This is a genomic window from Rhodothermus bifroesti, assembly GCF_017908595.1.
Taxonomy (GTDB): domain Bacteria; phylum Bacteroidota; class Rhodothermia; order Rhodothermales; family Rhodothermaceae; genus Rhodothermus; species Rhodothermus bifroesti.
In genome coordinates, this window is record NZ_JAGKTL010000002.1 from 229,151 (window position 1) to 690,523 (window position 461,373).

A 461,373-nucleotide genomic window follows, 5' to 3' on the forward strand; every position below is an offset into this window, starting at 1 on the left:
GTGATCGCCATTAGGATTTTTTAGGTCGCGCAGTGCTCGCTTACCGGTCTCTGGCCGAACGATGCCCTCACCGAGCAAAAAGTCTCCTGTAGCCAAAGCGGCAAAGACATCGGCAAAGGATTCGTTTAGCGCGCCTGGCTGGAATTGGTAGACCAGGTTGGCAGTGTGTTCGATCACGCCGTGCGCCATTTCATGCACGCCAACATCGGGATTGCCAGCTAGAGGAAGAAACTCTCTATTCCCGTCTCCGTAGGCCATGACGCGGCCGTTCCAGAAGGCGTTATCCATAGGCTGGCCGCCATAGGTGACGTGAACCACGGAGAGCAGGGTGCCGCCTTGACCGTCGATAGCATTGCGATTGAAGTGTGTGCGGAAGAAAGTAAACGCCAGGTAATGGTTCCAGTGGGCTGAGACTGCCACAGGGTCGGTCCAGGTATTGTTGGGTGAGCTTACTTGGCTAAGATTGGTATTGGAGCTGAGGTCTTGATTTTGGGCATTGAGCACGACGGCCCCGCCTTTGGGTTCTCTGGGTAGACGCGAGGCAGAGAGGTCCAGCGAAGGCAAATCCCAAATCATGTAGTAGCCAGAATCCGGATCATGATAGACCCGAAGCGTTCGGCTATTGCCAAGCACATCCTGCGCTTGGGCATCAACAAAGCTGCCCTGCAGGGCAAAAGGTGCAGCAACGGTGATTTTAGGTTCATCGGGAAGGGTATGCGCTTCGAGGGGTTTGAGCGTGCAGTGCGTAGCAAAGCTGTGCAAGATGGTACCTGTTTGGGCATCGATCAAATAGGTGTAGCGCTCTAACCAATTAGGGCGAATGTCTACTTCATAGGCCAGCCGCCACCCGAGTTCGTTGTGGCGAAACAGCACAAGCTGGGGCTCAGCTTCGTCGAGCTTTAACGCCTCGCGGAGTGCTGGGCTAGGTGTGCGCCAGCGCCCTTTTTGGCGTAGGTCATGGGTGGCTTGCGCGTAGGCTTCGGTAGCTTTGAGGTGGGGTGTAAGCTCAGATAGACCCGTAGGGGTAGGCTCGTAAGCCCCGTTAAGCGCATAAATCTGGCCGCTGGCGTCTAAATGCACGCGCAGCTCGCTAGCCCAAATGGGATAGCCTCGGTAGTGTTGTGCAAAGCGCAGATGGGTGTAGCCCAGCGCATCTTGGCTGATTTCTTGAAGTTTCAACTCCGCTTTGGGATCCTCTAGCCGCAGTAGCCAGCGATGTCGATGGAGAAAGTCAGCAACCTGGAGGGCGGCGTCTTGAGGGCGTTTACTAGCTATCTGTTCCAATTTTCCGAGCATCCAACGGACAGTCCCGTTGGGTGCGCGGTAAAGCTTGGGACCTTCAAGGGTTTGCAGCCGAGGCGACTTTTTGGCTGGCAGTGGTTTCAGTGACAGCTTGCCTACGGGACGGCCGTAGCGCAACAGAGAGCCCTGCGAGGGGCGCAACACGTGCTGGAGCTCCTGAGGAGTTCTAATCAGGGGAAAATCTAGGCGTTGAGGTAAGGGCGGGAGCGGGCGCTTCTCTTGTTTCAGAGGCTGCGCCTGAAGGGGAAGCATGATAAAAAACACTCCTGCCAGGAAAAGCCACCTGAAGATGCGCTTCATGGCTGCTGCTGCAGACTTTGGTTAAGGCTATCGTAAAGGTTCTGAAGAGTGCGGGCAGTAGCCTGCGTGTCGGAAGGCTCCCATGCCCAGTGCAGCGTGTCTTGCTGTAGATAGAGCGTAATAAAACGGGTGTAGTTGGCCCAGTTTGTGTAAGGAGGTAAGGCTTGAAGCTGTTGGTAGAGGGTTTGTAAGGTTTGCTGTTGCGCAGAGTTCAATTTCCACGTTTTTTGTGACTGGCGGCTTTGACCAGGCCATTGTGACCATTCCTCAACCGTCCCGTTGGCATAGGCCGTATAGCCATGCTGTGCTCCTGTAAACCCCCCGCCTTCTCCCCAGGAGAGTTGGGGCAATTTATCTTTGCACCCATAACTTACCAGCAGCAACGAAAGGCAAGCAGCTAGCATAGAAGAGCACCGTTGCATGGTCAAAGGCCCTTTGACAGTTGGCAAGACGGCCTAGGTGGATAAGCCTGCCTATGTACAAAAGTAGGCCGACGTTTTTCGCTGCGCAATCACCCGAATGGGTGATTTTAAAGCTCGTCTGAGGCGAAATGCAACGGTACCCTAAATACCGTAGAACGGATAGCGACCGTCACGCTGTGGAGATAAAACAAAAGCCCGGTCCTAAAAAACCGGGCTTTCAAAAGCGGTCCGGACGGGACTCGAACCCGCGACCTCCGGCGTGACAGGCCGGCGTTCTGACCAACTGAACTACCGGACCAATAGAAGCGGCTTGCAAGCTACTGCACTTGACCCCTCTAGGGCAAGTGCGCGTCGTTGAAGCTTTTGCGGATTGCCTTGGGGCTCAAAAGCAAGCTATACACGCTGCAGAATGGGTAAAGGTTTCGGCGCTCGGGGTCTAGTCGGGCCGGATGGTAATGTGCGGCGTGCTGTCCTTTGGATCCTCAAGCGGTTCTGGATTGGGCATGATCCAAGCCAAAATCAGGTACAGCACGATAAATGGAAAGCCACTCGAGAAAATAGCGCCCAGCACAAATGCTGCCCGAACCAGTGTAGGATCGACGTTAAAGTATTCCGCGATGCCGCCGCATACGCCCGAAATCATTCGGTCGCGCGACTTTCGGAGTCGTTTTTTGCCTACTTGCTCTAGTGTTGAGGCAGCACTTTCGGCAGAGGTGCTTAGCGTAGCGCTTAGGTTTTCAAAAATTTTCTTAGACGGCTCAAACAACTCGCTAAAAGGCTTCTTAGAGGCCCGCTTACGTGGCTTCCTGGGGCGCGGCCGCCAGGAGAGTAGACCAAACCCGATAAGTATAATCAAAAGGCCAGCTACCCAGGGTAAAAATCCCGCCAGTACGCTTACATCTATGCCTTCCCACAACCCAAGTTGTTGGAGTACGTAAAGCGTTCCTACAAGGAGGAGCAAGAGTCCTACCAGGGTGGGCAAATTCCATATGGACTCGTTGCGCGCAGCTGCCGCTTCTTCCGCAAACAGAAGCCGCTCCAGTTCCTCATCCGACAGTTGCTCCAGCTCAAGCGTTCCGGTTGGATTGGTTTCTGAGCGCAAAGGCTGTTGTTGCATATGGGTTGTCATAGGGCTTGGGTTGTAGCCGCTCTAGCAGTACCCATGCATTGGTACGCATGAGCTTTAGGGAAGTTACGGCAGGCGGAGGATTTCGTGTTCTGTCACCAAAATACGTATAGGCACATCGTGCGCCTCGGGCGGAACAAAGTCAACCAAGCATGCAGCGTATACTGGACAGATGGTACAAGCAGCAAGACCGCGTAAAAAGGCGTCGTAATATCCCTTGCCGTAACCAAGGCGATAGCCATTGCGGCCGGCACCTAAGGCGGGTACGAGCACGACGTCGAGTGTTTCTGGTGGAACGCGAGGGGTATTATAGGGTTCTTGCAACCCCCATGGGCCGGTGGCCAGCTGCGCTATTGTCTGAAAACGCCGGGCTTCCAGCATTGGCGTACCTGTCGCTGTCGATACCACAACCGGCAGCGCCACTTGCACGCCGCGTTCCCAGAGCCAAAAAGCAAGTGGGCGCAGGTCGATCTCCCGGCGTTCCAGCAGCGGCCAGTAGAGCATCACCGTCTGGGCCTGCAAAAGCTCAGGAAGCTGCATAAGGTGATGTACCATAGCCTGGCTGCAGGCTTGATGGGCCTCGGCGCTTAGGTTCATGCGAAACGCCCGAAAACGCTCACGAAGCGCTGCTTTACGCTGTGCTGCTATCGTTTCCACCCCAAAAAAAGCCTGTAAACATGGAAGCTTCAGCTATGCCGCCTGACCGGATTGCCGCCTTTGAGGCTTACCGGGAGCGCATGCATCGTCGCATTTTTGAAAAAAACCACTTGGGCATCAAACGGTTCTTTCACTTAGACGAAACAGCCTACCATGATGGTGCTCTGGACCGGCGCACCAAGGAGTTGCTGGGTTTGGTTGCTTCTATGGTGCTGCGCTGCAACGAGTGCATCGACTACCATTTGATCAACTGCGTGCGTCTGGGTATTAGCGACGAAGAGCTCGATGATGCCATGAACATTGCGCTCGTGGTAGGAGGATCGATCGTGATCCCGCATTTGCGACATGCTGTCGAAACGGTCGACCTGCTGCGCAGTCGTGAAAATCCTACGGAATAATATGCTTGGGGCCATGCTGCGGTGATCTTAGGGGCTGCTTGCGCGTTGCACATCGGACGTAAAAACCCTATTTTTGCCTTCCTGCAACGAGGGCAGGGGCTGCACCATGTTTGAGAGTCTTACCGAAAAGCTGGAAGCTGCGCTAAGGTCGGTTACCGGACAAGGGCGCATTACGGAGCTCAACATCGCTGAGACGATGCGCGAGATCCGTCGTGCGCTGCTTGAGGCGGATGTTAACTATGAAGTGGCGCGGGAGTTTACCGAACGCGTTAAAGAAAAGGCGCTGGGCACCAAAGTCCTAGCCTCGGTTTCTCCAGGGCAGCAGCTTGTAAAGATTGTCTACGATGAGCTGGTGCAGCTTTTGGGTGCGGAGCAGGTCGACGTCAAGCTAAGCCAGCAGCCCCCAACCATTATTTTGGTGGCGGGTTTGCAGGGTTCGGGGAAGACGACTTTCTGCGCTAAGCTGGCTCATTATTTTAAAAAGAAAGGTCACGCGCCCTTATTGGCTGCTGCTGATGTTTACCGGCCAGCGGCTGTTGAGCAGCTCAAAACCTTAGCGGCAACCATTCCCGTTCCTGTCTATGCGCTTGAGGAAGACGGCCGCGTGGTGCAGGATGCCGTTCGCGTAGCCCGCGAAGCTGTGGCACAAGCGCGACGCACGGCGCGGGATATTGTGATCATCGACACCGCCGGCCGCTTGCACATTGACGAAGCAATGATGCGGGAGGTTGAGCAGATCAAAGCTGCGGTTCGCCCGCATGAAATCCTGTTTGTGGTTGACAGCATGACCGGGCAGGATGCGGTCAACACAGCTAAAGCCTTTAATGAGCGGTTGGACTTTGATGGTGTCGTGCTGACCAAGCTCGATGGCGACACGCGTGGCGGGGCAGCGCTTTCGATCCGCTCGGTGGTTCGCAAGCCCATTAAGTTTGCCTCAACGGGCGAAAAGCTCGATGCGCTCACGCCGTTTTATCCAGACCGCATGGCGCAGCGCATTCTAGGCATGGGCGATGTCATTTCGCTTGTTGAGCGTGCGCAGGAGCAGTATGATGCCCGACAGGCCGAAAAACTTCAGCGTAAGCTGCGCTCGGCTGATTTCAACCTAGAGGATTTTTACGAACAGCTCCAGCGCATCAAAAAGATGGGCTCGATTCGCGAGCTGGTCGGTATGATTCCGGGCCTTGGCCGTCAGGTTAAGGATGTGGAGATAGACGATGAAGCCTTCAAGCATATTGAAGCCATTATTTTGTCGATGACGCCGGAGGAACGCCGGCATCCGGAAATCATTGATGCCAGCCGTCGTCGGCGTATTGCGCGGGGGTGTGGCTTGGAGGTGAGCGACGTGAATCAGCTTTTGCGCCAGTTTCAGGAGATGAAAAAGGTGATGAAGTCGATGTCTAAACTTATGGGCAAGGGGCGGGCTATCGACCTTCGGGCGTTGTTGGGTGGACGGATGTAACTGTTGAAAAAAATAAGCCTAAGCTGAGAACGATATGGCGGTCAAATTACGTTTGCGTCGATTGGGTCGGAAGAAGCTTCCGATTTTTGCCATTGTTGCAGCCGATGCACGGGCGCCGCGCGATGGTCGTTTTATTGAAGATCTGGGGCGTTATCGGCCTTTGGAGGAGCCTTCGCACGTTGAGCTGAAGCTAGATCGCGTGCTTTATTGGCTCGAAAAAGGAGCGCAGCCTACCGAGACGGTTGAAAGCATTCTTCGGCGCGAAGGGGTGTTGCTGGCGCTGCACTTGCGGCGTAGGGGTGTTCCAGAAGAGGAAATCCAAAAGGCGGTGGCGGAGCATCGGGCTCGGCGCTACGCCAAGCTGCAAGCGCAGGCCAAGGTGACTGCAGCCGATCGAAAGCGCGCAGCGCTCGAAGCTGAGCGGCAGCGCATTGCTGCTTTAGAGGCTGAGCAGGCGCGCAAGAAGGCTGAGGCTGAGGCGCGTAAAGCTGCTGAAAAGGTGCAAGAGGAGGCCGCACCGACAGAGGCTGCTGCTGAGGCATCGGCTGAGCATCCAGAGCAGGGTGCTGAATAATTTGATCGGGGCAAAGCGGATCGTAGGGAGGCCATGGCAACCGGCCCAGATGACCTGCTGCGCATGGGCTATGTTGTACGTGCGCATGGCGTTCGGGGTGCCTTTAAGGTGATTCCCGAGACCGACGATCCAACACGCTTTGAGCATTTGGAAGTCGTCTACCTGGGGCGCTCGGCAGCTGAAGCGCGTCCGCTACGGGTACAGCAGGTGCAGTACCAGCCTACGCGCCGTGGCTTGCTGGTCCTACTGCAGGTGGAGGCCATCGCAGACCGAGACGCTGCTGAGGCGCTTCGGGGACAGGGGGTGTATGCGCGTGCCAGCGACCTGCCCCCGCTAGAGGAAGGAGAATTTTACCTGCATGATCTGATTGGGCTGCAGGTAGAGACCGAGGTGGGGGAGATCGTGGGTACCGTGGCCGAGGTGCTAGAAATGCCGGCACACCTGATCTACGTGGTGACACGGCCGGGCCGCCCGCAGGCGCTTATTCCTGGGGTTGAAGCCTTTGTCCGTGAGCTAGACTTTGAGCGTCGGCGGCTTGTGGTGCGTTTAATAGAAGGGTTATTGCCGTGACGATTGTTGGGAGGAGGGGCGATGCGTATCGATATTGTGACCGCTTTCCCCGACTTGGTTCGGGGACCCTTGGAATACAGCATCTTGCGCCGAGCCCGGATGCGCGGCTTGGTGGACATTCGGGTGCACGATCTGCGCGATTACACCACCGACCGGCATCGGCAAATTGACGACTATCCGTACGGGGGCGGCAGTGGGATGGTGCTTAAGCCTGAGCCCATTTTTCGCTGCATCGAAGCCATCCAGGCCGAAGCCGCCCGCCAAGGCCAAACCATTGACGAAGTGATCTATCTAACGCCCGACGGCCAGGTCTTTACTCAGGAGCTGGCCACGCGGCTTTCGCTTTGCCAGCAGCTGATTCTGCTTGCTGGGCACTATAAGGGAGTAGATCAGCGCGTGCGCGATGCGCTGGTTACCATGGAACTGTCTATTGGCGACTATGTGCTTAGTGGTGGTGAGCTGCCAGCACTGGTTGTGGTCGACGCAATTGTGCGCCTGATTCCTGGCGTGCTAGGGGATGCAAGCTCGGCGCTTTCTGATTCCTTTCAGGACGGTTTGCTCGATGCGCCGGTTTACACGCGGCCGGCGGTCTATCGGGGGATGGCTGTGCCCGAGGTGCTGCTTTCAGGCGACCACCAGCGCATTGCTGCCTGGCGCGAGGCCCAACGTCTAGAAAAGACGCGTCAACGTCGCCCAGATTTGCTTGAAAAACTAGAGCTGACAACAAACGACGAATAAAACGGAGAAAGGTTATGTCGGATGCGATCCTTCGCCTTGTAGAGGCTACGCAGCTTCGGGATGACATCCCGGAGTTTAGCCCTGGCGATACGGTTAACGTGCACGTACGCGTGATCGAGGGGGACAAAGAGCGCATTCAGCAATTTCAGGGGGTGGTGATCTCCATTCGGGGCAGCGGTGCACGCAAGACATTCACTGTTCGCAAGATCTCGAACGGTGTAGGCGTGGAGCGTATCTTTCCCATGCATTCCCCCAAGATCGCCAAGATCGAGGTTGTGCGTCGGGGGCACGTGCGGCGTGCCAAGCTCTACTATTTGCGGCAGCGCCAAGGCAAAGCTGCACGTATCAAGGAAAAACGCTACGTGCCTGGCGAAGAGGAATCAGGTGCTTAACGGAGCTCTGGCCCCCAGCCGGCGTTTAAACCCTTGGGTTGGGCTCAGCAGGCCGCCGACCGGAAGTTGCCGGACGGCGGTTTTTGTTGGCAGCAACCTCGAAGGACACCTGCCTAAAACATCGCTATGATACATTTAGCTGTTTGGGATCTACTGCCGGCAGAATTTTTCGTCTCGGGCTTGGCTTCAGTACGGCTGCCCTTTGCAGTTACCCGTTGTCGGTCGTACCAGGCGCTCGAACAGCTGCTTGGCGGTGAAGTGGATGTGGCGCTGCTCCCAACGCTTGACGTGTTGTTGCACAACGATCAGGTCGATGCGCTACCTGCTGTAGCCCTTTCTTCTTGGAAGCATCCTTATGCCCGTTTGGTGCTTCGCCAAGGGTTTCTACAAGTCGAGACGTTGGCGCTCGATCCACGCTACGCCCAGGAAGCGTTTATCGCGCAAGTCGTGCTGAAAGAGCACTACAACCAAACGCCTCAACCTGTAGCCTACGAGGGTGCCACGCGTGAAGAATTGCTGGCTGGCGATGAAGACGCTTGCCTCATTGTGGGTAATGATGCCCCCACGCTACAAACCAGTGCTCTGGTGCTTGATTTAGGACAGGAGTGGTACGAACTGGCTAATTACCCTATGGTTTGGGGCCTTTTTGCTGTACGTAAAGGCGAGGGTTCTCCAGCACTGGTAAAGGCTCTGCGCCGACTAGCCAAAGCTGCCGACGAGCAACGCGACGTGTGGGCCCGAGCCCGTGAGACCATTCCTGAGCTCTATACCTACTTTCTAGAAAACCTGAGACTCCGTTTTGATGACCTTGCGATGGCTAGTTTGACTGAGTTGCGCGAATACCTGTTTTATTTCCAGATTACCGACGAGGTCCCTGACCTGCCTCTTTACACGATCCCAGAGGACGAGGAAGACGAAGAGGAAGACGAAGACGAGGTGCCCCTGCTCTAAGGTTCTTCAATGCTATGGCCGATCCTATCAAGCTTGTTGCTACCAACCGTAAGGCGCGCCACGAGTACCACATTGAAGAAACGATTGAAGCTGGATTAGCGCTGAAGGGCACCGAAGTTAAATCGCTACGCGAAGGCCGCGTGAACCTGCAAGACGCCTATTGCGCTCCAGAAAATGGCGAAATGTATCTTTACAACTGTCATATTTCGCCGTATCGGCACACCGGCGCACATGATAACCACGATCCCTTGCGGCCGCGCAAGCTGCTTATGCATCGGCGTGAGATTTTGCGCTGGACGCAGGCAGCGCAGCAAAAAGGCTATACCATTATTCCGCTGAGCATCTATTTCAAAAAAGGTAAGGCCAAAGTTGAGCTTGCCCTTGCCCGAGGGAAAAAGCTCTATGACCGCCGGGCAGACATTGCCGAGCGCGAAGCCCAGCGACGCTTGGAACGGGTGCTTAAAGGTCGTCGTGGATAATCCAAAATCCCTAGAAGTTTTATGCCGTCCTTCCCTCCTGTAGAAGAACAACTGCGCCAAATTCGACGCGGCGTTGTCGAAATCATCCCGGAAGAGGCGCTGGTTGAAAAACTGCAGCGCTCTTATCAGACCGGCAAGCCTCTCGTGGTCAAGTTAGGCTGCGATCCCAGCCGTCCAGACCTGCACTTGGGGCATGCTGTCGTGCTGCGTAAGCTGCGACAGTTTCAGGATCTTGGGCATCAAGCGGTGCTGATCATCGGCGACTTTACCGCCATGATTGGCGACCCCACGGGACGTTCCAAAACGCGTCCGGCCCTGACACTTGAAGAGACTCGGGCTAACGGCCGTACCTATTTTGAGCAGGCAGCCAAGATCCTGGATCCCCAACGTACCCAGATCCGCTATAATTCAGAATGGCTGGATCGGATGACTTTCCGGGCGGTGATCGAACTGGCTGCTAAGTACACGGTGGCGCGTATGCTGGAGCGCGACGACTTTGAAAAACGCTACCGCATGGGTGAGCCGATCAGCATTCACGAGTTTCTCTATCCGTTGGCGCAGGCTATGGACTCTGTCGAGATCCAAGCCGATATCGAGCTGGGGGGCACCGATCAGCGCTTTAACTTGCTCGTGGGGCGCGATATTCAGCAGGCCTATGGCCAAGAACCCCAGGTGTGCTTATTGATGCCCATTTTGGAAGGGACCGATGGCGTCGAAAAGATGTCCAAGTCGCTGGGCAACTATATTGGGATTACAGAGCCGCCCGAGGAAATGTACGGCAAGGTGCTTTCGATCCCGGACCATCTCATCTATCGTTACTTTGAGCTGGCGACCGATGTCCCCACTGAAGCCCTTCCCGAAAAGCGAGCTTTTGCCGAACGTGACCCGCGAAATGCTAAGCACGAGCTAGCCTGGACGATCGTTCGCATGTACCATGGCGCGGAAGCTGCGGATCGGGCCCGCGCGCATTTTGAGCGGACGATCATCCGGGGTGAGGTGCCTGAAGATTTGGAGCCATTCCGACCTGTACCCGACGAAGGCACGCGCATTGGGCTGCTCAACCTCATAACACAGGCGGGTTTGGCTAGTTCTAACAGCGAAGCCCGGCGTCTGGTGCGGCAAAATGCAGTCTCAATTGATGGGGAGCGGGTAACCGATGAGCGGCTAGTCATTGATCTGGCCCAGCGCGCACCCTTCGTGCTGAAGGTGGGCAAGCGGCGCTTTGCACGGATTATCTGGGACGAAGCCGAGCAGCCTGCCTAAATCATTCTTGGGGCCTAAAGCGCGCCTGGACACGGGCGTCCATCTGCTCGACTTTTTCGATCAACGCTCGCTTGTACGCCAGTAGGCGCTCGAGTAAGGCCGGATCGCCCGTGGCCAGGATCTGAACCGCCAGCAAGGCGGCATTCTGGGCTTGCCCTATGGCAACGGTAGCGACAGGTACGCCTCCAGGCATCTGGACGATCGAAAGCAAGGAGTCCTGGCCTTGCAGATGCCGCGTAGGAATCGGTACCCCAATGACCGGCAATGGGGTAGCCGAGGCGAGCATACCCGGTAGGTGAGCAGCTCCACCGGCGCCGGCAATGAGCACCTTCAGGCCACGTAGATGGGCCGTCTGGGCATATTCGAGCATGTGATGGGGAGTGCGATGGGCCGAAAGCACCCGGATCTCATAAGGCACTTCGAAGGCTTCCAGCACCGTAGTGGCCTCTTCCATGATGGGCAGGTCCGATTCGCTGCCCATGGCAATTCCTACCAGTGGGTTAGGTGAAGAAGGCATAATGCGAGGGTGGTTATAGCCGTGTCGCAATCAGGGAGGCTGCTGTTTCGGCCCGATGTCGCACTTCGTTGGCGTCGCGGCCGGTAGCGGTCACATGTCCCATTTTACGTCCTGGCCGCACAGCCGTTTTGCCATACAAATGGATAAAGACACCCGGGATGCGTAGCGCCTCGGGGAGGCCGCTGAGATCCAGTTGGTCACTACGTCGCTGACCGAGGATATTGACCATAACGGCTACAGGCTCTCGCAGCTCGGGCGATCCTAGCGGCCAATCTAAGATGGCGCGCACGTGGTTTTCAAACTGCGACGTGTAGCACCCCTCGATCGTGTAATGGCCGGTGTTATGTGGCCGCGGGGCTAGTTCGTTAATGAGGAGACGCCCATCGCTCAGCTCAAACAACTCTACAGCCATAATGCCAACACCGCCTATGGCTTCGACAGCAGCACGTGCTAGGCGTTGTGCTTCCGTAGCCACGGCGTCAGGTACATCGGCAGGTGCTTGCACCAGGTAGCAGCGATGCTCGCGTTGTTCGGTGTAGACCACAGGGTAGAGCACTTCCTGACCACTAGGGCTTCGGGCCACTAAAACGGCCAGTTCGCGCACGAACGGTACCCAGGCCTCTACCAGCAGGCCGTCTGCTTGAGCCAGGCGCGCCCAGCCGTTGGCCAATGCTTCGGGGGTGTGGGCAGTAAAGTTGCCATAGCCATCGTAAGAACCGCGATAGCGTTTGAGTACGACCGGGTACCCCAGTCGCTCTGCGGCAGCAAGGGCTTCCTCTAGCGTAGTGCAGCAAGCAAAATCCGGAAGGGGTAAACCCGCTTTTGCCAGCACACGCTTTTGCGTTCCTTTATCCCGAATCCACTTGATCGTTTCAGCCTTAGGCCAGAGTGCTGTGTCTTTGGGGAGGACAGGTTCTAGCAGATCAGCTGGTGCCCATTCGCTTTCAACGGTTACCACGGTGCAGCCCGAGGCAAAGTGGCGCAACACGGCCGGATCCTGCCAGTCACCTACCATCGTCTCGCCAAGCGATTCGGCCGAACCTGTAGGCTCTGGCACAAGAAAGCGCACCTGCAAACCCATGCGCAAGGCAGCCATCGCGGTCATGCGACCCAGTTGGCCCCCACCAAGAATGCCGATAACTGGGATGCACTGGGTAGGCATGGCCTGGGTTGGTCGTTGAAGACAACAATGGGTAAAGACCTGCGCAAAAATACGGGCAGTCTATGCGCTAGGCAATTGGCTTTTTGCAAAGGGTCTGGGAAAGTAGGTTGAATGCGACTTTAGGACGCTGAACGAAGTGAGCGAAGCATCGCCTCTAGTTCAGCTTCACTTTGCACCAGCACGCGGCGGGCCTTAGAGCCTTCAAACGGACCTACAATGCCGGCAGCTTCCAGCTGGTCGATGATGCGGGCTGCACGGGTATAGCCAATCGAAAGGCGGCGTTGTAGGAGCGAGACCGATCCCTGCTGGCTGCGCACGATAATCCGTGCCGCTTCTTCAAAAAGTTCATCGTGCGTTTCGTTTTCGTCGGGGGCAGGCTCGTCTGAACGCGTTTCTTCGACAAGCGGCAGCCAGTAGGGACCAGGGCCTGGCTGCTCACCGATAAAGCGCGTAAGGCGTTCAACTTCGTCGATCGAAACAAAAGGTCCCTGCAAGCGCACCAGTTGACTTCCCATCATGAAGAGCATATCACCATTGCCAAGCAAGCCTTCAGCCCCATTTTGGTCGATGATGGTGCGTGAATCAACTTTGGTAGCTACTTGATAGGCGATGCGTGCAGGAAAGTTGGCCTTGATCAAACCCGTAATGACATCCACCGAGGGGCGCTGCGTAGCCAGCACGAGGTGGATGCCTACGGCTCGGGCCATTTGGGCCAGGCGGGCAATGGGTCCTTCGATGTCTTTGCCTGCGGTCATCATCAGGTCGGCCAGCTCATCAATCACCACTACGATGTAGGGCAGGTGGCGATGGCCTTCCTCAGGGGAAAGGGTGTTTTCTTTCAGGCGTCGGTTGTAGTCTTTGATGCTGCGCACGCCGGCTTTAGAGAGCAGGTCATAGCGCAACTCCATTTCGCGCTCGCAGCTTTTGAGCACGCCCAGCGCTTGCGATACGTCGGTAATGATCGGGTCTTCAGCGCCTTCGGGCAGCGCCAGAAAGTGATCGACCACAGCTGCGTATTGCTGGAGCTCGATCTTTTTGGGGTCGATCATCACGAACTTGAGGTTAGCCGGATGGCAAGCGTAGAGCAATCCCGTAATGAGCGCGTTGAGCCCGACGGATTTGCCCGAGCCGGTTGATCCTGCAATCAGCAAATGGGGCAGGCGCGTCAGGTCTTGAATAAAGACTTCGCCCTCAATGGTTTTTCCTAAAGCGATGGGCAGCTCCATTTGGGCATCCCGAAAACGGGCTGTGCCAATAACGTCGCGGACGCGGACCAGCTCGCGCCGCCGGTTGGGAATTTCTACGCCGATGGCCGATTTGCCGGGAATGGGCGCAATCATCCGAATACCTGGGGCAGCCAAGGCCATGGCCAGGTCGTCGGACAGCGAGGTGATTTTGCTGATCTTGACGCTTGGTGCCGGCGTGAGTTCGTAGAGGGTGACGGTAGGGCCGACAATGGCGTTGATTGAGGCGATCTGGATGTTGTAGGTGCTGAGCTTTTCTAGCAGCGTGCGTTTGTTTTCTTCCAGCTCTTCGTAATCGATTGTCCGTTCTGGCTGATCCGCTCCGTCGAGTAGATCGAGTGGGGGTGGCGTATAGGGGAAGTCGGCGTCGAGGCTTTCTTGGGGACGTTCGATGGGGTCGGCGCGTTCTTCTTCGATACGCTGGCGAATGGTGAGCGTAGGCTCAGCACTTGGGGGTGTTGCTGGCACCGTCGGCTCCGAAGTAGCGGGAGGTTCTGCACCGTGAAGGAGTGTACGTAGCAATTCGTGTCGGGGGATGGCGGCTATAGTAGGAGGTGGAGGCGTTGGGGGTGGGGTTGGTCGCGTTTCAGGTTCTGGGGTGGTTGGTTGGGGAGGACGAGCAGTGTGCTGGGCACGTTGGTGCTGCCATTGCCTCCAGTGCTGGCGTATTTGCACCCAGGCCCTGCCCGTGAGGTCCTCGAGGCGGTCGAACCATCGCTGCAGGTCGTGGTCGATCAGCAGCAGCGTGATGCAAGTGAATCCTAGAAGCAGCAGTAAAAGCGAACCAATGGTGCCAAACAGCTGGTGCATCCAGCCAGCCAGGGCAAGTCCCAGACGGCCACTCCAAGCATACAGGTCAAATTCGAAAACCACCGTCAGCCATCCAAAGGCAGCAGACAGGAGGGGCATGAGCAAAAGGAACAACCCAGAAAGAAACGCCAGTTTTCGCGCGTGGCGGCGTCGAAAGATTGCGTAGCCCCAAGCAAGCAATAGGCTGGTAAAAAGTAGGGAGGGGTAGCCGAAAAGCTGTGCAACGAATACGTAGGCCAACGTAGCCCCTACCAGGCCCAGGGCGTTTTCGGCTCGGTTGTTTCCAGGGTCGAGCGCGGCTTGCAGTGAGAAGTGGCGGGCCAAGGCATTGTCGCTGGGATGGTAACTGATCAGTGCCAGCGTAAGCAGCAGCGCCAGCACCATGAGCACCAACCCCAGTAGTTCGCGCCGGCGCTCTGGCGTGATCCGCGGCTTGCGATTTTGTGACGCAGCCTGCTTTTTGCGGCGGCGTTTGGAGGTTAAGGTTGCCATGCCCACAAGATAAGGCCAAAAGCGGCGCAGAGCCAGGGCATGTACGCCAGCGGTCAGGAACTAGATTCAGCCAGACGCCCAGACCACCGAACGAGCCGGTTTTCTTGGTAATAGGGTAACACGGGCAAGATGTCGAGTTGTAGGCAGTACTCCACATCGGCACCGTAGCCTTTGGCGGTGAGCCATCGCGCATGGTTACTTTGGCGCAGCGCCTCGGCCAGCGCGTCACGGTCATGCAGGTACTGTGTCAGGGCAATGTGTGCAGCATCGCTGACCTGCTCTGGCTCTTGGCCGTTCCAGAGCCGATGTAGGATAAGGCCGGCGCAGAGCGTGTCGTCCAGCGTAACCCGGTCGTGGTTCCCAGCGCAGATGATCGTTAGGTCTAGCCCGGCCTCGCGGATAAACTGGACGACACGGTCAGCATTCAAAAAGCCACCTACAATTAAATGTCGTGCTTCTCGGGCGTTCCATAGCGCTCGGGTACCGTTAGAGGTGTTGAGGATGATGGTCTTGTCGTGCACCACGTCCGGCGTATATTCCAAAGGAGAGTTGCCCAGGTGGTAGCCGTCGATACGATCGCCATCGCGTTCCCCGCCCAGTAAGTAGGTGCTAGGGTCTAGGTTCATTGCAATCTTTCCGGCCTGATCCATATCGGCTACCGGGATCACGGCTCGGGCTCCATTAGCCAAGGCCGTGATAATGGTGGAAGAAGCCCGTAGGACGTCGATCACCACGACCGTGCGCCCCTCTACATCTTCTTCGGTTACGTGACTGCCAGTGAGAAAGACGTCGACGTTCATGCCAGTCTTTGCTGCCTACTACACCCCAAGGGAAGGTAGTCCTGCGCTATAGTTTAGAGCGCTACGTATTCTGTGGACCCAAAATTACGAACAGTAGTGGGCATTGCCTGTGGCTGACTTGGCTATTTTTTGTGAAGTGCCACAAAAGGGGGGCGATGCACGCGTGCTGGAACGACATGCTGGCGAATTTGGACGCCCAATGGCTGTCCTGGCTCTGTATAGGCGGGGTGATTGGGCACGTAGCCTAGGGCAATGCCCTGTTGGCGTACGGGAGAGAGGGTGCCACTGGTGATTTGCCCTATAGGTGCGCCTTCAGCATTGACAATGCTATAGCCGGCGCGAGGAATGCCCCGGTCTTCCAAGATTAAACCAACTAGCCGCCGGCGCGGCCCTTCGGTTCGGATGCGCTGCAGGGCTTCGCGGCCGATGAATTCGCCTTTATCCAATTTAACCACCCAGTCTAGGCCAGCTTCCAGCGGGTTAGTCGTGGTGTCCAGCTCGTGTCCGTAGAGGCAGTATCCCGCTTCTAGGCGCAGCGTATCGCGTGCGCCTAGGCCAGCGGGTTTAAGGCCTAAGTCGTAGCCGGCCTCAAGTAGGGCATCCCAAACCGTGCCGGCTTGCTCCGCTTCGCAGTAGATTTCTAGGCCTGGTTCTCCTGTGTATCCAGTGTGCGAAAGCACAGCCCAGCGGCAGCCTACGAAGGTCCCAGGTGGCATCACCTGAAAGTGGTAGTAGCGGAGCGTTTCGGGTGTGAGCTCAGGCACCAAGCGGCGGGCGATCTCAAAGGCCCTTGGGCCTTGCAGTGCTAGCAGTGCGATGGCCTCCGAGCGGTTTTCCAAGTGTGCACCCATGGGATTGTTCGCCTGCATCCAGGCAAAGTCCTTTTCGATGTTGGCTGCGTTGACGACCAGCATGTAGGTTTCGGCATCGAAGCGGTAGACCAGAAGGTCATCCACAACGCCGCCTTCGGGAGTGCACATGACGGTGTAGAGCGCGCGGCCGTCGTAAAGCCGGGCTGCATCGTTGGTCACCAGGTGCTGCACAAAGGCAAGCGCATGCGGACCGCGCACAAAGATCTCGCCCATGTGCGATACATCAAACAAGCCTGCCGCCTGGCGTACGGCCATGTGTTCTTCTAAGATACTGGTATACTGAAGCGGCATTTCAAAACCGCCAAAGCCCATCATGCGGGCGCCTAAAGCCACGTGGCGGTCGTAGAGGGGGGTGCGTTGAAGCGGTGCGTCTGTCATAGCGTTATTCTTCAGGTCTGCGGGCTTCAATGCCGGCCTGGCGAAGCACCCAGCAGGCGCGTTCGGCGTCGGTTTCTGTTGCAAAGCCTAGTCGGAAGGTACCTCCTGTGCCTTCTCGGACTTTCAGCAGTTCGATGTCTTGAATGTTGAGGTCGGCTTCGTAGAGGGCTTTGGTGATGCGAAACAGAGCCCCAGGGCGATCTTCGATGCGTACGTACACATCGGCTAGCGGATGGAGAAAGCCTTTGCTGTCGCGGGGAATACGTGCGCGGAGCTGGCGTGCCTGCGCAAAGGCTTCGGCTAAAGCATCGGCGTTTTCTTCGATAAGGCGGTTGCGTAGTCGCTGAAGGTTAGCTGCAAAATATCCCAACGCGTCCAGCAGCGGCCCTGCGTTGGCAAAAAGCACATCGCGCCACAGGTCGAATGGTGAGGAGGCAATGCGGGTCATATCCCGAAACCCCCCAGCCGCCAGCCGCAAAAATGCATCGTCTCCCTTGCTTAATTCAGCCGCGGTGTTGACCAGGAGCACAGCCAATAGTTGCGGCAAATGGCTGACCGCAGCGGCAACAGTGTCGTGGTGTGCTGCGTCGAGCACCAAAACACGCGCGCCCAGTGCCCGGATGAGCTCGAGAAAGTCTGCGTGCTGCGTTTGCAGCGTTTGGGTTGAAAGCGTGCGTGGTGGACAGAGCACGTAGGTGGCGTTTTCAAACAGGAATGGGTCGGCGTTGGCTAATCCACGTCGTTCAGAGCCAGCCATGGGGTGGCCGCCGATAAAGGTCACCGTATCGGGCAGCAGCGCTTCGGCATGGGCTAAGATGGGCTGTTTTACACCCCCAACGTCGGTCACCCGTGCACCTGGTTGCAGGTGTGGGCCGATCTCTTCAAGCAAGTAAAGAATCCCCTGCAGGGGTGCGGCAAGCACCACCAAATCGGCTTGGGCAACGGCCTCAGCTACGTCCTCGCTGACGGCGTCCACAACGCCAAGTTCTCTGGCCTTGGCTAGCACCTCACGCCGGTCGAAGCCGGTCAGGTGCAGCTCTGGCCGTGTACGTTTCCAGGCCATGGCCAGCGAGCCTCCAATAAGGCCCAGGCCACAGATGGTGATCCGCTGGATCATGGCGTTTAGAAAAACATCAGCTTTAGGCAGAAAACCGAGCCGCCAGATTTGAGAAATTCACTGGTATCCAGCTCGATCGGTTCAAACCCGGCAGCGCGCAGCTGTCGGACCGTTTCGTGACATCCTTTTTGGATCAACACATGGCGACCATCTGGGCAGTGTGCATTGCACGCCAGCAGTTCCCGCGCCTCGCGTTCGGGCACTTCAATGAGGTTAGGGATGTGCTGGTGCAAAAGTGCCCGGCTTTCCTTGTCAAAAGCCGCCGGTACGTACAGGGCCGAAACAGCGTCTAGTAGGCTGAGGCACGTGTCCAGGTGATAAAAATCGGGATCTACGAGTCGTAGGGCCAGGATCGGCACGTCGAGTTGGCGGCTGAGCCATTCATAGATAGAACGATCAGTGCGAAAGCCATACCCTCCCCAGAGCAAGGCATGACCTGGGTGCCAAAGGGCGTCTCCCATGCCTTCGAAACTACCGGGCACGGTTTCTGGGATTGAAGTCAACGTGTAGCCTTGCTGCGCAAAGAAGCGGGCCAAGTGGGGCACTTCGTCGCGGCGCTGAGGGGCGTGCATGCGGCTCAGCACCACGCCGCGCTTGCCGTCGGTGGTTTGGTAGGGCAGCGTTTGGTTGGCGCAGAAGACCATATCGGGCAGTTGGGGCACGCCCTCAAGCGTGTGAACCTTAAAGCCCAGCTGCTGGTAAGTTTGTCGTAGGGCTTCCCACTGGGCACGTGCCCGCTTGGGGTCTACTTGTCCAAGGTGGCCTTCCATATGCGGATTGATCACGTAAACCACGTCGAAGTGGTCGGGCGTGACCATCAGTACTTGACGGGGAGGGGGCAAGGGCGGGAGTGTTTCAATTGAAACCACCATCGTTAGTCACTTTCCAAGGGTTCTTTAGAGGGCGTGGAAGAAGGCGCGGTCGTGTCGATAATCTGTCTTGGGGGCAACGTTTTTTCTTCGCGTACGTAAATGGTGCGCCGTGGAAAGGGAATTTCAATGCCCAGCTCATCGAATGCCCTTTTGAGCCGTAGCCGCAGGTCTCGCTCAGCTTGGAACTGTTCGCCTGGGCGTACCTGTACGGCGACGCGAACCGTAACTGCCGAGTCCGCAAAGTTGAGGATGGCTTGCACTTCTGGCTTTTCTTCAAGCAAAATCTCTCGGTGCGCTTGGGCCCACTCGCTGGCTACACGCTCGATAACCGGCAACACGGTGTCGAGATCCTGCTCATAGGCTAAGCCAACTTCAACAATAGCCCGCACAAAGCCGATGCTGCGGTTGCCGAAAATGCGCAATTCACCCGCTGGGATCATGAGCAGTTCGCCGTCAAACTTACGTATCCGGATCAGTCGGACGCCGATGTGCTCCACGGTGCCTATGTCATTGCCGATGCGTACTAGGTCGCCCACATGAATCGTGTCGTCAAAGAGCAGAAAGACGCCACTGATGACGTCGCGCACTAGCGTTTGAGCGCCAAAGCCGATAGCCAAGCCAGCTACGCCAGCTGTGGCTAGTAAGGCACTAACGTTAATGCCCAGCTCGCTTAAGATCATGATGAGTCCAACGGTCCATAGCGCGTAGCGTGCTGAAGAGCTCAGCAAGTTGGCCAGGGTAGAAGCACGCTGGCGTCGTGGATGGGTTGCTGGCAAATCGGCCACGCGCTGCATCCATCGCTGGGCGACGCGATCGATGAGGCGCAAGCCAATAAGCACCAGTGCGGCAATAAACAGGATGTGCAGCAGCAGGCTAAGCAACTTCATCCAGAGGGCTGGATTTTTGAGTTCAGCCCAGAAGGTGCTAAGCGTTGCTACAACCTGCAGCGAATCCTGCCGTAGCATTTCTTGTACCGTGGAGGTATCAGACTGCCGTAGCCATATCATGGGACTGGAAGGGCTTCCAAAACAACTCCCCAACGATACAGTTGGGGAGCGAAGTACAGTTAGGATTTATCGGTGAGTGCAATTAAGCCAGGTAGTGCTTTACCTTCCAAGAACTCAAGCATGGCGCCTCCACCGGTCGATACGTGGCTTACCCGATCGGCATAGCCGGCTTGGGTAATGGCTGCAACGGAGTCGCCACCGCCAACAACGGTTAGGGCGCCTTGCTCGGTGGCTTCGGCCAAGGCTTCAGCTATGGCAAAGGTTCCTTTAGCAAAGTTAGGCATTTCAAAAACGCCCATAGGGCCGTTCCAGACCACTGTGCGGGCATTTCGTATTTCCTCACGATAACGGGCAACCGTTTGGGGTCCAATATCTAGGCCCATAAGGCCTTCGGGAATGTCCCCCGCCACAACTTGTGCTGGAGCCTCGTTGGAGAATTCTGGAGCAACGACGTGGTCGATCGGCAGCAGAATTTTACCTGCAGCCTGCTCGTAGAGGGCGCGGGCTTCCTCGAGACGGTCATCCTCCACGCGAGAGGCCCCTACTTGGTGGCCCAGGGCCTTAAGGAACGTATAGCTCATGGCGCCGCCGATAAGGAGTCGATCGACGCGGGGCAGCAGGTTTTGGATGACCCCGATTTTGTCAGAGACCTTGGCACCACCCAAAATAGCCACGAACGGATGCTCCGGGTTATCCAGCAGTCGGCTCAGGTATGCGACCTCGCGTTGCATAAGGTAGCCCATTGCGGCTGACTTAACATAGTGGGCTACCCCTTCCGTAGAAGCATGGGCGCGGTGGGCTGAACCAAAGGCATCGTTGATGTACACGTCGGCCAACTCGGCCAATTGGCGGGCCAGTTCTGGATCGTTTTTGGTCTCGCCCGGATGAAAGCGGGTGTTTTCCAGTAGGAGCACACCCCCTTCAGGCATACTGTGAATGGCTTGGCGTACGGCTTCGCCCACGATATTGCTCACAAAGCGTACGCGTGTGCCTAGGAGTTCTTCCAAACGCCGAGCGACAGGTGCCAGGCTGTACTTGGGGTCTGGCTGTCCCTTGGGTCGGCCTAAATGGCTCATGAGAATCACTTTGCCGCCTTTCTGAATAATAGCCCGCAGCGTGGGGAGCGCCTCCCGGATGCGGGTATCGTCGGCAACGACGAGATTGCCGCTGGCGTCTTCTTTGAGCGGAACGTTAAAGTCGACCCGGACCAGCACACGCTTGCCTTTGAGGTTCAGGTCATCCAGGGTGAGCTTTTGGAGCGTCGACATGGTCAGGGAGCGGTTGAATTAAACGGTACATGAAAAAGGGAGAACGAAAGGAGCTCCTTTCGCTCTCCCCAAAGGCAGTTCGGCAACTGCGCCCATTAGGCGGGTTCGGCTACGGCCATGAGTTTGCCTACCAGATCGACTGTCCGGCAGGCATAGCCCCACTCGTTATCGTACCAGCCTACGACCTTAACCAGGTTACCACCGATGACCATGGTCGATAGGCTGTCGAAGATGCATGAGTGGGGGTTATGAAGAATGTCGGACGACACAATGGGGTCTTCTGTGTACTGCAAGATCCCTTTGAGCTCGTTTTCGGCTGCCTTGCGAAAGGCTGCGTTGACTTCCTCAATGGTGACTTCGCGCTCAAGTTCGGCTGTAAAGTCGGTAACAGAACCGTCGGGTACGGGTACGCGAAGCGCAAAGCCGTCGAGCTTCCCTTTTAGATGGGGCAGTACAAGACCAACGGCTTTGGCAGCGCCGGTGGTGGTGGGGATGATCGAAACAGCTGCGGCCCGAGCACGCCTGAGGTCGCTGTGGGGCGCGTCTTGCAAGCGCTGATCGGCTGTATAGGCATGCACGGTAAGCATGAAACCACGCCGCACGCCAAAGGCTTCGTCGAGCACCTTGACCATGGGTGCCAAGCAGTTGGTGGTGCAGCTGGCGTTGGAGACCACTTGCTCTTTGCCGGTCAGCGCGTGGTCGTTAACGCCGATCACGATGGTGGCATCTACCTCTCCTTTGGCCGGTGCAGAGATGATCACCTTTTTGGCGCCAGCTTCCAAGTGCTGCGCCGCCTTTTCGCGCGAGCGGAACACGCCGGTTGACTCGATCACAACATCGCACTCCAATTCGCCCCAAGGCAAGTTTTTGGGGTCTTTTTCGCTAAAAACCCGAAAGCGATCTCCATTCACAATGAGCTCGTCGCCTTCAGCACGCACCTCGCCGGGGAAAACGCCATGCACTGAGTCATACTTAAATAGATGGGCCAGCGTCGCAGCGTCGGTGAGGTCGTTTACCCCAACGACATCGAACTGGTCGGTCAAGTTGCGCTCCAAAATGGACCGCAAAACCAGGCGCCCGATGCGGCCAAAGCCATTAATGCCTAGTCTGATGGCCATAGTACCGTTCTCCGTTACTGGTTGCAGGAAAGCCTTTGTAGTATAGCTTACGCTTGAAGCGTCCCCTCGGGCGAGAGGGGTAGCAGGAATTTAAAGAAAATCTGAGCAAAAAGCCCGTGAGCAATTAGGGAAACGTTCTGAAAGACTGGCGTTGAAGCACCGGTCTTGGCACAGTTATCTTTACTAACCTGTGATTTTTGCAACATCAACCTGTTTACTGCATGGCCGTTATTTCGCGTACAGCTTCTGCTGAAAAAAAGGCCGCGCGTGGAGACGCTGTCGTTACGCTCTATGCGCGCTGGCTGGACTTTTACCATCGACAGCGTAGGTATTTCTATCTGGCACTAGCGGGGCTAGTGGTGCTTTTGGCTGGACTGATCGGCTATACGTACTATCAGCGGCACCAAGAGCAGCAAGCGCAGCAGCTTTTGAGCCAGGTGCTTCCGCTCTATGAGCAAGGAAAGTATCGCGAAGCGCTTGACGGCACGCAAGACACGCAGGGGTTGCTGGCGATTGCGCGTGCTTACGGCGGTACCGATGCTGGGAATCTCGCCCGTTTTTATGCAGCTGACGCGCTCTACCAGTTGGGAGACTATGAGCAGGCGCGCGCACTCTGGGCCGCCTTCAAGACCGATGACCCCATGCTGGCGGCATCGGCACTGGCAGGGCAGGCAGCGGTTGCGGAAAATCAGGGGGATCGTGCACGTGCAGCCGAGCTCTACCGCCGAGCCGCTGAACGTTACGCAAACCCTGTAGTTGCACCCCAATACCTGTTGCAGGCTGGCCGCAACTATGAGGCTGCCGGCAACTATACCGAAGCGCAGAAGATGTATGAAACGTTGCGCACGCGTTATCCAGAGTCGGCCCAGGCTGCCGAAGCGGAGATCGCTCTAGCCCGGGTCGCTGCGCGTGCCACGCAAGCCCGCTAAAGCCTGCAATGGCCACAATTCTGGTGGTCGACGACGAGCGCAGCATCCGGCGTACGCTGCGCGAAATTTTGGAATACGAAGGCTACGCGGTCGAGGAGGCCGTCGATGGCGAAGAGGCATTGCAAAAGGTGCGTGAGGGGCGTTACGACCTGGTGCTGCTCGACATTAAGATGCCGCGCCGCGATGGCATGGAGGTGCTGCGCACGTTGTCTGAGCAGTTGCCGGAGCTTCCCGTTGTGATGATCTCTGGCCACGGCACCATTGAAACTGCCGTCGAAGCGACGCGGCTGGGCGCGTTTGACTTTATCGAAAAGCCGCCTGATCTGAACCGGCTGTTGTTGACGGTGCGCAATGCGCTGGAGCGCGGCCAGCTTCAGACCGAAAACCAGCGCATCCGGCAGGTATTAACCGAGCGTTGGGAAGGTGAGCTGACACCTATCCTGGGGGAAAGCCCGGCAATTAAACAGGTGATCGAGACGATTCATCGGGTAGCCCCTACCGAAGCCCGCGTATTGATCACAGGTGAACCAGGCACTGGCAAAGAACTGGTGGCGCGTTGGATTCACCATCTTTCGGCCCGCCGCGATGGCCCTATGGTAGAAGTCAACTGCGCTGCGATTCCTAGCGAACTCATCGAAAGTGAGCTGTTTGGACATGAGAAAGGATCCTTTACCGGGGCTACGCGCTTGCGCATTGGCAAGTTTGAGCAAGCTCATGGGGGCACGCTATTTCTGGACGAAATTGGGGATATGAGCCTGGCTGCCCAGGCCAAAGTGCTGCGGGCATTGCAAGAAAATCGCATCCAGCGCGTAGGTGGCGAGCGCACCATACCGGTCGATGTACGCGTTGTTGCTGCTACTAATAAGGACCTCTGGAAACTCGTCGAAGAGCAAAAATTCCGCGAAGATCTTTACCATCGGCTAAGTGTTATTCTGATTCATGTGCCCCCGCTGCGCGAGCGCCGTGGCGATATTCCTATTATTGCGCGTTTTGCACTGGAGCGGCTGGCCCGGAGAAATGGCATGCCACCGAAGGCCTTCGAGCCTGCTGCGCTGGAGCAACTGCAACGTTACGAGTGGCGTGGCAATGTGCGGGAACTCTACAACGTCGTCGAACGCCTGCTTATTTTGAGCGAAGGACCTACAATTACCGCACGCGACGTCATGCGCTACGTGCATCCGGGTAGCGGTACCAGCACAGGATCCCTTCATGAACTGCTTGAGCGCTACCCAACCTTTACGGCCTTTCGAGACGCGGCTGAAAAGCTTTTTCTCGAGCACAAGCTGCGTGAGTTTGGATGGAATGTGAGCAAAACCGCTGAGGCAATTGGGATCCAGCGCTCTCACCTGTACAATAAGCTTACCAAATACGGCATTCAGCGCGAAGCCTAACTTCATGCCGCTCCTTGAAGTCATTGACCTATGGAAAAGCTATCCGACCGGCAGAGGTGGGCGCTTAGAAGTGCTGCAAGGCGTTGAGCTCAACGTTTCGGCCGGCGAAGTGGTGGCTATTGTCGGTGAAAGTGGTACAGGCAAAAGTACGCTGTTGCATCTGCTAGGAGCTCTCGACCGTCCCGACCGGGGCGAGGTGCGTTACAACGGCGAAAATATCTTCGACAAAGATGACGAAGCCTTAGCCACCTTTCGCAACCGGACGATCGGGTTTGTCTTTCAGTTTCACCATTTGCTGCCCGAGTTTACAGCGTTGGAGAACGTAGCCATGCCAGCGCTGATTCAAGGCTACCGACTACGTGAAGTGCGGCAGCGGGCACTGGAACTGCTGGCGCTGTTGGGCCTGGCCGATCGCGCCGATGATCGACCTTCGATGCTCTCCGGTGGAGAGCAGCAGCGCGTGGCTGTAGCCCGCGCCCTCATGAACCAACCAGCGGTAGTGCTGGCCGACGAGCCTACCGGAAATCTGGACGTCCGCACAGCCGATACCTTGCACCGGGAAATCCTCCGCTTAAGCCGCGAAGTAGGCCAAACGTTTATCATCGCTACGCACAATTTGTCGCTAGCGGCCTTAGCCGACCGCGTGCTGCGCTTAGAACAAGGCCGCCTGGTCCCCGAACCCGTCTCTCCTGCTGAACGATAACCGTTCCCACGCGTAAAACAAACGCAGCTTATCTTGCAAAAGCGACAGTGCCATGGTTGAACCGGCAGTACTTCATCCAGAAATAGGTTACGTCGATGTTCCCATTGACCCTGCCTTAGATTTGGTTGCTGAAATTAACCGACTGCGCCAGGAAAAAAACGCTATCATCTTGGCGCATTATTACCAGGATCCCGTTATTCAAGACCTGGCCGACTATATTGGGGATTCGCTAGGCCTGTCGCGTAAAGCTGCCGAAACGAATGCCGACCTGATTGTTTTTGCTGGGGTGCATTTCATGGCCGAAACGGCTAAGATCCTTAACCCGGACAAAAAAGTAGTTATTCCGGACCTGAATGCCGGCTGCTCCTTGGCCGATAGCTGCCCCGCCGATGCCTTTGCCGCTTTTAAGGCGCAATATCCCGATCATCTGGTGATTTCCTACATTAACTGCTCAGCAGCCGTAAAAGCGTTAAGCGACATTATTTGCACCTCTTCGAATGCCGAACACATTATCCGGCAAATTCCTCCTGAGCAGCCTATCCTGTTTGCCCCAGATCGCAATTTAGGGCGTTACCTGATGCGCAAAACCGGGCGAAACATGGTGCTTTGGGACGGGGTGTGCATCGTGCATGAGACCTTCAGTGAAAAGAAAATTCTGCAGCTCAAAGCACGCTATCCAGAAGCATTGGTTTTAGCACATCCAGAGTGCGAAGAAGCGGTGCTGCAGCATGCCGATTTTATTGGCTCAACCGCAGCGATTCGAAAGTTTGCACGCGAAAGCCCGCACGCTGTCTTTATTGTGGCCACTGAGGAGGGCATCTTGCACCAAATGCGCAAGGATTGCCCAGAAAAGACGTTTATTCCAGCACCACCCGATGGCGGCTGCAATTGCAGCCAGTGCCCGCATATGCGGCTGCATACGCTCGAAAAGCTCTACTTGGCGTTGCGCTACGAGCAACCGGAAATCACACTGGACGAAACGCTCCGCCTACAAGCCCTGCGGCCCATTCAGCGTATGTTGGAAATGAGCCAAGGGGTTGCCTAAAGCAAACTCATAGCGCCCATCGCAGACCAAGCATGGACGCAAAGCGACGTTGGGGAAGATAACAAGCAATGCCCCCAGGAGCATCAAGCAAACGTTCAAAGGTATAACGGGCTTGCACAAGTAACCAGAGGGGGCGCGCTAGGAGATAATGGGTTTCGAAAAATAGCCAGCTTTGCGCACCCATGGGCTGAAAAAGCGCTAGCCAATCGCTCAGTCCGCTACGACTGATGCCGGTTTGTACCTGGAGCTCTCGCGTGCGCAAAAACAGCCGAAAGTGAAACGTACTGAGCCGCTGTGAACCGTAGTGCTTTCGGAAAAAGTACCAGAGCTCAAAGCGCTGCGGAAAAAGCAAATGCACTTCTGTAAAGAAACCGTTGCCGCCTCTGGCTTCAGGCAGACTAATGCCGGCATAGCGAAGGGTATGGGGATAAGCTGCGGGGTCGAGAATGCGTGCGCGCAGGTTTTGCACAGGGTAAAAAACGCCCATATAGCCCGGCAAAAATGCTTTGCCGTCATAATCGAGCCCCATCCGAAGCTGAAAGGCCATGAGGTCGATCAAGTTAGGGCTCTGGAGCGAAGCTCCCAGGCGTAGGCCGGTGCCGTAGTGTCGATAGTGTGCTAGGCTAACAAAGGGAACCAGTGCAGGCGTTTCGGTAGGCAGAAGGTTAAGCGAAAGGTCTGCGTTTACGGCTTCCAGCAGGGCAGATTGACGAAAGGCGGGGTCGCGCACGTAGCTTAGCCCCAGCGTCAGAAAACGGAAGCGACTGGTTTGAGCCCAAAAGAAAGGACGAAGGGCTAGTCGAGCCCCAGCGACAGCCTGGCGGCGCACATCGGTAGAAAAAGCTTCCATGTCCAACGCAGCTGTTGACCAGGCCAGTTCTAGCCCTAGGGTACGTTCGTCCCAGGCTGCAGCCGTATGTAAAAAATCCACCACATGGCCGGTGCCCAGCCGGGTACGATTGAGTGGGCCAAGGCGCAAATAAAAACGCTGATTGCGCGACGGCTGATAGCGTAAAAAATCAATTAGGCGTAGCACGTCGTAGAGTTCGTCGAAGTCGGCTGTATAGGTGCCGTAGAGGCCTGTCTGGAAGACAGCGTTCAGGCGCGTGGTCCACGACTGGGTAACAAGCAACAAACGGCTGCGTACAGCGAATCGCCATTGAGGTCCGATGAGTGAAAGACCTCCCCAGCTGTCTAAGGAGTGACTGTGCCGCCACCAGACGTACGCTGTCTGTTCGGCAGGGTCATTCGCTGCGCTCCAAGGGTGCACCAACGGCAGTCCCTGTGCACGCAAGAGGCCAAAAGGAATAAAAAGTAAACTGCAAAGCACTAGACGCATGGTGCAGTCTCTAGAAAGATCGGCCCATGTGACCCCAAGAAAATACGGCTTTCGCGTCTCCGGTAAAGGCCTTTGGAAACCCACACCGGCTTGTGTTCATTAGGCTTTCTCTGGTTAGGCAAAGCTGGTCAGGTTGCATAGGGATGGAACGATTACCCTTGTTTCCACTTGGCGTAGTGCTTTATCCAGGCGAGCGCCTGCCGCTCCATATTTTTGAGCCCCGTTATCGGGATTTGATCCGCGATTGTTTAGCGCAGGATGTCCCGTTTGGGATTGTGCTGGCCGAGGAAGGACGCCTGGCGCGCGTTGGCTCGACTGCGCGCATTACGCGGATCCTAGCCCGCTATGCGGACGGGCGCATGGACATTCTGGTGACGGGTGAGGAGCGGTTTCGCATCGTGCAGCTCTATTCGGACCGGCCTTATTTGACTGCCGACGTGGAACGCATCGTGGAGCCTTTTGAGGCACCGCAGCACGCGCTGCGCGAGCGGCTCATTACGCAGCATATGCGCCTGTTGGAGCTTGTGGGGCAGACAGTGCGGCCTGCACTTTACCAGGATGTGCGCTATCTGTCGTATGTCGTGGCTTCCAATGCCGGACTAACCCTGGAGCAGCAACAGGAAGTGCTAGAACTGCTGACCGAAAATGAGCGCCTGGCCTATCTTGTAGCACATCTGGAACGCTTGCTTCCACAGGTAGAACAGATGGAATCGGTGCGCCGGCGCATTCAATCGAATGGACATTTTCCACCTTCTTCAGATACGTAAATGACTATGCCTAAAATTGGTCCGTATACCCTACATGCAATAGAAACAGGACGATTTCGACTCGATGGGGGCGCGATGTTTGGGATTGTGCCCAAACCCCTTTGGGAGCGTTATGCCCCGGCCGATGCACGCAATCGCATTGTACTCAACATGCGCTGCTTGCTCTTAGAGAGCAGCAATCGGCTGGTGCTTATCGATAACGGTCTAGGAGATGCGTTTGATGCCAAATTTCAAGACCTTTATGCTGTCGATTACGAATATGCCGAACTGCACCGGTCACTACAGGCTTTAGGCTTTTCGGCAGCAGACGTAACCGATGTGGTGCTGACGCATTTACACTTCGATCACTGCGGGGGGAGTACGCGGCAAGGCCGGGATCGGCAGGAGATTGCATTTCCGAATGCCACATTTTATGTTCAGGAGCGGCATTGGTCTTGGGCTAGGCGTCCCCATTTGCGTGAACGGGCATCGTTTTTGCAGGAAAAACTATCTGTACTAGAGGCCTCGGGTCAGCTTCAGCTCTTAAAGGGTCCGGGTGAAGTGCTTCCAGGAGTTTTTGTGGAAGTGGTAAACGGACATACCGAAGCCCAGCAGCTCGTTCGGATTACAGGTCCGGAGGGCACACTGGTGTTTGTGGCTGACCTTATTCCGACGGCAGTGCATGTGCGGCCGCTCTGGAACATGGGATATGACATTCGTCCTCTAGTAACGATTGAAGAAAAGCTGGCTTTTCTGGAGCAGGCTGCAGCGCAGGGATGGCAATTGTTTTTTGAGCACGATCCTGAAATTGCCGTGGTGAGCCTGCAGCATTCGGAGCAAGGCATTGTGGCTGTGCATCCACGTTCGCTGGAGGAGGTCTTTTGACGATGGAAGCATCGCAAGTGCGCGTGCTCTTGGTAGCCGACGATACAGGGGGTGAAATGCGTCGAGGACTTGAAGCTTATGGTCTTCAGGTCGAAGTTTGTTCTGTTGCCTTATTGGAAACGCGCTTGCGGGAAACGACTTGGCATGGTGTGGTTTTGGGAGACCTATCGGAAGGCCTACTGAGCTTTTGTCTTCGACAGCTTCAGGGCCATCAGCCTCCGCTACCCGTGTTGTTGTGGCAGCAGGCGGAGCTTCCCAGGCTGGTGGCCTCGCTGGCGGCTGAGGGTCGGTTGCGCGTAGCCTTGCCTGGCCAAACAGAAACGCTTCGCGCTTGGGCCCAGGCATTAACCATGCGTGCGCACCTAACGCCTGAGGAACGGTTGCAGTGGTTGCGACAGGAGCTTTCCCGGCTCAATCACGACCTAAAGAATCCACTGGCGATTATTGCCGGTAATGCCCAGTTTATGCAGGAGCTGCTGCGCTTGTCCAGCGATCCGGCGGATTGGACAGGACCGGTAGCCGACATTTTAGAGGCTTGCGAACGGATTAACGCGTTGTTGCAACGCTTAGGAGCGCTGCGCGATGCGTTGCCAGAGTCCTAAGGCATTTTTTCACGGACGGCAATGTAAGGTGCAGGGGAACCGGGGTAGCAAGATCCCGTAGAAGGCGCCAACGGATTGTTCTTACCAGCTCATCCAGAAGGGTGGAGGGAACAGGCCCTGTGAAACCCTGGCAACCGCCCTACTGATCGTCGAGAGACGACAGCGGGAAAGGTGCCAATTCCTGCCTCGCGCGACCGCGAGGGGAGATGAGCTGTTCCAGCCGGCTAAGCCGCGCAGTGAACAGTGTAGCCTCTTCCGCGGGTCGGTTGCGGGAGAGGTTTTTTTATAACCTCTCATACGGGCGAGGGCAAGCAAGATGGGCTGGTCAGGCTGTGTAACGTTCACCAACCCACTGCATGCGGTATGCCGACTTCGCCGTTTGACCGTCCGTTGCGCTTCGAAACGTTGCAGGTACATGCTGGACAGGAGCCCGACCCCGCTACGCAGGCACGCGCTGTCCCGATCTATGCAACCACTTCGTATGTGTTCAAAGATGCCGACCACGCTGCTCGGTTGTTTGCGTTGCAGGAATTCGGCAATATCTACACCCGCATCATGAACCCCACGACCGACGTATTTGAACGTCGCGTAGCAGCCCTAGAAGGTGGGGTAGCAGCCCTGGCCACTTCAAGCGGTCAGGCGGCACAGTTTCTGGCGCTTACGACCCTGGCCGAGGCTGGAGACAACATTGTTTCGACCAGCTACCTTTACGGCGGCACGTATAACCAGTTTAAAGTCTCTTTTCCACGGATCGGCATTGAAGTGCGTTTTGCTGAGGGAGATGATCCGGAAACGATAGCACGGCTGATCGATGAGCGCACCAAGGCCGTGTACGTCGAAACGATTGGCAATCCAAGGTTTAATATTCCTGACTTTGAGCGCATTGCCGAGGTGGCGCATCAGCATGGCGTACCCTTGGTGGTCGACAACACTTTTGGTGCGTGCGGCTACTTGTGCCGTCCGATTGCTTTTGGTGCCGATATTGTGTTGCATTCTGCCACGAAGTGGATCGGCGGCCATGGTACAACGATTGGCGGCGTTATTGTGGATGCCGGGACGTTCCCTTGGGATAATGGTCGCTTTCCTGCTTTTACGGAGCCTGCCCCAGGGTATCATGGCCTGAACTTCTGGGAAACGTTTGGTCCGCAAGGTGTACTGGGGGTAAATGTGGCCTTTATCCTCCGAGCTCGGGTAGAAGGGATGCGCGATTTTGGCCCGTGCCCAAATCCGTTTGGTTCGTTTTTGCTGCTTCAAGGGCTAGAGACACTTTCGCTGCGCGTGCAGCGGAGCTGCGACAATGCCTTAGCGCTAGCCCGCTGGTTGCGTGAGCAACCCGAGGTGGCTTGGGTCAGCTATCCTGGGTTGGAAGATCATCCTTATCATGAGCGGGCCAAAAAGTACCTGCGTAACGGCTTTGGAGCCGTCTTGGCGTTTGGGCTGAAAGGCGGCTATGAAGCGGGTCGCGCTTTTGTGAGCCAGGTGCGCCTGGCCAGTTTGCTGGCGAACGTAGGTGATGCTAAAACGCTGGTGATTCATCCGGCGTCAACGACGCATCAGCAGCTAACGGCCGAAGAACAATTGGCTGCTGGTGTAACGCCCGACATGGTGCGTGTATCGGTTGGTATTGAACACATCGACGACATTAAGGAAGACTTCGCACAGGCGCTGGCACAGTGTTCCCTGGCCAAAGCGGCTTAAGCTTACCCATGACACAAACCTTCATGCTCCCAGAATTTACCCTGGAAAGTGGGGTTGTGCTTCGCCAGGTACCGGTGGCCTACCGGACGTGGGGCCATCTGAACCGGGAAGGAACAAACGCCTTGGTCGTCTGTCATGCCCTGACCGGTAGCGCAGATGTGGATCAGTGGTGGGGAGATTTGCTAGGACCCGGCAAGGCTTTCGACACCAATCGGTTTTTTGTGGTCTGTGCAAATGTGCTGGGCTCACCCTACGGGACGGCCTCGCCGCTTACGATCAATCCGGCTACAGGCCGTCCTTATGGGCCTGAATTCCCCCAAGTAACTATCCGCGACACGGTTCGCCTGCATCGATGTCTGCTAGAGCACTTAGGCGTGCAGCAGGTGGCCGTTGTGGTGGGGGGATCGATGGGAGGGATGCAAGTGTTGGAATGGGCCTTTTTTGGAGACTACGTGCGGTCTATTGTACCTATTGCTGTAGGCGGTCGCCATTCGGCCTGGTGTATTGCCTGGAGTGAGGCGCAACGCCAGGCCATCTATGCCGACCCGCGCTGGCAAGGGGGATACTACGATCCTAATGCTCCACCAGTGCAGGGGCTGGCAACGGCCCGTATGATGGCAATGATCTCCTACCGCTCTTACCAGTCCTTCGAGGCACGTTTTGGGCGGCGCCGCATGGTACGCGACACCGAAGAACTCTTTGCCATCGAAAGTTACCTGCGTTACCAAGGCGAAAAGCTGGTGCGGCGCTTTGACGCAAACTGTTACGTGCGGCTAACCCAGAAGATGGATTCGCACGACGTGTCGCGAGGCAGAGGCCCATATCCCGAAGTGTTGGCCGAAATTCGCCAGCCAGCCCTGGTCGTGGGTATTGACTCGGACGTGCTCTACCCCCTGGTCGAACAGGAAGAGCTGGTCAACCATTTGCCCAATGCTTCCCTCTACGTGTTGCACTCGCCCCATGGGCATGATGCCTTTTTGATCGAAACAAAAATCCTCAACGAAGTCTTGCACGAATGGATCTCCACGATCATTCCCGAGCAGGCCTGGAGCATGCCGCAGGCGCGGAGCGAAACAGCGGTCTGAAAGTGCTCAAGTTCGGGGGAACTTCGGTGGGCAGCCCGGAAATGATCGCCCGCGTAGCGGAGCTCATTGCTCAGGCAGCTGCGACCCATCGCGTTGTTGTGGTCGTTTCGGCGCGAGCCGGCGTAACCAACACGCTGGTAGCCGCCTATGAGGCCCTTGAGGCAGGCACGCTGGACATCGAGGCACTTTTGGCTTTGCTACGGCAAGAGCATCGCGCGTTGGCTGCTGTGTTGAAGGACGATCCAGCGCTGCGACAAGGGTACATGTCGGTGCTTGAGGCGGAGCTCAAGCGTTTGCATGAAGCCCTTCAGGCGGCCCAGGCCCAATCGGATGCGGCCTGGCGGGATGAGGTGCTAGCTGCCGGCGAACGCTTGATGGCACCCCTGCTGGCTGCCACCCTGAAGGCGCGTGGGCTGTCGGCATTTGCGCAAGATGCCACCGCACTGCTGGTGACCGATCGCATGCATGGCGCGGCTAGTGTCGACCTAGAAGCTTCACGCGTGCGCGTCATGTCCTGGTTTGCTCGGCTTAGTCCGCACAGCGTGCCAGTGGTGACTGGTTTTATCGGCGCAACGCCTGAAGGCCGTACCACGACCCTAGGGCGTGGTGGCAGCGACTACTCGGCGGCCGTGCTGGCAGCTTTGCTGAAGGCGAGCGTGCTGGAACGCTGGACCGATGTAGACGGCTTGTATACGGAAGATCCACGCAAAAATCCGCAAGCCGAACACTACGATACCCTGGTGTTGGAAGAAGCCTGGGCTTGGAATCAAGCTGGGCGCTTGGGCATGCACCGCAAAGCCCTCGATCCACTGGTGGCTGCAGGCATTCCGGTACATATTCGTTCAACGCTTGCCCCAGAGCGACCAGGTACCTGGCTGATTCCAGCACAACCCCCACAGGCACTTGCCGTATAACGCGTTGTCCTAAATAACATAGCAAGCTTACCCCAATTGCCATGACTGCACCGAAGTTTCGTGTAGGCATTCTAGGCGCCACAGGTGCCGTAGGCCAAAAATTTGTTGAACTCTTGGCCGATCATCCTTGGTTTGAGATCACCGTGCTAGCTGCATCGGACCGTTCGTCCGGCAAACCTTACCGCGAAGCAGCTCACTGGATCGGCAGTCGACCGATTCCCCCACAGGTAGCCGAGCAGGAAGTCGTACCTATTTCGACCGAGCTGGATTGTGACTTTGTGTTTTCTGGTCTTAGTGCCGATGTGGCAGGAGAGATTGAGCTTATGCTCGCCGAGGCCGGCTATCCCGTGATTTCTAATGCCCGCAACTATCGCATGCGGGAGGATGTGCCGCTGCTTATCCCAGAGATTAACCCTACGCACACGGCGCTTATCGAGCGCCAGCCCTGGAAAGCCAACGGCGGGTTTATTGTCACGAACCCTAACTGTTCTACCGTAGGGTTGGTGTGTGCGCTTTATCCACTCATTCAAGCCTTTGGTGTTGAACAGGTGCACGTAACTACGCTTCAGGCCCTCTCGGGCGCAGGGTATCCAGGCGTGCCTTCGCTCGATGCTACGGCCAACGTGATTCCGTTTATCAGCGGTGAAGAAGAAAAAATGGCTACCGAGCCGCGTAAGATTCTGGGACGGTTGGTAGACGGCCGCGTAGAGCCAGCGGCTTTGCGCATCAGTGCACAGTGCAATCGTGTACCGGTGCTTGAAGGGCATCTGGAGTGCATTTCAGTCAAACTTAGCCAGCCAGCTTCAGCCGAAACCGTGCGTGACGTGCTTGCTGCGTTCCGGAGCCCTATTGCTGATCTAGGATTACCTACAGCTCCGGAGCGATTGCTGCAGGTTTTTGATGAGCCGCATTTCCCGCAGCCGCGGCGGCATGCTGAGCTTGGGCGAGGAATGACGGTTTCTGTTGGACGTATTCGCCCGTGCGAAGTATTCGACGTGAAGTTCGTGGCCCTGGTGCACAACACGATCCGTGGCGCTGCTGGTGGTGCTGTGCTCAATGCCGAACTCTTGGTGCGTCAAGGCTACCTGAAACCTCGCCGGGCGCCCGTCGTAGCCGAGGCCTGAGCAAGGCCATCGGAGAGGCTTTATGCAAGAGATCATCGTGCGGCCAGCAAGCTGGCGCGATGCAGCGGCCGTGGAAGGACTTTGGTGCCGGTTGCTGGAAGAGCAGGCAGCCCTGGAGCCACGCTTTGCGCCGGCCGACGACGCTCGGCGGCGTTGGCGCAACGATTTTATGCTGTGGGTACGAGATCGCATCTACTGCATCTATGTGGCCGACCGAGAGGGGGAGCTCGTAGGCTTCATCTCCGCACACCAGTGGAGTCCGCCGCCTATTTATCGGCAAGAACTAGAAGTGTACATCGACGAGCTTTATGTGCTGCCGAACTATCGCCGGCTCGGTATTGGAAGCCGCTTGGTTGCCGCAGTGCGGGCATGGGCAGCGCAGCTTGGGGCACAACGCCTGCGGCTGGGCGTCCTGGCAGCTAACCAAGAAGGACTCCGTTTCTGGACACAACAGCATGCCCAGCCTTTTGCCGTGACGCTTACGATCCCTTTGCGGGATTTTCAAGCGCAAAAGGCGGAAACCTAAAGCCTCACTTTTGCGATAAAAGCCATTGCTTGCAGGTTGACAAGTTGGCAATTGCTGTAGTATTCTAGCTGCTACAGCAATAAGCGGAAGTAGCTCAGCTGGTAGAGCGTCTGCTTGCCATGCAGAAGGTCGCGGGTTCGAGTCCCGTCTTCCGCTCTTTTCCGGCTGCTCAAGGCAGCCGGTTTTTTTATGGATTGCGGGCAGCTACTGGTGTTGTGGGGTAGCGCCTCCAGCGTAGGCGGTCGCCTTCTACAAGGCCGTAGGTATCTGCAAAACCGGCCGGCACTTCTACTACAAACTGAGCAGGATAGCGCGAAGAAATGTTTTCGGTTGAGTAAGGACGGGTGTACTTCGCTATTGAGACGATCTGCGAGTCGGCATTAACAAAAATAATGTCCAGTGACAGCGGTGTATTGGCCATCCAGAAGCCCAGCATTTCCTCGCGCTCAAAAATAAACAGCATACCACTCCGTTCTGGAAGGGCATAGCGCTCCATGAGGCCACGCTGACGCGTCGAGTCGGTATCGGCGATTTCGATCTTAATGGTGACCAGCGTATCCTGATTGCGCACAAAAGCTAACGTCCCATCTTCCCGAAAGGGAATCATGCGACCTGTAAGCGAAGGTGGCGCAGGTTGGGTTTTGCGTCCACAGCCTGCCAGCAAGAGGGCAAAAGCGCCCATAAGCACGACGCGAAGCATACCCCAAGGGGTTTTTTGAGCCTAAGATACTACGACTCGGTATTTACCGAGCTTGCAAGGGGACGTAGGGCCGCTGTGGGTGACCTTGGTAAATCTGCCGCGGCCGGTAAATGCGCGTGTCGGGGTCTTCACGCATTTCTTTCCATTGGGCTATCCAGCCTGGGAGGCGGCCCATGGCAAACAGCACCGTGTACATGTTGGTGGGAATCCCCATCGCCCGGTAGAGGATGCCACTGTAGAAGTCTACGTTCGGATACAGCTTGCGCTCAATGAAGTACTCGTCCTCAAGGGCAGCAAGCTCGAGTTTTTGAGCAATTTCCAAAAGCGGATCGTTTATGCCCATTTCAGTAAAAACTTGATCCACGAGCTTTTTAATTAGGCGAGCCCGTGGGTCAAAGTTTTTATAGACGCGATGCCCAAAGCCCATCAGGCGGAAGGGATCGTTAGGGTCTTTGGCGCGCGCAAGATACTTTTGATAGTTGCCCCCATCTTGGTGGATCATTTCGAGCATCTGGATAACTGCCTGGTTGGCTCCTCCATGCAGGGGGCCAGACAAAGCGCTGATGCCGGCCGCAATCGAAGCAAACAAATCAGCACCACTACTGCCTACCATGCGCACCGTTGAGGTGCTGCAGTTTTGTTCGTGGTCGGCATGCAGGATAAGCAAAACGTCGAGAACCTTTTCGAAAAGAGGCGGCACTTCGTAGGACTCCGAGGGCACGGCAAACATCATGTGTAGAAAGTCGGCCGTGTAGCTCAGGTCGTTGCGGGGGTACACGTAGGGCTGGCCGATGGACTTTTTGTAGGAAAAGGCAGCGATGGTTTTTAACTTGGCCAGCAGCCGGATCATGTTTAGCTCTGTAATTTCCGGATCGGTTGAGTCCGGATAATATGTTGACAGCGAGGCCACCATGGCCGACAAAACGCTCATCGGATGTGCGCTGGGAGGATAGCCCTCAAAAAACTTTTTCATGTCTTCGTGGAGCAGGCTGTGACGGGTAAGTCGGTACTGAAACTGCTCCAATTGCTCCCGGGTGGGCAGTTCACCGTAGATCAAGAGGTAACTGACTTCCACAAAGGAGGAGTGTTCGACCAAGTCTTCAATGCTGTAGCCACGGTAGCGGAGCACGCCTGCCTCACCATCAATGAACGTGATGGTGCTCTGGCACGAACCCGTATTTGCCAGGCCTGGATCGTAGGTGATGTAACCAGTTTGGCGCCGTAAGGTACGGATGTCGATAGCGCGCTCCCCTTCGGTGCCTACGATAACCGGCAACTCAACGGTAGTATCTTCAAGAAGCAGTTTGGCGGTCGGCATAGGTGGTTTAAGGCTTCCAATAAACCGTTTAAGGATTTAAGGACAAAAAAGGGTTTCGACCTTAAGGAAGTTACGCCGTAAGTGGCCAAGCTACCAGTCTCGTTCGTTAGAAGCGTACGAAAAATGCGTAAGGACTTGCGTTGCGCCATAAAAAAAGGCGCTAGCCTAGACCAGCGCCTTTGTGGAGCCAGCCGGATTCGAACCGGCGACCTCTACAATGCCATTGTAGCGCTCTACCAACTGAGCTATGGCCCCGAACCGTTTCGTGGAACGCAATCTTACAAAAAAAGCTCCACGTGCGTCAACGGCTCTAGCAAAAACCATCGTGGTTTTCACTAGGCCTTGAATTGAAGCGCTTTCAGCGATTTAATACGCCTTTTAAACGGCAAAGCGCTGCTTTTGTTGTAAATTCCAGGCTTACGATTTTGCACCATAACCTATAGGCAGCGCACCTAAGATGGCTTTGGCACGTCCGGTTCGGGTGCACAAGTTTGGGGGCACCTCGGTTGCGAATGCAGAACGTATTCGCAGGGTTGTTTCCCTCCTGCAGGCTGAGCCTAGTACAGTACGCCTTGTGGTCGTGGTTTCGGCATTGGGTGGGGTAACCGACCAGCTTCTCTCATGTATTGAGGCGGCTGTGGCACGCACGGGCGCTCATCGCACCATGGTAGAAGGGTTACGCCAACGTCACCAAGAAGTGCTAGAAGCCTTGGTGTCTGCGGCCGAACGGCCTGCCTTAGAAGCGCAACTTCAAGCCCATTGGCAAGCACTTACCGAACTGCTCGATGGGTTGTATCTTTTGCGTGAATGCACTCCCCGAACGCGGGATGCGATTATCAGCTTTGGTGAGCGGCTTTCTACACCGCTTGTGGCTGCTGCTTTTCGGTCAGCGGGCATGCCGGCGGTTGCGCTTGAAGCAACAGAACTCATCCGCACCGATGATACGTTTGGAGAAGCGAACGTTGATTTTGAAGCGACCAATCGGCTTATTCGGGAGCGGTTGGCTGCTCTTCCCGAAGACCATATCGCTGTAGTAACCGGCTTCATTGGCGCTACCTCAGAAGGGGTCACCACTACACTGGGTCGATCGGGCAGTGATTATACGGCCACTATTCTGGGGGGCGCTTTAGGAGCAGAGCTTGTGGTGATTTGGACCGACGTAGATGGAGTGCTTTCGGCTGATCCACGTCTGGTACCCGAAGCTTTCGTGCTGCCCCATCTTAGCTATCGCGAGGCTGCCGAGATGGCTTATTTTGGTGCCAAGGTGCTCCATCCCCGTACGATGCGACCGCTGCAGGCATTGCAGATCCCTTTACGCATCAAAAACACGTTCAATCCTGAATCCCCGGGTACATTGATTACGGCTGAGGCCCCACCACCCCCAGGGCACGTGCGTGCAATTACAGCCATAAAGGACGTAGCGGTGTTGATGCTGGAAGGCACAGGCATGATTGGGGCACCTGGGATTGCGGCACGGACATTTGCAGCCCTTACCGAACACAAGATCAACGTGTTTTTGATCTCGCAAGCCTCTAGTGAGCAAAGCCTCTGCTTGGGCGTGCGGGCTGCCGATGCAGGAATTGCTTTAGAAACGCTGCGACGCACGTTTACTTATGAGCTTGAAACAGGTCGCATTAGCCGGATCTACGAGGTGCCAGCTTGCTCGATTGTTTCGGCAGTAGGGGACCGCATGCGCCATCAGCCTGGACTGGCCGGACGTATGTTTTCGGCACTTGGCCAAGCCAATGTGAATGTGTTGGCTATCGCTCAGGGAGCAGCTGAAACAAACATTTCGGCTGTTGTGGCGCAGCACGACGCGCAGCGAGCGGTGCAAGCCCTACACGAAACGTTTATCCTGCGCACGATGCGGGCCCACCTGTTTTTAATTGGGGCTGGCGTGATTGGCAGTGCCCTGCTAGACATGCTGGCCCGGCAGGTGGACTACCTACGCACGCAGGAAGGGCTTGAGCTAAAGCTAGCTGGACTGGCCACGCTTGAACGCATGCTTTGGCAGCCTGCAGGCGTGCCCTGGAGTCAGGCCCGAGAGCGACTGCGCACTGAGGGCGAACCCATGAACCTTGACCGACTGATTCATCTTCTGACCAGCGAACGTCCACGCCGACTTGTGGTGATCGACGCTACGGCCTCGGAAGAAATTGCCCGGCGTTATCCTGAACTCCTCTCGGCCGGGGTGGCTATTGTAACGCCCAACAAGCGCGCCAATACGCTTGGGTACGACTTCTATCAGCAGTTACGCGAAATCGTCCGTGAGCGGCGCATCCCCTACCGCTATGAAACCACGGTTGGTGCTGGCCTACCTGTGATTTCTACACTGCAGGATCTGCTTCTGGCCGGCGACCAGGTGCATCGGATTGAAGGAGTCTTTTCGGGCACGTTGGCCTATCTTTTCAATCAAATGGCCCAAGGAGTATCGTTTTCTCAAGCCCTTCAGGAAGCTCGGCAGGCAGGATATACAGAGCCTGATCCGCGGGACGACCTCTCGGGTGAAGATGTGGCCCGCAAGCTGCTTATTTTGGCGCGCGAGCTGGGCATGAAAGTAGAGCGAAGCGATGTGGAGGTGGCCCCACTGGTGCCCGATGCTTTGCGCGAGGTGTCGCTGGAAGCCTTCTGGCAGCATCTGGGTGCCTACGACACCTATTGGAAAGATCAGGTCGAAGCCGCGCGTCGCGAAGGGCGCCGACTGCACTATATCGGACGCATCGAAAACGGCCGGCTTTGCGTAGGGGTGCAGGCCGTTGGGCCTGAATCTCCATTTTACAACTTGCAGGGTACCGATAACCTGATTGCTTACACAACCGCGTACTATTGTCGCACACCACTCGTGGTCCGCGGCCCTGGCGCTGGACCGCAGGTCACCGCAGCCGGTATTGTGTCGGACCTGCGGCGCGCTTTAGAACAGATGCGTTAAGGGGTGCGCCAGAGGATCACTAGCATGCTAAGGAAGGCCGTGTAGACAGCACTGCCCAGCCAAAGGGCTGTGATCATAAACGACGTGCGCGTTTCAGCTGCCAGGGCCAGAAGGGCAACCAATAGGCCGTTGTGTACTAAGGCCAGTACGAACCCTCCAAGAAACGCTTGACTGAGGGTAGGACGCAGGTTTTCGCGTTCTTCGATTGCAAAAACGCCAACCAAAAAGCCTATAAAGCTTTTGACGAATGTGTGCAGACCCCAGCTGTCGAGCAGCGCATCGAGCAGTAAACCACTGAAAAAACCTCCGGCTAATCCCGCACGCCTTCCATAGTACAAGCCTAGATAGGCTACAAAAAGCAATACCCCATCCGGATAGGCTCCCCAGAGCCGCATGCGGTTAAGCAGCAGCCATTGCAGAAGGACAACCCCTATGCCGATAAAGCTCAGCCGCAGTAGGCGTGTCAGCAGCGTCGTGGGAGGCGAAAGCGTGACCATAGTATCTTAAGGACTGGCATGCAACGCACGCACCATCTGATCAATAGCATGCACCACACGAGGCGCAGGCAGCGTGTAGTTATTGGCCATTAGGGCAAAGGCCACCATACGCCCATCGGCGGTTGTTGTGTAGCCACACAGCGTGCGCACATGCATCAGCGAACCTGTTTTGGCGCGCACAGGCACGTTATGCAGCCGACCTTCTAGGGTGGATCGTCGCTCACCGCCCTGGGGCAGGGAGGTCAAAAACGCTTCCCGGGCCGGGTGATGGTGCATTGCACGAAGCAACTCTCCTAAGACCACAGGAGGGACGAGGTTCTTTCGAGAAAGGCCGGACCCATCTCGAATGCTGAGGCCCTGCGTATCGATGCCCTGACGCCGCAAAAATGCCTGGATGCGGCGCGCAGCACCTTCGGCAGTACCATCAGGACTTAAGGTGCGGAAGAGCTGTTCGGCATAAAAGTTATGACTGCGGCGGTTGATCAATTGTACGATTTCCTCTAGGGGTGCTGAAGTATGCACTAGGAGCGGTTGAGCGCGATCGTACCGAGGGGGTGACGGCAGATCATCGACGTCTACCAGATCGGCTTCTACCCTAATGCCTTCAGCCACCAGATACCGCCGAAAGGCTTCCAAGGTATAGCGGGTCGGGTTGGCCACCGGTAACTCTAACGTTCCTTGATATCCTACCGGAACCGTTCCATAGAGCCGAAGCGATTCAGAGCCAAAGGCACGTTCCATGCGTAGTGCTTCGCCATAGCGCCGGGCGGCCGTTACAGCTCGGTTTTCGAGGTGAAGGTAAGCCATAGGCTCCTGCCGCACGCGTGGCGGAGCCCCGGGTTGCGTGGCTGCGACACGCACGACGACATAGTTGTCGTGATACGAAAGCCCACTTACAGCAAAGCCTAGCCCATGCGTAAACTGCGAGGTAAGATAATCGACATCCCAGCCATCGGCATACGGCCGATTGTCAAACACATTGTCGTCGCCGATAATGCGGCCCTGAATACGGGTGATGCCCTGTTTGGCCAATGCCTGGGCCCATTGGCGTAAGGGATCGGGCCCGTCCCAAGACGGGCTACCAAAGGTGGGATCGCCTGAGCCGCGCAAGATAAGGTCGCCGCGCAGCACTCCGCTTTCAATGCTTCCGTTAAGGTAGAGCACCGTCTGATAGCGAAACTCCGGTCCCAGTAGGTCGAGCGCTGCAGCGGTTGTCAGCAGTTTTTGCACTGAGGCGGGCAGCAAGCCTTGATGGGCATGCTGTGCGGCCAGTACGCGACCACTGGCTACCTCTTGTACGTAAATGCCCCAAAACGTTTGATCGGCCGTAAACTGCGCGCGTACAGCGTCTAAGCGTTCCTCTACAGAAAGCGGCGCGCGCAGTCCCAGCATCACGATGACAAGGCACAACGCTACGCCCAAAGCAAAAACAGACCGCATGGCGAAACAACAGCTCCTGCCAGATCCAAAGACAACGCCTGATGGAACCTGAAAGTAGTCTCTTAGGTTCGCCCTTTGTTTTAAAGCTTGGTGGCCTATGGCACGTTCTCGGCGTCACATGCAAGTTGCGAGCCGACCGACGCCAGCCCCATCGGGGCGCCCGATGGTTTTTGCGCGGCGTAACTATGTCCTACTGCTTGTAGGCATTGCGCTGGTTGTCATCGGGTTTGCCATTATGGCGATCGAACACGAGCTGGACGGCTTTTGGTCGCGTACAGTAGCGCCTATAGTCATCGTAGGAGGCTATTTGGAAGTGGTTTATGCTATTCTCTGGCGGCCACGGGCAGCTGCAGATCAATAAAGCAAGTAGGGCCGGCGTTGCTCCTGAAAAGCGGTAACGGCTTGGTGCCAGTCAGCAATGATCGTTTCTGGCGAAGCGCCTTGTTGAAGTAGGGTGTAGAGGCGTTCTGTACCTGCTAGGCGCGCCAGCCACTGAGGACGCTCGATAAAGCGCGCCTGCTGAGCAGGTGGGGTTTGGTGGTAAAAGGCATGCAGCAGATGGATGCCGGTTTCTACGGGCTGGAATGACCGGCGATCGGTGATCACCAGGCGTACGCCGTAGAGCCTTTGTCCTTGGTAGCGCGGCTGGGGAGCTCCGGGACGCGGCTGCGGCGTAAAAGTTGCCGGCAAAAAGCGCACGCCAGGCAGGCTGCGGGCATTCAGCGTATCGGCCAGTGCCTGCGGGTCGACCCACGGCGTTCCAATCTGCAAAAAAGGGAGCGCTGTACCGCGGCCCTCGCTTCCCGCAACCGCCTCAAAAAAGCACGTGCCAGCATAGGCCAGCGCAGCGTCAAAGGTGGGCAAGTTAGGACTTGGAGGAATCCAGGGCCTTCCTGTATCTGGCCACTGCATAGATCGCCGCCAACCTTCCAGCGGCACCACGGTCAGTTTGAGGTTTTCAAGTCCGGGCAGCAAGCGTTCGCCTTGAATGAGCCGGGCCAGCTCGCCGATCGTTAAGCCGTAAATAATCGGGATGGGATACAGGCCCACAAATGAGGCCTGCTCAGGCTCAAGCACAAAACCAGAGACGTTTTCGCCCCCTAGGGGATTAGGGCGATCCAGCACGACAAACGAAATGCCTGCTTCAGCAGCAGCCTGCATGGCTAAGCCTAGCGTAGAGATATAGGTATAAAACCGCACCCCCACGTCCTGTACGTCGAATACTAGCACCTCGATGTTGGCCAGCATTTCAGGCGTGGGCTTGTGCACAGCCCCATAAAGACTATAGACCGGTAGGCCCGTGCGCACGTCTCTTCCATCTTGAATCTCTTCGCCAGCAGCAGCTGTACCGCGCAAGCCATGTTCTGGCGCAAAAAGAGCGACCAGTTCAACGCCTGGCGCAGTCACCAAGAGGTCGATGAGATGGGTGGTGTCGATGCGCGCGGTATGGTTGGCAATAAGGCCAACGCGTTTGCCTTGCAACACGTCAAACTGCCGTGCTGCCAGCACCTCGGCACCGGTGCGCACGCGCACTTGCGAGGCGGAAGGCCCGCATCCCGTAAGGCAGCTTATTAAAAACAGAACCTTAGCTGCGATCCACCAGCACGATCGACGGGAAAAAGTAGTTGATTTCCATACGGGCATTTTCGACGGAATCAGAGCCGTGCACGATGTTTTGGCCTTTGGAGGTTGCAAACTCCCGGCGAATTGTACCTGCTGCTGCTTCGGCTGGATCGGTAGCTCCAATAAGCGCGCGGAAGTCGGCTACAGCATTGTCTTTTTCCAACACCATTGGAACGCACGGACCACTAGACATGAATGTGGTGAGCTCTTCAAAAAACGGCCTCCCTCGATGTACAGCATAAAAACCTTCGGCTTCTTTTTTGGTCAGATGCACCATTTTCATGGCCCGGATGCGAAATCCGGCTGCTTCGATTCGACGAATGACTTCACCAATGAGCCCACGACGGACGCAGTCGGGCTTGAGAATAGCTAACGTCTGTTCCATACGAACCAACGATTGTTTCTTTCAATCTGAATCGCGCCCAAAGATACATGCTTGTGATGCTTTTGCGGATGAAAAATTGGCCCATATCGTTTATCGTAAGGTGCCGCAGACACCGCATTTTGTAAAAGCGTATCTTTAGATTGTAAATTGCCCCAAATGGGATCTGCAAAAAGGTCATTTATGTTGCGACCGGGTCGGCCTCGGCATGAGCAGCTCAGCGATTGGCTGCGCGAGCAGATCGAAAAGGGGCGCTATAAGCCTGACGATCGCCTGCCCTCGGAGCATGAGCTAAGCGAACGCTTCGGCGTAAGCCGCATCACAGTACGCCGCGCGCTTCAGACCTTGGAGCACGAAGGCCTCATCTATCGTCGCCAAGGGTTAGGCTCGTTCGTGCAGAATCCCAAAATTCACCAAGGGTTGGTGCGTCTGACTGACTTTGCCGAAGACATGGCGCGGGCAGGACTGCAAGCACGCTCAGAAATTCTGCATTTTGCTCCTGAACCGGCTTCGGCCGAAATTGCCGCCCAGCTGGAAATCCCTGTAGGACAGCTTGTTGTGCGCCTGGACCGGAGGCGGCTGGGCAACGAAGAGCCCATCGCCTTTGACCGCACGTGGATGTCACCTTTTTATGCCCAGTTTCTTGAAGGGCGTAAGCTGGAGCAGGAGACGATTTACGGAATTTTGGAGTCGCTGGATATTCCTGTGGTGCGTGGTCGCTATCGGATCGAGGCAGTAAATGCGGATGCGGAAGTGGCCCGCTATCTTGAGGTCATGCCTGCCACGGCTCTGCTGCGTATCGACCGGGTTTCGTACACTGTAGGGGGGAAGGTGGTCTATTATCAGCAGCGGTTTTACCGCAGCGACCGGGTAGCCTACGAACTGGTGCTTGAGCGCGACAGCCGGCGTCGCATTCCAACAACCGAAGGAATGCCGCTACGGGAGTTTGAGCCGGTGTTTCGCAAAGGACAAACTGCACGCGCCGACCCATCGGCTGCCTCCAATAGCCGGCATTGAACTTAATAATAAGGCGTGCGGTATGCACGCCACATGGGTTGACAAAGACGGTCATGTTGGTGCCACTGCCTGTACTTTCTGGCGCACCTGAGCGCACCGTTGATCCGGCCCAAGTGCCGGAGGACTTTGGCTTGACGTATGATCCAGCGCGGGCAGCAACCGAGGTGCTTACCGATGGTTTCGGACGGCGCCACACCTATCTGCGCATCTCGCTCATTGAGCATTGCAACCTGCGCTGCCGCTATTGCATGCCAGAGGAAGGACTGACGTGGACGCCACCCGAGCACCTGCTTACAGACGAAGAAATCATTCGCCTAGCCCGGTTGTTTGTGGCACAGGGAGTGACCAAAATTCGGCTGACAGGTGGGGAGCCTCTGCTGCGTAAGGGTATTGAGCACATTGTGGCCAAACTAGCCCGCTTGCCTGGCCTAAAAACCATTGCCATGACCACTAACGGGCTGCTTCTTGCAAAAAAGCTCGATCGCCTCAAAGCGGCTGGTCTCACGCAACTGAATATCAGCCTGGATACCCTACGGCCTGATCGCTTTGAGATCCTAACGCGCCGCAAGGGATTGGCCCAGGTGCTTGAGGCGATTGATTTGGCGCTTGCCCATGGCTACCGTCCTCTCAAGGTGAATTGTGTGGTCCTGCGCGGGTTTAACGACGACGAGTTGCTCGATTTTGCAGCCTGGACGAAAGACCGGCCTGTTGAGGTGCGGTTTATTGAGTTTATGCCTTTTGATGGCAACGGTTGGAGCGCTGGACAACTGGTTTCGGCGGCTGAAATGCGCGCCCGAATCGAAGCCCACTATTCGCTTAAGCCTTTGCGGGTTGATCCGAATGGCACAGCGCGGCTGTTTCAGATCCCCGGCCATCAAGGATGGCTAGGGTTCATCGCGTCGATGACTGAGCCGTTTTGCGAAGGCTGTAATCGGCTCCGCATCACGGCCGATGGCAGTTTAAAGGTCTGTCTCTTTGGGCAGGCTGAGGTGAGCTTGCGGGATGCCTTGCGCCAAGGTGCAACCGATGCGGAACTCTTAGCCTTAATTAGTGCAGCTATCGGGCGTAAGCATGCCCGTCATGCCGGAATGCACCACCTCGCACAGAGGAAAAATCGACCAATGATCACCATTGGCGGTTGATTTTTTTGTTTTTCTCTGAACACTTAAATTTTCTGATGTTTGGTCGATCCCCCTAAAAGCTAGGAACAGTTTCTGCAACCAAGCATCAGGGGGATGGCACGTTCAGATACGTCTGCGCCGAAGCATGCCCATTTGGAGCGGCATGGGTCAACGCAGGAGGTAAAGCGTTACTGGTATCACATCCAGTTTAGCGAAGAGGATGTGCGAAGAGGTCGCGTAGAGGTGTTTGTACATCGCTTCGAGCGCTTTTACCAGACGCTTGGACGGCCGGAGGGCATGGTGCTTTGTCGCGTACCTGGATCGCACGATTACTACTTCTCTTGTGGGCCTTTTGAGTACGCCGGGCGCATTTACCGCGAATTTCCAGCCGAACGTCTGGAGCATGCCCCAGAGGGACAGCTGGAAACCGTGTTTATGGCAGGCCATAAGTAACCCTTCTTGGTTTGGCGCAAATGCTTTGCGCCAAACCGTCGTGTAATTGCGTACGTTGGGTGCTGTTTTTTTAGGTTCGAGTCCATAACAGCACCTGACCATGCACCGAAGGCTATTTTGGCTGAGCTTTTGGCTTTGGGCAGCGTCGGCAACAGCGCAGTCGTTTTATGTAGAGCGCTCTGACCCAGCATCTGGCACGGCTGCGGTAGCACGGGAAGCTGTAGTGCGGTTCGTTTTTAACGATGCTGTTTCGCAGCAGACCGACTTTAATACAGCGTTTCTGTTTATTCCGCAGCGGGCTGTGCGCGTGCGCCGCGTGGACCTTATTCCAGAGACGCCAAGTCGTACCAATTGCCCCTCGGTAGGTACAGGACAGGTTTGCCCCAATCAAGTCCTGTACACGATTACGCACGAGCCTGAGGTGGACTATACATGGCTTGTTTTTGCGGTGCGCAATGCCCGCGGCCGTGCTATGACGAGGCCCTATGTGCTGCGCTATACCACGGCCACCGCGATGGGCACGTTACACCTTTCTGGTATGGTGGAAGTGGTGGGCGCTAAGCGTATGGGGTTGTCTGAGGCGGAGGCGCGCACGCTTCGCTTGCTTTTGGATCAAGCAATCGCGACGGGTCTGGGCCGTCCGGTGTTTGAACGCGAAGCCCTTGTCCCACAGGCGGAAAGTGACTTCACGGTTGTGTTTTTATTACGCCACTTCTCGCAGACCATTGCGGCTTGGGATGTAGCGGCAGCTACCGTACTTGTTGGACACACAGGAGCTTATAAGGTTGATTACCTGCGGCCGGGTACCTACTGGCCTGTAGCAGTGCGCTATCGCAGTTTGGCCCAGCTTGAAATCGAGGCCTTAGGTTACTACGACGCCGATGGCGATGGCATGCCCGACCCCATAACCCTGCAAGATGCAGTTTCTGACGTTAGGCTGCATGTGTATCCCTTTAGGCTGGCTACAGCCCGTGAGCAACTTCCGCTGGCGCGCGAGGCAGCCGCAGCTGTAGCCAGCGATGCGTATCTCATCGGCTTAATGGCTACCAACAGCCCTCAGCGATCTGGGAAGGCGTATAGCTGGATTTACACGTTCTTTTCACCTGCTCAGGCAAAGCGCCTGCAAGTTCGGGTTGATCCCTTAGGGATCGTTGTGTCTGAGTATCGTGAAGAAGCGCTTGCGTACCTGCCACCGGTGCCTGAACCGTTTATTGATAGTGATAGGGCACTGGACCACCTTCTTGCGAGGGGGATGCAGGTGCTGGCTGACTCCATTCAAAAGGACCCTACCTTCGGATTGATCTTTGATCCCAACACGCCGACACGCAACCTGGTTGTGCATCTTGTGGGCGGTGGTTATTACACTAATCGCGTGCCTTCGTCGGATTCCAGTTACTGGCAGGTTCGGCTGACCGTTTTTACCGCGACCCAGACGCGCACCTACGAAGGACTAATTAACATGACGACAGGAAAGGTACGGGTGCTTACCAATGCGGAAGGTACTGCATTGGTTGGTGAAGCGCCGCAGCTATGGGTTTATCCCAATCCTTTGGGGTCGCATGCTACCTTTCGGGTGTATTTGCCTCAGGCGGGCTTTGTGCGGCTTAAGGTGTACGATGTGCTGGGGCGTGAGGTAGCATGCCTCTACGAAGAGGCCTGGCTTTTGCCGGGTGTTTATGAAAGCGTGTGGCATGCACCTGGCTTAGCCAACGGTCTGTACTTGGCCGTACTTCAATATGGCCCTATCCGGAAGACATACCGGATGATTAAAAGATAAACCTGTGCTTTACAACGCATGCAGCGCAGGCGAGCCAATAAGCAAGCCGCCGTCGAGCGTCAGTGCTGCTCCCGTCATATAGTCGGAGGCACTGGAGGCCAAAAAAAGCGCTGCGCCAACCAGTTCTTCAGGCTCGGCCATGCGGTGCTGAGGGATTTGACGGATGATGGCCTCATGGATCGCTGGCGTCTCCCAAAGCACGCGGCTAAACTGGGTACGTATAAAGCCGGGCACAATAGCATTGACTTGGATGTTGTCCGCGGCCAGTTCGGCAGCCAGCACTTCAGTAAGCATCAGCACAGCTGCTTTGGTAACGCAGTAAACGCCCATGCCAGGCAGAGGACGCTGGCCGGCAATCGAAGCCATGTTAATGATTTTGCCTTTGCCGCGTTGTTTCATGTAGGGATAGCAGGCCCGGGTTGTGTAAACGTAACCCTTGACGTTCACCTCAAACGTTTTGTCCCAGTGCGCGGGTTCGGCCTCTAGGAGCGGCCCAAAGTGAGGATTGGTGGCGGCATTGTTCACCAAGATATCGATACCGCCAAACTGCTCGACGGCCTTTTGGACGAGCATCGTCACTGCTTCTGGATGGCCGACATGGGCCGCTATGGGTAAAGCTTGGCCGCCTTGGGCGCGAATCGCCTGGGCTACTGCTTCCAAGCCTTCTGGCTTGCGAGCGGCCAGCACTACGTGAGCGCCTGCAGCTGCGTAAGCTTCGGCAATAGCACGTCCAATGCCACGCGAGGCGCCAGTGACAAGAGCGACTTTACCTGTTAAATCGGCCGAAAACGGGCGTTGCGGTGTGTGCATGCAGGGTTGTGATGGTCGTTGTGGCAGCGGTAGGTGGTAGGCTAAGCAATACCAGGTAGAAAAAAAAGGCCGACCGGGCACGGTTCCGGTCGGCGTAGGACCTATGGGCGACTACGGTTAAGCTTCGACAGGGTCGATGTGGACGAAGCAACGGTCGTTGCGGCCGCGTGAGAAGCGCACGATGCCGCTTGTTTTGGCAAACAGCGTGTCGTCACCCCCTCGACCCACGTTCAAACCCGGATGAAACTTGGTTCCGCGTTGACGAACCAAAATGCTGCCTGCCGTGACAAACTGCCCCCCAAAGGCTTTTACACCAAGCATCTTTGGGTTGGAGTCACGGCCGTTCCGGGTCGACCCCATGCCTTTTTTATGCGCCATGGCAATGTCTCCGGTTTAAAGGGTTTTCGTTAGGCTGCTGCAGTCATAGCGGCGCTAAGAGGTTGTGCCGCTTTGGGAAGCTCGAGCGCCTCGACCAGGACTTTGGTGTAAAGCTGGCGGTGACCGCGCTTAACACGATAGCGTTTGCGCCGCTTTTTCTTAAAGACCAAAACTTTGTCAGCTTTTACGTGTTGCAGCACGCGCGTTTGTAAACGGGCGCCCTCAACGACCGGGCGGCCCAGATACACCTGCTCGCCATCTACCAGGAGCAAGACGCGATCAAACGTTAACGTTTGCTCCGGCTGCGCCTGCTCGTGATAAGGGATGTAGAGGTACTGGCCTTTTTCGACGCGGTATTGCTTGCCTGCAATGTCAACAATAGCGTACATGGATTCCTCTGCTTTGGGGCGTCGGGCTGGCTACCGACGCGAGAGTTCATGGATAGTTCGGAAAAAAGAACGTAGCTTTTAAAGTTACGACGCTTTAACGTTCTTTGCCAGCTAAAGTTGTAAAACTCGTATGGAGATTGTTTTGCCGGAGAGCGGCTTGCGTCTTGTGCCGCGCAAAATTATCTGCGTAGGCAAAAACTACGCGCGTCATGCTGCTGAGCTGCAGAGCACGGTTCCGGAAGAGCCGCTGCTTTTTTTAAAGCCTTCGACAGCGCTGGTAGGTCCTGAAGGTACGGTTTGGTTACCGCCGCAGTCACGTGAAGTGCATCATGAAGTGGAGCTTGTGGTGGTGATTGGGCGTGAAGGGAAATCTATTCCAGAAGCTAAAGCACTGGATTATGTAGCGGGCTATGCGTTGGGGTTAGACATGACTGCGCGTGATTTGCAGCAACAGGCGCGGCAGCGGGGCTATCCGTGGGCGGTGTCGAAGGGTTTTGATACCTTTGCGCCGTTAGGGCCTATTGTGCCAGCTTCGGAGGTACCCGATCCACAGCGGGTCCAATTGCGGCTATGCGTCAATGGTCGTTTGCGGCAGGAGGGGTCCACAGCCGACATGGTGTTTTCGGTGCAGCAGTTGATAGCTTATTGCTCGGAAATCTTTACCTTGCAGCCAGGCGATTTGCTTTTTACAGGTACACCCGAAGGTGTTGCTCCAGTAGAAGATGGTGATGTACTGGAAGCGAGCAGTGACCTGTTGCCGGCGTTTCGGGTGTATGTTCGCCGGAGGTAGCCTACCAGCCCATGATGGCCATGCGCTCTAAGATGATCTGCGTGTACCATCCCATGCGTTGGGGGCGTCGGCGTCGTGGATCGGGTAAGCAAGCAGCCAGTGCAGCTGCCTCGTAGCGGCTAAGTCGTGCAGCTGGCTTGCCGTAGTGGTACTGTGCGGCTGCCTCGGCCCCGTAGATGCCAGGTCCCCACTCGACCACATTGAGGTAGAGTGTCAGAATGCGCTCTTTGGGCAAGATGATCTCGGCCAGTAGCGTGAGTGGGGCTTCCATGGCTTTGCGTACATAGGACCGATGCGTGGTCATGAACAGGTTCTTGACGAGCTGCTGCGTGATTGTCGAGCCGCCGCGACGAATGCGTTGCTGCTGGCGATTGGTTTCCCAAGCCTCACGGAGCGCCTCCCAGTCGAAGCCAGCATGCTGATAAAAGCGCGTGTCTTCTGCTGCCACAACGGCGCGGGCCAAATGAAGGGCAATGCGCTGTCGCGGCAGCGGCCGGTAGTCGCGACGACAGGAGGTGCCCTTCAGCCAAGCTTCAATGCAGCGCTGCACCTGCACGCCTGTGATTGGGGGAAACACAAATCGGTAGGCTACCAGGGCCAACGTGCAGCCTGCGTAGTAAAAGCCAATGGCCAGGAGCACCCCCTGCAGTAAGCGTTTGAGCAGGCGGCGCATTGCGCCCGGCTTTAGCGGGTGATTTCTAGAATCTGAAGCTGAATTTTCCCAGCGGGAACTTTAACCTCAACAATATCCCCTACGGATCGGCCCAATAGGCCCTTGCCGATGGGACTGTTGACCGAAATTTTTCCGGCAGCCAGATCTACCTCTTGCGGTGAAACCAGTGTAAAGAGCTGCTCATCACCGGTTTTTAGATTTTTGACGCGTACAGTCGAAAAGATGTACGCCTTAGTGGTGTCGATTTTGTTTTCGTCGACGATCCGTGCGTTGGCAATGGTTTGTTCGATTTGGGCAATACGGGCTTCCAGGTGGCTCTGTGCTTCTTTGGCAGCGTCGTATTCGGCGTTTTCCGATAGGTCACCGTGGCCGCGGGCCTCGGCAATGGCCTTGGCAATGCGTGCGCGTTCGGTGGTGCGTAGGTAGTGCAGCTCCTCTTTTAGCTTTTGCAGTGCTTCTTTGGTTAAGTAAACCGGCTTGGGATCCTGCATGGGTGCTCCAGTCGGGTTGAAGCGATCTTAGGAATTCACAGAAAAAAAGAGAACGCCACGGCCTTAAGTGGCTGCGGCGATCTGTTATCGAAGGGTACTATCCTACTTCAGTTTGAAACATAAACGTATACCTGCTTGAAGAGATCCCAACTACCAGCCAATTGATGGGGTGTGCATGGGGGTTGCCGTTTCAGGCTGTTGGGATCGTAGGCGCCGTGCCATCCAGTAATGGCGTTGCCAGTAGGGTTCCGCCAGGCGCGAGCGCGTAACGCCTGTGGAAGAAGCCGCATGGATAAAGAGTCCTTCGCCCAAGTAAATGCCAACGTGGCGGTTTTTAGGGTCGATGCGGAAAAACACCAGGTCTCCTGCTTGGAGTTCATGGAGGGAAACAGGCTGTCCTAGGCGGGCTTGGGCATCGGTGGTGCGTGGCAAGGTGAGGCCGAAGACCTCTTGATAAATGCGTACTACTAAGCCTGAGCAGTCGATGCCTTGGTGGTCTATACCCCCCCAGCGATGTGGGGTGCCTTCCCAACGCGCTGCAGCTTCCCAAAGCCGCTGCTGCAGCGCAGTCTCCTGTGAGGAAGGCTCCAGGAGTGCTCCGCTGGTGCGACACCCTATCGTTGTAAGTAAAGCAAGACATAAGCCTAGGAAGCGGAACCCAGCCTGCATTTTAGGTATACTTGGAACAAAGCCTGTGAAGCTTAACAAAGTAAAAGCTATGCGCATGGTTTGGCGTTTGACAACAGCAGCTGTGGTGGCGTTTGCAGGTGGGCTAGCGCTTGGTTTACTTATGGCACCCCGACCTGGCCGCGAGCTGCGACAAGAACTGGCAAGCAAAGCGCGTGCCCGCCTTCAGGGTCTGGAGCAGCAGCTTCGCCAGTTGGAAAGCCATTTGCGTCAGGTTGAGGCGCGCCTTCGGGCGCTGCTGCCCGAAGATACGGAAACCGCGTTGCAGCTTAAAGACCAAGACGTGGCCCAGGAACTACCCCGCATGCCGCATCGCTAAGTGGATCTATCGCGCAGGCTGTTCGTTCGATCCCTTGCTTCGCAGTGAACGTAACCAAGAGGTTGGTGCTATGCCCTATCCTGAAGAGTTTGTGCGCCCCATGCGCGAGGAGCTAACGCGTCTGGGGGTGGAAGAGTTACGCGATGCCGCGGCTGTAGATGCTGCATTTGAAGCCTCCCGTGCAGGTACGCTGCTTCTGGTAATTAACTCGGTGTGCGGTTGCGCTGCGGCCAACGCGCGTCCAGCTGTGGCCCTGGCCCTGCAAGCTCCGGTTCGTCAGCCTGATCGCTACGTTACGGTATTTGCAGGGCAAGACTTAGAGGCTACGGCCCAAGCCCGTTCGTATTTACCAGGTATTCCTCCTTCTTCTCCGTTTATTGCGCTCTTCAAGTACGGCGAGCCGGTTTACGTACTCGAGCGCCGACATATTGAAGGGCGTAGTGCTAGCGCTATTGCTGCCGATCTGGTCCAGGCGTTTGAAAAATACTGCGGTACCGAAACGATGCCTGAAGAAGGGCCAGAGATGCCTGAAGTTCCGACTTATGGGGTTTCTTCGTTGCCACCTACCTTCCGATCTATTCTGTAACGGATGACCCTGATCCTTCAGGTGTAGGGGCAGCCTAAGGCTGCCCTTTTTTTTTGGTCTAGACGATAGGGGCGATGTACCCCGGCTTTGCCCTTGGACGCAGATAGACAGGCATGGGTGTGCGAATTTATTTCGGTTAAGTTACAGCAGCTGGGGCAATGGTGTCTTTCTCTAAAAAAGATCAGGGTGAGGGATGGACTTCCTATTGCACGAACCGGTGTGGCATCGCTTATTTGGCAGAAAGGCGCAAACGATGGTGGCGACTTTGGCAGAAGACGCTATGCGTGCACGGTCGCAAGAAGCTCAGCGACGCTTTCGCGTTGAGCATGCTATTGTAGAAGCGGCGCAGCTGCTGATTTCTTCTGGAAAGGTTGACCTGCACGTCGTGCTGGGGTTATTGGGGGAAGCTACGGGCGCAGAAACGATTTACTTTACTGAACTTGAGTCCGAAGCAAGCGCTGTAGTATGGCAGCGACAGGGTAAGCCCTCGTCGCATTGGTTGCGAGAGCTTGAGGCGCGGCTTCGGCAGTTTTTTACTAGGAAAACGCCAGCGAGGCCATTCGAAGAGCCGTGGCCTTTAGATGAAAAATTGATCGTTGTGCCGGTTTTATCTGCTCAGGGTCGGTTGCATGGCTATTTGGTTTTGGCCTTTGCAGAAACGCCGCCGCAGCATGAAGAAGAGATGCGGCTGTTGCGCGTACTTGGGGGGTTGTTGGCCACGTACTTGGACCGGCAGGCGGCTGAAGCCGCCTTGCGTGATAGTGAAGAGCGCTGGCGGCGTTTGGTGGAGGAGCATCCTGAGCCCATCGTGCTTACCGTACGCGGAAAAATTGTATACCTCAACGTTGCTGCGCGTCGGCTTTTGGGACTGGGGGAGGGGGAAGATATTTCTGGTCGAGAGCTCCTCGATTTTATTTCGGCTGATCAATACGAATTACTCCAGCGGCATTTGCAGCAACTCGAAAGTGGCACGTTGAGGTCACCCCTGGAGTGCGAAATTATTCGCATGGATGGTGAAGCGCGGCTTGTTGAGCTTATGGGCATGCCGGTGCCATGGGCTGGACAGCAAGCTGTGCAGATGATCTTGCGCGACCTGACCGAACGGCGCCAGGCAGAAGAGCGGTATCGTGCGTTTTTCTCAACGATTACGGAAGGAATTTGGCGTATTGAGCTGCGCCAACCTGTTGCAGTGACTACCTTGCCTGAGTTGCAGCTGGCCCATATATATGAGCAAGGATACCTGGCAGAATGTAACGAAGTGATGGCCCGGTGGCTGGGTGCAGAGCGGCCGGAAGCACTTATCGGAAAGCCTTTAAAAGACTTACGGAACTACTTTCGTCCGCACTACCTGCGCAAATTCATTCAAATGCAGTATCGGCTTCATGGGGAGGAGTATGCCGTGAAGGGACGCCAAGGCAAACGGTACTTTGTGGTGAATGCTGTGGGGACGGTTGTGCGTGACCGACTGGTACGCATCTGGGGCAGTTGTGTTGAAGTGACCGAGGCCACGACTTTGGAACGCCGCATGGTCCAAGCGCTGGAAGAGCAGCAACAGGCCATTGGGCGCGAGCTCCATGATGGGGTGGGACAGCTGCTGACCAGCGTGCGCATGCTTAGCGAGAATCTGGCACAGCGCCTACGCACCGAATCGCATGAGCTGGCCGAGCTGGCGAGCAGGGTGGTCCATTTTGCACAGGAGGCTGCGCAAGATATTCGCAGGATTTATCGTGGACTGACGCCAGCGCAGCTGTACGATGAAGCCCTTACGGTAGCCCTTGAAGAACTGGCGTACACGACCAATACTTTGGGACAGATTCGGTGCCGATTTGAGAGCGATGAAGCCGTGCATGTCAGCGATCCGGAAATCAAACTGCACTTGTACCGGATTGCCCAGGAAGCTGTGCATAACGCCCTTAAACATAGCCAGGCCTCTGAGATTGTGATCTCGCTGCGCCAGTGGGAAGATGCTATTGAACTCTGCGTTTCTGACAACGGCTGCGGCATTACCTTAGAGAGAACCCGACCTGATTCTTTGGGCATGAAGACCATGTACTATCGCGCCCATGCTATTGGAGGTACCCTGCATGTTCAATCCCAGCCCGGACAAGGCACCACCATCTGCTGCCGAATACCCCTGGACAACCCGTTATAAAAAGACTGGCACAAAGATTGCATAATCAAAAAGTTCAGGGAAGCGGCTCAGATTTTGTTGTATATTGCAGTCTAGAGGCGCACCGCAGCTAAATAAGGAGATCAGGGATATGATTCGCAGCGATACCCTTCTACGAGCGAAGCTTATCGTAGCAGGTGTGGTCACGATATATACTTACTCTTTGCCGCCCGTTTACGAGTCAAGCGCCATCGTGTTTATCGATACGCGCAGTAGCAGCAATACCCCAACCACGTTAACAGCCTTTACCTTAGGCGAACAGCGGGCGCTTTCGAACGAGCTGGGCATTTTGCGCAACTCAGCTGAGCTGGCTACGCGCGTGGCAACCGCCCTCCTAGAGACGGCTAACGCCGCAGGCACGCGTGACCGCTTTCCGATTTTAGCTCCCGACCGTGACGGCCACGAACCGTCAATTCGGGAGATCGCACTGCGGCTGCAGATGCAGGTGCGCTTTCAGCCGCTTTCGGATCAAGATATGATTGTCATTACGGCCGAAAGTACAACGCCCGAAGAGGCTGCAGTAATTGCCAACCGGTATGCCGAAGAATACGAAAAGTACAGCCGTGAGCGCAGCCGTGAAAGCTTAGCTGCTGCACGTGCGTTTGTGGAAAACCAGGTCGAGCAGCGGCGACAGGAACTAGAAGGGCTAGAGCGACAGTGGGAAACGTTTGCTCGCTCCCGTCAGGTTGTGCGTCTAGGGCCTCAAGGCGAGCGCCTGGTGGCGGAAGTGGCACAACTCGAGGCGCAGCGCGATGCCGCCCGCTTTCAGCTCGAACAAGAGCGTTCGGCCTTGCAATTCATCGAGCGTGAGCTGCAAAAGCTCGAACCTGGTCTCGTAAACGAGCTGGTGAAAAGCCGCCAGGTTTCGACGCTAGAGGCGCAGATCGATGCGCTCTCACGCAAAATTGCCGAGCTTCGGGTGCAGGCCGAGCAGTACTATGTGTTTAATCCTAAGCTGCGTGGCAACGAAGAAAAATTGGGCGATCAGCAGCTTGTCGAAATTGTGCGCCAGATCGATCACTTCGAAAAGCAGCGCCAAGAGCTGCAAGCCCAGCTTGTTAAAGAAATGATGGGGCGTGACAATCAAGGGGCACCCGGTGAACCCTTGAGTTACGTAGAGCAGCTGCGCACGCGCCGCATCGAAAAACAACTGGCTATTCAAGAGTTGGAGCGCCAGATTGAAGCCTTCAACCAAGAATTGGCTAAATACGACGACCGCCTAGCCGGCATCCCAAGGCAGCAAATCGAACTGGAACAGCTCGAGCGGCGGCGCGCCATGGCAGAGCAGTGGTACACCACATTTGTGCAAGAGCTCCAGCGCATCATGATTGCCGAGCAGTCAGAGCTAGGGTACGTGAAGATCGTCAGCAGTGCATTTATGCCGACCTTCCCAGTCAAGCCCAACCGGGTACAAAACATCGTGCTGGGGCTGCTGCTGGGATTGGGCTTAGGACTGGGACTGGCTTTCTTACGCCAAGCGTTGCACACGCAGCTTGATGACCCGGAACAGGTGCGCGAGCACGGCTACACGCTGCTGGGCGTCATTCCGGCTATGGAGCCTTACATCCGCAAGCACTTTCGTGGGCGCAAGCTAGTAGAGGTCGATGGCAAAACGCGCAGCACCACACTGGTGTCGCTCTTAGATCCTTGGTCACCGATTGCTGAAAACTTTCGGCTGATTCGGACCAACTTGCAGTTTAGCCGTACCGCAGGCCGTGCCTCGACCTGGCTGGTCACCAGCCCTGAAATGGGTGATGGTAAGACTGTAGTTGCGGTCAACCTGGCCGTTGTTACTGCCCACAGCGGCCAGCGTACACTCCTGATAGATGCCGACCTGCGACGCCCCAGGGCACACCACTTATTAGGAGCCCCCGACCGACCCGGGCTTGCCGAACTGTTGCTGGGTAAGCTACGTCTGGAACCCGAAGCCTGGGCGACCGACATCCCTAATCTGTACTTCCTGCCGGCAGGCGTGCTTGACCAACCCCCAGCCGAGCTCCTAGGCTCTGAACGCATGCACCGTTTGCTGGAACAACTCGGCAAATCCTACGACGTGATTGTGGTCGACTCGCCACCTGTACTAGCCGTGACTGACCCTGTGCTGCTGGCTCAGCAATGCGATGCTACGCTGATGGTGGTCGCTGCTGGACGCACCGACCTGAAAGCCTTGGACATTGCTCGGCAGACCCTAGAAGCCGTTAACGTTACCCTCGCTGGCGTGATCTTTAACCGGTATCGGGCTGACAAACGCAAGAGCTACGGCTATGGTTACGGCTATGGCAGCCGATATCATAAGGGCTACGGCTACTATAGCCGAGAAGCAGCGGCTAGCTGACCGGTGGTTAGTTCGATGTACTAAACTTCGTATGCTCAAAACATATGTTGCGTAAACTCGGATGGTGGTGTTTGTGGGGATGGGGACTCGTATGGGTTGCACAGGGGCAACCCATTGGTGGTAGCCAGACGTTAGAAATCGAGTTTTTCCGACCAGGGCGACCCACAATGGTCGTGTACATCTGGGGTGCTGTTGGGCAACCCGGTATCTGGCGGGTAGAGCGAGAAGTCGATTTAATCTCGCTGCTTTCCGCAGCACGGGTCCCGGGCGTAGGTTCTAGTCCCCAAGGGGTCAGTCAACGCTACCTGGTGCGTATTTTCCGGGATATTGGCGGCAATCGCCAAGAAATCTATCAGGAGCGGCTGGAGCATCTGGTAGGGGGCGGATCGCGACCCTACCCTCCACTACAGGAAGGAGACATCCTGGTCGTTGAAGTCCGCCAGCGCGCCCGATTTGGATGGGGTACGGCTTTCGAAATTACACGTACAGTGCTCCAGGTGCTCACGCTGTATCTGCTCATTCGGCGAGAGTTTTGAGGGGATGAAAACGCTGCTGAAAACCGCACTGCGTCGCCAAATTAGGCGCACAGACGAAGAAATGCGCCTCATTCTGCGCCAGCTCTGGATGCATAAACGCTTGTTTGCGCTTACGGTAGGACTGACGGGCTTGAGCGCAGCGTTTGAAGGCGTGGGGCTTGGATTGCTGGTCCCCTTTCTGGATAGCCTAACCAATCCGGACGCGAAAGCCTTTGCCACGGGTTGGACATGGGTCGATCAGCACCTGCTGCGGGTCGATGCGCCGGTTGTAACCCGGCTTTACTGGTTCTCTACGTTAATCCTAAGCGCTATTCTCCTACGCGGCTTTCTGGGTTATTTAGCCAATCAGTGTAGCATTCGACTTCAAGAATCGATTCTGCATCGCCTGCGCTGTGAAGTGGTAGCCCAGCTCCAGGCAGTATCCCTAAGCTTTTATGCCAATCGCCGCGCAGGGGACTTGCTGAACGTGCTGACTTCAGAAATCCAGCGACTTCGCTTTCTTTTTGGCACTTCGAGCACGATACTGATCCAGACGTTTTTGCTGGTAGTGTATGCCAGCGCAATTTTTGCCTTGTCCTGGCCACTGGCGCTGGTTGCAATTGCCTTAGTGTTGGTCCTGTTTGGCATTGTACGGCTACTACTTACACATCTAAGACGGCGAAGCAGCGCGATCACGGAGGCTAACCGGCGCATCACTTCAAGGGTCCAAGAGCTCATTACGGGGATCCGTACCGTACTGGCACACGGCGCGGAGCCATTTGAATATGACCGCTTCAGGCAAGTCAGCCAGCAGTCAGCCGAGATCATGATCCGCGCCAGCCGTAGAGAATCCCTCATTGGTCCACTTCTGCAAGCCGTAGCTTCGGCAGCATTAATTGGGCTAATCATTGTGGCGGTGCAGTTTTTTGTGCTCCCAGGACGCATGGGCATAGCGGTACTCATCACCTTTTTGTTTGCCTTCTTTCGCATGCTGCCACTAGTGCAGCAGATAAACAGCTTGAGGGCCACCTGGGCTAAGCAAAGTGGCGCGTTGCGGTCTATTGCCCAAGTGCTGCGGCGAGAGGATAAACCCTATCTCGCAGACGGCACCATCCCCTTTGAAGGGCTAAAAGAAGCTATTTCTCTCCGAAATGTTAGCTTTGGCTACGAACCTGGGCAGCGTGTGCTGCACAACATTAGCCTAGAGATTCGCAAAGGCCAAACCGTTGCCCTGGTTGGAGCTTCAGGAGCCGGCAAAAGTACCCTGGCCGACCTGATTGTTCGGCTTTATGATCCAGACGAGGGGCAAGTCCTCTACGATGGCCTTGACGTGCGCCACTACCGGCTCGACACGCTGCGGCGTCGGGTTGCTATCGTGGACCAAGACCCCTTCCTGTTTCACGATACGATCCGGGCCAATATTGCCTACGGTTTAGAAAATGTGCCCGAGGAACGTATCCGATGGGCAGCGGCACAGGCCAATGCCTTGGAGTTTATCGAGCAGCTTCCGCAAGGCTTTGACACCGTTGTGGGCGATCGCGGAGCACGCCTTTCAGGTGGCCAGCGTCAGCGCATCACGATTGCCCGAGCCCTTTTGCGTGATCCCGACATCCTCGTGCTCGACGAAGCTACAAGCGCGCTTGATAGCGTCTCCGAACGCCAGGTGCAGGAGGCCCTCGAGCGCCTAATGGCTGGGCGCACGGTGATCCTCATTGCTCATCGCCTTTCCACCATTGAGAACGCGGACTGGATCGTTGTACTCGATTCCGGCCGTATTGTGGAGCAAGGAACGCTCGAAACGCTGCTTGTACAGCGGGGCTACTTTTGGAAATATTACCATTTGCAATATCAAATTGCTTAAAAAGCAAGGTCAAGCTTAAAAAGATCTTATGCCTAAGGGATCGATATCCTATCGCGCTTTGCGACGCTTGTTGGGTACGATAGGCCTATCCAAAGCCTGGAGATATCTGTCCAGTTATTATCTGTGGAATGCCTTCCCATTAAGTGGAAAAAGTCAGCGGTTATTTCAGGTTGTAGGCGTTCCTCGATCCGGGACCACTTTATTGAGCTCCCTCTTGGATGCCCATTCTGAAATAATTTGCCTAAGTGAGCCCTTTCATCAATGGAAATACGATGGATTTGTTTATACAGAAGAAATTTATGATATCACTGGTTATACTGTATGGAAGAAACATCCCGCATTACTGCTCCGGAACCTTGTTCAGAAAAGTGAAAAAAGATGGGTTGGATTTAAAGAAATTTACTATAGTAAGTCTCACGGACATTGGAGTAATCATCACTTTTTTAAAAGGAATCATCTGCAAGGTGTATTAACAATAGCCATAATAAGAGATCCGCGAGAGGTTTGGAAATCATTGATTCTCAGGCATCCTGAAAAGCAGGGAAAGGTTACCGCAAGGTTTATAGAGTCTTGGAACGACTTGGTGCAATGGATTTTTCAAAGTAATGTTTTTTATGTAAAATATGAAGATTTGATTGATGATCCAGCTAATACATTAACCAAGATTTGTAATTATCTAGATCTTAAATTTGAAGATACCATGCTTTGTGCTAAAAGTAGAAAGGGCCGTGGAGATCTCAATGCATTGAAGGGAGGAGGTATTCATACAAATAAATCCAAAACTGAATATCAAAACTTTCTTTCTAAAAACGAAATTTTAAGTATAGAAAGTGGGTGTGGCCACTTTATGCAATTTTTAAGTTATGTGTAAGCAATGATGCGGTCTATTTTTTTCGTTCGTCATAAGTGTGCTTCGATGTGGCTTTGTTCTATTGTAGAGCGAGCCTGCGTGCTCATGGGGTTGCCTTATGTTTATTTTTTTAAGAGTACCCGATGGGGAAATGATTTTGCTGCTTTTTATCACAAGACACGCTATCCGGTTCTGTGCTGTGCTGATCCGGAATATACCGAGGTGCTTAGCATAACCGATTTTCGAGGGGTTCATGTGGTGCGGGATCCGCGTGATATCTTGGTATCTGCCTATTTCTCGCACCGCAACAGTCACTGGTTTAAACCGGGTTCTGAAGCTTATTTGCACCAGCAGCGTCTGCGACAGCTTTCAAAAGAAGAAGGGTTGATGGCGGAGCTGGAATGGAGTGAGCGATACTTGCGACCGCTCGCAAACTGGAAATACCATAGTCTGCCCCAAGTATTAGAGCTGAAGTTTGAAACGTTAACGGCGCGGCCTTATGAGTCGATGCTGCAGATATTTTCTTTTTTGGGATTGTTAGATTCAAAAGACTGGCCTTGGTGGCAGCAGCTTATCGATACGCCGCGTTTTGTGTGGAATCGGCTTACGAGGCGTTGGGGAGGGTGGGGTCGCTGGCCGCGTCGCACCCTCCCAGCCGAAAAGCTGCTGGGCCTGATTTACGCCCAGGAGCTCGTGCGTTTAGCCCGCCGGCCGCAAGGCACCGAAGATCCGAAGAGCCATTACCGAAAAGGCCAGCCTGGGGACTGGCGCAATCATTTTACGCCAGCACTGGTTGAGGCCTTCAAGGCACGCTATCCGGGCTTAGTATCGCATCTGGAGTATGAAGCCGACGAAGACTGGAAGCTCTAAGAGTGCTATGGAGCGGGTCCCTGACTTTTTTATCGTAGGAGCGGCTAAGGCAGGTACCACTTCCTTATATGCTTATCTAAAGGCGCATCCACAAATTTTTCTGCCTGAAACAAAAGAGCCGCGCTATTATGCGTATGAGGGTGAGCGGCCTGAAGACTTTGAAGGACCAGGAGCGGCCCGACTGATTCAAAGCATCATTAAAGACAAAGCAACCTATCGTAAGCTTTTTGAAAATGCTGCTTCCGATCAGATTATAGGGGAAGCCTCTCCAGCTTATCTCTATAGCCCTATAGCGGCCGAGCGTATAGCTCAAGACAATCCAAATGCCAAGATCATTGCCATCCTTAGAAATCCTATTGAGCGCGCCTATTCGCATTTTTTAGATAACGTAGGCAATGGGTGGGAGCCGTGTACCGATTTTGAACAGGTGATTCAGGCCCAACGCCGTGGGGAGCGTGCCCGTTGGTGGCGAAAGTGGGACTATCTTGGGCATGGCTTTTATGCCCAGCAGCTTATGCGTTATATGACGCACTTTCCTCCCGAGAACATGAAAATCATCCGCTACGAGCATTTTCGGGATGATCCGGAGCGCGTAGTTCGGGATTTGCTGGGCTTTCTTAAGGTAGATTCTGAGGTCGAGCTTCCTGTAGATCAGCGTTATAATGTTTCGTGGGTACCCCGCTGGCGCTGGCTGCAGCAGGTGTTTGGTCAACCTCGGGGGCTTAAAAAGGTAGTTCGGTCTGTGGTGCCTTCTGAAGTCCGGCGGTGGTTGCGCCATCGCTTGGAAGTCATAAACCGACATCGTCCTCCGATGTCGCCTGCAGCACGCAGGCTGCTTTTGGAGATTTATCTCCCCGAGATTGAGGCCTTAGAGCGGCTACTAGGGTGGGATTTAAGCGATTGGAAGCGACCGGAATAAAAGATGCTCTACGTTTATTTTGGCCATCATAAGTGTGCTTCGACGTGGATTCATGAAATCCTCGCACAGGTGTGTCGTGAGGCTGGGTTGCGCACCCGGCTGCTGGTAGATCCCCTAACGCCCTATGCGCATGGCCCGTTGACGGACTACCGTCGGCAGGATATTTCCCGAGAAGCGTTGGGGGAGTACCTGAGCAAGGCTAAAGTAGATTTTGCCTTTTGTATTACGGCCGATCGGAGGCATGTCGACGGTTTGGGAGAAGTCCCGTTTCGCGGATTCCATGTGATTCGAGATCCTAGGGATATTATCGTCTCGGCCTATTTTTCACACCGCAACAGTCACCCAACGGAAGGGCTGCCCCATTTAGCCGAACACCGGCAGCGGCTGCAAGCGGTCTCCAAGGAAGAAGGGTTGCTGCTAGAGATGGACTTTTCGGCCCAGGAAATTCGAGACTTAGCAGAGTGGCCCTATGGGCAGGAGAACATTCTGGAACTGAGAATGGAAGATCTGATTGCCCGCCCCTACGACGGATTCTTGCAGATCTTCGAGTTTCTAGGACTCATGGACTGGGAGGGCGACTATCTGGCCCGCCGGCGGATTAGCCGGTTTGTGCAGCGCATGTTGAACCGGCTGAGTTTCCGGCATCCTATGCTTGGTTGGCTTCGGCGGCCGATGCAGGTCACTGGGGAGGTATTGCTGGGACGGGTTTACGACCATCGATTCGAGAAAAAGGCCGGTCGTCGGCCTAAAGGGCAAGAGGATCCGAAGAGCCATTACCGAAAAGGCCAGCCTGGGGACTGGCGCAATCACTTTACTGAAGTGCATGTGGCTGCCTTTAAGGAAAAGTTTGGCGACCTGGTGGTGCGCCTAGGATATGAGTCCGATCATAACTGGGGGCTAGAGCCAAAAGACCCAATACTTGGGTTTGAAGGGGAGGCAGGCAGGTCGCGTGCCTAGGACAAGTGGTTAGCGTAGTCAAACAGCTAAGGGGGATGCTCAGGCCTCTGTCTTAGATAGCACTTGTGGGGTTTTGAAAGACCATGCGTATTCTTTTTGTTGCGCAGCGGTATCACCCTTGTGTCGGCGGGGTAGAAACGCAAACGCGACTGGTGGTGCGCGAGCTGGCCCGGCGAGGTCATGACTTGAAAGTGGTGGCCACTACGTTGCGAGAAGCTCGGCTGCCGGTGCGGTTGCGGGTGCTCGGCGACAGCTTGCTCCTGCCCGATGGAGCCTCTTACAATGATGAAGGCACACCTGTCCATGTGCTTGCGCCGAGCCTTTGGGACCGGTTGCGCATGCTACCGATAGCTGTGCGGGCGATGCCGTTTTTGGCGCGCCAATACCACATTTTACGTCGCTTAGGCTATCCATTTTTTCGGAGCGTTTTTGCTCCGAAGCTGCGTCCCTTTATTGCCTGGGCCGATGTGGTGCACTCGGTGGCAGGCAACTACTTGGGTTGGACGGCGCAGGAGGTGGCTCGGGCGCTAGGGCGTCCGTTTATCGTGACGCCTTACGTCCATCCGGGGCAATACGGCGATGGTCCCGATGATGCCCGACATTGGCAATTGGCCGATGCCGTGTTGGCCCTGCTGGAAACCGATCGTAAGGTGCTCATCGAGCGCTTACGCGTGCCGGCTGAAAAGGTGCATCTCTACGGAGTAGTACCTCTGTTGCCCGAACAAGCCGATGGTGCCGGTTTCCGGGCGCGGCATGGACTAGGCAAAGCGCCGCTTGTGTTGTTTGTGGGCCGCATGAACGACTACAAGGGGGCGCCTGCGCTGGTGCAGGCAGCATCGCTGGTATGGGAGACCAGGCCAGACGTGCACTTTGTCTTTATTGGGCCTGCCTCAGAAGACGAACGGCGTATTTTTACAGGCGCTGATGCCCGGCTGCACTATCTAGGCCGCGTGAGCGATCAAGAAAAGGCCGATGCCTACGCTGCCTGTGATGTGTTTTGCATGCCTTCACGGCATGAAATCTTACCCGCGGTGTACCTCGAAGCCTGGAGCTACGGCAAGCCAGTGGTTGGAGGGCCAGCCCCGGGTTTGTGGGAGTTGATTGAAGGCAACCAAGCGGGGATCGTGGTAGCACAGCAGCCAGAGGCCATCGCAAAAGGATTATTGCAATTGTTGCAAGCCCCGGATTGGGCTCGGCACTTGGGGGAAAACGGTCGCCGATTGGTACAGCAGCGGTATACCCGTGAGGCACTGGTGGACACGCTAGAGCAGATTTATAGCGAATTGCTTGTCCGGTTTGCAAGCCCGCAGATCACGCGCTAAACCAACAGACGAGGAACGCCACCGCCTATTCCAGCAAGCGTGGGTCGTTTTTGCGGGGGCTATTGGAGATAGCTCGGCGGGCTGACCTAGCCTGGGTTGGCAGGTATCCCAAAACACAAGGCAGCATTGCGCAAAAAGATACCTGATAAATGCGCCAAAACACCCCATGCGTTGCTGAAAAAGAGCGTGCGCCACAACCATGGGAGATGGCTAAACTTTTTCTTGAGCACTGTTAGTTTAGACTGACTGCGGGGTTTTATGAAGAAGATACTGATCACGGGTGGGGCAGGCTTTATTGGGCGCTGGGTGGTGGCGTACGGTTTGCGCAAAGGGTATCGTGTGGCCGTCTACGACAACCTGCAAGCAGGTTCACTGGACCACCTGATCGAATTTGCGAACCGGGTCGATTTCTACAAGGCCGATATTCTGGACGCACCTACGCTGGGTGCTGTAATGGCTGAGGTGCGTCCAGAGATCGTTTTTCATCTGGCTGCGCTCCACTTTATTCCCTACTGTAACGCGCATCCGCAAGAGACGCTGCGCGTCAATGTTGAAGGTACGTACAATGTGCTCGAAGCGGCTGCGCAAAATGGGGTGCGCACAGCTGTTGTGGCTTCTAGCGGAGCGATTTATCCCAGCGTGGCCGGCCTGATCCCTGAGACCCTCTCGCCGGCACCGGTTGATGTTTACGGACTCAGCAAGTTGCTTGCCGAGCAGGTAGCTGAGCAATTTGCGCGTACAACCCGCATGGCCTGTATAGCTGCGCGCTTGTTCAACACCTACGGGCCTTTTGAAACCAATCCCCATCTGATTCCACACATCATCGCAGCGCTCCAACGAGGACCAGTGGTTGAACTGGGTAATATCCACACCAAGCGCGACTACATTTATGTCGAAGACGTAGCACGGCTGCTGATTGCGTTAGGGGAGCGGGTAACCGAAGGCTACGAGGTGGTCAATGTGGGTACTGGACAGGAATACTCGGCGGAAGAGATCGTTCAGACGCTTGCAGAGCTGATGGGGCAAGAGATCGAAGTCCGGATTGATCCTGCCCGAGTGCGTCCGGTAGATAAGCTCCATCAGCAAGCCGATACAACGCGCTTACACAAGTTGACCGGGATGCTTCCCACCATAACGTTGCGGGAAGGATTGACGCGGCTGTTGCAGCACGAAGGCTTGCTAGCGCGGGTAGGGTAGCCCTTACTAGGAGAGGGTAGCTTTGGGCGTGGAAAGTGCTGGATTTGATGAAGCGGAAAATAAAAAAAGCGGCGACGCTGATTTGCCTGACGCCGGTGCGTAATGAAGCCTGGATCTTGGAGCGCTTTCTCCAGTGCGCTTCAACCTGGGCGGATTACATTGTGATCGCTGATCAGCAATCCACCGACAACTCCCGCGAGATCGCCCGGCGATTCGAGAAGGTGGTTTGGGTCGACAACCCATATCCTGCTTATGACGAAGGCGCGCGGCAGCAGCTATTGATTGAAACTGCGCGCCGCTTGCCAGCGAGCGGTCGGCGCATTCTTATTGCTTTGGATGCAGACGAGATGTTTTCGGCCAATTGGATGGAAAGCGAAGAGTGGCAACGTCTGCTCACTGCGCCGCCGGCTACCGTGCTTTACTTTCAATGGGTGAACATTGGTCCAGAGGTATCTTGTGCTTGGGTTGACCCGTCCTACAAACCCTTTGGCTTTGTCGATGACGGTTCGCCACATGAAGGACGGCCAATTCATGGCCCACGGGTTCCAGTACCTGCGCATGCCTCAGCGTTGCATTTTAAGGAAATCAAGGTATTGCATTACCAGTATGCCGATTGGGAGCGTATGCGCAGCAAGCAGCGCTGGTATCAAGTTTGGGAACGGCTAAACGATCCCAAAAAGCGTCCGGTGACCCTTTTCCGCCAGTATCATCACATGGAGGCAGCCATCCGGCAAGCTGGGCCAGTGCGGCCAGAGTGGCTGGCAGGCTACGAAGCCCTAGGCATCGACATGCGGTCAGTTCAGCGGCAAAACGCTTATTACTGGGATGATGAGGTCTTGCAGTGGCTGGTGCAATACGGTCCAGAGCGTTTTCGGAAACTAAACATCTGGGATCAGGACTGGGCGGCTCTGGCTGCGCAGAGAGGGTTTTCCCTTAATGGCCAGCTTCGCGATCCCCGTACCCCTTTGGAGAAAGCAGTGCACGCTTGGCTAAAGGCAACGCAGGGGAAGAGTCATAGGCTGCACATTCGAGCAGTGCAAAAACTTCTTCAACTGCTGGGATGGTAGCCTTTGGGTCGACATATGGCCAGATGTCGCTGTCGGCGTTAGGCCGCAAAGATGTGTTATACTTTTTTGTCCATGTGCAAAAAACGGCCGGTACGTCCTTTCTGCAGCGTGCGGTTTATTCCAATTTTGCACCCGAGGAAATTTGCTCGGGAGTGCGCATACGCACTTTTCGAAAAGCGCTTAAGCCTTCACACCGTTTTGCCCATGGCCATGTGGCTTATGGGCTGCATTGGCTAACGCGACGCCCAGTAGTCTACCTGACATTTTTGCGGCATCCGGTTGATCGGGCTATTTCGCATTACTATTTCATTCGGCAGTGTGACCCGCGTCTTTGCCGGCATGATCGCTATGAGGCAGCTACGTTAATGGATTTAGTGACCTTTTATCGGCAGCCGCAATTTCGTAACGAGATGACCATGATGCTTGCCGGCATTTTCTGGCATAAGCTGCAAGCTTACCTAGCGCATCCTGCTTTTGGGCAGCGGGCACTTCGCCAGGCTTGCTTTAATCTGCGTCATCGTTTTGCCTGCTTTGGGCTGCAAGAGCGCTTTGAAGATTCCTTGCAGCTTTTTGCGCACACGCTAGGATGGCGCATGCTGCCCCAGGATGTGCGACTTAAGCAAACGCGGGCGCGGCCGAAGCTTGAAGAAGTGCCTTTTGCGCTTTATCAGGAGTTGGCCAGGCTAAACGACCTGGATATGGTGCTGTATCGTTATGCCTGTCGGTTTTTTGCCGAGCGTATGCGGCAACGGATTCCCCTAACCTTTACGTCATGAAAGCTATGCGTAAGCTGCTTGTTACAGGTTCATCTGGCCTCATTGGTTCAGAGGTGGCCACGTATTTTGCACATCGAGGTTGGGAGGTGCATGGGGTAGACAACAACCTGAGGGCTTTCTTTTTTGGGCCGGAGGGAGACACGCGCTGGAACCAGCGACGGCTTGAGGCGACACTCCCGCGCTTTACCCATCACGAACTGGACATTCGAGATCGCCAGGGTGTGCTTGAGCTCCTCGAGACGCTGCGGCCCGACGCCATCGTGCACACGGCTGCCCAACCTTCGCACGACAAAGCTGCGCAGATTCCCTTTGAGGATTTTGATGTAAACGCTGTAGGTACACTTAACCTGCTGGAGGCCACGCGGCGCTACGCGCCTGAGGCGGTCTTTGTGCACCTATCGACCAACAAGGTCTACGGCGACGCGCCAAACGAACTGCCCCTTGTGGAGCTGGAAAAACGCTGGGACTATGCCGATCCAGCCTACTATAATGGCATTCCTGAGACTTTCCGGATTGACCAGTCGAAACATTCGATTTTTGGGGCATCAAAGGTGGCGGCCGACATTATGGTCCAGGAGTATGGGCGCTACTTTGGCCTAAAGACCTGCTGCTTGCGGGGCGGCTGCCTGACCGGTCCGAACCACTCGGGGGTAGAGCTCCATGGCTTTTTAAGCTTCCTGATCAAGTGTAACGTGACCGGTCGTAAGTACACGATCTATGGCTACAAGGGCAAGCAGGTGCGGGACAACATCCATTCCTACGACGTCGCTCGTTTTATCGAGTGTTTTATTGAAGCACCCCGGGTGGCAGAAGTATACAACTTGGGTGGAGGGCGAGGAAATAGCTGTTCGATTCTGGAGGCTTTTGAAATGATCGAGGCTATCTCAGGGCGAAAAATGATCTACGACTACGTCGACAAACCACGTGAGGGAGACCATATTTGCTATATTTCAGACCTAACGAAGATGAAGACGCACTATCCCGAGTGGGATATTACCAAGACCCTCCCAGAAATTTTTGAGGAAATCTATCGCGGATGGATCGCGCGCGAAAAAATGCACCGCAAGGTAGCCTGATTGTCTTTGTACAACCGTTTGGGTTACGGGATAGCAGTGGTGGGGGGCGCATTCTGCGGGCTTTACTTGAAAAGGCGCCGGTACCGTTTTTGAGCATTTGCACCAGTGTGCGGCCACCGGCGCCGCCACCTTTTGGGCAAGAGGTGCATGTGCCCCCGCGCCCTTTCTTTAGACGTCTTGAAGCCACCCGATTTGCGCGCTATTTGCATTGGGTGGCCGAGTGGCGTCGCGCGGTCTTCGAGCAAGCCTTAGAGCGCGTCATTTTAGAGGCCGGAGCAACGGCAATTCATGCCATTCCCCATGGTGCAGATTTCTGGTATGCGTATCAGATCGCTGAGCGGCATGGCTTACCTTATGTGCTGAACGTGCATGATGACCTGCGTTATAACCTAGCGGGGCACCCCAAGCTCCATTTTTTGATGGAACGGCTCTCCTACGTTTGGCAGCGTGCTACAGCCCGTATTGTGATCTCAGAGGCCATGGGCGAAGCCTATAGTCAATGGTTTGGGCGTCTGCCTTATGAGGTCATTACCGACGGGCTGCCCGACGCGCTACCTGAAGGTCCACGGCCGCACCCAGAAAATCGGGCTGTGGTTTACTTTATGGGTGCTTTGCATCTCTCTTATCATGCTAATTTTCGGGTGTTAGCTAAAGCCCTCGACCAGTTGCAGGCACGCCGGCCCGGTTGGCAGATTGCATTGGTTACGCGGGGTAGTCGTTTGCCTGCCTATCCGCGGCGCGTCCAAACCCAGGAGTTGCCTTATGCGCCGGAGGCTGAAGTGGCTCGCGATTTGGATCGTGTGGATTTGCTCTATCTACCGTTGCCCTTTGGCGAGCAGTATGCGCCGTTTACACGCTATAGCCTATCGACCAAACTGGTGACGTATTTGGGAAGCGGCTTGCCTATCCTGTATCATGGGCCGGCCGATGCGGCAGTGGCGCGGTTGCTTTCGCGTTACGAAGCGGCGGTTCAGGTGCACAGCTTGGAGGCAGCACGCCTTGAGCAGGCTATTGAGCAAGCACTACAAGAACGTGCGCGCCTTGTCGAAGGCGCACTTCGCTTAGCCCGTGAGCGGTTCCTCCTTTCGGACCAACGGGAACGGTTTTGGCAGCTGTTACTCAGTGTTGAGCGCGTCTGGGCATAGTCCTATGCGTGTCGATTTGCTTTTTCCGGTACTTCCTCCTCGTTTAGATGGTATCGGCGATCATACAGCACGTTTGGCTGCTGCGCTGGCAGCTGAAGGTGTAACAGTTCGCGTGTTGACCGCACAGCCGGAGTGGATACCTATCCCTGGGGTAGAGGTGGTTCGGGCTTTTGCCTATCCGCCTCGACGGGGCATCAGGGAGCTCGTAAAGACCGTGGTGAGCGAACCTCCCGATTGGCTTGTGGTGCAGTTTAACCAGTTTAGCTATGGGCGCTGGGGGCTTAATCCTTTTCTGCCGAGGGTGCTTCGGATATTGCAGCGGCAGTGCCCTGCGCTACGCTTAGCCGTGATGTTTCACGAAGACTTTGTGCCGCCTACAAACTGGAAGAATCGCATTTTTCGTGTTTGGCAGCTCCCTCAATTTTGGGCACTAGGAAGACTGGCCGACGTCGTTGCTTTTTCGATTCAACCCTGGGTAGAGGCTTATCGCTTTTGGTTTCCCAAGGCCTATGTGGTACACTGGCCGGTAGGGTCGAATATCTCTCATGTCGGCTTTAGCCGTGAGGAAGCCCGCAAAAGGTTAGGCATTGCTCCGGAAGTGTTTGTGGTTGGCCTGTTTGGCACGCTGCACGTTGCCCGACTGATTGACTACGTTGCAGCCGCGTTGCAGCAGCTCAAAACGCTACCCGTGCCTGTGGAGCTGCTCTACGTAGGTCCGCACGGGGCAATGCTTCAGGAGCGGATGCAAGGGGTATTGCTACGTGATGCCGGTGCTTTGCCAGAGGAGGACGTTTCCTGCCATTTGTCTGCAATGGACCTGTTACTGGCGCCGTTTATCGATGGGGCTTCAACGCGGCGCAGTTCGCTGATTGCTGGATTGCAGCATGGGCTGACCGTAGTGAGCACCGATGGGCCCTTGACCGACCCTATGCTGCGCGCTGTGCATGGCAAGGCCCTTTGGCTGACACCGGTGGGTGATCGTGCCACCTTTGCTCGGGCAGTGCTCGAGCTAGCGCAGCAGCCGGCCTTACGCGAGGCATTGGGCAAAGAAGCCCGCGCGTTTTACGCTACGCATCTGGACTGGCCTCGTTTAGCCCGTCGCGTGCTCAAAACTCTGAGCGTAGCTGCACGGCTTGCTCATCAGGTGGCTTCATGAAGGTCGCGATTCTCATGCCGTTGGCTGAGCAGCGCGGGGGTGCTGAGCAGCTATTGCGGCTATTTCTTCGGCATGCCCCAGGAACTCCGGATAGGTGGCCCCTTGTGTTTTTTGAAGAGGGGTCCCTTGTAGAAGAAGCTCGGGCGCAGGGATATCCGGTACAGGTACTCTGGGCCGGACGGTTGCGGCAGCCCGTTCGGTATTGGCAAACGGTCAGAGCGCTTGCCCGGATGTTTCGGCAGGAAGGAATTACCTTGGTGTTGAGTTGGATGAGCAAGGCCCATCTCTACGGAGGTATAGCCGCCCGACTGGCTGGGATTCCAGCGCTATGGTTTCAGCATGGCATACCGACGCTGGATTCTTGGATGGACCGGTGGATTACACGGGTGCCGGCTGTTGGCGTGCTGGCCTGCTCGCAAGCAGCTGCTGAGGCGCAACAGCAGCTGCGTCCGGTGCGGCAAACAGCCGTCGTGTATCCTGCGGCTGATCTGACAGCGTTTGATCCTGATCGGCTGCCTGCACCAACCGAAGCGCGAAGGCAGCTCGGGCTACCTGAAAAGGGGCCCCTAATCGGTATGGTTGGGCGCCTGCAGCGTTGGAAAGGTATGCATACGCTTGTTCAGGCCATGCCACGTATCCTGGAAAAGCACCCCGAAGCCCGGGCCTTGATTGTCGGTGGGCGCCATGATTTGGAGCCGGATTACGAATCCTGGCTGCGCACCTTGATTGTCCAGCTTGGCTTGTCAGATCGGGTTTGGCTAGCAGGATTCCAGGCGAACGTTCCCCTTTGGATGCAGGCAATGGATGTGGTAGTACACGCCTCAGACCGGGAGCCCTTTGGCTTGGTTGTGGTCGAAGCCATGGCGCTGGGCAAGCCTGTTGTGGCCGGGGCAGAAGGGGGACCCCGTGAGATCCTTACTGAAGGTATAGATGGTTTGCTGGCCCCTTATGGGGATGCTGAAGCATTGGCCCGTCAGGTGTTGCGCTACTTGGACGATCCAGTGTTTGCCCAAAAAGTGGGGGAAGCCGCCCGTCGTCGTGCGCGTGATTTTGGTCCAGAGGCTTTTGCACAGCGGCTCGCGCAAGTCCTCTATGCATTTATCCCGCGGATTGCGCCGAAAGCGCATACGGTATAGCAGATAAAGCGAGAACCCTCAAGGTGCTCTGGATGATGCATTGCAGCGCTAAGTGCTGCATCTTGTAAGCTGCCATAAGGCTGCTTAGCAGGGTATAACTACAGGTCCAAAACAGATGGAATGGACACAGGCCATAGGGGGATCGGTAGCGCGGACTCTTCCCTGGCGTAGGGCACTAGGCGTGGGTTTGATAGGCGTGTTGGGGGTAGGCGCTGTGCTGTACCTTTTGCTGACCGGACGGGGTCGACTGGCTATGACCCTGGTGTTTTTAGAATTGTTTGTGGCCATGGCCACTGTTAATGTCCGGGCAGCCATTTTGGCGGTATTTACTTATCTGATAATCTTAGGTGATTTGCGCCGGCTTTTAATTCCGGTGTTTGGCTGGTCGGGCACCGATCCGCTTTTGATGGTGGGGAGTGTATTTGCTTTGGTGGTGACGGCAGGTGCGTTGGTCAATCGGGAAATCCGCTTCGATACCAAGCTAGCGAAGTGGACCCTGGTGCTCATGGCCATCATGGTGCTGCAGATTTTCAATCCTAAGCAAGGCGGGTTGATGGTAGGCCTGGCGGGAGCCATGTTTCTCATCGTCCCAATCTGCTGGTTCTGGGTAGGGCGCACCTATGCCACGCTAGCCATGGTACGTACGCTGCTTTACGGACTGGTGGTGCCCCTAGCCCTGGTGGCGGCAGCGTACGGGACGTACCAGGTATTTTTTGGTTATCTGCCGCATCAGCAGCATTGGCTGGAGATGAACTGGTATGCTGGGTTAGGCGACCCAAACAATCCCGCTCCGATTTCTCTGTTTGCTTCGAATACAGAATACGGCAAGTTTATCAGTATTGGTGCTGTGCTAGCATGGGCAGCCTTTTTGCGGGGAAATCGGGGCGCAGGTCTGCTGGTACCGCCGCTGCTGATCGCGATAGCCTTAACCGGCAGTCGAGGTCCCTTGTTTTTTTCCTTAGCAATGATGGTGGGGCTTTGGGCAGTGCTCGCCCGTACGACAGCGACTTGGGTACTACGGGGTGCACTGGCTGCTGTACTGGCCGCTTCGGGATTGGTGTGGAGCTTGACACAGGCCTCGCAGCTTGACCTGGATCCGCATGTGCAAGCCCGTTTGAATCGGCAGGCTCAAGAGTTTATCCATGCCCGTCGGGGCGATGAGGAATACAGCTCAGCCGAAAAGCACTTTACCATGATGCTTGGTGGGTACCTTTATCCTTTGCGGGAGCCATTGGGCTTAGGCATTGGCGCGGTGACCAAAGCCGCGGTTAAGTTTGGCGGTCGTAGCTATAATACGGAGACGCATCTGGGTAATAGTTTTGTAGCCTTGGGATTACCAGGAGGCATTGTCTATCATGTGGTTATAGTCTTATTGGTGCTTACCGCGTTCCGATACTGGATGCGTACCCGTAGCTTAATCGCACTGGCCTTGCTAGGCGTGCTTGGCGTAACTATGGCGAACCTACTGGCGGGGGAGGCTTATGCCGTAGGACCGCTTGTAGCTTTTTGTGCCGGTGCGGTAGATCGATTGGCTTTGTCAAATCGGACTGAGAGGGATGCCTGATGGGCTGTCGGCCGAATCGCTATTTTCGCTGTTTGGGTTACCGTGAGGTGCCTGAGCCGCTGGATCTTGATAAGCCGCCGAAGCGGCCTTCCTATCTGCATCGCGTGTTGCAGGTTGTTGAACAAGAGCTTAAAGATGAGGGACTGACGTTTTACGTGACCTGGAAGCTAGATGCGCTACCTGAATACGGAAACCATGTGGTTCCCATTGTGATGGGGGATGAGTGGAGCCAGATCCCGGCCTATGTGGATCGTGTGTTGGTGACGTTTAAGTGTTATGGCATTTATCCCCAACTGGCCGCAAGGCCACTCCGAAAGCCTTCTTACTTAAATACGCTTCTGCTATTGCGACATCTGCGTGTGCTGGCCCACTGGTTGCCGGGTGCGTTACGATATGCTACTCGTTACCTGCAACTTCGCCTTCAGGGCAGATCCATGCCCCCGGTTTATGATTTACCCTTAGGGTATGGAAACCAGCTAGCGTTGCCCGTGCAGCCTATCGAAACGCGACCGATTGATATATTTTTTGCAGGTAGTGTGGAGCAGGGTTTCCCTAGGCGCTTTTGGACACCCCACCGCTGGCTGCCAAGCCCCAAACGGGTTTCTCGCCTGCGCATGCTTCGGGTCTTGGAAAGTTTGCAGCGTCGCTTTCCGGAGCTGCGTATATGGGTGCACACCAACACCCGCTTTGTGCTCAATGCCCTGGAATACGGACTAACTACCCATGGGGAGGTACTGGATACCGAAGCCTACTCGCAAATGCTGATGAATAGCAAAATTTGCTTGGCTCCCCGAGGTACATCGGCTGATACCTTTCGGTTATTTGAGGGACTGCGGTATGGGTGCATCGTAATTACTGAGCGCCTGCCTAAGCGGTGGTTTTATCAAGATCTGCCGGTTGTTCAGGTAGACGACTGGTGGGAGCTTCGGGAACGCATACCTGACTTGCTGCGCGATGCGGGTTGTATGCAGCAGCTCTCTAAGGCTGCGCAGCACTGGTGGCAAACTGTGGCTTCAGAGGAAACGGTTGGGCGGTGGATGGTACAAAAAATTCGTGCGCAGCAGGCAATGCAAAAGGCCTTGGCTGTAAAGCTTGTAGAAGTATAACCAGCGATGCATGTAGCTATTATTACGCACAACGTCTTCCCTGGCGATGGGCAGGGGCGCGTAAACTATGAGCTAGCGCGCTATTGCTTGATGCGAGGCGCTACGGTCACGCTTTTTTGCGACAAGCTGGACCTGACGCTGCGCGAGATGGGTGCTTCGTGGGTGCCCCTTCATACAGGTTTATTGGGCGAGGCCGTCGACCTCTACAAGGTTTGGCGTTTCCGACAAAAGGTCGATCGGGTGATTGCCACCATGGATCACATGTTTGATGTGATTTTGGGTTGTGGCGTAGTCATGCGTTTCCCGCACACGATCAATGCTGTGCATTTTGTGCACGGCACTTGGATGCGTTCCCCCTACCATCCAGCCCAGCAGCATCGGGACTGGCGGGCACGCTACCAGGGACTGTTCACCCGGCTGAATGCGGCCTGGGAGCTTGAGACCTTTGCGCAGGCCCAGTGCATTGTAGCCGTCTCAGATATGGTGCGCGACGAGTTGATGGCCATCGGTGTGCCTCCAGAGCGTATTGAGGTGATCGTGAACGGAGTGGACCTAGAGGAATTTCATCCCGGACGGGCTGACCGTACTCGGCTAGGATTGCCCGAAGGCGTGCCCTTGGCCCTGTTTGTGGGCGACATTCGCTCGCCCATCAAAAACCTGGATGGCGTGCTGCATGCGCTCCAGCAAGTGCCTGGGTTACATGTAGCCGTGGCTGGAAAGCTGCCCGGGAGTCCTTATCCTGCGCTGGCAGAGCAACTGGGCGTAGCCGATAGGGTTCACTTCCTTGGCTTTCGCCGGGATATCGCCTCGCTGATGCGGGCTGTGGATTTTTTTGTGCTGCCCTCTCGGCGTGATTCATGCCCCCTGGTGTTGCTTGAGGCAATGGCCAGCGGATTGCCGGTTGTGGTTTCTCGGCAGGTGGGAACGGCTAACCTTGTAGGCCAGGCAGGCTTTGTTATCGACAGCCCCGAAGATCACGAAGCGCTGGCTCAGGCGATGGGGGCGCTTGCGCGCGACCCAGACCTACGGCAACAAATGGGGTTAGCTGCGCGAGCCGTAGCTGAGCAACATAGCTGGGACCAAATGGCCAACCAGTATGCGGCATTGTTTGAGCGCTTGACCGGGAAGACATTTCCTCTGCCTGCCCTCTATGCGGTGTGACCATGGCGCGTCCAAAGATGCTCTGCATCAGCACGGCTGGACCAGTAGGCCAGGACTTTCAGCGCATCCAACGCCTAACGGAGGGGTTGCCTGTGGATTGCACTCTGTGGGGACTAGAGCGCAACCGGTCGCGCCAGAAAAACCTTTGGGCGGTTTGGGAACGGCTGCGCCAAGAGCGCCCAGATCTCGTCTACCTAGAAGGAACCGGCATTGCGGCAGGACTGCCCCTCATCTGGGCTGCACGGGCTTGGGGCCAGCGCTATGTGGTCTCGTCTGGCGATCCCATAGGTGGCTTTTTTTATGTTACAGAGGGACCGCTCTATGGGGCAGCCTTTAGCATATATGAGCGCCTGCTGTATCGCTACTGTTCCGGATTTATTGGATGGACACCCTATCTGACTGGTGTGGCCCTCAAACTGGGAGCGCCGCGCGCTATTACAATCGAGGGCGGCGTTGACTTAGAGACGTTTAGGCCCTACCCGGAATCCCATCGTCAGTTCCTACGTCAACGCTATGGTATTCCTGCGGACCATCTCGTGTGTGGCGTAGTCGGTAGCTTAAAATGGGTGGCGCGTCAGCGCTATTGTTACGGATTAGAGCTGGTAGAAATGCTCCGCTACCTTCGTCGGGTAGATGTTACGGTACTGATTGTTGGTGATGGTGATGGATTGCCCTATCTGAAAGCACGCCTACCAGAAGCACTGCAGCGCCGCGTGGTGTTCACCGGACGCGTTGCAGCAGCAGAGGTGGTGGATTTGCTCAACGTCATGGATATCGGCTTTATTACACAGACGCTCGATGCCTTAGGACGCTACCGGCTTACCACCAAGTTGCCCGAGTATTTGGCGACGGGATTACCCGTGGCGATGAGTCCTATTCCAGGCTTTTATGACTACGTCTATCCGGCTGGATGGGCATTGCCTGAAGGACACCCGGCCGATCGGGCATTTCACCAGAAAGTAGCCGCTTGGCTTGATACTTTAAGCTGGGAAGAAGTGCAGGCGCGGGCTGCGTTGGCACGTGCACAGGCACAACGTTTCAGCTACGATGTGTTGCGCCCACGCTTTGCAGCCTTTATCCAAGCTTTGCTAGGGCTTGAAAAGACGGTGTTTGCAGAATCTAAAGTGAATGGCTGATGCGGATTGCCTGTTATGGTCTGGTCGAAGAGCACGCCGGCAGCGTAGCTTCTGCAGATTTTTTGATTCTAGAGGAATTGCTGCGGCGTGGGCATCAGGTAGACCTGTTTGCTAAAGCAGACTTTGTGCGGCAACCCGAAGGGTTAACCCGCTGGCCTCAGTTTCGTTACGAAGGGATTTTGCTGGATAACCTCCAAGAGTTTCGCCAGAGGTGGGCTTGGGCTCTTAAATGGCTTCCTAGGCAAGTGGTGGAAGATTGGATATACCGGAAACATCTAACAGCCATTGCCCATCGGCTAAGGACGCAGCATCAACGTCATCCTTACGACGTGCTGCTGTTTTTAGGAGTTGGTGCGCAGTTTGCCATCGATGGTTTGCCTGTAGTTGCTTGGCTTCAGGGTCCGCCCCAAACCGAATGGCAGGCCCTGCATCGCTTGCGTCGCCAGCTTGTGGCGCTGTGCGGCTGGTCGCTTTACCTAAAACTCTGGGCTTTTTATCAGTATAAACAGCGTGCAGCTCGGCGTGAGCTGTCGCGCTGCCAAGCGGTCATCTGCGGCAGTGAGTGGAGCCGAAACCACTTGGTTGCTTTCGGTGTGCCGGCTGAACGCGCGTTTGCGCTACCGTATCCGTTTGACCTTCAGCTTTTCCGTCCCAATCCCGAAGTACCGCCCCGTCGTCCTGGTCGGAGGACTTTGCTCTGGTTAGGGCGCATCGATCCGCGCAAGCGGTTGGACCTTATGCTGGAAGCTTTTGCGCTTTTGCTGCGCGAGCGGCGTGACGTGCACCTGGAGATCATTGGAAGGTTTACGTATGCCCCCCAGTACCAGCGCCTTATCGAGCAATTTCCTTATCCCGAGCACTTGACGTATTGTGGCCACATCGCTCGGACTGCGGTTCCAGCGCTTTTGCAAGCAGTGGACGTTGTGGTTCAGCCCAGCGAAGATGAAAACTTCGGCTCAGCGGTCGCTGAAGCGCTTTGCTGTGGTAAGCCTGTTGTCGTGGGACCAACGAATGGCACAGGCGAATACTGCGGTTCAGCTGCTTTTCGGTTTGCGGAGTATACCCCCGAGGCCTTACGGGATGCCCTGCGGGCAGCGTTGCAAGCTGTGGAGGCTGACCCAGTAGGTTGGGCAACACGTGCGCGTCAGACTGCAGAAGCACGGTTCGACGTGCGACGCGTCGTAGATGACCTGGAGGAGATCTTGGCGCGGCAGGTCCGAGAACGCAGCCAGCGCCCCCGAGCAGTTGCTACAGGCTCACGCTTATGAACCGATTACCTGATTTTTTGATTATCGGTGCGCAAAAAAGCGCCACAACTTGGCTGGCTCATGTGCTGCGGCAGCACCCGCGTATTTTTATGCCTGAGCATGAGCCGCATTTTTTTAATTATCCTCAGCCTATTAAACGTTACCTTCAAGCCTTTAGCCAAGCCCACCCTGATCAGCTTATCGGCGAGAAGACGCCCGATTATTTGCATTTGAGCCGTCGCCAAATTGCCGAAGTGCGCAAACTGCTTCCGCATGCACGACTGATTGTTATACTGCGTAACCCTATAGCCCGGGCCTGGAGTCAGGCCCGGATGGAACTTTCTGTGGTGAATAAGCGCCAGCTTAGCCAACGGGATCTATTAGGACTAGCGCTGCACGTCTACTTTGCGCGTAATCGGTTGCGAACCAAGTATGCTCAAGCGCTGCGCCGTTGGCTTAAGTTTTTTCCTAAAGAGCAGCTGCTCGTACTCTTTTACGAAGACCTTCGTAAAGATCCTGTTGACATCTTGCAGCGCGTCTTTGCTTTTCTCAACATATCCCCCTTGCCGCGACCACAACTTGAGTCGTTGGTAGCGCAACGGGTCTGGGCTTCTCCTGAACATACACTTCCCAAAACCCTGCGCTATGCGCTGACCAAGCAATATATTTCTCAAACACTGCTCCTAGAACGTATGGGGTGGAGGGTGCCATCGGAGTGGCCTCGGCCAGAGGAGCTGCAAACGTTGCGGACAGGAAAACCTTGGCTTCCCCTAGCTGCAAGTATGCTCACTGGATGCATGACCTTACTTACTTTACCTGAGCGGTCGCTGGTTTATATAGGGCGCTGTTTTCCTAGCCTGCGGCTTTACCGGTTCTATGACCACTTGCAACACTGGAGGTTTTTGCGTCTCGGCTTTTCACGTAAATAGCGCATGCACACCTTGCAGTTAGGATCAGGCTGGTTTCAGGAAACCCCAGGTGGGCTGGAGCGCGTCTACGAGGCGCTGTTCCGGTATTTGCCGCATTGTGGTGTGTCTTGCTACGGCATTGTCTTAGCGCGTACAGTACCCTCTAGCCATCATCGCCTAGTAGTAGCCGGAGCGCCCATAGATCCACTTTGGCAGCGTTGGAGAGGAATGCGTCGGGTCGTTCGGGAGCTTCGGCAACAAACCTCGTTTGACCTGGTTGCGGCACATTTTGCGCTTTACGCATTTCCAGTGCTGGATCTGATACGCGACCTGCCACTGGTCGTTCATTTTCACGGACCCTGGGCTTGGGAGGGGCGTGAGGAAGCACGCCCAGGCATGCAAATGAGGATTAAAGCTTGGCTGGAGCGGCAAGTATACCGGCGTGCCGCGCGCTATGTTGTGCTTTCGGAAGCGTTCGGACACGAACTGGTGGAACGCTATCGGGTAGATCCGGCGTGCGTTCGGGTTGTGCCAGGTGGGGTGGAGGCTGAGCGCTTTGCTTTGGACGTTACACGCCAAGAGGCGCGAGAGCGGTTGGGTTGGCCGCTTAACCGGCCTATTGTGCTTAGCGTGCGGCGACTGGTGCGCCGGATGGGGCTGAAACAACTGATCGAAGCTATGGTGCTGGTGCGGCAACAGGTACCCGAGGCACTCTTACTGATTGCTGGGCGTGGACCCTTGGCTGAAGGGTTACAAGCCCAAATTGAAGCACAGCAGCTACGTCAGCATGTACGCCTACTAGGATTCCTTTCTGAAGAGCTGCTGCCTTGGGCCTATCGTGCAGCTGATTTGACGATAGTGCCTACCGTAGCGTTGGAAGGTTTTGGGCTCATCACTTTGGAATCACTTGCAGCAGGTACCCCAGTACTTGTGACACCGGTAGGCGGTTTGCCCGAAGCGGTTCGGGGGCTATCGGCATCGTTGGTGTTGGAGGCAGCCACAAAAGAAGCCTTGGCAGCTGGGCTGATCGAGGCGCTAACTGGTCAACGGTCGCTTCCCGCCCCCGAGGCCTGCCAAGCCTACGTCCGCGCGCACTTCGACTGGCCGGTCATCGCTCGTAAAGTAAAAGCTGTCTATGCCGAAGTGCTCTAGCCATGCCTAAGTGCATTCTACGGCCGTGCATTGTTAGCGCGTCTTCCCAAAGAATGCAACGTGAAAAAGCTTCAGCCTAAGGCGCTAGCTAAAGGCCATCCCAGGTGCTTATGGGTGCACAAAAAAATAGTGTGGTTGGTATTAATTTTGATTAGTTTTTGGACGAAACTAGAGGCATCCTCCTGGTCAATGGCTCAAGCAAAGCTTATGCGTATACTGTTACTGGTTGCGGCATGCTTAGTGGGTGGGGTGCGAGCAATTTATGCGCAATTCACTGAAACGATTTCACGCCTTTATCGACCTGAAATCGCTGCGTTGGCAATGGGCGAGGCGGTAGCCGCTGTGCCGCTGCCGCAAACTGCTTTTTTTTATAATCCTGCGCATTTGATTCATGTCACTGGATTGAAGCCTTCCATTGTGCTGATCGGTGTGCAAGGAGCGTTGAGCACCAACGTGTTTGATCAGGTAGCGTTTGTGCAGGACGAATTGCGTCCGGCCATTGATGAAGGTTTAGAAAACCTCACGCCTGAAGAGCGTCGTCGACTTTACGAAGAAACTTTGGAGAAAGGGCGGACGCGCACGACAGCAGCACTTTCCTTGCAGCTGCCTACGGTGAGCGGGCGTATTGGTCCAGTTGCAGCAGGAGGGGGTGTTTTCCTCTCTTCGGCCGGTCGCTATCGTACGGTGGAGAGCAGCTCGGGTGTGGGCATTCCACGAGTTGAGGCAGATGGTCGCCTAGATGTACTGGCCGTCGGCACGGCTTCGGTGCAAGTCCAGCCTGGGTGGAGCCTAGGGCTTAGCCTGAAATACCTGCGTCGTTACCTCACCCATAAACACAAGTCGGTTGAGGCTTTTGCCCCTAGCGAAGCGCTGCTCTTGTTACGTGGGCAGGCGATAGGCGCTGATGTGGGTGTGCTTTACGAGCCGCCTTTGCCTGGGCCAGGACAGTTGCGTTTAGGATTGGTCTTGTACAATCTCGTCTACACGCCGCTGCGGTATCGCTATAGTCGCACCTTGTCAGGGAACGATGGCGCATCACAGTCGGCCTTGCTGGCTGAAGAAATCGTGCAGGCCAATCAGTACTTTGGCATGCGACCGGGCTATCGTATTGGGGTGGCGTATACCTGGCGTTGGCAAACGCCAGGCGGATGGTTGCAAGCCCCAACCGTCTCGTTGGACTACATCCACCAGCGAGATATGCGTGGGGGCGTGCTAACGCGGCTTTCGTTGGGGACACGGATTGCCGTAGGACCGGTGCTCAGCGTAGCTGCTGGCTTACACCAAGGGTACACCACTGCAGGCTTGGGCTTGCGTTTAGGCGGTTTCCGCTTAGCGTATGCTTTGTTTGGTTTTGAAGAAGGACGGTTGCCTGGCCAGCTTCCTAGCTGGCAACACACGGCTTCGTTGACGATTAGCCTTTGAGGAATTATGCGTACGCGAACAGCTTATCTATGGGCAGTGGTTGTGATCACTAGCGCACTGCTCACCCGATGCAATGTATTTGAGGGCATGAGTGAGGCTGGCCAAAGCAATGATCCGGAAACGCTGCTTGAGGATGCGTTGCTTGCTTTGCAGAAAGGGCGAACCGAGGATGCGATTCAGTACTTAGAAAAGGCGCTTCAGCATGCCCCTGCGGGACAGCCTGTACGCCTTCGGGTACAGGTGGCACTCAGTAATGCGCTGCTTCAAAAGGCACAGATCAATATTTTGACCTTAGAGCGCCTGGCTACCGACTTTAATGGCCGGGTTGAAGGTGTAGGTAAACGCGGCGCTCGCGTGCAAGAGGTTTGCAGTTTCCCACCAGAGCATATCGTGCAGCAGGAACTGACGCTTAACGATTTAGACGGTTATGTGGAATTAGAAACGTGGCAAGCGGTGCTTTCCCGGGTGAGGGAAATCACCAATGAGGTGCTGGCTACGACAACCCTGCCGTTCGACGTGCAAGCACGCATTGCTGCGTTGCAAGCGCAAGGACTGTCGAACGAAGAAATTGCAGCGGCGCTTTTGAATGCTTCTGTTGCTAGCGTGGGTCTGAGCTTTATTGAGCTGGTGACGATAGGCACAAGCCAACAAGTGCGTTGGTACAGCGTGCGCCGTCCAAGTGGTAGAGCCTATCTGGGGTACTGTGCGTCCAATGAAGCAGTGGTTGAAGCCGTACGGCAACTGCTGGCATGCTCCGTGGATGCCGTAGGCTTTTCGGCTACATTGCTGCAAGCCCGTGTGGCCTTATTAAATAACAGTACTCTTGCGCGTCAGCTGGCCGAACGGGTACAAGAGGCCCACGAAGCGCTTGAGGAAAACTTGGGGGGTAGCTGCGCGTCGGTCGACTGAGCCCCAATGCGCATTCTTTTTTTAGACCATACGGCAGCGCTTGGAGGGGCTGAGCTATACCTGCTTGATTTGGCGCCTGCTTTTGCACCACCGGGCGAGGTGGTCTTGTTCGAAGAAGGTCTCTTTACCGCAAAGCTGCGCGCAGCGAGCATTCCCGTAGCGGTTATTGCCGCCCCCAGGGCTTTGCATCGCGTAGCGCGAGAATCGGGGCTTGCGGCCTCGTTGGGTGCTGCTCCAAGCTTAGTGGGTTTGGCCTGGCGCGTAGCGCAAAAGGCTAGGGCATTTGATGTGATCTATGCTAACTCCCAGAAAGCCTTAGTGGTAGGCAGTTTGGCTGCTTTGCTGGCCCGTCGACCGCTGGTGTGGAACTTGCACGACCTGCTGACGACCGAGCATTTTAGCCAGCTGAATATTCGCATAGCAGTAACGTTGGCAAACCGGTTTGTGCGGCTAGTGATTGCCAATTCGGAGGCTACCAAAGAGGCTTTTCTTCGGGCTGGGGGACGTAGGCCGGTTGTGGTGGTGCATAATGGGATCGATGTAAGTCGCTTTACAACTGTAGATCCGGAACGTCTGCGGGCACTGCGCCGGGAGCTGCGTTTAGGAGAAGGGCCCGTGGTAGGGCTTTTTAGTCGGCTAGCCCCTTGGAAAGGGCAGCATGTGTTGCTGGAAGCGATGGCCCTGTTGCCAGGTGTAGAGGCGGTGCTGGTAGGGGAAGCCTTGTTTCAAGAGGAGCAGCGCTATGCACAGCAACTTCGCGAGCGTGCAGCGCAGCCGGATTTAAGGGGACGGGTGCACTTTTTAGGTTTTCGGGAGGATGTGCCCGTGTTGATGCAGGTGGTAGATGTGGTGGTGCACACCTCAGTTGCCCCAGAGCCGTTTGGTCGGGTGATTGTGGAAGGGATGTTGGCTCGTAGACCCGTTATTGCAACGAAAGCAGGAGGTGCTCTAGAGATTGTGCGTCCAGGAAAAACGGGATTGCTGGTTCCACCTGGCGATGCGCAAGCGTTGGCTCGAGCTATTCAGTATCTGCTGATGCATCCCAATGAAGCCTATCAGCTAGCCCAGGCCGCCTATGAAGATGCGTGCATGCGATTTTCACTTGAGGCTATGCAAGCGGCTGTTGGGCAAGCGGTGTCATCTTGTCTTTAAACAAGAAGGGTCAAGTAGAACTTTTCCCTCTGAAAGGTTTGGGTTAGGATTGAGCTACTTTCCCCGAGCGGGCTGTATGCTGAAGACACATCGATTTTATTTTTTAAGGAACTACCCGGGCTGCATTTCCCTTGATTGGGCTAAGGAGGGTTAGCGCGGAGCGTAGCTCATCCGGTTTCTCTGCCTAAAAAGCGATTGTCCAAAGAGGTGACCTGCGCAGGTCTACGTATAGCCCGTTTCAGAACGAAACCCTTAGGTAATTTGGTGCCCAGGTTCCCCTCGTAAATCGCGCCAAAATCGCCTTTCTCCTAGGCGGCATTGGATTGGTCCCCGCTCTTTTCGGTCGGTGCCAAGCCTGCAGGACCGGCTATTCCATCCAATTAGCCTTCCAGGAAGATATGATGCCGAGGAAGTTGCGTTACGTCTGGGGACTATTGCTGGGAGGAATGGGGGTGGTGTTCGCCTTGGGCATAAGCCATTTTTCCCAGGCAGACGAAGAGGCTGTAGTGACGCTCCCAATTGAGGTCGTTGGTCCCGATGGGTTTACTGTCGACGTTGAGCTTTACGTTTCCGATACCACTGGCGTTGATTCCATGTATCTCAAGGCCCATATGTTGGGCTATCTGTACACGCCGGCTTTAGAAGACACGGGAGGCTACGACAAGAAGGCCAGCTTTCGGATTAATGGCGGACCTTGGATTCCCATTGACAATGCGCATTTCAAAGCATTCTGGCCTGAGTCGCAGATGTTTACCCCGCCGCTGACGGGTCCGATTGGCGGTCCTTACCGAACCCTTCGGGGCATGATTTCCATCCGGGGCACAGGTCGGCTGCGGCTTGGACGCAATACGATCACCTTTCGGTTTAACCGTACGGAAGGGCGCTCCTCTGGATATCGCATTTTAGCGTTAGACCTGCGTCGGGGTGGGCGCCGGGGGGTGAGTGTGTTGCAGGGGACGCGCTTTGTATGGGATGACCCGGCTTCATGGCGGCCTCCTGCAGGCTACGACAACCCCTCAGCTATTGAAGAGGGACGCCGGCTTTGGCAGGCGCGGGGCATTCTCAAGGGACTGGCTGGGGAGCGCATCGTTGCTGCTTGTGCCGACTGCCACACCTTTGATGGACGTGACTTAAAATACTTCAACTTCTCCAATCCGGTCATTATTCAAAAGGCAAAGCTGCGGGGGCTTTCCGAAGACGAGGGTAAAAAGATTGCGGCTTACATTCGCTCGGTGGACTTGGAGCTGCCCCCAGGCGAAACGGTAGCTAGCTGCGGTGGTCGTCCCTGGGACCCGCCTTACCAGCCTGGACCCGGGCTTTCGAAGCGTCCTGTTGAATGCTGGGCTGCGGGTGCTGGCATCGCGTGGGTACTCGAGAAGGAGCGCGACCAGCTTGCCTTTCTTGCACCGGATGCTGCTAGCCGAGCGAAGCTCGAGGCGTTGAGGGGTGTTCCGCCTTCGCCAGAAGCGCTTGGGCCAGTTCATGCCGACTTGTCGGTCGAAAACCTGGTGCGGCGGTTTGACCTGAAAACATCGCTGCCGCTTACGGACATTCCTGTCTCCTACCCAATGCCTGACATCTTTGAGTGGTGGCCCTCAGTATATCCTGGCGACTACTTTGGCGATGCGGTATTTCACAGCTCTGGCGTCTACAAAGCCTATGAAGCAGCACGCGCCGAGCTTCCGGCAAGACGGGATGCGCTCATCGAAGAAGCCCGGCGTTATGACACCGCTGGCCCATTTTTGCGAGGCTTGCCTGTATTCTTCCAGTTTTTTGCACCTACGAAGGCCATGCCTGCCGATTTACCTACGCCGCCGTCTTGGTCAGACGATTCTGGTGAAGGCGAGCTAGCACGGCTGGCTTTCCGGCAGTGGACCCTAATAAAGCTCTGGGAGCTGGTGCACCGCTATAAGCTTGAGGACGTCACGCTGGCCATATATGGCGAAGCAGCGGCCTCTCGGGGCATTGACCTTTCCGGATGGAAATGGAACTGGCCGGTGCGGGGCATGTGGGTTTATGATTTAGCCACGCACAAGCAAGGCAGCCCGTATCCAGACATCGGGCCCTATCCCACCAAAGCTGACGACCAGTACTTCTCGATGGCCTGGTATCAGCTTGCCCAGATCCTGAACAATGGCACGCGGGCGGTTGGCGGTACAACGAACGTTGACTGGAATTACGTCTTTGCGCATATCGACAACGTTACCGGCTACTACGGCCGGGGGCATGCGGCCGAGTACCTAAAGAGCCTGGTGGCGATGATGCAAACGCGTACGTCGTGGTACCTCGAGCGGGGTGCGCCAGCGTGGATGACCGCGGGCTTTGGCGCCCAGAACCGCCCAGGGTTCCAGAACCTCAAAGAGCACATGCCCCTCAACTGGTTTTATCTGGGGCATGGCTGGCGGGCTAAGGAGCTTACCGCCGAAGAAATGCGCAACATTACCGAGGCCCTGTTGCTGGTATGGATTGAAGAGGCTGAACGGTATGATCCGGTGTTGCATGGGGCCTGGATTCGGCAAGCGAAAGAGAACACGCAGCATAAGCTGCTTTTGCCGGTAGATACGACCTATGACGTGCGCCATGTGCGCTGCGATCGGCAGGTGCCCCTGGATCCGAACTGGTGGAAGGATGAGGCAATGCTGCAGTTTTTGTATCAAGCACAGTGCTACGGCGTGCGTCCGCAAGTGCTCGATCGCGTGGCGCGCTACATGGAGCAGCTAAGTCCAGGTGGTAATTGGGAACGGTTTTTTGTCGAGCAATCTGGTAGCAATACCACGCAGCAGACCCTTGTCCTGCGTGCCGGATGGAACCTGGTGTCGCTTCGGGTACGTGCAGCCGAGGCCGAGCTAGAGGTGCTTTTAGCACCGATCCGGGATCGGCTAATTCTGGTTAAGGATAAATACGGTCGCGTCTACAGCCCAGAGCTTGGAATCAATCAAATCGGCCATTGGGATTGGCAGCAAGCGTACATGGTGCTGATGTCGGGGGCTGCTTCACTGACCGTTTCCGGGGCCGCAGTGGACGCCAGCACGCCCATTGCGCTTGAAGCAGGCTGGAATCTGATTCCCTACTGGCCAGAACAGGCGCTACCGGTGCAAGAAGCTCTGGGCTCGCTAGGGAGCGCTCTAGTTCTGGTGAAAGATGTCGAAGGGCGCTTGTATTTCCCAGCATATGGTGTGCAGGACCTATCGGTGCTAGAGCCAGGCCAAGGGTACAAGGTATATGTGCAGCAAGCCGCTACGCTCGAGTATCCGCACACCAGCAGTGCCAAGCGTGAGCAGCCGGCGCGGTACGCAGCCAGCGGGAAGGGTGGGCTACTCAGCAGCGTGCTTGTGGTTGAGCACCTTCCGGAGGGAAGCCGCATTGCAGTTCGCACGGCCGATGGCAAGACAGTAGGGGAAACGACTGCCCAAAAAGGGCGGGCTGTAGTGGTGATTTGGGGTGATGAGCCGCTAACCGCTGTGAAAGAAGGGGCGCAAAGCGGCGAAGCCCTTGAACTTTGGTGGCATGATGCCGAAGGTATGCATCGATTGGAAGTGCAGTCCGTAGTTGATCTCCTTCAGGGAAAAACAGCGCCTGCAGCGCTTACGTTTGTGCCCGATCAGGTGTGGCGGGTGTCGGTTGCTGGTTTGCCTGGTTCCTTTAAGCTTGAAGGCCCTTACCCCAATCCCGCCGTGAACGCAGCACATTTTGCCTATCAGCTCCCAGAGGCAGCTGAGGTGCGCCTAGAGGTGTACGACATGCTTGGGCGTCGGGTCGCAACGTTGATCGAAACGTTCCAGCAAGCTGGCAGCCACCGGGTGAGCTTCAATGTGCAGACGCTAGCTTCTGGGACTTATTTCTATCACTTTGAGGCCTCTGCGAGCACGGAGTCTTCTTTTAGGGCAATGGGTCAACTCCTCGTTGTGCACTAACGATGATAAAAAGACTTGGGGGGACGAAAAAAGCGCTAGCGCTGGCGGGCTTACTCGGTCTGGGGATTGCGCTAACGGGCGCGCCCAAGTATTTGAAGGCCGATGAAGAGGCTGTGGTAATGCTGCCAATCGAGGTGATTGGTCCAGACGGCTTTACCGTCAGCGTCACTGTCTACGTGGCCGATACCACAGGGGTGGATTCGCTCTACCTAAAGGCCCACAACCTTGCTTACAAATACACGCCCGAGCTTGACGGCAGCGCAGACTACGACAAGAAAGCGAGCTTTCGCATTAATGGAGGCGCATGGGTTCCTATCGATAATCAGCATTTCAAAGCATTCTGGCCAGAGGCGCAAATGTATGCGCCGCCGCTTACCGGCCCCATAGGTGGACCGTATCAGACGCTACGGGGCATGCTTTCTATTCGAGAGACTGGCCGGCTGCGTCCGGGTTTCAATACCATAGAATTCCGCTTTAATGGCACTGAGGGCATCAGTTCAGGCTATCGGGTGCTTGGGCTAGACCTAAAACGCGGGGGGCGAAACGGCCCCAGCGCGCTTGAGGGTACACGGTTTGTCTGGGATGACCCAGCCACATGGGAAGCGCCCGAAGGCTACGATACCGAAACGGCGCGACTCGAAGGCCAGCAGCTTTGGACCTCGCGCCGCATCTTGCTAGCCAATCCCCGCAATCCCGTACCTATTGTGGCTGCTTGCGCCGACTGCCATGCGACCAGTGGCTTTGACCTCAAATACTTTAATTTTTCCAATCGGGCCATTGTTGTGCGGGCGCAGTTCCATGGACTTTCAGAGGAAGAGGGCAAAAAGATTGCTGCTTATATCCGGTCGGTTGATCTAAAGCTGCCTCCCGGGGAAACGGTGTCCAGCTGTGGCGGTAGGCCGTGGGATCCGCCCTATCAGCCTGGGCCTGGGCTTTCGAAGCGTCCTGTCGAATGTTGGGCTGCAGGTGCAGGGCAAAAGTGGGTGCTCGAGACCGATCGCCAGATGCTGCCTTTTCTAGCGCCAAGTCCGGCCTTTCAGGCCGTGCTCGAGGCGCTTAGAGGCGTCCCAGAACCCCATATGCTTCATCCTGAAGCTGATCTTGCTTGGGAGCATGTTTCCAAGTACTGGCGTCTTACCGAGACCCTGCCTGTAAGTGACATTCCGATCAGTTTTGAACTCCCAGACATTTTTGCCTGGTGGCCCCAGATCTATCCCGGCGACTTTTTCCCGGAAGCGGTCTGGCACAGCTCGCGCTATTACCAAAACTACCTTACTGTTAGACGCATGCTCGAAACGCGGGGTGCGGATGCCCTGATCGAAGAGCAACGCCGTGCAGCCGCCTCAACAGAGCTCGACCGGGGCGTAGCTAAACTTTTCCGTGAGTACAACTTCCGTCTCAATCCCAAACATAACGCACATGAAGACTTGAACCCCCCGCTGGAGTGGGGCGGGCAATATCCTACGCACCCCAAAGGGCGGATGATGCATATCGCTGTAGCCCGCTGGTTTCTTATGAAAATGTGGGAGCTCCAAATGGAGCATAAGTTGGAGGATCGTTATGCCGACGTCTATGGCGAAAACACGCGCGGAATTGATATGGCAAAAGCTGACCGGGCGTTGCTCTTGGATGGGCCTTGGCTGATGGACCAGACCATGCACCGCCTGTCGAAAAACGACGACGCTTTTGCTTCACCATTTCCAACACTGGCCCGGCATGGCTACGAAGACCTTGCCTGGTGGCACTTGGCTACCGTGCTCACGCCACGTTGGCGGGCCGATAATCCAAGTGGGGGGGGCGATCGATTGGTCTTACATCTACGAGCAAAGCCGGGATGCCCTTGTGCCTTACGGCCGGGATCACACCATTGGCCATCTTTACTATGTGATCATAGCCATGCAGGCCCATGCCTCTTTCTATGCTGGTGAAGGACAGCTACCAGGTTGGGGAACGCTTCGGCGCATCGGTATGCGTAACCTTAAGACCGCTACACCGCTGGCATGGTTTGGTGTACACTACATGCCCGTGAGCTTCCGGCGACTGGATCGGGATACCCTGCGCCTTATTACAGAAAACCTGCTTCGGGCTTGGCTCGAGGAAGCGGAGCGCTATGACCTCGCACACTGGCAAACGCTCTATGGACAGTCGACAGGCGGCTCAAAAGCCATCGAACCTCCTGAGGTCACCTTTGATGTTCCTCAGCCAAGGTGTACAGCAGATGGCCACCCCGCAGCAAACGTCGAAATCAACGATTGGAAGAATCGGGCTTTTATACAGTACCTCTATAATGCCCAGTGCCTTGAGGTTGACCCCAAGCTGCTTGACCGGGCAGCCCGTTTTTGGGAACAAATTTCGCCAGGGGGTAACTGGGAGCAGTTCTTTCTAGCGCTTTCGGATTCTACGCTAACGACCACAACGAACAACACGCCCTTAGATTTTCAAGCATACGATCCCTATCCCAACCCGAGCGCAGTGACGGTAACGTTTGTCTATACGCTACCGGAGCCTGCTGTGGTGCAGTTGGAGCTTTTTGACCTGACGGGGCGTCGGTTAAGCAGCGTAACGCTAGAGCAGTCTGCCGGAAAGCACCAGCACGTGATAGCTGTCGATCAGTGGGCTTCAGGGATGTATCTGTACCGGTTGCGGGCTGGACGCTTTGAACAGGTGGGACGGCTCCTGGTTGTACGCTGACGTCCTGGTATAGCGCCAAAGCCAGATACGCTGTCTGCGCTATTGGCGCATAAAGTGGGGGCCAGAACCAGTGTGCATTTGGGGAAGGCAAGGTGCTAATCTTGAGTTCATTCGGGGGGTGTGCTGATCTAATGCCTATGGCTACATTGGGTATCAATCCAGGACTACCGCTGATAAGCATTCTGATTCCTACCTACAATCGGGCAGTATACCTTCGGGCAGCGTTGGAAAGCGCGCTGTCCCAGACGTATCCTAACCTAGAAGTGGTCGTGCTCGATGATGCGAGCACCGATGCTACACCAGAGGTGGTTCAGGAATTTCAGCAGCGGGACAAGCGGCTGCTCTACGTGCGCAACCATGCCAATCGTGGTTTGGTGGCAAACTGGCGGCAGGGGATAGAAATTGCACGGGGCGATTTTTTCTGCTTTTTAGGAGATGATGATACCCTGGAGCCGGAGTTTGTTGAAGTATTGATGCGCCCCCTTCAGGAAGATGCTTCCTTGGTACTTGCTTTTTGTGACCATTGGGTCATGGATGCTCAAGGACAGCGCTTGCCTGATACGACCGACGTAAACACGCGTCGATGGCGACGGGCTGGGCTTGTAGAAGGACGGGTATCGGATTTCCTGCGTGTAGCGCTTATCGACCGCGCAATTTTTATCGGAGCGGTGCTGTTTCGGCGGTCAACCGTTGAACCCTCCTTTTTGGCTGATGAAGCCCGAGCCCTGGTCGATTTGTGGTTGCTTTATCGGTGCGCGCAGCGAGGGGGAGCTTACTACGTTCCACAGCGCTTGGCAAGCTGTCGCTGGCAACTTGGGGGAGTTAGCCGTAGCTGGAACTGGCGCGTTTACGGCTTTGAAGGGGAGATGTTTTGCTACGAGCACTTCTTACGGGATCCACAGCTGGCACCCTATCACCCTATCTTTGAATCCCGCATGGCGTACGCGCTGGTTACCTATGGTAACACGCTGCTTACGCTGGGAAAACACCAGGAAGCGCGGGCTCAGCTCCGGCGAGCGCTACGCTTACGGCCATTGCTGCGAGGTTGGATTGGCTTAGGACTGACGTTTCTGGGGCCAGTGGGTATAGCGCTTTCGCGTTGGGGGCGCACCGTGCGGGGATGCCTGCTGCGTAACCGATATATTCCCAACTATCCCGAAGAGCTCTGGAGGCATCCTAAACCCGCTACATCGATACCCTCCTCGGAAGCGCTGACGACACCAACCCTGTCCTGACCATGTCTTTTGTTCCGGAAAATCCTGAGGCCCAGATTTTGGCTCTTGCAGCCCGTACTACGCTCAGCAAGGCAGCTGCAGCTAAATTAGGTGCGCTGCTGGATGGCCCGGTAGACTGGGAGCGCCTTTACCGAATGGCTGTGCGTCATGGTTTGGTGGCGTTGCTTTACCGGCACATCCTGCAGGTTCGCCCACAGGTCTGCCCACCCGTTTGGCGTGAGCGTTTGGCTGCAGAAGCACGGGCTTTGGCAGTAAACAATCTGCAACAAACACAGGAGCTGCTGCGGGTTGTAGAGCGTCTAGAGGCCGAAGGAGTACCAGTCATTCCGTTTAAGGGACCTTCGCTAGCTGGATTGATTTATGGTGATCCCTCGGCGCGCGTCTACATCGATATTGATCTGTTGGTATGCCGGGAAGACTTCGCAAAAGCTCGTACTGTAATCGAATCGCTGGGCTACGCAGCTTACCGACCGATCCGTCCAGGCGAAGAAGATGCGTTTTTAAAGACGCAGCTTGGTTTTGAATTTGTGCACCAAAGCGGTGCTTTTGTAATTGAATTACACTGGGCATTTTTTTACACGATCTATGATCTTCCCTTCGATCCACAGGCTGTTTGGGATCGGCACCAGCAAACCCTCTTTGCTGGTCGGCCGATGCGCACTATGGCGCCTGAAGACCTTTTGCTCTACCTGGTCATTCACGGCAACAAGCACCGCTGGCTGAAGCTCAATTGGGTGGCCGATGTGGCCGAGCTGATACGCAGCTACCCTGAGTTGGATTGGAAGTTTGTCTTAGCGCAGGCACGCCAGCTGGGCGTAATGCGTGTTTTGGAGATCGGCTTGGTTTTGGCGGGGGAGGTTTTGGATGCTCCTCTACCAGAGACCTTGCGGCAGCAACTTGCCCAAGCCCGCGCTGCCCGACGCATGGCGCGTCGCGCAGCACACCAATGGATTTTCCGAGATGATGCCGATCCCAAGGCCTTCTGGCCGATGTTTTGGTATCACTTCTGGGAACGTGAGCGTTGGCAGCATCGCTGGGGTTACCTCAAACATAACCTCAAGCTGGCCCTAACACCCACTGAAAAGGACCGGGCATTTTGTCGCTTGCCCTCGTCGCTTTCGCTGCTTTATGTCTTTGTGCGACCGGTGCGTATCTTGCTTGAACGCCTTCAGCTCGACGTGAAACCATGAAAATCGATCTCCGGGATTTCGGGGGCAACACGCTAGGGCCATATGACCTGTGCATTATTGGCGGAGGGATAGCAGGACTTACGCTGGCCTGGGCATTGCGCCGTAGTGGTTTAGGCCTATGTGTGTTGGAGACAGGGGGAGAACGACCGGAACCGGAGACCCATCGCCTCAGCCGTGGCGACATTACGGGCTATCCGTACTTCCCACTGGATATGGCTCGTGCCCGTGCCTTAGGCGGCTCGAGTCACCTTTGGGATTATGAAGTTGCACCAGGTACACCGCGTGTTCGCTTGCGTCCACTAGACCCTATCGACTTTGAGCGGCGGGAAGCCGTGCCTTGGAGCGGGTGGCCCTTTGGTTATGAAACCTTAGCACCCTACTACCAGCAGGCACAGACCTTTTTTGGACTGCCTGAACGGCCTTATACCCCCGAGGCCTGGAGCAGCACCACCACGCAGCCCTTGCTTTCTGCGGATAGCGCAGTGTTGCGCACCGCGCTGTTTCAGTTTGGGGAGACAGCGCGCTTTTACACCTTCTATGGGCCAGAGCTGCTCGCCGACCCACACGTTACCGTCTGTCTGCATGCACATGTGCTAGAGTTGCTCACCGATGCCACCGGGCAGGTAGTAGAAAGCGTACGGGTAGGATGCCCAGGCGGCCGGGAAATCACCGTGCAGGCCCGCTGCTTTGTACTGGCCGCTGGCGGATTGGAGAATGCACGCTTGCTTTTGCTTTCTAACCGCACCTGGCCTAACGGATTGGGTAATGCCCATGACCGGGTGGGGCGGTTTTTTATGGAACACCTGCATTTTTTATCCGGAGTTTTTGTACCTCGGGAGCGCAAGTTGATCCCTCAACTTGGCTTTTATCGGCTACATGCTTGCAATGGTGTTTGGATTATGGGCAAGCTGGCACTTCAGGAAACCGTTGTGCGACAAGAAGGCTTGCTGAACTATTGCGTAGCCCTTTGGCCAACGGATCGTTCAGCCCTGCCGCGCCGCAATAACCCCCTCCTCTGGGGTGGATATGAAGCGCTGCGCGTGCTGCGTGAGGCCATACGTCATCGCACCTGGCCTGAGCACCTGCCACACCAGCTCATGCGCCTGGTGCGGGATGCCCCGCGCCTTGTTCCATGGGCAACCTCGCGACTGCTGGCGCTGAAAGCCAAATCCCAAACGGAAACGAAATCTCCTGTGGCTTTTGTCCTGCACCACATGACCGAACAGGCCCCTAACCCGGAAAGCCGCGTGCGGCTTTCTCGAAGAAAGGATGCTTTTGGCCAACCACGACTGGAGCTGCACTGGCAGATTAGCCGCCAAGACGTAGAAAGTCTGCTGCAAGCACAACAACTTTTAGCCCAAGAACTGGCTCGGCAAGGTTGGGGAACCGTGCAGGTAGAAACCCTAGATCGCATCCCGCCCTCCGGCATTACCGGAGGGTTTCACCACATGGGAACAACGCGCATGCACGCCAGTCCCCGTGAAGGTGTGGTAGATCCCGACGGCCGGGTGCATGGCGTAAAAAATCTGTACATTACTGGGTCCTCTGTTTTCCCTACCGTAGGGTTTGCCAACCCTACCCTAACCATTGTAGCCCTCGCCTTGCGGCTAGCCAATCACTTGAAAACGCGTCTAACCTAGAAAAACCATGTCGGCTTCCTATCGCATTGGCGTTGTGGGTAGCGGCTTTATCGCCCGCGGTTTTGTCATGGCTATGCAGCATGTGAAAGACTTGCGCGTTACGCGCGTGCTTACGCGTACCGATCCACGGACGCGCAAGGATTTCCCGCGTCCAGAACTGCTCACGAACAGCATCGACGACCTGATTGAGCACTCGGATATTGTCGTGGAGTGTAGCGGGGACGTTGTGCATGCAAGTGAAGTGGTCGATCGCGTGCTGCAAGCGGGTTTGCCTGTGGTAACGATGGATGCCGAGTTCCACGTGACCACAGGGTCTTATTTTGTGGACCGCGGCCTGCTGACCGAAGCTGAAGGCGACCAGCCGGGCTGTTTGGCAGCGCTTCGAGAAAACATCCTGCAAATGGGCTTTCGGCCACTAGTTTACGGCAACATCAAGCGCTTTCTAAATCATAATCCTACGCCCGAAGAAATGCATTTCTGGGCGCGCAAGCAAGGCATCACGCTACCACAGGTAACGGCTTTTACCGACGGCACCAAAGTGCAAATCGAGCAGGCCCTGGTGGCCAACGGCTTAGGTGCCGATATTGCGGTGCGCGGCATGCTGGGCATCCCTTCGCCCGATGTAGAAGCAGGCGCGCGCATGCTGGCCGACGGCGCTCGTCGTTTAGGGCATCCAATCAGCGACTATGTGCTTTCGCCGGGGGCCCCAGCTGGCGTGTTTATTGCCGCCGAGCACGACGAGTATCAGCGGGATTATCTGCAGTACCTCAAATTGGGGGATGGACCCTACTACGTGCTCCTACAGCCCTTCCACCTGTGCCACCTAGAAATCCAAAAAACCATCCGACGTGTGCTTTTCGAACAGCGCATCTTGCTGAACAACACAGCTTATCCGCGGATTAGCGTAGCCGCCGTTGCCAAACGGCGGCTAGCCAAAGGGACCCGCATTGAGCGTGGCATAGGGAGCTTCGAGGTACGCGGAGAAGCTATTCGCATTTTAGATGAGCCAGATCATGTACCCATAGGCCTTTTGGCCAACGCGGTGCTCACGCGGGACGTCGATGCTGGCGAATTGATCCATTTCGACGATGTGGAGTTGCCCGATACGTTGGCCCTTCATGCCTGGCAGACTGTTCTAGAGCGCGTTCGGTTGAAAAAGCCAGCGCCTGAGGCGCAAGCTTTAGCCTCGGCAACAGGCGAATGACGCCAGTATGCCATAAATAAACCAAAGCACCATAGCAATGAACAGGCGAACGCAGCGTCTCAATAGGCTATGGCGTTGGGGGAGTGTAGGCGTGCTCGCATGGTTTGGCTTGAGCTATGCTGCCTACTGGATTCCGCCAGAATTCGCCTGGTGGCTGCAATTGTTAGCTGTAGGCTTGCCCATATGGGTTGCCCTACTCGTCGTTTGGGCGATAGGTTTAGCCTGGGTACGTGCTTGGACGCACCTGGCAAGTGTGCTCATCGCTATTGGACTGTACCTACTGCGCCACGAGCATCTTTCAGGATGGTCTAGGGCAGATGCTGCACGCGACACGCTCGTGGTCATGACCTACAACATTCCCGATAGCCGAAGACCTGCGCTTGCCGACTCTCTAGCCGTGCTTGTGGCACGCTACCGGCCGCAGCTTATGGGCTTTCAGGAAGTGGGTATCTGGTGGTATTTACGCCCAGGACAGCGTACCTCGCTGCGGCTTGTGGCCCACCTGAACCCTCTGGTCGAGCGTCAGGGCTATTTGCCTTCGAAGCCCGATCTTGAGATAGGGCCCCTTTTTGCTGAAGTGGTTACCTTGACACGCTTGCCTGTATTGGCACAGCAAATCCACCCTCTGGCTGAAGATACCGATGCCCTGATCTATCAGGCGGTACGCAGCACGCTCTGCTGGGAAGGTCGGCCTTTTGTGCACTACAACGTGCGACTGCAGTCATACGGGCCTGTTAAACCCTGGGAAGTGATGCGCCATGGCGGCTGGAAGCATCCTGCCACCTGGCGTCGGTGGCTTAGGGCCTATCGCCAGGCCATGCTGGAACGCGCGCGGCAGGTACGGCAGCTTCGCGCGTGGATCGACCAAGAGCAGCTGCCGGTCATTGTAAGCGGAGACTTCAACAGTACACCTGACCAGTGGTTCTATGGGCATCTTGCCCGAGGGCTACGAGCAGCTGGACGCCTAGGTGGTGTTGCAGCGCCTTCGTGGCCTTCGACGCGTCCCCTAGTGCGCATCGATCATGTACTGGTAAGTCCAGAATGGGAAGTGTTAGAAGGAGACGTGCCTGCAACAAGACTTTCAGATCACCGCCCAGTCATTGCCCGCTTGCGCTGGCGCCCAGCATTGGCATATGCCAAAACTTGTTCTACAGATGCGCCGATAGCGTATCCGTAAGGCGCAGCGGTCCTATTAGCTTGAAATCTCCAGAAGATAGGCAGCCTGATATGTCGGTATCGACCGTTCACAGTAGACCTTGGCCATTTCACTACACGGTCTACGGTCTGCACCTATGCTCCGAAGTGCCACTGCCTGAGCTCAAGCCGGTTGCCCCGGCCGAAGGGGACGTCTACATCTACCGCGACGAGCTTGCGCCGCTGGCCGATGGGCTCCAGCGCCGCGGTAATCGCCTGCGTGTGACGCCTACCGAAGCGTTGCTCATCTATGACCAGGTTGGACTGTTGCGCATTGAGGCAGGCCAAAAAATTACGTTCGACGTGCCCCAAGACCTCCCAGATGAAACGCTGCGCGTGTTGATTTTAGGCATTGGGCTGGGCATCCTCATGCATCAGCGGGGGCATTTAGTCCTACACGCCAGCGCTGTGGCCATCGGTGAGCGCGTAGTAGCCTTTATTGCCGAAAAAGGGCATGGTAAGTCGACTATGGCCGCTGCACTACATGCCCAAGGCTATCCCCTGGTGACCGACGACGTGCTTGTGCTGCAGGAGCAGCCCGATGGTCCTCCCCTCGTGTTGCCTGCCTATCCGCAGCTTAAGCTATGGCCTGATGCGCTCGAACAAGCCCTCAAAATGCAAACCGACGGCTTGCCCCGGGTGCACCCCATCATTGAAAAACGGGTAGCCCGTTTGTCAGAAGGCGTGGCCCATCCCTTACCTCTAAGTGCACTTTTTACCCTGCGCATTGGTGAGCACGTGAGGATTCGACCTTTAAGCGGACAAGAAGCTTTTGTGGAACTTTTGCTCCATACCTACACCCGCTCCCTTCTAGAAGAAACCCAAGCCTCGGCCCGCCACTTGCAACAAGTGGGCTCCCTGGCACGCTACGTCCCTTTATTCGTCTTAGAACGCCCTCCCAGACTAGAATTGCTGCCCGAAGTAGTTGCAGCAGTAGAAGCCTTTATGCAACGTCAGCAAGAGACCGCATGAGCGCTATCTTTGGGTTGATTCATTTCGATGAGCAGCCGGTCGACACCGAAACGCTTCAGCCCGCCTGGGACCTGCTGCGTCACCGAGGACCAGACGGCCACAACCGCTGGCAGGATGGCTCGGTACTACTAGCACATTGGCGGTTCTGCACAACCCCAGAGTCGCTGCACGAGCAGCAGCCTCTTGTAGCTCCAGAGGGGAACTTGGTCCTGGTAGCAGATGCGCGCATCGATAATCGCGAGGAACTTTTAAAAACGCTGGGACTGCATGCCCGCGCGGAAAGGGTTCCTATCACCGACGCCGAGTTGATCTTGGCCGCTTACCAGCGCTGGGGTACCGAGTGCCCTGATCGACTTATTGGCGACTTTGCGTTTGCGATTTGGGATCGGCTGGCGCGCCGACTGTTTGCTGCCCGGGATGGCATGGGCGTCCGGCCTTTCTACTATCTTTATGATGGCCGTCGCTTTGCCTTTTGCACCTTGCTTCCTGCACTGCGCCAGCTGCCTGGCGTGCCCCAAGAGATCGACGAAGAAATGATTTTGCGCTTTTTGGCGCAGCAAATCGATAGTGAAAAAGAACGAACCTTTTATGCCGCACTGCGGCGGCTTCCAGGAGGACATGCCCTGCAAGTAGACAAACAAGGATTGCAGATCTGGCAGCACTGGCAACCCAACTTTGAAGAACTACGCTTAGGCACCGAAGAAGCATATGCCGAGGCCTTTCGCGCTACTTTTGAAGAGGCAGTCCGCTGTCGGCTGCGAAGCCGCTCTCCCGTGGGATCGCAGCTCAGTGGTGGACTGGATTCATCGTCGGTATCTTGCATGGCTGCTTTCTTACTCAGGGACCAACCACTTCACACCTACTCGGCCATTTTCCCAGACCTTCCCGAAGCGCAACGGCCCGCCATGGATGAACGGGCCTACGTGGAGGCCGTGCATCGGCGCTACCCAAACATCGCCCCGCATTTCTTTCGACCTGAATTTGAAAGCCCATTGGTGGCCCTGGAAACGATCCTGGACTACTATGGCCAGCCTTTTTTTGCATCGAATTATCATTTCCTGTGGGGGTTTACTCAGCTTGCCCAGCGAGATGGCGTGCGGGTGATGCTTGACGGCGTCGACGGCGACAGTGTAGTGCTGCATGCCTGGGAACGACTAACGTGGCTGTTCCAAGACGGGCAATGGGCGACCTTCAAGCAAGAAGCCGATGCCTTTGCCGCACATCTGGGTAAGCCATCGGCAGCCATTGCACGGCAGTTTGCAGGTCCAGCCCTGACCACTTGGGGCCGACAGCACCAGTGGCTTCGTTTGTATAAAGCCGTGCGCTGGCTCAAGCAGGCCTATGGCTTGCCTGCTTCAGAACTGCTACGTATTCACGGTCTGTGGCCACATGTACCCAAGCCTGTGTTTCGCCGCTGGCAACAGTGGCGCGGCCGTCAACAACCCGTCGATGCACCCGTACTCTCGCCGCGGCTGGCTGCCTGGATGCGACGTAATGGCGCAGCTGCTGCTTCTGGCCAAAGTTCACCTGCTGCGGCTCACTGGCAAGGACTAACGAGGGGCCTATGGCAGTGGGTCTTGGAATTTTCGGATGCACTTAATGGTCTTCAAGGTATTGAGGAACGCATGCCCTTTTTTGATCGACGCCTGATCGAACTGAGCCTGCGCATTCCGATTGAAATGAAGTTTCGCCAGGGTTGGCCGCGCTATGTGTTGCGGCGGGCTCTGGAAGGCATCCTGCCACCTGAAGTGCAATGGCGCGCCAGTAAGTCTAACATAGGATTTGGTTTTCATCAAGGATTGCTGCGCTATGAGCACGCGCGCATTAAGGCACTGCTCGAGGAACCTGTGCAGCTAGCGCCTTTTGTGACAGCGGAAGCGTTACAGGCGTTGTGGACACAGGCACAGCGGCCCCCAGAGCAGAACGGGAACGCTGATTTTATGCTATATCTTCTTTTGATCCTCGATGCGTGGCTCAAAGGGCACGCGGCGAATGTGATTGCATCTGCCTAGCTACATGCGCCAAAGACGCATCGCAAGCATGGCAGAATACGTACGCACAATGCCAAAAATTTTAAGATCCTATAAACAGTTGTTTTCTCAAACCCAATCTTAAAGGTGCCGCTATGAAGGCCAAACGCACGTGGAGTGCCCCCACCTTAGTCATTCACGGCAAGGTGGAAGAAGTGACGCACCAGCGAGGCCCATGTTACCTGGGTAAGCAGGGTGGCAAAGGAGATGTGCATGCCTTGACTTTGAGTGATTGCCATCACTAAGAAAAAAAGTTAAGGTGCGGCACTCCTTAAGCTGTTCCTGTTTTCCTCCGCATCCCCATCCCCAAAGATGGGGATGCTTTTTTAAAGAATGCGCCATTGGCTTGCGCCAAAAGCGCATGAGTGAGGAGGTAGAGAACGTACGCTCTGCAGAAAGGGGAGGGGTATGTTGTAAAAGTAGTTTATTCCTGTTGTACCTTTCGCGGAGGTTGTTATGCAGTACGCGAAAAAGCCATGGTCACGTCCCGCCCTGGTGTCGTTTGGTTCTGTGGAGGTGATTACGGGCTCAGGCTTTGGCAATCCCCCATGGCTTCCTTTTAATTGGAAGCCGCCTCACTGGCGTCCCCCGAACTGGCCGCCGGGACCTAATTCAGGCAATGGGGGGACGAATCAGCCGATACCGCTTGGAGGGCCGAATTTGAGTGGGCTCTAAGCAGGGCACTAGGAAAAAAGGAGGCCGCAAGTTATTTTCCATCAAGCTTGCAGGGGAGCGTTGATCCATCCATATGCTGCGGCGACTTTTTAGGTTGGGCTTGGTGGTGCAGACGGCCCGCAAGAAGGCCTCCTATGTGGCGCAAGCCCTTCAGCTGATCCTTCAAGCCACAGGTCGCTGGACCTTAGGGTGGGTTCTTTTGCTGTTACTAAGTGGGGTGCTGCCGGCCGCCACAGTATACCTAACCAAGCACGTGGTCGATGCTGTGGCGGCGGCAGTAGGCATGGGGTTATCGTGGGCTACGATCCAGCCGGTGCTTTGGCCTGCGGGGCTAATGGGCGTAGTGCTGCTGCTTTCGCAAGGGCTCCATGGGCTAATTGCATGGATTCGCACGGCTCAGGCAGAGCAGGTGCTGGATTACGTCAAGAACCTTATCCATGCCAAAGCCGCTGCGGTTGATGTAGCCTTCTATGACAATCCTGACTACTACGATCACCTAGAGCGGGCCAATAGCGAAGCCTCTAGCCGCTCGCTTTCGCTTTTAGACAACCTGGGCAGCTTGCTGCAAAACAGCGTTACGCTCCTTAGCATTGCTGCTATTTTGGTCCATTACAGCGCTTGGTTACCTTTGGCGCTTTTGGTGAGCACGCTGCCGGCATTGGTGGTTGTGGTGCGGCATCACCAACGCGAGCATGCTTGGTGGAAGGCGCATACGTCGGAGCAGCGCAAGGCGGGCTACTTCGACCGGATGCTTACCATGGCTTTTTTTGCGCCAGAGGTGCGGGTGTTTGACCTGGCTGATTATTTTCGGCAAAACTACCAGCAGGTGCGGCAGCGATTGCGTGAGGGTCGACTACGCTTGATGCGTCAGCAAGCACTGGCCAATTTCGGCGCAGGCCTGATCGGTTTAGTGGCTACAGCGCTGGTGATGGTATGGATGATTGGGCGGGCTTTCCGCGGGCTAGCTTCACTCGGCGACTTGGCGCTTTTTTACCAAGCGTTTAATCAGGGCCAGGGACTCATGCGCGCGCTTTTGGGTAGCGCGGGACAGATGTATGCCAACACGCTTTTCCTGGAGCACTTGTTTACGTTTCTTGAAATTCCCACGCGGCTTCCTGAGCCCGATCGCCCCGTGCCCGTACCTAGAAGGCTTCGGGAAGGTATCCGCTTTGAGCAGGTTACGTTTCGTTATCCAGGTAGCCAGCAGCCTGCGCTGAAGGCACTTGAGTTGTTCATCCCAGCAGGCAAGACCGTTGCGGTTGTGGGCGCCAATGGAGCGGGCAAAAGCACACTGATCAAGCTGCTGTGCCGGTTTTACGATCCTGATGAAGGACGGATTACCATCGATGGGATAGACCTGCGGCAGTTTCGAAAGCGTGAGCTGCTCGATGCGATCACCGTGCTGTTTCAGTTTCCGGTGCCGTATCAGGACACCGTAGCGCGCAACATCTTCCTGGGAGATATTAAAACGCCGCCTACCCCTGAAGCCATTGAAGAGGCTGCCCGGAGCGCTATGGTCGATGAAATCGTGCGTAAACTGCCGCAGGGCTACGATACGCTCCTGGGGAAATGGTTTTCTGAAGAGGGCGTGGAACTTAGCGGTGGAGAGTGGCAACGGGTTTCACTGGCAAGGGCATTTTACCGGCAGGCACCGATTGTGGTCCTCGACGAGCCGACGAGTGCTATGGATTCCTGGACCGAAGCGGAATGGATGGATCGGTTTGGCCGGCTGGTGCATGGTCGCACTGCCCTGATTATCACGCATCGCTTTACGACCGCTATGCGAGCGGATCTAATTTATGTCATGGATGAAGGGCGTGTGATTGAACGAGGTACGCACCACGAGCTTTTGGCCCTAAACGGACATTACGCAGCTTCCTGGCAGCGTCAGATGCGCCAGCATTTTGAAGGTGCACTTCAGACGGCTACGCAAGATTCCTTGCCGGAGGCTTTTTGCAAGTTGTAGTTTCTGTTGCAGTGATCTTTAAGCCTTTTTCTACCGACAGTCAGTCTATGGAGCGCACCCTACTCAGCATGAACGCTATTGTGGTGGCATCTTCGGATCAGGTTTCGTCGAAGTTGGGCGATGAGGTAGTGATTTTGAATTTGCGCAATGGGGTTTACTATGGTTTGGACCCGGTGGGTGCGCGCATTTGGGAGCTTATACAGGAGCCTCGTAGTGTGCAGGAGGTTTGTGCTGTTTTGCTTGAGGAGTACGAGGTTACGCTGGAGCAATGCGCCAGCGACGTGCTGGCTTTGCTGCGCAACCTAGAGGCTCAAGGGCTAATTGAGGTTCGTGCGGTTTAGGGTAAGTAGCTTAGCAGGTGTGTCTGCGCGGTTTGGTTGGTTGTGAGGCGTAGCAGATACAGGCCTGCAGCAAGTTGTTTGGGGTGCCAGGAGATGTAGTGTATGCCGGCAGGTAGGGGGCCTTCTGCCAAGCGAGCGATTTCTTGGCCGGCTAAGGTATATACGGCCAGGTGCACATGCATAGGTTGAGGTAAAACCATCGCCAAAGTGGTTTGTCGCCTAAAGGGATTGGGATAAGGAGGATGTAGGTAAGCGCCCGTGGGTAGCTGGTCAGCCTGCAGCGCTGTAGGTGCGATTGGATGGACTGTGAGCACGTCAATGCGGTAGAGGGCATCAGGTTGGTAGTGCCCATTGTCTGACAGAATATCTCCAGAAGCATAGCGCACGTCAAAGCGTCCGTTAGCCCTATGGAAATGGCGTCCAGAGGCCTTATCCCACACGGCCAGCTGAATCGTGTCGCCCGGTGCAAAGCCTTCTTTCGTGTCGGGGGTAATGAATGGATCGTCTCCCCAGAGCGTGAGCACAAGGGGTTGCACACCGTCCCAGATGGCCACACCAGCACAGAGGCTGTCGGGCGTAAACGCGGCTACCTCGCTGCCCGGCGAAAGGGGCATGCCGTTGACCTCCAACGTTGCCGTTAAAGGAATAATGAGCGTGGCATTATTTCCGGTGTCGTAGGCACAGTTGCTAAAAAAAGCGGGTTGGCCATTGCCTAAAGACGCAAACCCTATGCTCCAAGCGAGCAGCACGCTGCATTTTATGCGTTTCATGGCGTTTAGGGTAAGGTGTCGGCGGGATAGCCTACCGCATCCCAAGCTACATGCCGCGGTGCAACAGGCGTTTTTTATAGCAGAAAGACCGATGGCATGGTCTACGCGTGCGTGAATTAGAAACGCTTGGGTAGAAAAGAAGCCAAAATGTAACCTAGGCTGCGATTTTTCGTAGCCTTGCAAACCAACCCAGCTGGGCTACTTTATTGTCCACCTACCATGCTGCATGCGCACCTACTCATCTGGGGCTTTCTGGTTTGGCTTGTCAGCCTAGGGCAAGTACAAGCCCAAGAGATTACCGACGTGGTCAAACGGGCCTTTAAGGTGTGGTCTGGAGGGCGGCTGAGCGTGGAAATTGACCGCGGCAGCTTGGAGGTTGTGACAACGTCCGAGTCGATGGTGTATGTCGAAGTCATCCGTATCGTGGACGTTGCTCGCACCGAAGAAGCGCAGCGCTTGTTGCAACACCATCGGCTAGACTTGCGCCAGGAAGATAATCAGGTTGTCATTACTTCGGCGCTTACAGACGATCGCGATGGGCCGTTTTGGAGACGCCGGCGCAGTCCCGTTCAGGTGCGCATCCGCGTGCGCGTGCCCCAGCGCTTTGCAGTGTCTTTTTCAAGCGATGCCGGCAACATAGAAATTCGCGACGTCGAAGGCACGGTTATGGGGCAAACCGGTGCGGGCAATATATCGCTACACAACCTGCGCGGCACTGTGGAGATAAAGACCGGTGCGGGTAACCTGGAGGCCCATAATCTTGAAGGATACTTGCGGGCTGAGACCGGCGCGGGCAACATTACGGCTAAAGGTCTGATGGGGGGTGCTGAGCTCAATACAGGTGCTGGAAACATTACCGTTGAATGGGCTGCTGCTCCAACCAAAGACAGCCGGTGTCGCTCGGGTGCAGGCAATGTGACGATCTACGTAGGCTCAAATGCCGCCTTTACACTTAGGGCTTCCACAGGGATTGGGTCCATTTCGACCGACTTTGCAGTGCACGTTGACCGCAGTTGGATTAGCGCCTCAGCCCATGGTGAGGTAAATGGCGGCGGACCTACACTGCAGGTGGAAACTGGCCTGGGTAACATCGCTGTCCGACGGGTCTAGCACAGGCCTGCATATGTCTTAAGCAGCCACGCACAAGAACAAACTTGACAAAAAATTTTTTTTGTGTTTACTTAACACCGTTAACCTTGTAGACGTGATGACGGGCTCAGCTTCAGACGGATCGTTGCAGCGGCGCATTTTGGATGCGGCACGCGCCCTTTTGATTACGGAGGGCTACGGGCATCTTTCTATGCGCAAAATTGCTCGGGCCATTGGATGCAGTTCCACCGCCATTTACCTGTACTTTCAAAACAAAGACGCGCTGGTACATGCGCTGATTGATGAAGGTTTTGGGATGCTTTATGAGGCTTTGCGTGCAGAGGCCGTTCGGCATGTAGATCCGGTTGCGCGCCTGGAAGCGCTTTGGAGGCGCTATGTGGCTTTTGGCTTGGAGCATCCGGAGTATTACGAAATCATGTTTTTGCTCCATCCGGAGCATATGGAGCGTTATCCGCCGGAAAAATATCGTCGAGCGCGGCGTTGCCTGGATTTTTCGGTGCAGGCCCTGGAAGAGGGCAAGGCGCTGGGGGTGTTTCAAATCTCCGACGCGCGCGTAGTGGCTAGTGCTGCTTGGGCGGCGCTGCATGGCGTGGTTTCGCTGTTGCTGGCGCGACGGGTAGATGTACGGATTGCCCCAGAGGCGCTGATTGCAGCCACCTTGCGTGTCTTGTTCCATGGCATGCAGGCTTCGGCATTGTCGTTGCAGGATCATCCGTGAGTGATTGCATAAACGGAAGCGCTTTCTGTCATGAATGAGCGGATCTACACGGCACCCCCGGATACGGGCGTATCTATACGTGGCAAAACGCTTGTGGATGTGCTCTACGAAGCACAGGCGCGCTACCACAATCCCCACTTCCTAAATCAGCCTGTGGGTTTGGGCCAGTGGCAGCCGCTTTCGTTGCACGACTTTGTCGATCAGGTCGAAGCGTTAGCGCTGGGACTGCAAACCCTTGGGCTGGCGCGTGGCGATCGCGTGGCGTTTTTTATGGAAAGCGACGCGCATTTCTGCCTAGCCGATATGGCTTGCCTATTGGCTGGGCTGGTGGACGTGCCTATTTACCTAACGCATGCGCCCGAGTCGATCCACTACGTGATAGCGCATGCCGAGGCGCGCGTGCTGGTCGTTTCTAACCAAGAGCGGCTCGAGCATATCGCCTCGCTGCTGCGTACGCTCCCTTTGGTGACGCACGTGGTAGTGGCTGATGCCACTGGGGTAAACGTTTCAACAGTCGAAGGACGGCCCTTGCATACGTTTGCCGAACTCATGGCCGAAGGTCAGCGTCGGCGGGCTGCAGATCCAGAAGCAGTGGTACGCCTGCGGACGCAGATCCAACCCTCCGACCTTGCTACCATCATCTATACAAGTGGCACTACAGGCCAGCCCAAAGGGGTGATGCTCTCGCACGAAAATCTATCTTTCAACGCGCTCACGTCCTTTAGCGGTATCAAAGCCTATCGTCCTGGAGCTGAAGGTGAAGTGGCGCTTTCCTTTTTGCCCATGACGCATGTTTTCGCGCGCACGCTCTTTTACGGCTATCTCTACTATGCCACCAGCATCTACTTTACCACGCCAGAGGCGCTGCGCGAGGCGTTGCGCCTGGTGCGCCCAACCACATTTGCTACGGTGCCGCGCGTGCTGGAAAAGATCTATGGTGCTTTGGTGGAGCGGGCTGCTACGATGCCTGGCCTAAGGGGCCGCATTTTTCGCTGGGCACTTCGCTTGGCCCAGCGGTATGAGCTGGGCCAAACGCCGCGCGGCCTCTATCGCTGGCAGCTTCGCTTGGCCGATCGGTTGGTCTATCGCAAATGGCGCGAAGCATTGGGTGGACGCATTGGCTTTATCATTGCTGGGGGAGCAGCGCTTTCGGCTGAGCTGGCCAACATTTTTGCTGCAGCTGGCATTCCGATCCTACAAGGCTACGGCCTTACAGAGACCAGTCCAGTGATCACCTATAACCGCCCTGAGCTTAACCGGGCTGGAACGGTTGGGGTGCCTATTCCAGGCGTTGAAGTCAAAATTGCGGAAGACGGCGAGATTCTCACGCGTGGACCGCACGTGATGCTGGGGTATTACAAAGACCCAGAGCGCACACGTGAGGTAATCGACGAAGCCGGCTGGCTGCATACTGGAGACATTGGCTACTTCACCGAAGAAGGCTTTCTGGTCATTACTGACCGTAAAAAAGACCTCTTTAAGCTCTCGACCGGCAAATACGTGATGCCGCAACCGCTAGAGCAACGCTTGACGGCCGATCCCCTTGTCGAGCAGGCACTGGTTGTAGGTCCAGGTTATAAGTTTACGGCCGCGCTTCTTTTTCCTGAAGAGGAAGCGCTTCGCCGCTTGGCTAAGCGGCTAGGGCTTGACACCAACCGTCCGCTAGAGGCCTTGGTCCAAGAACCCAAGATCTTGGCCGTCTACCAGGAAATCGTTGATCGCGCCAACGAGGGTATGGACCCTTGGGAGCAGATCAAGCGCTTTGTATTGGTGCCAGAGCGCCTTTCGATTGAAACGGGCACGCTGACGCCCACGCTCAAAGTGCGGCGCTCCGTGCTTTACCAACGGTACGCAGACCAAATCCGGGCGCTCTATGAAGGAAGTGCGTCGGAAGCTGAACAGGAATCTACCCCGTCAACCTTCTAAGGGGCCATGAACGCATCAACGCTGCCTTGGAGGCAAGCATCAGGTGTTGCTGCAGCTAGGCATTGGATGTGTTTTAAGAGGCCACAAGATGCGCTTGTATGCACATGGGGCCATCTTAATTGCCCAAGGAAGGTAACGGTCGGGGGTGAACATGGGCTGGGCAACATCAGCGGCCGTGAACAGCTTAGACCACTACACTGGGCAGGGAGTAGAAAAAGTCAAAAAGCTTTTAGGAAAATAGCTCTTGGGTTGGCTTGAACCTAACAGGAAGATCCTATGGAAACCTCTACGGTTGCTTTAAAAACACTGGCGCGCCTTGAGCCGTGGCGCTTCCGACCTTTTCGCAAGGCGGCGGTGCTGGGTGCAGGGACTATGGGTGCCCAAATTGCAGCCCACTTGGTCAATGCGGGCTTAGAAGTCTGGTTGTTGGACATTGCGCCACCTGAAGGGCCCAAAAATGCCATTGTCGAGCAGCAATTTCGCAAAGCACTTGCGCTAAAGCCCGATCCTTTCTTTGATGAGGCAGCCAAACAGCGCATTCGGTTAGGCAACTTCGAGGAACACTTTGACCACGTCGGTGAAGCCGATTGGGTTATCGAGGCTGTGGTCGAGCGCTTGGATATCAAGCGGCAGGTGATGGCTCGCGTAGAAGGTGTTGCTCGAGAGGATGCGGTGATCTCCACAAATACCAGTGGTTTGCCTATTCGTGAGATTGCCGAAGGCCGCTCGGAAACGTTTCGACGTCGCTTTCTGGGCACGCACTTTTTCAACCCGCCACGCTATCTCAAGCTGCTCGAGCTGATTCCCACGGCCGATACCGATCCCGAGGTTCTGGGTCGCGTGGCGCACTTTGCCCGTTTTTATCTGGGCAAGAGCATTGTAGTGGCGCATGACGTGCCTTACTTCATTGCCAACCGTATTGGGGTCTATGGCATGATGCGGGTGATGAGGCAATTTCTGGAAGGACAGTACACGATTGAAGAAATTGATGCCCTTACAGGGCCTCTGGTGGGCCGGCCCAAGTCGGCCACATTTCGCACAGCCGACCTGGTTGGGCTCGATGTCATGCTGGATGTTGCCCGAAATCTGTACGAAAAGGTTCCTGGGGATGAAAACCGTGAAGCCTTTAAACCACCTGCGTTGCTAGAGACCCTGGTAGCTCAAGGAGCGCTAGGACAAAAAACCGGTGCAGGGTTCTACAAAAAAGAAAATGGCCAGATTAAGTCGATTAATCCGGCCACAGGCCAGTATGAACCGCCGCGGCCGCTCAACCTGGGTGACCTGGAGCGCTTTAAGGCAATTGCGGACTTGCGGGCGCGTCTTCGGGCACTCTACGAGGACTCGGGCCGTGTGGGAACGTTTTTCCGCGTCACCACGCTCGACCTGTTGGCCTATGCCGCCCACCGCATTCCGGAAATCACCGAAAACCCGGCTGACGTCGACCGGGCTATGCGTTGGGGCTTTGGCTGGGAGCTAGGGCCGTTTGAAATTTGGGATGCCTTGGGCGTTAGCCGTGTAGTGGAGGATTGCCGTAGCCTGGGATTGACCTTGCCTGATTGGGTGACGGTCATGGCCCAGCAAGAAGGGGCATCGTTTTACAAACAGGAAAACGGCCGCTTGCTGGTGTACCGTCCAAGTGAGGGACGGTACGAAGAAGATCCGCTTCCCGGAGATGAGATTCGGCTTGCTGTCCTCAAGGCCGATCCAAAGCGTACACTTTGGAAAAACGAAGAAGCCGCGTTGCTGGACTTAGGCGATGGCGTGGTGCTCTACGAATTCCGCTCTAAAGCAAATGCCCTAGGCCAGTGGGTGATGCAAGGCCTGGCCGAAGTGATCGATCGCGTTGAAAACGATCCTAATCTCCGCGGGCTGGTAATCGGTAACGAAGGTCGCCATTTTTCTGTAGGGGCCAATTTGGGCGAAGTGGTGATGGCTGTAGCTCAGCAGGACTTCAAGCTGCTCGAGATGTTTCTCGAGCAGTTTCAAGCCGTGATTCAGCGGGTGCGCTATGCTACTAAGCCGGTGGTGGTGTGCGTCCATCAACGCGCGTTGGGTGGAGGCTGTGAGATGGTTATGGCTTGTCCTCATCCCGTAGCTGCTGCGGAAAGCTACCTAGGGCTGGTCGAATTGGGTGTGGGTTTAATTCCGGCCGGTACAGGTACGACGCGCTTAACGATCAAAGCAGCCGAGCAGGCGCCCAGTGGTCATCCCAGCGAGATCCTGCCCTGGATCCGCAAATACTTTGAGACCATCGCAATGGCTCAGGTAGCCACCAGCGCTCGGCAGGCGCAAGCGATGGGCTTTTTGCCTGCGCACGCTTGCATCGTGATGCACGAAGACCGGCGCTTCCACGCAGCAAAGCAAGAGGTCATTCGTCTTTCTGAGCAAGGTTATGCGCCGCCCGTTAGGCCCACAAGGGTTAAAGTGCTAGGCCAGCCGGGATATGCAGCGCTTATGGTGGGCGTTGATCAGTATCGCAAAGGGGGCTTTATCACCGAGTACGATCAGTATCTGGCCTCAAAGCTCGCCTATGTAATGACCGGAGGTGCGCTGACGCACCCACAGGAGGTCTCCGAAGACTATTTACTTGCTTTAGAGCGTGAAGTCTTCCTGCATCTTTTGGGGCAGCCTAAAACGCAAGAGCGCATCCTGCACCTGCTCCAAACCAACAAACCACTCCGCAACTGATGCCAAAAAGCACGCAAGCCATGCAAGCCAACGGAGCCTATATCGTTAGTATTGTGCGCACGCCGGTGGGTAAAGCCGAAAAGGGGGCGTTGCGCAACGTTCGTCCAGAAGAGCTAGGCGCCATTGCCGTGCGCGAAGCCATTCGCCGCGTCAAAGGCCTGGAGCCGGAATTGATTGACGATGTGATCATGGGGTGCGCTTTCCCGGAAGGCCCACAGGGCATGAACCTTGGTCGCATCGTTGCCCAAAAAGCCGGCTTACCGGATAGCGTTCCAGGCGCCACCGTTAACCGCTTTTGCTCGTCGGGTCTGCAAACGATTGCCATGGCCACGCAGGCTATTGTTGCAGGCTATGCCGATGTTGTGGTCGCTGGGGGTACGGAGTCGATGAGCCAAGTGCCCATGAGTGGTTTTTTCTTTCAGCCCGATCCTGAATTGGTGGCGCGCGACATCGATGTGTACCTGTCGATGGGTCTTACGGCCGAAAATCTGGCTGAGCGCTACGGCATTTCGCGCGAGGAGGCCGACCGCTTTGCGTTGCGTTCGCATATGCGGGCTGTTGAAGCCATTGATGGGGGACGGTTTGACGAGGAGATCGTGCCGGTTCGGGTGCGTGAGGTGGTCTACGACAATGGGCAAACGCGCCTGGAGGAAAAAGAAGTTCGTATCGATGAAGGACCGCGTCGCGACACCAGCTTAGAGGCTTTGGCCGCGCTGCGGCCGGTTTTTAAGCAAAACGGTACGGTTACAGCCGGAAACGCTTCGCAGAAGTCCGACGGAGCGGCAGCTGCTGTGGTAATGAGCGAGCGTATGGTGCGTGAGCTTGGGGTTGAGCCCTTGGGGCGGCTGATTGGCTTTGCGTTGGCAGGCGTGCCACCCGAGATCATGGGTATTGGTCCGGTGGAAGCCATTCGCAAAGTACTTAAGCAAACGGGGCTGTCGCTTAAAGACATCGACCTCATTGAGCTTAACGAGGCGTTTGCTGTACAGGCCCTGGCGGTCATACGTGAAGTTGGCCTCGACGAGGAGAAGGTGAACGTCAACGGCGGTGCGATTGCACTGGGGCATCCGCTGGGCTGCACCGGTACGAAGCTGACGGCTACGCTACTCTACGAGTTGCGGCGGCGGGGTGGTCGCTACGGTCTGTGTACCATGTGTGTAGGAGGGGGCATGGGCGCGGCCGGCCTTATCGAAAACCTGCAACGCTGAGTTTCTAAGGCACCAACTGCCAAGCATACACGGAGGGTACTATGAACCTACCGTTTTATCATTTTTTGGAGCCTATAGGTGCTGGCTGGGTTGTGCTGCTGGTACTGGCGGGCGCATTGACGCTGGCGTTTACGGGTGCACCGCTGGGGCTATGGACGCTGGCCGTGGCTGTTGTGCTCTATGGCACGGCGGCACCTGTTTGGCTTTGGGTGGTCTTCGGCGTACTGGCCATTGCGTTCAACCTAAAGCCATTGCGGCGGGCATTCCTCTCTAAGCCCCTGATGAACCTGCTGAGGACCTCGGGCTTTTTGCCTAAAATTTCGGACACCGAGCGCACAGCCATTGAAGCCGGTACCGTGTGGGTTGAGGGTGAGCTGTTTGCCGGCAAGCCCAATTTTCACCGCTTACTGCGTGAAACAAGCTATCCATCGCTTTCCGAAGAAGAGCGCGCCTTTCTGGAAGGTCCGGTTGAAGAACTCTGCCGCATGGTCAACGACTGGGACGTCTGGCGACGGCGCGACTTGCCGCCTGAGGTGTGGCAGTTTATCCGAGAGCACAAGTTTTTTGGCATTATCATTCCCAAAGCCTACGGTGGTTTAGGCTTCTCGGCCCTGGCCAATAGCGCCGTGGTGCAAAAGCTGGCCTCGCGCTGCGGTCCCTTGGCTACAACCGTGATGGTGCCAAATTCGCTTGGACCGGCCGAACTGCTGATTCACTACGGAACGCCAGCGCAACGCGATTATTATCTGCCGCGGCTAGCGCGTGGCGAGGAAATCCCTGCTTTTGCCCTGACGGAACCTGGAGCTGGATCGGACGCAGGCGCTATCCAGGCTACCGGGATAGTGTTTCGTGGTGAAGATGGCCAGCTTTACTTGCGCTTGAACTGGCAAAAGCGCTACATCACGCTGGCTGCCATTTCAACCGTGCTGGGGTTAGCCTTTAAACTCCGTGATCCGCAAAACTTGCTGGGCCAAGGTGAGGACGTGGGCATCACGTGTGCGCTCATTCCCACCAGTACGCCGGGCGTGAAACTAGGCATGCGGCATGACCCCCTCGGCGTGCCCTTTTACAACTCACCCGTTGAAGGGCACGACGTCGTCGTTCCCATCGATGCGATTATTGGCGGGCCACAGTGGGCTGGCAAAGGCTGGCGCATGTTGATGGAATCATTGGCAGCTGGACGAGGCATCTCGCTGCCTGCATCATCGGCCGGTGGGGTTAAGCTGGTCTACCGCGTTGCCTCGGCGCATGCCAAGGTGCGGCGGCAGTTTGGATTGCCTATTGGGATGTTTGAAGGCATTGAAGAGCCGCTGGCCCGCATCGGGGGGTTCAACTACCTGATTGAAGCTGCACGGGTCTACACGTGTGGTGGGCTGGATCGTGGCGCCAAGCCAGCTGTGGTTTCAGCCATCATGAAGTACAACACGACTGAGCTCGGCCGCCAGGTGATCAACGATGGGATGGATATCTTGGCCGGGAACGGCATTTCCCGAGGACCACGTAACCTGCTGGCCCATGGGTACATTGCGACGCCGATTGGAATCACGGTCGAAGGCGCGAATATCCTAACGCGCACATTGATGATTTTCGGCCAGGGGGCCATCCGCTGCCACCCATATGCCTACAAAGAAATCAATGCCCTAGCTCAAGGAGATGTGCAGGCGTTTGACGAGGCGTTCTGGGGCCATGTTGGCCTGGTGGTGCGCAACAGCGCCCGCGCACTGCTGCTCAGCTTGACGCGTGGTCGGCTAGCGCGCACGGGCGTTTCTGGACCAGCTGCCCGCTATGCGCAGAAACTGGCTTGGGCTTCGGCCTCGTTTGCCTTCTTGGCCGATCTGGCTATGGCCGTGCTGGGCGGTAACCTTAAGCGAAAGGAAAAGCTTACAGGCCGTTTTGCTGATATCTTTTCGTGGATGTATCTGGCTACCGCTACCCTACGGCGCTTTGAAGCTGAGGGTCGCCTCGAAGAAGACCGGCCGTTTTTCGACTGGGCCATGCAGTATGCCTTTTTCCGCATGCAACAGGCCTTCGAGGGACTTTTGGATAACCTGCGCATTCCAGGACTGACCTGGTTTTTGCGTGGACCGGCAGCCTGGTGGTCGCGCCTCAACCCACTGGGGAGGATGCCCTCCGACAGCTTGGGGCATCGCGTGGCACAGTGCATGCAACTGCCGGGTGCGCAACGCGAGCGCATGACTGCTGGCATGTATTTGCCGTCGGATCCAAACGACGCCTTGGCTCGCCTTGAGCGGGCATTTCAGTTGGCTTACGAAGAAGATGAGCTGCTCAAGAAAGTCCACGCCGCTGTCAAACAAGGCGTACTGCAAAAAGATCGGCCAGATCGTTTAGTGCACCAGGCCGTGGAAAAAGGCATCCTGACGGCCCAAGAGGCCCAGCGCATTCAAGAAGCCGAAGCAGCGCGTTGGGATGCCATCCAGGTCGATGCCTTTACGCTCGAGGAATACCGCCGTTTCTACAATGCACCACCGGCCGGTATTGCAGCCGCTGGCGACGGTAGCCGCTCAGCCGTGGCTACGCAGCCGTAGCCGTTGTTGGGAGTGGTTAAGGGTTCAAGAGCCGGCCTTGGGTCGGCTCTTTTTTGTGGGCATTCCCGCTGGAACGTTGGCCATCGGTAGGCGTGAGACTGCCCGCCTGCACAGCAGGCTATTTTAAAAAGGCTGAATAAATCCGCTATGAAGCGCCTGGTCGTCGTTGAGTCGCCTACAAAAGCACGTACGATCCGCAACTTCCTGCCGAAAGATGGCTTTCGCGTTGAAGCAAGCATGGGGCATATTCGCGATTTGCCCGCTTCGGCAGCTGAAGTTCCTGAAAACCTAAAGCATGAGGCCTGGGCACGGCTGGGCGTGCGCATTGACCGCGATTTTGAACCGCTTTATGTCATTCCACGCGATAAACGTAAGGTCGTTCAGCAACTCAAAGAAGCGCTAAAAGAAGCCGACGAGTTGTACATTGCTACCGACGAAGACCGTGAGGGCGAATCTATCGGCTGGCATCTGGTCGAAGTGCTCAAACCTACGGTGCCAGTTCGACGCATGGTGTTTCACGAGATCACGCGCGAGGCGATCGAAGCGGCTTTGCGCAGTCCCAGACAGATCGATCTGAACCTTGTGGAAGCGCAGGAGGCGCGGCGCATTTTAGATCGATTGGTGGGCTACCTTGTCTCACCAGTGCTTTGGCGTAAAATCGCTCCACGGCTTTCGGCTGGGCGCGTGCAAAGCGCGGCCGTTCGGCTCCTGGTTTTGCGCGAAAAAGAGCGCATCGCCTTTGTCGCTGCAACCTACTGGGACCTTAAAGCCCTACTGGAACACGAAGGCCAGCGCTTTGAAGCGGTACTGACGCACCTAGATGGCATCCGCATCGTTGGGGGTAAGGACTTTGATGAGCATACAGGGCGCCTCAAAGCTGGGCTAGTGCCCGGGCGTGAGGTGATCCTGCTGGATGAAGCACAAGCGCAAACGCTAGCGCAGCGGCTCAGCACCGAGCGTTGGAGGGTGGTCGATCTTGAATCGCGTACGGTAAGCCGCTCGCCGGCTCCACCCTTCATCACCTCGACGTTGCAGCAAGAAGCCAGCCGCAAGCTAGGCCTTTCGGCACGGCAAACCATGCAAATCGCTCAGCGCTTATACGAACAGGGCTACATTACTTACATGCGGACCGACTCGACGCATCTCTCTCAAGAAGCCATAGAAGCCAGCCGCAGAGCGATTGTTGAACGTTATGGAAAAGCATACCTGAGTCCGCAGCCGCGTCAGTATCAAAGCCGGGTGCGTAATGCCCAAGAAGCACATGAGGCCATTCGCCCGGCCGGACGTGAAATGAAAACTGCCGAGGAATTGGGCTTAAAGGGGATAGATGCCGCCTTGTACGACCTAATCTGGAAGCGCACCATTGCTTCGCAGATGGCAGATGCACGGCTTCAGCTCCTAACGGTACATCTGGACGCGGGTGATCGGCCCCCCATTGCCCGCTTTAGGGCCTCAGGACGCACAATTGAGTTTCCAGGCTTTTTCCGGGCTTACGTAGAGGGCAGCGATGACCCTGAAGCTACGCTTGAAGACCGCGAGCAGCCGCTCCCACCACTCCAACGAGGAGACCAGCCTCGCTGCCAGAAAGTGGAGGCGCAACGGCACGAAACGCGCCCACCAGCGCGCTACACTGAAGCTACGCTCGTCAAGACCCTAGAACAAGAAGGCATTGGCCGACCTAGCACCTACGCCACCATTATCGACACCGTCCTCCAGCGCGGCTATGCCATTCGCCGTAACAACCAGCTGGTGCCAACTTTTATGGCCTTTGCCACCAATAATTTGCTAGAGACCTGCTTCCAAAAACTGGTCGATCTCGGATTTACCGCGCAAATGGAAGAGGCGCTCGACGAGATCGCTGCAGGCCGACAAAAAACTGTGCCTTATCTGCGACAGTTTTATGAGGGGGAGGAAGGTCTGGAACGCATGATTGATGCGGCACTGGAGCATATAGACCCCCGTGAGGTGTCGACCATCCGCTTTCCGCAGTGGGAGCCGTATGTGGTGCGGGTGGGACGCTACGGACCTTACGTAGAAGGACCGCTCGATGGCCAACTGGTGACGGCATCGCTACCACCTGAGCTGACTCCTGGTGAGGTCACGCGCGAAAAGCTTGAAGAAATCCTGCGTGGTGAGCAAGTCGATGATCGCGTGCTCGGATTGGATCCCAAAACGGGCCTTCCTGTGCTCCTGCGCCGTGGACCCTATGGATACTACGTGCAATTAGGGGACGACGAAGCACACGGTAAACCCAAGCGGGTTGCTTTACCGCCAGGCATGGAGCCTGCCGTGGTCACCCTGGAGCATGCCCAGGAGCTTCTGAAGTTACCCCGGCAGTTGGGTAAGCACCCCGAAACGGGTGCGCCGGTGCTTGTCGGCATTGGCCGCTACGGCCCTTATGTCCAGCACGGGCGCACGTTTGCTTCGCTTAAAGAAGAAGATGATGTGTTTACCCTAGATCTAGAGCGCGCCTTGGAACTGCTGGCCGAAAAAGAAGCCCGCAGCCGACCGCTCCGTAGCCTGGGGCGCCATCCCGAAACTGGCGATCCTGTGGAGCTCTGGGAGGGCCGCTACGGCCCCTACGTGAAATGCGGCCGCACGAACGCCTCGCTGCCCGAAGGCCGTGCTCCTGAAGCCCTTACCCTCGAAGAAGCGCTCGAACTGCTGCGCACCAAAGCCCAAAAGCCACGCTATGCGCGTCGCAAATCGCGCTGAAGTTTAGCTTGTAGCAGTTGGAATCCACCGGGTTAACACCGCTTTCAGCTCGTCTTTCTTAAAGGGCTTGGCAATGTAGTCGTCCATGCCTGCCGCTAAGCAGCGCTCACGCTCGCCACGCAACGCGTTGGCTGTCATGGCAATGATGGGCGTGCGACGGCCCTGCTGCGCTTCATAAGTGCGAATTTGCACGGTGGCTTCAAAGCCGTCCATGCCCGGCATGTGCACGTCCATCAAGATAGCATCGTAGTGGCTTCGCTGAACAGCATCGACGGCCTGTTTGCCATCGCTGACCACATCGCAGGTGTAGCCCAAGCGCTCCAGATGGTAAAGGGCTACTTTTTGATTTACCGGGTTGTCCTCGGCCAGGAGCACATGTCCGAGCCGGGGTGTTGCAGCAGATGCAGGCAACGCCTCGATTGCCGCCGTTTCAGAGCTGGTCGAGGGAGCTGTTGCACTGACCGGCTGCCTGGCCTGGCGGATCTTGACGAGCGTGTTGAATAGGTAAGACTGGCGGGTCGGTTTTGATAGAATGGCGGCAAAAAGCGATTCATCCATGAGGTGATAATCCTGGCGCGTAAACAAATACGAGCTAAGCAAGACAAGTGGGGTGTCGGCCAGCGCTGCATCTTGCTTAATGGCCCGGGCCAGCATAACACCATCCATTTCCGGCATCATCATGTCGAGGATAGCGATTTCTAACGGGTGCTTTTGGCGTGCGGCCGCCCGCATCAGCTCAAGCGCTTCAGCAGCGCTTCGGGCCAGGGTAGGATGCATGCCCCAGTTGAGCGTCTGGCGACGCAGGATTTCACGATTGGTTTCGTTGTCGTCGACGATGAGGACGCGCACGCCCCGGAGCAGCGCGCGGCGCTCATCGCCGTTAAGCTTCGCTTGCCGTGGCCGCCGAAAAGGAATGCGTACGGTAAACGTTGAACCTTTTCCTGTCTCACTCGCTACGCTAATGGTACCGCCCATCATTTCCACAAGCTGCTTCGAGATGGCCAGGCCTAAGCCTGTCCCTCCATAGCGTCGCGTTGTAGAACTGTCGAGCTGCGAGAACGGCTGAAACAGCCGGTCTAGCCGCTCTGGAGGAATGCCAATGCCCGTGTCTTGCACCACAATACACCAATGGGCTCGGCGCTCGGTAAGGTTTTCCAGCTTGGCTTCAACGATAACCTCGCCATGCTCGGTAAACTTGATTGCGTTTCCTACCAAGTTTGAAAGCACCTGGCGCAGCCGGTGCGGGTCGCCTTGCACGTCCAGCCCGCGTTCTTCAATAAAACAAACCAACTCCAACTGTTTGGTAGCTGCACGTGAAGCAAAAAGCGTAATGACATCTTCGATCACTTCCTGCAGGTCGAAGTCGAGCGTTTCCAGTTCTAGCCGGCCAGCTTCGATCTTGGAAAAGTCTAGGATGTCGTTCAAGATGGTCAGGAGTGTTTCGCCGCTGCGGTGGATGATTTCCACGCATTCGCGCTGTTCTTTGGTAAGATCCATCTCGAGCAGTAGCTCGGTCATGCCCAGCACGCCGTTCATTGGCGTGCGGATTTCGTGGCTCATGTTGGCCAGAAATTCGTTTTTAAGCTGACTGGCACGAACAAGCTCTGCATTGGCCTGCTCTAGGGCTTCTTTGGTACGCTGCAGGTCGGCCAACGCGGCTTCCAGCTGGCGTTTTTGCTGCTCAAGTTCGGTCGTACGCTGGGCGACCAAAGCTTCGAGCCGTTCTTTTTGGGCTTGAATGCGGTAGATGCGGTAGCGATGCAAGGCGCCAATGAGCAGGCCTAGCAGCGTCACCAGGAGGGCGGCAAACCAGGAAGTTTGCCAGAAAGGTGGGGTGATTTCAAAGCGAGCAGCTACCGGCTCCGACCAATCCGAAGTGGGCTTGCGCGCCTGCACTTCAAGCACGTAAAAGCCTGCTGGCAGATTGGTGAAAAAGATCGAAGGGCCTTCCAGCCGGCGCCATTCTACTTCGCTATCGAGTGGTTTGCGCAGCCAAGACCGGTTGCGTTGAAGCGGCTGAAACGTCAAGCTCCACTGCGTCTCCAAATTTCGCAAGCGGTAACGCAGCTCCACCTGTTCCGCCCCAAAAAACGAAAGCAGGGCAACACGGCCGCTTAGGGTGTTGTGCTGATTGGAGACTTTGATTACAGCGTCTGGGGCGAAGGACTGCGTTCCCAGCATGAGGCTATGAATACGCAGGCGCGGGGGACGATCGCTCCACAGGTCTTCTTGTGGATTGTAGTGGCTTAGGCCATCCATGGTGCCAAACCAAAGCGTACCGTCGGCATCGGCCCAAAAACCACCGGCATTCGACTCATAGCTTGCGTACCCCTCCAAGGGACCATAGTTGACAAACCGCTCCCCATCGAAGCGGTCTACGCCACGGGCTGTGCCAATCCAGAGGTTGCCTTGCAGATCGACCCCAATAGAGTAGACGGCATCGTTGTGCAGCCCATCGGCCGTAGTGTAAGTCCGAAAGCGATTTTGCTGCGGATCATAGACTGTAATGCCCAGCGCAGCGCGATAACCAAACCAAATGCGCCCTTGGCGATCCTCGGCCAAGAAATACGGGTTGTTTCCGGCCATGCCGTCTTTGGAAGTAAACGTACGCCAGTGGCGTCCGTCCCAGCGTGAAAGCCCTAAGTCGCCAGAAATCCAGACGTTTCCACGGCGATCTACAAGTAACCGCGCATCGGTGAACGTTTGCCCAGGCACTTCTATCTTGACAAAACGCTCGCCGTTTTGCCGAAACACACCGGCTTGTTGCGCAGCTACCCAAAGGCGGCCTTCCTGGTCTTCGGCAATCGACATGACGCTGACGCTCTGCGGAAATCCGGCCACGCGGTGAAAGCCACCGCCGTCGTAGAAGGCTAGACCTCCAAGCGTTCCAATCCAGAGTCGGTTTTGCCGGTCTAAGTGCAGTGCGTGCACAAACGCGCTGGGTAGGCCATTGCGCTCGGTGTAGACATGCCAGCGCTTGCCATCAAAGCGGTTAAGCCCTCGGCGTGTACCCACCCATAGGTGTCCTCTTTGGTCCCGAAGAATCGGGCGCACCATGTTGTCGGCCAAACCGTCTCGTACGGTATAGTTTGTAAAGGCGCGACCGCGAAACTGAAACAGGCCCTTTAGGCTACCAATCCAGAGCATGCCCTCGTGGTCGACCATGAGGGCTGTCAGCGTAGAAGAAGGTAGGCCATGTGCTTCGGTCAACAGGCGTAGGCCGGAGGCATCAATGCGGATCAGGCCCTCAAGCGTAGCTGCCCACACAACGCCAAAGGAATCGATGGCCAGGCCCCGGCAGTTGCCTGGCCATCCGTCTTGGCTAGTGTAGCGGCGCACGACACGGCCATCTTGCAAGGCTAGGAGTTCCCGCTGTCCACATGCCCAAAGTCGCCCTTCAGGGTCTTCAGCTAACCGGTGAATGGGTTGTCCCGCGACAGCGGCCACCGATTGCCATTGAGGGGAAGGGCCTTGATAGAGGCCATCTTGCGCAGCAACCCACAGCCGACCAGCGCGATCGAAGCGTAAATCATGAATAGGCCGCTCGCCAAGCGGGGTAATCCGTTGAATATGCTGCGCTTTTAGCAGCACTAAACCAGCCTGGGTGCCAATCCACAGCTGGCCTTGCCGGTCAACAGCTAAAGCCTGAATTTGCGCGGAAGGTAATCCTTCGCCAAGGCCAAAGTTTTCCAGTTTGCCGTTGGGGTAGCGTCGGCTAAGCCCGCTGCGTGTACCGATCCATAGCGTGCCGTCGGGCCCTTCGGCCAGGTCCATGATAAAGTCGCTGACCAATCCCTCGCGGATGCCCAGCACCTCAAAACTAAATCCATTAAATCGGTTGAGTCCGGCCTGGGTACCAATCCAAACATAGCCTTGACGATCTTGCAGTAAAGCCTGCACGACAAGCTGGGAGAGGCCATCGGCACTGGTGTAGGTATGGAAATAGTGCTGCTGTGCCGATGCAGGCAAAATAAATAGAGGCAAAAACCAAAGAACGCGAAGAAGGTGAGGCTGCATGGCGTGCAGGGTTAACCGGGGCAACCATGACCTGGTTGGCAAACCCTATGCCAGTCCCAATAAGCAAACGTAACCGTTTACTTTTTAGGAACTTGTTTCATTTAGCGGAAAAATTGGCCGCTTTAGCGGCCCACGTCTTTTTCCCCGAGCTGAAGGCTGGAGAGGATGTTGAGGTAGCTTAGGTAGCGTGCTTTGTCGATGTGTCCGGCTTCGACAGCGGCGCGCACAGCGCAGTCGGGTTCATGGGTGTGGGTGCAATCCGGAAAGTGACAGTTCGAGATATAGGGGCGAAACTCAACAAAATAGTGTGATAGTTCGACGGCCTCTAGGTCTGTCACGCCAAATTCGCGTAGTCCGGGGGTGTCGACCACAAAGCCCCCAAACGACAGGGGATAGAGGGCAACGTAGGTGGTGGTATGGCGTCCTTTGCCGGTTTTTTCGCTGACTGGGGCAGTGCGCAGGTTGAGGTTGGGTTCCAACGCATTCAGCAAGGTGGATTTTCCCACGCCCGATGGTCCTGTAACGACGCTAACGCGATCGTGCAATGCCTGGCGCAGGGCATCGAGTCCTTCACCGGTGACGGCGCTGGTATGCAGTACCGGATAGCCTAAGACAGCGTATCGCTGGGTGAGCTCCTTGAGGGCTGGCTGATCTGCGTCGGTAAGCAGATCTAACTTGTTGACAATCAACCCGGCTGGAATTTGGTAGCGTTCGGCGGCTACCAGTACCCGATCGATAAAGCCCGGGTTGGGTTCAGGTAGATGCACAGCCTGCACGATCCATACAAAGTCGATGTTGGCTGCGATCACATGGCGCAGGCCGGGATGACGGCCTGCAGCGCGACGAGAGAGTTCATTGCGCCGCGGATATACGTCTACAATGAGGCCGGTACCATCTGGATTAAGCCGCAGGCGCACGCGGTCGCCTACCACGACCGGGCTAGTAGTTTTGTCGCCTGTGAGTCGGAACTTGCCGCGGAGGCGGGAGGGAATGATCCGGCCGTCAGCTTGCACATCGAACCAGCTTCCGGTTGCTCGGATGACTGTGCCTTCAAGCTGTTGCACCATATTTTCTCGTAATGATGAAACCTGATTTTCGGTTGCTCGTCTACCTAGTATGTTTGCCTTTCACTTTTATGCTAGGCGCGCCATGGAGTCCTTTCGATACGAAGACGTACGCCGCGTGTTTGAGCGGCTCAAGCTTGAAGATAAGGTGCGATTTTTGATTGAAGCTACAGCGGTGACCCTAGCCGATGGTATTGAGGCAGCAGGGGCAGCGCTGTCGCGGGGGCTGGAGCGCTGCATGGCTGCCCGATCGCCAAAGGTCTCGTCCGATCGTCCTGCTTCAGAAGGGTAAAGGTCATGGATAATACACGGCGGATGGTGGAGTTTGAGCGCCTCAACGCGTTGGGGAAGACGGTCTTTGTAGCCGGAATGGTTGTGCATGCGAGTAAGGGGCTACTTCGGCGTTTGGTGCGCCACGTAGCTCGCATAGCTGTAGAAAGTGAACGCGCTTTTAAAGAGGGGCTCAACCCAAAGATTGAAGACGCTCGCATCCTCGAAGAGCATTCCCGGGCGTCTACTCCAGCCCCGAAAGAGCCTCCGGGTAGCTCTCCTTGCTAACGTTATGGTATTTGCCTCGCGCGTAGATCGCTGGCTATTTTTACTCCTTGCTGGTGCTTTAGCATCTCCTTTTGTTTTGGCTGTATGGTTGGGCTCCCAGGGGCAGCGTGCGCTTGCGCTACTTGTGGTAGGTCTGGGCATTTTTGACGTGTTTTTGGTGCGGGTGTTGGTTTGGCCCGTGCGGTACGTGTTGACTTCCAAGGCGCTCGTGGTGCATTCTGGGCGGATTCGGATTCAGATCCCTTACGAACGGATTGAACGCGTGGTCGCCTACAACATATGGCGCAATGTGCTTATCCCTACGCCATGGGTAGGGTTTTCGCTGCGTGATGCGTTGTGTGTGGAATACGCCAAGCGTCGCCGCGCGCAGCTAGTGCTTACCCCGGAGGATACTGACGGTTTTTTAGATGCTTTAGCGGCGCAGCATGCCGCGCTGCGCCGCATGGGTCCAAGGGAAGTAGTGCGGGTTATCCCGTAATCACATCGGCAACAGTACCGTTAGTTGGAACGCGTTCGGCTTCAGGGATGCCATACACTTGGGCTGGATCGCGCATCGGTTCTGGTTCCAAGGCTTGTGTTAGGACCTCATCTACACGCCGCACGTAGAGGATGTCCAGTCCTGCCAGCGTTTCGGGCTTGATTTCTTCAATGTCTTTTTGGTTTTTCTCCGGTAGCAACACGGTTTGGATGCCTGCGCGCTTTGCTGCAAGCACCTTTTCCTTAATGCCGCCCACGGGTAGCACGAGGCCGCGTAGTGTAATTTCGCCTGTCATAGCTACGGTGTGCCGAACGCGGCGCTGCGTGTAGAGCGAAGCTAGGGCCGTAAGTAGTGCCACGCCGGCCGAAGGTCCGTCTTTAGGTACGGCACCGGCTGGGACGTGCACGTGCACGTCCCAGTAGCGGAACGCGTCCAGGGGAATGCCGAGCTCATCGGCGTGCGCCTTAATATAAGAGAAAGCCAGCTGGGCAGATTCTTTCATGACTTCGCCGAGCTGCCCGGTAAGAATCAGCCGGCCGTTGCCGCGGGCTGCCGAGGCCTCAATGAACAGGATATCGCCCCCTGCAGGTGTCCAGGCTAGTCCGGTGGCGACCCCTGGGACCTCAGTGCGCTCGGCCACTTCAGAGAAGAACTTCCGTGCGCCCAGATATTCCTTAAGGTCAGCTGCGTCCACTTGGGCTGAAGCAATTTCGCCCATGGCGATCTTCTTGGCTACGCCGCGCACTACCGAGGCGATGGTGCGCTCGAGCTGGCGCACACCGGACTCACGGGTATAGCCGTCGATGATCTCTCGAAGGGCAGCTTCGGTGATTGCAAACTGTTCTAGCTTAAGGCCATGTTGTTCCACCTGCCGCGGTACCAGGTAGCGTTTGGCGATTTCCAGCTTTTCATCCTGCGTATAGCCGTTGATTTCGATGATCTCCATGCGGTCGCGCAGCGGCGCTGGAATCAAGTCCAAGTAGTTTGCCGTAGCGATAAACAGCACGTGCGATAGGTCGTAGTCCAGCTCCAGGTAATGGTCGCTGAAAGCATTATTTTGCTCAGGGTCTAGCACCTCGAGTAGGGCACTAGAGGGGTCGCCCCGAAAGTCAGCCCCCAGCTTATCAATTTCATCGAGCATGAAGACAGGGTTGGCCGTGCCGGCTTTCTTCATGCCCTGAATAATGCGGCCGGGTAGTGCGCCAACATATGTCCGGCGATGGCCACGGATTTCAGCTTCATCGCGCACGCCGCCTAGGCTGACGCGGACAAACTTCCGGCCTAGTGCACGTGCGATGCTTTTGCCCAGGCTGGTTTTTCCTACGCCAGGTGGTCCTACAAAGCACAGGATGGGCGCCTTCATGTCGCCCTTGAGCTTGAGTACGGCCAGGTACTCAAGAATCCGCTTTTTGACCTGCTCTAGGCCGTAGTGATCTTCGTCCAAGATCTGCTGCGCCTCCTGCAGGTCTAAGTGGTCTTCCGAGTATTCTAGCCAAGGCAGCTCTAGGATCCAGTCGATGTAGTTACGGGTGACGGCATAGTCTGGCGAGGCCGGGTTCATCCGTGAAAGCCGCTCGATTTCTTTCAGGACTGCCTTGCGGGCATGTTCAGGTAGCGGCTTTTCTTCCGCGCGCTTGCGCAGGGCTTCGAGTTCCGCTTCTTCGTCGGCTTCGCCCAGCTCTTCTTGGATGGCTTTAAGTTGCTGGCGGAGCAGATATTCGCGTTGCTGCCGGTCTACATCGCTTTTGACGCGGGAGCGAATTTCTTGCGAGAGCTGGAGCACTTGCAGCTCACGCGACAGATGCTGCATGAGCAAATCAGCCTGCGCTAAGATAGATTGGGCCTCCAGGAGCTCCTGTTTAGCCGCCACGTCGATGCCCAGGTTAGAGGCAATGAAGTAGATCAGAAAAGCGGGCGATTCGATGTTTTGAATTGCAAAGGCCGCTTCGCTGGGCAAGTTGGGCGACAGGTTGACAATCTGGACGGCCAACTCTTTAATGGAGCGAACGCGTGCTTGCAGTTCGACATCGTCAACTTCGTCGATGCTATCGCTCAGTGGCTGCACCCGCGCGATAAAATAGGGTTCGGTTTGAATGTATTCAGTAATTGCAAACCGCCGTCGACCTTGAATGACAATCGACTTCGATCCATCAGGCATTTTGATCAGCTTGAGGATCGAAGCCACCGTCCCCACACGGTAAAGGTCGTCTGGTGTAGGATTTTCTACCTCACTGCTACGCTGGGCTACCACGCCAATCAGTCGATCGCCTGCAAAAGCGTCCCGCACCAGTTTTAAGGAGGCATCGCGCCCAACGGTGATGGGGAGCACCACGCCCGGATAGAGCACCGTGTTGCGGAGTGCCAGAATAGGAAGCGTTTCGGGCACCTCCTCGGCGCTCATGGCTTTTTGTTCATCCGGCGTGGGCAGAGGAATGCTCTGCTCGGGGTCGTCTTCTAGCAAATAGAACAGATCTCCGTATGCCATAAGTCCATCTCCAAAACGTCGCCAATATGTTGTGCCGCTTCGACACGCTGCCATTTTGGAAGACTCCTGGCAGCTCAAGGCGGCATTCTAAGCGGGGTCAAAAACCGGGCCTGGAACAGAAGTGTGTCATTTTGACGGATCAGAACCGCAAAGCTTGCGAATCAGGTTTTCGGCATCTTGCAGCCGGAATGGCTTAGCGAGTACCGCATCGACCGATCCGGCTGAGAGATCCAACTCGGTGTCGCCACTAATGAGCACAATGGGCAGCTGAGGAAACTGAGCGCGGATATGTCGAGAAAGTTCTAAGCCGCTTATTTCTGGCATGCCCTGGTCAGTGAAAACAATGTCGAAGGATTGCGTTTGCAGCAGCGATAGGGCTTCGGTTGCTGAAGCAGCTTGGGTAACGGTGTGGCCTTTAAGCGAAAGCAGGCGTGCCAGTATCGTGCGCACACCGGGTTCATCGTCGACAATAAGCACATGTACGGGGCGAGCTGCACGGGTAATGGTTGTTGCCGATTCGGTGGTCGAGGACGTTGCTATCGGCGGAAAATAGAGCGTAAAGGTGGTGCCGATACCCGGTGTACTGTCCACCTCAATGCTTCCACCATGTTCACGCACGATCCCGGCTGCAATGGCCAGGCCCATACCTGATCCTTCGGGTTTGGTAGTAAAGAGCGGCTCAAAGATGCGCTTGCGTACGGCTTCGGTCATGCCGATGCCTGTATCCGACAGGCGTACCCGAACGCCACGCTCTGGATCGAGCCCGGTTTCCACCCGAAGCACCCCACCCTGAGGCATAGCCTGCACCGCATTGAGGATCAGGTTGGTGAACACCTGGCGCAGCTCGCTGGCCAGGCCGCGAATAGGCGGTACCGGTTGCAAATCGGTTTCCAGGCAAATGGTTAGTCCCTGCCGGCGCGGCTCGTTATACCAATAGGGCCGCGTCAGCATAAGGCATTCGTCCAGTAAGGTAGGTAGATCAACAGGGGCAAAAGGTGCGGGCTTTTCTTGGCGTACGTATTCTTGGAGTTTACGCATGAGCGCGGCCCCATCTAAGGCGGCTCGCTCCAAGGCTTGCAAATACCCGGCTACTTCTGCGGTGCCCTCTCCCAAGGAAATGCGTAAGAGCTCAAGGTTTCCCAGGATGCTCATTAAGAGGTTATTGAAGTCGTGCGCGATGCCCAGGGCCATGCGCCCCAGCGTTTCAAGCCGATGACGTTGGCTTTGGGTATAGGTCAGGCTGCGGGGTTCTACAAGCAGTTCGACCGTAACCACCAGAGCAACTGGCGCTTTTGCCTGGGGGGGTGGCCAGTGTACTGGAATGATGTTAAAGAGCGCAGGAACAGGTTCGTCGCGCTCCGGGAAATGAAGCATCATCAGCTCATGGAGCACCTGCTGCCCTTGGGCTGCTTGCTTCAGCAGCTCCTGAAAATGCGTCCGATCTTCGTCAATAAGCTGATGCCAAGGGCCACCCATCCGCCCAAATAACGCCTCCCAGGCCGGATTGGCCTCGTAGCAGACCCCTTCTAGAGAAAAGGTGGCTATGAGCAGCGTCGGTTCCAACGGAAATTCGGGCGTCTGGTGCTCAAAAGCGGAAGCATAATTTGCGCTCATAGCCAATCGCTTTGCGGTTGCAGCCGCTATTTCATTGCTTTTTAGTTAAGACAAATTAGGGCAAAGCATTACCCGAATACAAGGATTTGTCGCTTGTTGCAACCAACAGGAGGTAGCAGCGTAAATCTTGCTCCTACGGGATCGTTTAAGGCGCAGACAATCCTATGGCACATCCTCCCTACGGTGCAGAACCACAGCACATTGATATTGAACTTAGCGAAGAAGTGGCCGAAGGGCGCTATGCAAACCTTGTGATGATTGCGCACTCGGCCGAAGAATTTGTGCTGGATTTCATCCGCATTATGCCGGGCTTGCCCAAGGCACGTGTGCAAAGCCGCATTATCATTACGCCAACCCATGCAAAACGTCTGCTGCGGGCGCTGGCCGATAACATTGGTCGGTATGAAGCTACCTATGGGGAGATTGAAGTCCCTGAGCCTGGACCGCCTGTGCATTTTGGCGGTGTTGGGGGTGAAGCCTAATTAGGTGCGCGTGCGCCACAGCAGAAGGACTGCCCCGAGAGCAAAGACCAGGTGAGGTAGCCAAGCGGTCAGCCAAGGGGGGAGGATTCCGCTGTAGCCTAAGGGTTCAATGAGTTTTTGCAGCCCAAGGTAGGCAAAGGCCACGCCGAGCCCAAGGCCAAAGTGCACCAGTTGGCCACCGCGGCGGCGTACCGAAGCCAGCACAGCGCCGAGAAGTGTCAAAATCAGGTTGGCAAACGGATAGGCAAACTTGCTGTAGTAGGCGACCAGGGGGCGTCCCAGCGCGCCAACGCCAGTTCGACGCAGTGTGGCCAAGTGGGCTGCTGCTTCAGGAAGCGTCATAGCTTCTACGTCGCGTTCGGTGCGGGCCAGGTCAGCGGGGTAGAGGGGCAGTGCTACGGTGTAGTGCTGCACGGGGGTGCGCTGCTCCCAGCCTGTCGCCTCAAAGCGCCGCATTATGCCTTCGGGAATGCGCCAAGCCCTAAGTGAGTCGATCCATTCCATTCGCGGAGCATCTAACCGATAGACCATCCGCTCTCCCGCAAATTGTTGCAGGGACACCCGGTAGGCTACCTGCACCTCTCGATCGTAATAGCCGACAGTCAAAAACTGGTCTGGCTGCGCTTGCCGATGTATGTGGCTGAGGTTGAACTGGCGCGGCGTGCGGCTAAGGTATTTTTCATCAAAGGCCACAACCGTGCGGTTGGTCGTCGGAACCACCCAACCGTTGAACCAGAACATAAAACCCGTAATTGCAACGCCAAGCCCTGCATAAGGCCTCAGGAGCCGACGCAGCGGCACGCCGCTCATTTGCAGGGCGATGATCTCCAGGTTTTGGGCCATGCGCCCGGTAACGTAAAGACAAGCTAGAAGTAACGCTAGTGGCGAGGTGAGCCGAACGATCTCAGGAATATAACTGGGATAGTAGACGCCAAAGACTTCACGCATCGAAGCGCCCCGATCCATGAAGTCGTCGATGTACTCCACAAAATGCAACACAATGAAAAATACCACCAGGGCGCCTATAAAGAAAACGTAGCCCCCAAGTACGCGGCGAAGGATATGCCAGTCGATGGTGTGCATACGCGAACAACCCGCAAAAACACGCGCCAGTGCCTTAAAGCGGTGGATTCTTCGTGCGCAAACGTGTACTTTTAGAAAAGTCATCGGTTCATCGAACAGGGTTGTCTATGAAACTTCACGAATATCAGGCCAAAGACATTTTGCAACGTTACGGTGTAGCTACGCAGCCCGGTTATGTAGCCCGAAGCGTTGACGAAGCCGTAGAGGCTGCGCAGCGGCTACAGCAAGCGTACGGCTTTTCGCTTTTTGTCGTTAAGGCGCAGATTCATGCCGGGGGGCGGGGCAAAGGGGGTGGAGTAAAACTGGCACGCGGCCTTGAGGAAGTCCGGGAAAAAGCAGCTGCCATTTTGGGCATGCATCTGGTTACCCCACAAACAGGACCCGAAGGCCAAAAAGTCCGTGCGGTGTTGGTTGCTGGAGCGGTTGATATTGCCAAAGAGTATTACCTGGGCATTACACTCGACCGACAGCGCAGCCAGAACGTAATCATGGCTTCGGTAGAAGGTGGCGTAGAAATCGAAGAAGTTGCTGCGCGCGCTCCCGAAAAAATTCTTAAGATCTGGGTAGATCCCATGATAGGCCTGCGCCCTTTCCAAGCGCGTCAGTTGGCCTTTGGATTGGGCTTTGAAGACGAAGCTTTTAAAAAAGCGGTCCGTCTTATTGAGGCCTTATACCGGGCTTATGAAGAAACCGACAGTTCGCTGGCCGAAATTAATCCACTGGTGCTCACCCAGCAGGGTGATGTGGTCGCTGTTGACGCCAAAATCAACCTGGACGATAACGCGCTTTTTCGCCATCCTGACTTGGCCGAGTTGCGGGATGTGTACGAAGAGGATCCCCTGGAGGTAGAAGCCAGCCAGTACCGCCTTAATTATGTGCGGCTCAACGGCAATGTCGGGTGCATGGTCAACGGTGCGGGTTTGGCCATGGCTACAATGGACCTGATTAAGCTGGCAGGGGGAGAGCCGGCCAACTTTTTGGATGTTGGAGGTACAGCTAGTGCCGAGACGGTTGAGGCAGGTTTTCGCATTATCTTGAAAGATCCTAACGTCAAGGCGATTTTGGTGAACATTTTTGGGGGTATTGTGCGGTGCGATCGGGTTGCTCGGGGCATTGTAGAGGCGGCCCGTAACGTACAGCTTCAGGTGCCGCTGATTGTGCGCTTGCAGGGCACCAATGCTGAGGAAGCGCGTGCGATCTTAGAGGCTAGCGGTCTGGAGATCGAGACGGCCACGCTTTTCAAAGAAGTGGCGGAAAAAGTTAACCAGGCGCTGCGCCGCGTTGCTGCTTGAGCTGAACCTTAGAAAGCTATGCCTGCACGAGCAGCACTAACCGAACAGCTTGAAATCCGGGAAGGTCTCGAGGGCCTAACGCCTGGACGTATCATCACCCTCTACCGCAGGGCACCCCTGCTGCGCCCAGTGGATGATCCTGAACGCGTTTGGCGTATGTTTGAAAACGCCTCCCTGGTGCTTACGGCCTGGCATGAGCGGCGCTTGGTAGGCATTGCCCGGGTATTAACCGATGGCGTGCTCTACAGCTACCTGTGCGATTTGGCCGTTGAGCCCGATGTGCAAGGACTCGGCATCGGCCGGCGCCTCATCGAAGCCGTCTTAGAACGCTGTAAAGGCACTGAGCTGGTGCTGCGCGACTCGGACATCTCGTCTGGCTTTTATGCCCGCTTGGGCTTTACACGGGTGCCTAATGCCTGGATGCGTCGTGCCTAAATGCCCAAAGGGGAAATAGGCGGTGTAGTCGATAAAACGTGCACACTGGACTTGACCGAGCGCACGCCAGGCGTAGTCCGGACGCGTTCGAGTAGCTGGGTAAGTACGTCCTCCGAGGCCACACGGCCACACAGCGTAACATGCCCTTCCACTACATACACGTGTATAGCACAGGCAGGTATTTGCTCAAGCACCCGGGCCAGACGCAATGCTAAGGCATGGTCACTAGCAGTATGGCTAGGGCTTGGGGAATGCCCTAAAGTCAATCTGTGCCAAATCTGCTTCCAGGATTTCACGTTGTCTTAGATGCTTTGCGAAAGGCACTGCACAGGAACGGCCAGGAATCCTGCACCCTCTTTCAAAGGCTTCAGTAGGTTGCACAAACATAGACTTGCGAAGCAATAAAAAAAAGGTCTGTGCATAAAAGGTGCATAAGTCCCCTTTAAAGAAGCTGTTGAAAACGCCCGCGAATGTCGGCACGTGGCTGGCGTAGCCGCAGTAAGTCGCGTAAGCGGCCGCTTTTTACGTACAGTTCAAACCCGTAGGACTGGTAGCGGCCAAAAGGAATCCACGAAAGGCTCATTTGCCAGCAACCCAAGTCGCGTAGAATGAAGAAGCTGGTGGAGGCCAGCTCACCTCGGACAAAGTCGTAGCCGCTTCGGCCTTGAATTTTCCAGTTTGGGGTAAGGTTAAAGTCGAACGAAGCGTTAAGGATAGCACTTCGCGTAGCACGAAAAGCAAAGCGGTTATAGCTATAACTGAAGCTAAGGTTGAGCGACCAGGGGATAGCAAAGTCGGCATAGGCTAAAGCAGGGTCTAAAAAGGAAGGGATCGGGTTGTCGTCCTGTGCTGAGCTCAAGGGATCGCCAAAGCGGGCGCGGGGTGGTGCTGCGGCTTCGCGGGCGGTGGGACGTACTGCACTCCGCAGGCTCACCGAGGCGCTCAGGCGAAAACTGGTTAGGCGTGCCAGGCGGCCTGCCCGCAGGTCAAAAGCATACCGGTTCATGGGTCGGCCATCGGGCGCCAGGCGATATGGGTCGAGCACCATCGCTGCGGTTAGGCTGAGCGGTCCTAGCGCTGCAGTACGTGCACTAAGGTTGATGCTGGAAAGTCGCAGCGAGTCGGCGGCAAAGTTGTAGCTGGTAGACAGGTCGAGGCTGAGCAGCTGAAGTGTCTGACGCCGGCTGGTGCCAGTAGTGTCGGTCTGAATGCGTTTGGTTTCAAAGACATTGCCCAGGGTAAAGGAAAGGTTCTGGGTGCGTCCAAAGGGTACACCCGGCACGATGCCGTAGCGGACGATGTGGCCAGAAGTATCTGTGTAGGTGCGCGTGTATCCCCAGAAGTCGGCAGAAAAATCTGGGCGGTATGAAAAACTTAGGCCTGGGCGTACCGTGTGGCGTAGTCCTTCAAAGTTACCTATGCGCACAGGAAAAAGACCATAAAGCGTGGTTGTTGCTGAAAGGCCTAGCGAAAACTGGCGCAAGGCAAAAAAACCGGGTAGCGAGCGCGTAACAATGCGGCCTGTAGTGTCTACAGTGCGGCGTTCGGTATAGAGAAACCAGTCTTCCTGATAGTTCAGACCACTGGAAAAAGTGACTGGAAAGGGACGGTTCAGTAGAGGTAGGCGTTGCAAGGCAAAGCTCGCCGAGACTGGAATGCGGTGCGTTGCGCGAAACTGAAAAGGGATCTCCTGTCCTGTTGCGCGTCGGTAGGCGCTAGGGGAGAAAAGGGCGTCATACCAGCTGATGCTTAAAGCGCTGGTGTCGCCTCGCTCCAGCAGCGTGGCCTCAGGGAGGCGAGTGAACGTGTACTGGTTGCTTAACGTCCCGTTGTAGCTCAGCGTGAGGCGCTCATACCAACGCTCGTTACGGCCAGAGATTGATCCTGCGCTTCGAAAGGGCTTAAAGGCACTTTGGGAAAAAGAAAGCTGCGGAAGCGTCAAGCTCACGGCACCTGTGGTGAGCACTTCTTGGTGTGAGAGGGAAAGGTTGAGCGAGCGCGACGACCAGTTTTTGCTGTAGCGGATGTTGGAGGAGATGGTCTGGCGGACACGGTCGTCGTAGCGTTCCGAAATGGCCCGCAGGTAACTGGAGCTTGTGAGGTTGACGTTGGCTGAAAAATTGGCCGAAGGTCCTAAGGTCTGGTTGTGCGTCCAGCGAAACGAGGCCGTGTTCGTAACGCTAAAATCTGGGTCACCTTTTTCCCCATTACGGTTGTGTAAATAATCAAGCATGAGTTGGCCGCTGAAGGCATAGCGCTTGGCATAGCGGAAGAGCGGACTGATTTGCCAACTACCTTTGGTCCAAAGGCCGCCGCGCACCTGCAAGTCCATGTAGTCGCTAATGGCCCAGTACCAACCCCAGCCGCGTAGATAAAAACCGCGCTCGTCCTCGCCGTATTGGACCGGGAGGGGGCCGCTGCGTCGACCTTCAATTGCAGGTAAAAAGCCAAACGGTAGCCACAGCGGCGTAGGAATGGTGAACAGGTAAAGCTGGATTGGGCCAGTGTAGATCCATTTGCCGGCCACTTTCATCTTGCTGGTGCGCAACGAGTAGGAAGGAGCGCGGCCGTCGCTACAGGGGCAGGTCGAGTAACTGCCCCCTTGGACATACAGCGTGCTGTCTTCGAGCACCTTGACTACCTGAGCCTGTAAAAAGCCGTCTTCAATGCGCGTTTGGGCGCCGACCACGCGGCCGCGTTGCGTTTGCAGGTTGTATTGCAGCATGCGGCCTGTAAACGTGTCGTTGCCTTGGCGAAAGGTGGGCGGATCCACCATGCCTGTATCTACAGGTAGGCCTGAGGCGCGCAGCTCATCCTGATCGAAGAGCAGGTCAATGCGGTGGGCTGTGAGTTCCAGGTTGCGGTATTGCACGCGGGCTTGGCCAACGAGCTGCCCTAGGTCTCCTTCTGGGGTATCGAACAAAATGACCAGTGAATCCTGAGCGCTAAACTGGACAGAACTTTGCGTGTTGGACGAAGTGGGCTGAGCTTGCGCAGCCGTCATCAAAATGAGCCATAGCGTCCAGCACCCTCGAAGGCGGTCCATCATGGTGGGCTGTGTTCGATCGGCCGTTGGACCTGGCGTTTCTTACACGCACTAGGAGCCCTGAGGGTGGGTTCCCACAAGGTCAGGTCATTGGCGCTGCATCAGTCCAGGTCCGGCGCTTCTAGGAGCTGGAAGACCAAGTGGGCGGCGCCCAGGACGCCTACCTCGTTGCCGAGCGTTTCGCGTACGATCTCGACGCGGTCCCGCCAGGCTGGCATGACATACTGGCGCAGCGTGCGGCGGGCAGGCTCTAGGATGAAAGCATCTGCAGCCGATACGCCTCCGCCCACGACAATTTTGTGAATGTCAAGTAAGTTAACTGCCGAGGCCAAAACACACCCGAGTTTATGTCCTGCCCAGGCCAGCACTTCGCGGGCAGCTTCGTCGCCAGCTTTAGCAGCTTCGTAGAGCATGCGCGGGTTCAGGTCGCGCAGGTCTTCGCCGGCCATCTGGTGCACTAGGCTGTCGCGGCGCGTAAGCAAGCGGTAGCGGGCGTAATGCGACAGAAAACGTTGTCCTACGTAAGCTTCTACTGCCCCAGCAATGCCGTAACGGTCCAGCGGGCCCTCGTAGTCGATGCTCATATGACCAATTTCTCCAGCACCACCCGTAGTGCCGCGGAAAATACGATTGCGGTAAATGATGGCGCCGCCTACACCTGTACCTAGTGTGACCATGATAAACGAGTCGAACGGTCTGCCAGCGCCGTAGTGGGCTGAGCCCAGGCCGGCTAGGTTGGCATCGTTTTCGACAAAGACCGGAAGGCTGCATTGCAGCGTTTCCTGCAGTGCTTGTCGCAAATCGACAATGCCCCAACCGGGTAGATTCGGTGGGTAGACGACACACGTGCGTTCCCAATTGACCGCACCTGGGGCCCCAATCCCAATACCCGCAATTTGACGGTTAGGGGCGCGGTCGATAAGGGCCTGAATCATTTCGGCCATGCGCCGGATGACATGTGCGGGTCCTTCTTCGGCCTCAGTAGGGCGGCTAAGCTCATGCTGGATGCCCACTCCTCGTTCGACCAGGGCGGCTTTAATGAGCGTACCTCCTAAGTCAATGCCAACGGCGTAAGCAGACGGTGCAGGCATGGGGTGCGCGGCTATTTAGTCCTCAACGCGATAGACCGTTTCGCCTGGGCGTCGCATGCCGTATTGCTCGCGGGCAATGCGCTCGATCATTTCGTCGGAAATGCCTTGGCGAAGCTGTTCTTCCAGGGTTGCGATTTCCTGACGTAGCGCTTCATTTTGTGCGCGCAGGCGGGCAGCTTCGTAAGTCCAACGTAACCGACGGTAAAGGCTGTGGCTATCCAAAAAAATCAGCCACAGCGCAAGCAATAGCACGCCCGCTGCTGCCAGGCGGCGCCGCAATTGACGTCGCCTGGCAGCTATGCGGTCAGCATCGGTGTAGCGACGAACAGGCATGGGTTATACGTGGAAGGCTTGACGTCCTGGGAAGCGGGCAGTGTCGCCCAGCTGCTCTTCGATGCGCAGAAGCTGGTTGTATTTAGCAATACGATCGCTGCGGCTGGCCGACCCGGTTTTGATCTGACCGGTATTGGCCGCAACAGCCAGGTCAGCAATCGTAGCATCTTCGGTTTCCCCAGAGCGGTGGCTGAGAATGGCTGTGTAGCCATGCTTATGGGCCAATTCAATGGCTGCCAGCGTTTCGGTTAATGTGCCGATCTGGTTGGGCTTAATGAGGATCGCGTTGGCGCAGCCCGAGCGAATGCCCTGTGCTAGACGCTCCGTGTTGGTAACAAATAGGTCGTCGCCTACGAGCTGCACCCGATGGCCCAGGCGTTCAGTGAGCAAGCGCCATCCTTCCCAATCATCTTCGGCCATACCGTCTTCGATGGAAATGATAGGATATTGGTTGACCCAGCGCTCCCAGAAATCCACCATGTCTGCTGAAGTACGCTTTGTATTGGGGTCACTTTTCCAGAATACATAATGGCCGTTTTGGTACATCTCGCTGGTGGCTGGGTCAAGCGCCAAGAAAACGTCTTCGCCTGCTTTGTAGCCGGCTTTTTCAATGGCTTCCAAGATGACTTCCACGGCTTCTTCGTTAGCCCGCAGGTTCGGTGCAAACCCCCCCTCATCGCCTACAGCTGTGCTGTAGCCTTTTTGTTTGAGCACCTGCTTGAGGTGGTGGAAGATTTCCACGCCAATGCGGAGGGCTTCGGAGAAGCTTCCACCGCCAACAGGCGCAATCATAAATTCCTGCAGGTCGAGGTTATTATCGGCGTGGCGGCCGCCGTTAATGATGTTCATTAGGGGAACGGGCAGCAGCCGCGCGTTGGTGCCGCCGATGTATCGATACAGGGGCAACTGGGCTGTCGCTGCAGCAGCTTTGGCTACAGCAAGCGAGACACCTAAGATGGCGTTAGCGCCGAGTTTACTTTTGTTGGGCGTGCCATCCAGCGCGATGAGCGCATTGTCGATAGCAACCTGGTCAAAGATGCTGAAGCCTTCTAGTTCAGGAGCAATTTTCTCGTTCACGTTAGCTACGGCTTGCAGCACGCCTTTACCCAGGTAGCGGCTGTGGTCTCCATCGCGCAGTTCTACTGCTTCGTGCTCACCCGTAGAAGCTCCGCTGGGCACAGCTGCGCGCCCAACGATGCCTTCGTCGGTAATGACCTCGACTTCTACCGTAGGATTGCCTCGGCTGTCCAGAATTTGACGGGCAATGATTTCTTCGATGTACGCCATAAGGGCAAAGCTTTAGGTGGCTTGTCAGTAAATTTCAGGCAGAAGTTCGTGATCTTAATCCTAAAGCTCAAGCGAAATGCGCGGGAATGGAAGCGCTTTAGAGCCAGGGCTAAAAAAAAACCGGTAGCCCTAGGGCTACCGGTTTGGATCGCAGCTTTAGGAAGAAGGTGGTGGTTTCCTCATTGATCCAGGCGTAGCAGCCGTAGTCAATGCGATAGGGTTGCCCTACTTTCCATCCTTTGAAAAACAAGTCTTCTTGGTTAGGGAAGTAGCGGCGGTAGGTGTTGAGTTTCTGGCTGGCCTCGTTGGTCACGGAGGGGTCAACCTGGCGGGCGCGTTCGTAGTAGTCGGTAGCCAGCCAGTAGACGGCACGGTCTTCCCGTTCTAGCTGGCTCCCACATTCGCTGACGGCCTGGGCATAGAGGTCTCCGATGGAGATGTAGGCTTTACCAAAGTTCGGGTCAGCCTGCAGAGCCCGGCGGAAGTAGGTTCGGGCATTCGATAGGCGGCCCAGTTGTTGCTCGGCGATGCCGGCGTTGTAGTACAGCTCGCGTGCGATTTCCTGCACGTCGGGCTGTTGCATTGCTTGGCGAAAATACTCGAGCGCTTTGGCCGGCTCGCCATCGTCAAGGTACAGCTTACCGACGGTATGGAACGTCCGCGCATCTTGCTTGAGTGCCAGCAGCCGGTCGGCCAGCCCATACATTTTGGCACGCTCGCCCAGCTGACGGTAGATGTTAAAGAGCTCCGAAATCAAGTCGAGGTTCTGTGGGTCTTTGGCCAGGCGGTCTTCTAGGAAGGCCATGCGTTCTTGGGGGGTCCGGAAAAGATTGTCGCGCACCGTGGTGATGTATTCCATAAGCGCAGTGCGCTGCGGGTCGCCTTCCAGGGCGGCTTCCACTTCGTCCATGAACGCTACGGCACCTGCCTTATCGCCTTCCTGCACCAACTGAGCAATTACAAATTGAATCGAGTAGTCATCAACCCGTTGGGGATTATGTTCAAACGCTTGGCGATAAAGCTCGGCTGCTTCATGCTGACGGTCGGCCAAGAGTTCTGAAAATTGCTGGATAAGACGCCCTTTACGGATGTACCAGGTGACTGTGTCGAGCGCAACCCCTCGAGGTGGCAGCACCACAAAAGCCTGGTCGAAGTAGGCCAGCGCCGAATCTAAGTGAGCGCGGGCTACTTCAGGAGCCGATTCGGCTCTGGCCTTGGCGAGCTCTTCATGCACTTTGATGATACGCTCAAAGTTGCGGTCGTCTTTACGGTTGGGACCAGCATATTCCGGTGCGTTTTGGATCATCCAACGCAGGTAAGGAAGGGCCGCCTCGTAGTCGCCGTTCTTAAAGTATTCGTAGTAGAGGCTATAGTTGATGGCCTTGGTTTGCTCATCGACATTTGATGGGGCGCTCTGCTGCGCAGCCACAGGCTGCGCCTGAGCACTAACTACCAGTAAAAGCAACCATAGGCCCCCAAGACCTATGATCCAAGGCCGCCGCGCATGGTTTGCATGCGGTTTGTGCCTTAGGGCGGTTAAGCAGCTTGCGCGTTTCATTTTAATTCAGCCGTCTCTTAATAAACCATCGTTCGCCTACGTTTACGCTAAGGCCTACGCGGTAGTACACGTCGCGTACCAGATGGTATGCAGTAGTGCCGCGCATGCCTACTTCAAAATTAAGATCAAGACGCGTGCCAGGATACATGGTCGGTAAACTCAAACCCGCCGTCACGGCCCACGTGCGAAGCGCCACGTTGGGCTGGGGGTCCACATACATTCGGTCAACATAGCCGCCAATGCGATAAGCTATTTGATGAAAATACGTAGCAGAAAAATCGGTTCCAGCAGGTAAGTATTCAATCCCAAACGACAACCGCCAACGATCTTTAAAACGATTTTCGCCGTTGGGTTCGTATCCAGAGAACGTGAGATCGCTTCCAAAGTGAGACCAGGGTTCATAGCGCCCATCTAGCACAAAAGTCCAACGATTGTCTAATTGATAGGACAGGCCAAGGGCGCCAGCCCAAGGCATGTCTACCTTGCCACGTACGGGCACAGTTAAAGTGTCGCGGTCGAGGCTTTCGCCCAGCGTGCGAACGCGCGTAGCGCGTAGTGAAGCAGGCGTGGTGAAGACGATACCTAAAGCAAGCATGTCGGTAGATTTCCAAAGTGCATGGTGTTGTGCCAGTAAGCCCAGTGTGCCGCGTAGCCCAACCAAGCGTGTAGAGGTGGCAAAGAGCGTGGGGGCATGGTCAGGAAGTTGGACTGCTGGTAGTTTGGGATCGGAAAAGGTAGTGCGCTGCGTGTGCTCGATAATACCAAACAGCAGATCGGCTTGTGCACCGATGCTTAGCCAGTGGGTCAGGCGCAGACCCAGTCCTCCGTTAAGTTGCTGGAGCCCTCCTTCGCCGGCATAGTCGATCTGGTAACGTACCGTATCGTTTAGTTCGGGCCTAACGAGCAGGTTTGCGCTGCGTATCCGGTAATTGGCACGCGTATATGGCCGAAAGGCCAGCGCCAGTCCTAAGCGACGGCTTTGGAGGGGAAAGCTCAGGTGCAAGGCGTGGAGTGTTCCCGAACCCAGGCGAGCGCGTTGGCCCTGGGCATCGGTGGACCAGAGGCGTTGAAACAGTACGCTGCCCGTAGCCCGCGTAAGCACCTGCTCTGCCCAGGTAGCTGGATTATCCAAATTGAGATAGTTTAGGTTGAATAGGCCCACGCCGCTGCCTCCCATTGCCTGAAGCTGAGAAGAAGCGTAGCTCATCTGCTCGCCTAAGCCTAAGCGGGAGTACACCGAACCGTCACCCGTATGCTGCGCTTGGCTTAGGCCAGAGATCAGCATGCTCAGGAGCAGCCCGCGCAAAAGGCTGTATCGCAAAGCCGTTGCATTCATGGGGTTGGTGGGGTAAGCGTAAGGATCAGGGTAGGACGCGCAGTAGCTGGATTCCGGTAAAGCAGCACAGCGCCCAGCGTGTTGTCGGTTGTAGGAAAGTCAAGCTGAAGATACGCTATCGGTGTTTCACCCATGAGCATACGCTGCAGCGTTTGCAATGCAGTGCCGGTAAGCTGGAAGCGCAGCCGACCCTGCGCAGGGATTGCAGTGGCTTGAAGGCGTGGATTCCCTAAAGAGCTAAACGGGATGTTCCCCTCGGCATCTACGCCTACCAGGCGCACCACAGGTGGGATAGGACGGAAAAAGTGCAAAGGTGTTTGGCGTAACGTGAGCGTGTCTAAGGGCACTTCCAGTACAGCTGCATGCAATCCAGCGTGGCGCACACTATCGGCTGTAAACGGAAAACGTAGGCGTACAACAGTGCCTGAGCCGTCCTGAAGGAGCAAACGATCCGCAGGAAGCTGGGGGGGCGTTTCTTGTCTCAGCGTAGTAAGCCACTTGGAGGCGCTAAGCTGCAGCGTGTCGGTTGCCGTAATGACCACCAGCCGGGCGCCAGCTGCACGAAACCCCCAGACGGCATTGCCTTCAACCGGCGTTAAGGCAAAACCGTGAAAGCTTGTGGCAAAGGTAGGGCTGCGTAGGGTGGTGTCGTTCGCTGCAATCCAGTTTGCCGGCAGCTCTACGCGGACCAGCGTATCGGTGGCTGTAAGCGTAAACGTGCGAATCTGGGGACCTAAAGGCAGTGTTGTGTCGGCTGGCACACTGAACTGCGGCCATTCTTCTGGCATGTCGTGCAAGGCCAATGTCAGCGTAGCGAGCGTGTCGCCATAGCGATAGGCGCGCGGAAGTTCCAAAATCACGGATCGAATCGTGGTGTCTGGGCGCGTGGTCATGCTGAAGTCCACAAACCCCAAAGCCACGTGCGTTCCCAGTAGCGGGTCTTCGACATGGCCCGCAAGTAGGTGCGTGGTGTTGCCGGTGCGATCGGCTAGAGGCGCTTCGAGGAGCGAATCGGCTGGCAAGCGCACGACCTTGGGTAAGCCTTGATCATCAATCAAGCCAATGCCTACCGCTGAAGGATCATCACACCCACCCAGTATTCCAAAGGCTAGAAACAGCAGTCCGTACAGAGACCAACGGAACGTTTGCATGCTATCCTCAAGCTGGCCTGCACCCGATCAAAAACGATAGGGAGCCGGTGTTTCGTGTGCCCTAAAGGCAAAAGCCCTCTCGTGCAGGCCGAGGGGCTTGCCATTTGGGGAAAGCGCTGCATTAACGCCAGAGGGCAAAGCAGGTTTTCTTTACGGGTCAGGCAGGTACACTGCTGAGCAGATTTTCGTACACGGAGACGGCCTGCTCAGCAGCTACAGCAGGATCGGCGCTAAACTGTACGGCTTCATCTTCGGCTGCAGCAACCGAGGCAGGGTAGATTACCACTTCGGCCAGGGCACGGCCAACTTCGTCTAGGGAGCGATTGAGCAAAGCCTCATCTCCAACAACCCGCAGGCGCGTAAGCACTTGGGCTGTTAGGCGTGCCCGCAGGTTCAGACCGTCTGGTGTGTACACGCGGCGCGCCCGTGCTAGGAGTGGATCCGAAGCATACTCCGTAGTCAAGAGCCACGGAATCAGGCCTGCAAGGCTGCCAAAGGCATGCACAATGTCGGGCTCCCAGCCCAGCTTGCGTACTGTCTCCAGCACGGCACGCCCAAAAAACAGTGCCCGGGCCACGTTATCTGGAAACTCCACGCCTTGTTTGTCGGCGTAGATGCCTTTGTGCTTGAAAAAGCGTGTGTTGTCCATAAAGTACACTTGTAGCCGAATCCCTGGGATTGAAGCTACCTTAACCTTGAGCGTCTCATGATCCTTCCCAATAGGAACAGCCGTTCCTGAAAGCCGAATGACCTCATGTAAGCGGTTCCGGCGCTCGCTAACAATACCATAGCGCGGCATCATAATGCGCGACTCCGCTAGACCGGCTTCCTGGAGCCGCTCGGGCAGCCTGTGCGCTAGGTTGGCAATCTCCGTAAGTTGCGCAAAAGGCGCAATTTCGCTGGAAACAAAAAGAATCCGCATGGGCTGTACCATGTTCGTTTTGCAGCTTGGTAGGGGCGTGACCAACTTCGTTACAATTTACGAAAATCATAACGGATATTCAAGTTAACCGTTTACATAACGAGCGATTTTACACCTCGCCGCGTACGTGTTGGAACGCTGCAGGAAGCGTGGCTTGTAGCAGATGCCGTTCGGCGTCGTAGGTAGTCGCCAGCTGTTGTCCGTCGACGTACAGTGAGGCTGGAGCGATACACCCATGCCAGTAAAGTTGCCAGGAAGTAATGGGGGATCGGTAGGTGCCTTCTTGGTGGACGTCGAGCTGAAGGGTGCGCTCGGTTGCAGCTATGCTGAATCGGGTGCGTCGGAACATGCCTTGAGTGTAGTTCCAGCTTTCCCCGTCGTCTTCGTACAGATAGTTGATCCCCGCTCCGGGAAACACGTGAAGCTCTAGGCTATGGCAGGGTTCATCGGTGTGCTGAACGACAGGCCCGAGGGGGAGGACCGTTCCTGCCTGGACGAATAGGGGGAGCAGGTCCAAGGGGGCTTCGATGAGCACTTCTGTGGGTCCCTCATAGCACTGATCGGTCCAGAAGTCGTACCATTGTCCTTCAGGGAAATACACGCGTCGGTTGCGTGCACCTGCTTCAAGGACAGGGGCCACCAGCAGATGGCGGCCTAGGAGGAAGGCATCGTCGACGTCATGGGTGCGTGCATCGTTGGGATAATGCAGCAAAAGCGGACGGAGTATCGGTAGGCCGGTTTGCCGGTGTTCGTCGAAGCACGTGTAGAGGTAGGGAAGCAGGCGGTAGCGAAGCTCGATATAGCGTCGAGCAATGGCTTCCACTTCTTCACCGAAGCTCCAGGGTTCCTGAGCTGGGGTATTGTAGGCCGTATGCGTACGGAATAGCGGAGCACAGGCGCCCAGTTGGATCCAGCGTGCGTACAACTCAGGACTAGGGGTGCCAATAAAGCCGCCGATGTCGCTGCCCGAAAAAGGCTGGCCGCTAAGTCCTAGCGAAAGCATCATTGAAAGTGCCAGGCGCAGATGCGACCAGTTGGCCACGTTGTCGCCGGTCCAAACACAGGCGTAACGCTGCACGCCCGCATAGGCAGCTCGGGTAATAACAAACGGCCGTGTTTCTGGTGCATGCTGCCGACAAGCTTCCCAGGTGGCACGGGCCATAAGCAGACCGTAGACGTTATGCGCTTCTCGGTGGCTGCCTCCCCGACCTTCAAGGTGGTGCTGGACGAGGTCGGGCATAGTGCCTCCCCCAAAGACGGAGGGCTCGTTCATGTCGCACCAAAAGCCTGCAATGCCCAACTTGAGAAACGCGCCCACATAGCCTCCAAACCACGCTCGAACTTGAGGATGCGTAAAGTCCGGAAAGTGACAAAAGCCAGGCCATACCCGTCCCGTGTACAAGGTGCCGTCCGGATAGCGCACAAAGGCGTCTGCAGCTAACCCCTCATCATAGACGTGGTACCCCGGGTCGACTTTGACCCCGGGGTCTACAATCGTTACCAGGCGCAGGCCCTCGCGCCGGAGGTCTTCAGCAAGGCGTTGCGGATCGGGAAAGCGTTCGGGGTCCCAAGTAAAGATCCGGTAGCCATCCATGTAATGGATGTCCAAATGCACAACGTCGAGTGGGATGCGCCGAGCCCGAAATTCGGCAACGACAGCGCGCACAACAGCCTCTGGATAATAGCTCCAACGGCTCTGATGATAGCCCAGTGCCCAGCGGGGAGGAAGGGCAAATCGCCCGGTGAGCCATGTATAGCGGGCCAGCACCTCAGCCGGCGTTGGTCCAGCCAAGAAGTAATACACCAGTTCGCCTCCTTCAGCGCCAAAGCTAACATGCCCTGGAGCTTGCCCCCCAAAATCGAACCATGAGCGATAGGTGTTATCGAAAAAGATCCCGTAGCTTAAAAAGTGCCCCTTGCTTGTCGGACAGAGCGCAAGGTAGAACGGAAACGTTTTATAGAGCGGGTCATCTTGGGCATCGTAGCCCGAATCGTCGGTATTCCAGTGGACAAAAGCACGGCCAGTGCGCTCAAAAGGGCCCGTTTTCTCGCCCAGGCCAAAAAAACGCTCGCCATCGGCTTGCTTTTTCCAGACGCTGATGCGCTCGCCTTCCCAGGCCATGCCAAAACTATCGGCTGCTAACGGCACGCCGTCGGGCCCTTCAAACCAAAGCCGAAGTGGGTTGCGTTGGATAAGGACGTTCCATGACCCTTGCTTGAGACGAAGGTGCGCAGCGGTTTGCTCGATTTGGATGGAAGGGGGCGGTTCCTCCAGGCTTTCGGGGCAAAGGGCATATGAGAAGGGCTCAGCGGGAAATGGCGCCCCATCGGGATGCAACCACACGCGAAAAATGCCGTCGTGCACAGTTTGAATCCGCACGCGCGCCTTCTGCGCCGTGACCAGCTCCAACCCATTAGTAAGCGGAAGGCTTTCTGTAACGTTACCCAAAAACATCATGGTGACGGTTGGTTTGCGGCGTTTGTGCGCTCAAAATAGGAAACCGCCTGCAAAGAATCTTTGTGTTTGCTGTGCCGTTCTTCGGGCAGACAGGGTTTAAGCAGCAAGGTCAATGGAACCTGCAGCGCGGCAGCAATCGGCATCGCCGGCATTGGGATTGGCTTTAGGTGGGGGAGGTATGCGGGGATGGGCACATATCGGCGTGCTTTCGGTACTGGAGCGCTATGGTCTGCGACCCGGTGTTGTAGCTGGATGCAGCGCTGGCGCGCTGATTGGCGCTTTTTACGCTTTTGGCTATTCCGTCGAGCAGATGAAGCAGCTCATGCGCGAGCAGCGCACACGCACGCTGTTTTCTATCCGTCTGGATGGTCAGGGGCTGATTTCGAATGAGCCGCTACGCGACTATCTACGCCGCCACTTGCATGATTGCTGCTTTGAAGATCTTCCGATTCCGTTCTATGTGATTGCGACAGACTTAGAATCAGGTAAGGAAGTCGTACTTAGCCGCGGACCCGTGGTTGAGGCCATACTGGCCTCATCGGCCATTCCGGGGATCTTTGCACCTCTAGAACTAGGAGGGCGATTGCTTGTGGATGGTGGGTTGTGCAATAATGTGCCGGTAAGTCCCTTGGTTCATCATGGTGCCCGCTATACCATTGCCGTGCGGTTGCACCGAGAGCGTTCGACATTGGAGCCAGCTGGACTCAAGCGCCGCCGAAGCCGCCCTGAGGAAGAGCGCCGCATCAGTCTGAGCATGTGGAGCGAGCGGTTTTCGCGTACGTTTCGCACCCGACGCAACAACCGCCAACCCAACAGTTTTGAGGTGCTCGGAAGAGCTATGGAGATTGTGGTTACTCAGCTTGAGGGGTATCGGCTGCAGGCTTGCCGACCTGATGTGCTTATTGTGCCGGAAGTTGACCACGTAGGCATGCTTAGCCTATGGGAGGAGAAAGAGGACATTTTTCAAAGCGGTGTGCGTGCGGCGGAAGCGCAGGCCGAAGCGCTTAAAGCGATTGCCAAGCGGCTTGTACCTGCGAAAGCTTTTGCTGTGGAGGAAAACCATGCATGATGCCACCAAAGCCGCATCCCTTGAACTACAGCACGGTATTGTGCTTTTCGACGGCGTGTGCAATTTGTGCAACGGGTTTGTGAATTTTGTGATGGATCGTGACCCGGCCGGTTACTTTAAGTTTGGGGCGCTGCAGTCAGAGGCCGCACAACCTTTCTTGGAGCGCTACGGGCTGCATCCGGATTACCTAGAGAGCCTGATCCTCATTGAGCGCGGGCGCTGTTATCGCAACTCGACAGCCGCGCTGCGCATTGTACGTCGGCTTGGTGGAGCGTGGCCGTTGCTTTATGGGCTTATTTTGGTGCCGCGACCGCTACGGGACGCCTTGTACCGTTGGATTGCCCGTCATCGCTACCGTTGGTTTGGACGCCGCGAAAGTTGTCGGGTCCCTACACCCGAGGTGCTCAACCGTTTTTTGGACGCATCGGTGGCTTCTGAAGTATCCTAAAGCCCGGGCCTTAGCCCGGGCTTTAGAGACACTAGTATTGCGGAATAGAAGGGTCGATTTCTTGACTCCAGGCCAGGATGCCGCCTTTGAGGTTTTTGACGTCCCGAAAGCCCGCTTCTTGCAGGAGCTTTGTAGCGCGGGCCGAGCGCGCACCAGAGCGGCAATAGACCACAATTTCCTGGTTCCGGTAGGGCTCTAGTTCAGCAAGCCGCTCGGGGAGCTCGTCAATGGGGATGAGCAGGTCGTGCCCAATGCTGGCAATTTGCACCTCGTGCGGCTTGCGCACGTCGAGAATAAGTGGCCGATCGCCACGATCCAGGCGTGCTTTGAGCTGTTGCACAGTGATTTCTGGCACGTCGCTTTCAGTGGGCTGCGAAGCAGCCGCTGCAGCACCGTTCCGGGAGGGTAAGCCGCAGAACTGCTCATAGTCAATAAGCCGATGGATCGTGCGGTGCTCACCGCAGATGGGGCACTCTGGATTTTTCCGCACTTTGAGCGTGCGGAATTGCATGCTAAGCGCATCGACCAAGAGCAAGCGTCCAATAAGCGGCTTCCCGATGCCCAGGATCATCTTGATAACCTCGGTGGCCTGGATCGTGCCGACCAACCCAGGCAGGACACCTAGCACGCCCCCTTCGGCGCAGGAGGGGACCAGGCCTGGTGGCGGGGGTTCCGGATACAGGCATCGATAGCAAGGGCCATCGGGCGTCCCAAAGACCGAAACTTGCCCTTCAAACCGGAAAATTGAGGCGTACACGTTGGGTTTTCCGGCCAGCACGCAGGCGTCATTGACCAGGTAACGCGTCGGAAAATTATCCGTACCGTCGGCAACCAGATCGTAGTCTTGGATGATCTCTAGGGCATTTTCGCTGGTGAGGCGCGTTTCGTAGAGGTCAACCTGTACATGCGGATTGATGTCCAGGATGCGATCGCGTGCTGAAGCCAGCTTGGAACGCCCGACGTCTTTGGTGCCGTGCAGCACTTGGCGTTGCAGGTTGGTTTCATCGACCACGTCGAAGTCGACCAATCCCAGTCGGCCTACGCCGGCAGCCGCTAGGTACAAAGCCAGCGGCGATCCTAGCCCACCTGCGCCAATAAGCAGGACCGAGGCAGACTTAAGCTTTTTCTGGCCTTCCAGGCCGACTTCGGGTAAGATCAAATGGCGGTTGTAGCGCCGCAGTTCTTCTGGGGTAAGCTGTACATCGATTAAAGTAGCAGCCATGGCAGGTGCGTTGGTTAGCGTGACTTTCCTCCAGCAACAGAAGGCACAATCGAAAGCTCTGCGCCAGGATTCAGGGGTGTGGCTTCGCGCTGGAGATAGCGGATGTCTTCGTCACCTAGGTAAATGTTCACAAACGAGCGTAGGCGGCCCTCTTCGTTAAACAGGTGTGGCTTAAGCCGGGGAAACTGTTCCACCAGATGAGCTAAGGCTTCGCCTACTGTCGTTCCTTGGACTTCAACAGTAGCCTGTTCGTTGGTAAAGCTACGCAGCGGTGTAGGAATACGGATTGTGACCGTTGCGGTTGTGGTGCTCATGGTGTGTCAAGGTTGATTTGCAGGTGCAGTTTGGGTTTCAAGTTCGATGGTTTCGGGTTCAAAGCGTGAGCGGTCCATCGCTAGGCGCCAAGCCGTGAGTTCTTTGGCTTGACCCTGCTGGACGGAAACGATAACGTAGGTATAGCCTGGAAACGTAGCCTCCGCCAGGTCAGTGGCTGAGGGCTGCGCTGGATGATCAGGGTGGGAGTGGTAAAACCCAACCACGTCCAGCCCCTGCTGACGCGCAGCCCGTTCTGCGGCCAGGTAGTCAGCAGGGGCAATGGTATAGCGCCGCTCGCGCTGCTCGGCATGGCGGTTTTGCACGGGAAAGAGCGCTTGTACGTGGTTGCCTTCTGGGCTGCTTTTGCCCAGGAGCAAGCCGCAGCACTCCTCCGGATACGTCGCTTCGCCATGAGCCCGAATCTGGGCCAGGAGCGCTTCAAGAATCTTCATGGGCGTTCTTCCCAAAACGATTCGCTCAGGTAACGCGCACCAGTGTCGCAAAGCACGGTGACGACCAAGCCGGCTTCCAACTGTTCGGCAATATGCAGGGCAGCGGCTACGTTGGCCCCCGACGAAGGACCTACAAACAACCCCTCTTCTCGGGCCAGCCGGCGTGTCATATCGAAAGCTTCTTCGGTCGAGCAGCTTAGATGCGCGTCGACCAGAGAAGGATCGTAGATGCCAGGCACGATAGCCGTTTCCAGGTGCTTGAGGCCTTCTAACCCGTGCAGTGGGGAGTCGGGCTGCAAGGCATAGCAGCGGATCTCCGGGTTGAAGGCTTTTAGGCGACGGCTAACGCCAACAAACGTACCCGTAGTGCCCAACCCTGCCACAAAATGGGTAACGCGCCCTCGGGTTTGCTGCAGAATTTCGACAGCAGTGCCCTCATAGTGCGCCTGCCAGTTGGCGTCGTTGTTGTACTGGTCGGGATAGAAATAACGCTCTGGATCTTGTTCGACCAGTTCGCGCACGTAGCGCTGGGCGCCATCGGTTCCTTCCATTGGATCGGTTAGAATCAGCTCCGCGCCGTAGGCCTTCAGAATGCGCTTGCGTTCCGGAGAGGCGTTGGCTGGCATAGCCAACATGACCGGAAATCCCAAAGCCGCGCCCAGCATGGCATAGGCAATTCCTGTGTTGCCACTGGTGGCGTCAATGAGCACGCGGCCTTCCCGAAGGGCACCTTGGCGCAGGCCTTCTTGCACCATACGCAGTGCCGGACGGTCTTTGACCGAACCGCCTGGATTCAAGTGCTCCGCCTTAACATAGACAGCCACAGTTTCAGGCAAATGCCGCGTGAGCTTGCGGAGCCGCACAAGCGGCGTGTTGCCAATGGCGCGCACAAGGTCTGCGCCTTTGATCGCGTGCAGTTCCGATGTGGCAAGCGTATCCACAGAAGCCATCATCTTCGGGTTGGAAAAATCTGCAAAATAAAAAACCCCTCGCGGCACATCCGGAGGGGCAATCGGTGCAGGCTATTGGCGTTTGGATTACACGTCGCACGTTGTCTTCGCCAAGGCGCATGCACCTGTTGCCCCCCACATTGGGCGGCCACAACAACAGCAACAACACAGGTGCAGCGCAACTAAGGTCATTCTTCCTTATAGCCTATGGCAAAGTTTGCTAGCTAAACGACCTTATATCAGAAAAGTTCTCTCAGCTTGGCCCTGGATAGGGTATACAACACACAGTAGAAATTGGTATAGATTTTGTGAAATCACCTCTTTGGAAGATGGCTTAAAAAGCTGGGTTGCCTAGCAGGAGTCAGTTATGGCTAAGATTTTGTTTATCAGCAGTATGCTGTTGTTAGGTGGCTGGTGGCTACTGCGGCGCTCTGCGCGTTTGCAGGTTAACGAAGAGGCGCTGTTTGTTTAGGCATTTAAGAGACGCTTGCGAGAGGTCGATACTGCAATCCAGACGGGGTCATCTACGGCTTATGGGGTAGCGGTTCACGGGGGACGTCAGCACGATAGGCTGTCCCAAAGCGAGTACCTCGGTGGATGAGGCGCAAAGCCCGGTGCTTTCTGGGGTGGGCACCGGGCTTTTTTTTGTTACTTCTCAATGCAGACGTTTGGCGTTGACGTATCTTTACGATTTAAGGACCTACAGTAGGCTGGTCTAAACGTGCATATTTTGCTCAAGGCATGGAATCTGTAGACAAGGCAACGCTTTTAGCGCGGATTCGAAGCAAGGAAGCGGTAGTAGGGGTGGTGGGATTGGGCTATGTAGGGTTGCCGTTTGCTGTAGAGAAGGCTAAGGTTGGCTATCGCGTGCTTGGTATTGAGCAAAACCCGCGGCGGGCAGAAAAGATCAATCGTGGGGAAAACTACATTCGGGACGTGCGCGACGAAGAGCTGCGTCAACTGGTAGCAGCAGGGTTGATTGCAGCTGAGACCGACTTTGCGCGGGTGCCAGAGATGGATGTGATTGTCATCTGCGTGCCGACACCACTTACCAAGAACCTGACGCCGGATTTGCAGTACGTGGAGCACGTCACGCGGGAAATTGCGCGCCGTTTGCGCCCCGGTCAGCTGGTGAGCCTAGAGTCTACCACCTATCCAGGTACGACCGAAGAAGTAATGTTGCCTATTCTGGAAGGGGAAAGCGGACTGAAAGTAGAGCGCGACTTTTTCTTGGCGCATTCGCCGGAGCGGGTTGACCCTGGCAATCGGCGCTACACCACAAAGAATACGTCGAAGGTCGTAGGAGGTGTAGGTCCAGAGAGCTTAGAGGTGGCCGTGGCGTTCTACAGCCAGACCATCGAGCACGTGGTGCCAGTTTCAAGCGCAAAGGCAGCTGAGTTGGTCAAGGTGTTTGAAAACACGTTTCGGGCTGTAAATATTGCGTTGGTAAACGAGCTGGCACTTTTATGTGACCGGATGGGGCTCAATGTGTGGGAGGTGTTGGAGGCAGCCTTTACCAAGCCATTCGGCATTATGCCGTTCTGGCCGGGTCCAGGTGTAGGGGGGCATTGCATTCCGGTCGATCCGCATTACCTGGAGTGGAAAGCCAAAGAGCTTAATTTTAATACACACTTCATTGCGCTGGCAGGGGAAATTAACCGGAAAATGCCAGAGTTTGTGCGGGAGAAGGCCTATCGGGTGCTTAACCGGCTCGGGGTGGCGCCTTCGCGGGCCCGTGTGTTGGTGCTGGGTGTGGCCTACAAACGGGATTTAGAGGACTGGCGCGAAAGTCCTGCATTGGAGGTTATGCGCCTTTTGGAGGCCGATGGCGTCCAGGTACATTACCATGACCCGTTTGTACCCGAGGTTGTCGTTGGAGGGCAGCTGTGGCGTAGTGTGCCGTTGGAAGCCGAGTTGCTAGCGCAAGCTGACCTGGTGATCATTACTACGGATCACAGCACGGTTGACTACCGATGGGTCGTGGAGCAAGCACGAGCAATTCTGGACACGCGCTATGCAACGCGCGGCATTGCAAGTGAAAAGATCACGTTGTTATGAAACGGTTTGCCTTGACCGGCGCAGCAGGCTACATTGCGCCACGACATTTGCAAGCCATGCGGGACGTTGGCGGCGTGCTGGTAGCTGCTTTAGACGTGGTGGACGCAGTAGGGGTTTTGGATCGCTTCTTTCCAGAAGCAGCATTTTTTTTACACCCAGAGCAGTTTGAGGCCCATCTGGAGGATCTTAAAGACCGGGGCGAAGGGATTGATTATCTAGCCATTTGCGCGCCAAACTATTTGCATGGAGCTCATATTCGCATGGCTTTTCGGCAGGGGGCCGATGCGCTTTGTGAAAAACCACTGGTGCTGGAGCTGGCAGAGCTAGCGCGGCTTCGAGAACTGGAAGTGCGTTGGGGGCGGCGGGTATGGACTGTGCTGCAGTTACGGGTGCATCCGGCTTTAGCAGCACTCCGGGAGCGATTGGCTGCTGAGCAAGGCGTCAAGGAGGTTGAGTTAACCTACATTACCGGCCGGGGACCTTGGTATCTGCAAAGTTGGAAGGCGCGGGAAGAGCTCAGTGGGGGACTAGCGATGAACATTGGCGTGCATTTTTTTGACTTGCTACACTGGTTCTTTGGACCGTTGGTTGAGGCTCAACTGCACCTGCGTACGCCAACGGCATGGGCAGGGTATGTGGAGCTAGAGCGGGCACGGGTGCGGTGGTTTTTGTCGATCGATGCCCGTTGGGTGCCCGAAACGCTCAAAATGCAGGGACAGCGAACCTATCGGTCGATTCGGATCGACGGAGAAGAAGTAGAGTTTTCGGAAGGATTTACCGAGCTGCATACCACCGTGTATCGCCAAACGCTGGCTGGGGCAGGCTTTGGCATCGACGAAGCAGCACCAGCCATCGAAACAGTCAACCGATTGCGCCACCTGGAGGTGCAGCAGCCCTCAGCACATCAAGCCCATCGATTCTTAAACCTATGAGCTGGTGGAAACACGAAACGGCGGTCGTAGACGAAGGAGCGCAAATTGGCGAAGGAACGCGCATTTGGCACTTTAGCCATGTGATGGGTGGTGCAACGATTGGAGCGCATTGCACGCTGGGACAGAACGTGTTTGTGGCTCGTGGGGCTAAAATTGGCAACTACTGTAAGATCCAAAATAATGTGTCGGTATACGAAGGGGTGGAGCTGGAAGACTACGTGTTTTGTGGACCCAGCATGGTATTTACCAATGTGCGCACGCCGAGAGCAGCATTCCCACGGAATCGGTCAGAAGACTATGTGCGCACGCTGGTGCGCTACGGCGCAAGTATTGGAGCAAATGCAACCATCGTTTGTGGGGTGACGATTGGCCGGTGGGCGTTGGTGGCTGCCGGTGCCGTGGTGACCAAGGATGTGCCGGACTATGCTCTTGTGGCTGGCGTACCAGCGCGGATTATCGGCTGGGTCTGTGAGTGTGGCCTACCTTTGCAGTTTGAAAAGGCTCAGGCTGTTTGCAAGGAATGCGGTCGGCGCTATGCGCAACAGGATGCCCACACCGTACGCCGCCTTGACGAATCTACAGCTTGAGCAGGCTGCAAGACGACCTTGCCCCTTGCGATCTTCTTCAAACCCACAGGATCAACCCTGTGCAGGGCGACATCGTAAAACACAGCGCTTCTTGAGGCTATTGGCCAATCACTTGTGATTTAAAAGCAGAACCTGGCTTTTTACATCAGGTTATTTATCCTGCTTGCCTACAAGACGATACTGCTAGTAAGGCGATCTTTTGAATTGCCCACTAACGTGCCATGGAACAAGGGTTCATGCGCGAAGGGCACAAAGGCCTGGGGTTGGTGCATTTTCTAGGGGGAGCTTCTGATGTCGAACGGGCGCAGTACCATATTCTGGCTGCGTTGCAGGAGACCCGACGCGAATTTTGCCGCAACGTGATTTACCCCTACCTAAGCGACCTGATTCACCTTTACGAACAGCTCCAGCATATCTTGCAAGGGTTAGAGGGCATTCGTCAAGCAGCCCCGGGCGAAGTGCGTCAGGTGGATCTGGAAGCCTGCCGGGTGATTTATGAGCGTTCGGCGTTTGAAGCCGATCGGATTGCGGCTGTCGAAGAATTGATGCGCTGGGCTTTACCGTACATTCGGGAAGCCATTGAAGAAGGACGCACAATCTTTGAGTTTGTTGAAGAACACTTGCACATGGAGCCGGTTGGGATTGTGCCCACCTACCAGGAAGAAGGCTACCTGATTATTCCTGATCAACGCGGCCGTCTGTTGCACGTGCTGCAGTACCAGCTCTCGGTGGTTCGGGGTGGGTCAGAACGCTATCGTACGTTACGTACCGTGCACCTGAAGCAATGCCCCCTGCACGGCGTCTATCCGGCACCGCAGCGGATTAAATTAGACTTGATTGCAGAGCATCGCGAGCTGCCTAATCCAGCGACGTACTTTATTGCAACAGAGCTGGATTTCCCGTTTGCGCAGACGGTGCTGCCTGTGGCCAAGCGGAAACTTATGCGGTATCTGTTTACGCAGATGGGGAACGCCTAAAAAACGGGCAGCGCCTGCAGTTGCTAAAAGCAAGCTAGGCAGGCACTGCCCGGTGCGCGCAGCCACTTAGCGTTCGATGGGAGCGCCGACCAGATTACCCCATTCGGTCCAGGAGCCGTCGTAGTTGCGCACGTTTTCGTAGCCCAGCAGTTCGTGCAGCACAAACCACGAATGGCTAGAGCGCTCGCCAATACGGCAGTAGGTAATGACCGGCTTGTCGGGCGTTACCCCTTTGCTGGCGTAAAGCGCCTGTAGCTCTTCGATGGGCTTGAACGTGCCGTCTTCACGAACAGCTTGAGACCAGGGGATATTGGTGGCTCCTGGGATGTGTCCGCCGCGCTGGGCTGTTTCGGATAGGCCTGGCGGAGCTAGAATTTCGCCCCGGAATTCTTCTGGGGATCGGACGTCGACCAGCGCAAACTGTTTTTGGCGGATCAACTCGGCTACGTCATCCCGAAAAGCTCGTAAGTGAGCGTTGATGCGGGTGACCTTGTAGTTGGTGGGTTCGTAAGTTGGGACTTCTGTGGTCAACGGCCGGTTTTCGGCCACCCATTTTTTGCGACCACCGTCCATGAGGCGGACGTCTTCATGGCCATAGTACTTCATGAGCCAGTAGGCCCAGGCGGCAAACCAGTTGTTGTTGTCACCGTAAAGCACGACGGTTGTCTCAGGGCGAATGCCCGAGCGGCTTAAGAGCGCTTCGTAGTCGGCTTGTTGGACAATGTCGCGCCGCAGTTGATCTTGCAGCTGCGTTTTCCAATTCCAACCTACAGCACCAGGGAGATGGCCTGTTTCGTAAGCTGAGGTATCGACGTCGACCTCTACAAAGCGCACGTTGGGGTCGTTAAGGTGGGCTTGGGCCCACTCGGTGTCTACTAAGACGGTAAGGCGTGGGTTTGTCTGGGCCATAGCAGTTTCGGGGGTTAGTTTGCGGTGTGAACACTTGGGGTGGAATGATGCAAGACTACAGAAAGCGTAACAGGGGTGGAATGTTGAAGATTGTCGTTGACGGGGCAGCGGTCGTTGATGCGGGCTAACCACTCTTGGAGTGTGGCCTCGTCCGCATCGGTATCCACTTTAAGCTGCACTTCAATGCGTTTATAGCCGGCCCGCTGGTCGTTGGCACGGCCGAAGAGGCGGTCAGGGTTTAGCGTGCCCTTGAGCTCAATTTCCAGCCTTCGAATGGTAAAGCCTAGCTCTTGGGCGATCAGGTGGGCCATCACATTTAAGCAGCCGCCAAAGCCGATCAGCACATACTCTACGGGGTTAGGCGCTTTGTTGGTGCCGCCAAGTTCTTCGGGCTCGTCGACCAGTACGGTAAAGTGGCGCGTTTGGGCCCGAAAGCGGGCCGGACTTTCAGCTACGCCACTGACGCGAAAGACCAGGTCTTCAGTGGGTTGCATAGGCGTTTGGGTACAGGGTTAAGGTTTCGCTATACTGTTTAAAAAGCTGAGCCATGATATCGGGGCCAGGGAGGGCTGCAGCCACGGTTGGGCCAACGATTTCGGTAATGCGTGCGTGGGCTTCGGCAAAGCGTTGCTGACGCAAGAGCTCAAGTACATCAGCATCGACTAGGGTATACCAGCGCGCTTTGCGTTCGGCAAAATTGGGGTAATGGGTGGCCATGGGAATACGCAAGGCCCCCATGAGGTCTAAAAAAAGCGCGTACTCTGGGCCAAGCTGGCCTTCCAGTGCTTCGCGGAGGCGAACCGATAAAGCTGGGGCATGCCCACTCGTAGAAATCGCGATGACGAGGGCACCTCGGCGCACGACCGATCCAGCCACGAAGGTGCAGTGGGGTACGTCGTCGACGGCATTGATCAGCACGCGCTCTGCCTGAGCTTCTTGCCAGATAGGTTCGGTAGCAGCGGGATTTGTAACGGCTACAATGGTTAGCAAAGCGCCTTTCAGATCGCCGGCTTGATAGTTACGCACATGCCAGACGAGGCGCCCTTCTTGTGCCCATTGCTGCAGACGTGGTGTCGCTGTCTCACTGATTAGCACTACTTCGGCGCCGCATTCAAGCAGTTCAGCTACTTTGCGTTCGGCTTCGGCATTACCTCCGAAGACCACGCAGCGCTGCCCTTCGAGCCGACTGAGAAAAATGGGATAAACGCGCATCATGGCGATAGGGCAGAAGATTTGGCGTTGGGGTGCTGGGCAAATGGGGAAGGGGCTGGAGTAGGACGGAACCATGCCAGTAAGGGAGCCAGGCGCACAACATCGCCCACAACCACAGTCGCTGGTGTTGCAAGCGCGTCTGCTTGAGCGGCAATGTCGGCCAGCGTGCCGACAACGTGTTGCTGGGCAGCTGTAGTGCCATTGCTGATGACAGCAACTGGGGTTTCTGGAGCACGTCCATGGGCAATCAGCGTATGGGCCAGCTCGGGCAGGCGCCGCAGCCCCATCAGTAGGACCAGCGTATCGATGCGGGCAAGCGCCGACCAGTCCAGCGCCTGCATACCTAGATCGCAAGTGTGACCGGTGACTACAGCAAACGCGCCTGCCACCCCACGCTGGGTAACGGGAATACCGGCATAGGCTGGAACGCTAATTGCACTCGTAACTCCAGGGACCACCTCGAACGGTACGCCGGCTTGTGCTAGGGCCAGCGCCTCTTCTCCGCCACGTCCAAATACAAAGGGGTCGCCTCCCTTGAGCCGGACGACCACGCGCTGCTGTCGTGCGCGATCAATCAAAAGCTCTTGAATGGCTGCCTGAGGCAGCACATGCTGCCCAGGCGTCTTGCCCACGTAGATGCGCTCCGCTGCAGCAGGTGCTTCCGCCAGCAGCTCTGGGTGTACCAAGCGATCGTAGACGACCACCTCAGCCTGCTGCAGGAGCGATAGCCCCCGCACGGTGATCAGGCCAGGATCGCCTGGGCCAGCACCCACAAGGTACACCTTACCACGTTCAGCCAACGTATGTCTAGGAAGATGCATGATGCCGCAAAAGACAGGTTAAACGAAAAAGCCCCTCACTGCAGCGCAGGAGGGGCTTGGAGTTACTGTATGCTATGCAGATTGATTAGCGGCTACAGCCATGGCAAGCCCCTCCCGTGTGGCGTCCACAACACGGACACAGACACATTAGAAAGCCGAGGCTTGCCGTTCTGTAAAGCATAAACCGTGACAACCTTAGTAACGATAGCGCCAAATTTACAACATTTGTTATCAGAATGCAACCTAGGCCATGATAGTGGCTGGCTTGTAAGCCAAGGCCTGCTCTAGGTCAGCAATCAGGTCTTCGGTGGCTTCGATGCCGACCGAAAGCCGAATCAGGTTATCCGTAATGCCAGCAGCCTGCCGTTGTTCCGGTCGCATGGAAGCGTGGCTCATCGTGGCGGGGTGTTCGATGAGCGATTCCACCCCTCCTAGCGATTCGGCTAGCGTAAAAACTTTTGTTGAACGTAGGACATGGTGTACGGCTTCTTGGCCACCACGTACCGTGAAAGAAACCATGCCACCGAAGCCTTTTTGCTGTCGAGCAGCCAGTTCGTGCCCCTCATGGGTGGGTAGGCCAGGATAAAAAACTTTTTCGACATTAGGATGCTGTGCCAGAAAACGGGCTACAGCCATGGCGTTATGTTCGTGCTGGCGTAGGCGTACTGGCAGCGTTTTGAGTCCCCGCAGCACCAGCCAGCAGTCGAAAGGTCCGGCAATGGTGCCATGCGCATTGGCTGCAAACTGAAGCTGTTCGTTCAATTCTGGCGTTCGGGCGATAACAGCACCCCCGATAACATCGGAATGGCCATTCAGATACTTGGTGGTCGAATACACAACGATATCGGCCCCAAATTCAAAAGGGCGTTGCTGCAGGGGCGAAAGAAACGTGTTATCGACGATCAATAGCAGCTGATGCGCCTGCGTAAAGTGGCCCAGTGCTTGCAAGTCGACAATGCGCAGCAGAGGATTGGAGGGGGTTTCTACCCAGAGGGCTCGTGTGTTTGGTCGCAGGGCTGCTTCGACGGCACTAAGGTCGCGCAGGTCCACAAACGACACTTCAAGTTTGCCCTGGCGCTCCAAGAGGCATAGCAGGCGTTCTGTGCCTCCATAGCAGTCGTGGGCGCAAATAATATGCGCTCCACTTTCAAAGAGCGAAAGAACGGTAGAAATGGCCGCCATACCGCTGGTGGTGGCCACAGCCCCGGCACCCCCTTCAAGTTCGGCAAGCACCTCTTCTAGGGTACGCCGCGTAGGATTGCCGCTACGCGTGTAGTCGTAGCCCTTGGTGAGGCCTACGTCTTCAAAACGAAACGTGGCGCACTGATAAATAGGCGGAATGATGCTGTTATAGCTCGCATCGGTTCGCTGGCCAGCCAGCGTAAGACGGGTTTGAGGTTGCATGGATCGTGTCGGTTCTTGATGGTGAAACAACCACGATTGAACTTCCTCATCAAGAACCGAGCGTATGAGCCAGCACCCGGCAGACGTCAACCGTCGGCCATGCGCTCATCTTTCCCGGAAGAAAAACGCCCCTCTGTGGCGCTTTGTTTTCCAGGACTTCCGGGCAGGATTTAGCACCGGACAGCACCTCCCTGCCGGTAGGAGATGCTCGGTTGCTACGACGTCATCGGGCCTGTTCCCTCGGTCGTTCTTGATGAGACGAGCAAAAGATACGGCAAAACCACAGGGGCGAACAAGCTTTTTGCAAGAACTTTACTCGCCCAGTAAGATCTTTGCTGCGCCCCCTGCCGCTTCTTGACGCAGGTAAAAAATGACCTGTTGTGCAGCCTGAAGTCCGGACTTGGCTGCATCCACTACAGAAATGCCATTGCGATAGTTACCGGCCAAAAACAGGCCTGGCCGGCGCACTTCGATTTCTCGTAGGCACACCAGCACAGCGTCGTAGCCGACATGGTATTGAGGAATGGAACGTTCCCAGCGCCAGACGCGCCGGAAAACCGGTGGTCCAGAGATGCCTAGTAAGCGTTCCAAATCACGTCGCACAAGGGTCTCTAATTTTTCTTCAGAAAGCAGGGCCAGCTCGGGGTGGCGTTGGCCACCAACAAAGGTGGTCAGCAGCACATGGCCTTCAGGTGCACGGTTGGGGAAAATGGAAGAAGAAAACAACGTACCCAGAATCTGAAACGAACGCTCCACTGCCGGTACCAGTAGGCCAAACCCATTGAGGGGATGGGCTACTTGTTCTTTCCGAAAGCCCAATGCCACAAGTGCCAGCGGTGGATGGATGACCTTAGGTAAGGGATGGCGCTCAATAGAGGGTAAGATTTCAAGTTGAGCCAGTTGATGTAGGGGAGCTGCGCAAATGATCACATCGAACAACTGGTTGGCAACGTGTGCCCCTTGGCGATAGGTGAGCGTCCAGGGCGTTTTGTCGCCCCAGCGGACAGCAACCACGGTGGCATTATACACAATGTTGCCTTGCAGCTTTTGAGCTAATGCTTGGGGAAGTTGGCCTAGGCCTCCGACCAGCGAAAACATGGAGCGGCGTGGAGCTGGGTGATAGCGACGTTCGGGAAGGCTGCGGATCGCTCCCCAGGTGAGCGACCCAAAACGCTGTTCTAAGCGATGCAGCTGGGGGAAAGCGTGACGGACAGAGAGGTGCTTGGGGTCGCCCGCAAAGATGCCAGCCACAAAGGGCTCAACCAGGTAATCGAGCGCCTCAGCCCCCAGGCGTCGCTGCGCAAAAGCGGCCACGGTCTCTTCGGTAAAGCGGTCAGCTGGCGCGATGAACGGCTCAGCCAAAAGGCGAAGCCGGGCACGTGGAGACAATAGCGGCGTGCGCAACAGCTCCAAAGGAGTACGTGGCAGTGGTACCGGTTGGCCTCGACGAACGATAAACCGGTGAGCAGCCAGCGGGCTTGCTGGAATGCAGGCCTCTTCCAAGTCCAGCGCGCGAAGCAGGTGCTCAAATTCCGTTGAAGTACGCTGCAACGTTTGCGGGCCGTACTCTACCAAAAATCCTTCGGCCTGCTCCGATTGCATAAAGCCCCCAACGCGATCAGTGGCTTCGAAGATCGTTACCTCTAATCCTCGACGTTTGAGGTAGTAGGCGGCCACAAGCCCAGCAATGCCTGCCCCGACGATTCCTACAGAAGCCATAAAGCGCCGCTTGCCTTTTTGTGTGCTCGCTGCTTGTTTTATTGCATCCCTGACCGCTAACGAACGTAAGCGGCTAAAGGTTACCCGAATCTATCGAAAACCGAGGTGCTATGCTGCTACTTAAACTGATTTTTGTGCTTTTGCATATCCTAACAGCGGCGGCTTGGTTTGGACTAGGCCTTCGCTTAGCTGCTCAGGCCCGGCGCATTACTGCGCTGGCGCCAGAGGCAGCAAAGGCCCTGGCTGAAGACGTGCAGGCTACCGTGCACCAGATGAACGGATTTGTCGTAGCGACTTTGGTTTTTGCCTTAGGCGCGCTCTTCAGTGGGGGAGGTTTTGCTGTCTACGGTGCACCGTATCATACCAGCCTGCTTCTGTTACTTGTGCTCATTGGACTACAGTGGGGGGTGATTCGTCCTGCCTGGGGGAAGCTCTACCAGGCAGTATCCGAAGCACCAGCCCAGCTCGAGACGTACCGAAAGCGCATTGCCATGGCCACAGGTATTGGACATTTGCTCTGGGTTGTGATTCTGGTCCTCATGTACTGGAGCCAGCTGGTGGCTGCTTGGGGTTGAAATCCGGAACACGATCCGTTGCGGTCTGTTTTTCTTAAAAAACTTAACCCAACCCCCACTGCAATATGGCCACCAAACAGATGGAGGAAAGCTGGCAGCGTACCAAAGAGCACATTCGGAAAATATGGGGTGATGCGCTCATGGATCACGAGCTGGAAAGCGTGCGAGGAGATCTGCAGGCGATGATTGCTTTGGTGCATCGTAAGACAGGCCAGTCGCGCAGCGAGATTCTGCAAAAACTTGAGGCCATCTTGTAAGTGCAGCAGTTTGAAGCTGAGGTGTGGCTTATATTTTCTTGTCTCTTTGGAAGCGCTTTTGACTTATGCGTAGTGCGACGTCTACGGTCGCTTTAGGGACTCCGCTAAACGCTGCTGATCCTGCCATCGAAGCGCGCATGGCCCAGTACCGGGCCCTTGTTGAAGCCCTTCACCGCCAGGCTGAAGCGATCCGGCAAGGGGGAGGAGCTGAGCGTATTGCGCGGGAGCATCAGCGGGGTAAGCTTACTGCCCGAGAGCGTATTGCACGTTTGCTAGATGACCCGAACGATTTTTGGGAAATCGGACTATGGGCAGGCTATGGCATGTATGCCGACGAAGGAGGGTGCCCAGCGGGGGGAACAGTCATGGGATTAGGCCGCATCAGCGGCCATCTGTGCATCGTGGTGGCCAACGACGCTACGGTAAAAGCCGGTGCCTGGTTTCCCATTACGGTCAAGAAAAACTTGCGGGCACAGGAGATCGCGTTGCAGAACCGCATCCCTATCGTCTACCTCGTGGATTCTGCTGGCGTGTACCTGCCGCTGCAGGACGAGATTTTCCCAGATCGCGATCACTTTGGCCGTATCTTTTACAACAATGCGCGTCTGTCGAGCTTGGGGGTGCCGCAAGTTGCTGCCATTATGGGTAGCTGTGTGGCTGGGGGGGCTTATTTGCCAATTTTGAGCGATGAGGTGTTGATTGTAGAGGGAACGGGATCGGTGTTTTTAGCTGGGCCTTACCTGGTGCGGGCAGCGATTGGCGAAGTCGTGGATGCTGAGACGCTAGGAGGAGCAACCACGCACACCGAAATCTCGGGCGTAACGGATTACAAAATGCCTGACGATGTAGCCTGCCTGGAGACCATCCGTCGATTGCTTTCGCACTTGGGGCCGCGTCCTCGTGCCGGTTTCCCGCGCAGCAGGCCACAGCCACCAGCTTTCCCGCCTGAGGAGCTCTACGGCATTGTGCCCCCCGACATCCAGCAGCCCTACGATATGCGTGAAGTGCTGGCGCGCATTGTCGATGCCGACTCTTGGGTGGAGTACAAGGCCGGCTACGGACAAACGTTGATTACAGGTTATGCGCGCATTGACGGCTGGAGTGTGGGCATTGTGGCTAACCAGCGCTTGGTCGTGCGCAGCCGGCAGGGAGAAATGCAGGTGGGCGGTGTGATCTACTCTGATGCTGCCGATAAGGCCGCCCGTTTTGTGATGAACTGTAATCAAAAGCGCATCCCCATCGTCTTTTTCCAGGATGTGACCGGCTTTATGGTAGGCAAGCGGGCCGAGCATGGCGGCATTATTAAAGACGGGGCTAAGTTGGTCAATGTGGTGGCCAATTCCGTGGTGCCAAAGTTTACTGTTGTTGTGGGACATTCGTTTGGGGCGGGTAATTATGCCCTGTGCGGGCGGGCTTACGAGCCTCGCCTCATGCTGGCTTGGCCCACAGCGCGCATCGCCGTTATGGGCGGTAAGCAAGCAGCCCAAACGCTGCTTCAGGTGCAGTTGGGTAAGCTTGAGCGGCAGGGAAAGACACTCTCAGAAATGGAAAAGCAGCAGTTGCTTGAAGAAATCACTTCCCGCTACGAAGCCCAGATGTCACCTTACTATGCGGCTGCACGGCTTTGGGTCGATGCGCTTATCGATCCGATTGAAACGCGGCGTTGGTTAAGCTTGGGTATCGAAATGGCGGATCACAATGCAGAGTTTATGCCGTTTAATCCGGGGATACTTCAGGTTTAGCCAAGCCGCTTGTTTGGCAGCGGAGGTAGCCGTTATATTTTCGGGCAAAGGTTGATGTTTAATACAGCAAAACCTCGGTTCTTATGGGTAAAGGAGATCGCCGCACGCGGCGCGGAAAAATCTTTCTAGGTACTTATGGCAAGTACCGCCCAAAGAAAAAAAAGAAGAAACAGACCGCGGTGAGTGCTGCAAAGTAACACAACAGGGCCCGTCCTCGAGGATGGGCCCTGTTGTTTAGGATTCACACCTCATAGCGACCCAGCTCTTCGCCCAGTTCGGTGGCAGCTAGATGCTGGCGGGCTGACTCGAGGTCGGCGTCGGTAAGTCCGGGGGGAAGGTGCACCAAGAGCAAGCGCCGAGCGCCAGCTTGTGCTGCTAGATAGGCGGCATCTTCTGGGGAGGTGTGTCCTGGGCCTTTTCCGGTGGCCTCATGCACCAGGATGTCAGCCCCGCGCCCTAGCTCGACGACAGCATCGGTGGGTTCGGTATCGCAGGAGTAAGCAATCACCTTACCGGTAGGCCGGTGTTCAAAGCGTAGCCCTACGGTAGGGACGGGATGTACCACGGGCCAGGCGCGTACGCGCCATCGGTCGTCCTCAAAGACTAAGGCACCTGCTTTATAGTCCACCTCGTGCCAATCGCGCGCTGGCAGGCCCTGCCAGCCTGACGTGTTATAGGTGTCGAAGCAACGCCGGGCTTGGTCGATCGCCGGTAGAATACCGTAAATCGCAATGGGTGTGCGGCGTCCCAAAAGCCAGATGCGCTCCATAAAGAGCGGAAATCCACTGTTGTGATCTGGGTGCTCATGGGTGAGGATAAGTGCAGTAAGGCGCACGGGGTCCAGTCCGGCGGCCAACATACGCTGGATCACGTCGCCGCCACAGTCAATCACGATCAGCGAGGCTTCGTCGGCCAAAGCGAGCATGGTGGTGGTGCGGTGAGGGTCGCTTACTGCCGCACCTGTACCCAGAAGATAGAGCGTAGGCATAACGGGGATTCCGATGGGTTCAATGGCGCGCTAATTAAAATAGCACGGCGCACGTTTTTTTGACGAGCGTCTTCCGTTCAAACTGCTGCAAAAAACCAGCCGATAAGCGCCCCGACTGCGATAATCCACGCTGGATGCAGCCTAAAGCGGAGTAGCAAGAAAGCGGCCGTCAGCGCCAAAATCCAGGCTTGAGGGTGGGTGAGCACGTGCATGCCTAAGCGTAGTGTTACGGCCGCCATAATGCCCAGCGAGGCCATGTTGGCCGCGTCCAGAAATGCAGCGCTCCAGCGCGCATGCCGCAGTCGGGGCACTAGCGGATTGACTACGCCTACCAGCACAAAGGCGGGCAAGAAAATGCCTACAGTGGCCACCACTGCACCTGGAAAGCCGGCCAGGACGTATCCGATGAAGGTAGCCGTGCTCAGCAGTGGGCCGGGCGTGAACTGGCCGATGGCAACGGCATCGAGCAGTTGGGCTTGTGTCAGCCAGCCATAGTCACGTACCAGGCCACCTTCTAGAAATGCAATCAGCGTATAGCCACTCCCGTAAAGCACAGCACCGACTTTTAGAAAAAACCAAAACAACTGAGGAAGCGATACAGCAGCTGCACTGCTTCCTAGAGCCAGAAGGCTGCTCATTGTAGTGTCGGCAGGGTGAATAAGCCCAGGACATCCATAAGGGACGACATCCACCCGCGCTTTACGCCAAAACCACAGGGTACCCAGCACAACACCCCCAATTAGCGCGGTAACCTCATCCAAGCCCAGAAGCACAGCGCCCACGACGGCTATGCCCAACATCCAAAGTCGCAAATGATATGCAGCTACTTTTCCCAGGCGCCATAAAGCGGCTAGGATGATGGCCAGCACCACAGGTTTGATACCGGCAAGAAAAGGGGCTGCAGCAGGCAACGAGCCGTAGTGTACGTACAGCCAGCCTAGCGCGGTTGTAATCAACGCAGCAGGAAGGATAAAACCGGCACCAGCAACAAGCAGTCCGGCTACGCCTCCACGCTCATAGCCGACATGCAGCATCATTTCGGTCGAATTGGGGCCTGGAATGAGGTTGGTGACCCCAAGCAAATCCAAAAAATGCTGACGGCTCATCCAACCGCGCCGTGTGACGACTTCGGTTTCCAGCAAGGCGATGTGCACAGCTGGTCCCCCAAAAGAAATCAGTCCCAGCTTTAGGCTTACGGTAGCCAGCTCTAGTAGTAGGGGCCGCTTTGATGTAGGCGAAGGCTCAGCCATGCGGGCTTTAGTGGGAACGGGTAACCGTGTAGTCCACCAAATCCATTAGAGCGCTACGGGCTTCACTGGGGGGGAACTGGGCCAAGATGGCACGAGCGTCGGCAGCAAGCGCCTCCATTTGCTGCCAGGCGTAATCTATACCACCGTAAGCTTCGGCAAAGCGTGCTACGGTGCGGATGTCTTGACGGCTTTTTTTCTTTTTGCGCACAATGCGCAAAATCTGTTGGCTTTCGGCAGCTGGCGCTACGCGCAAGGCATAGATGAGCGGCAACGTGAGTTTTTTCTCCTTCAGGTCGATGCCGATGGGTTTGCCAACATCGTCCATGCCGTAGTCGAACAGGTCATCCCGAATCTGAAAGGCTAGACCGAGCTTCTCGCCCATAATGTACATTTTGTCGATAATAGCTTCGTCACTAGTGGCACTGAGTGCGCCACATTTGGTGCAGGCTGCAATCAGCGAGGCGGTTTTGTCGCCAATGATGCGAAAGTAGGTGGCCTCGTCGATGTCTAAGCGGCGCGATTTTTCAATTTGGAGCAGCTCGCCTTCGCTCATGCGACGCACTGCATCGGAGAGGGCATAGAGCGTTGCGTAATCCTGATGCTCGAGTGCCAAAAGCAACCCACGGCTAAGTAAAAAGTCGCCAAAGAGCACAGCCACTTTGTTTTTCCAAATCGCATTGATCGAAAACATGCCCCTACGGCGTTCAGCGCCATCAACCACGTCGTCGTGCACCAGTGTAGCCGAGTGGAGCAGTTCAACCAATGCAGCAGCACGGTAGGAAGCTTCGGTGACGCCGCCGCAGAGCTTGGCCGATAAGAGTACCAGAAGGGGACGGATGCGTTTGCCTTTTTGGCGTAACAGATAGCGGGCTACATGATCCAACAGCGGCACAGAAGTACGCATCGACTCCCGGAAATACCGTTGGAAGTGCGCCAGTTCCTGAGCTACAGGGCGCTGGATGTCTTTGAGCGAAATCGTACGGTTTGTAGCACGCGAGGCGAGCATGCTTATCAGGGATCAAGTGGGGGGTTGCCGCTAAAACGACAACGGGTACTATAAGTTTGAGCCTTTTCGTTTTTTGCCTCAGGCCAGCTGCACACCTTTGCGTAAACCTCGTATTTTGTGCACACCCGCAACCGAGCCAGAGATCAACCATGCAGAAGTATTTTTCTTCGCGATTGGGTTTGCTTTTAAGCGTGTTGGGAATTGCAGTAGGGACGGGCAACATCTGGCGCTTCCCGCGCATTGTGGCACAAAATGGGGGAGACATAGGTGCTGGTGCGTTTTTGGTGGTTTGGGTAGTGTTCTTGTTTTTGTGGAGCATTCCGCTTATTGTGGCCGAATATGCTCTAGGTCAGAAAGGCCGCATGGGTGTTGTAGGCACGTTTTGGCGTGTTGGGGGGCGGTCGATGACGTGGTTGGGGGGATTTGTAGCATTGGTATCGACGGCCATCATGTGCTACTATGCGGTGGTAACGGGCTGGTGCTTATACTATGCCGGGGCAATGCTGGTGCGTCCGTTGCCGCATGCGTTGACCGAGGCTGAGCAGCTCTGGGAAAGCTTTCAGGCCGGCTTAGGTCCCGTGCTTTTACAAGCTGTGGCGCTAGGGTTAGCTGTAGGGGCGTTGTGGACGGGAGTTCGCGCTATTGAGCGTGTAAACCGTGTGCTTATGCCTACACTTTTGGGCATTTTGCTGCTGGCGCTAGTGCGGGCGCTAACGTTGGAAGGTTCGGGTGAAGGTTTACGCTACCTGTTTACGCCCCAGTGGGATCAGCTTGGGCAGCCTAGGCTGTGGCTAGAAGCGCTTACCCAAAATGCTTGGGATACTGGAGCGGGTTGGGGATTGATCTTAACCTATGCGGCTTACATGCGCCGCGAACACGGCGTGGTGAAAAATGCCTTCCTGACGGGAATGGGCAACAACACCGTCTCGCTTTTGGCTGCTATGACGATTTTTGGGACCGTGTTCGCCGTGCTCGGGGCTGAGCTTTCGCGAGCTCAGCTCCTAGAGGTGATGCGCTCAAGTGGGCCGGCCTCGACGGGGCTGACGTTTATTTGGCTACCCCAGCTGTTTGCCCGTCTACCTTTAGGAAAGGTGTTGGCCGTGTTGTTTTTTGTAGGACTTTCGTTTGCCGCATTTACCTCGTTGATTGCCATGGTGGAGTTGGCAGTACGGGTACTGATGGATTGGGGGATGGCACGGCCGCGGGCGTTGATCCTGGTAGGCAGTGTGGGTTGGTTGCTAGGGTTGCCCTCGGCTCTCAATGTGACGGTGCTAAGCAATCAGGATTTTGTGTGGGGTGTAGGGCTGATGCTTTCTGGTGCGTTTGTGGCCCTAGCCGTTGTGCGTTATGGACCGGCGCGGTTGCGGGCCGAGGTCATGGAAGGTGTAGCATGGGACTGGAGGTTGGGGCGGGGCTGGGATGTGCTGATGCGGTGGCTCGTGCCGCTAGAAGCGGTGGTGCTCTTAGGATGGTGGCTGTACCAGGCAGGGGTGGTGTATGCGCCAGAGCGGTGGTATGATCCGTTGGAGCCCTACTCGTTGATGACGTGCATTACGCAATGGGGACTGGCGCTCTTTGCGCTGTATGCGCTCAACGGCTGGATGGAGCGTCGCTTGTCGGGAGTGCGCTCGCTTGCGGAATCCTAAATCTTAAAGGCGTCATGCATCTGCTGCGCTTCATAGGACTGCTGGTATGGCCTCTGGTTGTGCAGGCGCAGGCCGTCAGCTTAGCCTTTCTTCAAACCCGAGCCGAAGCCACCAATTTTATAGAAACCACCCGCTACGAAGAAGTGCTGGCTTTCTTGGACGTCTTGGAAGCCAGCAGTTCGCGGATTCAGGTTACCACGTTTGGTTACACGACTGAAGGGCGTGCGCTGCCACTGGTTATTTATGGAAAGGTGGTAAACGCCACTGCCGATGCTGTGCAGGCTGCTTCAGCTCCTCTACGCGTGCTCATCTTAGCCAATATCCATGGGGGTGAAGTCGATGGCAAAGAAGCTGTCTTGATGCTGCTGCGCGCCTTGGCGGGAGGCCTATATGCAAGCTGGGCCGATTCGCTGGTACTGCTTGCGGTGCCTATCTACAATGCCGACGGAAACGAGCGCATTAGCCTTTATCACCGTCCAGGCCAAAACGGTCCGCTTGGCGGTGTGGGGCAACGTGCCAATGCGCAAGGCTACGATTTAAACCGGGACTTTATGAAAGCCGATGCGCCCGAAACGCGTGCCCTACTGCGCGTGCTGGTCCGCTACGATCCGCACGTGCTGGTCGACCTGCATACTACCAACGGCACCTATCACGCCTATCCGCTAACTTACGCACCGCCCTTGCATCCCTCAACCTCTCCTAACCTGACGGCGTATCTACGAAACGTTTGGCTTCCGGCCGTGACCGATACGCTTTGGACCCGGCGGCGTTGGAAGCTTTTTTACTACGGCAATCTCCCTTCGCCCGAAAGCACGCAGCCCCCGGGCTGGTACACCTTTGACCACCGCCCCCGCTTTAGTACCAACTATGCTGGCCTGCGGGGCATTCTGGGTGTGCTTGTGGAATCCTACGCCTATGCTTCGTTTGAAGCGCGTGTCGAAGCGACTTATGCCTTTTTGGAAGCGCTGCTCAACTTTGCTGCTGCACATGCGGGAACCCTCCGTCGACAGGTGGAACAGGCACGGGCTGTAGCACCGATTGGGCAACCCATAGCCTTGCGGGCCCAAATTGCAGCAGCTCCTAAGCCAGCCCTGATCTTGCTGGGAGCTGTAGACTCGCTACGTCACCCCTATACTGGAAAGTTGCTCTTGCAGCGCCGCGAAGTGGTTTTCCCCGAAATCTTGCCACTTTACGATCGCTTTGAAGCCACCGAAACGCTGCCGCTACCCCAGGGCTATTTGGTGCCACCTGGACTAGAGGTAGTACGTGACCGCTTGGAAGTACACGGCATTCCCTGCGTGCCGCTAGAAGCTGGGGCAACAGTGAACGCCGAAGTTTTTCGGGTGGACTCGGTGATAACGGCCGAGCGCCCTTATGAAGGGCATCAAGCGCAAGAAGTAACCGGACAGTATGAACGCCAGGTGCTAACCGTGGCCCCAGGTTCTTGCATGGTCCCCATTGAAGGGAAAACCGGGCGGCTGGCGGCCTTGTTGCTTGAGCCCCGTTCAGACGACGGCTTGGTTGCCTGGGGCCTGCTTCAAGATGTACTTGCTGCAGGGCAATGGTATCCCATTGCCCGGGTGGCCCGCCCCTGAGAACCTTCTGCCAAGCCGCTTTGTACTACAAAAGCACAAAATTGCAACGCATCCTTGAGTGCTATGTATCGCCTGACGCTTTGTTTGTTTGCCATTAGCCTACTTTGGATTGGAACGACGCAGGCCCAGACCACCGCCCAGGTTCAGCCTGCCACAGCGGATAAAATCCTTGAGGCCATTCGAAATAGCAACGCCGCGGTCAAAGTAGTGAATATCTGGGCTACTTGGTGCATCCCCTGCGTTGAGGAATTCCCATACTTCGTTAAACTGGCGCAGACCTTGGGTCCAGATAAGGTGGCGGTTTTCTTTGTTTCGGCAGACTTTGACGATGATGTGGCGTCGGTGCGTGCATTTTTGGCACAGCAGGGTGCAGCTTTTTCGTTTCTCAAGCAAGGATCTGATGATGTTTTTGTGCGCGCCTTTAGCCCGCAGTGGACTGGTGCGCTTCCGGCAACATTTTTGTACGATGCGTCCGGAAGGTTGCGGGACTTTTGGGAGGGCAAGACAACCTACGAAGACTTGGTCAAACGGGTAGAGGCGCTGTTGTAACATGAAGCTGTCTTATTTTTGGGTTGCTGTTGGCCTAGGACTTGGCGTGACAAGCGTGGCCTGGGCGCAGTTGCCGCTGGCCAGCCGTCCGATGCCTTCAGTGGATGGCGGCTCGGTTACACTGACCCAGCTGCAGGGCACGCGAGGACTGGTGATCGTGTTTTGGAGCAACCGCTGCCCCTGGGTGGACCGCTACGAGGCGCGATTAAACGAACTGGCGGAAACGTACAAAGGACAGGGCATCCGCTTCGTGCTGGTCAATGCCAACGACGCAGGGGCTTTCCCTCAGGAATCCCTAGAAGCTAGCGCGGCTCAGGCGCGTCGAAAAGGCTATGCACTGCCGTATGTGAGGGATGAAGGCAGTGCTTTGGCCCGGGCGTTGGGCGCCTCGCGCACGCCTGAAGTATTTGTATTTACGGCCCAAGGTCGCCTGCTCTATCGGGGTGCCATCGACGACAGCCCAGGAGATGCCGCTAACGTGCAGCAAGCGTACCTGCGAGAAGCGCTGGAAGCATTGCTGCAAGGGAAGCAGCCGGCCACCACCGAAACCAGTGCGTTTGGCTGCCTAATTCGCTTTGCAGAGAATGGACCGTAGTCTACAGCTGTCCATCTACGTAACGGGATAGGATTGCTATCGCAGCTTCCTCAATGGCTTCCCAGGGCACGTCTGCGCGACGTGTGAGGGTAACAAACTCGGGCAAGATGAGCACGTCCACCACGCCCTCAATGCCAAACAGTGCAGCGGCTAGGGGGTGGGTAGCGGCTGCCTCAGCCGATCGAAAAGCAAGCAACCCCTGCTCCAGAAAGCGTGCGCCTTGGGCTGTAAATTTCAGGCTGTTGGGATTAGGGGTCGGGTGACTCTGGATGCGGGTACCAGAAGTTTTTCTCCAGAATCGCATGACGCCTGTGGGTTTTAAATAAAACAAAAAGTGCAAACCCGTCGTGCCACAAGAGTTCCGGTATAAGATGAATACCTTTATGTCCTCCTCGAACCACTTAGGCCGCCTGCGGGCGCATCTACAATCGCTGGTAGACGATGTGCGCGAGTGGGTTGAACTGCGCTTAACCCTGGTTCAACTGGAGATTGAAGAGCGTATCGAAGCTCGCTTGCGTCAGCTTATGATGCGCCTGTTGGTGGTGGTGATTGCCGGCTTGGGAGTTGTCTTTGGGCTTGTTGCGTTAGCGCTGGCCTTGGGGAGCTGGCTAGGGCATCCGGGATGGGGATTTCTTTTGGTCGCTTTAGGATTAGGCTTTGTGGCCGCAGTGCTACAGGCGGTGCAGCGATACCTAGCCGCGGCGGAGCGCCACAACCTTGCGCCACAAGAGGCCGAAAGGCTCGCTTGAGTTATGGGCGGGTAGGCAAGGGCTCGTGGCAGGGAGGGGCTGTAGTGCCGTCGCAGCAGGGACGGCTCTCAAACTCCAGCGTCACGTGGCCAATGCCATAACGGTGCAGTAGCCGTTCTTTAAGCGATCGCTTGATCTGTTCCATGCGGGGCAGGTCTGCTTCGTCGATGACCACGTGGGCCTCAAAGGCTAAGTGATGCTCGTCGAGCTGCCAGATATGCACATGGTGCACGTCGCGCACTGGGGACATCTGTCGCAAATCTGCTGCGATATGCCCGGGATTTAGGTTTTCTGGGGTACCTTCCATAAGGATGTGCGTAGTCTGGCGTAGCAGCTTAAGACTCAGGTAAGCAATATATAGGGCAATACCAATGGTGATAACCGGGTCGATCCAGTACACGTCGAACAGCAGGATCGCTATGCCCCCTAGGATAACCGCCACCGACGAGACGGCATCCGATACAATATGCAGATAGGCACTTTGGATGTTCAGGCTATGTTGGGTATCGCGATGGAGTAAGACAGCGGTGAGCACGTTGGCCACTAGACCAATGATGGCCACAGTTAACATGAGCGAACCATCGATCACCTGAGGGATAAGCAATCGATCGATCGCTTCTTTGATAAGAAAAAGGGCAATAACTACTAGGGTGACCAGGTTGATAAATGCGCCAATGATTTCTGCGCGTCGGTAGCCGAACGTTTTGCGCGCATTGGGGCGCCGAAGCGTCAGTCGGCGGGCAGCGTAGCTAATGCCAAGCGAAGCAGTGTCGTTGAGGTTATGTACTGCATCACTCAGCAATGCTAGGCTTCCCGAAAGCAATCCGCCAATGATTTCGGCGACCGAGATCAGCAGGTTAAGGCTTATAGAAAGCACCAGGCGAAGCTGGCTGCCAGAGGTGTGCGCATGTAGGTGACCCATTGGAACCAAAGCTTCACAATTTAAAGACAAAACGTATCGCAAAAAGTTCGAGTTCCACGGGCTTATTCAGAAGATTCGGGGGCTGGGGTCGCAAATTCTTCGTAGGCTTCGCGTCGGATGGCAATGCCGGCTGCGGCCAGTTTTCCTTCGAGGTTTTCGTAGCCCCGGTCTAGGTGATAGACGCGCAGCACGTGCGTTTCGCCTTGGGCTACCAGGCCCGCCAGTACCAGTGAGACACTGCCCCGAAGATCCGTGCTCATCACATAGGCCCCTTGAAGCTGTTGCGGCCCCTGCAGATAGACGGTATCACCCTCGACACGGGCTTGAAGGCCCATGCGCATGAGCTCTGGGATATGCTTAAAGCGGTCGGGATAAATCGTATCGCGCACTCGGGCTGCGCCCTGGGCCTGGGAGAGCAAGACGGTCCACTGCGCTTGCAGGTCAGTGGGGAAGCCCGGGTACGGAGCTGTTTCGATTGTAACAGCCTGCAGTTGTTCCGGGACCGTGACGGCTACGGTGTTGCCATCAAAGGTAAATGCTGCGCCGGTTTGCCGAAAAGCTTCCAGAAAAGCCTCGCCCAGGTGGGCAGGTTCGGCCTGGGTCAGGTAAATCGTGTCGCCTGGGATGCCTGCCATGGCTGCGGCAATCATGAACGTCCCCAGCTCGATGCGGTCAGGGCAGTTGCGGAACGTGATAGGCCGAAGGTTTTCCACCCCTTCGACCTCAATTGTGCGTGTTCCCAGGCCTTCGATGCGCGCCCCCATTTGTTGCAAGGCTTGTCCAAAGACAACCACATCGGGCTCTAAAGCGGCATTTTCAATGCGCGAGGTGCCCCGAGCGGTAACAGCTCCCAGCAGCAGATTAACGGTTGCCCCAACGCTGGGTGGGTCTAGGCGAAAGCGTCCACCAAGGAGTCTACCCCCTGGAGCGCGCGCGACCACATAGCCTTGATCCAGTTCGATTTCTGCTCCAAAGGCCTTTAGCCCTTCGAGGTGTAGATTAACTGGCCGCGGTCCCCAGGCACATCCACCGGGCAGCGATACCCGGGCCTGGCCACACCGGCCCAGTAAGGCCCCTAGCATGTAGAACGAGGCCCGCATCTGCTTGACCAGCTCATAAGGAGCTTCGGGAAAGTCGATTCGACGGGCATCGATGCGGAGCACATGCTGCTGCGGGTCAAAATGCACCGAAGCACCAGCAATGCGCAGTACGTGCGAAAAAGTCGTAATGTCCCGTAAGTGGGGGATGTTTTCAAGCACAGTTTCCCCATCGGCCAAGATCGCTCCGGCCATAAGCATGAGGGCCGTATTTTTGGAGCCGCTAATGGGCAAACAGCCCCGCAGCCGATGCCCGCCTTCAATGACCAGTTTATCCATGATTCCCTGTCAAATGGTCTGTAGAAGATAATACAACAACTTCATGCTAAGAAGCGAGATGATGGAATCCATCGTCTGCAGGGAGCGTTTCCCGCAGCAGCGAGATTCGCTAAACGTTCTTCAGGGGCAATGTCTGGGCGACCGGTAATTTACCTTGACCACGCAGCCACAACGCCGATAGATGAGCGCGTGCTGGAAGCCATGCGCCCTTATCTGACGGAATGTTATGGCAATCCGTCGTCTGTGCACCAGCTTGGACGCCAGGCGCGTGTGGCCATCGAGGAGAGCCGGGCGCGGATTGCGGCACTGCTGGGTGCGGATCCATCGGAGATCATTTTTACCAGTGGGGGTACAGAGGCCGATAATTGGGCACTCCGGGGCACGTTGCAGGGCAAGCGGCGGCACCTGGTCACCTCCATGGCCGAGCACGAGGCGATCCTACGCACGGCTGAAGCCTTAGAAGCTGAGGGATACTTCGTAACGCGGCTGCGACCAAGCCCTGCCGGAACGGTTACCGCTGAGCAGGTAGCCTCGGCGATCACAGAGGAAACCGGCTTGGTTTCGATCATGCACACCAACAATGAGCTGGGCACCTACGCGCCCATAGAAGAGATTGCTGCCGTATGCCATGCCCGCGGCGTGCCTCTGCATTGCGATGCTGTGCAGGCTGTGGGGTTGCTTCCCGTGCGGGTCGATACGCTGGGTGTAGACCTGCTTTCTGCTTCGGCGCATAAGTTCTATGGTCCCAAGGGGGTAGGCTTTTTGTACGTGCGGCGGGGGATTGAACTGCGGCCGCTGCTTTGGGGAGGAAAGCAGGAGCAGGGTAGACGGGCAGGTACCGAGAACGTAGCCGCCATTGTGGGTATGGCTAGAGCTCTGGAACTGGCCATAGAAGAGCAAGCCGCACGCTTGGCACACCTTTATCGGCTACGACAGCGGTTGCTGCAACGGTTGGATGAGGCTTTGGGAGGAAGGTTTGTGTTGAATACCCCGCGCGATCCTCAGCAGGCTGCACCGCATGTGGTCAACATTGCTTTTCCCCCACAAGATGGGGATCCGGTCGATGGCGAGATGCTGCTGTTGAACTTAGATCTGGAAGGCGTGTGCGTGTCGTCAGGCTCGGCTTGCACAAGTGGTGCTCTCGAACCCAGCCATGTGTTGCAAGCGATTGGTCTACCTCGAGAAACGGCCAGTGCCGCTATCCGCTTTTCGATGGGCTATAAAAACACCGAGGAAGAAATCGACCGGGCCGTAGAAATTCTGACTGCTGTGCTGGAACGACTGTTGCGTGTGGGGCTAAAGCTATAGAAGGAATGCGCCGTAGACCGCAGAAAACAATTTTTGTATTTTAATACATGATCAAAAGCGCTTTCTTGAGACAAATCGAACACCCTTCCTATGGATACACTGCACACCCGCAGCCGCCGAGCGGTTGACGCCTTTATGACCCTGGAGCAATTCATTATCGATCAGCAAGGACGCTTTCCCCATTCTTCGGGAGCTTTTTCGCGGCTGCTTCGGGATATTAGCGTAGCTGCCAAAATCGTCAACCGCGACATTCGACGGGCTGGCTTGGTAGATATTTTTGGCACAACCGGCCAGGTTAATGTGCACGGTGAAGTGCAACAAAAGCTCGATGCCATGGCGCATGAAGAATTTGTGCGTGCACTGCGCCGTGGGGGAGAGTGCTGTCTCATTGGCTCAGAAGAGCATGCTGAAGCCATTCCGCTGCGTCCTAACGGTGAAGGAGATGGGCGTTACATCGTGCTGTTGGATCCCTTGGATGGCTCCTCAAACGTGGACGTGAACGTATCGGTAGGCACGATTTTTAGCATCTATCGACTTCCTGACGACTGCGACACGCCTACGCTGGAGGCAGCGCTGCAACCGGGTACGCAGCAGGTTGCCGCTGGTTATGTGGTCTACGGCTCTTCTACGATGCTTGTCTACACCACTGGCGACGGGGTCAACGGTTTTACGCTAGATCCATCGATTGGCGAGTTTATCCTTTCGCACCCGAACATCTGTATTCCGAAAACCGGTACGATCTACTCGATTAACGAAGGCAATTTTAATTCTTTCGAGGAAGGGCTGCGGAGATTTATCCGGTGGGCCCAGGAAGAGGATCCAGAAACAGGCCGGCCCTTTTTGACGCGCTACATCGGATCGTTTGTGTCGGACTTTCACCGCAATTTGCTTAAGGGCGGCATCTACATGTATCCAGCCACCAAAAAGAATCCCGAAGGTAAGCTGCGTTTAATGTACGAGGCCAATCCCATGGCGTTCATTGTAGAGCAGGCAGGGGGACGGGCTTCTGATGGCCACCGTCGCATTTTAGAGATTGTGCCCCAGAAGCTGCACCAGCGCACGCCGCTGTTCATTGGGAGCGAAGCGCTCGTTTCAATGGTGGAGGCGTTTCTGCAAGGGCGACGTTAGGTTCTGAGATTGCTACCGTTGCCGAAGCTTTTCCCAGTTTTAAGATCTGGCTTTTCGATACCGCATGGAAGCCCTTCCTTTTTGACATAAGTTACTGCTGCTCTTGACTGGGCGCGTGCAATGCTGCGGCAGATCGCATAATTTTAGGCCGTTTAATGCCTATGCGGCAGGTTGCTATGAAGGCTTGGATAGTTTATGGACTTATGACACTGATTTCGGCTATGGGGACAGCGGCCCAGCCTGCGGAACGGCCGTTGCGCGTTTTGTGCATTGGTGCCCATCCTGACGACTGTGAGGTTAAAATGGGCGGTACAGCCGCGCTTTATGCGGCTATGGGGCATCAGGTGAAGTTTATTTCGGTCACCAATGGGGATGCTGGGCATTATGCCCAGGGGGGTGGGTTGCTGGCCGAGCGTCGCCGGGCTGAAGCCCAAGAAGCAGCTCGGCGGTTGGGCATTGCTGCCTATGAGGTGCTTGATTACCACGATGCTGAACTAGTCCCTTCGCTAGAAGTCCGCAAACAGCTCATTCGCAAGATTCGCGAGTGGCAGGCCGACTTGGTGTTTGCGCCACGGCCCAACGATTACCATCCTGATCATCGCTACACGGGCCAGCTGGTGCAGGATGCAGCTTATTTGGTCATGGTGCCCAACGTGGCTTCCGACGTGCCGGCTTTACGGCATAATCCGGTGTTTTTGTACCTAAGCGACCATTTTCAAAAGCCCAATCCCTTTACGCCGGATATTGCTGTGGCCATCGATGAGGTCGTGGGTCGTAAGCTGGAGGCGCTAGATGCGCATGTGTCGCAGTTTTACGAGTGGCTGCCCTGGATTGATGGACGCCTCGAGGAGGTGCCGGCCGATCCGGTGGCACGTCGGGAATGGCTGCGACAAGCCTGGTTAGAGCAGCCGCTTACAGACCACGTGCGTGCCGCGCTGGCCCGTTGGTATGGCCCTGAAACAGCTGCCCGCGTGCGTTACGCCGAAGCGTTTGAAATCTGCGAATACGGCCATCAGCCTACCGAAGCGGAAATTCGACGGCTATTTCCTATGCTAGGCCAACCGGTTGAGCAGCACTGAGTTAGTCGTTTGCAGCGGCCACCAGGGCCAGTGCGGCTGCCCCAAGGAGGCCGGCATCGGTTTGGTGCGAAAGCCGCAAGGCAATCGCTTCACGGGTTTGGCGATAGGCAAAGGTGTGCAACACGGTCCACAAGGTTTCGGCAAAAAGGGGGTAGGCTTGACTGACCGATCCACCTAGCACAAAGCGTGGGATATCGTAGGCGTAGAGGATGCTAAGCAGCGCTTGGCCTAGGTGGTAGCCTAGCTCTTCGAAAGCGGCACGAGCTGCGGCATCTCCCTGCAGCGCGCGGTGGTAGAGCACTTCACCGGGCGTCTGATGCTGTCGCAAAAAGAGCTGGCCGCTGCAATAATGCTCGAAAATGCCGTCTCGGTAAGGCATGGTGCCAAATTCGCCGGCGCCGCAATGCATGCCTGTAAACAGGCGACCGTCGATCATGACCCCGCCAGCAAAACCTGTTCCGATCACTAACCCAATAAACGTAGGCCAATCGCGCGCTTGGCCAAAGTAATGTTCCCCTAAGGCAAAACAGTTCGCATCGTTGTTGAGATAGACCGGCACGGCGTAGCGGTTCTGAAGTAGGTCGCGCAGCGGGACTTCTTGCCAGGAAGGGATATTTTGTACATCATAGACGATGCCGCGCGCTAAGTCGACTACGCTGGGTACGCCCACACCGATAGCGGTCACAGCAGGCGTCCACACGCGGTCGATCAAGGCGTAAAGGTGGGTTAGCACGGTATCGGCATCGGCCTGAGCAGGCACGCGGGTCTCGACCCGGGCTTCGAGTCCAGAGGCGCTTACGCGTCCGGCCCGCATGCGCGTGCCCCCTAAGTCCACACCAATGAGGCAGGTATCCGGAGGAATCATGACGATGGTGGGGTGGTAGTTTGGCGACGCAGCCGAATAGTCTTGTTTGGAATCAGCGGGCGTGCCCAGAACCCGATGCTGAGCACATAGCCCAGTGTCAGGTACAGAAAACACAGGCCGCCACGCAACCCAATGAAATCGCCTAAGGTCCCAATGATCAATGGGACTATAGCGCCCCCCACAATGCCGGTGATCAGAATCCCCGAAAAGGCGCCGTGGTGGGCCGCTATGGAGTTAAGTGCCAAGGAAAACACCACGGGCCACATGACCGAGGCAAACAGTCCGATTAAAGGAAACGCCCAACGGGCTAGCGGGCCGGGTCCAAAAAGAGCTGCAGTTAAGCAAACCAAGGCTGCACCGGTAAATAAGACCAGCACGCGGCGGCTGTCGAAGAGCTTGAGCAGGAGCAGCCCTGCAAGTGTTCCTATGGTCATAAAGCCCCAAAAGGCCGAAACAGCCTGAGCGCCAATGGTTTGGGGGTCGTAGTTATGGTAGCGTGAAAGGAATTCCGAGATCCAATTCGCCAGACCTTGCTCAGAGCCCACGTAAGCAAAAATGCCCAGAAAAAACAGCCACACGATGGGTTGGCGTAAAAGCTGGCGATAAACAGAGAGCGTTCCGGCCTGTTCTTCAGCTGTGCGCACCACATGAGGCAGGCGCACGGCCATAAAAATCGCCACCATAACCAGCGAGACCGCTGCGAGCACCCAGTATAGGGAAATCCAAGGGAGTTCGGGCGGCGTCAGGCGAGCCAGAACTTTGAGCCAGAACAGATCGGGCAGTTCAGGTTGGCTCAGGCTATGCACCAGGTAAGCATAGACCAAAGGACTAGCAAACGAGGCCAGCCCAAAGCAGAGCTGGCCTAACGTTGCGTTAAAGGCAAAGTGTTCTTCACCACCGGCTACACGCAGGAGCGGATTGATGGCTACCTGCAAGAGGGCCATGCCCGAGCCGATGAGAAAAAGCGAAGCGATGGCTATCGTGTAGGTTGGGGAAAGCGCCAGCAGTTGTGCACCTACGTAGGCAATCCCAAAACCGCCGATCATTGCTGGCTTTTCGCCCGTGCGTTCGATCAGAAACCCTGCCGGAATCGAAAAAAAGCCATAGGCAGCAAAAAAAGCAAACGGTAGCAGGGCCGCCAACCGCAAACTCAGTCCAAAGTCGTCGATGATCTCGGGGATAAGCGGCCCTATGATGTTGGTAAGGAATGAAATCACAAAAAACGTCAGCAAAATCAGGCCGACAAGCGCAGAGCTTCGGGGCATAGCAGTGCGATTAATGAACGTCGAAGGGCTCGGAGATGCCGTCGTGGTGGCTGTATTCCAGTTCTGAAGCCGCTTCTGCGTCCAAAAGCACGTGGGCAAAGCGGTGCAGTTGCACAATAGTAGCCGGGACCATAGCAGAAATAGGACCCTCCAGCATGGCGCGCACAGCACGTGCTTTGGCCTTGCCACTAGCCAAAAGCAAGAGCTTTCGGGCTTCCATGATGGTTCCGATGCCCATCGTAATTGCATAACGGGGTACTGCTTCTAGGCTGCCAAAAAAGCGCGCATTGGCCTGAATCGTTGCCCGCGACAGCGTCTTGATACGCGTGCGTGAACCTAGTGAAGACCCTGGTTCGTTGAAGGCTAGGTGTCCGTTAGGACCGATGCCTAGGATTTGTAAGTCGATGCCCCCGGCACGGCGGATTTGCTCTTCGTACCACTCGCAGTGAAACTCAATATCATCCACCATGCCATTAGGAATGTGCACATTAGAGGGGTTGATGTTGATGTGTTTAAAGAGGTTTTCCCACATGAAGTAGTGGTAGCTCTGCGGGTGGCTGGGGGGCAGGCCGACATACTCGTCTAGGTTAAAGGTGACCACTTTGGCAAAGTCCAGCTCTCCGCGCTGGTAGCCTTCGACAAGGCGCTGATAAAGCCCTAAAGGGGTACTTCCTGTAGCAAAGCCTAAGACACAATTGGGCTTGCGGCGCAGTTCGGTGGCCACAATTTCATAAGCGCGGTTGCTGAGCGCTTCGTAGTTCGGGAAGATTTCGACCAACATGGTGCGGTAAGACCTCGGGTTTAAGCTACATACAATCTCCATTGATTTCGCGCTGATAGGCAAGGCATGTTCTTTTATGGGAGCGTTCCCAAAATCAAGGCCTTTGAGAAGGTGATCGGTCTTATCTTGGAGAAACCGTTAGCGGGTCTTTCTGGTGCTATATTCACTTAGGAGAAGTTTGTCTGTTGGTCATGGTAAATCCTGTTGTTTTTGAAAGTATGCGCCGCTTGGCGCATGACCTGCGCCGCATTCGGGAAAAGCGTCGGCGTTCGCTGCAAGCAGTGCATAACGAGACTAAGATTGCCCTAGAGCTACTGCAGCATTTTGAGCGCACGGCGCTTTATGACCATGAGCGGTACAATCCTGTTTACTTACGCTCGTTTGCGCGAACCTATGCATCAGCGCTCGGTATTGATCCTGCGCAGGTGCTTGAGGCGCTGGAGCTCGCGCAGGAAGGGCTGTATCGTAACCAGTTGGCGGTGCAATACTTAGGGGAAGCGCCGCTTCCAGAAGAGGGGGGAACTATGCCGGAAGAAATTACGGCTATTACCCCAGAACGGCCTGCAGAGGTTGAAGAAGAAGCTTCTAGGACATCAGAGACCCCGGCGTTGCCACTTAGCGTAGGTCCTGGGGGATTAGAGCGGCTGGAGCGCCGGTCGCAGTGGCGTATAGGAGTGGTCATCGTGTTGCTACTGGCGGTAGTGATTGGCTTTTTGTGGTGGTGGTTACGTCCGTTGCCTGCGCCAGAGCCGCTTCCGTTGCCATCACCGGCTGTTGTGCCGGTGGATACTGGTAGGGCGGTATTGGTTCCGGAGACAACCGCTGCGGTGGCGTCTGCGCTGCGATGGGTGTTAGGAGATACGATTATCGCTTCCGTTATTGCAGCTTTCGACAAGGTAGATCCAATTCGCATCCGCGTCGACAATGACCTACGCAGGCCATACTGGATTGAACAAGGGGATACGCTACAGCTAAGCTTTACGCAGCGCATCATTTTAGAAGAACAGCTTAACGATATTCAACTGCTGTTGGATGGCCACCCTTACCCAACGGATCGTCGGGATCTTCAAGGAAGGCTGGTGATCACGCGGGAGGGGTTACAAGCATACCTGGACTCATTAGCGCGATAAAGCATCCTATGGCCACTTCTATGCCTACGCTGTTCGATACGTCTGAGGCCCAGTTGATGGAAGCCACACAGGCGCTACTTCGGGCTGTGCGCAGTGGCTTGCCGGAGCAGCTTAGTTTGCGAGAAGCAACGGAGCTAGCAGCCCGCTTGCGTGCTGTGTTGCAGCAGCATGCGTATCGGTACTATGTACTTGACCGTCCGCTGATTCCTGATGCCGAATACGATGTGCTTTGGGCCGCGCTTGAGCGTCTGGAAGCCCGTTTCCCAGAGCTGGTGACGCCTGACTCGCCCACCCAGCGTGTGGGTGGACCACCCCTGGAGCGGTTTGAAAAGGTGCGCCATCCTGAGCCGCTGCTTTCGCTGAACAATGCTTTTCGTGAGGAAGACGTGCGGGCTTGGTACGAACGCTGTTGCCGCATGCTCGAAGAGCGGCTAGGTCGGCGTGTGCAACCAGCGCTTACAGCCGAGCTGAAAATTGACGGTTTAGCCATAGCGTTAACGTATACGCAGGGTGTGCTGACCATTGGGGCAACGCGAGGCGATGGGGTTGAAGGCGAAAACGTCACGCCCAACGTGCGCACCATCCCAGCCATTCCGCTCCGCATTCCGATAGATCCGGCCGTGGAACCTGTGCCGACGCGGCTGGAGGTCCGTGGTGAAGTATACATGCGGCGTAGCGACTTTGAACAACTCAACGAGCGATTGCTAGAGCGTGGCGAGCGACCTTTTGCCAATCCGCGCAATGCTGCGGCTGGAAGCGTGCGTCAGCTTAATCCACAAGTGACCGCGTCGCGGCCGCTAAACTTTTTTGCTTACGGCATCGGTCCGGTTGCAGGCGCTGCGGTCCCAGAGAGTCAATACGATGTGCTTCAGTGGTTACGGCGTTTGGGCTTCCCCGTAAATCCGCACGCGCAAAGGCTCAGTCACGTTGACGAAGCAATAGCCTATTGCCGACAGTGGACCGAAGCCCGTGACACCTTAGACTATGAAATCGACGGCGTGGTGCTCAAGATTGACCACCGACCGTACCAGGCACTTCTAGGTAACATTTCCAATGCGCCTCGCTGGGCTATCGCATACAAGTTTCCGGCCCGTGAGGCGACAACGCGCCTGCGCAACATTATCGTGAACGTGGGGCGCACCGGCGTCGTCAAGCCTGAAGCCGTGCTAGAGCCAGTGGAAATCGGTGGCGTGACCGTTTCGCAGGCCACGTTGCACAATGAGGACTATGTACGCAAGCGAGACATTCGAATTGGCGATTTGGTGGTGGTGATTCGTGCAGGCGACGTCATTCCTCAGGTGGTGCGGCCGGTTATTGAAGTGCGCACAGGTGCCGAAATACCCTGGCGCATGCCTGAGCGCTGTCCTTCATGTGGCAGTCCGCTGGTGCGCTTGCCCGGAGAAGTGGACTACTACTGCTTAGCTTCCGACTGTCCAGCCCAGTTTGTGCGGCTACTGGAGCACTTTGCCAGCCGGGATGCGATGGACATTGAAGGGTTGGGCAGCCGCGTTGCCCGCCAACTTGCCGCGTCGGGGTTTGTGCGGCGTCTGTCGGATCTCTACCAGCTGCGGTTGGAGGAGCTATTGCAGCTGGAGGGATTTGCCGAAACGCGTGCCCGCAACCTACTTGCAGCCATAGAGGCTTCCAAAAGACGACCGCTAAGCCGGCTGCTCTTTGGGCTGGGAATTCGGCATGTGGGCAAAACAACGGCTGAGCTGCTTGTGCAGCATGTAGACTCACTGGATGCCTTGGCCGCAGCTACAGTAGATCAGCTTGCAGCTATTGAAGGCATTGGGCCCGTTACGGCAGAAAGCATCGTAGACTGGTTTCGGGTTGAGGATAATCGAAAGCTTATCGAAGCATTCAAAACACTTGGCGTCAACACGCGGCGCCTTCCAGAAGAGGCGCCAGCGCAGCTTGCCGAAAGCCCGGTGCGCGGCAAAACGTTTGTCCTCACTGGAACATTGCCTACGCTAACACGCCACGAAGCTGAGGAGCTCATCAAAAAAGCTGGCGGACGCGTAGCCAGTAGCGTTAGTCGAAACACCGACTACGTGGTCGTAGGTGAAAATCCCGGCAGCAAGTACGACCGCGCCCGAGCACTCGGAATCCCTCTGCTCGACGAAGCAGGCCTACTACGGCTTCTAGGAAAATAATTGCTGCTAAGCTTAGGCAAGGGTATGGAACATGCCGATGAGTTACGTTGTAAAGCTAAATTCGTTATCTAAAAAGTTAAAGTGGGCAAGTTTTGAATTTGCCTGCATAAAGTAGGCCTATGTTGCGCTAAAGCTATAAAAAACGCTCCCGATACTGAAAATTACCCTGGTATACCAACTGAAGTATGGGAAGTACAGGTATGGGTGTACGTGCTGAGGATGTATGCCTGATGATGCAGCATGTCTGTAAAGCAGCCATTGCCCTTTTGCGGGAAAGCCAGCCGCTGAGCGAAGAGCTAAGCCTGGTGCAAACAGCAAAGCTGGTTGCGCTGCGGCGATCTTTGGAGGACATGGTGACCCTCTACAGAGCTTACGAAGAACAGGAGCAAAAGCGCCTGCACGCGTAAAATTGGGTGTGGACCACGTTTGACTTTTTTGTGCTTTTCGCTTACTTGCTGGCCTCGGTGCTGTTGGGGTTGTGGGCTGGCAGGCGTCAGCAGAGTGCCACAGATTACTTCCTGGGCAATCGATCGTTGCCCTGGGGGGCGGTTTGTCTTTCCGTAGTGGCCACTGAGACGAGCACGCTTACAGTTATTGGCATTCCCGCTGTGGCCTACGGAGGCAATCTGAGCTTTTGGAAGTTAACGTTGGGATATGTGCTGGGGCGGGTGCTGGTTAGCGTTTTGCTTTTGCCGCGCTACTATGAGCGGGCGCTGACGACAGCTTACGGTTATCTCGGCATGCGCTTTGGCGAGGGCATGCGCACAGCAGCTTCGCTGGTGTTTCTGGGGACGCGACTTTTAGCCGATGGCGTGCGGTTGTTTGCCACTGCTATTCCGATCAAAGTAATTGCCGATCAGCTGGGTCTTGCGACTTCATATCTAGAGATTATTCTTGTCGTGGCAGGAGTGACGGTGCTTTACACGCTGATTGGTGGACTGCGGGCTGTGGTTTGGCTCGACGTTATGCAGCTTTTCGTATACTTAGGGGGTGCATTGGCCACGCTCATCGTGCTTGGGCTTAACGCGCCGGACCAGTGGTGGTCGATGGCGGCGCAGGCCGGAAAAACCCAGCTCCTTGTGCCTGGGGCCGAGTTTAGTCCGCTGCGTTGGCTGACCGAGCCCTATGTGTTTGTGACGGCTGTCATCGGGGGGGCAGTGTTTTCAATGGCTTCGCATGGCACAGACCATCTTATGGTGCAGCGTCTGCTGGCCTGTCGAACGCTGCGTGACAGCCAAAAGGCTCTTATTGGCAGCGGCATTCTTGTCATGGGACAGTTTGCGCTGTTTTTGCTGGTAGGTTTGCTGCTTTGGGTGCACTATGGAGGGGCGAGCCCCCAAGAGCTAGGGCTTTCACGTACTGACGAAGTTTTTCCCCACTTCATCATTGAAGGGCTGCCCCCGGGCATTTCTGGTCTGCTGCTGGCGTCTATTTTGGCTGCTGCGATGAGCACGCTCTCTTCGTCGCTGAACGCGCTGGCTTCGTCGACGCTGTTTGATCTCTACGAACGCTGGCGGGGGCGGACGATGACGGAGCAACAGTCGCTGCGTGTTTCACGATGGCTCACATTAGGCTGGGCGCTGGTTTTTGTCGGATTTGCCAGCCTGTTTGAAAGCACCCAAAATCCAGTCGTTGAGCTGGGACTTTCGATTGCATCGTTTACTTATGGGGGGCTTTTGGGGGCATTTCTGCTAGGACGGTGGAACCCGAAGGTCTCACAGAGGCAGGCGATCGTAGCTTTTGTAGCTTCAGTGGGACTGATGGCATTGATTGTGCTGGGGGTATGGCTCCGTCCGGATGGTCAGGTGGTCCTAGCTTGGAGACCAGATCCAGTCCGTATTGCTGCCGAAGGTTTGCGTAGCCTGGCTTGGCCTTGGTATACCCTTGTGGGCGCACTGCTCACGTTAGGTCTTGGATCCTTCCCGTTACTGCGGCATAGCTTCAAGCATTAGATGCTACCTGCCGATGCGCCTTAAAAAATACACGTCTGCGTTACACCAACGTTTCCGGATGCGGACGCCTGTGCAGCATTTAGCGTGGGGGCGAGAAGCAGAAGCTCGGAGCGAGCGACGGCGAGAGTGGATGATTAAGGCGGCCATTTGGCTGAGCTTAATCTTCCTGACAATGATTGCCTTCCCGCGCAAGGAGGTCTATCAGTTCACTGTACAAGTTGGAGAAGTCTGGCAGCATAATGACCTGGAAGCTCCCTTCGACTTTGCGCTTTATAAAGATGCTGCTCAGCTGGCCAACGAGCGGCGGCAGGTGATGCTGCAGACCCCGCCTTATTTTCGTGAGGTGCCTGATGCCCTTGCGCGCATGCAAATGAACCGGGATTCGGTGCGGCACCAACTTGAGCGCATTTTTACCGCTTATGTGCGCTACCATCGAAATATGGCCCAAGGGCGTTTGGAAATAGCCCAGGCCGATTCGCTGCGCTATCTGGAGCTGCGTCGCAATGCCCGCGTTAAGCTAACGCCCGAGCAATGGCGTTTATTGAGTGAAGATTATCTGGCCCATGCCTTGGGTAATGCCCCATCACGGCGATCACCATTGTATGCTCAGCTTCTTCAGGAAGCTTGGGCGTTTGGCGTGCAAGTGCTGCAGCTGGGCCTTATAGATGTACCCAGGGACAGCGTTTTGACCGAAGAACTTATCGTACGCAGCGAAGCCGAGCGCAGCGAACGCATTGTTCCGGTTAGTCGCGTTTTTGGACTTGATGAAGCCTATGCTGCCGCACGTGAGCACTTTGCGCGGCAGTTTGAAGGCCGTGCAGAGCTGATCAACACGGCTGTAGCCTTTTTCCGGGCCATTTTGGTGCCTTCTTATGTGTATCTTCGCGCCGAAACATTGCATGCCTGGCAGGAGCGGCAGGCCCGCATTTCACCCACGTATGGGTTGGTTAAAGCCGGCGAGGTTATTGTGCAGCGCGGGCAAGTGATTACCGAAGACATCAAGCGCAAATTGACTTCACTGGAGCGGGCGCAGCAAGAACGAGGAGGGGCTGTTTTACTTTGGAAACGGGTACTTGGGCAATTGCTCCTTACGCTGGCGACCTATCTGTTTTTCTTTCTTTACTTGTTTTTGCTTCGCCGGCCGATTTTTGACAACAATGCGCAGGTTTTGCTGATTGCACTCATTTTTGCGGCCATTTTGGGACTTTATGCCATTGCCGTGCGGCTACCCACTTTGGCCATGTATGCAGTGCCGGTAGCGATTGCTTCGGTGCTTCTTACGGTGATCTTTGACTCTCGGGTGGCTTTGTTTGGGACGATCACGCTAGCTTTTATTGGGGGCCACTTGTTGAGTTACAATTTTGAGTTTGTGTTTGCTACAGTGTTTGCGGGTACGCTGGGCATTTTTAGCGTGCGCGACATTAAAAACCGCGGGCAGTTTTTCTTGAGTGCAGGCATGGTGTTTTTGGGATACTTGGTTGTCTTGGGGGCTTCGGCGCTTTGGCATCCGGCTGCCAGCGGACGGTTTTTGTCGGATCTTCTGCTGGTGGGACTCAACGCGATACTGCTGCTGCTGGCGTATCCTTTGCTGTGGGTGTTTGAACGGGCTTTTGATATTACCACAGACCTAACGCTGCTGGAGCTGTCCGATACCAACCGCCCGCTGCTGAAAGAGCTCAGCTTACGTGCACCGGGTACCTTCAACCATTCACTTCAGGTAGCTAACCTGGCCGAAGCTGCCGCAGCAGCTATCGGGGCCAATGCGCTTTTGGTTCGTGTAGGAGCGCTTTACCACGACATCGGCAAAATGGTCAAGCCCGAGTATTTTGTGGAAAATCAGCGGCCTGGCATGAATCCGCACGCGAACCTCAAGCCGCGGATGAGTGCGCTCATCATTGCTAGCCATGTCAAGGAAGGTCTAGAAATTGGCCGGCAATACGGGTTGCCACGACGCGTGTTGGATTTTATTCCTATGCACCACGGCACGTCGCGCATTGAGTATTTTTATCGAAAGGCCATAGAGCAAACAGGTGATCCTAATCTGCCCGACACCGAGTTTCGCTATCCTGGCCCAAAGCCGAACTCTAAGGAGACGGCCATTTTAATGCTGGCCGATTCGGTCGAGGCAGCCAGTCGCACGATTGAAGAGCCTACCCATAAGCGCTTGGAGGCACTCATTGAGCAAATCGTGCAGGCGCGCATCGAAGATGGGCAGCTGGACGACACAGACTTAACGTTCCAGGATTTGCGTCAAATTAAGCAGACGTTTTTACAAATGCTCTTGGCCATTTACCATATTCGCATTAAGTATCCGGGAGACGAAGCCGAAAGCTTAGAGCCCGATGCGGAAGCACTACGCACCTCGTCTGCTTCCCGAGGGGCTTGATCAGCTCACAAAAAGACGCTCGCGCAGGGCTTCAAGGGTTTCTGGGCTGATCTGATAGTCGAGTAGCACCAGGGAGCGGTTTGGTGGCGGGGAAAAGCGCCGCCGTCCTTGCGGGGTAGCCGCAAGCACATCTGCTTGTTCCAGCAGTGGCTTGAGGTGACGGTTATCGGTCTCGAGGGCTACAGCCAGCAGTTGTCCTCCAAACCCTGTCGTTACGCGCAACTCGGTGATGAGATGGGGTAAGGTGTCTGACTGGCGGGTAACGAGTCCTAATGTTTCGCGGGGGAGCATGCTGGCAATGCGCTCGAGTGCTTGAGGCTCCAGATAGGCCGTCAGGCCAATCCACTCTGCCTGCGGGAGCTGATGGCGGTGTCGGTGCAGCTCAGCATGTCGTGCCAGTACAATATCGGCATCGGGGTGGTGTGACAGTTCGGCAGGGGTAACCGGTTCGATAAGATCAGGAAAATGCGTCTCAAGCCGGGCGGCAAGCTGCTGGGCCAATTCTTGTGTCGGCGCTAGGCACAGCACTTTAGGGGTAGGGGAGGCTTTTTCTTCTTCAAGCAAGGCCAATTGCTCTTGAAAAAGGTAGTCCATTTCTTCAGCGCTAAGGCCCAGACTGATCAGTCGGCGCAGCGTGTCTTGCAGTAATGCTGCCCCTTGCTCCAGGCGCGCTTCTCGCGTAAGTGGCGTGTAGGTTTCTACAGTGTAGTGCCGGCCGGCATGGCCTCGAAGCAGTCCTTGCTGTTCCAGAAGCTGATAGGCCCGTCGTACAGTGTGAAACGAAACGCCTAGCTGCTGGGCCAGTTGCCGCGTGGAGGGAAGGGTTTCTCCGGGACGTAGCCGGCCGCTAGCAATGTGGTAGCGGAGTTGTGCTGCTAACTGCTCATGTACCGGCCGATGGGTGTCGCGATCAAGCGTAAACATTAGTCAAACTCACTGCACGACAAAAAATAATGGCAGCGGGGGCAGTGGTATTTGCACCGATGCGTTTCCAAGCGGTGGCCGCAGTTAGGACAGTAATTCCACCAATCGCCTGCGCCCGCAAGGGGCTTAGCTTCTGGCTTAGGCTCCGGGGGCTGTGGGGAAGGAGTGCGGGTTAGCTCCATAAAGCCTTGTTCTATAGAAATCTGTTTATAAACGACGTTCTGCTGCAGCGGGTTCAGGGATACCTTGTGCATGAGGCGCTAACTTCCACGTCTTTTAGCCCATTCGTTGGCTTGCACCTTATCGCCAGTTGCTATAGCGTGTGGGGGGTTTGTGAGGCAGTCGAGCAAGGGTCCGGCGCTACTTCCGGGACAGTCTGTTCGGCTTGGCCGTGCAGGGGGTAGTCGGTGCTGGGCTGGTTGAGGGTTTGGCGTCGCAATGCCTGGAGTACTTCCAGCAAGCGCTCTGTCTCAGGCCAGTCTGCGTCCCGTAGCGTCACCAGGTGTTCACCTAGGGCTAAGTGGGTACGGTCGGTGTCGCGCCGCACTTCATAAAGGGGTTGGAGCAGGGCTGGGCGATCCCGGAGTACTTCCCAGAGGCTACGCAGCGCGACCCCTTCGCGCCCGCAGTGCATTTCGGCCAGCGTTTGGTGCAGCCAGTAGACGGTCCATGCTATAGCAAGGAGCGTGGCTAGAGGAAAACCAAGTACCAACCAGGGAATAAGCGGTCTGGCTTCGAGAGCCAGCACAAGCAGTCCGATGCTTAGGGCCACCAGACAGGTGGCCAGTGGCCGCATCAGCGCTGAGCGAAAAGCGCGCAGTTCAGGAAGCTGTGCAGGATGATAACGGCTATAGAAAACCTCCGACATGCGCTATAGGCATTTTTCCTTGTCGGCGGTGGTCGCCTGCCATTCTGGCTCAACGGGGGCGTCAGGCGCTAAGTAGGGGTACTTAAAGTGGCGTGGGGGAACAAAGGTCTCCTTAATGGCGCGTGGCGAGACCCAGCGGAGGAGGTTTAGATAAGAGCCGGCTTTATCGTTGGTGCCCGAGGCGCGTGCGCCGCCAAAAGGCTGTTGGGCTACGATAGCTCCTGTGGGTTTGTCGTTGATGTAGAAGTTTCCTGCAGCATCGGTTAGGCGTTCGGTGGCCAGCAAGATGGCTTGGCGATCTTGGGCAAAGATGGATCCCGTTAGGGCATAGGGCGAGGTGGTGTTGACGAGCTCCAAGGTTTCTTCGAAGCGGGCATCGGGGTAAACATAGACCGACACGACTGGCCCAAAAATTTCCTCGCACATGGTACGGTGTTTGGGATCGGCCACCTCAAGCACCGTAGGCTCAATGAAGTAGCCCTCGGCATCAGTATATCTGCCGCCAAAGAGCACTTTGACGTTAGGATTTTGCTTGGCTTCCTCGATGTAACTGACGATCTTGTCAAAGGCTTTTTTGTCAATGACCGCATTGATAAAGTTGGTAAAGTCCTCGACGGTGCCCATTTTGACCTCGCTAAGCTGGTCCAGAAGCGCACTGCGGATGCGTGGCCAGAGCGACTGAGGTAGGTAGACGCGCGAAGCTGCAGAGCATTTTTGCCCTTGATATTCAAAGCTGCCGCGGACAATAGCCGTAGCCACAGCCTCGGGATCGGCAGAAGCGTGGGCTACAATGAAATCTTTCCCTCCGGTCTCGCCTACAATGCGGGGATAGGTATGGTAACGATCGATGTTTTGTCCGATCGTGCGCCACATGCGGCGGAAGGTATCTGTGGAGCCGGTAAAGTGCAAGCCGGCTAGGTGGGGCGAAGCAAAGACCGTGTCGCCTACGTCAGGTCCATGGCCAGGCACCATGTTGATCACCCCAGGGGGGAGTCCGGCGGCTTCGAGGAGTTTATACAGGAAGTACGCGGAGTAGACAGCTGTGGTGGCAGGTTTCCAAACCACGGTGTTGCCCATCAGTGCGGGGGCGGTAGGCAAGTTGCCCTGTATGGAGGTAAAGTTGAATGGCGTTACGGCAAAGACAAAGCCTTCGAGCGGTCGGTATTCCATGCGATTCCAGACGCCCGATGCGTTGAGGGGCTGGTCCTGATAAATGCGGGCCATAAAGTAGACGTTGAACCGGAAAAAGTCGGCCAGTTCGCAGGCCGCATCGATTTCGGCCTGGTGTACGTTTTTACTTTGGCCCAGCATCGTGGCCGCATTGAGCGTGTCGCGCCAGGGTCCGGAGAGCAGTTCTGCGGCTTTAAGGAAGATGGCCGCGCGTTCTGTCCAGGGCATGCGAGCCCAGTCTTGGCGCGCCTTGAGCGCCGCTTCAATTGCTTGTTGGGCTTCTTCAGGGCCGCCGAGGTGAACGGTGCCTAGCGTATGGGCTAGTTCATGCGGAGGGTGGAGTGTTTCAGTGCGTGTAGTGGCAAGTTCGCGTCCGCCAATAATTGGTTTGATTTCGACGGGGGTGTGTTTGAGTTCCTGTAAGCGCTTCTGGAGGGAGACGCGCTCTGGTGTACCAGGGGCGTAGCTACGTACCGGCTCGTTCGTAGGTGTGGGAGGAAAAAAGATGGCGTTATGCATAAGTCTTTGGCTTCTGGTTGATGGCGCATTTTACAATGCAAGGTGGAGCCTAAAGGCCCTGCCCTGCGTTGAAAGAACGCCCCGAGCGGAAAGGTTGTTTTCCTGTTGTAGGCAACTGCGCTCAAGGGTTACAAGTCCGGCAAGTGTTGCGTTGGGGCAACGGTCGGCCTAACTTTCTGATGGATCGGGGAGGTGGTGGAATCGGTAGACACACGGCACTTAAAATGCCGTGGGCCGCAAGGCCCGTACGGGTTCGAGTCCCGTCCTCCCCACAATGTGGTTGCTATGCTTTTAGGTTTAAGCTACGCAGGGCAGATCGTAAAGATCGCAACATAGGGGAACGTAGATCTAAAGCCGGGCGTTTGGCTGGCTTTCAGAAAGAAGCCCTGGATTGCACATGAACGTTGAATTTGCGCACGTCACCCGTCCGGCCTCTCCTCGTCGGGCTGCGGTGGAAGCTGCTTTAGAAACGAAAAAGCAAGAGATGGCTGCGCATTTACAAGCGTTGCAGGAAGAAGTGCGTCAGCTTGGATATACTGTACGCGAAGCGCTCTTGGCGCATCCGCTTTTGGGTTTGGGTGCTGGCCTAGCTGCCGGTTTGGTTGTAGGGTGGCTTCTAGGGGGTGTGGGGCAGGGGCGGCGCAATACCTTACGTCGTGCCCATCGGGCTTTGGTTGAAGGCTACATAGAAGCGCTCCTGGCAGAAGGCCGCAAGGCCGCCCGGCAAGGACGCAATCCAGAGGCAGCCATACGGCAGGCGCTTCGTGAACGCGTGCCTGTCATTTTCGTCCAAGATGCGCGGCCGCGTACTCCTCTGTTGCGCAAGTTGGGCGGTGCTGCGTTTGGACTCTTGGGGGGCGCTGTCAGTGCAGCCGCCAGTCGGGTGCTAACAGAAGTGGTATTGCAGGCCTTTGAAGCGGCCGTTCCTGCTGCGTCGGCAACCGAAGACGGGCAAGACAGCTAGTCAATTCTTCACCTCAATCTCGGAAAAGGCGCGTGATTCTTTGGGCGAAGGGATTATAGTTTCTTGCTGAACCGCTTCCGAGGAACCAAGAATCACAAGGCGGCATGCGTATCGTATTTTTGGGACCGCCTGGCGCAGGCAAAGGCACGCAGGCGCAGCGACTGGCAGAAGCCTACGGTGCGCATCATATTTCCACGGGTGAACTTATCCGGGCGGCTATGGCCTCCAAAAGCCCCTTAGGGGAAAAAGCGCGCCCGTATATTGAAGAAGGGCTCTTGGTGCCTGATGACCTAGCTTGTGAACTGGCTGAAGCCGCGCTGGCTGAACATGGATATGATCGGTTTATCTTGGACGGCTTCCCACGCACGCTGGCTCAGGCTGCGTGGTTGGATGCACGTTTGCAACACCTGCACAAGCCCTTGCAAGTGGTGCTGAATCTGGTGGTGCCCGACGATGCCATTGTAGAGCGGCTTTCAAGGCGCCGCGTACACAAGCTCACTGGAGAAAATTATCATTTGGACTACAATCCGCCGCCACCGGACATTGACCCTGCGCTTATTGTGCAGCGGCCCGATGATCATCCAGAAGCTATTCGACACCGGCTTGAGGTCTATCGTGCAACCCATGAGCCCCTGGAGCAATACTACCAAAGGCAGGGTTTGCTGGTTGAGGTTAACGGGTTGGGGAGTATGGAAGAAGTATTTGAACGGCTAGTCACTGCCTTGAAGCAGCAAGGGATTTTGCATGCGTAAGGAGTGCATGGAACAGGCCCGTCGTGCAGTGAGCACTCATGTGGCTGAACTACGCCAGATGGTAGAAGCGGCTTTGCCGCAACTGGTGGACGAGCTGCGGGAGCCAGCTGAGCTGTATGCCCCAGTGCGTTATGTACTTTCTAGTAGCGGGAAACGCATGCGTCCGGTCCTGCTCATGCTGGCAGCCGAACTCTACGGTCGACCAGCCGCAACCGTGCTGCCGGCTGCTCTGGCTGTAGAAGTGTTCCATGCGTTTACCCTGGTGCATGACGACATTATGGATCATGCTGCAGCGCGCCGCGGCCGGCCCACCGTCCATGTGCGTTGGGATGAAGCCACGGCGCTTTTGTGTGGCGACTACCTCATGGGACTTTCCTACGCCTTACTGGGCCAGCTAGAGGGAGCTCCGCTGAGCCGTGTGCTCGCCTTGTATCACCGCATGGTGGAACGTCTTTGCGAAGGGCAGGCGCTCGATAAAGCCTTTGAGACGCGCTCGCACATCTCGGTAGCAGAGTACCTGCAAATGGTCGATGGTAAAACAAGTGCTTTGCTTGAGCTGTGCTTGCAGCTTGGAGGGCTGCTTGGGGGCGCATCGGCCAACGATTTAGCTACGCTTGAGCAATTAGGGCGCAACTTAGGACGGGCTTTCCAAATTCAAGATGACTTGTTGGATCTAACCGCAACTTCGGACCAGTGGGGTAAACCTATTGGGGCAGATCTGCTGGAAGGCAAAAAAACGTTCCCATTGCTGGCTGCGCTGGAACAAGCTGAAGCAGCGGAGCAGGCGTGGTTTTATGAGCGCTTGCAGCGTCGCTTCCGGCCTGAGGAAATCCCAGAAGCGCGTCAGCGCTTGGAACGCTTAGGAGGGTTGGAAGCTGCCCGACGTGCGGTTGCTGCCTACTTGGACGAAGCCCGGGCTGCACTGGCACAGTTGCCTAATGGCCTAGCTGCCGAAGCGTTGGCCTGGGTTTTGGAGGTGCTGGAACAGCGAAGTCATTGAATGACTACATCTTGTGCAATGATCGTACGTGAAGTGACCGTTAAAAATAGGGCTGGTCTGCATACGCGTCCCGCGTCGATGATTGTGCGCACCGCATCGCGGTTTAAATCGGATTTTTACATTGAGAAAGATGGCTATGAAATCAATGGCAAAAGTATCATTGGCGTAATGACCTTGGCTGCAGAACAAGGTGCCCGGCTAAAGCTTATCTTTGAAGGGGAAGACGAGCAGGAAGCAGCCGAGGCAATTGTCTCCCTGTTTGAGCAGGGGTTTGGCGAAGTTGAATAGGAGATCTGGCATGGAACCACAGCTGAGCACAGCATCTGAAGAACCACAAGAACGTGTTTTTCAGGGCATTCCGGCTGCCCCTGGCATTGCCATTGGGCCTGCGTATCTTTTCAATAAAGAGACGGTTGTGGTTGAGGCCCGTCCGCTTGCAGCGGAAGAAGTTGAGGTAGAACTTGAGCGCTTTGAACAAGCAGTTCAGCGTGCCGAGCGCGATCTGGATAAAATCAGTTCTGTGGCCCGAGAAAAACTGGGTGAAGAAAGTGCCTCGGTGTTTGAGGCGCAACGCCTCATGTTACGTGATCCGTCTGTATATGACCAAATTCGCGCGTTTATCGCAGCGCAGCGCTGCAATGCTGACTATGCTGTGGCCCATGTGCTTGATCAACACCTGAAGCGTCTTGAAGCTAGCAGCAGTGATTACCTACGTGAGCGCGTGGCCGACTTGATCGACGTTAAGGAGCGGCTGATTCGACATTTGCGCCGTGAAAAACTGCTCTCAGCGGTCGACCCCGAGCATATCATCGTAGCCGAAAATCTATCTGCTGCTGACGTTGTGCTTTTTAGCCGGCGTGGCATTCTAGGGTGCGCAACCGATCATGGAGGGCCTACGTCCCATGTGTCTATCATGGCGCGTGCCTTGGGTGTGCCTGCTGTGGTCAGCCTGCACGGTCTGTCGGACGCGATTCAGACCGGCGATTTGGTGATTCTGGATGGCCTTCAGGGGCGTGTAATTGTTAACCCCAAGCCAGCTACCTTGGCCCAGTATCAGACGCGTCAAGAACGCTATCGCCGGTTGCTTCAGGATCAGCAGTACCTGGTTCCCTTGCCTGCTGAGACGCTCGATGGACATCGCTTTACGCTGCGGGCTAATTTGGAGCTGGTCGAAGAACTAGATTTGCTGCAAAAATATGGCGCAGAAGGCATCGGTCTGTTCCGCACCGAGGTGCTGTTTCTCATGCGCGGCCCGCTGAACGTCTCTGAAGACTACCAGCTGCACCTGTATCGCCAGATTGTAGAGCGCGTTAAACCCGCGCCAACCACATTTCGACTGCTGGATCTTGGGGGCGACAAGATGCTACCGGTTGCCCATCGCGAGCATAACCCGTTTTTGGGTTGGCGTGGATTGCGCGTGCTGTTGGACAAGGCCGAGCTGCTTTTACCTCAGCTACGCGCCTTGTTGCGGGCCAGCGCCTACGGTCCTGTGCGGCTACTGGTACCTATGGTGACGACGTTGGATGAATTTCGTCAGTTTCTGGATGTGCTCCATGCAGTAAAGGCTGAACTGAGAGCTCAAGGTGAAGTTTTTGACGAAAGTGTTCCGGTGGGAATCATGGTGGAAGTGCCGGCTGTGGCTCTTATGGCCGATCTGTTTGCTGAAGAGGTGGACTTCTTTTCCATTGGTACCAATGACCTGACGCAGTATACGCTGGCTGTTGATCGCGGGAACGACCTGGTGGCACGTCGCTATGAGGCACTGCATCCAGCTGTACTCCGGCTAATTAAGGGAACCATCGATGCAGGTCATCGGCACGGCATTCCGGTAAGTCTATGTGGTGAGCTGGCCGGAGATCCGCAAGCTACGCCAATTCTGGCCGGGCTAGGACTGGATGAGTTTAGCGCAGCACCGCCTTACTTGCCGGAGGTTAAGCGTGTTATTCGTGCGATGCAGCTGAGCGAGGCGCAGGCCTTAGCTTCCCAAGCCCTTCAGGCACGAACGGCTGGAGAGGTTGTGGCACTGGTCAACACCTGGCTCCGCGAGCACGGGTGTGGTCTGCTACAGCATGTGCAGGCCGATGAAGCCCTGGCCAATGGGGATGCTTAAACCGAATACCGTGTAGTTGCAACCGATCTATAGATGTACCATGCGGCTCGAAACCATTCGTCGCATTGACCCTGAAGGCATGTACGATGCGATTCGTGAATTCCCAGAGCAGTGGCGCCGGGGGCGCATGCTGGCGCAAGCGCTAGACCCTGGCTTCACCATAGCAGGTAAAGATCACCTGGTGGTGGCCGGCATGGGAGGGTCCGCTATTGGTGGGGATTTACTGCGCACGCTGGTAGCTGATGCGGCGCCTATCCCGGTCACTGTGGTACGGCACTATCAGCTTCCGGCTTTTGTGAGTGCACGTTCGGTCGTTGTGGCTTCCAGCTACTCGGGCAATACCGAGGAAACGCTGGCTGCATTTGAAGCTGCTTTGGAGCGAAAAGCAACGGTGGTTTGTATTGCTTCGGGGGGTGAACTGCTGCGCCGCGCACAGGCTGCAAAGCTGCCCTATATCCAAATTCCCGGGGGGATGCAGCCCCGAGCCGCTTTGGGTTATTCGTTTACCGCGCTGCTTACGCTGGCAGAGCAGATTGGTCTCGTGCAACCCGATGAAGCCGCCTGGCAAGAAACGCAGGAACTGCTCGAGCAGCAGAGTGAGGTTTTGAGCGATCCTTCCGGAAACGACGCGCTGGAACTGGCCGAGGCGTTGCAAGACCGGCTGCCGCTGATTTACAGCAGCAGTGGCCTCATGGAGGCGGTTAACCTACGCTGGCGATGCCAAATCCAAGAAAATGCCAAGCGATTGGCTGCTGGCAATGTGTATCCCGAGCTCAACCACAACGAAATCATGGGCTGGGAGTATGCGGGTTCATTGCACAGCATGGTGGGGGTAATCGTACTGCGCGATCGCGAAGATCATCCGCGGGTGCAGCAGCGCATGGACGTAACGCGCGCGCTGATCTCAGACCGTGCAGGCTATTGGGCCGAGGTCCAAAGTCAAGGCGAAAGTCGCCTAGCACGCATGATGTCGCTGGTCAACCTAGGCGACTGGGTAAGCCTGTACCTAGCCGTGCTGCTGGGCATTGATCCTACGCCCGTACCACTGATTGGTCAGCTCAAAGAGACGCTAGCGCGCGTCTAACATAAACCGACCGAAGCCCCTGCCTGGCAGGGGCTTTTGCTGTTGAGGCAGCATTCGCTTCTGTGGTAACGAATGGCTATTTTAGAGTAAAGCTTCACTCGCCTTGGAGGCTCCATGAAGCGCTTGCTTCTGCTATTGCTTAGCATCGGTTTTGCACTACCACTCGAGGCCCAGCCCGAAAATCGTCCCAAGAACCTGATTTTGATGATCGCGGATGGGTGTGGGCCGGCGAGCATCACTATGGCCCGCGACTATGCCCGGGCAGTGCTGGGCCGCAAGGCGTTGGCCCTAGATGCCATTCAGGTAGGGGCCGTGCGCACGGCTTCAGCCTCTAGCCGAGTGACCGACTCGGCTGCTGGCGCTACAGCCTACGCTTGCGGCATCAAGACCTACAATGGGGCTTTGGCCGTCGATACGGCCGGGCAGCCGGTAGCTACCCTGCTGGAAGCAGCCAAAGCGCAGGGCATGGCTGTAGGTTTGGTCGCTACCAGTCGCATCACGCATGCAACGCCAGCCGCTTTTGCTGCTCATGTGCCGCAGCGGGCAATGGAAAGCGAAATTGCCTTGCAGATGCTGGCTCAAGGCATCGAGGTGCTCTTAGGGGGTGGGTGGGACTACTTCCTGCCCCCAGCCGAAGGAGGGCGCCGCACAGACGGACGCAACTTGCTGCGCGAGGCTGAGCAACAAGGATATCATATTGTGCGCCACCGTGCTGCACTGCGCCAGCCCCTACGGCCACCCGTACTCGGTCTGTTCGCTCAAGACCACCTGCCCTACGAGATCGATCGGGACACCACGCAAATTCCTTCATTGGCAGAAATGACCCAGCTGGCCATCGAGTTGCTTCGGCAGCATCCTAAGGGGTTTTTTTTGATGGTCGAAGGCAGTCGGATCGACCATGCTGGTCATGCTAACGATGCCGCTGCCCATGTGCGCGACGTATTGGCCTATGACGAAGCTGTAGCCGTAGCGCTCGACTTTGCCCAAAAAGATGGCCAGACGCTGGTGGTATCGGTCGCAGACCATGAAACTGGCGGACTTTCCTTGGGCCGTAACGTCGATGGTCAGGGTATCTATGCCTGGCATCCGGAGGTGCTGGCGCGCGTGCGCGCTTCCTATGAGCGCTTACTTCCTGCATTGCGGGACGCGGCAGCAAACCAAGAGGCGGTGCTGCGTGAACTGGCAGGAATCGACAGCCTAACTGCCCTTGAGCGTGCACTTCTGGATCAGGCGGCCGGCGACCCGGCCGCACTGCAGGCGGCGTTGACCGAGATCATCGGACGCCGAGCCGTAGTCGGCTGGACCAGCAATGGCCACACAGCAGTCGACGTCAACCTGTACGCTTACGGCCCAGGGGCTACGTCCCTTGTGGGTAGCTTCGAAAACGATGAGCTAGGGCGCCGCTTAGCTGCCCTTATGGGATTTGACCTACAAACGCTTACCCAGCAGTTGCGTCAAAAGCTGGTTGGGCAAAGCCATTAATCCCTTATGCGGCTTGAGGCAGCCACCTTTGTCGTTATCGACACTGAAACCACCGGCACTGGCTCCGACGACCGCATCATTGAGCTGGCAGCCGTGCGTCTTGAGGGCGGGCACATTGTGGATCACTTTAGCCGTCTGATTAACCCAGGCCGATCAGTACCTCTACCCATTACGCAGCTGACGGGAATTTCGACGGCCATGTTGGTGGGCCAACCTGCAGCAAAAGACGTACTGCCTGAATTTCTAGATTTTCTCGGAGACAGTGTGCTAGTGGCGCACAACATGGCTTTTGACCAGCGAATGCTTGAGCTTGAATTGCAGCGCATCGGACGTTCCTGGCCCTCTAATCCCACGCTCTGCACGCTTCGCTTAGCCCGCAGGTTGCTTCCGGGATTACCAAGGAAAGGCCTAGATGGGCTGGCAGCGTTTTTCCGGATCGAACCTGAAAGCCGTCACCGTGCCCTGGGTGACGCATTGCTAACAGCAAAGGTGCTGCGCCACCTCCTGGAAAGCGCTCAGCAGCAAGGCATTGAAACGCTCGAAGCGTTACTGGCTTTCCAGTATCAACCCTATCCCAAGCGTTGGCAGGATCCGCTAGCGTGGTTGCGTGCCGTAGTGCTTCCGCGCATCCCTGGCGAGCCAGGGGTCTATCTGTTTCGCGATGGACGTGGGCGCCTGCTCTACGTTGGCAAAGCACGCAACTTACAAGCACGCGTGCGGCAGTACTTTACGGGCATTGAAGCCCATCCGCCGCGACTACGCCAGCTTATGGCTGCCCTGCGCCATATTGACTGGCAAGCGACGCGTACCGAGCTGGAGGCGTTTCTGGAAGAATCGCACTTGATTAAAGCCCACCGTCCCCTTTTCAATCGTGCGCAACTTCGCTACCAAACGCGGCCTTTTTTGCGACTAGACATTACAAAGACCAAAGCCACGCTTGCCGTCACCACGTTTCTCATGGAAGACGGCGCGGTTTATTTCGGCCCACTAACCAGCCGGCGGCAGGCGTTGGCCTTGCTTGATGCGCTTGAAGCAACTTTTCAATTGCAGCGGCTCAATCCTAAAACCCTTCGAATAGACGACCGGGTTTGTCCAGGACATGCAGCGGGTGTGTGCACACAACCCTGTTGGGAGGCTATCCAACAAGGGGAGAGCTCAGCACTCGCTTGTCTGCAAGCGTTTTTATGGGGTAAGCACAACGGCCCCCTTCGGCTGTTGGAAGCGGCTATGCGCACAGCAGCTGCACATTTGGATTTTGAAGCCGCGGCACGTTATCGTGACCATTTGCGGATACTTGAGCAGGTCACGCAACGCCTGCGAGCGGTACCTGCGCTGGGACAACATGCCGTTGTGCTGGTTCAGGAAACCCCCAAGCGTCTAGCAGCTTGCTTGGTGTGTGGAGGCCGTCCGATAGCCATTCAAGCCTTTCCCTTACCTTTAGAAAAGGCGAGGTTTGAGACTTGGATAAAAGCCGCGCAGGCGACGCCGTTGCCAACAGGACCGGTCGGTTACGATAAGCGAGAAACCGAGATGATGCGCCTGTTGCACCACTGGCTTTGGCTGCATCGGGATCGCGGGATCACTGTCCCTTGGGATCCCGCAGAGCCCGAAGCGGTACGCTGGCAGCGTCTCCGTAAAAGCTTGCGCCAAGTAGCTCTAGGTCAGGCCCTGAGTCAAGCGCAAAACGTATCTAAAAAGCGCGCATAGTGCAGGGGTCTTGAAGATTACTTGCATTATGCTGAAAAAAAGCGGGGGTTTAGCGTTCTATTGTTGCGCTAGAAGGCGAAACCGTGCTTGTAGAGATACCGCGTGCAGTGCGCGATCTATCTCCGTTAGCGACGGTTGGTGCTCAACCTTCGTGGAACGATGGGTATGCTGTTGCGGTTGGAGCAAGCCGGAGGCATGCCTAAGTGCCTATATGGCTGAAGAAGTAGACGAAGTCGGAGCCTGTCTGGTCCCTACCAACGTAGCAGACATCCCCCAGGAGGCCACCTCGCCAGTGCGGATGTGCGTGGTTGACCTGGGAACGAATTCTTTTCATGCTGTTATCGTCGATGCGCTGCCCGGTACGTTTCGAGTTGTGGATCGCTTCAAGGAAATGGTGCAGCTGGGGGATGAGGGGTTCCAAACCCATCAGCTCAGTGAGGCCGCTGTAGCGCGAGCACTTCGGGCCCTAAAGCGTATCCGGTTGCTTGCCGAGGGGTGGGGGGCTACAGAATTCTTAGCTTGTGCCACCAGCGCCATTCGTGAAGCAGAAAACGGTGGGGATTTCCTGCAGCGCGTTCGCCATGAGATTGGGTTGCACGTGCGCGTCATCGATGGGCTTCAAGAGGCGCACTTGATCTACAAAGGGGTGCAGCGGGCGGTGCCGATGCCCGAGCCTACCTTGATTGTAGACATTGGTGGGGGATCTACGGAATGCATCATTGCGACCAGCACGCAAGCGCTCCATCTGTTTAGCCTAAAGCTGGGTGCTGCGCGCATGCGCCATCGTTTTATCACTACCGATCCAATCTCGGCCGAAGAGCTTCACGTCTTGCAAGCGTACTATCGCGAGCAGCTGGTGCCGGTTTATGCGGCCGCACGGCAGCATGGTGTGCGTGAGCTGGTGGGTTCCTCAGGTACCATGGAAAACCTGGCATCTGTTTGCGCCCGCATGCTAGGTGAGCGGCGGCGTTCCATCTATGAGCTAGCGTTTCCAGCCGAGGCCTTGCGTCGCGTAGCCCATCGCATCTTAGGAGCGTCGCGCCAAGAACGGCAGCGCATGCGTGGCATTGATGCCAAACGGCTAGATCAGATCGTGGCTGGTGCTGCATTGCTTGACGTGATGCTTGAAGATTTGGCCATTGAGCGCGTGCGCATTTCGCCGCATGCCCTGCGCGAAGGCATTGTGGTCGATTTTGTTGAACAAAATGCCCCACGACTGGCGCAGCTTACTGCGTTTGCTGATGTGCGGCGGCGCAGCGTCTATGAAATGGGCTGGCGATTCGATTGGGAGTACCGTCATGCCAGCCAGGTAGCGGCGCTGGCACTGCAATTGTTTGATGCGACGCGGACGCTGCACCAGCTTGCAGCCGCCGACCGGGAGTTGCTTGAATATGCAGCCTTGCTGCACGACATCGGCTACCACATTAGCCACCACAGCCATCACAAGCACGGGCTTTATCTCATCAAACATGCCGATCTGCGCGGCTTTACTTCAGAGGAGATTGCCATTCTGGCCAACGTGGTACGCTACCATCGAGGGAGTTTGCCGAAGCCTTCACATGCCGATTTTATGGCCCTCTCGCCTGCGGATCGGCAACGCGTGCGCATTCTGGCCGCATTGCTACGCCTGGCTGAAGGGCTCGACCGCAGTCATAATCAGAACGTACGCGCACTTCACGTACACCTTGAGCCTGATCGCTTGCGGCTTCACCTTGAAACCAAAAGTGATCCGGAACTGGAGATCTGGGGAGGGCAGCGCAGTGCCGATCTGTTCACCCAAACCTTTGGGTTGGCTGTGGAAGTAACGGCACAGGTCCAACAGCCCCTGCTGGAGACGCCTGCGGGGGCTTAACGTGATTTTTGCTGCCTGAGGCTTGCTGATCTGCTCGGGGTGCTCTAATTTGGCCGACTGTTTATTGCCCCGCAGTTTTTGCTGGCCCGCTATTATGCTAGCTCAGCTATTGTTTTTCCTGCTTGCCGTTACGGCTGTGGCCGCGGCGTTGGGCATGCTCATCGCCCGCAACCCGGTTTCCAGTGCGCTGTGGCTGGTACTTAACTTGTTTTGCATTGCAGGCTTGTATTTGACCCTGCAAGCGACTTTCCTGGGGGTGATTCAGGTGCTGATCTACGCCGGTGCCATCATGGTGCTGTTTCTGTTTGTGATTATGCTACTCAACCTGGAGGCGCTGCCGCGTCCGCGCGACATTGACTGGGGCAAAGTGCTCGCGTTTGTTGTGGTCATGATGGTGCTGGCCCAATTGGTTTATGTGGTAGCACTGGGATTGGATGTACTGCCAACGTTTACGCCTACGCCTGAGCAAGCAGCACTTACTGGCAGTGCGCAGGCACTTGGACGAGAGCTGCTTACGCGCTACATTATGCCGCTACAGGTCATTGGAATTTTGCTGCTGGCGGCAACCATTGGGGCTGTGATGCTGGCCAAGCGGCGTTTTGTGTGAAGACGCACCCAAAAGCCTATGGAAGTTACGCTGAACTGGTATCTCGCCTTGGGGGTTGTGCTATTCACGCTGGGTGTACTGGGCGTGCTTTTCCGGCGGAATGCTATTGTTATCCTCATGTCGGTTGAGTTGATGCTCAATGCCGTTAACCTAACGCTGGTGGCGCTGAGCCAAGCGATGGGCGATGTTTCAGGCCAGGTACTGGTGTTTTTTGTCATCGCGGTAGCAGCGGCCGAAGCCGCCGTTGGGCTGGCTATTGTGATTGCGTTGTTCCGTAAGAAAGTGACCGTCGACGTAGGCGCCTTTAACCTCTTTAAGTACTGAAAGTGCGCTGGATATGCATCCTACGCTACTTATTGGACTGATTTTGCTGCTGCCCTTGGCTGGAGCAGCCTTTAGTGGGCTAGGGGGATTAGCTTTCCCAGGGTTGAGGCGGTACAAAGTGCTGCTGGGCACCCTAGCTACGTTGGCGGTGGCGGTACCCTTTGGATTAGCGCTTTGGTTATTTATAACCTACAGCGGTGAGCCGCTGGTGGCGCGTTTTTTCACCTGGATGGCCGCTGGGGGTCTGGAGCTGGCCTTTCAGTACCGCATCGATGAGCTTTCGCTGGTGATGACGCTCATCGTCACGGGCGTCGGCGCGCTGATTCACCTCTATTCGATAGGCTACATGTACGAGGACCGGGGCTACTGGAGGTACTTCAGCTACCTGAACCTCTTCATCTTCATGATGCTCAACCTGGTCCTTGCCGACAACCTGGCGTTGCTTTTTTTGGGTTGGGAGGGGGTAGGCTTGTGCTCTTATTTGCTCATTGGCTTTTGGTACGAAGACTTTAAAAACAGCGAAGCGGCCAATAAAGCCTTTATCGTTAACCGGGTGGGGGATGCGGCCTTTTTGCTGGCGATGTTTTTGCTCTTTCGGGAATCGGGCAGCCTTGACTTTGGAACGCTGCTTGCAGATCCCACAACGCTTCCGGCTGGTGTGGTCAGCGTGGCGGTGCTTTTGCTCTTTATTGGGGCAACAGGTAAAAGCGCACAAATTCCGCTTTTTGTGTGGCTACCTGATGCAATGGCGGGCCCAACGCCGGTTTCTGCGCTTATCCATGCCGCCACGATGGTTACTAGTGGACTGTACCTGTTTGCTCGCATTTCTCCCTTGGCTTTGGCGGCTCCGGGGATACTTATGGTTGTGGCTCTGGTAGGAGCGCTGACGGCCTTGATGGCGGCTACCATTGCGCTGACGCAGTACGACATCAAAAAAGTGCTGGCCTACTCCACCGTCTCGCAGCTGGGTTACATGTTCATGGCTGCTGGGGTAGGGGCATTTTTTGTGTCGATCTTTCATGTGCTCACCCATGCTTTCTTTAAGGCCTGTCTCTTTCTAGGTTCAGGGAGCGTCATTCACGCCATGCATCACGTCGAGCACGCGTTGCATGCCCGAGGGCATCACGGCCATCTTGATCCTCAGGATATGCGCAATATGGGGGGGCTGGGGCGTTTTATGCCAGCTACACGCACGACATACCTCATCGCTACGCTTGCTATAGCTGGCTTCCCGCTTACAGCTGGCTTTTTCTCCAAAGATGAGATTCTATTTAAAGCGTTTGAATACGGCTACAATGGCCACACCTATGCCTGGGTGGTTTGGGCGCTTGGCGTAGTGACGGCCTTGCTGACGGCGTTTTACATGATGCGTTCCTACGTACTGACGTTTGAGGGCGTGCCGCGTTGGCCTATGGCCGACCAAGTGCATCCGCACGAATCGCCAGCAACGATGACGCTGCCGCTCTGGATACTGGCGGCTTTGTCGCTGGTGGGCGGTTTTGTGGGACTCCCAAGCGTGATTGCACATGGCGAATGGAACCTGATTCATCACTATTTGGGCACTTCGGGCGGGGGACCTGTTGCCGAGCCCGCCTTGCATGCGCACGTGCCGCTAGCCGTTGAATGGGCCCTGATCGGGTTGGGTATTGGCATAGCGCTTATTGGGCTTTACTGGAGCTGGTCGGTTTATCGTCGCTATGGCCTGGCCTACGACGAGCGCCTGCGTCAGCGCTTGGGCACGCTCTATCAGCTTTGGGCAGCTAAGTACTACTGGGACGAGCTCTACGACCGAACGGTGGTGCAACCGCTGTTGCGCTTTGCCCGAAACGGACTGGCGGTCTTTGACCAGCGCATCATCGATGGGGCGGTCAACGGCACGGCACGCCTAATGGCGCAGCTGGGTCAGCGCGTGCGACACGTGCAAACAGGCGTGGTTCAGGCTTACGCAGTGGCGATTGTGTTGGGCGTAGCGCTGGTTTTGATGTTGATGCTGTTTGGCTAAGAGCAACTTGAGCTTCGACGCAAGCCGACTATGGGTTTCCCGTATCTGACCTCGATTGTTATTTTCCTCCCCCTTCTTGGAGCTTTGCTGATGCTGCCGATGCGCCACCTGGCGGCCATTCGGTGGACGGCGTTGCTCACGACGACCGTTACGTTTTTGCTGTCGCTGTTGCTCTATGCCGGGTTTGATCCCGCAGGCGATCCTGCGCAGCCCCAGCTTGCTGACCGCATCAGTGGCTGGTTCCCAGGGCTGGACATCCAGTACTATGTAGGTATCGATGGCCTAGGGCTATTGCTCATCCTGCTGACCACGCTGCTTGGGCCGGTGGTGGTGCTTTCGTCATGGAACTACATTGATCGCTATCAAAAAGGGTACTACGCGCTGCTGTTGGTGCTGCAAACCGGCATGACCGGGGTCTTTGCTGCTTACGATCTCCTCCTGTTTTACATCTTTTTTGAGCTGACGCTCATCCCGATGTACTTCATTATTGGCATTTGGGGAGGCGAAGACCGCATCTATGCGGCGGTTAAGTTTGTGCTCTACACGCTGGTGGGATCGCTTTTAATGCTGGTGGGCATTCTGTACTTGGGTTTTGCAGCTGGAGATGGGGTCAACGGCGGCGTATTTACCACGGATTACTTTAAAGTGCTGGCTTACTCTGTCCCATTGGCAGCACAAGGCTGGCTGTTTTTTGTATTTGCCTTAGCTTTTGCAATCAAAGTGCCGCTGTTTCCGCTGCATACCTGGTTGCCTGATGCACACGTGCAAGCGCCTACCGGCGGCTCGGTCATTCTAGCTGGTGTGCTGCTCAAGATGGGGACCTATGGTCTGGTGCGGTTTTGTTTGCCGTTTTTCCCGAATGCAGCGCAAGACTTTGCGCTTTGGATGGCTGTGCTGGCTGTTGTTGGGATTGTGTATGGTGCGCTGGTTTCCCGCGTGCAGGCCGATGCGAAAAAGCTGGTGGCCTATTCCTCGGTAAGCCACCTGGGATTTGTGGTACTAGGTATTTTTGCTTTTACTGTTGAGGCTTTGCAGGGCGCAATTATTCAGATGGTCAACCATGGCCTGTCGACAGGTGCCCTTTTCTTGCTGGTAGGCATGCTCTACGAGCGGCGGCATACACGGTTGATGGAGGAATTTGGCGGTATTGCACGCGTAATGCCGGTGTTTGCCTTTTTCTTGGTTTTTACAGCGTTGGCTTCGGCAGGCCTTCCGGGGCTGAATGGTTTTGTAGGCGAGTTCATGATACTGTTGGGTTCCCTGAAGAGCACTGTCATCGGCCATCCCGTTTTAATTGCTTTGGCAACTTCGGGGGTCATTTTGGCCGCTGTGTATTTGCTTTGGCTGCTTTACCGAACGTTGTTTGGGCCGATTCAAAAAGAAGTCAACCGTACGCTTAGCGATTTAAAGGCACGGGAGGTGTTGCTGCTGGCACCTCTGGCTGTGCTGATGCTCTGGATTGGGGTGGCACCTAAGCCATTTTTGACGCGGAGCGAACCCACGGCGCGCTTTCTGCTGGAGACAGTAGCACAAAAACGCCTAAGCGCTCTCCAGGAAGCCGAGCGTGGGGTAGAAAATGCAGCCCTAAACGGTTTCACCGATCATCAAAATGTCGTGCAGTAATCCTTAACGCATTATGGACACGCACTCTTGCAGGACGTGGAGCGGGCCAGCCTGTGTGCTGCGCCCGTTTCTTTTGGGCCTACTGCTTTGGGGCTTGCAGCCCGCACAGGCGCAGCAAGCGGTTCCCAACGCGCCTGAAGCCATTGAAGCAATCTCTGCAGCGGCAGTGCAGCCCGCTGATACATCAGCCCACGAAGCTCCTGGTGTAGCGCATGGGCCGCGGCCGCCTGTGTGGCTGGTGTTGCCTTTTGTGCTGCTTTTGGTGATGATTGCTACAGGGCCACTGTTTTATCCCCACCACTGGCATCATCACTATCCAAAGTATGCCGTAGGCCTTGGGCTATTGGTATCGTTATACTACATTGTGGCCTTGGGGTCTTTTACTACAGTGCTGCATGCCATAGAGGAATATCTTTCGTTTATTGCACTGGTCGCCTCGCTGTTTATTGCTGCCAGCGGCATTTACGTGAACATTAATGCCAAGGGCACGCCGCGTAATAACGTCATTTTGCTGTTTGTTGGATCGCTGGTGGCCAACCTGATTGCGACCACAGGGGCTGCCATGCTGTTTGTGCGGAGCTACATGCGGCTTAACAAAGGCCGCCTTAAGCCCTATCATATCATCTTTTTCATCTTTTTAGTAGCCAATGTGGGAGGGGCGTTAACGCCCATAGGTGATCCACCCCTATTTTTGGGCTTTTTGCGGGGTGTTCCATTTTTTTGGACGCTAGAGCATGTTTGGTTTGTTTGGCTGCCAACGGTTCTACTTATTCTAGCGGTGTTCTATGTGATTGATTCACGGAACAAGGCTGCCAGTCCTGATCCTGATCCTAACCAACCGCTTTTGCAAATTCGCGGTGCCAAAAACTTCCTTTGGGTGCTGGTGATTATTCTTTCGGTGTTTCTTGACCCGAATGTGTTTGACTGGGTGCCTGATTTGCGAGAGTTGTACCACCTTCCGATAGGCATTCGGGAGATGATCATGTTTTCAGTAGCGGTGCTGGCCTATAAGTTTGCCGATCGCGAGGCGCTGCAGAAAAATGCGTTTACGTTTGAGCCTATTCGCGAGGTAGGCTGGTTGTTTTTAGGTATTTTTGCTACGATGCAGCCAGCACTGCAGCTGATCAGCCTGTTTGCCTATGAACACGCTGAACAGCTTACTGTGGGCATGTTTTACTGGAGTGCTGGAATGCTTTCTAGCGTGCTCGACAATGCCCCGACCTATCTAAACTTTGTGGCAGCAGCCATGGGTAAGTTTGGCTTGGATGTGAACGTGCCGCAGCAAGTTAAAGCATTTGCCCTGCCCGAAATGGCCCATCCGGAGTCTTGGTTCTACTTGCAGGCGATTTCCATTGCTGCTGTCTTTTTTGGCGCTATGACCTATATTGGAAATGCGCCCAACTTTATGGTCAAGGCGATCGCTGAAGAAAACAAAGTTAGCATGCCTTCTTTTATGGGGTATGTGACGCGGTATTCGCTGCCGATACTGATTCCCATTTACTTTGTGATTTACGCTCTCTTTTACAGTGGGTGGTTTCCGTCGCTTGACGCCTGGGTTGAGCAGTTGATTCGATAGCGGAGGAGCTATGCCTTATGCTGAACCCCTAAGCCGCGAGGCTATTGAAGCGGCGCTGGCCGAGTTGAAAGGCTGGCGCTTTGCTGAAGACCGGCTGCAAAAAACGTACACGTTTGGCAGCTTCCGGGAAGCTGTGAGCTTTATTGTGCGCATCGCTTTCGAAGCGGAGCAGCAAAACCACCATCCCGAACTGCATAACGTGTACAATCGGGTAACCATTGCGCTTACAACGCATGCGGCAGGGAATCGCGTAACTGCACGCGACGTGGAGCTGGCACGGGCGATTGAGCGCATTGCCTGGGTCTAACTAAAAAGCGAGATCTACGATGGAGCTTCTGGAAGCGTACCGTATGCTTCCGGCCGACCTTATGGCGGCCTTACCGCTGGTGCTGACGACGGTCATAGGGCTAGTGCTTGTGGTTTGGGATGCGTTTCGTAATGATGCACCGCCTATCCCATGGGTAGCAGCTGCTGCGCTGGCACTAGGCTTCTTTTGGGAGCTGGGTAGCATCAGCCGTCCACCGGAAACGGCTTTCTACGGTCTCATTCGCGTAGGTGGCATGGCGTCGTTTGCCAATGCAGTCATTCTCGCCAGTGGGCTGCTGACTATCGTACTATCGGTGCCTTATTTGCGTCGGCTTCGGCACCTGCATGGCGAAATCTACGCGCTGATTTTGTTCGCTACGGTTGGTATGCTTGTTTTGGCTTCGGCCAATAACCTCATTTCGATCTTTGTGGGCCTGGAGACGATGTCGATCTGCCTGTACATTATGACAGGACTGGTCCGCGAAGATGTAGGTGCAGGCGAAGCCGCGCTGAAGTATTTTCTGCTGGGCGCTTTTTCTACGGGTTTCTTTCTCTACGGTATTGCCCTGCTTTACGGCGCTACCGGCACAATGTATCTGCCCCAGATGACGGCAAAACTGGCCGAGGGTGTGCATCCGGTTATGTTTTGGGCTGGGGTGGCGCTTTTGCTAGTGGGCTTTTTGTTTAAAGTAGGGGCAGTACCATTTCATATGTGGACGCCCGATGTTTACCAGGGCGCGCCGACGACGCTAACAGGCTATATGGCTGCTGCTTCTAAGGCTGCTGCCTTTGCTGCCCTAATGCTGGTCCTCGATGCAGCCCTGCCGGCCGAGCGCTGGCAACTTATGCTGGCGCTTGTAGCGCTGGTGACAATGGTTGCGGGCAACGTGCTGGCGCTGGTGCAGCAGAATGCCAAACGCATGCTGGCTTACTCGTCTATCGCCCATGCAGGTTACATCCTGGTCGGACTGGCTGCTGGAACGCCTGAAGGCTACGGGGGCGCTCTGTTCTACTTGCTCGTGTATGCGCTGATGAACATTGGGGCTTTTGGGGTGATGGCCTTTCTGGAATGGGATGGTAAGGTAGGTCGTGAGCAAACAATGGATTCTTTGGCCGGCATTGGCTACCGACGGCCCCTGCTGGGTGTGGCTATGGCCTTCTTTATGTTTAGCCTGACAGGTTTTCCGCCGCTGGCTGGGTTTATTGCCAAGTACGCGGTCTTTGCGCCAGCGATTAAAGCGGGCCTGACTTGGCTGGTTGTGGTAGGTGTACTGGCCAGTGTGCTATCGGCTTACTATTACCTGCGTCTAGTGTACATCTTTTGGATGAAGACGCCTGACGAGGCGCCTGAAGTCGTACGCCAACAGACGTTTCCCGTACCACCGGCCTCGCAGGCTGTACTTCTGGTGTGCGTGGTCTTGATCGTGCTCTTAGGTGTATTGCCCGGTTTACTGGAAGTGACCGCTTCGTTTTTCCCTACGCCGGCAGCTCCCCCGGCCGCTACGACCATGCTGCTGCCTTGAAGCTACTGCCGCACTGGAGGTGCTTCGTCAGCGAGCTTCTGAACGATAAAGAACTTGAGGTAACGCGTTTCGGGCATCGCTTCGAGCACGGGATGGTCGGGGGGTTGGCTCCCCCGATAGAGCAGGCGCAAGGCGCATCCTACGCGACGTGCACTGTAGTGCAGGATTTTGAAAAATTCTTCCTCATCTAGGGCTTGCGAGCAGGAAGCGGTAGCCAGGATGCCTCCAGGGGGGAGGAGCTGAAGCGCGTTGATGTTAATGCGTTGGTAAGCGCGCCGCGCTTCGTCCAAATGCCGTTTGCTTTTGGCAAAAGCAGGGGGGTCGAGCACGATGAGCTCGTAGGTTGCGCCACGGGCTACCAGTTCGCCTAGCCGATCGAGGGCGTTGGCCACGTCGAAGGTGAGCCGCGAAGGCTCAATCCCATTGCGCTGTGCGTTTTCTCGGGCACGGGCCATAGCCGCCTCGGAAATGTCGAGCAGGTGTACATGGGTAGCGCCGTAAACAGCAGCCATAAGCCCAAAGCCGCCATCGGCCGAAAATACATCCAGCACGCGCCGGCCGCGTGCCAAGCGGGCTACTATAGGCCGGTGCAGCCGCTGATCCAGGAAAAAACCTGTCTTTAGCCCCTCGAGTACATCGACGCTAAAGCGCACGCCTTCCTCGGTAATCTCCACAGGGCCAGTGTAGCGACCGCGCAAGATGCCGCGTTGCTGCGGCAAACCCTCTTTTTCTCGGAGGACGTTGTCGTTGCGTTCCACAATAGCCCGCGGGCGGAGCAGTTCTTCCAAAAGGTCTAGCAGCAGCTCGCGGTGCTGTTCCATACCGTAGCAAAGGCACGTCCATGTCAGCACGTCATCGTAGCGATCAACGATGGTGCCTGGCAGGCCGTCGCTTTCACTAAAAACAAGCCGGTAGTGTCTGCTGTCCCCAAAAGCAGCTTGCCGAAGGGATAGCGCCTGCCGAAGCCGTTGTCGGAAGAAGTCGGCGTTGATTGTAGCTGCAGGATCAGACGTAAGAAAACGAACCGCAATCTGTGAGTGTTCGTGGTAGAATCCCAAGCCATACACCGTGCCATCGGCAGCCGCAATTTCAACAACGTCACCGGTTTGCGGGCGGCCTTCGATGCGGTGAACCTGGTTCGCAAAAACCCACGGATAGCCGCGCCTAAGTAGCTTGTCTTTGCCTGCTTTAAGAACAACGCGCATGGGTTGAGATCCTTAGGATTCGGCTTGGCTAGGCCAATGGCAGGAGGGAACGGGCAGGCCGGCTGCCGGTTGGATGCGGCGTATGGCCACCCAAAGCGCCAGCCCTTTGGCTTGTTGCTACACGATCGTTTGTCCAAGGCCAACGTCAACGCAAAGACGCAACGCATGTTCGGCTTGATTCGGTATGCAGCGGGTTTGCTGCTTTTGCTTTGGAGCATTCCCGTTGCGGCGCAACAGCTAGCCAAGTACGGGGCCGATTTCTTAGCGGGGGGTGTAGGTGGGCGTGCATTGGGTATGGGTGGAGCGTACGTTGCTTTGGCAACAGATGTGGACGCCGTTTATTGGAATGCAGCTGGCCTTGCTGCGCTGGCCTATCCCGAGGGGTCCTACATGCATGCTGAGCGGTTTGCTGGTATTGTTTCGTTTGATTACGCAGCATTTGCCTGGCCGCTAAGCGCGCGTTCGACGCTGGGCGTGGCGCTTTTTCGCAGTGGCGTTAACGATATCAAAAATACGCTCAATGCCTGGGATCCGGTGCGCGACCGGCCCAGACCCAATGCGGAAGCCTTCATCGAGACGTTCTCAGCAGTCGACTATGCGTTCTTTTTCAGCTATGCACGCTTGCTGAGCAAAAACTGGGCCTGGGGGCTTTCGGCCAAAGTGGTGTACCGCGCTATTGGCGACTTTGCTGAAGCCTGGGGGTATAGCGTAGATGCTGCTGTCCGGTACCGTATTGGGCGTTTTGGACTGGGTCTAAACGTGCAGGATCTCTCCACAATGCTGCAAAGCTGGAGTATTAATCCAGACGCTTTTGCCCTGGAGACCATCAATCCCCAGACCGGCCAACCCTATACGTTTGCAGAAGCTTTTGGACAAGATTTGCCCAAAGGGGGAACCTACCTGGTATTGCCAGTGCTTCGCCTAGGCTCGGTTTATGAGCAACCCCTGGGGATGCATCGGCTAATGCTGGCAGCCGACGTGGACGTAGCCTTCGACGGGCAGCAGACTTATGCTTTCAACATAGGTGAGGTGTCTTTTCATCCGCGGCTGGGTGCCGAGTTTGCCTTTCGGGACGTGGTAGCGCTGCGGGCTGGAATTAACCGCATGACCTATTCAAAGCGCTTTGGTCTAGAGTTAACGCCTACCGTAGGCGCAGGCGTGCACTTTAGGCAGCTGCGCGTGGATTATAGCTTTGGAGATTTTGCCGGGTTGGCCTCCGATTTGGGTTTTGCCCACCGCCTTTCTGTGCGTTTTGTATTGGCCCGGGAAGGCTGGCTGCGACCTGAAGAATGAATAAAACCTCAAAAAGATGATACCGCCGCTGTATTGGAATGACGAAGCTTTTCGGGTAGAGCTGTTAGACCAGACGTTGCTGCCGGTTGAAGAGCGCTGGATTCCAATTGAAACGCCCGAGCAGATGGCCGAGGCGATTCGAAAGCTACGCGTACGCGGCGCGCCGGCGATCGGGATTGCGGCTTCCTATGGGGTAGTGCTGGCTTTGCGGGCGCCCGAAAGCCACGTCGAAATGGTCCGCAAAGCTATTGCGCTGCTGCGGCAGACGCGTCCTACAGCTGTAAACTTGTTTGGGGCGCTTCGGCGTATGGAAGCTGTTGCCGATGCTTATGCAACGGCCGATCGGCATACGCTGGCCCAGCGTTTACTGGCCGAAGCACGGGCTATCGAAAGCGAAGACCGAGAGGCTGGGCGCCGCTTAGGGGCTTATGGCCTAGAAGTGCTCAAAGAGGGCATGCGGGTGCTGACGCACTGCCACACGGGTGGGGTGGCTACTTCAGGGTATGGAACGGCTCTGGCCCCGTTCATCCTGGGTAAAGAACGGGGCATCCGGCTCGAAGCCTGGGTAGACGAAACGCGCCCTTTGCTGCAAGGCAGCCGCATCACCGCCTGGGAGCTTCAGAAGGCTGGTGTTCCGGCCACGCTGATTACAGATTCTATGGCGGCTCACGTCATGCAACGGGGATGGGTTGATGCCGTGATTGTGGGAGCCGACCGCATTGCGGCTAACGGCGATGTAGCCAATAAAATCGGCACCTATGGGCTAGCTGTGCTGGCCCGCGCGCATGGCATCCCGTTTTACGTATCCGCGCCTATATCGACGATTGATTTTGAGACGCCTTCTGGAGAAGCTATTGTAATCGAAGAGCGGGATCCTCGGGAGATTACGCATGGTTTTGGTCGGCAGACAGCGCCAGAAGGCATTCGGGTGTACAATCCAGCGTTCGACGTGACGCCAGCGTCTTTGATTACAGCCATCATCACGGATCAGGGAATTTTGCGGCCTCCGTATGCAGAAGCATTGCAGGCCCTCCGGGAGCGTTTGGACACCCCAATGGTAAGCAAAGCCTAAAACGGCCATGAAGCGGGCCAAAAGTAGCGATTGGATTGGACTGACCACCAGTCTTGTGGTACATGCCCTCGTATTGCTGTTGCTGGCGTTTACCAGCGTGCAACTTAACCCAGCACTGCCGCTTGGGTTTATTGAGGTGGAGTTAGGTCCTTGGGCGGAAGGACGTCCGGTGCAGCGTTCCGAACAGCCTCGCCCCAACGAGGCTGCACCGCAGCCGCAGCCCGAAACGCCGCGCCCAGAAGAGGCTGCATTGCCTGAGCGCGCACGTCCCGTTGAACTGCCCCGTCAAGCCCAACCTGTCCAGGACGAAGACCGGCTTCAGGAGCCGGAAGAGACCAAGGTTGCCCCAGAACGCCAAAATAACCCAGCTGAAGTTAAAAAACCGGAGCCTAGCGAAGCTGCCCGGCCTGTTACGCCGCAAGGAGGGGGACAGGCTGAAGGAACGGCTGGCGCAGCCACCGGTCGCCAAGGACAAGGTCAGCAAGACCAGCGCAGTGCGCCGTATTTGATTGAAGGGTTAGATCGCGCGCTGGTGCAAGCTCCGCTGCCTGTCTATGCCGAAAAAGTCAATGCCACCATTCGCGTGCGCATTGTAGTTGATCCTCAAGGCCGAATCATCCAGCGCATTCCACTCATCAAAGCGAATCCGGCGCTAGAGAAGGCCGTGATGGACGCCTTGGAGCGCTGGCGCTTTAACCCTCTACCCCCCGGCGTACCCCCAGAGAACCAAACCGGGGTGATTACCTTCCACTTCCGTTTGGAATAAAGGCGTAGAAACGGGGTTGTGGTCTTGTGTCGGAGATGCGCTTAGCTTGAATGCATGTGTTTGAGGCTTAGTAAAACCAAGGGCTTTTCATTTGTAGACGGGGGTGAGGACGGCGGCGGTCTAGGCGATGCAGACCGAGTTCAGCGGCCATGTGCAAGGCTTGAGCAAATTCGCTAGGGCTTAGGCGGCGGTTGAGTTCGGGAAAGGTACTGCGATCGACGCGACCGGCAGGGTAATACTGGTCCATAAGGTTAACGTAGGTGTTGGGTCCCAACTCTCGAGCAATCCAAGTTAAAATAGCCCGCGTTTCCTCTAGGCAGCCTGGCATGACCAAATGTCGGATGAGCAGGCCTCGGCGTGCAAGCCCTTCGTCATCAAGTACGAGATCGCCTACCTGCCGGTGCATTTCTTTAATGGCTGCGCGGGCATGCTCAGGATAGTCAGCCGCTTTCATGTAACGCTGGCTCAGGTCTGGACTCCAAAACTTAAAGTCCGGCATGTAGATATCCACAATGCCTTCAAGCAAGCGTAGACTTTCGAGGCTGTCGTAGGCGCTGGTATTGTAGACAATAGGTAACCGCAGTCCACGGGCTACAGCAATCGCGAGTGCTTCGATGACCTGTGGCACAACGTGCTCGGGGGTGACCAGATTGATGTTGTGGCAGCCAAGCGCCTGCAGTTCCAGCATCATGGCAGCAATGGCTTCTGGTGGATGCCCTGGAGGCGCTTTGTGGGGCTTAATGGCCTGACTGATTTCATAGTTTTGGCAAAATACGCAGCGCAGGTTGCAATGGGCAAAAAAGATGGTTCCCGAGCCATTCCAACCACGCAGGCAGTCTTCTTCGCCAAAATGCGGAAAGTAGCTGCTAACCAGCGCGTATCGGCCTGTTTTGCAGGCTGCGTAGCGATCTTCTAGCCGATTAACGCCACAGTCACGTGGGCAGGCCCGGCATTCGGCCAGCATGGCCAGAGCCTGCTCGACCCGATGTTGCCACTCGGGTGGGCTTAAATTCAGATAAGATGGCCAGCGTGACGGCATGGCGTCAAAGGCGACTTTCTTTTGGGAATGGTTATTGTATATTTAGGGCAGGGAACGAACAAAAAGTGAACAAAAAGTCTTAGAGCCCTAGCGCCTTTCTTGCTACTACATTGCTTCAAACTGTAAAAGCGTTCCCGTGTCGCGTCGCGTAGAGCTCGCTGCCTTACTGCTTATCGATGGCCTGATGTTTAGCCTGGCCTACGGGTTGCTTTATTTGGCCCGTTTTGAATGGCAGTGGTTTGGGCCACCGGTGTTGTATCCGGCCGCGTTTGGGTTTCCGATGTTATTGATGACGGCTTATTGGATGCTGCTGTTTGCCTTTTCGGGTCTGTATCGCGAGCGTTACGCCGACAGCCGGTTAGACGAGCTGGTGGCGCTGTTTAAGGTAGTGAGTGTAGGGGTATTGATTTTGGTCTTTGCGATTTTCATTGACACCTTGGAGCCAAGTTCCACGCGGGAGGCCATTTTCTTCTACTGGGCATCGGTATACGGGTTGGTGTCGGTAGGGCGATTGGGCGTGCGTACAGTCCAGAAGGTGCTTCGGGTGCATGGCTATGGTGTGCATCGGGCGCTTATTGTAGGGTGGGGTGATAAGGTCGAAGAGCTCTACCAAGAGGTTGCCCGCTATCCAGAGGCAGGGTTAAAAGTTGTGGGCGCAATTCGACTTGCTCGACCTGGCGAATCTTCAGCCCTCTTTGAAGCTGAAGGGGGTGACCCAACAGCTGTAGCTACGATGACAAGCACATCGGCCTGTACGATTGAAGCCTTGCCGCGGCTTATCGACGAGCTCAAGGTGGAAGATGTGCTGATTGCCTTGGAGGGGCGTGACCATGATGCGCTGCTTGAAGTGCTCCGGCTGTGCGATGGTAAGCCAGTCAAGCTGAAGCTGGTGCCGGACTTTTACACGCTTATTGGGGGTATGGCCCGCACGGAGCATATGTATGGTCTGCCCCTTATTGAAGTGCTGCCGGAACCCATGCCAGCTTGGGAGCAAAGCATGAAGCGTCTGATGGACGTGGCCGTTTCGCTGGTCGTGTTGGTGTTGGGGTTGCCGCTCTGGCTGGCGATCGGTTTGCTTATTCGCTTGACCTCTCCGGGTCCAGCAATCTACCGGCAGCAGCGCGTTGGGCAGCATGGCCGCATCTTTACGCTTTACAAGTTTCGCACCATGTATGTCGATGCCGAAGCGCGTACGGGGCCGGTTTGGGCAACCAAAGACGATCCGCGCATTACACCGATTGGTCGCTGGCTGCGCCGCACCCGACTGGATGAGGTGCCGCAGTTTTGGAACGTGCTCAAAGGCGATATGAGCCTGGTGGGTCCTCGGCCTGAGCGGCCGTTTTTTGTGGAGCAGCTAGCGCGAGAAATTCCACTCTACAACCGCCGTCACCGCGTCAAGCCTGGCATTACGGGATGGGCTCAGGTGCGCTGGAAATACGACAACAGCCTTGAAGACGTGCGCCAGAAGGTTAAGTTTGACCTGTTTTATATTGAGAACATGAGCCTGCGGATGGATTTAAAAATTCTTTTTCGGACAATTTATACCATGCTGGCAGGCAAAGGGCAGTGAATTAAAATGGCGGTTGTAGCAGAAATCGATCTCAAAGCGCTGTACCGGGCGCTTTTGCTGCCTCGGCTTATCGAGGAACGCATGCTGCGCTTGATTCGGCAGGGCAGGCTTTCGAAGTGGTTTAGTGGCTACGGCCAGGAAGCCATTGCTGTGGGGTGCACGTGGGCCCTGGAGGCGCGCGATTACATTCTCCCCATGCACCGCAACCTCGGGGTGTGGACGACCCGTGGCGTGCCGCTGCGCCCTCTGTTTTGCCAGCTCATGGGTCGAGACGGGGGGTTCACCAAAGGGCGAGATCGCACCTTTCACTTTGGACTGCCGGCTTATCGCATCATTGGGATGATTTCACATATGGCTGCCATGCTGCCTGTGGCTTGTGGGCTAGGACTGGCGGCCCGCCTTAAGCAAGAAGACTTTGTTGTTTTGGCCTTTACGGGCGAAGGGGGAACGCGCGAAGGAGACTTTCATGAGGCGCTTAACTTAGCGGCTGTGTGGAAGTTGCCCGTGATTTTTGTGGTGGAAAACAATGGCTACGGCCTATCGACGCCTGCACGCGAAGCCATTCCGGTGGAAAACGTAGCCGATGCTGCTGTAGGCTATGGTATGGTAGGCGCAGTGATTGATGGAAACGACGTACTGGCTGTCATCGAAGCGGTGCGTCGTGCTGCCGAGCGTGCCCGCGCGGGCGAAGGCCCTACGCTTTTGGAAATGAAGACTTTCCGCATGCGGGGACATGAGGAGGCCTCTGGCACGAAGTACGTCCCTAAAGCCTTACTGGAGCAGTGGCGCAAAAAAGACCCGATCGATCGTTTCGAAGCCTTGCTCGAGCAGGAAGGCGTTTTAAGCCGCGAGGAAAGGCAAGCGATTCGGGCGGAATTAGAGGCCGCCGTATGGGAGGCAACCGAGTTTGCGCTGGCGCAGCCTGAAGTGCAAAGCACACTTGAGCGTGAGCAGGCCGAGCTGTTTGCGCCGCCATTTTTGGCACTTCGAAAAGCCGAGCCTTCTGAGCGTGAGCTGCGCTTTGTCGATGCCATTTCTGAAGCCTTGCGCTTGGCTATGGAGCAAGACGAGCGGGTGCTTCTCATGGGCCAAGACATTGCTGAGTATGGGGGCGTGTTTAAAGTGACTGAAGGCTTTGTCGAGCGTTTTGGTAAGGAACGGGTGCGCAATACCCCGATTATTGAAAGCGGTGCGGTAGGAGCCGCTCTAGGGCTTGCGCTTGAAGGGTTTAAACCTGTAGTAGAAATCCAATACGCCGATTTTATTTCATGCGCCTTTAACCAGATCGTAAACAACTTGGCCACTACGCACTATCGCTGGGGGCAACCGGTGAACGTAACCATCCGGGCCCCGTTTGGGGGCGGTATTGGGGCTGGTCCTTTTCACTCTCAGTGCAAAGAAGCCTGGTTTTGTCATGTGCCTGGGTTAAAGGTAGTTGTGCCAGCTACGCCAGAAGATGCCAAAGGGTTACTCCTGACTGCCATTGAAGAACCCAATCCGGTTTTATTTTTCGAGCACAAGTTGCTTTATCGGGCCGTGTCGGGACTGGTACCGGAAGGCATCTATCATGTACCGCTAGGGCAAGCCCGGATTGTTCGCGCTGGCACGGATGCGACCATTGTAACCTATGGTGTTGGTGTACACTGGGCGCTAGAAGAAGCCGCTTGGTGGGCCGAGCGTGGCGTATCGCTGGAAGTAATCGACCTGCGCACCTTGGTGCCATGGGATCGAGAAACGGTCCTGGCTTCGGTGGCACGCACCGGACGCGTGTTGGTGCTGCACGAGGCGACGCGTACGGCTGGCTTTGGAGCCGAGCTTGCTGCTGAAATTGCCGAGGCTGGGTTTATGTGGCTTGATGCCCCCATCATGCGGGTAGCTGCTGCAGATTTGCCTGTGCCGTTTGCGCCAACCCTTGAAGCGCAGGTATTTTCTGCGCGGCCGCGGTTGCGCCCGGCCTTAGAGCAACTGCTTCGTTTTTAAGCTTTCAAGGCAGGATGTCAGCAATGCACAATATGCCCGAAGTGGGTCAGAGGGCTCCGGATTTTGAAGGGATTGACCAGCATGGTCGGAGGATTCGGTTACGTGATTTTCTAGGCAAAAAAGTAGCCCTGTACTTTTATCCAAAAGACGACACCCCAGGTTGTACCAAGCAGGCCTGCAGTTTGCGTGACGGATATGCAAGGCTACAAGCGGCTGGCATTGTGGTACTGGGCGTGTCGGCGGATGATGCCAGCAGCCACCGGCGTTTTGCAGAGAAGTACGGGTTGCCTTTCTCGCTTATTGCAGATCCAGAGGCAAACATCTGTCGGGCTTATGGGGTTTGGGGAGAACGCACGCTGTATGGCCGTAAGTTTATGGGCATCCAGCGTACCACGTTTTTGATCGATGAGGCCGGTCTCGTTTACGCCATTATTCGTAGGCCTAAAGTAGCCCAACATGTCGACGAAGTCCTGCAGGGTTTTGGACTTCAATGAACCCTAAGGTAAGCACCTTAAGCAAAGGCACTTTCATGCTTTCTTCATGATGCTGTAGGCTTGATCTTTATGAAGTAATCGTTATATCTTATATCTGAACCGGTTTAAAAGGTTTTTGCATGAAGAAAACTGATCTGGGAAATGAAAAACTTATAGGAGGTAGCTATGCATCGATGGTTACGTCTATGGATTGGCCTATGGGGTTTGAGCTTTGGGGCGGTGCCGGTGCTTTTTGCACAGGAAGCGATTCCACTTGCGAATCCCAGTTTTGAGCAGGCTCCTGATGGCAGCACGCCGTGTGTGCGGGAAACGGACTGGGAGCGGATCCCAGGTTGGAATATGGATGCGCCTGCAGAGGACTCAGGGGTGTCCGAGAATACAAATGCTACGGATGGCACGTGTGCGGCCTGGCTAGCTAGTCGAGATCCGGCGATCTGGCAGCTCACAGATTACGTGATTCAAGAAAATGACGTCCTTACGCTTTATGTCGATCTACGCAATAGCTGGATGGCCTGGCTGGTTCAAATTGCCATTATTTATGAGTTCAATGGTGAGCGCCGGGTTGCTGCAGCCGATACGGTTGAGGTTTTCGATGTGATGGATACATATTCGGTTTCTTTTACAGCCAGCGAGCTTCCGGAGGCAATTGGTCACCGCGTTGGCGTTGCCATTGATAACATCGACAGTGACCCGAATACGTTTGTAGAGATTGATAACGTTCGGCTTTTCCGCTCAACGGCTACGGCCAGCGAAACTGTAGTTGGGCGACCGGAGGGATTGGTGCTTGAAGCTGGCTATCCCAATCCTTTTGGACGGCAGACCACCCTAGCGATCGCCTTGTCCCGTCCTACGCGTGTGCACTTGGCGGTATATGCTTTAACTGGCCAAGAAGTCGCGCGTTTGGTAGACGGCCTGCTTCCTGCCGGTAGGCATGAAGTTGTTTGGCGTCCGGGGCGGCTTTCAGCTGGGGTGTATCTGGTGCGTTTGGAGGCCGATGGGGCCGTGCTCTCGCGTTTAGTGAGCTACAGGCCTTGAGCTGAGTGCACCTTGATTGGCTCCTGGGTTTTGAAATCACGAAGTTTGTAGCCTTGTAAAGCTAAATCAAACCTGCTATGATCCGTTATCGATTGCTGCTGTTGCGCCGTATGTTTTTGGGGCTGCTGATGGGGTGGGGGCTCTGGATCGTGTATCCCCCCTTGTCGGTCTATGCCCAGCTTACGGTTTCTGGCCGGGTGACGTCGGCTGAAGATGGACAAGGGTTACCCGGCGTCAATGTGGTAGTTTCAGGCACCACTGTGGGTACGGCTACGGATTTGGATGGCCGCTATGTGCTCGTAGTGCCTTCGCCAAACGATACCCTGGTCTTTTCGTTTGTGGGCTTTGAGACAGCGGTTGTCCCTGTAGCCGGCCGTACAGTGATTCATGTCGAGCTGCGGCCTGCCGTGATTCTTGGCGAAGAGGTGGTCGTGATTGGCTATGGAACGCTCCGGCAGCGCGAAGTGGGCGGTGCAGTAACCACGGTCAATGCCGAAGAGCTTAACCCTATCGCCACGCTCTCTGTCAACCAAATGGTGCAAGGCAAGGTGCCGGGCTTAGACCTGCGGGTGCGGACAACGCAACCTGGGGGTGGGGTTTCTGTCAACGTGCGCGGGGCGATCTCGCCGCGAGGCAACAATACGCCGCTCTATGTGATCGATGGTGTGCCGATTACCGAGTATCGGCAGTCAGACCCTGGGCTTTATGACCGCGACCTAGGGTTCTACGGAGGTGTAGATCGGGATCCCCTGGCCTTTCTGAATCCGTCGGATATTGAATCGATTACTGTGCTTAAGGACGCCAGTGCTGCAGCAATCTACGGCTCGGCGGCTGCTAACGGTGTGGTCTTAATCACGACCAAGTCTGGTCGTGCAGGGGCTGTACGGGTAGATTATCGCGGCAGCTATACAGCCCAGCGCATGCAAGATTATTTTCCCCTTCTCAATGCACGTCAGTTCATGGAGGAGCAGCGGCGGCTTTCGTACGACCGCTACTTGTATGAAAATCAGCTACCGCCTTACGGTTCGCGTAATCCCAACAGTGTCCCACCATATACGCCGCTTTTCTCGGATACGGATATCCTAAATGCAGGCCGTGGGACCGACTGGATCGATTTGATTTCAGAAAACGGTCAGGTCATCGAACACAACATTGCAGTGCGGGGCGGATCGCCCAATACGCAGTTTTATACCTCGTTTAACTTGCAGCTGAATGATGCTGTCCTCAAAAATTCGAACTTAAACCGCTACAGCTTGCGGCTGAACGTTGACCAAAACCTGTCTTCAGGCGTCCGCCTCAGGTTGCGTACGCAGGCCACGCGCTTGGAAGGTAACAATGCGTCGACAGGTGCGAATGCCGGGGGGCCAGAAAAGTTTAATATGATTCAAAATGCCATGACGTTTGCCCCTACGGTGCCTATTTACGACGAAAACGGCAATTTTACCAAGTCTTACTATCGCATTCAAATGAACCCGGCGGCCTTCCTGATCATCGACGACGATAGCCGGGTAACGTCTCTGTTTGCTGCACCGACCCTGGAAGTTAACCTGACAGACCAGTTGCAGCTGAATGTCGTTGGGCAGTACCAGGAAGAGACTACCTTGCGTGGATTTTATCTGCCGCGCACGGCTGATCATGACGTGTTGCCTGAAGGCATGGCGCAAAAAAGTACCAATAGCGTGCAAAACTACAGCGCCGAGTCCTACCTCACGTATACCGGCTCAGTTGGTCCTGGCGTATTGACAGCTGTTGCTGGTGCAGGCTACTACCGGGGAGGTACCGAGGGCAGTTTTATGCAGGGGGTTGGATTCTTTACAGATGCCTTCGGTTACAATAACATTGGTGTAAGCAGCGATAAGCTGCGCAGCATCATGAACTCTTGGAAGAGTGCGCGCACCAAGCTCTCGCAATTTGCCCGGATCAACTATGCCCTGCAGGATCGCTATGTGCTGACGTTGGTTGCGCGTCGGGATGGATCGAGCATCTTCTCGGAAAACCACAAGTGGGGCTTTTTCCCTGGCGTATCGTTTGCTTGGCTGCTTTCGGACGAGCCGTTCCTGCGCAACGTAGCGAGCCTCTCGCAGCTTAAGTTACGCTTAAGCTATGGTGAGGCCGGAAACGAAAGTGTACTCAGCGGCAACACCCTGCAGCTCTACACCACGGGCTATCCGTTTGTCATTGGTTCTACAGAATACAACGGCGTAGCCGTTTCTCAGGTCGCTAACCCTAACCTTAAATGGGAGACCGTGCAAACCTTCAACGTAGGGTTGGACTTTGGGCTTTGGCGCTACCGCGTGCGCGGCTCACTGGATGTTTTTGTTAAGACGGCGCGAGACCTACTGGACTTTAACCCGCTGCCTGTAAATAACCCGGTAGGTCGCCTGGCCGATAACGTGGGATCTACGCGAAGCCGTGGCTTTGAATTGGCGCTGCATACGGAAAACTTGAGCAGCAGCCAGCTTCGCTGGAATACAGACCTTACGCTGGCTTACTACAAGAGCTACTGGGTAGAACGCAACCCACGCGTGCCGCTTCCGCCCTACATCGGCGAACATGATCCGCTGGATGCGCTCTACGGCTGGCAGACCGCAGGCATTATTCGAAAGCCAGAGGACCGTCCAGCCTACATGCCTAATGCGAATTTGGGCAACCTGATCTTTGTGGACCAAAACAACGATGGGGTGCTTAATGAGCAGGACGTGGTCTTGTTGGGCAACACCACGCCCCGTTGGCAGCTTGGTCTAAACAACACGATCTCCCTAGGAAATTTTGATGTCAACGTGTTTGTCTATGGCTACCTAGGCTTTAAGCGCTACAACAACTTTGCGCCCAGCGTAGACGCGATTTCGCAGGTGACTACCCCCATGAACACCACCATCTACGCGCGGGACATTTGGTCAACCACAAAGCCTGAAGGGACCCGCCCAGGTGTAGCTGCAAACCCCTATGCCACGAATAATCCCACAGGGAATACCGATTTTGACTTGCACGATGCTAGTTTCCTGCGCCTAAAAAGCATTACCCTGGGCTATACGATCCCGTCGCGTTGGCTAGGTGGCGTGGCTTCGTCAGTGCGTCAGGCACGACTCTTTATAGACGTGCAAAACCTGGGTGTGCTCACCAACTATCCAGGGTTTGATCCAGAATATACCGAGCCCAACCCGTATCCTAAGTACACCAGTATTACGGTTGGACTGGAGCTAGGGTTTTAAACTGTGAAGCTAAACGATCAGGATTGCTATGAAATGCCAACGTTTTGTCCGTATAGCATGCGCTGTAGCCTGGCTGGGTCTAGCAGGGGGGATGCTACTGGGGTGCTCTGATTTGCTTGAGCCCGAAGTCTACAGCGAGCTCACGCCCCAAACCTTCTTCTCCTCAGAGGCCGATTTTAATAGCGCCGTTATTGCAATCTACAATGCGTTCTCTACAGACTGGGGTAATCTCGACCAGGGCGATGGTCAATGGTACGCGGCACTCTACAATCACGACCGCAAAACCTACTGGGCTCGTAGCGAAATTACCACCGATGAGTATGCTACGGGATGGGACCCTACGTTTACTACATTTGCCTGGGGGCCAGCAACATTTAGCGGTGTGGAGGCCTCAGACTACATGAAAATCCGCTACGTTGCTCGAGCAACCGATGTAATCGATAAAATTCAAAAGTCTTCGGCAAACGTTCCAGAGCACATTAAAGCCCGTTATATTGCCGAGACCAAGGTGCTTCGGGCATGGCTGATGTACATTCTCTACGACTTTTTTGGCCCTGTGAACGTTAAGCTTGATCCAGCAACGCTCTACAGCACCGAAATTACACCGCGACCTTCGAAGGAAGAATACGTGGCCGCGATCGAGCGGGATTTGCAAGAGGCCATTCCGCATCTGCCCGATAAGTATAATAACGATCCGGCCAACTGGGGGCGCGTCAGTAAAGGTGTTGCCCGCATGCTGCTTCTGCGGCTCTATATGCACGAAAAGCGCTGGGCTGAAGCAGAAAATGTGGCTCGAGAAATAATGAACATGGGCTATACGCTGATGCCCGACTACACGCAAATTTGTGAAGAGCGTAATCCTGAGCTCATCTATGCGGTTCCGGCCGACGCGTCGTCGCCTAACTGGTACTGGATGGAAATTCTACCCAACGACTTTGCTTCAGCTCAGGTAGGCGATCGAACGATTACCGGCCCCCAAGGATGGGGCGGCTTTTGGATGCCCTGGAGTTTCTATGATCAGTTTGAAGAGAATGACAAGCGACGCCAAACCCTTTTGAGTAGCTATACCAACATTCGCGGCACCGTCGTTACCCGTCAGCGCATGCGGGGGGCGATCCCGCTCAAGTGCATTGGCAACCTGGGGACCTCGGCCGGTGCAGAAATCGACTGGCCGGTTTTTCGCTATGCCGAAGTGCTGCTATCGCTGGCTGAAGCCATTAACGAGCAACGTGGGCCTGCTGAAGCGCTGCAGTATGTGAACATGGTGCGGCAACGGGCTGGACTGGCGCCGTGGACTACGGCTGAAATTACCTCCCGGGAGCAGTTGCGCGACTCACTGCTGGTGGAACGGGGCCGCGAGCTTTATAGCGAAGGCGTTCGTCGCCAGGACCTAATCCGCCACGGTAAGTTTGTCGAATACGCACGGCTTCGGGGTATCAACGCGCAACCGCACCACGTGCTTTTCCCCATCCCACTATTTGTCATTGAACAGGGCGGAGGGGTTGTCGAGCAGAATCCAGGATACTGATGGGTAGCAGGAAAATCAGTGGCGTGCTCGGGTGGATGCTCCTATGCCTAGCCAGCACCACCCGAGCACAGCCATTTTATTTCGGGCATGACCTTTCTTACGCCAATCAAATGGAGGACTGCGGCGCTGTTTTTAAAGAAAACAGCGTGCCTAAAGACGTGTATCAAATTTTTGCCGATCACGGGACCAACCTAGTCCGACTACGGCTTTGGGTTGAGCCGTCTTGGCAACAGGCACTACCCCAACCCTCTGGCGTCAAGCCGCAGTACAGCGATCTGGACGACGTGCGCCAGGCCATCCGCCGCGCGCGCACGTTTGGCATGCAGGTGTTGTTGGCCTTGCACTACTCAGACTTTTGGGCCGACCCAGGACGCCAGGTCATCCCTGCGCGCTGGCGCGCGGTTGCTTACAACCTCAACGCCCTAAAAGACTCAGTCTATGCCTACACCTATCAGGTATTGGCAACGCTGGATCGCGAGGGTTTACTACCTGAAATCGTGCAAATCGGCAACGAAAACAATCGAGGCATCCTGATTCATGCCGCTATGGATGCCAACTATAATGGCACCGAACCGGTAAGCTGGGACTGGGCCCGCCATGCGCAGCTATTCAATGCAGCGATTCAAGCCGTGCGGGATTGGGGGCAAATAGGAAGTTTTATGCCCAAGATTGCGCTGCACTACGCAGGACTAAACGGCGCACGCACGCATTTCCAGCGCTTAATGAATCGCGGCGTAAGGGATTTCGACATCATAGGCCTCTCTTACTACTATGCCTATCATGGCGGTAGCATTCAACAACTGGAATCCGTAGTGCGTGATCTGAAAGATAGCTTCCCAGGCTATTCTGTGATGATTCTTGAGACTGCCTATCCCTGGACGTCACGCAATTTTGATGCGCTAGGCAATATTATCACCACGCCTGACCCCGCCTATTTCCCTTTTTCCCCAGAAACCCAGTTGCGGTATATGGTCGACCTGACGCGCGCCGTGATGAAAGCCGGCGGCCTTGGCGTGGTGTTTTGGGAGCCTGCATGGGTTTCCACCCCTTGCCGAACGCCTTGGGGGCAGGGCTCCTCCCATGATCACGTAGCCTTCTTTGAACCAGGCACCTACAACCTCATGGCGCATGGGGGTATTGGCTGGACCCATCGCCACTGGTATGCCGACTTGCTTCCAACAGAACATGTTGCAGAACCCGCATCGCTGGAGTTTACGGTTTACCCCAATCCTTTCCGTAGCACCTTAACAATTACATATCGTCTTTCTCAGCCGCAACCCGTCGTTTTACAGGTGTACAATGCATTAGGTCAGGAGGTAACGATACTGCTTCAAGAAAAACAAGAGGCCGGCGTGCATCGCTTAACCTGGAAGCCTGCTTCGCTCCCGCCAGGAATCTATCTGCTGCACCTAAAAACAGCGCAAAGTAAAGCCGTACAGGTGGTCGCACGCCAGCCCTAAGGACCTTTACGCAAAAGATCGGCAAGAAATACAAGCCAGACTGGCGCAAGGGGGAGCAAGCAGGTTAACTTTAAAGGATCTTACGAAAACCTGCGATCGTTCTGACGGCAGCGAGCCCAACCCACTGTTATGGGATACACGACCTACGAAGCGGTTATTGGCCTAGAAGTGCATTGCCAACTGCTGACCGCATCCAAAGCGTTTAGTCCAGAGTCCACCCAGTTTGGCGATCCTCCCAACACGAACGTTGACCCCATCAGTCTAGGTCACCCAGGGACCCTTCCTGTGCTGAACGCGCGCGTGGTGGAGTACACGCTGCGCATGGGATTGGCTACGCATTGCAAAATTGCCGAGCGCTCCATCTTTGCCCGTAAGCACTACTTTTATCCAGATCTCCCTAAGGGCTACCAGATTTCTCAGTACGAGACGCCCATCTGCTATGATGGCTATGTCGAGATTGACCTGGAGCCAGAAGGGGACGGCCAGGAGCCCGTCCGCAAGCGCATTGGCATTATCCGCATCCACATGGAAGAAGACGCTGGTAAATCCCTGCACGACCAGGATCCCTATCATTCACTGTTGGACTTTAACCGCTGTGGCGTGCCGCTTATCGAGATTGTTTCGGCGCCCGATATCCGATCGCCTCGGGAAGCAGCCCTCTACATGCAGAAAATCCGGCAAATCGTGCGTTACCTGGGTATCTCCGACGGTAATATGGAAGAGGGCTCACTGCGCTGCGATGCAAATGTGTCTGTGCGCCCTCGAGGGGAGACAAAACTGGGCACGAAAACAGAAATTAAAAACCTTAACTCCTTCCGCAACGTGGAGCGGGCGCTTGAATACGAAATTCGGCGCCAGATCGCCATTCTAGAACAGGGAGGGCAGGTGGTTCAAGAAACTCGGCTTTGGGATGCTGTGCGTCAGGAAACGCGCCCGATGCGCAGCAAGGAAGAAGCACATGACTATCGCTACTTCCCAGATCCGGACCTGGTACCTGTGGTGGTAACCACCGATCTATTGGAACGCATCCGGTCCCAAATGCCTGAGATGCCCGAGGTCCGTCGCCGCCGTTTTGTCGAAACCTTAGGACTCCCGGCCTACGACGCGGGTGTGCTTACCGAAGAACGCGGTGTAGCTGACTATTATGAGGCTACGTTGGCTGCACTGGTCCACCTAATGCCGGAAGGCGATCGAAAAACGCAGGCAAAGGCCGTGTCGAACTTTGTGATGACTGAGGTGCTACGGGTGTTGAACGAGCGCCAAATTGGCATTGAGGCTTTCCCCATTGAGCCTGAACGGCTGGCTGCACTGATTCGACTCCGCCTGGAAGACCGCATCAGCTCTACCGGTGCGCAAGAGATCTTTAACACCATGCTTGCGGACGCGCGAAAGCCAGAGGAGATTGCCGAGGCCCAAAACCTGCTCCAAGTTTCTGACGAAAGCGCACTGATTCCCATCGTAGAGGCTGTGCTGGCCGAAAATCCCGACAAGGTGCAAACGTATCTTAACGGCAAAACCGGTCTGATGGGATTTTTTATTGGCCAGGTGATGCGGCGCTTTGAGGGCGCACCTGATCCTAAGCTGGTGCGCCGGTTGTTGGAAGCGCGTCTAGAAGCAGCCCGTACATCTTAAGTAATCAAGCGCATCATGGTGTATCGCGCTGGTCTAATTGCCGGCCTGCTTTTGGGTATGCTGCTTCTGGGTTGCCGGTCCCAAAGTGAGGAAATAGCCGTCTGGAGTGTACTGGAAGGCCAGCTGACCGTGGCTGCAGAGGTGGACCCTACGCCCGACTATCGGGGCTTTGAGGTGCTGGTTTACCGACTTACAGAGGGTTTGCCCGATACGTTAGGGCTGGCTATAACCGATAGTACAGGGCGCTTTGTAATGCACATTCGTGCGTCGCGTCCGGGGATCTATCCTCTTCGGATCAGCCGGCGAGGCACAGTGCTGGCCACGGGCAGTCTGGTTGTTGCCCCTGGAGATTCGGCGCAGCTTCGGGCAGTCTTCCCACTCCAAAATAGGCGGCTCTTGGTGCGTTCTCGTGAGAATGCAGCTTGGCTGGCTTACCAGAATGCCATTGCCCTCCATAACCAGGACCTTTTACGTGGGTTGCAGGCTGAGCTGGATTCACAGGCCACAGCACAGGTGCTTGAGCGCACGTTAACCCTGCTCCATAGCGTGGAGACAACGTATCCGGGAACGTTAGGAGCGCAGTGGGCAGCTGCTGAAGCGGTGCGGTTGCTGGCTGGATGGGCGCCGACGCAGGCCTTGGTGCGGTTCGATAGCCTGCCGCCTACCAACCCGCGCTATACTGAGGTCGTACACGTGCTACGTCGTGAGCTAGCGCGACGCGAAGGACAAGCGGCCAGTGTGCGCTGGCTAGAAGCCATAAAAGCCCGCATGCCGACACGGGCTTTGCGGACTTCCCTCCAGGCTGAACTGGTACTGGCCTACATGGACAGCTTGCAAGATGAGGCGGCACGGGCAGCTTTAGAAGAAGTGGCCCGTATGGCCCCCGACAGCGCTTGGCAGGCGTGGGTGACCCGCGTGCGCTATGAGCTCGACCACCTGCGCCCTGGCATGGAAGCGCCATTCTTCGTCGTCACGACCCTAGATGGACGAACGCTTACGCTAGATGGCTTGCGGGGTAGTTATGTGCTGCTTGAATTCTTCTGGCCTGAAGACCCTGTATACCTCAATGAGCTGGCCTACCGGAACGCCCTGGCGGTGGCCTACCGAAAACTTCCCCTAAACGTGCTGGCGCTGTCGCTTGAACCCGATACGCTCGTCAACGAAGCTTTCTACGAGCGTTTCCCTCAGACTGGCCAGGCGGCTATTTTGCCCCAGGGGAGACAAGATCCTTTGGTACAACGGTATGGTATTACCGCCTTGCCTGCACGTTGGTTGATTGGCCCTGATGGCCGCCTTATTGGACGTTTTGAAGGGCCAGGAGCCCTGGTGCAGCTGCAGCAAGCACTGGCCCGATTGCAGCCTTTCCCACCCTCCTAAAACCTGGTGTTTTATGCTTGTTGCCGGAAATTGGAAGATGCATACCGACCGAGCGGAAGCCATTGCGCTAGCTCGGGCTATCGTGGCCAGCCTAGGCGACCCCAGTCCAATTCGTGTTGCTGTATGCCCTCCATTTGTTAACTTAGAAGCTGTGCGCCAAGTGCTTGAAGGGTCACCGATTGCGTTAGGGGCTCAAAACATGCATCATGAAGAGGCTGGCGCCTACACAGGAGAAGTTTCAGCCGCCATGCTGCGGGCCGTAGGGTGCCGGTACGTCATTTTGGGGCACTCGGAGCGGCGTCAGTATTTTGGCGAAACAGATGCCCTTGTCAATCAAAAAGTTAAGCGAGCCCTGCAGCACGGTCTAGTGCCAATCGTCTGCGTAGGCGAGACGCTTGCAGAGCGTCAGGCCGGGCAGGCTGAGGCGGTCGTTGAGCGTCAGCTTCAGGGTGTGCTGGACGGCGTTGAGCTCCCATCGGCCGAGGCCCTGGTGATTGCTTACGAGCCGGTGTGGGCGATTGGGACCGGTCATACAGCCACCCCAGACGAGGCGCAAAAAATGCATGCGCTCATTCGTCAGCTGCTCATCGCGCGCTATGGCGATGCCATTGGTCGGGCACTTCATATCCTTTATGGGGGTAGTGTAAAGCCGGACAATGCCGCAGCCCTTTTTGCCCAGCCAGATGTCGATGGTGGGTTAATTGGTGGAGCAAGCCTAAAGGCAGCTGATTTTACCGCAATCGTTCAGGCTGCTCGGCACTGAAAGCGTCTGGCATCAGGCCTTTGGGTGCTAGAAATGACGTGTAACGCAGCGCATCAGCTGGTGCTCATGACGGTGATGGTGGGAGGGGTGCTTGGATGCCGCAGCACGCAGCCCGTCCCTGTGAGCCCGCAAGACGCCACAGGCCCGAGTTTTACCCTGGAGGCGATCCCCGTGATGCGCGAAGGACAGCCAGGGATCGCACTCTACCTTGGCTTGCGCCCACGCAGCTTCATTTTTACCCATGCCGACACCGCTTACCAAGCTGTCTTTGAGGTACTGGTACGGTTTTGGGGAACCGACGGACGGTTGCACTACGAACAGGCCTACGACGACACGCTCTGGGTCCGTACGTTTGCCGCAACGCAGACCTATAACCTGTCACTTTGGCATCGTTTTATCCCTTATCGCCCTGGTCGTTACCGGCTAGAAGTGCGCGTTACCGATCGAAATACACAGCGGTATGCTACGCAGCGCCGAACGGTCCAGCTTCCCGAAACCACTTCGCCTCGCCCTGCACTAAGCCCTGTATGGCTTGAACGCCCAACGGCTTCGGGGCGCTACGAAGTGTGGCCTGGATGGCATCTTGCTGCCGGTAAAGACTCGCTCCAAGCCGTAGTTGAGCTGTATCGCCTGGCGCCTGCACATCGAATCCAGGTGCAGATGGTATTGCTGCGCTTCCCTACCGACACCAGTGCAGCCCGTCCCCCCTATGACCTCATGCCCGCACCTGGGGCCTTAAACTACCTTGGTGTCTGGTACGATCGACCCGAAACGTTGCAGGTATCCCGCCGCGAAGTAGCAGCGCTTGTTGGTGAGGCGCGGATTACCTTTCGACTGCCTCCACTGGTGGAACGAGGCGTCTATCGCGTTGAGGTAAGCGCACACATCGAAAACCAACGACGACCAGCGTTAAGTCGGCGTGAGTTGGTGGTGCATGGGGCAACCTTTCCCCATATAGAGACACTTCCTGAGTTGATTGAAGCCCTGGCCTATTTAACTTATCCAGAGGAGCAACAGGCACTTCGAAGCGCAACCACGCAACGCGAACAGCGGACCCGCTTTGATGCGTTTTGGGGACGATTGATTGGTGATCGCCGTAAGGCGGCCCGTTTGCTCCGCCTTTATTATGAACGCGTTGAGCAGGCCAACCTACAGTTCACCTCGTTCAAAGAGGGGTGGCGTACCGACCGGGGTATGGTCTATATCCTTTTAGGTCCCCCCTTAGCGGTCGAAACCCGCCCCGACGAACAAGTCTGGTATTATACCTACAACGAGCAAGATCCCCGCTATCGCTTTGTTTTTGAGCGCGTGCACTATGCAGAGGCTACGCCGCTAGTACACTATGTGCTTTGTCGCCAGTCGTATTACTACGACCTATGGCAGCGTGTGCTTGAGCGTTGGCGTAGCGGCCAGGTGCTGTAGCTCAAGCGCCATTGGCTGGAACGTAAAACTGCCGGATAGCTCGGATGGCCGTAGGGTCACCTGAGATCCGCCGAGCCTTTTCTATAATGCAGCGCAATTGTTCTTCGCTAAGGGGCTTGTCGATCGCGCTCACATCGTAAGCAAAACCATAGCGACTGAAGTCGCGGTGGTTGGATTGCAGGTTGCTCGCTCCGGCTTCGTAGATTGCGTCGCTGATGGCTTTTTTTGTACCACGCGCATCGCTGTGCACCACGCTCAGCACCCAGTAGGGCGGTTCCGCTTCGACGCCAATCACCTGGCCCGGACTGAAGACAGTATCCCGAACCGTGCCGTATTTGTTAAATAGCTGGGCTGTGCCGGCTACGTAGGCTGCAATACGTGGTTGCGCTTCTTCGGTTGCGGCACCAATATGTGGCGTGCACACAATCTCAGGAAGGCCCGCATAGGGGTTATGCCAAGCATCCTCTTTGCTACCTGGTTCCTCGGGATAAACATCGACGGCCGCCGCTTGCACATAGCCTTCCCGCACAGCCCGGATAAGATCTTCGGGAGTGTGTACAAAACCACGCGCCACATTGATAAAAATGCGTGGGCTGTTCGGCCCTCGGTCAGCACCAAGCTGCGCAAAATGTTCGTACGTGATTAAGTTGCGATTGGGACGGCCGTGATGATCTTCTGCAGAAACGTGTACGGTTACAAAATCGCCTGCCCGAAAGGCTTCTGTCAGCGTTCGGCAAGATTTCCAGCCAAGCGTTACCCCAACTTCCCGGGCAACCTCTCGGGTGTCGTAAAAATACACTTCCATGCCAAACTTTTCGGCCATCTGGGCAACTTGTTTGCCGATGTTGCCCAATCCAATGATCGAGATGGTTTTGCCTAGTAGCTCGTACCGTTTCTTGTTGTCCTTAGTCCAAATGTGCCGATGGGCCGCTTCGTTTGCCTGAAATACCCGCCGCGCTAGGCAGATCATCTCACCAAAGACCAGCTCGACCACTGAACGTGCATTGCTGATAGGATCGTTCATCACCATAACCCCCTCGCGAGCGCACGCCTCTTTGTCTACCGAGTCGTCCCCAATGCAACATAAGATGACAGCAGCTAGGTTTTCGGAAGCCTGAAGGATCGCTTCGTCTACGATAAAACGACTGCGCTTAAACAGCAAATCATGCTGACCTTCCCGGAGGCGTTGAATGACCACCTCAGGATGCTGGACAACCGAATCCGGCAAACGCTCAGGTTCAATGCCCTGCGCCCGTAGATAATCGTCTAAGCTAGGATCCGGGCTTTCCAAAATGAGGGCTTTCCTAAACTGGCTGTTGAGAAAGCGAACGCCGTCAATTTTGGCCATACAGATTGCAATGCTTTGCTGCAATGATTCCAGAAACGCCGCTTTCAACGCTGGCAAACGTCAAAAGGTGCAGCGCCGATCCAAGAACCCTAAAAGGGTAAACACTTGGGCTTGACCCCAGCAAAGAGGGATACTATTTTTTTGTGAACAGTCGTTCAATCTGTAATGAATTCTTGCACTTGAAACGTACAGATCTACGCGAGGCCATCCTGGAGGCTGCCCAACAGCTGTTGGTTCGTGAAGGCTACGGCAGCCTGACCATGCGGCATATTGCCCAGCGGGCAGGTTGCAGTGTAGGTAGTTTGTATCTCTACTTTGAGCGCAAAGAAGGCCTTCTTTTTGCGCTGCTGGATCGGGCGCAGGAGCGGCTGGCCGAGCGCTTCTTTGCCCCAGAAATTCAGTCTATTACCGATCCTAGGCAACGGCTTCAGGCGCTGGCCCGGGCGTACGTAGACTTTGGACTTACGCATCCTGAGGCCTACGAAGTGCTCTTTATGCTGCATCCGCGCGAGCTGGCTTCGTATCCCGAAGAGCGGCTTGAGCAGGCCTATCGACTGCTGGATCCTATTGTCGAGGCGATTGACACCTATGTGCAGCAGCATCAGCTAGAAATGCCCGACGTGCGGGTAGCTGCAGTAGCTTTCTGGAGCGCCCTGCACGGCATCGTGAGCCTGCTGCTAGCCGGGCGTCTGGCCCGGCTTCGGCTAGAAGTAGACCGAGACGCACTCATCGAACAGGCCATTCGCCAGGCTATGGGCGGCCTATGCCAACGAATGCGTCCTAAAAACAATCGCACCGCATGATTCCGCTTGCCGAGGGCATTTACTATATCGACCTGCACTATCTGGGCACAGATCGGCTCATTGCTTGCGCGGTCGTGGAGACACCGCAAGGGCTGTTGCTGGTCGATCCAGGACCCACAGTAACGGTGCCGCAGCTCAAGGCTGCACTGCACCAAGCCGGTCTCTCGCTGGCGGATGTGCATGCACTCCTCTTGACGCACATCCACCTAGACCACGCTGGGGCAACCGGTGCGATTGTCGCGGAAGCCCCCCATATACAGGTATACGTGCACCCCATCGGTGCCCCACATATGGTCGATCCTAACCGACTGCTAGACAGTGCACGCCGGCTTTATGGTGAACTCATGAATGCGCTTTGGGGAACTGTCCTGCCTGTTCCTCCAAGCCAGGTAAACACGCTTAAGGATGGAGCAAAACTTTGCTTTGGTGGTCGAACCCTCGAAGTCGCCTATACTCCTGGCCATGCCTCGCACCACGTCAGTTTTCTAGATACCCAGACAGGTATTGCTTTTGTTGGCGATACAGCCGGTATGCAGCTTACGGGTACGCGTTGTCTGCTGCCAGTGACGCCACCGCCAGACATTCAGCTTGAGGCCTGGCAGGAAAGCCTAAGGCGCTTGGCCCAATGGCAGCCTAAACAGCTTTTGCTGACGCACTTTGGCCCTTCTGAAATGCCAACAGTCCATCTGCGCGAGATGGCGCAGCGGCTACGTGAAATGGCCGAAGCGGTGCGTGCCGCGTTGGAAGCGGGTGGGGATGAGGCCCAGCAAGCCGAAGCGTTTCATGCGCAGGTTATGGCCGCGCTTCGTGCCTGCGTGCAAGATGAAGCATTGCTAACCCGCTACGAAGGGTTTGGGCAACCACGCGTAAGCTGGCAGGGATTGGCTCGTTATTGGCGCCGCAAACTGCAAACTTCTAAGACTTAGGTGTATGCATTTGCCTACGACGTACCGCAAGCTTGTTGCCCATAAGCTTTCACCTAACTTTCGGGAAGCAACCACGATCGTCGAAGTCCCTTTGCCCCAACCTGGGCCGGGAGAAGTGTTGATTCGGAATCGATTTGCCGGAGTCAACGCTACCGATGTCAATATTACGGCAGGGCGCTATCGTCCAGGACAACTGCCCCCGTTTGAGCTGGGTGCTGAAGCGGTTGGCGAGGTGGTTGCCGTGGGGGAGGGCGTGCAAGAACTGCGCCCGGGGGATCCCGTGGGAACGATCAAGCTCGGTGGGGGCTACAGCGAATTCCAATGCATTCCAGCCCGACATGCTATCCCAGTGCCTGAGGCTTCTGCCGAGGTGGTCAGTTTATTGGTAAGCGGACTGACGGCATCGATTGCCTTGCAAGAAGTAGCTCGCGTGCGTCCTGGGGAAGCTGTGCTGGTAACAGCCGCTGCTGGTGGGACAGGGCAGTATGCAGTGCAACTGGCCAAGCTGGCAGGCGCTTATGTGGTCGGAACGTGTGGCACCGAAGCAAAAGCCAACCTACTTCGGCGTTTAGGGTGCGATCGGGTGATCAACTATCGCCAGGAAAACCTAACGGAAGTGCTGCGCAAGGAGTATCCCCACGGCTTTGACGTGGTTTATGAAAGCGTAGGGGGAGAAGTGTTTGACCTATGCGTGGAGATGCTGGCCCGCCATGGACGGCTGCTGTGCATTGGGTTTGTGAGCGAATACCGGACAGGGCCGCATCCAGTAAGCCAGGTCCGGTTGTACACCAAGCTAATTCCAAAGTCGGCTGCGGTAGTAGGCTTCTTTCTGCCGCATTACGTGGCACACTTTCGCACACACTTGCCGCGGCTATTCCAGCTATACCGAACAGGCCAGCTCCAGGTAGCTATCGATCCTACACCTTTTGAAGGGCTGGAGGCTGTGCCCGATGCCGTGGAATACTTGCACGCTGGAAGCAATGTGGGAAAGGTTGTTGTTCGTCTGTAAGGGAGATTCCTATGCCTGGGACCGCAATCTGGAAACGGCCAGCTACGCTAGAAGACTTAAACCGAATGACCGAGGGCAATATGCTGGGCCATTTGGGCATTCGGTTCATCGAGATCGGCGACGACTATCTGGTTGCCACAATGCCTGTAGATGGCCGCACGCAGCAACCCTTCGGATTGTTGCATGGTGGAGCCTCGGTGGCTCTAGCAGAGTCGATGGGGAGTGTAGGCTCTCAGCTATGCTTGGATTCTGACCAGCTCTTCTGCGTAGGGCTAGAGATCAACGCCAACCATATCCGTGCAGTCCGCTCGGGACAAGTAAAAGGTGTAGCGCGGCCGCTGCACATCGGGCGGCGTACGCAGGTGTGGGATATCCGCATCTATGACGCGCAAGAGCGTCTGGTGTGCATCAGCCGTTTGACGCTGGCTGTGCTGCCCTACCCGGAATAGCTATCTAATCATTAAAACGCAAAGCATCATGACACAAGATGCCTTGGGTTTGGCAACTTCGCCTGGCATGCAGCGCCAGCTCCAGATTTATCTGGGTGGGCTGGCGGGGAAAAAGCCAGCGTTTCCGGTCGCTATTGAGGCGTTAGAGGATCAGGCGCGCGCGGCGCTTCGGCCAGAGGCTGCCGCGTATCTGTTCGGGGGCGCTGGTGGTGAAGAGACCCTTCAGGCCAATCGTGCAGCCTTTCGCCGTTGGCAACTGGTGCCCCGCATGCTTCGGGGAGTAGGCCGGCGCGATCTAAGCGTAGTGCTATTGGGCCGGCGCTTGCCAGCACCTGTGCTACTGGCACCTATCGGCGTGCAGCGCATCCTACATGCTGAAGGTGAGTTGGCCGTGGCTAGGGCAGCGGCTCAAGTAGGTTTGCCCTTTGTGCTAAGCACGGTTTCCTCTTATCCCTTGGAAGCCGTGGCGGACGTGATGGGTGCGGCACCGCGTTGGTTTCAGCTCTACTGGGGACGCGACCCGGAGCTGACCCTCAGTCTAATACACCGGGCCGAAGCCGCTGGCTATGAGGCCCTGGTTGTTACGCTCGACACGACGCTCCTGGCTTGGCGCGAGCGGGACCTAGAGCACGCCTACCTACCGTTTCTTTACGGCGAAGGACTAGCAAATTACTTTACAGATCCTGTTTTCCGCAGCCGCCTCGACGAACCACCCGAAGCCAACCCCACGGGAGCCATCTTGACCTTTGCCCGAATATTTTCGCATCCTGACTTGACGTGGGATGACCTGGCTTTTCTCAAAGAAAATACCCGATTGCCGATCCTGCTTAAGGGTATTCTGCACCCAGAGGATGCACGCCGCGCTGCCGAGGCGGGCGTGGCAGGTGTTATTGTATCTAACCATGGTGGCCGCCAGTTGGATGGGGCTATTGCAGCACTAGATGCGCTGCCGGCAGTGGTCGATGCCGTAGGGGACCGCCTGTTGGTCCTGTTTGATAGCGGCATTCGACGGGCTGCCGATGTGCTCAAAGCAAAGGCTTTAGGCGCTCAAGCCGTGCTGCTGGGGCGACCCTACGCTTGCGGACTGGCCGTCGGCGGCGAGGCCGGTGTGCGTTTCGTACTGGAAAACCTGTTGGCCGAGCTGGATCTGGCTTTGGGCCTTGTCGGCTGCAGAAACTGGGAGGAGGTGCAGCCAGAAATCCTGCAGTAACATCGGAATTGTGCCATAACGAGTCTACAGACCGCCTGAGAAGTGGCAAGGTTCAAATCGGCTCAGCCTCGGCGAACATCTCGCCCTTCAAAGGATTGCAGCATCGTTGTAGCCCCATGGTGCTCCGACAATGATCCCTTGCTCGTGGTTGTACTCATATTCTGCGAAATAGATATCCCGACACCAGCGAAGCAGGCGCCTCCTTTGTGTGTCTTCTAGATCCGAAAGATCTCTAACCCACCCCTCAACTGACTGCTGCTTGGCCCTGCCTGGAAGAGACACAACAAACTTGGAAAGCACTTCCCTCTTGAAGGAAGTGTAAAGCCGCTTTTCATTGAGGCTATGACTCTTAAGAAATTCCCGGATAGCATTTGAGAAATCTTCCTTCCGCTTCTCTGGGATTACAGAGACTGTGTAGATCTCCCTGAACATCTTTTGTGCGTCTTTGAGCCGATCCGACATGTAGCCGGCATCAAGAATATCCTTAGCCTGCCTAAACTTTACTAAGTAGTCATGCTCATCGGGAAGGTCATAAAGCTTCTTAACCAGGTCAAACTTGTCATATTCAGAGAGGGTTACCTTGAAGCCATCTAAAGACACCTGCTGTTCAGTCTCTGGAAACATACTGAGGTCGTTTCCTTTGCTCCCTCTGCGGCTACGCGACTTAGATTGCGAAGACTGTGAGGGAGAAAAGACTTCTTTGAGCACAGAATCTATACGCTCCTGCGCATTCTTCTTATTTATCTTAGATAACCATTCTTTATAGTTTTCTTCCTGAGAGGGATTACCAGCTTCATCCTTGTTTTTTTGCTTCAAAGAAAGGTCATAAAAGAGCTTAATGCTTAGAAGTACTAAGTCTAAGTCATACACATAATGCCTTCCAGAGTGAAGTCCCTGCTTGAAAATCCAGATATACACATTGGGGTTTTCTTCCCCCGGTTTAGGGATCTTTTCAGGATCTACGGAGGGGCCATACCTTCTCCAAACGCGCCCCATTCTTTGGACCAGCGCGTCCAGAGGCGCTATTTCCGTAAATAGCACATCGGCATCCATATCCAGAGAGGCTTCAACCACCTGTGTCGCTACTAAAATCTTCCCCTCACGCTCACCATCGGGTTTGGGATTGCGAAATTCTTCCATCAGCTTTTGTTCTTTTTCCTCGCGATCCTGCTGGGTAAACTGTGAGTGTAATAACCAGAGCTTATTTCCAAGACTTTGGTAGCATGCTTTACTCTCCATTAACTTTTTCAACCGCTGAAAAATATCCTGTGCCTGCTTCACGGTATTAGCAATAACAAGCACACGATTACCCTCTTTTGCTTTCTGCAGAACCGCCTCAAGCTTATCTTCAGGAACGGTAAAATCGGACTTACCCCCAGAATCGGAGTCGCCAATCAGCTCCACCTCAATGAAATGTTTTTTGAATTGCTTTAGTTCCTGTTTTCTTTCCTCATATAAGTTATGTTCGTTGTATTGCTCTTCACCGATAGCTCTATCTATCTCCTCTCTAACAAACTTTGGAAGCGTCGCCGTCATGAGGAGAAACTTGCCCCCCATCCGGACCACATCTTCCATAAACTTGACGATAATAGCTGCGGCCCGAGGGTCGTAGGCCTGCACTTCATCAATGACGAGCCTGGAGTAAGAAAAGGTTGCATAGATCTTCTCATACCCTGGCGGCCGTAAGGCGTACGGGAAGAACTGGTCACCAGTAGACACTAACACCGGATAAGCAAGCTGTCGGGCCAGATCGTAGGATTTCAGGCTCGCCTGCGCTTCGCCACCATCTCCCAGGAGGTACACATCGGCATCAGAATGAAGCAGCCCCACTTTGTCATCGCCGAAAATCCTTTTAGCACGCTCAAATATCTGATTTACCGCTGCCCGGAGAGGTAATGTGTAGAAAAATTTCTCTCCGCTCGCCCACAAGAACGCAAACTCTGTTTTCCCATAACCGGTTGGAGCTACAAGGATGACGTTCTTGTCCTGAAGTCCCTCCAGGGCCTGCAGTTGCCAGATCTGCCCGTTAGGGGGCTCGCCGATTTTAGCTTTGACCTTTTCCTTGACCTTCTCAGACGCTACATTAGGCACCTCTGGGGGAGAGTCCTCACCTTCTTCCTCACAGAACGACGCAAAGTGGTCCGAGCGCATCAGAAAGCCAGAGATGAGGACCCAGTCTATTAACTTGCTATCGTCAATCGCCGCCCGCTTCGGTAGCCAGTAGAGCTGATACGGCGGAGAAGCATATTCCGAAAAGGGGACGCCCCTCTTCAACCCCTTCGCCATCTCTACGTTAAAGTCAATGAGATCCTGCCAGTCCCCCTCAAGTTGCCGAATCTCTTCTTTTAGATTCTCTTGAAGTTTTTTCCTAACCCCTTCTCTCTGCAGTTCCTCACAAAGCTCTCTGAGTTTTTGGTTAGGTGAACTGATCCATTCAGAGAATCCCTCCCTCCAATGATGGTAAGCCACAGCGGAAAGGACGAACCTCACATAGGTATTTTCAATTCTCTCCCGCAGTTTTTCTGAGTTGATCCAAAGGACAGAAAATAACGAATGAGGGACATGATGATAAGGAGGGTAAGGCTCATAGTCCTTCTTTCCCAAGGTCCTAATCTGGAAGGCTGGCAGGACTTTCCCCAGATCATGGCAGACGATTGCAATCCGGATAACCTCGCTCAGATCCTTCACCTTGCTGCTCAACTTTTCGAAAACACGCAGCACATCTCTGGTGTGCTCCGCAAGTGAGACCGGCTGGCTACCCCCGCTCGCACGGCTTTTAGCCCAAATCCTACTCATGGCTCTGTCTTTCATCGGAAAGAAAAGGCTTACTACCCGAAGGATCCTCTCCCATATTTTGCTTATGATCTGCCCCAAAGTCCGCAAGAAAGATTGGAAGCCCCAGTTTTTCATCGTAAAGAAACCTACAGCCTGTGATTAGACCGTCGTTCAGCTTAGCCCGAATATATTCAAAAACGCGCTGGCCATGGCGATTCAAGGTCTGCTCATAATCCACCACCGTCCAAAAAGTGGGGACATTGTACAGCAGTCCCTGGGCTTTTGTGTAGGGATCGGCTTCTGTGCTTTCTGAGGCGCCCGTAAATATCCTCTCAGGAATCCAAAAGAAATGCCGGAAATTTGCATCCACCCTTTGCACACGGAAGTTCGATTCCGATTTTTCCTCCTCTTGCATTTGGCTTTTTCCTTCGGTGTTCGATAGCGCAGATACTTCGGATACCTCCTCTATCACGATCCAGTCCTCAGCTCGGCCGAGATGGAGAACCTCAAGCCTGCGCACAGGGTTTTCCAAGGAAGACCGGATATGCTCCAAAAAGGCTTTTTTCTCATGCGCCAGATAAATGACGAGCCTGACTTCATTGAGGATATCCATAGACACAGGGGATTGTCCCCCGATATGCTCCACATGTCCTCCCACGCTTCGGTTCTCCGCGTATCCGAAGCGTCTTATATGGGAAGCCGTGGAGAGATTGCGAAACCAAACATACTCGGTCGTCTTGCTTTCAAAGCTGCCCGCAATGGAGATTTTGATCTTCTTTAGCTCATCGTAGAGGATCACGGGCTCATCACGGAGATTTTCCTGTTTTTTCGGGTCATCAATTCCCAAGACGTTACATAGGAAGCCGATTACGGTGGAATAGGGTGGAATCGGATAGGTATGCCGCCGCTGGTAGGTGAAAGGTACACGGTAATGTGCCTGGGGTTGATAGATACGGAGCCGAAGCACATGCATTTTCCCCTCTCAATCTTTGAGACCAATCTTTTCTAAAAAGCTCTCCCAATTGTCTCTATTCATTTTTAGCGTATCATCAACTTTCAATCTTTCGCAGTCCTGGATATAAACAATGGGATCATTTTCTTCTTTCTCTATCCAACTATTTTTCAACGCGTCAGTAATGCCAATCACTTTCAACCTGCCATCCTCTTTACGAAGATCAATATATGGATGGAGCACAGGGGAAGGTACCTTAACCGCCGCCGCAATGAGGAAGAGGGGAACGATCGTATTCGCCTCGCCACTGGATTGGGAGTAAAGACCGTTTTTAATGGCTTTGAGTATATCCCTAACCCTCTTTCTTTTTTTTACGTCGGAAACTCTAAAGGTGATCTGAAATTTTCCTCCCAATTGGGTCCACTCTATTGTTCCCCCGTCTGTTCCCATGTGGTCTCTAAGCTTCCATAAATTTGGACCATTGGGTGTACCAGATAGCTTTTTCTCATCGTTGGCCGAGATTTTAATGCGTAGCTCACCATTTTGAGGTTTGGGCTCCTCTTCAAGAATCCACACGTCCTGTCCCAGAACTTTCGTATCAATAGTAAAGCTCAACTTGTAGTACGAACTATGTTCCTCTTTGTTGTAGATGTTAGGCATAATCTCAGTGCCCCCCGTATCTCTTCCTCGCTTCACTAGGTCGTGATTCGCATAGAAGGCGAGATCGGCTTCATATGGGGCTAAAGAGATCGCTTTGGTGATCCCAAGTGGAGCCTTTCGCGTTAGGGAGCGCTCGCCTTCAATCGTGAACATATAACCAAAGACATCCAGTTCCGGGTAGGTAATGATATCTGCTAGTCCAAGATTAAATTGTAAAGTTTTATTCTCTCCCGAGCCACGTTCAATTACTGGCGCAGGCTTCCATGCTTCGGGATCTTTCATGTGGAGGGTCTGAAACAGATAATGCCTGATTGCAGGCTTTCCGATGAAGGAGCGGACTTCGCCGTTCACATTGAGCTTCTTGATCGAAAGAATGTTACCCCCGATCTTCTCGTCTCGGTTGAGTGCTGCCCCCTCAAAAATAATGGTGACGGTGACATTCTTGATAGTGTTAGTATTCATAGCTGCCTCCTTTTTTATTACTCAGATTCTTGCTCTTTTCCTAAAATGCCGCTAAGAAACGAGAACAGAAAGACCCTGAAAAGTGTATCAGAATAGACAGGCTTAAACGCCTCCACCAGATGCGCCGGAAACTCCCGCTTGGCCGAGACAAAGATACGCAGAATAGCATGAAAAGCCTCATCCCGCTTCCCTGCCCGCACAAGCTCTAATATCCGGTATCCCTGACGGTCAAAAGCCTCTTTGAGGACCCGGTCTTGCTTCAAACGAAAGCCGGTCCGCTTCAAATGCTCCACAAGGTCGGAAGCGTTCCAGCCGGCTACCTGGCAATACAGATTATTGAGTTCTTTCTCGTCCCTACGCTGCTCTACAGCCCACTGGAGCAGCTCTTGAAGCCTGCGATTGAGCTTCCTTAGCTCGTCGTAAGCCTCGCGAAATTGCTCAACCTTAGGTTCACCCTCTCTCAACTGTTTTCCAAGCTCCTGGAGTTTTTCCCCTAATCTTACTTCAGGCAAAGCTGGCATACTCATATGTGCTTCTCCTTTTTTGCTTTTCTTCAATGAGAGCGAGCAGATCAAAAATCTGCTCGGCTACCTTAGCAGGATTCTTCCTATTTCTATCAAGTCTCAAATTCTGATTGACAAATTTCTCTTCCGATTCCTGCCATTCCGTATCCTTAAGTCCTATGCGCAAGAGGCGGTACCCCAGCTCCATCAGGCGAGAGAAATCCTGATTGAGCACGAGGTTCAAGATAGAGAACTCTCCGATTTGGCTGAGGAGCGAAGCAATGCGGCGGTCTGCAAGGAGCTGAATGACCCCGTACGGTAGGCTGAAGAACTCGATCTTGACGTGCTTCTTTTCGTCTATCCAATATTCGCGTCGGCTCACCACCTCAATATTCATCCCCGTCCAGACGCCGAGCGTCGTTTGTATCTTCGTGGCGTATTCGATCACAGACATCGCCAGGATCTCTCTTTTCGCTCGCGCTTCTGCAAGCGAGGTTGCGCCGAAAGCCTCCCGAGCAAACTTGTTCAGATAGTACATCACCTTGAACGACGGGGCATTAATGAAGATTTCCGAACTGTCGGAGAGCTGGGTAAGGGCAATGTGGTGACACATAAGTATGAACTCACACTTGGGGCACACAAAATCTCTAGCAGAATTATTCCAATACATGTTACTAAATGATTTTTCTGAGCCAAGCAAGATGTTTCCAAAGGCTTGATTTAAAAACGTGGCATCAGACTTTTTAATTTTCATTTTTACCGTACAGAAAACGCATGAAAATATGGGAGAAGATTGTCTTGTTTTCGCCCCTTTTGTATCTCCCCCAATCAGCACATTAATTCGCTTTTTAATAGAACTCTCGGTTTGATTTGCATAATATGCATCTTTCCAACCATAAACCAAACTGGTGCCTTTTTTCGAACGCGGAGACAAGTTCGCCCATCTATCAAATATCTGGTCGACATCTTTTGTGATCGTTATATGCACGCTTCCATCGTCGATGAGGAATTTTTCAACTTGCTCACCAAGCTCTTCCAATACTATCAGCAGTCCAACCACTCCTGCATTATACAACCAGTTCGACGGATACAAAGTAATCTTACTCATGGGCACCTCCCTGGAAAGCAGGCTGTTCTCCATAAGGGCCTTGGCGCACGAGCTCGAGCATCCCGAATCCTTGGCTGCGGCGGACGCCCAGGCCAATATCATAGATAAGATTGAGCACCGCAGGGCTCCCGCGCAGCTCAAATACACCCACAAACCCTTGCATAGCCATGTTGTAATGGCGGACGACCTTGCGCCTGAATTGGATCGGGTTGAACTCTATCGAGACATCCGCTTTACCCAAAAAAACGCGTGCAGCCTCCTTGACGGCAAACTTAAGCCCTTCATCAAATCCTTCCTCTCTTGGCAACAGGTACCAATCGGCATTACCCTTGTTGTTGACAAGCACAGGCGCCATCGTCTTAAAAATTGCCGATTCTTCTTGAATGAATACCCGACGTTCAAGGTTGATACGCTCGACTAAGAGCGTATTATTAAACAGTGGATGGGTCTGTAGTGCAAGCAGGCCATTATACACCGAAACCCCTAATTCCTTTGAGGATGTCGAGAAGTGAACAATGGCTTTTTCTCCTATAACAAACGAATCGCCATCACGTCCTTTAAGTCCTGGGAAATACACGGAAAAGGTAAAGGGCTTCAGCACGTGTAATCCGTAGTAATATCTGTCAAAAACGCGTGGGCTCGTGCGTCGGATGGCTTCTTTGATAAGGGACGCGAATCCTCGTCGATACTCTAAGGGTAGGGTATTACGCGATAGCGTACATGAAATCTCAAGGCGCATACCGTAATGCTTTATCAAGCGGCATTCCCTAAACTGTATTTGGATATCCAATCTCAACTATATGTTTTGCGGTCCCTTTTGTCAAGTTGTATCTTTAATGTATCCGAGTCTAGGGCTTAGATCCATTGATTTGTCTGCACCAGATAATCTTGAACCATTCCTTGAGGCTAGCCTCGCAGCCTACCTATAGGAGCTATGGCAGGCTAAATAAGTGAGCAAAACACAAACGCCCAGCTCGCGAGGGCTCAAAAATTTCGATACAGAGCGATGGAGCCATATGCAACGGATCTCCTCGCTTCTATCATGAATGTTAGAGGTAGGGGACCTAACCAGTACGTCGTGAACTGGGCTCGCAAACCGGCTGGTTTGGTTTTGTATCAGTCGGGAAGGTGAGGCATAGAGGGAGTAGCTTGTTAGGAAGTCCTTCGCATGGGAAACAACAGACCCCGGCCACATGGACCTGCGCTAACCTGGTAATTTTATGGAAGGCTGAAGGCTATAGCCACCAAAAAATTCGTGTTCCTCGGGGCAAAACTGCTTTGTGGGGTGCTTCTTTTGAATCTTTTTGGAAGTTATGTTTGTGTCTGAGCGCTATTCTGAAGGGCATCGCTTCCCGGGAATGGCTCCCTATGAAAGCGAAAAGCCGCTATCCTGCGTCGAGAAAGCCTGCATCATTGGTGCTGGGCCGTCGGGTCTGGTGGCGGCCAAGGTGCTCTACCAACGCGGCATCCCATTCGATGGCTTTGAGAAAGGCTCCGATATAGGCGGGCTTTGGCGCTACGAAAACGACAGCGGACTTTCCCCAGCTTACGCCTCTTTGCATACCAACACCTCAAAAGCAAAGACGGCATTTTCGGATTTTCCGATGCCTGAGGATTATCCCGATTTTCCTTCTCATGCGCAGCTGCTGGCCTATCTTGAGCAGTATACGGCGCATTTTGGATTCCGAGACCGCTTTACTTTTTGCACCGAAGTGGTACGCGTCGCGCCCGTAGGGGATGGGACCTACCGCGTTACCGTGCGCCACTGCAAAACAAGCGAAAGCCAAACCCATCGCTATGGCGCGGTGCTCGTATGCAGCGGCCACCACTGGTACCCTAACTGGCCAAACCTCCCGGGCAAGTTCGACGGCGAAGTGATGCATTCACGGGACTACCGGAAGCCCGACGTCTTCCAAGGCAAACGCGTACTTATTGTCGGTATAGGCAACTCGGCCTGCGATATCGCCTGTGAAGCTGTAGGCTATGCTCAAGCCGTCTGGCTCTCAACGCGTCGCGGCGCGCACGTTATCCCCAAATACCTGCTGAGGCGACCCCTCGACACGTGGCTGACCCCGCTTACGGCACGCTTGCCACTGCCAGTGCAACGCCTGCTTTTTCGAGGGCTGGTCTACCTAACCCAGGGCAGCCAAAAGCGCTACGGTTTCCCCATGCCCAATTATCCCCTCGGCGCTGAACATCCGACCATCTCTAGTGAGTTGCTTTCGTTGGTTAAGGACGGAAAAATTCGCGTCAAACCGGACGTTCAGCAGCTTGAGGGGCGCTACGTCCGGTTTACGGACGGCTCGGTCGAAGAAATTGACCTGATCCTCTATGCTACTGGCTATCAGGTCGCTTTTCCTTTTTTTGATGCCGCTTTTCTGCAGGTGCACGATAACTATTTTCCACGCTACATGCACGTTGTTTCGCCTGACCATCCCAATGTGTACTTTATCGGACTTGTGCAGCCTTTGGGTGCTATCATGCCGCTGGCCGAAGCCCAAGCCGAATGGGTGGCCGATTTACTAGAGGGAAAAGCAGGGCTGCCTCCCCGAGAAATGATGTGGCGTTGGATTCAGAAAGAAGAGGCCTGGCGCTTAAGGCGTTTTGTGCCTTCTAAGCGCCATGCGTTAGAAGTAGACTTTTATCGCTATATGCGCCAGCTGCGCCGGGAACGCCAACAAGGCCGGCGCTACCCTCCACGCCAAGCGTTGCCCCGTTTCACCTAGCTTGAAAAGTTATGATGCTGCCAGGACAAACCGTTTTACTCACTGGAGCTGCACGGGGGATTGGTCAGGCGACAGCCCTCCTTCTAGCCCAGCATGGCGCCGACATCATAGGGGTAGATCTAAAAGACAGCGACATGGATGAAACGGCCCAGCAGGTCGCTGCTCTGGGACGGCGTTTTGTGGCACTCGAAGGCGATATCGGGGATCTAGAAGATATCCGCCGACTGGTTCGCGAAGCGATTGCTGCAGGAGGCTTTTCCATCTTGGTCAACAATGCCGGCGTACTCCCTAGCGGGCCATTTGCCGAGATCGATTTTGCCGTGTGGGCCCGCACGCTTGCCGTTGATCTTACAGGACTGATGGCGCTCACGCACGCTGCGTTGCCTCACCTGCTTTCGAAGCCGCAGGCGCATATTGTAAACCTTGCCAGCATTGCAGGGAAGTTTGGCGTCTCAGGCCTAGTAGCCTACTGTGCGGCTAAGCATGGGGTTGTGGGATTTTCGCAGGCGCTCCGGTTTGAGCTGCGTCACACGCACGTAGGCGTCAGTTGCATTTGCCCTACCATGGTGCAGACGCGCCTGATTGAAGGGGTTCGGCGCTCACCTTTAGTGCCGCTAGCCCAGCCCAAAGAGGTAGCCCAAGCCATTGTCCGTGCCATTCAGCACAATTTGCCCGAAGTATTTGTCCCCGGTCGCATGCGGTTACTAGCCGGTGTGTTACCGGCTGCCTTTCCTCCGCTTTTTCGGTGGCTTGTCCACCACGATGCAGCTGCTGATGGGTGGTTGGAAGCCCGGAGGCCGCTGCCTGCATAGAAAAACCCCTGTTTGCGCGTATAAGCGCAGTACGAATCGCAAAGATTTATGGAGGCAAAACGATGCAGTTGCCATTTCAATACATCGAAGCGTTGCCGCGCTACGTTGGGCAATCCGTCACGCTCAAAGGCTGGCTCTTTAATAAACGCAGCTCTAAGGGGCTGCATTTTCTGATTCTGCGTGATGGCACAGGGCTGGTGCAATGCGTTGTCGCTCAGGACAAAGTCGACGCTGCTTCCTGGCAAGCTGCTGAAGCCGCGACACAGGAGTGTGCGCTGGAGGTGACAGGCGTAGTCGTGCAGGATGAGCGCCAGATTGGAGGGCACGAGGTGCAGGTGTGCAGCGTACGTCTGCTCAGCCCTTCAGAAAACTATCCCATCACGCCCAAGCCTCATGGTATCGAGTTTTTGATGGACCATCGCCACCTTTGGCTGCGCAGCCGGCGGCCTTGGGCCATTTTGCGCATCCGCAATCGTGTGGTATGGGCCATTCACACGTTCTTTCAGGAGCGCGGCTTTCTGCAGCTCGATGCGCCAATTCTAACGGGCAATGCCGTTGAGGGTACCACGACCTTGTTTGAAATCGACTACTTTGGTGAAAAAGCTTATCTGAGCCAGAGCGGCCAGCTCTATGCCGAAGCGATGGCCATGGCTTTTGGAAAGGTCTACACCTTTGGTCCGACGTTTCGTGCCGAGAAATCCAAAACCCGTCGACACCTGACCGAATTCTGGATGGTTGAGCCGGAAATGGCTTTTTACGATCTGGAAATGAACATGGCGCTGGCCGAAGAGCTGGTCGTGCATATTGTGCAAGAGGTCTTGCGCTCCTGCCGGATGGAGTTGGAAATGCTAGGGCGCGACGTTGCAGCGCTTGAGCGGGTACAGGCGCCGTTTCCACGGCTGACGTATACAGAAGCGGTTGAACTCCTGCGCAGCGACGAAACAGCCCGGCTGATCCAAGCGCGTATCGAGGCCCTTAAGGAAGAGCAGCGCCAGCTTGAAGCTGAAAAAGTCGAAAATCGTCGCCGTTACGGTCAGGCTAAACAAGCTGAAAAGCGCCGCATCGATGCCCGCGAGATCGAAATCAACCAACGGCTCGAAGACATCGAAAAAGAGTTGGAAAACTTGCCGTTGTGGGAAGCGTCTGCCCGCCATTTCCAATGGGGCAACGACTTTGGCAATAGCGACGAGACAGTGCTGACGTGGCACTTCGACCGGCCGATCATTGTGCACCGCTTCCCGGCTGCTGTCAAGGCGTTTTATATGAAGCGCGATCCGGAAGACGACCGATTGGCCCTGGGCATGGACGTTCTGGCTCCCGAAGGCTACGGCGAAATTATTGGCGGCGGTCAACGTGCCGATGACTTAGCTTTCCTAGAAGCGCAGCTTGAAGCGCATGGCCTGCCGCGACAGGCCTTCGAGTGGTACTTAGACCTTCGGCGCTACGGATCGGTACCTCACAGCGGTTTTGGGCTTGGGCTTGAGCGAACAGTAGCCTGGATCTGCGGCGTGCACCACGTGCGCGAAACGATACCCTTCCCGCGTCTGTTAGGCCGCCTGACACCCTGAGTGCAGCGCCAGACGCGAATCGCAGGGGAGGTGTCGTTACTTTAACAGAGTCTAAACCAACGGAGACAGCCATGCGCCATGTCTATGCTGCTTTAAGCTGCATGCTCCTAAGCTTTGCAAGCCAAGCCCAAGTTGTACGCCTTGGTTCTGAAGAACTCGGCGTGCCTACCATCACCGTGCAGGGAGAAGGCCTAGTGCGCGTTTTGCCAGATAAGGCTACGGTGCGTTTTGCCGTGGTCACGCGCGATGCCAATCCGGAGCGGGCGCGGCAACGCAACGAAGAAGCTGCACGTAATGCCCTGAACGCGCTGCGTGCGCTGGGCATTGAGGAACGCAACTTGTTCCTAGAAGCCCTTACCCTGCAACCCGTGCGTGAATACGATCCGCAACGCCAGCGTTGGGAAGAGCGGGGCTATGAGGTGCAGCGACAGGTGCGTGCAGAGCTTACCCAACTGGACCTGCTTCCAGAAGCCGTGATGCGTGTGGTGCAGCAGGGAGCCAATCGCCTATTGGGCGTGCACTACGATGTGTCCACACGGGCCCAAGTGCAAATGAAGGCGCTGCAGGAAGCTGTGCGCAATGCGCAGGACAAAGCTCGCCAGATGCTGGCTGTGCTGGGCAAAGACGTTGGTGATCCTATTCGCATTCACGAGCAAAGCCTGGAATTTCCCCGTCCGATGTGGACAGAGGCTGCAATGCTCCGTACGACAGCAGCTGACGCAACGCCGGAAGCCTATGCTGCTGGCGAGATCGAAGTGCGGGCACGGGTCGAGGTGATTTTTGCCCTTCGTTGAAGGCAACCTTCGTTTGGTGGGATTCTTACCAAGCGGCTTGCTTGTAAAAAGCAGGCAGAGGATAATGGTTTTTGCGAAACCCTCAACCCGGGCCGTTGACCTAGGCAGTAGGGGGGTGTAAATTGTTTCGCCTGTAAAGGTGGTGTTTTATGGAGCGGCTACGATCGGCATCTGTAATTCGACGGATAAGCCCCCTCCTTGTGGCGGGGATGCTGGCCAGTGCTGTGCCATTGCCTTGGCCAGGGAAAGTAGCCGCCTATGTCTCCTGGTTGGAGCGTCAGCTGCGCGGGCCAGAAGGAGCGGTAGCACTTCGCGTGGGATTACCTGAAATGCAGCGGGGTAGCGTAGGATCGCTCGAGGCTTTTGTGGAGCTGTTTGTTACCGCTTGTGAACGTGAAGGACTAGGCCTTTTGTTGCGACGGGCGTTGGCCTTACCAGAGCACACGCCAACGCGTGAGCTCGTGGCGCGCCTGTTGGGTCCTGCAGCGCGCATGACCACTGAAAGCATTCAGGGGCCTTTGCTACAAGCTGCTCCTCTAATGCCTGTAGGCGCTGTAGCGAAAGCCTTTGCGTTCATTGCTGCTGAAAGCGGACTGCTTTCGGTAAACCATTCTGTCTTGCTGGTCTTTACGCATGCCATTGCTTTAGGCGTCTCTTATCTTGTTGGCTCAATCTGCCTGCGAGGGCCGTAGAGGCACGTGTTTTTTCCAGGTGCTATGGGTGTAGCGTTACAAGGCTGTTTAACCTACAGAAAATCCGATGAAACGCAACGGGTTTAAAATAGGCATTACGCTGGCGCTTTTGCTCCTGTGCGGTTACTACCTGTATCCAACGGTCCGTTATGCGCTGTTGCAGCGAAAAATCAACCAAATGCCTCCTGAGGAGCGGGCGCGTTTTATTGAAGCCAACTACGGGACCATTCAAAGTCTGCGCGAAAAGTCCCTAAAGCTGGGGCTAGACCTGCAAGGGGGGATGCATGTGGCGCTGGAAGTGCGTGTCGATGCGCTGCTGCGGGAATTAGCGACGGATGTGGACGAAACGTTCGAAGAGGTGCTGGCTGCAGCCCGTGAGCAGGCACGGCTGGGGAACGTGTCGATTATCGATGCTTTTGTGGCCGAATTTGAGCGGCGCGATCCGAATGCACGGCTTTCGCGCTATTTCCGCAACCCGGACGCGGGCATTACCCGTAGGTCCTCAAATGAAGAAGTGGCTGCTTATCTGCGGCAGCAGGCAGACGAAGCTGTCAACCGAGCTATTGCTATTGTGCGCGATCGCGTTGACCGCTATGGTGTAACAGAGCCTGCAATCCAAAAGCAAGGTACGCGGCGCATTGTCGTAGAATTGCCTGGTGTAGATGATCCGGAACGGGTGCGGCGTTTGCTTCGAGGAACCGCGCGCCTGGAGTTTCGCCTGATGGCTGAGCCGCAGTTGCTGGCAGCCGCATTGCAAGAAATTATCGCGTTCTACGAACCAGATACCACGGCGCAGGCTACAGCCTCAGCTGCCGATACAGCCCGTACGGCCGATACCTCGCTGACCGCACTCTTAGGCGAGCCGGCCCAGACCACCGCCCGTCCGCAAAACCCCTTGCTTGCGGTGCTGCAGCCTGTAGGCCAAGGGGTGGTGTTTGGCGCTGTAGCTGGACCTGATACGGCCGCCGTGAATCGCATGCTCAGTCGGCCAGAAGTGCGGGCTTTGCTTCCCCCGGGCGTAACGCTTCTGTACACGGCCAATCCCGTAGGTACCGATGCCCAAGGCCGACCGGTGTACTACCTGCTAGGCGTACGTCAGGAAGTAGAGCTCACGGGGGAGGTGATTACCGACGCCCGCGTCGATTTTGACGAGCTCAACCGCCCCCAGGTCTCTATGACCATGAACTCCGAAGGTGCGCGCATCTGGGCTCGCCTGACCGGGGCTAACGTTGGCAAGCATATTGCCATTGTACTTGACAACGTTGTGTATTCCTACCCTGTCGTTAATGAACGCATTCCCAGCGGCCGCTCTTCCATTACTGGCCTAGCCTCACAAGAAGAAGCCCAAGACATCGTAACGGTGCTTAAGTCAGGTGCCCTACCGGCCCCAGTGGATATTGTGGAAGAGCGAACCGTAGGGCCTAGCCTGGGAGAGGCTTCCATTCGTGCTGGGTTGCGCTCGACGCTCATCGGGTTACTGGTCGTCGCGTTGTTTATGATCTTTTATTACCGAACGGCCGGCATGATTGCCGATCTGGCATTGGTGCTGAATCTCATCTTCATTCTGGGCATCCTGGCTGCTTTTAATGCAACGCTGACGCTGCCCGGCATTGCGGGTATTGTGCTGACCATTGGCATGGCGATCGACGCAAACGTGCTGATCTTTGAGCGTATGCGGGAAGAGCTGGCAACCGGAAAGACCTTCCGGGCTGCACTGGATTTGGGGTATTCAAAGGCCTTGAGCGCCATCTTTGACGGCAACATCACTACTTTCTTTACCGGCGTTATTCTTTACTCGTTTGGCATTGGACCGATTCAAGGATTTGCCGTAACGCTGATGGCCGGTATTGCTGCTTCACTGTTTAGCGCGCTTGTGGTCACGCGCATTGTGTTTGACTATCTGGTGTTAGAGCGAAAGCTTCTGGTTAGCGTAGGCTGAAATAAATGGGACTGCAACCATGCGTATATTCGAAAACACCCACTTTCCTTTTGTTAAACACAGGAAAAAGGCTTATGTCTTTTCCGGTGCCTTGATGTTGCTGAGCGTAGTGTCGCTGATGACGCGTGGGCTGGAGTTGGGCATTGACTTTACTGGGGGCATGGAGCTTGTCGTAAGCGGCGCTAGTGCCCCAGGGGCTACGGCCGTACGTGAGGCGCTGACCCCTGCGTTGGGCAGTGAGCCTGAGGTCAAAACGTTTGGTGAGAGCGACCTGCTGATTCGCGTAGCCGCCGAGGGCGAGATTACTGAGGTTCAACAACGCATCATAGAAACCATTCGGCAGCGGTTTCCGGGAACGCAACCTGCAATCGTGCAAACCGACGTTGTAGGGCCACGCTTTGCCGAAGATTTGAAGCAGGCGGCGTTGTACTCGGTACTGGGGGCGATGCTGGTCATCTTTGTCTATATCCTCATTCGTTTTGAGTGGCGGTTTGGTCTGGGTGCGGTAGTAGCGCTGTTTCATGACATCCTCATTACGCTAGGGCTTTTTTCTTTCCTGCATGGATGGCTTCCGTTTTCGCTGGCCATCGATCAGACCATCATCGCTGCATTTTTGACGATTGCAGGCTATTCGGTAAACGATACGGTCATCGTGTTCGACCGCATTCGGGAGTATACCACAATCTTTAAGACCACGCCTTTTGAGGAGGTTGTCGATCGCTCTATTAACGCCACCCTAAGCCGTACAATCATTACTTCTGGCTCAACCTTGCTGGTCATTCTAGTTCTGTTTATATTCGGTGGAGAGGTGCTTAAAGGATTTACATTTGCATTGCTTGTGGGCATTGGTATTGGGACGTATTCGTCAATTTTTGTGGCGTCTCCCATTGTCATCGAACTCAAACGGGCGCGGCGGCAGCGACTGGCTGTAGCCCGGTAAAACCGTATCTAAACAGGTAAAGCTATGAATTTCTCCATCGAAGAGCGTTACAACGCGGTAGTCGTCACGCTGAAAGGCAATGTGATGGGCGGGCCAGATGGCGTGAGTCTGCATGAACGCATTCATGAACTTATCCGCGAGGGAAAGAAAAACGTGGTGGTGGATTTGTCGAAGGTGAAGTTCATGAATTCGAGTGGGTTGGGCATGCTCATCAGCGCGATGACTTCGCTACGCAATGCTGGTGGCGACCTACGCCTGGCTAACGTAGCCGACCGTATTCAGTCGCTGCTTATTATTACCCGTTTAATTACGGTTTTTAAGCACTACGAATCGGTAGAGGAGGCCGTAAAAAGCTTTGAAACGGATCCTCCGGTTCCTGTCGCGCAAACAACCTGAACCGTTGCGCATATTGCAATGTTTTAAAGGCGACGGCTGCGCCGTCGCCTTTGCCATGTTTCATCGCTTTAGCTAACGCAGAAAACCATGCCGGTAACGGTTGTCATTGGAAGCCAGTGGGGCGACGAAGGAAAAGGGAAGATTGTGGACCTGCTTAGCCAAGAGGTCGACATTGTGGCCCGCTATCAGGGTGGGGCTAATGCAGGTCATACGATTTGCTGGGGCAATCAGACATTTGTATTACACTTAGTCCCGAGCGGCATTTTTCACGAAGGTGTCACCTGCGTGATTGGCAATGGTGTGGTGCTCGATCCGGTTGCCCTTCTGGAAGAAATTCGCATGATCCGGGCGTTGGGCTACGAGGTCGAAGGGCGATTGCTCATCTCCCATAACGCCCACCTAATCATGCCCTACCATCGCAAGTTGGAAGAGGCGCGCGAGCGTTTTCGCGAAGCCGATGCCATCGGCACCACAGGGCGGGGCATCGGCCCGGCCTATATGGACAAGTTTGCTCGCACGGGCATCCGGGTGGTCGATTTGCTGGACCGCGATGTGCTGCGCAAAAAGCTGAAGCAGGCTATCGAGGAAAAAAATGCGATCCTGCGCGAAGTCTACAAAGCTGAGGCGCTGGATGTCGACGCGATCATCGAAGAGTACGTCGAGTTTGATAAGCTTATTGATCCTTATGTGACCGATACTTCAGAGTACTTAAACCGAGCCCTGCGGGAAGGTAAGCACGTCTTGGCCGAGGGAGCGCAAGGATCGTTGTTGGATGTGGACTTTGGCACCTATCCGTACGTCACCTCCAGCCATCCTACCGTAGGGGGATGCTGCACCGGACTGGGAATCCCGCCTACCGAAATCCGCCGCATCATCGGTATCGTGAAAGCTTATTGCACGCGTGTGGGCAACGGACCATTTCCTACGGAGCAAAACAATGAAATTGGCGAGCGGCTACGTAGCATTGGGCACGAGTACGGGGCTACGACAGGACGCCCACGCCGCTGCGGTTGGCTCGATCTGGTGGCGCTGCGCTATTCGGCCATGATCAACGGCTTTACTGAACTGGCCATTACAAAGCTGGACGTGCTTACAGGCTTTGAGGAGCTCCCGGTTTGCACGCGCTATCGCTACAATGGCAAACTGAGCCAGCGCTTTCCCAGTGAAGCCCACACCTTGGAAAAAGTCGAACCCCTGTACGACGTGCTGCCTGGCTGGCAGGAGGATATTGCCGGTGCTCGTCGGTTTGATGAGCTGCCCGAAGCTGCGCAACGCTACCTGCAGTTTATCGCTCACTATACCGGCGTGGATATTCACTTGATTTCAACTGGTCCAAAGCGCGAGCAAACCATCTGGGACGGCCGCGCCATCGTTGCAGCCTCTGCATAAAGCCGTAACGGTTGAACCCTAGCTACCCCTTTGGGGTGGAACAGGCGCTTCCCTATAGACGAGGCGCCTGTTTTTTGTTCACCTAATGCGGATGATGCCATGAAGGCTTACCGCCTTTCGGTCAATTTAAAACTCGGATTGGTTATTGCTGCTGTAGCCATAGCCGTGGCTTCGGTAGCCTATACCAACTGGCTAGCCAACCAACTGCGCGCGCGCGAGCAATTTTTGGTACGGCTTTGGGCTGCTGCCCAAGAACAATTGGCTTCTGCTGAGCACATTAATCCTTATCTTGATGTTTTTCAAGATCTTGAGCATCAGATCGATGTCGTAGGGGAACGGAATCCGGCGCAGAAGGCTCGCTATCGCGAAGCGTTGGCTTGGGCGCGCAGCATGCCTCCTGCATTTGAGCTCACGTTAGCTAGCGAGATTGTCTTAGAGGGGGCTTTCGATATTCCGGCGATCATTACGGATTCAAGCGGGCAGCAGCCGCTTTTCTGGCGCAATGTACCGGTGCCCGAGGTGCTGACCGGGCTTTCACGACGCGATTCGGCCAAGGCACAAGCCCGCCTGGCGCAGCTGGTGGCCGAGATGGATCGGGTGCACGCTCCGATTCCGATTCGCTTGCGCTTTGGGGAGGCGGCGTTGGTCCAACAGGTGCACTATGGCGAGTCGCGTTTGGTGCGGCAGCTTCGCATTTTTCCCTACATCCAACTTTTCATTGTCGGTCTGTTCATTCTGGTAGGGTATTTGGGGTTTTCGTATGTGCGGCGTAGCGAGCAGCGTAGCTTGTGGGTGGGGATGGCTAAGGAAGCTGCACACCAGCTTGGCACACCCCTTTCAAGTCTCATGGGCTGGATTGAATGGCTGCGCAGCGATAGCCTGACCGCTGTGCAGCAGCGTGAGGCCTTGGACGAGATTGAAAAAGACATCGACCGGCTTCGGCGCGTGGCGCAGCGTTTTTCTGAGATCGGTTCTCTGCCGCGCCTAGAGCGGCAGCCACTGGCGCCTGTATTGCAGGCTACTGCCGACTACATCCGCCGCCGAATGCCCAGCCTAGGTAAGCAGGTTGCACTTGTGGTTGAAGCCCCTGAAGGGCTCGAGCTTCCGCTAAATGCGGAGCTTTTCGAATGGGTCATTGAGAACCTGCTTAAAAACGCCCTAGATGCTATTGAGGGACCGCAGGGTGAGATTACCGTACGCGCCTATGCCCAGGGCCGCGTGGTCCATATCGACGTGCGCGACACCGGCAAAGGCATCGAGCGGCGGCAATGGAAGCATATTTTTCGTCCTGGCTATAGCACCAAAAAGCGGGGTTGGGGCCTAGGGTTAAGTCTGGCTAAGCGCATCGTAGAAGATTATCACGGCGGCACCATTGCGCTGGTGCACTCTAAGCCTGGCCAGGGTTCGACGTTTCGTATTACGTTGCCGCTGCGCTAAGTCTCTTAGGAAGGAAGGGCAATGCGCTCACGGAGGGCAGCTGCGTCACTTTCGGTGATGGCTACATAGATGTCGTCTCGGTAGCGCCAGATGAGCACTTGCTGGCGTCCCAAGACGTGCAGATCGAAGTACTGTTCTGGTTCAATTTGGCGCAGCACATCCGAGCTTAGGTGCAGGCGGTCTCGATAGCGGTCCAATAGGGCGTAGGTGTAGAGGTAGATCCAGAGCGGTTTTCCCGTAATATGGTCTTCAAAGATCAATACAGGCACTTCAAGTCCAGGGGTAAGCCTAGCCATGGCGATCCCCTGAAGGCGTGCCCCAGCAATGTCGGGGACCGAAACACGCCAGGCTAGCGTCTCCTGCAAGTAGCGCTCGGCGTCGGCTGCTTGACTGACCGGGTGGGTTACGCGCAGTGAAGGGGCTATTTCAGCGGAGCGTCGGATGAGGTCAGCCCCGCGCGAGCTCGCAGGCGTAGCTTCGGGGGGTCTGGTGCTTAGCCAGGCTGCCCAGCCTAGCGAGCCGGCCAAGAGCACAATGGCTACGGCTACCAAGGTGCGTAACCCTCGCTGCCGTATTTTCCGAGGGGGCGGCGGTGACCGGTGCAACAGCTGAGCGATTTCGGTGCGCAGAGAAGTTGGCGGTGAAGCCAACATGCGTTCTAGCGTTTGTCGAAGGTGTGTTTTAAGCAGCGCCTCTGAAAGCCCAAACTCCAGCAGCGCGTACTGTCCAGGCGTAAGCGTACGGTGCAGCGCGGACTGAAGTGCTGCTTGTGCTTGCGTGTATCCTGTTTGGGGTTGCCCAAGCAAAGCAGCGGCTTCTTCAGGCGATAGGCCCATACAGTCGCACAGGTAGAGCCACAACCGATCTTTCGTTGAAAGCAGTGCCAGTGCCGCAGGTAAGGCACGGCTAAGCAGCGATTCGGCCACTTCTTGCTCAAAGGCTACGGTTGGCTTGGTTGGTGTTTCGAGCAACTGCTGGTGGTGCAGCAGACGTTTAATGAGCCATTGACGCACTTGGGCAGGGTCTAGAGGGGTTTCTGCAGCTTCCTGATAGATCGCCAAGAGCAGTCGTGCAGCTTGTTGTGGATCGGGCTGTAAAAGCAGCGCCAGACGGTAGGCTTCGTCCAGGTGCTTGAGCAGAGCCGAAAAGCAGGTTTCTAAAGCGGCCATGGGGCTATGCGGTCTTTTGAAATACAATATGTACAGGTGTTCCCCGGGAGATAGCTAGCAACTCAGCTGCATTACCACCGTTAACGGCTACTTCCAGATAGTCGCTACTGCCAAACAGCAGCAGGGCCTCACCGTGGGCTACTGCGCCATAAGTGGGGTGGATTTGTTGGAAAATGTGGCTGCCTACATAGCACCGAAACGGTCGGCCGCGGCCGTACTGCGTAAATAGGGTGCGCGAGATATTCGTGATGCAATTTCCAAAGCGGTCGATATGGACCACCCAGCCTTGCAGTCCCTCAGCACTGCCTGAGGGCTCCATCCAGTGCAGTGTGGACAGTCGATCACGCGGCGTACCGAGCTCTTCAAGTGCTTTGCCTGTAGCCAGATGCCCAGCTACAGGCGCAAAGATATCCCTCCCATGGAAAGTCTGGCTGGGCGTTGGCGTTCGCCAAAAGGCCGGGCGGTCTAATTCGACCAAAGCTTCGGGTTGCTCTGTACCTAAAACCAACGTAAAAATTCCATTATCGGGTCCTACAAACCAGTGTTCTTTATGGCGCAGGGCTACAGCTCGGCGCTGGGTGCCTACACCTGGGTCAACCACCACGAGATGAATGGTTCCTGAAGGAAAATACGGCACGGCTTCGCGCAGCACGAATGCCGCTTCCAGGATATCTTGGGGATGAATTTCGTGGGTGATGTCAACCAGGCATGCCTGAGGCGCAATGCTGAGCAGCACGCCTTTCATGGCGGCCACATAGGCATCGCGCGTGCCAAAGTCCGTAGTGAGTGTAACAAGCGGTCTTGAAAAAGCCATGCCGTTGTCTTGGGAAGGATACGCAAAAGATACCAATTGCATTCCTCCAATGCCCATAAGGGAAACGGGATCCAGCGCATTTTCGTTCACGGCGTAAAGACCGCCTTTCGCGTATGGACAACCGGCAAATAGGTATCCAGGGGGAAGATTTGGCCGCAGCCTATCTGGAACAGCAGGGCTACCGCATTTTAGCGCGACAGTACCGCTTTGAGCGGGCTGAAGTCGACCTGGTATGCTTTGAACCCGCACCGCGGCCGGAAGAAGGGGGTGAGATTGTATTTGTCGAGGTCAAAACGCGGCGCGGCCTTGGGTTTGGTCGACCAGAAGAGGCCGTCACCCCTGAAAAGCAGCGCCACCTGATTCGTGCAGCCCAGGCCTATCTTTATGAACACCATCTGCAGCGGGCGCGTTGCCGCTTTGACGTGATCGCTATTGTGTTGCAGGATCAAGACCCTCCCGAAATCCGACATTTTAAAGATGCATTTTGGGCAACGTAGCCAGCTTCAGGCAGCAGCTGTTACGCCAATACGCGGACACAGGTCGGCTATGACGCAACGGCTACACCGGGGCCGGCGAGCTAGGCAGACGTAACGCCCATGGAGCACCAGGGCATGCCCAAACCACGTCCAAGCTTCACGTGGAATAAGCGCCATTAAATCCTGCTCGATTTTTTCCGGTGCTTGATGTGTGCTTAAACCCAGGCGCTGCGCCACACGGCTGACATGTGTGTCGACGGCTATTCCCTCTTGAAGGCCAAAAGCCGTACCTAGCACAATAGCAGCGGTCTTACGACCTACGCCTGGTAAGGCTGTAAGGGATTCCATGGAACGAGGTACTTCACCATGGTGCTGTTCAACCAGTTGGCGGGCAAGCTTGACCAGTGTGCGTGCTTTCTGACGGAAATAGCCTAGTGGGCGGAGAAGAGGCTCCAGTTCCTCGGGTTGCGCTTGGGCCAATGCTTCAGCTGTAGGATAGCGCCGGAAAAGCTCTGGGGAGATTTCGTTGACTTTTTTATCGGTGGTCTGAGCAGAGAGCACAGTAACCACCAGTAGCGTAAACGGGTTCGACCATTGCAGCTCAGTAGTAGCTTTCGGATAGGCTGCGCGCAGGCGTTCAAGCAACGCATAAACGCGCGTTTGTGCTTCTTCAGCAGGCATGGTGCAGCTTGGTTGCAACACTTAAAGTGCAAAGATAAATTCCAACAACCCAGGCTTAGCGCGCAAGGGGCTTATGGTACGCTATGAAGCCGACGTAGTCATTGTAGGAGGTGGGTTGGCCGGGCTGGTTACAGCGCTGGAACTCCTCAGCAAAAACCGGCGCGTGGTGCTTCTCGACCGTGATGAGCCAGAACGGTTGGGAGGCCTTGCGCGCGAAGCGTTTGGGGGCATCTTTTTGGTCGATACGCCTCATCAGCGCCGGTTGCGTATTCACGATAGCCCAGAGCTGGCCTGGAGCGACTGGCAGCGCTGCGCGCGTTTTGGTCCAGAAGACCACTGGCCACGTCAATGGGCGCGGCGCTACTGTGAGCGGTCAATTCCGCTTATTTTTGAATTTCTGGATCGGTTAGGTGTGCGCTTTTTACCGCTGGTCAACTGGCCTGAGCGTGGGCTGCATGAGCCGCTCAATTCCGTGCCTCGTTGGCACTTGGTGTGGGGAACAGGATATGAGCTGACAGCCCGTATCCTTGCAGCCCTTGAAGCCCATCCTAACCGCAACCATCTTACGCTGCATTTTGCGCACACCGTAACTGACTTGGTGCAGGAAGGTGGATGCGTTGTTGGTGTAGAAGGGGTTATTAGGCCTACAGGCACTCCGTTTGCGGCGCGAGGGGGAGCTGTGGTGATTGCTACAGGAGGCATCTGCGGAGGTGATTTGCAAAAGCTTCGAGAGCATTGGCCCCTGGCGTGGGGAGACCCGCCCCGCGTGCTCCTCAACGGAGCGCATCGGTATGCCGACGGTATGCTCCATGACCGAGCAGTAGCCTTGGGGGCACAGGCGACGCACCTGGATCGCCAGTGGCACTATGCTGCTGGTGTGCATCATCCTGCACGCCGCCGCCCAAACGACGGGCTGAGTCTTGTGCCCCCACGGTCTGCCCTTTGGTGCAATGCGTTGGGACGGCGCATTGGTCCGATACCGCTTGTGGCCTATACCGATACCCGTTGGATTGTTGAACAGATTCTGCACCAGCCTGGCCAATACAGCTGGCTGGTGCTCAACCACAAAATCGCCGTGCGAGAGCTGGCTGTCTCGGGCTGCGACTACATGGAGGCTTACCGCTACAAAAAACGGCTACGCATGCTCTGGGAACTCTTGCGCGGCAACCATCGCCTTGTAGAGCGGCTAATCCATGAGTGCCCAGAGGATTTTGTCGTTGCGGATACGCTTGAGGCACTTGTTGAAGGCATGAACGCGCGCAGCTTGTTTGGCCTTCAGGTGGATGGAGAAGGCTTGGCACGTGACCTGCAGGCCTACGATGCTATGATCGCGCGCGGCCCGGCTTTTTTCAACGATGAGCAACTCCGACGGCTGATGAACTTCCGCACCTACCGGGCTGATCGGCTTCGGCTGTGTCGCTTCCAGCCAATTCTTGACCCTAAAGCCCGTCCGCTTATTGCCATTCGCTGCTTTATTTTAAGCCGTAAAAGCTTGGGTGGGCTAAAGACCAACCTAGAGGGACAAGTGCTTGGCTCCAAGGACATGCCTATTCCCGGGCTTTATGCTGTGGGGGAGGCGGCCGGATTTGGGGGCGGTGGCATCCACGGCCAAGGCGCGCTCGAAGGTACCTTCTTGGGCGGTTGTATCCTTACAGCGCGTGTGACAGCGCAACATCTGTAGCTAAGGAGAAACACTATGCTCAAAAAAAGTGGGGCCTGGCTTATCCGTTATGCCTTAGAGCAATTGCCGGTACCGTTTACTTTCGGTATTCCTGGTGTGCACGTGACTGAACTCTACGATGAGCTAGGCCAAAGCAAACGGGTGCAACCCGTGCTGGTCACGCACGAGGGGGGTGGGGCTTTCATGGCCGATGCTGTTAGCCGGGTAGCCCCTGACCGCATCGGTGCGTTGGCCATTGTCCCAGCTGCTGGCGCAGCTTTGGCAATGGGTGGGCTGGGCGAAGCCTACCTAGCTGGTGTGCCGCTGCTGGTCATCTCAGGGGGAGTTCGGACAGACGTGCCCTATCGTTTCCAGCTCCACGAAATCGACCAAGCACGGCTTGTCGGTGCTGTTGTAAAAAAATTTTGGCGCGTAACGCAGCATGCCGATTTGGTGCCGACGATTTTTGAAGCCTATCGGACAGCTGTTTCTGGGGTGCCTGGTCCTGTGTTCATTGAAGTGCCGGTTAATCTCCAGCTTTTCCGTGGGGAAGTGCCGGCGTTGCCTGTTTTTACACCACCCCCGCCACCCGAAGCGCCCGACGATGCGCTCATTGAAGAAGCAGCACGTGTGTTGGCAGCCGCCAAACGCCCAGGCCTTTTTGTCGGATGGGGCGCTGTGGATGCCACTGCAGCGTTGATAGAACTTGCCGAACGCCTAGGGGCTCCGGTAGCTACAACGCTCCAAGGGCTAAGCGCTTTTCCTGGCCATCATCCCCTGCATGCCGGTATGGGGTTTTCTCGGGCAGCTGTGCCGGCTGCTGAGCGGGCGTTTCGCAGCTGTGACGCCTTACTGGCTGTGGGAACGCGCTTTGCGGAGATTCCTACGGGTAGTTTTGGCATTGAAGTGCCTGCGGCACTGGTGCATATTGATCTGGATCCTGGTGTGCTCGGGGCAAACTATCCAGCCTGTGTGGCCATTGCGGGTGACAGCCGCGTGGTGCTTCCTCGGTTGGTAGAAGCCCTGCGTGCACTGGGTGTGGATCATCGCGAGCGCTGCCAAACCGTGGCCCAGCAACTTAAAGCCGATAAGCAGGCCTATCGCGAAGCCTGGTACCGCCACGAGAGCGGCCATCGCGTCAACCCCGTACACTTTTTCGACGCGTTGCGTGCTGTGCTGCCTGAAGAAGCCATTGTGACCGTTGACGACGGTAATCATACATATCTGACGGCGGAACTGTTTGAAGTGCGGCATCCGCGGACGCTGCTCGTCCCGACCGATTTCAACTGCATGGGCTATGCAGTGCCGGCAGCCATTGGTGCGCGCTTGGCCTGTCCGGATCGACCTGTAGTAGCCATTGTAGGCGACGGTGCTTTTTTGATGACTGGACTGGAGCTGCTTACCGCACGCCGCATGAATGTCGGCGTTGCTTGTTTTGTCTTTCAGGATGGTGAGCTCAGCCAGATTGCCCAAGGACAGGAAATCCCATACAACCGGAAGACCTGCACAGTACTTGGTGAGGTTCGGCTCGAAGGCATTGCGCAGGCTGTAGGGGCGCGCTATGTGCGGCTTTCGGGAGATACGGCCACTTTACAGCGGTCCATGCAGGAAATGCTGTCTTGGATTGCCGGAGGCGATGTGGTGGTGGCGGAGGTACCTATCGACTACAGCCGACGCACGCGTTTTACGCAGGGTGTGGTCCAAACTGTGCTTGAACGCTTCCCCAAAGGAGATCGTCTGCGCTTTGTGGGACGCGCACTCTGGCGCCGGTTACGAGGATAAAAAAGGGGGGTGGCCCAAGGCCACCCCCTTTGGGTTCAGTCCAAAAGTCCTCACACGTCGAAGTACATGGAGAACTCGTACGGATGCGGCCGCATCCGGAGTTGCTGTACCTCGTTATCGTACTTGTACTGAATCCAGGCCTGAATCACATCTTCTGTAAACACCCCGCCCTCTAGCAGAAAGTCGTGGTCCTTCTCTAGGGCTTCCAGTGCCTCTTCAAGCGATTTGGGTGCTTGCGGTAATGCAGCCAGCTCCTCGGCCGACAGGTGATAAATGTCTTTGTCAACCGGCTGGCCTGGGTCAATCTGCTTGCGGATGCCATCTAGTCCGGCCAGTAGCAGTGCTGAGAAGGCCAGGTACGGATTGCAGGAAGGATCCGGAAAGCGCGCTTCGATACGCTTGGCTTTGGGGCTGTTGGAATAAACCGGGATGCGGATTGCCGCGCTTCGGTTACGGGCAGAGTAGACCAGATTGACCGGAGCCTCAAAGCCTGGTACCAAGCGACGGAAAGAATTCGTTGTGGGATTGGTGAAGGCAATAAGCGCTGGAGCATGGTGCAAAATGCCCCCGATGAACCACAGCGCCTCTTGGCTGAGGCCGGCATACTTGTCGCCGTAGAATAGCGGCTGCTCGTCTTTCCAGAGCGACATGTGCGTGTGCATGCCTGAGCCGTTGTCCCCAAAAATCGGCTTGGGCATGAACGTGACCGTCTTGCCGTACTTCCAAGCCGTGTTTTTGACAATGTACTTATAGTTCATCAACGTGTCGGCACACTTAAGCAGTGGTTGGAAGCGGAAGTCGATCTCGCACTGACCTCCAGAGGCTACCTCATGGTGCTGGCATTCTACAGGGATGCCAATGGCGGCCATGTGCAATACCATCTCGGCTCGGAGATTTTGCAGCGAGTCGGTAGGCGGTACAGGGAAGTAGCCCCCTTTGGTGGTTGGTTTGTAGCCCAGGCTGTCGTGCCGGCCACGGTTCCAGGCGCCTTCTTCAGAGTCGATCTTGTAGAAGGCATGGTTGGGGCCTTCATCAAAAGAAGCATGGTCAAACACGAAGAATTCTGCTTCGGGGCCAAAATAGGCAACGTCAGCAATGCCCGACTGCTTTAGATACTGCTCGGCCCGACGGGCAATTCCGCGTGGGCAGCGCTGAAAGGGTTCCAGCGTGCCTGGCTCATGGATTTCTCCAATGAGCACAACCGTTTTGTGCTGGTAGAATGGATCCACAAAGGCAGTTGTAGGATCCGGAATGACCAGCATATCCGATTCGTGAATGCTCTTCCAGCCGCGAATTGAAGACCCGTCAAAGCCGACGCCTTCGTCGAAATGCTCGGGCTCAAACTGGTCAGCAGGTACGGAAAAATGCTGCTGCTGACCAAGAAAGTCCACAAATCGGATGTCTACCATGCGAATTTCCTCACGCTCGATCAGCGTGAACACCTGCTGAATGGCTTCCTGCCGGGTTTCTACCGGCATCTCGGCAATTAATGGGGGCGCCATACGCACTCCATCGGTTTGGATTGACAATTTGAAGCATCCTAACTTAATAAGTTGACAACGATTATAACCTATATTTATTTAAAAGTCAAGAGATTTAATATTTAATTTTAAAGTTAAGATGTAATGAAAAGCTAAGATTTTGGCTTTAAAAGCTGGTCTGTCCTGGCTAAAACGCCTCTGGCATACCTATTCAGCGTTGCATGCGTTGAAAGAAAGGGCCCGAGCAGGTCCAAGGGGGAATGAAAAAAGTCCTTGACGAGGCGTCTGAAGCGATGTACTTTAGGGATTAAAAATACAAAAGAGAACTTAATTTTATTTTTGGCCATTAAAACAAAAATTCAAAGCCATGCAGCTCGAGCATCCCCGCGTTCGCGAGTGGCAGCATCGTCTGCTTTGGTGTGTAGGGGGATTGTTGCTGTTTGAGACGCTTAGCGGACTGGCCATTTATCTTTTGCCTTTTAGCGTACCCAGTCAGTTTATCGTGCTGTTGCACACGGTGGGGGGACTGGTGTTTACGCTGCCTTATCTCTGGTATCAAGTCCGGCACTGGTGGATTTACCGGCGCATACCGTGGAATCATCTGGTGGTGTTGGGTTATGCGGGCATGGTGGCTGTGGTGGTGGCTATTGTTTCGGGGTTGGTGTTAACCGTGCAGGCGCTTTGGGGCACGCGCATTCATTACGGTTGGAGTCGGGTGCACCTGTGGTCTACGTTCGCGTTGATTGCCACGGTGGTACCGCATGTGGTGTGGATCATGGTGCGCGACCACCGGGCCCGCAAGCGCGAGGTACTTCAGCCTGTACTGGTGGCCCAGCATCGGTTTTCTGTTGTGATCACCCTGCTGACGGCTGTCCTATTTGGGATGGTAGTGGCGGCAGCATATGTCTACCGCGCGCCGGCACGGTACGTGGAGTTGCCTGAGGATTACAGCTATCTCTATGGTCCTGATCGGCCTTTTGCCCCCAGTTTAGCCCGTACGGTAAATAACAAGGCTATTCCAGCTCACGTCCTGGGGGGATCGGCTTCCTGTGGACGATCGGGGTGCCATGAGCAAATCTACGAGGAGTGGGAGCCGAGCGCGCATCGGTATGCAGCTATGGATCCGCTCTTTCGACGCATTCAGCATGTGATGGGAACGCAAAACGGAGCCGAGTCCACGCGTTACTGTGGCGGCTGCCATGACCCGATTTCGTTGTTTAGCGGTACGAAAAACCTATTTCAGGACGACCTGACCAATCCGGTCGGCTTCCGGGAGGGCGTTTCTTGCGTTGTTTGCCATGCTATTCAGGAAGTCGATGTGCGGGGTAACGCCGATTACGTCATCCATGCCCCGCAGCCTTACCTGTTTGAGCGCGATACCAGCGGTATCGGTGTGCTGATCAGCAACTTTTTAATTCGTTCCTATCCTAAGCATCACGTTACCAGTCTAAGTCGACGGATGTTCAAAAGCCCCGAATTTTGCGGTGCTTGCCATAAGCAGTTTGTCGACGAAGAAATCAACAATGTCGGCTGGGTGCAGCTGCAAAACCAGTATGACAACTGGCGTCAGAGCCGCTGGAACCATCCAGGCGATCCTACCAAGACGATCGAATGTCGCGAATGCCACATGCCGCTCATGGATTCGTTTGATCCAGCTCGCGGGGATGCATTAGACTACAACCGTGCTGCTAACGACGGCAAGCACCGCAGTCATCGTTTCCTGGGGGCCAACCAGTTTATTCCTTCCCATCTGGAGCTGCCTGGCGGGAAGAAGCACGTGCAACTTATTGAAAAGTGGCTCAGGGGGGAAATTGAGATCCCTGAAATCGCAGACAAGTGGCGTAGTGGACCAGTAATTCCTGTGCAAATCTTGGCACCTAAGCAGGTCCGCCCAGGGCAGCAGCTTACGCTTGAGGTAGCGCTGCTAAACAACAAGGCGGGCCATGATTTCCCTACCGGTCCGCTCGATATCATTCAGTCGTGGATTGAGCTGCGCGTGACCGATGACCGCGGAAAAGAGGTGTTTGCCAGTGGGCGACTGGATGATCGCAACTTTATTGAGCCGGGGTCCTTTGCCTTTAAGGCAGAACCCGTGGATCGCTACGGGAATCTGATCGATCGCCATAACCTCTGGGAGATGGTCGGGGTGCGCTACAAACGGGCTTTGTTTCCGGGCTATGCCGACCGAGCACGCTATACGTTCACCGTGCCGCACGAGGCCCGTCAGTTGCACGTGAAAGCCCGGCTTTGCTACCGCAAGGTGAATCAATTCCTGCTCAACTTTCTGTTTCCGGAAACTACGCTTACAGCTCCTATAACAGAGCTCTCGGTCGATTCCATGCTTATTGCTGTAGCACCCTAATATGCTCTCCCGACGTCAACGCAAGCTTTTCATGGCCACAGGCATCGTCCTAGTAGGAACCCTTAGTGGCGGCCTGGTGGTCTGGCGCATGACCGAGACCGAAGAAGCTCCCTATCGACCTGGGGAGCGTGTCGAGGGCGTTGAAGCTCGACTGGTGCGCACGCTGCCTGCCGACTATCCGCGGATTACCTTTGTAGAGGTAACCCATCTGGCAGGTATTGACTTTCGGCACTTTTCAGGGCAGCGCACAAGTCAAATCCCGGAAGACATGGGCTCTGGAGCTGCTTGGGGTGATTATGACCGAGACGGGTGGGAAGACCTCTACGTAGTCAATACGATTGGGCCACTCACCATGACTCGTGATGAAGGGCGCAAAGCAGGCACGTGCAACCGGCTGTTTCGTAACAATGGCGATGGTACATTTACAGACGTAACCAAAACGGCTCGTGTTGGATTCTGCGGTTGGGGAATGGGAGCCACCTGGGGAGACTACGACAACGACGGCTGGCCCGATTTGATTGTCACGGCTTTTGGCGAACTGGTACTCTACCACAACAACGGCGATGGCACGTTCACTGAAGTAACCCAGAGGGCTGGTTTGAGCGGATTTGAAGGCTTTTGGACGGGAGCTTCCTGGGGAGATTACGATAACGACGGAGACCTTGACCTCTACATCACGGGCTACGTCCGTTACGTTCCCATGGAAAACGATCCCACAGCCCTGGGCTTTGACATCGAGAATCCACCCGGAATTAATCCTAGCTCCTTCGAGCCCGAGCGCAACCTACTTTTTCGCAACAATGGCGACGGCACGTTTACGGAAGTGGCCAGCCGTGCCGGTGTGGCCAACCCCATGGGCAAAAGTCTTAGTGCTGCCTGGGTAGACCTAGACCAGGACGGCTGGCTCGATCTCTATGTAGCCAACGACGTGTCGGACAATGCGTTCTTTCGTAACCGAGGAGATGGTACCTTTGAAGACCTGAGTTATCCCGCCCTGGTGGCCGACTATCGCAGCTCAATGGGGATTGCCGTAGGCGATTGGGATGGCGACGGTGATCTCGAACTGTTTCTCACCCATTGGGTCGCACAGGAGAATGCTTTTTATACCAACCTAATACGCGAAGAAGGAAAACTGCTGTTTCGGGATGAGGCGGATCGTTACGGGTTGGGGCAAATCTCGCTAGACTATGTAGGATGGGGGACTTTCTTTTTCGACTATAACAACGACGGCCGCCCCGACTTATTTGTCACCAATGGCAGTACCCTGCAGCAACGCGACCGGCCACAGCTCCTGGTCCCCCAAAAAGATTTACTTTTCTGGAATCGGGGTGCAGATGGCTTCTACGACGTCTCGGCCGTCAGTGGCAGCTATTTCGACTCGTTGTTTGTAGGTCGTGGAGCTGCGTTTGCCGACTACGATCGGGATGGCGACCTTGACCTTTTTGTGGTCAATCATGGCACTCGGGGCGTGCTTCTGCGGAATGAAGGCGGTAGCCAGCAAAGCTGGCTTCAGGTAGCACTGGAAAGCCGCTCTTGCAATCGCATGGCGCTTGGTGCTTGGGTGCGCGTTGTGGTAGGCAATAGCGCGCAGGTGCAGCAGATTGGAGCGCAGAGTTCTTACCTATCCCAAAATTCATATGTGGCGCATTTTGGTCTGGGAGAGGCCGCTGTAGTGGATACGGTGGAGGTGATCTGGCCCTGTAATGGAAAGCGTCAGCGCCTTGAGCACGTTCCAGCGCGTCAACGTATCCTCATCGTTGAATCCCCTGCATTATGAAGGCATGCTTCCCAATAGGATGGAGCCTCGGCGTTGTTGTATGGTTGCTCAGTAGTGCTTGTAGCTCTCAGGTTGATTCTACAGCTTCGGCGGATACAACGGCTGCTGAGCGCGCTCGCATTGTGCGTTTTTGGACGCTTTACCGAGAGGCTACGCAGAGACGCTTACAGGGGGAGCTAGAGGCAGCTTTGGCGCTTTACCAGCAAGCTTTAGCACTCGATAGCCTGCATGAAAACACCCTCTACCATCTAGGCAACACCTACTTGGAATTAGGACGTCTAGAAGATGCCTATCAGGTTTGGCAGCGCATGACTAAGGCGCACCCGCAAAGCGAGCGAGCCTATATGCAAATTGGGCGTTTGCATCTCTGTTATCCCCAAAGTCCGCTATTTAACCTTAAGGCCGCCCAGGTAGCCTTCGAACAGGCGCTAGCCATTAACAAAGAAACCACCGGACCCTTGTTGCGTCTAGGCGAAGTAGCTCTGCTGGAAAGGCGTTTCCAAGAAGCTGAGGTGCTGTTAGATAAGGTGCTTGCTGCCAACTTTCGCAGTGTGCCGGCTTATGTATTCAAAGCCTACCTGGTTTGGCAGCGAGGGGAACAAACGTTGGCAACCAAACTGCTTGAGCAAGCACGCCCTTATGCGAAGCCGCGGGTACCTGTGGAGCAGCTGCAGCTGGAGGAAGGCAATACACGTACAGGTCGGGCACTGGTAGCTGAGGAAGTAACTGCTTGTCCGCTTTTAGATTTCGACGAAACTGCTTTGGCCGACACAACACGTCCACTCAACGCAGTCGCTTTCTTACGGGAACTTGATGGGCGGCTTTCCAGCTTTTGGAAAGCAAGCCGGCCATTACCCTAAGTAAGGGATTGCGATTTGTAGCGGCTCGCATAGCCTCGCTGGGCCAGCTCAGCCCCCATGTCTTCATAGGACTTTGGATCCTGAGGAGCCCAAGTTGCTAAGCCGTCCACATAGCGGTTGTACATGCAAAACGCGGCAGCAATAAGCACCGTGTCGTGAATATCTTGGTCGGTAGCTCCAGCAGCTCGGGCTTGCGCAATGTCGGCTTCACTTACGTGTTGTCCGCTAGCTTGGACTTTAGCAGCAATCTGGAGTAGGGCTTGCATCTTAGGGCTAAGCCCTGTAAGCGAGGCGTTGTGGAGCACGCGGTCAACCAGGTCTCTTTGCTCGCCGTAGAGGTGGCGTGCGGCAGCAGCATGTGATTGCGTGCAGAAAAAGCACCGATTGCGGGAAGAGACGTAGGCCGCAATGAGTTCCCGTTCGGCAGGGGTAAGGGGAGAGGGACCCCGCAGAAGTGCCTCAGCGAGTTCAATCAGTGGGCGACCTGTTTGGGGAAAGGCTGTCAAGAGTGCCCGGATGCCAGGCAATTCGGGTAGATTGATGTGGGGCATGGCTTAAAAGGTTTATGTTGTGGTTGCGGGCTGGGCTGCAACTGGCGCAAGCCGGTATTGCTGCATAAGCAATTCGATGAATAAAGCTATAGGGCCTACCATAAACAGAGCGTAAAACGGTGCATGTACGACATGCGCCAATCGTAAGACGGCTTCCACCAGGGCCACTAAAAAGGCAACTAGCATTTGGCCTGCACGAGATGAGACCGTCGTTTTAGGATCGGTAATCATAAAGAACACAAAAAGCTGATACATTGGCCCGGTCAGCGGCGCTAGCTCGGCCAAAAAGGCGTCTCCTGTAATCCAAGTGCGCACCCAGGCAAGTGCAATAAAGCTGATCACATAGGTGGCACAAATATGGAAGCGTTTTAGACGACCGATAATGATTGATCCGAGAATCCAGATAACCAGCATTGGCCAGAGATGATTGCCCCATTGAATGCTTAGATGGGCTACGGCTTCAGGAGCTAGAAACAGCAAGGCACAGATGCCAAAGTTGGACGGATTCCACAGGTGGCGGTTGCGAAAGCGGAGGGCATATTTAGAAGTGATCGAAAGCAAACTGCCCAGGGCAAAAGGCCAGTAGTATGGTGTACGCACCAGAATGCCTACGCTGATGCCAGTAATATAAGCACTGGCTAGGTGGGGCCAGCGCTTACGAAATAGCCTGCTTAGGCTTACTTCTGCAGCAACAGCGGTCCCAATAGCCAGCAGCGTCTGCCATAGGCTTTCCAAGATGCCAAAAGAGAAATGCCCTGTAAGTAAGATCAGGGTAATAAAAAGCGGGGCCGTCATGCGGCTGTCGTACCGCAGGCGGCTTTGTAAGCCAGAGAACTTTTGTACAAGTGCAGCCATTATACACCATCTAGCGCTTCATGTAAGCGATGTATGGTGCGCAGGGCAGGAGCCACCAGGGTTTGGGTGTGCCCAGAGGGCCAGCGTACCACAACGCTATCGACCTGGGTAGCCTGGCCTAAACCAAAATGAAGCCGGCGCATGTTTTGGGCAGCAAAGCCGCTACTGGCCATTACAGGTTGTCGTTGCTGCTGTCCATTCCAGTAAACCGTGACCACCGCTCCAAAGGCACTGCGGTTGCTGAGGCGTCCTTCCAACTCGAACGCAATCCAGGCTTGGTGTAGCGGGTCAGCCATATTACGATAGACGAGAACCGGGCCGTTCTGGTGCGCCACAACGACATCTAGCACGCCGCGATTCCACAAGTCCACTAAGGCTACACCGCGACCGTCGTATGTTTCGCGTACGCCCACCTCTTGGGCCACATCCCAAAAGCGTCCGCTTCCATCGTTGAGCCACACCCGCTTGGGCTGGTAGCCTGCTAGGCTACGTCCACGCATAGCGGGCCAGTTGCGTGCATCCTGGATAATGGCTTTATGTGCACCTACGATTTTAGAAAAGTCGTACCAGTAACTTTCGCTGGGGTGAGCAGAAATGTACCCGTTTGTCAAAAAAAGATCGAGATAGCCATCGTTGTTTAGGTCCCCAAACTGCGCACCGTAGCTCCAGCCGCCTTGTTCAATGTTGAGTGTACGGGCTAGGTTAACATACTGGGGGGTAGGGGTCGGAGTAGAGGTACGCGGTACCCAGCAGCTGTTTCCTTGGAGCAAAATGCCATCTTCAAAAATGTTGGAAATGTACAACGCCAGGCGGCCATCGTTAAAAATGTCGCCCACCGCAACACCCATCCCGCTTTTAGGGATAAAGCCGATTCCACTGGCTGCGCCAGCTGCCCGAAAGCCTGTGCCCTTATCGTTAAGGTACAGCTCGTCGACCCCGTAGTCGTTGGCAATGATCAAATCAGGGTATCCCGTTCCTTGAACATCTACAGCCGCTACGGCCAGCATCCAGCGGTGCGTATCTGGACCTAACAGGTATGAGACGTCTTCAAAGGTACCGTCACCTCGGTTACGTAGGAGGAACTTGCGGCCGCCATTTTGCGCATACTCGAAGCTTTCTGGCATAATGGCTGTGTGCGGCAGCTCCCAAAGGTTTAGCTGTTCTGGATAAAAACCCCCAAAGAAAAGATCAAGATACCCATCGTTGTCGAAGTCTAGCCAAGTGGCTGCTCCAATATTAGCCCAAGCAGGCAGGCCAGCTTCTTCGGTTACCCGTGTAAAAGTGCGTCCTTGTTCATTGCGGAACAGCTCCGGACGGCCCCACTTGTACAGGAAAAGGTCTTCGTAACCATCGTTGTTGTAGTCGCCCCAAACAGCACCTACCGAAACGCCGGTACCCGGACGGTTAACATCCGCTAGTCCTACCAGAGCTGCAACATCTTCAAAGCGACCGTTGCCTAAATTGCGGTAAAGGGCATTCTGGCTGCCCTCTCCGCTGTTGGTTAGGTAAAGGTCGTACCAGCCATCGCGATCAAAATCCACTACCGAGACCGAAGCCCCAATCGATGCAATCTGAGGCATGATGTGCGCTAAGCGGCGGTCAAAAGTAGGCACCGTATGGACGAAGTCGATCCCTATTGCTTTAGCCACCTCTTTGAAATAAAACCCGTAGCGTTGCCGAGCGGCCGTTGTATCGATCTCTATGGTTGAAGAAGACGATGATGTGCCATGCTTCAAAAGCAAGGTAGCTGCAATAAGACTTACCAGCAACGCCAAAGGCCCTATTCGCTGCAGCAACGACACCATACATGCAGTTCCCAAAACAACATGCAGTTTCCCAAACACGCCCCAAAGTACACTAACCAAAAAATGAAAATCAAGGCATTATTTTAACCCTTTAAGACTGCATAGAAGATGTCGGTTGGGGTTGTCGGAGGTCATTTCCACGGGGCACAAAAGCCTGAATACCGGTGATTTCTCGTCCCAGGATAAGCCCGTGAATGTCGTAGGTACCCTCGTAGGTATTGACGCTTTCAAGGTTGACCATGTGGTGAATCACCCGATAGTCGCCTACAATGCCATTGGCACCGTGCATGTCCCGCGCCATGCGCGCAATCTCCAAGGCTTTGGCAGCATTGTTGCGCTTGGCCAGGGAAATTTGGGCCGGTGTAATCTTGCCTTCGTCAGCCAGCTGGCCTAGGCGAAAGGCCAACAGTTGCATCTGGGTGATTTCGGTAAGCATATAGGCTAACTTGCTTTGGATAAGCTGCATCGCTGCCAGTGGATAGCCAAACTGCGTGCGTTCCAATACGTAGCGCCGCGCGCGCCGGTAACAGTCTTCAGCTGCTCCCACCGTCCCCCAGGCAATACCGTAGCGGGCGTTGCTGAGACAAGAGAAAGGACCTCGCAAGCCGCGAACGCCTGGAAGCACGTTGGCTTCGGGCACAAACACGTCTTCCATCACGATTTCTCCTGTTGACGAAGCGCGTAGCGACATTTTGTTTGGGGTTTCTGGCGTTGAAAGGCCAGACATGCCCCGCTCCAGAATAAAGCCCATAATTTCGCCCTCGTCGCCCGGGTGCGTTTTGGCGCGCGCCCAGACGACCGCAAGATCTGCAATGGGGGCATTCGTGATCCAGGCCTTGGTGCCATTGAGTATCCAGCCATTGCTTACGCGCCGGGCCGTTGTTTCCATGGAGCCCGGATCAGAGCCATGATTGGGCTCGGTCAGGCCAAAACAACCAATCAGCTCGCCAGCAGCTAGTTTAGGCAGAAATTTTCGCTTTTGTTCTTCCGTACCGTACTTCTCAATGGGAAACATCACCAGCGACGACTGCACCGACATGAATGAGCGATAGGCCGAATCCACACGTTCCAGCTCTCGGGCAATTAAGCCATAGGCGGTGTAGCTAGCGCCCCCACCACCGTACTGAGGGTCAATCGTTGCCCCTAGCAATCCTAGCGCGCCCATTTCTCGTGGAATCTCTCGGTGAAACACGCCCTGCTGGTTGCCTTCCAAAGCGCGGGGTTCCAGATGCGTTTGGGCGTATTCTCGCGCGGCTTCCATGATCAGCCGATCCTCTTCGCGCAGCATCGATTCGAAGAGGAAGGCATCATCTGGGTTAAAAGGGAATGTGCTCATCTTTTCCTAAGGTTAGCCGTAATTCCAATTCACGCCACGGCCCTGTGCGGGATCCGGAAAGTTCCACGTGACGGCACCTTGGTCACAGGCGTACAGGCACGTGCCGCACTCTATGCAGTCTTCAAACTGGAACTGTACTTGTCCTGCTTCATCGCGCACGTAGCAGTGGGCTGGGCACACGTAAGTTGTGGCCTTGTGTGGGCATACCGTGTTGCAAATGCTGGTATCGACCAAGATGTGCGGGTGGGCATCCCGACGGTCTTGGTTGCGATAGTTAACCTTTCCCAAGCGTTCGGCGATAGTCATGGCTTAGAGGGCTTTCCAAGCGCGATAGGCAAGTTTAAGCAGTTCTAGTGGAGAGCCGTGGCGTCTTGCGACGTCGCGTATGATCTGGCGCAGCTTGGGGGTTGGGCGGTTTTCTACCTGAAAAACAGCGCGACCCAGGTCGCACGCCAGGCGGGGCAGGCGCTCTCGCATCACCGGCTCATGGAGCAAACGGACAGCCGCCTGAAAGTTCCGCATGTTTTGCAGCACGTAGCTTTGCTCGAGGCGCTCTCGGTAGCGTTGCAATGTAGCAGCCGAAAAATCTCCTGCCGCGCGCGCTTCAAGGACTGTTTCAGCAGCAAGGATGCCTGAGTGCATGGCGAAGTCCATGCCTTGAATGGCTCTCCCGGTGTTGAGCAACAGATTGGCTGCTTCACCGACCACAAGCACGCCATCGGCATACACTTCGCGCGGCATGGCCCGCAGATCGCCTGTAGAGACGACATGTGCCGCATATTCGACCACCTCACCCCCGCGGATCATATCGGCAATTACGGGGTGGCTTTTGAAGCGGTCCAATAGCTCATAGGGGGTTTTATGCTGGCGTGCTAGATCGGCTATGCCGAGCACCAAACCAATAGACACCGTGTTGCGATTGGTATAGAGGAAGCCACCGCCCTCAACGCCTTCGGTAATCGCACCGAGGAACTCGTTGGCTAGTCCGCTGCGCCCAGAAAGCTGAAACCGATCTTCTAGGACCCTTTCGTCGAAGCGGAGCACTTCCTTGACACCTACAGCCATGTAGTGGGCCGGAACGTAGTCGGCCTGCAGACCAATTTGTCGGGTGAGCAGGTTATTGACGCCTTCGGCTAGAATGACGCAGTCGGCGTAAAAGCGCTCGCCACCAGCTTCGACGCCGATCACGCGGCCATCTTGCGTGAGCAGGCGCTCGACCAACACGTCAAAAACCAAAAGGGAGACGTCGGCACAAGCGCTTTGGTCGATGACCTCCTGCACTTTGCTGGCCAGCCAGCGGTCGAATACAGCGCGCAGCACAGTAACACCCATGTAGGGAGGCGATTCGTAGTGCGAGGACTTAAAGTCGAGCGAAAAGGCTGATTGCTCATCCAGAAAGGTCAGTCGCCGATGGTTAATAAAGCGCTCGAAGCCGGCCTCTGGGTCGTTCCAGTATGCAGGCACCAGTCGGGCTAGGTCGGTGCCCCAGAGCACGCCTCCCGAAACATTTTTCGCGCCGCTGTATGCCCCGCGCTCGATCAAAAGAAAGGGCACCTCGTGGCGCGCTAGCACCATAGCCGCGCTGAGGCCTGCGACGCCCCCGCCTACAATGATACAGCCAAAACGATCCGTTTCCATTAGGTTTTAAGGACGCGAATTTCCTCGATCAAAATAGGGAGGATCTGGTATAGATCGCCCACGATTCCATAAGTAGCGAGGTTGAAAATCGGGGCATTGGGATCTTTGTTGATTGCGACGATGATCTGGCTGCCTGCCATGCCGGCCACGTGCTGAATGGCACCCGAGATGCCTACAGCAATGTATAGGATGGGCGAGACGACTTTGCCAGTTTGGCCAATCTGGAGCGAAGCCGGGAAAAGTCCGCTTTCGATAGCTGCACGCGAAGCGCCTACGGCAGCGCCCAGCTCGCGTGCAAGCGCTTCAACGAGTTGCTTGCCGGCTTCGTCACGCACACCGCGTCCAGCTGCCACTACAATGGAAGCCTCTGAGAGGTCAAGCTGGCCTGTTGCTCCTGTGATCACCTCACGTAGCGTAGCGCGCAGTGCCGCGGCGTCGATTTCCAAAGGGATCTCAACCAGCTCAGGTTCTACGGACGTTTCGGCAGGCTGGGCTTGATAAGCCCCGGCACGAACCGAAACCAGCACCGGTTGGTCAGCTACAGTTACGTCGGCCAATGCGCGTGCAGCCATCACTGGACGCGTTGCTGTAAACGTTGAACCAAAGTCAAATGCTGAGACGTCGGGGACGGCGACAGCGCCCACGCGTGTAGCCAGGGCGCCGAGCACGTCTTTTACAGCTTCTGTTGAAGCAAACGCCATCAAAGCCGGCTTTGCCTGCTTAAACACTGCTTCTAGGGCCGCAATAACCGGCGCGTTTAGGTGCTGCTTGAAGAGGGGATGCCGGATGAGGTAAACCTGTTCGACACCGTAAGCTTTAAGCGCCTCGACCACAGAAGCTGCTTCTGGGTGCAGCACGCAAGCAGCCAGCCGGGCATGGTCTCGGTAAGCCAGACGGCGTAGATGCGTGAGCACTTCGAGTGTCGTTCGCGTTGGGCGCTCGTTTTGAACCGTAATGTGGCAGAGGTAGGTAAGCATGCTTTAAAGTACGCGGGCTTCTTCACGGAGCAAACGAAGGAGTTCTCTTGCGACGTTGGCTGGTTCACCTTCAAGCCGGCGACCTGGAGGCCGCGGCGGCAGTGGACGATAGCCGGTTACGTACACCCGAGGCGTGAGGTGATTGGTCGAAAGACCTAAATCGGCAAGCGTAAGCCGCTCGATAGGCTTGCGGCGCGCTTCCATGATGCCCCGAATCGATGGAATACGGGGGGTGTTCATGTCGTTGGAAATGGTCACCAGGCCGGGCAGCGTGAGTTCAATAATTTCTCGGCCAATGTCGCCTTGACGGGTAACTACGAGACGGCCGTTTTCATAAGCCAGGCCTACAGCATTGCTCACATAGGGCAATCCCAGCCGCTCAGCCAGCATGGGGCCAATGAGCCCGGCGTCGGTATCCTGGGACTGCTTACCGGTAAAGATGGCATCGTAGGCGCGGCGCTGAAAGAAGGCTGCAAGCACAGCAGCGGTTGCGTCAGCATCCCAGCCGGTTGGGTCGGCCTCGATGTGGTAGGCTGCTAGAGCCCCCATGGCCAAGGCTTTACGAAGGGTTTCAGAGACTTCAGGGGGGCCAATCGAGACCACCTCGACTTTCCCGCCGTGCTGTTCAATAAGCTGCAAGGCGCCCTCGACAGCCGAAGCGTCGTACGCGTTAGGCACATAACGTGCTACATCAAACCGCAAGTGGCCGTCTATAATGCGAAAAGGGGCCTGAATATCCGGTACCTGTTTAATGCAGACGCAAAGGTTCATAGACCGTGGTAGTAGATCCCGGAGACGTTAGTTTACAAAAGAGAATGTTTGATTTGGAAGCGCTTTTTAGATTCTTTGTGGAAGATATTTAACCCGAGGTTATGGCTAGCATGGCTTTTACCTAGGGGTGGGTTGTAGTACCAGTGCCTGGTCGAAGCGGTCTGGCGCAACGTAGCGTGTGTGGAAGCGGAGCCAGTCTTCGGGAAAGCGGCGGTAGACCGGGTCGTCCCATAAGCGAGCAATGGGGGTGTCGTAGCTTGGTTGACCATGATAGGGAAGGGGGTGTACCGTCCTGGAGAAGGTCGTGTTGTAGTCGCCGTCTTTGACCCAGCCGTCGCCAATGAGCACAAAGTCGCGCGACCAGCCTTGCGGTGGATCTGGTAAGGCCGGAAAATGGAAGACAAGCTCATCACCAGCGTTCATGATCACGTAGCGGTCGTCGATTTCGGCCAGCAACTCGCGCACGTCGCCCCAGCGTGTGTAGTAGCCTTCCAGGTCGCGCCAGCGTTGTGCTGTAGCAGCCAGGGAGTCGTAGATGGGAATTTCCGGCATCGAATGATCGGGTTGCACAGTAGCAGAGTAGCCCCGGTAGCGAAGCTCCGCACGTTGCGGGTGCAGGCGTTGCGTACGTAGCCGCGTGTTGGGGCGCGCTTCGGCCCAGCCGATCCAGTCCCAGTAGATTTCCAGGTTGGTGCGTAGCCGCACGCGGTAAGGTCCCTTTTCGGGAAGCAGGTTGGTAAGGTCTATCACAATGGTTTTGCCTCGACCGGCCGGAAAGCCCAGGTCTGGATAAGCTACGCGCCAGTCGCCTTGGCCGTCGGGGACTTCAAGCTGCAAGCCACGGGGTCGTGCATGGTTGCCTTGGCTGATAGCTACGTTGATTGAGCTGTCGGTTGGTCGAAGCCAACCATAGGCGATTAAATAGAGCGGTTTGTGGGTAGGCACCGCCTCCCCCAGATCCAGCTCGATGAAATGGGGTTCAGCAATGCCCTGATAGGCGCCGAGCCTAAACGTGTTAAAGTAGCGGCCGTCGCGCTGGGCCACAAGGGCAGTTACGTCTCGTCCTTGATGATCGATGGCTTGCGTGACGGGCGCTACGGGTCCTGTTACATAAAGTTGTAGCTGGCGTGGGGGAAAGGCGAAGCGTTCGTCTACCCAGATTTCTGTGTTCTCAGGGTGGTCGACTACCAGCAGCGACACGTGATCGAAGAAGTGTGTTTCCCAGAGTTCGGCCGTAATGCGTACGTCGTAGAGGCCATCCCGTGGGCGCAGCTGGTCGCCACGGATTTTGATCCAGTCTTCGGTTTGGGCGATGTCTCCCGTTTCTTGGGCATTAATACGCAAACCGAGTGGAGAGCCCCAAATAAAATCGGTGACAAAGGTCATTTGCTGGCCGTCGAATGTAAAGACCCAGGGGCAAGAGCCTTTTAGGCGTTGTGTGGCCTGGACGGTCTGGTTGGCGGCTAAGTTGAACTCGGCCTGCACGTTGCCGTTGGGCCAGACGATACGGGCCAGGGGTACGCGTTCGGCCAGGCCTAGCCCAAAGTGTACAACAGGTCTTCGGATGACCTGTTTTTGGTAAAGTAGGCCGGTACGGATTTCTATCGTACCGCCAATGCCGAAGGCATTGACGCGCTGGTCGCCTACAACGACGGCCTGTGGGTGGAGTTGCGTCCAGCCATAAGGTGCATCGCTTTGGTTGTGCAGGCTTGCAGGTGTGCCATCAGCCTGGCGAGCAACCAGGTCCAGGCGGCCGTCGTTGTCGAGGTCGGCTGCATCGAAGGCCTGCAGTGGCAACGTAAGGGGTTCCCTGCGCAGATGGCCTTGGGCATTGGTGAGCCAAATCCAGGTTTGGAAAGGTACTGAAGCAATGAGGTCTTGGGCGCCGTTGTTGTCCAGGTCGGCAGTGAAAAAGTGGGCTTGCCGACAGGCCTCTTCGGATAAGGCGGGGAGGCGTGCAGAGAGGGGTTGGGTTTGCCAGCTGCGGGTGTAGCGGTCAAAGGTGAGTTGTTGGAAGTTGCCATTAGGCTGCAGTAAGATGATGTCGAGCTGGCCGTTGTGATCCAGGTCAGCGATCGTAAGGGCGCAGGTGGTAAGCTGGGGTATCTGCGGTTCGGGCATAAAGAGGCCCTGGCGTTCGTTGCGCCAGAGGTGTAGGGTTCCCTGAAGGTCGAGCAGGACCAGTTCGGGGTCGCCATCGCCATCGAGGTCGGCCCAGGTGAGCTGGCGGGGCGGGGTGTTGAAGACGTGTTGGGTACGGAAGGTTTGATCCCCGTTATTGCTTATCAAAAAAACACCACTCTGATCGCCGACAAGCAGGTCCAGATCTCCATCCAAATCAAAGTCGACCACCCAGATTCCTGTAGGCGTAATTTTCCCAAGATTAAGGAGGGCCATTTCTGAAAAGCTGCCATCGGCTTCTTGGCGGTAGAGGCGCAAGCCCTGCCGGCCAAGAAGGGCCACGTCCATGCGAAAGTCATTGTTGTAGTCCAGCAAGGCAACGCTGTACAGGGGTAAGACGCTGCTTCGTGGTGGTTCTGGACGTTTTAGCGTTATGCCGTCGTCGAAGACCACGGCTTCTGGCCCTATGTGCAACACCGCGGGTGGTGTGTCGCTGCTTTTCCAGGTGACCAGGAGGGCCTCAACCGGAGCCGCAGTCATTGGCGCTGTGCGGAAGGTTAGGAGCGAGTCTGGAAGGGCAAAAGTGGCAGAAGGCGGCTTGAGCCGCAGCGGGTCTGTCAGTGGGGGGGTGAGCACTTCGGGTGGGGGTTGCAATTCAGCTAGATCTGCCCGAAAGGCAGGGTGCTGCAGTAGTGTGTTGCGCAAGAAGGTTACCTGGGGGCGCAGCCTGTTCCAATCTGCAGTTCGGATCTGGGTAAGCAGTTCGTGCCATACGGTTTGCGCTTCAGCGGGCCAGGTTGGTACGAGCGGTTGAAGCTGGTTGCTTACGTAGTGCAGTTCCTGAACATCTTGTGTGGCCACCGCGCGTCGCAGGCGCTCTAGCCAGAGGGCTTGGTTATCGGGGTGCTGCGTAGTGAGCTGGTTGAGCAAGGCATCGGCTGTGAGGGTATCGTTAGGGGAGGGGCGTTCTTCGAGCAGTTGAAAAAGCAGGTAGGCGGCTTCCAGGTCTGCTGGATCGTTTTGCAGCGCTTGCGTGATGTAGGAACGGGCCTGCTCGGGCTGCCCTTCCGCCAGTGATAGGCGGGCCAGCAGCAGCTGAATGCGGGCACTTTCGGGAGCTAAGCGTGCAGCCTCTTCCAGATAGCGACGGGCGGCAGGGAGGTCATTTCGGCGCAGGGCCAACAGTCCTAGGTTAGCCCAGGCAGCAGGCTCGCCTGGTGCCAGTTCGGTGGTGCGTTCCAGCAGCGTGCGTGCTCCCCGATCTTCGCCGGCTTGTAGCGCAGCCAGACCGGTATAAAAAGCCGTAATGGCTTCTTGGTAAGCTTCGGTGCCTGGCTCGGGCACCGAGGGTGCACGGCGGCAAGCCGCAATAAGCAAAAAAATACTAAAAAGACCGAGACCAAAACGTCGCATACCGGTACGCAGAGCCTTTGGTGCCATGCAAGTTAGTTGATCCGGCGGTGTTGGGCAAGGCACATTTAGTAAGCTTTTCGGATCGCCTCAAGTGCGCCCACATCTTCAAGGCTGCTTAGGTCGCCAGGGTCTAGTCCCAAGTAGACCGCTCGGATTACGCGGCGCATGACTTTGGCATTGCGCGTTTTGGGCAATGCAGCTGCAAAGCGCACCTCCCGAGGCTTCAGGGGTTTGCCCAGGGCAGCAGCTACCTGGTCGATCAGCTCTTGGCGCAGGGCCTCTGAAGGGGCATAGCCGGGCTGCAGCACCACAAACGCGACCACCTCTTCGCCTTTGACGTCGTGGGGTACCCCTATCGCAGCGCTTTCAGCCACGGCGGGGTGGGCATTGAGCACTGCTTCAACCTCGGCGGGTCCTAGCCGCTTGCCAGCCACTTTGATCGTGTCGTCCGAGCGTCCCAGAATGTACCAAAGGCCGTCGCTATCGATAGCGGCAAAGTCGCCATGCACCCAGAGGCCTTCGATGCGGCGCCAGTAGGTGTCGAGGTAACGCTCGCGATCACGCCAAAAGCCACGCGTCATGCCGATCCATGGCTTGCGGATTACCAGCTCACCGACAGCACCCCGCACGGGTCGACCTTGCTCATCCACCACATCAGCCGCCATGCCAGGTACCGGATCTGAAAATGCGCAGGGTTTAAGTGGCCGGAAGAAATTCCCGCACAGGATACCTCCAGAGATCTCTGTACCGCCTGAATAGTTGAGGATAGGCTTTTCGCCTCCGAGCACGTGTTCGAAGCACCAAAGCCACGATTCAGGATCCCAAGGACTTCCCGTGGATCCTACGGCGCGTAGGCTGGAGAGGTCGTGGCGGCGAAGGGGTTCTGGTCCATAAGGCCGAAGTGTCCGAATAAGGGTAGGGGAGATCCCCAGGTGCGTTACCTGATGGCGCTCGACAAGCGCCCAAAGCCGGTCGATGTCCGGATAGTCGGGCGCTCCGTCGTAAAGCACCATCGCAGCGCCAATGAGCAGCGTGCCAAAAACCAACCAAGGACCCATCATCCAGCCCATATCGGTTACCCAGTACATCGTTTCACCGGGCTTAAGGTCCATGCACTGGTACATGTCTTGGGCGGCTTTAATAGGAAAACCGCAGTGCGTATGGACAGCCCCTTTAGGCCGGCCCGTGGTGCCGCTTGTGTAAATGAGCATGAGCACGTCTTCGGCATCGGTGCGGACGGTTTCGGCTTCGGTCGGTTGGGACCAAACAAGCTCATGCCACCAGTGGTCGCGTCCAGGTTGCATAGGCACAGCGAGTGCTTCGGCTTCCAGACGGCGCAACACCACCACATGGGCGACACTTGGGCATCCGACCAGCGCTTCGTCGGCTGTAGGTTTGAGCAGAATGGGCTTGCCACGACGGTAAAACCCATCGGCCGTAAACAAAAACCGAGCCTCGGCATCGCAGATGCGGGTGCGCACGGCCTCGGCACCATAGCCGCTAAACAGCGGCAATGCGATACCCCCCAGCTTGATTGTGGCCAAAAAAGCGATCACAAGCTCAGGGGTCATGGGCATAAATAACGCGACCACGTCACCCTTGCGAAAACCCAGCTCCAGCAAGGCACGAGCGCAGCGGCAAACCTCGGCATGCAATCCAGCATAGGTAAGGATGCGCAGCGTGCCTTCTTCGCCTTCCCAGCGCAATGCTACGCGCTCAGCGGCTTCGCTGCTTTGCCATTTGTCAAGCAGGTTATGTACGATGTTCAGCTTGCCGCCCACGCACCAACGGGGGAAAGCTGGTCCTTCACTGAGGTCGACGATCTGATGGTACGGTGCATAAAAGCGAATATCGAGGTCTTCTAATACAGCCGGCCAGAACCACTCCGGGTCTTCAGACGCGCGCAAGAGCAAGGCATCTAAGGAGTCGATGCCATGACGCTCTATAAAACGCTGCAGATTGCTAGCCTTGATCCATTCTGGCCTAGGTTCCCAAACAATGGGTTGTTTAAATGGAAAAGCGCTTTCTGTATACATCGTTCAAGCATATTGACGCAGATTCGCAGCTTAGCTTACATGATACGTGAGGAGCATGCCCGGCGCAAGCTCGTTAAAACGCTGATCAATACCGAAGCTAAGCTCTATGGCAGTTCCTAAAGTCATCTATACCGAAGAAGTCTGGCGACGTCTGCTGACGCCAGAGCAGTATCACGTTTTACGAGAGCAGGGCACCGAGCCAGCGTTTACAGGAAAGTATTGGGATCATAAAGCGCCTGGTCTTTACCGATGCGCTGGATGCGGGCTGCCGCTTTTTTCTTCGGAGACGAAGTTTGACTCAGGAACAGGGTGGCCGAGCTTTTATGCGCCAGTTGCGCCGGAACACATTGAAATGTCGGACGACTACAGCTTGGGCATGCACCGCATTGAGGTGCACTGCGCTGCCTGTGGCGGTCACCTGGGGCATGTATTTCCCGATGGCCCCCCTCCTACGGGGTTGCGCTACTGCATCAACTCGGCAGCGCTCTCTTTTGAAGCAAAGGAGGCAGCCTAAGGCTCTGGCGTTTCGGCGACTTGCTGCGCAGCTGCTGGGGCCAGCATGCGGGCATCCAGCGAGTAGGGTCCAGCGCCAAAAAGGCCATAAACCAGTAGCAGAAAGAACACCAGCGCCGAAAGCTCCAGCGACTGGCCCGCGGCTAAAAGTCCTTCATGCAGGTGTACAAAAAACGTGGCCACAAACAGAATAGGCACCTGTGCCCATGCTGCAAGCCGCGTAAGCAAACCGGCAGTCAGCATAAGGCCCCCTACCAAATGCGCCAGCGCTACGTAGTGAACGGCTGCCATCGGCAGGAACCAATCCAAGTTGCGCCCTTCTACTAGCGCCATAAATCGCGAAGAATCACCAACAAAAAGCCAGCCACGCACAAACAGCGCAATACCTAAGTACATGCGGATCAAATCATAACCCATGAGTCGGTGGTCTTCTAACCAGCGACGCGCAGCAACGAGCGTGGACATAGTTCAGTTTTTATTTTGTTAAGGTTTCTTGAAGAAAATTTATGCCATGTGCAAAAAAGCGTTCCGGTGTGGTGCATCTTTTTGTTACAGCGAGCGTTATCCGCTGCCGGTATAGGATTTGCAGCCCTTAGCAAGGGAAATCTTGGTGTTACGTTATCGATAGATGTCGTCAAAGTCTTGGAAGGTTTTGCAGCAAGAGTACTTGCTGCATCGCTGGTGGATGAAGCTGCGCGTCGATCGGGTGCAGTTGCCTAACGGTACGGAGATTGAAGAATTTCATGTGGTAGAATATCCCGATTGGGTATGCGTGCTGTGCTTGACGGAAGAGGGGCAGCTCGTTTTTGTGGAGCAGTACCGGCATGGGGTTGGGACGCTAAGCCTGGAGCTTCCGGCAGGCGGAGTCGAGCCAGGTGAAGATCCGTTGCATGCTGCACGCAGGGAGCTTTTAGAAGAGACGGGTTATGAAGCGGCGGTTTGGGAATCGCTGGGGTGTTTTGCACCTGATCCTAGTAAGCATACGAACTTGGCCCATATTTTCGTTGCTCGAAAAGCACGGCAGGTAGGTCCGCCTTGCTTGGATCCTGCTGAGGAAATGGAAATTCGCCTGCTAACCCCTAGCGAGGCTTTGCGCTTGGCTGATGAAGGCAAGATTCTCCATGGCATTCATGCAGCGGCGCTTTTTTGGGCGCATTTTCGAGGTATTTTGCCCAACGGTCAGTCAGGCCTAGCTCGCTAACGAAATCATCCCTAGACCATGGGCTACGTAGCCCGTGCAGGTGCTGTGCTGCTGAGTTTGGTGTGGAGCGCCTGTCAACTTTCGTCTCCCTATCGTCTTGAGACCCTAGCGCTTGAGCGCATAGGATGGGATACGCTGGCGGTGAAAGCGCGCTTTGTGGTCCGCAAGTGGCCTGGTCGCTTGCAGCCTGTAAGGCCCGATTCTGTGCAGTTGCTGCTGCTGAGCGCGCGCTACGACACGCTATTTTGGGGAACTTCGACGCGCATTCCTGTGCCGGACGCGATGTTAGGAGATCAGGAACGCTTGCTGCTTGAGGTATGTGGATGGTTTCAAGGGCGCTCGGTTTGTGATCAGGCTGGGTTTAGCGCTTCGCCTAAGCGGCTCCAGGTAGCACCGGAGGTGCAGTACCCGTATCAAGGAACGCTGTCCCGTTTGTATTACCGCCTGCATCCTCGTCTGGAGCGGCAGCGCTATGCAGCGGCAACGTGGGAGCCGCTTGCGGTAGCACCTTTGCCTCAAGGGTATCTTCGGATGCAATTGGTCCAAGACCCGCAGAGTGCCCTTGAGTGGCCGATTAAGGCCTGGGAAGGCGTTGTTGAACTGGCTGAACTCCCCACTTTCCCTGATTTCCGTTATGCCTTAAGTCAGCAGTTGCGTGCGGGTTTGGTTGCCACTATGACAGTTGAAGTGTATGCCGGAGGGCCTCAGCCAGTGCGGATAGCTACCCTTAGGCATCAACTTCGGGCCAAAACCGAAGCCGAGCGTAAGGCCGAGGTAGCACGTCTGGCTGAGGCTGCGCTGGTGCAGCTTGTGGAGCAACTAAGCGGGCGGTCTTATCCGGTTTGGGTACGCGTCGAAAGTTGGAGTTTTAATCCGCTTGCCATGCAGTACGTGGTCGAAATTTCGGCTCGTTGGCAAGAAGGCGGATGGCTAGGGCCAACGTGTGCGCTGCGCGGCATATTGACCGCAGCTGAAGATGGCACGCAGGCCACATTTCGTTGGGTGGAAGGCAATCCCGCGGCACGTCAACGCTGGAGACGTCGTGTAGACGAGGAGCTGCTGTATTTGGGTACGTTGAGGGAGGCCTTGTCAGAGGCGCGCGAAGATCAGCACCGAGAGGGCGTGGTGCGTGGTTGGTAGGTTTAGCGATCGGGATTGCTGCTTTCGGCCGGGTTAGGGAGTAAGCGGAAGCGCACGGGTAGCTGCATGTGCACGCGCACAGGCTGGCCGTTTTGCATGCCAGGAATAAAGCGGGTGCGTCGCAGGGCGGCTACGGCGGCTGAGTCGCAAAGCGGGTGGAGGGGCTTAATCACGCGAATATGGGTAGGTGTACCGTCTTTTTCCACCACAAAACGCAGTACCAGTTGCCCTTCAATCCCAGCCCGAATGGCCTCTTCTGGGTATTCAATATGGATATAGTAGGCCCCCAGTCCCCCTATGATCTGGGGAGGTTTCTCTGCATGCTCTAAGATGGCTTCCATGGCTTCAAGACGAGCTGGGGGTTCAGGCTTTTGTGGGAAGTCTTGTGCTTGAAACTCGCTGGAGTCGCGTGTCCCCTCGTTTTTGGCTTCGGTTTCTGGGATGGCAAAGCGCGTAATTGGCACACCGGTGTCTTCAGCTGCGCGCGCTTCCAGCTGGGTTGCGATCAATGCTAGGCGCCGGTCTTCATCGACCAAACGCCAGCCGATAGGCGGAGGTGCTACATGCCACGGAAGCCGCACCAGCACGATCAAGAGTCCAAGTGTAAGGGCAAGGCTAAGCAGCATGCGTACCGTGTACGTTTGCTCAGCTTGCGCGAAACGCAGGCGCGGGAGATCCAGCTTATCCAATCCCCTGCGATGCATGGCCGCTCGCTCCCTGATCCATTGCTCACCTTACTTTGTGAAAACGTGAAGAAGACAAAAAGTTGCAGCCTGTTGTACTGCTTTAGACTTCAGTGCATCTGCTTTTAAGAATGCCTATTTTGGAGGATCGTTTTCACAAAACGGCTCTATAACGCATGCGCGCGCTTGTACTGCATAAGGATGAGCACGGGGAGGTTCAGGCTCGCTTTGAAACGTTATCGGAAGACCACCTCCCGGAGGGTGATGTACTGCTGGAAGTGCATTACTCCAGCCTAAACTACAAAGATGCGCTGGCGGTTACGGGAAAAGGGAAAGTTGTTCGGGGGGATTATCCGTTTGTGCCTGGGATTGATCTGGTCGGTACGGTGCTGGAGTCAGGGCACCCGGAGGTGAAGCCTGGGCAGACAGTTATTGTAACCGGTTGGGGTATAGGTGAGGAACACTGGGGAGGGTATGCTACACGGGCACGTGTACGTGCGGAGTGGACAGTGCCGCTGCCGCGCAGGCTAACGCCGCTAGAGGCGATGGCTGTTGGTACGGCTGGGCTTACTGCTATGCTGGCCATTATGGCACTGGAAACGCATGGGCTGACGCCAGACCAAGGCGAGGTTGTGGTCACCGGGGCCAGTGGAGGGGTTGGGAGTTTGGCTGTGGCTATTCTGGCACACTTGGGCTATGAGGTAGTGGCCTCAACGGGTAAGCCTCAAGCGCATGCTATGCTGCAGGCCTTGGGGGCTGCGCGCATAATCGATCGGCAGGAGCTGGGGGAGGGGCCGCGTCGACCCTTAGATCACGCGCAGTGGGCTGCAGCCATCGACACCGTGGGGGGGCCTACGCTGGCTGCGATCTTGAGCCAAACCCGGCGGCACGGTAGCGTTGCAGCATGTGGTCTGGCGCACAGTGCAGCATTTCACACTACGGTTTTCCCGTTTATTTTGCGCGGGATCAACTTGCTAGGCATTGACTCCAACACCTGTCCCCAGGAACTGCGGCGGCGCGCTTGGCATCGCCTGACACATGATCTGCCCAAAGACGCGTTGCATCGCATTACGCGGGTAATTGCTCTAGACGACGTGCCAGCGTGGAGTGAAGCTATGCTGGCAGGCCGGACCCAAGGGCGGTTGGTTGTAGACGTTCAGGCTGTACCGTGACCCGTTCTTTCTGGCATCGACAGCATCAGGCGCCCGACCGTTGGGCCGACGTAGCCGTTGTCGGTGGCGGTGTTGTCGGATGTGCGACGGCTTTCTGGCTACACCGGTTGCGTCCGCGCTTGCGACTGGTAGTCCTAGAGGCCGCTTCTTTAGCCGATGGCGCCAGTGGCCGAAATGCTGGGTTTATCCTGCCTGGAGCTACGGCAGATTTTTTAAAAGATTGCCAGCGCTACGGCGAATCGCGTGCCCGCCAGCTCTGGCACTTCACGCGCGAAAACCGAGAGGCGTTGCTTCGGGAGCTGGATCCCTTGGCCTTCGGTTGGGAAGGCAGTGGTGCGCTATTGGTGGCTGGCTCGGCTGAAGAAGAAAAACGATTGCGTGAAGGTGCAGTGCGGCTTCGTAGCGAAGGCGTGCCGGCAGCTTTTCTGCCTTCAGCCGAAATCAACCGGCGTCTCCAGGCCCAAGGTTTTCGGGGAGGTTTGTTTTTGCCTGAGGCCGGATGCTTGGATCCTGTAGCGCTCGTGTACCACCTAGCTGGTCGTAGTGAGGCGCTGGTGCTAACGCACCATGCAGTTGAAGCTCTGGTTCCGCAACCAAACTGCGTGCGGTTGGAGACAGCCTATGGCGCTGTTGAGGCTGGTCAGGTGGTGCTCGCGTTGAATGCCTATCTGCCGCGCTTATTGCCCGAAACGGCGGTTTATGTGCAGCCAGTACGCGCACAGATGCTGGCCACGTTTCCGGCTGCGCATCGCTGGATCACCAGTCCGCTCTATACGCACGATGGATTTTTCTATGTGCGTCAGCTCCCTAGTGGTCATGTGCTGGTTGGAGGTGCGCGACACCTACACCTGGAGGAAGAAGTAGGTTACATGGACATCACCACGGAACCCCTGCAAATGGATCTGGAGCGTTACTTGCAGGCTTACTTTCCCCAAGCTCGATCGCTTCCCGTGATGTGTCGCTGGAGTGGCACGATGGGCTTTTCGCCAGATGGGTTACCGATCATTGGCTCCATCGCTGGTCTAGAAGGCAGCTATTGGGTAGGAGGTTTTAGCGGGCATGGTATGGGGTATGCTTTTCGGATGGGACGTCTATTGGCCGAGCTGGTACTGGGCTACCCGAATCCCGAAGGCTATACACTATTTACCCCAGAAAATCGTCCCACCTTTACGCCAGAAGGTTCTTCAGCTGAGCGCTGAAGCTCAATACCAGATTTGCCCTTCTTCGGGATCGCCTAAAGCAGCTGCTTGATGGTGGACGTAGCGCCAGGCGGTCCACCAAGCCAAGAGTGCATCTACGTCGTGCCAACTTGTCGGGGGTTCAGCACAAGGAAGGGGAAGCAGGGCAAGGAGGTCATGCGCAAAGACCTCGGGATTGTCGTTGCGGTAGCGGGATTGCAGGCTTTCTGGCAAGCGGCGTGTAGCCACTAGGCGGGGAAAGGTCTCCAAAACCGTACAGCCTTGCTGGCGCAGGTGATAGGCAAACGCGATAGCACGCGCTGTAAGCCCTCCTAAGAACAATGGCGACATGGCCCCTGCCTGCCGATCGGCAACGCGAAAGAAAAAATCGGGCTCGCTTTTTTCCGGCAGCTGGACGTAAGCACGAGGTAGGCTGAGCGGGGCGTCTATCACCAAAAGACGAGGCGGGTGTGGCAAAAGGAGCTTGTGTAGCCAAGCATCCGCATCGGTTTGGCGTGGGCAGGCGCGCAGGTGAAGTCGTCCGTCGCGGCCATCCCAAGCCAGAACGGTTGTGCCTGCCGTGCGTGCACCAAAGTCAAGTCCGCACAGGCTCTTAGGGGCTGGCGCGGGCATTGCCTATTGCGGGTAAAGTTGAGGGCATTGCAACCGATATAAAGTAAAAACAATAAGGTTGTTTGTCGTGCCGTATATGGAAACAACGATCCCTGAAACGCCCCACCCTCAAGGCACATTGCAAGCTTTTTTACAGGAACTAACGCACCTCGTGCAGCACGTACAGGAACGGCTGGCGCAAGCAAGCGCTACAGGTGAAGGGCCTCTGTACGGGTCGTCTACGACAACCAGGCAGCTGCAGGTAGCGGATCCAGATTGGGTAGCCTCGCTGCTAGAGATGCGTAGTGCGTTTCCGGGCAGGCTGCTCATTCTAGAGGCGCGGCATGCCCATCCTGCCTGGGAACGCGTGGTGCGGTTGCGGCAGGAAGCCCCTCTCATGGAGGTACCATTGCTTGTGGTGTTGCCTAGCGATGACCCCCAAGAGATTGCACGTGCTTACCAGGCAGGTGCCGATGCGTGTCTGGTACGCCCTGTGCCTCCGGCTCAGCTTTTGGGCATAGCACTCTATCTGCTTCGCAAAAGCCAGCGGCAGGCAGCTTAATGTTTAGGCTTCCAGATACGTCGAGCCGCGGAAGATCTGCCGGTAAAGCTCGAGTACTTCTACCCCTTCGCGGGGGCGGACAGCTCCCGTACGTACTTTTTCCTGAATCAGGCGGTTCATGCGCCGCTCCAGGTCATTGGGATAGTATTGCACCTGGGCCAGTTGTTCTTGAACGGTTGCCCCTGGCAGAACCAGCTCTAGATAGAAGTTGCCCGGCTCGTCTTCGTCGGCGTATACGTGGGCTTCCGTGACGCGACCGAACAAATTATGCTGGTCGCCCATAATGTCCTGGTAGGCACCCATCAAGAAAAAGCCGAGATAGTAGGGTTCATTAGGCCGCAGTGGGTGCAACTCCAGCGTGTGCTTTTGGCCAAAGGGGGTGACAAAGTTGCTTACTTGGCCATCGGAGTCGCACGTAAGGTCTACCAAAATGCCTTGTCGCGTAGGCGGTTCATTGAGCCGATGAATAGGCATGATGGGGAAGTGCTGACCAATGGCCCAGTGGTCGATCAAAGAACGGAAGACCGAGAAGTTGCACAGGTAGTGGTCGGCAAGTTCGAGGGTAAGCTGCTGCAAGGGTTCTGGCAGCTCAAAGGAAAACGTGCCCTGTTCGGCCAGGCAGGTTTGAATCCGGCTCGAAGCCATCCAGTAGAGCTGTTCTGCGAAGGCTTTTTGCTCTAGGGAAAGGCGACCTTCCCGAAAGTGTTGGTTAATCGTTTCTCGCAAAGCTTGCGCATGCCGGTAGGCTTCTAGCGGCGCGGTGCTGGGTAGGGTTTCGACGAGCTGCCAGAGAGCTTTGAGCTCGGCCGGCAGCGTGCCATTTCGGGGGATTTTGAGCAGCGCTGCACGGGGTTTGGAGCGCATACCCAGCACTTCGGTTACAAATACCGAATGATAAGCCGTCAGTGCTCGTCCGCTTTCGGAAATAATTACAGGTGGAGGTACCCCTTCCTCGTCGCAAACGCGGCGCAACGTGGAAACGACGGCCCGTGCGTACTCTTCTAGCGTGTAGTCAATGCTTCCTGGGGCGTGTGGATTCCCTGCTTCGTAGGTAACGCCTAGGCCACCCCCAATGTCCAGGTAGGTGATTGAAAAGCCTCGTTGGCGCAAACGGGCATAGATGCGGGCTGCCTCGGTTACAGCCTCGCGAATGTGGGTCAGCGAAGCGATCTGGCTGCCCAAGTGAAAGTGCAGCAGCTGGAGGGAAAGCCCAGAGCGTGTATCGGCCACGCGGTCCAGCAAGCCCAGCAGTTCAGACAGCGACAAGCCAAACTTGGAAGTTTCGCCACCTGATTCAGCCCAGAGTCCAGCACCGGTGGTCGAGAGGCGCAGCCGGACGCCAAAGATCACAGGCGTGCTGGCACGTGGCAACAGGCGGTCGTGGAGCACCTCCAAAAGCAGCGCGAACTCTTCCATGCGCTCCAGCACGGGAATCACCCGCTTGCCCAGGCCTTGGCCGGCTAGGATGAGCTGCATCATTGCACGGTCTTTACATCCGTTGCAGATGAGCAGCATGTCGTCACGCTCCAAGTAGGGCAGTGCGGCCAGTAATTCGGGCTTGGAGCCGCATTCCAGTCCAAAAGAGAAAGGTTGCCCCGCTTCTAAGATTTCCTCCACTACCTCACGGAGTTGGTTCACTTTGATCGGATAGACGCCTTGGTAGACGTTGGCATATCCGACCTCAGCAATGGCTCGGCGGAAGGCCCGGTTGAGCTGCACGACCCGCGTGCGGAGCAAATCTTGAAACCGGACTAGCAGAGGTGGATGAATTCCCTGACGACGTAGTCGCGAAACGACTTCAAAAAGATCAATTGAGGGTCCCCCTAGGCCTTGAGGGCGTACAGCAACGTGTCCTGCCTCATTTACATGGAAATATCCGGCTCCCCATGCCGGTACGTGATAAAGGGCTTCGGCCTGCTCGGCCGTCCAAGCAGCGGAGGCTACAGCCGGGTGCGCGGGAGCTTCGTCCAAGGGAAGCGTGGTGGTTAGCGCGTTCAACAAATCTTGCCCAAAGCGATCGGCGTTCCCAACGCCAGAAGCACGAGGGAGTTTCAGCCTCAGGCCGATCGTAACATTTTTAAACTAGCCCTAAGATTTCCGACACCCCAGGTGTTTACTTTGGCTCCAGCTCATTGCGCAGCAAGCGCTGCACGCTGATAGGTTATTTTGACCCAAAACAGCTGCAGACTTTAGCAGTGAAAATAAAACTTACGCAAAAAGCTCTAGCTAAAGGATTCGGGATAGAAAAACCGTGTATTTTGACAGCATGCATTGCTTAGAAGTAATCGGGCTAGGCAAGCGCTTTGGCTTTCGGCGGCTTTTTTCAGGGCTTTCGTTTCGCTTAAAGCCTGGCGAGCAGTTAGCGGTAACCGGACCTAACGGCTCCGGAAAATCCACGCTTGTGCGTATTCTGGCCGGTGTACTTCGCCCCACTGAAGGAAGCGTAGTCTTGCAGGTCAACGGTAAAACCCTGGAAGCCACCGATCGCCCACTTCATGTGGGCTTAGTTGCACCGTACGTGCATTTGTACGATGGTTTTACAGCGCGCGAAAATTTAATGTTTTTGGCTCGAGCACGCGGCCTAGATAATCCTCAAAAATGCGTCGAGGTTTGGCTCGATCGCGTAGCCCTGCGTTCGTATGCCGACGAGCCTGTGGCGGTCTTCTCCTCTGGGATGCGGCAGCGATTGCGCTTTGCAGCCGCATTATTGGCGGATCCGGTGTTGTGGTTGCTCGATGAGCCACGTGCTAACCTCGATGAGGCTGGCCGGCACTTGGTTGCAACGCTACTAGAGCAGGGGCAAAGGCAAGGCCGCCTCATCGTTGTTGCAACCAATGAAGCAGGCGAAGCCGCTGCTTGCGATAGGCAGCTTTATTTACCCGACTACCGAGCAGCTTAGTGGGCCAGGCCTAACGTGAGCAGCGTCACACTGGCTACGCGCGCTGCATGCAGGGCGTGCGCAGCAGCTGTAGCAGTGGCGCCTGTGGTGAGCAGGTCATCTACCAGCAAAATGTGGCGGCCACGGAGTAGGTCTGGCATGGGTGCGCGGAAAGCTCCGGCTACGTTGGCTTGGCGTTCGCTCCGGCTCAGATGCGTTTGGCTGCGCGTAGCGCGCAAGCGTTGAAGCAGCTTCGGCATAACCGGACGACCCAGCACGTCGCCCACACCATAGGCTAACCATGCACTCTGGTTATACCCTCGCGCTAAGTAGCGCCCTCTGTGGAGAGGAATGGGAAGAATGACATCGATTGTCTCTTGCAGCAAGGGGCTAAATGTCTTTCCCATAATTTGGCCAAGATGCAGGCCGTAGGTTGGGCGGTTCCCGTACTTCAGCGCATGGTGCAGGCGTTCAAGCGGCTGCTTGGGCGCATAGTACCACAGGGCATGAGCGGCACGAAAGCATCCTACAGCTGCCGGAAGCTGGTGCAAGCGGTGCAGCGCTTCGCTTTTTGGAACGCGGTGTAGCTGCTGTTGACAAGCTGGGCATAGCGGAAAACGTGCGTTCTCTACGCGCTCGCCACAGTGTAGGCAAAACGGCGGATAAAGCAAGCCCCACAACGCCTGCCCTAGCTGCTGCAAGACTTGCCTGTAAGAATCCAGTAAAACAAGCATCCGGGAGCTTAAGCATGTTTTCTTGCGTGTAAAAAAAATTGTATAATTCCTAGAAAAGCTGCGCAAGCATGCGCCCCAATTTGTCCAGCAAACCAATGTAGCGAGGGCGGCATGGCAAGCCGAAAGCGTCGCGGCATGATCATCAAAAACACGAACGATCGGCCGGTGGAAATTCCAATGAGTACGCGTACGATTTGGCTCAACCCCGGCGAAGAGGCCTTTGTGACAGCCGAAGAGGTACGCGACCCCGTGCTGCGCGAGAAGTTGCAAGTACGGGCGGTCTCGATCGTGCGACCGACTACCGAAAAAGAAGAAGAAGCACTCCGCCAGCAACTGGCCCAGCAACGTTCCTGAAGTCCTATGTTGCATATTCTAGCTTTAGAACCTTGGTATGGAGGTTCTCATCGCAATTTTTTAGACGGGCTCATCCGGCACAGCCGGCATCGGTTTCATGCGATCACCATGACGCCGCGCTTTCGACGCTGGCGTATGCACGGAGGGGCGGTTACGATGGCGCGAAAAGCCCTGCAAGCCTGGGAAGAAGGCTTCCGGCCGGACGTGATCTTTGCCACGAACATGGTCAATCTGCCTGCCTTTTTGTCGCTTACGCGCAGCCGTCTGGCCCATGTCCCGGTGGTGCTTTATTTTCATCAAAATGCCTTGACCTACCCCTTGCCAGAAGGCAAGGAGCGAGAGCCCGCTTTCGGTTACATTAACTATCTTTCCTGCCTGGCAGCCGACCGGGTGCTGTTCAACACGCGCTTCCACATGGAGGAATTCCTTGAAGCGTTGCCGCAGCTTTTGCGGGCGTTCCCGGACTATACCCATCTGGATGCGATACAAGAGATCCGCGCCAAGGCTGCTGTGCTGCACCCAGGCATTGATTTAAAAGCACACGACCGCTATGCTGGAGATCGGCGGTTGCGTTACTGGGGACCAGGAATGCCCCCGCCGGTCATCTTGTGGAATCAGCGTTGGGAGTACGACAAAGCCCCTGAAGTTTTCCTGCGCGTCATGAACCGTTTGGACGATGCAGGGCATCGTTTCCGTCTGATTTTGGCCGGCGAGCGGTTCGAGGAGCAGCCCTATGAGCTGGAGAAAGCTTTCGAACGCTACGCTGACCGCATTCTCCACTATGGCTATGCCGAAGATTTTGAGGAGTACAGCCGCTTGTTGCACCGGGCCGACCTGATTGTTTCTACAGCCCGGCATGAGTTCTTTGGGGTAGCCGTGCTTGAGGCCATCTATTGCGGTTGCCATCCTCTGTTGCCCCATCGGCTTAGCTATCCAGAGCTCATTCCTGCATCGTTGCATCGACCCTTGCTGCATGCACCCACGCTGTACAACGACGAGGAAGAGCTTTATCAGATCCTTTCAGCGCTGCTTAAGGGGCAAGAGCGGCCGCTGCCGCCTGAGCGTCTACGCGAAATTCCGGCGCACTTAGATTGGTCGCAGCACGTGGAGGCCTACGATCGGCTTTTTGAAGAAGTAGCAGGTGTTGCCACGGCTTCTAGAGCCGCTGTGGCTGTTGCCTAAGGTGCTGTTAATTGTTGATGGCCTGAACAAAGCGCAAGGCTTGAGGGGGAGGGGGGTCTCCATCGACGGCATAGGCGCGGGGTTCCCCCGCGGTAGCAAACAACAGCAAAATGGTGTGCTGCGGGTCGTATTGCTCTAATTGATCGCTTAGCCAATGAAGCACTTGCAGGCCTTCTTGGAGTATGCTCAGTGCTTCAGGTGTAGCGTAGGCCAAGCGGTGAATGGCAAAACTGGTCTGCAGCGCTTTACTCGAGGGTGGGCTGGCTTCACTGATGATCAGTACCCCTTCACCGGCTTGTCGATATCCGCTCAGCGATGCAGCTGCCAGTTCTTCCCAGTGCGTTATAATGAACTGATGATGCCGCTGCTCAAGCGCATCCTGCATTTGCACCAGATCGGCCGGGGCGCGGATTACAAAAAGCCGTCCTTGTTCGTCTTGATACTCTACTGTACGATCCGGCATGCGCATAAAGGAGGGGTCGGATGGTCTTGAGGGGTGACCACCCGACCCCGTGGGCTTTAGTCCATGTTCTCTACGATAGCTTGACCGAACTCACTGGTGCGGAGCAGCGTGGCGCCTTCCATGAGGCGGTGAAAGTCGTACGTGACCCGCTTTTGGGCAATGGTGCGTTCGATGCCACGAAGGATCAAATCAGCCGCTTCGTGCCAACCTAGGTAGCGCAGCATCATTTCGCCAGAGAGAATTACCGAGCTCGGGTTGACTTTATCTTGTCCGGCATACTTTGGCGCGGTACCATGGGTGGCTTCAAAGACAGCGTGCCCGGTTTCGTAGTTAATGTTGGCACCCGGTGCAATGCCGATGCCTCCCACCTGAGCAGCCAGGGCATCGGAAATATAGTCGCCATTGAGGTTCATTGTAGCAATCACGTCGTACTCTTCCGGGCGCGTTAGAATCTGCTGCAGAAAAGCATCGGCAATGACATCTTTGACCACAATAGAACGCCCGTTGTGCTCGATGACGTGCCAGGGGCCACCGTCGAGGGGTTGGGCGCCAAAGGCTTCGCGTGCCAGTTCATAGCCCCACTCACGGAAAGCCCCTTCAGTAAACTTCATGATGTTGCCTTTGTGTACCAGCGTGACGCTTTTACGTCCGTTTTCGATGGCATAGCGAATCGCTGCGCGGACCAGGCGGCGCGTTCCATCGCGGGAGATCGGCTTAATCCCAATGCCGCTGGTTTCAGGAAAACGAATCTTGGTTACCCCCAGCTCTTCCTGAAGAAAGCGGATGAGCTTTTGGGCTTCGGGCGTGCCGGCTTGGTACTCGATGCCCGCATAGACGTCTTCCGAGTTTTCTCGGAAGATAACCATATCGACCAGCTCAGGATGTTTGACGGGCGAGGGCACTCCTTGAAAGTACCGCACTGGCCGCACGCAAGCGTACAGGTCCAGCTGCTGACGCAGGGCTACGTTAAGCGAGCGAATGCCGCCGCCTACGGGTGTCGTTAGCGGTCCTTTAATGGCAACCAGATAGTAATCGATTGCTTTAAGCGTATCCTCAGGCAACCAGGTGCCCAGCTGCTGCAGCGCCTTTTCGCCTGCAAAAACCTCAAACCAGACGATCTTGCGCTGTCCCGCATACGCCTTTTCCACTGCGGCATCGAAGACCATCCGGGCAGCCCGCCAAATGTCAGGGCCAGTGCCATCGCCTTCGATAAACGGAATGATTGGATGGTTAGGCACGTCTAAGGTGCCATCTGCACGTTTCTGGATACGCGCTCCCTCGCTGGGGGGCGTTAAGTGTTCAAAGGTAGGCCTTTCGGTAGATACAAGTTGTGTCATGGCAGAACCAACGGTTTTGTCGGGAGACACTTTGGGTTGCAAATTAAGGCATTCAGCCAAAGGATAGCGCTGTTGGCAAAAGCTTCACCGTTCTGGAGGGCGTAGCTCCCGGGCGCGGAGGGTATAAGTCCAGCGTACGGTACCGCGGGCGTCGATGGCACGAAGCGTCAGCACCCGATCGGTGCGCGGCCCAGAGAACGTAAGCAGCACGGCATTGCGCTCCTGCAAAAGCGTCCCCTCTAGGCGCAACGGATTCTCTTCCTGGATGGTTGAGGGTCCAGCGGTAAGCGGCGAGGTGGTGATCTCGTAGAGGGGATAGAATCCCTCGGGCTGATAGCGCATCAGTTCCGTATGGTGACGATCGCCGGTCAAAAACACAACACCACTAATGCGACGGCGGACGATTTCTCCAATAAGCCGCTCATAGTCCTGAGGAAAGCGCGCTGCTACGGATTCAAAACGGGTATAGCGGTTGAGAATCTGGTTGCCATTGGCGACGATCTTGAAAGGTGCGCGGCTCGAGGTGAGCGCATCGATGAGCCACTCGAGCTGCGCTTTGCCCCACATGGTTTTGGAAGTATCTTCTGGGGCGTCGTTAGGGCTACGGTAAAACCGGTCATCCAGCAGGAAAAAGTCAACGTCCCCCCAGCTAAACTGGGTGAACACGCCAGGCACGCCTGGCAGTCCATAGGTTGGGTTGGCCCAGTACTGCTGAAAAAGGCGCAGTGCCGCTCCTTTGAACACGTAGCTGCGGTCGGCGTCGTTCGGGCCATAGTCGTGGTCGTCCCAAATGGCATAGTGGTGGGTTGTCGCTAGCAGTGCTTGCAGCAGTGGGTGGCTTCGGGTATGGGCGTAGCGGTAAGACATCATGGCGGGGCTGCCAAAGTCGGGTTCGCGTAGATACGTGTTGTCGCCCAGCCAAAGCATCAAGTCAGGCTGGTACTGCACCAGCTGGGTGAGCAGCTCAAAATCCCCGCCATAAGGCTGGCCTGGGCGATCGTAAGGGGGATCGTTTACATAAAAGCAAGAAACGGCAGCTACTGTGAAGGTCGGGGGATCTGTGCGCCATTGCCAAAGAGGCTGCGTTTGAAAGTGTGGCTGGTAGGGCAGGCGTAGCAGGGTGTCGTTGAGAATCACGTTGTAAAGGTAGCGCTGCCCAGGCTCGAGGTAGCCGATAGGAATGTGTACGGTGTAGTCCGTTTCAGGCGTGGTAAAGTAGGGTGGGGTGATGCGCGCACTGTCTTCTGGCTGATCTTCTTGACGGTAGAGCAGCTGCACCTGTGCTGGCGCCCACGTTTGAAGCCAGACGACCACTTCTCGTTGCGTGGCATACCCGTTCATGGGGCCAGCGCGTAGCAGCTCGGCTACGGGTAACGTGGCGGGAATCTGCGCTGCGGCAATTCTGGCCAGTAGCCAAAGGAGCGCAATCCAAGAAAATAGGTAGCGCATGGGTTTGAGTAGCATTTGGCTTACAGGTCACACGGTAAGCTACAAAAGTGCACCGAGACGCCGCAGCCAGTTTGGATTTTTTTAAAGACGGCCCAGCAGGTCTCGCAAGCGCAGCTCCCATACCTTCCAAGCGGCTTCCCAGACAATCGCTTTGCTCATCTTGGAAGATCCTTCCTGGCGTTCTGTGAAAACGATCGGCACTTCCAGGAGTCGAAAGCCCTTGCGCCAAGCACGATACTTCATTTCGATCTGAAAGGAGTAGCCGTTGGAGCGAACGCGGTCTAGGTCGATTGCCTCGAGCACGCGGCGGTGATAGCCCTTAAAACCGGCCGTGACGTCGTAAACCGGTAGGCAGGTGATCGCGCGCGTGTAGAGACTGGCGCTGTAGGAGAGAATCAACCGGGAAAGCGGCCAGTTCATGACGCGCACTCCTCCAATGTAACGAGAGCCAATGACCAGGTCAGCCTCATTGCGTCTCAGCGGTTCGAGCAATCGCGGGAGATCCTCTGGGTTATGAGACAGATCGGCATCCATTTCAACCAGATAGGTAAAGCCACGGCTTAGACCAAAACGGAAACCCGTGACGTAGGCCGAACCCAGCCCCAGTTTGCCTGGGCGTTCGATCAAGAACAGGCGGTTGGGGTGCTGAAGCTGAAGCGCACGCACGCGTTCGGCCGTTCCATCAGGTGAAGCGTCATCGACAATGAGTGCCGAAACGTGGCAAGGCAGCGCAAAGAGCAGCGTAAGCAGGCGTTCAACGTTTTGCGCTTCGTTGTACGTAGGTACGATGACCAGCGTGTCGTTTTGCGGAGCAGTTGCCGTAACCACTTTCGGAGAAAATCGACTTTAAGATGTAAACAACAACGGACCCTTAAACTACAATAGGGGTTCAAAAGAACCAAACGTGCTTGGTAGCGCGTTCACGGGTATCTCAAGAAAACGTAGCGTTTCCGCTGCGCTTTCCGGGTTGCTTCTTTGTATCTTTAAGGGCTACTCCTGCAGTTAGCAAAAAGGGGTAAGCCGCGTATTCCACGAGCGTTATTAACTTAGCCTCCTTGTGCTATGGCCAGTGAGATTAAAAAGAAAAAAGCGACAGCTTCGGCTGGGGTTGGGCAAGCAAATGGGCAGGTCGTTGACCTGCAGGTGCCATCGAAAGCGATTCGTGTGACGCACACCTTCGAGACGTATCCGGCCGGGGTCTATACGCATGAAGAGCTGGGACTCACTCGGGAGCAGCTGTTGGACATTTATCGCAACATGCTGCTTCAGCGCCGGTTTGAAGAGCGTGCGGCACAAATGTACGGCAAACAAAAGATTGCTGGCTTTTTGCATCTGTATATCGGTCAAGAGGCGGTTTCGACCGGTGCTGTATATGCGATTCGCGTTGGGCATGATTCGGTGATTACAGCCTATCGCGACCACGGTATAGGCTTGGCGCTGGGCATGACGGCCAACGAATGCATGGCTGAACTTTTTGGAAAGATCGATGGCTGCTCGCGGGGTAAAGGTGGCTCAATGCATTATTTCAAAGCAGAGAAGAAATTCTTTGGCGGGCACGGTATTGTAGGTGGGCACGTACCCCTAGGCGTTGGCATTGCCTTCGCACACAAGTATAAAGAGGATGGTGGGGTGTGCTTGACCTTCTTCGGCGATGGCGCCATGGGCCAAGGTTCGGTCCACGAATCGATGAACTTGGCCGCAGTCTACAAGCTGCCCATTGTATTTATTATCGAAAACAACCAGTACGCAATGGGGACAGCAGTCTGGCGTGCGTTTGCCAATCCGGAATTTTACCGCTATGCGGCCAGCTACAACATGCCTGGTGCGTTGGTGGACGGCATGGACGTCTTCAGCGTTATCAAAGCATTGCGCAAGCATGTGGCCATGGCCCGTGAATTTCAGCCCTCGGTTGTTGAGGTGCGTACTTATCGCTACCGTGGCCATTCAATGAGTGACCCTGCCAACTATCGCACCAAAGAAGAGCTAGAAGCCAAGAAAAAAGAAGACCCCATTATCCGGCTAAAGGGCTACTTGCTCCAGCACGGGCTTTCTAGCAATGAGGAGCTGGACGCCATCGATGAAGAGGTGAAGGCAGAGGTGCAGGCTTCGGTAGAATTTGCCGAGCGCAGCCCACTACCCCCGCTGGAGACCATTTACGAGGACGTCTACGCCCAGCCGGATTATCCTTTCCTGGCTTAATCGTTCCACGAAAAGCAATTGGAATTCCTATGGCAGTAATGCAATTTCGTGAGGCCATCCGCGCGGCCATGATCGAAGAAATGGAGCGCGATGAGCGTGTCTTTTTGATTGGCGAAGAGGTGGCCCAGTATGACGGCGCTTACAAAGTCAGCGAAGGTATGCTGCGCCGCTTTGGCCCCAAACGGGTGATCGATACCCCAATCAGCGAGGCCGGTTTTGCAGGCCTAGGCATTGGAGCGGCACTGAATGGACTGCGCCCGATTGTCGAGTTTATGACGTTCAACTTCTCGTTTGTGGCTTTTGACCAGCTTGTCAATAACGCAGCTAAAATCCGTTACATGTCGGGCGGTCAGTTCAAGCTGCCTATTGTATTTCGGGGACCCAACGGCGCAGCCGGCCAGCTTGCCGCTACACACAGCACCTCGACTGAGTCCATCTATTCCTACTTTCCTGGCCTCAAGGTGATTGCTCCCTCCAACCCTGATGATGCCAAAGGCCTACTCAAATCAGCAATCCGGGACGACGACCCGGTCATTTTCTTAGAAAGCGAGCTTATGTACAGTCTGCGCGGGGAGGTTAACGAAGATCCTGAGTACTTAATTCCTATCGGGAAAGCGCGCATTGCCCGCGAAGGTGAAGATGTGACGATCGTGGCGCACTCGAAAAGCTATTGGATTGCGTTGGAAGTGGCCGATCGGTTAGCCGAAGAGGGCTATAGCGCCGAAGTGATCGATCCACGCACGATCCGGCCTTTCGATTTTGACACCGTAGTGCAATCGGTCAAAAAGACCAACCGGTGCGTCATTATCGACGAGAGCAACCCCTTTGGCAGCGTGTCTTCAGAAGTTGCCTTTCAGATCCAGCAGCGGGCTTTTGACTATCTGGATGCTCCGGTGCTGCGGGTAACCGCCAAAGACACCCCAGCACCGTATGCTAAAAACCTGATCGCCTACTACATGCCTAGTGTAGAGGCAGCTTACGAAGCCTGCAAGAAAGTGCTCTACGTCGACTAGTCTCCAGGAACCTTTCAGTGCTATAACAGCCATGGCTATACCTATTGAAATGCCCAAAATGAGTGACACCATGGAGGAGGGGGTGGTGGTCGCGTGGTTGGTCGAAGAGGGCCAGCGTGTGTCGGCAGGCGATGTCATTGCTCAAGTAGAAACCGATAAAGCCACGATGGACCTCGAGGTGTACGACGACGGGGTTCTGCTCAAAAAAGTGGTTCAAGAAGGGGAATCGGTTCCCATTGGCGGGCTCATTGCGGTCTTAGGTAAGGAGGGGGAAGATATTTCAGGGCTTTTAGCGCGCTACCAGAAGCGGACTGCGCCATCTCCAGTAGCAAAGCCAGAGACTGTCGAAGCGGTGCCTGCACAAACGGGCGATGGGGCTTCGGCAGCGGTATCAGCCTCTGAAGGTGAAGCTGCGGAAGCGCGCATTAAAGCTTCGCCGCTAGCGCGCAAACTGGCCAAAGAGTATGGACTAGAGCTGCGCACGATTCAGGGAAGCGGCCCTGAAGGGCGGATTGTGCGGCGCGACATCGAGGCCGTGTTGGCCCGGCAGCGCCCTCCTGCAGAAGCTGCACCCACGCCCGCTGTCGAAGCCGCACCCGCGCCGCCACCAGCAGCGGCCCCGGCACCCTCGTTGCCTTATGAGGCAATTCCGCTCACTTCCATGCGGCGCACCATCGCCCGTCGGCTATCGCAAAGCAAGTTTACCGCTCCTCATTTTTACTTGACCGTTGATGTCGACGTTGAAAAAGCTGTTGCCTTCCGTGAGCAACTGAATGCGTTGGCTGAGGCTCAAGGACGCCCCAAGATTTCTTTCAACGACCTTATCACCAAAGCCTGCGCTTTGGCGCTGCGGCAGCATCCGGAAATCAACGCCTCGTATTTTGAACAGGAGGGTGAAATCCGGCGCTGGAAAGAAATCCACATCGGTATTGCTGTGGCCCTTGAGGAAGGACTTGTGACGCCGGTGGTGCGGAACGCCGACCAAAAAGGGCTGGGGCAAATTGCCGAAGAGACGCAAGCACTGGCTGAAAAAGCCCGGCAGCGTAAGCTTCAGCCTCAGGAAATGGAAGGCGCCACCTTTACAACGAGTAACCTGGGCATGTTTGGCATTGAGTCCTTTACGGCCATCATTAATCCGCCCAATGCCTGCATCCTGGCCATTGGCGCTATCCGGGAAGTACCCGTGGTCAAAGATGGCGCTGTCGTGCCCGGCAAGCGCATGCAGCTGACGCTTTCGTGCGATCACCGCATTGTCGATGGTGCCACCGGTGCACGCTTTCTCAAAACTGTGCAACGCTACCTGGAGGAACCCTTAAACCTCCTGCTCTAAAGTGGCGAAAACCCTATGGACTGGCAAAGCGGGCGCGCCACTGGTGCGCCCGCGCTCGTTTTCGGATGCGTATGCGGCTACTGCACCTTTCGGATCTGCATTTTGGGCGCTTGGCTTCCCAGACCATTGTAGCCGATCTGCTGGCAGAAGCGCGTCGCCAGGCGCCGGATTTGGTCGTGGTTAGTGGAGACCTGACGCAGCGCGCGCGGCCTCGCCAGTTTCAAGCCGCGCGCGCTTTCTTGGAGGCCCTACCAGCTCCCTGGCTGGTGGTTCCTGGCAACCACGATGTGTATCCCTGGTGGCGACCCTTAAGCCGCCTGTGGCGCTCTCTGGCACGCTACCGTCACTACATCACGCAATCGCTGCGCCCCTCATGGGTAACGGATACCATAGCGCTGCTGGGGCTGAATACCGCGCATGGGGCTACCATCAAGGGTGGGCGTTTAACAACAGAGGATCTGACGTATTTGCAAACCTTTTTTGCTGCTGCACCACCTCAGGCGCTGCGCATACTGGTGATCCACCATCATCTGGTTCACCTCCAAGACATCGGGCCTCACGACGTGGTGCGCGATGCGCGTCAAGCACTGGAGGCTGTTGCCCAGGCCGGTATCCACGTCATCCTGTGTGGCCACTTGCATATCGCTCATGTAGCCCCTGTTCTTCTACAGCCGCAATGGCAGCTGCTCGTTGTCAGTGCCGGCACGGCTACCAGCAGCCGAGGACGCGGTCCACACCGCCATCAAAATTTCTACAACCTGCTCGAGGTTACGCCCCAAACCCTCCGCATCGAAACCTATCGGTATCATCCCGAAGCCCGAACGTTTACCCTGACGCAAACCCAAACCTTCGAAAGACAAGGAGCCCAGCTGCTTTTGGAAACAGCACAGACTGGCTAAAGCGTGCTGGCCTAATCTTTGCTAGCTTATGGTAAGCCTTTCTTTTTCAACTTGATTTCCATGGGAGTGCGCCAAAAGTATTGCTTAATTATGTACCTATGGCGCATGATAATGGCGCCAACAATTTTTAACAAAGGGGGGCAACTTTGAGGACAATACATTCAAAATTTGAAGAACCCGCCTGGGGCTGCGTAATTCTATAGCGCCGGGCTTGTGTCTGGAAGGGGAAACGCTTTCTATGCCTGCTGTAGATCCCAAGGATTTTTGGGCCCACCTGCAAGAGCGGCTCGCTTGGCTTCAGCGTGAGGTAGAGCGCTTAATTGTAGAAAACGAACGCCTGCGCGAAGAAAACCGAAGGCTTCGAGAGGAGGTGACGCTCTACCGATTATTTCAGGAGCTGCAGCCGCAGTCTAAAGAAGAGCTTCCGGAGCTTTCGGCCGAGATGCTCCGACAGGCTATGGAATTTCTGGACCGGCTACCCGACGAAATGGGCTTTAGTGAGTTTTTTGACCGAGCTGAGCAAGAGGGCATTGAAAGTGCGGTAGCCCGGGACTATCTGCTGACGTTTCTGCGTGAAGAGCTGCTGCGCCAGCAAGGGGGGCGATTGCGTAAAACCCATCGCGCGGCGTTTGGTAAAGCATAAAAAAAGCGGGATCTCTGAGATCCCGCTTGCCTTTTTAAGAGGCTTTACTTTACGACCGCTTCCACTGCTCGCGAAGTTTACGGCGGTGCTCCCGCACCTGACGCTCGATGGAATCCAGCGCACTTAGCAGGGCTTCTTGCACGGAAGGGGCGACTTCGACAGCCGCGATGTTTTCCGGTCGATGGTATACCACAACACGCACGCGGTAAGCATGCGGCGTTTGACTCCGCTCTGCTTGTTGCACCGCCACAGAAACGCCGGTAATGTCGCGGTTTTTTTTGGCCAACTTGTAAATGCGTTGCTCGACCTTTGCTTTGAGGGCGTCGGTCAGTTCATGGTTTTCGCTGTAGTACTCAAACGCAATGTTGGGCGTCTCCATAAAGCTTTGGGATGGCTTGGTGAATCTTTACGCCGCAAGGGATGCGGCAGGGTACAGCACTTGGTATTTTTCACGCACATACTGCAACCACGGCTCCACCTGGAGCGGCTTGCCTGTAGCCCACTGTAAAAGGACAGCCGCCTTCCAAGCGCGACCGTAGCGGTGAATGTGCTTGCGCAACCATTCCAAAATGGGGAAAAACGTCCCTTGACGTACAAAATCATCCAGCTCTACGAATGCAGTGCGAAGAGCCATAAACAACTGCGCAGCCATCAGGTTACCTAAAGTATAGGTTGGAAAGTATCCAAAAGCTCCTTGTGCCCAGTGAATATCTTGCAACACGCTTTCTCGAAGTGTGGTAGGGCGCAGCCCTAGGTAGCGCTGCATACCTTCCTCCCAGGCTATAGGTAAATCCTGCACGGACAAGCTCCCTTCAATTAAGGCTACCTCCAGCTCAAAACGAAGCAAAATATGCAAGTTATAGGTCACTTCGTCGGCCTCTACGCGGATCAGCGAAGGTTGCACGCGGTTGATGGCGCGGTAAAAAGCCTCTAAGGGCACGTCGCAGAGCACATCCGGTAAAGTTTCCTGAAGCTGAGGATAGAAATATTCCCAAAACGGTAGACCGCGACCGATCACGTTTTCCCAGAAGCGGGATTGCGACTCGTGCAGCGCGAGCGAAGCGCCATCAGCCAATGGCGTGCGTTCCAATGCTGGGTCGATGCCTTGTTCATAGAGCCCATGCCCAGCTTCGTGTAGTGTAGCAAATAAGCCGCTGGTGAAATCATTCGGATGAATACGGGTCGTTAGCCGTACATCGGCAATAGCAATCCCTGTGCTGAAAGGATGCACGGAAGCGTCTAGCCGTCCACGATCCAGATCAAAGCCCAAGGCTTGGAGTAGCCTGCGATTCAGCGTCCATTGCCGATCGGGTTCTACATATCGACGCAGGAAGGCATCTTCGGGTTGCGGCTGCTCGAAGAGTGCCTGCAAAAGAGGCACTAGGTGTTTTCGAAGTTGCTCAAAGAGGGTTTGCACTTCGGCCGTGGTCATGCCAGGCTCATACTGGTCCAGCAAGGCATCGTAGGGATGGTTCGGGTACCCTAGCGCCGCGGCCTTTTCTCGTTGGAGCACCAGCAAGCGCTCTAAGTAAGGCGCAAAGAGATCATAGCGATTTGCTGCGCGGGCTTGCTTCCAGGCTTCGCGAGCCTGCGACTCGGTGCGTGCCAGTTCGGCTACCAGTTTGGTTGGCACGCGCCGCGCCTTTTCATAGTCTTCGTGCACAACACGCACCAAACGAACGCTGAGATCGTCAGCCGGCCAGTCGCGCACAACTTCAGCAGCAGCTTCTAGTAGTTCCCCTGTTTTTTCAGAGGTGAACCATTCGTGAGCTAGGCGGTGCAGCGTGCTTAGTTGTTCGGCACGAACGCTGGCAGCACTGGGCGGCATGTACGTCTCCTGATCCCATTCCAGCAAAGCTGCCGCTGCGCGAACGTCCATAATGCCCCCCAGGTGTTCGCGCAATGCCATGAGGGCCGGATGCATAGAAAAAGGGCTTGTTTTATCCATCATGTTTATTTATTCTCTCAAAGACTGGTTTGCACCAATCCTTGACCCCTATGATGGCGTGGCTTCTTGGGCTCAGCTTTTGGATGTTTTTGCCAGCGCAAGATACAACGGTAAACGATTCGACGTTGCTAACGCTCTGTGAAGGTTTGCGCGTGGCCGATGTGGTCGATGCCATGGATATGGTTGGGTTGCGCCATGTGGGGTTGGTGGACACGCGTATTCAGCCGCTTTGGCGGGACTTAGAGGATTTCCGACATCACTTTTGTGGGCTTGCCCTTACTGTACGTTACGTGCCCACCAACAAAATTGTCCCCAACCCGATACCAGAAGCAGAATTCGACGCTTGGAGTAGCCACTGGTACAATACGCTTTCGCCTGAACCGTTTATTGAGCTTATTCGGCCGGGGACCGTGATCGTGATCGACGCCAGTGGCAATGGGGATACCGGCTCGATCGGTTCCTATAACACTCTGGTTTGGTATGCCCGAGGGGCGCGTGGTATTGTAACCACGGGAAGCGTGCGCGATACTGATGAAATCATCAAACAGCGCATTCCGCTTTATTTGGATCCATTGCAACGGGGACGTGGCATCCGACCTGGGCGCAACGAAATCGAATCGGTAAACCGGCCTGTTGAAATTGGCGGTGCGCTGGTTAGGCCTGGCGACGTGGTTGTAGCAGACGGCGATGGGGTGGTTGTGGTACCCCGAGAGCATGCCGTTCGGGTATTCCAACTGGCTCGGCGCGTTTTGCAAGCCGATAAACAAGGCCGTCGTCAGCTCTACCAACAGCTAGGACTGCCGCTGGACAAGACCGTTCAAGAATAGTCCTAACAGGGCTTTGAAGAAACGTTGAGGTAGGAAGTAGGCATGCCCACTGCGGGATCCTAGACCTTGACAAGGCGTGGAAACCTGCGCTAGTTTGCGCTGCCGACCCAACACGCCAACGTAGCTCAGCTGGTAGAGCAGCTCACTCGTAATGAGCAGGTCGCCGGTTCGAGTCCGGCCGTTGGCTCCCTGACCACCAGATCGATGCGATCTGGTGGTTTTTTTATGGCATTAGGGTCTGTTGTGGCGCTTTTGTAGCGCAGCCCTTCGCAGAATAAACTGGTCGTACTGGCCGGTTGGATGCCCATGGAGTCGAGGATGAAGTGAAAGAGACTCCGAAGACCTTTGTAGTTTATCAGAATTATCCGAATCCTTTTCATCCTAGGACAGCGATAAGGTTTGATTTGCCTGAGGCTGGGGATGTGCGGGTTGAGGTTTTCAATTTGCTTGGGGAGAAGGTGGCGACGCTTTATGAGGGTTTTATGAGTGCTGGTGTGGGTAAGACGCTAAGGTGGGATGCGGTTGGTTTTCCGAGTGGAGTTTACTTTTACCGGGTGAGTTTGAACAGTAGATATGTTGAGGTAAAGAAGATGGTGTTGGTTAAGTGAGGGTCGTTTCTTTGGGGACCTTGCGTGCAGGCTCCTTTGAGTTTTTCAGAGTCAAAGAGGGCTTCCCGTTAGTGAAAAAGCGTAAGCTGTGGTGTTTCCCTTGGGCAAGGGAGTTTTTTTGAGCAAGAGGTAGAAGCCAAGGGGTTAGCGGTTGGTCTCAAGGCCAGGGGGTGCCGCTTTTGGGGTAGGGCTTTAGAACAGCGCGTTTATATTCGTTTCTCTTGTGAAAGGCGTTCTGATTTAGCTTTGGCTGGCAGATGCCATGATCTCCAATTGAGCTCAGGCGTTTATTGGAACGAGTGTTCATTTGGTTTAAAGGTGTTGCTGTGAACCTACTGGCTTCGCCTGAGCGTCGTTATACGCTTGGCGGCGTGCTTTTGGCGTTGTTTTTGGGGGCGTTGGATCAAACGATTGTGGCTACGGCCTTGCCGCGCATTGTGTCCGATCTGCGGGGTTTAGAGCGTTATACGTGGATTGTTACGGCTTACCTACTCACCTTTACGGTTGCCACGCCGATTTATGGCAAGCTTGCCGACGTGTACAGCCGTAAGCGGATGGAGCTGATAGCCATTGTTATTTTTTTGGTGGGTTCGGTTTTGTGTGGTTTGGCTGGAGAGTTTGGCGCCTTGCCGCTCTTGGGTGACGGAATGAACCAACTTATTGTCTTTCGTGCGCTGCAGGGGTTGGGTGGGGGAGGGCTTTTTGCTATGGCGTTCATTATCATTGCCGATCTGTTTCCTCCGGCTGAACGTGGGCGTTACCAAGGTCTTGTAGGTGCTGTTTTTGCGCTTTCCAGTGTTATTGGGCCGTTTGTTGGTGGCGTGTTGACCGACCATGGTGATGCGTTGATTCCAGGCGTTGCCGGTTGGCGATGGGTATTTTATGTGAACTTGCCCTTGGGTTTTGTTGCGCTTTGGTTCATTGCCACCCGCATGCCGGTACTTTCTCCTCTGGCAGCGTACCGAAGGCTCGACTACCTTTCGATGCTATGGTTTACAGGGGCATTGGCAGCGTTTGTGTTAGGGTTGCAATTGGATAAGCAAGTGCACCCTTGGTCGGCGCCTGAGACGTTCCTGTTTTTGGGAGGGGCTGCACTGCTGCTTGGGCTGTTTCTGCTCCGTTCCCGAAGTTCTCCTTCTCCTGTATTGGATCTTACCCTTTTCCGCAATCGGGTCTTTACCACATCGGCCATTGCGCTTTTTCTTATGGGCGCGGCCTTTTTAAACATTGTCCTCTTTGCTCCCCTTTTCCTTATCAACGTACTGGGGGTGTCGGCTACCGAAGCAGGTCTGAGTATGATTCCTTTTTCCCTGGGGACAGCGGCAGGATCGACGCTTGCTGGACAGCTGGTTTCTCGCTTTGGACATTATCGCTGGTTTATGCTTGCGGGCGAAGGGGTTGTGTTGGTGGGCGTTTACTTGTTGACCACGCTAACGCCACAAGCCTCCCCAGGACAGGTTGCTCTGTACTTGGCCTTATGTGGATTGGGCCTAGGACCGACAATGCCGCTTTTCCCGCTGGCTATTCAAAATGCTGTGGACGTGCGCAAACTCGGGCAGGCGACCAGTGCCAGCTTGCTCTTTCGTCAGATCGGCGGCGTTGTAGGAACCGCAGTTATGGGTACGGTGCTGGCCGTGACGCTGATGCGCGCAATGCCTGAGACGACGATGGCGGTCTCAGACATGCTGGAAAAAGGGCGTCAGAACGGGTTGGCAGCGATTGCTGCTCAGTACGACTCACTGGCTGCAGAGCTCAAGGAAGCACTCGCGCGTCATGATGGGCGAGCCCTGGAACGCACGCTGCGTAAAGCGAAGCTGCCGCCTGTCGTTGAACACCGTCTATGGGCTGCCTTTAATGGCACAGCTGCGGCCGATTCACTACAACGCTTCGTTGCGCAACAGCTCGGTGCCGTACGCGAGCAGATGCTGACGCAACTGCGCAGCGGCTTTGCCGAAGCCATTTTGCGCATCTATCGCTATGTGCTCGGGTTGATTCTTGCTGGCTTTGCGGTCACCTGCTTTATTCCAGAACTGCCGCTGCGCCGCACGCATGAACCAAGCCAATCTTTGTTGCGCTAAAATAAAAACTTGCTTTTCGGCAGCGCGTACCTTTCTTTAAAAGAAAGGAGAAAGCCATGAAGCTTATACGCGTTTACACTCGTCCCGATGGACAGGCGGCTTTTGGGCAACTGGAGCTTATGTTTCGGAATGCTGGGCCAGAAGGGTTGTTTTCTAAGCGTTGGCCGGCTAAACATATCCAGTTTTTAGAAACGCCTGCCGGACAGGCTCATGATTGGGGACCTGTGCAAGCGCGTCAGCTGCTGATCGTGCTGGAAGGCGTGCTCGACGTGGTGGTCGCAGACGCCCAACAGCACCGCTTAGGACCAGGGGCTGTGGTGCTTTTTGAAGACCTCCATGGCGCTGGACATCGTCTGCACATTCCAGGCAGCCATCCTTGTCGCATGTTGATTGTCACATTGGCCGACGGGGTCTCTATAGATGAAGTTGAGGAGGCAGGTGCCGGGTCGTTTCCGGCCAGCGATCCGCCTTCGTGGACCAGCACAGCGATTACGTAGCGCATACGTCGCAGTTTCTGTTGCAACAAGCGTTATGGTATTCGGTTATGAGGGGGTACGTTGTACCAATCGGCTCCAGGTATGGGCGTGCACGGCATTCATCACGTAACGGCGCTTTGTGGTCCGGCTCAGGAGAACGTGGATTTTTACGTGGGTGTGCTGGGGTTGCGCCTAGTCAAGCGCTCGGTAAACCAGGATGATCCCACAACCTACCATTTGTTTTATGCTGATGGGGTAGGAACGCCGGGCACAAGTCTAACTTTTTTCCCACAGCCTAGCCTATCGTCGGCGCGAAGCGGCACGGGACGGATTATGGAGGTGGTCTTTGCTGTGCCGTCCGAAAGCTTTGCCTACTGGCAGCAGCGCTTGGCGCGTTATGGCGTGGCCTACAGCTTGGTGGAAACGTGTTTTGGAGAGCAGGCCCTCTCGTTTCAGGATCCCCATGGATTGCAGCTGGCCCTGATAGGAACTGAGAAGATGCGGCCGTTTGTGCCTTGGGACAAAAGCCCGGTGCCGCCAGCGCACCAGCTTCGTGGGTTTTATGTGGTGCGACTTTGGGAGCGTGCTTTGGAACCTACAGAGCAGGTGCTACTCGGGCTTTTGGGCTTTCGGCAAGTTGCTCAGGAAGGGGCATGGTATCGATATGCTGTTGAGGAAGGCGCGCCGGGGCAGCTTATCGACGTACAGGTGTTGCCTGGAGTTTCTTCTGGGCGCGATGGCCGTGGGGGGGTGCACCACGTAGCTTGGCGTGTGCCTGATGTTGAAGCTGCAAATCGGCTGCGGCGCCTTGTCGCGGCAGCAGGGCTGCGCCCTAGCGGACTGGTTGATCGTTTTTGGTTTACTTCGGTGTACTTTCGGGAGCCTGGGGGCGTGCTGTTTGAGCTGGCTACCGACGGCCCTGGTTTTGGCCGGGATGAAGATCTGGCGCATCTGGGTATGCGTTTGGTGTTGCCCCCTTGGTTGGAGCCGCATCGTCGTGACCTTGAAGCGGCGTTGCCACCGCTGCGTTTGCCCGAGCCTACAGCGTGGGTATAGGTCTGCTTTAGAGCTGAGCGACAATGTGGCGCAATCGCTCGCGCACTTGCTCAGCGATGCTGCGCAAAGCCGGGTTGTTTACGGCTTGCATTGAGGCGACGGGATCGATGGCTGCCACTTCGGTTTGCCCTGTTTCGGTTTGGCGCACAATCACGTTGCAAGGCAGCATTGTGCCAATGTAAGGCTCGGCCTGCAGGGCCTGGTGGGCAAAATGCGGATTGCAAGCGCCTAAGATTTTGTAAGGGCGCACGTCAACGTTGAGCTTCTTTTTTAGCGTAGCCTGCACATCGATTTCGGTAAGCACGCCAAAGCCTTCCTGTTGCAGCAGGTCGCGCACACGTGCTTCGGCTGCTTCAAGGCTTAGGGGCAGCGTGCGGGCAAAGTAGTAGGGTGTTGGGTTCATAGTATATCTCCGTTATTGCAACTCTAAAACAGCAGCTTCAAATTGGGTAAAATTGGCTGCACCAGGCCAGGTTGCGCGAATGATCCCTTCGCGGTCAATGATAAACGTGGTAGGGCGGGCTTGCTCAACGCGATTGTATGGCCAAGGCCAACGCGTATCTTGAGGCAGATAGCCACTAACGGCCTCGATGGGGTGATCTTTCATGAACTCTAGAATCGTCTGTCGCGTCTCGTCTGAGATCATGATCACCACGATACCCTGATCGCGGTAAGCCTGTTGAAACCGATTGAGTTCAGGAATTTCTTCCAAGCAAGGGCTACACCAGGTAGCCCACAGGTTGAGCACAATAATCTGGCCGCGGTAGTCGGCCAAGGTGCGCGGTTCATCAGTAGCTACCAGCCGGAAGCGGAGCTCTGGTGCAGGCCGACCTACGGCACCCGGGGGAAGGAGAGCTTCTGGTTGGGTATGGCGGGTATACGTCAGGGTAGCCAGTACCAGACCAGCGAGAATAACTACAGCTCCAAACGTTGCGCCGGTCCAAGCAGCAGCCCCTTCTAGGCGTCGTTTTGGACTTAGGTATCGCGCAAACCAAAGTAGTCCAGCGCCACCAATCATCAGTAACGCGGCCAGCGTGTAGAGCGCTGGCGGACTGAAAGGCAGCGTTTCCTCCATGGTTTATTCTTGCCTACCGTAACGAGCAAATACCTGCGTTTGACCTGCGGTCGTAAACGTGAGCACTTCATAAGGATCTTGCCGATTTCCTTGCTCCATGCCTGGCGAGCCAATGGGCATGCCAGGGACGGCCAGGCCAGCTACGTTAGGCTTTTCGCGGAGCAAGCGCCAGACCTCAGCAGCCGGTACGTGACCTTCAATCACATAGCCCGCCACCAGCGCTGTGTGGCAAGAGTGCAGTTTGGGAGGTACCTGAAACCGCGTTTTGATCGTGCTCATGTCTTGCACGTCTTCGAGCTTTACTTTAAAGCCTGCAGCCTGCATGTGCTCGACCCATTTAGTGCAGCAGCCGCAGGTAGGGCTTTTGAATACCGTAAGGGTCGGCTGAGCTGATGCGTTTTGCCAATGACTGTAAAGTGCTAGACCTGCAGTGGCCAGCACTGCGCCCAAGGTAAAACCCAGGGCATAGGTTTTCAGGGAAAAAGCCATAGCATGGAAGGTAATTTTGTGAAAAACACCAAGAGGAAAACCGCTCCGGGCTCAAAAGGCTCCCATCTTTTATTCACAGATTGCTTTTGATAAACAATTCAGGAAAACGCCACCGCAATAGGCGCGGTTTGTCACGTTGCACTAACTTTTACACCATGATTCGGCTAGCTAGTCTTTACACGGTTATGCGTAAGTTGTACGTCTTGAGTTTTGGGCTTTTGCTGATGGCTTGTCAGTCGGAAGGACAGCCGCGCAACGCTGAAGATCGTTTCGCGCAGCTTGGACGACAGGTCTATCAGACATATTGTGCTACTTGTCATCAGCCCAACGGTCAGGGCGTGGCGAACATTTATCCTCCGCTGACGCCTAATGCCTGGATTCAGGGAGATAAAGGAAGGCTGATTCGGTTGGTGTTGCATGGCGTGCAAGGAGAAATGCGCGTAGGAGATCAGGTCTACAACAATGTAATGACAGCCCACGAGTTTTTAAGCGACGACCAGATTGCGGCTGTGCTGACGTTTGTTCGCCAAAACTTTGGCAACAAGGCCGATCCCGTAACGCCAGAAGAAGTAGCAGCGGTTCGCGCGGCAAGTCAGCAGAAAGGCCCTTGGGAAGCTTCGGTGTTATGGGACCAGGTGGGGATTCCGAGGACAAACGCCGCGCCTAATCCTTAAAAGCTACTTGTTCAGTGCGTTTTCAAGTGGGCGTGCAGGTAGGCGGAGTCGCCCAGTGGCGGCCTCGGCGGCTTGCGCCAGCTGGCGCCAAGCCTCAAATTGCCACAGCCGTGCGTGTGTCCGAATAATTTGGAGCTGGCGTAGGCGATAAGGTGTGGGATGCTGGGTTGCGAGGGCTTCAAAGCGAACAACGAGGCTGTCGAGCAGGGCGCGATTGGCGTGCGTAAAGCCAAAATGGCCAATATCTTCGACAAGCAGGGCGTAGGTTTGATCCCAGTTGGTTGCTTCTTGCAATTCTGCTGGGTGATAGGTTTGGTGATCATAGCGGCGGAGCAACTGCAGTCCAGTAAAGCCCATTGCCTGCAGGCGCTCTACTGCGCCTAAGGGAAGAAAGAAGCGGATGGGGGGCTGTTGTGCGCTACGTGCAAAACGAATGTCGCCGCTGGGAGGTACGCCTTGCCCTGCTGTGCTGGGCGGCAACTGAAAATGGGGATTCAGTAACCGGAAGCGGTGATAGAGGCTTGTGCCTTTAGGTGCAACGCACCAATTCAGCGTGTCGCCACCTGCTTGTCTTAAGGCATGAAGCAAGTCACTGAGGTAGAAGGGCTGCTGAGCGACAACTTGCACCAGCTCAGCTTGTACAGTACGGCTGGTGTCCAGCGGAAGATGCTCAAGAGCGCGGACGGTCCCGTACAGCGAAGGTACGTAACCACGCGAGTAGTTTCGAAACGAAGTGTTTGTTGTAAGTTGGGCAAAGCCCTCCGTTAGGGCCCAGATGTAAGCGTCGACTACGGTCGTGCCGGCTTGCAAGTACCGTGTACCTTCCGTGAGGAAGGCACGATAAATGCGGAAAAGGTTCGCTGGTCCTGTGTGATACGCCGAAAGCCCAGGAATTTCATGACCTACAGCGTTTGTATACCCCCGCATAACCAGAAAGGCCGGTTCCATAACCAGTAAAGGATGCCATTCTTCTGCCACCTGCAGGGTGTTCCCGTAGGCTGTAGGCAGTTTGTAGTGATGGATGCCATATTGGCGCAGCAAGTAGGGCATGAGCTGGTAGCGGCTGCGCGCACCGGCAGGCGAGACCAACCGATCATCGTTAAAGGTTTCAACAACGCTAACGGCTGTACTCAGCAAGCTCAGGTTTAAAGATCGGGCCAAGCGGATTTCGTATTCTAAATAGGGCAAAGCACGCTGAAAAGCTTCCTGCACCTGGGTGGCGCGTCCCCAGCGAGCTTGGAGAGCGCTGCGTGCAAATCCACGGGCTGCAAAGTCGTCGAGTAGGTTACGGGTGATTTCACGCCGAACCCGATCGACAGCATCCCAGTCCATCTTGCCCTGTTCGTCATAGCGCTGGCGCCAGTCGGTAAGCTCATAGCGGATGAGCTCTCGGCCTGTACGGCTGTCATAGATGCGAATCGTAAAGTTATCGTCTACAGCTTGCCGAAGGGTGTACTGGGTGAGCAATGCCTGAAAAGCAGGCAGCAGGGGAGCTGCTACGATAGGATCTGTTGCAGAGGCTGCACCAGTAAAATACGGTCCATAGCGCACATCCGGATGCAAATCGGCTGCATAGGTTCCCAAGGTAAGCGGTGTTGGGGCTGGAGGAGTAGTGGGCTTAGGCGCAGGCGATGGGACAGTTGCTGAAGAAGCAGGCGTAGGCAAAGTAAAATACCGCCACAAGGCGATGGCCCAATGTGTAAAACTGGCTGTGACGGTAGCCACAAGTAGGACCACCAAGCCCGTCCGCCACAACTGCTGACGCTCCATCATAGGCTTCATTTTAAGCACAATATATGGCCGAAATCAGCAAAAGCTCCCTTCGGTAAAGTATCGGCGGACCCGCTTTGAAAATACAGCATGCTGGCTACCTTGGCCAAAGTTCGGCAAGCTGAAGCCTTTGAGGATCCGGCCTGGCCGTTACATCCAGAGACAAAATAAGTGCCGCATCCGTGGTTAATGCCTGCGTGACGTAAGGGGCAAATCGCCCTTCTTTGAGGGCCTGATGCAATGCCTGCTTGATCGTGCGCCGCAGACCATAGGCATCGGTGGTCGAGCTCCCATGAATAAGCTGCACTTGGGCCCGCCCTCGGCTTTGGGCTGCGGCAACCACACGTAAGGCTAGGGCAAGGGCCTCCTCAACGCGTGCACCGTGCAGATCGAGCACAACGCACCGCCCATCATCTTTTAAGCTAGGATAAGGCATAGCAGGGCTTTTTTTTAATAAAAAACACCATCGCGGTTAGGGTTTCCCTAAAGACTTATTGAAAGCGTTTCTGTTAAATAATTGTATCGAAAACGCTTGCAGCTTCCGGAAATGAATCTGTGCTATGGGCTTTTCGTAGAATGACTCGTTCCTAAGCAAACAATCTAAAGGAGGAAAGCAACGCCATGAAACGGCTCTGGCATACGTTGAAGACGCAGCTTACGCAGTTGGCCTATGCGATGGCTCTTCCGGCCTACACCTACTGGGGCTATTGCACGATTTGCGGCAAATCCACACCTTGGCAGGTCGAGGCGCTGCGCGGTCATTATAAATGTCTAAGCTGCGGTACCAATCCGCTGAGTACTGAGCGGACAAAAACGCTGGCTGGTGTTTAAGTAGCTTACGTGGGGGCCTCTGCCAGAGGCCCCCACATTTTTGTAACAAATCTGTTTTGTACTTGCTTTTTTAGAAGGGATTCCCCTAATTAAAAAGTCAACATGTTCCACAAACCTATCATGGACTATGCCTATTCGTAAAGCACAGGCTGTCTGGAGCGGTAATCTGCGGGAGGGGAATGGGCGTGTTTCCTTTGGGCGAGGCCCTGCTTTTGAGGGGGCTTATTCGTTTGCTTCTCGGTTTGAAGAAGGGGCGGGTACCAATCCTGAGGAGCTTATTGCAGCGGCTCATGCGGGATGTTTTTCCATGGCATTAGCCAATCGGTTGGCGCAGGCGGGCTACGTGCCCCAGCGGGTGCAAACGGAAGCTCGGGTGCACTTGGAGATGAAAGATGGTGCCCAAATTACCAAAATTGAGCTGCATACCGAGGTAGAAGCTCCGGGACTAGACGAGGCCACATTTCGTGAGCATGCCGAGGCCGCCAAAAATGGGTGTCCCGTTTCGAAAGCACTGGCGAGCGTGCCTATTGAGTTGCACGCCCGATTGGTTTAAGTAAAGTCGTTACAAATTGGCAACGGCTGGCGCTAAGCCAGCCGTTTTGCCGTTTTTTTAGGAACGTTCCTCTGTGAAGTGTTCTACATAAAGTAGTTCCTGTCGTTGGTTAAGCGCATCCTTTGCAGGTACTTATGGAAAGCTTTCGTTTGCGGCGTATTGCGTTTATTGGAAACTATCTTCCCCGGCAGTGCGGCATTGCTACGTTTACCACAGACTTGTGTGAGGCTGTTGCTGCAGTGGCGCCAGAGCTAAGCTGCATTGCGGTACCGATTAATGACCGTGCCGAAGGCTACGCCTATCCTGCACGTGTGCGTTTTGAGATTGCGGAAGAGGACCTTTCGGCCTACCGCAGGGCTGCTGAGTTTCTCAACATTAACGATGTAGATGTGGTATGCCTGCAGCATGAATACGGCATTTTTGGAGGTCCTGCAGGTAGTCATGTGCTTACGCTGCTGCGCGAGCTGCGCGTACCTGTGGTCACCACGCTACACACGATTCTACGCGAGCCTAGTGCCGAGCAGCGAGCAGTTATGGAAGAGCTTACGGTGCTTTCGGATCGCCTGGTGGTTATGACGCAGCGGGGTAAGGAATTCTTGCAGACGATCTATGGCGTTCCAGAAGCGAAAATTGACCTCATTCCCCACGGCATCCCAGAGGTCCCTTTCGTTGACCCGAACTTCTACAAGGATCGTTTTGGGGTTGAAGGCAAGACGGTGCTGCTCACGTTTGGGTTGCTTTCTCGTAATAAAGGCATTGAGTACGTCATTGAGGCCCTGCCGGCCATTTTGGAGCGCCATCCAAATGTGGTCTACATTGTGCTAGGGGCTACGCATCCGCATGTACGCCAGTATGAAGGCGAAACCTATCGGCTGTTTTTGCAACGGCGCGCGCGGGAGCTGGGCGTTGAGCAGCAGGTGATTTTTTACAACCGATTTGTTAGCAACGAAGAGCTGGTTGAGTTCATCGGTGCTGCTGACATTTACCTAACGCCTTACCTGAACCGTGAGCAGATTACCTCGGGTACGCTGGCCTATACGGTAGGTTGTGGCAAGGCGGTGATTTCGACGCCTTACTGGCATGCCGAAGAGCTGCTGGCTGAGGGCCGCGGCATTTTGGTCCCTTTTCGGGATGCAGCAGCAATTGCCAAGGCAGTGAATCGGCTCTTGGACGATGAGATCGAGCGCCATGCAATCCGCAAGCGCGCCTATCTTTACAGCCGCCATATGATCTGGCCTGAAGTGGCGCGATGCTACTTAGAAAGCTTTAGGCGAGCTCGTGAAGCTGGGACAAGCCGCACCAGGGTGGCAATGCCCACGCTTGGCCAGCGTCCCGATGAACTGCCTATGCTTAAGCTCGACCATCTCAAACGGCTCACGGACGATACAGGCATCCTGCAACATGCTACCTACACGGTGCCCAATTACAATGAAGGCTATACGACCGATGATAATGCACGTGCCCTTATTGTTGCTGTACTACTCGATGAACTGGAAAGTAAAAGCGTGCCAGAAGCCGTTGAGCTCGCTACGCGTTACCTCGCCTTTCTTTGGCACGCCTTTAATCCAGAAACTCGCCGCTTTCGCAACTTTCTGGCCTACAGTCGCCAGTGGCTTGAAGAAGTCGGATCTGAAGATAGCCATGGCCGGGCGCTTTGGGGACTGGGTTGGGTAGTAGGATGGTCACGCCGGCCTGGTCTTTGGAAACTCGCCAGCCGGCTTTTTCATGCAGCCTTGCCGGAGACGTTAACGTTTACCAGTCCGCGTGCTTGGGCGTTAACTATTCTGGGCATTCAGGAATACCTACGGCGATTCTACGGAGACCGTACGGCACAACAGGCCCGCGAGACGTTAGCCGACCAGCTTTACCAATGCTATCGGGCAAATCAACACGACGATTGGTGCTGGTTTGAAGATCGGCTAACGTATGCCAATGCGCATCTGCCGCATGCACTGATTGTTGCGGGCCAAACCGCAGGTCGATCGGATTGGGTGCAAGCCGGCCTGGAGGCCTTGGACTGGCTGGTTCGTGTGCAGCAAGATGATCAGGGGTACTTTGCTCCGATCGGCAACGACGGATTCTACGTACGTGGAACGCCAAGACCTGCTTTCGATCAGCAACCCATCGAAGCGCACGCCACAGTAGCAGCCTGTCTGGAAGCCTACCGCCTAACGCACCAGATACGCTGGTATCGCGAAGCCCGGCGGGCTTTTGAATGGTTCCTTGGACGCAATCAGCTTGGCATGCCGCTTTACGATCCCACTACTGGAGGGTGCTACGACGGCCTGCACGCAGGTGGCGTTAACGAAAACCAGGGGGCTGAATCGACCCTTTCGTTTCTACTTGCGCTTTTGGAAATGCGGCGGATAGAAACCTACCTGTCGCTGCAACAGCGGCAAAGCGACCGGCGCGTCACGCAAACGGCCGAAGAGGCGGGCACTGCATCGCGTTTTGTGTGAACTTGCTTTGCTGGGGAACCTGGCGCCTGGCGTATCGTGCTCAATCCTATTGAAGTGTTTTTTGTCTGAAAAGGGTAAGCCATGCAGGTCCCGCTTGCGCTGGTAACCAAATACAACCGTCCAGGTCCGCGGTATACAAGCTATCCGCCTGCGCCGCATTTTCGGCCAGATATCGATGCCGAAGCCATAGTCCGCCTGTTGCAAGAAGACAATCTGCAGCCGAAGCTAGGCCCGCTTTCGCTGTACGTACACCTGCCTTTTTGCCGCTCGCTTTGTTACTACTGCGGCTGCCATATGATGGTTACGCACCGGCCGGAGAAAATTGCGCAGTATTTAAAGTATCTGGCGCGTGAGATCGCGTTGGTTGCGCGTTGGGTAGCCCCTGAACGGCAGGTGGTCCAGCTTCACTGGGGGGGAGGGACGCCCACTTACCTAGCGCCTGCGCAGATTGTGGGCCTTATGGAGGTGCTACGGGCGCATTTTAGCTTTGCGGACAAGGCTGAGCTTGGCATTGAAGCGGATCCGCGCGGGCTAACCAAAGCGCATCTGGAGGCCGCTAGGCAAGCTGGCTTTAACCGGATTAGCTTTGGCGTTCAAGACCTGGATCCGAAGGTGCAGCAAGCTATCAACCGCATTCAGCCTTACGAACAGGTAGCTGAAGTTACCCATTGGGCGCGAGAGCTGGGTTTTGAGAGCATCAGCTATGACCTGATCTACGGCCTACCCCATCAACAGGTAGCACAGTTTGAACAGACCATCCGTCGGGTGATTGCGCTAGGGCCAGATCGCATTTCGCTTTTTAGTTACGCCCACGTTCCCTGGAAAAAGAAACATCAGCGTCTCATTCAAGAAGCCTGGCTACCTTCCCCTGCAGAAAAATTGCAGCTTTTTTTGCGTGCGGTAGAACTGCTGACCACGGAGGGAGGCTACCGCTACATTGGCATGGATCACTTTGCGCGTCCAGAAGATCCTCTCAGCCGTGCCCTGGACGAAGGCACGCTGCAGCGTAATTTTCAAGGCTATTCTACCCATGGGGGGACTGAACTCTATGCCTTTGGCATTTCGGCCATCAGCCAGCTGCGGGACGCTTACGTACAAAACGTACTGACGCTACCTGAATACTACGCAGCATTGGACGCAGAGCGGTTGCCTGTAGGTAAAGCCTATAGGCTAACCGAAGAAGATCTACTGCGGCGACATGTTATTATGTCGCTGATGTGCCACTTTCGGTTGGACATAGCTGACGTCGAGCGCCGTTTTGGGATTGCTTTCGCCGAGCATTTCGCCGATGCATTGGCTCAGCTTCGGGCATTAGAAGCCGACGGACTGGTTGTGTGCACCCCGGAGGCCATTACCGTTACTGAAATCGGTCGGTTTTTCATCCGCAATGTTGCTATGACTTTTGACGCCTATCTTTCAGTTCCTTCTGATCGTCCGCTTTATTCCCAGACCGTCTAGCCTATCGGCAAGAGGTCCCGAAAGTGAAACCCTTGCCGGGTGACATGCCGTCCGAGTCGATGGGCTACTGGCGTGCGAAACAGCGGTCCGGCAAAGACAAACGTGTGCAGCTCGCCGTTTTCGCCGCAGGGGTCGACGGTAGTGGGTAGTGCGTCTACCACCCGCGGTGTAAGTTCACGCCCAGCCCATTCAGGTCCCAAATGACGGGCATCAACGCACACGATACGCGTGCGGAAACCTGCTTTCCAGAAAGTCTCGAGCAGGGCCATACTGGCCGTGCGTTCGCGGCGCCCAGTCCAAATGGGAAACACTGGCGTCATGTCTAGGGCTGCGAGTTGGCGCTCGCGGTAGGCGCGAATGTCTTCTAGAAAAATATCGCCGAAAGCCACGTGGCACACGCCGCGCTTCCGGAGGGGCCGGAGTGTTTCAGCCCAAGCCGCTTCGTAGGTTGTATTGGAGGCATTCGGGGGCAAATAAATTGGGAAAAGTGGCCCTACAGCCAGTGCAGCGACTTGGCGTTCCAAGAGCACACGCCGAACGCCATGCATCGTGACGCGGTCGTAAGGCTGGCTGATCGTGCACAGCAGGCCCTTTACCTGCCAGGAGGGGTCTTGCAGGAGCCGATAAAGTGCGAGGGCGCTGTCTTTGCCGCCACTCCAAGAGACCAAAATGGGTTGGGGCATAGCGTTTTTTCTTGTGTTTTTGCGATTTTTTTAATAAAATGCTGCAGGCTGTGTTTTGAAAGTTTTCTTAGACAAAAGTTGTCTTGCAATGCATTTTTTTTGTACCCTAACTTTTGGTCTGTATTTTTAACCCAAAACACAGGAGGCTCGCTATGCGGCGTTTTATTGGTCTTCTTGCACTGGTTCTGTTTACAGGAGGCGTATTGGGGGCTTGTGGGCGTGCCAATGAAACGGCCCAAGAACCCACGACCCAGGAGCAGCAGGTTCAGCCACCCGTGGACACGCTGCAGCAGGTGCCAGGAGATACAGTGCAGCAAGATACGATGCAGTAAACTTTAGCTTACCTGCGTTTCGGACGTGATGCGTGCGCTGTGATGGCCATCGTAAAACTCGAGCACCACGGTGTCGTTGGCCTGAAGCTGATGTGCCCGTGTGACGAGCTGGCCATTACGGCGCACGCGCACGTATCCGCGTTCCAGCGGACGCAAAGGATCAAACGCAGCCAGACGCGCCTCTAGTAGCGCCACGTTTTCTCGTCTTTGTGCAATAAGCTGTCGCTCATGCTGCTCAAGCTGGCGCTGCAGCCCTTGCACCCGCTCTTGAAGATAGCGTAGCTGTTCGGCTAAGCGTCGCATGCCGTAGCGATGAAGTAAAGCGATCAGGGCATGCTTGCGCTGGCGAATGTTTTGTTTTAGGTGCACCTGAAGCAAGCGACAGAGACGTTGGAGGTGGTCTTCCAGCTCTAGACGGTCAGGTACAGCAATCTCAGCGGCCATAGAGGGGGTTGCTGCACGCCGGTCGGCTACGAGGTCAGCAATCGACACGTCGGTTTCGTGTCCCACCGCGCTAATGACCGGAATGCGTGAGGCGAAAATAGCCCGAGCCACTACTTCCTCGTTAAAAGCCCATAGGTCGTCTGCAGAACCGCCGCCGCGGCCTACGATGAGCACGTCGGGGCGCAAATCTTCAGCAAGGGCATTAAGCCTTTGGATGGCTTGTGCAATTGTAGGGGCGGCTGCTTGCCCTTGTACGCGCACAGGACAGAGCAGCACTTCGGCCAGGGGGAACCGCCGTCCTAAGATGCTTAGCAGGTCGTGTATGGCTGCGCCGCTATCCGAGGTTACCAGACCGATCCGGCGTGGAAAACGGGGAAGGGGGCGTTTGCGGGTTTCGTCGAAAAGCCCTTCGGCTGCCAGCTTTTGCTTGAGCGCTTCAAAGGCTTGCTGTCGTGCGCCAGCCCCGGCCAGTTGCATATAAATGGCAATCAGCTGAAGGCGGCCTCGGGATTCGTAGAAGGTTAGGCGACCCGTCACCTGTACCTGGTATCCGTCTCGGGGGAGAAACGGGAGTCGTTGAAGGTGCGTCTGCCAGAGGACGCATGGAAGCTGCGCCTGCTCATCCCGTAGCGTAAAGTAGCAGTGGCCTGTCTGGTTGTGGATGCGCACGTCCGACAGCTCCCCTACAACAATCACCTGATCGTAAGTCTGCTCTATAATATGGCGCAGGGCTGCCGTTAGCTCGCTCACGCGCCAAATGCGTGGTGCCATGCTCAATAGGGATTCCCTCGGTGTGGGTGTAAAGGTACATCTTCTGAAAGGATTAAAAAAGCGGTAAGGGGGTCTGTAGGGGCACTTTGCAACAGGCAGATCGTTTAGAAAAGCTCATGTAAACGTTGAACTATCTGTGCAGTATGGCTGAATCTGTAACAAGACCGATTCGTGTGCTTTTTGTCTGCTTAGGTAATATTTGCCGAAGCCCGTTGGCTGAGGGTGTTTTTCGCCAGCAGGTAGAGGCTGCTGGTTTGTCGGCGCACTTTGAGATTGACTCCGCGGGTACGGGTCCGTGGCATGTGGGGGAGCCGGCTGACCGCCGCATGCAGCGTACAGCGCGTCGGCATGGCATTGATTTGAGCCAGCACGTGGCGCGTCAGATTGGACCAGAGGACTTGGCTTACTACGATCATATTCTGGTCATGGATCGAGAGAACCTGCAAAATGTCTTACGTCTGGCTCGAAACGGTCAAGTGAATCACAAAGTGCAGCTTTTCCGGGCATTTGACCCTGAACCGGGCGACGGCGAAGTGCCTGATCCATACTATGGCGGCGAGCAGGGTTTTGAAGTTGTGTATACCATTACCGAACGCACAGCGCGCCGCTTATTGGAGCATTTTGTGGCGGCCTACGGCCTGGCGACTGAAGTAAGCGTTTCGCAATGACCCTGCCTGAGACGCTTCGCAGCGCGTTAGAAGTTGTTCTGGGTAGTGCTGTTCGGCACGCTGTGCCAGTAGGAGGAGGGTGTATTGCACAGGCTTGCCGGATCGAGACCGCGCGTGGAGCTTACTTTCTAAAATGGGGTGCTGAAGCGGTTGCGTGCACCTTCCTGGCCGAAGCTGCAGGGCTTGCAGCGTTAAAAGCAGCGCAGCATGCGCTGGTGATTCCAGAAGTTGTAGCGGTAGCGGCTGCGCGCTCGGACTGCCCTGGCTTTTTGGTTTTGGAGTGGCTAGAGTCTGGCCAGCCGGGTAGACGCTTTTGGGAAAGCTTTGGCGAAGGATTAGCGCAGCTGCATCGCTTTACAGGGACACGCTACGGTTTTGATCAAGACAATTTTATCGGTCGGCTCCCGCAGTACAATACGTGGGAAGACGACTGGGTCACATTTTTTTGGCAACATCGTCTTTTGCCCCAGGTGCAATGGGCCCGTCAGCGCGGTTATTGGGAAATGGCCTGGGATCGATGGCTTGACCGCCTTGAAGCTCGGCTGCCGGAGCTTTTACCGCGGCGTCCGCCTGCTTCGCTGCTGCATGGGGATCTTTGGAGTGGCAACTTTATGGTCACTGCCGATGGCCGAGCAGCCCTATTGGACCCAGCTGTGTATTACGGCGATCGTGAAGCCGATTTGGCCATGACAGCGCTCTTTGGAGGGTTTGATGCGCGTTTTTACGCTGCGTATCAAGCGGCTTGGCCTTTAGCGCCGGGTTATGCCGAGCGGCAAGCGCTTTATCAGCTCTATCACCTCCTGAACCACCTCAACCACTTTGGCCGCAGTTATGCTGGGGCGGTTGCTCGCACCTTACGACGCTTTGCCTGAATATTGCCGTGTGGTGAGTAGTTCAAACAGCGGTTCTGGATCGGTAAAGTCGTCCAGAATCAGATCAGGGCACGCGGCTGCCAGGGTATGCCGGTCGTATCCACCCGTGCATACTACAGCGACAGCAGCGCCGGCGTGGCGTGCGCAGGCCACGTCGCGCGGCGTGTCCCCAATGATGAGGGCATGGGCTTGGGTAAATGGATAGCCGGTGGCTTGGCGTGCTCGCGCAATGGCCAGTGACGGAAGGGCATTACGGTCGGCGTGGTCGCACCCAAAGGCGCCTTCGCCAAAGTATCCGGCCAGTCCAGCGGCTCTGAGTTTGTGATCGGCGACTTGGCGCAGATTGCCTGTAACCAAGCCTAAATAGACCTCGGGCCACTCCGAAAGCTCTTCAAGCAAGAGGGCCACGCCTGGCAAAACCTCAAGATGCTCGGGTCGAAGCCGTTGGGTCATGGCCTGGCTGTATACCGCTAGCGCTTCAGGCAATACGTGCCTGGCCATCGGCTCAGGAAGTCCGTTGGCTTTGAGGATATCCAGCAAAATGGCTGGATCGGTACGTCCTGCAAAATCAATCCCCTCGGTGGTGACAGGTCGCCCAAGCCATTCGGAAAGGGCTGCTTCCATGGTTTGGCGACCAAAGCCGTGGGTGCGGATAAGCGTACCATCGATGTCAAACAACAACAGATGCACAACCGTCCTTTGCTTCGTGGTTAAGCGGTACTTTAAAAGCCCAACGCAACGCTGCTATTCTGGTTCAAGCATGAATGGCGGATTTACGCAGAAAAAAGTGTGCCGCAGCTTTAGTCCATCGTGAAGGGATGGTCAGGCCGGTTTTCGTGGCGGATTTCATCGACGGCCTCCTTTCGACCCCAGCCGGCGTAGAGTTGGTTAGGACAGTTAATGAGCAAAGCGGGTTCAGTGCCCGTGTTGCGATAGGCATGCACAACGCCGGGAGGAACCAGCACGATGACTGGGTTGACTTCGCCCACATCCAGCACTTGCCGGTAGCCATAGGTAGGAGCGTCGGGGCGGGTGTCCCATAGATAGAGCCGCAATTGGCCGTGGAAGAATACAAACAAGTCGGTTTGCTTGCGATGCTCGTGTGGGCCGCGCGTAACTCCTGGATGGGTAAGCGAGAGGTATCCCATTACTGGATAGACGGTGGGATCCAGTTCGTCTTGTCGAAAAAATTCGGCCAGCCAGCCGCGGGAGTCTTCAAACCGTCGCAAGGGACGAATGATGCAGCCGGCAATGGGTCCTTCCTGCCAATTCATCGGTTGCGACAGTTTTCAAGTTCGGCGTAGATCAGGTCACGGGCCAGACGGTTAGCTTCGTGCCAGCCTTCGATAGTCCCGGCATCGCCCCACCAGCTTTTAAGAATGCCATAAGAAAGCTGTCCGCGGGCGATGTAGGCGTTGCTGACGTCGCTGATTTCTAACTCGCCCCGTGGGCTAGGCTTAAGTTGGCGGATAACCTCGAAGGCATAGGCATCATAGAAATAAATGCCGGTTACGGCGTAACGGCTGGGCGGGTAGGTAGGTTTTTCGATGATTTCTACAATGCGGTCGCCTTCCAGACGGGGTACGCCATAGCGTTCTGGATCAGGGACTTCTTTCAGCAGCACACGGGCACCGCAGCCATAGCGTTGCAGTTGTTCCTGATAGGCTGCAACTTCATCGTGCAGGTCTTCGGAGAGAATATTATCCCCTAAAATGACAACAAAGGGATCTCCGCCGACAAAGCGTTCACATAGGCCGATGGCCTGAGCAATGCCCCCGGGCTCGTCCTGAACGCGATAGGTCAAGTCTAAGCCAAAAGCACGCCCACTTCCGAGCAGGTTAACCACATCGCCCATGTGCTCTGGGCTGGTCACCACAGCCACTTCACGAATGCCAATGCGGCGCAGGCGTATCAAGGGGTGATAGATCATGGGGTAGCGACCAACGGGGAGCAGGTGTTTGTTGGTTACTTTTGTCAGCGGGTAGAGGCGGCTTCCTGTACCGCCGGCCAGGACAATGCCTTTCAGGGGACGATTCATGTGGGTAGTCGGTTTTAGCGGAGCACGTACTGCTTTTCATAATAGGCTCGATAGGAAGCATCCGTCACGGCTTCGAGCCAGTCACGATGGGACAGGTACCAGCGGATGGTTTCGCGAAGCCCTTCTTCGAGCGTATAGGCCGGTTGCCAACCGAGCTCTTGGCGCAAGCGCGAAGCATCGAGCGCGTAGCGAAAGTCGTGACCTGGACGATCTTTGACAAAGGTGATCAGCCTACGGGAATACCCAGCAGGGCGTCCTAGCTCTTCGTCGAGCAGGTCCAAAAGCTGCGTAACCAGCTCAAGGTTGGTGCGCTCGTAGCCCGCACTGACCAAATAGGTTTGTCCAGTGCGGCCAAAAAGCAGGATGCGCTCGATCGCTGTGCAGTGGTCATGAACGTAGAGCCAGTCCCGCACGTTTTCTCCTTTGCCGTAGATGGGAATAGGCCGATTTTCAAGCGCGTTGAGGATCGTTAAGGGGATGAGTTTCTCCGGGAATTGATAAGGACCGTAGTTGTTCGAACAGTTTGAGATCACTATAGGCAAGCCATAGGTGTAGTAGTAAGCGCGCACAAAGTGGTCGCTAGCAGCTTTTGAGGCTGCATAGGGGGAGCGTGGGTTGTAGGGCGTGAACTCGGTGAAATAGCCTTCGGGTCCTAAGCTGCCAAACACCTCATCGGTCGAAATGTGATAAAAGCGAAATCGCCGAGGGTCGGCATGATCCCCCCAGGCTTTTCGGGCTGCTTCCAGCAAAGTCACGGTACCGACCGTGTTGGTCAGCACAAACGACAAGGGGGTCATAATCGAACGATCTACATGACTTTCAGCGGCAAAGTGCACTACGGTGCTAATCCCATGCTCGCGAAACAGGCGTTCCACAAGGGGCGCGTCGGCCACGTCGCCGCGCACAAAGCGATAGTTTGGCGCCTCCTCGATGCTGCGCAGGTTCATCAGGTTGCCTGCATAAGTCAGGCGATCCAAATTAATGAACTGCACCGTAGGATAGCGCGCTACCATGTAGAGCAAAAAGTTCGATCCAATAAATCCGGCACCGCCCGTAACCAGAATCACCTCGGGCTGGTGCACCATCTCTGACCAGGTGGACGACATGCGCAGTCCCCCAATGTAAACCGGTTAAAGGAAAATCAGCCCCAATATAACGCAACAAAAGGAACTAACTTTCCCTGTGCTTCTTAACTTTTGTTTGTTTGGCATGCCAAGCATCCTTGAGGTTGCCTGTGCAAAAGAAAGGCCAAATTGCCCTTTTTTCTGCTTTGGAAGCTGACGTGCCGCCGTCAGACATGAAGCGCCTGTACTTACTGGACGCGATGGCGCTGGCCTATCGGGCGCATTACGTTTTCATCAGTCGCCCACTGGTCAACAGCAAGGGGCAAAATACGTCGGCGGCCTATGGTTTTACCACGTCGCTGCTTAAGCTGATGGAAGATCACGCCATGGACTACCTGGCCGTGGTCTTCGATGCACCCGGTGAAGAGGGCACTTTTCGAGAAACACTCTATGAAGCGTATAAAGCGCACCGCGAGCCTCCACCTGAGGACTTGCAGGCCAATCTGCCTTGGATTAAGGAAATTGTGCAGGCTTTAGACATTCCCCTTCTTGAAGAGCCAGGTGTAGAGGCAGACGATGTGATCGGTACGCTGGCCCGACGAGCTGAAAGCCATGGCATCGAAGTCGTGATCGTCTCCCCCGATAAAGATTTTCTCCAGCTGCTTAGCCCTCGGATTACGCTATACCGCCCTTCTCGACGCGGCGAAACGTTTGAGCCAATCACGGAAGAAACCTTTCGCCAAACCTATGGGATTGCCCCGCAGCAGTTCATTGACGTTTTGGCCCTCATGGGAGACCCTAGCGACAACGTCCCCGGCGTGCCGGGTATTGGTGAAAAGACCGCGCTACAGCTCATTCAGCAGTACGGTTCTGTAGAGAACCTGCTCGCCCATGCCGAAGAGGTACCTGGTAAGCGGGCGCGTGAGGGGCTGCTGGCGCACCGCGAAGCTGCATTGTTGTCTAAAAAATTGGTGACCATTCACACCGATGTGCCACTACGCATCTCCTGGCAAGCGTTTCATCGGGCGCAACCGGATAGCGCGCGGCTCATGCGGATTTTCCAGGAGCTTGAGTTTGAATCGCTGCTGCGCCGCTTGCGCGAAGAAGGACTAGGCGGACAATCCTTGCCAGAACCCCCCGAGGCGGAGATCTCCTTCGCGTTTGGACCCTACCAGCCGCTTGCCGTCTATGATCCGAAAAAGGCCAACTACCGAATCGTTCGCAACCTGACTGAGCTTGAAGCCTTGCTACCGCAGCTGGAGGGGCACGCGCGCCTATCGATCGATACCGAAACCACCTCTACCGAGGCGATGTGGGCCTCGCTGGTAGGCGTAGCGATCTCTTGGGAGAAAGGACAAGGGGTTTATCTGCCTACACCCCTGCCCGATGGTACGCCTACCGAGGTGGTGCTTCGGCGACTTGCTCCGTATGTGCAATCAGTGCCCCTTAAAGTCGGCCAAAACCTAAAGTATGATCTGCTAGTGCTGGCCCGGCACGGCTTGGAACTACCTCCCCCTTATTTTGACACGATGGTAGCGCACTACCTCATTGCGCCTGAAGAACCGCATAGCCTGGATGTGCTAGCCCGTCAGTACTTGCATTACCAGACAGTTCCGATTGCCGAGCTCATTGGCTCAGGCAAAGACCAGAAATCTATGCGTGATGTAGCCATCGATGCGGTAGGCCCCTACGCCTGTGAGGATACAGACATTGCCCTGCAACTGGCTGACGTGCTCGCCGAGGAGTTGGATCGACTGGGATTGCGTAAGATTGCAGAGGCGATGGAGTTTCCGCTGATTGAAGTGCTGGCCGATATGGAGCGAACCGGTATCGGCATTGACCGGGGGGTGTTGCGAGAAATCGGGGCACAACTTGAGGCAGAGCTGCACCAGCTGGAAGCTGAAATCTACCGCCTTGCCGGCGTTGCGTTTACAATTGGCTCACCGCAGCAACTGGCCGAAGTACTCTTTAAACGGTTGGGGCTCAAGCCGCGGGCACGCACCGGGACTGGGCGTCCCTCAACCAAAGAAAGCGTGCTCGAAGAGCTGGCTACGCAGCATCCTTTGCCCGGGCTGGTGCTCGACTGGCGCCACCTGGCCAAGCTCAAAAGCACCTACGTTGAAGGCCTGGAGCCGCTCATTCATCCTGAAACAGGCCGTATCCACACCACCTTTAACCAGACCATCACCGCTACAGGGAGGCTTTCCTCGAGCAATCCCAACTTGCAAAACATTCCAGTACGTACCGAAGTAGGGCGGGAAATTCGCCGTGCCTTTATCCCGCGTCCTGGATGGAAATTGCTTTCGGCCGATTACGTGCAGATCGAGCTACGTATTTTAGCGGCCATGAGTGGCGATGAAGCGTTGCAGCGGGCCTTTGCTGAGGGACAGGATATTCACGCTGCCACGGCTGCACGCGTTTTTCATGTTCCGCTAGCGCAGGTAACTCCTGAGCAGCGGCGCAAGGCAAAAATGGTAAACTACGGCATCCCTTACGGCATTTCTGCTTGGGGGTTGGCGCAACGGCTGCGGTGTCCAACGCGCGAAGCCCAAGCCCTCATCGAAGAGTATCAACGCGCTTTTCCTGGCGTAACGCGCTTTTTGCACCAGATGGTCGAAAAAGCGCGCCAGAAAGGCTATGTAGAAACGCTTTTGGGACGCCGTCGCTACGTGCCGAATATCAATTCCCCCAACCGTGCTGAGCGCTCTATGGCCGAGCGCATTGCGGTCAACATGCCGATTCAGGGCACGCAAGCCGACATGATTAAGCTCGCTATGGTACATATCTACCATCGACTCCGTCGAGAAGGGTATCGGGCCAAGATGATCCTGCAAGTACACGATGAGCTGGTCTTTGAAATACCCCCAGAAGAACTGGATGCCGTAAGCCAGCTGGTTGTGGAAGAAATGAAACGTGCACTCCCGCTTGAAGGGGTTCCTATCGAAGTAGACATTGGGATTGGCGATAACTGGCTTGATGCACACTAGTCCTTATGGAAAGAAACGATGCTGCTTTAGAAGTTTTGCCCGCTGTGGAGGGCTTTACTTTTGTGGAATCGGTGGGGGGCATTGCGGCCTATCGCTTGGCGGCTAATGACCTTGACGTATTGCTGATGCCGCAAAATACGGTTCCCGTCGTGGTCTTTATGATCACCTACCATGTAGGGAGCCGCAATGAACCGACTGGACTAACCGGTGCGACGCACATGTTGGAGCACCTGATGTTTAAGGGCACGGCGCGCTTTCATAAGGCGCAGGGAACCTCGGTTTTTCAGGTGCTGCAGCGGGTAGGGGCTCAGGTCAATGCGACGACCTGGCTGGATCGCACAAACTACTACGCCCTGCTGCCACGTGAGCATTTGTCGTTGGCGGTAGAAATTGAAGCGGATCGCATGCGTGGGGCCCTGCTGCTACCGGAAGATGTCGAGGCAGAACGCACGGTGATCCTCAATGAGATGGACCGTAGTGAAAATGACCCCTTGCGCAACCTGTATCAAGCCGTCTGGAGCGTGGCCTTTGTCGCCCATCCTTACCGCCACCCAACGATCGGATGGCGTAGCGACGTGGAAAATATCACGGCCGAAGCGCTCCGCCATTTTTACGATACTTTTTACTGGCCCAATAATGCCACTGTCTCGATTATTGGAGATTTTGAGCTAGAAGAGGCGTTGAAGTTAGTGCAGCAGCATTTTGGCCCCATCGAGCGTTCGCCGCGCCCGATTCCAGCTGTGTGGACGCGTGAGCCGGTGCAGCGAGGAGAGCGGCGTTTGGTGTTGCACCAGGCCGGTGAGCTGGGTGTCGTTATGGTCGCTTTTAAATCGCCGGCTGGACTAGACCCCGATGCCGATGCTCTTGACGTGCTGGCCTGTATTCTCTCACAAGGCCGTAACAGCCGTCTGTATCGGAAGCTGACCGACACTGGGCGAACCCTCTCGGTGACGGCGACTAACGAACGACATCGCGACCCTGGTTTGTTCTATGTGGTAGCCCGCCTGGCGCCTGGCGTTGCCCATGCCGAGGTGGAAGCGATCTTGCTGGAGGAACTGGCACAGGTAGCTGCCTGTGGGGTAAGTGAAGAAGAAGTGGCGCGTGCGCAAACGCAGCTTGCTGCGCTGGAGGTCTACGGCCGGGATGGCCCGTTTGCCATTGCGGCCCAACTGAACGAGGCTATTGCTATTGGAGACTGGAAACTCTACGCTACCTATCTCGATCGGATCGCTTGCGTCACTGCAGTGGACATTCAACGGGTGGCGCAAACGTATCTGACCGAAGCAGCACGCACCGTAGGCTGGTACGTTCCCCAAGCAGCTTAGTTGGCTATGAGGCGCTCGTTTGCCGAACGTGTTGTTGAGGTGCACATCGGCACTTGTCGGCTTTACGTATTGCCTGTCCCCATAGAACAAGTCGTAACGCTCCGCGGGTCGTTTCTGACCTGGCCCGACGTGGCGGCTGGAGACCTACTGCGCCAGCGTTTAACCGTAGGTATGCTGGATCAGGGTACGGTGCAGCGGGACCGGTTTGAGCTGGCGCGCTTACTGGAAGATCGCGGGGCGCACGTAAGCTTTGGGAGCAGAGGGCTACGGGTAGAATTTGCTGGACGCATGCTTCGTCGGCATGTGCCTGAGGTGCTGCCGCTGATTGCTGAGCAACTCCGCATGCCACGCTTTGAGGCTGAAGCATTTGAAAAAGTCCGTCTCCAGTTAGAGGCGCAGCTTAAGCAAGCCTTGGAGCAGACAGCTGTGCGCGCCCGACTGGCCCTGAGCCGACGGCTCTACAGTCCAGCGCATCCAAACTATGGCACAGACCCCGTGGAAGCGTTGGCCCGGCTTGCCGAATTGACGCTTGAGGACGTTAAAGCCTACCACGCCACCCACTTTGGTGCCAACGAACTCATTCTGGTTTTGGTAGGCCACCTGCAGCCCGAAACCGCAGTCCCGCTCGTAGAGCAGTTTTTTGCCGATTGGACGCCCCATGCGGCAGCCCCTTGTTTTGCCCCCACAGCTACGCCACAGCCGCCCGGACGCGAGCTGATCTACGTGCCTGATCGCCAAAACCTCGATGTGTGTTTGGGGCATGCCCTGCCGCTGCGACGGCAGGATCCCGACTACTTGCCCTTGTACGTTGGCACCTACATCCTAGGCGGTAATTTTTCGGCCCGTCTTATGACTACGGTGCGAGATGAGCGGGGGCTAACCTATTGGATTCATGCTGGACTAGAGGGCCTCAATACGCTGCACGACGGGCACTTTCAGATTGAAATTACGCTTAGCCGGGATCAGCTTGAGGCAGGGTTGGCCGCAACGCTCCAAGAAGTGGAACGCTTTGTGGCCGATGGCGTGACGGAAGCCGAACTAGCCGAGAAAAAAGACACGCTGACGGGCCTGTTTCAGACCGGACTTAGTACAACAAGTGGCTTGGCGAGCGCATTGCTGGTCAACATCGAACGTGGTTTTGGTCCGGCCTATCTAGATCGCTATCCTGAGGAGATACGAGCGCTTACGCGCACGCAGGTTAACGATGCCGTTGCTCGCTATCTAAAGCCAGAAATGTTGCACACCGTCATTGCTGGCAGCATGCAGGCGTCGTGACGTCCAATCCAAAAACGCAGCAGGCCCGCCCCAGAGGAGCGGACCTGCTGCGTCCCCATCCACGAGAACACGGGCCTTGCGTGTTCGGGAAGAAGTATCGGCTGCAGGTCCTAGAGACTTAAGCAGGCGTACGCGAAAAATCATTGTAGCGCCTGTTGGTACAATCGCTGCAAGGCAGGAAGCGCACGGCGTACCATTTCTTCAACGCTGAGCTTCGGAGGACGCTGAACTTCGTACAGCTTGCGACAGACCAGTTCTAAAGCCCCTTCTAGACCATGGGCTTCAATGCTGCGGCTGGTAGAGTGACGACGGCCTTCTGCATCGGTCCAGTAACCTTGCACGTAAGGACGCCGCTGCCCTTGGCGCGTCATTTTCATGCTAAATCCGACGCCTACAATACCTGAGCGATTGATTGCCGCTAATGCTTTCTGACGGGCTTCTGGGGTACGCAGGCGCAGGGTGGGGTCAATGGGAGGGGGCAGTTCCTCCAACAGGCGGTCGCGGTAAGCTACTGCTGCCTCAAAAGCTTTTTCTGGAGATCCGTATTTGCTGTCAGAAAAAAACTGCGAGTAGGATCGGTTTTGACGTTGTATGCGGACCTGCCAGCCATGTGTTTCGCGCACATCAATGCGAAAAACATTGCGCGCTTTTCTACCGCCTTTAGTGTTCGACATGGGAGCGCCTCCTTATGCTAACCATCTGGACGTAGGGTAGAGTGGAACAAGGAGATCGTGGCGGGGACTGACAAATTTACAGACAATATCGCTGAGGTTCAATGCTGCTACAAAAAAGTCCATCTGTAAAATGGAATCGATCCCAAGTTTACATGCACAGTAAGGACTTGCTTCTACAAGATTATCTTTAAAAAAGGCTAAATAATTTTAGGGCAAATGCGTTTTTATTGGATTTTAGGGCTAAGCCTTTATGGTCTCGTAAGCGCCTGTCACTTGAATGAGCCTGCCTACCGGGTGGTGGGCTATCTTTACGGTCCGCGTATGGATAGTATAGAAGTGTTTAATTTTAATGGTCTTACGCACTTAAACTATGCTTTTGCCAATGTGCTTCCCGATGGTCGGGTGGTTTTAGAGAGCGCGGTTGACAGTCAGCGGCTTCGTCGCGTGTTGGCTGCTCGAGGGGCTTCTAAGGTGTTGCTTTCGATAGGGGGGTGGTCCTGGTCGGATTACTTTTCGGATGCGGCGTTGACGGAACAGGCGCGGCGTCGCTTTGCCGAAAGTGCCGCTGCGTTGCTGGTGGCGTTTGGTCTAGATGGGTTGGACGTGGACTGGGAGTATCCGGGACAGGTGGGTGAGGGTAATGTTTATCGACCAGAAGACCGGGAAAACTTTACGCTTTTGTTGGCTGCTGTGCGGGCTGAGCTAGCGGCATTGGCTGAGGTGCATCGCAGGCCATATCTGCTGACGATTGCAGCCGGCGTGGATTCGACCTATTTGGCTCATGTCGAGATGGAGCAGGTGCATCCGCTACTGGACTTTATAAATTTGATGACCTACGACTTTCATGGAAGCTGGACGCCGCATACGGGTCATCATGCGAATCTTTATCCTTCTGCTTTAGATCCTGAGCAGTTTTCAGTGGATGCTGTCGTTCGGCGCTATCTTCGGGCTGGTGTTCCGGCCGAAAAGTTGGTCATTGGGGTGCCGTTTTACGGGAGAGGTTGGCAGGGGGTATGGCCGGAGCATCATGGGCGCTATCAGTCCTATGAAGCTGTAGTGGAAGCGCCTTTGTCGTTTGGGGTGTTGCAAGCCCGTTATATTGGCCGGGAGGGTTTTGTGCGGTATTGGGATGCGGAAGCGCGTGCGCCGTATTTATGGAATGCAAAGCTCCGGGTGTTTATTTCTTATGAGGATGCCCAGTCCTTGCAGGAGAAAGTGGCCTATGTGCGTGCGAGGCGTCTAGGTGGGGTGATGTTTTGGGAATACAGTGCCGATACTTGGGGCACATTGCGTCGGGTACTGGTTGCAACAGAACCGTTATTGCAATAAAAACTCCCTATGGCTGTTATAGCCATAGGGAGTTTGAAGTTGAGTTTATTCTGGAGTCCCCTCGGGTGCAGCTTCGGGTTTTTCTGAAGGTGCCGACGCCTCGGTTGCTGGACGTGCTTCAAAGATCAGCTCGCCGGGCTTAACCGATTCGTCGTAATGGATCAAGACGCGGTCACCTTCTTTGATCGTATTGCTGAGGATGGCTTCTGCCAGGGGGTCTTCTACATACTTTTGGATAGCTCGGCGCAGGGGCCGTGCGCCAAACTGCGGATCGTAGCCTTTATCGACCAGAAAGTCTCGGGCAGCTTGAGAAAACTCAACCTGAATGCCTAAGTCGCCTGCCCGTTTGAGCAAATCGGCAACCATCAGGTCGATGATCTGATAAATATGCTGTTTTTCCAGCGGTTGGAAGACGATCACGTCGTCGATGCGGTTGAGGAACTCGGGGTTGAAGACGCGCTTGAGGGCATCTTCAACGGTAGATTTCATGGCTTGGTAGTTAAAGGACTGCTCGCTTTGCGTAAAGCCGATGCCTTTGCCCAGGTTTTTGATTTCCCGAGCTCCAATATTTGAGGTCATGATGATGATGGTATTCCGAAAATCAACGCGCCGGCCCAGGCCGTCGGTCAGAATGCCATCGTCGAGCACCTGCAGGAGGATGTTAAACACGTCAGGGTGGGCTTTTTCGATTTCATCGAGCAGCACGACCGAGTAGGGTTTCCGGCGCACTTTTTCGGTAAGTTGTCCACCTTCCTCATAGCCTACGTAGCCAGGTGGAGCTCCAATAAGGCGGCTGACGGAAAATTTCTCCATGTACTCGCTCATGTCGATACGAATGAGCGCGTCTTCGGAGTCGAACAGGTAAGCTGTCAGCGCCTTGGCCAGCTCTGTCTTCCCTACGCCCGTAGGTCCCAGGAAGATGAAAGAGCCGATTGGTCGCTTAGGGTCTTTTAGGCCGGCACGCGTGCGTCGGATGGCCCGCGACAGCTTGGAGATGGCCTCGTCTTGGCCGATAACCCGGCTTTTGAGCGCTTCTTCCATGCGCAGCAGCTTTTTCTGCTCGGGCTCGGTGATCTTGTCGACGGGGATGCCCGTCATCATGGCCACGACTTCGGCGATGTCTTGGGCTGTGACCTCGTGCACTTCGTGCTGAATGCGCTCTTCCCAGATCCGCTTGGCTTCTTCTAGCTCTTCCAGCAGCTTCTTTTCACGGTCGCGTAGCCGGGCTGCTTCTTCAAAGCGCTGGCTTTTGACCACGCGATTTTTTTCTTCGCGCACGCGCTCAATTTCTTCTTCAAGTTCAACGATTTCCTTAGGTACGCGGATGTTTTTGAGGTGCACGCGGGCCCCGGCTTCGTCCATCACGTCGATGGCTTTGTCAGGCAAGAAACGATCGGTAATGTACCGCTCTGAGAGCTTAACGCACATTTCGATGGCTTCATCGGTGTAGCGGACGTTATGGTGCTCTTCGTAGCGGTCCTTGATTTTGCGTAGGATTTCGACCGTCTCTTCTGGCGTTGAAGGGTCGACCATGATTTTCTGGAAGCGGCGATCCAGCGCCCCGTCTTTTTCAATATACTGTCGGTATTCGTCCAAGGTAGTGGCGCCGATGCACTGGATTTCCCCGCGGGCCAAGGCGGGCTTGAACATGTTGGAGGCGTCGAGCGAGCCTGAGGCCCCGCCAGCACCGACGATGGTATGCAGCTCGTCGATGAAGAGGATGACGTCAGGGTTTTTCTCAAGCTCGTTCATAACGGCCTTCATCCGCTCCTCGAATTGGCCGCGGTATTTGGTTCCAGCCACCAGGGCAGCCAAGTCGAGTGAGACGATGCGTTTGTCGTAGAGCACGCGGCTCACTTTACGCTGGACAATGCGCATGGCTAGCCCTTCTACGATGGCCGTCTTGCCCACGCCGGGGTCGCCAATCAGCACGGGATTATTTTTCTTTCGGCGGCTAAGGACTTGGGCCACGCGCTCGATCTCGCGTTCCCGTCCGATGACGGGATCCAGCTTGCCTTCTTCGGCCAGCTTGGTTAGATCGCGGCCGAAGTTGTCCAGCACGGGGGTTTTGCTCTTTTCCATTTTCGTATACTCCCGGCCATATCCAGAGGAAGAGCGACTACCGCTGGTGCGGGCAGAGGCCTTTCCGCTAAGAATCGCGTCCAGCTCGGCCCGCACGGCGTCGTATGTTATGGAAAAACCCTGCTGCAGAATTTGGGCGGCAATGTTTTCCTCATCTCGGAGTAAGCTCAGCAGCAGGTGTTCGGTTCCGATAACGTCACTTTTGTAGAGTTTAGCTTCCAGGTAAGTAATTTTGAGCACCTTTTCGGCCTGCTTCGTCAGCGGCAAGTTGCCTACGACGGTAGCTGGACCGCTGGTGCTGCGCACCGCATCTTCAATAGCTTTTTTAAGTTTTAATAGGTCGCATCCGAGGTTGCGGAGGATCTGCACAGCGATCCCTTCGCCCTCGCGGATAATGCCTAGCAATAGATGTTCCGTTCCGATGTAGTCGTGTCCTAGCCGGATGGCTTCCTCCCGGCTATAGGAGATTACGTCGCGAACTCGGTTGGAGAAGTTTCCTTCCATGCTAACTTCCGAATATGTGCTTGGTGGCAGCCCTATAAGCTTAGCTGCAGGCTGTCGCAAAGCTGGTCAGCTGTTTTAGCGCTGACCCAAAGCTGTTAACCGAAGCGATTTTCCCCAGTTCCAACGAAAAACGCGGGGCGGCGCCTACCCACCCCGCGCCGGAAGCTGGTTGGGGGGCAGCTCAAACCGCAAAGCTGGAGCCGCAGCCGCAAGTTTGCGTCGCATTAGGGTTATTAAATACAAAACCGCGTGCATTAAGCCCGTCATGATAATCGATCGTCGTGCCCATAAGGTATAACCCATGGCGACGATCCATGTAAATGGTAATGCCCGCTACTTCGAACTCCAAGTCGTAGTCGCGCTTACGGTCAAACCCCAGTAGGTAGCTCATGCCAGAGCAACCCCCTCCGCGCACGCCAACCCGGAGCCCATAGCCCTCTGGGATTTGCTTTGTCTGCATAATTTTGCGAATCTCCTGCGCCGCACGCGCTGTAAGCTGCACCGGTGCTTGGAGCGTTGTGGTGCTCATAACTCCAGATTAGGATTTACGTGATTGCAACTGCTTTGTGAACGTGAAGGGGTGTCTGCTGTTCCGTTAGGCTAGTGGAGTGGGCGTGCTAAAACCACCGGTGCCTTACGCGTCAGCAAGCGGCCTCCACGAGCATCTAAAGCCTCAAAAAGCACAACGTATAAGCCTATAGGCAATTCGCGCCCTTCCTGGTCTCGTCCATCCCAAAGGAGCATGCCTTCGGCACCGGCCACAATAGGTCCTAAGGTGCGTACCCGTCGGCCATAGCTATCAAAAATCTGCGCTTGCGCAACGGTTCCTGTTGCTGGTAGTCGAAAGTGCAAAATGGTTACATCGTCCGTGCCATCTCCGTCTGGAGAGAAGGGCGAAGGCGTAATCCAAAGCTCAGGTGTTTGCGTAGGCCACTGGGTGCGTTGCACCTGCGCTGCATTTGGCCGACCGGGCGTACCGCCTGAAGGATCTGGACTCGTGGTCCAGTTGGTTGGGTCATTAGAGGGACCATCGGGCAAGAGGCGTTCTAGGGCCAGGCCTGTAGCGTCTCGTATCCCTTTTTGATGCCAAGAGGGTGCATACGCTACAGCATCGAGTGTATGCGCTCGGTAGCGTAAGTGTACCACGTCGCCTTCATTACGCAGGCTTAAGCTGCTGCGGCGCATCGGTAGCCAGACCGTGCCGGGCTGCTGCGTTGTTCCGGGAAATGCTTCGTCTAGGAACACCAAAGGGTCGCTACTGGTGGGCACACTGAAAACAAGCGCCAAACTGTCTGGAGCTAAGGCCTGAAAGCGTGCGGGTAGGTAAAACGTGTCGGCACGCCCTAGTTCGTTAGGCCGATTGGTCCAGTAGAGGCCTTCAAGGTCAAGATAATAAGCGGCGCGGTTGAGCAATTCGAGATATTCGGGTTGGTCCGGATAGCCATCATAGGGGTTGGCACGCGGAGCGTAGAGGATTTCGTTGATGATGAGGGAACCCGGAGCGGGGGGATAGGCCAAAGGACGTGTTGCTGTGGCCCTACATTGGTTCTTAAGGTCGCAAAGTTGGCGTGCAGTGAGGTGACGCTGACGCAGTTGCGCGGCAAAGCGTAGCACAATCTGCTGCTGTTCGGCTTGCCAGATAGCATCGACTGGGCGCGTGCCGTCGTCGAGCTCAAAAGCATCTGGATGCACTGCGCTTGGATGGAGGGGTTCATCGACCGTAAGGACCACCGTTGTGCTATCTCGAACCGCGGCAAAAAGTAGTAAAGGAGCACGGAGGTCGGGTTCGTAGCGGCTGTTGACGCGACCGGGTGTAGCTCTTTCTGGAGCATCCGAAGGGGCCCAATTTTCAGGTATTGTAGCTGGAAGTCCGGGGTCGCGGCGTTCCAGTGAGTATCCAGGCTTACCCATAACCGCGGTATAGGCCATGCTATCGATAACTACCTTGTCGGCTCGGACCAATACCACAGCGTCACCGTCGTTATTCAGCGCGGACCAACTTGGGGGCTGAACCCTGTAGGCTATCGGGCCAAAAGCGCGCTCCAGCAGCGCAGTGTCTTGGGCAATAACCACGTAAGCTTCTGGACCAACAAGAAAAGGGCGCTGACTTAGTGGGATAGGCTGTCTCCGGGTGTCGTACCATTGCAGCTGCTGCAGGTCAATGGCATGGGGGGAACGGTTGTAGAGCTCGAAAAACTCTGTAGCGTCTTCAGTGGGGGCGTAAAGTACTTCGTTTAAGACCACATCACCTGGCGCGATGGGTTGGGCATCGCCAGGGAAGGTAAACGCGTAGGTAACGCCTGTAAGCAGATTGCCAACAGTATCGGCAATGTGCGTAAGTTGTAGGCGATAGGTTTCGCCGGCGGTTAGGGGGAAAGCGAGCTGCAGCGTGTAGTCGGGTCGGGGTGAGGAGGGACAATCTAGGATAGTAGCGATTGTTTGTGGGGGCGCAATCTGGTAGTGCGCAGGATCGCAGCCGTAAACCGGTTCGTCGAAATGGACGTTTAGCTGCTGGCTGTTTACGGGATAGGCTTCTCGCAGGCGGGGCGGTTGCGTGTCGGTGCGAGCAACCACAGTCAAGGAGGTGTCGCCTAGCGGGTTGCCTGCTAGATCATATAAGCTGCGCGCATAGAGGGTGTAGATCCCCGAGGGTGGAATGTCGGTAAAGATCAGCTGCACAACCTGGCCTAAAGGATCACCGCTCCAGCGTTGGGATTCAGGAAAGCCTAGGCGCTCGACGAAAAAGGCATCGTCCGCTAGGCGCGTGGTATCCATAGCTTCAGAGAAGTGGAGCACAAATGCGCGAAGTTGTTGCCGATACAGGGCTGAAAGGATACGGGGTGGGGTGCGGTCGGGGCGTTCGCGTTCGCCAGCCACAAGCAGGTCATCAAAGCCATAGTTTTGGGCCGTAGTGGCTGTATGCTTAACCCATAGGCCAAAAAAGCGGCTATGCCAATAGGTGGCATCTTGGGCTTCGAAAAGCACTTGGCCGTCTAAAGAGACTGTCCAGTGGCCAGTTTCGCTGCGAAGGATACGCAGCGTGTGCTTGCCTTGGGTTTCGGTTAAGAGGGGGTTGCTTCGGCCAAGCAAAATGCGGCGTGTGGCAGGATCGCCGTCTTGGCGATACAGGCGTATTTCGTCGCTATTGTTGGTCCCCAGCTGTACAAAATAGCCTCGGAGGGGTGCGAGTAGATCGGCGGTATCGGACATGAGGTAGATGCGGAATCCATTGAAATTGCTGAAGTTGACATTTTCGTAGTAAAAGGTGAGTTGCCAGACGCCCCAGCAAACCTGAGAGGGGGTGCTTAGAAACAAGGTATCAGCAGCTGAGGGGCCCTGGGTGCGGAGGAAGGGGTTGTTGTTTTGAAAGTCGATGGTCCAGTAAGCGGTTGTACCTTGCCAAGAAGGGTGGTTTAAGAAGTCCCCGTCATCAAAGCTTTCTATGAGCTGTGCGTGGAGGGATAAGGGATAGAGCCCTAAGAGCACACAGAGCGCACGGAGCATTTTTATTCCGTTATTGCAACGCAAAAAACCGCCTCACTTTAATAGAAACGCAACATTAAGCTTTATAAACTAGGGCAGGTTTTATTTGCCGACTCCATGCGGAAGGTACTATTGGCGTCCCATTGCGCTGGGATTGCAGGTACTTAGGTGATCCTGTGTGCTAAAGCAAAGATCGTCGCAATAGAGCTAAGGCGTGCTTAAACAACTCCGAATCGTTTACGCAGAACCCATTCTGCGGTAAGGAGCAGGATTAAAACAGCCAAAAAAGGCCATTGGGTACGGGGGCGCCAATCGGCCAGTTGGATGGTCTCGGTGGGTTGCAGCAGACCTGCTGCGTGCAACTGTTCGGCCAGCGTGGGTAGTGTTTGCAGCGTAAGCATTTGTCCGCCTGTGCGGCGAGCGAGTTGCCGTAGCAAATTGTGGTCGGCCCAGGGCGTTTGAAACTCTACTGTGGATAGGCCTATGGAAAAATGTCCTTGATCTCGGCCTAGCTCACGGTCTGTTCGGGTGGCAATAGCTTGATAAAAGTACAGGCCTTCGGGTAGGGTTAGGGTTTCTAGGCGGTAGCGGCCATTGCCGACGGCCTCCATGCGGAAGGGATAACGGGTACTATCGGCATCCCATACGGTTACGTGCAGCTCGGCATCACTTACAGGCAGCAAGCGTTCGTCGTAGACCTCTCCGAGTAGGCGCACGGGTTCGCCTGCGCCGAAGGTTTCCCGTTCAGGCCAGACGCGCACCAGGCGGTCTTCAACGGGGGCTGTAAGCCACTCAATTGTGTTCAGGAGCAGCTCTTCCCAGAGGGTATGGAGGGGAGAAAGGTTTTCGGGCAGGTTACTCCAGCGCCAGGTGCCGCTGCCCAGCCACAGCGCAGCTCGTCGGCCGCTGCGTTCTTGGACAAGAAACAGCGGTTGCTCCTGGCCTTCAGGGGTTTGGCCAATGGCAAGTAATCGGGTATCGGGTTTAGGTTGCCAGGTAGCCCGAAGGGTTTGGAGTGGGGGGAGCTGATTTTGGCGTGCGAGCAGTACGTCAGGGAGTGTAAAGATAGGATGGTTTTGGGCTTCGCCGCGGAGTTTAAAGGTGATTTCCGTAAGACCAGGTACGGTTTGGGTAGGTTGTGCTGGTAACAGGTCCGCCCAGGCTTCCAAGCGCGACAGGTCGGTTTGGGGGCTTAGAAGTAGCAAGAAGGGGCGTTGCTCTATGGCCTGACGCAAGCGTGTTATGTGGCGGAGATCGGCGTTGCGTCCGGGGTAGCCAGCGAACAAGAGGAGGTCAAAGCGTTCTAGCGTATCCGGGAGAGGGCCACCGTAGAAACGTTGTCCATCGCGTTGAATACGGGTTGTGATGTTCAGGTCGGCATTGCCCCCAAGGATACGCTGCAGATTGGCCAGATCAGGTTCAGGGGCTGCAGCTAGAAGCAGGATTTGGCGTTTTCGGTCAAGGACGCGGATGAGCATACTATAGCTGTTATTGCGACTTGTAAACTCTCCTTCAAGTGCCTCGACGTGTACTTCAATGCGATGCCAGCCTGGGGTTTCTGGTGTATACTCAAAAGAAACCGAAGCCTGCTCTTGGGGTAGCGTCAGTGTGTGTTGGTGCTGGGCGACAAAGCGGCCGTTGGCTTGTAGCGTTATGGTAAGCGTAGTGCCTGCAAACCCATTGCTTTGGAGATAGGCGGTTATGGGTAAGGGCGTGTGTATATAGGTTAGCGTATTGGTTTCGACGCGATCGATGCGTACATCTCGGGGACGGGTGGTATCGCCGATGGCTATGGTGAAGATCGGTATGCTTTGTTGTGTAGCCCAATGGAGTGGAGAGGGACCTTCGTTGTACTGGCCATCGGTGAGTAAGATGATGGCGTTGAGTCGGGGATGGCGTTGAAATACCTCTTGAAGTGCTTGGGTGATGTTAGTGCGGGGCTGCTGAAAATCGAGCGAATCGGCAAGGTGTTCTGGATTGGCTGGCTTAAGGGTGCTGCCAAAGTAATAAAGATGGGTTTGGGCCTCTTTTAAAGCGGTCCAGGGAAACTGTCTTTGAAGGGTTTGAGCGATGGTGCTATCGCGGGCAGCAAGGGGGATGCTAGCGCTGTTGTCAAACAATATAGCCAGTGCAGGGGGTGTTTGTTGACGTTTTTGAAGTGGCCAGACTGGGTCGGTCAGCAAAGCAATAAGTAAGAGTAGGGTAGTAGCACGCAGCGTGGTGAGCAAGCGCTGTTGGTTGCGGGTAAGGCCTGGGGTTTGGCGATAGCTCCAGATGGCCCAGGCCAAAGCTGCTAGTCCTAATAGGACCAGCCACAAAGGGGTTAAGGTTGATAGCATAATTTCTGTTATTGCAACACAAAAAAACCAGGAAGCAAAGAAGCCGCAGAAAGCATCTCAGGCACCAATTGTCGGTCCTGCCATATCTGTAATTCGGGACTGTGCTCTACAAGAACCTGCCGACAAGCTCCACAGGGTGTAGTACGTGCAACATCCCGCACGCAGGAAAGGTAGAGCGCACGCCATTGATCAGAGTTATACCCATAGCTTAAAGCCGTACCAATAGCATTTCGTTCAGCACATAGCGTGCGTGTCCAATCTGGATGCTCTACATTAACCCCTGGAATACACCAACCTGCCTCAAGCTGCAATAGACAACCCACAGGGAACAAAGACACTGGCGCGTGGGCACGTGCAGCTACCTGGCGTGCCTCTTGAATGCCTGCGGTAGCATCGCTAATCTGCTTCGCCCAAAACGGCGAAAGTTCACCTTGAGGCGTCGGCAGCTTGGAACAGGAGGTGGCCATCAAAAACTGGTCGTTTTCCATGCTAAAACGGGAAGAAAACAGTCCATCTTGAAATCCTTCAAGCAAGGCTTGCATGCTTAAGTCTAAGGGCTCAGAAAGCAGAACCGCCACCACATCTCGGCGTCCTAGTGCCACTGCTGTAGTAAGTGCGTTCTGCAATGCCGGAATTGTCAAAGAAAACGACGCATTTTCTACGCGTACGCCGGGGATCCAATAACCGTCTGACAGCAACACCAACGCCGCCTCAGGATGATGCGAATAAGGCACATAGGCCCGTTTCAGGTAACGCGACAGTTGTGCTTTAAGCGTCGATACCACACCGAACCGTCGGAATGTTTCTCTGGAGGGAGAGACTTATCCAAGAGGCTTTAGGAAGTTTCCCTCAGCGTGATCCCTAGGGCTTAGCTAAGCGTTCTATCTTACCAAGCCATTGCAGGCTATGAACCGTATGCTTTCTTTTGAATTGTTTGTCGCGCTACGCTACCTCCGGGGAGCACAGGGACGGGAGGAAGGACGCCGCTTTTTACGGTTTATTACCTACGTCGCTGTAGGCGGCGTTGCTGTAGGGGTAGCGGCTTTGCTTCTAGCCTTGTCCATTGCGCATGGTTTCAGTCAGGCCATCGAAGAAAAAATCACAGGCTTTGGCGCGCACGTCCAAGTCGAAAACCTACGGGATGCTCCGCTAAGCGATGCTGCTTGGATGGCCGCAGCGCTTACTCGTCTGCCCGGTGTGGTCTCCGTTAGACCCGTAGTGCAGGAATTCGTTCTGCTACGCTCCAGCGCGCGCGCCATTGATGGGGTAGCGCTTTGGGGTAGCCCATCGTTACCGGAATATCTAGAGCGCCATCTAATTGCTGGCAGCGCAACATTTACGCCCGACGCAGCAGGTCGCTACGGACTTGTATTAGGACGCGCGTTGGCCGAACAGCTTGGCGTGCAGGTTGGTGATCTGGTAACTTTGTTTTCGCTGCGTCAGTTTTCTGGCTTACGGCCTATCCCTAGGCTACGCCAATTTTATGTAGCTGGCTTATACGAAACACTACTAACCGACTTTGACCGTCTTTATGTATTCACTTCTATAGAAGCTGCACGCCTGCTTCTGGCCTATGGCACTGATGAAGTTACCCGCTTTGACCTGACGCTTACTGACGTACGACAAGCCCGAAGCATTGCCGATGCTATCGAGACTGAATTTGGACTACCGGTTATTGCGCGCACGATCTATGAGGTTTTTCGCAACCTTTTTGCCTGGGTGCACTTGCAGGAAAGCATTATCCCTCTCGTAATCAGCATCATCGTGATTGTGGCTGCTTTTAACATGCTGGCCGTTCTACTCATGGTCATCCTAGAAAAAAGCCAAGAAATTGGCATTATGGCCAGCATGGGCGCTTCTGCCACAATGCTACAACGCCTCTTTTTATGCTTAGGAGTACTTATTGGCCTTAGCGGAACCCTCCTAGGCGAGGTGCTGGCTTTAAGCATAGCCGTTTTACAACAACATTTTGGCTTGATTCCACTTCCCGCGGAAGCCTACTACATGGCTACGGCTCCTGTAGCACCACGCGCATGGGATTTTCTAATGGTAGGGGTGCTAACGGTGCTTCTTTGCGGTTTGGCTGCGTATATTCCAGCACGAATCGCTGCCCGAATTGATCCCGTACGCGTGATTCGCTTTCGTTAACATCGGGCCTATGCAAAAAGCTTTTCTACACCTTCGCGTTTACCTTTTTAGCGTACTTAAAGAGCGCTTAGGGCAAGATATGCTAGAAATTGCACTCCCAGCACCAGCTACGGGTGGGCATTTGCTGGATTACCTGACGTCTCGATTTCCGGAAGTTGCTGCTTACCGGTCTGTCATCCGCCTTGCCGTAAATCATACGTATGTCCCTGAGTCGACCTTCTTGGCTGAAGGCGACGAAATAGCTCTCATCACTCCTGTTAGTGGAGGTTAATCGCGCCTATGGTTCGATTACTGCTTTTGGCCTTACTGGTACTCTTTAGTGCCTGCAACCAGCCGGCCAGTTCACCGACCTTACGTCGTGCAACAGCTTCCATAGAACGCATGGACGACCGGTTGGACGCGCTGCTGGATCCTCAGGTATTGGTTGAAGTCTTGGCCGAAGGGTTTCTTTGGGCAGAGGGTCCAGTCTGGGTAGCTCAAGATAGCGCGCTGCTTTTTTCCGATATTCCCCGGAATACCGTCTATCGCTGGAAAGAGCAGCACGGACTTGCGGTTTACCTTCGACCTGCCGGTTATGCTGCTGGCGACCAGCCTCCAGGACGCGAGCTTGGTGTTAATGGGCTAGCCTTAGATCCAAAAGGAACATTGGTTATGGCCGATCATGGCCTGCGGCAAATCAGCCGGCTCAACCCAGAGCAGTTCACCAAAACAGCATTGGCACATCAGTATCAAGGTCGACGTCTTAACAGTCCCAATGATCTGGTCTTCCGCCATGACGGCGTGCTGTTTTTTACGGATCCGCCTTATGGTCTGGATGGATTAGACCATTCTCCACGGAAAGAATTGCCGTTCCATGGCGTTTACCGTTTAGATCCCAATGGTACTCTAACGCTACTAATCGACTCCTTGCACTTCCCTAACGGCATTGCCTTGTCGCCAGATGAACGCACTTTGTACGTTTCGCGTTCAGATCCGGAAGCGCCACGCTGGTACGCTTACCAGCTTGATGCAGCCGGAAACGTCATAAGCGGACGCATGTTATTTGATGCGCGGCCGCTTATGAAGGAAAACCGTCCTGGACTTCCCGATGGGATGGCCATCGATGCACAGGGAAATCTTTTTGCTACCGGACCAGGGGGCATTTTAATCCTAACGCCCAACGGTGAGCATCTGGGAACGATCCGCCTAGATCGGGCTGCAGCCAACTGTGCTTTTGGAGACGACGGCCATAGCCTCTATATTACGGCTACCGATCAGCTTTTACGGATGCGCACGCGAACAAAGGGAAAAGGGTTTTAGATGGAACGGTTAACTGAAACGATTTGGATACGACTTTTAAGTGCTCCGCTCCCGGTTACTGATGCTGTGTCGTTTTTACAAACGCCTGAAGCAGGGGGATTGGCGCTGTTTTTAGGGACAACGCGGCGGTGGACCGAAGACCGGGAAACGCTTGCCCTGCACTACGAGGCCTATGAACCGATGGCTTTGGCTGAAATGGGGCGCTTGTCGGACGAAGCCTTTCGTCGTTGGCCAGTACGTCGGCTATGCCTTTGGCATCGACTAGGCGAAGTGCCTCCCGCCGAGATAAGCGTCCTTGTCGGCGTAGCTACGCCACACCGCGCAGAAGCTTTTGAGGCCTGCCGCTATCTTATTGATGCGCTAAAACGTCAAGTGCCGATTTGGAAACGTGAGACCCTCTCCAACGGCCATCAGGTTTGGGTTGAAGAGGGAATCCCAGAATCTAAGTCCTAGAAGCCTCGTATGCGCGTCGGCTTTGTGCAGTACTGCCCAGCCTTTTTGCAGATGGAAACCAATCGCCAAGTGCTTGCTGCACTTCTTGAAGGTATCGAGGCGGATTTGCTCGTGCTTCCTGAGCTGTGTCTTACTGGATACTTTTTTACTTCCTCTGAAGAGGCCCATGCCGCGGCAGAATCCATCCCCGACGGTCCTACAACCGCTTGGCTTACTACACTTAGCCAACGCACGGGGGCTATTCTGGTTGCTGGACTCCCAGAGCGCGATGGGGCGCAGTACTACAACAGTGCCGTTGTGGTAGGCCCTAGAGGTTATATCGGCCATTATCGCAAGGTGCACCTCTTCTATGAGGAAAAACTTCACTTTCAGGCAGGTAATTTGGGCTTTCCGGTCTTTACCGTAACCGACCGCAGTGGAGAGACTTATAAATTAGGGGTTATGATCTGCTTTGACTGGTACTTTCCAGAAGCTGCGCGGACGTTGGCCTTACAAGGCGCGGATGTTATTGCCCATCCTGCCAACCTGGTCCGCCCGGATTGCCCGCGAGCGATGCCCATTCGTGCGCTTGAAAACCATGTTTTTACAATTACAGCCAATCGCTATGGTAGCGAATCTAACGGCAGAGAAACCCTGAGCTTCATTGGCCAAAGCCTTATTTGTGATCCCATGGGCAGGATTTTAGCTCAGGCACCTAAGGTAGGCGACGCCGTAGAGGTGGTCGAGATTCATCCTGCCGAAGCCCGCAACCGGCGTATTACGCAGCACAACGACTTGTTTGCTGACCGGCGCCCTGAACATTACCAGCTAAGCTGAAGCCCTTCAAGTTGCTTGAGATTTTCTTCAATACGGGCTTCAGGGTCAGGATGGAGGTCGGGCACAAACGTTTCTCCTGTGAGCTCTTCGTAGAGCAAAATGTAGCGTTGTGCAATTTCAAGGCGAACCTCATCGGGAAGGTCTGGGAGCACCTGTCCTGGCTTTCCCATAAACCCTTGGGCCATCAGCCACTCCCGTACAAATTCTTTAGAAAGCTGCCGTTGCGGCAATCCTTTACGTAGCCGCTCTTCGTATTCCTCTGCATAAAAGTAGCGGGAGGAGTCTGGCGTATGCACCTCATCGATAAGCCGTAGCGTTCCTTCCTCATCCACTCCAAACTCGTACTTGGTATCCACCAGAATCAGGCCGCGGCGTGCGGCCATCTCTGTACCCCGCTGAAACAACTTCAGCGCCAATTGTTCGAGCTGGTCGAAGGTCTCTGCGTCTAACCAGCCGCGCGCCAGGATCTCCTCTCGACTGATGTCTTCGTCATGGCCTTCAGAGGCCTTGGTGGTTGGCGTTAGGATCGGCTGAGGGAGGCGTTCGTTTTGCACCAGGCCTTCCGGCAAGCGCTTGCCGCAAAGTTGCCGGAGACCACTCTGATACAAACGCCAAGCATGGCCCGCCAAATAGCCGCGTACGACAAACTCAACAGGAATAGGCCGGCACCGACGGGCTACCGTTACGTTCGGGTCAGGTACAGCGACGACGTGGTTGGGGACCACGTCGGCTGTATGTCGGAAAAAATAGGCAGCCAACTGGTTGAGCACCTGCCCCTTAAAGGGTATGGTTTGCCGTAGCACATGATCGAAGGCCGAGATCCGGTCTGTAGTGATCAGTACCAGTAGGCCATCGATGGTGTACACGTCACGCACTTTACCCCGATAGGGCGGGCCCAAGGCCTTGAGGTGGGTCTGTCGCAGCGTACGTCCAAGCTGTGCTTTGAGCAGCGCGTTGTCGATCATGTGCGTTGGCTGCAGTCGCTGGTGTAGCGGATTTTGAGTTGTGGAACAATCAAGACTTCCAGAGGGGGGTCTTGACGAATGCCTTCTACGCGTTCAACCAGCAGCCGGGCAGATTCTTTGCCGACCGTGTGCATGTTCTGCGAAACGCTTGAAAGGCCGATGTACTCGCTAATTTTAATATCGTCGTAGCCTACCAAAGCTACGTCTTCGCCTACACGCAAACCGGCTTCACGCAGGGCTTTCCAAGCGCCGAGCGCTTGCACATCACTGCTGGCAAAGACGGCAGTAACACGGGGCGTAATGGCCAGTAACTCCTGCATAGCCTCGTAGCCTGCTTCTTCACTAAAGCCCGCGTGTTTTTCGGTCTTACCTGCACGAACCAGTTCTGGTTCATAGGGAATACCAGCTGCTTCAAGGGCCTCACGGTAGCCTGCAATGCGATCAAGCTGCAGGCTCCCTTCGGTATGCGAACGAATCATGCCAATCCGGCGATGACCACAGGCAATAAGGTGCTGCACCGCAATTCGGGCACCGGTGCGGTCGTCCCAGTAAAAACAATCAAAGTCGGTATGATGATAGCCTACCATGACCACAGGGGCATGCAAGGCGCGCAGCTCTAGCGTAAGCTTTTCATCGGCAGGTAGGCCGATCAGCAGCAAACCGTCGACAGCGCCGCGCCGCAGGAAGTTCAATAATTTCTGTTGTGGGTGTTTAGAGCCCAGGTCGCTGAGCAGCAGATCTGCATCGACGTTTTCTAAGGCAGTACGGACGCCTTTCAGGATTTCGTTATGAAAGGGCGTGGTAAATGAGGTAACCGCAACGGCCAACACGCGGGTTTTCTTTTGCGCCAGCGTACGGGCCGTTCGGTCTGGGCGAAACTGCAGCTTCTCGATGGCACGCAGCACGCGCTGGCGCGTTTCGTCAGACACATCGCTGGAGTTGTTGAGTACGCGTGAGACGGTTGAGATTGCCACGCCGGCTTCGCGAGCCACGTCGTAGATAGTGACTTTGTCTTTTTTCTCTCGTCGAATGCGCTGGGCCATAGCCGAAGCCTCCGATTGCCGTAAACGGTTGCTAAGGTGATTCCCTAGATAGGCAATAAAAGTTCCCCAAAGTAGGGCTTAAGAAGTGTAAAAGATTTGGGGCATTTTTTTGTGAAAGATTGCTTTTATGTTTGATAAGTATTATTATCAAACATAAAAAATAACCTACCTAACCTGTACACATGACCCGATCGCTTGAACCCTTACCAGCGCCACTACCCCAAACACCTTCCGGCAACGTGAATCTATTGGCGCTCTACCTAGAGCGTTTCGATCGCCCACATACGCGACGTGCTTATCGAAACGACCTGGTCGATTTCTTTGGTACGCCTCAGATCACGCTTGAGCTAGCCGCACGCACCACGTTCGTAGAGGTTAACCGCTACTTACAAGCCCTCGAGGCCCAAGGCCATAAGCCGGCCACGCTGCACCGACGGCTGGCCGCCTTACGGGGCTTTTTCGACTGGCTGGTCGCTCTGGGCGCCTTATCGCACAATCCCGCACACCGCCAGCTGGTACGCCGCCTGCGGCCGATTCATACAACCAGTCGCAGTGTCCTTTACCTGACAACTGACGAAGCTGCACGGCTCCTGGAAGCAGCTAGCCTAGATCCCCAAACCGGACTGCGTGATTATGCACTCATCCTAACATTGATCTTTTGCACGTTGCGTCGCAGCGAAGCCGCTGCTATGGATGTAGAGCATCTGCGACGCTTAGGCGCTTACTGGGTACTAGAGTTGCCGCAAACCAAAGGTGGTGCACACCAGTTCGTCAAAGTGCCTGATGCCGTTATTGACGCCATTGAAACCATGAAAAGCCACTACGGCATTACGCAAGGACCGCTGTGGCGTAGTCTAAGCCGCCGTAACTATGGTCAACGTCTAACACCACATTCTATTTATCGCATCGTTGCACAAGCAGCCCTGCAGGCTGGCCTGCCACGTATTGGCGCCCACACGCTACGGCACACAGGATGCACGTTAGCGCTAGAAGCTGGGGCTTCACTAGAACAGGTGCAGGCCCATGCCCGCCACCGGCATATTGCCACAACGTTGCGCTATATCCATCAACGGGACCGACTGGCTTCAAGTGCTGCTGATTTTATCCGGATTGAATTGCCCACCCATAGACCATAGGCTAGGGTTGCCGTCGTGCCAAAATATGCGGCGGTGTTGGGTCTAAAGAACGGGGTCGCGGTCCACGATCTCCCTGAAAACGTGGTGAAGGCGGTACAGGCCGCCGCCACGGATCTCCTCCCGAGGGCGGATCTTGCGACGAGCCAGAATCATTATTGTTTTTCCAGAAAAAACGCCACAGCAGTGTGCCCAAGACCATCGGCATTAGGGCCAGAAAAATCCCTATGGCCTGATATACCCATTCCATGGCATCCCACCAGCCAGTCCCATGCAATCGCTTCCAAACGTCTATGCTTTTTAAGTAATTATAAAAAATATGCACCGGAATGCAAGTCAATTCCAAAGAAAAAAATCCCCTAAGGACTATGCCTGTGGTGCACGAGCTGGTTCAAACCCTTGCCTGTTGGCAGGCAGAACATGCAGCGGAAGGCACGTTTTTGATTCTGGCGGGACCCACCGCCGTGGGTAAAACCGCCCTTAGCTTGGCGTTGGCTGAAACGCTTGGGGCCGAAATTATCTCTGCCGACAGCCGGCAGGTTTACCGCCAGCTGAACATCGGCACAGCCAAGCCAGACCCAGAGGCACTAGCCCGCGTGCCACACCACTTTATTAACGAGCGCGATTTAGGCGAGCCGTTTTCTGCAGGGCACTTTGCCTTTGAAGCTTGGGCCCGCATGGCTGCAATCCTTGAACGGGGACGCATTCCCTTGGTTGTAGGGGGCTCAACCCTGTATCTTGAAGCCTTACAGTTTGGATTGGCTGAAATTCCCGATATAGACCCATCCGTACGTCAGTGGCTTCAAGAGCGGCTTGCCCGGGAAGGGCCTGAACGGCTTTATCGTGAGCTGGTTCAGGTCGATCCACAAGCAGCGCAGCGGCTGGATCCCTCCAAAACGCAGCGGGTGCTACGGGCCTTAGAAGTGTACCACGGCACAGGCCGTCCTATTACAGCCTATTATCAAAACCACCGACGCCCGCCGTACGCTTTTCGGACAATTGTGCTCTACCGCGAACGATCTGTGCTTTACGAGCGCATTAACCGTCGGGTGGATGCCATGCTTGAAGCTGGCCTGGTCCAAGAAGTGGAGTCCCTGCTTCAGGCTGGGTATGATCCCACGCTAGAAGCGCTACGCACGATTGGCTATGCGGAAGTGATACCCTATCTCAAAGGAGTCTATCCATATGCAACCATGCGTGCGCTGATTCAGCGCAATACGCGACGTTATGCTAAGCGCCAGCTTGCTTGGTTTCGGCGTTTTTCGTTTGAGTGGATCTTGCTTGAAGATTAGCCCGTGCGCCAAAATCGCATGCGCACGCGCCGACCGCTGGCTTCATAGATAACTTGATCTGCCAACTTTTCCATTAGAAAAAGGCCCCGCCCTCCGGGTTGAAGAAGCATTTCTTTATCCTCTGGATTATAGGAGGGTACGCGCGATCGGTCAAACCCATCCCCTTCGTCTTCTACGCAAAGTTCAAGCACATGAGGATCTAAAGCATCTAGTACAATATGAACTTGCTTTGTGGGATCCATACGGTTCCCGTGACGCATTGCATTGGTGATAGCTTCGCTGGCTGCCAGTACCAAGCGGTTCACCAAAGCGGCGTCGTTTGTCCATCGATAGGCGGCCTGCTCTAGCGTTTCCAGTATGCAGGCCATTGCCTTTAAATCACTCGGAATGTGCCACTGAAGCTGCATGGCGCGTTGCGTTGCGCTGGCATACCATTGTCAATACCTCAGCCAGTTGGCCAGCCAGCAGACGCCGATCGTAGCGGCGAACCACTTCGGCTTTGCCTTGAGGCAGGCGTTGGGTCTTCCAGTCAGCATAGATGCGCGCGAGTGCCTGCGCAATTGCCGACACGTCGTGTGGGGAGGTTAGGTAGGCCGCCCCGTAGGCTTCAAGAACTGTTCGCGCCTCGCCCTCTGGTACCAAAGCTAAAATGGGTTTTCGGGTACCGATATACTCAAACAGTTTGCTAGTCGAAATGCTGGCAGCCCCGGGCTGCTCCCCTACCGTCATCCAAAGCACATCGGCTGTTTTGAGGGCTGCGATGGTTTCTGGGTGCGAACGGTATCCTTCTAGCCGTACAACGTCACCTAAGCCGAGCTGCGTAATGCACTGCGGCACATGGGGAGGAAACAGACCAACAAAAATGGCTTCAACATGCCTGCGCGCTTCGGGCTGATGGTGTAGCCATTGGGCTAGTCCCCGAAGAAAGTCGTCCGGCTGCTGTGCATCGTAAAAGACCCCCGCATAGAGCAGCCGTAAGCGCTCCTTGCTGTTGGATGAGGAGGCGGGGTGGTTTTCAAAATCTTCCGGGTCAAAGCCATGTGGAATAACAATAGGCGTACGTTTACCTCTGGGAAGCCGTGCGCCAAGCTGCTGGGCAAGGGTTGCATTGATGGTGATAACGCAGCTAGCTCGGTGCAGGACGTAGCGTTCCAGCTTAGCGTGAAGTCGTCGATGCCAGCCCGTAGGGAAGAACTGGCGTGGATTGCCTAGCCAGTCGTCTCGGTAGTCCACCACAAGCGGTAGATGGCTTTTCTGTTGTAAACGTGCCCCAATGAGCAAGGCTGTAGGCGGAGGGCTAGAAGCAAAAATAGCGTCAAACGGACGCATCCGAAGGAGCTTCTCACCAGCTCGTAGCGCTGGCAGGAGCCAGCCAATTTTGTTGTCGGGTACAAACAGCCAACCACTCAAGCGCATCCAATAGCGGCGTAGCACCTCGGAGGGCATCTCGAGCCGTGTAGGACGTCGGGCAAGCAAGCGTAGCGGATCTAGCGAAGAGGTACGCACGATTTCTACACCGGCCGTTTCGACCTCGTGTAGCAGCGCCTCATCGTAGGCAAAGTATTTCCCAGGCCAAACTGTTAAAACCGTAGGCTGCCAACCGTAGTGCGGTAGGTATTTGACAAATTTGGCAACGCGCTGCACGCCGCTAAGCCCCATAGGTGGAAAATAGTAGGCAATGACAAGCACCCGAGGCATGGTTACAGCACATAGAGGGTTTTAGGAACATGTGTGAGGTTCAGGTAGCCTTCTGGTGTAAGCACGATAAGATCCTCAAGGCGCACGCCAAAACGTTCTGGAAGATAAACGCCAGGCTCGATTGTAATTACGACACCAGAAGGGAGTGCGGCTTCATTTTGTGCAGCAATGCGCGGCCATTCGTGTACCTCTAGGCCTACGCCGTGCCCAAGGCTATGCGTAAAATACTTCTCCAAGCCAGCGGCTTTAAGCGCAGCCCGGGCAGCTTGGTCTAGTTCAGCCGCCGAAATGCCTGCACGAGCCTTCGCTAACGCAGCTTCTTGGGCCGCAGCAACGCACTGGTAGACGTGCGCAACCTCATCTTGCACAGGACCTAAAACGACCGTACGCGTCATGTCGGAGGCATAGCCATCGACATAGCAGCCAAAGTCCAGCACAACAACATCTCCTCGGCGTAAGCGTCGCTTTGTTGGCCGGGCATGCGGAAGAGCACTGTTGGGTCCAGAGGCAACAATAGGCTCGAAAGCCATGCGTTCAGCACCACGGCGCAAGTGCCGATAGACGATCTCCGCGGCCAGCTCTTGCTCCGAAATGCCAGGGGTGATGAGTGCGAGTACTTCCTCAAATACAGTTTCTGAGATTGCTTGGGCTTGTCGGATGGCTTTTAGTGCTGCAGCATCTTTAACGGCCTTGAGTTCATTAAGCCATCCAGAGCGTGGGATCCAGGCCACATGCGGTAGTTTCTCTTGGAAGCTTTGCAGTGCGGCAAAGCTTAGATGGTCGGCTTGAAAAATCACCCGGTGCACGTTGTCAAACAGCCCAGTGGCTGTAGCATGCCCGATCAGATCGGGGCCTGAGATGTGGCAATGTGCCCCTTGGACCTCAGCATGGGCTTGGGTTGCGTAGCGACCATCAGTAAGAAAATGAGCATCTTGAAGACGTACAAGGAGCATTCCATTAGAACCAGTAAATCCGCATGCCCAGCGGATATCAGGCAGGTGGGAAAGAAGCACAGCGTCTCCCCCTTCAAAGGCCAGACGGGCTTGTAGCGAGGCGATGCGAGCGTGGTACATCAATAGGTACGTAACGTGTAGTTTGGCGCCTCTTTAGTAATGTAGATGTCGTGGGGGTGGCTTTCGCGAATTCCTGCAGGCGTGATGCGCACAAAACGTGCTTTTTCGTAGAGCTCGTCAATAGTAGCGCATCCACAGTAGCCCATAGCCGCACGCAATCCACCGATCATTTGATAGACCACTTCGCTCAGGCGGCCGCTATAAGGCACACGGCCTTCAATGCCTTCAGGCACGAGCTTAGCTAGTTCATCTTCAGCATCTTGGAAGTACCGATCTTTGCTGCCTGCAGCCATGGCTCCCAGCGAGCCCATCCCCCGATAGCTTTTGTACTTACGTCCTTCATAGATGATTGTCTCGCCTGGACTTTCTTCAACAGCGGCAAACAAACTGCCAATCATTACGCTGGAAGCTCCTGCAGCCAAGGCTTTAGGAATGTCGCCTGTGTGTTTGATCCCGCCGTCGGCAATCACGGGAACCCCACGCGCGCGTGCTTCGGCAGCGCAAAGCAGGATCGCTGTAAGTTGCGGTACGCCTACACCAGTCACAACCCGTGTAGTACAAATAGACCCGGGGCCAATGCCTACCTTTACCGCATCAGCACCTGCTGCAATCAGGTCCCGCGTGCCCTCAGCAGTAGCGACATTTCCAGCGATAACGTCCAAGTTCTCAAAGTGCGATTTGATAAGTTCAACTGTGCGCAAGACACCCTCTGAGTGGCCATGGGCGGTATCTACGGTGACAAAGTCTACGCCCGCTTCTACCAGTGCAGCTACGCGATCCAATACATCGGAAGTCACCCCGACAGCAGCACCTACGCGCAGCCGTCCGTGCGCATCCTTACAAGCATTGGGATACTGGCGCTTTTTTTCAATATCCTTGAATGTGATGAGTCCTTTTAGGCGTCCTTGGGCGTCAACAACAGGCAGTTTTTCGATCTTGTTGGCTTCTAAAATGCGCTCAGCTTCTTCAAGCGTGGTACCTACAGGGGCGGTAATGAGTCCTTGGGAGGTCATCACTTCGCGCAATGGGCGCTGGCTATCGACCTGAAAACGCAGGTCGCGATTGGTCACAATGCCGACCAGGTGACCATTGTCGTCTACAATAGGAATACCGCCGATGGCGTAACGGGCCATCAGGCGTCGTGCATCGGCGACGGTGTGCTCTGGGTGCAGCGTGATCGGGTCCATGATCATGCCGCTTTCCGAGCGTTTGACGCGTCGGACTTCTGCCGCTTGGCGCTCAATGGTCATGTTTTTGTGGAGTACGCCCACGCCGCCCTCACGGGCAATGGCAATAGCCATTTCTGACTCGGTAACCGTATCCATAGCTGCCGAGACCAGCGGAATGTTGAGCCGGATGTTGCGGGTGAGCCAAGTCGTGGTCGAAACTTCTCGGGGCATTACCGCGGAGCGGCGGGGTACCAAAAGCACATCATCGTAGGTTAAGCCCTCTCCGATGAATTTCCAGGCAATATGCTCAGGGTATGCCTCAGAACTAATGTGTGTCTGCGGTTCCATGGTTGGGTAGCGGTTTGAAGACTTTTGGGGGGACAAGGCCTACCATGCGGTATAATCGGCGTACTTCGTCAGCACTAAGGCGGCGCCATTTACCTGGACGTACACCTTGTGTGGTGAGCCCGGCATAGTGCGTACGCTTTAAGTGCACCACCTCATGGCCTAAGGCTTCTAGCATGCGCCGCACTTGTCGGTTGCGGCCTTCATAGAGCATTAGAGCAATTTCGTGGGGATCAGCTGGGTTAACGGAAACGCGCTCTGCGCGTGCTAAACCATCTTCAAGCAGCACGCCTTTGCGAAGTAAAGTTACTTCGTGTGGTGTAACAGGTCTGGCTGTTCGGGCTACGTAAATTTTTTCGATGCGATAGCGAGGATGCATCAGGCGATATGCCAACTCACCATCGTTGGTCAGTAGCAGGACACCAGTGGTGTTTCGGTCCAGTCGCCCTACAGGGAATAGTCCCTGCTTTTGCTCTGGAGGTAACGTGAGGCAATCAAGGACAGTTTTGCGGCCCCGCTCGTCGTGGCAGGTGGTAATAGTGTCGTGGGGCTTATGGAGCAAAATGTATAGCGCTTCTGTCTGAGGTACTACGCGCCTTCCATTGACTTCAACGACATCGTTAGGTCCAATGCGGGCGCCTAAAGAGGCAACTTTCCCATTGACACGCACTTGGCCGCTGGCAATGAGTACGTCTGCAGCACGCCGGGAGGAGCATACACCGGCACGTGCCAAATAGCGGTTGAGCCGAATGAAGCCAGAAGGCGGCTGCGGTGTCATGGCGCATATGGATGGATTTGCCGCAATAAACGACTGGCATCTTAGAGAGTGCCCGAGTGTTCACCATCTAGGCTGTCTAAAAGTGCGCGGAGTTGTTCTTGGCGTATTTGTGGATCCGCGCTTAAAGCTTCAATGCTGGGCAAAGGAGGTAGTTGTTGCAGACTAGGCAGGCCGAAGTGCTCCAGAAAGCGCTGGGTGGTGCCATAAAGTAAGGGTCTACCGATGGTATCACTTCGGCCTACTACTTGGATCAGTTCTAGCTCTTGGAGTCGATTCAGGGCGTGCTCTGCATCTACGCCTCGCAGATGGTCGATTTCGGGTTTTGTGATGGGTTGGCGATAAGCAATGATGGCTAGGGTTTCTAGGAGAGGTTGGGTAAGTTTGACTTTTTCTGGTTTTTTGTAAAGTTGCAATAACGGAGTTATTGACGGAATGGTAGCCAACCGATAACCTCCAGCCCACGTGTAAATGCGAAACACCCGCCCCGTTGCCTCATAAGTCGCATTGAGCGCGGCAATGGCCGCTTCAACGTCTGCTTCCGTTATCGATACATCAAAAGCCTCTCTCCAGAGAGCAACAAGTTGAGAAGCGGAAAGCGGTTCATCGGCTACAAACAGCACCGCTTCTACCGCTTGCATGAGTGCCTGATTTTCCTCATGAAAGGACATCTTCCCTCACCGATTTGACTGTAAAGTCCTCTACGTGCTCTCCCATTTCAATGCGGAGTTTGCCTAAACGCGCTAGCTCCAGCACAGCCAAAAACGTAGCAATCACCCATCCTCGAGGATGCCCTTTAGCCAACTCCCAAAAGGACCACCGATCGGCTTCACGCAAACGCGCCATTAGGTAACGCTGCTGCAGCTCTACGCTGTAAACCTCACGCCGCACCGCATGCATCGGTACGATGGTGCGGCGCGCCAATAAGGCCTTAACGGCTTCTAATAAAGCCGTAACAGAGACGGGTGCCAGTGGCACTGGCGATAAGCTCATGAGTTCAGTAGGTGCAGCCGCTTGCCCACGCGTATAGTGGCGTGCCCGCTCCTCAGCATAAGTCGCAAGCCGTTCAGCAGCAGCTTTGTATTGCAAATAACGCAGCAGGCGATCGACCAATTCCTGCCTTGGATCCTCCTGTACATCAGGAGAGGCTGCTTCCTCAGGCACTGGGCGAGGCAACAGCCAGCGGGCTTTGATTTCAAGCAGTACGGCAGCCATGTACAAAAAATCACTCACCCCGTCCAAGTCCAGCTCTTCCATAAGCCGCACGTACGCCAAAAATTCATCTGCAATCTGGGCTATGGGAATATCAAATAAATCCAGCTCATCCCGCCGGATGAAATACAGCAAGAGGTCCAGTGGCCCTTCAAACGCAGCAAGGCGGACGCGAAACATTCTCCAATAACCCTAGACAGCCACGCGTGCCTGAAACCACGCTACAGTGCGCTGCAGCCCTTCGCGCAAAGATACCTGAGGACGCCATCCCAAAACCGCTTGTGCGCGTGCGTAGCCCAGCACGCTTCGCTGCTGTTCCCCAGGCTTTGCCTCACCATGCACCTCTGGTACAGCAGGATCAATAAGGTCTCGAATCAGACGGAAAAGTTCATTGATGCTGGTTTCAATACCGGTACCGATATTAAACACTCCCGAACCCTCATAAGCCAAGGCAGCCAAATTGGCTGCAACCACATCGCCTACATACACAAAATCCCGCGTTTGCTCTCCAGAACCGTTAATGACGGGCTGCCGCCCCTCCAGCATACGCTGCGTAAAGATGGCTACCACGCCGGCCTCACCATGCGGGTTCTGCCGCGGTCCATACACATTTGCATAGCGCAGCGCCACATAAGAAACGCCGTACTGCTGCTCATAAAAGTAAAGGTATTTCTCTGAAGCAAGCTTGGTAATACCGTAAGGTGAAAGCGGCCGTACGGGATGATCTTCGTCTTGGGGTACGTAATCTGGTTCGCCGTAGATCGCTCCCCCTGTCGAGGCAAAAATGACCTTACGCAGGCCGTTTTGACGCCCAGCCTCCATCAGGTTGAGTAAACCCATGATGTTCACATCGGCATCAAACTTAGGATCAGCAACCGATCGCCGCACGTCCATCTGAGCTGCATGATGCACCAAAACCGTATAGCGCTCCTGAGCAAATAAGGTAAAAACTGCAGCATCGCGCACGTCCAAGCGATGCAAGACAGCTCCCTCTGGGACGTTTTCTTCCCTCCCTGAAGAAAGGTTGTCTAAAATGTGCACAATATGGCCTTGTTTTAAAAGTGCTTCCGCGACATGGGAGCCAATAAAACCAGCTCCCCCAGTGACTAAAATTTTTTCCATTGCAATAACGGATTAAGTGACAAGTTGTGATTAAAAAACGTACCACGGCCTACTTAGGCAACAACACTACCCGCGAAAACAACGGCGCAGCAAAAAGTGCCTTTGCCACTTCCTGCACCAACGCCGCGTTTACCGCATCTACCTCGGCCAAAGCCTCATCTAAACTATAATAGCGCCCAAAATACAGCTCTTGCCGCCCTAGACGCATCATCCGGTTACTCATGTTCTCCTGCCCTAACATCAGCGACCCCTTGACCTGATTCTTCGCCTGCGTCAGCACACGCTGTCCTACAGGCTCTCGCACCAGACGATCCAACTCCCGCTCAACCAACGCTACCACCCGCTCTACGCGACCAGGATCTGTGGCCATATACACACCCCAGTCTCCCGTGTCAGAGTGCAAGTTGACAAACGAATAAATGTTGTAGCAATACCCGTATCGCTCCCGGATGTTTTGGTTGAGCCGGCTGGACATACCCCCACCCAGCAACGTGTTAAGTACCATTAAGGCAGCCCGCCAGGGGTGATGCATATCATAGCCGCGACCACCCAGCACAACATGTGCCTGCTGCACCGCACGCTGCTCTAGGCGCTTTGCAGGTTGATACGCCGGTACTGGAAGGCGCACGCGCTGATCACCTGCCGGAAGCGCCACATCCCGCAACAAGCGCGCCGCCAACGTCACCACCCGTTCATGAACGACATTTCCTGCTGCTGCAAGCACCATCCGAAATGGCGTGTACTGACGCATCATAAAATCCACCAGCATCGCCCGATTAAAGGCCCGCACCGTCTCAGCCCGCCCCACAATTGGCCGCCCTAGCGGATGCTCCCCATAGATGACCGCTTCAAAAAGGTCGAAGATATACTCGTCAGGCGTATCTTCGTACATTTTCATCTCTTCCAAAATCACTTCTTTTTCCTTCTCAATCTCGCGATCTGGGAAGCGCGGACGAAACACCAGGTCGATCAGGGTATCCAATGCCCGTGCCAGATGCTCATCAAGCACGCGTACGTAATAACAAGTGTGCTCTTTCGTCGTAAAGGCATTTAGATAGCCCCCTACATACTCGATGCGTTGTGCAATCTGATGCGTGCGACGACGCTCGGTCCCTTTAAAGACCATGTGCTCAATAAAATGCGAAATGCCCGCCTCTTCGTCACGCTCATCTCGACTCCCTACATCAATCCAGAGCCCCACGGCTACCGACCGAACCGAAGGAATCGTCTCCGTCACAATACGTAGACCGCAAGGCAATTCGGTTTTTTGGAATGCAGTCGCTACGGGAAAAGGATGCATGCGCATAGCTCGAACCTCCAAACATAAAAAAGGCGAGAGCATTGCCCCCGCCCCACCAAACAACTTCTTGCAACACGTCTTTAGCGCCGGTGACCTCCACGACCCCGACCTGGGCCACGGCCGTGCACACCGCCGCTGCGCCCGCCACCACGGGTCGCTCCACCTGAGGCAGGTTCCTTACGTGCTGCCGCAGCAGTTTTTTCCGGCTCTCCATTTTTGGCTTCAGCCGTTGCCTCCGGTGGAGGCAAAAACGCCTTTCGACTCAGGCGCAGCTTACCATCGTCGCGGATTTCGATGAGTTTGACGCGGACCTTGTCCCCCACTTTCAGATAGTCGTGCACATCCTTCACATAGCCGTAATCCAACTCAGAAATGTGCAGCAGCCCCTCCTTACCAGGCATGATCTCTACAATAGCCCCAAAGCTTTGAATGCTCCGCACAATGCCTTCATATTCGGCGCCCACTTCAGGCACAGCTACAATCTGCTTGATGCGCTCAATGGCGCGCTGCGCATTTTCCTGATTGGTGGCTGCAATGGTAACCACGCCCACGCCATCGCGCTCTTCGATCTCGATAGTTGTATTCGTCTCCCGCTGGATCCCTTGCACCACGCGTCCACCAGGGCCGATAACCGCACCAATAAACCCCGCGTCGATGGTGATCTGCGTTAACCGTGGCGCATACGGAGACAAATCCGGCCGTGGGGCTTCAATGGTCTGTTCCATCAGGTCCAAAATGTAGAGTCGCCCACGCCGGGCTTGCTCCAGGGCCTGCTGGAGAATTTCGCGCGTTAGGCCGCTGATTTTGATGTCCATCTGGCAAGCGGTAATGCCATCGCGCGTGCCCGCCACCTTAAAGTCCATATCGCCCAGGTGATCCTCCGTGCCCAGGATATCGGTCAGCACAGCCACCTGGTCCCCTTCTTTGATGAGCCCCATCGCCACGCCAGCCACATGCTTCTTAACCGGCACACCAGCGTCCATGAGCGCTAGTGAACCAGCACATACACTGGCCATCGACGAGGAGCCGTTCGATTCAAGCACATCGGCACTGATGCGGATCGTATATGGGAAGCTCGCTTCGTCAGGCAAAACAGCAGCAAGTGCGCGCTCGGCCAGATAGCCATGACCTACTTCACGCCGGCCTGGACCTCGCAGGGGGCGAACCTCCCCTGTGCAGAATGGAGGAAATTCGTAGTGCAAAAAGAATCGCTTATCGCCCGTGACAAAGATTTGATCAATAAGCTGCACGTCTTTTGACGTACCCAGCGTAACCGAAGCCAGTACTTGCGTCTCTCCCCGCGTAAAGATCGCCGAGCCATGCACGCGTGGCAAGTAGCCCACCTCCATCCAAATTGGCCGAATCTCTTCCAGACCGCGCCCATCGATACGTCGGCCTTCGCGCAGGATCAGCTGTCGCATCACCTCACGCGTAACCTGAACAACCGCCTTGCGAATCTGATCGGCGGTCCACCCCTCTGGCGTAGCCTCAGCCAGTACAGGTTGCCCTTCGGCATCAACCGTACCTAAAAGCGCCGTGAGCGTTTCTTCACCAATGCGCTCGAGGCCTTCATAAAACTCTTGTTTTTCGTAGGGAGCGCGCAGGTGTGCTTCCAACCGAGGTGCCGCTAGCTCCCGAACGCGTTCTAGGAGCGCCTCTGGCAGTACAACAGGCGTGTAGGCAAACGGCTCCACGTGGCCGTAGGCCTCCACGAAAGCACGCTGCCCCTGGCAAAGCTTACGAATGGCCTCGTGCGCTACTTCAAGAGCTTCGAGCACATCCGCCTCGCTAACCTCTTTCAGCTCCCCCTCGACCATCACGATAGCGTCTTCCTTCCCAGCCACCACCAAGTTCATGTCGCTTTGCTCGAGCTCCTTGAGCGTTGGGTTGACCACAAATTGGCCGTCAATGCGCCCAACCCGCACCTCGGCAATGGGTCCATCAAACGGTGCACCCGCCAGCAGCAGTGCCGCCGAAGCACCAGTACCCGCCAGCACGTCGGCATCGTAACGGTCATCAGCCGAAATCACGTAGCAAATGATCTGCACCTCATGCAAAAAGCCTTCAGGGAAAAGCGGACGGATGGCTCGGTCGATTAAGCGAGAGGAGAGAATCTCCTTGTCAGAAGGTCGCCCTTCACGCTTAATAAACCCTCCAGGGATCTTCCCTCCAGCAGCAAATTTCTCGCGATATTCTACAGTGAGCGGGAAAAAATCCACCCCTGGCCGCGGCTCCGAAGCCAACACCGCGGTACACAGCACCATGGTGTCGCCTTGGCGCACCACCACGGCCCCATTAGCCTGCTTCGCTAACCGGCCGGTCTCCAAGCGCAACGTTTTACCCGGCGCAAACTCAATCTCATGAAAGGTTGCCTGCATCATCATCTCCATTCCGTTTTCGGGGCATCGTCGGCCCATAAGCATGGCGGCATCCCCTAGGGGATGCCGCCACGTAGTGCTATTTGCGAATGCCCAATTCCTCGACGATTGCACGGTAGCGTGCAATGTCCTCTCGCATCAAATAATCAAGCAAACGACGCCGCTTACCTACCAGCTTGAGCAATCCGCGACGCGTAGAAAAATCCTTTGGATGGCGCTGCAAATGCTCCGTAAGGGCATTGATGCGATGCGTAAAAAGTGCAATTTGCACTTCTGCTCGGCCTGTGTCGTTTTCGTGCGTACCGTACTTGCGAATCAGCTCGCGTTTGTGTTCTGAACTAATCATGTGGTGGTCCCCTCTTTAGATTATACCATGCTAAAGAAGCAGACCTACATCCCTAAAAAAACCACGCCTTCAGAGACGCAGATCTCCAGGTGAGGTCTGAAGCACTTCAATACAACGCTGCCGATCCTGGAAAAGTTGCGCGCGCAAGGCCTCTATGGAGGCAAAGCGCTGCTCATCGCGCAGCCGAGCAATAAAATCAATACGCAAGAGCTTCCCGTAAAGATCGCCTTCAAACTCCAAGATATGAACTTCAAGCATGCGACGATCGCCCTCAAAAGTAGGACGCATACCGATATTCATCATGCCATATAACCAAGAAGGCCTCTCAGAAAGCCAAACGCGCACGGCATAGACGCCATTGCGTGGTATAATCTTACGGGGATGGGCAACGTGCAGGTTAGCCGTCGGGAACCCCAACAACCGCCCTCGACCATCCCCATGTACCACTATGGCCTGCAAGCTATAGGGCCGCCCTAACAGAAGCGCCGCCTGTTCAACTGCTCCATCACGTAGCAAAAGCTGACGAATCAGGGTAGACGACACAGTACGGTCACCCACGACCTGAGGTGGAATCACATCCACCGCAAAACCGTAACGTGGCCCAAGGGTCTCCAGCAGTGCTACATTCCCTTCACGGTTACGGCCAAACGTATGGTCATAGCCAACGCAAATGGCTTGCAATCCAATGTGCTCAACGAGCACTTGGGCGACAAAATCTTCTGCCGACATGGCCGCTAGCGCTGGCGTAAACGGGAGCACGATAAAGCGATCGATCCCAAGCGCTTCAAGCAACGCTACGCGCTCTTCGATTGTAGTCAGTAGCGGCACTGGCTCCCCACGCAACACTTCCCGAGGGTGTGGATCAAAGCTAAGCACAGTGCTTTTCCCTCCTCGTTGCTGCGCCTGCGCACGCACGTAGCCCAAAACAGCTTGATGGCCGCGATGCACGCCATCGAACGTCCCCACCGTCACTACGGAGTGGGGATCTCGCACAACTTGCTCCAGTCCGCGTTCAAACTTCATGGTCACGCTCAAACAGAAAGGCTCCGCTGCCGCCACGCTGCCTCAAAGGCCGAAAGCGGCCAAGCTTCTTCTACACGGTAAGGGCCAGAACGCAAACGCCGCAGGGACACAAGGTGGGCACCGCATCCCAAGGCCTGTCCAAAGTCGTGCACCAAACTGCGAATATAGGTACCCTTACTACAATGCACCTGAAAGGTCACATCAGCACCGGCGCGCGCAAGCAAGGTGAACGCGTAAATATGCACCTGTCGTACGGGGGGTTCAGCGACCTGCCCTGCCCGCACCTGCGCATGCAGTCGTTTCCCTTTCACCTTGACCGCCGAATAAGCGGGCACTTGCTGCAAGATCGTCCCTATGAATTGTTGCCGCGCTTGCTCTAAGTCTGCCTCGGTTAGATGTGCCCATGGGCGACGCTCCACCACTTCGGTTTCTGCATCGTAAGAAGGCGTTATTTCTCCCAGCCGCATCACTCCTTCGTAAAGCTTATCTTGCGCCATAAAATAGGTCATCCAGCGCGTAGCCTTACCTATAAGGCAAATCAAAAGTCCTGTAGCCAGTGGATCCAACGTGCCTGCATGGCCAACTTTACGCACGCCTAAAAGCCGCCGCAGGTGGTGCACTACGTCAAAGGAAGTCCATCGTTGCGGCTTATCGATGAGCAGCACAGCAGCCTCTAGGTCTTCGGGGAGATGGGGATAACGATAAACCCGCTCCTCGAGCATTTCCGGAGTTAACGTGCGCATAGGCTCAAGAGGCCGATCCCTCGCGGCGCGCGCGTTCTTCTTGGATGCGGCTTAGCAGTTCCTCGACGCGTTGTGCCCGTTCGATGGTCTCGTCCAAAACAAACCGCAACTCTGGCATAAAACGCATTTGATGCCGAATGCGGCGCGCCAATGCAGCGCGTATCTGGGGTGTAAGTTCTTCTAAGCGTCGGAAAGCCATCCGACGCTGCTCCGGCGCTCCATAAATGCTTACGTAAACTCGGGCTATCGACAAATCCCGTGTGGGATCAACGCCCGTAACCGTGATCATAGGTGGCAGCTGATCACCAAACTCTCGTTGCAGCACGTCAGCCAGTTCACGTTGCAATAGGCTCGCCACGCGCTGCACCCGCAGACTGCTCATTGGGTTTCCAGTTTGCGCCGTTGCTCAACGACTTCAAAGGCCTCGATTTGATCGCCTACCTTGAGATCATTGAAGTTTTCAATCCCAACACCGCACTCGTAGCCACTCTGGACTTCACGCACATCCTCTTTAAAGCGTTTGAGCGAAGCAATGGCCCCTTCATAGATCACCACACCATCGCGAATGAGCCGTATGCGATCGCTACGCCGCAAGCGACCTTCGACGACGCGGCATCCAGCCACAGTACCTACTTTGGGAATCTTGAAGACCTCGCGTACTTCGGCTAGTCCGACCACACGCTCGGTGCGCTCCGGCGAAAGCAGTCCTTCCAGCGCATCGCGCACCTCTTCGATGGCCTGGTAGATGATGGAGTAGAGCCGAATGTCCACCTGTTCACGCTCGGCTAGCTGACGAGCGCTGCTTGTCGGCCGCACCTGAAAACCGATGATAATGGCTTCTGAGGCTGCAGCCAACATCACATCGCTTTCGGTAATCGGACCCACCCCGCTGTGGACAATCTGCACAGCCACTTCATCGGTCGAAAGCTTCAACAAGGCATCGCTCAGCGCCTCGACCGACCCAGCTACATCGGCCTTGATAATGAGCTTAAGCTCCTTCACCTGCGAGCCCATGGCCATCCGGCGACTGATTTCATCAAGCGAAACGCGCTGCAGCTTGCGCAGCTGCTGCTCACGCCGGATTTGCTGACGCTTGAGTGCAATCGCCCGGGCCTCTTTTTCGTCTGGCAGAACCACAAACTGGTCGCCGACTTCGGGGAGCTCATCAAAACCCAGCACAAGCACTGGAATGGAAGGCCCAGCCGCCTCTACGCGCCGGCCACGCTCATCAAACATAGCACGCACACGCCCGCTAACCGTACCAGCAACAAATGGATCACCTACGCGCAACGTACCATTTTGCACCAGCACGGTCGCCACGTTGCCCCGACCTTTCTCTAAACGACTTTCGATAATGGTGCCCACAGCTGGACGATTGGGGTTCGCCTTCAGCTCACGCAGTTCAGCTTCAAGCAACACCTTTTCAAGCAGGTCATCAATACCTTGACCTGTCTTGGCAGATACCAGCGCACACTGGGCTTGCCCACCATACTGCTCTACCAACACGCCGTGTTCTGCAAGCTGCTGCATCACACGCGCGGGATTGGCTTCCGGCTTGTCAATTTTGTTAATGGCTACAACAATCGGTACACCGGCTGCCTTCGCATGGTTAATGGCCTCTACGGTCTGGGGCATTACAGCGTCATCCGCTGCAACAACTAAAATGACAATATCGGTTACCTTTGCGCCACGGGCCCGCATGGCTGTAAACGCCTCGTGGCCTGGGGTGTCAAGAAACGTGATATGCCGCCCATCGGCTAGCTCCACATGATACGCCCCAATGTGCTGCGTAATGCCTCCAGCCTCACCAGCCACGACGTTCGTTTTTCGGATGTAGTCCAGAAGCGATGTTTTACCGTGGTCGACATGCCCCATGACGGTCACAATGGGCGCCCGCGGCTTCAAATCTTCAGGTCTGTCTTCTGGCAGTTCAATTTCTAATTCGTTGTAGTCTGTGATAAACTCAACCTCATAGCCGAACTCATCCGCGACAAACTGAATGGTATCTGCATCAAGGCGTTGGTTGATCGATACAATCATACCTGCGCTAAAAAGCGTTGAGATCACTTCACTCACCTCAACGCCCATGAGCTCGGCCAGCTCACCTGTCGAAATGAACTCGGTTACGCGCAGCTTACGGGCTTGCTGTGCTTCCTGCAGGGCTTCACGCTCGCGCTCTTGGGCATGGCGCTCCCGCCGCTCCCGTCGCCGCCGCTGACGCACGCGGCTGACGCCATGTTCTAGCTCTCGAAGCGTCTCATGCAACGCCTGTTCAATCTCTTCTTCATCAATGCGACGAATACGCTTGCGCTTGCGTTTACGCTTGGTTGCCTTAGACTCCTCTTCCTCTAAAGCAATCTTTTTGATCTCTTCCGTAGGTACTGGCTTCGCTTTACGTTTACGCTTACGCTTGACACTATAGGTATCTTCCTCTTCGAGTTGCGAAAGGTCAATTTTGCCAATCACTTTGGCACCTTGCAGCTTATAACGGCTCGCAGAGATAACCTCTGGTTCCTCTTCCTCCTCCTGGATTTCTTCTTGGGTTTCTTCTTCCTGGATTTCCTCTACTATAGGTTCAGACGTCTCTTCGATATCTTCTTCCAAGGCTTCTTCTATGGGTTCCTCTTCTTCCTCCACTTCAGCTTCAGCAAAAGCTTCAGAAGATACTTCCGATACAGCTTCCGCTTCGACAGTCTGCTCCTCAGGGGCTTCAGCTAGAGGTGCTGCTTCCAACTCAGGTGCTTCCAGAGGTACACTGGGCACTTGCCCTGGTTCTTCTTCAGCCTCCAGTTCCTCGATGGCAGCTTCTGTTTCTGGACGGCTTCGGGGCGATTCAGCCCGTGCAGCACGCAGCTCTTTTAGGCGCTCGGCAGCCTTACGATCTTGCTTAAAAGCCTCCAGTAGGGCCTCATAGGCAGCCTCATCTTCAATAACTGCGTTGGCACCATGGCCCACCAAGGCATGTGCGTAGCCCAGGGCCTTGAGCTGTTGTTCGATCGTCTCGATCGTAACGTTTAGCTCACGGGCTACTTTAAATAAGCGTACTTTTTTAAATGAGCTTTGCGACATAGCGCGCGTTGCGTCCTCGCAGCAGCGTTATTCTTCTAGTTCTTCTTCTTCGTCTTCAAACTCGGCCCGAATGACAGCCATGACGTGTCGGGCTGTGGCTTCATCTAAGCCTGAACGGCGCATGAGCTCCTCTACCGAGAGATCGAGTACAGCCCGGGCTGTGTCGCAGCCAATTTCACGCAGACGAGCAATGGTAGATTCATCTAGCTCGTCTGCAAACTCTTCGATTTCAATATCTTCCTCATCAGGTAGAATTTCACGGTAAACATCAAGCTCATAGCCAGTAAGGCGCGAGGCTAGCCGAATGTTGATTCCTCCACGCCCAATAGCCTGGCTTACCTCTTCAGCCCGCACGACTACTTTAGCCCGTGGTGGCCGAGCGTCGTTGTTGAGCACTACCGAAAGCGGTCGCGCCGGAGCAAGCGCCCGTTTGATGAGCTCATGAGGGTCATCAGACCACTCAATGACGTCGATGTTTTCGTTTGAGAGCTCTCGCACAATGGCATGAATGCGGTTACCCCGTAAGCCAACGCAGGCGCCTACCGGGTCTACCCGTTCGTCGTGGCTAACTACGGCCACCTTAGCCCGCTCGCCAGGCTCCCGTACGATCTTTTTGATCTCAACGATGCCTTCCTCAATTTCAGGCACCTCCAGCTCAAACAATCGCTCCAGGAAAACGGGATCCGCCCGGCTGATAATTATCTGTGGTGTACCCCCACTATCCCGACGCACCTCCTTTACTACCCCCCGCAGCGTTTCTCCCTTACGGTAACGGTCGCGCGGGATCTGTTCCTCACGAGGCAAAATCAGCTCAGTGCGGTTGTGCAACACCAGTACTTCCCGTCGGCGGATCTGGTAAACTTCGCCGACCACAATTTCCCCAATCAGCTCGGTATACTCCCGAAAGATATTCTCTTTTTCTAAATCCCGAATGCGCTGACTGAAAGTCTGGCGGGCAGTCATAACGGCCCGGCGGCCGAACTCAGAGATGTCGAGCTCGCTAGCCACCTCATCGCCCACCTCAAAGTCAGGATCAATCTTTCGCGCCTCGCTGAGCTCAATTTGCGTAACCGGGTCCTCCAGCTCCCAGTCTGGCACTACAGTGCGAATGTGCAGAATTTGGATATCTCCGTGGTCGGGATTAAAAATGATCTCAAAGGCTTCGTCGGAACCATACCGTTTCCGGATCATGGTTCGGAAGACATCCTCGACGATTAGCTGGAGCGTATCCCGGTCAATGCCCTTCGAATGGGCAATCTCAGCAAAAGAAGAAACCAGCTCAGTGTTCTGCATAGTCTCCCCTAGCAACGTTAGGTGCCCGCGTTACCATGGTAGGCAGACACGGGCAGTTTGAATTTCTTCGTAGCGCAGCCGTCGGTGCGTCCCGTCGGGCAGCACAAGCTCTATGCTTTCTGTATTGGCTGCATGTAGGGTCCCCCGCAACCGCTGGGCTTGCCCCTCCTCCTGCGTTGGAGCCAGCTGCACCTCTAACTGACGCCCAACATGCTTAGGATACTGCCTAGGCAACACCAGCGGTCGCTCAACCCCTGGCGACGATACGTTGAGCAAGTAGCGCCCTGGAATGAGGTCGTCACTATCGAGTACAAACGCTATTTCTCGGCTCAGCTGCTCCAGGTCACGCACCGAAGGTCCTCGGTCGCCGTCAATAAAAATCTCGACAACGTGTGCGCCGCTTCGACCGCGCACAACGACGTCGATGAGAAAGAACGAAGTTCCCTCAAGCAACGCTTCAACGCGAGCGCGGATCTGCGCGACCAGCGCCGCGGCACGTACCTCTGAAGGCATAATCCCTATTTGTAAAAAACGCCCGTACCACGGACGGCCGGGCGCATTTTCCCCAACGGGTGGGAACGAAAAAAGGGCGGCTTTGGCCCCCCTTTTCCTCTACCGACTCCGTACCGTGGAGGCAACACAACCCACCCGCTCGTCACCTGCAGCGGTATAACGATGGCTTTTTAGGTCGGTTCCGGTCTTTAGACCAGCGTTGGGCGACGTTCGCTTTCAACAGGCTCCGGGTAGTCAAGCATGTAATGCAGGCCGCGACTTTCCCGACGCATCTGTGCACTACGAATAATGAGATAGGCCACCATGATCATGTTACGCAGTTCACACAACCCAGGTGACAATCGCGCCCGACGGTAGAAGTCTTCGGTTTCTTCATAGAGCAGCCGCGTGCGGCGAAAGGCCCGCTCTAGGCGGAGCTGCGAACGCACAATGCCTACGTAATCCCACATGACGCGCTGGAGCTCTTCGCGGTTGTGCGAAACCAGCACCCACTCTTGGGGGCGCTCCGTGCCCCGGTCGTCCCAGTCGGGCACTTCAACGCGCCAACGTTGCGTCTGAACGTAAGCCATGGCATCTTCAGCGGCCCGTCGCGCAAAGACCAACGCCTCCAGCAGCGAGTTACTGGCCAAGCGATTCGCTCCATGCAGTCCAGTACAGGCCACTTCGCCGGCAGCATAAAGCCCCTGGATGGTGGTGCGGCCGTGCAAGTCGGTCAGCACCCCTCCACACTGGTAATGCGCTGCAGGGACGACAGGAATAGGCTGCTGCGTCATGTCGATCCCGTAGCCCAGCAGCGTCTGATAGATGTTAGGGAAACGCTGCTTAACCTGTTCAGCTGGTAAGTGAGAAATGTCCAGCCATACGTAGGGTTCACCTCGACGCTTGAGCTGATCGTCAATAGCCCGCGCTACAATGTCGCGCGGTGCAAGCTCAGCGCGAGGGTCATACTGGGGCATAAAGCGCTCACCCGCTAGATTGTACAGCCGAGCTCCTTCACCCCGCACCGCCTCGCTAATTAAAAACGAACGCCCTTCTGGATGAAAAAGCGTTGTCGGGTGAAACTGAATGAACTCCATATTCGCAATGCGTGCCTTGGCCCGATAGGCCATAGCTACACCATCACCCGTAGCAATTGGCGGATTGGTGGTGTGCAAGTAAACCTGCCCAGAGCCACCGGTAGCTAGGAGCGTAGCTTTTGCTAGAAAGGTATGGACCACGCCCGCCTGTTCGTCGAGCACGTAAGCCCCAAAACAGTGGATATCGGGCCGGAGGCGCGATACATACTGCCCCAGGTGATGCTCGGTAATTAGATCAACAGCATAGTGGTATTCGAAGATATGAATGTTCGGATGGGCCCGAACGCGTGCCAGGAGCGCCCGTTCAATCTCGCGACCCGTAGCATCCGCTGCATGCACAATGCGGTTGCGTGAATGTCCTCCTTCACGACCAAGATGTAGCCTACCATTTTCTTGGGTGAACTGGACACCTAATGCCATTAGCTCCCGCACCCGATCCGGCCCCTCCCGCACCACCACTTCGACGACCTCCCGGTCGCACAAGCCAGCACCTGCCTCGAGCGTATCCTGCACATGCTGCGCAAACGAATCCGTCTCATCAATTACAGCGGCAATACCGCCCTGCGCATAGTTTGTGTTTGACTCCACACTGGCCTTTTTGGTCACAATCGCTACAGTACCATGATCGGCCACGTGCAGCGCAAACGTTAACCCCGCAATGCCGCTTCCCAGAACCAGAAAATCAAACTGATAACGCTCGGGCATGGCTTACGCAGTGGTTTTTGCCTGAGATAGCAGATAAGCCCGAATAAAGGGTTCCAAATAACCATCCATTACTGCCTGCACATCCGTAAGCTTAGTTTCTGTGCGATGGTCGTTAACCATGGTATAGGGCTGAAAAACGTAGGATCGGATCTGGCTACCCCACTCGATTTTTTTCTTTTGGGCCTCCAGCTTGTTTTTTTCTGCCTCTTGGATTTCCCGTTCCAACTGGTAGATTCGGCTTTTGAGCAAGGTAAGGGCCCGTTGCCGGTTTTGCAGCTGGCTGCGCTCCTCGGTGCATTCAGCAACCACTTTGACTTCTTCCCCATTAGAAAGCTTACCCTGCCAAATAAGCCGCACACCGGTTTCTACCTTGTTGACATTTTGCCCACCTTTTCCCCCGCTACGAAACGTCTGGATCTCGAGCTGCTCTGGACGAATGTCGATCTCGATTGTGTCGTCAACCTCAGGATAAACAAACACACTGGCAAACGAAGTATGCCGGCGACCACTGGCATCAAAAGGCGAAATACGCACTAAGCGATGCACTCCTGATTCGCCTTTCAGATAGCCATAAGCGTAAGGCCCCGCAATGCGGAGCGAGGCGCTCTTAATACCAGCGACCTCTCCTGCCTGATATTCTAAGAGTTCTACTTCATAGCCCTGCTGCTCACCCCAACGCGTGTACATGCGCAGCAACATCTCAGCCCAGTCCTGACTCTCAGTACCACCAGCCCCTGGATGAATCGTTAAAATGGCATTGCGGTGATCATCAGGACCGGTAAGCAAGCTGCGTAATTCAAGTTCTTCAAGCTGCTTTTCGAGGCGCTCTGTTTCTGCTTGCAGCTCCGCTTGCAGGTCCTCTTCGCCAGTTTCTGTGATCAACTCCCAGAGGGCTTTTAAGTCCTCAAGCTGGCGATACAACCGTTCCCAGGCCGAAACCCAGGTCTCCTCGGCAACCAGTTGCTTTTCGACGGCTTTGGCACGCTCGGGATTTTCCCAAAACGTAGGTGCCAAACGCTCGGCGTTTAATGCTTCAATACGCTGCTTACGCCCAGCGATGTCAAAGAAACCTCCCGAGCGCTGCTATGCGCTCTGCGAGATTTTGCAATCGTTCTTGCATTGCAATAACGGTTTTACTCCTTAGCGGATGCTGGCAACGAACATACCGACTTTAGGTTTCCACGCCACGCGCTGCCCGAACCCGCTCCACAAACCGCCCAATCCGTCGTACCGCCTCCTGTAGCTTCTCCATTGAAGTCGCATACGAACAACGCACGTACCCTGCCCCACTCGGTCCAAACGCATCCCCCGGCACCACCGCCACATGCTCCTCCCGAAGCAACCGCTGGGCAAACTCTTCTGAAGTTAATCCGGTCGACCGCACGTCAGGAAAACAATAAAAAGCCCCTTCTGGCTCAAACGTTGGCAACCCCACGGCCCGCAAACCGTCTACAATCACCCGTCGCCGCGCATCATAAGCCTGGCGCATACGCTCTACATCGTCCTGCGCCTGACGAAGGGCTGCCAACGCCGCTACCTGCCCCATCGTTGGGGCACTCATCACAATGTACTGGTGCAGCTTATAGAGGGCCTTCAAGATAGGCTCCGGCGCACAAGCATAGCCAATACGCCAGCCTGTCATGGCATAATCCTTGGAAAACCCCCCCAGCAACACTGTCCGCTCCCAAAGCCCTGGAATTGAAGGCACACACACATGTCCCTCTTCATAAGCCCGACCGTAAATGAGCCGATCATAGATCTCATCAGAAATCACCAGCAGATCATGCTTGATCACCAGCTCTCCAATTTCCTCCAAGGTATGCCGCCGCAAAACTGCACCCGTGGGGTTGTTTGGATACCCAATCATCAACACCTTCGTGCGTGAGGTAAGGTAAGGCTCCAGATCTGCTGCCGTCACCTGAAAGTCGTTTTCAACCGAAGTGGGCACATACACCACGCGCCCCCCAGCAAACGTGGCCGCTGGAGCATAGGATACAAAGCATGGCTCCGGGATCAACACCTCATCGCCGGGATCCACAAGCGCCAGCATGGCCAGTTGCAACGCCTCGCTTACACCAACAGTAATGAGCACCTCTCGCGCCGGATCATAGTGCACGCCATAGCGCCGAGCCAGCTCTTCCGCCACCGCCTCACGGAGCTCGATAAGCCCAGCATTGGCCGTGTATCCCGTCTTTCCCGCCCTAAGCGAGGCTATAGCCGCTTCAATCGCTACCGGCGGCGACACAAAATCGGGCTCACCAATCCCTAAGGAAATCACATCATCCATCGTGGCGGCAATCTCAAAAAAGCGCCGAATTCCACTAGGCGCCACCTGGCGCACCCGCGCTGCAAGCCGCGCTTCCAACCCAGACAGTGTTGCCAAACGTTCTTGCATGGTTACATCGTCTTTCCGTAGGATAAGCTTCAAATATACGGTCTTTTAAGCAGACTACCGCCAACCTTGAACGGTTGGCAAGCAAGTGCACTTTGCGCTATTTTACGCATAGACAATCTGGAAACGCTTCCAAACAAACTGTAGGTTTCCTCATGGCAACAATTTTTCACAACTACATCGGCGGGACATGGCTTCCCTCAAGCTCCGGACGCACCTTCGAGGACCGAAATCCGGCACGCTGGTCGGAGCTAATCGGGCACTTTCCGCAGTCTTCAGCCGAAGATATTAACCAAGCCGTTGAAGCTGCCCAAAAGGCACTGCCCGCCTGGCGCCGCCTACCCGCACCCCAACGCGGCGAAATTCTGCGCCGCGCCGGCGACCTATTGCGCGCCCGCAAAAATGAAATTGCCCGCGCTATGACCCGCGAAATGGGCAAACCCTTCTTCGAAACGCGCGGCGATGTGCAAGAAGCCATCGATACGGCCTATTACGCTGCCAGCGAAACGCGCCGCCTGTTTGGCTATACCGTCCCTAGTGAGCTGCCCAATAAGTTCAATATGACCATCCGGCAGCCCGTTGGGGTGGTAGGCGTCATCACCGCTTGGAACTTTCCAGTGGCCGTGCCTAGCTGGAAAATCTTCCCTGCCCTAGCCTGTGGCAACACAGTGGTCTTCAAGCCCAGCGAAGATGCACCACACAGCGGAATGCTTTTGGTACAGGCCCTGCTCGATGCAGGCCTACCCCCAGGGGTCCTCAACCTGGTGCACGGCAATGCTGAAGCCGGTGCCGCGCTCGTAGAACATCCCGGCGTCAATGCCATTTCGTTTACCGGCTCAAGCGAGGTCGGTGCACGCATCGGCGGCATCTGCGGCCGACTCCACAAGCGCTGCTCCCTAGAAATGGGGGGCAAAAATCCCCTCATCGTACTCGAAGATGCCGATCTGGATCTGGTCCTTGAAGGCGTACTCTGGGGCGCTTTTGGCACAACTGGCCAGCGCTGCACCGCTACCAGCCGCCTCATTTTGCACCAAGCCGTACACGACGAAGTTGTCGAACGCCTCTGCGCAGCAGCCCGCCAGCTACGCCTAGGCGACGGAAACCAGGAAGACACCAACATCGGACCATTAATTAATCCAGCTGCCCTAGAAAAAGTGCAGCGCTACGTCGAACTCGGCCTCAAAGAAGGCGCACGCCTTGTGCTGGGCGGCCAGCGGGCAACAGATCCAGGTCTAGAAGACGGCTTTTTCTTTAAGCCTACGATTTTTGTCGACGTCACGCCCGAAATGCGTATCGCACAGGAAGAAATCTTTGGTCCTGTGCTTTCAGTCCTAAAGGTTAGCTCCCTCGAAGAAGCCATCAAAGTGGCCAACAGCGTACGCTATGGCCTTTCTGCATCGATTTACACCCGTGACCTCACCAAAGCCTTCCAGGCTATCCAGGAGTTGGAATCTGGAATCGTATACGTCAACGCCCCTACCATTGGGGCTGAAGCCCATCTGCCGTTCGGGGGCGTCAAACAAACCGGAAATGGCCACCGCGAAGGCGGCTGGGAAGTGTTTGATTTCTATACCGAAACCAAAACCGTCTACATCGACTATAGTGGCCGCCTGCAACGCGCGCAAATCGACACCGCCCAAGACTAACCCACACGCCCGGATTTGAAGCCACGGGGGATTAAACTAAGCGGGGTTAACAACATACTGCTCGGCACCAGCCCCCAAACCCCTAACCGTTCCAATATTCCCAATAGCGCCGGTCAGGAACGCCATAGTAGCGGAAAGGTACCCGCCGGCGCCGCGGGCGGAATAACCCTATCAAAAATAGTCCGGCCACAAACCCACCAATATGCGCCCAGTAAGCAACCCCACCCCCTACCTGGGTAAAGGCTGCCGAGGTCAACCCTCCAACAAGCTGCAACGCAAACCACCAGGTGAGCACAAAAGCTGCGGGCAAAGCCACAATGGGGAAAAAAAGCAGCAACGGGACAACCAGAAAGACCGTGGCTCGGGGAAACATCACGAGATAGGCCCCTAGCACACCTGAAATTGCACCACTGGCACCAATAGCCGGAACCGTGCTCTCCGGATTCATCAGCACGTGCGCCACACCCCCTGCTAAACCACTAAGCATATAAAACAGCAAGAAGCGTCCCGAACCTATCGTCCCTTCGAGTGACTTGCCGTAGACGTTCAAGTACAGCATATTGCCAATTAAATGCGCAAAGCCGCCGTGCAGAAACATAGACGTAAAGAGCGTCAAAAGCACCTCGGGTTGCGCGCGCCAGTTAAGCACCCAAGCCGGCACCGTCCCCCATCGGTAAAGAAAGGCCTCCAAGCGCGGCCCTTGAAGAAGCTCTACAAAGAAAAAAAAGACATTAAATCCAATGAGCGCATAGGTCACAAACGGATAGTGCCGCTCTGGAATGTTGTCGCCTATGGGAATCATGCTTGTCGTACTTGGCCAGCGGGACTATCGGAACGATACGGTAGGGGAACATATTCAACAGAAGGCCGCAGCCGCGTCGGTTGCGGATAGAGCGCCATGAGCGCGTAGATTTCAGGAGGCATATGGGTTGAAACGGGCAATCCAAGAGCACGAACATCCTCCACCCGCAGCGGATGATCGTGCGTCCACACGCCACGCGTCAGTAAGTGCGCCACTCGGGCAGCCTCTGCAGCCGACATTTTTCGCTCAAGCAACCGCTGCACACTGTGGGTAACCTGCGCCAAGGCCTTCTCGGCAACGTCAGCCAACATCAACGTCTCATCGCTTACATTTCCAACCCCTTTGCGGCGTACAGCAGCCACAATTGAAGCCGCGGCATACTGACCAATCTGCGGATCAACCGGCCCCAGCACAGCAAACGGATCCATCACAATTTCATCGGCAGCTAAGGCCAACAACGTCCCCCCACTCATGGCATAATGGGGCACAAAAACGGTTACTTTGGCCGGATGTTGGGCCAATGCCCAAGCAATCTGCTCCGCTGCCAGCACTAGCCCACCCGGAGTATGGACAATCAAGTCAATAGGACGATCAGGAGCCGTAAGGCGAATCGCACGAAGCACTTCCTCAGCATCCTCAATCGAAATAAAGCGATGAATTCCCACACCTAAAAACGATACCGTCTCCTGCCGATGGATTAGCGTAATGACCCGCGAGCCCCGCTTTTGCTCCAAACGACGCATCACCTGCGCACGCCTTGCCTCTAGGATTTGCTGGCGCAAAGCAGGTGTTAGGCTTGCCAGAATAAGAAACAGGAAAAAAAGATCATTCATAAGTTTAGCTACAACAAAAGGTTTTAAATGCCTGTTTCCCGCGTAAAGAAAACCGTACAGCAGCGCTTTCGACGCACTAGCCACACCAGCTGAGCAATGGGGCTATATTAAACGAGCTTCATAAGCTTTGCAAGCCATAGACGCGCGCGTGATCCTACAAGCGCTGGTGGTGTGCGCCACCTTGCCTTGCGATGCGAAATAAACCGGCAAAGGATGCTTTCTGCTTCGGGGAGCACATTGTCGAGGGCGGAAACAACCCTGCACAATGCTCCGGAGCTTTATAAAGCAGACAGGGCTTGTTTGCTTAACGCACTTTCACCATGGTCTTGGTGGTGCGAAAGCCTTCACCCTCAAGCACGAGCAAATACAATCCACTGGCCAGTTGGGAAACATCCCAAGCTTGATTATGCCAGCCTGCCGCTTGCTCACCTTCGTAGAGACAAAGTACTTCACGCCCCAGCACGTCGTACAAGGTTAACCGCACAGGACCTGGCCGCGGAACACCCATGCGAATCTGCATCCTAGCACCAAAGGGATTCGGATAAGCCTCTAGCACCACCTGCTCAGGCAATTCAGTTTTTTCGACCGGCACAACCTGTTCCTGACGGGCTAGCAAAATCACGCCACCAGCACTTTCCAGCGTGGCTTCCCAAGATCCAGAGACGGGCTCGACTTCTAACACTTCCCAGCTGGGGCCATTCCAGTAAAAGGCTACCGGAGTGCCTTGATAGGCGCCGCTCCACAACTGCAAACGATAGGCAGCAGAAGGCGCCACGGCTGTACCCTGGGCCTGATCCCAGAAGCTCCAGCCAATCACGGGTCCAATAGCCACAAAACCTGGGGGTAGCGGTGCCGGCAGCGAATCTTCAACCGCAAGCAATATTTCAGGCTGCAGCGCTCCAGCTAGGAGCGTCCGTGCCACCCGAAGACGCGCCACCACAGCACCGTCTTGCACAGCTTCGGCTTCTAGCACTTCAGGTACCTCGGTAGCTGTTGCCAGCACAAACGTTGCCCATGCAAGGCTGACCGTATCGCTCGCAGTTACTCCAATAAGCTCCATCAACCCAGGACCGCTCCGACCGGCCAAGCTGTCGGGCACGTGCCAACGCACCGTGGCCCGACCTAAGTCGTCTAGCAATACGGGCATTTGGTAGCGTCCCGCAGGGGTAAATACCCTCAAAGCCAATTGTTCGGGCAGCGCAACCCCATGGGCATCTACCTGCACTTGAACCGACGCGGTATCTGGCGCTGAAAGTATCCTACGCCCAAGCGTAATTGCTGCCTTTAGTCCAATAACCTCTAATACGACTTGACGCGTGAGCGCGCCAGACTGTACGGTAAGCGTCGTGCTGCCTGGATATAGGCCGATGACCGACGCTTGAGAAGGCTGTGCTGTCGTTTCAATAGCGGCGAGCGTGTCACTTACCGCCCACTGAACAGCCGTAGCAGGTAACGTCAGCGTTGTATCGTACTGAAAAACGGCCTCTAGCGGTACACTGACCGTTAAAGGAACCAGAATCGTATCTCGAGACTGGCCATTCTGCTGGACAAACAGGGCTGTTGGCGCTGGTAGGCTTTGGAGCGTTCCGGTAGCAACAGCCTGCTCAGGGGTTGCTACAACCAGTTGCCAACGGTCCTGCGGTGTAGCTTGACCTTCCCAGCGACGAAGTAGCGTTTCGTTGCCCAGCGTGTCTAGCTGCACTAGGTCTAGTGCAAAGGCTCCACTCCCAGTGCCGTGCAGAATCGTTTGGAACGGACCAATATCGGCAGGCAGCACAACGGTTTCCTGAAGAGAATCACTGGCAGGCCAGTAGCCAGCACCAGGAATTTCATTATAGATTTGACCCGTTGCGTCAGCACCTACGCGACGACCTAAAGCATCTACCACCATAAGCCGCACTGGAGAGTGAACACGCATTGCGAGGACCGGCACTTTCAGTGAAAAGGCCTTCCGCATGGCCGCGATGCCTAAGCGTCCGTAGCTACCTTCTGGCTGAATAGCCGTCATGACCTCAATACCTGTGCGAACCATGGCGGCATTCAAAGCCAGCCCAACCACTTTCGAAACCGCATCTGTAGCCACAACCCAGGCGGCCAAGGCGCCCGAAGTGGCCACAGCCAGCCCAACCATAGCCACATTCAACGCTTCTAAAGCTGCATCGACCTGCTCCTTAAAGCCAAGCAGTCCTTCACAGAACCCCAAGCGGCGGCTACGCTCTTCTCGCATCAGCTTCAGCCAGCCATTACTAGCATGTCGCGCATGGTAGAAACTAAGGGGATAGGCGGGGAACTGCCGCTGCTGCGCTAGTCCAATCTCTTGATGAAGCGTTGTGGCTACCGTTGCCCGCAGATCATCTAATTGTCCTCTTTTAAGCAAATCTTTAATGGTGTCGTTCAGTGAAGCCAACAGACGGTTTATGCCGGTCTGCTCTAATGTTTGAGAAAAGGCAAGATCTTTGGTCAGATCATCTAGCTTTGTCTTCTCGGCTAGATTAGCCACATAACTGGTCAATTGACTAAGAGGATCAAAAGCTTTTTCTACCAAGAAATTCATAGTAAATAATGTCTTGATCTCTCCTTTCACTGCTGCGGTTTTCATCCCTTCTTTTAGGTCTAGAGACATTTTTTTAGACCAGCTTTCAATATTCTTTAGCAGATGGGCAAACTTTGTCTTGATGTCTTCAAGTGCTTCTAGCGTGCGTCCTAGTTGTCGGATTTTAGGATCTGGGGATTGCTTCCAATCGACAGGCAGTTTGCTTCGAATGTTGCGGCTAATGTTTTCGAGCAGCTTTGTTTTTTCTATTACGGTTTTAACGATTTCAAGGATAATCCCTAGGGAGCCATCCCAAATGGCTGTCGTGCCACAGGTAGCCAGGTCATGTGCGCCTTGAAATAGATCGTATGCAGCAAAAACAGCCTGTTGCAAGCGGCGCACGGCCTCCTCATCGAGTGCTCCGGTACTATCTTGCTCTGCAATCTGCCAAAGAAAAGCCTGAAGTTCAGGTATAATGCGCAGGTGCTGCAGCGTGTCCCGCACGGATTCCATGTCGAAAGCGATCGCTGGAATCCATCTTTGACGCATGGCGCCTACCGGCAGCTCGGCTAAGATAAGGCGAAGTGTATCGGGCACAGGCCCACTTTCAGTAATGCGAACGCGGCCCTGGGTGCGGCTCCACTTTGGAAAGTTGTCGGGCCATAATTCTTGGCGCCGAGCGTAGACCGTGTAGCTCCCTGGTTCCGATACCCCAAGCTCAAAGCGGCCATTGAGGTCTGTACGTACGCTACGTTCAGCCGGAAAGTCGGGCTCCAAACTAACCTCCACGTTGGCAACAGGAAGCAACCCGTCCCGGTCGGGATCCTGCTGCAGCTTGGCACCGGCATGGCGCTGCAAGACTTGGCCTTGAATGATGAGGTTAGAGACCTGCACCGTTACGTCTTCCCACCTATCCCCAACGTGCACGCGGAATCGGAAACGATAGGGCAGCGACTTGCCTTCAAACCAAGCCCTGGAGGGGGGAATCCAATAAAAACTGTAGAAGCCTAAAGCATCTGTCTGCTGCGGATTATTTAGGAAAAGCAGGGCTTCACTGGAAGGGATCTCATCAGCAGCAAACGGTCCCTCAACACTTACCGGTGCACCGGCCAGTGGCTGACCCTCTTGCTCCGCTTGTACAAGAAACTCAAAAGGCCGCCGCTGAGCCATAGGCACCTCTAAGTCCTGAAGCCGCTGTGCTGAAGGATTGGCTAACAAGCGAATCGTAATAACAGGCTCCGACAGCGTGTCTTCAGGGGGCGGATTGTTCAGATCAGGAGGCAAATTAAAAATTTCTCTAGAATAAAAAATATCGTAGAAATAGTCATCTACAAATATTAAATTTTTCTTTTGCTTATAAGAATACGCTATGTTAACAGGCTGAAGATCATAAGTCTTTACAAGATGACAACCAACTCCTGTAGAATCATGCACACAATTGATTTCGTATCCTGGACTTCCAGTAGGCAAAGAAGAATAATTTAATTGACCTAAAAAATCAGATTTTGATATATAAATAGCTCTCGGGTTATAAGGGTAAAACCCCAAGTCAAATATAATATCTGAATTTTGCCTAAAAACAGAATAAAAATGTTCTCTTTGCTCGTTTGAATTAATTAGTTCCGGAACATATATTGAGTAAAATACTTTATTAGCAATAGTATCTCGGTAAGAATAACAATAAGGAAAATAACACCTATACCAACCTTGTTCAATACTAGACTCAATAGATTCCTTTACTTCTTCGAAAGACCTTGAAGGATACCTATATTCATTTTTGACAAGAGAAAGAAATTTCCTATCATATGTAAAACTAGAAAAAATTTTTGCATCTATAAATCCGTATGAATTGTATTCGTAATTTATAGATAAATATCCACTATTTAAATATGAATAATAATAGTCTATAATAGGATCAGGAGATAAACCCAACCTACAAATTTCGCTTATTCTACTATATCCATAACACCAGTTGAGAGGATCAAAATTTGAAATATCAAAAGAAGTTGAAATGTTATTAAAAATGGGTGTCAAATTAATATTATTTTTAAGTAAGTCTCCATATACATAAAAATAGAGCTCTCTTCTAAAAAGCTCAACGCCTTCTTGATAAAAAGCAGCAACAACCTTTCCACGACTTCCGTTTTGAGCTTCAGGTTTAGGAATAACAAACAAACGCCATGTATTCTCAATAAAGTTGGGATTATCTGAAGGCCAGTAATAAGGTATAATATCAGTTTTAAAAGTGTCTGATATAGATGTAAATTTGAGATATTCTTTTTCATAAAAAAATGAAAAGTTTGGTCCTGCATAAAAATCTGTTGAATCCGAAGAGGGATTAATACGATATAGAAAGAAAGGACCTTCAATCCAAACTTTAAAAATCCCATTCCTCCAATACAACAAAGCCATATTTACAAGATCCGTTGATAACCCGACAATGATATATCCCGACCCTCGCGCAATAGGCAATGTCGTATTATCTCTTATACTTCCATGAACATTCGCTAAATACCAAGATCCAACAGGACGATCATCGTATACGAAGCCTGACCCATCGGGAGAGGTAAAGTGAATATGTCTTGTTCGCACAACTACGGAAAATAACCAATCTATCTCCTCTCTTTCCTCACCATTACGCAAGCGCCACCGAAGTGGCGGCTGCTTACGGATACTCGTGCTCCAGTCATTAGGCGTGGTGGTATATCCCTCAGGTACCCGCAAGATAACCTGAAGGGATCGGCTACCGTCTTCTACCGCACGTATGTACCGGTAGCCAACGAGCTCAAACGGTGACCAATCAAAGTCTGCGGGAATGTAGACTGTGTCTACAGCAGAACCCGCATGGTAGTCGACGCGAAAGGCAAAAGTCTCTCCAGGAAGGACAACTGTGGGGAAAAACCCTATACGCACGGGGCGAACCGCAGTTGTCGTGTCGTATTCTTGTGCCCAAAGGGATTGGCTGCTTACAGTCCAAAGAAGCAGCGCAGCGAGCAAGCCACGTATCATTACCCCAAAAGGAGACTACTTTAGGTATCCACTTTGGGTGACAAGGAATAAGATCTTCTGAAAGGTCTGTCAATCACCCAAACGGGTGATTTTTAGTGCCCCTAGAAAAAAGTTGGGGCTTTCGCCTAGGCGAAAGCCCCAAGGTGATTTATGGAGGAACTATATCTGAGGGAGGGCTTCGAGGCTTTTGCGTACAGCTTCTTCGGGATACTCGAAGTCTTCCAGCTTACCAGACAAGAAAGCCTCGTAGGCGCTTAGGTCAAAGTGTCCATGACCACAGAGATTGAACACAATTGTACGTGCCTCTCCTGCCTCCCGAGCAGCTAAGGCTTCTTGCATAGCGCCCCAGACGGCGTGACCGGCTTCTGGTGCGGGCACGATTCCTTCACTGCGCGCAAAGCTTAGTGCTGCGGCAAATACAGGATTCTGCGGCACGCTACGGGCTTCGATGAGTCCAGCCGCATACAATGCGCTCACTTGTGGGCTCATGCCGTGGTAGCGCAGTCCGCCTGCATGAATGGGCGCTGGGATAAAGTCGTGGCCAAGCGTGTACATCTTCACTAGGGGCGTCAACCGGGCTGTGTCGCCAAAGTCATAGGTATAGACACCTTTGGTGAGAGAAGGGGCGGCCGCTGGCTCGATAGCCACAATACGGGTTTTTCGTCCAGTACGCACGCGCTCGGCCAAAAACGGAAAGGCAAATCCGGCAAAGTTGCTTCCCCCTCCTACACAACCGACAATAACGTCGGGCCAGTCAGCCCCTGCCCGTTCTAGCTGGCGAATGACTTCCTGACCGATAACGGTCTGGTGCAAGAGCACATGGTTTAACACGCTTCCTAAGGCATACTTCGTATCGCTTCGTGACGCAGCTTCTTCGACAGCTTCGCTAATTGCAATGCCCAGGCTACCAGTGCTGTTCGGATGTTCAGCCAGCACGCGGCGTCCAGCTTCGGTTTCGTTGCTGGGACTGGGCACCACCACAGCACCCCAGGCCTGCATAAGCACACGACGATAGGGCTTCTGCTCGTAACTCACCCGCACCATGTATACTTTGCACTCCAGTCCAAAGGCCTGGCAGGCAAAACTGAGCGCACTACCCCACTGGCCGGCGCCCGTTTCCGTTGTAAGCCGTCGCACCCCCTCCTGAGCGTTGTAGTACGCTTGCGCAACGGCCGTATTAGGCTTGTGGCTACCTGTAGGACTGACCCCTTCGTACTTGTAGTAAATCCGCGCAGGCGTATCCAGCGCTTTTTCCCAACGGCGCGCACGAAACAGAGGCGTTGGGCGCCACAAACGATAAATAGCTTGCACCGGCTCAGGGATTTCGATATAGCGTTCGGTACTGACTTCTTGTGCGATAAGTGCTTCTGGGAAAAGCGGTGCCAGATCAGCAGGCCCAACAGGTTGTTTCGTTCCTGGGTGCAGTACAGGCGGCAACTCTACGCCCAGCAGCGGCAAATCAGCATTGAGGTTATACCAGTGCGTAGGTGCTTCTGTCTCGGGAAGCAACACTTTGATGGTGTCGGCCATAGAGCATGGGGGTTAGACTACCAAAAACGGCAAGAAGATAGCGGAACGGCACGTCTTGCACAAGCCTGCGTTTTTAGCGCAGATAAAAACGGGGCGGGTCGCTGCCTACGTAAGCGCAAATTTCCAAGTGTTGCATGATAGGTGAGGCTTTAACCTTATGCATGAGCACCTCCTCGACCTGGAACAGTCCCGTCACATGTTCCATGTAGGCAGCGATACGCACCGGCTTGCGCTCACCTGGGCCGATGTGCACGCGCGTGATGGCACTCGCCGAGTAGCGGTGAATGTCGCCGATCATGGGGTCGCGGTTGATCATCTGTGGGATTCGCGAGCGGCCGTGGCTCATATCCGTGCCATCGGCCACCAGCACAACGCCCGCTTCTACTGAGTGGATGCGAACATTGCCCATATGACCTACGATGCATTCGTGCACCAGCGCCCGCAAAACAGCCCGCATTGGATCGCCATCGGCATATACTTGAGCCAAGTAGTGCTGTACAAAGGGATCGATTAAGGCCAACCCCCACTGCTCATGGCCTTCGCGGGTAATGCCCATACCTGCGTCGTGCAGAAAAGCAGCCAAGGCCACGGCCACCTGGGCATCTTCAAATGTGCCAATCTCTTCGGCCTCAAGCGAGGTGAGAATGCCCCCTTCGTGCAACAAGCGCACAATCTTCAGGGCATTGTAGGTGACAATGCGGGCATGCACCGGGCCGTGATCGTTATAACCCAGCCGTCGCACTGAAACGGCGTTGGCATAGCTCAGGTAGTGGTGCAGCGTACGGTCGACCAAAAGCTGCGTCAGCAGGGCATGCACACGACCCTCACTGCGCTCTAGCAGTGCACGATCCAGCTCAATCTGTTTAGCACTCACGTTTTTCCAGTCCGGAAAGCGCGATGCCTGAGCAGCTTCGCTCTGAGTGGGTGCAGGAGAAGTTTCCATAGGTACGTTTTAGACAAACGGCCACAAAATAAAACAGGGCGGCCGCCGTTAGGTTGCCGCCCTGTGCAAGGTTTTACGTTGCCGTTTCAGGTCTCCGTTTTCTTATCGTTCTCTGCGTGCTCCTCAGGGGTTTCCGCAGCGTCTGGCTTTACTTCCTGCGCTGCTTTTTCGGCAGCTTCAAGTTGCGCCTTCAGGTCCTCCAGGCCGCTTAATTCAGCCAGGGTTGTTGGCCCTGTCGTGGCTTTACGTTGATACTCCCGCACAGCCTGCTCTTGCTGTTTGCGTTCCTCGCGTCGCCGCTGTTCTTCTTCGGCACGGCGTGCTTCTTCTTCGGCCCGTTGTTTAGCCAGTTCGCTCAGCACAATTTCTTTTTGCGACGCGTCGAAGCGAATCACCCGGAGAGCAAGTTCTTGACCAGGCTTGTAGAATTCCTGAAAGTTTTTGCTTTGCTTAAGCTCGCTGGCGGGCACAAACGCTTCAACCCCCAAGGGCAACTCGACAACCAGTCCGCCTTCCTCATGACGCACAACTTTCGCCGTGTGGTCAGTGCCTTCCGCATAGACCAAAGCAAAGTCGTTCCACGGGTTGGTTTGGATCTGCTTGTGGCCCAGCGAGATGCGTTGATTCGCTTCGTCAATCTCCAGCACCACTACGTCCAGTTCTTGGCCCTTTTTCACCACCTCGTTGGGGTGCTGGATGCGCCGCGTCCAGGATAGGTCGCTGATGTGCACCAAGCCATCAATACCCGGCTCGATTTCGACAAAGACGCCAAAGTTGGTAATGTTGCGCACTTTGCCGCGGAGGATCGTACCTGGTGGATACCGCTTGGCAATCCCTTCCCACGGATTGGGCTCCAGCTGCTTCATGCCCAGCGAAATCTTGCGGTTCTCACGGTCGATGTTGAGGATTTTTACTTTAACCAGCTGTCCTAGCGATACCTTCTGGCCTGGATGGCGGACGTGGTCGGTCCAGCTCATCTCAGAAATATGCACCAAGCCCTCAATCCCCTTTTCCAGCTCCACAAAGGCACCGTATTCTGTGATCGAAACCACTTTGCCTTCGACCACATCGCCTTCCTTGTACTTCTCGTCGATATTCTCCCAAGGATGCGGCAGGAGCTGCTTCAGGCCCAAGGAAATGCGCTGGCGTTCTTTGTCGTAGTCGAGCACGACCACATTGAGTTTTTGGCCAAGCTGCACCAGTTCTGAGGGATGCGACACCCGTCCCCATGACAGGTCTGTGATGTGCAGCAGGCCATCCACCCCTCCTAGATCAATAAAGACGCCAAAGTCAGTGATGTTCTTGACAGTGCCTTCGAGCACCTGGCCAGGCTCCATCTTAGAGAGGATCTCCTCCCGCTGCTTTTGCAGTTCTTTTTCGACAAGCGCCTTGTGCGAAATAACCACGTTTTCGTTGGCTGGATTGATTTTGACAATCTTGAATTCCATGCGCTTGCCGACGTAGGCATCAAAGTCGCGCACCGGGCGCACGTCGACTTGTGAGCCAGGCAGAAAGGCCTCTAAGCCATCGAAGATTTCCGCAATCATGCCGCCCTTAATGCGGCGCAAGATGGTGCCTTCGATGATCTCTTCGTTATAATAGGCCTGCTCAACACGCTGCCAGCGGCGAAGTCGATCGGCTTTCGTCTTCGAGAGCAAGAGCTGCCCCTGTGCATCTTCTAATTTTTCGATGTAGACCTCAACCTCGTCACCTGGCTTAATTTCAGCCGTGCCGAACTCGTTAAGGGGCACAATGCCCGAACTTTTAAAGCCGATGTCGATGATCACTTCTTTCTCGCCCACCGAAAGGATACGTCCTTTAACGATTTGCCCTTCCTGAACAGCCGAGAAGCTTTGCTCGATCTGCTGGCGCAGTTGTTCATGGAAGGGATCTACTTCACGGCCCTGCTGCAGCTGTTGCAGCTCCTCTAGCTTTACCACCCGACCTTTTACCTCACCCCGGTAGCCCGTCACTGCAGGAGCTGTAGCAGCTGCCTGAACTTCAGCTTGAGGAGCTTCGGGGGTTGCTTCTTCGGACGCCTCGGCGGCTGCGTGAACGGGTTCTGTCGTCTCGGGCACGCTGGTCTCAGAGACCTCGGTTGCTTGCTTCTGCTCTTCTGCCATAGGTTTCTCCGGAGGCAAGACTCGGGCCTTTATGGAGAAGCGAGCCTCACTTCCTGTTAGGGTTTAGTGTACCCGCTCGGGCTTCTCCGCCACACCGAACGGGCCGGTTTACGGGTTTTAAGGTTAACGACGCGCGGGCTTTTAAATCAACAACCAGAGGCCCGCAGCTCTGGTTTCTACGTCGAAGATCAGACGCTGCTAAACGTGCAAGCGGCGCTGGCGTTCCCGTACGAGTTCATAAACGCGCTGCACTTGCTCTTCAATTGTTAGTGCCGTGGTATCCAGCTCGACGGCATCTTCAGCTTTGCGCAGCGGAGCCAGTGCCCGTTCCTGGTCGCGTGCATCTCGCTCTAGTACCTCGCGGAGCACGACCTCAAGCGGTAAGCGCTGGCCACGCGCGGCCAGCTCTTGTTGGCGTCGCCGCGCTCGCTCGTGGGGATCAGCTACCAAAAAAACTTTCACTTCTGCTTCAGGGAACACCACCGTGCCAATATCCCTTCCGTCCAGCACCACGCCGCCGTAACGCTGCGCCCAAGTGCGGCCAATGCGTCGCTGCTCTTCAAGCAGACGCGCGCGCACCTCAGGCCAGGCGCTAATTAGGCTAGCTGCACGGCTGACTTCAGGAGCACGAATGGCTTCCGTCACTTCCTCACCGTTTAGCCAAAGGCGTACCTGCGTACCGTCCCATACCACCTCGAGTTGGATTGTCGTGAGCACCTCAGACGCGCGCGCTCTATTCAGCGTTGGATCCTGGCGCAGCAAGGCCAGGGCTAGGGCCCGGTACAAGGCCCCGGTATCCAAATAGGGATAACCCAAACGCGCTGCCAGCCGACGGGCGGTTGTGGTTTTACCAGCGCCCGCCGGCCCATCGATGGCCACAATCACGCGGAACCTCCAAAGCTTGCGTTAATTCTTGGTCTGCGGTTTACACGCACGGTCCTATGCGTAAGTTGTTGCACCATGAAATCCCGCGTCCAGATCCGGACGCGCTGCGTCAGCTGCCTCGACATCCCATTGTAGTTGTACTGGACAACATTCGCTCCATATACAACGTCGGAGCTATTTTTCGCACAGCCGACGCGGCCCGCATTGCCCACGTATACCTCACCGGAATTACGGGCACGCCTGAGCATCGGCAACTGCACAAGACAGCCCTGGGAGCGGAATACACTGTACCGTGGACGTACGTGCACGACCCCACCGTGTTGGTGGAAAACCTGCGCCAGCAAGGCTACTGCATTGCCGTTTTGGAGCTAACGGATTCCCCCACCTACACGCATCAAGTGCCCGACGATGTGTTTCCACTGGCGCTCATCGTAGGGCATGAGCTTTACGGCGTCCAGCCGGCCTTGGTGGAAAAAGCGGACTTAGCTCTAGAAATACCCCAATTTGGCAGTAAGCAGTCACTCAATGTGGCCGTAGCTTTTGGCATTGCTGTTTTTGACTTGGTGCGTCATTATCGTCGCCTACAAGGGGATCCGCTCTTTAACCCAGCACCTCGGCTGCCCGACGGAGCCGCCGCACGCACGCCTCCTTCCCAATGACGTCCATCATAGCAAACAGACTCGGTCCAAACGATAACCCACTAATCGCTAGTCGGGTCGGATGAATGATTTCGGCCGCTTTCATGCCCCGCTCCTCGGCCAGCGTTCGCAGCGCCTCTTCAGCGGTTTCGGCATTAAAATCGTTCAGCTGCTCCAATCGCTCTGCGTAGACCCGGACCAATTCGGCGGTGTGTGGCTTCCAGTACTTTTGCACCCCCTGCGGCTCGTAGCTCATCGGATCTTCATAGAAAAAGCGACAAAACGTGGCTAGCTCTTCGACAAACGTAATGCGCTCTTGCATGAGCGCTGCCACCCGCTGCACATATGCTTCTTCAGCTTTTATGCCGTGCTTTTCCAAGTACGGAAGGGCCTTGCGGGCCAATTCTTCAACCGACAAACGGCGAATAAACTGCTGGTTATACCACTGGAGTTTGTCTAAGCTAAACTGAACCCCAGAAGGCCGCACGCGGTCAAGCGAAAAAGCTTCAATCAACTCCTCCAGCGTAAAGACTTCCTGCTCGGTGCCAGGATTCCAGCCCAGAAAAGCCAAGTAATTCACTAGTGCAGCGGGTTCATAGCCCAACTCCCGGTATTGCCGCACCAGCACCGGAATACCCAAGGCATCGGCACTGCGCTTAGAAAGTTTACCGCCTTTAGGACTTAAAATGAGGGGCAAGTGGGCCATCTGGGGCATTTCCCACCCTAAGTACTGGTACAGCAAGACATGCTTAGGCGTCGACGAAAGCCACTCTTCACCTCGAATAACATGCGTAATACCCATCAGATGGTCATCGACAACATTTGCCAAGTGGTAGGTAGGCATGCCGTCCGACTTGAGCAGGACTTGGTCGTCAATCTCAGCGCTTTCGAAAGCGACCCAACCGCGAATCAGGTCATAAAAGCGAATCGTCTCACGGCGCGGTACCTTAAGCCGAATGACGTAAGGTGTGCCCTCAGCCAACAGGCGCTCCACTTCCTGCGCTGGCAGCGTGAGCGAATTACGCATACTCATGCGCGTAATCGCATCATACTTAGGGGATGGGTTGCCGCTTTTTTGAAGCCGCTGCCGCATTTCCTCAAGCTCTTCGGGCGTGTCGAACGCATAATAGGCATGGCCAGAGGCGACAAGCTGCTCGGCGTACTGGCGATAAAGGGCTTTGCGCTCTGACTGCCGATACGGAGCACACGGACCGCCTACGTTCGGGCCTTCGTCATAGGTTAGGCCAGCCCACTGAAGCGAAGCGATGATGTCTTCTTCGGCACCAGGCACATAGCGCTCCTGGTCGGTATCCTCAATGCGCAGAATGAATTGCCCCCCATGCTTGCGCGCAAACAGAAAGTTATATAGGGCTGTACGCAAGCCGCCAATATGCAAAAACCCCGTAGGGCTGGGGGCAAACCGCACGCGCACAGAACCGCTCGGCACAGCTGTTTCCATACGAAATCCAAAGGCTTTTTCGTTGGGATACTGTCGCTTCGCAAAATACGCAGGAGCTAAAACGTTCCATAGGGAAAATTACGCAAACGTGCACTACCAAAGGCGTTGCACCTGCAGCGCGCGTTCCCTAAGTTTGAGGGTTCTTTTAGTTCTGAGGGTAGCGTTTCCTATGAAAAATCTTTGGGGAAAATTGGCTATGCGTACGCTTGGCTTTGTCGCAAGCCTCTTTGGATTGCTTTGGGCAGGCTGTGGCCTGCTGCGCAGTAGCTCGACGCCAGAGACCGTGGTAGCCATAGCTGGCACAGAAACCATCGACCTAACGCGTTTTGAAACCCAGTATGCGCGCACGGTAGGCGACCGCATGGCCGCTGCAGACGACTCCCTAGAAGCCTATCGGGATTTCCTAGAGCGTTATATCAACTACCGCCTACGCGTACAAGAAGCCCGCGCTCGAGGCTATAACCAGGATTCTGCCGTCGTAGCCGAAGTGCAAGCCTATCGGCTGGACTTAGCCCGTAATCACTTTCTGCGCCAAGAGGTCATTGAACCCTTGCTGCGCGAAATGTACCGGCGCATGCCCGACATGGTGGACATTAGCCACCTTTTCGTACGCATCCCTCCTGACGCTACTCCAGAAGACACCCTGGCCGCTTACCAACGCATTGCAGCCTTGGTCGACTCTATCCGCCAAGGGGCTGACTTTAATGAAATCGCCTTTCGTCACTCTGATGACCCTTCGGCCCAGTCCCCCCGCACCGCTCCAGGAGGCTGGGGTCACATTGGCTGGATCAAGATGGGGCGCATGATTGAACCCATGGAAACCTACGCTTATAACACGCCCGTAGGCAGCATTTCGCCTATTTTCCGGACGCGTTACGGCTACCACGTGCTCAAAGTGCACGATCGCAAACCTGCGCCCGACGACGTGCGTGCTGCGCACATTATGCTTACGGTCGCCCCTTCGGCCGAAGACTCGGCCCGTGCGCGACGCACGCTTGACAGCTTACGTCAGCTGGTGCAAAACGGACAGGCCGACTTTGCCGAACTGGCCCGCCAGCACTCTGCCGACTGGCGTACCAAAAGCGCTGGTGGCGACCTAGGCTACTTGAGTTTTGCTCAACCCATGCCCATTGCCGTGCGTGACGCCATCTTTGGGCTCCGCAACGTAGGCGACCTCTCCGATATCGTGGTTACGCCCTTTGGGTTACACCTCTTTCAGCTTACCGGCCGCAGGCCCATGCCTCCTACCTACGAAGCTGCGTACGACACGCTACTCAACGTTGCCGAACAGCTCGGTCGGCTGGAAGAAGCCCGCACGCGCCTGGCCGAACGCCTACGGCGGGAGTTGAACGTGCGGCTCGATACCACCCAGCTTTTCTCGCTACTTGCACTGGGTCCTCACCCCGATTCTATAGCAAACCGACTGGCCCGGCAGGACTGGGCAAACATTGACCGCTCCCGTTCCGTGGCCCGCATAGGCGACTCAACGTTAACATTGCATGCCTTTGTCGCATACGCCAATGCGCGTAACCTGCTGCACCGCACCTCGCGCCGCGATACCCTGGCCGAAGCGCGCCTATTGCGCGCAGCCGACCAGTTTTTAAACGATCAAACCATTACCTACGCGGCCCTTAAGCGCGCCCAGCAAAGCCCAGACTTCCAACAACTCATGCAAGACTTTGTCGATGGCCTCTTGGCCTTTAAGTTTATGGAGGAGGCTGTCTGGAAAGTAGCTGAACGCGATACAGCAGGCCTGCGTGCCTATTGGGAAGCCCATGCCGCAGAATTTACCTTCCCAGAGCGCACACGCCTGATTGGATTTCACAGTGCCAGCGATTCGCTCCTAAGGATCCGCGTCTACGAACCGCTTCAGGCTGGAAGCCCAGTGGCACAGCTGATTGCCACGCTGCAAGCCGACACCAACGCCAGTATCCGTATCGATACGGTTTACATCGAGCGTCCCACCGGCTCGTTTTACGACCGGGCCTTATCGCTCCAGGCCGGACAGGCAACCGAACCATTCCGTTACTGGAACGGTACCCTGGTGCTCTATAACGACGGTAAAGAACCACCGCGGCCCAAAACCTTCCAAGAAGCACGGGCTGATGTATTAAGCGCTTACCAAAAGGTGCTGGAAGAGCGCCTAAACCAAGAGCTGCGGGCGCGCTACGGGGCACGCATCTTTACAGAACGGCTTCAAAAAGCTTTTGCCGCTGAACGTCAAACCCTGGCAGCTACGCCTTAGCATGAGGCCACATATCATGCTCTGCATAGGGCTCCTTGGGGCAGCCGCCTGCCAAAAGGCTGCCCCACCGCCGGATGTGGTTGCCCGCGTAGGAAATGCATACCTGACACGGGCCGACGTGGCACGCGCGATCGCATTACTCCCTGTGCAAATGGACTCCACCGAGGCCAGCCAACAGGTTATTGAGCAGTGGATTACCAACCAACTTCTGTATCAGGAAGCGCTGCAACGCGGCTTACGCGAGGACCCCAACGTCCGTCGCCTGCTCGAAGAAAACGAGCGCTCGGTGCTGATCAACGCCCTGCTGGAACAACTTTACCAAGAAGAAGAGCGCTCGCCTGAAAATCAGCTTTCACCGGCTGAGGTGCAGGCTTACTACGAGCGTAACCGCGAGCAATTGCGGCTTCAAGAGCCTTACGTGCGCTTACGCTACCTGCACACCCCAAATGCAGAAGCTGCCCAAACTGTTCACCGCGCACTGGCGCAGGCTACCCCTAGCGAGATCGACTCGCTTTGGCAAGCGCTTGTTGAGCGCTACGCCCAAAATCCTGATGAAGCCCAGCTGCTGGCCAGGCGATATCTGCCCGAATCTCGTCTTTTTACAGCCGCTGTGCTGAGTCCTTTACGGGAGGTCTTAGCACGCCTGCGCAACGGCGAGCTGGCTCCAGTGATCCAGATCAATGGCCACTATCATGTCTTGCAGCTTGCTGAACGCTTACCGACCGGCACCATACCCGAACTGTCGTGGATGTATGAAGAAGTTGCCCGGCTGGCCCAAATTCAATCTAGGAAACAGATCTATGCCCGCCTGGTTCAACGGCTGCGTAACGAAGCCCAAGTGCGCGGCGAGCTGGAACGGTACCCGTAGTGCGCCCCGCCCGTCTGATCCGCCCACCCTGCGCAAACTACCCATGCATTGGATGCTGCTACTCCTGCTGCTGTGCGTGCCTGCGGCCCAAGCCCAGTCGCTTACCAATGACGCTGTGTTGGATGAGATTGTAGCCGTTGTAGGCGATAAGCTCATCTTGCGCTCTGAAGTTGATGGGCTCCTGCTTAGCTTTCTGCAGCAGCAACAGCAACCCTACTCCGATGAACTCTGGCTGGAAGCGCTCAATCAGCTCATCGACCAAAAAGTGCTGGCTGAACATGCCCGGCGCGACACAACCATTCAGGTTTCCGACGACCGGGTAAATCAAGCCCTAGAGGAACGACTCAACCAGTTGATGCAACAGGTTGGCGGCCAGGCCCGCTTAGAGGCACTCTATGGTAAAACCCTAACGCAGCTTAAAGCAGAACTGCGCGAGGACTTTCGCGAGCAAATGCTGGCCGAAACCTTTCGCAACCGAAAGCTGCAGCAAATCCACATTACTCCCTCAGAGGTGCGTGCTTGGTTTGCCCAGTTTCCAGCCGACTCGCTTCCTACCCTTCCTGACTTGGTGCGACTTAGCCATATTGTACGCTATCCGCGTCCTTCCGAAGCTGCCCGCCAAGAAGCCTTTGAAATTGCCACTGCTATACGAGACTCCATCATCAGCGGCCGCTCTAGTCTTGAAGCGATGGCCCGGCGTTTCTCTGAAGACCCTGGCTCAGCCAGCGCTGGCGGCCACATTCCCGACACCCGCCTGGGGGACCTGGTACCAGAATTTGCCGCTGTCGCATCCCGCATCCCTATTGGAGAAATCTCTCAGCCGTTTGAAACACCTTTTGGCGTCCATATCCTGCGCGTCAACCGCCGCCAGGGGGATGTGATCGACTTTCACCATATTCTGATTCGTATTGACGATAGCCAGGCTGATCCTGCGCCGGTACTTGCCTACCTGAAAGCTGTGCGCGATTCCATTCTCACCTATAATCTGCCGTTTGGCCTAATGGCTCGCCGCCATTCAGAAGAGGCCAGTACTGGACCGCAAGGCGGCCGCGTGGTTGATCCACGCACCGGGGAACGCGACCTCGTGCGCAGCGCACTAGACCCTACCTGGCAACGCACCATCGATACACTTCAGGTGGGAGAAATCAGCCACCCTGCAGAGGCGGTACTGCTCGACGGCCGCCGCGCTTACCACATCGTACGCCTAGATGCATTCATCCCTGCTCATCGCGTCGGCCTGGAGACCGACTATGCCCGCATTGAACAACTCGCGCTGCAGGACAAACGCAATCGTGTAATGCGCCAATGGCTAAACGAACTCCGACGATCGGTCGTTATCTGGCTCCACGGCAAAGCCAAAACGTTGGCTGAGCGCTATCCCCATAAAATCCTGATTCCTACCTTAGCTCAACGGTAAGCGTATCTATGTCTGTAGCTGCTCCACGCATGCGGCATAGCGAAGATCCCTTAGCAGCCCTGCATGAGGCTTACGTGCGCCTACGAGAGGAAATCGCCAAAGTAATCGTTGGCCAAGAGGCCATCATCGAACAGCTTGTCGTATGCCTGCTGGCCCGAGGTCACGCTCTACTCATCGGAGTGCCTGGCTTGGCCAAAACCTTGCTCGTACGCACGCTGGCACAAGCCCTTGATCTGAAATTTAGCCGTATCCAGTTTACCCCCGACCTGATGCCCAGCGACATTACGGGAACCGAAATCCTTGAAGAAGACCGCACCACGGGCCAGCGGCTGTTTCGCTTTGTGCGTGGACCTATTTTCGCCCATATCGTATTGGCCGACGAAATTAACCGTACTCCGCCGAAAACCCAAGCTGCCCTGCTCGAAGCAATGCAAGAGTATCACGTAACAGCAGCTGGACAGACCTTTCCCCTTGAGCTTCCCTTTTTCGTACTCGCTACCCAAAACCCTATCGAACAAGAAGGCACCTACCCACTCCCCGAAGCACAGCTTGACCGCTTTATGCTAAACCTGTGGCTGGACTACCCTTCTTTTGAGGAAGAAGTGGCCGTTGTGCGCAATACAACAGCCACGCCACCACCGGCAGTCGACCCTGTCATCAGCCGCGAAGAGCTGCTAGCGTTTCAGGAGTTGGTGCGCCAGATTCCCGTGGCCGACCATGTAATTGAGTATGCAGTGCGCCTCGTGGCCCGCACACGTCCAGGCCGCCCCGAGACGCCTGACTTTATCAACACCTATCTAAGCTATGGCGCTGGCCCCCGAGCCTCACAGTACTTGATTCTAGGCGCTAAAGCCCTAGCAGCCCTAGAAGGCCGCGCTACCCCACTGATTGCAGACGTCCGCCACTTGGCGGTGCCTGTCCTACGCCACCGCGTCGTCACCAATTTTAACGCCGATGCGGATGGCATTTCAGCTGTCGAGCTCATCCAACGCCTACTTGATACGCTACCCGAAACGTAAAACCATACGCGTTGCCCCCAACCATACTTTGCTACAAAAAAGCGCTTTTAAAAAAGGAATAAGACTTGACACAAAAGCCCCAGAAGCTGTATTGTGGACTTAAAGGTACGCTTCCGCGAAAAGCCACCTTCATGATTCACCTAACGCAGAAGTATGTCTACGGCTAAGTTTTGTCGCGTGCGCCTTGTTGAGCGTATTGACTTTACCGAGGATCTGGCCTTGTTCCGTTTTCGGCCTGAAGAGCCGGTAGTTTTCACCCCTGGCCAATATGCCACGTTGGCTTTAGAAGTCAAGGGGAAATTGGTTCCCCGCGCCTACTCCATCGTGTCGGCGCCTCATGAACCCGAACTCGAATTTTTTATCGAGCTTGTGCCACACGGCGAACTCACCCCACGCATCTGGGAACTCCGTGAAGGCGACGAAATGTGGATGCGCCGGAAAATCGTCGGCCATTTTACACTGCAGACGCAGCGCACCCGACACCTGATGCTGGCTACGGTGACCGGCATTGCCCCGTACCTGAGCATGATCCGTGCGCAACGGCATGCTATTGAACAGGGCGAAACCTCACCCCACCGCTTTCTCGTCATTCATGGCGCCAGCCGCTCAAAAGAGCTGGGGGTTTATCTAGACGAGCTGCGCACCCTGGCCCAACAGAATGACTGGCTGACCTACGTGCCCACCATTAGCCGTCCGTGGGAAGACCCTGACTGGCAAGGGGAAACGGGCCGCGTGGACGACGTGATCCGCAAATACTTGGATGCCGCAGCAGATTTTGGGCCGGAAACTGCCGTGGCTTATGCCTGCGGCCACCCCCAAATGATTGAAAATGCCCGTGGTATTCTGCGTCGCGCTCGGTTTGCTGATGCGTTTATTCGGGAAGAGCAGTACTTTGTGCAAAAAAGCTCCGAAAAGCCAACCCCTCAAGCTCCCTCTTCTACCGCTATGCCGGCGGATCGGCTGCCCCCAAATGCACGCCCTATGCCTGCTGTAGGCAAACTTCCTCCGCGTACAGGCTCTTCTAGCTAAGCTGGCATTTTTCCAGGATCTTAGCCAGCTCAGCACCTACTGCTTCATACCATGCAATCAGTGCCTGCGCGAGCTAATGGGCGTTGCCCCCTGTCGCTTTTACCAACCCCGCAGCGCTTGGGCTTCAGCCGAACACAGCCCCATTGGAAAAAGCTTGGCACCCTGGACAGTAAAAGCACTGGAGAACGCTCCATACGCCCCGCGTAAGGGAGCGATCCATAAGGTCCAAATGCTCGTCGCAGCGTAAGATGCGCAGGCAAATGTACGGATGCTGACGTGGCGCTGCCACAAGAACGGGCAAACAATACGCAAAATCAACGCACCAGTCCTTCGGAGCACCATCCAGAACTGCGGTCGCGAGAGGATTGCAAACGCTTGCTTAAGGCGGGCAGAAGGACGGTACCCTTGGGTCACACGCTGCGCACGCATTGCAATGCCGGCAGAGCAGAGAGCGATGCGTCTGAGCATCCATGCCGTCTAGGAGCTGCTCTGTTGCTGCTTTCCAGGCAACGACATAAGCCTCGTAGGTTAATCCTTGCTGCAACCGTCGAAGAATTTCTTGAGGGGCATATCTTTTTGGAAAAAGACGCTCTGCAAACGCTGCAAGCTTCGAATCGTTTGTGCGTAGGCATAAGCTGCTGCTCGGGTACTGTTAAACCGTAGGGCTTCACATCCACCCAACTTTTAAAAGCCATGCAAACACCTTACACTATTCTGAGCGGGCTGCTTGTTATGCTGCTAGCTGCAGCTCCCCTCCAAGCCCAAACCTTTTTTACCGCCATACTAACCCCAGACCAAGAAACCAGCAGCGTGACCAGTGGTGGCCGTGGTACAGCCGCTATGGCCCTAACCGAAGAGGGATTGCAGTTCATTGTAACCGTTGATGGGTTAACTGGACCAATCCAAGCAGCACACTTTCATCGGGCACCTGCTGGGCAAGACGGTCCCGTAGTCCGTGCCATCCCGTTCGAAGGCAGTACGGCCCAGGGCGTTTGGCGCCCTACCGATGCACAGCCGCTCACAGACGAACTGATCCAAGCCTTGCTGGCCGGGGAGCTCTATGTCAATGTACACACCGCTCAGTACCCGGCCGGAGAAATCCGCGGCCAGATTCGCTTAGCCAGCGGTACAGCCCTTAGGGCAAGGCTAACCCCTAGCCAAGAAAGCCATGATGTAATGAGTAATGGTTATGGCGTTGCTGAGCTGACGTTTACCCCAGCAGGATTGGTCTACCACATTACGGTTGTCGATCTAAGCGGTCCGGTTCAGGCAGCGCACTTTCATTATGGTGCAGCAGGGGTCGACGGCCCTGTGGTACATCCCATTAGCTTTAGCGGGAACCAGGCTTCCGGCGTTTGGACCAATCTTCCAGACTCACTCATTGTGGCCCTGCTTACAGGCCACCTATACCTAAACGTACATACGACCCAGTACCCAGCCGGAGAAATCCGAGGACAAGTAGAGCTAGCCGAAGGTATAAGCGCAGCTGTTTTGTTAGATCCTTCCCAAGAGACCAGTAGCGTCACAAGTAGTGGCCGCGGCACAGCATTCTTAACCTTGACTGAAGCTGGACTGGTGTATCACATTACGGTAAGCGACCTTACAGGACCCGTGCAGGCAGCACACTTTCATCGGGCACCTGCTGGGCAAGACGGTCCCGTAGTCCGTGCCATCCCGTTCGAAGGCAGTACGGCCCAGGGCGTTTGGCGCCCTACCGATGCACAGCCGCTCACAGACGAACTGATCCAAGCTTTGCTGGCCGGGGAGCTCTATGTCAATGTACACACCGCTCAGTACCCGGCCGGAGAAATCCGCGGCCAGATTCGTCCACGTCAGCTTGTACTTACATCCATCGAACCCGTTGAGGGCACTCCCCCTACTCTCTTAGAGCTGCACCCGAACTATCCGAATCCGTTTCGGGAAAAAACAACGATCACCTTTGAACTCCCGCAAACGATGCCTGCCACGCTGGCCATCTATAACCTACTGGGTCAACGCATAGTAACTTTGGTTGATGGCCAGCTTCCAGCCGGACGCTACGAAGTGGTTTTTGAAGCCTCCACACTGCCAGCTGGACTATACCAGTATCGCTTGGAAACACCTCAGGGCATTCAAAGCCGTACGCTTATGCACTTGCGCTAAGCTGCAGCGCCTACAGCTAAAAAAGTGCCCCGCACAGGCGGGGCACTTTTTTAGCGCTTGCATTTTGTTTTAGGTTTTCCTAAATTATAGTCTGGTTCTAATCATCGGTGCATTAAAAATGCTTACTGAATCTCAAGAGGATTACCTGAAACAGATTCTCCTCTTAGGCGAAGGGGAGCCGGTATCGACCACGACACTGGCAGAGCGGTTGGGCGTGCGGCCGGCTTCGGTAACCGGTATGCTACAAAAGCTGTCGGCCATGGGTTTGGTCGAGTATCGGCCTTACCAGGGGGCACGGCTAACAAGTCCGGGTTATCGCATAGCGGTTGAACTCTTGCGTCATCACCGTTTGATTGAAACGTTTTTGGCTGAGGCTTTAGGGTATGACTGGCACGAAGTGCACGACGAGGCCGAACGTCTGGAGCACGTCATCAGTGAACAGTTGGAGGCGCGCATTGCCGAATGGCTAGGGCATCCTGAGCGCGATCCCCATGGAGATCCGATTCCGACGCCTGAGCTAACGTTTCCGCCGCTTGAATCGGGGTATCCTCTTGCTGCAGTGCCTGTACCCGCAACGGTTCGGATTGTGCGCGTGCGCGCGCAAGACCCCGATGCACTCAACCTACTTGCTCGGTTGGGCTTGCGCCCAGGCGTTGTCTTGCGCTTGATCGAGCACACCGCTTCTGGCGTGCGTTTAGCCGTAGGCGAAGAGCGCTTTCTCTTACCCAACGAGCTTGCTGCTGCAATATGGGCCGTAGTAGAAGTTACCTCTTAGGGTGGTGGGCTGTCGGCTGCGTCTTGTTTCTGGCCGCCTGCCAAGCTACCAGGTCGCGACCTGAGGGCAAGCTGCAGGTGGTAGCCACCACGTCGATTGTAGCCGACCTAGCACGTCAGCTTGGCGGCGAGGCTGTGCAGGTCGTTGCGCTTATGGGCCCTGGTATTGATCCGCACCTTTATCGAGCTAGCGAAGGCGATGTAGCGCGCATGCAGCAAGCCGACCTCATTTTGTATAACGGGCTGCATTTAGAGGGCAAAATGGCCGAGGTTTTTGCCCGTATGCAGGCGCTTGGGCGCCCGACCCTAGCGGTAGCTGAATGCATCCCCGACAGCCTGCGGCTTACGGCTTCAGGCTTTGGGGGTACCTACGATCCGCATGTGTGGATGGACGTGCGGCGCTGGCAACACGCCGCCCGCTGCGTAGCCGAAACGTTTGCTCGCATAGACACGGGCCGCGCAGCCATCTACCAAGAGCGTCTGCAGGCCTATCTTATCGAAATGGAGCAAACCGACGCCTACGTGCGGCAACGCTCAGCTGAACTGCCTTCCGATCATCGGGTACTGGTGACCTCACACGACGCCTTCCGCTATTTTGCCGATGCCTATGGCTGGGAGGTTCGTGGACTTCTGGGCGTTTCAACCGCCTCCGAAGCTGGAGCAGCCGATGTGCAAATGCTCGCAGATTTTATTGTCGCCAAGCGCCTGCCAGCCATCTTCGTAGAAAGCTCCGTCCCGGAACGCTACCTCAAGGCGTTACAAGAGGCCGTAGCTGCACGCGGGCACACCGTACGCCTGGCCGGCCCCCTCTATTCCGACGCTTTAGGCGATCCCCAGACGCCTGCAGGTACCTACACAGGCATGGTTCGTACCAACATCGATACGATTATTGAGGCCCTGCGTACTGCACAGACACCATGATGTGGGCTATTGAAATTGAAGACCTAACGGTGGCCTACCAGCAAAGGCCTGTGCTTTGGGATATTGATGCAGCAATCCCTGTGGGGCAGATGACGGCCGTTGTGGGACCTAACGGCGCGGGGAAAAGCACCCTGCTCAAGGCAGTGCTGGGCATTGTGCGCCCAGTAGCCGGTCGCATTCATGTGCTAGGAAAACCTTTTCAGCCTCGCGAACGCCGGGTAGCTTATGTGCCCCAACGCGCTGAACTGGACTGGGACTTCCCGGCAACAGTCTTCGATGTAGCCTTAATGGGGACTTATGGACGTCTGGGGTGGCTGCGACGTCCTGGAAAAACGGAACGGGCCCTAGCGCAGGCTGCTCTGGAGCGCGTTGGCCTAGCCGAGCTCGCCAACCACCCCATTGGTCAGCTTTCGGGAGGCCAACAGCAACGCGTGCTGTTGGCCCGAGCACTCGCCCAGGAAGCGGATATTTACCTACTCGATGAGCCTTTTCAAGGTGTAGATGCGCCCACCGAGGCAGCATTGCTCGATGTGCTACACTGGCTTAAAGCGCAAGGTAAAACCATAGTTATTGTGCATCACGACTTGTCGACCGTAGCAGAGTACTTTGACTGGGTGGTGCTGTTGAACGTACAGTGCATCGCCTGCGGACCAATCCGCGAAGCATTCACTCCCGAGAACCTTCGCCGCACCTATGGTGGGCGGACGGTTGTTGCTGCAGAAGAGCCCAGAGCCTTCTAGATCATGGACTTTACGCTGCGCGTTGTTATGACGGGGTCAGCCTTGTTAGGGCTGATCTCAGGTGCACTGGGAACGCTAGCTGTGCTTCGACGGCAAGGACTGGTTGGGGATGCGGTCTCGCATGCAGCACTCCCAGGCATTGTGCTCGCCTTTTTGATCAGCGGCTCAAAGGCACCTGTGGTGCTACAGCTTGGTGCAGCCGTAAGTGGTACGCTAGCGCTACTATGGGTACAAGCTGTGCTGCGCACCACGCGCGTACGCTTCGACGCCGCCCTGGGTATGGCCCTGGCTGTGTTTTTTGGCATGGGCGTCGTACTTCTTTCCTTCGCCCAGCACACTGCCGGCGCCGCTCAAGCAGGTCTCGATCGCTTTTTGTTTGGTCAAGCGGCCACATTGCTACGTACAGACCTTGTGGTGATGGCGGTCGCAGGCGCTACGGTATTTGCCCTGGTTGTTGCTTTATGGAAAGAGCTGAAACTAGTACTGTTTGATGCCGATTACGCGCGTGCTTTGGGCTTACCTGTGCGCCAGCTCGAAACGCTGCTCATCGCAGTACTGGTCGTGGCTATTGTGATCGGCCTCCAGACGGTTGGTGTCGTGCTTATGAGCGCCGTGCTGGTAGCACCTGCAGCTGCAGCACGCCAGTGGAGCAGCCGCTATGGCCGGGTCTTTTTGCTGGCCGGCCTTTTTGGCCTACTTAGTGGCGCTACAGGAGCCTGGCTGAGCAGTCTGGCGCCCCGACTGCCGACTGGCCCCATCATCGTGCTGCTCCTAACGCTTTTTGCCACCATTTCCCTTTTTATTGCGCCCGAACGCGGCTTGTTTTGGCAGTACTGGAAACGACAGCGTGCAGCACGTAGTGCACAGCAAGCGGTACTTGCGGTACTTCGTGAGCTAGAACGGCGTCATCCCCATGCTGGCCGCCCCCACCCGGCCTCCAGTATTCAAGCTATACTGGGACCAGAGATTCCTGTAAGCTCGATTTTGCGCCAACTAGAGCGCCGCGGGCAGGTGCAGCATGAGCCTGGTCGCGGCTGGCGCTTAGCAGATAGCCGTTCGGAAGATGAGCCCCGCGCTTGAAATCCAGCTTGTTGCTGTGCTGACGGCCATGGCATGTGCCTTACCTGGGGCCTTCCTGGTCATGCGTCGCATGAGCCTGGTTAGCGATGCCATTAGCCATGCCGTCCTGCCCGGCATCGTGGTTGGCTTTCTCCTAACGCATAGCTTGCATCATCCTTTACTGCTTCTATTAGCGGGAGCAGCTGGGTTGCTCACCGTTTATCTTATTGAGCTTTTAGAAAAAACGGGCCGCCTGCGAGAAGACGCAGCCATTGGATTGGTTTTTCCAGCACTTTTCAGCATAGGCGTGCTGCTCATTGCCCGTTTTGCTGGACAGGTGCATCTCGATACCGATGCTGTGCTGCTAGGAGAGCTGGCTTTTGTGCCTTTTGATCGGCTGCAGTACTTGGGCTACGACCTGGGTCCAAGGGCGTTGTGGACCATGGGTGGCTTGTTTTTTTTGAACCTACTCCTCCTTAGCCTGCTCTATAAAGAGCTCACGCTGGCCACCTTTGATCCAGCCCATACGGCCGTGATCGGCTTTCGCCCCGCAGTGTTGCACTACCTGCTCATGGGTATGGTAGCAGTGACCATTGTTGCCGCCTTTCACGCAGTAGGTGCTATTTTGGTCATTGCCCTGATGATTGGTCCGCCGGCTACTGCTCTACTGCTGGCTCGCCGGATGCCGACTTATCTGCTCTACAGCGTCCTAGGCGGGGTGCTTAGTGCCGTGCCCGGCTATGGCTTGGCCTGGCTTCTGGATGTGTCGATTGCCGGCTCGATGGCCACAATGGCCGGCGTGCTCTTTGGGGTTGTCTGGCTCGTTGCCCCTGAAAGTGGTCTTTGGGCACGTTGGTATCGCCACCGAAAGCAACAGCTGGAGTTCGCTTTGGACCTGCTGCTGCTGCACCTGTTGCATCACGAACAACAAGCTGCCGCTTTGGAGGAACGTCATCCAACCACGTTACCTCAGCACCTGAACTGGACCGAAGCCGTTCTTCAACGCGTCCTCAAAGCCGGAGAGCAGCAGGGCCTACTGTACATAACTTCTGGCGAGGTGCACCTGACCGAAGCCGGCCGGCGGCGTGCTCAAAACCGGTTGGAAACGCTTAAGCCTACATAGCTTTCCACCCCGACGCCAGCTCCCAGGCCTCCAACGACACCAAATGCGCCTCGCCCCCTTCTGCAAACATTACCACCCCCTCGCTTTCTGGTTTAGGGAAAATCAGTTCTGTAAACACCACCTGACCCTCGCCGGCAAACACCTCAACCGAAGACCAATCTACAAACACGCGTAGCCGCAGCTTACCTTCCTCAAGTGGCAGCTTTGCTTCTTTCCGAGTAGCAAACTTCGGGTGAAAAGCTACCAGGCCGGAGCGCTTGCGGTCTACAAAAATGCGCTGCGTAGCTACCTCGTAACCGATCACCGTCTCCTCCCCTTCCCCTACACGTACCTTTAATCCCACCACACGTGCTTTGCCCACAACAAACGCCGCAATCAGCTCTAGCGTCTTCCCTTGTATCGCAAGCCGCTGCTCACCTACGATAGGCTGATTTTCTATAGCCCAGTACCGCTGCCTCAACGTGCTTAAGCTCGGAACAGGCGCCTGCACCAGGTGCAATCTGCCACCGATGCGCCGTAAGCTTACCCGCCGAGCTAGGCTGAGCTGCCCACGCCATGGGCTTGTGGGAATAGCATGGGCATAAAGCCAGTTGTTCATCCACCCCACCCACAGTCGATACAGGTCCTCCCCAGGTGCCCCAAACCAGGTAATGGCAGCGTAAAAGTCAGCCCCGTAGTCCACCCAGCGGGCATGCGCCTGGCCTACGGCGACAGGCTCTTCTGGCGTAAAGCGGCTGCCATCAAAATAGCCAATGAAATACTGGCTACCTGAGCCCCCTGTTGGTCCCCCAGGATTCACGTCCACTTTGAGCACCCAACGCACCGAGCCAGGCTCTCCTTCGACGAGCAGCGGAAACAAGTCTGGGCATTCCCATACCCCTTCTACAGCACCTGCTGGACCAAACGTGCTCCGTAGCGTCCATTCCTTGAGGTTCTTCGAGGCATAAATCTGTATTTTTCGTGCCGCTGCCAAAGCCACAACCATAATCCATTGAGCTTCAGGCGCATGCCAAAACACCTTAGGGTCCCGAAAATCACGTTCACCAATGTCTAACACCGGATTGCCAGCATAGGGGATCCAGCTTCGACCTCGATCGAGGCTGTAAGCTAAATGCTGCGCCTGTTTTTCCATGGTCTTATAATGACCAGTATAAATAGCGACCAGTGGGGGGTTGTCCAGGGTGCCCAAACCACTGGTATTGTAGACATCCAAGACCGCGCTTCCGGAAAAAATCATTACCTCATCTGTCTCCCAAAGAGCGACAGGCCAGTGTTGCCAATGCACCAAATCACGGCTGACCGCATGGCCCCAACTCATATGCCCCCATTGATCTCCCAAAGGATTATGCTGATAAAAAAGGTGATATAGGCCATGTGCATAGACCAGCCCGTTGGGATCATTCATCCAGTTGCGCTCAGGCGAAAAGTGGTACTGGGGACGATAGCGTTCTTGATAGTAGGTTATCGCATTCATATAGTTTGGCATCAAAGTTGTTTTATTTTTGCTTTGCCTATTTAATCGCACCTCTAGGTATCCTCCAACCCATAAAGCCTTAGCGCCATGGCATCTCATATTGACCTTTCTTACCGCCCGGAGACTTATTTTACCTTGAGCCTCCGGGACCAGCTGCTGCAGGAGCTGTCGACTTCTGCACTGCGCAGAAAGTTAGCTCCTCAAATTGACGCCCTGCTGCGTGAGGGTCGCAAGGAAGAAGCTATCGCCCTTGTGCGTTCGGTTACAAAGACGGAGCTGCAGATGGGCTTCTTCATCCATCCCATGTTCATGGGAGGCGCGTATCTTCCCCCACGAGAACCGGACGAAGTCGAAATTGCCCGGGTTACGCTCCGATCAACAACTTACGATGTAGCTGCCATTTATGCTCGACGCGACGGGTCACAGATTCACTACCGTTTCGTCGACGAATATTATGATCACGATTGGCTCGAAGATCTCAGATTCCAGGGAGAACACACTTCAACGCTACCTTTAACCCTGGGGGAAGTTGCTGATATATTCTACTACGAATACCTATGGCGCATCCTTCGGGAAATAGATTGGCGTAACCTACAAGAGGCGCTGGATTTCTTCTGGGCTGAGTCTTCTTTCTATCCAGATTTAGATGAGGCTTTGCATCAGGTGGCAAGCGAGGATCTCAAATCCCTTTTTCCAGAGGAAGAGGAGGATGAAGAGGATGAATAAAACCAAAGCAGACCTATGCATATCGGACAGCAAACCATAGCCTGGCTCCACCAAATGCTGACCGGGGGCGATCGCGCTTTGTCAGCATCATTGCCCGAAGGATTTCGCTGGTGGCCCAACAATCACGCGCAAACGATTGCGATCGTTGGCGAAGAACGTGGACCTGAGGGCGAGGCTGGTTTTTTGATTGGAGTACGCACGGAAATGCTTCGCGGCTTGGTGCTCAACGACACTGCGGCTGCAGCGCTCAATACGCTGGTTATGCCGTTTGCCTCGCTCTCTGGTCCGGTGTACGATCCGGAAACCCAAACGCTGAGTTTGTGCACACTCGCGCGCATTTACGATCACATTGCGACGTGGATGCGCGTGCTGCTTAGGGCAGCTGCCTGGATGCAGGCTGCAGAGGCACCTGTCTGGGCCTCTGCCCTGGCCCAGTTGTTGCCGGCACAAGAGGCGCTCGCTCCTACCTCTCACCAAGAGTCGCAGCAACAAGCCTCCGCCCGGCATGCTGCGTTTATCCAAGAGCTTCTGAAAGTAGGTAAGCACCCTTACTGGCGGCCTATAGAATTTCAAATGCTGCATCAGCAGTTTTTGCAGCGGCCGCCTGTTGTGTTCGCCACGGTAGACCGGATGGGCGTAGGCATCGAGTTTCCCTTTGGCCAAAAAGAAACTTCCTTATGCGAGATCCTGGCTGACCAGCCTCACCCCCGCTATGGCTATGGGCTTTTTTTGTTGCAGTCATTTCCTGCCTACGACCTAACAGAACAACAAGGCATCCGGCTCGCCTTCGAGCTCAATGCCCTTGAGCTCACAAGTCAAGTGATCGGTTATGGCTTTGGAAGCTATGTCTTCCGAGACAGCACGCTATACTTTACTGCCTTTTTTCCCAATCTGTTGTACCGGCATGACCTGTTAGCCAACCTTTTTTTCTCCTGCGCAGCGCGTGCTCAAGCCATTTCGCTACGCTTAACGGGATGCCCTTGGACGGAAGCGTCCTTTCGCGTATCCCGCTCTGCTATCGGCCGGATGCTTGGCCGCTTTCGGGGAAAGTAGTTCGATGACCGGACAACGTTGTTGGAGAAAAGATTTACGCTTGAAGACGAGTAGACCAAGCGCTTCTGCTGCGCTGGGCTTCGTAGGTCCGGGGGGACTCGAACCCCCAACCCGCTGATTAAGAGTCAGCTGCTCTGCCAGTTGAGCTACGGACCTATGCGTTTTTCATGGCGTCGTTAAAACCTTAGGGCGCGCACTTCGTTCCCGTCCTGGATGCTGCAAAGGGGCTTGAGCAGACCGCTTTGCATACGGTTCACGTAAAGTGCTTTTAACTGCACGCACACCTTGGCTATTGCAACGGCTACGAGGCTTTCAAGCGGGCTGCGCTACATGATCGGCGCAGCCTTGATGTTTAGCCTAATGGGATTGTTCGTCAAAGTTGCTGGTGAGCGCCTTCCGAGTCAAGAGATTGTACTCATCCGCAGTCTGGTTACGTTAGGCTACAGCTACCTCCTGTTGCGTTGGGCAGGCGTCTCGTGGCGCGGACAGCGCACCGGTTTGCTCCTGTTACGCGGGCTGGTAGGGTTTTTCTCGCTCAGTGGCCTATATTTTGCGCTAACGCGCTTGCCCTTGGCCGACACCCTTGTGCTGCAGCAAACCAGCCCGGCCTTTACCGTCCTGCTTGCGGCGCTTTGGCTAGGGGAACCGGTAGGCCGGTATGAGCTCCTGGGCATTGCGTGTAGCCTAATCGGGGTAGTCTTCATCGCACGACCCGCATTTCTATTTAGGGAACAGACAGGAGGCTTAGACTTGCTGGGCGTCGGCGGTGCGCTGCTCAGTGCGATCTTTAGTGCTGCGGCCTACGTACTGGTACGCGAGCTGCGCCGCACTGAGCATCCTTTGACCATTGTGTTTTATTTTCCCTTGGTCGCTACTGTGGGCTCGCTGCCCTTAGCCCTTCCTACAGCGGTCTGGCCTTCTACGCTGGAATGGCTGGTGCTCATTGCCGGTGTAGGGCTCACCGCTCAGGTTGCCCAAGTTTGGATGACCAAAGGATTGGGCGAAGAGCTAGCTGGACGGGCCGTAGCGATGAATTACCTGCAGGTTGCGTTTGGCGTTTTATGGGGCGTGCTGTTTTTTGATGAAATGCCCTCGGCGTGGAGCTTTTTGGGCATGGCCCTAATTTTTGTAGGGACATGGCTGGCTGCTCACCAGAGATAATCACACGTCCAGTGCCTCGGCATCTACTCGGGCAGCATTCTCCATGATAAACCGAAAACGCATCGACACATCCCGGCCCATTAACTCGGCAATAGTTTGCTCGGTGAGTAAGCGTGCTGTCTCAGGAATTGTTACGCGCAACAAACGGCGTTTTTGCGGATCGAGCGTGGTTTCGCGCAGCGTATCGGGCATCATTTCACCTAGCCCTTTAAATCGCTGAATTTCGATCTGCAGGTTTTTGCGTTTCTTCTGAAGCTCTTGGAGAATGCGATCGCGGTCGGCATCGTCCAGTGCCCAGTAGGTCTCTTTGCCGGCATCAATGCGGTAAAGCGGCGGCTGGGCTACGTAGACGTGACCGTTTTCGATAAGCGGCCGCAGGTAGCGGTAGAAGAAGGTTAAAAGCAACGTCGTGATGTGATGGCCATCGGAATCGGCGTCCATCAGCAGAATGATTTTATGGTAACGCAGCCGATTAAGGTCAAGCTGATCTCCTAACCCGCAGCCAAGAGCCTGCACAATGTTGGCCAGCTCCTTGTTGTCTTCTACCCGGCGTAGTGAAGCTTGCTCAGCGTTGAGTACCTTACCCCGAAGCGGCAACACAGCTTGGAAGCGACGGTCACGGGCTTGCTTAGCACTGCCACCTGCCGAATCCCCTTCCACAATGAAGAGCTCGCACTCTTCTGGATTTGTCGAAGTACAATCTGCCAGCTTTCCAGGGAGGTTTAACCGATGGCTAACCGACGTTTGGCGGCGCACTGAGCGGGCAGCTGCACGACTAGCCAGCCGTGCTTTGGCTGCCTGAATAATCCGTGCCACAATCGCCTCGGCCATCGTGGGGTGCGCGTTGAGGAACTGTTCCAACTCCAAGCGGACAGCACCCAGTACCAGGGTACGCGCCTCTGGATTGTTTAGCTTTTCCTTTGTTTGCCCCTGAAACTGCGGCTCTACCATAAACAGGTTGATTACAGCCACCAGCCCCTCCCGAATGTCGTCGGCTGTGACTTCCAGGTTTTTAGGCAACAGGTCATGCGTTTCCATATAGGCCCGTACGGCACCGCGCACCGCATCTTTAAAGCCCTGCTCATGCGTGCCACCTTCAACCGTGGGAATGCCGTTCACAAACGATTTGATCAGCTCCTGGGGCGCCTCAGTCCACTGGAGCGCTACCTCTAACCTTGCTCCTGCACGGAGCTCTTCCTGAAGCAACACAAACGGCACAGCATGCACCACCCGGCTTCCCTGCTTGAGCACAAGCCGATGTAGGTAGTCCACAATGCCGCCTTGATGCTGGAATTCGTACCGTTCACCGCTGGTCTCATCCTTAAAGATGATCTTCAGGTTGCGGTTTAAGTAGGTTTTCACCTCAAGCTGCTCACGAATCCACTCCGCATCAAATGTTGTCGTTTCAAAGATTTCTGGATCAGGCCGGAAGTAGATGCTTGTCCCCGTACCCCGTGTATTTTCAGCGATGACCTTAAGCTTGGTTTTGGGTTTACCTCGTGCAAAACGCTGCTGGTAGGTTTTGCCGTCGCGGCGCACCGTAGCCACCAGTTCTTCAGAAAGGGCATTCACTACCGAAGCGCCTACCCCGTGTAATCCACCCGAGGTGATATAGTTTTTGCGGTCGAATTTTCCACCAGCATGCAGCGTGGTTAGGATGAGCTCTAGGGTGGGGATTTTTTTGACAGGATGTAGATCGACAGGGATGCCCCGGCCGTTGTCCGACACCGTTACGCTGCAGCCGTCGGCGTGCAGTGTAACCTCGATCAGCGAGGCAAAGCCATTGACGGCTTCGTCGACGGCATTGTCGACAATTTCCCAAAGCAGGTGGTGCAGGCCGGGCTTGCCCGTGCCCCCGATGTACATGCCTGGGCGTTTACGCACAGGCTCAAGGCCTTCCAGCACCTGAATGTCTTTGCCGGTATAGGTGGTGGTGACTTCAGCCATAGGCACGGCAAAGGTTATCGCTGTCCGTTGAATCGAATTTCTACTGGGGGTAGCATGACCCGTGCAAGCTGCCCACGCCGGATGATTTGCCGGCCTCGGTTACCCCGACGCGATACTTCAAACTTTGTGATGCGTACAATTTCGCGACGGCCACGTGTGGTTTCGACTTCTAAGCCTTCGCGAGCAGCTGAAGCCAGCGTAAAGCCGAGTACTTCGTCGCCCTTCCCCAGCCTCATGGCAATGACCCCCTTGGCCGCCGAGCGAACGGGCGGGATCTGCGCTACTGGGAAAATAAGTACATATCCGTTTCGCGATGCCAAGCACACGTTCTCATTCCCCCGAGCCACCTCAACGCCTAGGACTTCATCTCCGGTTTCCAGGCGCATAAAAAGCCGCCCGTTTTTTGTTGATGGCTCTCGAAAGCTGTCTATAGGCATACGCAGGGTTTGGCCCAGCCGCGTAATGGCTACCAGGTGTAGACCCAGGACTTGAGGCTCACCACGGTCTTCAAAAAGTTCCGGCTCCGTTTTGGGACTCGGCATCGGCTGAGGCAGGGCCCGTTCATCAAACACCACGACGCCCACCACGCGCTCCCGATCCGAAAAATCGAAAAGCTTCTGCACGGGGTCGCCATAGCCCGTTGTGCTTGGCAACGCCTCAATGCGGGTGGTATAGCAACGGCCATAATTGGTAAAAAATCCTACCGTAGCGCGTGTTGATCCCGGTAAAACCCAACCTACCGCGTCGCTTTCACGCACGCGAATGCTTTGCACATCGGTATAAGAACGCTGGCGCTTCACCCATCCATCCCGGGAGACGATCACGTAAACATCTTCGTCGACGATATAAGCTTCCTGGTTGTAGGCAAAGCCCTCATCTGGGCCAGCAATTGTTGTGCGCCGCTTGTCTGCAAAACGCGCTTTAATGGCCTGAAGCTCTTCACGGATTAGCCGCCAACGCGCGGCTTCGTCGGCCAGCAATGCACGCAACGCGGCAGCCTGCTTTTCTTTTTCTTCTAGTTCTTGGCGAATTGCCGCTATCTCTAGCCGAGAAAGCTTGTAGAGCTTGGTTTCCAAAATGGCATCGGCCTGCAGCTCGTCGAGCTGAAAGCGATGCATAAGTCGCTGCGCGGCATCAGCTTTGTCACGAGCAGAACGGATGATACGAATGGCCTCATCTAAAGCCCCAAAGATTTGCTCAAAACCGCGCAAAATATGGATGCGGCGCTCGAGCTGCTCTAGGTCGTACTGCAGGCGACGAACCACGACTTTCATGCGGAACTCCAGAAAAGCCTGCAGCAGGGTTTTGAGGTCAACCTTACGAGGAACCGCCACTTCCGGATTTTCCGTTGGCACAAGGCAGGTCAGATTGACGTGAAAACGCATTTGCAGTGGCGTATGACGCAGCAAATAGGCAATGGCTGCATCCGCATCGGCGCCGCGCCGAAGCTCCAGTACGATGCGAACCTCGTCGGTAGACTCGTCGCGCACGTCGGTGAGCTGGGGGACTTTCCCGGCAGCAATATGCTCGGCAATTTTCTCGATCAAGTCACTTTTGGCAACACCATACGGAATAGAAGTAATGATCAAGCGCGTCTTGCCTTCCAGCTGGTATTCGCCTCGAAGCTCAATGGCTCCCTCGCCTGTACGGTAGATTTCAAGCAGCGATGCTGGCGTGTTCAGTACGCGGCCACCGGTTGGGAAATCTGGACCTGGAATAAACCGTTCAACAAGCACTTCCAGCGGTGCCTGAGGGACATCGATCAGGTACAACAACGCATCGATGACTTCCCCCAGGTTATGTGGTGGAATGCTGGTAGCCATGCCCACAGCAATCCCGCTGGCTCCATTGACAATCAGGTTAGGGAAACGGGCGGGCAGCACAACGGGCTCGAAGAGCGTGCCGTCAAAGTTGGGCCGCATAGGGACGGTCTGGCGCCGCAGTTCCTCGAGCAGCTCCATAGCAAGCGGCCGTAGGCGCGCCTCGGTGTAACGCATTGCCGCAGCCGCATCGCCATCAATAGAGCCAAAGTTGCCATGCCCATCAACCAGAGGGTAGCGCAATGAAAAGTCCTGCGCCATGCGTACCATTGCCTCATAGATAGCGGCATCGCCATGGGGGTGGTATTTCCCCATCACCTCACCGACGATGGTGGCGCTTTTGCGATGCCGCGCATCTGGATACAGACGCAGGTGCTGGAACATCGCGTACAGAATGCGGCGCTGAACGGGCTTAAGCCCGTCGCGAATGTCTGGCAGCGCACGGCTGGTAATAACGGATAATGCAAAATTTAAGTAACGCTCACGCGCCGCTTCGTGCAATGGTATGACGTCAACGACTGGCATTTTGCAATTCAATAACGGTCTTGCGCCTAAAATACGGATTTTTGCCGCTTCGCGTAGCGATAACTTATGCGGTCTTCCGTGACAGGTGTTTGTCACTTAACGTTCAAAGGCATTGTACGCCAGCGTGAAGTAATCCTGCGGTTCGTCTGGATGCAGGCGCAGCAGGTTAGCTTCTGCTAGCCGCACCAGCGTACGGGAAGCCTGTTGGCGGGACAAGTTCGCTAGATGGGCAAACTGTGTTACGGTGATGCGCCCATAGGTTTCCAAGTAACGCATGAGGCGCAACTCATTTTCGCCAAAGGTAAACACAATGCGCCGTGGTCGTTTTTGTGCCCGCATGAGCGCCAGCACTTCCGGGCTAGCCTCAATGCTGCGGTCTGCTACACGCACGTACGCCTGCCGCTGGTGGCCGTTACGCAGAAAGTGGGGTTTGCGTGCGCTTTCCTCGATGGTAACCACGATCACTTCTCGACGGTGCTCCAGCTGAATGCGCTCCAGCGTAAACGCAATTGGCGGGATGGCGCAGCGGCGCAAGGCTTGGCAAAGCGCAAAGACTTCTTCGTCGGCATCACGCACCCCTACCAAAGTACCATTGTCGTCTACGCCCAACAGCAAGCGTCCCCCTTGGGTATTCGCAAAGGCGATAATTTCCTTGGCGATGCGTTCTGGACGAGGAACCTTGCGCTTGAATTCCAGCGTGGGTCCTTCGCCCAGAGCCACAAGCTGGTTAAGCTCTTGCAGGGTCATGGTAAGTAGCGCAAGGGCTATCGGCAAGAGGCCGATTTGGAGGCCACAAGGCCATTGGGTGGTTCGAGCATTGCCGCTTGGGGTAACCAGTCCTCGTATTTCGCTTCCCGTGTCATGAGCTCGCGAACCGCTTCTGCAGGCTTTTTGCCCTCAAAGAGAATCTGGTAGACCGCCTCAGTTATGGGCATTTCAACGCCAAGCTGGCGAGCCAATCGGTAAACTGCAGCAGTGGTAGGCACACCTTCGGCGACCATTTGCATTTCCCGTTGCACCTCTTCCAGCGTGCGGCCGCGCCCGATTTGTTCCCCTACGTATCGGTTACGGCTATGCCGGCTCATGCAGGTAACGACGAGGTCTCCGATGCCAGCTAAGCCAGCAAACGTAGCTGGATCTGCACCCAAGCGCACACCCAAACGTTGAATTTCTGCAATACCGCGCGTGATTAAGGCAGCTTTGGCATTATCCCCAAACCCTACACCGTCGCTCATGCCAGCTGCCAACGCCATGACGTTTTTAACTGATCCAGCGATTTCCACGCCAATCAGGTCGGGATTAACGTACACCCGAAACGTAGGTGCCATGAACAAGGCCTGGATCTCTTCAGCGACAGCGCATGAAGGTGCGGCCGCAACTACCGTGGTGGGCATGCCAGCAGCTACCTCTTCGGCATGACTGGGGCCGTAGAGCACCCCGATTCGCTCTCGAGGCACCTCAGGCAGCACCTCGGCTAGAACCTGCGTTGTGGTCTTTAGCGTGGCGATTTCTAATCCTTTGGCTACCGAAACCACAATCAGCTCAGCACGCGCCCAGGGGCGAAGCTGCTCGGCCAGCGCGCGTACAGCCTGGGCTGGCGTAGCCACAATCCACACATCGCGTTCTGGTGCGGCCTCTTTAAGTGCAGAAGTGACGTAGATCGCCTCAGGGAGCTTAACGTCGGTCAAGTAGGTGGGGTTATGCCGCGTGCGACGGATATGTGCTGCCACTTCGGGTCGTCGGGCCCAAAGCGTGACCTGATGCCCATTGGCTGTGAGCAACACCGAAAGGGCCGTTCCCCAGCTGCCGGCGCCAAAAATGGTCAGCTTTCGCCTGGCCGGCCAACGGGCCTGGCTGGCAGTTGCGTTCATGACAACGGTCGGTTTGCAGGTGCGCTCAGCGCTGCAGTTCCCCACGCCCCAGCATACCTCGGGCTGGACGAAACGACCGTACCCGATTTTCTGTGCCGCTCAGCAGACGGCGAATATTCGACCGATGCGCCCAGATCACCAGCACGGCCAACACAATGCCAAAAATAAGTAGACTGCTGTCTAGCGATTCAATCCCGAATACATATTTGCGGATTGCCACCGCCGATGGAAACGCAATCGCGGCCGTGATCGAAGCCAGCGATACGTAGCGCGAAAGCACCAAAACCACCACAAACACGGCCGCTGTAATCAACATCGTAACAGGCGTCAAGGCTAGCAGCACACCAGCCGAGGTGTTAACCCCCTTGCCCCCACGGAATCCAGCCCAGATCGGAAACATGTGCCCCAACACAGCAGCAATACCGGCCATCAAACGAACTACCGTTTCAATATGCCAATGCAAAAACCCCGAAGGTAGATCGTCCAATCGCAGCGTTGCAATGACCCCTGCAGCCAGTACCCCCTTACCCAAATCAATCACCGTAGCCAATAAGCCGGCTTTCCATCCCAGCACGCGAAATACGTTCGTCGCCCCTGCGTTGCCGCTTCCATAATGACGCACGTCAATCCCGTAGAGCAATTGGCCTACCCAAACACTTCCAGGAATAGAACCTACAAGGTAGCTCAAAATCAAAATGACCAGCAAAGACAGCATGGCGCCTTTTATGCTATCGGATACAGTTTTTACTATAACGGAAATTATAGCAGTAGAAGTTTCCAATCCACAAAAAGGCTGCCATTTTTTAGGCCGTAACGATTTTACCGATTTCAACCGGATGCTCCCCTAAGGCCTCTAAGCATGCCATGGCCTCTGCCTTGCGATCTGCTGGAACAATAGCAATGAGCCCGATCCCCAGGTTAAACGTACGCCGCATGTCATCTTCGGGTACCTGACCTAGCTCCTGAATCAACCGAAAAATTGGTGGTCGTTCCCAAGCCGTATAGTCCACTTCAAAACGCAGTCCTTTCGGCACAACCCGCACCGTGTTTCCTGGGATACCTCCGCCGGTTACATGCACAAAGGCATGGACGCACGCTGCATCGATCAAAGCTCGGATCGGCTGCAAATATGAGCGGTGCACCGCCAAAAGTGCCTCGCCTACAGAGGCACCTCCTAAGAGCGCTGGCCGGTCGTGCACCGAGAAATGCGAAAGCAAGACCTTTCGTGCTAGCGAGTAGCCGTTGGTGTGCAGTCCAGTAGAAGGCAAACCTATCAGCACATCTCCATCCGTAACGTGGCGCCCATCCAAGATGGCCTCACGTTCTACAATGCCGACAATCATCCCTGCGAGGTCGTACTCTTCGGGTGCATAAAAATCCGGCATTTCAGCAGTTTCTCCACCGATCAGAGCACAGCCGTTCGCCTTGCAGGCCTCTACAAAACCTTGGATGATCTCTTCAGCAACCTCAGGCCGCAACCGTCCCGTGGCTAAGTAATCCAAAAAAAACAGTGGCTGCGCGCCGCACACAGCGATATCGTTGACGCAGTGGTTGACCAGGTCTTGCCCTACCGTATCATGGCGATTCATGAGAAAGGCTACCTTAAGCTTGGTGCCTACGCCATCTACGGAGGCCACCAGCACAGGCTGCCGAAAACAGGAAAAGTCGGGAGCAAAGAAAGCGCCAAAGGCGCCAATATCCGCAAGTACCCCCGAGGTAAAGGTTGAGCGCACCAGTGGCTTAATACGCTCAACCAATGCTTCACCCGCTTGAATATCTACTCCTGCGTCGCGATAGGTCGTCATCGATGAACCGTGGTTTTTAGTGCCAATATACGTAGGCAGCGTCAAAAAGGTGTTCACTTGCGGAAAGCCACCCGCGAAAAACGGGCCTGGTAGGCAATATGCAAGCGTTGCCAAGGGGAGAGCCGAATAGGGCCGCGCCACAGATCATAGTCTCGGCGTTCAATAGTATGCAGTACTTCAAGCGCCTCAAGCCAAGCGCGGCGCAAGACCGATGCATAGCGCCGAGGCAAAGCATGCACCAGCGTGCGGCCCCGTGCTAAGGCTTCTTGTGCCCGCACTACCTGCTTCCAAAGCAGGCGCCGCACGGCCGAGTTGCCAGCGCCGCGTTGCAACAGCTCTACCGAAACCCCTGCCCGATCGAGATCTTCCAGTGGAATAAACAGCCGATCAGCAGCCAGATCGCGCGGTAGCCGCGCCAGCCGGTCGGTCAGAAAAAATCCGGCCGCTAACGCATCCACAAGTGTATCTTCAAAGCGCGTAGCGACGCCCATGAGACGAACCAGCAGCCGACCATGTGCACCGGCAAAATCCTGAACAAAAGCCTCTAGCGCAGTTGCATCGGGGAAACGCACCGGACTAATCCACCCCCAGGCAGCCTGCAGCTGCCGACCCAGCAACGCTAAGGGCAATTGATGGCGTACGCAGGCCTGGTAAGCAGCTTCCCAAACCTCATGAGGCACAACTTGCACAGGATCACCCCGGATTAGGCGCTCGGCTTCTGCCTGCAGAAACGCTTGCGCATCTGCGCTTTCAGGCAGGCGGGGTCGCCGCAGGTTCAAATGCCAACACCAGAGCGCCTGCGCCGCTGAGCGCAATGCAGGTGGCCAAGGTTTTTCATAAAACGGCTGCAGCAGTGCCATCCCTAGCTTGCCGCTGTACGCCACGGAGGATCTTGCTTGGCCAAAAATGCCCGAATGCCCGCGCGAAAATCTGAGGTTCCACGCGCCAACGCATTGACACGCGTAGCGTACGCCAACGCAGCATCAAAACCCATACCCGGCAAATCGGCGAGTAAACGTCGTGTCAACGCAAGCGCTGAGGGACTCGTTTCCCTGGCCAGTTCCTGGGCCAGCGCATCGACTGTCTGCGCTAAAGCTTCGGTAGGCACTACCTGATGAATCAAACCAAGGCGCACGGCCTCCTCAGCCTCAATAAGCCGACCCCGCAACAATAAATCCCGCGCTACCGTTTCTCCCACACGCCGCAATACAAACACCCCAACAATAGCTGGCACAAACCCTAAACGCACCTCAGTAAAGCCTAGTTTGCTACCTGCCGCGGCGATAGCAAAGTCGCACGCGATGGCCAGCCCACATCCCCCAGCAATGGCATGTCCATTTAGTTTTGCAATAACGGGCTTAGGATAATAAGCCAATTGCCGTAATAAACCCGCCAGCTGCTCCGAATCCGCTAAGTTCTCCTCCACGGTTGCTTGCTGCAACCGTTCCAGCTCCGCCAAATCCGCCCCTGCCGAAAAGACCTTGCCCGCCCCCGTCAACACCACCACCCGCACCGAAGGCTCCTTGGCCAACGCTGCTAACGCCTCCGAAAGCGCCATAACCAGCGCACTGCTCAACGCATTCCGTTTTTCAGGCCGGTTAAGCACTAGCGTCGCTACCGGTTCTTGCACGTGCACCCGCACCAGCTCTTGCATAGTCATGGCTCAAAAGCTTTTGACCCATATTAGCACATGATCTGCACAAAAGCGAGCTCCTGTTGACAAAGGAATAACGCTTCCGTTAAGGCTGGCTAACACACGTTAGCTAGCTTAGGGCCGGTGCAACTTGCTACCCGCCCTGCGATGTATCGCCACTTCCTCTTTCCTTTGCTGCTTTTGCTAACTGCACCCTTACCTTATCCTGCACCGCCCTTACGGCTGGAAACCAGCAGGATCGTTACAAGCTCAGCAAGTCCTAGACTTTCCTCCCTATTGCGCCTAACGACGCTGGACTCGGCAAAGCTTTCTCGATATCAGCTACAATTTAACGCTTATCATGTCCAAGGCCTGGTAGTCAGCGATACTGTGCTATTTGTGACTGCTGTCGATCGCATGCGTCGCCAGGGCTGGCTTTTCCAAGTGCATCGCGCCAGCGGCCGCCTCATGCAAGCCGTTGAGCTTACCGAAGGGCTACGTATCCATCCTGGGGGACTTTCTTTTGACGGTCGCTGGCTCTGGATTCCCAATGCCACGTACGACCCCCACGGATCTACCCGCATCTTGGCACTCTCTCCACAGGATTTGTCCGTGCAACACAGCTTTACAGTTCAACATCACGTCAGCCTCTTGGCTGCCGACAGCCAGGGTCGGCTCTATGGTAGCGACTGGAATTCCCAATACTTCTTTGTATGGGACTTCGCGGGACGGCTACTGGTCCGCGTACCCAACCCTACAAAGGTGGCCTATCAAGACTGTAAGCTAGTGGATGCTTATCTGCTCTGCGGCGGTTATCGTGACCTCTGGAAAGGCGTACTAGACCTGATTGATCCAGAAAACTGGCGCCTGGTACACCGCATTCCCGTAGGCCGCACGCGCTGGGGCTGGCCACTCACCCGTGAGGGCCTGGCCGTCTACGGAGATACGTTGTATTTGCTTCCCTACGATGGCCAGGGCGAAGTGCTAGCTTTTCCAATTAGCGGCTGACCGCACAGCAAAATCGATACAATGGCCAGGCTTGTCGCCAGACCGTTAAGATCCAAAAAACCACAGCTGATTTACAATGCAATACCTCTTCACGCGACAGCGTCGCCCCTGCCCAAAGGCCCTCTGCACTGCGCAATACCGCAGGCAGTGCCTGCGGTAGTTCTGTCTCAGGCAATAGCCGCCTATTACCTTTTCTCAAGTAGATTTTAAATTGCAATAACGGCAGCAATGACCGTAACACTTCTATGCCTTCTTCCATCAATGCCACCCTAACCTGCTGCCAAACCGTACGTGCAGGTTCCCCAACATACACCCCAGCCCGCAAGCCATCCGCATGCAAACTCACCATTAGCTGCACATCCGCCAAACGCCGCCACCCCTGGCGGTAAAAAGCCATCCAGTAATGCGCATAGCACCCCCCTGCCCCAAAATCGTTCTTTAAAAATCGGCTGAACACGTTGCGCTCTGTCTCCAGCGCCAGCGCGTTGGGCAATACCCAATGGACTACCAAATCATCCCGTAGTCGCCGAAAAGGCTGTTGCACATGCTGTTGCAAAAGAGGTTTTTCCAGGCGGTACTGTTCCAAATGAGGCTGCGCTTTCAGGCGTTCCAATGCGGCAAAAGCTTCTGTCGAAAATCCCTCAAACGAGAGGCGAGAAGGCTCAGGTACGCAAAGTGCTTCAGCAGCAACATCGGCAGGGTCACGTCCGATTAGCGACCACATGGGGTAACAAGTGGGTCTTTAGCGCTTCCAGTGTAGCCTCAAGGCGCACAACCGACGTTTCCGCCTCCCAAAGCCGGGCTAAACGTTCAGGCATTTGGGGTTCAAAACCCAACGCGCGGCGTACAATCTCGGGGAATTTGGCCGGGTGTGCTGTAGCCAACACGACCAAAGGCGTTCGATCGCCTGTGGTTTCGCGATAACGCCGCGCGGCCTCGAGTCCTACCGCAGTGTGTGGATCCGCTACGTAGCCTGTGGACGCGTATACGCGCTGGATGCTTTCCAGGGTCTCCGTGTCTGAAACGCTTGTTCCCCAGATCCACTGGGCCAGCTGCGCGCCCAGCAGCGCTTCGAGGCGTTCGAAATTGCTTGGAGCCCCAACGTCCATTGCATTGGAAAGGGTACGACGCGAAGGGCCAAAGGCTGGTCCTTCACCAGCCAGAAAGCGGGGGAAAAAGTCGTTCGCATTATGCGCAGCGATAAAACGCCGTACAGGTAGTCCGCTGAGCGCTGCCAGCACGCCTCCGGTTAGGTTGCCTAAGTTGCCACTGGGCACGCAAAAGACCACGTCCTCAAAGCCGCCTGCAGCTACCGCCCAGATGTAGTAAAGCATTTGCGGCAGCAAACGTCCCACGTTGATTGAGTTAGCTGAGGAAAGCCGAAGAGAGCGGAAGTCTGGATCGGCAAAAGCCATTTTGACCAGTCGCTGGCAGTCGTCGAACGTGCCTTCGACTGCAAAGGCCTCGACGCCAGGTCGCCTAACGATGAGCTGGCGTTCCTGTACAGGACTAACCTGGCCATAAGGGTATAGCAATCCTACACGTACCCCCTCTAACCCAGCAAATCCATCGGCCACGGCACTGCCAGTGTCGCCTGAGGTAGCAACCAGCACCAAGAGCTGCTCTGAGCGACGCGCCAGCACTTCCCGGGCAAAGCGGGCCATGGTGCGCGCGCCAAAGTCCTTAAATGAAAGCGTTGGGCCGTGAAAGAGCTCTAGCACATAGAGCTCATCGCTTAAGGGCACTAAAGGGACTGGAAACGAAAGCGCCTCAGCTACGACGGCCGCCACGGTCTCGGGTGAAAACACCCCTTGGAGCCACTGTGCAAGCACCTCGGCTGCCATTTCTGGGAAAGACGTTGCCTGTCGCCACACGCGAGGCGAAAGCTGTGGGATCTGCTCTGGAACAAAGAGGCCTCCGTCAGGCGCTAGCCCTTGTAGCAGGGCTGCATCGAACGTTAAGGCCGGAGCCTGGCCACGGGTACTTCTAAAATAAACCGGACTAGCCATAGCCTTCAGAGCTGACGTACGCCTTCTTCATCCACAGCTGTCACAAATCCCTGGGCTGCAATCCCGCTTTGGTTGCTGGCTTCTAGCATGGCCGACAGAATCCGCTGCGCCTGCTGCTCGTTTGCGGCCAGGGCAAACATGGAGGGTCCAGAGCCAGTCAGAGCGCATCCAAAGGCACCGGCCTCTAGAGCAGCATGCCGTACAGCTTCATAGCAGGGGACGAGCGTAGCTCGAACCGGTTCCACCAGGCGATCGGCCATCATCCAGCGCCCTACGGTTTCCCAATCGCCGCAGCGGAAGGCATCCACCAGAAACGCCAGTGCTGCTGCGTTATGCACGGCATCCCGTAGCGGGACCTCGCGAGGTAGGATGTTGCGGGCCGTGCGCGTGAGGATTTCGACCTGTGGTAAAATTAGGGCGATCGACAAGGGCGCTGGTAGCGGAATGCGGCGATAGAGCAACGGGTTGCTTGCGGAAACAAGCACCAAGCCGCCAAAAAGTGCTGCCAGCACGTTGTCGCCGTGACGACTGCCAGCGGCCACAGCTTCTCCTTCCAGCACGGCCTCCACGAGCGCTTCGCGTGGCAGCGGCTGCTCGAGCAGTAAATTTGCCGCCCATGCTCCAGCCACTGCACTGGCCGCTGAGCTTCCTAAGCCTGAGCCCGCAGGCAGCCCTTTGTGCAGCCGCAAGGCAACACCATGCTGTGCTGCCGCTTGCCGCAAAACGGCTTGAGCAGCTACTGCTGCGGTATTGGTCTGTGGATCTTCTGGAATGTGCGACCCTGGCAATCCATTCGCCGCTACGAGATGAACCCCAGGTGTATCGGTTCGCCAAGCCTCAACGCGATCGCCTAGCCCTTGAATGCATAAGCCAAGCGCATCGAAACCTGGGCCAAGATTCGAAAGCGAGCCAGGTCCCCAAACGATTACCTGCCCGCTCAGAACGGTCTGCTCCACTGCAGATAACGCGGTAGCGAAGGGAAACTCTGCCATACGACATCAAGATACGTGCAGCGCAGTTACCGGAGCAAGGGTAAGTCGCCTTCGCCCTTCGTGGGCAAGCTGGTGTGCCCCATCAGATAAAGGTCCACTGCTCGAGCAGCCTCTCGACCTTCTGAGATGGCCCACACCACCAGTGAGGCGCCGCGATGGGCATCGCCAGCCACAAACACTCCTGGTACATTGGTTTGGAAATGGGCATCAGCCTTGACGTTGCCGCGGCTGTCGAGCTCAACACCTAATGCCTCTAGGAGCGGACTTCGCTCTGGGCCTTCATAACCAATAGCGATCAAAACCAGATCCGCAGGCCAGACGCGCTCAGTGCCTGGAATCCTGCGTCGCGTGCGCCGCGCGTTTGGCCCTGCGGGCACTGCTTCAACATCGACCGTAATCACACGTTCGACGTGACCGTTGCTTCCTTCAAAAGCGATCGTTTCCACACTCCAAACGCGCTCGCAACCCTCTTCGTGCGAAGTGCTTACATGCAGCAAATGCGGATAGAAAGGCCAAGGCATCTCGGGGGTGCGCTCGCTTGGCGGCGCCGGCCAAATATGAAAGTTGACGATTGTACGCGCGCCCTGGCGGTTGGCTACGCCAATACAATCGCTGGCCGTATCACCCCCACCAATGACAACCACATGCTTTTCTTTTGCATCAATGATCGGGATGCCTGCAGCCTCTAGGTCGTCTCGGGCTACGCGTTTTGTCGCCTGCCACAGGTACTCCCAAGCAAAGTGAATTCCCTTAAGCTCGCGTCCTGGAACGCGCACGTCGCGTGGCTGCGTGGCGCCCGTGCAAATCACGACAGCATCAAAATCGCGGCGGAGCTGATCCACTGGATAGTCACGGCCCACGTGTACACCTGTACGAAACGAGATGCCCTCGGCCTCCAAAATAGCTATGCGGCGGTCGATCACCCACTTTTCCATTTTAAAATCAGGTACACCGTAGCGAAGCAGACCGCCAAGGCGATCGTCTCGTTCAAACACGGTCACCCAGTGGCCAGCGCGATTTAGCTGGTCAGCACAAGCCAATCCAGCTGGGCCCGAGCCTATCACAGCTATGCGCTTGCCAGTACGCTGGGCAGGAGGTTCAGGCTTAACCCAGCCTTCCCGAAAGGCATGTTCAATAATGGCCCATTCGATTTGCTCAATCGTTACGGGCGGTTCGATAAGCCCCAGCACACAGGCCGATTCACACGGTGCTGGACAGATGCGCCCAGTAAACTCGGGAAAGTTATTTGTAGCCCGCAATCGTTCGTAGGCATCACGCCAGCGATTGCGATAAACCAAATCGTTAAAATCCGGGATAACATTTCCCAGGGGGCAGCCTGCATGGCAAAACGGGATGCCGCAGTCCATGCAACGGGCAGCCTGTCGTCGCAGTCGTTCTTCGGGGAGCAGGCGATAGACTTCGCGAAAATCGCGGATGCGTTCCTCTACCGGGCGCTTTTCCGGGTCTTCGCGGGGAATTTCAATAAAGCCACGTAGTGATCCCATAGCAGTTTACACAAAAACAACCTCAACCTCCTTTAAGCGGCCAGTTGCTGACGTACCAGTTCTGCTTCTTGTTCTTGAGCAAGCCGTTCGAGCGCTTTGCGGTAGTCGATAGGGAAGACCTTAACGAAGCGGGTTAGCACACTAGGCCAGTCTTCAAGCACCCAGCGTGCTACAGGACTGCCGGTGTAGTAATAATGCCGCTCGATCAGCGCACGCAGCTCGGCAACGTCCGCTTCTTCAACCACGGGCATGAGCTCCACCATCTCAAGGTTACAGTAGCGCCTGGCAAATAGGCCATCGGCATCGAGCACGTAAGCAATGCCACCGCTCATCCCAGCGGCGAAGTTGCGTCCTGTTGGTCCTAGCACAACAACCCGGCCACCTGTCATGTATTCGCAGCCGTGATCGCCGACGCCTTCGACCACTGCACATGCACCGCTGTTACGCACGGCAAACCGTTCGCCCGCACGGCCACGGATGTAGGCCTCGCCCGAGGTGGCACCGTAGAGCGCCACGTTGCCAATAATGATGTTCGACTCGGCCGGATAGGCAGCCGTTTGAGGCGGATGGATGATGAGCTTGCCTCCAGAGAGCCCTTTGCCAAAGTAGTCGTTGGCTTCTCCAGCGACACGCAGCGTTACACCTGGCGCAAGAAATGCCCCGAAGCTCTGCCCAGCTGAGCCTTCGCAGTCGATCCATATCGTGTCTTCCGGCAGCCCGGCCTCGCCGTAGCGCGTGGTGATTTCATAGCTAATGCGCGCGCCAACCGTTCGGTCGGTATTACGGATCGTAGTGCGCAGCCGGACAGGCTTGCGGTGTGCCAGTGCGGGTTCCAGTGCAGGCAACAGCCGCTGGTCAAGCGTTGGCATCCCATTGCGGTGGGGCGCTTGCTGGCTAAAGGGCCGCAAGATTTCCGGGGTCTCGACCTTTTGGATCAGTGGTCTTAGGTCCAAATGCCGCGCCTTCCAATGTTCTGTAGTGCGCACCCGCAGTCGATCCACGCGTCCCACCATTTCTTCAACGGTGCGGAAGCCCAGCATAGCCATGATCTGGCGCAGCTCTTCCGCCACAAAATAGAAGTAGTTGATCAGGTGCTCGGGCTGTCCTGTAAACTTTTTGCGGAGCTCGGGGTCCTGCGTAGCAATGCCTACAGGACATGTGTTCAGGTGACACTTGCGCATGCGAATGCACCCTAAAGCCACCAAAGGAGCTGTAGCAAAGCCAAACTCCTGTGCTCCTAGTAAGGCGGCAATAGCCACATCGCGCCCGGTCTGCAGCTGCCCATCTACCTCAACGACAACACGTTGTCGAAGCCCATTGGCTACCAGGGCCTGGTGCGTCTCTGTTAACCCCAATTCCCATGGCAGACCAGCATGTAGGATAGAGGTAATTGGCGAAGCCCCTGTGCCTCCATCATGGCCACTAATGAGGATCACATCGGCCCCGCCTTTGGCTACGCCAGCTGCAATGGTACCCACGCCAGCTTCAGCCACCAGCTTGACGCTAATGCGCGCCGTTGGGTTGGCCTGCTTTAGGTCATAAATGAGCTGGGCTAGGTCTTCGATCGAATAAATGTCGTGGTGGGGTGGTGGCGAAATAAGCCCTACCCAGGGCGTAGAGTGACGCACGCGGGCAATCCAGGGATAGACTTTTTCGCCCGGGAGCTGCCCCCCTTCTCCGGGCTTGGCGCCCTGAGCCATTTTGATCTGGATTTCATCAGCGCTGGCCAGATAGCCAATGGTTACGCCAAATCGTCCCGAGGCTACTTGCTTAATCGCACTGCGGCGCGGGTTATTCCGAGCGTAGCGTTCGGGGTCTTCCCCGCCTTCTCCGGTGTTGCTTTTGCCGCCCAAGCGGTTCATGGCTTCGGCCAGCGTCTCGTGCACTTCTTGGCTGATGGAGCCAAACGACATAGCGCCGGTCTTAAAGCGCCGCACGATAGACGTCCAGGGCTCAACCTCTTCCAAGGGGAGTGGCTGCTCGGCTGGGATAAAGTCCAGCAGTCCACGCAGCTTACATAGGTGTTGGTTTTCTTCGTTGATCAGGCGGGCAAATTCCTCATAGTCTTTGGGGTCGCGTTCGCGAACGGCGTGTTGCAGTTTAGCAACTGTGAGCGGGTTGTAGCGATGATGCTCGCCGCCGCGCCGCCATTGATAAAAGCCGCCGCGATCAAGCGCATCGGCAGGTACTTCGATGGCACTAGGCGGATAAGCCTGCGCGTAGCGCAAACGTACTTCTTCAGCCAACACGTCAAAATCCACACCTCCCAGGCGCGAGACAGTCCCAGCAAAGCAGCGTTCAACCACTTCAGCCCCTAAGCCCACAATCTCAAAGATCTGGGCACCTCGATAGCTTTGAAGCACAGAGATCCCCATCTTCGACATCACCTTAAGGATGCCTTTGCTGAGGGCTTTCAGGTAGCGCTGCTGAGCCTCGCGGGCATGCAAGCCGGTAATTTCTCCGATATGCACAAGGTCTGCGATTGTCTCTAAGGCCAGGTAGGGGCAAATGGCGTCGGCGCCGTAGCCCAAAAGCACGCACATGTGGTGCACTTGGCGCGGTTCGCCACTGTCCACAATCAGGCTGCAGCGCGCGCGCAAACCGGTACGAATCAGATGATGGTGCACAGCGCCTACCGCCAGGGCAGCCGGAATTGGCGCTTGCTTTGGGCCAGCCTCCTGGTCTGAAAGCACCAAAATGGTGGCTCCTTGCGCCACTGCTTCGGCGGCCTGTTGGCACAGCTCCTCTAAAGCCTGCCGAAGCCCGTTGCCCCCTTGCGACACATCGAAAAGCGTCGTGAGCGTTTGCACCCGCAGATTTTCCTCACTTAAGGCTTTAATGCGGGCCAGCTTCTCCGGCGTCAAGATGGGCTGTTCTAGCCGCAGGCGATGGGCCTGCTGGGGGGTTTCCTCCAGCAAATTGTATTCACCGCCTAGGTAAGTGTGCAGCGAGGTGACCAGTTCTTCCCGGATGGCATCAATGGGCGGGTTGGTCACCTGAGCAAACAGTTGCTTAAAGTAATCGTAGACCAATCGCGGAAAGTCCGACAGCACCGCTAGCGGCGTGTCGTCGCCCATAGAGCCAACCGGATCGTCTTTTTTCTGGGCCATAGGGGCCAGCATCAAACGCAGCTCTTCAAGCGAGTAGCCAAAGAGGCGCTGCTGCCGGCGTAGCGTCTCTGGCTCAAGCGGGCGCGTAAGGGGCTGAGCAGCTGGCAAATCGGCTTCGGTACGCAGGTGCGTTTTTAGCCAAAGCTGGTAGGGTTGCCGTCGGCTCAGCGTAGCTTTGATTTCCTCATCACGCACCAGGCGACCTTCTTCAAGGTCGACCAAGAACATGCGGCCAGGCTGCAAGCGTCCTTTTTCGACCACACATTCTGGGGACAAATCGAGCACCCCTACTTCAGAGGCCAAAACCACCAGGCCATCACGCGTAATGGTGTAGCGGGCTGGACGGAGGCCGTTGCGATCAAGCACAGCACCAGCGTAGCGGCCGTCGGTAAAACATACCGCCGCAGGGCCATCCCAGGGCTCCATCAAACAGGCATGATAGGCATAAAAAGCCCTGCGCGCTTCGTCCATGTACGCATCGCCAGCCCAAGCTTCGGGGATGGTCATCAAGATGGCATGAGGCAACGAACGCCCAGCCCGGTAAAGCAGCTCGATCATGGCATCGAGCATCTGAGAGTCGCTGCCTGTTTCATCCAAAAGCGGCAGGATCTTTTTAAGGTCCTCCCCTAAGAGGTTGGAACGCAACAAAGCTTCCCGGGCACGCAGCGCATTGATGTTGCCTCGGAGCGTGTTGATTTCACCGTTATGGGCCAGCAAATGGAAAGGTTGCGCCAATGGCCAGCGTGGCCAGGTGTTGGTGCTAAAGCGCGAATGCACGAGCGCCAGCCGGCTGGCAAAACGGGGATCGTTGAGGTCAGGATAATAAGCCCCTAGCTGCGCCGGGGTCAGCATGCCCTTGTAGACCAGGGTGCGTGCCGAGAGGCTGACTACATAAAACGCTCGGTTTGGAATCACATGCCGGGCCATACGTTTGATCACAAAAAGCTTCCGCTCGAAGGCCTCGGCATCCAAGCCTGGGGCGGCCTGCACAAAAACCTGCCAAATGCTCGGTTCGGCAGCAGCAGCCGAGACACCCAGTACCTCCGATTGTGTCGGCACACGCCGCCAACCCAGTACCCGTTGTCCCTCTGCTTGAATCAGGGCCTCAAATTGCTCCTGGCACTGCTGCCGCATAGCCGCCTCGCGCGGCAGGAAAATCATGCCCACCCCGTAAACGCCAGGATCGGGCAAGCAAATACCCTCGTCGCGAGCGACTTCCCGCAAAAAAGCATCAGGGAGTTGCACCAGAATGCCCGCACCATCACCTGTGCGCTCGTCGCAGCCGCAGGCGCCACGATGACTTAAGCGCAACAAAACTTCAAGGCCATAACGCACAATCTGGTGAGATGGGGGGTCATGTAGCGTGCAAATAATCCCCACCCCACAGGCATCCCGCTCAGCTGGCCAACCTTCAGGCTGAGAAAAACACGCGTCGTAACTTGGCTGTTGCATCGCAACCGGGGTTTAGGGCGCCCCGGTCTGCGCTGCTACGATTTTTACAAACAATCTCGAAGAAGTGCAGCCGGGACGCCAGGTGGGAAACTTAGGCGATCACGAGAATTACACGGCCCAAAAGGGCCGTAATACGAATAGGTACACTTGCCCTAAGGCAAGGTCGTACCCTTACCTGCCTGGCAACATCCCGACCCTCGACACCCTGCTTCGCCAAGGTCTCGGCGATCACAACTGCTCGTCGATTTGAAGCAAGGTGTTGCATACGTAAAGCCACAGCCGGTGGAGCGCAGCGCGCTTTATTTTTTTATGCAATAACGCATTTATGATTCCTATCGTCAAGGGCAATCCCAAAGACAAATCCCACAAAAACAACATGATCGGGAGCGCTTTCATTAAAACTAAACGGAATGAAAGCCCTTTTTAGTTTTTATTTTTAAAAATTATGACCAAAACGCAAAATAATATTTAGCAATCTATCGACTTATATCTTTTTTGTTTATACATTATTCACATTTGACATTATTCTTTTTACAGCTTTGATAACCTCATGCCTTGAGGATACGGCCTCCTTCCGGCACTCCGACCGACCCACTGCTTGATGCACGATGCCGACCTGGGTGCCTGTAATTGCGCGCAGTGCTGCGCCTTTGGTCTATGCCACTGAAAGCATCGCTAAGGCAAGGGGCATGAGTACTCTCAAAATTGCTGGTAGCAGGTAAGCTGAAGCACAGGCCCAGCCGTCGTCCAAAGGCAGGAGCAGCTGCGCGATCAGGTTGAGCGGCGTTATGGCGATAGCGCGCAGCAGGTCTCTACCGCCAAGTGTGCTGAAGGTAATGAACCTGACTCCACCAGCACGTAGCTTACTTTGAACGAACAGCCTTTGCCAACAACTGTTTTGGGGAGGGGCATGCCAGGTAGCTTTTTGAGGGTTTCAACAACCTCGCGCGTTTAAAAGTGAGCTGGTAAGGGCATAAAAAAACCCGCCATACGCTATGGCGGGTTTTTGTCGGGACGGTGGGATTTGAACCCACGACCCCTAGCACCCCATGCTAGTGCGCTACCGGGCTGCGCTACGTCCCGATACAAATGCACGCCCAGCAAATGCCTCAATCCTGATCTGGGTTCCCTTTTGCCGGCTCTTCATACGTCTGAGTCGCCAGATGCTCCTGGAGTGCCTGCAAAAATGCCCGAAGCGCTAGCAATTGTCCACGCATTTCTGAAAAAGCATTTTTGCGTCGCTCGAGCACCCGTCGCGCCCCTTCGATCGTGTAACGCTCGACGTGCAACAGGTACTGGATTTCGCGTACCAAGTGAAGGTCTTTTTCGGTATAGCGACGACGGCCAGCAGCATCTTTTTGCGGGCGCAGCATTGCAAATTCGCTCTCCCAGTACCGCAGCACGTGCGGCGCCAGTCCCGTCAAGCGAGCCACTTCTCCGATCGTATAGAATTTTTCAGAGGCTTCCTGCATAAACGCATCCTCCTTCTCGAAAATTAACAGGAAGCTATCAAACATAAAAATAGCGTACGCGCATATTGGGGCACTTCCCTACGCTTTTAATCCCACTTATGACTCGCCGTACGCTGCGTTACGAGCTCGCTCTCCTATTCGACGTTTTGGTCTGGGGTATCAATTTCCCCATCATCAAGGTAGCACTGGCTGTTATGCACCCCTTTGTGGTGAACGTCTTTCGGTTTATCTTCTCGCTACTTGTGCTCTGGGGGCTTCACCTACAAGCGCAGCGGCGGAGCGGCACCGACTTCTTTGCGCCGCTACGAACGCATGCTTGGGCCATCGTGGGCCTAGGGTTGCTTGGGTATGTGATCTACCAAGTGGCGTTCATTCTAGGCGTGAGCCTAACTACGGCAGGCAGTGCGGCCTTGATTATGGCTAGTGCACCCTTATGGACTGCCCTGATGAGCCAGCTGTTGAGGTATGACCGGCTGCATTGGTTAGGCTGGATGGGCCTGCTGCTTTCGCTTGCCGGGACGGTGTTGGTTGTCCTCTACAGTCCACGGGCATTGGATTTCTCGCGTCAGGCGCTGCAAGGGAACCTGCTCATGATGGGCGCCTCGGTAGCCTGGGGCGCCTATACCGCCTTGAGTCAACCCCTAGTCCGCAAGATCGACCCATCTAGTTTAACCTTCCTTAGCTTATTGCCTGCTTATCCTGTCTTATTGATTTTAGGAATTTTGTTTTTCGATACGGTCACCTGGTCTGCTGTAGATGGCAGGGCTTGGGCCGCCATTATTTTTTCTGGAGCGCTTTCGACAGGCTTGACCCTTGCGCTATGGAACCAAGCTGTTCGCCATGTGGGCCCAGCACACACAGCAGCCTTTGGCAATTTGACGCCCTTTGTGGCTCTGGTTGCGGGGCACTTGCTGCTTAACGAGCCGATTACGTTCGCCCAAATATTGGGAGGGGTCTTAATTTTAGGAGGCTTGCTCCTCATGCGTCGCACGCGCCGCCTGCCTCCTGCAACCTAGCTCGTCACACGCCAAACACTTCGAAGCGTGAACCTTCGATAGGATCTTTCTCTACTTCAATGCGCACAGGGAAAGCCTGTTTAAGCTCGTTGAGATGGGTAATGACCAAAATTTTATCAAAATCCGACTGCACAGCTTGGATCACTTCGATCAGGTGCTGGAGGCCTTGGGCATCTTGCGTGCCAAAACCCTCGTCGATTACCAGGGTGCGAATGCGCACGCCACTCCGCTCAGCCAGGAGCTGGGCCAATGCTAGCCGCAGAGCAAAGTCGATGCGAAAGGCTTCGCCACCTGAAAACGTCTCGTAAGGGCGCGGTACGCTCTGTTCGTCGGTAATAATAATATCCAGCGTTTCTTTGGTACCGCCGGTTTTTTTATCTCGCTGCGTGCGCAGCTCAATATGCATACGGCCGTCAGTTAGGCGGTCGAGCCATTCGTTAGCCCGGGCTTCAAGCTCAGGCAGCGTTTGCTCGATAATCAGCGAAGGGATACCGTGTTTCCCGAAGGCTTGTCGTAAATGTTCGTAGAGGCGGGCGCGATGCTTTAGGGTTTGCAATTCTTGCTGCTGCTGCGCACGGGCGTTTTGCAAACTTTCGAGCTGTTCTAAACGTGCCTGGTGCTCCCCAATCTGTTGTTCCAGGCGATGACGCTCGGTCTCAAGGTCTTCGAAGGCTTTTTGGGCTTCGGCGTAGGCTGTTGTTATATGTGCTGTGGAGGCCAGCTCCTGGGCAAGCGCTTGGCATTGGGCCTCGAGCCGGTCACGTTCGCTTTGCTCTCGCTCGATGCGCTTGCGGAGCTGACGACGGCTTTGCCGCGTGCTTTCCAGGTCTTGCTGTGCATGCAGTAGTTCCTGCAACCGAGCCCCAACATCTCCTAGCGCTTCGAGTTCTTGTCGAACGTGATGGAACTGGGCGGCATCAAAGCCGATGTGCATAAGCTTTTCCTGCAGCTCACGGCGACGTTGCTGCACCGACTGCAGGGCTTCACCGTGGTCCAGTTCTTCGCGCAAGACGCGTTCTTGCTGACGCAGGCGCTCTAGTTCACGCTCCAGACCTTCACGCTGTCCTTCTTGGTATTCCAGCTCTGCCAGCCGCTCTTGGAGTGGACCAACTTCGGCAGCTTGCTGGCGTAGCTGTTCCAAAAGTCCTAGATCAAGCGGTAAAGCCTCAAGCTGGCGGTGCAGGGCCTCAAGCTGTCGGCGCTCCAGTTGTGCAAAGGTTTGTTCGCGGAGCTGCAGTTCCAGGCTTTCAATTTGGGCTTGAAGTTGCGTCAGCGTCTGCTGCCGCTTACGCAGTTCTTCCAAGCGTGCCGTCACCTGCGCCAGCCGCTCTGGGGCTTGGGCTAAACGATCGCGTAACGTGCGCTTTTCCTGGTATTGTTCGCGGAGCATTGCGCGACGCTTTTCTTGCTCAACCAGCTGAGCTTGTCCCTCAGCAAGCTGCTGTGCCAGGGTTTGAAGTTGCGTTTCGTAATGGCGGCAAACCTCTTCGCGATGGGCCGGCTCTAGGTGACTGCCGCAGACCGGACACACGTCTTCGTCCCCTTGGACAAAAGTGTCGTAGCGTGCCTTAAGGGCTTCCTGTTGGCTTTTGAGCTCTGCAAGCCGCGCTTGCTGGCTTTCAATCGCTTGCTTAAGCGCTACGCCTTCCTCAGCAAGTGCCTCCAGTTCGTGGCTTAACGCTTGATAACGGGCAGTTTCCGTCTCCAAGCGCTGGCGCTCTTGTTCTAGCATAGGCAAAGGTGCCAGCGCCTGCATTTCTTGCTCCTGCTGTGCGCGCAGCGAAGCCAGGGATCCTTCAAGTTGTTTCTGTTTTGCCAGCAGCGACTGCATCACCTCACGAAGTTGCATTTCTACGGCTTCGCGCTCGCGACGGCGCTGCTCCAGCTGGGCTACTTGCTGTTGGGCTTTTTTAGCCTGTTGCAGGCGTGTTTCTAGTTTTGGTCGTTCCCGCAGCTTGGAGGTTAACTCTTCGAGCCGCTGCTGTTTATGCTTTTGCTCCAGTAAAACGGCCTGCAGCTTTTTCTCCAGTTCGCCACGAAGGCGATCCAACTCCCGGTCGAGCTGATGCAGCTGCTCTTCAATGCTCCGGCACAGCTCACGTTTTTCTTCAAGCTGCCGCAGCGTCTGTTGGAGTTGCTGAAAGCGCTCGTAGTCGCGCTCGATGGTTGACCGCTGAGCCCGTATGTGTTCGTAGCGTTCAATACGGGCTTCAAGCTCGACCAGGCGATACTGATCCTCCTGCAGCAACTCCTCTTGACGCTGAAGCTGCGCTTTGAGCTCTTCCAAGCGACGCCGGCTTTCTTCAAGACGCACCTTTTGGGCATGCAGCTGCTGCAGCTGCGCGCGCTTTTGGGCCAACTTGTCTTCTAAGGCTGCTCGCTGCTGCAAGAGAAGCTGATAGGCCTCTCGAATGCGGGGGACTTCGGCCAGGGCGGCCTGCATCTGCTCAAGTTGGCGTGCTAGCCATTCGGCCCGGTCTTGTGCTTTACGAGCCTCTTCCCGTGCCAGCTCGGCCAACCGCTCATAGCGCTCTAGGTTAAGAATGCGCGCCAGAATTTCTTTACGCTCGCTGGGTTTTTTGCGGGTGAATTCATCCGAACGTCCCTGCAGCAAAAACGAGGCATTAACGAAAGTCTGGTAATCTAGGCCGAGCACCTGATTGAGACGGGCTTGGGTTTCTGCAACCGAAGGTGCGGTCAGCGGCCGATAGCTTTGGGTTTCGGGATCAAAAACCTGAAGCTCCAGCTCGGGCCGATTGGTCTTTCCCGAAGCCGAACGGGTATAGCGACGAAGAACACGATAACGAACGCCTTCAAGATCAAAGGTAAATTCAACTTCCATGTAGCGGGCACCAATGCGCAACAGGTATTCATCGGGCTTGCGGCTGTCACTAGGTCTGCGGGCTTCCCCCCACAGAGCCCAAGTAATCGCGTCCAGCAGCGCCGACTTCCCCTGGCCATTACTGCCCGAAAGACAGGCTATTTGAAAAGGCCGAAAATCGAGTACAGGGGCGACCTCGCCGTAGCTCATGAAATTCTTTAAGCGTAGCTCAACCGGGACCATGAGAGGGCTACGGGTTGGTTCATGCAAAGATACGTAATTTCCCCGCTCAAGTGGACCGGGCCTGCTCAGCCTGAGCCTTTAGCGGATCTTCGGGCTCTTGATGGCCTTGCGGGTGTGCAGCTTCGTGGCGTTCGGGCTCTAAATGGGCCGTAACGTACACGCGCTGGCCCTGAAAACGCGCATGGATAGCCTCTTCCACAGCATGGGCTTGGGCATGGACCTCGTCGAGCGTGCGCTCGCCAGGAAGCATCAGGTGATACTCTACCCAGAGCTGGTCACCCGTACGGCGGTGTCGGAGTTGATGATAGTCTGAGATCATGCCTTGTTGAACAGCTGCATCAAGCACTTCCAGAAGCGTACGCGTATCGTCTTCACGTACGCGCTCCATAAGGCCGGTAAAAGACTGTCGAAGCAGCTGCAATGCGGTCCGCAAAATGTTTAGGGCCATCAAAATGGCAATCAAAGGGTCCAGCCAGACTATACCCGTCCAAGCTACCAGCGCCACGCCTAGCACCACCCCCAAGCTGGTCCACATGTCGGTCAGTACATGCCGACCGTTGGCCTCAAGCACTAGGCTTTGGTAACGCCGCCCAACGCGAATCAGGTATAGCCCCAAAAGCAAGTTGATTGCGCTGAAAAGCCCTATCAACAACACGCCCAGTCCTAATTGCCGCAATGCTGGGCCATAAATCAATGCTTTAGCTGCTGTATAGAGAATGCTTGCGGCAGCCAGCAGGATCATGGCTCCTTCGAAACCGGCCGAAAAATAGGCAATTTTGCCATGACCGTAAGGGTGCTCAGCATCGGGGGGCTGCAGCGCATACCATAAGCTAAAAGCCACAAATGCCGTGGCTAGAATGTGCACAAGCGACTCGGCCGCATCCGAAAAGATGGCTGCACTACCGGTAAGCAGATAGGCAATGAACTTGCCCAACAGCATGAGTACCGACACCCCCAGGCTAGCCCCCATGGCCCGGTGGCGCGGATCTTTCCAATCAGGCCATTGCATAAATCCTTACAACAAACGGCGCGCGTTTGGCCAAAGAACGCATGCCCACCCAACTTCGTGCCCGCTTCAGGTCTTCTTAACGTCTGCTTAAGCCTAAAGCGCATTAATGTCTGTAAGATTACGCCAAATGCGTAGCTTTAAAAATCACCTCAACCCCCTTCTTACAAAAAGTCGATGGGTCATTACTTAAAACGTTGCGGTCGTTAGCAACAAGCATCTCCGGGGAACGGCCGCTCAGCTACTGAGAAGCTATTCACCAACCTTACATGTAGCACCATGCAGTTCAACTATGGCGTGCTGCTCGGAGCGCTAATGCCTTGGATGGTTTGGGCACAGCCCAATGCCTGGATCAACGAGTTCCATTATGACAACGTAGGTGCCGATGCCGACGAATTTATTGAAGTCGTGCTAGAAAACGCGGCAGCTTACGCGCTTAGCGACTTTGCAGTGGTGCTCTACAACGGCAGCGGTGGCACCTCGTATGGCACTCATCGCCTTGACACCTTTACGGAAGGCGCTACTGAAGGAGCTTACACGGTGTATTTCAAGTACATCCCAGGCCTTCAAAATGGTGCTCCCGATGGACTGGCCCTTTGCTATCAGGGACACCTGCTCCAGTTTTTAAGCTATGAAGGCACGCTCACTGCTGTCGGCGGCTGCGCCGATGGCATACTTTCAACCGATATTGGCGTTGCAGAGGACGGCACAACGCCTGCTGGATATTCGCTGCAGCTGACAGGCTTGGGCGCGCGCTATGCCGACTTTTCGTGGGCGTCTCCCCAGCCAGCATCCCCAGGAGCAATCAATACTACCCAACGGCTCATAGGCCAGGTTACCTGCAGGTTAGCTCTACTGGGTACCTTAGAAGTACTTAGCGCAGCCCAGGGGCGAGCCCAAATTCTAGGAACCGATGGTATTCAGCGTGTTCAGAACAGTCCAGTGCAGCCCAATGTCAACTTGCAGCTTATTTCGGTAACTGGACCGGGCGGCGGCGCGGTCTTTTCGGAGACAGCACCTGGCGTTTGGGAATTTACTGGAAGTGGAAGTCCGCCTACCGAAGCGTATGCTGTTTATCAGCGCTTAGACCTTCAAAGTCCACACAACCAGTTTTTCCTCCAGGTATCGACGCTCTGCCCCTCAGAACCGGACGGCACCCTCGAGGCGCACCTAGATCCTTTTTTTGCCTTTGAACTTCTCCCCCAGCCTGCTCTACAGGTTACCCCTAATCCTTTCCGCACGCAAACCGTGCTAACCCTGAGTCTTCCTGAAGCAGCCTTGGTCACGGTGGCGATTTACGATCTATTGGGACGCCACGTAGCAACGCTGGCTCACGAGAGTCTAGCCGCAGGTCGGCACCAGCTGGTTTGGAATGGCACGTCTATGGGCCATGTCCTTCCCGCCGGCCTTTACCTCGTCCGCACCGAAGTGCAGCCTCCGGGCCGAGCACCTCAGGTGCACACGCACCGGTTATATCGCCTTCCCTAACCACCCAACCCTTTGCGCAAACCATGGATGCTATGCAAACAGCCCAAACGTTCGGATCCACCAAGAATACGCCTCTCCTTGCAGCACCCCCACATGCCATGCAGACAGTTCAGACGTCCCTTTTGGAAATGCCGACACCGGCACCTAACACGCGTCGCCCTTACCGTTCGCCTCGACTGCAATGCCTTGGACGGCTCACAGTGTGCACAAGCGGCAGTTTTGATTTTTCCTAAGGGCTCGCCGCCTTATGCAACAACCCTCCCTTAAGGAGGGTTTTTTTGTTACTAAGCTGATACCATGGTGCCATGACACCAGCGCTTCAAGAAAAACTGGCCCATTTGCCTGCGCGTCCGGGTGTCTATCTGCACAAAGATGCTGCCGGCCAGGTGCTCTACGTAGGCAAGGCCAAGAATCTACGCCAGCGCGTCCGCTCTTACTTTCAGGAAAGCCGTCCGCGCGACGGCCGCTTAGAAGCACTCGTGCGAAAAATTGCCGATGTTGAAGTCATCGTCACCGATACCGAAGCCGAAGCGCTCATCTTAGAAAACAATCTCATCAAGCAACTCAAGCCGCGCTATAACATCAATCTACGGGATGACAAGACCTATCCTTACATTTGCATTGCCCGTGAGCATTTCCCTCGGGTCTTTCCTACGCGACGCGTCCGCAAAGACGGCGCAAAGTACTTTGGACCGTATACCGATGTAGGTCACATGCATCGCCTGCTACGGCTGATTCGCTCGGTCTTTAAGGTGCGCACTTGTAAACTTAATCTCTCCCCTGAAGCAATTGCAGCGGGTAAATACCAGCCTTGCCTGGAGTATCACATTAAAAAATGCGCAGCACCTTGCATTGGCCTACAATCCGAGGAAGCTTACAATGCCACCATTCGTCAGATCGAACAGCTCTTAAACGGAAAAACGCAGGCACTCATTGCGCAGCTACGGGCCGAAATGCACGCCTGTGCAGCTGCACTGAACTTCGAACGCGCAGCCGAGTTGCGCGACCAGATTCGGCTACTGACCGAGCATGCAGAGCGGCAAAAGATCATCAGCCAAGATTTTGCCGATCGCGACGTGTTTGCATTGGCCGTCGACCGTACAGAAGGGGTGGCCTGCGGCGTCGTCTTCCAGGTACGTGAAGGAAAGGTTATCGGTCGTCGCCACCAGTATCTGCGCCGCATTGAAGGCCAATCGGATAGCGCATTGCTCCAAGCTTTTGTTGAGGCTTACTATGCCGAAGCTGTCTTCTTTCCAGAGGAGGTATTGCTCTCACACCCGCTCGAAGAGCCCAGTGCCCTAGCAGCACTATTGCGCGAGCGGCGTGGGCAAAAAGTGCCGCTTCGCCTGCCGCAGCGCGGTGAAAAGGTCGGCCTGGTGCGCTTGGCCGAAGCCAATGCTCAGCTCCTGCTTGAAGAATGGCGATTGGCCCAACAAAAACGGGGCGAGGCTCGGATTCCTGAAGCTGTTCGGGCGCTCCAAGAAGCGCTTCAGCTTCCGCACTTACCGCGCCGTATTGAGTGCTTTGACATTTCTCACTTGGGGGGTACGGGCACGGTTGCTTCCTGCGTTGTGTTCGAAGACGGCCGTCCGAGCAAACGCGACTATCGCATCTTTAAGATTCGTAGTGTGCCTTCGGGTAAACCCGACGATTACCAGGCGATGCGGGAAGTGATCACGCGACGCTACCAACGCCTACGCAACGAAGAAGGCCCGTGGCCCGATCTTGTGGTTATTGATGGCGGCAAAGGTCAGCTCTCCAGTGCCTTAGCAGCGCTCGAGGCTTTGGGCCTCCAAAACCATTTTCCGATCATTGGTCTGGCCAAACGTCTGGAAGAAATTTACCGGCCTGGGGACCCTGACCCGTATCAGCTCCCAAAAACAAGCCTGGCATTGCAGCTGCTGCAACGCGTCCGCAATGAAGCCCATCGCTTTGCCCTGGCTACGCAACGCCGCCAACGCAAACGCGTATTGCGCTCTGAGTTGCTGGATATTCCCGGAATTGGCCTGCGCACCGTTGAAAAGCTCTTGCAGCACTTTGGCTCAGTGCAGCGCGTGCGCGAAGCGAGCATCGAGGCCTTAGCCGCTGTGGTAGGCCAAACCCGCGCCCAGCGCATTCGCCAGCACCTCGATAGCCTCTCGCCAGCATAGCTGTCGACTAGCATCTCCCCTGGATTGATGCTAAGTTTGGGCGTTCCCAGTGCTCAAGCTTCCAGACGTTTGCCATGCTAAACTACATTTGGGCGGGTCTGATCATCCTCAGCTTGGTGTTTGCTGTCGTTTCGGACGTGCGCGACCTGGTGCGCGACACTTATCGCAACGGCGCCCCATTGCCCATTACGCTTTACTTCCCCAAGGGCTATCAGCCCCAAGCCCGACACCAGCCCGTTGTCGTACGTATCGACCCAGAAAATTTTCGCACATTTTACCGTACGGAAACCGCGCCTGAAACCACGTACACCGGCGAGCTTGTGCAATTTCGCACCGGGGATGAGCTTCGCTTTGCGCGCGAGGTAGCGCTGCCCGAACCGCTAGCCACCATACGACGCGCTACAGCTCCTCGCGATCAAAACGAGCTGCGTGGCACCCTTAAGGCAATGGTGCTTGTGGGTGACTCGCTGGCCACAGCAAGTGTGGTGTTTGCGCCCGTGCGTCTGGTACGCTTGCAGGCCATCACCGAGGCAGCCTTCGAGTTTGCACGCACAGCTGTAACGCTGGCCCTTGGGCTCATCGGACTGCTGGCCCTTTGGTTAGGATTGCTCCGCATTGCCGAAGCCGCGGGGCTTGTGCAACACCTAACGCGATGGACCAGTCCTTTGCTGCGCCCGCTCTTCCCCGACGTGCCCCGCGACCATCCTGCCTTTGCCCTCATCGTGCTGAACCTGACCGCCAACATGCTGGGACTGGGCAACGCCGCTACTCCTTTGGGCCTCAAAGCCATGGAAGAGCTCCAAAAACTCAACCCTCGTCCCAACACTGCCACCAACGCCATGGTTATGCTGCTGGCCATCAATACCGCCAGCGTGCAGCTCGTACCCCCCGTGTTGCTAATGGCGATTATGGGTACGGCGGTTAGCCCCCTGGTTTTACCCATCATTATAGTCACCTTAGTCTCTCTGGTTGTGGCAATCCTGGCAGCCAAGTTGCTGGGTAAGCTCCCTGCCTATCGCCAAACCGATCCTTTACGCACACCAACAGATGCCTAGAAGGTCATGGAAACGTTCCGTATGTTTTTGGAAACCCTCTCGCTGCTGATTTTACCCCTGTTGATTGTCGGCTTTCCTTTGTACGGTCTTTTGCGCCGCGTGCCTGTTTACGAAGTGTTTGTTGAAGGCGCTCGTGAGGGGTTTGACGTGGCTGTGCGCATTATACCTTATCTGGTAGGCATTCTGTTCGCGATCGGGATGTTTCGCGCTTCAGGGGCCATGGACTTTTTAGTAGAACTGCTCCGCCCTGTGCTTCGCCCGCTCCAGATCCCGCCTGAGGTGCTGCCTATGGCCATCTTGCGACCCCTAACAGGCTCTGGTTCTGCAGCAGTAGTGCTTGACCTGATTCAGCGCTACGGCGAAGAGTCTCTGATTGTAAAGATTGCAGCGGTGATGTTTGGCTCAACGGAAACCACATTTTATGTTTTAGCCGTGTACTTTGGCGCCGTAGGCATCACCAAAACCCGCCATGCTGTGCCCGCCGGCCTCATTGCTGACATCACAGCCATGCTCTTGGCTATCTACCTAGTGCAATGGCTCTTTGCATAAAGCAAAAGGCGTCCCTAGAGAGACGCCTAAACACCACGCGCTATGTCAAGACCTTAGCCGACGTGAAGCAGGCAGTTCTCGCTAAAAAAGGGGCTAGGCGTATAGCCATCGGCTTGTTCATCGTTGATCCAATGCTCGCCATCGACCCAATAGCGAAACTGGTACGTGCCAGGCTTAAGCACGATTGACCTGCTCCAAACACCCTTATTTTTGTAGAGGCGCATGGGGTGAACTGAAGGATCCCAATTGTTAAAATCTCCCACTACCGATACGCTCTTGCGAGCCGCCTCAGCTGGCAGGCTAAACGTCACACGAATGCCCTTGCTGGTCTTTTTCTTTTCGATCATAGCGCTTGCTACAGGCCTGTTGGCGAAATTCTAGATTGGAAACGAATAGCTATTTGGAAGTAAAGTTGCAAATACGCTAGAAAAGAAACCATATCGCAAGCGCTTTCAACACATAAATTAACCTAAAACCAATACTTCAGCTTCATCCACCCTTAATCTCCAATCGTTTCTAACAAAAGGCCAATAACCTGCAGCTGCAGGCGCATCGCTTTTGCCAAAGGAAGCGGCTGCAACCCAAACGCCCTGCGGGCATCCTCAAGGGTCTCTCCTTTTAAGGCACGCAGGCGCAGCTCGGCTAGCTGCGCGCGCAATTCCAGATAGGCTTTCGGGATCCCTGGTGCAGCAGGTCGGCGCTGAACAACAAAAAGGGGTAACTCGGTCACTAAACACAAGGGATCGCCGCCTAATCCGCGTACCAACTCCATTGAGCTCAAGCGAAAGTGTTGTGCTTGTTGGGGTTCGCCACGTGCTTCAAAAAACGTACGCATGGCTTCGCCTTCAGGCGTAGTCATAAAGCCAGGGCCAATGTAGAAAAAGCCTTTCTCCCCTTTGCGGTTGTGGTCGTGCAGTCCAAGGCCCGCTGCTTGTGCAGCTGCGACAAACGCCTGTTGCAATGCCTCAGTACGAAATGACCAGTGGCGCTCGATGAGCAGCAAGGCGCCTTCGGCAAAACCCATCCCGTGTAGGTTGACATATCCAGCAAAAGGTGCATAGGCACGTAAAAAATCAGCTACAGCGCGATTTTCTGGCCTAAGGTCAGGATAGCCGAATTCCAAGTCCCGTCCTGGCAGTTCCCGTACAACATGGGCTAAATAGGCTTCAAGCGATGGCCAATGGGTTACCCAGGATTGGTTACGGATTTCTCCATCTGGATTGATATGGGGTAAAATGACAAGCTGGAAGCGTTCCAAAATGGGCTGCAGTTGGCTGCTTTGCCGAAGACCTTCGAGCACAAACCAGCGCAGCGTCTCCGGGCCTACTGGCTCGTCCGCGTGCGTACCGGCCAGCAGGGCGACTGTACGTGGTCCCTGCCCCATAACCACAGCGCTGATAGGTCGCCCTTCTTCACTATAACCAATATCCAGAAACGTAGCTAAGCCGCTGCTCATGCGGCAAGCTGCCTCAAGCAAAGGACGTACGGTTTCGTGCGTCCGAAATGCAGGCGCAGCAGTTTCCGGAACTAAGCTTGCCAGCAATGCTGCCCAGGACCTACCAACCATGGCACCCCATTGCAAACGCAGCCTTTAGTCTTTCAGTGCAGAAAAGCGCTCTACCAGTCGCTGAGCCTCGGGCGCGCGTGCCGCGACAAAATCCCAGGCAGTAGGCAATACCGTAGCTACAGGTTCGTAAAGCAGTGAAGCCCTGCGGGCGTTGGCCTTAGGCCAATTTAAGGCTTGTAATATCAGAAACAGCAAGCTGAGCAGCAGCACAGCCTTCACCCCTCCGATAAGCATGCCCAACAGTCGATTGAAAAGCGACAACTTAACAGCGCCCAGTAACGCTTCGGTGGCCTGAATGATCAGCCAAACGCACAACAATACAGCCATAAACACTACCAAAAATCCTAAAAGTGGGCCCACGCGTGGTGAAAGTTTTAAGCTTTCAGCAACAAGCCGTCCCATAGACTCCATTGCCGAAATGCCCACCACAACAGCTGCAACAAACCCTACAAGCCCCAGCAGCTGTCGCACGCCGCCTGTAGTAAATCCACGCGCCATGCCTAGACTGACAAGCGCTACGATGAACCAGTCGATGGATGTCAGAGGAATCACGAAGCGGCTTCCCGCTGGGTTAAAAGTTCTCGAGCCAGCTCACTAATGCGGCGGCCTTCGGCTTGGCCGCGCAGGCGCGCCATGGCTTCTTTCATCACCTGCCCCAGTTCACGTACCGAACGCGCTCCTAAGGTTTCAATAATTTCTTCAAGTACCTTACGAATTTCCTCGTCGTTCAGCTGACGCGGCAAATAAGATTCGATGATGCGCAGTTCTTCGGTTTCCTTCTGCACCAGGTCGTCACGACCAGCCGCCTGGAATTGCTCGATCGCCTCGCGACGGCGCTTAGCCTCTTTTTGCAGGACCTCCAGTTCTTGCTCGGGAGTCAGTGTGGCCTTACCGCCTTTGCGCTCGGCAATTTCGCGCTCTAGCAATGCGGCCCGAAGTGCCCGAATAGTACGTAGGCGCGCTTCATCTCGTGCGCGCATAGCAGCCTTGAGGTCTTCTGTGAGTCGTTCTTTAAGCATCATGGCTAATTGCTCCATGGTTAATCTATCGAAAAATAAGCCGAAAAGCAGCCACGCCTAATCCGATCTGCGCCACACCGAGCGCCACACCTGCGCGAAGATCCAATTCCCGAATGCGCGGCCGCAGAGCAGGGTCGCCCGTCTGCTCATACTGAGCATAGAGGCGATCGGCCTGAAATTTATAATGAACCGAAACGGCGGTAGCTGCTAAGGCAACGCCCAGTGCCAAGTAGGTTAGGCCATGCCGACGCTGAGCAGGCGTCCACAACGTCACCTTGTCTTCAGGATCAATCGGCTGCAGCACGAGGCGATGGTGATTCCAGACAAGCGTGCTGGGTTGGAGCATTGCAGGGGCGTAGCCGGCATGGACAAAATAGAGCGTATCCTGCAACGGTTCCTCGAAGACGCCGGTAAAAGGGGTTTCACCCAATAGGCGATTTTGCGCTGGCGGGCCGCGATAGATGCGGGCTCCAGAAGGTAAGGTTTCTAGGTAGTAATAGTATGGGAATGGCAGGTAGAGTTGCAAGGTATCGGGCACCGGATCTGGCAAGATTACCTGTTGTGCTGGGATGGACCAGGTGTCTCCGTCTGGTGGAACCAAGCGCAGCACTTGCGTGCCTGCAGGGATGAGGAAGCTGCCGGTTCTAGCTATTCCCAATAAAACAGAGTCGGCATAAACTTGCGCTTCGGGCCAGTTGGTCTCAAGCACAACGACCGGCTGCGCTGCAGCTGTTGCAGCACTCCAGAGCAGGCCCAGCTTCAGGCTAAGGTGACGCAGCCAAGGTTTCATGCGTGGATTGAAGCAGGTATATGTGTCGTGGGCGACAGAGGACCACAAGCCCAGAGGCGGTTCGTGTCAAGTGCAGCACGTCTCCTAAGTCTTCGAGTTTCCAACGAACAGCACCGTTGTGCAGGTCCAGTGCGTAGAGTGTTCCGTCTAGATCGCCTACGTACAGCAGTTCTAGTTCAGGCACGGCAACTGGAGCGGCTACGATGGCAGCTGGCCCTTGCCAGGACCAAAGGCGCTTCCCGGTCTTCAGGTCAATTGCGCACACGCTGCCATCGCCTCCGGCCACATAAGCCTGGTTGCCAACTACGGCAGGTGTTGTGAGGTGCACGCTTGTGTCGGGCCACGTCTGCGTCCATAGTAGTGCACCGGTTTGGGCTGCTATCGCCAGCAATCGTCCGCGGGTGGTCGAAACCAACACGCGGTCGCCTACAGGAAGCAGATCCGCGTAGACCGGGCCGGCGCCTGCTTGCTGCCAGCGTAGGGATCCATGTGCAGTGTCCAACCCAACGATCCGGCCCCGCTTATCGGCCACGATAAGCACGCCCTGAGCTATTACTGGCCGGCTGCGTACACCTTCAAGGCCAATAGTTTCAGGAGATTGCTGCCAGCGCACTTGTCCTGTCACGCCTTCTAGCGCATATACCTGTCCACGCCGATCGGCTACATACACCAGCATGCCAGCTTGCCACAGCCCTGCTTCTACCCCTTCGCCTAGGTGACGCCACACGATTCGCCGCTGGTAAAGGTCATAGCCGATCACAGCGCCTTCCTCTAGAGGGACAGGCACCAGCAGCAGGGTTTGATGGACTACAGGCTGGCCCATGAGGTCGCGCCCTACGTCGAGCACGCCGCGCCTACGGCCTTCGGGAAGTTCGAGCGCATGAATATCCCCTTTGCGGTTGGTGACAAACAGTATTCGTCCAGTTTCAAAGGCTAAGCCAGGAGCAGCTTCTGCGTCACGTCGCCACGTTACCGTAAGCGGTGGCTTAAGCAAGGCAAGCGAAGGCTCCGCAGGAGCTACAAGCGCTCCTATGGGTACCTGAAGCGATCGGCAACCCGAAAGCACAAGGGCTACGCCTATCAGCAAGGCCCATCCTTGAGGGAACTGCGCGTTCAAAAGTCCCATCCGAAGAAAAACTGCCGAAAAGACCGCTCGCGATAGCGAAAGCCTTCGCGGTAGCGATACCCGATATCGTAACGTAGCACCAGCCCACCAAAGAGGTTGAGCCGGAAGCCTAAGCCAACAGCTCCGAGCGTTTCGCCTGCATAGAGCTGCGGCTGGCGTTGGGCGTAATCGTTGTTCCATACGTGGGCGGCGTCGAAAAACAACGCGCCGCGCAAGTTCGCAATGCCAAAAGGAGCCAGGATGGGGATGTAAAGCGAAGGTGCTTCTAGAATAGGGAAGCGGAGCTCGTGCGAAGTAAACCAGAGCTTGCTTCCGCGCACATCAAAAAGTGGGAAGCCGCGCAAGTCCCAGCTCCCACCCAAAAACCAGAGCCGAGCTTCACGCCCCTCGTTGATGCGGAGCATACCCCAGGAGGCCAGGGTGACATTGCGCAACAAGCGCAGGTAGTGGCGCACGTCCAAGCTCAGCGTATAATAGTTGACATTAGCATAGCGCAGGTCGGTCGTGTAGCCAATGGTCAGGTTGGCCCGCCAGCCGTCAACGGGTCCGTTAAGGCCGTAAAGCGCGTTATCATGCACCAGCGACAGGGCGTTAGACAGCAAAAGCGCTTGGCGTTCGATGCCACGAATAGCGACCCGTTTGTCGCTCCAGGCCAATGCGGTGTTGAGTTCAAGCCGGCGAAATGTCGAGATAGGATAGCTTAGGGCGCCGTAGGTCCCGATGAGCTCTTCCCACAAGAGCGGATATTCGGCCGCAGCATCTGGATCGGTCAGGTCATAGCGTAGTCCAGCAAAGCGGTAAAGGCCGTAGCCCACATCCGTGCGCCGGTGCAGCTGGATGCGCGAGACAGCCAGGTTTAGTCCTTTGAGCAGATCGCCGCTACTTTGGCCAGCGTGAAAGACCATCAAATACCAGCGATCGTCGCCCAGCAGATCTGAAAATGCCAGTGCAGCCCCGCCGCTTGTGCCCCAAAGGGCGCTTTGGCTAATGCTAATCCCCCCATAAGCGACGTCCAAGCTATAGCGTCGCCGATAAGGGCGGCGGCGCACACTGCTTTCGGCCGAAAGGCGCCCTGGTTGCCATGCTGGATCGCTACCCAGCAAGGCAATGCTCGTGCGCTGATATGGCTTTTCCAGATACTGAGCTATATCAGGCAGCTGTCGAATCGCAAACCGGTAGTGTTCAAAGGTGCTGAAAAGCAAATGTCCATCAGGGGTCCAAACGGGGTCGAAGGCAGCTGTGGCCAGGTTCGTGAGGCGATAGAGCCGACGCAGCGGCGGACTAGGGACCGTCTCTGGGTGCAATGTGGCTACGGGAGGTGCAGGTAGCGACGGAACCGCCTCTACTGCCCAGATATTGCGAGGGCCAAAGCGGCCGTTTTCGCCCTTGACCGCGCTGGAAAACACCACATAGCGGCCATCCGGGCTCCACCGCGGTTCTTGATCCCGACGCAGCCCTTGGGTGAGCTGGTGGATCTGTCCGGTATCAAACCGATACAGGAATAGATTCATGGCATAGCGGTCTCCCCATGCGGTGCGGTCGGAAGCAAAGGCCAGGGAGCGTCCATCCGGACTCCAGGCGGGATCCCGTTCGTCATAGAGATCGCGGGTCAATCGCTCAAGCTGTCCGGTTTCCGGTGTGAAGACGTACAGGTCGATCCAGCCCCCTTCATCGATAGCACTAAAAGCAAGTTGGCGGCCGCTCGGACTCCAAGAGGGGCTATAAATTGCCACTAATCGATCGAATCTATAGGTAGCTACCAGGTCCTCGTGCTCTAAATCGTACAGGTGCAGCACATCGCTACCGCCACTGCGCGTGGTGAAGGCCAGTAGACCTTGGCGCGACACGTCCATGCGGTCTTCGAGCAGGTTAATCGACTCAAAGCGTTCGTCGCGCCCAATGCGTATGAGTACGCGCGGCGCTCCAAGGGGATCGTAAGCGGAGTCTACCGGTAGCGCATACAGATGGGTGTAAGCCCCCTCGTTGCCCAGGTAGTAAACCATCTGGCGACCGTCTTGTCGCCGGTAAACAACCGGTTTGGTGCTAAAGCCGCGGGCTACAACGGTATGCGCGGCCAGTGAGGGAAGCGATTGGTTAGGCAGATCGGGCAAATAGCGCCTCTTTAGCCAGCGCTCCCAACGATCCGAGATCGCGTAGAAGTCTTCTCCTAGCACATGTTCCAGCACACGCCGAAAGTCACGGTCGATCCAGAATTGCTCAATAAGTTCCAGCAGTTTTTCCTCGCCGTAGGTTTCCGCGATAAAGTGGCACAGCGCTTCGCCCTCTTTGTACATCAGAAACGTACCGTAAATCCGGTACATATTTTCCAAAGGGACCAGGTAGTTTGCGTACAGTGCGTCACGTAAGATCATCTCGTGTTGATCATCGGGCGGTCCCGACCAGTACTCGGCCAAACCTTCGGTAAACCAGAGGGGCAGGAACCGATCTGGCGGCACGCGATGGTCGCGCAGCACTTGAAAAGCGCGATGGAACGTAAACACGTGCACGAGTTCGTGCCAGATCACCCGCCGAAACCGGTAGAGATTTCCGTTTGCAGGTAATACCACCCGGCCTTTAATCAGCTCAAAAAACCCTCCTACGCCTTCTGGAATAAACCCGGGCGTCGTGTTGGTCTGCTGAAAATGATACGGGGCTGCATAAAAAATGAGCGGCGTGCGGCGTGGAAGGGAATAGTTAAAACGCTGCTGAAGCACGCGGTAGGCTTCTTCGGCAAAATAAGCGCCGTGCTCCGCCAGCGTCTGCATTTCAGGATAGTAGTAAATGTCGAAGTGTTCGGTCTGCAGCACATGCCAGTCGAAGCGCTCGTACTGCACTTTATTTCTGCCGAAGTGATACTCGTAGTACTGGGCTGCGGCTGGAGCAACCAGTAAAGCTCCTAGGCCTATGGCGAGCGGCAACAGGCGCATTTCGGCAACAAGAGCTGCGATTCTTTGCCTCTTCACAGACTACGCCCGCACTACAGGGGCGTTCCGCATCACATATTCCGCCGGTACTCGCCGCCTACTTCAAACAAGGCTTGTGTAATTTGACCCAGGGAGCAGTAGCGCACGGTTTCCATAAGCTCGGCAAAGATGTTTTCCCCTCGGCGTGCTACTTGCTGCAGCCGCTCAAGCGCTGCTGGTGCGCGGGAAGCATTGCGGCGCTGAAACGCACGCAAGTTTTCGAGTTGGTGGCGCTTTTCCTCTTCATGAGAGCGCATCAGCGCCGCAGGCGCATCGTGCGACTGGCCATCTCGAGGCAAGAAGGTATTGACGCCAATAATGGGTAGCTCACCGCTGTGTTTTTTGCGCTCATAGAGCAACGATTCCTCTTGAATCTTGCTGCGCTGGTACATCGATTCCATAGCGCCCAGCACCCCACCACGCCGGTCAAGGCGTTCAAACTCCTGCAGCACGGCTTCTTCAACCAGATCCGTAAGCTCCTCGATGATAAAGCTGCCCTGGAGGGGGTTTTCGTTTTTAGCCAGGCCAAGTTCTTGATGAATAATGAGCTGGATAGCAATGGCACGGCGTACGCTTTCTTCGGTGGGCGTCGTGATAGCCTCATCGTAAGCGTTCGTGTGCAGCGAATTGCAGTTGTCGTAGATGGCCATCAGGGCCTGGAGCGTAGTGCGAATGTCGTTGAAAGCAATTTCCTTAGCATGCAGACTACGACCTGAGGTCTGAATGTGGTACTTGAGCTTCTGACTGCGTTCGCTGGCACCGTAGCGGTCGCGCATCACCACGGCCCAAATACGGCGGGCTACACGGCCGATCACGCTGTACTCCGGATCCATGCCGTTCGAGAAGAAGAACGACAAGTTCGGGGCAAAATCATCGATATGCATACCTCGGCTCAAGTAGTACTCGACATACGTGAAGCCATTGGCCAAGGTGAAAGCCAGTTGGGTAATTGGATTGGCCCCGGCTTCGGCAATGTGATAACCCGAGATAGAAACCGAATAGAAGTTGCGCACCTTATGGTCGATGAAGTACTGTTGCACGTCACCCATAAGGCGCAGCGCAAACTCCGTTGAAAAGATGCAAGTATTTTGAGCTTGGTCTTCTTTGAGGATATCCGCCTGCACGGTACCCCGAACTACCGAAAGCGCTCGTGCCTTGATGTTCTCGTAGGTGTCCGGCTCAAGCAGGTTCCAGGCGACCAGGTCGGCGCCACTGAGGCCCAAAAGCCCCAGCCCTGTGCCGTCATGCGTAGGCGGCAGATGCTCAAGACGCCCTTGAGGGCCAAAGGGTATGTAGCGCGGGCGCTCGTCACCTAAGCGTTCTTCAATTGCCTGCTTTACTTCTTCCCAACGGCCGATCTCGCGCAGATAGTACTCCACCTGTTGGTCTATGGCCGTGTTAAGAAACATGGCCAAGATCATGGGTGCCGGTCCATTGATTGTCATCGACACGCTGGTTTTCGGGTCACAGAGGTTAAAGCCCGAGTACAGTTTTTTCATATCGTCGAGCGTGCAGATCGATACACCAGCATTGCCGATTTTACCGTAGATGTCGGGTCGCTCATCAGGATCACGGCCGTAGAGCGTTACCGAGTCGAAAGCGGTCGACAGTCGCTTAGCTGCCATTCCTTCCGAAACAAAATGGAACCGGCGATTGGTGCGCTCGGGCGATCCTTCGCCAGCGAACATGCGCGTGGGTTCTTCTTCGGTGCGTTTAAAAGGATAGACGCCGGCGGTATAGGGGAAATAGCCGGGTAGATTTTCGAGTAGTGCAAAACGCAAGCGCTCGCCTGGATCTTCATAGCGCGGCAGCGCTACGCGTGGCAGCTTCGTGCCGGCCAGCGAGGTGTGGTAAAGGGGTACAGTGATTTCCCGATCACGTACTGTGTAGGTGAAGGTCTCTTGCCGATAGCGCTCGGCTGTGGTTTCCCAGGCCTCAAGGATGCGTTTGCAGCGGGCATCGAGCTTGTCCCACCAGTGTTGGATCATTTGATCTAGCCGTTCAAGCAACAACGCGCGGTCTTGGGGTGCCCAGTGCTCCACCTGCCGGCGCGCACCCACCGCCTCTCCCCACTTGCGGGCATAGGTTACCTGCGTTTCGACCCATTTGCGGTAGTTGCGGCACGTTTCGGCAATCTCACCCAGATAACGTTCCCGTTTGGGTGGAATGATTGCTAGCTTTTCGGGATCGACTTCTGGTAGTTCTGCGGCACAAAACAGACGCGAGCTGCGACCAAAGCGAAAACGCTCATTAAGTAGATCGAGCAGCGCTAAGTACAAGCGCGTCGTGCCCGGATCATTGAAGCGTGCAGCCATGGTGGGAAAAACAGGCATTGCTTCAAGCGGCAGCGCAAACGCCCCGCGATTGCGCTGCACTTGCTTCCGCACTTCACGCAGCGCATCCTGGCTGCCGCGCTTTTCAAACTTATTCAGCGCGATGAGATCGGCTACATCCAGCATGCCAATCTTTTCAAGCTGCATCGGCGCGCCATACTCGTGCGTCATCACATAGAGCGTTACGTCGGCCAGATCGGCAATTTCGGTATCGCTTTGGCCAATACCGGCCGTCTCTACAAAGATGAGATCAAAGCCAGCTGCCCGGCAGACATCGATGGCTGCTTGAAGCGATTGCGTGATGGATCGATGGGCTTGGCGTGTGGCAAACGAGCGCATATAGACGCGATGGCCGTTTTGGCCGTAGAGCGCATTCATGCGAATGCGGTCGCCCAGTAGCGCTCCACCTGTGCGGCGACGTGTTGGATCAATGGAAAGCACCGCAATATGAAGATCCTCAAAATCACACAAAAAGCGCCGGATAAGCTCGTCGGTGAGCGAAGATTTGCCTGCACCGCCCGGGCCTGTAATCCCTATCACGGGCGCCGTATGGATTTCAGGAGCTGGAGCTCCATCCCCACCGGCCGGTTCCGGTACAAGACGTGCCGGCACCTGCGCCAAAAGCCGTTGCTCAATGGCCGTCAGCACCCGAGCTAAGGCTTTTTTGTCGCGTTGCCGCAAGCGTTCTAGCTCTGCTTCCTCAAGCTGAAGCACCGTGGGAAAATCGCACTGCTCAAGCATGAAGTTGACCATCCCCTGCAAGCCTAAGCGCAACCCATCCTCTGGCGAGAAAATTTTGCAGACGCCGTAAGCCTCCAGCTCACGAATTTCTTCCGGGACGATTACGCCTCCCCCACCCCCGAATACCTTGATATGTGCAGCCCCATGGGCGCGCAGCAGGTCGATCATGTATTTAAAAAACTCCATGTGTCCGCCCTGATAGCTGGAGACAGCAATCCCCTGCACATCTTCCTGAATGGCCGTCTCGACGATTTCCTGAACCGAGCGATTATGGCCGAGATGAATCACTTCAGCGCCACTCGCTTGAAGTAAACGGCGGATCAGATTGATCGCGGCATCATGGCCATCGAACAAACTGGCGGCCGTAACAAAGCGAACAGGATGCTTCGGCTTGTAGATGCGGGATTCCATGGTTTTGGGCCTTTTGCAAGCGCTTCCGAACTAAAAAACCCAAACCTTGCCTCAAAGGTTCATAAAGGAAAATTTTTTTCTCTTTACTACCTGCGCTAGATCAGTAATACCAAGGAAACCGCGAGTAATCCGGCGGGCGCTTTTCTAAGAAGGCATCGCGGCCTTCGCGGGCTTCTTCGGTCATGTAGGCCAGACGGGTTGCTTCACCAGCGAAAAGTTGCTGTCCAATCAGGCCGTCGTCGATCAGGTTAAAGGCATACTTGAGCATTCGGATAGCTGTAGGGCTTTTGCGGTTAATCTCGGCAGCCCACGCCAAAGCAACTTCTTCGAGTTTTTCGTGTGGCACGACAGCATTGACCATGCCCATCTGGTAGGCTTCTTCAGCCGTGTAAGTCCGTCCTAGGAAAAAGATTTCTCGGGCGCGTTTTTGCCCGACCATGCGGGCTAGGTAGGCTGAGCCAAAGCCGCCATCGAAGCTGGCCACATCTGGGTCGGTTTGTTTGAAAAGCGCATGCTCGCGGCTTGCGATTGTTAAATCGCATACCACGTGCAGGCTGTGTCCGCCGCCTACGGCCCAGCCTGGTACTACGGCAATCACTACTTTGGGCATAAAGCGAATCAGCCGCTGAACTTCCAAAATATGCAGCCGGCCCATATGGGCGCGTGCGGCTGGTGTGTTGTCCCCTGCTTCGTACTGGTAACCCGAAGGGCCGCGCACGCGCTGATCTCCCCCAGCCGAGAAGGCCCACTTGCCGTGCTTTTTAGAAGGCCCGTTACCTGTTAGCAAGATCACCCCTACATCGGGCGTCTGACGTGCATGATCGAGCGCCTGGTAGAGCTCATCAACCGTCTTTGGACGAAATGCGTTCAGCACTTCGGGTCGGTTAAACGCAATGCGCACCGTACCCTGGTCTTTAGCCCGGTGATAGGTAATGTCTTCAAACTGAAAACCTTCGACTTCCAGCCAGCGATCCGGATCAAAAATGGCCGATACCATGGTTCACGTGGTGTTGATTTGATAAGGAATCTAGCCCTAATGCAGGCCAGGCAATGGCCCAAACGTACCCCTCACGCAAACCAGCCGCTACAGCCCAGCGCTGGCCATTGGGCAGCTGAACCCACCCGCACGTAGCCCCCACCAGTTCCAAGCGCAACCGCCGAGGCCAACACCGCAGCCCCAGGCCAGCACCTTTGAGCGCGGCTTCTTTCAAAGCCCACAGCCAGACAATAGCTTCTGCTGCTGTCTTTCCAAAGGTTTCTAGCAATGGGTATTCTTCGGGATGTAATACGTGACGACACAGCTCGGGAGAACGAGGCCTTAAGCGTTCCAGATCTACCCCAATGGGATAGGGAGCGGTGGCAGCCAATGCCCAGTCATCGGCATGAGCAAGAGAAACATATACGTCTTCACCTAACACTTGAAGTGGCTCATCAGGTTGAGCGACCAGCGGCACCTGACCTGGAGTCACCCCCAGCTGTTGGGCCAACAGCTGGCGCACTGCCGCCCTACCGGTCAAAAATGACCGTTTGCGATAGAAGCTTCGGAAACGCTCTAGCCGCTGCTGCTCCTCCGCAGAAAGCCATGCCCTCCAGGCGGCTTCCTGTGCCGCATCGTAGCGCAACCAGCGATAGGCTATCGTTTCGGGAAGTGACATCGCCCTGACGCAAAAGGGCAGGACGTAAAGCCCTGCCCTCACCGAACCAACCGCAAATTTACGCAGCGGCCACCTTGGCCAGTGCTTCCTTGTAGTACTGGGCTACCTGATCCCAGTTAACCACATTCCACCAGTTCTGGATGTACTCCGGCCGCCGGTTTTGGTATTTGAGGTAATAGGCATGCTCCCACACGTCTAGTCCAAGAATCGGCGTATGCCCTTGCATGTAGGGGCTATCTTGGTTTGGCGTCGAATAGACCTGGAGCTTGCCGTTTTCGTCGACAACCAGCCAAGCCCAACCGCTGCCAAAACGACCGGCTGCCTCAGCCGAAAATTTCTCTTTAAAGGCTTCAAACGATCCAAACGTCGCGTTAATAGCCTCGGCCAATTCGCCACTGGGCACGCCCCCACCCTGGGGCTTCATAATGGTCCAAAAGAGACTGTGGTTGGCATGCCCGCCACCATTGTTGCGAACGGTGGTACGGATGGCTTCTGGAATGGTGTTAATCCCGCGCAGTAAATCTTCAATTGACTTCTGCTGCAGCTCTGGATAGCCCTCAAGCGCTTTGTTGACATTGTTGATGTAGGCTTGATGATGTTTTGTATGATGGATTTCCATCGTTTGGGCGTCGATATACGGCTCGAGGGCATCGTACGGATAAGGCAAGGGGGGTAGTGTAAAGGCCATGGTTGCTCCTCACATTGGTTATACGGTTTTACAGGCCCGATTCTAACGGGAAAGTCTAGGAGAATGTTTTCTGGCTTAACTGGATCGTAACACTTCAAGCAGCCGTTGGTAGTCTCGCATGCTCAAGCGACCTGCTTGACGCAAGCGATCGAGCGCCGCTTCTACAGCGGCAAGGTCGGTAGTCTCTGCAGGCTCCGCAGCAGCTCTTGCAGAGGCCTGCAGCATAGCTTCGTGCAGGAAGCGCGCCACGTAGGGTGCAGCTTTGGGCTTTCCAGAAAAATCCATCGACAGCGTAAAAGTGGCGCGGCCGCGGTTAACCTGAAGCTCAATGCGTCGTCCACCCAACAGGCGACGCCTCAAGGCCACACCGACCACGTCTTCGTAGCGGACGGTCTGCGGAGGCTCCAGGTCTGTATTTTGAAATATAACGCGGTCGCGTAAAAAGACAGCCCCATCTCGTCCGGTTCCCATCCAGGTTGCATCGTAGAGCGCCACCACCTCGGCCGCGCTTGCCTCGTGCGCGTAATCGGCAAGCGCTCCCTTTAGGCGATCCTCAGGAATCGCAGGCGCCACAAACAATCCCCACTGCGGAGCATGTGGGATAAGCTCGCGAATCAGCGTTTCCATGACGGTTTAGGCCTTTCGACGCATGCGTGCGGCAAACGCTCCATCCATACGATCGCGTGGCGGCCAAGTTGCTAAAAAGCCTGCTGGCGTCACCATAGAAGCAGGCACCCAGTTCTCAGCACCCTCTAGGGCAAATTCCGGGTGCCGTTGTAGAAAAGCTTGCACCCGCATTTCGTTTTCTTCGGGCTCGATCGTGCACGTACTGTAGACCAATACACCCCCGGGACGCACCAAGCGTGCGGCAGCCTCCAGCAACGCGTCCTGCAACTGCGTCAGTTCGTCGAGTGCTTCTGGGCAGCGATGCCAGCGCAGGTCGGCACGCTTAGCCAGTACCCCCAGCCCAGAGCAAGGTACGTCAAGTAGCACACGATCAGCCTGCAGCGTTGGGTAGCGCTCGGCGACATGTCGCACGTCAAGCGTTTCAGCCACAATGCTGGTCAACCCTTGCTGGAGCGCTGCTTGACGAATGCGTTCTGTGCGGCCTGGATGGACATCGAAGGCAAGCACCCGGCCGTGATCCCGCATGCGCGTAGCGATATACGTGGTTTTACCTCCTGGGGCGGCACATGCATCGATGATCGTTTCTTCGGGGTGAGGATCCAGCAGACGCACTACTAACCCAGCGCTTTCATCTTGCACAGCAAGTAGACCCTTTTCAATTAACCGATCTTCTAGGATAGGCTGCAGCCGGCGTACCCGAACGAAGTCGTCCAAAACCGGTGACGGCTCGGCCTCAACCCTTCGATCGGCCAGTCGGTGCAGCACTACACTGCGGGCAATGCGGTCGGTACGTACCCGTATCCCAAACCAAGGGCGCGTATTGTTGTGTTGCATCAGGGCTTCCGTTGCCTCGCGGCCATATCGCGCTAGCCAACGCTGCACCATCCAGGTGGGATGAGAATAGCAAATGGCCAAGTCCTCGGCCACGTCACCGGTTTGCGGCTGTGGCAGAAAGTCTTGCTGGCGCAACAGCGTCCGCAGCACCGCGTTGACCACCTTGCCTGCCTGCGGCCGGACCATTGCCTGAGCCAGCAAAACAGCCTCGTGCAATGCAGCGTAGGCAGGAGTTTTCAGAAAAAGCAGCTCATAGAGTCCCAAGCGAAGAATCTGCCGCAAGCGCGGCTCCAACTGATCATAGCGACCGTGGTAGGCCTGCGCCAGGAGAAAATCCAACCATCGACGCCAACGCGTCACACCCGCCACGTACTCCGTAGTCCTCCGGCCAGCCTCAGGGGGTAGTTCGTCGGTCAGGTGTTCGCTAATCAACCGGTTGACGTAGGCCTGATCCGACTCAATGCGTTCCAGAAGCTGCACGGCTTCCCGTCGAGCCGGATCGGGTTGTTTGGAAAATGGACGTAGCTTGGGCATACGGAGCACACGTTCTGCACTTGCGCTAGGGCCTTATACGCGCAAAACACTTAGTGGGCTGCCAAAGCGTCTTGAAGCAGGTCAAGGGCAGGTAAGGGATGTTCCCATAACAAACCGTGTAAGATTGCCATCTCGCGCCCCCGTCCCATACCGGCTATAGCCCAAACGGCTTCATCCCGCACGTAATAGGCCAGGAATCGCCGTGCTGACGGATCCCCTTCGAGCACCACTTGGTCCCATACCCCGGCATATCCAACGTACTGCAGGCTTACGCCGAATTGGCGCGTCCAGAAAAACGGTACCCCTTGGTAAGGTTGGCGTCGGCCAGCGGCGTTGGCACCAGCTAAACGGCCAAGCTGGGCGGCCGTCTGCCAGTGTTCAATGCGAATAGGTGATCCTGTTCGCCAATCCGGGAAGCGCGCAGCATCTCCAGCTACGAAAAGTCCTTCACCAGCTTGCAGATAGGCATCGACGAGAATGCTGCCGTCTGGAGCTTTTGCGACGCCTTCTACAAAGTCGGTAGCAGGCTCGACGCCAACACCCACCACCACAAGGTCAGCTGCCAGCTCCGATCCGTCGTCGAGTATAACTGCAGCAACCCGTTCCTCACCCGCAAACGCTTTTACGGTCCGCCCTAACCGAAACCTCACGCCATGCTCCTCGTGCAGCGTTTGAAAGACATGCCCAACGGGTGCACCCAGCGTGCGTTCAAACGGCACCGCTTCAGGTGCTACGACAGTCACTTCTAGTCCCAGATGTCGCAAGCTTTGCGCTGCTTCCATGCCAATAAAGCTGGCACCTACCACAACGGCCCGGCGAGCCTGCTGGGCAGCTGCCCGGAGTGCTCGGCTGTCGTCCAGTGTGCGCAGCGTGAAAATGCCTGAAAGCTCAGCTCCCGGCACTTCAAGCCGGCGGGGCACAGCTCCTGGTGCCAAAATAGCCACATCGTAAGGCAACGTTTCTCCATCGGCCAACGTAATCCTCCGCGCTGTGGCATCTAAGCGAACCACAGGGTTATCTTGGATAAGCTCAACATCAGCTGCAGCATAGAATGCTGATGGGCGAAGCGGCATCCATTCCTCAGGCGCCTCGCCCGAAAGATAAGCTTTGCTCAAATTTGGACGATCAATTGGTGGAAACTCCGCACCGGTTATCCAAAGCACACGCCCCGTAAACCCTTGCGCCCGCAAGGCTTCAACCGCATAGGCACCAGCGCATCCCGACCCAACCACCACGCATGTACGTCCATCACTCACATCCCGACGCACCAAAGCGGGCAAGCGATGTGAAGCAACGTCTTCTGGAACTTCGACCCAAATCGATTCCCCTTCGATGCGCACGGTGAACGTGGGCAGATGATCGAGCCCAGGAGGCTCCAAATGCTCACCTGTGCGCGCATGAAAGCAGGCATGGTGCCAAGGACAGATGATGCGTTCTCCTTGAAGCACACCCGTAGCTAGCGGTGCGCCATAGTGCGTGCAATGCGCTCCTAAGGCATAAACTTGCCCCGCTAGGCGCACCAGCAGCACGTCAGTCTGTCCGGCTTTGACCTGTTTCATCTGGCCATCGGCCAGCGCATCGACGCGTGCTACCCTATAGGCAGGCATGGCAGCAATTTTGTTGTTTTAACAATGTTTTTAAAGATAGCCGTTGTAATCTCGACATTTTGTGACCGATGCGTTACGCGATGCGCAGCACAATCTTCCCCACGTGCTGGTTGGCTTCCAGGCGGCGGTGCGCGTCGGCCACTTCAGACCAGTCGTAGATGCGGTCAAGCACCGGCCGCAAGCGTCCTTTGGCAAAGTCGGCAAGAAAGCGCTCGGCAAATTCCTGCGTTAGGCGCACCTTGTAGTCCCGTGATCGGTTACGCAGCGTAGAAGCAATCAGCCGAGCCCGTTTGGCAAAAAGGAGGCGCAAGTCCAAAGTCTCAACCCGGCTACCGCCTATGGTAGCCAATAGAACGATGCGGCCGTCGGTCGCCAGGCAGTGTAGGTTAGGCTTAAGGTAAGGCGCGCCGATAAAATCGATGATCAAGCTGACCCCTTTACCTTCGGTGGCTTCCAGCACCCGGGCGGTAAAATCTTCGCTATGGTAGTCAATCGTAGTCTCAGCGCCCAAAGCACGACAAGCTTCGTGTTTAGCTGCCGAGGCGGTCACGTGCACCTTGGCCCCTAGCCGGCGGGCCAACTGGATAGCGGCCGTACCCACCCCACTGGCGCCTGCGTGAATCAGCACCTGCTCGCCGGCTTGAAGCTCACCTAACCAGACTAAGGCCTGATAAGCGGTCAGAAAGACCTCTGGAATCGCAGCAGCCTCTTCAAACGACAGGTTTTCAGGTATCGGCATAGCCATGCCTGCGGGGAGTACAGCATATTCAGCATATCCACCCCCTTCTAGGAGGCCAAAAACCCGATCGCCCACCTGCCAGTGTGTTACCCCCGGTCCTAAAGCCGCAACCGTCCCAGCTATATCCAACCCAAGAATGGGGCTGGCACCTGGTGGTGGGGGATACTTACCTTCGCGTTGCAAAATGTCGGCTCGGTTTACTGAGGCGGCCTGTACACGAACCAGAAGTTCTCCCGGCCCAGGTGTAGGGGTGGGATATTCTCCCAAGTAAAGCACCTCTGGACCCCCAGAGGCACGGAGCAAAACAGCACGCATAAGTACCTTGACGTTGACCCCAAGGCTTCGTCGGCAATTTACACAAGCTGGGCTATTTTTCCGGTTTTCCCGTGCTATTTTCTTTGTGATAATGGCCAGAAACCTAAGCTTAAAGCAGCCATGAAAGTCACCATCATCGGTGCCGGCAACGTAGGGGCTACCGTTGCCGAATGCATTGCCCGTAAGGATATGGTCGACGAGATTGTGCTTGTCGACATTGTGCAAGGCCTGCCTCAAGGTAAAGCACTTGATATGCAGCAGGCTGCGCCCATTCACGGCTACGATACGCGCATTATCGGCACAAACGACTATAAGGACACCGAGGGCTCCGACATCTGCGTCATTACAGCCGGCTCACCGCGCAAGCCGGGCATGAGTCGCGACGACCTGCTCGCAATCAATGCGAAGATCGTTCGTTCGGTTACGGAACAGTTCGTCAAAGGCAGCCCTAATGCGATCCTGGTCGTGGTTTCGAATCCGCTCGATGTGATGACCTACGTAGCTTATAAGACCAGCGGCTTTCCCAGCCACCGCGTCATGGGAATGGCTGGTGTGCTCGATACGGCCCGTTACCGAACGTTCATCGCGCTAGAGCTGGGCGTCTCTGTGCGCGACGTGCAGGCACTACTCATGGGCGGCCACGGCGACTCGATGGTCCCTCTACCCCGCTATACCACGGTCAGTGGCATACCGATCACGCAGCTGCTAAGCAAAGAAAAAATCGACGCGATTGTCGAGCGGACCAAATTTGGTGGTGGCGAAATTGTCCAGCTCATGGGCACTTCGGCCTGGTATGCGCCGGGGGCAGCTGCAGCTGAAATGGTAGAAGCGATCGTCAAAAACTCAGGTCGCATTCTCCCGTGTGCGGCCTACGTCAACGGCCAGTATGGCTTGCGCGACTTGTTTATCGGCGTGCCTGTGCGTCTAGGGCGCAAAGGTGTTGAAGAGGTCATCGAAGTAGACCTTACCGAAGAAGAACGGAAGCTGCTGGAAGCTTCCGCCGAACACGTACGGCAAGGGCTGCGTGATCTCGAACGCGTCGAAGCCGCAGCAAGCTAATCCCAAGCGCCCAGCCTCTAGACGCACCTCATTGCCTGGCACGTCTTTCTACGTAGGCGGCAAAGACCTTATCTTTAGGCCGTTTTATTCCACAACCGACCTTCTAGAAAGCTGGTGCATCACATGACCTGGAGGCTGGGCGCGCATTGCTGCTGGATCGTTGGGGCGCTTCTCCTTGCCGGTTGTCAGACCCACGCGCGCCGGGTGCCTGAAACGGGCTATCGTGGCTGGACGGCCTACGGCGGTAGTCCTGATTTCCTGCACTACTCAGCGCTAGAGCAAATCAACCGGGAAAACGTGCACCGTCTTCGCGTGGCCTGGGTCTATGAAACAGGCGACGCTTTCCCGGGCTCAGAAATGCAGTGTAACCCCATTGTCATCGATGGGGTGTTGTACGCGACCACGCCACGGCTGCGTGTCATTGCTCTGGATGCGGCCACGGGTACCCTTCGCTGGCAATTTGACCCGCATAATGGCCAAGCGCCTACAGGCAAGCTGCGCAACCGCGGGCTGGCTTACTGGCAAGATGCAACAGGGCGCGACCGGCGGCTTTTTGTAGTAGTGCAGCATTGGCTCTACGCTTTGGACGCGCGCAGCGGTCGCCCCATTGTTTCGTTTGGCGACAGCGGTCGGGTTGATTTGCGCCAGGGCTTAGGTCGCGACCCCCAAAGTTTGTCGATCACAGCAACCAGTCCGGGTGTGGTCTACCGCGATTTGCTCATTCTTGGAAGCACCGTCGGGGAAGACTTGCCAGCTGCCCCGGGCGACATTCGGGCTTTCGACGTGCGCACTGGCGCCTTGCGCTGGCGTTTCCACACCATTCCGCATCCTGGGGAATTCGGCTACGAAAGCTGGCCCTCGGATGCTTGGACCTACGTCGGTGGGGCTAATGCCTGGAGCGGTCTGAGCCTCGACACGACGCGCGGGATCGTTTTTGCTCCTACCGGCTCGGCGGCTTATGACTTTTACGGGGGCAACCGACAGGGAGACAACCTGTTTGCCAATACACTGCTGGCCTTAGATGCTGCCACAGGTCGCCGCTTATGGCACTTTCAAGTCGTACGCCATGACGTTTGGGATCGCGACCTTCCGGCACCCCCTACGTTGGTTACTGTTCGACGGGGCAGGCGCCTGATTGATGCGGTAGCCCAGATTACCAAACACGGCTACGTTTTTGTCTTTGAACGGGAAACCGGAAAGCCGCTTTTCCCAATTGACGAGCACCCCATCCCCTCCTCAGATGTGCCTGGTGAGCGCCTGGCAGCTACGCAACCCATCCCCCGTAAGCCGCCTCCTTTTGTACGCACGCATTTTCATGACTCGCTACTTACACGCCGCACGCCAGAGGCCTACCAAGCTGTTCGGGCGCAACTGCAGCACCTACGCTATGGTCACCCCTTTACCCCACCCAGCTTCGAAGGCACCGTGGTTTTTCCAGGCTTGGATGGCGGAGGCGAGTGGGGTGGCGCGGCCTTTGACCCCGAGACCGGCTACCTCTACGTTAATGCCAACGAGATGGCCTGGATCATACGTCTTGTTCCACGAGGTGAAGCGCGCTGGAGCGGTCGCAATATCTACCGACAATTCTGCGCCAGCTGTCATCGGGAGGATTTTCGAGGGAATCCGCCCGAATTTCCTTCACTGGAACAGATGCAGCTCGCCCAGCGCTATACAGTCGCCTCTCTTGCAGCCTTTTTACGCAGTGGCAGCGGTCGTATGCCTGGCTTTGCTTACCTGGGTCAAGCCTCGCTCGAGGCTGTAGCCGAATTTCTGCTCACAGGCCGCGACCGCGCGCTCGATGCACCCCCCGACTCGACGCTGCTGGCCCGCGTGCCTTATAAGCACGACGGCTACAACAAATTTCTGGATCCTGAAGGCTATCCGGCGATTACTCCTCCTTGGGGAACGCTGACAGCTATTGACCTCGACCGTGGAGAAATCGTCTGGCAAGTTCCTTTAGGAGAAGTCCCGGCCCTAGCTGCCCAAGGGCTGCGCCACACGGGCTGCGAGAACTATGGCGGTCCTGTCGTTACCGCAGGTGGCCTAGTGTTCATTGCAGCTACGTGCGACCGAAAAATTCGGGCTTTCGACAAATACACGGGTCAACTGCTCTGGGAAGCTGTGCTGCCAGCAGCAGGCTATGCCACCCCAGCTGTTTACGAGCTTGGGGGAAAGCCGTATGTGGTTATAGCAGCCGGGGGAGGCAAGTGGGGCGAGCCCTCTGGGGGCAGCTATGTGGCCTTCACGCTGGAGTAAAGCTAAAAAATCGCGCTGAGCTCCAAACGTAGCGTATGACGAAATCCTGCAGCTGCGCTTGCTCGTGCATGGTAGCTTAACGTAAGCTGTAGATTACCAGGCAGCGCACGCTGCCCATC

At 55.6% G+C, this 461,373-nt stretch carries 399 protein-coding genes, 7 tRNA genes and 2 riboswitches (2 of these 408 only partly in view); of the genes, 221 read left to right on the forward strand and 185 right to left on the reverse strand.

All coding sequences use genetic code 11. The annotated features are described in order from the left end of the window. The 5 genes from J8E65_RS04690 to J8E65_RS04710 all read right to left on the reverse strand — a co-directional run. A protein-coding gene (locus J8E65_RS04690; RefSeq protein WP_210374246.1) for a M4 family metallopeptidase crosses the window boundary here: on the reverse strand, positions 1–1,602 show its 5' end (the start). It extends 1,860 nt beyond the left edge of the window; 1,602 of the gene's 3,462 nt are visible here — the first part of the coding sequence; the start codon lies at positions 1,600–1,602; its stop codon lies beyond the left edge, outside the window. Continuing rightward, a complete protein-coding gene (locus tag J8E65_RS04695; protein ID WP_210374247.1) occupies positions 1,599–2,024 on the reverse strand; it encodes a hypothetical protein in 426 nt (141 codons plus the stop codon). The genes J8E65_RS04690 and J8E65_RS04695 overlap by 4 nt, the downstream gene beginning before the upstream one ends. Positions 2,025–2,248: 224 nt before the next feature. After that, a tRNA-Asp gene (locus tag J8E65_RS04700) sits at positions 2,249–2,322 on the reverse strand. 138 nt (positions 2,323–2,460) lie between these two features. Beyond that, on the reverse strand, positions 2,461–3,153 hold the full coding sequence (locus J8E65_RS04705) for a PspC domain-containing protein (protein WP_237181668.1): 693 nt from the start codon (positions 3,151–3,153) through the stop codon (positions 2,461–2,463). Between the two features lie 63 nt (positions 3,154–3,216). Continuing rightward, on the reverse strand, positions 3,217–3,807 hold the full coding sequence (locus J8E65_RS04710) for a 5-formyltetrahydrofolate cyclo-ligase (RefSeq protein WP_341481741.1): 591 nt from the start codon (positions 3,805–3,807) through the stop codon (positions 3,217–3,219). Positions 3,808–3,827: 20 nt separating this feature from the next. Between J8E65_RS04710 and J8E65_RS04715 the strand changes: the two genes are divergently transcribed. From J8E65_RS04715 to tyrS, 9 genes are all read left to right on the forward strand, one after another. Then, entirely contained in the window at positions 3,828–4,205 is a 378-nt protein-coding gene (locus J8E65_RS04715) for a carboxymuconolactone decarboxylase family protein (RefSeq protein ID WP_210374248.1), read from the forward strand. Between the two features lie 106 nt (positions 4,206–4,311). Next, the gene (gene ffh, locus J8E65_RS04720; protein ID WP_210374249.1) at positions 4,312–5,664 is read left to right on the forward strand and encodes a signal recognition particle protein; all 1,353 of its coding nucleotides are present in this window, start codon (positions 4,312–4,314) and stop codon (positions 5,662–5,664) included. 34 nt (positions 5,665–5,698) lie between these two features. Further along, a complete protein-coding gene (gene rpsP / locus J8E65_RS12655) occupies positions 5,699–6,238 on the forward strand; it encodes a 30S ribosomal protein S16 (RefSeq protein ID WP_210374250.1) in 540 nt (179 codons plus the stop codon). Positions 6,239–6,271: 33 nt separating this feature from the next. Further along, a complete protein-coding gene (gene rimM, locus J8E65_RS04730; protein ID WP_210374251.1) occupies positions 6,272–6,808 on the forward strand; it encodes a ribosome maturation factor RimM in 537 nt (178 codons plus the stop codon). Positions 6,809–6,829: 21 nt separating this feature from the next. After that, positions 6,830–7,546: a tRNA (guanosine(37)-N1)-methyltransferase TrmD gene (trmD, locus tag J8E65_RS04735; RefSeq protein ID WP_210374252.1), complete on the forward strand. Its 717-nt coding sequence runs from the start codon at positions 6,830–6,832 to the stop codon at positions 7,544–7,546. A 14-nt stretch (positions 7,547–7,560) separates the two neighbouring features. After that, positions 7,561–7,938, forward strand: a complete 378-nt coding sequence (gene rplS, locus J8E65_RS04740) for a 50S ribosomal protein L19 (protein ID WP_210374253.1) — start codon at positions 7,561–7,563, stop codon at positions 7,936–7,938. Positions 7,939–8,064: 126 nt separating this feature from the next. Beyond that, positions 8,065–8,889 carry an MqnA/MqnD/SBP family protein gene (locus J8E65_RS04745; RefSeq protein ID WP_210374254.1) on the forward strand — a complete coding sequence of 275 codons (825 nt, stop codon included), beginning with the start codon at positions 8,065–8,067 and terminating at the stop codon, positions 8,887–8,889. A gap of 14 nt (positions 8,890–8,903) precedes the next feature. Beyond that, positions 8,904–9,368, forward strand: coding sequence for an SsrA-binding protein SmpB (gene smpB / locus J8E65_RS04750; protein WP_210374255.1), 465 nt, complete (start codon positions 8,904–8,906; stop codon positions 9,366–9,368). 21 nt (positions 9,369–9,389) lie between these two features. Continuing rightward, the gene (gene tyrS / locus J8E65_RS04755) at positions 9,390–10,631 is read left to right on the forward strand and encodes a tyrosine--tRNA ligase (protein ID WP_210374256.1); all 1,242 of its coding nucleotides are present in this window, start codon (positions 9,390–9,392) and stop codon (positions 10,629–10,631) included. A 1-nt stretch (position 10,632) separates the two neighbouring features. Here the strand turns inward: tyrS and purE are convergent, their stop codons facing one another. From purE to gap, 10 genes are all read right to left on the reverse strand, one after another. Then, complete coding sequence (gene purE, locus J8E65_RS04760; RefSeq protein ID WP_210374257.1) at positions 10,633–11,148, reverse strand: 5-(carboxyamino)imidazole ribonucleotide mutase; 516 nt, start codon at positions 11,146–11,148, stop codon at positions 10,633–10,635. Between the two features lie 13 nt (positions 11,149–11,161). After that, entirely contained in the window at positions 11,162–12,310 is a 1,149-nt protein-coding gene (locus J8E65_RS04765) for a 5-(carboxyamino)imidazole ribonucleotide synthase (RefSeq protein ID WP_210374258.1), read from the reverse strand. A gap of 119 nt (positions 12,311–12,429) precedes the next feature. Next, entirely contained in the window at positions 12,430–14,856 is a 2,427-nt protein-coding gene (locus J8E65_RS04770) for an FtsK/SpoIIIE family DNA translocase (protein ID WP_210374259.1), read from the reverse strand. A gap of 53 nt (positions 14,857–14,909) precedes the next feature. Continuing rightward, positions 14,910–15,656, reverse strand: a complete 747-nt coding sequence (locus tag J8E65_RS04775) for a 2-phosphosulfolactate phosphatase (protein WP_210374260.1) — start codon at positions 15,654–15,656, stop codon at positions 14,910–14,912. Positions 15,657–15,778: 122 nt separating this feature from the next. After that, positions 15,779–16,906: a glycine cleavage system aminomethyltransferase GcvT gene (gcvT, locus tag J8E65_RS04780; protein WP_210374261.1), complete on the reverse strand. Its 1,128-nt coding sequence runs from the start codon at positions 16,904–16,906 to the stop codon at positions 15,779–15,781. Between the two features lie 4 nt (positions 16,907–16,910). Next, positions 16,911–18,023: a prephenate dehydrogenase gene (locus tag J8E65_RS04785; protein ID WP_210374262.1), complete on the reverse strand. Its 1,113-nt coding sequence runs from the start codon at positions 18,021–18,023 to the stop codon at positions 16,911–16,913. 5 nt (positions 18,024–18,028) lie between these two features. Continuing rightward, on the reverse strand, positions 18,029–18,895 hold the full coding sequence (locus tag J8E65_RS04790) for a dimethylarginine dimethylaminohydrolase family protein (protein ID WP_210374263.1): 867 nt from the start codon (positions 18,893–18,895) through the stop codon (positions 18,029–18,031). Between the two features lie 2 nt (positions 18,896–18,897). Then, on the reverse strand, positions 18,898–19,902 hold the full coding sequence (locus tag J8E65_RS04795) for a mechanosensitive ion channel family protein (protein ID WP_210374264.1): 1,005 nt from the start codon (positions 19,900–19,902) through the stop codon (positions 18,898–18,900). A 59-nt stretch (positions 19,903–19,961) separates the two neighbouring features. Beyond that, positions 19,962–21,170, reverse strand: coding sequence for a phosphoglycerate kinase (locus J8E65_RS04800; RefSeq protein ID WP_210374265.1), 1,209 nt, complete (start codon positions 21,168–21,170; stop codon positions 19,962–19,964). A gap of 95 nt (positions 21,171–21,265) precedes the next feature. Beyond that, positions 21,266–22,288: a type I glyceraldehyde-3-phosphate dehydrogenase gene (gene gap / locus J8E65_RS04805; RefSeq protein WP_210374266.1), complete on the reverse strand. Its 1,023-nt coding sequence runs from the start codon at positions 22,286–22,288 to the stop codon at positions 21,266–21,268. A gap of 221 nt (positions 22,289–22,509) precedes the next feature. Here gap and J8E65_RS04810 point away from each other — a divergent pair, with 221 nt between their 5' ends. From J8E65_RS04810 to nadA, 4 genes are read left to right on the forward strand one after another with little or no spacing between them, the layout of a single operon-like run. Beyond that, positions 22,510–23,217: a tetratricopeptide repeat protein gene (locus tag J8E65_RS04810; protein ID WP_210374267.1), complete on the forward strand. Its 708-nt coding sequence runs from the start codon at positions 22,510–22,512 to the stop codon at positions 23,215–23,217. A gap of 8 nt (positions 23,218–23,225) precedes the next feature. Further along, the gene (locus tag J8E65_RS04815) at positions 23,226–24,608 is read left to right on the forward strand and encodes a sigma-54-dependent transcriptional regulator (protein WP_210374268.1); all 1,383 of its coding nucleotides are present in this window, start codon (positions 23,226–23,228) and stop codon (positions 24,606–24,608) included. A 4-nt stretch (positions 24,609–24,612) separates the two neighbouring features. Further along, a complete protein-coding gene (locus tag J8E65_RS04820) occupies positions 24,613–25,311 on the forward strand; it encodes an ABC transporter ATP-binding protein (protein WP_210374269.1) in 699 nt (232 codons plus the stop codon). Positions 25,312–25,363: 52 nt separating this feature from the next. After that, on the forward strand, positions 25,364–26,356 hold the full coding sequence (nadA, locus tag J8E65_RS04825; RefSeq protein WP_210374270.1) for a quinolinate synthase NadA: 993 nt from the start codon (positions 25,364–25,366) through the stop codon (positions 26,354–26,356). 7 nt (positions 26,357–26,363) lie between these two features. Here nadA and J8E65_RS04830 read toward each other — a convergent pair whose 3' ends face one another. After that, the gene (locus tag J8E65_RS04830; protein ID WP_210374271.1) at positions 26,364–27,695 is read right to left on the reverse strand and encodes a hypothetical protein; all 1,332 of its coding nucleotides are present in this window, start codon (positions 27,693–27,695) and stop codon (positions 26,364–26,366) included. Between the two features lie 143 nt (positions 27,696–27,838). Here J8E65_RS04830 and J8E65_RS04835 point away from each other — a divergent pair, with 143 nt between their 5' ends. The 9 genes from J8E65_RS04835 to J8E65_RS04875 all read left to right on the forward strand — a co-directional run bounded on the left by J8E65_RS04835 (position 27,839) and on the right by J8E65_RS04875 (position 35,431). Further along, positions 27,839–28,462 carry an LON peptidase substrate-binding domain-containing protein gene (locus tag J8E65_RS04835; protein ID WP_237181669.1) on the forward strand — a complete coding sequence of 208 codons (624 nt, stop codon included), beginning with the start codon at positions 27,839–27,841 and terminating at the stop codon, positions 28,460–28,462. After that, on the forward strand, positions 28,463–29,326 hold the full coding sequence (locus J8E65_RS04840; protein ID WP_237181670.1) for an MBL fold metallo-hydrolase: 864 nt from the start codon (positions 28,463–28,465) through the stop codon (positions 29,324–29,326). A 2-nt stretch (positions 29,327–29,328) separates the two neighbouring features. Next, positions 29,329–29,928 carry a histidine kinase dimerization/phospho-acceptor domain-containing protein gene (locus J8E65_RS04845; protein WP_210374272.1) on the forward strand — a complete coding sequence of 200 codons (600 nt, stop codon included), beginning with the start codon at positions 29,329–29,331 and terminating at the stop codon, positions 29,926–29,928. Between the two features lie 86 nt (positions 29,929–30,014). After that, positions 30,015–30,141: riboswitch (SAM riboswitch) on the forward strand. A 150-nt stretch (positions 30,142–30,291) separates the two neighbouring features. Continuing rightward, positions 30,292–31,626 (forward strand): O-acetylhomoserine aminocarboxypropyltransferase/cysteine synthase family protein, encoded by a 1,335-nt coding sequence (locus tag J8E65_RS04850; protein WP_210374273.1) that lies wholly within the window; start codon positions 30,292–30,294, stop codon positions 31,624–31,626. An 8-nt stretch (positions 31,627–31,634) separates the two neighbouring features. After that, positions 31,635–32,711 carry a homoserine O-acetyltransferase MetX gene (gene metX / locus J8E65_RS04855; RefSeq protein ID WP_210374274.1) on the forward strand — a complete coding sequence of 359 codons (1,077 nt, stop codon included), beginning with the start codon at positions 31,635–31,637 and terminating at the stop codon, positions 32,709–32,711. Beyond that, positions 32,642–33,625 (forward strand): aspartate kinase, encoded by a 984-nt coding sequence (locus tag J8E65_RS04860; RefSeq protein ID WP_237181671.1) that lies wholly within the window; start codon positions 32,642–32,644, stop codon positions 33,623–33,625. Before metX ends, J8E65_RS04860 begins: the two co-directional genes overlap by 70 nt. Before the next feature lie 41 nt (positions 33,626–33,666). Continuing rightward, positions 33,667–34,749: an aspartate-semialdehyde dehydrogenase gene (asd, locus tag J8E65_RS04865; RefSeq protein ID WP_210374275.1), complete on the forward strand. Its 1,083-nt coding sequence runs from the start codon at positions 33,667–33,669 to the stop codon at positions 34,747–34,749. 22 nt (positions 34,750–34,771) lie between these two features. Further along, positions 34,772–35,275 carry a GNAT family N-acetyltransferase gene (locus J8E65_RS04870; RefSeq protein WP_210374276.1) on the forward strand — a complete coding sequence of 168 codons (504 nt, stop codon included), beginning with the start codon at positions 34,772–34,774 and terminating at the stop codon, positions 35,273–35,275. An 83-nt stretch (positions 35,276–35,358) separates the two neighbouring features. Further along, a tRNA-Gly gene (locus tag J8E65_RS04875) sits at positions 35,359–35,431 on the forward strand. Positions 35,432–35,462: 31 nt separating this feature from the next. On the opposite strand, the gene J8E65_RS04880 is transcribed toward J8E65_RS04875, so the two are convergent. The 3 genes from J8E65_RS04880 to J8E65_RS04890 form a co-directional block, all read right to left on the reverse strand. Further along, a complete protein-coding gene (locus tag J8E65_RS04880) occupies positions 35,463–35,975 on the reverse strand; it encodes a DUF192 domain-containing protein (RefSeq protein WP_210374277.1) in 513 nt (170 codons plus the stop codon). A 43-nt stretch (positions 35,976–36,018) separates the two neighbouring features. Then, entirely contained in the window at positions 36,019–37,293 is a 1,275-nt protein-coding gene (locus tag J8E65_RS04885; RefSeq protein ID WP_210374278.1) for a citrate synthase, read from the reverse strand. Between the two features lie 182 nt (positions 37,294–37,475). Continuing rightward, a tRNA-Ala gene (locus tag J8E65_RS04890) sits at positions 37,476–37,548 on the reverse strand. A gap of 202 nt (positions 37,549–37,750) precedes the next feature. Between J8E65_RS04890 and thrA the strand changes: the two genes are divergently transcribed. Next, the gene (gene thrA / locus J8E65_RS04895; RefSeq protein ID WP_210374279.1) at positions 37,751–40,222 is read left to right on the forward strand and encodes a bifunctional aspartate kinase/homoserine dehydrogenase I; all 2,472 of its coding nucleotides are present in this window, start codon (positions 37,751–37,753) and stop codon (positions 40,220–40,222) included. Here thrA and mreD read toward each other — a convergent pair. Further along, positions 40,219–40,719: a rod shape-determining protein MreD gene (gene mreD / locus J8E65_RS04900; RefSeq protein ID WP_210374280.1), complete on the reverse strand. Its 501-nt coding sequence runs from the start codon at positions 40,717–40,719 to the stop codon at positions 40,219–40,221. The genes thrA and mreD overlap by 4 nt on opposite strands. 6 nt (positions 40,720–40,725) lie before the next feature. Beyond that, complete coding sequence (gene dacB / locus J8E65_RS04905) at positions 40,726–42,159, reverse strand: D-alanyl-D-alanine carboxypeptidase/D-alanyl-D-alanine endopeptidase (protein ID WP_210374281.1); 1,434 nt, start codon at positions 42,157–42,159, stop codon at positions 40,726–40,728. Between the two features lie 97 nt (positions 42,160–42,256). On the opposite strand from dacB, the gene J8E65_RS04910 reads away from it, so the two are divergent. Then, positions 42,257–42,520: a DUF3098 domain-containing protein gene (locus tag J8E65_RS04910; RefSeq protein WP_237181672.1), complete on the forward strand. Its 264-nt coding sequence runs from the start codon at positions 42,257–42,259 to the stop codon at positions 42,518–42,520. Here the strand turns inward: J8E65_RS04910 and J8E65_RS04915 are convergent. Further along, positions 42,514–43,686: an exo-beta-N-acetylmuramidase NamZ family protein gene (locus tag J8E65_RS04915; RefSeq protein ID WP_341481742.1), complete on the reverse strand. Its 1,173-nt coding sequence runs from the start codon at positions 43,684–43,686 to the stop codon at positions 42,514–42,516. The two genes, J8E65_RS04910 and J8E65_RS04915, sit on opposite strands and share 7 nt — an antisense overlap. Before the next feature lie 58 nt (positions 43,687–43,744). Continuing rightward, on the reverse strand, positions 43,745–44,167 hold the full coding sequence (ndk, locus tag J8E65_RS04920; RefSeq protein ID WP_210374283.1) for a nucleoside-diphosphate kinase: 423 nt from the start codon (positions 44,165–44,167) through the stop codon (positions 43,745–43,747). Positions 44,168–44,347: 180 nt separating this feature from the next. On the opposite strand from ndk, the gene J8E65_RS04925 reads away from it, so the two are divergent. From J8E65_RS04925 to J8E65_RS04940, 4 genes are all read left to right on the forward strand, one after another. Next, complete coding sequence (locus J8E65_RS04925; RefSeq protein ID WP_210374284.1) at positions 44,348–45,181, forward strand: GntR family transcriptional regulator; 834 nt, start codon at positions 44,348–44,350, stop codon at positions 45,179–45,181. Positions 45,182–45,234: 53 nt separating this feature from the next. Then, entirely contained in the window at positions 45,235–46,323 is a 1,089-nt protein-coding gene (gene moaA, locus J8E65_RS04930; protein ID WP_210374285.1) for a GTP 3',8-cyclase MoaA, read from the forward strand. A gap of 93 nt (positions 46,324–46,416) precedes the next feature. Continuing rightward, entirely contained in the window at positions 46,417–46,755 is a 339-nt protein-coding gene (locus J8E65_RS04935) for a hypothetical protein (RefSeq protein ID WP_237181673.1), read from the forward strand. A 100-nt stretch (positions 46,756–46,855) separates the two neighbouring features. Next, positions 46,856–48,532 carry a T9SS type A sorting domain-containing protein gene (locus J8E65_RS04940; RefSeq protein ID WP_210374286.1) on the forward strand — a complete coding sequence of 559 codons (1,677 nt, stop codon included), beginning with the start codon at positions 46,856–46,858 and terminating at the stop codon, positions 48,530–48,532. 9 nt (positions 48,533–48,541) lie between these two features. On the opposite strand, the gene J8E65_RS04945 is transcribed toward J8E65_RS04940, so the two are convergent. The 3 genes from J8E65_RS04945 to rplU form a co-directional block, all read right to left on the reverse strand. Further along, positions 48,542–49,342 carry a glucose 1-dehydrogenase gene (locus J8E65_RS04945; protein WP_210374287.1) on the reverse strand — a complete coding sequence of 267 codons (801 nt, stop codon included), beginning with the start codon at positions 49,340–49,342 and terminating at the stop codon, positions 48,542–48,544. Positions 49,343–49,459: 117 nt separating this feature from the next. Beyond that, positions 49,460–49,720 carry a 50S ribosomal protein L27 gene (rpmA, locus tag J8E65_RS04950; protein ID WP_210374288.1) on the reverse strand — a complete coding sequence of 87 codons (261 nt, stop codon included), beginning with the start codon at positions 49,718–49,720 and terminating at the stop codon, positions 49,460–49,462. A 29-nt stretch (positions 49,721–49,749) separates the two neighbouring features. Further along, positions 49,750–50,109 carry a 50S ribosomal protein L21 gene (gene rplU, locus J8E65_RS04955; protein WP_210374289.1) on the reverse strand — a complete coding sequence of 120 codons (360 nt, stop codon included), beginning with the start codon at positions 50,107–50,109 and terminating at the stop codon, positions 49,750–49,752. 130 nt (positions 50,110–50,239) lie between these two features. Between rplU and J8E65_RS04960 the strand changes: the two genes are divergently transcribed. Continuing rightward, positions 50,240–50,899 (forward strand): fumarylacetoacetate hydrolase family protein, encoded by a 660-nt coding sequence (locus J8E65_RS04960; RefSeq protein ID WP_210374290.1) that lies wholly within the window; start codon positions 50,240–50,242, stop codon positions 50,897–50,899. 1 nt (position 50,900) lies between these two features. Here the strand turns inward: J8E65_RS04960 and mtgA are convergent, their stop codons facing one another. The 3 genes from mtgA to J8E65_RS04975 form a co-directional block, all read right to left on the reverse strand. Next, positions 50,901–51,572 (reverse strand): monofunctional biosynthetic peptidoglycan transglycosylase, encoded by a 672-nt coding sequence (gene mtgA / locus J8E65_RS04965; RefSeq protein ID WP_210374291.1) that lies wholly within the window; start codon positions 51,570–51,572, stop codon positions 50,901–50,903. Between the two features lie 11 nt (positions 51,573–51,583). Further along, the gene (greA, locus tag J8E65_RS04970; protein ID WP_210374292.1) at positions 51,584–52,063 is read right to left on the reverse strand and encodes a transcription elongation factor GreA; all 480 of its coding nucleotides are present in this window, start codon (positions 52,061–52,063) and stop codon (positions 51,584–51,586) included. Between the two features lie 150 nt (positions 52,064–52,213). Beyond that, positions 52,214–52,732: a C40 family peptidase gene (locus J8E65_RS04975; RefSeq protein WP_210374293.1), complete on the reverse strand. Its 519-nt coding sequence runs from the start codon at positions 52,730–52,732 to the stop codon at positions 52,214–52,216. A 49-nt stretch (positions 52,733–52,781) separates the two neighbouring features. On the opposite strand from J8E65_RS04975, the gene J8E65_RS04980 reads away from it, so the two are divergent. The 41 genes from J8E65_RS04980 to J8E65_RS05175 all read left to right on the forward strand — a co-directional run bounded on the left by J8E65_RS04980 (position 52,782) and on the right by J8E65_RS05175 (position 103,816). Then, positions 52,782–53,069 carry a YtxH domain-containing protein gene (locus tag J8E65_RS04980; RefSeq protein ID WP_210374294.1) on the forward strand — a complete coding sequence of 96 codons (288 nt, stop codon included), beginning with the start codon at positions 52,782–52,784 and terminating at the stop codon, positions 53,067–53,069. Positions 53,070–53,139: 70 nt separating this feature from the next. After that, positions 53,140–53,655 (forward strand): BrxA/BrxB family bacilliredoxin, encoded by a 516-nt coding sequence (locus J8E65_RS04985; RefSeq protein WP_210374295.1) that lies wholly within the window; start codon positions 53,140–53,142, stop codon positions 53,653–53,655. Positions 53,656–53,935: 280 nt separating this feature from the next. Further along, positions 53,936–55,807 (forward strand): PAS domain-containing sensor histidine kinase, encoded by a 1,872-nt coding sequence (locus tag J8E65_RS04990; RefSeq protein WP_237181674.1) that lies wholly within the window; start codon positions 53,936–53,938, stop codon positions 55,805–55,807. A gap of 109 nt (positions 55,808–55,916) precedes the next feature. Next, positions 55,917–58,160 carry a polysaccharide biosynthesis tyrosine autokinase gene (locus J8E65_RS04995; protein ID WP_210374296.1) on the forward strand — a complete coding sequence of 748 codons (2,244 nt, stop codon included), beginning with the start codon at positions 55,917–55,919 and terminating at the stop codon, positions 58,158–58,160. A 44-nt stretch (positions 58,161–58,204) separates the two neighbouring features. Continuing rightward, positions 58,205–58,696, forward strand: coding sequence for a polysaccharide biosynthesis/export family protein (locus J8E65_RS05000; protein WP_210374297.1), 492 nt, complete (start codon positions 58,205–58,207; stop codon positions 58,694–58,696). Positions 58,697–58,700: 4 nt separating this feature from the next. Further along, entirely contained in the window at positions 58,701–60,536 is a 1,836-nt protein-coding gene (hepA, locus tag J8E65_RS05005) for a heterocyst formation ABC transporter subunit HepA (RefSeq protein WP_210374299.1), read from the forward strand. A gap of 28 nt (positions 60,537–60,564) precedes the next feature. Beyond that, entirely contained in the window at positions 60,565–61,407 is an 843-nt protein-coding gene (locus J8E65_RS05010; protein WP_210374300.1) for a sulfotransferase family protein, read from the forward strand. A gap of 3 nt (positions 61,408–61,410) precedes the next feature. Continuing rightward, positions 61,411–62,256, forward strand: coding sequence for a sulfotransferase domain-containing protein (locus tag J8E65_RS05015; RefSeq protein WP_210374302.1), 846 nt, complete (start codon positions 61,411–61,413; stop codon positions 62,254–62,256). A 7-nt stretch (positions 62,257–62,263) separates the two neighbouring features. Beyond that, positions 62,264–63,175: a sulfotransferase family protein gene (locus J8E65_RS05020; RefSeq protein ID WP_210374304.1), complete on the forward strand. Its 912-nt coding sequence runs from the start codon at positions 62,264–62,266 to the stop codon at positions 63,173–63,175. Between the two features lie 3 nt (positions 63,176–63,178). Then, on the forward strand, positions 63,179–64,132 hold the full coding sequence (locus J8E65_RS05025) for a sulfotransferase domain-containing protein (RefSeq protein ID WP_210374306.1): 954 nt from the start codon (positions 63,179–63,181) through the stop codon (positions 64,130–64,132). 83 nt (positions 64,133–64,215) lie between these two features. Beyond that, on the forward strand, positions 64,216–65,454 hold the full coding sequence (locus J8E65_RS05030; RefSeq protein WP_210374308.1) for a glycosyltransferase family 4 protein: 1,239 nt from the start codon (positions 64,216–64,218) through the stop codon (positions 65,452–65,454). Between the two features lie 258 nt (positions 65,455–65,712). Then, positions 65,713–66,651: an NAD-dependent epimerase/dehydratase family protein gene (locus tag J8E65_RS05035; RefSeq protein ID WP_210374309.1), complete on the forward strand. Its 939-nt coding sequence runs from the start codon at positions 65,713–65,715 to the stop codon at positions 66,649–66,651. A gap of 47 nt (positions 66,652–66,698) precedes the next feature. Further along, entirely contained in the window at positions 66,699–67,718 is a 1,020-nt protein-coding gene (locus tag J8E65_RS05040) for a glycosyltransferase family 2 protein (protein ID WP_210374311.1), read from the forward strand. 23 nt (positions 67,719–67,741) lie between these two features. Then, on the forward strand, positions 67,742–68,494 hold the full coding sequence (locus tag J8E65_RS05045) for a sulfotransferase family 2 domain-containing protein (RefSeq protein ID WP_210374313.1): 753 nt from the start codon (positions 67,742–67,744) through the stop codon (positions 68,492–68,494). A 5-nt stretch (positions 68,495–68,499) separates the two neighbouring features. Further along, positions 68,500–69,570 carry an NAD-dependent epimerase/dehydratase family protein gene (locus tag J8E65_RS05050; protein ID WP_237181675.1) on the forward strand — a complete coding sequence of 357 codons (1,071 nt, stop codon included), beginning with the start codon at positions 68,500–68,502 and terminating at the stop codon, positions 69,568–69,570. Then, entirely contained in the window at positions 69,531–70,715 is a 1,185-nt protein-coding gene (locus tag J8E65_RS05055) for a glycosyltransferase (RefSeq protein ID WP_210374317.1), read from the forward strand. The genes J8E65_RS05050 and J8E65_RS05055 overlap by 40 nt, the downstream gene beginning before the upstream one ends. A gap of 4 nt (positions 70,716–70,719) precedes the next feature. Beyond that, positions 70,720–71,871 (forward strand): glycosyltransferase family 4 protein, encoded by a 1,152-nt coding sequence (locus J8E65_RS05060; RefSeq protein WP_210374319.1) that lies wholly within the window; start codon positions 70,720–70,722, stop codon positions 71,869–71,871. Next, a complete protein-coding gene (locus J8E65_RS05065) occupies positions 71,868–73,007 on the forward strand; it encodes a glycosyltransferase family 4 protein (RefSeq protein WP_210374320.1) in 1,140 nt (379 codons plus the stop codon). Before J8E65_RS05060 ends, J8E65_RS05065 begins: the two co-directional genes overlap by 4 nt. Positions 73,008–73,122: 115 nt before the next feature. Continuing rightward, positions 73,123–74,571 (forward strand): hypothetical protein, encoded by a 1,449-nt coding sequence (locus J8E65_RS05070; protein WP_210374322.1) that lies wholly within the window; start codon positions 73,123–73,125, stop codon positions 74,569–74,571. Beyond that, positions 74,571–75,677 (forward strand): hypothetical protein, encoded by a 1,107-nt coding sequence (locus J8E65_RS05075; RefSeq protein WP_210374324.1) that lies wholly within the window; start codon positions 74,571–74,573, stop codon positions 75,675–75,677. The genes J8E65_RS05070 and J8E65_RS05075 overlap by 1 nt, the downstream gene beginning before the upstream one ends. Positions 75,678–75,683: 6 nt before the next feature. Beyond that, the gene (locus tag J8E65_RS05080) at positions 75,684–76,838 is read left to right on the forward strand and encodes a glycosyltransferase family 4 protein (protein WP_210374325.1); all 1,155 of its coding nucleotides are present in this window, start codon (positions 75,684–75,686) and stop codon (positions 76,836–76,838) included. A 2-nt stretch (positions 76,839–76,840) separates the two neighbouring features. After that, positions 76,841–77,974, forward strand: coding sequence for a glycosyltransferase (locus J8E65_RS05085; protein WP_237181676.1), 1,134 nt, complete (start codon positions 76,841–76,843; stop codon positions 77,972–77,974). Then, on the forward strand, positions 77,974–79,242 hold the full coding sequence (locus tag J8E65_RS05090; RefSeq protein WP_210374327.1) for a glycosyltransferase family 4 protein: 1,269 nt from the start codon (positions 77,974–77,976) through the stop codon (positions 79,240–79,242). The genes J8E65_RS05085 and J8E65_RS05090 overlap by 1 nt, the downstream gene beginning before the upstream one ends. Continuing rightward, positions 79,239–80,150 (forward strand): sulfotransferase family protein, encoded by a 912-nt coding sequence (locus tag J8E65_RS05095; RefSeq protein WP_210374329.1) that lies wholly within the window; start codon positions 79,239–79,241, stop codon positions 80,148–80,150. The genes J8E65_RS05090 and J8E65_RS05095 overlap by 4 nt, the downstream gene beginning before the upstream one ends. A 3-nt stretch (positions 80,151–80,153) precedes the next feature. Next, positions 80,154–81,281 carry a glycosyltransferase family 4 protein gene (locus tag J8E65_RS05100; protein WP_210374331.1) on the forward strand — a complete coding sequence of 376 codons (1,128 nt, stop codon included), beginning with the start codon at positions 80,154–80,156 and terminating at the stop codon, positions 81,279–81,281. A 207-nt stretch (positions 81,282–81,488) separates the two neighbouring features. After that, a complete protein-coding gene (locus J8E65_RS05105) occupies positions 81,489–82,703 on the forward strand; it encodes a hypothetical protein (protein WP_210374333.1) in 1,215 nt (404 codons plus the stop codon). Between the two features lie 6 nt (positions 82,704–82,709). Beyond that, positions 82,710–83,612, forward strand: coding sequence for an outer membrane protein assembly factor BamD (locus J8E65_RS05110; protein ID WP_210374334.1), 903 nt, complete (start codon positions 82,710–82,712; stop codon positions 83,610–83,612). 6 nt (positions 83,613–83,618) lie between these two features. Further along, the gene (locus J8E65_RS05115) at positions 83,619–84,764 is read left to right on the forward strand and encodes a glycosyltransferase family 4 protein (RefSeq protein ID WP_210374336.1); all 1,146 of its coding nucleotides are present in this window, start codon (positions 83,619–83,621) and stop codon (positions 84,762–84,764) included. A 398-nt stretch (positions 84,765–85,162) separates the two neighbouring features. Then, a complete protein-coding gene (locus tag J8E65_RS05120; RefSeq protein ID WP_237181677.1) occupies positions 85,163–88,678 on the forward strand; it encodes a T9SS type A sorting domain-containing protein in 3,516 nt (1,171 codons plus the stop codon). 2 nt (positions 88,679–88,680) lie between these two features. Beyond that, complete coding sequence (locus J8E65_RS05125; RefSeq protein ID WP_237181678.1) at positions 88,681–90,606, forward strand: hypothetical protein; 1,926 nt, start codon at positions 88,681–88,683, stop codon at positions 90,604–90,606. Beyond that, positions 90,521–91,369, forward strand: coding sequence for a T9SS type A sorting domain-containing protein (locus tag J8E65_RS12475; protein WP_341481743.1), 849 nt, complete (start codon positions 90,521–90,523; stop codon positions 91,367–91,369). Before J8E65_RS05125 ends, J8E65_RS12475 begins: the two co-directional genes overlap by 86 nt. Before the next feature lie 137 nt (positions 91,370–91,506). Further along, positions 91,507–92,604 carry a glycosyltransferase family 2 protein gene (locus J8E65_RS05130; RefSeq protein ID WP_210374338.1) on the forward strand — a complete coding sequence of 366 codons (1,098 nt, stop codon included), beginning with the start codon at positions 91,507–91,509 and terminating at the stop codon, positions 92,602–92,604. Between the two features lie 2 nt (positions 92,605–92,606). After that, positions 92,607–93,794, forward strand: coding sequence for a nucleotidyltransferase domain-containing protein (locus tag J8E65_RS05135; RefSeq protein WP_210374340.1), 1,188 nt, complete (start codon positions 92,607–92,609; stop codon positions 93,792–93,794). After that, on the forward strand, positions 93,791–95,434 hold the full coding sequence (locus J8E65_RS05140) for a GMC oxidoreductase (protein WP_210374341.1): 1,644 nt from the start codon (positions 93,791–93,793) through the stop codon (positions 95,432–95,434). The genes J8E65_RS05135 and J8E65_RS05140 overlap by 4 nt, the downstream gene beginning before the upstream one ends. A gap of 7 nt (positions 95,435–95,441) precedes the next feature. Continuing rightward, positions 95,442–96,638, forward strand: a complete 1,197-nt coding sequence (locus J8E65_RS05145; protein WP_210374343.1) for an SAF domain-containing protein — start codon at positions 95,442–95,444, stop codon at positions 96,636–96,638. Between the two features lie 37 nt (positions 96,639–96,675). After that, the gene (locus J8E65_RS05150; protein ID WP_210374345.1) at positions 96,676–97,815 is read left to right on the forward strand and encodes an endonuclease/exonuclease/phosphatase family protein; all 1,140 of its coding nucleotides are present in this window, start codon (positions 96,676–96,678) and stop codon (positions 97,813–97,815) included. A 50-nt stretch (positions 97,816–97,865) separates the two neighbouring features. Then, positions 97,866–98,804 (forward strand): hypothetical protein, encoded by a 939-nt coding sequence (locus tag J8E65_RS05155; RefSeq protein WP_210374347.1) that lies wholly within the window; start codon positions 97,866–97,868, stop codon positions 98,802–98,804. Then, on the forward strand, positions 98,801–100,816 hold the full coding sequence (locus J8E65_RS05160; RefSeq protein ID WP_210374349.1) for a lasso peptide isopeptide bond-forming cyclase: 2,016 nt from the start codon (positions 98,801–98,803) through the stop codon (positions 100,814–100,816). The genes J8E65_RS05155 and J8E65_RS05160 overlap by 4 nt, the downstream gene beginning before the upstream one ends. A 113-nt stretch (positions 100,817–100,929) precedes the next feature. Beyond that, positions 100,930–101,079 (forward strand): lasso peptide, encoded by a 150-nt coding sequence (locus J8E65_RS12660; protein WP_210374351.1) that lies wholly within the window; start codon positions 100,930–100,932, stop codon positions 101,077–101,079. A gap of 503 nt (positions 101,080–101,582) precedes the next feature. Then, positions 101,583–103,475 (forward strand): ABC transporter ATP-binding protein, encoded by a 1,893-nt coding sequence (locus J8E65_RS05170; RefSeq protein WP_210374353.1) that lies wholly within the window; start codon positions 101,583–101,585, stop codon positions 103,473–103,475. Positions 103,476–103,522: 47 nt separating this feature from the next. After that, positions 103,523–103,816, forward strand: coding sequence for a lasso peptide biosynthesis PqqD family chaperone (locus J8E65_RS05175; RefSeq protein WP_210374355.1), 294 nt, complete (start codon positions 103,523–103,525; stop codon positions 103,814–103,816). Here J8E65_RS05175 and J8E65_RS05180 read toward each other — a convergent pair. Continuing rightward, positions 103,813–104,586 (reverse strand): T9SS type A sorting domain-containing protein, encoded by a 774-nt coding sequence (locus tag J8E65_RS05180; RefSeq protein ID WP_210374357.1) that lies wholly within the window; start codon positions 104,584–104,586, stop codon positions 103,813–103,815. The genes J8E65_RS05175 and J8E65_RS05180 overlap by 4 nt on opposite strands. A gap of 219 nt (positions 104,587–104,805) precedes the next feature. On the opposite strand from J8E65_RS05180, the gene J8E65_RS05185 reads away from it, so the two are divergent. The 7 genes from J8E65_RS05185 to topA all read left to right on the forward strand — a co-directional run bounded on the left by J8E65_RS05185 (position 104,806) and on the right by topA (position 117,497). Next, a complete protein-coding gene (locus tag J8E65_RS05185; RefSeq protein ID WP_210374359.1) occupies positions 104,806–105,696 on the forward strand; it encodes a DUF4097 family beta strand repeat-containing protein in 891 nt (296 codons plus the stop codon). Between the two features lie 97 nt (positions 105,697–105,793). Then, positions 105,794–106,414 carry a TetR/AcrR family transcriptional regulator gene (locus tag J8E65_RS05190; protein ID WP_210374361.1) on the forward strand — a complete coding sequence of 207 codons (621 nt, stop codon included), beginning with the start codon at positions 105,794–105,796 and terminating at the stop codon, positions 106,412–106,414. Between the two features lie 30 nt (positions 106,415–106,444). Then, on the forward strand, positions 106,445–108,340 hold the full coding sequence (locus J8E65_RS05195) for an AMP-dependent synthetase/ligase (protein WP_210374363.1): 1,896 nt from the start codon (positions 106,445–106,447) through the stop codon (positions 108,338–108,340). Between the two features lie 276 nt (positions 108,341–108,616). Next, positions 108,617–111,028, forward strand: a complete 2,412-nt coding sequence (locus tag J8E65_RS05200) for a 3-hydroxyacyl-CoA dehydrogenase/enoyl-CoA hydratase family protein (RefSeq protein ID WP_210374365.1) — start codon at positions 108,617–108,619, stop codon at positions 111,026–111,028. A gap of 20 nt (positions 111,029–111,048) precedes the next feature. Continuing rightward, positions 111,049–112,236 carry a thiolase family protein gene (locus J8E65_RS05205; RefSeq protein ID WP_210374367.1) on the forward strand — a complete coding sequence of 396 codons (1,188 nt, stop codon included), beginning with the start codon at positions 111,049–111,051 and terminating at the stop codon, positions 112,234–112,236. A 41-nt stretch (positions 112,237–112,277) separates the two neighbouring features. Beyond that, positions 112,278–114,782, forward strand: a complete 2,505-nt coding sequence (locus J8E65_RS05210) for an acyl-CoA dehydrogenase (RefSeq protein ID WP_210374369.1) — start codon at positions 112,278–112,280, stop codon at positions 114,780–114,782. A gap of 147 nt (positions 114,783–114,929) precedes the next feature. Continuing rightward, entirely contained in the window at positions 114,930–117,497 is a 2,568-nt protein-coding gene (gene topA / locus J8E65_RS05215) for a type I DNA topoisomerase (protein ID WP_210374371.1), read from the forward strand. A 3-nt stretch (positions 117,498–117,500) separates the two neighbouring features. Here the strand turns inward: topA and J8E65_RS05220 are convergent, their stop codons facing one another. Then, positions 117,501–121,514: a hybrid sensor histidine kinase/response regulator gene (locus J8E65_RS05220; protein WP_210374373.1), complete on the reverse strand. Its 4,014-nt coding sequence runs from the start codon at positions 121,512–121,514 to the stop codon at positions 117,501–117,503. Positions 121,515–121,636: 122 nt separating this feature from the next. Next, on the reverse strand, positions 121,637–122,581 hold the full coding sequence (gene rsgA / locus J8E65_RS05225; protein ID WP_210374375.1) for a ribosome small subunit-dependent GTPase A: 945 nt from the start codon (positions 122,579–122,581) through the stop codon (positions 121,637–121,639). A gap of 82 nt (positions 122,582–122,663) precedes the next feature. Between rsgA and J8E65_RS05230 the strand changes: the two genes are divergently transcribed. The 3 genes from J8E65_RS05230 to J8E65_RS05240 are packed head-to-tail and all read left to right on the forward strand — an operon-like array spanning position 122,664 to position 123,614. Next, positions 122,664–122,870: a hypothetical protein gene (locus tag J8E65_RS05230; protein ID WP_210374377.1), complete on the forward strand. Its 207-nt coding sequence runs from the start codon at positions 122,664–122,666 to the stop codon at positions 122,868–122,870. Between the two features lie 5 nt (positions 122,871–122,875). Next, positions 122,876–123,136, forward strand: coding sequence for a hypothetical protein (locus tag J8E65_RS05235; protein ID WP_210374379.1), 261 nt, complete (start codon positions 122,876–122,878; stop codon positions 123,134–123,136). Positions 123,137–123,140: 4 nt separating this feature from the next. Continuing rightward, positions 123,141–123,614: a PH domain-containing protein gene (locus tag J8E65_RS05240; RefSeq protein ID WP_210374381.1), complete on the forward strand. Its 474-nt coding sequence runs from the start codon at positions 123,141–123,143 to the stop codon at positions 123,612–123,614. Here the strand turns inward: J8E65_RS05240 and lon are convergent. Further along, positions 123,604–126,099 (reverse strand): endopeptidase La, encoded by a 2,496-nt coding sequence (lon, locus tag J8E65_RS05245; protein WP_210374382.1) that lies wholly within the window; start codon positions 126,097–126,099, stop codon positions 123,604–123,606. The two genes, J8E65_RS05240 and lon, sit on opposite strands and share 11 nt — an antisense overlap. A gap of 126 nt (positions 126,100–126,225) precedes the next feature. Then, positions 126,226–127,713 carry a hybrid sensor histidine kinase/response regulator gene (locus tag J8E65_RS05250; RefSeq protein WP_210374384.1) on the reverse strand — a complete coding sequence of 496 codons (1,488 nt, stop codon included), beginning with the start codon at positions 127,711–127,713 and terminating at the stop codon, positions 126,226–126,228. Between the two features lie 164 nt (positions 127,714–127,877). On the opposite strand from J8E65_RS05250, the gene J8E65_RS05255 reads away from it, so the two are divergent. Further along, the gene (locus tag J8E65_RS05255) at positions 127,878–128,195 is read left to right on the forward strand and encodes a DUF3467 domain-containing protein (RefSeq protein WP_210374386.1); all 318 of its coding nucleotides are present in this window, start codon (positions 127,878–127,880) and stop codon (positions 128,193–128,195) included. On the opposite strand, the gene J8E65_RS05260 is transcribed toward J8E65_RS05255, so the two are convergent. Next, positions 128,196–129,362 carry an LptF/LptG family permease gene (locus J8E65_RS05260; RefSeq protein ID WP_237181679.1) on the reverse strand — a complete coding sequence of 389 codons (1,167 nt, stop codon included), beginning with the start codon at positions 129,360–129,362 and terminating at the stop codon, positions 128,196–128,198. Positions 129,363–129,385: 23 nt separating this feature from the next. Here J8E65_RS05260 and sucC point away from each other — a divergent pair, with 23 nt between their 5' ends. Both sucC and J8E65_RS05270 read left to right on the forward strand, forming a co-directional pair. After that, complete coding sequence (sucC, locus tag J8E65_RS05265) at positions 129,386–130,570, forward strand: ADP-forming succinate--CoA ligase subunit beta (protein WP_210374387.1); 1,185 nt, start codon at positions 129,386–129,388, stop codon at positions 130,568–130,570. 18 nt (positions 130,571–130,588) lie between these two features. Beyond that, positions 130,589–131,005 (forward strand): GNAT family N-acetyltransferase, encoded by a 417-nt coding sequence (locus J8E65_RS05270; RefSeq protein ID WP_210374389.1) that lies wholly within the window; start codon positions 130,589–130,591, stop codon positions 131,003–131,005. Here the strand turns inward: J8E65_RS05270 and J8E65_RS05275 are convergent. The 10 genes from J8E65_RS05275 to J8E65_RS05320 all read right to left on the reverse strand — a co-directional run bounded on the left by J8E65_RS05275 (position 131,002) and on the right by J8E65_RS05320 (position 144,187). Beyond that, positions 131,002–131,301: a BON domain-containing protein gene (locus J8E65_RS05275; RefSeq protein WP_341481744.1), complete on the reverse strand. Its 300-nt coding sequence runs from the start codon at positions 131,299–131,301 to the stop codon at positions 131,002–131,004. The genes J8E65_RS05270 and J8E65_RS05275 overlap by 4 nt on opposite strands. A 146-nt stretch (positions 131,302–131,447) precedes the next feature. Continuing rightward, positions 131,448–134,054, reverse strand: a complete 2,607-nt coding sequence (locus J8E65_RS05280; protein WP_237181680.1) for a putative LPS assembly protein LptD — start codon at positions 134,052–134,054, stop codon at positions 131,448–131,450. Between the two features lie 98 nt (positions 134,055–134,152). Then, the gene (locus tag J8E65_RS05285) at positions 134,153–135,142 is read right to left on the reverse strand and encodes an ROK family protein (RefSeq protein ID WP_210374391.1); all 990 of its coding nucleotides are present in this window, start codon (positions 135,140–135,142) and stop codon (positions 134,153–134,155) included. A gap of 15 nt (positions 135,143–135,157) precedes the next feature. Beyond that, entirely contained in the window at positions 135,158–135,475 is a 318-nt protein-coding gene (locus J8E65_RS05290; protein WP_210374393.1) for an FtsB family cell division protein, read from the reverse strand. 3 nt (positions 135,476–135,478) lie between these two features. Then, positions 135,479–136,762 carry a phosphopyruvate hydratase gene (gene eno / locus J8E65_RS05295; protein WP_210374395.1) on the reverse strand — a complete coding sequence of 428 codons (1,284 nt, stop codon included), beginning with the start codon at positions 136,760–136,762 and terminating at the stop codon, positions 135,479–135,481. Positions 136,763–136,871: 109 nt separating this feature from the next. Next, entirely contained in the window at positions 136,872–138,320 is a 1,449-nt protein-coding gene (locus J8E65_RS05300) for a tetratricopeptide repeat protein (RefSeq protein ID WP_210374397.1), read from the reverse strand. A 1-nt stretch (position 138,321) separates the two neighbouring features. After that, positions 138,322–139,656 carry a hypothetical protein gene (locus J8E65_RS05305; RefSeq protein ID WP_210374399.1) on the reverse strand — a complete coding sequence of 445 codons (1,335 nt, stop codon included), beginning with the start codon at positions 139,654–139,656 and terminating at the stop codon, positions 138,322–138,324. Then, positions 139,653–140,807, reverse strand: a complete 1,155-nt coding sequence (locus J8E65_RS05310; protein WP_210374401.1) for a hypothetical protein — start codon at positions 140,805–140,807, stop codon at positions 139,653–139,655. The genes J8E65_RS05305 and J8E65_RS05310 overlap by 4 nt, the downstream gene beginning before the upstream one ends. A gap of 157 nt (positions 140,808–140,964) precedes the next feature. Beyond that, positions 140,965–141,741 carry a glycogen/starch synthase gene (locus tag J8E65_RS05315; RefSeq protein WP_237181681.1) on the reverse strand — a complete coding sequence of 259 codons (777 nt, stop codon included), beginning with the start codon at positions 141,739–141,741 and terminating at the stop codon, positions 140,965–140,967. A gap of 97 nt (positions 141,742–141,838) precedes the next feature. Continuing rightward, the gene (locus J8E65_RS05320) at positions 141,839–144,187 is read right to left on the reverse strand and encodes a glycoside hydrolase family 31 protein (RefSeq protein WP_210374403.1); all 2,349 of its coding nucleotides are present in this window, start codon (positions 144,185–144,187) and stop codon (positions 141,839–141,841) included. Positions 144,188–144,299: 112 nt separating this feature from the next. Between J8E65_RS05320 and J8E65_RS05325 the strand changes: the two genes are divergently transcribed. Beyond that, a complete protein-coding gene (locus tag J8E65_RS05325; protein WP_210374410.1) occupies positions 144,300–145,256 on the forward strand; it encodes a patatin-like phospholipase family protein in 957 nt (318 codons plus the stop codon). Then, positions 145,249–145,704: a thiol-disulfide oxidoreductase DCC family protein gene (locus J8E65_RS05330; protein WP_210374412.1), complete on the forward strand. Its 456-nt coding sequence runs from the start codon at positions 145,249–145,251 to the stop codon at positions 145,702–145,704. The genes J8E65_RS05325 and J8E65_RS05330 overlap by 8 nt, the downstream gene beginning before the upstream one ends. Before the next feature lie 31 nt (positions 145,705–145,735). Here the strand turns inward: J8E65_RS05330 and moeB are convergent, their stop codons facing one another. Genes moeB through J8E65_RS05350 form a run of 4 tightly spaced genes read right to left on the reverse strand, consistent with a single transcriptional unit; the run spans position 145,736 to position 148,643 of the window. Beyond that, the gene (gene moeB / locus J8E65_RS05335; protein ID WP_210374415.1) at positions 145,736–146,926 is read right to left on the reverse strand and encodes a molybdopterin-synthase adenylyltransferase MoeB; all 1,191 of its coding nucleotides are present in this window, start codon (positions 146,924–146,926) and stop codon (positions 145,736–145,738) included. Between the two features lie 14 nt (positions 146,927–146,940). Beyond that, positions 146,941–147,240 (reverse strand): MoaD/ThiS family protein, encoded by a 300-nt coding sequence (locus J8E65_RS05340; protein ID WP_210374416.1) that lies wholly within the window; start codon positions 147,238–147,240, stop codon positions 146,941–146,943. Between the two features lie 6 nt (positions 147,241–147,246). Continuing rightward, positions 147,247–147,693, reverse strand: a complete 447-nt coding sequence (locus J8E65_RS05345) for a M67 family metallopeptidase (protein WP_210374418.1) — start codon at positions 147,691–147,693, stop codon at positions 147,247–147,249. Beyond that, positions 147,690–148,643, reverse strand: a complete 954-nt coding sequence (locus J8E65_RS05350) for a PLP-dependent cysteine synthase family protein (protein ID WP_210374934.1) — start codon at positions 148,641–148,643, stop codon at positions 147,690–147,692. Before J8E65_RS05350 ends, J8E65_RS05345 begins: the two co-directional genes overlap by 4 nt. 741 nt (positions 148,644–149,384) lie before the next feature. Between J8E65_RS05350 and J8E65_RS05355 the strand changes: the two genes are divergently transcribed. The 4 genes from J8E65_RS05355 (at position 149,385) to J8E65_RS05370 (ending at position 153,197) form a co-directional block, all read left to right on the forward strand. Next, a complete protein-coding gene (locus J8E65_RS05355) occupies positions 149,385–150,701 on the forward strand; it encodes a nucleotide sugar dehydrogenase (RefSeq protein WP_210374420.1) in 1,317 nt (438 codons plus the stop codon). Continuing rightward, a complete protein-coding gene (locus tag J8E65_RS05360; RefSeq protein WP_210374422.1) occupies positions 150,698–151,633 on the forward strand; it encodes a Gfo/Idh/MocA family oxidoreductase in 936 nt (311 codons plus the stop codon). Before J8E65_RS05355 ends, J8E65_RS05360 begins: the two co-directional genes overlap by 4 nt. Beyond that, positions 151,630–152,220, forward strand: coding sequence for an acyltransferase (locus tag J8E65_RS05365; RefSeq protein WP_210374424.1), 591 nt, complete (start codon positions 151,630–151,632; stop codon positions 152,218–152,220). Before J8E65_RS05360 ends, J8E65_RS05365 begins: the two co-directional genes overlap by 4 nt. A gap of 221 nt (positions 152,221–152,441) precedes the next feature. Next, a complete protein-coding gene (locus tag J8E65_RS05370; RefSeq protein WP_210374426.1) occupies positions 152,442–153,197 on the forward strand; it encodes a hypothetical protein in 756 nt (251 codons plus the stop codon). Positions 153,198–153,263: 66 nt separating this feature from the next. On the opposite strand, the gene J8E65_RS05375 is transcribed toward J8E65_RS05370, so the two are convergent. From J8E65_RS05375 to hemG, 6 genes are all read right to left on the reverse strand, one after another. Then, the gene (locus J8E65_RS05375) at positions 153,264–154,106 is read right to left on the reverse strand and encodes a sulfurtransferase (protein ID WP_210374428.1); all 843 of its coding nucleotides are present in this window, start codon (positions 154,104–154,106) and stop codon (positions 153,264–153,266) included. 14 nt (positions 154,107–154,120) lie between these two features. Beyond that, a complete protein-coding gene (locus J8E65_RS05380) occupies positions 154,121–154,600 on the reverse strand; it encodes an OsmC family protein (RefSeq protein WP_210374430.1) in 480 nt (159 codons plus the stop codon). After that, positions 154,587–155,321 (reverse strand): precorrin-2 dehydrogenase/sirohydrochlorin ferrochelatase family protein, encoded by a 735-nt coding sequence (locus J8E65_RS05385; protein ID WP_237181683.1) that lies wholly within the window; start codon positions 155,319–155,321, stop codon positions 154,587–154,589. Before J8E65_RS05385 ends, J8E65_RS05380 begins: the two co-directional genes overlap by 14 nt. Then, the gene (cobA, locus tag J8E65_RS05390; RefSeq protein ID WP_210374434.1) at positions 155,318–156,139 is read right to left on the reverse strand and encodes a uroporphyrinogen-III C-methyltransferase; all 822 of its coding nucleotides are present in this window, start codon (positions 156,137–156,139) and stop codon (positions 155,318–155,320) included. Before cobA ends, J8E65_RS05385 begins: the two co-directional genes overlap by 4 nt. Before the next feature lie 243 nt (positions 156,140–156,382). Next, positions 156,383–157,543 carry a trans-sulfuration enzyme family protein gene (locus tag J8E65_RS05395; RefSeq protein WP_210374435.1) on the reverse strand — a complete coding sequence of 387 codons (1,161 nt, stop codon included), beginning with the start codon at positions 157,541–157,543 and terminating at the stop codon, positions 156,383–156,385. A 140-nt stretch (positions 157,544–157,683) separates the two neighbouring features. Then, positions 157,684–157,803: riboswitch (SAM riboswitch) on the reverse strand. Between the two features lie 52 nt (positions 157,804–157,855). Beyond that, the gene (hemG, locus tag J8E65_RS05400) at positions 157,856–159,262 is read right to left on the reverse strand and encodes a protoporphyrinogen oxidase (protein ID WP_210374437.1); all 1,407 of its coding nucleotides are present in this window, start codon (positions 159,260–159,262) and stop codon (positions 157,856–157,858) included. Between the two features lie 110 nt (positions 159,263–159,372). Here hemG and J8E65_RS05405 point away from each other — a divergent pair, with 110 nt between their 5' ends. From J8E65_RS05405 to J8E65_RS05420, 4 genes are all read left to right on the forward strand, one after another. Further along, entirely contained in the window at positions 159,373–159,837 is a 465-nt protein-coding gene (locus tag J8E65_RS05405; protein ID WP_210374445.1) for a hypothetical protein, read from the forward strand. Positions 159,838–159,902: 65 nt separating this feature from the next. Then, positions 159,903–160,094 (forward strand): general stress protein CsbD, encoded by a 192-nt coding sequence (locus tag J8E65_RS05410; RefSeq protein ID WP_210374447.1) that lies wholly within the window; start codon positions 159,903–159,905, stop codon positions 160,092–160,094. A gap of 137 nt (positions 160,095–160,231) precedes the next feature. Next, complete coding sequence (locus J8E65_RS05415; RefSeq protein ID WP_415663062.1) at positions 160,232–161,836, forward strand: acyl-CoA carboxylase subunit beta; 1,605 nt, start codon at positions 160,232–160,234, stop codon at positions 161,834–161,836. An 83-nt stretch (positions 161,837–161,919) separates the two neighbouring features. Then, positions 161,920–162,033, forward strand: coding sequence for a 30S ribosomal protein THX (locus J8E65_RS05420; RefSeq protein WP_210374451.1), 114 nt, complete (start codon positions 161,920–161,922; stop codon positions 162,031–162,033). A 44-nt stretch (positions 162,034–162,077) separates the two neighbouring features. Here J8E65_RS05420 and J8E65_RS05425 read toward each other — a convergent pair whose 3' ends face one another. From J8E65_RS05425 to J8E65_RS05435, 3 genes are all read right to left on the reverse strand, one after another. Beyond that, a complete protein-coding gene (locus J8E65_RS05425) occupies positions 162,078–162,824 on the reverse strand; it encodes an MBL fold metallo-hydrolase (protein WP_210374453.1) in 747 nt (248 codons plus the stop codon). Positions 162,825–162,901: 77 nt separating this feature from the next. Beyond that, positions 162,902–164,074 (reverse strand): chromate efflux transporter, encoded by a 1,173-nt coding sequence (chrA, locus tag J8E65_RS05430; protein ID WP_210374455.1) that lies wholly within the window; start codon positions 164,072–164,074, stop codon positions 162,902–162,904. Between the two features lie 7 nt (positions 164,075–164,081). Then, complete coding sequence (locus tag J8E65_RS05435) at positions 164,082–165,080, reverse strand: polyprenyl synthetase family protein (RefSeq protein WP_210374457.1); 999 nt, start codon at positions 165,078–165,080, stop codon at positions 164,082–164,084. A 149-nt stretch (positions 165,081–165,229) separates the two neighbouring features. On the opposite strand from J8E65_RS05435, the gene J8E65_RS05440 reads away from it, so the two are divergent. The 4 genes from J8E65_RS05440 to J8E65_RS05455 all read left to right on the forward strand — a co-directional run bounded on the left by J8E65_RS05440 (position 165,230) and on the right by J8E65_RS05455 (position 169,465). Next, complete coding sequence (locus tag J8E65_RS05440; protein WP_210374464.1) at positions 165,230–166,726, forward strand: sodium-dependent transporter; 1,497 nt, start codon at positions 165,230–165,232, stop codon at positions 166,724–166,726. Between the two features lie 14 nt (positions 166,727–166,740). After that, on the forward strand, positions 166,741–168,321 hold the full coding sequence (locus J8E65_RS05445) for a M14 family zinc carboxypeptidase (RefSeq protein WP_210374466.1): 1,581 nt from the start codon (positions 166,741–166,743) through the stop codon (positions 168,319–168,321). 63 nt (positions 168,322–168,384) lie between these two features. Beyond that, the gene (locus J8E65_RS05450) at positions 168,385–168,870 is read left to right on the forward strand and encodes a TlpA family protein disulfide reductase (protein ID WP_210374468.1); all 486 of its coding nucleotides are present in this window, start codon (positions 168,385–168,387) and stop codon (positions 168,868–168,870) included. 1 nt (position 168,871) lies between these two features. Next, a complete protein-coding gene (locus J8E65_RS05455) occupies positions 168,872–169,465 on the forward strand; it encodes a thioredoxin family protein (RefSeq protein ID WP_237181684.1) in 594 nt (197 codons plus the stop codon). Between the two features lies 1 nt (position 169,466). Here J8E65_RS05455 and J8E65_RS05460 read toward each other — a convergent pair whose 3' ends face one another. Next, positions 169,467–169,769 carry a NifU N-terminal domain-containing protein gene (locus J8E65_RS05460; RefSeq protein ID WP_210374470.1) on the reverse strand — a complete coding sequence of 101 codons (303 nt, stop codon included), beginning with the start codon at positions 169,767–169,769 and terminating at the stop codon, positions 169,467–169,469. Positions 169,770–169,848: 79 nt separating this feature from the next. On the opposite strand from J8E65_RS05460, the gene J8E65_RS05465 reads away from it, so the two are divergent. Beyond that, positions 169,849–170,214: a phage holin family protein gene (locus J8E65_RS05465; protein ID WP_210374472.1), complete on the forward strand. Its 366-nt coding sequence runs from the start codon at positions 169,849–169,851 to the stop codon at positions 170,212–170,214. A 1-nt stretch (position 170,215) separates the two neighbouring features. Here J8E65_RS05465 and J8E65_RS05470 read toward each other — a convergent pair whose 3' ends face one another. Together J8E65_RS05470 and murA are read right to left on the reverse strand one after the other, a co-directional pair. After that, positions 170,216–171,136, reverse strand: coding sequence for a cation diffusion facilitator family transporter (locus J8E65_RS05470; RefSeq protein ID WP_210374474.1), 921 nt, complete (start codon positions 171,134–171,136; stop codon positions 170,216–170,218). A 62-nt stretch (positions 171,137–171,198) separates the two neighbouring features. Next, positions 171,199–172,512 carry a UDP-N-acetylglucosamine 1-carboxyvinyltransferase gene (gene murA / locus J8E65_RS05475; RefSeq protein ID WP_210374483.1) on the reverse strand — a complete coding sequence of 438 codons (1,314 nt, stop codon included), beginning with the start codon at positions 172,510–172,512 and terminating at the stop codon, positions 171,199–171,201. Between the two features lie 129 nt (positions 172,513–172,641). On the opposite strand from murA, the gene J8E65_RS05480 reads away from it, so the two are divergent. The 3 genes from J8E65_RS05480 to J8E65_RS05490 all read left to right on the forward strand — a co-directional run bounded on the left by J8E65_RS05480 (position 172,642) and on the right by J8E65_RS05490 (position 176,027). After that, the gene (locus J8E65_RS05480) at positions 172,642–173,820 is read left to right on the forward strand and encodes a cysteine desulfurase family protein (RefSeq protein ID WP_210374485.1); all 1,179 of its coding nucleotides are present in this window, start codon (positions 172,642–172,644) and stop codon (positions 173,818–173,820) included. Positions 173,821–173,910: 90 nt separating this feature from the next. Next, entirely contained in the window at positions 173,911–174,948 is a 1,038-nt protein-coding gene (fbp, locus tag J8E65_RS05485) for a class 1 fructose-bisphosphatase (protein ID WP_210374487.1), read from the forward strand. Between the two features lie 176 nt (positions 174,949–175,124). Next, positions 175,125–176,027: a PIG-L deacetylase family protein gene (locus tag J8E65_RS05490; protein WP_237181685.1), complete on the forward strand. Its 903-nt coding sequence runs from the start codon at positions 175,125–175,127 to the stop codon at positions 176,025–176,027. A gap of 1 nt (position 176,028) precedes the next feature. Here J8E65_RS05490 and J8E65_RS05495 read toward each other — a convergent pair whose 3' ends face one another. Genes J8E65_RS05495 through nagB form a run of 3 tightly spaced genes read right to left on the reverse strand, consistent with a single transcriptional unit; the run spans position 176,029 to position 178,938 of the window. Continuing rightward, complete coding sequence (locus tag J8E65_RS05495; RefSeq protein ID WP_210374498.1) at positions 176,029–176,892, reverse strand: ROK family protein; 864 nt, start codon at positions 176,890–176,892, stop codon at positions 176,029–176,031. Further along, entirely contained in the window at positions 176,889–178,157 is a 1,269-nt protein-coding gene (locus tag J8E65_RS05500) for an MFS transporter (protein ID WP_210374506.1), read from the reverse strand. The genes J8E65_RS05495 and J8E65_RS05500 overlap by 4 nt, the downstream gene beginning before the upstream one ends. A gap of 10 nt (positions 178,158–178,167) precedes the next feature. Continuing rightward, entirely contained in the window at positions 178,168–178,938 is a 771-nt protein-coding gene (gene nagB, locus J8E65_RS05505) for a glucosamine-6-phosphate deaminase (RefSeq protein ID WP_210374508.1), read from the reverse strand. Between the two features lie 218 nt (positions 178,939–179,156). On the opposite strand from nagB, the gene J8E65_RS05510 reads away from it, so the two are divergent. The 5 genes from J8E65_RS05510 to J8E65_RS05530 all read left to right on the forward strand — a co-directional run bounded on the left by J8E65_RS05510 (position 179,157) and on the right by J8E65_RS05530 (position 186,562). Beyond that, positions 179,157–180,068, forward strand: coding sequence for a helix-turn-helix domain-containing protein (locus tag J8E65_RS05510; protein ID WP_210374509.1), 912 nt, complete (start codon positions 179,157–179,159; stop codon positions 180,066–180,068). Positions 180,069–180,076: 8 nt separating this feature from the next. After that, positions 180,077–182,224, forward strand: a complete 2,148-nt coding sequence (ligA, locus tag J8E65_RS05515) for an NAD-dependent DNA ligase LigA (RefSeq protein ID WP_237181686.1) — start codon at positions 180,077–180,079, stop codon at positions 182,222–182,224. Positions 182,225–182,409: 185 nt separating this feature from the next. After that, complete coding sequence (locus J8E65_RS05520) at positions 182,410–182,631, forward strand: hypothetical protein (RefSeq protein WP_237181687.1); 222 nt, start codon at positions 182,410–182,412, stop codon at positions 182,629–182,631. Between the two features lie 6 nt (positions 182,632–182,637). Beyond that, positions 182,638–184,176: a sodium:solute symporter gene (locus J8E65_RS05525; RefSeq protein WP_210374511.1), complete on the forward strand. Its 1,539-nt coding sequence runs from the start codon at positions 182,638–182,640 to the stop codon at positions 184,174–184,176. 58 nt (positions 184,177–184,234) lie between these two features. After that, entirely contained in the window at positions 184,235–186,562 is a 2,328-nt protein-coding gene (locus J8E65_RS05530; RefSeq protein WP_237181688.1) for an HD family phosphohydrolase, read from the forward strand. Here the strand turns inward: J8E65_RS05530 and J8E65_RS05535 are convergent, their stop codons facing one another. From J8E65_RS05535 to pruA, 3 genes are all read right to left on the reverse strand, one after another. Next, entirely contained in the window at positions 186,563–187,486 is a 924-nt protein-coding gene (locus J8E65_RS05535; protein WP_210374515.1) for a GntR family transcriptional regulator, read from the reverse strand. Positions 187,487–187,799: 313 nt separating this feature from the next. Further along, entirely contained in the window at positions 187,800–188,354 is a 555-nt protein-coding gene (locus tag J8E65_RS05540) for a hypothetical protein (protein ID WP_210374517.1), read from the reverse strand. Positions 188,355–188,357: 3 nt separating this feature from the next. Next, the gene (pruA, locus tag J8E65_RS05545) at positions 188,358–190,043 is read right to left on the reverse strand and encodes an L-glutamate gamma-semialdehyde dehydrogenase (protein WP_210374519.1); all 1,686 of its coding nucleotides are present in this window, start codon (positions 190,041–190,043) and stop codon (positions 188,358–188,360) included. Between the two features lie 186 nt (positions 190,044–190,229). Here pruA and J8E65_RS05550 point away from each other — a divergent pair. From J8E65_RS05550 to J8E65_RS05630, 17 genes are all read left to right on the forward strand, one after another. Beyond that, positions 190,230–190,315 (forward strand) — tRNA-Leu (locus J8E65_RS05550). A gap of 125 nt (positions 190,316–190,440) precedes the next feature. Beyond that, on the forward strand, positions 190,441–191,007 hold the full coding sequence (locus J8E65_RS05555) for a hypothetical protein (protein WP_210374521.1): 567 nt from the start codon (positions 190,441–190,443) through the stop codon (positions 191,005–191,007). Positions 191,008–191,111: 104 nt separating this feature from the next. Next, complete coding sequence (locus tag J8E65_RS05560; protein ID WP_210374523.1) at positions 191,112–191,759, forward strand: adenylate kinase; 648 nt, start codon at positions 191,112–191,114, stop codon at positions 191,757–191,759. Further along, a complete protein-coding gene (locus tag J8E65_RS05565) occupies positions 191,752–192,759 on the forward strand; it encodes a polyprenyl synthetase family protein (protein WP_237181689.1) in 1,008 nt (335 codons plus the stop codon). The genes J8E65_RS05560 and J8E65_RS05565 overlap by 8 nt, the downstream gene beginning before the upstream one ends. Before the next feature lie 18 nt (positions 192,760–192,777). Further along, on the forward strand, positions 192,778–193,047 hold the full coding sequence (locus J8E65_RS05570; protein ID WP_210374940.1) for an HPr family phosphocarrier protein: 270 nt from the start codon (positions 192,778–192,780) through the stop codon (positions 193,045–193,047). A 10-nt stretch (positions 193,048–193,057) separates the two neighbouring features. Further along, on the forward strand, positions 193,058–194,869 hold the full coding sequence (ptsP, locus tag J8E65_RS05575; RefSeq protein ID WP_210374525.1) for a phosphoenolpyruvate--protein phosphotransferase: 1,812 nt from the start codon (positions 193,058–193,060) through the stop codon (positions 194,867–194,869). A 40-nt stretch (positions 194,870–194,909) separates the two neighbouring features. Then, positions 194,910–195,953, forward strand: a complete 1,044-nt coding sequence (locus tag J8E65_RS05580) for a bifunctional phosphoglucose/phosphomannose isomerase (protein WP_210374527.1) — start codon at positions 194,910–194,912, stop codon at positions 195,951–195,953. Positions 195,954–196,067: 114 nt separating this feature from the next. Then, positions 196,068–197,435, forward strand: coding sequence for an alkaline phosphatase (locus J8E65_RS05585; RefSeq protein WP_210374529.1), 1,368 nt, complete (start codon positions 196,068–196,070; stop codon positions 197,433–197,435). Positions 197,436–197,441: 6 nt separating this feature from the next. Next, positions 197,442–199,142: a DEDD exonuclease domain-containing protein gene (locus tag J8E65_RS05590; RefSeq protein WP_210374531.1), complete on the forward strand. Its 1,701-nt coding sequence runs from the start codon at positions 197,442–197,444 to the stop codon at positions 199,140–199,142. Between the two features lie 211 nt (positions 199,143–199,353). Continuing rightward, a complete protein-coding gene (locus tag J8E65_RS05595; protein WP_210374533.1) occupies positions 199,354–200,994 on the forward strand; it encodes a Ppx/GppA phosphatase family protein in 1,641 nt (546 codons plus the stop codon). A gap of 94 nt (positions 200,995–201,088) precedes the next feature. After that, complete coding sequence (locus J8E65_RS05600) at positions 201,089–201,601, forward strand: NADH-quinone oxidoreductase subunit J family protein (protein ID WP_210374535.1); 513 nt, start codon at positions 201,089–201,091, stop codon at positions 201,599–201,601. Between the two features lie 18 nt (positions 201,602–201,619). Continuing rightward, on the forward strand, positions 201,620–201,925 hold the full coding sequence (gene nuoK / locus J8E65_RS05605) for an NADH-quinone oxidoreductase subunit NuoK (RefSeq protein WP_210374537.1): 306 nt from the start codon (positions 201,620–201,622) through the stop codon (positions 201,923–201,925). A gap of 13 nt (positions 201,926–201,938) precedes the next feature. Beyond that, positions 201,939–203,927 (forward strand): NADH-quinone oxidoreductase subunit L, encoded by a 1,989-nt coding sequence (gene nuoL / locus J8E65_RS05610; RefSeq protein WP_210374539.1) that lies wholly within the window; start codon positions 201,939–201,941, stop codon positions 203,925–203,927. Positions 203,928–203,957: 30 nt separating this feature from the next. Then, entirely contained in the window at positions 203,958–205,550 is a 1,593-nt protein-coding gene (locus J8E65_RS05615; RefSeq protein ID WP_210374541.1) for a complex I subunit 4 family protein, read from the forward strand. Positions 205,551–205,563: 13 nt separating this feature from the next. Beyond that, positions 205,564–207,126, forward strand: coding sequence for a sodium:proton antiporter (locus J8E65_RS05620; protein ID WP_210374543.1), 1,563 nt, complete (start codon positions 205,564–205,566; stop codon positions 207,124–207,126). 10 nt (positions 207,127–207,136) lie between these two features. After that, positions 207,137–207,433 (forward strand): 4a-hydroxytetrahydrobiopterin dehydratase, encoded by a 297-nt coding sequence (locus J8E65_RS05625; RefSeq protein ID WP_210374566.1) that lies wholly within the window; start codon positions 207,137–207,139, stop codon positions 207,431–207,433. Positions 207,434–207,452: 19 nt separating this feature from the next. After that, complete coding sequence (locus J8E65_RS05630; RefSeq protein ID WP_210374569.1) at positions 207,453–208,955, forward strand: NADH-quinone oxidoreductase subunit N; 1,503 nt, start codon at positions 207,453–207,455, stop codon at positions 208,953–208,955. Between the two features lie 2 nt (positions 208,956–208,957). Here the strand turns inward: J8E65_RS05630 and J8E65_RS05635 are convergent, their stop codons facing one another. After that, complete coding sequence (locus tag J8E65_RS05635) at positions 208,958–210,160, reverse strand: class I SAM-dependent rRNA methyltransferase (RefSeq protein ID WP_210374571.1); 1,203 nt, start codon at positions 210,158–210,160, stop codon at positions 208,958–208,960. A 36-nt stretch (positions 210,161–210,196) separates the two neighbouring features. Here J8E65_RS05635 and J8E65_RS05640 point away from each other — a divergent pair, with 36 nt between their 5' ends. From J8E65_RS05640 to J8E65_RS05650, 3 genes are read left to right on the forward strand one after another with little or no spacing between them, the layout of a single operon-like run. After that, positions 210,197–211,453: a PorV/PorQ family protein gene (locus tag J8E65_RS05640; RefSeq protein WP_237181691.1), complete on the forward strand. Its 1,257-nt coding sequence runs from the start codon at positions 210,197–210,199 to the stop codon at positions 211,451–211,453. A gap of 16 nt (positions 211,454–211,469) precedes the next feature. Beyond that, positions 211,470–212,525 carry an S-methyl-5-thioribose-1-phosphate isomerase gene (gene mtnA, locus J8E65_RS05645; protein ID WP_210374573.1) on the forward strand — a complete coding sequence of 352 codons (1,056 nt, stop codon included), beginning with the start codon at positions 211,470–211,472 and terminating at the stop codon, positions 212,523–212,525. A gap of 7 nt (positions 212,526–212,532) precedes the next feature. Continuing rightward, the gene (locus J8E65_RS05650; protein WP_210374574.1) at positions 212,533–213,291 is read left to right on the forward strand and encodes an energy transducer TonB family protein; all 759 of its coding nucleotides are present in this window, start codon (positions 212,533–212,535) and stop codon (positions 213,289–213,291) included. A gap of 67 nt (positions 213,292–213,358) precedes the next feature. Here the strand turns inward: J8E65_RS05650 and J8E65_RS05655 are convergent, their stop codons facing one another. Next, the gene (locus J8E65_RS05655) at positions 213,359–214,330 is read right to left on the reverse strand and encodes a radical SAM protein (RefSeq protein ID WP_210374576.1); all 972 of its coding nucleotides are present in this window, start codon (positions 214,328–214,330) and stop codon (positions 213,359–213,361) included. Positions 214,331–214,466: 136 nt separating this feature from the next. Here J8E65_RS05655 and J8E65_RS05660 point away from each other — a divergent pair, with 136 nt between their 5' ends. The 11 genes from J8E65_RS05660 (at position 214,467) to J8E65_RS05710 (ending at position 230,803) form a co-directional block, all read left to right on the forward strand. After that, positions 214,467–215,900 carry an exopolysaccharide biosynthesis polyprenyl glycosylphosphotransferase gene (locus tag J8E65_RS05660; RefSeq protein ID WP_210374578.1) on the forward strand — a complete coding sequence of 478 codons (1,434 nt, stop codon included), beginning with the start codon at positions 214,467–214,469 and terminating at the stop codon, positions 215,898–215,900. 6 nt (positions 215,901–215,906) lie between these two features. Continuing rightward, on the forward strand, positions 215,907–217,880 hold the full coding sequence (locus tag J8E65_RS05665) for an alpha-ketoacid dehydrogenase subunit alpha/beta (protein WP_210374580.1): 1,974 nt from the start codon (positions 215,907–215,909) through the stop codon (positions 217,878–217,880). A 32-nt stretch (positions 217,881–217,912) separates the two neighbouring features. Continuing rightward, a complete protein-coding gene (gene bcp, locus J8E65_RS05670; RefSeq protein ID WP_210374942.1) occupies positions 217,913–218,374 on the forward strand; it encodes a thioredoxin-dependent thiol peroxidase in 462 nt (153 codons plus the stop codon). Positions 218,375–218,539: 165 nt separating this feature from the next. Then, on the forward strand, positions 218,540–219,409 hold the full coding sequence (locus J8E65_RS05675; protein WP_210374582.1) for a T9SS type A sorting domain-containing protein: 870 nt from the start codon (positions 218,540–218,542) through the stop codon (positions 219,407–219,409). Positions 219,410–219,486: 77 nt separating this feature from the next. Beyond that, positions 219,487–222,621 (forward strand): SusC/RagA family TonB-linked outer membrane protein, encoded by a 3,135-nt coding sequence (locus J8E65_RS05680; RefSeq protein WP_210374584.1) that lies wholly within the window; start codon positions 219,487–219,489, stop codon positions 222,619–222,621. Positions 222,622–222,649: 28 nt separating this feature from the next. Beyond that, on the forward strand, positions 222,650–224,149 hold the full coding sequence (locus tag J8E65_RS05685) for a RagB/SusD family nutrient uptake outer membrane protein (RefSeq protein WP_210374586.1): 1,500 nt from the start codon (positions 222,650–222,652) through the stop codon (positions 224,147–224,149). Beyond that, a complete protein-coding gene (locus tag J8E65_RS05690) occupies positions 224,149–225,609 on the forward strand; it encodes a glycosyl hydrolase 53 family protein (RefSeq protein ID WP_210374589.1) in 1,461 nt (486 codons plus the stop codon). The genes J8E65_RS05685 and J8E65_RS05690 overlap by 1 nt, the downstream gene beginning before the upstream one ends. A gap of 129 nt (positions 225,610–225,738) precedes the next feature. Then, complete coding sequence (gene gatB, locus J8E65_RS05695) at positions 225,739–227,241, forward strand: Asp-tRNA(Asn)/Glu-tRNA(Gln) amidotransferase subunit GatB (RefSeq protein WP_210374591.1); 1,503 nt, start codon at positions 225,739–225,741, stop codon at positions 227,239–227,241. A 15-nt stretch (positions 227,242–227,256) separates the two neighbouring features. Beyond that, positions 227,257–228,618 (forward strand): TlpA family protein disulfide reductase, encoded by a 1,362-nt coding sequence (locus tag J8E65_RS05700; protein ID WP_210374593.1) that lies wholly within the window; start codon positions 227,257–227,259, stop codon positions 228,616–228,618. 13 nt (positions 228,619–228,631) lie between these two features. Beyond that, positions 228,632–229,381, forward strand: a complete 750-nt coding sequence (gene tpiA, locus J8E65_RS05705; RefSeq protein ID WP_210374595.1) for a triose-phosphate isomerase — start codon at positions 228,632–228,634, stop codon at positions 229,379–229,381. A gap of 33 nt (positions 229,382–229,414) precedes the next feature. Further along, complete coding sequence (locus J8E65_RS05710; RefSeq protein WP_210374597.1) at positions 229,415–230,803, forward strand: GWxTD domain-containing protein; 1,389 nt, start codon at positions 229,415–229,417, stop codon at positions 230,801–230,803. Between the two features lies 1 nt (position 230,804). Here J8E65_RS05710 and J8E65_RS05715 read toward each other — a convergent pair whose 3' ends face one another. Continuing rightward, on the reverse strand, positions 230,805–232,151 hold the full coding sequence (locus J8E65_RS05715) for an NAD(P)-dependent oxidoreductase (RefSeq protein WP_210374599.1): 1,347 nt from the start codon (positions 232,149–232,151) through the stop codon (positions 230,805–230,807). A gap of 179 nt (positions 232,152–232,330) precedes the next feature. On the opposite strand from J8E65_RS05715, the gene J8E65_RS05720 reads away from it, so the two are divergent. From J8E65_RS05720 to J8E65_RS05740, 5 genes are read left to right on the forward strand one after another with little or no spacing between them, the layout of a single operon-like run. Continuing rightward, a complete protein-coding gene (locus tag J8E65_RS05720; RefSeq protein WP_210374601.1) occupies positions 232,331–232,954 on the forward strand; it encodes a TetR/AcrR family transcriptional regulator in 624 nt (207 codons plus the stop codon). Further along, on the forward strand, positions 232,951–233,880 hold the full coding sequence (locus tag J8E65_RS05725; RefSeq protein ID WP_210374603.1) for an MBL fold metallo-hydrolase: 930 nt from the start codon (positions 232,951–232,953) through the stop codon (positions 233,878–233,880). Before J8E65_RS05720 ends, J8E65_RS05725 begins: the two co-directional genes overlap by 4 nt. Positions 233,881–233,884: 4 nt before the next feature. Continuing rightward, the gene (locus tag J8E65_RS05730; protein WP_210374605.1) at positions 233,885–234,889 is read left to right on the forward strand and encodes a quinone oxidoreductase family protein; all 1,005 of its coding nucleotides are present in this window, start codon (positions 233,885–233,887) and stop codon (positions 234,887–234,889) included. An 11-nt stretch (positions 234,890–234,900) separates the two neighbouring features. After that, positions 234,901–235,338 (forward strand): hotdog fold thioesterase, encoded by a 438-nt coding sequence (locus J8E65_RS05735; RefSeq protein WP_210374607.1) that lies wholly within the window; start codon positions 234,901–234,903, stop codon positions 235,336–235,338. A 28-nt stretch (positions 235,339–235,366) separates the two neighbouring features. Beyond that, positions 235,367–236,548, forward strand: a complete 1,182-nt coding sequence (locus J8E65_RS05740) for a lactate 2-monooxygenase (RefSeq protein ID WP_210374608.1) — start codon at positions 235,367–235,369, stop codon at positions 236,546–236,548. Positions 236,549–236,635: 87 nt separating this feature from the next. Here J8E65_RS05740 and cas3 read toward each other — a convergent pair whose 3' ends face one another. Genes cas3 through cas6 form a run of 6 tightly spaced genes read right to left on the reverse strand, consistent with a single transcriptional unit; the run spans position 236,636 to position 243,747 of the window. Beyond that, on the reverse strand, positions 236,636–239,344 hold the full coding sequence (gene cas3 / locus J8E65_RS05745) for a CRISPR-associated helicase Cas3' (RefSeq protein WP_210374610.1): 2,709 nt from the start codon (positions 239,342–239,344) through the stop codon (positions 236,636–236,638). After that, entirely contained in the window at positions 239,337–240,296 is a 960-nt protein-coding gene (cas5b, locus tag J8E65_RS05750; protein WP_210374612.1) for a type I-B CRISPR-associated protein Cas5b, read from the reverse strand. The genes cas3 and cas5b overlap by 8 nt, the downstream gene beginning before the upstream one ends. Before the next feature lie 9 nt (positions 240,297–240,305). Then, entirely contained in the window at positions 240,306–241,397 is a 1,092-nt protein-coding gene (gene cas7i, locus J8E65_RS05755) for a type I-B CRISPR-associated protein Cas7/Cst2/DevR (protein ID WP_210374614.1), read from the reverse strand. Between the two features lie 17 nt (positions 241,398–241,414). Beyond that, positions 241,415–241,918 carry a hypothetical protein gene (locus J8E65_RS05760; RefSeq protein WP_210374616.1) on the reverse strand — a complete coding sequence of 168 codons (504 nt, stop codon included), beginning with the start codon at positions 241,916–241,918 and terminating at the stop codon, positions 241,415–241,417. Continuing rightward, positions 241,902–243,041, reverse strand: coding sequence for a Cas8a1 family CRISPR/Cas system-associated protein (locus J8E65_RS05765; RefSeq protein WP_210374617.1), 1,140 nt, complete (start codon positions 243,039–243,041; stop codon positions 241,902–241,904). Before J8E65_RS05765 ends, J8E65_RS05760 begins: the two co-directional genes overlap by 17 nt. Next, the gene (gene cas6, locus J8E65_RS05770; RefSeq protein WP_210374619.1) at positions 243,001–243,747 is read right to left on the reverse strand and encodes a CRISPR-associated endoribonuclease Cas6; all 747 of its coding nucleotides are present in this window, start codon (positions 243,745–243,747) and stop codon (positions 243,001–243,003) included. Before cas6 ends, J8E65_RS05765 begins: the two co-directional genes overlap by 41 nt. Positions 243,748–244,321: 574 nt before the next feature. On the opposite strand from cas6, the gene J8E65_RS05775 reads away from it, so the two are divergent. From J8E65_RS05775 to J8E65_RS05820, 10 genes are all read left to right on the forward strand, one after another. After that, positions 244,322–245,734: a flavin-containing monooxygenase gene (locus tag J8E65_RS05775; RefSeq protein WP_237181694.1), complete on the forward strand. Its 1,413-nt coding sequence runs from the start codon at positions 244,322–244,324 to the stop codon at positions 245,732–245,734. An 11-nt stretch (positions 245,735–245,745) separates the two neighbouring features. Continuing rightward, complete coding sequence (locus tag J8E65_RS05780) at positions 245,746–246,546, forward strand: SDR family NAD(P)-dependent oxidoreductase (protein WP_210374627.1); 801 nt, start codon at positions 245,746–245,748, stop codon at positions 246,544–246,546. Positions 246,547–246,608: 62 nt separating this feature from the next. Further along, positions 246,609–248,114, forward strand: coding sequence for an asparagine--tRNA ligase (locus J8E65_RS05785; RefSeq protein ID WP_210374629.1), 1,506 nt, complete (start codon positions 246,609–246,611; stop codon positions 248,112–248,114). 71 nt (positions 248,115–248,185) lie between these two features. Continuing rightward, positions 248,186–248,908, forward strand: a complete 723-nt coding sequence (locus tag J8E65_RS05790) for an SIMPL domain-containing protein (RefSeq protein ID WP_210374631.1) — start codon at positions 248,186–248,188, stop codon at positions 248,906–248,908. A 149-nt stretch (positions 248,909–249,057) separates the two neighbouring features. Continuing rightward, positions 249,058–249,600 carry a hypothetical protein gene (locus J8E65_RS05795; RefSeq protein ID WP_210374633.1) on the forward strand — a complete coding sequence of 181 codons (543 nt, stop codon included), beginning with the start codon at positions 249,058–249,060 and terminating at the stop codon, positions 249,598–249,600. A gap of 67 nt (positions 249,601–249,667) precedes the next feature. Next, complete coding sequence (gene secD, locus J8E65_RS05800; protein WP_210374634.1) at positions 249,668–251,539, forward strand: protein translocase subunit SecD; 1,872 nt, start codon at positions 249,668–249,670, stop codon at positions 251,537–251,539. 19 nt (positions 251,540–251,558) lie between these two features. Continuing rightward, entirely contained in the window at positions 251,559–252,479 is a 921-nt protein-coding gene (gene secF / locus J8E65_RS05805; protein WP_210374641.1) for a protein translocase subunit SecF, read from the forward strand. Positions 252,480–252,503: 24 nt separating this feature from the next. Further along, complete coding sequence (locus J8E65_RS05810) at positions 252,504–252,875, forward strand: STAS domain-containing protein (RefSeq protein WP_210374643.1); 372 nt, start codon at positions 252,504–252,506, stop codon at positions 252,873–252,875. Between the two features lie 87 nt (positions 252,876–252,962). Next, the gene (locus J8E65_RS05815; protein ID WP_210374645.1) at positions 252,963–254,264 is read left to right on the forward strand and encodes an adenylosuccinate synthase; all 1,302 of its coding nucleotides are present in this window, start codon (positions 252,963–252,965) and stop codon (positions 254,262–254,264) included. Between the two features lie 99 nt (positions 254,265–254,363). Beyond that, positions 254,364–255,701 carry a sensor histidine kinase gene (locus tag J8E65_RS05820; RefSeq protein ID WP_210374647.1) on the forward strand — a complete coding sequence of 446 codons (1,338 nt, stop codon included), beginning with the start codon at positions 254,364–254,366 and terminating at the stop codon, positions 255,699–255,701. A 5-nt stretch (positions 255,702–255,706) separates the two neighbouring features. Here J8E65_RS05820 and J8E65_RS05825 read toward each other — a convergent pair whose 3' ends face one another. Together J8E65_RS05825 and J8E65_RS05830 are read right to left on the reverse strand one after the other, a co-directional pair. After that, positions 255,707–256,870: a hypothetical protein gene (locus J8E65_RS05825; protein ID WP_210374649.1), complete on the reverse strand. Its 1,164-nt coding sequence runs from the start codon at positions 256,868–256,870 to the stop codon at positions 255,707–255,709. A 4-nt stretch (positions 256,871–256,874) separates the two neighbouring features. Then, positions 256,875–257,774, reverse strand: coding sequence for an SAM hydrolase/SAM-dependent halogenase family protein (locus tag J8E65_RS05830; protein WP_341481746.1), 900 nt, complete (start codon positions 257,772–257,774; stop codon positions 256,875–256,877). 23 nt (positions 257,775–257,797) lie between these two features. Between J8E65_RS05830 and J8E65_RS05835 the strand changes: the two genes are divergently transcribed. After that, on the forward strand, positions 257,798–258,181 hold the full coding sequence (locus J8E65_RS05835; protein ID WP_210374651.1) for a YraN family protein: 384 nt from the start codon (positions 257,798–257,800) through the stop codon (positions 258,179–258,181). A 6-nt stretch (positions 258,182–258,187) separates the two neighbouring features. Here the strand turns inward: J8E65_RS05835 and nth are convergent, their stop codons facing one another. Next, positions 258,188–258,841: an endonuclease III gene (gene nth / locus J8E65_RS05840; RefSeq protein WP_210374653.1), complete on the reverse strand. Its 654-nt coding sequence runs from the start codon at positions 258,839–258,841 to the stop codon at positions 258,188–258,190. 73 nt (positions 258,842–258,914) lie between these two features. On the opposite strand from nth, the gene J8E65_RS05845 reads away from it, so the two are divergent. Then, a complete protein-coding gene (locus J8E65_RS05845) occupies positions 258,915–260,522 on the forward strand; it encodes an FAD-dependent oxidoreductase (protein ID WP_210374654.1) in 1,608 nt (535 codons plus the stop codon). A 15-nt stretch (positions 260,523–260,537) separates the two neighbouring features. After that, complete coding sequence (locus tag J8E65_RS05850) at positions 260,538–262,283, forward strand: thiamine pyrophosphate-binding protein (protein ID WP_210374656.1); 1,746 nt, start codon at positions 260,538–260,540, stop codon at positions 262,281–262,283. Between the two features lie 50 nt (positions 262,284–262,333). Here J8E65_RS05850 and glnA read toward each other — a convergent pair whose 3' ends face one another. After that, on the reverse strand, positions 262,334–263,785 hold the full coding sequence (gene glnA, locus J8E65_RS05855) for a type I glutamate--ammonia ligase (RefSeq protein WP_272491919.1): 1,452 nt from the start codon (positions 263,783–263,785) through the stop codon (positions 262,334–262,336). A 346-nt stretch (positions 263,786–264,131) separates the two neighbouring features. Here glnA and J8E65_RS05860 point away from each other — a divergent pair, with 346 nt between their 5' ends. Genes J8E65_RS05860 through J8E65_RS05870 form a run of 3 tightly spaced genes read left to right on the forward strand, consistent with a single transcriptional unit; the run spans position 264,132 to position 268,763 of the window. Further along, positions 264,132–266,126 carry a multiheme c-type cytochrome gene (locus J8E65_RS05860; RefSeq protein WP_210374658.1) on the forward strand — a complete coding sequence of 665 codons (1,995 nt, stop codon included), beginning with the start codon at positions 264,132–264,134 and terminating at the stop codon, positions 266,124–266,126. Positions 266,127–266,157: 31 nt separating this feature from the next. Continuing rightward, entirely contained in the window at positions 266,158–267,903 is a 1,746-nt protein-coding gene (locus J8E65_RS05865) for a CRTAC1 family protein (RefSeq protein ID WP_210374660.1), read from the forward strand. Continuing rightward, complete coding sequence (locus tag J8E65_RS05870; RefSeq protein WP_210374662.1) at positions 267,900–268,763, forward strand: tetratricopeptide repeat protein; 864 nt, start codon at positions 267,900–267,902, stop codon at positions 268,761–268,763. Before J8E65_RS05865 ends, J8E65_RS05870 begins: the two co-directional genes overlap by 4 nt. Here J8E65_RS05870 and J8E65_RS05875 read toward each other — a convergent pair. The 10 genes from J8E65_RS05875 to J8E65_RS05920 all read right to left on the reverse strand — a co-directional run bounded on the left by J8E65_RS05875 (position 268,760) and on the right by J8E65_RS05920 (position 282,266). After that, a complete protein-coding gene (locus J8E65_RS05875) occupies positions 268,760–269,314 on the reverse strand; it encodes a carboxymuconolactone decarboxylase family protein (RefSeq protein ID WP_210374664.1) in 555 nt (184 codons plus the stop codon). The two genes, J8E65_RS05870 and J8E65_RS05875, sit on opposite strands and share 4 nt — an antisense overlap. A 12-nt stretch (positions 269,315–269,326) precedes the next feature. Then, a complete protein-coding gene (locus J8E65_RS05880) occupies positions 269,327–270,169 on the reverse strand; it encodes an RnfABCDGE type electron transport complex subunit D (RefSeq protein WP_210374666.1) in 843 nt (280 codons plus the stop codon). Further along, positions 270,169–271,974: a CRTAC1 family protein gene (locus J8E65_RS05885; RefSeq protein ID WP_210374668.1), complete on the reverse strand. Its 1,806-nt coding sequence runs from the start codon at positions 271,972–271,974 to the stop codon at positions 270,169–270,171. The genes J8E65_RS05880 and J8E65_RS05885 overlap by 1 nt, the downstream gene beginning before the upstream one ends. Before the next feature lie 91 nt (positions 271,975–272,065). Then, positions 272,066–273,310 carry an acyl-CoA dehydrogenase gene (locus J8E65_RS05890; protein ID WP_210374669.1) on the reverse strand — a complete coding sequence of 415 codons (1,245 nt, stop codon included), beginning with the start codon at positions 273,308–273,310 and terminating at the stop codon, positions 272,066–272,068. Positions 273,311–273,322: 12 nt separating this feature from the next. Beyond that, positions 273,323–273,616, reverse strand: coding sequence for a ferredoxin family protein (locus J8E65_RS05895; RefSeq protein WP_210374671.1), 294 nt, complete (start codon positions 273,614–273,616; stop codon positions 273,323–273,325). A gap of 3 nt (positions 273,617–273,619) precedes the next feature. Further along, positions 273,620–274,948 (reverse strand): FAD-dependent oxidoreductase, encoded by a 1,329-nt coding sequence (locus J8E65_RS05900; protein WP_210374673.1) that lies wholly within the window; start codon positions 274,946–274,948, stop codon positions 273,620–273,622. Then, a complete protein-coding gene (locus J8E65_RS05905) occupies positions 274,948–275,925 on the reverse strand; it encodes an electron transfer flavoprotein subunit alpha/FixB family protein (RefSeq protein ID WP_210374675.1) in 978 nt (325 codons plus the stop codon). Before J8E65_RS05905 ends, J8E65_RS05900 begins: the two co-directional genes overlap by 1 nt. 3 nt (positions 275,926–275,928) lie before the next feature. Continuing rightward, the gene (locus J8E65_RS05910) at positions 275,929–276,696 is read right to left on the reverse strand and encodes an electron transfer flavoprotein subunit beta/FixA family protein (protein ID WP_210374677.1); all 768 of its coding nucleotides are present in this window, start codon (positions 276,694–276,696) and stop codon (positions 275,929–275,931) included. Positions 276,697–276,813: 117 nt separating this feature from the next. Next, positions 276,814–280,230: a CRTAC1 family protein gene (locus J8E65_RS05915; RefSeq protein WP_210374679.1), complete on the reverse strand. Its 3,417-nt coding sequence runs from the start codon at positions 280,228–280,230 to the stop codon at positions 276,814–276,816. Between the two features lie 65 nt (positions 280,231–280,295). After that, the gene (locus J8E65_RS05920; protein ID WP_210374681.1) at positions 280,296–282,266 is read right to left on the reverse strand and encodes an AMP-binding protein; all 1,971 of its coding nucleotides are present in this window, start codon (positions 282,264–282,266) and stop codon (positions 280,296–280,298) included. Between the two features lie 106 nt (positions 282,267–282,372). On the opposite strand from J8E65_RS05920, the gene msrB reads away from it, so the two are divergent. Then, entirely contained in the window at positions 282,373–282,780 is a 408-nt protein-coding gene (gene msrB / locus J8E65_RS05925) for a peptide-methionine (R)-S-oxide reductase MsrB (protein ID WP_210374683.1), read from the forward strand. Here msrB and J8E65_RS05930 read toward each other — a convergent pair. Beyond that, a complete protein-coding gene (locus tag J8E65_RS05930) occupies positions 282,777–283,244 on the reverse strand; it encodes a DoxX family protein (RefSeq protein WP_210374685.1) in 468 nt (155 codons plus the stop codon). The two genes, msrB and J8E65_RS05930, sit on opposite strands and share 4 nt — an antisense overlap. Positions 283,245–283,407: 163 nt before the next feature. On the opposite strand from J8E65_RS05930, the gene J8E65_RS05935 reads away from it, so the two are divergent. Then, on the forward strand, positions 283,408–283,980 hold the full coding sequence (locus tag J8E65_RS05935) for an NUDIX hydrolase (RefSeq protein WP_210374687.1): 573 nt from the start codon (positions 283,408–283,410) through the stop codon (positions 283,978–283,980). Between the two features lie 18 nt (positions 283,981–283,998). Then, complete coding sequence (locus J8E65_RS05940; RefSeq protein ID WP_210374689.1) at positions 283,999–285,120, forward strand: hypothetical protein; 1,122 nt, start codon at positions 283,999–284,001, stop codon at positions 285,118–285,120. 2 nt (positions 285,121–285,122) lie between these two features. On the opposite strand, the gene J8E65_RS05945 is transcribed toward J8E65_RS05940, so the two are convergent. Beyond that, positions 285,123–285,824, reverse strand: a complete 702-nt coding sequence (locus J8E65_RS05945) for an energy transducer TonB (protein WP_210374690.1) — start codon at positions 285,822–285,824, stop codon at positions 285,123–285,125. Positions 285,825–285,979: 155 nt separating this feature from the next. Between J8E65_RS05945 and J8E65_RS05950 the strand changes: the two genes are divergently transcribed. Both J8E65_RS05950 and J8E65_RS05955 read left to right on the forward strand, forming a co-directional pair. Beyond that, a complete protein-coding gene (locus J8E65_RS05950; protein WP_210374692.1) occupies positions 285,980–286,975 on the forward strand; it encodes an MDR family oxidoreductase in 996 nt (331 codons plus the stop codon). Continuing rightward, positions 286,972–288,174, forward strand: a complete 1,203-nt coding sequence (locus J8E65_RS05955) for an NAD(P)/FAD-dependent oxidoreductase (protein ID WP_210374694.1) — start codon at positions 286,972–286,974, stop codon at positions 288,172–288,174. The genes J8E65_RS05950 and J8E65_RS05955 overlap by 4 nt, the downstream gene beginning before the upstream one ends. 3 nt (positions 288,175–288,177) lie before the next feature. Here J8E65_RS05955 and J8E65_RS05960 read toward each other — a convergent pair whose 3' ends face one another. Then, positions 288,178–288,786, reverse strand: coding sequence for a DUF429 domain-containing protein (locus tag J8E65_RS05960; protein ID WP_210374695.1), 609 nt, complete (start codon positions 288,784–288,786; stop codon positions 288,178–288,180). A 76-nt stretch (positions 288,787–288,862) separates the two neighbouring features. Here J8E65_RS05960 and J8E65_RS05965 point away from each other — a divergent pair, with 76 nt between their 5' ends. Continuing rightward, the gene (locus J8E65_RS05965; RefSeq protein ID WP_210374697.1) at positions 288,863–289,327 is read left to right on the forward strand and encodes a histidine kinase; all 465 of its coding nucleotides are present in this window, start codon (positions 288,863–288,865) and stop codon (positions 289,325–289,327) included. 3 nt (positions 289,328–289,330) lie between these two features. On the opposite strand, the gene speA is transcribed toward J8E65_RS05965, so the two are convergent. Next, complete coding sequence (speA, locus tag J8E65_RS05970; RefSeq protein ID WP_237181698.1) at positions 289,331–291,325, reverse strand: biosynthetic arginine decarboxylase; 1,995 nt, start codon at positions 291,323–291,325, stop codon at positions 289,331–289,333. 268 nt (positions 291,326–291,593) lie between these two features. On the opposite strand from speA, the gene J8E65_RS05975 reads away from it, so the two are divergent. After that, entirely contained in the window at positions 291,594–292,226 is a 633-nt protein-coding gene (locus J8E65_RS05975) for an ABC transporter ATP-binding protein (RefSeq protein WP_210374699.1), read from the forward strand. Here J8E65_RS05975 and J8E65_RS05980 read toward each other — a convergent pair. Continuing rightward, entirely contained in the window at positions 292,223–292,939 is a 717-nt protein-coding gene (locus J8E65_RS05980) for a ComF family protein (protein WP_210374703.1), read from the reverse strand. The two genes, J8E65_RS05975 and J8E65_RS05980, sit on opposite strands and share 4 nt — an antisense overlap. A gap of 111 nt (positions 292,940–293,050) precedes the next feature. On the opposite strand from J8E65_RS05980, the gene J8E65_RS05985 reads away from it, so the two are divergent. Next, the gene (locus J8E65_RS05985; RefSeq protein ID WP_210374705.1) at positions 293,051–293,293 is read left to right on the forward strand and encodes a hypothetical protein; all 243 of its coding nucleotides are present in this window, start codon (positions 293,051–293,053) and stop codon (positions 293,291–293,293) included. Positions 293,294–293,299: 6 nt separating this feature from the next. Continuing rightward, entirely contained in the window at positions 293,300–294,475 is a 1,176-nt protein-coding gene (locus J8E65_RS05990) for a tRNA-queuosine alpha-mannosyltransferase domain-containing protein (RefSeq protein WP_210374707.1), read from the forward strand. A 7-nt stretch (positions 294,476–294,482) separates the two neighbouring features. On the opposite strand, the gene J8E65_RS05995 is transcribed toward J8E65_RS05990, so the two are convergent. The 4 genes from J8E65_RS05995 to J8E65_RS06010 form a co-directional block, all read right to left on the reverse strand. Further along, a complete protein-coding gene (locus J8E65_RS05995) occupies positions 294,483–294,938 on the reverse strand; it encodes a hypothetical protein (protein WP_210374709.1) in 456 nt (151 codons plus the stop codon). A gap of 56 nt (positions 294,939–294,994) precedes the next feature. Further along, positions 294,995–296,275 (reverse strand): NADP-dependent isocitrate dehydrogenase, encoded by a 1,281-nt coding sequence (gene icd, locus J8E65_RS06000; protein ID WP_210374710.1) that lies wholly within the window; start codon positions 296,273–296,275, stop codon positions 294,995–294,997. A gap of 84 nt (positions 296,276–296,359) precedes the next feature. Next, entirely contained in the window at positions 296,360–297,724 is a 1,365-nt protein-coding gene (locus J8E65_RS06005; RefSeq protein WP_210374712.1) for an alkaline phosphatase D family protein, read from the reverse strand. 81 nt (positions 297,725–297,805) lie between these two features. Next, entirely contained in the window at positions 297,806–298,552 is a 747-nt protein-coding gene (locus J8E65_RS06010; RefSeq protein WP_210374714.1) for a polyprenol monophosphomannose synthase, read from the reverse strand. A 234-nt stretch (positions 298,553–298,786) separates the two neighbouring features. Between J8E65_RS06010 and pdhA the strand changes: the two genes are divergently transcribed. From pdhA to J8E65_RS06035, 5 genes are all read left to right on the forward strand, one after another. After that, on the forward strand, positions 298,787–299,923 hold the full coding sequence (gene pdhA, locus J8E65_RS06015) for a pyruvate dehydrogenase (acetyl-transferring) E1 component subunit alpha (RefSeq protein ID WP_210374716.1): 1,137 nt from the start codon (positions 298,787–298,789) through the stop codon (positions 299,921–299,923). Between the two features lie 29 nt (positions 299,924–299,952). Next, the gene (locus J8E65_RS06020) at positions 299,953–300,936 is read left to right on the forward strand and encodes a pyruvate dehydrogenase complex E1 component subunit beta (protein ID WP_210374718.1); all 984 of its coding nucleotides are present in this window, start codon (positions 299,953–299,955) and stop codon (positions 300,934–300,936) included. A 31-nt stretch (positions 300,937–300,967) separates the two neighbouring features. Beyond that, positions 300,968–302,266: a pyruvate dehydrogenase complex dihydrolipoamide acetyltransferase gene (locus tag J8E65_RS06025; protein WP_210374720.1), complete on the forward strand. Its 1,299-nt coding sequence runs from the start codon at positions 300,968–300,970 to the stop codon at positions 302,264–302,266. Between the two features lie 65 nt (positions 302,267–302,331). Continuing rightward, positions 302,332–303,165, forward strand: a complete 834-nt coding sequence (locus J8E65_RS06030) for a metallophosphoesterase family protein (protein ID WP_237181700.1) — start codon at positions 302,332–302,334, stop codon at positions 303,163–303,165. A gap of 238 nt (positions 303,166–303,403) precedes the next feature. Beyond that, on the forward strand, positions 303,404–303,808 hold the full coding sequence (locus J8E65_RS06035; protein WP_210374722.1) for a hypothetical protein: 405 nt from the start codon (positions 303,404–303,406) through the stop codon (positions 303,806–303,808). 49 nt (positions 303,809–303,857) lie between these two features. On the opposite strand, the gene hpf is transcribed toward J8E65_RS06035, so the two are convergent. Next, on the reverse strand, positions 303,858–304,187 hold the full coding sequence (hpf, locus tag J8E65_RS06040) for a ribosome hibernation-promoting factor, HPF/YfiA family (protein ID WP_210374724.1): 330 nt from the start codon (positions 304,185–304,187) through the stop codon (positions 303,858–303,860). Positions 304,188–304,214: 27 nt separating this feature from the next. Then, a complete protein-coding gene (locus J8E65_RS06045) occupies positions 304,215–305,732 on the reverse strand; it encodes a carboxypeptidase M32 (protein WP_237181702.1) in 1,518 nt (505 codons plus the stop codon). A 74-nt stretch (positions 305,733–305,806) separates the two neighbouring features. Between J8E65_RS06045 and J8E65_RS06050 the strand changes: the two genes are divergently transcribed. From J8E65_RS06050 to J8E65_RS06075, 6 genes are all read left to right on the forward strand, one after another. Continuing rightward, complete coding sequence (locus tag J8E65_RS06050; protein WP_237181703.1) at positions 305,807–306,583, forward strand: RraA family protein; 777 nt, start codon at positions 305,807–305,809, stop codon at positions 306,581–306,583. Positions 306,584–306,697: 114 nt separating this feature from the next. Then, positions 306,698–306,770 (forward strand) — tRNA-Thr (locus J8E65_RS06055). Positions 306,771–306,906: 136 nt separating this feature from the next. Beyond that, the gene (locus J8E65_RS12715) at positions 306,907–307,191 is read left to right on the forward strand and encodes a T9SS type A sorting domain-containing protein (RefSeq protein ID WP_415663063.1); all 285 of its coding nucleotides are present in this window, start codon (positions 306,907–306,909) and stop codon (positions 307,189–307,191) included. 326 nt (positions 307,192–307,517) lie between these two features. Then, positions 307,518–309,269 carry an MDR family MFS transporter gene (locus J8E65_RS06065; protein WP_210374728.1) on the forward strand — a complete coding sequence of 584 codons (1,752 nt, stop codon included), beginning with the start codon at positions 307,518–307,520 and terminating at the stop codon, positions 309,267–309,269. A 56-nt stretch (positions 309,270–309,325) separates the two neighbouring features. Beyond that, a complete protein-coding gene (locus tag J8E65_RS06070; RefSeq protein WP_210374730.1) occupies positions 309,326–309,766 on the forward strand; it encodes a cupin domain-containing protein in 441 nt (146 codons plus the stop codon). An 81-nt stretch (positions 309,767–309,847) separates the two neighbouring features. Continuing rightward, positions 309,848–310,801 carry a ring-cleaving dioxygenase gene (locus J8E65_RS06075; RefSeq protein ID WP_210374732.1) on the forward strand — a complete coding sequence of 318 codons (954 nt, stop codon included), beginning with the start codon at positions 309,848–309,850 and terminating at the stop codon, positions 310,799–310,801. Between the two features lie 7 nt (positions 310,802–310,808). On the opposite strand, the gene J8E65_RS06080 is transcribed toward J8E65_RS06075, so the two are convergent. The 3 genes from J8E65_RS06080 to J8E65_RS06090 are packed head-to-tail and all read right to left on the reverse strand — an operon-like array spanning position 310,809 to position 312,365. Then, the gene (locus J8E65_RS06080) at positions 310,809–311,204 is read right to left on the reverse strand and encodes a DUF302 domain-containing protein (RefSeq protein WP_210374734.1); all 396 of its coding nucleotides are present in this window, start codon (positions 311,202–311,204) and stop codon (positions 310,809–310,811) included. 12 nt (positions 311,205–311,216) lie between these two features. Continuing rightward, positions 311,217–311,876: a TlpA family protein disulfide reductase gene (locus tag J8E65_RS06085; RefSeq protein ID WP_210374736.1), complete on the reverse strand. Its 660-nt coding sequence runs from the start codon at positions 311,874–311,876 to the stop codon at positions 311,217–311,219. 3 nt (positions 311,877–311,879) lie between these two features. Next, complete coding sequence (locus tag J8E65_RS06090; RefSeq protein ID WP_210374737.1) at positions 311,880–312,365, reverse strand: DUF411 domain-containing protein; 486 nt, start codon at positions 312,363–312,365, stop codon at positions 311,880–311,882. Between the two features lie 155 nt (positions 312,366–312,520). Between J8E65_RS06090 and J8E65_RS06095 the strand changes: the two genes are divergently transcribed. Then, positions 312,521–313,039: a c-type cytochrome gene (locus J8E65_RS06095; protein WP_237181704.1), complete on the forward strand. Its 519-nt coding sequence runs from the start codon at positions 312,521–312,523 to the stop codon at positions 313,037–313,039. Between the two features lie 3 nt (positions 313,040–313,042). Here J8E65_RS06095 and J8E65_RS06100 read toward each other — a convergent pair whose 3' ends face one another. Further along, positions 313,043–314,812 (reverse strand): hypothetical protein, encoded by a 1,770-nt coding sequence (locus tag J8E65_RS06100; RefSeq protein ID WP_237181705.1) that lies wholly within the window; start codon positions 314,810–314,812, stop codon positions 313,043–313,045. A 94-nt stretch (positions 314,813–314,906) separates the two neighbouring features. Next, positions 314,907–315,245, reverse strand: a complete 339-nt coding sequence (locus J8E65_RS06105; RefSeq protein ID WP_210374739.1) for a Smr/MutS family protein — start codon at positions 315,243–315,245, stop codon at positions 314,907–314,909. A 185-nt stretch (positions 315,246–315,430) separates the two neighbouring features. Between J8E65_RS06105 and J8E65_RS06110 the strand changes: the two genes are divergently transcribed. From J8E65_RS06110 to hemN, 4 genes are all read left to right on the forward strand, one after another. Next, positions 315,431–315,640 (forward strand): hypothetical protein, encoded by a 210-nt coding sequence (locus J8E65_RS06110; protein ID WP_210374741.1) that lies wholly within the window; start codon positions 315,431–315,433, stop codon positions 315,638–315,640. Between the two features lie 127 nt (positions 315,641–315,767). Beyond that, on the forward strand, positions 315,768–316,193 hold the full coding sequence (locus J8E65_RS06115; protein ID WP_210374743.1) for an OsmC family protein: 426 nt from the start codon (positions 315,768–315,770) through the stop codon (positions 316,191–316,193). A 134-nt stretch (positions 316,194–316,327) separates the two neighbouring features. Next, positions 316,328–318,652, forward strand: coding sequence for a glycosyltransferase family 4 protein (locus J8E65_RS06120; RefSeq protein ID WP_210374745.1), 2,325 nt, complete (start codon positions 316,328–316,330; stop codon positions 318,650–318,652). 81 nt (positions 318,653–318,733) lie between these two features. Next, a complete protein-coding gene (gene hemN / locus J8E65_RS06125; protein WP_210374747.1) occupies positions 318,734–320,110 on the forward strand; it encodes an oxygen-independent coproporphyrinogen III oxidase in 1,377 nt (458 codons plus the stop codon). On the opposite strand, the gene J8E65_RS06130 is transcribed toward hemN, so the two are convergent. Next, on the reverse strand, positions 320,107–320,793 hold the full coding sequence (locus J8E65_RS06130) for a Dph6-related ATP pyrophosphatase (RefSeq protein WP_210374749.1): 687 nt from the start codon (positions 320,791–320,793) through the stop codon (positions 320,107–320,109). The two genes, hemN and J8E65_RS06130, sit on opposite strands and share 4 nt — an antisense overlap. A gap of 152 nt (positions 320,794–320,945) precedes the next feature. Here J8E65_RS06130 and J8E65_RS06135 point away from each other — a divergent pair, with 152 nt between their 5' ends. Beyond that, complete coding sequence (locus J8E65_RS06135; protein ID WP_210374751.1) at positions 320,946–321,125, forward strand: hypothetical protein; 180 nt, start codon at positions 320,946–320,948, stop codon at positions 321,123–321,125. A gap of 3 nt (positions 321,126–321,128) precedes the next feature. Here J8E65_RS06135 and xseA read toward each other — a convergent pair whose 3' ends face one another. Beyond that, a complete protein-coding gene (xseA, locus tag J8E65_RS06140; RefSeq protein WP_210374753.1) occupies positions 321,129–322,340 on the reverse strand; it encodes an exodeoxyribonuclease VII large subunit in 1,212 nt (403 codons plus the stop codon). A 143-nt stretch (positions 322,341–322,483) separates the two neighbouring features. Between xseA and J8E65_RS06145 the strand changes: the two genes are divergently transcribed. Continuing rightward, entirely contained in the window at positions 322,484–323,008 is a 525-nt protein-coding gene (locus J8E65_RS06145; protein WP_210374755.1) for a low molecular weight protein-tyrosine-phosphatase, read from the forward strand. Next, entirely contained in the window at positions 323,005–323,880 is an 876-nt protein-coding gene (locus tag J8E65_RS06150) for a fructosamine kinase family protein (RefSeq protein WP_210374756.1), read from the forward strand. The genes J8E65_RS06145 and J8E65_RS06150 overlap by 4 nt, the downstream gene beginning before the upstream one ends. Here J8E65_RS06150 and J8E65_RS06155 read toward each other — a convergent pair. From J8E65_RS06155 to rfbB, 4 genes are all read right to left on the reverse strand, one after another. Further along, positions 323,863–324,570 carry an HAD family hydrolase gene (locus J8E65_RS06155; protein ID WP_210374758.1) on the reverse strand — a complete coding sequence of 236 codons (708 nt, stop codon included), beginning with the start codon at positions 324,568–324,570 and terminating at the stop codon, positions 323,863–323,865. The genes J8E65_RS06150 and J8E65_RS06155 overlap by 18 nt on opposite strands. Before the next feature lie 110 nt (positions 324,571–324,680). Then, entirely contained in the window at positions 324,681–325,154 is a 474-nt protein-coding gene (locus tag J8E65_RS06160) for a dTDP-4-dehydrorhamnose 3,5-epimerase family protein (RefSeq protein ID WP_210374760.1), read from the reverse strand. Continuing rightward, positions 325,151–325,918 (reverse strand): sugar phosphate nucleotidyltransferase, encoded by a 768-nt coding sequence (locus tag J8E65_RS06165; protein ID WP_210374762.1) that lies wholly within the window; start codon positions 325,916–325,918, stop codon positions 325,151–325,153. Before J8E65_RS06165 ends, J8E65_RS06160 begins: the two co-directional genes overlap by 4 nt. Before the next feature lie 14 nt (positions 325,919–325,932). Further along, positions 325,933–327,024, reverse strand: a complete 1,092-nt coding sequence (gene rfbB, locus J8E65_RS06170) for a dTDP-glucose 4,6-dehydratase (RefSeq protein WP_210374764.1) — start codon at positions 327,022–327,024, stop codon at positions 325,933–325,935. A gap of 191 nt (positions 327,025–327,215) precedes the next feature. On the opposite strand from rfbB, the gene polA reads away from it, so the two are divergent. Genes polA through J8E65_RS06185 form a run of 3 tightly spaced genes read left to right on the forward strand, consistent with a single transcriptional unit; the run spans position 327,216 to position 332,569 of the window. Then, positions 327,216–329,969, forward strand: a complete 2,754-nt coding sequence (gene polA / locus J8E65_RS06175; RefSeq protein ID WP_210374765.1) for a DNA polymerase I — start codon at positions 327,216–327,218, stop codon at positions 329,967–329,969. Between the two features lie 5 nt (positions 329,970–329,974). After that, positions 329,975–331,294, forward strand: coding sequence for a M16 family metallopeptidase (locus tag J8E65_RS06180; RefSeq protein WP_210374766.1), 1,320 nt, complete (start codon positions 329,975–329,977; stop codon positions 331,292–331,294). Between the two features lie 6 nt (positions 331,295–331,300). Then, a complete protein-coding gene (locus tag J8E65_RS06185) occupies positions 331,301–332,569 on the forward strand; it encodes a M16 family metallopeptidase (RefSeq protein WP_210374767.1) in 1,269 nt (422 codons plus the stop codon). Between the two features lie 140 nt (positions 332,570–332,709). On the opposite strand, the gene J8E65_RS06190 is transcribed toward J8E65_RS06185, so the two are convergent. Beyond that, positions 332,710–333,243 carry an AP2 domain-containing protein gene (locus tag J8E65_RS06190; protein ID WP_210374768.1) on the reverse strand — a complete coding sequence of 178 codons (534 nt, stop codon included), beginning with the start codon at positions 333,241–333,243 and terminating at the stop codon, positions 332,710–332,712. Positions 333,244–333,459: 216 nt separating this feature from the next. Between J8E65_RS06190 and J8E65_RS06195 the strand changes: the two genes are divergently transcribed. Continuing rightward, a complete protein-coding gene (locus J8E65_RS06195; protein ID WP_210374769.1) occupies positions 333,460–334,572 on the forward strand; it encodes a glycoside hydrolase family 18 protein in 1,113 nt (370 codons plus the stop codon). A 45-nt stretch (positions 334,573–334,617) separates the two neighbouring features. On the opposite strand, the gene J8E65_RS06200 is transcribed toward J8E65_RS06195, so the two are convergent. From J8E65_RS06200 to J8E65_RS06220, 5 genes are all read right to left on the reverse strand, one after another. Further along, positions 334,618–337,158 carry an ATP-dependent Clp protease ATP-binding subunit gene (locus J8E65_RS06200; protein ID WP_210374770.1) on the reverse strand — a complete coding sequence of 847 codons (2,541 nt, stop codon included), beginning with the start codon at positions 337,156–337,158 and terminating at the stop codon, positions 334,618–334,620. Between the two features lie 181 nt (positions 337,159–337,339). Continuing rightward, a complete protein-coding gene (locus J8E65_RS06205) occupies positions 337,340–337,687 on the reverse strand; it encodes a HesB/IscA family protein (protein WP_210374771.1) in 348 nt (115 codons plus the stop codon). Between the two features lie 71 nt (positions 337,688–337,758). Beyond that, positions 337,759–340,662: a lamin tail domain-containing protein gene (locus J8E65_RS06210; protein WP_210374772.1), complete on the reverse strand. Its 2,904-nt coding sequence runs from the start codon at positions 340,660–340,662 to the stop codon at positions 337,759–337,761. Between the two features lie 197 nt (positions 340,663–340,859). Further along, on the reverse strand, positions 340,860–342,959 hold the full coding sequence (locus J8E65_RS06215) for a vWA domain-containing protein (protein ID WP_237181706.1): 2,100 nt from the start codon (positions 342,957–342,959) through the stop codon (positions 340,860–340,862). A gap of 29 nt (positions 342,960–342,988) precedes the next feature. Further along, on the reverse strand, positions 342,989–343,765 hold the full coding sequence (locus J8E65_RS06220; RefSeq protein ID WP_210374774.1) for a cytidine deaminase: 777 nt from the start codon (positions 343,763–343,765) through the stop codon (positions 342,989–342,991). A 121-nt stretch (positions 343,766–343,886) separates the two neighbouring features. Between J8E65_RS06220 and J8E65_RS06225 the strand changes: the two genes are divergently transcribed. Genes J8E65_RS06225 through J8E65_RS06245 form a run of 5 tightly spaced genes read left to right on the forward strand, consistent with a single transcriptional unit; the run spans position 343,887 to position 347,696 of the window. Next, positions 343,887–345,128 (forward strand): ABC transporter permease, encoded by a 1,242-nt coding sequence (locus J8E65_RS06225; RefSeq protein ID WP_210374775.1) that lies wholly within the window; start codon positions 343,887–343,889, stop codon positions 345,126–345,128. Between the two features lie 10 nt (positions 345,129–345,138). Next, complete coding sequence (locus tag J8E65_RS06230; RefSeq protein WP_210374776.1) at positions 345,139–345,399, forward strand: MoaD/ThiS family protein; 261 nt, start codon at positions 345,139–345,141, stop codon at positions 345,397–345,399. Between the two features lie 8 nt (positions 345,400–345,407). Next, the gene (locus J8E65_RS06235) at positions 345,408–346,427 is read left to right on the forward strand and encodes an SMP-30/gluconolactonase/LRE family protein (RefSeq protein WP_210374777.1); all 1,020 of its coding nucleotides are present in this window, start codon (positions 345,408–345,410) and stop codon (positions 346,425–346,427) included. Continuing rightward, complete coding sequence (locus tag J8E65_RS06240; protein WP_210374778.1) at positions 346,428–346,880, forward strand: molybdenum cofactor biosynthesis protein MoaE; 453 nt, start codon at positions 346,428–346,430, stop codon at positions 346,878–346,880. It begins immediately after the preceding gene. Between the two features lie 9 nt (positions 346,881–346,889). Continuing rightward, complete coding sequence (locus J8E65_RS06245) at positions 346,890–347,696, forward strand: nitrilase-related carbon-nitrogen hydrolase (protein ID WP_210374779.1); 807 nt, start codon at positions 346,890–346,892, stop codon at positions 347,694–347,696. On the opposite strand, the gene J8E65_RS06250 is transcribed toward J8E65_RS06245, so the two are convergent. Together J8E65_RS06250 and J8E65_RS06255 are read right to left on the reverse strand one after the other, a co-directional pair. After that, entirely contained in the window at positions 347,681–348,661 is a 981-nt protein-coding gene (locus tag J8E65_RS06250) for a phosphoribosylaminoimidazolesuccinocarboxamide synthase (RefSeq protein WP_210374780.1), read from the reverse strand. The two genes, J8E65_RS06245 and J8E65_RS06250, sit on opposite strands and share 16 nt — an antisense overlap. Continuing rightward, positions 348,658–349,704, reverse strand: coding sequence for a LacI family DNA-binding transcriptional regulator (locus J8E65_RS06255; RefSeq protein WP_210374781.1), 1,047 nt, complete (start codon positions 349,702–349,704; stop codon positions 348,658–348,660). Before J8E65_RS06255 ends, J8E65_RS06250 begins: the two co-directional genes overlap by 4 nt. Before the next feature lie 182 nt (positions 349,705–349,886). Between J8E65_RS06255 and J8E65_RS06260 the strand changes: the two genes are divergently transcribed. Further along, entirely contained in the window at positions 349,887–350,840 is a 954-nt protein-coding gene (locus tag J8E65_RS06260; protein ID WP_210374782.1) for a tyrosine-type recombinase/integrase, read from the forward strand. Position 350,841: 1 nt separating this feature from the next. Here J8E65_RS06260 and J8E65_RS06265 read toward each other — a convergent pair whose 3' ends face one another. Continuing rightward, a complete protein-coding gene (locus J8E65_RS06265; protein ID WP_210374783.1) occupies positions 350,842–351,087 on the reverse strand; it encodes a hypothetical protein in 246 nt (81 codons plus the stop codon). Between the two features lie 118 nt (positions 351,088–351,205). Between J8E65_RS06265 and miaA the strand changes: the two genes are divergently transcribed. Continuing rightward, the gene (gene miaA, locus J8E65_RS06270) at positions 351,206–352,129 is read left to right on the forward strand and encodes a tRNA (adenosine(37)-N6)-dimethylallyltransferase MiaA (RefSeq protein ID WP_210374784.1); all 924 of its coding nucleotides are present in this window, start codon (positions 351,206–351,208) and stop codon (positions 352,127–352,129) included. Here the strand turns inward: miaA and J8E65_RS06275 are convergent. The 20 genes from J8E65_RS06275 to J8E65_RS06370 form a co-directional block, all read right to left on the reverse strand. Beyond that, positions 352,126–352,497, reverse strand: coding sequence for an ATP-binding protein (locus tag J8E65_RS06275; protein WP_237181707.1), 372 nt, complete (start codon positions 352,495–352,497; stop codon positions 352,126–352,128). The two genes, miaA and J8E65_RS06275, sit on opposite strands and share 4 nt — an antisense overlap. A 10-nt stretch (positions 352,498–352,507) precedes the next feature. Further along, positions 352,508–353,827: a glycosyltransferase family 4 protein gene (locus tag J8E65_RS06280; RefSeq protein ID WP_210374786.1), complete on the reverse strand. Its 1,320-nt coding sequence runs from the start codon at positions 353,825–353,827 to the stop codon at positions 352,508–352,510. A 2-nt stretch (positions 353,828–353,829) separates the two neighbouring features. Further along, complete coding sequence (locus tag J8E65_RS06285) at positions 353,830–354,900, reverse strand: M24 family metallopeptidase (RefSeq protein WP_210374787.1); 1,071 nt, start codon at positions 354,898–354,900, stop codon at positions 353,830–353,832. Beyond that, a complete protein-coding gene (guaB, locus tag J8E65_RS06290; RefSeq protein ID WP_210374788.1) occupies positions 354,900–356,417 on the reverse strand; it encodes an IMP dehydrogenase in 1,518 nt (505 codons plus the stop codon). The genes J8E65_RS06285 and guaB overlap by 1 nt, the downstream gene beginning before the upstream one ends. Continuing rightward, complete coding sequence (locus tag J8E65_RS06295) at positions 356,395–357,192, reverse strand: pseudouridine synthase (RefSeq protein ID WP_210374789.1); 798 nt, start codon at positions 357,190–357,192, stop codon at positions 356,395–356,397. The genes guaB and J8E65_RS06295 overlap by 23 nt, the downstream gene beginning before the upstream one ends. Positions 357,193–357,233: 41 nt before the next feature. Next, on the reverse strand, positions 357,234–357,860 hold the full coding sequence (scpB, locus tag J8E65_RS06300; RefSeq protein WP_210374790.1) for an SMC-Scp complex subunit ScpB: 627 nt from the start codon (positions 357,858–357,860) through the stop codon (positions 357,234–357,236). Continuing rightward, complete coding sequence (locus J8E65_RS06305) at positions 357,847–358,581, reverse strand: segregation and condensation protein A (RefSeq protein WP_210374791.1); 735 nt, start codon at positions 358,579–358,581, stop codon at positions 357,847–357,849. Before J8E65_RS06305 ends, scpB begins: the two co-directional genes overlap by 14 nt. Before the next feature lie 12 nt (positions 358,582–358,593). Beyond that, entirely contained in the window at positions 358,594–359,523 is a 930-nt protein-coding gene (locus J8E65_RS06310; RefSeq protein WP_210374792.1) for an NAD-dependent epimerase/dehydratase family protein, read from the reverse strand. A gap of 49 nt (positions 359,524–359,572) precedes the next feature. Next, positions 359,573–360,829 carry a M16 family metallopeptidase gene (locus J8E65_RS06315; protein ID WP_210374793.1) on the reverse strand — a complete coding sequence of 419 codons (1,257 nt, stop codon included), beginning with the start codon at positions 360,827–360,829 and terminating at the stop codon, positions 359,573–359,575. 74 nt (positions 360,830–360,903) lie between these two features. Next, positions 360,904–363,207 (reverse strand): polyribonucleotide nucleotidyltransferase, encoded by a 2,304-nt coding sequence (gene pnp / locus J8E65_RS06320; RefSeq protein WP_210374954.1) that lies wholly within the window; start codon positions 363,205–363,207, stop codon positions 360,904–360,906. 73 nt (positions 363,208–363,280) lie between these two features. Then, positions 363,281–363,547 carry a 30S ribosomal protein S15 gene (gene rpsO, locus J8E65_RS06325; RefSeq protein WP_210374794.1) on the reverse strand — a complete coding sequence of 89 codons (267 nt, stop codon included), beginning with the start codon at positions 363,545–363,547 and terminating at the stop codon, positions 363,281–363,283. A gap of 69 nt (positions 363,548–363,616) precedes the next feature. After that, positions 363,617–364,570 carry a bifunctional riboflavin kinase/FAD synthetase gene (locus tag J8E65_RS06330; protein ID WP_210374795.1) on the reverse strand — a complete coding sequence of 318 codons (954 nt, stop codon included), beginning with the start codon at positions 364,568–364,570 and terminating at the stop codon, positions 363,617–363,619. A gap of 8 nt (positions 364,571–364,578) precedes the next feature. Next, on the reverse strand, positions 364,579–365,313 hold the full coding sequence (gene truB / locus J8E65_RS06335) for a tRNA pseudouridine(55) synthase TruB (protein ID WP_210374796.1): 735 nt from the start codon (positions 365,311–365,313) through the stop codon (positions 364,579–364,581). A 4-nt stretch (positions 365,314–365,317) separates the two neighbouring features. Beyond that, positions 365,318–365,695, reverse strand: coding sequence for a 30S ribosome-binding factor RbfA (gene rbfA, locus J8E65_RS06340; protein WP_210374797.1), 378 nt, complete (start codon positions 365,693–365,695; stop codon positions 365,318–365,320). Then, positions 365,692–368,382, reverse strand: coding sequence for a translation initiation factor IF-2 (gene infB, locus J8E65_RS06345; protein WP_210374798.1), 2,691 nt, complete (start codon positions 368,380–368,382; stop codon positions 365,692–365,694). Before infB ends, rbfA begins: the two co-directional genes overlap by 4 nt. A gap of 27 nt (positions 368,383–368,409) precedes the next feature. Then, on the reverse strand, positions 368,410–369,675 hold the full coding sequence (nusA, locus tag J8E65_RS06350) for a transcription termination factor NusA (protein ID WP_210374799.1): 1,266 nt from the start codon (positions 369,673–369,675) through the stop codon (positions 368,410–368,412). 30 nt (positions 369,676–369,705) lie between these two features. Further along, the gene (locus tag J8E65_RS06355) at positions 369,706–370,188 is read right to left on the reverse strand and encodes a ribosome maturation factor RimP (RefSeq protein WP_210374800.1); all 483 of its coding nucleotides are present in this window, start codon (positions 370,186–370,188) and stop codon (positions 369,706–369,708) included. Positions 370,189–370,376: 188 nt separating this feature from the next. Beyond that, a complete protein-coding gene (gene nadB / locus J8E65_RS06360; protein ID WP_210374801.1) occupies positions 370,377–371,969 on the reverse strand; it encodes an L-aspartate oxidase in 1,593 nt (530 codons plus the stop codon). Between the two features lie 3 nt (positions 371,970–371,972). Beyond that, positions 371,973–373,089, reverse strand: a protein-coding gene (gene prfB, locus J8E65_RS06365; RefSeq protein ID WP_237181709.1) for a peptide chain release factor 2 whose coding sequence is annotated in 2 segments (ribosomal slippage) — positions 371,973–373,031 and positions 373,033–373,089 — 1,116 coding nt in all. Because the reading frame shifts where the segments join, the coding sequence is not laid out codon by codon here. Positions 373,090–373,140: 51 nt separating this feature from the next. Beyond that, complete coding sequence (locus J8E65_RS06370; protein ID WP_210374802.1) at positions 373,141–374,364, reverse strand: aminotransferase class I/II-fold pyridoxal phosphate-dependent enzyme; 1,224 nt, start codon at positions 374,362–374,364, stop codon at positions 373,141–373,143. A 152-nt stretch (positions 374,365–374,516) separates the two neighbouring features. Here J8E65_RS06370 and J8E65_RS06375 point away from each other — a divergent pair, with 152 nt between their 5' ends. Next, complete coding sequence (locus J8E65_RS06375; protein WP_210374803.1) at positions 374,517–376,007, forward strand: aldehyde dehydrogenase family protein; 1,491 nt, start codon at positions 374,517–374,519, stop codon at positions 376,005–376,007. An 82-nt stretch (positions 376,008–376,089) separates the two neighbouring features. Here J8E65_RS06375 and J8E65_RS06380 read toward each other — a convergent pair whose 3' ends face one another. The 7 genes from J8E65_RS06380 to cmk form a co-directional block, all read right to left on the reverse strand. Next, a complete protein-coding gene (locus tag J8E65_RS06380) occupies positions 376,090–376,809 on the reverse strand; it encodes a rhomboid family intramembrane serine protease (protein ID WP_210374804.1) in 720 nt (239 codons plus the stop codon). Continuing rightward, entirely contained in the window at positions 376,806–377,642 is an 837-nt protein-coding gene (locus tag J8E65_RS06385) for an SDH family Clp fold serine proteinase (protein ID WP_210374805.1), read from the reverse strand. Before J8E65_RS06385 ends, J8E65_RS06380 begins: the two co-directional genes overlap by 4 nt. Before the next feature lie 304 nt (positions 377,643–377,946). Beyond that, on the reverse strand, positions 377,947–381,459 hold the full coding sequence (locus tag J8E65_RS06390; RefSeq protein ID WP_210374806.1) for a T9SS type A sorting domain-containing protein: 3,513 nt from the start codon (positions 381,457–381,459) through the stop codon (positions 377,947–377,949). Positions 381,460–383,343: 1,884 nt separating this feature from the next. Continuing rightward, positions 383,344–384,714 (reverse strand): TrpB-like pyridoxal phosphate-dependent enzyme, encoded by a 1,371-nt coding sequence (locus J8E65_RS06395; RefSeq protein WP_210374807.1) that lies wholly within the window; start codon positions 384,712–384,714, stop codon positions 383,344–383,346. A gap of 73 nt (positions 384,715–384,787) precedes the next feature. Further along, on the reverse strand, positions 384,788–385,657 hold the full coding sequence (locus J8E65_RS06400; RefSeq protein WP_237181710.1) for a phosphohydrolase: 870 nt from the start codon (positions 385,655–385,657) through the stop codon (positions 384,788–384,790). Between the two features lie 86 nt (positions 385,658–385,743). Further along, positions 385,744–387,780: a 30S ribosomal protein S1 gene (rpsA, locus tag J8E65_RS06405; protein WP_210374808.1), complete on the reverse strand. Its 2,037-nt coding sequence runs from the start codon at positions 387,778–387,780 to the stop codon at positions 385,744–385,746. A gap of 198 nt (positions 387,781–387,978) precedes the next feature. Further along, on the reverse strand, positions 387,979–388,665 hold the full coding sequence (gene cmk / locus J8E65_RS06410) for a (d)CMP kinase (protein ID WP_210374809.1): 687 nt from the start codon (positions 388,663–388,665) through the stop codon (positions 387,979–387,981). 56 nt (positions 388,666–388,721) lie between these two features. On the opposite strand from cmk, the gene J8E65_RS06415 reads away from it, so the two are divergent. Further along, complete coding sequence (locus J8E65_RS06415; RefSeq protein ID WP_210374810.1) at positions 388,722–389,324, forward strand: TrmH family RNA methyltransferase; 603 nt, start codon at positions 388,722–388,724, stop codon at positions 389,322–389,324. Here the strand turns inward: J8E65_RS06415 and gltX are convergent. Then, entirely contained in the window at positions 389,266–390,762 is a 1,497-nt protein-coding gene (gltX, locus tag J8E65_RS06420; protein ID WP_210374811.1) for a glutamate--tRNA ligase, read from the reverse strand. The two genes, J8E65_RS06415 and gltX, sit on opposite strands and share 59 nt — an antisense overlap. 196 nt (positions 390,763–390,958) lie before the next feature. On the opposite strand from gltX, the gene J8E65_RS06425 reads away from it, so the two are divergent. The 5 genes from J8E65_RS06425 (at position 390,959) to J8E65_RS06445 (ending at position 397,340) form a co-directional block, all read left to right on the forward strand. Next, complete coding sequence (locus tag J8E65_RS06425; RefSeq protein ID WP_210374812.1) at positions 390,959–393,007, forward strand: peptidylprolyl isomerase; 2,049 nt, start codon at positions 390,959–390,961, stop codon at positions 393,005–393,007. A gap of 1 nt (position 393,008) precedes the next feature. Continuing rightward, complete coding sequence (locus J8E65_RS06430) at positions 393,009–393,875, forward strand: peptidyl-prolyl cis-trans isomerase (protein ID WP_210374813.1); 867 nt, start codon at positions 393,009–393,011, stop codon at positions 393,873–393,875. Between the two features lie 43 nt (positions 393,876–393,918). Next, positions 393,919–395,292: a peptidylprolyl isomerase gene (locus J8E65_RS06435; RefSeq protein ID WP_210374814.1), complete on the forward strand. Its 1,374-nt coding sequence runs from the start codon at positions 393,919–393,921 to the stop codon at positions 395,290–395,292. Between the two features lie 8 nt (positions 395,293–395,300). After that, positions 395,301–396,311, forward strand: coding sequence for an AAA family ATPase (locus tag J8E65_RS06440; protein WP_237181711.1), 1,011 nt, complete (start codon positions 395,301–395,303; stop codon positions 396,309–396,311). A gap of 153 nt (positions 396,312–396,464) precedes the next feature. Further along, positions 396,465–397,340 (forward strand): ferredoxin--NADP reductase, encoded by an 876-nt coding sequence (locus tag J8E65_RS06445; protein WP_210374815.1) that lies wholly within the window; start codon positions 396,465–396,467, stop codon positions 397,338–397,340. Positions 397,341–397,464: 124 nt separating this feature from the next. On the opposite strand, the gene J8E65_RS12720 is transcribed toward J8E65_RS06445, so the two are convergent. Continuing rightward, on the reverse strand, positions 397,465–397,686 hold the full coding sequence (locus tag J8E65_RS12720) for a thioredoxin family protein (RefSeq protein WP_415663081.1): 222 nt from the start codon (positions 397,684–397,686) through the stop codon (positions 397,465–397,467). Positions 397,687–398,033: 347 nt separating this feature from the next. Here J8E65_RS12720 and J8E65_RS06455 point away from each other — a divergent pair, with 347 nt between their 5' ends. The 6 genes from J8E65_RS06455 to J8E65_RS06480 all read left to right on the forward strand — a co-directional run bounded on the left by J8E65_RS06455 (position 398,034) and on the right by J8E65_RS06480 (position 404,099). Next, entirely contained in the window at positions 398,034–399,482 is a 1,449-nt protein-coding gene (locus J8E65_RS06455) for a CHRD domain-containing protein (RefSeq protein ID WP_210374817.1), read from the forward strand. A gap of 118 nt (positions 399,483–399,600) precedes the next feature. Further along, entirely contained in the window at positions 399,601–400,257 is a 657-nt protein-coding gene (locus J8E65_RS06460) for a metal-dependent transcriptional regulator (protein ID WP_210374818.1), read from the forward strand. Further along, positions 400,230–401,177, forward strand: coding sequence for a metal ABC transporter solute-binding protein, Zn/Mn family (locus tag J8E65_RS06465; protein ID WP_210374819.1), 948 nt, complete (start codon positions 400,230–400,232; stop codon positions 401,175–401,177). The genes J8E65_RS06460 and J8E65_RS06465 overlap by 28 nt, the downstream gene beginning before the upstream one ends. Beyond that, positions 401,174–401,917, forward strand: coding sequence for a metal ABC transporter ATP-binding protein (locus J8E65_RS06470; protein WP_237181712.1), 744 nt, complete (start codon positions 401,174–401,176; stop codon positions 401,915–401,917). The genes J8E65_RS06465 and J8E65_RS06470 overlap by 4 nt, the downstream gene beginning before the upstream one ends. A 3-nt stretch (positions 401,918–401,920) precedes the next feature. Continuing rightward, positions 401,921–402,997, forward strand: coding sequence for a metal ABC transporter permease (locus J8E65_RS06475; protein WP_210374820.1), 1,077 nt, complete (start codon positions 401,921–401,923; stop codon positions 402,995–402,997). After that, on the forward strand, positions 402,981–404,099 hold the full coding sequence (locus J8E65_RS06480; RefSeq protein WP_210374821.1) for a metal ABC transporter permease: 1,119 nt from the start codon (positions 402,981–402,983) through the stop codon (positions 404,097–404,099). The genes J8E65_RS06475 and J8E65_RS06480 overlap by 17 nt, the downstream gene beginning before the upstream one ends. Here J8E65_RS06480 and J8E65_RS06485 read toward each other — a convergent pair. Continuing rightward, positions 404,092–405,573, reverse strand: coding sequence for a glycoside hydrolase family 32 protein (locus tag J8E65_RS06485; RefSeq protein ID WP_210374822.1), 1,482 nt, complete (start codon positions 405,571–405,573; stop codon positions 404,092–404,094). The genes J8E65_RS06480 and J8E65_RS06485 overlap by 8 nt on opposite strands. Positions 405,574–405,660: 87 nt before the next feature. Between J8E65_RS06485 and J8E65_RS06490 the strand changes: the two genes are divergently transcribed. Together J8E65_RS06490 and J8E65_RS06495 are read left to right on the forward strand one after the other, a co-directional pair. Beyond that, the gene (locus J8E65_RS06490; RefSeq protein WP_210374823.1) at positions 405,661–406,299 is read left to right on the forward strand and encodes a hypothetical protein; all 639 of its coding nucleotides are present in this window, start codon (positions 405,661–405,663) and stop codon (positions 406,297–406,299) included. 15 nt (positions 406,300–406,314) lie between these two features. Beyond that, complete coding sequence (locus tag J8E65_RS06495) at positions 406,315–407,352, forward strand: hypothetical protein (RefSeq protein WP_210374824.1); 1,038 nt, start codon at positions 406,315–406,317, stop codon at positions 407,350–407,352. A gap of 83 nt (positions 407,353–407,435) precedes the next feature. Here the strand turns inward: J8E65_RS06495 and J8E65_RS06500 are convergent. Continuing rightward, positions 407,436–407,508, reverse strand: a tRNA-Lys gene (locus tag J8E65_RS06500). A 129-nt stretch (positions 407,509–407,637) separates the two neighbouring features. Here J8E65_RS06500 and J8E65_RS06505 point away from each other — a divergent pair. Next, complete coding sequence (locus tag J8E65_RS06505) at positions 407,638–408,513, forward strand: DMT family transporter (protein WP_237181714.1); 876 nt, start codon at positions 407,638–407,640, stop codon at positions 408,511–408,513. On the opposite strand, the gene J8E65_RS06510 is transcribed toward J8E65_RS06505, so the two are convergent. The 8 genes from J8E65_RS06510 to J8E65_RS06545 form a co-directional block, all read right to left on the reverse strand. Further along, positions 408,514–410,460 (reverse strand): DNA gyrase/topoisomerase IV subunit B, encoded by a 1,947-nt coding sequence (locus J8E65_RS06510; RefSeq protein ID WP_210374825.1) that lies wholly within the window; start codon positions 410,458–410,460, stop codon positions 408,514–408,516. A gap of 14 nt (positions 410,461–410,474) precedes the next feature. After that, the gene (locus J8E65_RS06515; RefSeq protein WP_210374826.1) at positions 410,475–412,805 is read right to left on the reverse strand and encodes a DNA gyrase/topoisomerase IV subunit A; all 2,331 of its coding nucleotides are present in this window, start codon (positions 412,803–412,805) and stop codon (positions 410,475–410,477) included. A gap of 96 nt (positions 412,806–412,901) precedes the next feature. Beyond that, complete coding sequence (locus J8E65_RS06520) at positions 412,902–413,552, reverse strand: RNA-binding domain-containing protein (protein WP_210374827.1); 651 nt, start codon at positions 413,550–413,552, stop codon at positions 412,902–412,904. A gap of 17 nt (positions 413,553–413,569) precedes the next feature. Then, complete coding sequence (locus J8E65_RS06525) at positions 413,570–414,676, reverse strand: NAD(P)H-dependent glycerol-3-phosphate dehydrogenase (RefSeq protein ID WP_210374828.1); 1,107 nt, start codon at positions 414,674–414,676, stop codon at positions 413,570–413,572. A gap of 25 nt (positions 414,677–414,701) precedes the next feature. After that, positions 414,702–415,391, reverse strand: coding sequence for a glycerol-3-phosphate 1-O-acyltransferase PlsY (gene plsY / locus J8E65_RS06530; RefSeq protein ID WP_210374829.1), 690 nt, complete (start codon positions 415,389–415,391; stop codon positions 414,702–414,704). An 88-nt stretch (positions 415,392–415,479) separates the two neighbouring features. Then, positions 415,480–416,481, reverse strand: a complete 1,002-nt coding sequence (gene purM, locus J8E65_RS06535) for a phosphoribosylformylglycinamidine cyclo-ligase (RefSeq protein ID WP_210374830.1) — start codon at positions 416,479–416,481, stop codon at positions 415,480–415,482. A 53-nt stretch (positions 416,482–416,534) separates the two neighbouring features. Next, on the reverse strand, positions 416,535–417,341 hold the full coding sequence (locus tag J8E65_RS06540) for a phytoene/squalene synthase family protein (protein WP_210374831.1): 807 nt from the start codon (positions 417,339–417,341) through the stop codon (positions 416,535–416,537). 2 nt (positions 417,342–417,343) lie between these two features. Next, positions 417,344–418,141, reverse strand: a complete 798-nt coding sequence (locus J8E65_RS06545; protein WP_210374832.1) for an enoyl-CoA hydratase/isomerase family protein — start codon at positions 418,139–418,141, stop codon at positions 417,344–417,346. Positions 418,142–418,282: 141 nt separating this feature from the next. On the opposite strand from J8E65_RS06545, the gene J8E65_RS06550 reads away from it, so the two are divergent. Continuing rightward, entirely contained in the window at positions 418,283–419,122 is an 840-nt protein-coding gene (locus J8E65_RS06550) for a DUF6454 family protein (protein ID WP_210374833.1), read from the forward strand. Here J8E65_RS06550 and J8E65_RS06555 read toward each other — a convergent pair. The 7 genes from J8E65_RS06555 to J8E65_RS06585 all read right to left on the reverse strand — a co-directional run bounded on the left by J8E65_RS06555 (position 419,112) and on the right by J8E65_RS06585 (position 429,662). After that, entirely contained in the window at positions 419,112–419,846 is a 735-nt protein-coding gene (locus J8E65_RS06555; RefSeq protein ID WP_210374834.1) for a hypothetical protein, read from the reverse strand. The genes J8E65_RS06550 and J8E65_RS06555 overlap by 11 nt on opposite strands. Next, positions 419,824–421,131: a threonine synthase gene (thrC, locus tag J8E65_RS06560; protein WP_210374835.1), complete on the reverse strand. Its 1,308-nt coding sequence runs from the start codon at positions 421,129–421,131 to the stop codon at positions 419,824–419,826. The genes J8E65_RS06555 and thrC overlap by 23 nt, the downstream gene beginning before the upstream one ends. 5 nt (positions 421,132–421,136) lie before the next feature. Then, positions 421,137–422,123 (reverse strand): homoserine kinase, encoded by a 987-nt coding sequence (locus J8E65_RS06565; protein ID WP_210374836.1) that lies wholly within the window; start codon positions 422,121–422,123, stop codon positions 421,137–421,139. Between the two features lie 26 nt (positions 422,124–422,149). After that, complete coding sequence (locus J8E65_RS06570) at positions 422,150–423,628, reverse strand: glutamate synthase subunit beta (RefSeq protein ID WP_210374837.1); 1,479 nt, start codon at positions 423,626–423,628, stop codon at positions 422,150–422,152. Positions 423,629–423,660: 32 nt separating this feature from the next. Next, the gene (gene gltB, locus J8E65_RS06575; RefSeq protein ID WP_210374838.1) at positions 423,661–428,190 is read right to left on the reverse strand and encodes a glutamate synthase large subunit; all 4,530 of its coding nucleotides are present in this window, start codon (positions 428,188–428,190) and stop codon (positions 423,661–423,663) included. Positions 428,191–429,199: 1,009 nt separating this feature from the next. Further along, positions 429,200–429,273: transfer RNA gene (locus tag J8E65_RS06580), tRNA-Pro, on the reverse strand. Between the two features lie 26 nt (positions 429,274–429,299). Then, the gene (locus tag J8E65_RS06585; RefSeq protein WP_210374839.1) at positions 429,300–429,662 is read right to left on the reverse strand and encodes a MerR family transcriptional regulator; all 363 of its coding nucleotides are present in this window, start codon (positions 429,660–429,662) and stop codon (positions 429,300–429,302) included. Between the two features lie 98 nt (positions 429,663–429,760). On the opposite strand from J8E65_RS06585, the gene J8E65_RS06590 reads away from it, so the two are divergent. Further along, the gene (locus J8E65_RS06590; RefSeq protein WP_210374840.1) at positions 429,761–430,678 is read left to right on the forward strand and encodes a DMT family transporter; all 918 of its coding nucleotides are present in this window, start codon (positions 429,761–429,763) and stop codon (positions 430,676–430,678) included. Between the two features lie 4 nt (positions 430,679–430,682). On the opposite strand, the gene J8E65_RS06595 is transcribed toward J8E65_RS06590, so the two are convergent. Both J8E65_RS06595 and J8E65_RS06600 read right to left on the reverse strand, forming a co-directional pair. Next, positions 430,683–433,742 (reverse strand): AAA family ATPase, encoded by a 3,060-nt coding sequence (locus J8E65_RS06595; RefSeq protein WP_210374841.1) that lies wholly within the window; start codon positions 433,740–433,742, stop codon positions 430,683–430,685. 46 nt (positions 433,743–433,788) lie between these two features. Next, on the reverse strand, positions 433,789–434,751 hold the full coding sequence (locus J8E65_RS06600; protein ID WP_237181719.1) for a cation diffusion facilitator family transporter: 963 nt from the start codon (positions 434,749–434,751) through the stop codon (positions 433,789–433,791). A gap of 276 nt (positions 434,752–435,027) precedes the next feature. On the opposite strand from J8E65_RS06600, the gene J8E65_RS06605 reads away from it, so the two are divergent. From J8E65_RS06605 to J8E65_RS06620, 4 genes are all read left to right on the forward strand, one after another. Continuing rightward, on the forward strand, positions 435,028–436,236 hold the full coding sequence (locus J8E65_RS06605) for a FlgD immunoglobulin-like domain containing protein (RefSeq protein WP_210374842.1): 1,209 nt from the start codon (positions 435,028–435,030) through the stop codon (positions 436,234–436,236). A 305-nt stretch (positions 436,237–436,541) separates the two neighbouring features. After that, entirely contained in the window at positions 436,542–438,386 is a 1,845-nt protein-coding gene (gene uvrC, locus J8E65_RS06610; protein ID WP_210374843.1) for an excinuclease ABC subunit UvrC, read from the forward strand. A gap of 74 nt (positions 438,387–438,460) precedes the next feature. After that, positions 438,461–439,441: a nucleoside recognition domain-containing protein gene (locus J8E65_RS06615; protein WP_210374844.1), complete on the forward strand. Its 981-nt coding sequence runs from the start codon at positions 438,461–438,463 to the stop codon at positions 439,439–439,441. Positions 439,442–439,447: 6 nt separating this feature from the next. After that, positions 439,448–439,990: a spore maturation protein gene (locus J8E65_RS06620; RefSeq protein WP_210374845.1), complete on the forward strand. Its 543-nt coding sequence runs from the start codon at positions 439,448–439,450 to the stop codon at positions 439,988–439,990. A 53-nt stretch (positions 439,991–440,043) separates the two neighbouring features. On the opposite strand, the gene J8E65_RS06625 is transcribed toward J8E65_RS06620, so the two are convergent. The 15 genes from J8E65_RS06625 to J8E65_RS06695 form a co-directional block, all read right to left on the reverse strand. Next, entirely contained in the window at positions 440,044–440,337 is a 294-nt protein-coding gene (locus tag J8E65_RS06625) for an isoamylase early set domain-containing protein (protein ID WP_210374846.1), read from the reverse strand. A 152-nt stretch (positions 440,338–440,489) separates the two neighbouring features. Beyond that, positions 440,490–441,557, reverse strand: a complete 1,068-nt coding sequence (locus J8E65_RS06630; RefSeq protein ID WP_210374847.1) for a M14 family zinc carboxypeptidase — start codon at positions 441,555–441,557, stop codon at positions 440,490–440,492. 24 nt (positions 441,558–441,581) lie between these two features. Beyond that, complete coding sequence (locus J8E65_RS06635) at positions 441,582–442,109, reverse strand: CvpA family protein (protein ID WP_210374848.1); 528 nt, start codon at positions 442,107–442,109, stop codon at positions 441,582–441,584. Then, the gene (locus tag J8E65_RS06640) at positions 442,106–442,579 is read right to left on the reverse strand and encodes a GatB/YqeY domain-containing protein (RefSeq protein WP_210374849.1); all 474 of its coding nucleotides are present in this window, start codon (positions 442,577–442,579) and stop codon (positions 442,106–442,108) included. The genes J8E65_RS06635 and J8E65_RS06640 overlap by 4 nt, the downstream gene beginning before the upstream one ends. 22 nt (positions 442,580–442,601) lie before the next feature. Next, on the reverse strand, positions 442,602–443,366 hold the full coding sequence (locus J8E65_RS06645) for a hypothetical protein (protein ID WP_210374850.1): 765 nt from the start codon (positions 443,364–443,366) through the stop codon (positions 442,602–442,604). Next, positions 443,341–444,492 (reverse strand): PQQ-binding-like beta-propeller repeat protein, encoded by a 1,152-nt coding sequence (locus J8E65_RS06650; protein ID WP_210374851.1) that lies wholly within the window; start codon positions 444,490–444,492, stop codon positions 443,341–443,343. The genes J8E65_RS06645 and J8E65_RS06650 overlap by 26 nt, the downstream gene beginning before the upstream one ends. Further along, positions 444,480–447,419, reverse strand: coding sequence for a peptidase MA family metallohydrolase (locus tag J8E65_RS06655; protein WP_210374852.1), 2,940 nt, complete (start codon positions 447,417–447,419; stop codon positions 444,480–444,482). The genes J8E65_RS06650 and J8E65_RS06655 overlap by 13 nt, the downstream gene beginning before the upstream one ends. A 68-nt stretch (positions 447,420–447,487) precedes the next feature. Beyond that, positions 447,488–450,940, reverse strand: coding sequence for a methylmalonyl-CoA mutase family protein (locus tag J8E65_RS06660; RefSeq protein ID WP_210374853.1), 3,453 nt, complete (start codon positions 450,938–450,940; stop codon positions 447,488–447,490). Between the two features lie 100 nt (positions 450,941–451,040). After that, a complete protein-coding gene (locus tag J8E65_RS06665; RefSeq protein ID WP_210374854.1) occupies positions 451,041–451,937 on the reverse strand; it encodes a 1,4-dihydroxy-2-naphthoyl-CoA synthase in 897 nt (298 codons plus the stop codon). After that, a complete protein-coding gene (locus tag J8E65_RS06670) occupies positions 451,918–452,595 on the reverse strand; it encodes a 4'-phosphopantetheinyl transferase family protein (RefSeq protein WP_210374855.1) in 678 nt (225 codons plus the stop codon). The genes J8E65_RS06665 and J8E65_RS06670 overlap by 20 nt, the downstream gene beginning before the upstream one ends. A gap of 58 nt (positions 452,596–452,653) precedes the next feature. Next, positions 452,654–453,283 carry a superoxide dismutase gene (locus J8E65_RS06675; protein WP_210374856.1) on the reverse strand — a complete coding sequence of 210 codons (630 nt, stop codon included), beginning with the start codon at positions 453,281–453,283 and terminating at the stop codon, positions 452,654–452,656. A 75-nt stretch (positions 453,284–453,358) separates the two neighbouring features. Beyond that, positions 453,359–453,910 carry a hypothetical protein gene (locus tag J8E65_RS06680; protein WP_210374857.1) on the reverse strand — a complete coding sequence of 184 codons (552 nt, stop codon included), beginning with the start codon at positions 453,908–453,910 and terminating at the stop codon, positions 453,359–453,361. A 6-nt stretch (positions 453,911–453,916) separates the two neighbouring features. Further along, a complete protein-coding gene (rsmB, locus tag J8E65_RS06685) occupies positions 453,917–455,278 on the reverse strand; it encodes a 16S rRNA (cytosine(967)-C(5))-methyltransferase RsmB (RefSeq protein WP_210374858.1) in 1,362 nt (453 codons plus the stop codon). Positions 455,279–455,328: 50 nt separating this feature from the next. After that, positions 455,329–456,885 carry an FAD-dependent oxidoreductase gene (locus tag J8E65_RS06690; protein WP_210374859.1) on the reverse strand — a complete coding sequence of 519 codons (1,557 nt, stop codon included), beginning with the start codon at positions 456,883–456,885 and terminating at the stop codon, positions 455,329–455,331. Positions 456,886–456,958: 73 nt separating this feature from the next. Beyond that, complete coding sequence (locus J8E65_RS06695; RefSeq protein WP_210374860.1) at positions 456,959–457,939, reverse strand: NAD(P)H-quinone oxidoreductase; 981 nt, start codon at positions 457,937–457,939, stop codon at positions 456,959–456,961. A gap of 120 nt (positions 457,940–458,059) precedes the next feature. Here J8E65_RS06695 and mdh point away from each other — a divergent pair, with 120 nt between their 5' ends. After that, entirely contained in the window at positions 458,060–458,998 is a 939-nt protein-coding gene (mdh, locus tag J8E65_RS06700) for a malate dehydrogenase (protein WP_210374861.1), read from the forward strand. Between the two features lie 123 nt (positions 458,999–459,121). Further along, the gene (locus J8E65_RS06705) at positions 459,122–461,254 is read left to right on the forward strand and encodes an outer membrane protein assembly factor BamB family protein (RefSeq protein WP_210374862.1); all 2,133 of its coding nucleotides are present in this window, start codon (positions 459,122–459,124) and stop codon (positions 461,252–461,254) included. 2 nt (positions 461,255–461,256) lie between these two features. On the opposite strand, the gene J8E65_RS06710 is transcribed toward J8E65_RS06705, so the two are convergent. Then, positions 461,257–461,373, reverse strand: the 3' end of a protein-coding gene (locus tag J8E65_RS06710; RefSeq protein ID WP_210374863.1) for a hypothetical protein. The gene runs 3,342 nt beyond the window's last position; only the last 117 of its 3,459 coding nucleotides appear in the window; its start codon lies beyond the right edge, outside the window; the stop codon is at positions 461,257–461,259.

Bases quoted from the DNA above. Each gene is read 5' to 3' on its own strand.
- J8E65_RS04695 (WP_210374247.1), bottom strand. From the start codon at position 2,024: ATGCAACGGTGCTCTTCTATGCTAGCTGCTTGCCTTTCGTTGCTGCTG.
- J8E65_RS04705 (WP_237181668.1), bottom strand. From the start codon at position 3,153: ATGACAACCCATATGCAACAACAGCCTTTGCGCTCAGAAACCAATCCA.
- J8E65_RS04715 (WP_210374248.1), top strand. From the start codon at position 3,828: ATGGAAGCTTCAGCTATGCCGCCTGACCGGATTGCCGCCTTTGAGGCT.
- ffh (WP_210374249.1), top strand. From the start codon at position 4,312: ATGTTTGAGAGTCTTACCGAAAAGCTGGAAGCTGCGCTAAGGTCGGTT.
- rpsP (WP_210374250.1), top strand. From the start codon at position 5,699: ATGGCGGTCAAATTACGTTTGCGTCGATTGGGTCGGAAGAAGCTTCCG.
- rimM (WP_210374251.1), top strand. From the start codon at position 6,272: ATGGCAACCGGCCCAGATGACCTGCTGCGCATGGGCTATGTTGTACGT.
- trmD (WP_210374252.1), top strand. From the start codon at position 6,830: ATGCGTATCGATATTGTGACCGCTTTCCCCGACTTGGTTCGGGGACCC.
- rplS (WP_210374253.1), top strand. From the start codon at position 7,561: ATGTCGGATGCGATCCTTCGCCTTGTAGAGGCTACGCAGCTTCGGGAT.
- J8E65_RS04745 (WP_210374254.1), top strand. From the start codon at position 8,065: ATGATACATTTAGCTGTTTGGGATCTACTGCCGGCAGAATTTTTCGTC.
- smpB (WP_210374255.1), top strand. From the start codon at position 8,904: ATGGCCGATCCTATCAAGCTTGTTGCTACCAACCGTAAGGCGCGCCAC.
- tyrS (WP_210374256.1), top strand. From the start codon at position 9,390: ATGCCGTCCTTCCCTCCTGTAGAAGAACAACTGCGCCAAATTCGACGC.
- purE (WP_210374257.1), bottom strand. From the start codon at position 11,148: ATGCCTTCTTCACCTAACCCACTGGTAGGAATTGCCATGGGCAGCGAA.
- J8E65_RS04765 (WP_210374258.1), bottom strand. From the start codon at position 12,310: ATGCCTACCCAGTGCATCCCAGTTATCGGCATTCTTGGTGGGGGCCAA.
- J8E65_RS04770 (WP_210374259.1), bottom strand. From the start codon at position 14,856: ATGGCAACCTTAACCTCCAAACGCCGCCGCAAAAAGCAGGCTGCGTCA.
- J8E65_RS04775 (WP_210374260.1), bottom strand. From the start codon at position 15,656: ATGAACGTCGACGTCTTTCTCACTGGCAGTCACGTAACCGAAGAAGAT.
- gcvT (WP_210374261.1), bottom strand. From the start codon at position 16,906: ATGACAGACGCACCGCTTCAACGCACCCCCCTCTACGACCGCCACGTG.
- J8E65_RS04785 (WP_210374262.1), bottom strand. From the start codon at position 18,023: ATGATCCAGCGGATCACCATCTGTGGCCTGGGCCTTATTGGAGGCTCG.
- J8E65_RS04790 (WP_210374263.1), bottom strand. From the start codon at position 18,895: ATGGTGGTTTCAATTGAAACACTCCCGCCCTTGCCCCCTCCCCGTCAA.
- J8E65_RS04795 (WP_210374264.1), bottom strand. From the start codon at position 19,902: ATGATATGGCTACGGCAGTCTGATACCTCCACGGTACAAGAAATGCTA.
- J8E65_RS04800 (WP_210374265.1), bottom strand. From the start codon at position 21,170: ATGTCGACGCTCCAAAAGCTCACCCTGGATGACCTGAACCTCAAAGGC.
- gap (WP_210374266.1), bottom strand. From the start codon at position 22,288: ATGGCCATCAGACTAGGCATTAATGGCTTTGGCCGCATCGGGCGCCTG.
- J8E65_RS04810 (WP_210374267.1), top strand. From the start codon at position 22,510: ATGGCCGTTATTTCGCGTACAGCTTCTGCTGAAAAAAAGGCCGCGCGT.
- J8E65_RS04815 (WP_210374268.1), top strand. From the start codon at position 23,226: ATGGCCACAATTCTGGTGGTCGACGACGAGCGCAGCATCCGGCGTACG.
- J8E65_RS04820 (WP_210374269.1), top strand. From the start codon at position 24,613: ATGCCGCTCCTTGAAGTCATTGACCTATGGAAAAGCTATCCGACCGGC.
- nadA (WP_210374270.1), top strand. From the start codon at position 25,364: ATGGTTGAACCGGCAGTACTTCATCCAGAAATAGGTTACGTCGATGTT.
- J8E65_RS04830 (WP_210374271.1), bottom strand. From the start codon at position 27,695: ATGCGTCTAGTGCTTTGCAGTTTACTTTTTATTCCTTTTGGCCTCTTG.
- J8E65_RS04835 (WP_237181669.1), top strand. From the start codon at position 27,839: ATGGAACGATTACCCTTGTTTCCACTTGGCGTAGTGCTTTATCCAGGC.
- J8E65_RS04840 (WP_237181670.1), top strand. From the start codon at position 28,463: ATGACTATGCCTAAAATTGGTCCGTATACCCTACATGCAATAGAAACA.
- J8E65_RS04845 (WP_210374272.1), top strand. From the start codon at position 29,329: ATGGAAGCATCGCAAGTGCGCGTGCTCTTGGTAGCCGACGATACAGGG.
- J8E65_RS04850 (WP_210374273.1), top strand. From the start codon at position 30,292: ATGCCGACTTCGCCGTTTGACCGTCCGTTGCGCTTCGAAACGTTGCAG.
- metX (WP_210374274.1), top strand. From the start codon at position 31,635: ATGACACAAACCTTCATGCTCCCAGAATTTACCCTGGAAAGTGGGGTT.
- J8E65_RS04860 (WP_237181671.1), top strand. From the start codon at position 32,642: ATGGATCTCCACGATCATTCCCGAGCAGGCCTGGAGCATGCCGCAGGC.
- asd (WP_210374275.1), top strand. From the start codon at position 33,667: ATGACTGCACCGAAGTTTCGTGTAGGCATTCTAGGCGCCACAGGTGCC.
- J8E65_RS04870 (WP_210374276.1), top strand. From the start codon at position 34,772: ATGCAAGAGATCATCGTGCGGCCAGCAAGCTGGCGCGATGCAGCGGCC.
- J8E65_RS04880 (WP_210374277.1), bottom strand. From the start codon at position 35,975: ATGCTTCGCGTCGTGCTTATGGGCGCTTTTGCCCTCTTGCTGGCAGGC.
- J8E65_RS04885 (WP_210374278.1), bottom strand. From the start codon at position 37,293: ATGCCGACCGCCAAACTGCTTCTTGAAGATACTACCGTTGAGTTGCCG.
- thrA (WP_210374279.1), top strand. From the start codon at position 37,751: ATGGCTTTGGCACGTCCGGTTCGGGTGCACAAGTTTGGGGGCACCTCG.
- mreD (WP_210374280.1), bottom strand. From the start codon at position 40,719: ATGGTCACGCTTTCGCCTCCCACGACGCTGCTGACACGCCTACTGCGG.
- dacB (WP_210374281.1), bottom strand. From the start codon at position 42,159: ATGCGGTCTGTTTTTGCTTTGGGCGTAGCGTTGTGCCTTGTCATCGTG.
- J8E65_RS04910 (WP_237181672.1), top strand. From the start codon at position 42,257: ATGGCACGTTCTCGGCGTCACATGCAAGTTGCGAGCCGACCGACGCCA.
- ndk (WP_210374283.1), bottom strand. From the start codon at position 44,167: ATGGAACAGACGTTAGCTATTCTCAAGCCCGACTGCGTCCGTCGTGGG.
- J8E65_RS04925 (WP_210374284.1), top strand. From the start codon at position 44,348: ATGTTGCGACCGGGTCGGCCTCGGCATGAGCAGCTCAGCGATTGGCTG.
- moaA (WP_210374285.1), top strand. From the start codon at position 45,235: ATGTTGGTGCCACTGCCTGTACTTTCTGGCGCACCTGAGCGCACCGTT.
- J8E65_RS04935 (WP_237181673.1), top strand. From the start codon at position 46,417: ATGGCACGTTCAGATACGTCTGCGCCGAAGCATGCCCATTTGGAGCGG.
- J8E65_RS04940 (WP_210374286.1), top strand. From the start codon at position 46,856: ATGCACCGAAGGCTATTTTGGCTGAGCTTTTGGCTTTGGGCAGCGTCG.
- J8E65_RS04945 (WP_210374287.1), bottom strand. From the start codon at position 49,342: ATGCACACACCGCAACGCCCGTTTTCGGCCGATTTAACAGGTAAAGTC.
- rpmA (WP_210374288.1), bottom strand. From the start codon at position 49,720: ATGGCGCATAAAAAAGGCATGGGGTCGACCCGGAACGGCCGTGACTCC.
- rplU (WP_210374289.1), bottom strand. From the start codon at position 50,109: ATGTACGCTATTGTTGACATTGCAGGCAAGCAATACCGCGTCGAAAAA.
- J8E65_RS04960 (WP_210374290.1), top strand. From the start codon at position 50,240: ATGGAGATTGTTTTGCCGGAGAGCGGCTTGCGTCTTGTGCCGCGCAAA.
- mtgA (WP_210374291.1), bottom strand. From the start codon at position 51,572: ATGCGCCGCCTGCTCAAACGCTTACTGCAGGGGGTGCTCCTGGCCATT.
- greA (WP_210374292.1), bottom strand. From the start codon at position 52,063: ATGCAGGATCCCAAGCCGGTTTACTTAACCAAAGAAGCACTGCAAAAG.
- J8E65_RS04975 (WP_210374293.1), bottom strand. From the start codon at position 52,732: ATGCAGGCTGGGTTCCGCTTCCTAGGCTTATGTCTTGCTTTACTTACA.
- J8E65_RS04980 (WP_210374294.1), top strand. From the start codon at position 52,782: ATGCGCATGGTTTGGCGTTTGACAACAGCAGCTGTGGTGGCGTTTGCA.
- J8E65_RS04985 (WP_210374295.1), top strand. From the start codon at position 53,140: ATGCCCTATCCTGAAGAGTTTGTGCGCCCCATGCGCGAGGAGCTAACG.
- J8E65_RS04990 (WP_237181674.1), top strand. From the start codon at position 53,936: ATGCGTGCACGGTCGCAAGAAGCTCAGCGACGCTTTCGCGTTGAGCAT.
- J8E65_RS04995 (WP_210374296.1), top strand. From the start codon at position 55,917: ATGATTCGCAGCGATACCCTTCTACGAGCGAAGCTTATCGTAGCAGGT.
- J8E65_RS05000 (WP_210374297.1), top strand. From the start codon at position 58,205: ATGTTGCGTAAACTCGGATGGTGGTGTTTGTGGGGATGGGGACTCGTA.
- hepA (WP_210374299.1), top strand. From the start codon at position 58,701: ATGAAAACGCTGCTGAAAACCGCACTGCGTCGCCAAATTAGGCGCACA.
- J8E65_RS05010 (WP_210374300.1), top strand. From the start codon at position 60,565: ATGCCTAAGGGATCGATATCCTATCGCGCTTTGCGACGCTTGTTGGGT.
- J8E65_RS05015 (WP_210374302.1), top strand. From the start codon at position 61,411: ATGATGCGGTCTATTTTTTTCGTTCGTCATAAGTGTGCTTCGATGTGG.
- J8E65_RS05020 (WP_210374304.1), top strand. From the start codon at position 62,264: ATGGAGCGGGTCCCTGACTTTTTTATCGTAGGAGCGGCTAAGGCAGGT.
- J8E65_RS05025 (WP_210374306.1), top strand. From the start codon at position 63,179: ATGCTCTACGTTTATTTTGGCCATCATAAGTGTGCTTCGACGTGGATT.
- J8E65_RS05030 (WP_210374308.1), top strand. From the start codon at position 64,216: ATGCGTATTCTTTTTGTTGCGCAGCGGTATCACCCTTGTGTCGGCGGG.
- J8E65_RS05035 (WP_210374309.1), top strand. From the start codon at position 65,713: ATGAAGAAGATACTGATCACGGGTGGGGCAGGCTTTATTGGGCGCTGG.
- J8E65_RS05040 (WP_210374311.1), top strand. From the start codon at position 66,699: ATGAAGCGGAAAATAAAAAAAGCGGCGACGCTGATTTGCCTGACGCCG.
- J8E65_RS05045 (WP_210374313.1), top strand. From the start codon at position 67,742: ATGTCGCTGTCGGCGTTAGGCCGCAAAGATGTGTTATACTTTTTTGTC.
- J8E65_RS05050 (WP_237181675.1), top strand. From the start codon at position 68,500: ATGCGTAAGCTGCTTGTTACAGGTTCATCTGGCCTCATTGGTTCAGAG.
- J8E65_RS05055 (WP_210374317.1), top strand. From the start codon at position 69,531: ATGGATCGCGCGCGAAAAAATGCACCGCAAGGTAGCCTGATTGTCTTT.
- J8E65_RS05060 (WP_210374319.1), top strand. From the start codon at position 70,720: ATGCGTGTCGATTTGCTTTTTCCGGTACTTCCTCCTCGTTTAGATGGT.
- J8E65_RS05065 (WP_210374320.1), top strand. From the start codon at position 71,868: ATGAAGGTCGCGATTCTCATGCCGTTGGCTGAGCAGCGCGGGGGTGCT.
- J8E65_RS05070 (WP_210374322.1), top strand. From the start codon at position 73,123: ATGGAATGGACACAGGCCATAGGGGGATCGGTAGCGCGGACTCTTCCC.
- J8E65_RS05075 (WP_210374324.1), top strand. From the start codon at position 74,571: ATGGGCTGTCGGCCGAATCGCTATTTTCGCTGTTTGGGTTACCGTGAG.
- J8E65_RS05080 (WP_210374325.1), top strand. From the start codon at position 75,684: ATGCATGTAGCTATTATTACGCACAACGTCTTCCCTGGCGATGGGCAG.
- J8E65_RS05085 (WP_237181676.1), top strand. From the start codon at position 76,841: ATGGCGCGTCCAAAGATGCTCTGCATCAGCACGGCTGGACCAGTAGGC.
- J8E65_RS05090 (WP_210374327.1), top strand. From the start codon at position 77,974: ATGCGGATTGCCTGTTATGGTCTGGTCGAAGAGCACGCCGGCAGCGTA.
- J8E65_RS05095 (WP_210374329.1), top strand. From the start codon at position 79,239: ATGAACCGATTACCTGATTTTTTGATTATCGGTGCGCAAAAAAGCGCC.
- J8E65_RS05100 (WP_210374331.1), top strand. From the start codon at position 80,154: ATGCACACCTTGCAGTTAGGATCAGGCTGGTTTCAGGAAACCCCAGGT.
- J8E65_RS05105 (WP_210374333.1), top strand. From the start codon at position 81,489: ATGCGTATACTGTTACTGGTTGCGGCATGCTTAGTGGGTGGGGTGCGA.
- J8E65_RS05110 (WP_210374334.1), top strand. From the start codon at position 82,710: ATGCGTACGCGAACAGCTTATCTATGGGCAGTGGTTGTGATCACTAGC.
- J8E65_RS05115 (WP_210374336.1), top strand. From the start codon at position 83,619: ATGCGCATTCTTTTTTTAGACCATACGGCAGCGCTTGGAGGGGCTGAG.
- J8E65_RS05120 (WP_237181677.1), top strand. From the start codon at position 85,163: ATGATGCCGAGGAAGTTGCGTTACGTCTGGGGACTATTGCTGGGAGGA.
- J8E65_RS05125 (WP_237181678.1), top strand. From the start codon at position 88,681: ATGATAAAAAGACTTGGGGGGACGAAAAAAGCGCTAGCGCTGGCGGGC.
- J8E65_RS05130 (WP_210374338.1), top strand. From the start codon at position 91,507: ATGGCTACATTGGGTATCAATCCAGGACTACCGCTGATAAGCATTCTG.
- J8E65_RS05135 (WP_210374340.1), top strand. From the start codon at position 92,607: ATGTCTTTTGTTCCGGAAAATCCTGAGGCCCAGATTTTGGCTCTTGCA.
- J8E65_RS05140 (WP_210374341.1), top strand. From the start codon at position 93,791: ATGAAAATCGATCTCCGGGATTTCGGGGGCAACACGCTAGGGCCATAT.
- J8E65_RS05145 (WP_210374343.1), top strand. From the start codon at position 95,442: ATGTCGGCTTCCTATCGCATTGGCGTTGTGGGTAGCGGCTTTATCGCC.
- J8E65_RS05150 (WP_210374345.1), top strand. From the start codon at position 96,676: ATGAACAGGCGAACGCAGCGTCTCAATAGGCTATGGCGTTGGGGGAGT.
- J8E65_RS05155 (WP_210374347.1), top strand. From the start codon at position 97,866: ATGTCGGTATCGACCGTTCACAGTAGACCTTGGCCATTTCACTACACG.
- J8E65_RS05160 (WP_210374349.1), top strand. From the start codon at position 98,801: ATGAGCGCTATCTTTGGGTTGATTCATTTCGATGAGCAGCCGGTCGAC.
- J8E65_RS12660 (WP_210374351.1), top strand. From the start codon at position 100,930: ATGAAGGCCAAACGCACGTGGAGTGCCCCCACCTTAGTCATTCACGGC.
- J8E65_RS05170 (WP_210374353.1), top strand. From the start codon at position 101,583: ATGCTGCGGCGACTTTTTAGGTTGGGCTTGGTGGTGCAGACGGCCCGC.
- J8E65_RS05175 (WP_210374355.1), top strand. From the start codon at position 103,523: ATGGAGCGCACCCTACTCAGCATGAACGCTATTGTGGTGGCATCTTCG.
- J8E65_RS05180 (WP_210374357.1), bottom strand. From the start codon at position 104,586: ATGAAACGCATAAAATGCAGCGTGCTGCTCGCTTGGAGCATAGGGTTT.
- J8E65_RS05185 (WP_210374359.1), top strand. From the start codon at position 104,806: ATGCTGCATGCGCACCTACTCATCTGGGGCTTTCTGGTTTGGCTTGTC.
- J8E65_RS05190 (WP_210374361.1), top strand. From the start codon at position 105,794: ATGACGGGCTCAGCTTCAGACGGATCGTTGCAGCGGCGCATTTTGGAT.
- J8E65_RS05195 (WP_210374363.1), top strand. From the start codon at position 106,445: ATGAATGAGCGGATCTACACGGCACCCCCGGATACGGGCGTATCTATA.
- J8E65_RS05200 (WP_210374365.1), top strand. From the start codon at position 108,617: ATGGAAACCTCTACGGTTGCTTTAAAAACACTGGCGCGCCTTGAGCCG.
- J8E65_RS05205 (WP_210374367.1), top strand. From the start codon at position 111,049: ATGCAAGCCAACGGAGCCTATATCGTTAGTATTGTGCGCACGCCGGTG.
- J8E65_RS05210 (WP_210374369.1), top strand. From the start codon at position 112,278: ATGAACCTACCGTTTTATCATTTTTTGGAGCCTATAGGTGCTGGCTGG.
- topA (WP_210374371.1), top strand. From the start codon at position 114,930: ATGAAGCGCCTGGTCGTCGTTGAGTCGCCTACAAAAGCACGTACGATC.
- J8E65_RS05220 (WP_210374373.1), bottom strand. From the start codon at position 121,514: ATGCAGCCTCACCTTCTTCGCGTTCTTTGGTTTTTGCCTCTATTTATT.
- rsgA (WP_210374375.1), bottom strand. From the start codon at position 122,581: ATGGTGCAACAGCTTGAAGGCACAGTCATCCGAGCAACCGGAAGCTGG.
- J8E65_RS05230 (WP_210374377.1), top strand. From the start codon at position 122,664: ATGGAGTCCTTTCGATACGAAGACGTACGCCGCGTGTTTGAGCGGCTC.
- J8E65_RS05235 (WP_210374379.1), top strand. From the start codon at position 122,876: ATGGATAATACACGGCGGATGGTGGAGTTTGAGCGCCTCAACGCGTTG.
- J8E65_RS05240 (WP_210374381.1), top strand. From the start codon at position 123,141: ATGGTATTTGCCTCGCGCGTAGATCGCTGGCTATTTTTACTCCTTGCT.
- lon (WP_210374382.1), bottom strand. From the start codon at position 126,099: ATGGCATACGGAGATCTGTTCTATTTGCTAGAAGACGACCCCGAGCAG.
- J8E65_RS05250 (WP_210374384.1), bottom strand. From the start codon at position 127,713: ATGAGCGCAAATTATGCTTCCGCTTTTGAGCACCAGACGCCCGAATTT.
- J8E65_RS05255 (WP_210374386.1), top strand. From the start codon at position 127,878: ATGGCACATCCTCCCTACGGTGCAGAACCACAGCACATTGATATTGAA.
- J8E65_RS05260 (WP_237181679.1), bottom strand. From the start codon at position 129,362: ATGACTTTTCTAAAAGTACACGTTTGCGCACGAAGAATCCACCGCTTT.
- sucC (WP_210374387.1), top strand. From the start codon at position 129,386: ATGAAACTTCACGAATATCAGGCCAAAGACATTTTGCAACGTTACGGT.
- J8E65_RS05270 (WP_210374389.1), top strand. From the start codon at position 130,589: ATGCCTGCACGAGCAGCACTAACCGAACAGCTTGAAATCCGGGAAGGT.
- J8E65_RS05280 (WP_237181680.1), bottom strand. From the start codon at position 134,054: ATGATGGACCGCCTTCGAGGGTGCTGGACGCTATGGCTCATTTTGATG.
- J8E65_RS05285 (WP_210374391.1), bottom strand. From the start codon at position 135,142: ATGCCTGCACCGTCTGCTTACGCCGTTGGCATTGACTTAGGAGGTACG.
- J8E65_RS05290 (WP_210374393.1), bottom strand. From the start codon at position 135,475: ATGCCTGTTCGTCGCTACACCGATGCTGACCGCATAGCTGCCAGGCGA.
- eno (WP_210374395.1), bottom strand. From the start codon at position 136,762: ATGGCGTACATCGAAGAAATCATTGCCCGTCAAATTCTGGACAGCCGA.
- J8E65_RS05300 (WP_210374397.1), bottom strand. From the start codon at position 138,320: ATGAAACGCGCAAGCTGCTTAACCGCCCTAAGGCACAAACCGCATGCA.
- J8E65_RS05305 (WP_210374399.1), bottom strand. From the start codon at position 139,656: ATGAATGCAACGGCTTTGCGATACAGCCTTTTGCGCGGGCTGCTCCTG.
- J8E65_RS05310 (WP_210374401.1), bottom strand. From the start codon at position 140,807: ATGCAAACGTTCCGTTGGTCTCTGTACGGACTGCTGTTTCTAGCCTTT.
- J8E65_RS05315 (WP_237181681.1), bottom strand. From the start codon at position 141,741: ATGGTACAGCCCATGCGGATTCTTTTTGTTTCCAGCGAAATTGCGCCT.
- J8E65_RS05320 (WP_210374403.1), bottom strand. From the start codon at position 144,187: ATGATGTTTTTGGGTAACGTTACAGAAAGCCTTCCGCTTACTAATGGG.
- J8E65_RS05325 (WP_210374410.1), top strand. From the start codon at position 144,300: ATGGAACCTGCAGCGCGGCAGCAATCGGCATCGCCGGCATTGGGATTG.
- J8E65_RS05330 (WP_210374412.1), top strand. From the start codon at position 145,249: ATGCATGATGCCACCAAAGCCGCATCCCTTGAACTACAGCACGGTATT.
- moeB (WP_210374415.1), bottom strand. From the start codon at position 146,926: ATGGCTGCTACTTTAATCGATGTACAGCTTACCCCAGAAGAACTGCGG.
- J8E65_RS05340 (WP_210374416.1), bottom strand. From the start codon at position 147,240: ATGAGCACCACAACCGCAACGGTCACAATCCGTATTCCTACACCGCTG.
- J8E65_RS05345 (WP_210374418.1), bottom strand. From the start codon at position 147,693: ATGAAGATTCTTGAAGCGCTCCTGGCCCAGATTCGGGCTCATGGCGAA.
- J8E65_RS05350 (WP_210374934.1), bottom strand. From the start codon at position 148,643: ATGGCTTCTGTGGATACGCTTGCCACATCGGAACTGCACGCGATCAAA.
- J8E65_RS05355 (WP_210374420.1), top strand. From the start codon at position 149,385: ATGGAATCTGTAGACAAGGCAACGCTTTTAGCGCGGATTCGAAGCAAG.
- J8E65_RS05360 (WP_210374422.1), top strand. From the start codon at position 150,698: ATGAAACGGTTTGCCTTGACCGGCGCAGCAGGCTACATTGCGCCACGA.
- J8E65_RS05365 (WP_210374424.1), top strand. From the start codon at position 151,630: ATGAGCTGGTGGAAACACGAAACGGCGGTCGTAGACGAAGGAGCGCAA.
- J8E65_RS05370 (WP_210374426.1), top strand. From the start codon at position 152,442: ATGGAACAAGGGTTCATGCGCGAAGGGCACAAAGGCCTGGGGTTGGTG.
- J8E65_RS05375 (WP_210374428.1), bottom strand. From the start codon at position 154,106: ATGGCCCAGACAAACCCACGCCTTACCGTCTTAGTAGACACCGAGTGG.
- J8E65_RS05380 (WP_210374430.1), bottom strand. From the start codon at position 154,600: ATGCAACCCACTGAAGACCTGGTCTTTCGCGTCAGTGGCGTAGCTGAA.
- J8E65_RS05385 (WP_237181683.1), bottom strand. From the start codon at position 155,321: ATGATGCGCGTTTATCCCATTTTTCTCAGTCGGCTCGAAGGGCAGCGC.
- cobA (WP_210374434.1), bottom strand. From the start codon at position 156,139: ATGCATCTTCCTAGACATACGTTGGCTGAACGTGGTAAGGTGTACCTT.
- J8E65_RS05395 (WP_210374435.1), bottom strand. From the start codon at position 157,543: ATGCAACCTCAAACCCGTCTTACGCTGGCTGGCCAGCGAACCGATGCG.
- hemG (WP_210374437.1), bottom strand. From the start codon at position 159,262: ATGGCTTCTGTAGGAATCGTCGGGGCAGGCATTGCTGGGCTTGTGGCC.
- J8E65_RS05405 (WP_210374445.1), top strand. From the start codon at position 159,373: ATGCTGCTACTTAAACTGATTTTTGTGCTTTTGCATATCCTAACAGCG.
- J8E65_RS05410 (WP_210374447.1), top strand. From the start codon at position 159,903: ATGGCCACCAAACAGATGGAGGAAAGCTGGCAGCGTACCAAAGAGCAC.
- J8E65_RS05415 (WP_415663062.1), top strand. From the start codon at position 160,232: ATGGCCCAGTACCGGGCCCTTGTTGAAGCCCTTCACCGCCAGGCTGAA.
- J8E65_RS05420 (WP_210374451.1), top strand. From the start codon at position 161,920: ATGGGTAAAGGAGATCGCCGCACGCGGCGCGGAAAAATCTTTCTAGGT.
- J8E65_RS05425 (WP_210374453.1), bottom strand. From the start codon at position 162,824: ATGCCTACGCTCTATCTTCTGGGTACAGGTGCGGCAGTAAGCGACCCT.
- chrA (WP_210374455.1), bottom strand. From the start codon at position 164,074: ATGGCTGAGCCTTCGCCTACATCAAAGCGGCCCCTACTACTAGAGCTG.
- J8E65_RS05435 (WP_210374457.1), bottom strand. From the start codon at position 165,080: ATGCTCGCCTCGCGTGCTACAAACCGTACGATTTCGCTCAAAGACATC.
- J8E65_RS05440 (WP_210374464.1), top strand. From the start codon at position 165,230: ATGCAGAAGTATTTTTCTTCGCGATTGGGTTTGCTTTTAAGCGTGTTG.
- J8E65_RS05445 (WP_210374466.1), top strand. From the start codon at position 166,741: ATGCATCTGCTGCGCTTCATAGGACTGCTGGTATGGCCTCTGGTTGTG.
- J8E65_RS05450 (WP_210374468.1), top strand. From the start codon at position 168,385: ATGTATCGCCTGACGCTTTGTTTGTTTGCCATTAGCCTACTTTGGATT.
- J8E65_RS05455 (WP_237181684.1), top strand. From the start codon at position 168,872: ATGAAGCTGTCTTATTTTTGGGTTGCTGTTGGCCTAGGACTTGGCGTG.
- J8E65_RS05460 (WP_210374470.1), bottom strand. From the start codon at position 169,769: ATGCGATTCTGGAGAAAAACTTCTGGTACCCGCATCCAGAGTCACCCG.
- J8E65_RS05465 (WP_210374472.1), top strand. From the start codon at position 169,849: ATGTCCTCCTCGAACCACTTAGGCCGCCTGCGGGCGCATCTACAATCG.
- J8E65_RS05470 (WP_210374474.1), bottom strand. From the start codon at position 171,136: ATGGGTCACCTACATGCGCACACCTCTGGCAGCCAGCTTCGCCTGGTG.
- murA (WP_210374483.1), bottom strand. From the start codon at position 172,512: ATGGATAAACTGGTCATTGAAGGCGGGCATCGGCTGCGGGGCTGTTTG.
- J8E65_RS05480 (WP_210374485.1), top strand. From the start codon at position 172,642: ATGTCTGGGCGACCGGTAATTTACCTTGACCACGCAGCCACAACGCCG.
- fbp (WP_210374487.1), top strand. From the start codon at position 173,911: ATGGATACACTGCACACCCGCAGCCGCCGAGCGGTTGACGCCTTTATG.
- J8E65_RS05490 (WP_237181685.1), top strand. From the start codon at position 175,125: ATGAAGGCTTGGATAGTTTATGGACTTATGACACTGATTTCGGCTATG.
- J8E65_RS05495 (WP_210374498.1), bottom strand. From the start codon at position 176,892: ATGATTCCTCCGGATACCTGCCTCATTGGTGTGGACTTAGGGGGCACG.
- J8E65_RS05500 (WP_210374506.1), bottom strand. From the start codon at position 178,157: ATGCCCCGAAGCTCTGCGCTTGTCGGCCTGATTTTGCTGACGTTTTTT.
- nagB (WP_210374508.1), bottom strand. From the start codon at position 178,938: ATGTTGGTCGAAATCTTCCCGAACTACGAAGCGCTCAGCAACCGCGCT.
- J8E65_RS05510 (WP_210374509.1), top strand. From the start codon at position 179,157: ATGCGCCGCTTGGCGCATGACCTGCGCCGCATTCGGGAAAAGCGTCGG.
- ligA (WP_237181686.1), top strand. From the start codon at position 180,077: ATGGCCACTTCTATGCCTACGCTGTTCGATACGTCTGAGGCCCAGTTG.
- J8E65_RS05520 (WP_237181687.1), top strand. From the start codon at position 182,410: ATGGGAAGTACAGGTATGGGTGTACGTGCTGAGGATGTATGCCTGATG.
- J8E65_RS05530 (WP_237181688.1), top strand. From the start codon at position 184,235: ATGCGGACGCCTGTGCAGCATTTAGCGTGGGGGCGAGAAGCAGAAGCT.
- J8E65_RS05535 (WP_210374515.1), bottom strand. From the start codon at position 187,486: ATGTTTACGCTTGATCGCGACACCCATCGGCCGGTACATGAGCAGTTA.
- J8E65_RS05540 (WP_210374517.1), bottom strand. From the start codon at position 188,354: ATGTCGGAGGTTTTCTATAGCCGTTATCATCCTGCACAGCTTCCTGAA.
- pruA (WP_210374519.1), bottom strand. From the start codon at position 190,043: ATGCATAACGCCATCTTTTTTCCTCCCACACCTACGAACGAGCCGGTA.
- J8E65_RS05555 (WP_210374521.1), top strand. From the start codon at position 190,441: ATGAACGTTGAATTTGCGCACGTCACCCGTCCGGCCTCTCCTCGTCGG.
- J8E65_RS05560 (WP_210374523.1), top strand. From the start codon at position 191,112: ATGCGTATCGTATTTTTGGGACCGCCTGGCGCAGGCAAAGGCACGCAG.
- J8E65_RS05565 (WP_237181689.1), top strand. From the start codon at position 191,752: ATGCGTAAGGAGTGCATGGAACAGGCCCGTCGTGCAGTGAGCACTCAT.
- J8E65_RS05570 (WP_210374940.1), top strand. From the start codon at position 192,778: ATGATCGTACGTGAAGTGACCGTTAAAAATAGGGCTGGTCTGCATACG.
- ptsP (WP_210374525.1), top strand. From the start codon at position 193,058: ATGGAACCACAGCTGAGCACAGCATCTGAAGAACCACAAGAACGTGTT.
- J8E65_RS05580 (WP_210374527.1), top strand. From the start codon at position 194,910: ATGCGGCTCGAAACCATTCGTCGCATTGACCCTGAAGGCATGTACGAT.
- J8E65_RS05585 (WP_210374529.1), top strand. From the start codon at position 196,068: ATGAAGCGCTTGCTTCTGCTATTGCTTAGCATCGGTTTTGCACTACCA.
- J8E65_RS05590 (WP_210374531.1), top strand. From the start codon at position 197,442: ATGCGGCTTGAGGCAGCCACCTTTGTCGTTATCGACACTGAAACCACC.
- J8E65_RS05595 (WP_210374533.1), top strand. From the start codon at position 199,354: ATGGCTGAAGAAGTAGACGAAGTCGGAGCCTGTCTGGTCCCTACCAAC.
- J8E65_RS05600 (WP_210374535.1), top strand. From the start codon at position 201,089: ATGCTAGCTCAGCTATTGTTTTTCCTGCTTGCCGTTACGGCTGTGGCC.
- nuoK (WP_210374537.1), top strand. From the start codon at position 201,620: ATGGAAGTTACGCTGAACTGGTATCTCGCCTTGGGGGTTGTGCTATTC.
- nuoL (WP_210374539.1), top strand. From the start codon at position 201,939: ATGCATCCTACGCTACTTATTGGACTGATTTTGCTGCTGCCCTTGGCT.
- J8E65_RS05615 (WP_210374541.1), top strand. From the start codon at position 203,958: ATGGGTTTCCCGTATCTGACCTCGATTGTTATTTTCCTCCCCCTTCTT.
- J8E65_RS05620 (WP_210374543.1), top strand. From the start codon at position 205,564: ATGGACACGCACTCTTGCAGGACGTGGAGCGGGCCAGCCTGTGTGCTG.
- J8E65_RS05625 (WP_210374566.1), top strand. From the start codon at position 207,137: ATGCCTTATGCTGAACCCCTAAGCCGCGAGGCTATTGAAGCGGCGCTG.
- J8E65_RS05630 (WP_210374569.1), top strand. From the start codon at position 207,453: ATGGAGCTTCTGGAAGCGTACCGTATGCTTCCGGCCGACCTTATGGCG.
- J8E65_RS05635 (WP_210374571.1), bottom strand. From the start codon at position 210,160: ATGCGCGTTGTTCTTAAAGCAGGCAAAGACAAGCTACTTAGGCGCGGC.
- J8E65_RS05640 (WP_237181691.1), top strand. From the start codon at position 210,197: ATGGCAGGAGGGAACGGGCAGGCCGGCTGCCGGTTGGATGCGGCGTAT.
- mtnA (WP_210374573.1), top strand. From the start codon at position 211,470: ATGATACCGCCGCTGTATTGGAATGACGAAGCTTTTCGGGTAGAGCTG.
- J8E65_RS05650 (WP_210374574.1), top strand. From the start codon at position 212,533: ATGAAGCGGGCCAAAAGTAGCGATTGGATTGGACTGACCACCAGTCTT.
- J8E65_RS05655 (WP_210374576.1), bottom strand. From the start codon at position 214,330: ATGCCGTCACGCTGGCCATCTTATCTGAATTTAAGCCCACCCGAGTGG.
- J8E65_RS05665 (WP_210374580.1), top strand. From the start codon at position 215,907: ATGGCGGTTGTAGCAGAAATCGATCTCAAAGCGCTGTACCGGGCGCTT.
- bcp (WP_210374942.1), top strand. From the start codon at position 217,913: ATGCCCGAAGTGGGTCAGAGGGCTCCGGATTTTGAAGGGATTGACCAG.
- J8E65_RS05675 (WP_210374582.1), top strand. From the start codon at position 218,540: ATGCATCGATGGTTACGTCTATGGATTGGCCTATGGGGTTTGAGCTTT.
- J8E65_RS05680 (WP_210374584.1), top strand. From the start codon at position 219,487: ATGATCCGTTATCGATTGCTGCTGTTGCGCCGTATGTTTTTGGGGCTG.
- J8E65_RS05685 (WP_210374586.1), top strand. From the start codon at position 222,650: ATGAAATGCCAACGTTTTGTCCGTATAGCATGCGCTGTAGCCTGGCTG.
- J8E65_RS05690 (WP_210374589.1), top strand. From the start codon at position 224,149: ATGGGTAGCAGGAAAATCAGTGGCGTGCTCGGGTGGATGCTCCTATGC.
- gatB (WP_210374591.1), top strand. From the start codon at position 225,739: ATGGGATACACGACCTACGAAGCGGTTATTGGCCTAGAAGTGCATTGC.
- J8E65_RS05700 (WP_210374593.1), top strand. From the start codon at position 227,257: ATGGTGTATCGCGCTGGTCTAATTGCCGGCCTGCTTTTGGGTATGCTG.
- tpiA (WP_210374595.1), top strand. From the start codon at position 228,632: ATGCTTGTTGCCGGAAATTGGAAGATGCATACCGACCGAGCGGAAGCC.
- J8E65_RS05710 (WP_210374597.1), top strand. From the start codon at position 229,415: ATGACGTGTAACGCAGCGCATCAGCTGGTGCTCATGACGGTGATGGTG.
- J8E65_RS05715 (WP_210374599.1), bottom strand. From the start codon at position 232,151: ATGGCCAAAATTGACGGCGTTCGCTTTCTCAACAGCCAGTTTAGGAAA.
- J8E65_RS05725 (WP_210374603.1), top strand. From the start codon at position 232,951: ATGATTCCGCTTGCCGAGGGCATTTACTATATCGACCTGCACTATCTG.
- J8E65_RS05730 (WP_210374605.1), top strand. From the start codon at position 233,885: ATGCATTTGCCTACGACGTACCGCAAGCTTGTTGCCCATAAGCTTTCA.
- J8E65_RS05735 (WP_210374607.1), top strand. From the start codon at position 234,901: ATGCCTGGGACCGCAATCTGGAAACGGCCAGCTACGCTAGAAGACTTA.
- J8E65_RS05740 (WP_210374608.1), top strand. From the start codon at position 235,367: ATGACACAAGATGCCTTGGGTTTGGCAACTTCGCCTGGCATGCAGCGC.
- cas3 (WP_210374610.1), bottom strand. From the start codon at position 239,344: ATGAGTAGGATTTGGGCTAAAAGCCGTGCGAGCGGGGGTAGCCAGCCG.
- cas5b (WP_210374612.1), bottom strand. From the start codon at position 240,296: ATGCATGTGCTTCGGCTCCGTATCTATCAACCCCAGGCACATTACCGT.
- cas7i (WP_210374614.1), bottom strand. From the start codon at position 241,397: ATGAATACTAACACTATCAAGAATGTCACCGTCACCATTATTTTTGAG.
- J8E65_RS05760 (WP_210374616.1), bottom strand. From the start codon at position 241,918: ATGCCAGCTTTGCCTGAAGTAAGATTAGGGGAAAAACTCCAGGAGCTT.
- J8E65_RS05765 (WP_210374617.1), bottom strand. From the start codon at position 243,041: ATGGAGAACAGCCTGCTTTCCAGGGAGGTGCCCATGAGTAAGATTACT.
- cas6 (WP_210374619.1), bottom strand. From the start codon at position 243,747: ATGCGCCTTGAGATTTCATGTACGCTATCGCGTAATACCCTACCCTTA.
- J8E65_RS05775 (WP_237181694.1), top strand. From the start codon at position 244,322: ATGTTTGTGTCTGAGCGCTATTCTGAAGGGCATCGCTTCCCGGGAATG.
- J8E65_RS05780 (WP_210374627.1), top strand. From the start codon at position 245,746: ATGATGCTGCCAGGACAAACCGTTTTACTCACTGGAGCTGCACGGGGG.
- J8E65_RS05785 (WP_210374629.1), top strand. From the start codon at position 246,609: ATGCAGTTGCCATTTCAATACATCGAAGCGTTGCCGCGCTACGTTGGG.
- J8E65_RS05790 (WP_210374631.1), top strand. From the start codon at position 248,186: ATGCGCCATGTCTATGCTGCTTTAAGCTGCATGCTCCTAAGCTTTGCA.
- J8E65_RS05795 (WP_210374633.1), top strand. From the start codon at position 249,058: ATGGAGCGGCTACGATCGGCATCTGTAATTCGACGGATAAGCCCCCTC.
- secD (WP_210374634.1), top strand. From the start codon at position 249,668: ATGAAACGCAACGGGTTTAAAATAGGCATTACGCTGGCGCTTTTGCTC.
- secF (WP_210374641.1), top strand. From the start codon at position 251,559: ATGCGTATATTCGAAAACACCCACTTTCCTTTTGTTAAACACAGGAAA.
- J8E65_RS05810 (WP_210374643.1), top strand. From the start codon at position 252,504: ATGAATTTCTCCATCGAAGAGCGTTACAACGCGGTAGTCGTCACGCTG.
- J8E65_RS05815 (WP_210374645.1), top strand. From the start codon at position 252,963: ATGCCGGTAACGGTTGTCATTGGAAGCCAGTGGGGCGACGAAGGAAAA.
- J8E65_RS05820 (WP_210374647.1), top strand. From the start codon at position 254,364: ATGAAGGCTTACCGCCTTTCGGTCAATTTAAAACTCGGATTGGTTATT.
- J8E65_RS05825 (WP_210374649.1), bottom strand. From the start codon at position 256,870: ATGGCCGCTTTAGAAACCTGCTTTTCGGCTCTGCTCAAGCACCTGGAC.
- J8E65_RS05835 (WP_210374651.1), top strand. From the start codon at position 257,798: ATGGACAACCGGCAAATAGGTATCCAGGGGGAAGATTTGGCCGCAGCC.
- nth (WP_210374653.1), bottom strand. From the start codon at position 258,841: ATGCCTGCTGAAGAAGCACAAACGCGCGTTTATGCGTTGCTTGAACGC.
- J8E65_RS05845 (WP_210374654.1), top strand. From the start codon at position 258,915: ATGGTACGCTATGAAGCCGACGTAGTCATTGTAGGAGGTGGGTTGGCC.
- J8E65_RS05850 (WP_210374656.1), top strand. From the start codon at position 260,538: ATGCTCAAAAAAAGTGGGGCCTGGCTTATCCGTTATGCCTTAGAGCAA.
- glnA (WP_272491919.1), bottom strand. From the start codon at position 263,785: ATGGCGCCCCCATTAATTGCCGAGATGCCGGTAGAAACCCGGCAGGAA.
- J8E65_RS05860 (WP_210374658.1), top strand. From the start codon at position 264,132: ATGCAGCTCGAGCATCCCCGCGTTCGCGAGTGGCAGCATCGTCTGCTT.
- J8E65_RS05865 (WP_210374660.1), top strand. From the start codon at position 266,158: ATGGCCACAGGCATCGTCCTAGTAGGAACCCTTAGTGGCGGCCTGGTG.
- J8E65_RS05870 (WP_210374662.1), top strand. From the start codon at position 267,900: ATGAAGGCATGCTTCCCAATAGGATGGAGCCTCGGCGTTGTTGTATGG.
- J8E65_RS05875 (WP_210374664.1), bottom strand. From the start codon at position 269,314: ATGCCCCACATCAATCTACCCGAATTGCCTGGCATCCGGGCACTCTTG.
- J8E65_RS05880 (WP_210374666.1), bottom strand. From the start codon at position 270,169: ATGGCTGCACTTGTACAAAAGTTCTCTGGCTTACAAAGCCGCCTGCGG.
- J8E65_RS05885 (WP_210374668.1), bottom strand. From the start codon at position 271,974: ATGGTGTCGTTGCTGCAGCGAATAGGGCCTTTGGCGTTGCTGGTAAGT.
- J8E65_RS05890 (WP_210374669.1), bottom strand. From the start codon at position 273,310: ATGAGCACATTCCCTTTTAACCCAGATGATGCCTTCCTCTTCGAATCG.
- J8E65_RS05895 (WP_210374671.1), bottom strand. From the start codon at position 273,616: ATGACTATCGCCGAACGCTTGGGAAAGGTTAACTATCGCAACCAAGAC.
- J8E65_RS05900 (WP_210374673.1), bottom strand. From the start codon at position 274,948: ATGGAAACGGATCGTTTTGGCTGTATCATTGTAGGCGGGGGCGTCGCA.
- J8E65_RS05905 (WP_210374675.1), bottom strand. From the start codon at position 275,925: ATGCTTACCTACCTCTGCCACATTACGGTTCAAAACGAGCGCCCAACG.
- J8E65_RS05910 (WP_210374677.1), bottom strand. From the start codon at position 276,696: ATGAACCTTTGCGTCTGCATTAAACAGGTACCGGATATTCAGGCCCCT.
- J8E65_RS05915 (WP_210374679.1), bottom strand. From the start codon at position 280,230: ATGCGACGTTTTGGTCTCGGTCTTTTTAGTATTTTTTTGCTTATTGCG.
- J8E65_RS05920 (WP_210374681.1), bottom strand. From the start codon at position 282,266: ATGTATACAGAAAGCGCTTTTCCATTTAAACAACCCATTGTTTGGGAA.
- msrB (WP_210374683.1), top strand. From the start codon at position 282,373: ATGGCAGTTCCTAAAGTCATCTATACCGAAGAAGTCTGGCGACGTCTG.
- J8E65_RS05930 (WP_210374685.1), bottom strand. From the start codon at position 283,244: ATGTCCACGCTCGTTGCTGCGCGTCGCTGGTTAGAAGACCACCGACTC.
- J8E65_RS05935 (WP_210374687.1), top strand. From the start codon at position 283,408: ATGTCGTCAAAGTCTTGGAAGGTTTTGCAGCAAGAGTACTTGCTGCAT.
- J8E65_RS05940 (WP_210374689.1), top strand. From the start codon at position 283,999: ATGGGCTACGTAGCCCGTGCAGGTGCTGTGCTGCTGAGTTTGGTGTGG.
- J8E65_RS05945 (WP_210374690.1), bottom strand. From the start codon at position 285,824: ATGCATCGCAGGGGATTGGATAAGCTGGATCTCCCGCGCCTGCGTTTC.
- J8E65_RS05950 (WP_210374692.1), top strand. From the start codon at position 285,980: ATGCGCGCGCTTGTACTGCATAAGGATGAGCACGGGGAGGTTCAGGCT.
- J8E65_RS05960 (WP_210374695.1), bottom strand. From the start codon at position 288,786: ATGCCCGCGCCAGCCCCTAAGAGCCTGTGCGGACTTGACTTTGGTGCA.
- J8E65_RS05965 (WP_210374697.1), top strand. From the start codon at position 288,863: ATGGAAACAACGATCCCTGAAACGCCCCACCCTCAAGGCACATTGCAA.
- J8E65_RS05975 (WP_210374699.1), top strand. From the start codon at position 291,594: ATGCATTGCTTAGAAGTAATCGGGCTAGGCAAGCGCTTTGGCTTTCGG.
- J8E65_RS05980 (WP_210374703.1), bottom strand. From the start codon at position 292,939: ATGCTTGTTTTACTGGATTCTTACAGGCAAGTCTTGCAGCAGCTAGGG.
- J8E65_RS05985 (WP_210374705.1), top strand. From the start codon at position 293,051: ATGGCAAGCCGAAAGCGTCGCGGCATGATCATCAAAAACACGAACGAT.
- J8E65_RS05990 (WP_210374707.1), top strand. From the start codon at position 293,300: ATGTTGCATATTCTAGCTTTAGAACCTTGGTATGGAGGTTCTCATCGC.
- J8E65_RS05995 (WP_210374709.1), bottom strand. From the start codon at position 294,938: ATGCCGGATCGTACAGTAGAGTATCAAGACGAACAAGGACGGCTTTTT.
- icd (WP_210374710.1), bottom strand. From the start codon at position 296,275: ATGACACAACTTGTATCTACCGAAAGGCCTACCTTTGAACACTTAACG.
- J8E65_RS06005 (WP_210374712.1), bottom strand. From the start codon at position 297,724: ATGCGCTACCTATTTTCTTGGATTGCGCTCCTTTGGCTACTGGCCAGA.
- pdhA (WP_210374716.1), top strand. From the start codon at position 298,787: ATGGCCAGTGAGATTAAAAAGAAAAAAGCGACAGCTTCGGCTGGGGTT.
- J8E65_RS06020 (WP_210374718.1), top strand. From the start codon at position 299,953: ATGGCAGTAATGCAATTTCGTGAGGCCATCCGCGCGGCCATGATCGAA.
- J8E65_RS06025 (WP_210374720.1), top strand. From the start codon at position 300,968: ATGGCTATACCTATTGAAATGCCCAAAATGAGTGACACCATGGAGGAG.
- J8E65_RS06030 (WP_237181700.1), top strand. From the start codon at position 302,332: ATGCGTATGCGGCTACTGCACCTTTCGGATCTGCATTTTGGGCGCTTG.
- J8E65_RS06035 (WP_210374722.1), top strand. From the start codon at position 303,404: ATGCCTGCTGTAGATCCCAAGGATTTTTGGGCCCACCTGCAAGAGCGG.
- hpf (WP_210374724.1), bottom strand. From the start codon at position 304,187: ATGGAGACGCCCAACATTGCGTTTGAGTACTACAGCGAAAACCATGAA.
- J8E65_RS06045 (WP_237181702.1), bottom strand. From the start codon at position 305,732: ATGCATCCGGCCCTCATGGCATTGCGCGAACACCTGGGGGGCATTATG.
- J8E65_RS06050 (WP_237181703.1), top strand. From the start codon at position 305,807: ATGATGGCGTGGCTTCTTGGGCTCAGCTTTTGGATGTTTTTGCCAGCG.
- J8E65_RS06070 (WP_210374730.1), top strand. From the start codon at position 309,326: ATGAAGCTTATACGCGTTTACACTCGTCCCGATGGACAGGCGGCTTTT.
- J8E65_RS06075 (WP_210374732.1), top strand. From the start codon at position 309,848: ATGGGCGTGCACGGCATTCATCACGTAACGGCGCTTTGTGGTCCGGCT.
- J8E65_RS06080 (WP_210374734.1), bottom strand. From the start codon at position 311,204: ATGAACCCAACACCCTACTACTTTGCCCGCACGCTGCCCCTAAGCCTT.
- J8E65_RS06085 (WP_210374736.1), bottom strand. From the start codon at position 311,876: ATGGAGGAAACGCTGCCTTTCAGTCCGCCAGCGCTCTACACGCTGGCC.
- J8E65_RS06090 (WP_210374737.1), bottom strand. From the start codon at position 312,365: ATGGCTTTTTCCCTGAAAACCTATGCCCTGGGTTTTACCTTGGGCGCA.
- J8E65_RS06095 (WP_237181704.1), top strand. From the start codon at position 312,521: ATGATTCGGCTAGCTAGTCTTTACACGGTTATGCGTAAGTTGTACGTC.
- J8E65_RS06100 (WP_237181705.1), bottom strand. From the start codon at position 314,812: ATGATGGAGCGTCAGCAGTTGTGGCGGACGGGCTTGGTGGTCCTACTT.
- J8E65_RS06105 (WP_210374739.1), bottom strand. From the start codon at position 315,245: ATGCCTTATCCTAGCTTAAAAGATGATGGGCGGTGCGTTGTGCTCGAT.
- J8E65_RS06110 (WP_210374741.1), top strand. From the start codon at position 315,431: ATGAAACGGCTCTGGCATACGTTGAAGACGCAGCTTACGCAGTTGGCC.
- J8E65_RS06115 (WP_210374743.1), top strand. From the start codon at position 315,768: ATGCCTATTCGTAAAGCACAGGCTGTCTGGAGCGGTAATCTGCGGGAG.
- J8E65_RS06120 (WP_210374745.1), top strand. From the start codon at position 316,328: ATGGAAAGCTTTCGTTTGCGGCGTATTGCGTTTATTGGAAACTATCTT.
- hemN (WP_210374747.1), top strand. From the start codon at position 318,734: ATGCAGGTCCCGCTTGCGCTGGTAACCAAATACAACCGTCCAGGTCCG.
- J8E65_RS06130 (WP_210374749.1), bottom strand. From the start codon at position 320,793: ATGCCCCAACCCATTTTGGTCTCTTGGAGTGGCGGCAAAGACAGCGCC.
- J8E65_RS06135 (WP_210374751.1), top strand. From the start codon at position 320,946: ATGCGGCGTTTTATTGGTCTTCTTGCACTGGTTCTGTTTACAGGAGGC.
- xseA (WP_210374753.1), bottom strand. From the start codon at position 322,340: ATGGCACCACGCATTTGGCGCGTGAGCGAGCTAACGGCAGCCCTGCGC.
- J8E65_RS06145 (WP_210374755.1), top strand. From the start codon at position 322,484: ATGGCTGAATCTGTAACAAGACCGATTCGTGTGCTTTTTGTCTGCTTA.
- J8E65_RS06150 (WP_210374756.1), top strand. From the start codon at position 323,005: ATGACCCTGCCTGAGACGCTTCGCAGCGCGTTAGAAGTTGTTCTGGGT.
- J8E65_RS06160 (WP_210374760.1), bottom strand. From the start codon at position 325,154: ATGAATTGGCAGGAAGGACCCATTGCCGGCTGCATCATTCGTCCCTTG.
- J8E65_RS06165 (WP_210374762.1), bottom strand. From the start codon at position 325,918: ATGAATCGTCCCCTGAAAGGCATTGTCCTGGCCGGCGGTACAGGAAGC.
- rfbB (WP_210374764.1), bottom strand. From the start codon at position 327,024: ATGTCGTCCACCTGGTCAGAGATGGTGCACCAGCCCGAGGTGATTCTG.
- polA (WP_210374765.1), top strand. From the start codon at position 327,216: ATGAAGCGCCTGTACTTACTGGACGCGATGGCGCTGGCCTATCGGGCG.
- J8E65_RS06180 (WP_210374766.1), top strand. From the start codon at position 329,975: ATGGAAAGAAACGATGCTGCTTTAGAAGTTTTGCCCGCTGTGGAGGGC.
- J8E65_RS06185 (WP_210374767.1), top strand. From the start codon at position 331,301: ATGAGGCGCTCGTTTGCCGAACGTGTTGTTGAGGTGCACATCGGCACT.
- J8E65_RS06190 (WP_210374768.1), bottom strand. From the start codon at position 333,243: ATGTCGAACACTAAAGGCGGTAGAAAAGCGCGCAATGTTTTTCGCATT.
- J8E65_RS06195 (WP_210374769.1), top strand. From the start codon at position 333,460: ATGCGTTTTTATTGGATTTTAGGGCTAAGCCTTTATGGTCTCGTAAGC.
- J8E65_RS06200 (WP_210374770.1), bottom strand. From the start codon at position 337,158: ATGGAAGGAAACTTCTCCAACCGAGTTCGCGACGTAATCTCCTATAGC.
- J8E65_RS06205 (WP_210374771.1), bottom strand. From the start codon at position 337,687: ATGAGCACCACAACGCTCCAAGCACCGGTGCAGCTTACAGCGCGTGCG.
- J8E65_RS06210 (WP_210374772.1), bottom strand. From the start codon at position 340,662: ATGCTCCGTGCGCTCTGTGTGCTCTTAGGGCTCTATCCCTTATCCCTC.
- J8E65_RS06225 (WP_210374775.1), top strand. From the start codon at position 343,887: ATGAACCGTATGCTTTCTTTTGAATTGTTTGTCGCGCTACGCTACCTC.
- J8E65_RS06230 (WP_210374776.1), top strand. From the start codon at position 345,139: ATGCAAAAAGCTTTTCTACACCTTCGCGTTTACCTTTTTAGCGTACTT.
- J8E65_RS06235 (WP_210374777.1), top strand. From the start codon at position 345,408: ATGGTTCGATTACTGCTTTTGGCCTTACTGGTACTCTTTAGTGCCTGC.
- J8E65_RS06240 (WP_210374778.1), top strand. From the start codon at position 346,428: ATGGAACGGTTAACTGAAACGATTTGGATACGACTTTTAAGTGCTCCG.
- J8E65_RS06245 (WP_210374779.1), top strand. From the start codon at position 346,890: ATGCGCGTCGGCTTTGTGCAGTACTGCCCAGCCTTTTTGCAGATGGAA.
- J8E65_RS06250 (WP_210374780.1), bottom strand. From the start codon at position 348,661: ATGATCGACAACGCGCTGCTCAAAGCACAGCTTGGACGTACGCTGCGA.
- J8E65_RS06255 (WP_210374781.1), bottom strand. From the start codon at position 349,704: ATGGCCCAGCGCATTCGACGAGAGAAAAAAGACAAAGTCACTATCTAC.
- J8E65_RS06260 (WP_210374782.1), top strand. From the start codon at position 349,887: ATGACCCGATCGCTTGAACCCTTACCAGCGCCACTACCCCAAACACCT.
- J8E65_RS06265 (WP_210374783.1), bottom strand. From the start codon at position 351,087: ATGGAATGGGTATATCAGGCCATAGGGATTTTTCTGGCCCTAATGCCG.
- miaA (WP_210374784.1), top strand. From the start codon at position 351,206: ATGCCTGTGGTGCACGAGCTGGTTCAAACCCTTGCCTGTTGGCAGGCA.
- J8E65_RS06275 (WP_237181707.1), bottom strand. From the start codon at position 352,497: ATGGCCTGCATACTGGAAACGCTAGAGCAGGCCGCCTATCGATGGACA.
- J8E65_RS06280 (WP_210374786.1), bottom strand. From the start codon at position 353,827: ATGCCTCGGGTGCTTGTCATTGCCTACTATTTTCCACCTATGGGGCTT.
- J8E65_RS06285 (WP_210374787.1), bottom strand. From the start codon at position 354,900: ATGTACCACGCTCGCATCGCCTCGCTACAAGCCCGTCTGGCCTTTGAA.
- guaB (WP_210374788.1), bottom strand. From the start codon at position 356,417: ATGGAACCGCAGACACACATTAGTTCTGAGGCATACCCTGAGCATATT.
- J8E65_RS06295 (WP_210374789.1), bottom strand. From the start codon at position 357,192: ATGACACCGCAGCCGCCTTCTGGCTTCATTCGGCTCAACCGCTATTTG.
- scpB (WP_210374790.1), bottom strand. From the start codon at position 357,860: ATGTCCTTTCATGAGGAAAATCAGGCACTCATGCAAGCGGTAGAAGCG.
- J8E65_RS06305 (WP_210374791.1), bottom strand. From the start codon at position 358,581: ATGTTTCGCGTCCGCCTTGCTGCGTTTGAAGGGCCACTGGACCTCTTG.
- J8E65_RS06310 (WP_210374792.1), bottom strand. From the start codon at position 359,523: ATGGAAAAAATTTTAGTCACTGGGGGAGCTGGTTTTATTGGCTCCCAT.
- J8E65_RS06315 (WP_210374793.1), bottom strand. From the start codon at position 360,829: ATGCGCATGCATCCTTTTCCCGTAGCGACTGCATTCCAAAAAACCGAA.
- pnp (WP_210374954.1), bottom strand. From the start codon at position 363,207: ATGATGATGCAGGCAACCTTTCATGAGATTGAGTTTGCGCCGGGTAAA.
- rpsO (WP_210374794.1), bottom strand. From the start codon at position 363,547: ATGATTAGTTCAGAACACAAACGCGAGCTGATTCGCAAGTACGGTACG.
- J8E65_RS06330 (WP_210374795.1), bottom strand. From the start codon at position 364,570: ATGAAGTTTGAACGCGGACTGGAGCAAGTTGTGCGAGATCCCCACTCC.
- truB (WP_210374796.1), bottom strand. From the start codon at position 365,313: ATGCGCACGTTAACTCCGGAAATGCTCGAGGAGCGGGTTTATCGTTAT.
- rbfA (WP_210374797.1), bottom strand. From the start codon at position 365,695: ATGAGCAGTCTGCGGGTGCAGCGCGTGGCGAGCCTATTGCAACGTGAA.
- infB (WP_210374798.1), bottom strand. From the start codon at position 368,382: ATGTCGCAAAGCTCATTTAAAAAAGTACGCTTATTTAAAGTAGCCCGT.
- nusA (WP_210374799.1), bottom strand. From the start codon at position 369,675: ATGCAGAACACTGAGCTGGTTTCTTCTTTTGCTGAGATTGCCCATTCG.
- J8E65_RS06355 (WP_210374800.1), bottom strand. From the start codon at position 370,188: ATGCCTTCAGAGGTACGTGCCGCGGCGCTGGTCGCGCAGATCCGCGCT.
- nadB (WP_210374801.1), bottom strand. From the start codon at position 371,969: ATGCCCGAGCGTTATCAGTTTGATTTTCTGGTTCTGGGAAGCGGCATT.
- J8E65_RS06370 (WP_210374802.1), bottom strand. From the start codon at position 374,364: ATGCAAGAACGTTTGGCAACACTGTCTGGGTTGGAAGCGCGGCTTGCA.
- J8E65_RS06375 (WP_210374803.1), top strand. From the start codon at position 374,517: ATGGCAACAATTTTTCACAACTACATCGGCGGGACATGGCTTCCCTCA.
- J8E65_RS06380 (WP_210374804.1), bottom strand. From the start codon at position 376,809: ATGATTCCCATAGGCGACAACATTCCAGAGCGGCACTATCCGTTTGTG.
- J8E65_RS06385 (WP_210374805.1), bottom strand. From the start codon at position 377,642: ATGAATGATCTTTTTTTCCTGTTTCTTATTCTGGCAAGCCTAACACCT.
- J8E65_RS06395 (WP_210374807.1), bottom strand. From the start codon at position 384,714: ATGGCCGACACCATCAAAGTGTTGCTTCCCGAGACAGAAGCACCTACG.
- J8E65_RS06400 (WP_237181710.1), bottom strand. From the start codon at position 385,657: ATGGAAACTTCTCCTGCACCCACTCAGAGCGAAGCTGCTCAGGCATCG.
- rpsA (WP_210374808.1), bottom strand. From the start codon at position 387,780: ATGGCAGAAGAGCAGAAGCAAGCAACCGAGGTCTCTGAGACCAGCGTG.
- J8E65_RS06415 (WP_210374810.1), top strand. From the start codon at position 388,722: ATGCGTAAGTTGTTGCACCATGAAATCCCGCGTCCAGATCCGGACGCG.
- gltX (WP_210374811.1), bottom strand. From the start codon at position 390,762: ATGGAAACAGCTGTGCCGAGCGGTTCTGTGCGCGTGCGGTTTGCCCCC.
- J8E65_RS06425 (WP_210374812.1), top strand. From the start codon at position 390,959: ATGCGTACGCTTGGCTTTGTCGCAAGCCTCTTTGGATTGCTTTGGGCA.
- J8E65_RS06430 (WP_210374813.1), top strand. From the start codon at position 393,009: ATGAGGCCACATATCATGCTCTGCATAGGGCTCCTTGGGGCAGCCGCC.
- J8E65_RS06435 (WP_210374814.1), top strand. From the start codon at position 393,919: ATGCATTGGATGCTGCTACTCCTGCTGCTGTGCGTGCCTGCGGCCCAA.
- J8E65_RS06440 (WP_237181711.1), top strand. From the start codon at position 395,301: ATGTCTGTAGCTGCTCCACGCATGCGGCATAGCGAAGATCCCTTAGCA.
- J8E65_RS06445 (WP_210374815.1), top strand. From the start codon at position 396,465: ATGTCTACGGCTAAGTTTTGTCGCGTGCGCCTTGTTGAGCGTATTGAC.
- J8E65_RS06455 (WP_210374817.1), top strand. From the start codon at position 398,034: ATGCAAACACCTTACACTATTCTGAGCGGGCTGCTTGTTATGCTGCTA.
- J8E65_RS06460 (WP_210374818.1), top strand. From the start codon at position 399,601: ATGCTTACTGAATCTCAAGAGGATTACCTGAAACAGATTCTCCTCTTA.
- J8E65_RS06465 (WP_210374819.1), top strand. From the start codon at position 400,230: ATGGGCCGTAGTAGAAGTTACCTCTTAGGGTGGTGGGCTGTCGGCTGC.
- J8E65_RS06470 (WP_237181712.1), top strand. From the start codon at position 401,174: ATGATGTGGGCTATTGAAATTGAAGACCTAACGGTGGCCTACCAGCAA.
- J8E65_RS06475 (WP_210374820.1), top strand. From the start codon at position 401,921: ATGGACTTTACGCTGCGCGTTGTTATGACGGGGTCAGCCTTGTTAGGG.
- J8E65_RS06480 (WP_210374821.1), top strand. From the start codon at position 402,981: ATGAGCCCCGCGCTTGAAATCCAGCTTGTTGCTGTGCTGACGGCCATG.
- J8E65_RS06485 (WP_210374822.1), bottom strand. From the start codon at position 405,573: ATGAATGCGATAACCTACTATCAAGAACGCTATCGTCCCCAGTACCAC.
- J8E65_RS06490 (WP_210374823.1), top strand. From the start codon at position 405,661: ATGGCATCTCATATTGACCTTTCTTACCGCCCGGAGACTTATTTTACC.
- J8E65_RS06495 (WP_210374824.1), top strand. From the start codon at position 406,315: ATGCATATCGGACAGCAAACCATAGCCTGGCTCCACCAAATGCTGACC.
- J8E65_RS06510 (WP_210374825.1), bottom strand. From the start codon at position 410,460: ATGGCTGAAGTCACCACCACCTATACCGGCAAAGACATTCAGGTGCTG.
- J8E65_RS06515 (WP_210374826.1), bottom strand. From the start codon at position 412,805: ATGCCAGTCGTTGACGTCATACCATTGCACGAAGCGGCGCGTGAGCGT.
- J8E65_RS06520 (WP_210374827.1), bottom strand. From the start codon at position 413,552: ATGACCCTGCAAGAGCTTAACCAGCTTGTGGCTCTGGGCGAAGGACCC.
- J8E65_RS06525 (WP_210374828.1), bottom strand. From the start codon at position 414,676: ATGAACGCAACTGCCAGCCAGGCCCGTTGGCCGGCCAGGCGAAAGCTG.
- plsY (WP_210374829.1), bottom strand. From the start codon at position 415,391: ATGCTGTCTTTGCTGGTCATTTTGATTTTGAGCTACCTTGTAGGTTCT.
- purM (WP_210374830.1), bottom strand. From the start codon at position 416,481: ATGACGACCTATCGCGACGCAGGAGTAGATATTCAAGCGGGTGAAGCA.
- J8E65_RS06540 (WP_210374831.1), bottom strand. From the start codon at position 417,341: ATGGCACTGCTGCAGCCGTTTTATGAAAAACCTTGGCCACCTGCATTG.
- J8E65_RS06545 (WP_210374832.1), bottom strand. From the start codon at position 418,141: ATGACTATGCAAGAGCTGGTGCGGGTGCACGTGCAAGAACCGGTAGCG.
- J8E65_RS06550 (WP_210374833.1), top strand. From the start codon at position 418,283: ATGTATCGCCACTTCCTCTTTCCTTTGCTGCTTTTGCTAACTGCACCC.
- J8E65_RS06555 (WP_210374834.1), bottom strand. From the start codon at position 419,846: ATGTGGTCGCTAATCGGACGTGACCCTGCCGATGTTGCTGCTGAAGCA.
- thrC (WP_210374835.1), bottom strand. From the start codon at position 421,131: ATGGCTAGTCCGGTTTATTTTAGAAGTACCCGTGGCCAGGCTCCGGCC.
- J8E65_RS06565 (WP_210374836.1), bottom strand. From the start codon at position 422,123: ATGGCAGAGTTTCCCTTCGCTACCGCGTTATCTGCAGTGGAGCAGACC.
- J8E65_RS06570 (WP_210374837.1), bottom strand. From the start codon at position 423,628: ATGGGATCACTACGTGGCTTTATTGAAATTCCCCGCGAAGACCCGGAA.
- gltB (WP_210374838.1), bottom strand. From the start codon at position 428,190: ATGCAACAGCCAAGTTACGACGCGTGTTTTTCTCAGCCTGAAGGTTGG.
- J8E65_RS06585 (WP_210374839.1), bottom strand. From the start codon at position 429,662: ATGCAGGAAGCCTCTGAAAAATTCTATACGATCGGAGAAGTGGCTCGC.
- J8E65_RS06590 (WP_210374840.1), top strand. From the start codon at position 429,761: ATGACTCGCCGTACGCTGCGTTACGAGCTCGCTCTCCTATTCGACGTT.
- J8E65_RS06595 (WP_210374841.1), bottom strand. From the start codon at position 433,742: ATGGTCCCGGTTGAGCTACGCTTAAAGAATTTCATGAGCTACGGCGAG.
- J8E65_RS06600 (WP_237181719.1), bottom strand. From the start codon at position 434,751: ATGCAATGGCCTGATTGGAAAGATCCGCGCCACCGGGCCATGGGGGCT.
- J8E65_RS06605 (WP_210374842.1), top strand. From the start codon at position 435,028: ATGCAGTTCAACTATGGCGTGCTGCTCGGAGCGCTAATGCCTTGGATG.
- uvrC (WP_210374843.1), top strand. From the start codon at position 436,542: ATGACACCAGCGCTTCAAGAAAAACTGGCCCATTTGCCTGCGCGTCCG.
- J8E65_RS06615 (WP_210374844.1), top strand. From the start codon at position 438,461: ATGCTAAACTACATTTGGGCGGGTCTGATCATCCTCAGCTTGGTGTTT.
- J8E65_RS06620 (WP_210374845.1), top strand. From the start codon at position 439,448: ATGGAAACGTTCCGTATGTTTTTGGAAACCCTCTCGCTGCTGATTTTA.
- J8E65_RS06625 (WP_210374846.1), bottom strand. From the start codon at position 440,337: ATGATCGAAAAGAAAAAGACCAGCAAGGGCATTCGTGTGACGTTTAGC.
- J8E65_RS06630 (WP_210374847.1), bottom strand. From the start codon at position 441,557: ATGGTTGGTAGGTCCTGGGCAGCATTGCTGGCAAGCTTAGTTCCGGAA.
- J8E65_RS06640 (WP_210374849.1), bottom strand. From the start codon at position 442,579: ATGATGCTTAAAGAACGACTCACAGAAGACCTCAAGGCTGCTATGCGC.
- J8E65_RS06645 (WP_210374850.1), bottom strand. From the start codon at position 443,366: ATGAAACCTTGGCTGCGTCACCTTAGCCTGAAGCTGGGCCTGCTCTGG.
- J8E65_RS06650 (WP_210374851.1), bottom strand. From the start codon at position 444,492: ATGGGACTTTTGAACGCGCAGTTCCCTCAAGGATGGGCCTTGCTGATA.
- J8E65_RS06655 (WP_210374852.1), bottom strand. From the start codon at position 447,419: ATGCGCCTGTTGCCGCTCGCCATAGGCCTAGGAGCTTTACTGGTTGCT.
- J8E65_RS06660 (WP_210374853.1), bottom strand. From the start codon at position 450,940: ATGGAATCCCGCATCTACAAGCCGAAGCATCCTGTTCGCTTTGTTACG.
- J8E65_RS06665 (WP_210374854.1), bottom strand. From the start codon at position 451,937: ATGGTATCGGCCATTTTTGATCCGGATCGCTGGCTGGAAGTCGAAGGT.
- J8E65_RS06670 (WP_210374855.1), bottom strand. From the start codon at position 452,595: ATGTCACTTCCCGAAACGATAGCCTATCGCTGGTTGCGCTACGATGCG.
- J8E65_RS06675 (WP_210374856.1), bottom strand. From the start codon at position 453,283: ATGGCCTTTACACTACCCCCCTTGCCTTATCCGTACGATGCCCTCGAG.
- J8E65_RS06680 (WP_210374857.1), bottom strand. From the start codon at position 453,910: ATGGAAACGCTGATTCGCGAGCTTATCCCACATGCTCCGCAGTGGGGA.
- rsmB (WP_210374858.1), bottom strand. From the start codon at position 455,278: ATGCCCAAGCTACGTCCATTTTCCAAACAACCCGATCCGGCTCGACGG.
- J8E65_RS06690 (WP_210374859.1), bottom strand. From the start codon at position 456,885: ATGCCTGCCTATAGGGTAGCACGCGTCGATGCGCTGGCCGATGGCCAG.
- J8E65_RS06695 (WP_210374860.1), bottom strand. From the start codon at position 457,939: ATGCGTGCTGTTTTGCTCCGTGCCTCTGGGGGTCCAGAGGTGCTTTAC.
- mdh (WP_210374861.1), top strand. From the start codon at position 458,060: ATGAAAGTCACCATCATCGGTGCCGGCAACGTAGGGGCTACCGTTGCC.
- J8E65_RS06705 (WP_210374862.1), top strand. From the start codon at position 459,122: ATGACCTGGAGGCTGGGCGCGCATTGCTGCTGGATCGTTGGGGCGCTT.